372 protein-coding genes, 1 tRNA gene, 44 pseudogenes and 3 riboswitches (2 of these 420 cut by a window edge) are annotated in these 461,373 nt (G+C 63.5%); of the genes and pseudogenes, 230 read left to right on the top strand and 187 right to left on the bottom strand.

Features of this window, described 5'->3' with window-relative positions:
• The 3 genes in view from HAP54_RS48285 to HAP54_RS48275 are tightly spaced (at most 50 nt apart) and all read right to left on the bottom strand, a layout consistent with a single transcriptional unit that may run on beyond the window.
• A protein-coding gene (locus HAP54_RS48285; RefSeq protein ID WP_224741475.1) for an ABC transporter ATP-binding protein crosses the window boundary here: on the bottom strand, positions 1 to 311 show its beginning. The gene continues 673 nt to the left of window position 1, outside the view; only the first 311 of its 984 coding nucleotides appear in the window; its start codon is at positions 309 to 311; its stop codon lies off the left edge, out of view.
• Positions 312 to 316: 5 nt separating this feature from the next.
• Positions 317 to 703 carry an FAD-dependent oxidoreductase gene (locus HAP54_RS48280; protein WP_210297438.1) on the bottom strand — a complete coding sequence of 129 codons (387 nt, stop codon included), beginning with the start codon at positions 701 to 703 and terminating at the stop codon, positions 317 to 319.
• Positions 704 to 753: 50 nt separating this feature from the next.
• Complete coding sequence (locus tag HAP54_RS48275; protein ID WP_210297439.1) at positions 754 to 1,620, bottom strand: phytoene desaturase family protein; 867 nt, start codon at positions 1,618 to 1,620, stop codon at positions 754 to 756.
• Between the two features lie 251 nt (positions 1,621 to 1,871).
• On the opposite strand from HAP54_RS48275, the gene HAP54_RS48270 reads away from it, so the two are divergent.
• The 4 genes from HAP54_RS48270 (at position 1,872) to HAP54_RS48255 (ending at position 5,294) form a co-directional block, all read left to right on the top strand.
• On the top strand, positions 1,872 to 2,507 hold the full coding sequence (locus tag HAP54_RS48270; protein WP_166298245.1) for a TetR/AcrR family transcriptional regulator: 636 nt from the start codon (positions 1,872 to 1,874) through the stop codon (positions 2,505 to 2,507).
• 162 nt (positions 2,508 to 2,669) lie between these two features.
• Positions 2,670 to 3,158 carry a DUF417 family protein gene (locus HAP54_RS48265; protein ID WP_166307198.1) on the top strand — a complete coding sequence of 163 codons (489 nt, stop codon included), beginning with the start codon at positions 2,670 to 2,672 and terminating at the stop codon, positions 3,156 to 3,158.
• Between the two features lie 541 nt (positions 3,159 to 3,699).
• Positions 3,700 to 4,830 (top strand): serine hydrolase, encoded by a 1,131-nt coding sequence (locus tag HAP54_RS48260; RefSeq protein ID WP_175619331.1) that lies wholly within the window; start codon positions 3,700 to 3,702, stop codon positions 4,828 to 4,830.
• Positions 4,831 to 4,961: 131 nt separating this feature from the next.
• Positions 4,962 to 5,294 (top strand): hypothetical protein, encoded by a 333-nt coding sequence (locus HAP54_RS48255; protein WP_166298243.1) that lies wholly within the window; start codon positions 4,962 to 4,964, stop codon positions 5,292 to 5,294.
• A gap of 7 nt (positions 5,295 to 5,301) precedes the next feature.
• Here HAP54_RS48255 and glgA read toward each other — a convergent pair whose 3' ends face one another.
• From glgA to HAP54_RS48240, 3 genes are all read right to left on the bottom strand, one after another.
• A complete protein-coding gene (gene glgA / locus HAP54_RS48250) occupies positions 5,302 to 6,756 on the bottom strand; it encodes a glycogen synthase GlgA (RefSeq protein WP_166298242.1) in 1,455 nt (484 codons plus the stop codon).
• A complete protein-coding gene (glgC, locus tag HAP54_RS48245; RefSeq protein ID WP_166298241.1) occupies positions 6,753 to 8,015 on the bottom strand; it encodes a glucose-1-phosphate adenylyltransferase in 1,263 nt (420 codons plus the stop codon). The genes glgA and glgC overlap by 4 nt, the downstream gene beginning before the upstream one ends.
• Positions 8,016 to 8,323: 308 nt before the next feature.
• Entirely contained in the window at positions 8,324 to 9,658 is a 1,335-nt protein-coding gene (locus HAP54_RS48240) for an IS1182 family transposase (RefSeq protein ID WP_166202952.1), read from the bottom strand.
• 84 nt (positions 9,659 to 9,742) lie between these two features.
• On the opposite strand from HAP54_RS48240, the gene HAP54_RS48235 reads away from it, so the two are divergent.
• Entirely contained in the window at positions 9,743 to 12,925 is a 3,183-nt protein-coding gene (locus HAP54_RS48235; protein WP_166298240.1) for an efflux RND transporter permease subunit, read from the top strand.
• 36 nt (positions 12,926 to 12,961) lie between these two features.
• Here the strand turns inward: HAP54_RS48235 and HAP54_RS48230 are convergent, their stop codons facing one another.
• From HAP54_RS48230 to HAP54_RS48215, 4 genes are all read right to left on the bottom strand, one after another.
• Entirely contained in the window at positions 12,962 to 13,180 is a 219-nt protein-coding gene (locus HAP54_RS48230; protein ID WP_166298239.1) for a hypothetical protein, read from the bottom strand.
• 236 nt (positions 13,181 to 13,416) lie between these two features.
• A complete protein-coding gene (locus HAP54_RS48225; protein WP_166298238.1) occupies positions 13,417 to 14,217 on the bottom strand; it encodes an SDR family NAD(P)-dependent oxidoreductase in 801 nt (266 codons plus the stop codon).
• Between the two features lies 1 nt (position 14,218).
• Positions 14,219 to 14,773 carry a carboxymuconolactone decarboxylase family protein gene (locus HAP54_RS48220; protein ID WP_166298237.1) on the bottom strand — a complete coding sequence of 185 codons (555 nt, stop codon included), beginning with the start codon at positions 14,771 to 14,773 and terminating at the stop codon, positions 14,219 to 14,221.
• A gap of 47 nt (positions 14,774 to 14,820) precedes the next feature.
• The gene (locus HAP54_RS48215; RefSeq protein WP_166298236.1) at positions 14,821 to 15,771 is read right to left on the bottom strand and encodes a hypothetical protein; all 951 of its coding nucleotides are present in this window, start codon (positions 15,769 to 15,771) and stop codon (positions 14,821 to 14,823) included.
• Positions 15,772 to 15,975: 204 nt separating this feature from the next.
• Between HAP54_RS48215 and HAP54_RS52700 the strand changes: the two are divergent.
• The 4 genes and pseudogenes from HAP54_RS52700 (at position 15,976) to HAP54_RS48190 (ending at position 22,935) form a co-directional block, all read left to right on the top strand.
• Positions 15,976 to 19,448, top strand: a pseudogene (locus HAP54_RS52700) (indolepyruvate ferredoxin oxidoreductase family protein).
• Between the two features lie 138 nt (positions 19,449 to 19,586).
• Positions 19,587 to 20,018, top strand: a complete 432-nt coding sequence (locus tag HAP54_RS48200) for a hypothetical protein (protein ID WP_175619330.1) — start codon at positions 19,587 to 19,589, stop codon at positions 20,016 to 20,018.
• Positions 20,019 to 20,317: 299 nt separating this feature from the next.
• On the top strand, positions 20,318 to 21,898 hold the full coding sequence (locus tag HAP54_RS48195) for an alkaline phosphatase D family protein (RefSeq protein ID WP_166298235.1): 1,581 nt from the start codon (positions 20,318 to 20,320) through the stop codon (positions 21,896 to 21,898).
• A gap of 218 nt (positions 21,899 to 22,116) precedes the next feature.
• The gene (locus HAP54_RS48190; protein ID WP_166298234.1) at positions 22,117 to 22,935 is read left to right on the top strand and encodes an aldo/keto reductase; all 819 of its coding nucleotides are present in this window, start codon (positions 22,117 to 22,119) and stop codon (positions 22,933 to 22,935) included.
• Positions 22,936 to 23,007: 72 nt separating this feature from the next.
• Here the strand turns inward: HAP54_RS48190 and HAP54_RS48185 are convergent, their stop codons facing one another.
• A complete protein-coding gene (locus tag HAP54_RS48185) occupies positions 23,008 to 23,226 on the bottom strand; it encodes a hypothetical protein (protein ID WP_166298233.1) in 219 nt (72 codons plus the stop codon).
• A 229-nt stretch (positions 23,227 to 23,455) separates the two neighbouring features.
• Here HAP54_RS48185 and HAP54_RS48180 point away from each other — a divergent pair, with 229 nt between their 5' ends.
• Positions 23,456 to 24,736: an amidohydrolase family protein gene (locus tag HAP54_RS48180; RefSeq protein ID WP_166298232.1), complete on the top strand. Its 1,281-nt coding sequence runs from the start codon at positions 23,456 to 23,458 to the stop codon at positions 24,734 to 24,736.
• Between the two features lie 73 nt (positions 24,737 to 24,809).
• Here HAP54_RS48180 and HAP54_RS48175 read toward each other — a convergent pair.
• Both HAP54_RS48175 and HAP54_RS48170 read right to left on the bottom strand, forming a co-directional pair.
• Positions 24,810 to 26,029: pseudogene (locus HAP54_RS48175) on the bottom strand (PLP-dependent aminotransferase family protein).
• A 61-nt stretch (positions 26,030 to 26,090) separates the two neighbouring features.
• Complete coding sequence (locus HAP54_RS48170; RefSeq protein ID WP_166298231.1) at positions 26,091 to 26,570, bottom strand: DUF3124 domain-containing protein; 480 nt, start codon at positions 26,568 to 26,570, stop codon at positions 26,091 to 26,093.
• A 119-nt stretch (positions 26,571 to 26,689) separates the two neighbouring features.
• On the opposite strand from HAP54_RS48170, the gene HAP54_RS48165 reads away from it, so the two are divergent.
• The 4 genes from HAP54_RS48165 (at position 26,690) to HAP54_RS48150 (ending at position 32,078) form a co-directional block, all read left to right on the top strand.
• Positions 26,690 to 28,423 carry a cation:proton antiporter gene (locus HAP54_RS48165; protein WP_166298230.1) on the top strand — a complete coding sequence of 578 codons (1,734 nt, stop codon included), beginning with the start codon at positions 26,690 to 26,692 and terminating at the stop codon, positions 28,421 to 28,423.
• Between the two features lie 139 nt (positions 28,424 to 28,562).
• Positions 28,563 to 29,639, top strand: a complete 1,077-nt coding sequence (ribB, locus tag HAP54_RS48160) for a 3,4-dihydroxy-2-butanone-4-phosphate synthase (protein ID WP_166298229.1) — start codon at positions 28,563 to 28,565, stop codon at positions 29,637 to 29,639.
• A gap of 168 nt (positions 29,640 to 29,807) precedes the next feature.
• Positions 29,808 to 31,022 carry an acyl-CoA dehydrogenase gene (locus tag HAP54_RS48155; protein WP_029081406.1) on the top strand — a complete coding sequence of 405 codons (1,215 nt, stop codon included), beginning with the start codon at positions 29,808 to 29,810 and terminating at the stop codon, positions 31,020 to 31,022.
• 138 nt (positions 31,023 to 31,160) lie between these two features.
• The gene (locus HAP54_RS48150) at positions 31,161 to 32,078 is read left to right on the top strand and encodes an MBL fold metallo-hydrolase (RefSeq protein ID WP_166298228.1); all 918 of its coding nucleotides are present in this window, start codon (positions 31,161 to 31,163) and stop codon (positions 32,076 to 32,078) included.
• Positions 32,079 to 32,225: 147 nt separating this feature from the next.
• On the opposite strand, the gene HAP54_RS48145 is transcribed toward HAP54_RS48150, so the two are convergent.
• Positions 32,226 to 33,086 (bottom strand): DUF1499 domain-containing protein, encoded by an 861-nt coding sequence (locus tag HAP54_RS48145; protein ID WP_166298227.1) that lies wholly within the window; start codon positions 33,084 to 33,086, stop codon positions 32,226 to 32,228.
• 301 nt (positions 33,087 to 33,387) lie between these two features.
• Positions 33,388 to 35,016, bottom strand: coding sequence for a fatty-acid--CoA ligase (locus tag HAP54_RS48140; RefSeq protein WP_166298226.1), 1,629 nt, complete (start codon positions 35,014 to 35,016; stop codon positions 33,388 to 33,390).
• A 76-nt stretch (positions 35,017 to 35,092) separates the two neighbouring features.
• On the opposite strand from HAP54_RS48140, the gene HAP54_RS48135 reads away from it, so the two are divergent.
• Positions 35,093 to 36,244: an extensin family protein gene (locus HAP54_RS48135; RefSeq protein ID WP_414646172.1), complete on the top strand. Its 1,152-nt coding sequence runs from the start codon at positions 35,093 to 35,095 to the stop codon at positions 36,242 to 36,244.
• A 23-nt stretch (positions 36,245 to 36,267) separates the two neighbouring features.
• On the opposite strand, the gene HAP54_RS48130 is transcribed toward HAP54_RS48135, so the two are convergent.
• The gene (locus HAP54_RS48130) at positions 36,268 to 36,942 is read right to left on the bottom strand and encodes a L,D-transpeptidase (protein ID WP_166298224.1); all 675 of its coding nucleotides are present in this window, start codon (positions 36,940 to 36,942) and stop codon (positions 36,268 to 36,270) included.
• A 362-nt stretch (positions 36,943 to 37,304) separates the two neighbouring features.
• On the opposite strand from HAP54_RS48130, the gene HAP54_RS48125 reads away from it, so the two are divergent.
• Both HAP54_RS48125 and HAP54_RS48120 read left to right on the top strand, forming a co-directional pair.
• Positions 37,305 to 38,282 carry a magnesium transporter CorA family protein gene (locus tag HAP54_RS48125; RefSeq protein ID WP_166298223.1) on the top strand — a complete coding sequence of 326 codons (978 nt, stop codon included), beginning with the start codon at positions 37,305 to 37,307 and terminating at the stop codon, positions 38,280 to 38,282.
• Between the two features lie 139 nt (positions 38,283 to 38,421).
• Entirely contained in the window at positions 38,422 to 38,640 is a 219-nt protein-coding gene (locus HAP54_RS48120; RefSeq protein WP_029081399.1) for a hypothetical protein, read from the top strand.
• A gap of 135 nt (positions 38,641 to 38,775) precedes the next feature.
• Here the strand turns inward: HAP54_RS48120 and HAP54_RS48115 are convergent, their stop codons facing one another.
• The gene (locus HAP54_RS48115; protein ID WP_029081398.1) at positions 38,776 to 39,528 is read right to left on the bottom strand and encodes an SDR family NAD(P)-dependent oxidoreductase; all 753 of its coding nucleotides are present in this window, start codon (positions 39,526 to 39,528) and stop codon (positions 38,776 to 38,778) included.
• Between the two features lie 21 nt (positions 39,529 to 39,549).
• The gene (gene pdxH, locus HAP54_RS48110; RefSeq protein WP_166298222.1) at positions 39,550 to 40,191 is read right to left on the bottom strand and encodes a pyridoxamine 5'-phosphate oxidase; all 642 of its coding nucleotides are present in this window, start codon (positions 40,189 to 40,191) and stop codon (positions 39,550 to 39,552) included.
• 108 nt (positions 40,192 to 40,299) lie between these two features.
• Here pdxH and HAP54_RS48105 point away from each other — a divergent pair, with 108 nt between their 5' ends.
• Both HAP54_RS48105 and HAP54_RS48100 read left to right on the top strand, forming a co-directional pair.
• Positions 40,300 to 40,707, top strand: a complete 408-nt coding sequence (locus HAP54_RS48105) for an RT0821/Lpp0805 family surface protein (RefSeq protein ID WP_166298221.1) — start codon at positions 40,300 to 40,302, stop codon at positions 40,705 to 40,707.
• Positions 40,708 to 40,841: 134 nt separating this feature from the next.
• Positions 40,842 to 41,807 (top strand): DnaJ C-terminal domain-containing protein, encoded by a 966-nt coding sequence (locus tag HAP54_RS48100; RefSeq protein WP_166298220.1) that lies wholly within the window; start codon positions 40,842 to 40,844, stop codon positions 41,805 to 41,807.
• A gap of 391 nt (positions 41,808 to 42,198) precedes the next feature.
• Here the strand turns inward: HAP54_RS48100 and HAP54_RS48095 are convergent, their stop codons facing one another.
• Both HAP54_RS48095 and HAP54_RS48090 read right to left on the bottom strand, forming a co-directional pair.
• Positions 42,199 to 42,963 (bottom strand): anti-sigma factor family protein, encoded by a 765-nt coding sequence (locus HAP54_RS48095; protein WP_166298219.1) that lies wholly within the window; start codon positions 42,961 to 42,963, stop codon positions 42,199 to 42,201.
• A gap of 66 nt (positions 42,964 to 43,029) precedes the next feature.
• Positions 43,030 to 43,518: a sigma-70 family RNA polymerase sigma factor gene (locus tag HAP54_RS48090; RefSeq protein ID WP_166298218.1), complete on the bottom strand. Its 489-nt coding sequence runs from the start codon at positions 43,516 to 43,518 to the stop codon at positions 43,030 to 43,032.
• Between the two features lie 173 nt (positions 43,519 to 43,691).
• On the opposite strand from HAP54_RS48090, the gene HAP54_RS48085 reads away from it, so the two are divergent.
• The 4 genes from HAP54_RS48085 to HAP54_RS48070 all read left to right on the top strand — a co-directional run bounded on the left by HAP54_RS48085 (position 43,692) and on the right by HAP54_RS48070 (position 47,676).
• Entirely contained in the window at positions 43,692 to 44,291 is a 600-nt protein-coding gene (locus HAP54_RS48085) for a histidine phosphatase family protein (RefSeq protein ID WP_166298217.1), read from the top strand.
• A 54-nt stretch (positions 44,292 to 44,345) separates the two neighbouring features.
• Entirely contained in the window at positions 44,346 to 45,434 is a 1,089-nt protein-coding gene (aroC, locus tag HAP54_RS48080; protein WP_166298216.1) for a chorismate synthase, read from the top strand.
• A gap of 44 nt (positions 45,435 to 45,478) precedes the next feature.
• Positions 45,479 to 46,672 (top strand): adenylate/guanylate cyclase domain-containing protein, encoded by a 1,194-nt coding sequence (locus HAP54_RS48075; RefSeq protein ID WP_166298215.1) that lies wholly within the window; start codon positions 45,479 to 45,481, stop codon positions 46,670 to 46,672.
• Between the two features lie 140 nt (positions 46,673 to 46,812).
• Positions 46,813 to 47,676 (top strand): DMT family transporter, encoded by an 864-nt coding sequence (locus HAP54_RS48070; protein ID WP_166298214.1) that lies wholly within the window; start codon positions 46,813 to 46,815, stop codon positions 47,674 to 47,676.
• A 30-nt stretch (positions 47,677 to 47,706) separates the two neighbouring features.
• Here the strand turns inward: HAP54_RS48070 and clpS are convergent, their stop codons facing one another.
• Positions 47,707 to 48,012 carry an ATP-dependent Clp protease adapter ClpS gene (gene clpS, locus HAP54_RS48065; RefSeq protein ID WP_166298213.1) on the bottom strand — a complete coding sequence of 102 codons (306 nt, stop codon included), beginning with the start codon at positions 48,010 to 48,012 and terminating at the stop codon, positions 47,707 to 47,709.
• Between the two features lie 234 nt (positions 48,013 to 48,246).
• On the opposite strand from clpS, the gene HAP54_RS48060 reads away from it, so the two are divergent.
• A complete protein-coding gene (locus HAP54_RS48060; RefSeq protein ID WP_029081387.1) occupies positions 48,247 to 49,095 on the top strand; it encodes a DUF1194 domain-containing protein in 849 nt (282 codons plus the stop codon).
• Positions 49,096 to 49,256: 161 nt separating this feature from the next.
• Here the strand turns inward: HAP54_RS48060 and HAP54_RS48055 are convergent, their stop codons facing one another.
• The 12 genes and pseudogenes from HAP54_RS48055 to HAP54_RS48000 form a co-directional block, all read right to left on the bottom strand.
• Positions 49,257 to 50,498, bottom strand: coding sequence for a class I SAM-dependent RNA methyltransferase (locus HAP54_RS48055; protein ID WP_166298212.1), 1,242 nt, complete (start codon positions 50,496 to 50,498; stop codon positions 49,257 to 49,259).
• Positions 50,491 to 51,252: a TlyA family RNA methyltransferase gene (locus HAP54_RS48050; RefSeq protein WP_166298211.1), complete on the bottom strand. Its 762-nt coding sequence runs from the start codon at positions 51,250 to 51,252 to the stop codon at positions 50,491 to 50,493. Before HAP54_RS48050 ends, HAP54_RS48055 begins: the two co-directional genes overlap by 8 nt.
• Positions 51,249 to 51,812, bottom strand: a complete 564-nt coding sequence (locus tag HAP54_RS48045; protein ID WP_166298210.1) for a nucleoside 2-deoxyribosyltransferase — start codon at positions 51,810 to 51,812, stop codon at positions 51,249 to 51,251. The genes HAP54_RS48050 and HAP54_RS48045 overlap by 4 nt, the downstream gene beginning before the upstream one ends.
• 140 nt (positions 51,813 to 51,952) lie before the next feature.
• Complete coding sequence (gene dxs, locus HAP54_RS48040; RefSeq protein WP_166298209.1) at positions 51,953 to 53,881, bottom strand: 1-deoxy-D-xylulose-5-phosphate synthase; 1,929 nt, start codon at positions 53,879 to 53,881, stop codon at positions 51,953 to 51,955.
• 542 nt (positions 53,882 to 54,423) lie between these two features.
• Positions 54,424 to 54,675: an exodeoxyribonuclease VII small subunit gene (locus HAP54_RS48035; RefSeq protein ID WP_166203093.1), complete on the bottom strand. Its 252-nt coding sequence runs from the start codon at positions 54,673 to 54,675 to the stop codon at positions 54,424 to 54,426.
• A 128-nt stretch (positions 54,676 to 54,803) separates the two neighbouring features.
• Positions 54,804 to 55,730, bottom strand: a complete 927-nt coding sequence (locus HAP54_RS48030; RefSeq protein WP_166298208.1) for a histone deacetylase family protein — start codon at positions 55,728 to 55,730, stop codon at positions 54,804 to 54,806.
• A 138-nt stretch (positions 55,731 to 55,868) separates the two neighbouring features.
• Positions 55,869 to 56,849: pseudogene (locus HAP54_RS48025) on the bottom strand (bifunctional metallophosphatase/5'-nucleotidase); the annotation flags it as partial.
• Positions 56,850 to 57,016: 167 nt separating this feature from the next.
• Positions 57,017 to 58,362, bottom strand: a pseudogene (locus HAP54_RS48020) (IS1380-like element ISBdi2 family transposase).
• Between the two features lie 122 nt (positions 58,363 to 58,484).
• Positions 58,485 to 59,192 (bottom strand): annotated as a pseudogene (locus HAP54_RS48015) (metallophosphoesterase); the annotation flags it as partial.
• A 91-nt stretch (positions 59,193 to 59,283) separates the two neighbouring features.
• Entirely contained in the window at positions 59,284 to 60,045 is a 762-nt protein-coding gene (locus HAP54_RS48010) for a crotonase/enoyl-CoA hydratase family protein (RefSeq protein ID WP_166298207.1), read from the bottom strand.
• A 301-nt stretch (positions 60,046 to 60,346) separates the two neighbouring features.
• Entirely contained in the window at positions 60,347 to 61,075 is a 729-nt protein-coding gene (locus HAP54_RS48005) for an alpha/beta fold hydrolase (protein WP_166298206.1), read from the bottom strand.
• A 114-nt stretch (positions 61,076 to 61,189) separates the two neighbouring features.
• Positions 61,190 to 61,753 (bottom strand): DinB family protein, encoded by a 564-nt coding sequence (locus HAP54_RS48000; RefSeq protein WP_166298205.1) that lies wholly within the window; start codon positions 61,751 to 61,753, stop codon positions 61,190 to 61,192.
• Positions 61,754 to 61,871: 118 nt separating this feature from the next.
• Here HAP54_RS48000 and HAP54_RS47995 point away from each other — a divergent pair, with 118 nt between their 5' ends.
• Positions 61,872 to 62,198, top strand: coding sequence for a hypothetical protein (locus HAP54_RS47995; RefSeq protein ID WP_166298204.1), 327 nt, complete (start codon positions 61,872 to 61,874; stop codon positions 62,196 to 62,198).
• 62 nt (positions 62,199 to 62,260) lie between these two features.
• Entirely contained in the window at positions 62,261 to 64,255 is a 1,995-nt protein-coding gene (locus HAP54_RS47990) for a hypothetical protein (RefSeq protein ID WP_166298203.1), read from the top strand.
• A gap of 35 nt (positions 64,256 to 64,290) precedes the next feature.
• On the opposite strand, the gene HAP54_RS47985 is transcribed toward HAP54_RS47990, so the two are convergent.
• A complete protein-coding gene (locus HAP54_RS47985; RefSeq protein WP_166298202.1) occupies positions 64,291 to 65,181 on the bottom strand; it encodes a LysR family transcriptional regulator in 891 nt (296 codons plus the stop codon).
• A gap of 181 nt (positions 65,182 to 65,362) precedes the next feature.
• Here HAP54_RS47985 and HAP54_RS47980 point away from each other — a divergent pair, with 181 nt between their 5' ends.
• Entirely contained in the window at positions 65,363 to 66,031 is a 669-nt protein-coding gene (locus HAP54_RS47980; protein WP_210297440.1) for a hypothetical protein, read from the top strand.
• Between the two features lie 207 nt (positions 66,032 to 66,238).
• Here HAP54_RS47980 and HAP54_RS47975 read toward each other — a convergent pair whose 3' ends face one another.
• On the bottom strand, positions 66,239 to 67,582 hold the full coding sequence (locus HAP54_RS47975; RefSeq protein ID WP_166296351.1) for an IS1380-like element ISBdi2 family transposase: 1,344 nt from the start codon (positions 67,580 to 67,582) through the stop codon (positions 66,239 to 66,241).
• A 166-nt stretch (positions 67,583 to 67,748) separates the two neighbouring features.
• Here HAP54_RS47975 and HAP54_RS47970 point away from each other — a divergent pair, with 166 nt between their 5' ends.
• Positions 67,749 to 68,447 (top strand): VOC family protein, encoded by a 699-nt coding sequence (locus tag HAP54_RS47970; protein WP_166298201.1) that lies wholly within the window; start codon positions 67,749 to 67,751, stop codon positions 68,445 to 68,447.
• 340 nt (positions 68,448 to 68,787) lie between these two features.
• Positions 68,788 to 69,024: a DUF6894 family protein gene (locus tag HAP54_RS47965; protein ID WP_166307189.1), complete on the top strand. Its 237-nt coding sequence runs from the start codon at positions 68,788 to 68,790 to the stop codon at positions 69,022 to 69,024.
• A 17-nt stretch (positions 69,025 to 69,041) separates the two neighbouring features.
• Here the strand turns inward: HAP54_RS47965 and HAP54_RS47960 are convergent, their stop codons facing one another.
• Positions 69,042 to 69,275, bottom strand: coding sequence for a DUF6894 family protein (locus HAP54_RS47960; protein WP_166298200.1), 234 nt, complete (start codon positions 69,273 to 69,275; stop codon positions 69,042 to 69,044).
• Positions 69,276 to 69,886: 611 nt separating this feature from the next.
• Here HAP54_RS47960 and rpsU point away from each other — a divergent pair.
• Positions 69,887 to 70,183: a 30S ribosomal protein S21 gene (gene rpsU, locus HAP54_RS47955; RefSeq protein WP_166203107.1), complete on the top strand. Its 297-nt coding sequence runs from the start codon at positions 69,887 to 69,889 to the stop codon at positions 70,181 to 70,183.
• Here the strand turns inward: rpsU and HAP54_RS47950 are convergent.
• Together HAP54_RS47950 and HAP54_RS47945 are read right to left on the bottom strand one after the other, a co-directional pair.
• Entirely contained in the window at positions 70,180 to 70,545 is a 366-nt protein-coding gene (locus tag HAP54_RS47950) for a hypothetical protein (RefSeq protein ID WP_166298199.1), read from the bottom strand. The two genes, rpsU and HAP54_RS47950, sit on opposite strands and share 4 nt — an antisense overlap.
• 153 nt (positions 70,546 to 70,698) lie before the next feature.
• The gene (locus HAP54_RS47945; protein WP_166298198.1) at positions 70,699 to 72,477 is read right to left on the bottom strand and encodes an acyl-CoA dehydrogenase; all 1,779 of its coding nucleotides are present in this window, start codon (positions 72,475 to 72,477) and stop codon (positions 70,699 to 70,701) included.
• 220 nt (positions 72,478 to 72,697) lie between these two features.
• Here HAP54_RS47945 and HAP54_RS47940 point away from each other — a divergent pair.
• Positions 72,698 to 72,772 (top strand) — tRNA-Gln (locus HAP54_RS47940).
• 18 nt (positions 72,773 to 72,790) lie between these two features.
• Here the strand turns inward: HAP54_RS47940 and HAP54_RS47935 are convergent.
• Entirely contained in the window at positions 72,791 to 74,065 is a 1,275-nt protein-coding gene (locus tag HAP54_RS47935) for a hypothetical protein (protein ID WP_166298197.1), read from the bottom strand.
• A gap of 393 nt (positions 74,066 to 74,458) precedes the next feature.
• Between HAP54_RS47935 and HAP54_RS52695 the strand changes: the two are divergent.
• Both HAP54_RS52695 and HAP54_RS47925 read left to right on the top strand, forming a co-directional pair.
• Positions 74,459 to 74,671: pseudogene (locus tag HAP54_RS52695) on the top strand (ATPase); the annotation flags it as partial.
• 31 nt (positions 74,672 to 74,702) lie between these two features.
• The gene (locus HAP54_RS47925) at positions 74,703 to 75,107 is read left to right on the top strand and encodes an ATP-binding protein (protein ID WP_283843120.1); all 405 of its coding nucleotides are present in this window, start codon (positions 74,703 to 74,705) and stop codon (positions 75,105 to 75,107) included.
• On the opposite strand, the gene HAP54_RS47920 is transcribed toward HAP54_RS47925, so the two are convergent.
• Positions 75,102 to 76,523: a recombinase family protein gene (locus HAP54_RS47920; RefSeq protein ID WP_210297441.1), complete on the bottom strand. Its 1,422-nt coding sequence runs from the start codon at positions 76,521 to 76,523 to the stop codon at positions 75,102 to 75,104. The two genes, HAP54_RS47925 and HAP54_RS47920, sit on opposite strands and share 6 nt — an antisense overlap.
• Before the next feature lie 32 nt (positions 76,524 to 76,555).
• On the opposite strand from HAP54_RS47920, the gene HAP54_RS47915 reads away from it, so the two are divergent.
• Complete coding sequence (locus tag HAP54_RS47915) at positions 76,556 to 76,708, top strand: hypothetical protein (protein WP_210297442.1); 153 nt, start codon at positions 76,556 to 76,558, stop codon at positions 76,706 to 76,708.
• Between the two features lie 589 nt (positions 76,709 to 77,297).
• Positions 77,298 to 77,405: pseudogene (locus HAP54_RS47910) on the top strand (ATP-binding protein); the annotation flags it as partial.
• A 498-nt stretch (positions 77,406 to 77,903) separates the two neighbouring features.
• On the opposite strand, the gene tnpC (HAP54_RS47905) reads toward HAP54_RS47910, so the two are convergent.
• The 3 genes from tnpC (HAP54_RS47905) to tnpA (HAP54_RS47895) are packed head-to-tail and all read right to left on the bottom strand — an operon-like array spanning position 77,904 to position 80,363.
• Positions 77,904 to 79,577 (bottom strand): IS66 family transposase, encoded by a 1,674-nt coding sequence (gene tnpC, locus HAP54_RS47905; protein ID WP_166205228.1) that lies wholly within the window; start codon positions 79,575 to 79,577, stop codon positions 77,904 to 77,906.
• Positions 79,578 to 79,623: 46 nt separating this feature from the next.
• Complete coding sequence (tnpB, locus tag HAP54_RS47900) at positions 79,624 to 79,971, bottom strand: IS66 family insertion sequence element accessory protein TnpB (protein ID WP_063676425.1); 348 nt, start codon at positions 79,969 to 79,971, stop codon at positions 79,624 to 79,626.
• On the bottom strand, positions 79,968 to 80,363 hold the full coding sequence (gene tnpA, locus HAP54_RS47895) for an IS66-like element accessory protein TnpA (protein WP_166204038.1): 396 nt from the start codon (positions 80,361 to 80,363) through the stop codon (positions 79,968 to 79,970). Before tnpA (HAP54_RS47895) ends, tnpB (HAP54_RS47900) begins: the two co-directional genes overlap by 4 nt.
• A 124-nt stretch (positions 80,364 to 80,487) precedes the next feature.
• On the opposite strand from tnpA (HAP54_RS47895), the gene HAP54_RS47890 reads away from it, so the two are divergent.
• Positions 80,488 to 80,724, top strand: a complete 237-nt coding sequence (locus HAP54_RS47890) for a hypothetical protein (protein WP_166298196.1) — start codon at positions 80,488 to 80,490, stop codon at positions 80,722 to 80,724.
• A gap of 128 nt (positions 80,725 to 80,852) precedes the next feature.
• Here HAP54_RS47890 and HAP54_RS47885 read toward each other — a convergent pair.
• The 4 genes and pseudogenes from HAP54_RS47885 to HAP54_RS47870 all read right to left on the bottom strand — a co-directional run.
• Positions 80,853 to 81,719 (bottom strand): annotated as a pseudogene (locus HAP54_RS47885) (IS3 family transposase); the annotation flags it as partial.
• Positions 81,720 to 81,824: 105 nt separating this feature from the next.
• Positions 81,825 to 82,586 (bottom strand): IS21-like element helper ATPase IstB, encoded by a 762-nt coding sequence (istB, locus tag HAP54_RS47880; protein ID WP_029085260.1) that lies wholly within the window; start codon positions 82,584 to 82,586, stop codon positions 81,825 to 81,827.
• A 16-nt stretch (positions 82,587 to 82,602) separates the two neighbouring features.
• Positions 82,603 to 84,144: an IS21 family transposase gene (gene istA, locus HAP54_RS47875; protein ID WP_166217180.1), complete on the bottom strand. Its 1,542-nt coding sequence runs from the start codon at positions 84,142 to 84,144 to the stop codon at positions 82,603 to 82,605.
• 186 nt (positions 84,145 to 84,330) lie between these two features.
• Positions 84,331 to 84,627: pseudogene (locus HAP54_RS47870) on the bottom strand (transposase); the annotation flags it as partial.
• Positions 84,628 to 85,141: 514 nt separating this feature from the next.
• Here HAP54_RS47870 and HAP54_RS47865 point away from each other — a divergent pair.
• Positions 85,142 to 85,402: pseudogene (locus HAP54_RS47865) on the top strand (transposase); the annotation flags it as partial.
• A 2-nt stretch (positions 85,403 to 85,404) separates the two neighbouring features.
• On the opposite strand, the gene HAP54_RS47860 reads toward HAP54_RS47865, so the two are convergent.
• Positions 85,405 to 86,787, bottom strand: coding sequence for an IS110 family transposase (locus HAP54_RS47860; protein WP_166298319.1), 1,383 nt, complete (start codon positions 86,785 to 86,787; stop codon positions 85,405 to 85,407).
• A gap of 228 nt (positions 86,788 to 87,015) precedes the next feature.
• On the opposite strand from HAP54_RS47860, the pseudogene HAP54_RS47855 reads away from it, so the two are divergent.
• Positions 87,016 to 87,891 (top strand): annotated as a pseudogene (locus tag HAP54_RS47855) (IS3 family transposase); the annotation flags it as partial.
• 124 nt (positions 87,892 to 88,015) lie between these two features.
• Complete coding sequence (locus HAP54_RS47850; protein ID WP_166298193.1) at positions 88,016 to 88,273, top strand: hypothetical protein; 258 nt, start codon at positions 88,016 to 88,018, stop codon at positions 88,271 to 88,273.
• Between the two features lie 174 nt (positions 88,274 to 88,447).
• On the opposite strand, the gene HAP54_RS47845 is transcribed toward HAP54_RS47850, so the two are convergent.
• The 4 genes from HAP54_RS47845 to HAP54_RS47830 form a co-directional block, all read right to left on the bottom strand.
• A complete protein-coding gene (locus HAP54_RS47845; protein ID WP_166298192.1) occupies positions 88,448 to 88,957 on the bottom strand; it encodes a hypothetical protein in 510 nt (169 codons plus the stop codon).
• Positions 88,958 to 89,062: 105 nt separating this feature from the next.
• On the bottom strand, positions 89,063 to 89,392 hold the full coding sequence (locus HAP54_RS47840) for a DUF3768 domain-containing protein (protein ID WP_166213726.1): 330 nt from the start codon (positions 89,390 to 89,392) through the stop codon (positions 89,063 to 89,065).
• Between the two features lie 78 nt (positions 89,393 to 89,470).
• Positions 89,471 to 89,962, bottom strand: coding sequence for a hypothetical protein (locus tag HAP54_RS47835; protein WP_166298191.1), 492 nt, complete (start codon positions 89,960 to 89,962; stop codon positions 89,471 to 89,473).
• A 205-nt stretch (positions 89,963 to 90,167) separates the two neighbouring features.
• Positions 90,168 to 91,511: an IS1380-like element ISBdi2 family transposase gene (locus tag HAP54_RS47830; RefSeq protein WP_166297949.1), complete on the bottom strand. Its 1,344-nt coding sequence runs from the start codon at positions 91,509 to 91,511 to the stop codon at positions 90,168 to 90,170.
• 205 nt (positions 91,512 to 91,716) lie between these two features.
• On the opposite strand from HAP54_RS47830, the gene HAP54_RS47825 reads away from it, so the two are divergent.
• The 5 genes and pseudogenes from HAP54_RS47825 to HAP54_RS47805 all read left to right on the top strand — a co-directional run bounded on the left by HAP54_RS47825 (position 91,717) and on the right by HAP54_RS47805 (position 95,781).
• Positions 91,717 to 92,133, top strand: a complete 417-nt coding sequence (locus HAP54_RS47825) for a CopG family transcriptional regulator (RefSeq protein WP_166298190.1) — start codon at positions 91,717 to 91,719, stop codon at positions 92,131 to 92,133.
• A gap of 5 nt (positions 92,134 to 92,138) precedes the next feature.
• Positions 92,139 to 93,335 (top strand): annotated as a pseudogene (locus HAP54_RS47820) (alpha/beta hydrolase family esterase).
• Between the two features lie 46 nt (positions 93,336 to 93,381).
• Complete coding sequence (locus tag HAP54_RS47815) at positions 93,382 to 93,573, top strand: hypothetical protein (RefSeq protein ID WP_166298189.1); 192 nt, start codon at positions 93,382 to 93,384, stop codon at positions 93,571 to 93,573.
• Positions 93,574 to 93,745: 172 nt separating this feature from the next.
• Positions 93,746 to 95,080 carry an IS1182 family transposase gene (locus HAP54_RS47810; protein WP_166296518.1) on the top strand — a complete coding sequence of 445 codons (1,335 nt, stop codon included), beginning with the start codon at positions 93,746 to 93,748 and terminating at the stop codon, positions 95,078 to 95,080.
• Positions 95,081 to 95,610: 530 nt separating this feature from the next.
• Positions 95,611 to 95,781, top strand: coding sequence for a hypothetical protein (locus HAP54_RS47805; protein ID WP_166298188.1), 171 nt, complete (start codon positions 95,611 to 95,613; stop codon positions 95,779 to 95,781).
• 1,231 nt (positions 95,782 to 97,012) lie between these two features.
• Here the strand turns inward: HAP54_RS47805 and HAP54_RS47800 are convergent.
• The 8 genes and pseudogenes from HAP54_RS47800 to HAP54_RS47765 form a co-directional block, all read right to left on the bottom strand.
• Positions 97,013 to 97,918 (bottom strand): annotated as a pseudogene (locus HAP54_RS47800) (IS1380-like element ISBdi2 family transposase); the annotation flags it as partial.
• A 55-nt stretch (positions 97,919 to 97,973) separates the two neighbouring features.
• Positions 97,974 to 99,383, bottom strand: coding sequence for an integrase catalytic domain-containing protein (locus tag HAP54_RS47795; protein ID WP_166293515.1), 1,410 nt, complete (start codon positions 99,381 to 99,383; stop codon positions 97,974 to 97,976).
• Positions 99,384 to 99,712: 329 nt separating this feature from the next.
• A pseudogene (istB, locus tag HAP54_RS47790) lies at positions 99,713 to 100,555 on the bottom strand (IS21-like element helper ATPase IstB); the annotation flags it as partial.
• An 8-nt stretch (positions 100,556 to 100,563) separates the two neighbouring features.
• A pseudogene (gene istA, locus HAP54_RS47785) lies at positions 100,564 to 102,054 on the bottom strand (IS21 family transposase); the annotation flags it as partial.
• Between the two features lie 118 nt (positions 102,055 to 102,172).
• Positions 102,173 to 102,607: pseudogene (locus HAP54_RS47780) on the bottom strand (transposase); the annotation flags it as partial.
• 222 nt (positions 102,608 to 102,829) lie between these two features.
• Entirely contained in the window at positions 102,830 to 103,090 is a 261-nt protein-coding gene (locus tag HAP54_RS47775; RefSeq protein WP_166298187.1) for a GlsB/YeaQ/YmgE family stress response membrane protein, read from the bottom strand.
• Between the two features lie 17 nt (positions 103,091 to 103,107).
• Complete coding sequence (locus HAP54_RS47770) at positions 103,108 to 103,560, bottom strand: YidB family protein (RefSeq protein WP_166298186.1); 453 nt, start codon at positions 103,558 to 103,560, stop codon at positions 103,108 to 103,110.
• A 577-nt stretch (positions 103,561 to 104,137) separates the two neighbouring features.
• Complete coding sequence (locus HAP54_RS47765; RefSeq protein WP_166296518.1) at positions 104,138 to 105,472, bottom strand: IS1182 family transposase; 1,335 nt, start codon at positions 105,470 to 105,472, stop codon at positions 104,138 to 104,140.
• Between the two features lie 608 nt (positions 105,473 to 106,080).
• Here HAP54_RS47765 and HAP54_RS47760 point away from each other — a divergent pair.
• The 4 genes from HAP54_RS47760 to HAP54_RS47745 are packed head-to-tail and all read left to right on the top strand — an operon-like array spanning position 106,081 to position 108,735.
• Positions 106,081 to 107,082: a DUF3618 domain-containing protein gene (locus HAP54_RS47760; RefSeq protein ID WP_166297943.1), complete on the top strand. Its 1,002-nt coding sequence runs from the start codon at positions 106,081 to 106,083 to the stop codon at positions 107,080 to 107,082.
• Positions 107,079 to 107,621 carry a hypothetical protein gene (locus HAP54_RS47755; RefSeq protein WP_166298185.1) on the top strand — a complete coding sequence of 181 codons (543 nt, stop codon included), beginning with the start codon at positions 107,079 to 107,081 and terminating at the stop codon, positions 107,619 to 107,621. The genes HAP54_RS47760 and HAP54_RS47755 overlap by 4 nt, the downstream gene beginning before the upstream one ends.
• Positions 107,618 to 108,013: a phage holin family protein gene (locus HAP54_RS47750; RefSeq protein WP_166297945.1), complete on the top strand. Its 396-nt coding sequence runs from the start codon at positions 107,618 to 107,620 to the stop codon at positions 108,011 to 108,013. The genes HAP54_RS47755 and HAP54_RS47750 overlap by 4 nt, the downstream gene beginning before the upstream one ends.
• A complete protein-coding gene (locus tag HAP54_RS47745; protein WP_166297946.1) occupies positions 108,010 to 108,735 on the top strand; it encodes a hypothetical protein in 726 nt (241 codons plus the stop codon). Before HAP54_RS47750 ends, HAP54_RS47745 begins: the two co-directional genes overlap by 4 nt.
• Here HAP54_RS47745 and HAP54_RS47740 read toward each other — a convergent pair.
• Positions 108,732 to 109,106, bottom strand: a pseudogene (locus HAP54_RS47740) (DUF72 domain-containing protein); the annotation flags it as partial. The gene HAP54_RS47745 and the pseudogene HAP54_RS47740 overlap by 4 nt on opposite strands.
• Before the next feature lie 90 nt (positions 109,107 to 109,196).
• Between HAP54_RS47740 and HAP54_RS47735 the strand changes: the two are divergent.
• Together HAP54_RS47735 and HAP54_RS47730 are read left to right on the top strand one after the other, a co-directional pair.
• A complete protein-coding gene (locus HAP54_RS47735) occupies positions 109,197 to 110,630 on the top strand; it encodes an IS701 family transposase (protein ID WP_166307123.1) in 1,434 nt (477 codons plus the stop codon).
• Positions 110,631 to 110,693: 63 nt separating this feature from the next.
• Positions 110,694 to 112,028 carry an IS1182 family transposase gene (locus HAP54_RS47730; protein WP_166202952.1) on the top strand — a complete coding sequence of 445 codons (1,335 nt, stop codon included), beginning with the start codon at positions 110,694 to 110,696 and terminating at the stop codon, positions 112,026 to 112,028.
• A 125-nt stretch (positions 112,029 to 112,153) separates the two neighbouring features.
• Here the strand turns inward: HAP54_RS47730 and HAP54_RS47725 are convergent, their stop codons facing one another.
• Entirely contained in the window at positions 112,154 to 113,839 is a 1,686-nt protein-coding gene (locus HAP54_RS47725; RefSeq protein WP_166298184.1) for a glycosyltransferase family 4 protein, read from the bottom strand.
• Positions 113,840 to 114,504: 665 nt separating this feature from the next.
• Between HAP54_RS47725 and HAP54_RS47720 the strand changes: the two genes are divergently transcribed.
• From HAP54_RS47720 to HAP54_RS47700, 5 genes are all read left to right on the top strand, one after another.
• Entirely contained in the window at positions 114,505 to 115,629 is a 1,125-nt protein-coding gene (locus tag HAP54_RS47720) for a calcium-binding protein (protein ID WP_166298183.1), read from the top strand.
• A gap of 257 nt (positions 115,630 to 115,886) precedes the next feature.
• Positions 115,887 to 116,624 carry a hypothetical protein gene (locus tag HAP54_RS47715; RefSeq protein ID WP_224496859.1) on the top strand — a complete coding sequence of 246 codons (738 nt, stop codon included), beginning with the start codon at positions 115,887 to 115,889 and terminating at the stop codon, positions 116,622 to 116,624.
• Between the two features lie 30 nt (positions 116,625 to 116,654).
• Complete coding sequence (locus HAP54_RS47710) at positions 116,655 to 117,986, top strand: glycosyltransferase (protein WP_166298182.1); 1,332 nt, start codon at positions 116,655 to 116,657, stop codon at positions 117,984 to 117,986.
• On the top strand, positions 117,958 to 120,135 hold the full coding sequence (locus HAP54_RS47705; protein ID WP_166298181.1) for a type I secretion system permease/ATPase: 2,178 nt from the start codon (positions 117,958 to 117,960) through the stop codon (positions 120,133 to 120,135). Before HAP54_RS47710 ends, HAP54_RS47705 begins: the two co-directional genes overlap by 29 nt.
• Positions 120,135 to 121,604, top strand: a complete 1,470-nt coding sequence (locus HAP54_RS47700; RefSeq protein WP_166298180.1) for an HlyD family type I secretion periplasmic adaptor subunit — start codon at positions 120,135 to 120,137, stop codon at positions 121,602 to 121,604. The genes HAP54_RS47705 and HAP54_RS47700 overlap by 1 nt, the downstream gene beginning before the upstream one ends.
• Before the next feature lie 60 nt (positions 121,605 to 121,664).
• Here the strand turns inward: HAP54_RS47700 and HAP54_RS47695 are convergent, their stop codons facing one another.
• Both HAP54_RS47695 and HAP54_RS47690 read right to left on the bottom strand, forming a co-directional pair.
• Positions 121,665 to 122,849, bottom strand: coding sequence for a GNAT family N-acetyltransferase (locus tag HAP54_RS47695; RefSeq protein ID WP_166298179.1), 1,185 nt, complete (start codon positions 122,847 to 122,849; stop codon positions 121,665 to 121,667).
• A gap of 143 nt (positions 122,850 to 122,992) precedes the next feature.
• Positions 122,993 to 123,424, bottom strand: a complete 432-nt coding sequence (locus HAP54_RS47690; RefSeq protein ID WP_224741479.1) for a hypothetical protein — start codon at positions 123,422 to 123,424, stop codon at positions 122,993 to 122,995.
• Between the two features lie 181 nt (positions 123,425 to 123,605).
• Between HAP54_RS47690 and HAP54_RS47685 the strand changes: the two genes are divergently transcribed.
• From HAP54_RS47685 to HAP54_RS47670, 4 genes are all read left to right on the top strand, one after another.
• Positions 123,606 to 123,836, top strand: coding sequence for a hypothetical protein (locus HAP54_RS47685; RefSeq protein WP_166207121.1), 231 nt, complete (start codon positions 123,606 to 123,608; stop codon positions 123,834 to 123,836).
• A 114-nt stretch (positions 123,837 to 123,950) separates the two neighbouring features.
• Entirely contained in the window at positions 123,951 to 125,390 is a 1,440-nt protein-coding gene (locus HAP54_RS47680; protein ID WP_166298177.1) for a caspase family protein, read from the top strand.
• Between the two features lie 72 nt (positions 125,391 to 125,462).
• The gene (locus HAP54_RS47675; protein WP_166298176.1) at positions 125,463 to 127,487 is read left to right on the top strand and encodes a pyrroloquinoline quinone-dependent dehydrogenase; all 2,025 of its coding nucleotides are present in this window, start codon (positions 125,463 to 125,465) and stop codon (positions 127,485 to 127,487) included.
• A gap of 199 nt (positions 127,488 to 127,686) precedes the next feature.
• Entirely contained in the window at positions 127,687 to 127,980 is a 294-nt protein-coding gene (locus HAP54_RS47670) for an HdeA/HdeB family chaperone (RefSeq protein WP_166298175.1), read from the top strand.
• Positions 127,981 to 128,065: 85 nt separating this feature from the next.
• Here the strand turns inward: HAP54_RS47670 and HAP54_RS47665 are convergent, their stop codons facing one another.
• Both HAP54_RS47665 and HAP54_RS47660 read right to left on the bottom strand, forming a co-directional pair.
• Positions 128,066 to 128,527 (bottom strand): PaaI family thioesterase, encoded by a 462-nt coding sequence (locus HAP54_RS47665; protein ID WP_166298174.1) that lies wholly within the window; start codon positions 128,525 to 128,527, stop codon positions 128,066 to 128,068.
• Between the two features lie 45 nt (positions 128,528 to 128,572).
• Entirely contained in the window at positions 128,573 to 130,048 is a 1,476-nt protein-coding gene (locus tag HAP54_RS47660) for an amidase (protein ID WP_166298173.1), read from the bottom strand.
• A 155-nt stretch (positions 130,049 to 130,203) separates the two neighbouring features.
• Here HAP54_RS47660 and HAP54_RS47655 point away from each other — a divergent pair, with 155 nt between their 5' ends.
• The 3 genes from HAP54_RS47655 (at position 130,204) to HAP54_RS47645 (ending at position 131,044) form a co-directional block, all read left to right on the top strand.
• Positions 130,204 to 130,335 carry a hypothetical protein gene (locus HAP54_RS47655; RefSeq protein ID WP_029085458.1) on the top strand — a complete coding sequence of 44 codons (132 nt, stop codon included), beginning with the start codon at positions 130,204 to 130,206 and terminating at the stop codon, positions 130,333 to 130,335.
• 74 nt (positions 130,336 to 130,409) lie between these two features.
• On the top strand, positions 130,410 to 130,718 hold the full coding sequence (locus HAP54_RS47650) for a hypothetical protein (RefSeq protein WP_166298172.1): 309 nt from the start codon (positions 130,410 to 130,412) through the stop codon (positions 130,716 to 130,718).
• Positions 130,719 to 130,813: 95 nt separating this feature from the next.
• Complete coding sequence (locus HAP54_RS47645) at positions 130,814 to 131,044, top strand: hypothetical protein (protein ID WP_166207085.1); 231 nt, start codon at positions 130,814 to 130,816, stop codon at positions 131,042 to 131,044.
• 75 nt (positions 131,045 to 131,119) lie between these two features.
• On the opposite strand, the gene HAP54_RS47640 is transcribed toward HAP54_RS47645, so the two are convergent.
• The 5 genes from HAP54_RS47640 to HAP54_RS47620 all read right to left on the bottom strand — a co-directional run bounded on the left by HAP54_RS47640 (position 131,120) and on the right by HAP54_RS47620 (position 135,723).
• Positions 131,120 to 131,326: a hypothetical protein gene (locus HAP54_RS47640; protein WP_029085461.1), complete on the bottom strand. Its 207-nt coding sequence runs from the start codon at positions 131,324 to 131,326 to the stop codon at positions 131,120 to 131,122.
• Positions 131,327 to 131,871: 545 nt separating this feature from the next.
• On the bottom strand, positions 131,872 to 132,117 hold the full coding sequence (locus HAP54_RS47635; protein WP_166298171.1) for a hypothetical protein: 246 nt from the start codon (positions 132,115 to 132,117) through the stop codon (positions 131,872 to 131,874).
• Positions 132,118 to 133,131: 1,014 nt separating this feature from the next.
• Entirely contained in the window at positions 133,132 to 133,326 is a 195-nt protein-coding gene (locus HAP54_RS47630) for a hypothetical protein (protein WP_166298170.1), read from the bottom strand.
• A gap of 523 nt (positions 133,327 to 133,849) precedes the next feature.
• Positions 133,850 to 133,984, bottom strand: a complete 135-nt coding sequence (locus HAP54_RS47625; protein WP_283843121.1) for a hypothetical protein — start codon at positions 133,982 to 133,984, stop codon at positions 133,850 to 133,852.
• A 395-nt stretch (positions 133,985 to 134,379) separates the two neighbouring features.
• Positions 134,380 to 135,723, bottom strand: a complete 1,344-nt coding sequence (locus tag HAP54_RS47620) for an IS1380-like element ISBdi2 family transposase (RefSeq protein WP_166204320.1) — start codon at positions 135,721 to 135,723, stop codon at positions 134,380 to 134,382.
• 516 nt (positions 135,724 to 136,239) lie between these two features.
• On the opposite strand from HAP54_RS47620, the gene recA reads away from it, so the two are divergent.
• The 4 genes from recA to HAP54_RS47600 all read left to right on the top strand — a co-directional run bounded on the left by recA (position 136,240) and on the right by HAP54_RS47600 (position 139,866).
• A complete protein-coding gene (gene recA / locus HAP54_RS47615; RefSeq protein ID WP_166207076.1) occupies positions 136,240 to 137,328 on the top strand; it encodes a recombinase RecA in 1,089 nt (362 codons plus the stop codon).
• Positions 137,329 to 137,606: 278 nt separating this feature from the next.
• Positions 137,607 to 138,941 (top strand): IS1182 family transposase, encoded by a 1,335-nt coding sequence (locus HAP54_RS47610; RefSeq protein WP_166202952.1) that lies wholly within the window; start codon positions 137,607 to 137,609, stop codon positions 138,939 to 138,941.
• A gap of 19 nt (positions 138,942 to 138,960) precedes the next feature.
• Positions 138,961 to 139,614 carry a hypothetical protein gene (locus HAP54_RS47605; RefSeq protein WP_224741480.1) on the top strand — a complete coding sequence of 218 codons (654 nt, stop codon included), beginning with the start codon at positions 138,961 to 138,963 and terminating at the stop codon, positions 139,612 to 139,614.
• Between the two features lie 54 nt (positions 139,615 to 139,668).
• Positions 139,669 to 139,866 carry a hypothetical protein gene (locus HAP54_RS47600; protein ID WP_224741481.1) on the top strand — a complete coding sequence of 66 codons (198 nt, stop codon included), beginning with the start codon at positions 139,669 to 139,671 and terminating at the stop codon, positions 139,864 to 139,866.
• 59 nt (positions 139,867 to 139,925) lie between these two features.
• On the opposite strand, the gene HAP54_RS47595 is transcribed toward HAP54_RS47600, so the two are convergent.
• From HAP54_RS47595 to gcvT, 4 genes are all read right to left on the bottom strand, one after another.
• The gene (locus tag HAP54_RS47595; RefSeq protein ID WP_166298169.1) at positions 139,926 to 140,363 is read right to left on the bottom strand and encodes an acyl-CoA thioesterase; all 438 of its coding nucleotides are present in this window, start codon (positions 140,361 to 140,363) and stop codon (positions 139,926 to 139,928) included.
• Between the two features lie 217 nt (positions 140,364 to 140,580).
• Entirely contained in the window at positions 140,581 to 143,454 is a 2,874-nt protein-coding gene (gene gcvP, locus HAP54_RS47590) for an aminomethyl-transferring glycine dehydrogenase (protein ID WP_166298168.1), read from the bottom strand.
• A 22-nt stretch (positions 143,455 to 143,476) separates the two neighbouring features.
• The gene (gcvH, locus tag HAP54_RS47585) at positions 143,477 to 143,842 is read right to left on the bottom strand and encodes a glycine cleavage system protein GcvH (protein WP_166298167.1); all 366 of its coding nucleotides are present in this window, start codon (positions 143,840 to 143,842) and stop codon (positions 143,477 to 143,479) included.
• A gap of 20 nt (positions 143,843 to 143,862) precedes the next feature.
• Entirely contained in the window at positions 143,863 to 145,008 is a 1,146-nt protein-coding gene (gene gcvT, locus HAP54_RS47580; RefSeq protein WP_166298166.1) for a glycine cleavage system aminomethyltransferase GcvT, read from the bottom strand.
• 140 nt (positions 145,009 to 145,148) lie between these two features.
• Positions 145,149 to 145,238: riboswitch (glycine riboswitch) on the bottom strand.
• Between the two features lie 201 nt (positions 145,239 to 145,439).
• Here gcvT and alaS point away from each other — a divergent pair.
• Both alaS and HAP54_RS47570 read left to right on the top strand, forming a co-directional pair.
• The gene (gene alaS / locus HAP54_RS47575; protein WP_166298165.1) at positions 145,440 to 148,130 is read left to right on the top strand and encodes an alanine--tRNA ligase; all 2,691 of its coding nucleotides are present in this window, start codon (positions 145,440 to 145,442) and stop codon (positions 148,128 to 148,130) included.
• An 11-nt stretch (positions 148,131 to 148,141) separates the two neighbouring features.
• Entirely contained in the window at positions 148,142 to 149,392 is a 1,251-nt protein-coding gene (locus HAP54_RS47570; protein ID WP_166307186.1) for a cyclic nucleotide-gated ion channel, read from the top strand.
• A 94-nt stretch (positions 149,393 to 149,486) separates the two neighbouring features.
• Here HAP54_RS47570 and HAP54_RS47565 read toward each other — a convergent pair whose 3' ends face one another.
• The 3 genes from HAP54_RS47565 to HAP54_RS47555 form a co-directional block, all read right to left on the bottom strand.
• Complete coding sequence (locus tag HAP54_RS47565) at positions 149,487 to 149,987, bottom strand: DUF3455 domain-containing protein (RefSeq protein ID WP_166298164.1); 501 nt, start codon at positions 149,985 to 149,987, stop codon at positions 149,487 to 149,489.
• Positions 149,988 to 150,023: 36 nt separating this feature from the next.
• Entirely contained in the window at positions 150,024 to 151,238 is a 1,215-nt protein-coding gene (locus tag HAP54_RS47560) for an NADP-dependent isocitrate dehydrogenase (protein ID WP_166298163.1), read from the bottom strand.
• 212 nt (positions 151,239 to 151,450) lie between these two features.
• Positions 151,451 to 153,178 carry an alpha/beta fold hydrolase gene (locus HAP54_RS47555; RefSeq protein WP_175619329.1) on the bottom strand — a complete coding sequence of 576 codons (1,728 nt, stop codon included), beginning with the start codon at positions 153,176 to 153,178 and terminating at the stop codon, positions 151,451 to 151,453.
• Positions 153,179 to 153,494: 316 nt separating this feature from the next.
• Here HAP54_RS47555 and HAP54_RS47550 point away from each other — a divergent pair, with 316 nt between their 5' ends.
• Positions 153,495 to 154,691: a TrmJ/YjtD family RNA methyltransferase gene (locus tag HAP54_RS47550; protein WP_166298162.1), complete on the top strand. Its 1,197-nt coding sequence runs from the start codon at positions 153,495 to 153,497 to the stop codon at positions 154,689 to 154,691.
• Positions 154,692 to 155,633: 942 nt separating this feature from the next.
• Entirely contained in the window at positions 155,634 to 156,977 is a 1,344-nt protein-coding gene (locus HAP54_RS47545; RefSeq protein ID WP_166298161.1) for an IS1380-like element ISBdi2 family transposase, read from the top strand.
• Between the two features lie 105 nt (positions 156,978 to 157,082).
• Here the strand turns inward: HAP54_RS47545 and HAP54_RS47540 are convergent, their stop codons facing one another.
• Positions 157,083 to 158,555 (bottom strand): IS701 family transposase, encoded by a 1,473-nt coding sequence (locus tag HAP54_RS47540; RefSeq protein WP_224741992.1) that lies wholly within the window; start codon positions 158,553 to 158,555, stop codon positions 157,083 to 157,085.
• A 134-nt stretch (positions 158,556 to 158,689) separates the two neighbouring features.
• On the opposite strand from HAP54_RS47540, the gene HAP54_RS47535 reads away from it, so the two are divergent.
• The gene (locus HAP54_RS47535) at positions 158,690 to 160,024 is read left to right on the top strand and encodes an IS1182 family transposase (protein WP_166298160.1); all 1,335 of its coding nucleotides are present in this window, start codon (positions 158,690 to 158,692) and stop codon (positions 160,022 to 160,024) included.
• A gap of 232 nt (positions 160,025 to 160,256) precedes the next feature.
• Here the strand turns inward: HAP54_RS47535 and HAP54_RS47530 are convergent, their stop codons facing one another.
• Together HAP54_RS47530 and HAP54_RS47525 are read right to left on the bottom strand one after the other, a co-directional pair.
• Positions 160,257 to 160,469, bottom strand: a complete 213-nt coding sequence (locus HAP54_RS47530) for a hypothetical protein (RefSeq protein ID WP_166298159.1) — start codon at positions 160,467 to 160,469, stop codon at positions 160,257 to 160,259.
• A 668-nt stretch (positions 160,470 to 161,137) separates the two neighbouring features.
• On the bottom strand, positions 161,138 to 161,389 hold the full coding sequence (locus tag HAP54_RS47525) for a hypothetical protein (RefSeq protein WP_166298158.1): 252 nt from the start codon (positions 161,387 to 161,389) through the stop codon (positions 161,138 to 161,140).
• Between the two features lie 585 nt (positions 161,390 to 161,974).
• Between HAP54_RS47525 and HAP54_RS47520 the strand changes: the two genes are divergently transcribed.
• The gene (locus tag HAP54_RS47520) at positions 161,975 to 163,279 is read left to right on the top strand and encodes an adenylate/guanylate cyclase domain-containing protein (RefSeq protein WP_166298157.1); all 1,305 of its coding nucleotides are present in this window, start codon (positions 161,975 to 161,977) and stop codon (positions 163,277 to 163,279) included.
• 350 nt (positions 163,280 to 163,629) lie between these two features.
• Complete coding sequence (locus HAP54_RS47515) at positions 163,630 to 164,547, top strand: MBL fold metallo-hydrolase (RefSeq protein ID WP_166298156.1); 918 nt, start codon at positions 163,630 to 163,632, stop codon at positions 164,545 to 164,547.
• 75 nt (positions 164,548 to 164,622) lie between these two features.
• On the opposite strand, the gene HAP54_RS47510 is transcribed toward HAP54_RS47515, so the two are convergent.
• Positions 164,623 to 165,978 (bottom strand): ABC transporter substrate-binding protein, encoded by a 1,356-nt coding sequence (locus HAP54_RS47510; RefSeq protein ID WP_224741483.1) that lies wholly within the window; start codon positions 165,976 to 165,978, stop codon positions 164,623 to 164,625.
• A 106-nt stretch (positions 165,979 to 166,084) separates the two neighbouring features.
• Positions 166,085 to 166,543: a PACE efflux transporter gene (locus tag HAP54_RS47505; protein ID WP_166298155.1), complete on the bottom strand. Its 459-nt coding sequence runs from the start codon at positions 166,541 to 166,543 to the stop codon at positions 166,085 to 166,087.
• Between the two features lie 86 nt (positions 166,544 to 166,629).
• On the opposite strand from HAP54_RS47505, the gene HAP54_RS47500 reads away from it, so the two are divergent.
• Both HAP54_RS47500 and HAP54_RS47495 read left to right on the top strand, forming a co-directional pair.
• Positions 166,630 to 167,520, top strand: a complete 891-nt coding sequence (locus HAP54_RS47500) for a LysR family transcriptional regulator (RefSeq protein WP_166298154.1) — start codon at positions 166,630 to 166,632, stop codon at positions 167,518 to 167,520.
• A 102-nt stretch (positions 167,521 to 167,622) separates the two neighbouring features.
• The gene (locus tag HAP54_RS47495; protein ID WP_166298153.1) at positions 167,623 to 168,351 is read left to right on the top strand and encodes an SDR family oxidoreductase; all 729 of its coding nucleotides are present in this window, start codon (positions 167,623 to 167,625) and stop codon (positions 168,349 to 168,351) included.
• An 11-nt stretch (positions 168,352 to 168,362) separates the two neighbouring features.
• On the opposite strand, the gene HAP54_RS47490 is transcribed toward HAP54_RS47495, so the two are convergent.
• The gene (locus HAP54_RS47490) at positions 168,363 to 169,025 is read right to left on the bottom strand and encodes a TetR/AcrR family transcriptional regulator (RefSeq protein ID WP_166298152.1); all 663 of its coding nucleotides are present in this window, start codon (positions 169,023 to 169,025) and stop codon (positions 168,363 to 168,365) included.
• 271 nt (positions 169,026 to 169,296) lie between these two features.
• On the opposite strand from HAP54_RS47490, the gene HAP54_RS47485 reads away from it, so the two are divergent.
• From HAP54_RS47485 to cynS, 7 genes are all read left to right on the top strand, one after another.
• On the top strand, positions 169,297 to 169,833 hold the full coding sequence (locus tag HAP54_RS47485) for an OsmC family protein (protein WP_166298151.1): 537 nt from the start codon (positions 169,297 to 169,299) through the stop codon (positions 169,831 to 169,833).
• Between the two features lie 36 nt (positions 169,834 to 169,869).
• Positions 169,870 to 171,003 carry an acyl-CoA dehydrogenase family protein gene (locus tag HAP54_RS47480; RefSeq protein WP_166298150.1) on the top strand — a complete coding sequence of 378 codons (1,134 nt, stop codon included), beginning with the start codon at positions 169,870 to 169,872 and terminating at the stop codon, positions 171,001 to 171,003.
• 51 nt (positions 171,004 to 171,054) lie between these two features.
• Positions 171,055 to 171,933 carry a sulfurtransferase gene (locus HAP54_RS47475; protein ID WP_166298149.1) on the top strand — a complete coding sequence of 293 codons (879 nt, stop codon included), beginning with the start codon at positions 171,055 to 171,057 and terminating at the stop codon, positions 171,931 to 171,933.
• Positions 171,934 to 172,039: 106 nt separating this feature from the next.
• The gene (locus tag HAP54_RS47470) at positions 172,040 to 173,431 is read left to right on the top strand and encodes a CmpA/NrtA family ABC transporter substrate-binding protein (RefSeq protein ID WP_166298148.1); all 1,392 of its coding nucleotides are present in this window, start codon (positions 172,040 to 172,042) and stop codon (positions 173,429 to 173,431) included.
• A gap of 157 nt (positions 173,432 to 173,588) precedes the next feature.
• A complete protein-coding gene (ntrB, locus tag HAP54_RS47465) occupies positions 173,589 to 174,428 on the top strand; it encodes a nitrate ABC transporter permease (protein WP_166298147.1) in 840 nt (279 codons plus the stop codon).
• Positions 174,429 to 174,632: 204 nt separating this feature from the next.
• Positions 174,633 to 175,559, top strand: coding sequence for an ATP-binding cassette domain-containing protein (locus tag HAP54_RS47460; RefSeq protein ID WP_166298146.1), 927 nt, complete (start codon positions 174,633 to 174,635; stop codon positions 175,557 to 175,559).
• Positions 175,560 to 175,621: 62 nt separating this feature from the next.
• Complete coding sequence (cynS, locus tag HAP54_RS47455; protein WP_050629156.1) at positions 175,622 to 176,110, top strand: cyanase; 489 nt, start codon at positions 175,622 to 175,624, stop codon at positions 176,108 to 176,110.
• 53 nt (positions 176,111 to 176,163) lie between these two features.
• On the opposite strand, the gene HAP54_RS47450 is transcribed toward cynS, so the two are convergent.
• Positions 176,164 to 176,991, bottom strand: coding sequence for an isocitrate lyase/PEP mutase family protein (locus HAP54_RS47450; protein WP_166298145.1), 828 nt, complete (start codon positions 176,989 to 176,991; stop codon positions 176,164 to 176,166).
• 111 nt (positions 176,992 to 177,102) lie between these two features.
• On the opposite strand from HAP54_RS47450, the gene HAP54_RS47445 reads away from it, so the two are divergent.
• Positions 177,103 to 178,047 (top strand): LysR family transcriptional regulator, encoded by a 945-nt coding sequence (locus tag HAP54_RS47445; protein ID WP_166298144.1) that lies wholly within the window; start codon positions 177,103 to 177,105, stop codon positions 178,045 to 178,047.
• A 32-nt stretch (positions 178,048 to 178,079) separates the two neighbouring features.
• On the opposite strand, the gene HAP54_RS47440 is transcribed toward HAP54_RS47445, so the two are convergent.
• Positions 178,080 to 178,403, bottom strand: a complete 324-nt coding sequence (locus HAP54_RS47440; RefSeq protein WP_029083849.1) for a DUF1476 domain-containing protein — start codon at positions 178,401 to 178,403, stop codon at positions 178,080 to 178,082.
• 351 nt (positions 178,404 to 178,754) lie between these two features.
• Here HAP54_RS47440 and purC point away from each other — a divergent pair, with 351 nt between their 5' ends.
• The 7 genes from purC (at position 178,755) to HAP54_RS47405 (ending at position 183,454) form a co-directional block, all read left to right on the top strand.
• Positions 178,755 to 179,522: a phosphoribosylaminoimidazolesuccinocarboxamide synthase gene (purC, locus tag HAP54_RS47435; RefSeq protein ID WP_016843454.1), complete on the top strand. Its 768-nt coding sequence runs from the start codon at positions 178,755 to 178,757 to the stop codon at positions 179,520 to 179,522.
• Between the two features lie 15 nt (positions 179,523 to 179,537).
• Positions 179,538 to 179,780, top strand: coding sequence for a phosphoribosylformylglycinamidine synthase subunit PurS (gene purS / locus HAP54_RS47430; RefSeq protein WP_029083848.1), 243 nt, complete (start codon positions 179,538 to 179,540; stop codon positions 179,778 to 179,780).
• A 13-nt stretch (positions 179,781 to 179,793) separates the two neighbouring features.
• The gene (locus HAP54_RS47425) at positions 179,794 to 180,363 is read left to right on the top strand and encodes a hypothetical protein (RefSeq protein WP_248114343.1); all 570 of its coding nucleotides are present in this window, start codon (positions 179,794 to 179,796) and stop codon (positions 180,361 to 180,363) included.
• A gap of 4 nt (positions 180,364 to 180,367) precedes the next feature.
• The gene (gene purQ, locus HAP54_RS47420; RefSeq protein WP_166206990.1) at positions 180,368 to 181,069 is read left to right on the top strand and encodes a phosphoribosylformylglycinamidine synthase subunit PurQ; all 702 of its coding nucleotides are present in this window, start codon (positions 180,368 to 180,370) and stop codon (positions 181,067 to 181,069) included.
• Between the two features lie 5 nt (positions 181,070 to 181,074).
• Positions 181,075 to 182,037 carry a tripartite tricarboxylate transporter substrate binding protein BugD gene (locus tag HAP54_RS47415; protein ID WP_166298143.1) on the top strand — a complete coding sequence of 321 codons (963 nt, stop codon included), beginning with the start codon at positions 181,075 to 181,077 and terminating at the stop codon, positions 182,035 to 182,037.
• Between the two features lie 199 nt (positions 182,038 to 182,236).
• Positions 182,237 to 182,974 (top strand): CDC27 family protein, encoded by a 738-nt coding sequence (locus HAP54_RS47410; RefSeq protein WP_166298142.1) that lies wholly within the window; start codon positions 182,237 to 182,239, stop codon positions 182,972 to 182,974.
• Positions 182,975 to 183,076: 102 nt separating this feature from the next.
• A complete protein-coding gene (locus HAP54_RS47405) occupies positions 183,077 to 183,454 on the top strand; it encodes a hypothetical protein (RefSeq protein ID WP_210297443.1) in 378 nt (125 codons plus the stop codon).
• 63 nt (positions 183,455 to 183,517) lie between these two features.
• Here the strand turns inward: HAP54_RS47405 and HAP54_RS47400 are convergent.
• Both HAP54_RS47400 and HAP54_RS47395 read right to left on the bottom strand, forming a co-directional pair.
• Positions 183,518 to 184,494: pseudogene (locus HAP54_RS47400) on the bottom strand (DMT family transporter).
• Positions 184,495 to 184,586: 92 nt separating this feature from the next.
• On the bottom strand, positions 184,587 to 185,060 hold the full coding sequence (locus HAP54_RS47395; RefSeq protein WP_166298141.1) for a PaaI family thioesterase: 474 nt from the start codon (positions 185,058 to 185,060) through the stop codon (positions 184,587 to 184,589).
• 249 nt (positions 185,061 to 185,309) lie between these two features.
• Between HAP54_RS47395 and purL the strand changes: the two genes are divergently transcribed.
• Complete coding sequence (purL, locus tag HAP54_RS47390) at positions 185,310 to 187,529, top strand: phosphoribosylformylglycinamidine synthase subunit PurL (protein ID WP_166298140.1); 2,220 nt, start codon at positions 185,310 to 185,312, stop codon at positions 187,527 to 187,529.
• A 165-nt stretch (positions 187,530 to 187,694) separates the two neighbouring features.
• Here the strand turns inward: purL and HAP54_RS47385 are convergent, their stop codons facing one another.
• Positions 187,695 to 187,955: a GlsB/YeaQ/YmgE family stress response membrane protein gene (locus tag HAP54_RS47385; protein WP_166298139.1), complete on the bottom strand. Its 261-nt coding sequence runs from the start codon at positions 187,953 to 187,955 to the stop codon at positions 187,695 to 187,697.
• A gap of 194 nt (positions 187,956 to 188,149) precedes the next feature.
• Complete coding sequence (locus HAP54_RS47380; RefSeq protein WP_166298138.1) at positions 188,150 to 189,334, bottom strand: acyltransferase family protein; 1,185 nt, start codon at positions 189,332 to 189,334, stop codon at positions 188,150 to 188,152.
• A gap of 193 nt (positions 189,335 to 189,527) precedes the next feature.
• Between HAP54_RS47380 and HAP54_RS47375 the strand changes: the two genes are divergently transcribed.
• Positions 189,528 to 189,701: a DUF1328 domain-containing protein gene (locus HAP54_RS47375; RefSeq protein WP_166298137.1), complete on the top strand. Its 174-nt coding sequence runs from the start codon at positions 189,528 to 189,530 to the stop codon at positions 189,699 to 189,701.
• Between the two features lie 105 nt (positions 189,702 to 189,806).
• Here HAP54_RS47375 and HAP54_RS47370 read toward each other — a convergent pair whose 3' ends face one another.
• Positions 189,807 to 190,166 (bottom strand): DUF427 domain-containing protein, encoded by a 360-nt coding sequence (locus HAP54_RS47370; protein WP_016843469.1) that lies wholly within the window; start codon positions 190,164 to 190,166, stop codon positions 189,807 to 189,809.
• 187 nt (positions 190,167 to 190,353) lie between these two features.
• Here HAP54_RS47370 and HAP54_RS47365 point away from each other — a divergent pair, with 187 nt between their 5' ends.
• Together HAP54_RS47365 and HAP54_RS47360 are read left to right on the top strand one after the other, a co-directional pair.
• A complete protein-coding gene (locus HAP54_RS47365) occupies positions 190,354 to 190,590 on the top strand; it encodes a BolA family protein (protein WP_016843470.1) in 237 nt (78 codons plus the stop codon).
• A 30-nt stretch (positions 190,591 to 190,620) separates the two neighbouring features.
• Positions 190,621 to 191,802: a low temperature requirement protein A gene (locus HAP54_RS47360; protein WP_166298136.1), complete on the top strand. Its 1,182-nt coding sequence runs from the start codon at positions 190,621 to 190,623 to the stop codon at positions 191,800 to 191,802.
• A gap of 14 nt (positions 191,803 to 191,816) precedes the next feature.
• On the opposite strand, the gene HAP54_RS47355 is transcribed toward HAP54_RS47360, so the two are convergent.
• From HAP54_RS47355 to egtB, 3 genes are read right to left on the bottom strand one after another with little or no spacing between them, the layout of a single operon-like run.
• Positions 191,817 to 192,212 carry a DUF4345 domain-containing protein gene (locus HAP54_RS47355; protein WP_166298135.1) on the bottom strand — a complete coding sequence of 132 codons (396 nt, stop codon included), beginning with the start codon at positions 192,210 to 192,212 and terminating at the stop codon, positions 191,817 to 191,819.
• 34 nt (positions 192,213 to 192,246) lie between these two features.
• Positions 192,247 to 193,215 (bottom strand): L-histidine N(alpha)-methyltransferase, encoded by a 969-nt coding sequence (gene egtD / locus HAP54_RS47350; RefSeq protein ID WP_166298134.1) that lies wholly within the window; start codon positions 193,213 to 193,215, stop codon positions 192,247 to 192,249.
• A 53-nt stretch (positions 193,216 to 193,268) separates the two neighbouring features.
• A complete protein-coding gene (gene egtB / locus HAP54_RS47345; protein WP_175619328.1) occupies positions 193,269 to 194,522 on the bottom strand; it encodes an ergothioneine biosynthesis protein EgtB in 1,254 nt (417 codons plus the stop codon).
• 293 nt (positions 194,523 to 194,815) lie between these two features.
• Here egtB and grxD point away from each other — a divergent pair, with 293 nt between their 5' ends.
• The 6 genes from grxD (at position 194,816) to HAP54_RS47315 (ending at position 199,924) form a co-directional block, all read left to right on the top strand.
• Positions 194,816 to 195,148: a Grx4 family monothiol glutaredoxin gene (grxD, locus tag HAP54_RS47340; RefSeq protein ID WP_166298133.1), complete on the top strand. Its 333-nt coding sequence runs from the start codon at positions 194,816 to 194,818 to the stop codon at positions 195,146 to 195,148.
• Positions 195,145 to 195,696, top strand: coding sequence for an O-acetyl-ADP-ribose deacetylase (locus HAP54_RS47335; RefSeq protein ID WP_166307171.1), 552 nt, complete (start codon positions 195,145 to 195,147; stop codon positions 195,694 to 195,696). The genes grxD and HAP54_RS47335 overlap by 4 nt, the downstream gene beginning before the upstream one ends.
• Positions 195,697 to 195,745: 49 nt before the next feature.
• Positions 195,746 to 197,026, top strand: a complete 1,281-nt coding sequence (locus HAP54_RS47330) for a serine hydrolase domain-containing protein (RefSeq protein WP_166298132.1) — start codon at positions 195,746 to 195,748, stop codon at positions 197,024 to 197,026.
• Positions 197,027 to 197,123: 97 nt separating this feature from the next.
• Entirely contained in the window at positions 197,124 to 198,380 is a 1,257-nt protein-coding gene (locus tag HAP54_RS47325) for a serine hydrolase domain-containing protein (protein WP_166307168.1), read from the top strand.
• A gap of 21 nt (positions 198,381 to 198,401) precedes the next feature.
• Positions 198,402 to 199,412, top strand: a complete 1,011-nt coding sequence (locus HAP54_RS47320) for a serine hydrolase domain-containing protein (protein ID WP_166298131.1) — start codon at positions 198,402 to 198,404, stop codon at positions 199,410 to 199,412.
• 11 nt (positions 199,413 to 199,423) lie between these two features.
• Complete coding sequence (locus tag HAP54_RS47315) at positions 199,424 to 199,924, top strand: hypothetical protein (protein ID WP_166298130.1); 501 nt, start codon at positions 199,424 to 199,426, stop codon at positions 199,922 to 199,924.
• 36 nt (positions 199,925 to 199,960) lie between these two features.
• Here the strand turns inward: HAP54_RS47315 and HAP54_RS47310 are convergent, their stop codons facing one another.
• The 5 genes from HAP54_RS47310 to HAP54_RS47290 all read right to left on the bottom strand — a co-directional run bounded on the left by HAP54_RS47310 (position 199,961) and on the right by HAP54_RS47290 (position 204,582).
• Positions 199,961 to 201,028 (bottom strand): threonine aldolase family protein, encoded by a 1,068-nt coding sequence (locus HAP54_RS47310; protein WP_166298129.1) that lies wholly within the window; start codon positions 201,026 to 201,028, stop codon positions 199,961 to 199,963.
• A gap of 92 nt (positions 201,029 to 201,120) precedes the next feature.
• A complete protein-coding gene (gene rpsD, locus HAP54_RS47305; protein ID WP_029081651.1) occupies positions 201,121 to 201,738 on the bottom strand; it encodes a 30S ribosomal protein S4 in 618 nt (205 codons plus the stop codon).
• Positions 201,739 to 202,008: 270 nt separating this feature from the next.
• Positions 202,009 to 202,251 (bottom strand): hypothetical protein, encoded by a 243-nt coding sequence (locus HAP54_RS47300; RefSeq protein ID WP_175619327.1) that lies wholly within the window; start codon positions 202,249 to 202,251, stop codon positions 202,009 to 202,011.
• 189 nt (positions 202,252 to 202,440) lie between these two features.
• A complete protein-coding gene (locus tag HAP54_RS47295) occupies positions 202,441 to 202,830 on the bottom strand; it encodes a cupin domain-containing protein (RefSeq protein ID WP_166206948.1) in 390 nt (129 codons plus the stop codon).
• Between the two features lie 417 nt (positions 202,831 to 203,247).
• Complete coding sequence (locus tag HAP54_RS47290) at positions 203,248 to 204,582, bottom strand: IS1182 family transposase (RefSeq protein WP_166296518.1); 1,335 nt, start codon at positions 204,580 to 204,582, stop codon at positions 203,248 to 203,250.
• 704 nt (positions 204,583 to 205,286) lie between these two features.
• Here HAP54_RS47290 and HAP54_RS47285 point away from each other — a divergent pair.
• Positions 205,287 to 205,523, top strand: a complete 237-nt coding sequence (locus tag HAP54_RS47285) for a hypothetical protein (protein WP_165128707.1) — start codon at positions 205,287 to 205,289, stop codon at positions 205,521 to 205,523.
• Positions 205,524 to 205,862: 339 nt separating this feature from the next.
• Complete coding sequence (locus tag HAP54_RS47280; protein WP_166298128.1) at positions 205,863 to 206,432, top strand: hypothetical protein; 570 nt, start codon at positions 205,863 to 205,865, stop codon at positions 206,430 to 206,432.
• On the opposite strand, the gene HAP54_RS47275 is transcribed toward HAP54_RS47280, so the two are convergent.
• Both HAP54_RS47275 and HAP54_RS47270 read right to left on the bottom strand, forming a co-directional pair.
• Positions 206,368 to 207,314, bottom strand: a protein-coding gene (locus HAP54_RS47275; RefSeq protein ID WP_166298127.1) for an IS630 family transposase whose coding sequence is annotated in 2 segments (ribosomal slippage) — positions 206,368 to 206,975 and positions 206,975 to 207,314 — 948 coding nt in all. Because the reading frame shifts where the segments join, the coding sequence is not laid out codon by codon here. The genes HAP54_RS47280 and HAP54_RS47275 overlap by 65 nt on opposite strands.
• A 91-nt stretch (positions 207,315 to 207,405) precedes the next feature.
• A complete protein-coding gene (locus HAP54_RS47270) occupies positions 207,406 to 207,609 on the bottom strand; it encodes a hypothetical protein (RefSeq protein WP_166298126.1) in 204 nt (67 codons plus the stop codon).
• Here HAP54_RS47270 and HAP54_RS47265 point away from each other — a divergent pair.
• The 18 genes and pseudogenes from HAP54_RS47265 to HAP54_RS47180 all read left to right on the top strand — a co-directional run bounded on the left by HAP54_RS47265 (position 207,601) and on the right by HAP54_RS47180 (position 226,428).
• Positions 207,601 to 208,968, top strand: coding sequence for an AAA family ATPase (locus HAP54_RS47265; RefSeq protein ID WP_166298125.1), 1,368 nt, complete (start codon positions 207,601 to 207,603; stop codon positions 208,966 to 208,968). The genes HAP54_RS47270 and HAP54_RS47265 overlap by 9 nt on opposite strands.
• Before the next feature lie 139 nt (positions 208,969 to 209,107).
• Positions 209,108 to 209,437: a hypothetical protein gene (locus HAP54_RS47260; RefSeq protein WP_224741485.1), complete on the top strand. Its 330-nt coding sequence runs from the start codon at positions 209,108 to 209,110 to the stop codon at positions 209,435 to 209,437.
• 235 nt (positions 209,438 to 209,672) lie between these two features.
• A complete protein-coding gene (locus tag HAP54_RS47255) occupies positions 209,673 to 210,662 on the top strand; it encodes a PAS domain S-box protein (protein ID WP_224741486.1) in 990 nt (329 codons plus the stop codon).
• A gap of 503 nt (positions 210,663 to 211,165) precedes the next feature.
• Positions 211,166 to 211,303 (top strand): annotated as a pseudogene (locus HAP54_RS47250) (transposase); the annotation flags it as partial.
• A 1,577-nt stretch (positions 211,304 to 212,880) separates the two neighbouring features.
• Positions 212,881 to 213,882, top strand: coding sequence for a formylglycine-generating enzyme family protein (locus HAP54_RS47245; RefSeq protein ID WP_166298123.1), 1,002 nt, complete (start codon positions 212,881 to 212,883; stop codon positions 213,880 to 213,882).
• 27 nt (positions 213,883 to 213,909) lie between these two features.
• Entirely contained in the window at positions 213,910 to 215,712 is a 1,803-nt protein-coding gene (locus HAP54_RS47240) for an arylsulfatase (RefSeq protein WP_166298122.1), read from the top strand.
• A gap of 86 nt (positions 215,713 to 215,798) precedes the next feature.
• Positions 215,799 to 217,511 carry an arylsulfatase gene (locus HAP54_RS47235; RefSeq protein ID WP_166298121.1) on the top strand — a complete coding sequence of 571 codons (1,713 nt, stop codon included), beginning with the start codon at positions 215,799 to 215,801 and terminating at the stop codon, positions 217,509 to 217,511.
• A 51-nt stretch (positions 217,512 to 217,562) separates the two neighbouring features.
• Positions 217,563 to 218,602, top strand: a pseudogene (locus HAP54_RS47230) (HAD family hydrolase).
• Positions 218,599 to 218,842: pseudogene (locus HAP54_RS47225) on the top strand (DUF3302 domain-containing protein). Before HAP54_RS47230 ends, HAP54_RS47225 begins: the two co-directional pseudogenes overlap by 4 nt.
• Positions 218,842 to 219,783: an HlyD family secretion protein gene (locus HAP54_RS47220; RefSeq protein WP_166298120.1), complete on the top strand. Its 942-nt coding sequence runs from the start codon at positions 218,842 to 218,844 to the stop codon at positions 219,781 to 219,783. The pseudogene HAP54_RS47225 and the gene HAP54_RS47220 overlap by 1 nt, the downstream one beginning before the upstream one ends.
• A gap of 35 nt (positions 219,784 to 219,818) precedes the next feature.
• A complete protein-coding gene (locus tag HAP54_RS47215) occupies positions 219,819 to 220,949 on the top strand; it encodes a DUF1254 domain-containing protein (protein ID WP_312022767.1) in 1,131 nt (376 codons plus the stop codon).
• On the top strand, positions 220,916 to 221,167 hold the full coding sequence (locus HAP54_RS47210; RefSeq protein ID WP_339156814.1) for a DUF1214 domain-containing protein: 252 nt from the start codon (positions 220,916 to 220,918) through the stop codon (positions 221,165 to 221,167). Before HAP54_RS47215 ends, HAP54_RS47210 begins: the two co-directional genes overlap by 34 nt.
• A gap of 74 nt (positions 221,168 to 221,241) precedes the next feature.
• Positions 221,242 to 222,270, top strand: coding sequence for a DUF1254 domain-containing protein (locus HAP54_RS47205; protein ID WP_166307166.1), 1,029 nt, complete (start codon positions 221,242 to 221,244; stop codon positions 222,268 to 222,270).
• A 49-nt stretch (positions 222,271 to 222,319) separates the two neighbouring features.
• Positions 222,320 to 222,598, top strand: a complete 279-nt coding sequence (locus HAP54_RS47200; protein WP_312022769.1) for a hypothetical protein — start codon at positions 222,320 to 222,322, stop codon at positions 222,596 to 222,598.
• 14 nt (positions 222,599 to 222,612) lie between these two features.
• The gene (locus HAP54_RS47195; protein WP_312022770.1) at positions 222,613 to 223,302 is read left to right on the top strand and encodes a SphA family protein; all 690 of its coding nucleotides are present in this window, start codon (positions 222,613 to 222,615) and stop codon (positions 223,300 to 223,302) included.
• 21 nt (positions 223,303 to 223,323) lie between these two features.
• Entirely contained in the window at positions 223,324 to 225,033 is a 1,710-nt protein-coding gene (locus tag HAP54_RS47190) for a cache domain-containing protein (protein ID WP_283843127.1), read from the top strand.
• Positions 225,000 to 225,425, top strand: a complete 426-nt coding sequence (locus HAP54_RS47185; protein ID WP_312022771.1) for an adenylate/guanylate cyclase domain-containing protein — start codon at positions 225,000 to 225,002, stop codon at positions 225,423 to 225,425. The genes HAP54_RS47190 and HAP54_RS47185 overlap by 34 nt, the downstream gene beginning before the upstream one ends.
• Before the next feature lie 22 nt (positions 225,426 to 225,447).
• Positions 225,448 to 226,428, top strand: coding sequence for an ABC transporter substrate-binding protein (locus HAP54_RS47180; RefSeq protein WP_248114344.1), 981 nt, complete (start codon positions 225,448 to 225,450; stop codon positions 226,426 to 226,428).
• A gap of 60 nt (positions 226,429 to 226,488) precedes the next feature.
• Here the strand turns inward: HAP54_RS47180 and HAP54_RS47175 are convergent, their stop codons facing one another.
• Together HAP54_RS47175 and murI are read right to left on the bottom strand one after the other, a co-directional pair.
• Complete coding sequence (locus HAP54_RS47175) at positions 226,489 to 227,259, bottom strand: HpcH/HpaI aldolase family protein (RefSeq protein WP_166298118.1); 771 nt, start codon at positions 227,257 to 227,259, stop codon at positions 226,489 to 226,491.
• A 60-nt stretch (positions 227,260 to 227,319) separates the two neighbouring features.
• Positions 227,320 to 228,117: a glutamate racemase gene (gene murI, locus HAP54_RS47170; RefSeq protein WP_166298117.1), complete on the bottom strand. Its 798-nt coding sequence runs from the start codon at positions 228,115 to 228,117 to the stop codon at positions 227,320 to 227,322.
• A 184-nt stretch (positions 228,118 to 228,301) separates the two neighbouring features.
• On the opposite strand from murI, the gene HAP54_RS47165 reads away from it, so the two are divergent.
• From HAP54_RS47165 to HAP54_RS47155, 3 genes are all read left to right on the top strand, one after another.
• Positions 228,302 to 228,865 carry a cytochrome b gene (locus HAP54_RS47165; protein WP_166298116.1) on the top strand — a complete coding sequence of 188 codons (564 nt, stop codon included), beginning with the start codon at positions 228,302 to 228,304 and terminating at the stop codon, positions 228,863 to 228,865.
• 83 nt (positions 228,866 to 228,948) lie between these two features.
• Positions 228,949 to 229,995, top strand: coding sequence for an agmatine deiminase family protein (locus HAP54_RS47160; protein WP_224741487.1), 1,047 nt, complete (start codon positions 228,949 to 228,951; stop codon positions 229,993 to 229,995).
• A gap of 156 nt (positions 229,996 to 230,151) precedes the next feature.
• Positions 230,152 to 232,566 (top strand): DUF2235 domain-containing protein, encoded by a 2,415-nt coding sequence (locus HAP54_RS47155; protein WP_166298115.1) that lies wholly within the window; start codon positions 230,152 to 230,154, stop codon positions 232,564 to 232,566.
• Between the two features lie 16 nt (positions 232,567 to 232,582).
• On the opposite strand, the gene HAP54_RS47150 is transcribed toward HAP54_RS47155, so the two are convergent.
• The 4 genes from HAP54_RS47150 to HAP54_RS47135 form a co-directional block, all read right to left on the bottom strand.
• Positions 232,583 to 233,755, bottom strand: a complete 1,173-nt coding sequence (locus HAP54_RS47150; RefSeq protein WP_166298114.1) for a M20 aminoacylase family protein — start codon at positions 233,753 to 233,755, stop codon at positions 232,583 to 232,585.
• A 252-nt stretch (positions 233,756 to 234,007) separates the two neighbouring features.
• A complete protein-coding gene (gene purB / locus HAP54_RS47145; protein ID WP_166298113.1) occupies positions 234,008 to 235,315 on the bottom strand; it encodes an adenylosuccinate lyase in 1,308 nt (435 codons plus the stop codon).
• 345 nt (positions 235,316 to 235,660) lie between these two features.
• Entirely contained in the window at positions 235,661 to 236,329 is a 669-nt protein-coding gene (locus HAP54_RS47140) for a response regulator (RefSeq protein WP_166298112.1), read from the bottom strand.
• A 1-nt stretch (position 236,330) separates the two neighbouring features.
• Entirely contained in the window at positions 236,331 to 237,704 is a 1,374-nt protein-coding gene (locus HAP54_RS47135) for a sensor histidine kinase (RefSeq protein ID WP_166298111.1), read from the bottom strand.
• A 285-nt stretch (positions 237,705 to 237,989) separates the two neighbouring features.
• Here HAP54_RS47135 and HAP54_RS47130 point away from each other — a divergent pair, with 285 nt between their 5' ends.
• From HAP54_RS47130 to HAP54_RS47100, 7 genes are all read left to right on the top strand, one after another.
• A complete protein-coding gene (locus HAP54_RS47130) occupies positions 237,990 to 238,757 on the top strand; it encodes a MotA/TolQ/ExbB proton channel family protein (protein WP_166298110.1) in 768 nt (255 codons plus the stop codon).
• The gene (locus HAP54_RS47125; RefSeq protein WP_166298109.1) at positions 238,754 to 239,428 is read left to right on the top strand and encodes a hypothetical protein; all 675 of its coding nucleotides are present in this window, start codon (positions 238,754 to 238,756) and stop codon (positions 239,426 to 239,428) included. Before HAP54_RS47130 ends, HAP54_RS47125 begins: the two co-directional genes overlap by 4 nt.
• On the top strand, positions 239,421 to 240,023 hold the full coding sequence (locus HAP54_RS47120; RefSeq protein WP_166298108.1) for a hypothetical protein: 603 nt from the start codon (positions 239,421 to 239,423) through the stop codon (positions 240,021 to 240,023). Before HAP54_RS47125 ends, HAP54_RS47120 begins: the two co-directional genes overlap by 8 nt.
• A gap of 413 nt (positions 240,024 to 240,436) precedes the next feature.
• Positions 240,437 to 240,571: a hypothetical protein gene (locus HAP54_RS47115; RefSeq protein WP_256375171.1), complete on the top strand. Its 135-nt coding sequence runs from the start codon at positions 240,437 to 240,439 to the stop codon at positions 240,569 to 240,571.
• Positions 240,568 to 241,161, top strand: a complete 594-nt coding sequence (locus tag HAP54_RS47110; RefSeq protein ID WP_166298107.1) for a TetR family transcriptional regulator — start codon at positions 240,568 to 240,570, stop codon at positions 241,159 to 241,161. The genes HAP54_RS47115 and HAP54_RS47110 overlap by 4 nt, the downstream gene beginning before the upstream one ends.
• 95 nt (positions 241,162 to 241,256) lie before the next feature.
• The gene (locus tag HAP54_RS47105) at positions 241,257 to 241,997 is read left to right on the top strand and encodes a metallophosphoesterase family protein (protein WP_166298106.1); all 741 of its coding nucleotides are present in this window, start codon (positions 241,257 to 241,259) and stop codon (positions 241,995 to 241,997) included.
• Positions 241,998 to 242,002: 5 nt separating this feature from the next.
• Positions 242,003 to 243,463 carry a serine/threonine protein kinase gene (locus HAP54_RS47100; protein ID WP_166298105.1) on the top strand — a complete coding sequence of 487 codons (1,461 nt, stop codon included), beginning with the start codon at positions 242,003 to 242,005 and terminating at the stop codon, positions 243,461 to 243,463.
• A gap of 15 nt (positions 243,464 to 243,478) precedes the next feature.
• Here the strand turns inward: HAP54_RS47100 and rpe are convergent, their stop codons facing one another.
• The gene (gene rpe, locus HAP54_RS47095) at positions 243,479 to 244,180 is read right to left on the bottom strand and encodes a ribulose-phosphate 3-epimerase (protein ID WP_166298104.1); all 702 of its coding nucleotides are present in this window, start codon (positions 244,178 to 244,180) and stop codon (positions 243,479 to 243,481) included.
• 252 nt (positions 244,181 to 244,432) lie between these two features.
• Between rpe and HAP54_RS47090 the strand changes: the two genes are divergently transcribed.
• Complete coding sequence (locus tag HAP54_RS47090) at positions 244,433 to 245,245, top strand: EF-hand domain-containing protein (RefSeq protein WP_166298103.1); 813 nt, start codon at positions 244,433 to 244,435, stop codon at positions 245,243 to 245,245.
• Between the two features lie 217 nt (positions 245,246 to 245,462).
• On the opposite strand, the gene HAP54_RS47085 is transcribed toward HAP54_RS47090, so the two are convergent.
• The 8 genes from HAP54_RS47085 to HAP54_RS47050 all read right to left on the bottom strand — a co-directional run bounded on the left by HAP54_RS47085 (position 245,463) and on the right by HAP54_RS47050 (position 255,681).
• Complete coding sequence (locus tag HAP54_RS47085; protein WP_166298102.1) at positions 245,463 to 246,458, bottom strand: P1 family peptidase; 996 nt, start codon at positions 246,456 to 246,458, stop codon at positions 245,463 to 245,465.
• 93 nt (positions 246,459 to 246,551) lie between these two features.
• Complete coding sequence (locus HAP54_RS47080) at positions 246,552 to 248,111, bottom strand: GMC family oxidoreductase (RefSeq protein ID WP_166298101.1); 1,560 nt, start codon at positions 248,109 to 248,111, stop codon at positions 246,552 to 246,554.
• A gap of 150 nt (positions 248,112 to 248,261) precedes the next feature.
• Complete coding sequence (locus tag HAP54_RS47075; RefSeq protein WP_224741488.1) at positions 248,262 to 249,872, bottom strand: ABC transporter substrate-binding protein; 1,611 nt, start codon at positions 249,870 to 249,872, stop codon at positions 248,262 to 248,264.
• Between the two features lie 265 nt (positions 249,873 to 250,137).
• Positions 250,138 to 250,254: riboswitch (glycine riboswitch) on the bottom strand.
• 3 nt (positions 250,255 to 250,257) lie between these two features.
• A riboswitch (glycine riboswitch) is annotated at positions 250,258 to 250,367 on the bottom strand.
• Between the two features lie 211 nt (positions 250,368 to 250,578).
• A complete protein-coding gene (locus HAP54_RS47070; RefSeq protein WP_166298099.1) occupies positions 250,579 to 251,697 on the bottom strand; it encodes a branched-chain amino acid ABC transporter substrate-binding protein in 1,119 nt (372 codons plus the stop codon).
• 154 nt (positions 251,698 to 251,851) lie between these two features.
• Positions 251,852 to 252,601, bottom strand: a complete 750-nt coding sequence (locus HAP54_RS47065; RefSeq protein WP_166298098.1) for an ABC transporter ATP-binding protein — start codon at positions 252,599 to 252,601, stop codon at positions 251,852 to 251,854.
• A complete protein-coding gene (locus HAP54_RS47060; RefSeq protein ID WP_166298097.1) occupies positions 252,598 to 253,431 on the bottom strand; it encodes an ABC transporter ATP-binding protein in 834 nt (277 codons plus the stop codon). Before HAP54_RS47060 ends, HAP54_RS47065 begins: the two co-directional genes overlap by 4 nt.
• On the bottom strand, positions 253,428 to 254,753 hold the full coding sequence (gene livM, locus HAP54_RS47055; protein ID WP_166298096.1) for a high-affinity branched-chain amino acid ABC transporter permease LivM: 1,326 nt from the start codon (positions 254,751 to 254,753) through the stop codon (positions 253,428 to 253,430). The genes HAP54_RS47060 and livM overlap by 4 nt, the downstream gene beginning before the upstream one ends.
• Before the next feature lie 10 nt (positions 254,754 to 254,763).
• Positions 254,764 to 255,681: an ABC transporter permease subunit gene (locus HAP54_RS47050; RefSeq protein WP_166206853.1), complete on the bottom strand. Its 918-nt coding sequence runs from the start codon at positions 255,679 to 255,681 to the stop codon at positions 254,764 to 254,766.
• A gap of 370 nt (positions 255,682 to 256,051) precedes the next feature.
• On the opposite strand from HAP54_RS47050, the gene HAP54_RS47045 reads away from it, so the two are divergent.
• Together HAP54_RS47045 and HAP54_RS47040 are read left to right on the top strand one after the other, a co-directional pair.
• Positions 256,052 to 256,384, top strand: coding sequence for a hypothetical protein (locus HAP54_RS47045; protein WP_166293456.1), 333 nt, complete (start codon positions 256,052 to 256,054; stop codon positions 256,382 to 256,384).
• A 44-nt stretch (positions 256,385 to 256,428) separates the two neighbouring features.
• On the top strand, positions 256,429 to 256,959 hold the full coding sequence (locus tag HAP54_RS47040) for a hypothetical protein (protein WP_166298095.1): 531 nt from the start codon (positions 256,429 to 256,431) through the stop codon (positions 256,957 to 256,959).
• On the opposite strand, the gene HAP54_RS47035 is transcribed toward HAP54_RS47040, so the two are convergent.
• The 3 genes from HAP54_RS47035 to HAP54_RS47025 all read right to left on the bottom strand — a co-directional run bounded on the left by HAP54_RS47035 (position 256,939) and on the right by HAP54_RS47025 (position 259,638).
• The gene (locus HAP54_RS47035; protein ID WP_166298094.1) at positions 256,939 to 257,331 is read right to left on the bottom strand and encodes a carboxymuconolactone decarboxylase family protein; all 393 of its coding nucleotides are present in this window, start codon (positions 257,329 to 257,331) and stop codon (positions 256,939 to 256,941) included. The genes HAP54_RS47040 and HAP54_RS47035 overlap by 21 nt on opposite strands.
• A 67-nt stretch (positions 257,332 to 257,398) precedes the next feature.
• Entirely contained in the window at positions 257,399 to 258,181 is a 783-nt protein-coding gene (pcaD, locus tag HAP54_RS47030) for a 3-oxoadipate enol-lactonase (RefSeq protein ID WP_166298093.1), read from the bottom strand.
• 101 nt (positions 258,182 to 258,282) lie between these two features.
• Positions 258,283 to 259,638, bottom strand: coding sequence for a 3-carboxy-cis,cis-muconate cycloisomerase (locus HAP54_RS47025; protein WP_166298092.1), 1,356 nt, complete (start codon positions 259,636 to 259,638; stop codon positions 258,283 to 258,285).
• 209 nt (positions 259,639 to 259,847) lie between these two features.
• On the opposite strand from HAP54_RS47025, the gene HAP54_RS47020 reads away from it, so the two are divergent.
• The 8 genes from HAP54_RS47020 to HAP54_RS46985 all read left to right on the top strand — a co-directional run bounded on the left by HAP54_RS47020 (position 259,848) and on the right by HAP54_RS46985 (position 266,747).
• Positions 259,848 to 260,294, top strand: a complete 447-nt coding sequence (locus tag HAP54_RS47020) for an SRPBCC family protein (RefSeq protein ID WP_016840413.1) — start codon at positions 259,848 to 259,850, stop codon at positions 260,292 to 260,294.
• Positions 260,295 to 260,462: 168 nt separating this feature from the next.
• The gene (locus HAP54_RS47015; RefSeq protein WP_166298091.1) at positions 260,463 to 260,948 is read left to right on the top strand and encodes a (2Fe-2S)-binding protein; all 486 of its coding nucleotides are present in this window, start codon (positions 260,463 to 260,465) and stop codon (positions 260,946 to 260,948) included.
• A gap of 37 nt (positions 260,949 to 260,985) precedes the next feature.
• On the top strand, positions 260,986 to 261,792 hold the full coding sequence (locus HAP54_RS47010; RefSeq protein ID WP_166298090.1) for an FAD binding domain-containing protein: 807 nt from the start codon (positions 260,986 to 260,988) through the stop codon (positions 261,790 to 261,792).
• A 48-nt stretch (positions 261,793 to 261,840) separates the two neighbouring features.
• The gene (locus tag HAP54_RS47005) at positions 261,841 to 262,749 is read left to right on the top strand and encodes an AAA family ATPase (protein ID WP_029081610.1); all 909 of its coding nucleotides are present in this window, start codon (positions 261,841 to 261,843) and stop codon (positions 262,747 to 262,749) included.
• 137 nt (positions 262,750 to 262,886) lie between these two features.
• Positions 262,887 to 264,089: a vWA domain-containing protein gene (locus tag HAP54_RS47000; protein WP_175619325.1), complete on the top strand. Its 1,203-nt coding sequence runs from the start codon at positions 262,887 to 262,889 to the stop codon at positions 264,087 to 264,089.
• 29 nt (positions 264,090 to 264,118) lie between these two features.
• A complete protein-coding gene (locus HAP54_RS46995; RefSeq protein ID WP_166298089.1) occupies positions 264,119 to 264,442 on the top strand; it encodes an XdhC family protein in 324 nt (107 codons plus the stop codon).
• Positions 264,443 to 264,444: 2 nt separating this feature from the next.
• Positions 264,445 to 265,146, top strand: coding sequence for an XdhC family protein (locus tag HAP54_RS46990; RefSeq protein WP_166298088.1), 702 nt, complete (start codon positions 264,445 to 264,447; stop codon positions 265,144 to 265,146).
• Positions 265,143 to 266,747, top strand: a complete 1,605-nt coding sequence (locus HAP54_RS46985) for an NTP transferase domain-containing protein (RefSeq protein ID WP_166298087.1) — start codon at positions 265,143 to 265,145, stop codon at positions 266,745 to 266,747. The genes HAP54_RS46990 and HAP54_RS46985 overlap by 4 nt, the downstream gene beginning before the upstream one ends.
• A 46-nt stretch (positions 266,748 to 266,793) precedes the next feature.
• On the opposite strand, the gene HAP54_RS46980 is transcribed toward HAP54_RS46985, so the two are convergent.
• On the bottom strand, positions 266,794 to 268,230 hold the full coding sequence (locus tag HAP54_RS46980) for an IS701 family transposase (protein ID WP_166307160.1): 1,437 nt from the start codon (positions 268,228 to 268,230) through the stop codon (positions 266,794 to 266,796).
• A gap of 134 nt (positions 268,231 to 268,364) precedes the next feature.
• Between HAP54_RS46980 and HAP54_RS46975 the strand changes: the two genes are divergently transcribed.
• Positions 268,365 to 269,699 (top strand): IS1182 family transposase, encoded by a 1,335-nt coding sequence (locus HAP54_RS46975; protein WP_166293900.1) that lies wholly within the window; start codon positions 268,365 to 268,367, stop codon positions 269,697 to 269,699.
• A 222-nt stretch (positions 269,700 to 269,921) separates the two neighbouring features.
• Here the strand turns inward: HAP54_RS46975 and HAP54_RS46970 are convergent.
• The 3 genes and pseudogenes from HAP54_RS46970 to HAP54_RS46960 form a co-directional block, all read right to left on the bottom strand.
• A pseudogene (locus HAP54_RS46970) lies at positions 269,922 to 271,264 on the bottom strand (IS1380-like element ISBdi2 family transposase).
• A gap of 93 nt (positions 271,265 to 271,357) precedes the next feature.
• Entirely contained in the window at positions 271,358 to 271,951 is a 594-nt protein-coding gene (locus HAP54_RS46965; protein ID WP_166298086.1) for a recombinase family protein, read from the bottom strand.
• Entirely contained in the window at positions 271,948 to 272,685 is a 738-nt protein-coding gene (locus tag HAP54_RS46960) for an SOS response-associated peptidase (RefSeq protein ID WP_166298085.1), read from the bottom strand. The genes HAP54_RS46965 and HAP54_RS46960 overlap by 4 nt, the downstream gene beginning before the upstream one ends.
• A gap of 780 nt (positions 272,686 to 273,465) precedes the next feature.
• Here HAP54_RS46960 and HAP54_RS46955 point away from each other — a divergent pair.
• The gene (locus HAP54_RS46955; protein ID WP_166298084.1) at positions 273,466 to 274,008 is read left to right on the top strand and encodes a TetR family transcriptional regulator; all 543 of its coding nucleotides are present in this window, start codon (positions 273,466 to 273,468) and stop codon (positions 274,006 to 274,008) included.
• On the opposite strand, the gene istB (HAP54_RS46950) is transcribed toward HAP54_RS46955, so the two are convergent.
• The 6 genes and pseudogenes from istB (HAP54_RS46950) to HAP54_RS46925 all read right to left on the bottom strand — a co-directional run bounded on the left by istB (HAP54_RS46950) (position 273,988) and on the right by HAP54_RS46925 (position 279,032).
• On the bottom strand, positions 273,988 to 274,851 hold the full coding sequence (istB, locus tag HAP54_RS46950) for an IS21-like element helper ATPase IstB (RefSeq protein WP_166294386.1): 864 nt from the start codon (positions 274,849 to 274,851) through the stop codon (positions 273,988 to 273,990). The two genes, HAP54_RS46955 and istB (HAP54_RS46950), sit on opposite strands and share 21 nt — an antisense overlap.
• Before the next feature lie 8 nt (positions 274,852 to 274,859).
• A pseudogene (gene istA / locus HAP54_RS46945) lies at positions 274,860 to 276,350 on the bottom strand (IS21 family transposase); the annotation flags it as partial.
• Between the two features lie 277 nt (positions 276,351 to 276,627).
• Positions 276,628 to 277,182 (bottom strand): AMP-binding enzyme, encoded by a 555-nt coding sequence (locus HAP54_RS46940; protein ID WP_339156943.1) that lies wholly within the window; start codon positions 277,180 to 277,182, stop codon positions 276,628 to 276,630.
• A pseudogene (locus tag HAP54_RS46935) lies at positions 277,159 to 277,305 on the bottom strand (hypothetical protein); the annotation flags it as partial. The gene HAP54_RS46940 and the pseudogene HAP54_RS46935, both read right to left, overlap by 24 nt.
• 45 nt (positions 277,306 to 277,350) lie before the next feature.
• A protein-coding gene (locus HAP54_RS46930; protein ID WP_166295259.1) for an IS3 family transposase occupies positions 277,351 to 278,504 on the bottom strand; the annotation gives its coding sequence in 2 pieces (ribosomal slippage) (positions 277,351 to 278,255 and positions 278,255 to 278,504; 1,155 coding nt in all).
• A 57-nt stretch (positions 278,505 to 278,561) separates the two neighbouring features.
• On the bottom strand, positions 278,562 to 279,032 hold the full coding sequence (locus HAP54_RS46925; protein WP_224741994.1) for an AMP-binding protein: 471 nt from the start codon (positions 279,030 to 279,032) through the stop codon (positions 278,562 to 278,564).
• Here HAP54_RS46925 and HAP54_RS52690 point away from each other — a divergent pair.
• From HAP54_RS52690 to HAP54_RS46915, 3 genes and pseudogenes are all read left to right on the top strand, one after another.
• Positions 279,031 to 279,108: pseudogene (locus HAP54_RS52690) on the top strand (hypothetical protein); the annotation flags it as partial. The gene HAP54_RS46925 and the pseudogene HAP54_RS52690 overlap by 2 nt on opposite strands.
• 45 nt (positions 279,109 to 279,153) lie before the next feature.
• Positions 279,154 to 279,960 carry an acyl-CoA dehydrogenase family protein gene (locus HAP54_RS46920; RefSeq protein WP_210297446.1) on the top strand — a complete coding sequence of 269 codons (807 nt, stop codon included), beginning with the start codon at positions 279,154 to 279,156 and terminating at the stop codon, positions 279,958 to 279,960.
• Positions 279,961 to 280,012: 52 nt separating this feature from the next.
• Positions 280,013 to 280,699: an enoyl-CoA hydratase/isomerase family protein gene (locus tag HAP54_RS46915; protein WP_339156942.1), complete on the top strand. Its 687-nt coding sequence runs from the start codon at positions 280,013 to 280,015 to the stop codon at positions 280,697 to 280,699.
• Here HAP54_RS46915 and HAP54_RS46910 read toward each other — a convergent pair.
• Positions 280,654 to 280,830, bottom strand: a pseudogene (locus tag HAP54_RS46910) (hypothetical protein); the annotation flags it as partial. The gene HAP54_RS46915 and the pseudogene HAP54_RS46910 sit on opposite strands and share 46 nt — an antisense overlap.
• A gap of 112 nt (positions 280,831 to 280,942) precedes the next feature.
• Here HAP54_RS46910 and HAP54_RS46905 point away from each other — a divergent pair.
• A complete protein-coding gene (locus tag HAP54_RS46905) occupies positions 280,943 to 282,049 on the top strand; it encodes an NAD(P)H-dependent flavin oxidoreductase (RefSeq protein WP_166298082.1) in 1,107 nt (368 codons plus the stop codon).
• A gap of 167 nt (positions 282,050 to 282,216) precedes the next feature.
• On the opposite strand, the gene HAP54_RS46900 is transcribed toward HAP54_RS46905, so the two are convergent.
• Complete coding sequence (locus tag HAP54_RS46900) at positions 282,217 to 282,474, bottom strand: hypothetical protein (RefSeq protein WP_029082564.1); 258 nt, start codon at positions 282,472 to 282,474, stop codon at positions 282,217 to 282,219.
• Between the two features lie 389 nt (positions 282,475 to 282,863).
• On the opposite strand from HAP54_RS46900, the gene HAP54_RS46895 reads away from it, so the two are divergent.
• The gene (locus HAP54_RS46895; protein ID WP_224741490.1) at positions 282,864 to 283,196 is read left to right on the top strand and encodes a hypothetical protein; all 333 of its coding nucleotides are present in this window, start codon (positions 282,864 to 282,866) and stop codon (positions 283,194 to 283,196) included.
• A gap of 21 nt (positions 283,197 to 283,217) precedes the next feature.
• On the opposite strand, the gene HAP54_RS46890 is transcribed toward HAP54_RS46895, so the two are convergent.
• Positions 283,218 to 283,451 (bottom strand): hypothetical protein, encoded by a 234-nt coding sequence (locus tag HAP54_RS46890; protein ID WP_166298081.1) that lies wholly within the window; start codon positions 283,449 to 283,451, stop codon positions 283,218 to 283,220.
• A 194-nt stretch (positions 283,452 to 283,645) separates the two neighbouring features.
• Between HAP54_RS46890 and HAP54_RS46885 the strand changes: the two genes are divergently transcribed.
• Positions 283,646 to 284,989: an IS1380-like element ISBdi2 family transposase gene (locus HAP54_RS46885; protein ID WP_166204320.1), complete on the top strand. Its 1,344-nt coding sequence runs from the start codon at positions 283,646 to 283,648 to the stop codon at positions 284,987 to 284,989.
• Positions 284,990 to 285,400: 411 nt separating this feature from the next.
• Positions 285,401 to 286,120: pseudogene (locus HAP54_RS46880) on the top strand (MBL fold metallo-hydrolase); the annotation flags it as partial.
• A gap of 13 nt (positions 286,121 to 286,133) precedes the next feature.
• On the opposite strand, the gene HAP54_RS46875 reads toward HAP54_RS46880, so the two are convergent.
• Positions 286,134 to 287,198, bottom strand: a complete 1,065-nt coding sequence (locus HAP54_RS46875) for an IS630 family transposase (RefSeq protein ID WP_166204319.1) — start codon at positions 287,196 to 287,198, stop codon at positions 286,134 to 286,136.
• A gap of 45 nt (positions 287,199 to 287,243) precedes the next feature.
• On the opposite strand from HAP54_RS46875, the pseudogene HAP54_RS46870 reads away from it, so the two are divergent.
• Positions 287,244 to 287,426: pseudogene (locus HAP54_RS46870) on the top strand (ribonuclease Z); the annotation flags it as partial.
• A 10-nt stretch (positions 287,427 to 287,436) separates the two neighbouring features.
• Entirely contained in the window at positions 287,437 to 287,955 is a 519-nt protein-coding gene (locus HAP54_RS46865; protein ID WP_224741491.1) for a metallophosphoesterase family protein, read from the top strand.
• Positions 287,956 to 288,072: 117 nt separating this feature from the next.
• On the opposite strand, the gene dinB is transcribed toward HAP54_RS46865, so the two are convergent.
• On the bottom strand, positions 288,073 to 289,176 hold the full coding sequence (gene dinB, locus HAP54_RS46860) for a DNA polymerase IV (protein ID WP_166298078.1): 1,104 nt from the start codon (positions 289,174 to 289,176) through the stop codon (positions 288,073 to 288,075).
• Between the two features lie 192 nt (positions 289,177 to 289,368).
• Between dinB and HAP54_RS46855 the strand changes: the two genes are divergently transcribed.
• The 3 genes from HAP54_RS46855 (at position 289,369) to HAP54_RS46845 (ending at position 290,992) form a co-directional block, all read left to right on the top strand.
• Complete coding sequence (locus HAP54_RS46855) at positions 289,369 to 289,581, top strand: hypothetical protein (protein ID WP_224741492.1); 213 nt, start codon at positions 289,369 to 289,371, stop codon at positions 289,579 to 289,581.
• 771 nt (positions 289,582 to 290,352) lie between these two features.
• Positions 290,353 to 290,526 carry a hypothetical protein gene (locus HAP54_RS46850; protein ID WP_166298076.1) on the top strand — a complete coding sequence of 58 codons (174 nt, stop codon included), beginning with the start codon at positions 290,353 to 290,355 and terminating at the stop codon, positions 290,524 to 290,526.
• A 289-nt stretch (positions 290,527 to 290,815) separates the two neighbouring features.
• Positions 290,816 to 290,992, top strand: coding sequence for a hypothetical protein (locus HAP54_RS46845; RefSeq protein ID WP_166298075.1), 177 nt, complete (start codon positions 290,816 to 290,818; stop codon positions 290,990 to 290,992).
• Positions 290,993 to 291,609: 617 nt separating this feature from the next.
• Here HAP54_RS46845 and HAP54_RS46840 read toward each other — a convergent pair.
• Positions 291,610 to 292,503: a 3'-5' exonuclease gene (locus tag HAP54_RS46840; protein ID WP_166298074.1), complete on the bottom strand. Its 894-nt coding sequence runs from the start codon at positions 292,501 to 292,503 to the stop codon at positions 291,610 to 291,612.
• Positions 292,504 to 292,816: 313 nt separating this feature from the next.
• Between HAP54_RS46840 and HAP54_RS46835 the strand changes: the two are divergent.
• Both HAP54_RS46835 and HAP54_RS46830 read left to right on the top strand, forming a co-directional pair.
• A pseudogene (locus tag HAP54_RS46835) lies at positions 292,817 to 293,272 on the top strand (TrbI/VirB10 family protein); the annotation flags it as partial.
• Between the two features lie 3 nt (positions 293,273 to 293,275).
• Positions 293,276 to 293,491, top strand: a complete 216-nt coding sequence (locus HAP54_RS46830; RefSeq protein WP_166298073.1) for a DUF2274 domain-containing protein — start codon at positions 293,276 to 293,278, stop codon at positions 293,489 to 293,491.
• 11 nt (positions 293,492 to 293,502) lie between these two features.
• On the opposite strand, the gene HAP54_RS46825 is transcribed toward HAP54_RS46830, so the two are convergent.
• The gene (locus tag HAP54_RS46825; protein WP_166298072.1) at positions 293,503 to 293,799 is read right to left on the bottom strand and encodes a hypothetical protein; all 297 of its coding nucleotides are present in this window, start codon (positions 293,797 to 293,799) and stop codon (positions 293,503 to 293,505) included.
• A gap of 274 nt (positions 293,800 to 294,073) precedes the next feature.
• Here HAP54_RS46825 and tnpA (HAP54_RS46820) point away from each other — a divergent pair, with 274 nt between their 5' ends.
• The 6 genes from tnpA (HAP54_RS46820) to tnpC (HAP54_RS46795) all read left to right on the top strand — a co-directional run bounded on the left by tnpA (HAP54_RS46820) (position 294,074) and on the right by tnpC (HAP54_RS46795) (position 299,175).
• Entirely contained in the window at positions 294,074 to 294,520 is a 447-nt protein-coding gene (tnpA, locus tag HAP54_RS46820; protein WP_166205731.1) for an IS66-like element accessory protein TnpA, read from the top strand.
• Positions 294,501 to 294,854 (top strand): IS66 family insertion sequence element accessory protein TnpB, encoded by a 354-nt coding sequence (gene tnpB, locus HAP54_RS46815; protein WP_166205730.1) that lies wholly within the window; start codon positions 294,501 to 294,503, stop codon positions 294,852 to 294,854. Before tnpA (HAP54_RS46820) ends, tnpB (HAP54_RS46815) begins: the two co-directional genes overlap by 20 nt.
• A 125-nt stretch (positions 294,855 to 294,979) precedes the next feature.
• On the top strand, positions 294,980 to 296,581 hold the full coding sequence (gene tnpC / locus HAP54_RS46810; protein ID WP_166205729.1) for an IS66 family transposase: 1,602 nt from the start codon (positions 294,980 to 294,982) through the stop codon (positions 296,579 to 296,581).
• Positions 296,582 to 296,743: 162 nt separating this feature from the next.
• The gene (gene tnpA, locus HAP54_RS46805; protein ID WP_166202958.1) at positions 296,744 to 297,145 is read left to right on the top strand and encodes an IS66-like element accessory protein TnpA; all 402 of its coding nucleotides are present in this window, start codon (positions 296,744 to 296,746) and stop codon (positions 297,143 to 297,145) included.
• Entirely contained in the window at positions 297,142 to 297,492 is a 351-nt protein-coding gene (gene tnpB, locus HAP54_RS46800; RefSeq protein WP_166202960.1) for an IS66 family insertion sequence element accessory protein TnpB, read from the top strand. The genes tnpA (HAP54_RS46805) and tnpB (HAP54_RS46800) overlap by 4 nt, the downstream gene beginning before the upstream one ends.
• 99 nt (positions 297,493 to 297,591) lie before the next feature.
• Positions 297,592 to 299,175 (top strand): IS66 family transposase, encoded by a 1,584-nt coding sequence (gene tnpC, locus HAP54_RS46795; RefSeq protein ID WP_166215215.1) that lies wholly within the window; start codon positions 297,592 to 297,594, stop codon positions 299,173 to 299,175.
• On the opposite strand, the gene HAP54_RS46790 is transcribed toward tnpC (HAP54_RS46795), so the two are convergent.
• On the bottom strand, positions 299,176 to 299,613 hold the full coding sequence (locus HAP54_RS46790) for a hypothetical protein (RefSeq protein ID WP_166202962.1): 438 nt from the start codon (positions 299,611 to 299,613) through the stop codon (positions 299,176 to 299,178). It abuts the gene before it with no gap.
• Positions 299,614 to 299,770: 157 nt separating this feature from the next.
• Between HAP54_RS46790 and HAP54_RS46785 the strand changes: the two are divergent.
• The 6 genes and pseudogenes from HAP54_RS46785 to HAP54_RS46760 all read left to right on the top strand — a co-directional run.
• Positions 299,771 to 300,346, top strand: a pseudogene (locus HAP54_RS46785) (IS66 family transposase); the annotation flags it as partial.
• A 690-nt stretch (positions 300,347 to 301,036) separates the two neighbouring features.
• Positions 301,037 to 302,074, top strand: a complete 1,038-nt coding sequence (locus HAP54_RS46780; protein WP_166298071.1) for a TauD/TfdA family dioxygenase — start codon at positions 301,037 to 301,039, stop codon at positions 302,072 to 302,074.
• Positions 302,075 to 302,145: 71 nt separating this feature from the next.
• Entirely contained in the window at positions 302,146 to 303,261 is a 1,116-nt protein-coding gene (locus HAP54_RS46775; protein ID WP_166298070.1) for a hypothetical protein, read from the top strand.
• Between the two features lie 136 nt (positions 303,262 to 303,397).
• Positions 303,398 to 303,920: pseudogene (locus HAP54_RS46770) on the top strand (transposase); the annotation flags it as partial.
• Complete coding sequence (locus tag HAP54_RS46765; protein ID WP_312022772.1) at positions 303,920 to 304,243, top strand: hypothetical protein; 324 nt, start codon at positions 303,920 to 303,922, stop codon at positions 304,241 to 304,243. The pseudogene HAP54_RS46770 and the gene HAP54_RS46765, both read left to right, overlap by 1 nt.
• A 4-nt stretch (positions 304,244 to 304,247) precedes the next feature.
• Positions 304,248 to 336,311: a non-ribosomal peptide synthase/polyketide synthase gene (locus HAP54_RS46760; RefSeq protein WP_210297447.1), complete on the top strand. Its 32,064-nt coding sequence runs from the start codon at positions 304,248 to 304,250 to the stop codon at positions 336,309 to 336,311.
• A gap of 359 nt (positions 336,312 to 336,670) precedes the next feature.
• On the opposite strand, the gene tnpC (HAP54_RS46755) is transcribed toward HAP54_RS46760, so the two are convergent.
• The 5 genes from tnpC (HAP54_RS46755) to HAP54_RS46735 form a co-directional block, all read right to left on the bottom strand.
• Positions 336,671 to 338,344 carry an IS66 family transposase gene (gene tnpC / locus HAP54_RS46755; RefSeq protein ID WP_166298068.1) on the bottom strand — a complete coding sequence of 558 codons (1,674 nt, stop codon included), beginning with the start codon at positions 338,342 to 338,344 and terminating at the stop codon, positions 336,671 to 336,673.
• A 46-nt stretch (positions 338,345 to 338,390) separates the two neighbouring features.
• Positions 338,391 to 338,585, bottom strand: a complete 195-nt coding sequence (gene tnpB, locus HAP54_RS46750) for an IS66 family insertion sequence element accessory protein TnpB (protein ID WP_166293650.1) — start codon at positions 338,583 to 338,585, stop codon at positions 338,391 to 338,393.
• Between the two features lie 33 nt (positions 338,586 to 338,618).
• A complete protein-coding gene (gene ltrA, locus HAP54_RS46745) occupies positions 338,619 to 339,845 on the bottom strand; it encodes a group II intron reverse transcriptase/maturase (RefSeq protein WP_166306448.1) in 1,227 nt (408 codons plus the stop codon).
• 561 nt (positions 339,846 to 340,406) lie between these two features.
• Positions 340,407 to 340,625, bottom strand: coding sequence for an IS66 family insertion sequence element accessory protein TnpB (tnpB, locus tag HAP54_RS46740; protein WP_166294299.1), 219 nt, complete (start codon positions 340,623 to 340,625; stop codon positions 340,407 to 340,409).
• On the bottom strand, positions 340,622 to 340,804 hold the full coding sequence (locus HAP54_RS46735) for a hypothetical protein (protein ID WP_166298067.1): 183 nt from the start codon (positions 340,802 to 340,804) through the stop codon (positions 340,622 to 340,624). The genes tnpB (HAP54_RS46740) and HAP54_RS46735 overlap by 4 nt, the downstream gene beginning before the upstream one ends.
• Before the next feature lie 263 nt (positions 340,805 to 341,067).
• Between HAP54_RS46735 and istA (HAP54_RS46730) the strand changes: the two genes are divergently transcribed.
• From istA (HAP54_RS46730) to HAP54_RS46710, 5 genes and pseudogenes are all read left to right on the top strand, one after another.
• A complete protein-coding gene (gene istA / locus HAP54_RS46730; RefSeq protein WP_166217180.1) occupies positions 341,068 to 342,609 on the top strand; it encodes an IS21 family transposase in 1,542 nt (513 codons plus the stop codon).
• Between the two features lie 16 nt (positions 342,610 to 342,625).
• Positions 342,626 to 343,387 (top strand): IS21-like element helper ATPase IstB, encoded by a 762-nt coding sequence (gene istB, locus HAP54_RS46725; RefSeq protein ID WP_029085260.1) that lies wholly within the window; start codon positions 342,626 to 342,628, stop codon positions 343,385 to 343,387.
• A 122-nt stretch (positions 343,388 to 343,509) separates the two neighbouring features.
• Positions 343,510 to 345,000: pseudogene (gene istA, locus HAP54_RS46720) on the top strand (IS21 family transposase); the annotation flags it as partial.
• Positions 345,001 to 345,008: 8 nt separating this feature from the next.
• A pseudogene (gene istB, locus HAP54_RS46715) lies at positions 345,009 to 345,851 on the top strand (IS21-like element helper ATPase IstB); the annotation flags it as partial.
• A gap of 329 nt (positions 345,852 to 346,180) precedes the next feature.
• On the top strand, positions 346,181 to 347,587 hold the full coding sequence (locus tag HAP54_RS46710; protein ID WP_166295107.1) for an integrase catalytic domain-containing protein: 1,407 nt from the start codon (positions 346,181 to 346,183) through the stop codon (positions 347,585 to 347,587).
• Positions 347,588 to 347,601: 14 nt separating this feature from the next.
• On the opposite strand, the gene tnpB (HAP54_RS46705) is transcribed toward HAP54_RS46710, so the two are convergent.
• The 6 genes from tnpB (HAP54_RS46705) to HAP54_RS46680 all read right to left on the bottom strand — a co-directional run bounded on the left by tnpB (HAP54_RS46705) (position 347,602) and on the right by HAP54_RS46680 (position 352,379).
• Positions 347,602 to 347,832: an IS66 family insertion sequence element accessory protein TnpB gene (gene tnpB, locus HAP54_RS46705; RefSeq protein WP_166298066.1), complete on the bottom strand. Its 231-nt coding sequence runs from the start codon at positions 347,830 to 347,832 to the stop codon at positions 347,602 to 347,604.
• The gene (gene tnpA, locus HAP54_RS46700; protein WP_166202956.1) at positions 347,829 to 348,224 is read right to left on the bottom strand and encodes an IS66-like element accessory protein TnpA; all 396 of its coding nucleotides are present in this window, start codon (positions 348,222 to 348,224) and stop codon (positions 347,829 to 347,831) included. Before tnpA (HAP54_RS46700) ends, tnpB (HAP54_RS46705) begins: the two co-directional genes overlap by 4 nt.
• 358 nt (positions 348,225 to 348,582) lie before the next feature.
• Positions 348,583 to 349,317: a reverse transcriptase domain-containing protein gene (locus HAP54_RS46695; RefSeq protein WP_166298065.1), complete on the bottom strand. Its 735-nt coding sequence runs from the start codon at positions 349,315 to 349,317 to the stop codon at positions 348,583 to 348,585.
• Between the two features lie 605 nt (positions 349,318 to 349,922).
• A complete protein-coding gene (locus HAP54_RS46690; RefSeq protein WP_166298064.1) occupies positions 349,923 to 350,432 on the bottom strand; it encodes an SgcJ/EcaC family oxidoreductase in 510 nt (169 codons plus the stop codon).
• 384 nt (positions 350,433 to 350,816) lie between these two features.
• Positions 350,817 to 351,386 carry a TMEM175 family protein gene (locus tag HAP54_RS46685; protein ID WP_166307156.1) on the bottom strand — a complete coding sequence of 190 codons (570 nt, stop codon included), beginning with the start codon at positions 351,384 to 351,386 and terminating at the stop codon, positions 350,817 to 350,819.
• A 312-nt stretch (positions 351,387 to 351,698) separates the two neighbouring features.
• Positions 351,699 to 352,379, bottom strand: a complete 681-nt coding sequence (locus HAP54_RS46680; protein WP_166298063.1) for a Crp/Fnr family transcriptional regulator — start codon at positions 352,377 to 352,379, stop codon at positions 351,699 to 351,701.
• A gap of 216 nt (positions 352,380 to 352,595) precedes the next feature.
• Between HAP54_RS46680 and HAP54_RS46675 the strand changes: the two genes are divergently transcribed.
• A protein-coding gene (locus tag HAP54_RS46675; RefSeq protein WP_166295259.1) for an IS3 family transposase occupies positions 352,596 to 353,749 on the top strand; the annotation gives its coding sequence in 2 pieces (ribosomal slippage) (positions 352,596 to 352,845 and positions 352,845 to 353,749; 1,155 coding nt in all).
• A 35-nt stretch (positions 353,750 to 353,784) separates the two neighbouring features.
• On the opposite strand, the pseudogene HAP54_RS46670 reads toward HAP54_RS46675, so the two are convergent.
• The 5 genes and pseudogenes from HAP54_RS46670 to HAP54_RS46650 all read right to left on the bottom strand — a co-directional run.
• A pseudogene (locus HAP54_RS46670) lies at positions 353,785 to 354,537 on the bottom strand (recombinase family protein); the annotation flags it as partial.
• The gene (locus HAP54_RS46665; protein WP_166298062.1) at positions 354,527 to 355,036 is read right to left on the bottom strand and encodes a DUF2924 domain-containing protein; all 510 of its coding nucleotides are present in this window, start codon (positions 355,034 to 355,036) and stop codon (positions 354,527 to 354,529) included. The pseudogene HAP54_RS46670 and the gene HAP54_RS46665, both read right to left, overlap by 11 nt.
• Positions 355,033 to 355,386, bottom strand: coding sequence for a DUF3489 domain-containing protein (locus tag HAP54_RS46660; RefSeq protein ID WP_166298061.1), 354 nt, complete (start codon positions 355,384 to 355,386; stop codon positions 355,033 to 355,035). The genes HAP54_RS46665 and HAP54_RS46660 overlap by 4 nt, the downstream gene beginning before the upstream one ends.
• 90 nt (positions 355,387 to 355,476) lie before the next feature.
• Complete coding sequence (locus HAP54_RS46655; RefSeq protein WP_166307154.1) at positions 355,477 to 355,698, bottom strand: hypothetical protein; 222 nt, start codon at positions 355,696 to 355,698, stop codon at positions 355,477 to 355,479.
• Positions 355,699 to 355,824: 126 nt separating this feature from the next.
• Positions 355,825 to 356,094 (bottom strand): helix-turn-helix domain-containing protein, encoded by a 270-nt coding sequence (locus tag HAP54_RS46650; protein WP_166307152.1) that lies wholly within the window; start codon positions 356,092 to 356,094, stop codon positions 355,825 to 355,827.
• Between the two features lie 168 nt (positions 356,095 to 356,262).
• Between HAP54_RS46650 and HAP54_RS46645 the strand changes: the two genes are divergently transcribed.
• The 4 genes from HAP54_RS46645 to HAP54_RS46630 all read left to right on the top strand — a co-directional run bounded on the left by HAP54_RS46645 (position 356,263) and on the right by HAP54_RS46630 (position 361,165).
• Entirely contained in the window at positions 356,263 to 356,814 is a 552-nt protein-coding gene (locus HAP54_RS46645) for a hypothetical protein (RefSeq protein ID WP_166298060.1), read from the top strand.
• Positions 356,711 to 357,457 carry a transposase gene (locus tag HAP54_RS46640; RefSeq protein WP_166298059.1) on the top strand — a complete coding sequence of 249 codons (747 nt, stop codon included), beginning with the start codon at positions 356,711 to 356,713 and terminating at the stop codon, positions 357,455 to 357,457. The genes HAP54_RS46645 and HAP54_RS46640 overlap by 104 nt, the downstream gene beginning before the upstream one ends.
• Positions 357,458 to 357,946: 489 nt before the next feature.
• On the top strand, positions 357,947 to 359,011 hold the full coding sequence (locus HAP54_RS46635) for an IS630 family transposase (RefSeq protein WP_166204319.1): 1,065 nt from the start codon (positions 357,947 to 357,949) through the stop codon (positions 359,009 to 359,011).
• A 351-nt stretch (positions 359,012 to 359,362) separates the two neighbouring features.
• The gene (locus tag HAP54_RS46630) at positions 359,363 to 361,165 is read left to right on the top strand and encodes a phage tail sheath family protein (protein WP_166298058.1); all 1,803 of its coding nucleotides are present in this window, start codon (positions 359,363 to 359,365) and stop codon (positions 361,163 to 361,165) included.
• Positions 361,166 to 361,204: 39 nt separating this feature from the next.
• On the opposite strand, the gene HAP54_RS46625 is transcribed toward HAP54_RS46630, so the two are convergent.
• Both HAP54_RS46625 and HAP54_RS46620 read right to left on the bottom strand, forming a co-directional pair.
• Positions 361,205 to 361,429, bottom strand: coding sequence for a hypothetical protein (locus HAP54_RS46625; protein ID WP_210297448.1), 225 nt, complete (start codon positions 361,427 to 361,429; stop codon positions 361,205 to 361,207).
• 436 nt (positions 361,430 to 361,865) lie between these two features.
• Positions 361,866 to 362,378 (bottom strand): hypothetical protein, encoded by a 513-nt coding sequence (locus HAP54_RS46620; protein WP_210297449.1) that lies wholly within the window; start codon positions 362,376 to 362,378, stop codon positions 361,866 to 361,868.
• Between the two features lie 14 nt (positions 362,379 to 362,392).
• Here HAP54_RS46620 and HAP54_RS46615 point away from each other — a divergent pair, with 14 nt between their 5' ends.
• Positions 362,393 to 362,998 (top strand): phage tail sheath family protein, encoded by a 606-nt coding sequence (locus tag HAP54_RS46615; protein WP_210297450.1) that lies wholly within the window; start codon positions 362,393 to 362,395, stop codon positions 362,996 to 362,998.
• Positions 362,999 to 363,050: 52 nt separating this feature from the next.
• On the opposite strand, the gene HAP54_RS46610 is transcribed toward HAP54_RS46615, so the two are convergent.
• Entirely contained in the window at positions 363,051 to 364,385 is a 1,335-nt protein-coding gene (locus HAP54_RS46610) for an IS1182 family transposase (protein ID WP_166202952.1), read from the bottom strand.
• A gap of 71 nt (positions 364,386 to 364,456) precedes the next feature.
• On the opposite strand from HAP54_RS46610, the gene HAP54_RS46605 reads away from it, so the two are divergent.
• From HAP54_RS46605 to HAP54_RS46565, 9 genes are all read left to right on the top strand, one after another.
• Positions 364,457 to 364,981, top strand: coding sequence for a phage tail protein (locus tag HAP54_RS46605; protein ID WP_166298057.1), 525 nt, complete (start codon positions 364,457 to 364,459; stop codon positions 364,979 to 364,981).
• Between the two features lie 6 nt (positions 364,982 to 364,987).
• Entirely contained in the window at positions 364,988 to 365,728 is a 741-nt protein-coding gene (locus HAP54_RS46600; protein WP_166298056.1) for a phage baseplate protein, read from the top strand.
• On the top strand, positions 365,725 to 366,015 hold the full coding sequence (locus HAP54_RS46595; protein WP_166298055.1) for a hypothetical protein: 291 nt from the start codon (positions 365,725 to 365,727) through the stop codon (positions 366,013 to 366,015). Before HAP54_RS46600 ends, HAP54_RS46595 begins: the two co-directional genes overlap by 4 nt.
• 109 nt (positions 366,016 to 366,124) lie before the next feature.
• Positions 366,125 to 366,616 (top strand): hypothetical protein, encoded by a 492-nt coding sequence (locus tag HAP54_RS46590; RefSeq protein ID WP_166298054.1) that lies wholly within the window; start codon positions 366,125 to 366,127, stop codon positions 366,614 to 366,616.
• The gene (locus HAP54_RS46585; RefSeq protein ID WP_166298053.1) at positions 366,613 to 367,938 is read left to right on the top strand and encodes a DUF4255 domain-containing protein; all 1,326 of its coding nucleotides are present in this window, start codon (positions 366,613 to 366,615) and stop codon (positions 367,936 to 367,938) included. Before HAP54_RS46590 ends, HAP54_RS46585 begins: the two co-directional genes overlap by 4 nt.
• Positions 367,938 to 369,698: an ATP-binding protein gene (locus HAP54_RS46580; protein ID WP_210297451.1), complete on the top strand. Its 1,761-nt coding sequence runs from the start codon at positions 367,938 to 367,940 to the stop codon at positions 369,696 to 369,698. Before HAP54_RS46585 ends, HAP54_RS46580 begins: the two co-directional genes overlap by 1 nt.
• Positions 369,695 to 370,030 (top strand): hypothetical protein, encoded by a 336-nt coding sequence (locus HAP54_RS46575; protein WP_210297452.1) that lies wholly within the window; start codon positions 369,695 to 369,697, stop codon positions 370,028 to 370,030. Before HAP54_RS46580 ends, HAP54_RS46575 begins: the two co-directional genes overlap by 4 nt.
• On the top strand, positions 370,027 to 370,284 hold the full coding sequence (locus tag HAP54_RS46570; RefSeq protein ID WP_166298052.1) for a hypothetical protein: 258 nt from the start codon (positions 370,027 to 370,029) through the stop codon (positions 370,282 to 370,284). The genes HAP54_RS46575 and HAP54_RS46570 overlap by 4 nt, the downstream gene beginning before the upstream one ends.
• Positions 370,265 to 371,641 (top strand): eCIS core domain-containing protein, encoded by a 1,377-nt coding sequence (locus HAP54_RS46565; RefSeq protein WP_166298051.1) that lies wholly within the window; start codon positions 370,265 to 370,267, stop codon positions 371,639 to 371,641. The genes HAP54_RS46570 and HAP54_RS46565 overlap by 20 nt, the downstream gene beginning before the upstream one ends.
• Before the next feature lie 52 nt (positions 371,642 to 371,693).
• Here the strand turns inward: HAP54_RS46565 and HAP54_RS46560 are convergent, their stop codons facing one another.
• Positions 371,694 to 373,028 (bottom strand): IS1182 family transposase, encoded by a 1,335-nt coding sequence (locus HAP54_RS46560; RefSeq protein ID WP_166202952.1) that lies wholly within the window; start codon positions 373,026 to 373,028, stop codon positions 371,694 to 371,696.
• Positions 373,029 to 373,159: 131 nt separating this feature from the next.
• On the opposite strand from HAP54_RS46560, the gene HAP54_RS46555 reads away from it, so the two are divergent.
• From HAP54_RS46555 to HAP54_RS46490, 14 genes and pseudogenes are all read left to right on the top strand, one after another.
• Positions 373,160 to 374,467, top strand: coding sequence for an eCIS core domain-containing protein (locus HAP54_RS46555; protein WP_166298050.1), 1,308 nt, complete (start codon positions 373,160 to 373,162; stop codon positions 374,465 to 374,467).
• 303 nt (positions 374,468 to 374,770) lie between these two features.
• A complete protein-coding gene (locus HAP54_RS46550; protein ID WP_166298049.1) occupies positions 374,771 to 375,637 on the top strand; it encodes a hypothetical protein in 867 nt (288 codons plus the stop codon).
• 51 nt (positions 375,638 to 375,688) lie between these two features.
• Positions 375,689 to 375,901 carry a hypothetical protein gene (locus tag HAP54_RS46545; protein ID WP_166298048.1) on the top strand — a complete coding sequence of 71 codons (213 nt, stop codon included), beginning with the start codon at positions 375,689 to 375,691 and terminating at the stop codon, positions 375,899 to 375,901.
• 203 nt (positions 375,902 to 376,104) lie between these two features.
• Positions 376,105 to 377,682 carry a DUF4157 domain-containing protein gene (locus HAP54_RS46540; RefSeq protein WP_210297454.1) on the top strand — a complete coding sequence of 526 codons (1,578 nt, stop codon included), beginning with the start codon at positions 376,105 to 376,107 and terminating at the stop codon, positions 377,680 to 377,682.
• A 355-nt stretch (positions 377,683 to 378,037) separates the two neighbouring features.
• A complete protein-coding gene (locus HAP54_RS46535) occupies positions 378,038 to 378,649 on the top strand; it encodes a hypothetical protein (protein WP_224741497.1) in 612 nt (203 codons plus the stop codon).
• On the top strand, positions 378,649 to 378,966 hold the full coding sequence (locus HAP54_RS46530) for a LysM domain-containing protein (protein WP_166298046.1): 318 nt from the start codon (positions 378,649 to 378,651) through the stop codon (positions 378,964 to 378,966). Before HAP54_RS46535 ends, HAP54_RS46530 begins: the two co-directional genes overlap by 1 nt.
• Entirely contained in the window at positions 378,959 to 380,089 is a 1,131-nt protein-coding gene (locus HAP54_RS46525) for a hypothetical protein (RefSeq protein ID WP_166298045.1), read from the top strand. Before HAP54_RS46530 ends, HAP54_RS46525 begins: the two co-directional genes overlap by 8 nt.
• 52 nt (positions 380,090 to 380,141) lie before the next feature.
• Positions 380,142 to 380,615 carry a phage baseplate assembly protein V gene (locus HAP54_RS46520; RefSeq protein ID WP_166298044.1) on the top strand — a complete coding sequence of 158 codons (474 nt, stop codon included), beginning with the start codon at positions 380,142 to 380,144 and terminating at the stop codon, positions 380,613 to 380,615.
• 14 nt (positions 380,616 to 380,629) lie between these two features.
• Positions 380,630 to 380,953 carry a PAAR-like protein gene (locus tag HAP54_RS46515; RefSeq protein ID WP_166298043.1) on the top strand — a complete coding sequence of 108 codons (324 nt, stop codon included), beginning with the start codon at positions 380,630 to 380,632 and terminating at the stop codon, positions 380,951 to 380,953.
• 4 nt (positions 380,954 to 380,957) lie between these two features.
• Positions 380,958 to 381,320 carry a GPW/gp25 family protein gene (locus tag HAP54_RS46510; RefSeq protein ID WP_166298042.1) on the top strand — a complete coding sequence of 121 codons (363 nt, stop codon included), beginning with the start codon at positions 380,958 to 380,960 and terminating at the stop codon, positions 381,318 to 381,320.
• Positions 381,317 to 383,899 carry a putative baseplate assembly protein gene (locus tag HAP54_RS46505; protein ID WP_166298041.1) on the top strand — a complete coding sequence of 861 codons (2,583 nt, stop codon included), beginning with the start codon at positions 381,317 to 381,319 and terminating at the stop codon, positions 383,897 to 383,899. The genes HAP54_RS46510 and HAP54_RS46505 overlap by 4 nt, the downstream gene beginning before the upstream one ends.
• Positions 383,900 to 384,018: 119 nt before the next feature.
• On the top strand, positions 384,019 to 387,354 hold the full coding sequence (locus HAP54_RS46500; RefSeq protein ID WP_339156813.1) for a putative baseplate assembly protein: 3,336 nt from the start codon (positions 384,019 to 384,021) through the stop codon (positions 387,352 to 387,354).
• A gap of 176 nt (positions 387,355 to 387,530) precedes the next feature.
• On the top strand, positions 387,531 to 389,525 hold the full coding sequence (locus HAP54_RS46495; RefSeq protein WP_339156812.1) for a hypothetical protein: 1,995 nt from the start codon (positions 387,531 to 387,533) through the stop codon (positions 389,523 to 389,525).
• A gap of 9 nt (positions 389,526 to 389,534) precedes the next feature.
• Positions 389,535 to 390,883: pseudogene (locus tag HAP54_RS46490) on the top strand (DUF6519 domain-containing protein).
• 63 nt (positions 390,884 to 390,946) lie between these two features.
• Here HAP54_RS46490 and HAP54_RS52685 read toward each other — a convergent pair.
• Complete coding sequence (locus HAP54_RS52685) at positions 390,947 to 391,231, bottom strand: integrase core domain-containing protein (protein WP_210297455.1); 285 nt, start codon at positions 391,229 to 391,231, stop codon at positions 390,947 to 390,949.
• Entirely contained in the window at positions 391,165 to 391,962 is a 798-nt protein-coding gene (locus HAP54_RS46485; protein ID WP_210297456.1) for a hypothetical protein, read from the bottom strand. The genes HAP54_RS52685 and HAP54_RS46485 overlap by 67 nt, the downstream gene beginning before the upstream one ends.
• Positions 391,963 to 392,026: 64 nt before the next feature.
• Here HAP54_RS46485 and HAP54_RS46480 point away from each other — a divergent pair.
• Positions 392,027 to 393,370, top strand: a pseudogene (locus tag HAP54_RS46480) (tetratricopeptide repeat protein); the annotation flags it as partial.
• Between the two features lie 238 nt (positions 393,371 to 393,608).
• On the opposite strand, the gene HAP54_RS46475 reads toward HAP54_RS46480, so the two are convergent.
• On the bottom strand, positions 393,609 to 393,854 hold the full coding sequence (locus HAP54_RS46475) for a hypothetical protein (RefSeq protein ID WP_166298037.1): 246 nt from the start codon (positions 393,852 to 393,854) through the stop codon (positions 393,609 to 393,611).
• Between the two features lie 171 nt (positions 393,855 to 394,025).
• Here HAP54_RS46475 and serA point away from each other — a divergent pair, with 171 nt between their 5' ends.
• A complete protein-coding gene (gene serA, locus HAP54_RS46470) occupies positions 394,026 to 395,276 on the top strand; it encodes a phosphoglycerate dehydrogenase (protein WP_166298036.1) in 1,251 nt (416 codons plus the stop codon).
• Positions 395,277 to 395,683: 407 nt separating this feature from the next.
• Complete coding sequence (locus HAP54_RS46465; protein ID WP_224741498.1) at positions 395,684 to 395,950, top strand: hypothetical protein; 267 nt, start codon at positions 395,684 to 395,686, stop codon at positions 395,948 to 395,950.
• Positions 395,951 to 396,009: 59 nt separating this feature from the next.
• On the opposite strand, the gene HAP54_RS46460 is transcribed toward HAP54_RS46465, so the two are convergent.
• From HAP54_RS46460 to HAP54_RS46445, 4 genes and pseudogenes are all read right to left on the bottom strand, one after another.
• The gene (locus HAP54_RS46460; RefSeq protein WP_166298035.1) at positions 396,010 to 396,270 is read right to left on the bottom strand and encodes a hypothetical protein; all 261 of its coding nucleotides are present in this window, start codon (positions 396,268 to 396,270) and stop codon (positions 396,010 to 396,012) included.
• 213 nt (positions 396,271 to 396,483) lie between these two features.
• Positions 396,484 to 398,883, bottom strand: coding sequence for a TonB-dependent siderophore receptor (locus tag HAP54_RS46455; RefSeq protein ID WP_166298034.1), 2,400 nt, complete (start codon positions 398,881 to 398,883; stop codon positions 396,484 to 396,486).
• 266 nt (positions 398,884 to 399,149) lie between these two features.
• Positions 399,150 to 400,483, bottom strand: a pseudogene (locus tag HAP54_RS46450) (IS1182 family transposase).
• 57 nt (positions 400,484 to 400,540) lie between these two features.
• Positions 400,541 to 401,491, bottom strand: a complete 951-nt coding sequence (locus HAP54_RS46445) for a hypothetical protein (protein WP_166298033.1) — start codon at positions 401,489 to 401,491, stop codon at positions 400,541 to 400,543.
• A gap of 272 nt (positions 401,492 to 401,763) precedes the next feature.
• Here HAP54_RS46445 and HAP54_RS46440 point away from each other — a divergent pair, with 272 nt between their 5' ends.
• The 3 genes from HAP54_RS46440 to HAP54_RS46430 all read left to right on the top strand — a co-directional run bounded on the left by HAP54_RS46440 (position 401,764) and on the right by HAP54_RS46430 (position 409,124).
• On the top strand, positions 401,764 to 404,586 hold the full coding sequence (locus HAP54_RS46440; protein WP_166298032.1) for a beta strand repeat-containing protein: 2,823 nt from the start codon (positions 401,764 to 401,766) through the stop codon (positions 404,584 to 404,586).
• Positions 404,587 to 404,623: 37 nt separating this feature from the next.
• Positions 404,624 to 405,753 (top strand): IS3-like element ISRj2 family transposase gene (locus tag HAP54_RS46435; protein ID WP_166296389.1). Its coding sequence is split into 2 segments (ribosomal slippage): positions 404,624 to 404,876 and positions 404,876 to 405,753, totalling 1,131 coding nucleotides; the frame shifts between segments, so codons are not numbered across the junction.
• Between the two features lie 152 nt (positions 405,754 to 405,905).
• Positions 405,906 to 409,124: an Ig-like domain-containing protein gene (locus tag HAP54_RS46430; protein WP_224741499.1), complete on the top strand. Its 3,219-nt coding sequence runs from the start codon at positions 405,906 to 405,908 to the stop codon at positions 409,122 to 409,124.
• Between the two features lie 331 nt (positions 409,125 to 409,455).
• On the opposite strand, the gene HAP54_RS46425 is transcribed toward HAP54_RS46430, so the two are convergent.
• Complete coding sequence (locus tag HAP54_RS46425; RefSeq protein ID WP_166307148.1) at positions 409,456 to 410,220, bottom strand: response regulator; 765 nt, start codon at positions 410,218 to 410,220, stop codon at positions 409,456 to 409,458.
• Between the two features lie 29 nt (positions 410,221 to 410,249).
• On the opposite strand from HAP54_RS46425, the gene HAP54_RS46420 reads away from it, so the two are divergent.
• The 5 genes and pseudogenes from HAP54_RS46420 to HAP54_RS46395 all read left to right on the top strand — a co-directional run bounded on the left by HAP54_RS46420 (position 410,250) and on the right by HAP54_RS46395 (position 420,313).
• Complete coding sequence (locus HAP54_RS46420; RefSeq protein WP_224741500.1) at positions 410,250 to 411,233, top strand: cytochrome-c peroxidase; 984 nt, start codon at positions 410,250 to 410,252, stop codon at positions 411,231 to 411,233.
• The gene (locus HAP54_RS46415; RefSeq protein WP_166298029.1) at positions 411,230 to 413,698 is read left to right on the top strand and encodes a two-component system VirA-like sensor kinase; all 2,469 of its coding nucleotides are present in this window, start codon (positions 411,230 to 411,232) and stop codon (positions 413,696 to 413,698) included. Before HAP54_RS46420 ends, HAP54_RS46415 begins: the two co-directional genes overlap by 4 nt.
• Before the next feature lie 190 nt (positions 413,699 to 413,888).
• The gene (locus HAP54_RS46410; RefSeq protein ID WP_166298028.1) at positions 413,889 to 416,720 is read left to right on the top strand and encodes a beta strand repeat-containing protein; all 2,832 of its coding nucleotides are present in this window, start codon (positions 413,889 to 413,891) and stop codon (positions 416,718 to 416,720) included.
• Positions 416,721 to 416,745: 25 nt separating this feature from the next.
• Positions 416,746 to 418,884, top strand: a complete 2,139-nt coding sequence (locus HAP54_RS46405) for a type I secretion system permease/ATPase (protein WP_166298027.1) — start codon at positions 416,746 to 416,748, stop codon at positions 418,882 to 418,884.
• Positions 418,871 to 420,313 (top strand): annotated as a pseudogene (locus tag HAP54_RS46395) (HlyD family type I secretion periplasmic adaptor subunit). The gene HAP54_RS46405 and the pseudogene HAP54_RS46395 overlap by 14 nt, the downstream one beginning before the upstream one ends.
• A gap of 9 nt (positions 420,314 to 420,322) precedes the next feature.
• Here the strand turns inward: HAP54_RS46395 and HAP54_RS46390 are convergent.
• Positions 420,323 to 421,387: an IS630 family transposase gene (locus tag HAP54_RS46390; RefSeq protein ID WP_166204319.1), complete on the bottom strand. Its 1,065-nt coding sequence runs from the start codon at positions 421,385 to 421,387 to the stop codon at positions 420,323 to 420,325.
• Between the two features lie 121 nt (positions 421,388 to 421,508).
• On the opposite strand from HAP54_RS46390, the gene HAP54_RS46385 reads away from it, so the two are divergent.
• The 4 genes from HAP54_RS46385 to HAP54_RS46370 all read left to right on the top strand — a co-directional run bounded on the left by HAP54_RS46385 (position 421,509) and on the right by HAP54_RS46370 (position 429,455).
• Positions 421,509 to 422,033, top strand: coding sequence for a DUF3455 domain-containing protein (locus HAP54_RS46385; RefSeq protein ID WP_166298026.1), 525 nt, complete (start codon positions 421,509 to 421,511; stop codon positions 422,031 to 422,033).
• A 606-nt stretch (positions 422,034 to 422,639) separates the two neighbouring features.
• Complete coding sequence (locus tag HAP54_RS46380) at positions 422,640 to 425,744, top strand: helicase-related protein (RefSeq protein WP_166307146.1); 3,105 nt, start codon at positions 422,640 to 422,642, stop codon at positions 425,742 to 425,744.
• A 686-nt stretch (positions 425,745 to 426,430) separates the two neighbouring features.
• Complete coding sequence (locus tag HAP54_RS46375; protein ID WP_166298025.1) at positions 426,431 to 428,002, top strand: porin; 1,572 nt, start codon at positions 426,431 to 426,433, stop codon at positions 428,000 to 428,002.
• Positions 428,003 to 428,325: 323 nt separating this feature from the next.
• Positions 428,326 to 429,455 (top strand): IS3-like element ISRj2 family transposase gene (locus HAP54_RS46370; protein WP_166204126.1). Its coding sequence is split into 2 segments (ribosomal slippage): positions 428,326 to 428,578 and positions 428,578 to 429,455, totalling 1,131 coding nucleotides; the frame shifts between segments, so codons are not numbered across the junction.
• 103 nt (positions 429,456 to 429,558) lie between these two features.
• Here the strand turns inward: HAP54_RS46370 and HAP54_RS46365 are convergent.
• Positions 429,559 to 430,666: pseudogene (locus tag HAP54_RS46365) on the bottom strand (SphA family protein).
• A 453-nt stretch (positions 430,667 to 431,119) separates the two neighbouring features.
• On the opposite strand from HAP54_RS46365, the gene HAP54_RS46360 reads away from it, so the two are divergent.
• Positions 431,120 to 432,103 carry a formylglycine-generating enzyme family protein gene (locus HAP54_RS46360; RefSeq protein WP_166298024.1) on the top strand — a complete coding sequence of 328 codons (984 nt, stop codon included), beginning with the start codon at positions 431,120 to 431,122 and terminating at the stop codon, positions 432,101 to 432,103.
• Entirely contained in the window at positions 432,100 to 433,815 is a 1,716-nt protein-coding gene (locus HAP54_RS46355) for an arylsulfatase (RefSeq protein WP_414646171.1), read from the top strand. Before HAP54_RS46360 ends, HAP54_RS46355 begins: the two co-directional genes overlap by 4 nt.
• 154 nt (positions 433,816 to 433,969) lie before the next feature.
• On the opposite strand, the gene HAP54_RS46350 is transcribed toward HAP54_RS46355, so the two are convergent.
• From HAP54_RS46350 to HAP54_RS46330, 5 genes and pseudogenes are all read right to left on the bottom strand, one after another.
• A complete protein-coding gene (locus HAP54_RS46350) occupies positions 433,970 to 435,004 on the bottom strand; it encodes an LLM class flavin-dependent oxidoreductase (protein ID WP_166298023.1) in 1,035 nt (344 codons plus the stop codon).
• 219 nt (positions 435,005 to 435,223) lie between these two features.
• Positions 435,224 to 436,147 (bottom strand): glutathione S-transferase family protein, encoded by a 924-nt coding sequence (locus tag HAP54_RS46345; RefSeq protein WP_166298022.1) that lies wholly within the window; start codon positions 436,145 to 436,147, stop codon positions 435,224 to 435,226.
• Between the two features lie 108 nt (positions 436,148 to 436,255).
• A complete protein-coding gene (locus tag HAP54_RS46340; protein ID WP_283843130.1) occupies positions 436,256 to 436,606 on the bottom strand; it encodes an SDR family oxidoreductase in 351 nt (116 codons plus the stop codon).
• Between the two features lie 109 nt (positions 436,607 to 436,715).
• Positions 436,716 to 436,973, bottom strand: a pseudogene (locus HAP54_RS46335) (glucose 1-dehydrogenase); the annotation flags it as partial.
• A 37-nt stretch (positions 436,974 to 437,010) separates the two neighbouring features.
• Positions 437,011 to 437,580 carry a TetR/AcrR family transcriptional regulator gene (locus tag HAP54_RS46330; protein ID WP_166298021.1) on the bottom strand — a complete coding sequence of 190 codons (570 nt, stop codon included), beginning with the start codon at positions 437,578 to 437,580 and terminating at the stop codon, positions 437,011 to 437,013.
• A gap of 105 nt (positions 437,581 to 437,685) precedes the next feature.
• On the opposite strand from HAP54_RS46330, the gene HAP54_RS46325 reads away from it, so the two are divergent.
• Entirely contained in the window at positions 437,686 to 438,474 is a 789-nt protein-coding gene (locus tag HAP54_RS46325) for a crotonase/enoyl-CoA hydratase family protein (protein ID WP_166307142.1), read from the top strand.
• Positions 438,475 to 438,687: 213 nt separating this feature from the next.
• Positions 438,688 to 439,455 carry a division plane positioning ATPase MipZ gene (locus HAP54_RS46320; protein ID WP_166298020.1) on the top strand — a complete coding sequence of 256 codons (768 nt, stop codon included), beginning with the start codon at positions 438,688 to 438,690 and terminating at the stop codon, positions 439,453 to 439,455.
• Positions 439,456 to 439,544: 89 nt separating this feature from the next.
• Here the strand turns inward: HAP54_RS46320 and HAP54_RS46315 are convergent, their stop codons facing one another.
• The 4 genes from HAP54_RS46315 to HAP54_RS46300 form a co-directional block, all read right to left on the bottom strand.
• A complete protein-coding gene (locus HAP54_RS46315) occupies positions 439,545 to 441,056 on the bottom strand; it encodes a hypothetical protein (protein WP_224741501.1) in 1,512 nt (503 codons plus the stop codon).
• A gap of 59 nt (positions 441,057 to 441,115) precedes the next feature.
• The gene (locus tag HAP54_RS46310) at positions 441,116 to 441,976 is read right to left on the bottom strand and encodes a sugar phosphate isomerase/epimerase family protein (protein ID WP_166298019.1); all 861 of its coding nucleotides are present in this window, start codon (positions 441,974 to 441,976) and stop codon (positions 441,116 to 441,118) included.
• Between the two features lie 3 nt (positions 441,977 to 441,979).
• A complete protein-coding gene (locus HAP54_RS46305; protein WP_166298018.1) occupies positions 441,980 to 443,326 on the bottom strand; it encodes an MFS transporter in 1,347 nt (448 codons plus the stop codon).
• A gap of 120 nt (positions 443,327 to 443,446) precedes the next feature.
• Positions 443,447 to 444,319, bottom strand: coding sequence for a phytanoyl-CoA dioxygenase family protein (locus HAP54_RS46300; protein ID WP_166298017.1), 873 nt, complete (start codon positions 444,317 to 444,319; stop codon positions 443,447 to 443,449).
• A 161-nt stretch (positions 444,320 to 444,480) separates the two neighbouring features.
• Between HAP54_RS46300 and HAP54_RS46295 the strand changes: the two genes are divergently transcribed.
• From HAP54_RS46295 to HAP54_RS46285, 3 genes are all read left to right on the top strand, one after another.
• On the top strand, positions 444,481 to 445,428 hold the full coding sequence (locus HAP54_RS46295) for a LacI family DNA-binding transcriptional regulator (RefSeq protein ID WP_166298016.1): 948 nt from the start codon (positions 444,481 to 444,483) through the stop codon (positions 445,426 to 445,428).
• A 76-nt stretch (positions 445,429 to 445,504) separates the two neighbouring features.
• On the top strand, positions 445,505 to 446,608 hold the full coding sequence (locus HAP54_RS46290) for an IS5 family transposase (RefSeq protein WP_166294692.1): 1,104 nt from the start codon (positions 445,505 to 445,507) through the stop codon (positions 446,606 to 446,608).
• 145 nt (positions 446,609 to 446,753) lie between these two features.
• Positions 446,754 to 446,888: a hypothetical protein gene (locus HAP54_RS46285; RefSeq protein ID WP_283843061.1), complete on the top strand. Its 135-nt coding sequence runs from the start codon at positions 446,754 to 446,756 to the stop codon at positions 446,886 to 446,888.
• Between the two features lie 157 nt (positions 446,889 to 447,045).
• On the opposite strand, the pseudogene HAP54_RS46280 reads toward HAP54_RS46285, so the two are convergent.
• Both HAP54_RS46280 and HAP54_RS46275 read right to left on the bottom strand, forming a co-directional pair.
• A pseudogene (locus HAP54_RS46280) lies at positions 447,046 to 448,284 on the bottom strand (SulP family inorganic anion transporter); the annotation flags it as partial.
• Positions 448,285 to 448,344: 60 nt separating this feature from the next.
• Positions 448,345 to 449,244, bottom strand: coding sequence for a CHAD domain-containing protein (locus HAP54_RS46275; protein ID WP_224741503.1), 900 nt, complete (start codon positions 449,242 to 449,244; stop codon positions 448,345 to 448,347).
• A gap of 267 nt (positions 449,245 to 449,511) precedes the next feature.
• Between HAP54_RS46275 and HAP54_RS46270 the strand changes: the two genes are divergently transcribed.
• The 3 genes and pseudogenes from HAP54_RS46270 (at position 449,512) to HAP54_RS46260 (ending at position 451,793) form a co-directional block, all read left to right on the top strand.
• Positions 449,512 to 449,946, top strand: coding sequence for a MarR family winged helix-turn-helix transcriptional regulator (locus tag HAP54_RS46270; RefSeq protein WP_166298014.1), 435 nt, complete (start codon positions 449,512 to 449,514; stop codon positions 449,944 to 449,946).
• A gap of 77 nt (positions 449,947 to 450,023) precedes the next feature.
• Positions 450,024 to 450,791 (top strand): annotated as a pseudogene (locus tag HAP54_RS46265) (enoyl-CoA hydratase-related protein).
• 110 nt (positions 450,792 to 450,901) lie between these two features.
• Positions 450,902 to 451,793: pseudogene (locus tag HAP54_RS46260) on the top strand (aldose 1-epimerase family protein).
• A gap of 21 nt (positions 451,794 to 451,814) precedes the next feature.
• Here the strand turns inward: HAP54_RS46260 and HAP54_RS46255 are convergent.
• The 4 genes and pseudogenes from HAP54_RS46255 to HAP54_RS46240 form a co-directional block, all read right to left on the bottom strand.
• Positions 451,815 to 452,015 (bottom strand): hypothetical protein, encoded by a 201-nt coding sequence (locus HAP54_RS46255; RefSeq protein ID WP_166298013.1) that lies wholly within the window; start codon positions 452,013 to 452,015, stop codon positions 451,815 to 451,817.
• 83 nt (positions 452,016 to 452,098) lie between these two features.
• Entirely contained in the window at positions 452,099 to 453,115 is a 1,017-nt protein-coding gene (gene trpS / locus HAP54_RS46250) for a tryptophan--tRNA ligase (RefSeq protein ID WP_166298012.1), read from the bottom strand.
• Positions 453,116 to 453,556: 441 nt separating this feature from the next.
• Entirely contained in the window at positions 453,557 to 454,027 is a 471-nt protein-coding gene (locus HAP54_RS46245; protein WP_339156939.1) for an SDR family NAD(P)-dependent oxidoreductase, read from the bottom strand.
• A 113-nt stretch (positions 454,028 to 454,140) separates the two neighbouring features.
• A pseudogene (locus tag HAP54_RS46240) lies at positions 454,141 to 454,290 on the bottom strand (SDR family NAD(P)-dependent oxidoreductase); the annotation flags it as partial.
• Between the two features lie 199 nt (positions 454,291 to 454,489).
• On the opposite strand from HAP54_RS46240, the gene HAP54_RS46235 reads away from it, so the two are divergent.
• Together HAP54_RS46235 and puuE are read left to right on the top strand one after the other, a co-directional pair.
• Positions 454,490 to 454,903 carry a DUF3830 family protein gene (locus HAP54_RS46235; protein WP_029078269.1) on the top strand — a complete coding sequence of 138 codons (414 nt, stop codon included), beginning with the start codon at positions 454,490 to 454,492 and terminating at the stop codon, positions 454,901 to 454,903.
• A 1-nt stretch (position 454,904) separates the two neighbouring features.
• The gene (gene puuE / locus HAP54_RS46230) at positions 454,905 to 455,843 is read left to right on the top strand and encodes an allantoinase PuuE (RefSeq protein ID WP_166298011.1); all 939 of its coding nucleotides are present in this window, start codon (positions 454,905 to 454,907) and stop codon (positions 455,841 to 455,843) included.
• Positions 455,844 to 456,058: 215 nt separating this feature from the next.
• On the opposite strand, the gene HAP54_RS46225 is transcribed toward puuE, so the two are convergent.
• The 5 genes in view from HAP54_RS46225 to HAP54_RS46205 are tightly spaced (at most 18 nt apart) and all read right to left on the bottom strand, a layout consistent with a single transcriptional unit that may run on beyond the window.
• Positions 456,059 to 457,591 (bottom strand): ABC transporter ATP-binding protein, encoded by a 1,533-nt coding sequence (locus tag HAP54_RS46225; RefSeq protein WP_166298010.1) that lies wholly within the window; start codon positions 457,589 to 457,591, stop codon positions 456,059 to 456,061.
• A complete protein-coding gene (locus tag HAP54_RS46220) occupies positions 457,588 to 458,271 on the bottom strand; it encodes a cysteine hydrolase family protein (RefSeq protein WP_166298009.1) in 684 nt (227 codons plus the stop codon). Before HAP54_RS46220 ends, HAP54_RS46225 begins: the two co-directional genes overlap by 4 nt.
• Before the next feature lie 18 nt (positions 458,272 to 458,289).
• Entirely contained in the window at positions 458,290 to 459,216 is a 927-nt protein-coding gene (locus HAP54_RS46215; protein WP_166298008.1) for an ABC transporter permease, read from the bottom strand.
• A 1-nt stretch (position 459,217) separates the two neighbouring features.
• The gene (locus tag HAP54_RS46210) at positions 459,218 to 460,330 is read right to left on the bottom strand and encodes an ABC transporter permease (RefSeq protein ID WP_166298007.1); all 1,113 of its coding nucleotides are present in this window, start codon (positions 460,328 to 460,330) and stop codon (positions 459,218 to 459,220) included.
• Positions 460,327 to 461,373: the 3' portion of a BMP family ABC transporter substrate-binding protein gene (locus tag HAP54_RS46205; protein ID WP_166298006.1), read on the bottom strand. It continues 63 nt past the right edge of the window; the window shows 1,047 of its 1,110 coding nt (coding positions 64-1,110); its start codon lies beyond the right edge, outside the window; its stop codon occupies positions 460,327 to 460,329. The genes HAP54_RS46210 and HAP54_RS46205 overlap by 4 nt, the downstream gene beginning before the upstream one ends.

Raw genomic sequence — 461,373 nt, 5'->3', positions numbered from 1 at the left:
CGGCGGACCAGCTCGTCCGGCGCAAGATGATGCACTTCATCATTGCGGAAGCGGATGCTGCCGTTCTCGATCACGCCCTCCTCGGTGTAGAGGATGCCGGACATCGCCTTCAGCAGCGTCGACTTGCCGGCACCGTTGGAGCCGAGCAGGGCGACGATGTTGCCCTCGGGCACCGCGATCGAGACGTCGCGGATCGCCTCGATCGCGTTGTCGTAGACGATCCGGATGTTGCGGAATTCGAGCAGGCCGTCCCGCGCCGGCGCAGTGAGCGGCGCTGCTTGCGGCCTCGGATGCGGGATGGTCGTCGGCATCTTGCTCAGACCCGGGCGGCCGCGAGGTGCGGCCGTGCGGCGAGGATCGCATCGGTGACGATCTTGGCGGTCTCGGCGCAGGCCTGGGTGCCGCCATTGCCATATTGCTTCACCGCGTCGCCGACGCACCACAGGCCTTCGATTCCGGTCTCGCGCGGCAAATCGTAACCGGCGCAGCTGCGTTGTGCCGGCCAGTCGTCGCGCATCACGCGGATCGACAGGATTTTGGCCTGGTCGAAATTCGCGAACTGCTCGCGCAGATCCTCGAGCGCCAGCGCGACCTCGGCATCCGAGTCGAAATCGCCGAGCGCCGGCACCGGCACGGCATAGGCGACATAGAGGTGCCAGCCGGGTGGTGCCAGTTCCGGACAGGTCGCGGAAAGGTTCGCCATGTTGCAGAGCCGGCGCGTCTTGCCGAAGGTGACGATGCCGGGATGGTTGATCAGCGGCTCGCGACGTTGATGACGATGTTGGCGGCCGGGCGAAGGTCGTTCTTCACCTTGGCGAGATAATCCGCCGGGAAAGCTTCCCTGCCGGCCAGCGCGACGGTGGCCTTCGGGCCGGCATTGCTGATGACGAGATCGGTGTCGATCCGCACCTTCTCGCCGTTCCTGAGGACGGTGACGCCTTCGACCTTGCCATTGGATGTGTGGATCGTGGTCGCCGGCGTGCCGAGCCAGATGTCGCCGTTGCGCCTGATCGCGGTACCCAGGCTGTTCCAGACGCCGATCGTGCCCCGCGGGCAGAAGCCGAACTTCTTGAAGGCGCCCTTGCTGGTGAAATAGGTCAGGAAGGCGCGGGCCGGCAGCTCGGCGGCGTTGCAGGCGAAGATCGCCGCGCAGAGATTGCGGAACAGCGCGTGCACCGTGGCGTTGCTGGTGTAGCCCTTCAGCCAGTCCTCGGTGGATTGCCGCCCGTCGGGTAGATTGCCGGAGCGGGCATCGGCAAATTTCTCCAGGATGCGCGAGGCCTGTTTCGTGAGTTGCCGGAGCAGCAGCGACCAGCCGCCGCGGCCGACGTCGATCACCTTGCCGTCGAGGAAGAACGAGCTCGCGGGCTCCGGCGCGCGGATCTCGAGCGGCGCGCCGACGGTGTGGAAGGTTTCCTCGAACACGCCGTCGAACTCGATCGCGATCGCGCCGATATTGACCTTGAAGCCGTCGATCTCCTCTGTCGAGGCGCGTCCGCCGAGCCGGTCCTTGTCGTCGACGACGAGCGTATGCAGCCCGCCATGGGCGAGCCGCGCCGCGGCGCACAGCCCGCCGGCACCGGCACCGATCACGACAGCATCGACCTTCTGAGAATCCACGCGCAACCTCCCTCGATGCCGCCGGGTTGGTCCCGGCGTGCGCAATCTGCTTGCTTGATGACGGGCACGACAATATAATCCGACCGGTCGTTCAAATTATTTTTTTGACGCAGGTCGCCGATGCCGCGAGCGATGGAAGAGTTCTGGTGGATGGCGCCCGCAAGGGGGAGGAGCGCGCGGGGCGGCGGTAGTATAGAGAGACGGCGGCCGCCCGATTCCGGCGGCGCCGATGGTGCACGAGAGAGACTGTAATGGCGCGGACGCGCTCGGAAAACTATGACGAGATCCAGCAGGGCATCCTCACCACCGCCTGCGGCCTGTTCGCGCGGCAGGGCTATATGCGTGCCTCGATCGCCGACCTTGCGGATGCCTGCAAGCTGTCGCGCGGCGCGCTGTACCATTATTTCGACTCGAAGGAAGCGATCCTGTTCGCGATCCTCGATGCGCATATTCGCGAGATGATTGCCGATGTCGAGGTTGCGATGGCCGGCAAGGCGACGACGCTGGAGCAGTTCCGCGCCGCGATCCAGGCCATCGTCGCGCTGAACGCGCGCTCGAGCGACGAGCAGCGCGTGATCCTCAACGACCTCTCGTTCCTCGGTGAGACCGAGCAGGATGCGATCAAGGCGCTGGAGCGCCAGCTGGTCGATACTGTCTCGGATCTTCTGGTCAAGCTCGACAAGGAAGGCAAGATCGTCAAGCGGACCAAGAAAATCTACAGCATGATGCTGTTCGGCATCCTGAACTTCAGCCACACCTGGTACGACCCGAAGGGCGGGATCGACCCTACGGAATTCGCCGACATGGTGGTGGACCTGTTCCTGTACGGTTTCACCATGCCGGTGCCGGCCAAAGACGCTGCGCGGGCGCTGCGCCAGCGCGCCTGAGTTTGTCGCGGCTGGCGACGATCTTCATCACCTCGTCTGCACATCATCGTGAAGGCGCGCCCCTGTCCCGCGCGTAACACACGCGCGACGCGCTGCGTAGTTTGCCACGAACGCCGCAACAGCGGCCGATGGTGGCATCGCACCGAGGGAAGAAACATCCGTATGAATCTGTCGTTCAACATTGCCGAACAAGGCGAGGGGTCTTATCGTCTGCTTGCGATCCTGCGCTGGGTCATGGTCGTGATCTTCGTGTCGTTCGGCATGCAGAAGTTCACGCTGCAGTCCGCCCAGGGCATCGCGCAGTTCATCAGCAACAGCCCGTTCATCTCGTGGCTCTCGGTGTTCGGCCTTCGGGGCGAGGCCTATGTGCTTGGCGTGGCCGAGTTCGGCATCGCTGTGCTGCTTGCCGCCGGTGCGTTCAGCCCGCTCCTGTCCGCGATCGGTTCGCTGATGGGCGTCATCACCTTCGCCGTCACGTGGTCGTTCTTCTTCACGACACCGGGGGTGGTCAAATGGAGCCTGTCGACCGACCCGATGGCCTGGAACCTGGCCGGCGAGTTCCTGTTCAAGGACATCGTGCTGCTCTGCGTCTGCCTCGTGCTGCTGTTGGCGTCGTTGCCGCGGTCGATCGTCCGATCACGCGCCGCATAGTCTCGCGCCGCGCGATCAATGGTTAAGCCATGCTTAATCAGGCAGCGCGTGCATCCGGCATCTGGAACCGGACAATTCGCCGCAGGCCGCCATGTCTTGTCACTCCATCCAATAGGCCTATGCAACCGTTGATTGACGAATTGTTGCTAGTAAGAAACGGTCCCGGTTGGGAGCGGAATGTGACGAAGTCAGACATATCGACGGTCGGCCCGGCACGCGCTGGTTCCATCTTCCCGTCGAATCACGCTCCCGACATTTTCAAACGTCCCGCATTTTTTAGTTCGATTGCAGTTCCCGCGCCGTGGCTGGAGTGGGAGGGCGGTCGCGGGCGCGGTTTCCGGCACTGATCGCCGGAACTGCAATCGCGCCGCCCCTTCCCCGGCGGGGCACGGCACAACACGCGCAATCGTGAATTCGGACGCACAGGTTCCATCGCTTAAGATTGCGATGTCGCCATCTCGCGATGGCTGAACAGATCCGCCCGCGGGTCGAATCGCAACATCGTCCCGATTTCGTTCTTCATGAGACGTCTTCGTTCCTTATGAGACCATCGCCCTCCGTCCGGATCGCGGCCGTCCTCTTCGCCGTCGCTGCTGGCGTGCTTGCGGCGGCGCGCGCGGATTCGGACATGGATGCGCAGCTCAGGGACATCGTCACTTCAGAGCTTGCGCCGACCGCGACCGCGGCGGATCCGGGCGGTCTCGCCGCGGCGGTCTATGCCGGCGGCCAGGTCACGTTCTTCACCTACGGTTTCGCTGACGCGGCGGCGAAGCGGCCGGTCGCCCCGGACACGCTGTTCAACCTCGCCTCGCTGCGCAAGCTGTTCGAGGCGACGCTGGTCGCGCTCGGCACCAAGCGCGGCGAATTGCGGCTGGACGATCCGGTTGCGAAGTACCTGCCCGAGCTCAACGGCGACTACATCAGCCGCGTCACGATCGGCGAGCTCGTCACTCACACGTCTGGCCTGCTGCTGCCGACCGACCACCCGCCATGGCCGAATGAAACTTTCAGCCGCGATCAGTTCATCGCGATGCTCAACGCATGGACGCCGCCGGCAGGGGAGCAGCCCGGCAAGCAGCGGATCTACAGCCATGCCGGCTATGTGCTGCTGCAGCTGGTGCTGGAGCAGCGCTATCGCATGCCGATCGCGACGTTGATCGAGAGCCGTATCCTCAAGCCGCTCGGCATGACATCGACCTTCGTTCCGGATCGCGACGAAGACAACCGCGCGTCGATGGCGCCCGAAATCATGCAGCGCATGGTGCAGGGATACGCCCATAACGGCACGCCGATCGGTCCGCCAGGCAATCAGCAGAGCTATTACGATTTCCCGGGTACCGGCCAGATGTTCTCGTCGGCGCGCGATCTCGGCATCCTGCTGCGCGCCTGTCTCGACAACGCGGTGATCGATCCCGAACTGCGTGCGGCATTGCAGATGACCGAGCGCGAGAGCTTTCGCGTCGATGCGAAGTTCGGCCAGGCGATGGCGTGGGAGCATGTGCGCCTCGATGACGTCACCGTCATCGACAAGCTCGGCGGGCTCAACAATGCCTCGGCCTATATCGGCCTGATGCCCGCGCGCAGGCTCGGTATCGTGCTGCTCGCCAATCGCGGCGACTATCCGCACGAGATCGCGCGCTACAAAATCCTTCCGGCGCTTGCGCGACTGTAATCGCGTTGCGTAGCAATCCGGTGACACGGCTCGCGCGGCCGCGGCAGAGGATGCATGCGAGATTGTGATGGCGCGGCATCCAGATCGGCTGTATAAGCCAGTAGCTTCTTCTCCATTTTGAAGAGGCTGATATGACCGACCTGCATCCTGATCTGCACACACATCCTGATCTGCATAGTTGGCTTTCGCAGCAACCGCACGGCGTACGAACCTTCAGGACTTTCCAGCAAAAACTCGAAACCTTGAGCAAGGACGACCCGGAGCAACGCGGCGTTTGCCGGCTGCTGAGCGGTCTCGTCGGCAATTACGTCGAAGCCTTCGACGAGGAGCCGCTGCCGGTGGCGGTCGCCGACCGCGCCTATGGCCGACTGCTCGACCTCGTCGCAAGCCTTGATTTCAAGGGAAATTCCGACCGGCGGCTGGCCGACATCAACCGCATTGCGGCGTGCGATCTGCTCAATTGATGGCGCTTCACCACCGCGCCGCGGCGAGCTCGCGATAGAGCGCGGCGTAGCGGCCGGCGCGGTTGTGCCAGGAGACGTCGGTGGCCATGCCGGCCTGCTGCAGTCGGCGCCAGGTCACCTTGTCGTTGAACAAGAGGTTTGCCTTGCGCAAGCCGCGCGCGAGCGCGTCCGAGGTGACGGGCGCGAACTTGACGCCGGTCGCCGCATCGCCGGTGACCGCGGCTTCGTCGAAGTCGAGCACGGTGTCGGCAAGGCCGCCGACATTGGCAACGATCGGGACCGCGCCGTACCGCAGCGCGCACAGCTGGGTGAGGCCGCACGGTTCGAAGCGCGACGGCACCGCGAGCGCATCGGCGCCGGCCTGGATCAGATGTGCCAGCGTCTCGTCATAGCCGATCACGACCCCGATCCGCCCGTGAGTTTCCTGCGCCAGCGCGGCGTAGCGATCCTGCAGATCGCGGTCGCCGCTGCCGAGCAGCGCGAGCTGGATGCCTTCGCCGAGCAGCGCTGGAATATTCTCGAGCAGCAGGTCGAGGCCCTTCTGCCACGACAGCCGGCTGATGACGCCGAGCAGCATCGCATCCGGCGCCGGATCGAGCCCGAAGCGCTGCTGCAGCGCCGCCTTGTTGGCCGCGCGCGCCGCCGGCTGCCCGGCGCTGTAACGCGCAACGATGTTCGGATCGGTGGCCGGATTCCACACCGTGATGTCGATGCCGTTGAGGATGCCGCTCAGCACGTCAGCGCGTTCGCGCAACAGGCCGCCGAACCCCATGCCGCCCTCGTCGCTCTGAATCTCCTGCGCATAGGTCGGCGACACCGTGGTGATGCGGTCGGCGAATTGCAGGCCGGCCTTCAGGAGGCTGATGGTGCCGTAATATTCGACGCCGTGCAGCGTATAGGCCTCGCCCGGCAGGCCGAACGTCGTCAGCATGTCCGGCGAGAACTGCCCCTGATAGGCGAGGTTGTGCACCGTCATCACCGTGCCCGGCCGCGGTCGTCCGCCATAGTGCAGGTAGGCCGGCGCGAGGCCCGCCTGCCAGTCATGGGCATGCACGATGTCGGGGACGAAGGTCTCGATTGCGCCCTGGCCGATCTCTGCCGCCATCCGCGACAGCGCCGCGAAGCGGATGCCGTTGTCCGGCCAGTCGCGTCCGTCGGGACCGACATAGGGATTGCCGGGGCGGGCATAGAGATGCGGTGCGTCGAGCGCAAGGAGATCGAGGCCGTCATGCGTGCCGCCGAGCACGCGGATCGGCTCGCCATAAAATTCTCCCCAGTGCAGCAGCGTCTCCGCCGAGGCCAGCGCCTTGAGCACAGCGGGATAGCCGGGCACCAGCGTCCGCGTTGCGACGCCGTGCTCGTTCAGCGCCGCCGGCAGCGCGCCGACCACGTCGGCGAGGCCGCCGGTCTTGACGATCGGGTAGACTTCCGAGGCGACCGCGAGGACGCGGATGGGCGTCATGTCCCGAGCCTGTCGATCATCGACTGCGTGATCAGCGTGACGCCCTGTTCGGTGGTGCGGAAGCGCTTGCCGTCGAACGCGGGATCCTCGCCGACCACAAGCCCCTCCGGAATCCGCACCCCGCGATCGATCACGACGTTCCTCAGCCGCGCGCCGCGGCCGACATTCACATAGGGCATGATCACCGCGTTCTCGATACTGGCGTAGGAATTGACGTGGACGCCGGTGAACAGCAGCGAGCGGCGTAGCGCCGCGCCGGAGATGATGCAGGCGCCCGAGACGAGCGAGGTCACCGCCTGTCCGCGCCGTCCGTCCTCGTCATGCACGAACTTGGCGGGCGGGGTGATCTCGGCATAGGTCCAGATCGGCCACGTGCGGTCGTACAGATCGAGCTCCGGCACGACATCGGTGAGATCGAGGTTGGCGCCCCAATAGGCATCGACGGTGCCGACGTCGCGCCAGTAGGAGCGGGGATCGTCGCCGGAGCGGACGCAGGAATCGTTGAACTGATGCGCCACGGCGCGGCCGTGCTTGACGATATAGGGAATGATGTCCTTGCCGAAATCGTGGTTGGAATTCGGGTCGGCGGCATCGCGGCGCAATTCGTCGAACAGGAATTGCGAGTCGAACACGTAGATGCCCATGCTGGCGAGCGACTTGTCGGGCTTGCCGGGCATCGGCGGCGGATCGGCCGGCTTCTCGAGGAAGGACTGGATCAGGCCGTTGTCGTCGACATGCATGATGCCGAAGCCGCTGGATTCCGCGCGCGGCATCTCGAGGCAGCCGACCGTGACGTCGGCGCCGCTCTCGACATGCTGCTTCAGCATCACCTCGTAGTCCATCTTGTAGATGTGGTCGCCGGCCAGCACCAGAATGTACTTGGTGCCGTGCGCCTCGAGGATGTCGATATTCTGGTAGACCGCATCGGCCGTGCCGAGATACCAGTTGGTCTCCGAAACGCGCTGGCTCGCGGGCAGGATATCAAAACTCTCGTTGCGTTCCGGGCGGAAGAAGTTCCAGCCCATCTGCAGATGCCGGATCAGGCTGTGCGCCTTGTACTGGGTCGCCACCGCGATGCGGCGGATGCCGGAATTCACCGCGTTCGAGAGCGCGAAATCGATGATGCGCGACTTGCCGCCGAAATAGACCGCCGGCTTGGCGCGCCTGTCGGTCAGCTCCTGGAGTCGGCTGCCGCGCCCGCCGGCCAGCACATAGGCGAGGGCGTGACGCGACAATGGTTCATTTCCGACTGCTCTCATGGACATCCTCCCAGAACTTCAGGCCGCCAAGTCTTCAGCTGTCAAGGCTTCAGACTGTCAAGGCCTCAGGCGCGGCCCCGCTGCCTTCTCTTGTCCGGAAGGCCTGATCGGGCGCCAACGGGGCCGATGGGGAACGTAGCAAGGCGCCCCGGTTGAGCAAAGCGGGATGGCGGGTTTTCGTTCCTTGGATCTCGGCTCCCGCGCAGCGGGGTTGCGACTTGGTTAAGCCTATTGACGACGCGTGAATTCGGCCTAGGAGCCCGTCCAGATATGTTTTCGTGACGGGCATTTGTTGTAGAGTAGCAGGCTCAGGCTGCGTTTGCGAGGTTGAACAGCTTGAGGAGGTTATGGACGGTGCAGATCATTGTCCACTCGGCGCGCACTTTCTCGATGCCCCGCAACAGGAACTGGCGGAAGCCTCTTGCCTGTTTGATCTGCCCGAACACCGGCTCCACCACTTGCTTTCGCAATCGGTAGGGTGTTTCGAAGCCGCCATCGTCGATCTTCTTTCGCATGGCCTGTGTCAGCGGGCCGCCGACTTTTCCGTTCGCTACTGTCGGGTGCTTGGCGCGTCCGGGCGCGACATAGCCATCGATGCTGCGTGTGTCGAGCGCTTCGAGATTGGCTTCGCTGCAGTAGCCGGAATCCGCTGAGGCCTGCCGCGGCTTGCGGCCAAGATTGCTCTCGATGGCCTCGATCAGGGGCACCAACTGGCCCTGATCGCTGCCGTGCTGGGTCAGTTCTTGCGCGACAATGATCTGGGCATGTGCATCGACGGCCGCCTGGGCATTATAGGCCTGAACGAAGCCATCCTTCGACTTCATGATGCGGCTTTCCGGATCGGTGAAGTTGCGTTGCGCCTTGGGATTGGGTTCCTCCGATGGCAGCGCCGCCGGTTTGCCCGGCTTCTTGCGGCCTTCGGCCTGGCGCTGCTGTTCCTTTTCGGCCTCGATGCGGCGCTCTTCCTCCGCCGCCAGTTTGGCGTCCGCTTCCAGCGCCGCCATCGCTTGCTGGATCTTCGCCAGCCGTTTCTGCTTGTCGACGGTCCAGTCCGGCAGTTCGTCGCTGTTGCCGAAAGTCTCATCCTCCGAGGCATCCGCCGCCTCGGCGGCCGCCAGCATGCGAGCGACCTCGGCCTTCAATTCCGCCTCGCGCTTCTTCATGCGCTCATAACTCATCGCCTTGTGTTTCGACGCGTTCGCCTTGATCTTCGTACCATCCAGCGCGACATGACCGAGCTTGACCAGCCCGGCCGTCTCGCACAACTTCAGAACCTGCACGAATAGCGCGCCGAGCGCCTTCAAATGTCGCTTGCGAAAGTCGCTGATCGTCCGAAAATCCGGCGCATCCAGCGCCACGATCATCACAAAATCGTTCCGCTCCCGGCAGGCCTTGGCAATCCGACGCGACGAATACAGCCCACTCGCATAGCTATGCAGCAGCAGCGCCACCATCATCCGCGGATCAAACGGCGGCTGCCCAAGCCCGCTCACATAGCTGCCCATGATCTCCCTGAGATCGAGGCTCTCCCGCACCAGATCAACCATAAACCGCGAGACATGGCCTTTCGGCACGAAGTCCTGCACATTCGGCGGCAGAAGCAGCGTCTGATCGATGTTCCAAGGCCGAAAATACTTGCTCATCGCCCAATGTTGAATCAGACCCGACCAGATTTGAACAGCGACTATCCAGACAAGCTCCTAGGCGCTGCGCGCGGGGGCGGAGCCATGAATCTCTCAAAATTCTTCATCGACCGGCCGATCTTCGCCGGCGTGTTATCGATCCTGATCTTCCTGGCCGGCCTGATTTCGCTGCTGGCGATGCCGATCTCGGAATATCCCGACGTGGTGCCGCCGTCGGTCGTGGTGCGCGCCACTTATCCGGGCGCCAATCCGAAGGTGATCGCCGAGACGGTGGCAACGCCGATCGAGGAACAGATCAACGGCGTCGAGGGCATGCTCTATATGTCGAGCCAGGCGACCACCGACGGCGCGATGACGCTGACGGTGACGTTCCGGCTCGGCACCGACCCCGACAAGGCAACGCAGCTGGTGCAGAACCGCGTGCAGCAGGCCGAGCCGCGCCTGCCGGCCGTGGTGCGCCAGCTCGGCATCATCACCAAGAAGAGCTCGCCCGACCTTACCATGGTCGTGCATTTGCTGTCGCCGAACAACCGCTACGACATGACGTATCTGCGCAACTACGCAGTGCTCAACGTCAAGGATCGGCTGGCGCGGATCGACGGCGTCGGCGACGTCCAGCTCTATGGCGCCGGCGATTATTCGATGCGGGTCTGGGTCGACCCGCAAAAGGCGGCCGAGCACGCGTTGACCGCGAGCGACGTGGTGCGCGCGATCCAGGCGCAGAACGTCGAGGCCGCCGCCGGCGTGGTCGGCTCCTCGCCGAGCGTCAAGGGCCTCGACCTCCAGCTCTCGGTCAACGCCGAGGGGCGGCTGTCGACCGAGGAGCAGTTCGGCGACATCGTGGTGAAGACCGGCGCGAACGGCGACGTGGTGCGGCTGCGCGACGTCGCGCGGATCGAGCTCGGCGCCTCCGAATACGGCCTGCGCTCGCTGCTCGACAACAAGCAGGCGGTCGCGATCCCGATCTTCCAGGCGCCGGGTTCGAACGCGCTGGAGATCTCCGACCATGTCCGCGCCACCATGGCCGAGATCAAGAAGAACATGCCGGAAGGCGTGTCATACCAGATCGTCTATGATCCGACGCAGTTCGTGCGTTCCTCGATCGAGGCCGTCATCCACACCCTGCTCGAGGCGATCGCGCTCGTCGTGCTGGTCGTGATCCTGTTCCTGCAGACCTGGCGCGCCTCGATCATTCCGCTGATCGCGGTTCCGGTGTCGATCGTCGGTACCTTCGCGGTGATGCATGTGTTCGGCTTTTCGATCAACGCGCTCAGCCTGTTCGGCCTGGTGCTCGCGATCGGCATCGTGGTCGACGACGCCATCGTCGTGGTCGAGAATGTCGAGCGCAACATCGGATCCGGCCTGTCGCCGCGCGACGCCACCAACCAGGCGATGCGCGAAGTGTCGGGCCCGATCATTGCGATCGCGCTGGTCTTGATTGCGGTGTTCGTGCCGCTCGCCTTCATCTCCGGCCTCACCGGGCAGTTCTACAAGCAGTTCGCGCTGACGATCGCGATCTCGACCGTGATATCAGCGATCAACTCGCTGACGCTGTCGCCGGCGCTGTCGGCGCTGCTCTTGAAGGGCCATCACGAGCCGAAGGACTGGCTGACCCGGATCATGGAGAAGTCGCTGGGCTGGTTCTTCCGCGGCTTCAACAAGGTCTTCACGAAATCCTCCGAGAACTACGGCCGGACCGTCACCAAGGTCATCTACGGCAAGGCTGCGGTGATCGGCCTCTATGTGCTGCTGGTCGGTCTCACCGGCGTGCTGTTCAAGCAGGTGCCGAGCGGCTTCGTGCCGGGCCAGGACAAGCAGTACCTGGTCGGCTTTGCCCGGCTGCCCGACGGCGCCACGCTCGACCGCACCGAGGAGGTGATCCGCAAGATGAGCGACATCGCGCTGACGCAGCCGGGTGTCGAGAGCTCGGTGGCGTTTCCCGGCCTGTCGATCTCCGGCTTCACCAACTCCTCCAACGCCGGCATCGTGTTCTCGACGCTGAAGCCATTCGACGAGCGCAAGGATCCGTCGCTCAGCGGTCCGGCGATCGCGGCGGCGCTGAACAAGAAATATGCCGGCATCCAGGATGCCTTCATCGCGATGTTCCCGCCGCCGCCGGTCAACGGCCTCGGCACCATCGGCGGCTTCAAGCTGCAGATCGAGGACCGCGCGGGCCTCGGCTATGAGGCGCTGAACGATGCGACCAAGGCGTTCATGGCCGCGATGCAGAAGGCGCCGGAGATCGCCGGCGTGTTCTCGAGCTTCCAGGTCAACGTGCCGCAGCTGTTCGCCGATATCGACCGCACCAAGGCGTTGCAGCTCGGCGTGCCGGTGACGGAAGTCTTCAACACGCTGCAGATCTATCTCGGCTCCTACTATGTCAACGACTTCAACAAATTCGGCCGCACCTATTCGGTCTATGTGCAGGCGGACGCGCCGTTCCGCGCGCGTGCCGACGACATCAGGCAGCTGAAGGTGCGTTCGTCGTCCGGCGACATGGTGCCGCTGTCGGCCTTGCTGAAGGTCCGCCAGAGCGCTGGGCCGGAGCGTGCGATCCGCTACAACGGCTTCCTGTCATCGGACATCAACGCCGCCGCCGCGCCCGGCTATTCCTCCGGCCAGGCGCAAGAGGCGGCAACGCGAATCGCCGCGGAAACGCTGCCGCCAGGCTTTGCCTTCGAATGGACCGACCTGACCTATCAGGAGTTCATTGCCGGCAATTCCGGGCTCTGGGTGTTTCCGTTGGCGATCCTTCTGGTGTTCCTGGTGCTCGCCGCGCTCTACGAGAGCCTGGCGCTGCCGCTCTCGATCATCATGATCGTGCCGATGGGCCTGTTGGCCGCGATGTTCGGGGTCTGGCTGTCGAAGGGCGACAACAACGTCTTCACCCAGATCGGCCTGATCGTGCTGGTCGGATTGTCGGCCAAGAACGCCATCCTGATCGTCGAATTCGCGCGCGAGCTCGAATTCGCCGGACGCTCGCCGATCCGCGCCGCGATCGAGGCGAGCCGGTTGCGCCTGCGGCCGATCCTGATGACGTCGATGGCGTTCATCATGGGCGTGCTGCCGCTGGTGCTGTCGACCGGCGCGGGCTCGGAGATGCGGCGCGCGATGGGTGTCGCGGTGTTCTCCGGCATGATCGGCGTCACGATCTTCGGCCTGTTCCTGACGCCGGTGTTCTATGTGCTGCTGCGCAGCCTCACCGGCATGAAGCCGCTGACGCAGCATGGCGAGGCGACCATTCCCGGAAAAGCACACGCGGCATGATGTCGCGTGTGCAAGCTTGGTGTCATCTCGAAGAGGTCAGGCTGCGATGTCGAGCAGCAGAACTGACGAACCGCGGACCAGCACCTTGCGGCCCGCGGGGGTCAAGGCGAACGCATCTCCACGCACTGCGACATAACCGAGCGTGATCAGGCTTTCGACGGCAAACCGGTTCAGCCTTGAAGGGTTTGCTGCGGGAGCCCGCAACGCTTTCAGCGCATCCCACTGATCGGGTCTGAGTTCGAATTCTTCGCTCATGGTCTTGGCACTCCAGAAATCTTGGGGTGCGAGATACAGAGCGCAGATGAATTTCGTGCGACCAGAACGAGTCAGGATTTCGATTTATGTGGACGCGCCGTCACATCGCCGTGTCATTGGAATACTTCAAGTTTTTCGAATCATTGCGGCGCATTGACGCGTGATTTCGTCACAGTGATTAACCGCACGCCGTCACACAGGTTAATCACCTGGATTAACCGGGTTAATCATCTCGATTAGCCGCGTCGCACGCTTGCACCGCCATCGACCGGCAACGTCACACCGGTGATGAAATTGGCTTCATCCGATGCAAGAAACAGCGCGGCGTTGGCGACATCCCAGCCGGTCCCCATCTTGTGACGCAGCGGCACCTTGCTGTCGCGTTCCGCCTCGACCTCGGCGCGGCTCGTCTTGAATTCGCGGGCGCGCGTATCCACTGCCATCGGTGTGTTCATCAGCCCCGGCAGGATCACGTTTGCGCGAATGCCATATTGCGCATTCTGGTAGGCGAGCTGCTCGGTGAAGGCGATCATTGCCGACTTGGTTGCCTTGTAGGCGACGTAAGGATAGGTCGTGATTGCGGCCATCGACGAGATGTTGATGATCACGCCGCCTCGCTGGCGCCGCATGATGGGGATCACATGCTTGGCGGCCAGGACGCAGCTCTTCAGATTGATCGCCACGCAGCGGTCGAATGCCTCCTCGGTGATGTCGAGCAGTTCGGCGTCGCCGCCGGAGAGGCTGACGCCGACATTGTTGTGCAGGATGTCGACGCTGCCCCAGTGGGCGTGCGCGGCGACCACCATTCTCTCGATGTCGACGCTTTTGGTGACGTCGGCCTTGAAGGCTATAGCAGTGCCGCCCTTAGCCGCGATCAGGTCGACGGTTTCCTGCGCCGATGCCAGATTGTGATCGACGCACAGCACCTTGGCGCCTTCGCGGGCGAAGGTCAGCGCGGTGGCGCGGCCGTTGCCGATGCCCTCGCCGGGGCTCTGGCCGGCGCCGACGACGATGGCGACGCGATCTTGCAGGCGCATCTCACTTCACTCCCTGTAACGGGTACTGTTGCAGTACGTCTTTGTAATAAGGTTCGTTGTCGATCTGCATGGTGGCGAGCACCCGCACCACGGCGCAATAGAACGCAATCGTCAGCACCAGGTCGGTCATGTGCTCGTCGGACAGCTCTCGCTTGATCTCGGCGAAGGTCGCATCCGACATCGCAAGCTCGCGCACCATCTCGCGGGCGCCCCTGAGGATCGCTTTCGCCAGCGGCTCGAGTGTCGACGGCTTGCCGTCGGTCTCCGCGATCAGGCCCTTTATGTCCTCATCGGTGACGCCGAACTCCTTGCCGATCTTCACATGGTGGGTGAACTCGTATTCCGACTTCTCGAGCCAGCCGACCTGCAGGATCGCAAGCTCGCGCAGCCGCGGATCGAGCTTGCTCTTGAAGCGGATATAGCCGCCGATGCCGTTGAAGGCGCGCGCCATATCCGGCGAGTTGACCAGGAGCTTGTGCAGATTGGTATTGCGCTTGAGCATGTCGCGATATTCGGGTGCGACCTGATCGGCTTCGAGATAGGGCAGGCGGGCCATTGTTGTTGTCCTTGGTTCGGCGGCTTGCGGAACAGGCGGCTGTCGCTTCAGCCGTAGAGTGCTTTGTGCTCGGTTTCGTAGTTGGCGTAGGAGTCCTTCATGCTGGCGCCGTTGAGCAGCATGGTCGCAACCTCAGCATTGTCGGCATCGAACACGGTCGAGCGCACCCACATGCTCTCGGTGCGCTTGCTGCCCGAGAGCGCGACCACCTCACGCTCGACCCAATAGGTCTCGCCCGGGAATAGCGGCCCGCGCACCAGCCGAATTTCCTGATCGGCGAACAGGCCGACGGCGGGGCCACGGACCGGCAGGCGATCTTCGCGCGCGCGGTATTGGAACAGCACGCTCAGCATCTCCATCGGGATGATGGCGCGGCCCCAGGGATTATGCTCCAGCGAATAATAGTCTGATGGTTCGGTGATCACCTTGAGCTTGTCGGCCAGCGAGAACGGATAGAGATCGCCCATGTTCTGGTCGAAATCCATCTTGATCGCCTGCCGCGGCGTCTTCATGCCGACCTTGATGTCGGCGAGGATCACGGGATCGGTCAGCGGCTTCAATTCGCCGAGCCGGTGGCTCAGCGCCGTCTCGCTGCCGTCGCCGTCAATCGAGGTGGTGCCGCGCAGGATTTCGGTGCCGTCGCGCTTGATCATCCCGATCGTGCAAACAGTCTGGCCCGGCTTCGGCTTCTCGATCTGGGCCTGCACCTCTTCGCCTTCGAACACCGGATTGCGGTAATGCGCCGACAGGCATCCGGTCATGAACCAGGCCCGGCCCCAGATCCGCTCGCATAATGGCGCGAACTGGCTGAAATGGGTCGGTCCCTCGATCGTGCCGCCGCGGAAGCCGAGCTTCTGCGCGGTTGCGTCGTCGTGGATCGAGGCGTGCGAGTCGTAGGTCTGGGCCTGCAGCATCTGCTTCGGGCTACGCCACGGACCCACCAGCAGATTGCCGTTCTCCACGATTTCCGTCGTGAACGCGGATTCGACTGTAATCATCCTTGGTCTCCCTTTGCGCGCCACCGTTTCAAAGAAGCCGGGGTTCGGCAAGACCTCGCATGTGCAACATCGAGTTATGTGCTGCGGCCATGGAACGGGGCTGTTCATGCATAACAAAACCGGTGCATGCTGATGCATGATCATTCGGAAGATAATGAGACCGGTTCGGACCGGCGCGACTAACCGGCGGGGAGCCTGAGACTGATGGCGTTGATGGACGTTGGACTGGACGACAAGTACCGGTTGGACACGAAACGAATCTTCCTCTCCGGTACCCAGGCTCTGGTCCGATTGCCCATGTTGCAGCGCGAACGCGACCGCGTGCACGGGCTGAACACCGCGGGTTTCATTTCCGGATATCGCGGCTCGCCGCTCGGCATGTACGACCACGCGCTATGGCGCGCGAAATCGTTCCTCAGAGAGCACGACATCGCCTTCGTTCCCGGCCTCAACGAGGATCTGGCGGCGACCGCGGTGTGGGGCAGCCAGCAGGTCGGCATGTTCCCGGGCGCCAAGGTCGATGGCGTGTTCGGCATCTGGTACGGCAAGGGCCCCGGCGTCGACCGCTCGCTCGATGCGCTCAAGCACGCCAATTCGGCCGGCACCTCGCCAAATGGCGGCGTGATCGCGCTGGCCGGCGATGACCATGGCTGCCAGTCCTCCACCCTCGCGCACCAGAGCGAGCAGGTGTTCGCCTCGGCGCTGATGCCGGTGGTCAATCCGGCGACGCTGCAGGACTATCTCGACCTCGGCATCCTCGGCTTTGCGCTGTCGCGCTATTCCGGCTGCTGGGTCGGCTTCAAGGCGATCTCGGAAACCGTCGAAAGCTCGGCCTCGATCGTCAGCGATCCCGATCGCATCAGGATCATCACACCTGACGATTTCGAGATGCCGCCGGACGGGCTCTCGATCCGCTGGCCGGATCCGCCGCTGGAAGCCGAGCGCAGGCTGCACGGGCCCAAGATGGAGGCGGTCGCGGCCTTCGCCCGCGTCAACCGGTTCGACCGCATCGTGCTGGATTCGAAGCCGGCGCGGCTCGGCATCATGGCGACCGGCAAGGCCTATCTCGATCTGCGCCAGGCGCTCGCCGATCTCGGCATCACCGATGCCGACGCGCAGGCGCTGGGCCTGCGCATCTACAAGGTGGCGCTGACCTGGCCGCTCGAAGCACGCGGCGCGCGCGCCTTCGCCGAAGGCCTGCAGGACGTGCTTGTCGTCGAGGAGAAGCGCGGCTTCATCGAGGACCAGCTGGTCCGCATCCTCTACAACATGGACGCATCCAAGCGTCCCTCGGTGGTCGGCAAGCGCGACGAAACCGGCGCGCCGTTGCTGCCGAGCGAGGGCGAGCTGACGCCGACCATGGTGGCGGCCGCCGTCGTCGCGCGTCTGCGCAAGCTCGGCCACCGTAGTCCGCTATTGGAGCAGCGCCTGGCGAAACTTGAGGCGTTCGATCGCCCAGTCGAGGGCACGGGCACCGCGAAGCTGCAGCGCACGCCGTATTTCTGCTCGGGCTGTCCGCACAACTCGTCGACCAAGATCCCCGAGGGCAGCCGCGCCATGGCCGGCATCGGCTGTCACGGCATGGTGCTGTCGGTGCCGAACCGCAACACCCAGACCATCTCGCATATGGGCGCCGAGGGCGTGAGCTGGATCGGGCAGGCGCCGTTCACCAGCGAACAGCACGTGTTCCAGAATCTCGGCGACGGCACCTACACCCATTCCGGGCTTTTAGCTCTACGGGCCGCGGCTGCGGCCGGCGTCAACATCACCTACAAGATCCTCTATAACGACGCCGTCGCGATGACCGGCGGCCAGCCGGCCGAGGGCGGCTTCACGGTGTCGCAGATCGCGCACCAGGTCGCGGCCGAGGGCACCAAGCGGCTTGCGATCGTCTCCGACGATCCGGACAAATATCCCGCCAATTATTTCCCGTCGGGCGCTACCATCCACCATCGCCGCGAGCTCGACGGCGTGCAGCGCACCTTGCGCGAGATCGAGGGCCTCACCGTCCTGATCTACGACCAGACCTGCGCCGCCGAGAAGCGCCGCCGCCGCAAGCGCGGGCTGTTTCCCGATCCGGCCAAGCGCGTCTTCATCAATGAGCGCGTCTGCGAAGGCTGCGGCGACTGCTCGATGGCGTCGAACTGCGTCTCGGTGCAGCCGCTGGAGACCGAGCTCGGCCGCAAGCGCCGCATCGACCAGTCGAACTGCAATAAGGATTTCTCCTGCATCGAAGGCTTTTGCCCGAGCTTTGTGATGGTGCAGGATCCCAAGCTGCGCAAGGCCGACCGCACCGCCGCCGATCCCAAGGCGCTGTTCGCCGACCTGCCGACGCCGCCTGCGGCTGCGCTTGCCGCCCCCTACAACACCTGATCACCGGCATCGGCGGCACCGGCGTCATCACCATCGGCGCGCTGCTCGGCATGGCCGCGCATGTCGAGGGTCTCGCCTGCTCGACGCTCGACTTCACCGGCCTGTCTCAGAAGAACGGCGCGGTCATGAGCCACGTCCGCCTCGCGCCGGCGTCCGACATGCTGACCACGGTCCGCATCGCGCCCGGCAATGCCAATCTCATCCTCGGCTGCGACCTTGTCGTGGCCACCAGCGTGCCGGCGCTGAGCCGCGCCGAGCGCGGCGTCACCCGGGCCGTCGTCAACGCCGATCTGTTGCCGACCGCGAGCTTCGTGATCGATCCCGATATTGATTTCGAGGCTGGTGCGATGCGCGACGCGCTGAACGGCGCGGTGCGGCCCGATGATCTCGACATCCTCGACGCCACCGGGCTTGCGACCGCCCTGATGGGCGACAGCATCGCGACCAACGCCTTCATGCTCGGTTTTGCGTTCCAGCGCGGCGCGATCCCGCTGTCGCTCGATGCGATCCTGAAGGCGATCGAGCTCAACGGCGCCGCGATCGAGATGAACAAGACCGCGTTCTCTTGGGGTCGGCTTGCCGCGCATGATCTGCAACGCGTGGTCAGCGCCGCGCGCTTCAAGAGCGCAGGCACAGCGCCGGCAAAGAAGACGCTGGACGAGGCGATCGCGTTCCGCGCCAAATTCCTCACCGACTACCAGGACGAGGCTTACGCCAGGCGCTATCTCGACGACGTCGCGCGCGTCCGCACCGCCGAGGCCGCGACCGCGCCGGGCTCGCAGGACCTGACCGAGGCCTTTGCAAAAGGCCTGTTCAAGCTGATGGCCTACAAGGACGAGTACGAGGTCGCGCGGCTTTATTCCGACGGCGAGTTCACCAAGGCTTTGAAGGAGCAGTTCGAAGGCAATTCCGGTTTGAAGGTCTTGCTGGCGCCGCCGCTGCTGGCGCAGCGCGATCCCGTCACCGGGCGTTTGCAGAAGCGCGAATTCGGCCCGTGGATCTTCAAGGCGTTCGGCCTGCTGGCGGGGCTGAAGGGCCTGCGCGGCACCGCGTTCGATATCTTCGGCTACACCGCGGAGCGCAAGATGGAGCGTGCCCTGCCGATCGAGTATTCGGCGATGATCCTGCGCCGTCTCGACGGCAAGAAGCCGCTCGACCTGCCGCGGCTGGTGGCGCTGGCCAAGGCTGCAGACCTCGTGCGCGGCTACGGCCACATCAAGGAGGGCAACGTCGCCGGCTACCGCACCGAATGCGCGCGGCTGGAGCGCGCGATCGGCCAGCCGCTGGCGCAGGCGGCCGAGTAGGGCAGGCGGCGGGCCGCGGGAACTTTCCACGGCCGCCTTGGTTGATCCGTAACCCTGCCCGCAACAGCGGGGTGGATTCGCGCGGCCGGGCTCTTACATGATGGCTGTTCTATTCGAGTGATTTCAGGAGGCCCGTTGATGGTCCTGAAAAACGTTTTGGTTGCAATTGTTTGTACCGCGTGCCTGGCTTTGGGCGGCGTGGCGTTGGCTGACGAGTACCGCCCCAGCGAGTTCTTCAGCCTCGATCTTTCCCAGGCGGTGCTGTCGCCGAAGCGACTCGGGCCGCCGGCGCAGTTCGAGCCGGTTGCGGTCGAGGCGAAGACCGACCACGGTCCGGATCAGCGTGCCAATGTCGAGCCGACGGCCGAGCAGCCGAAGGTCGCATCACAGAAGGCGGCCCGGACGGCCAAGGTAACAGCGCAGCCTGAGAAGCAGCGCGCGGTCGCGCGCGTCCCGGCCCGTGCCAAGCTTGCAAGGCGGCACGCAAACCCGCTCGATGCCGAAGCCCGCGACACCAGGATCCAGACCTGGCCGTGCCGCACCGGCGGCATCTGTAACTGGCAGCGGTGAGGGGCGGCTCGGCAGTCTCACGCCGATCTACGCGCGCATCCGCACCAATACCAAACCCGTCATCCTGAGGAGGCCGCGAAGTGGCCGTCTCGAAGGATGAATCGGCCCCCGTCCGTGGCCGATTCATCCTTCGAGGCTCGCTGCGCTCGCACCTCAGGATGACGGATTTTTGTTCCGGGGCCGCTGCTCCAAGAGTCATCCCGCCGTCGCAAAACCGTCGGCGGAGAGTCAAGAAACCGTAAGGGCGGAGTCAAACGGCGCAGGCAAAACCTTCGTTGCGATTCGACGAAGGTTATTCGATGCCGACAACGATCTCCGCGAGGGGACGAGGCCTTACAAGGCGTCAGCTTCTGGTGCGCTCGGCGTCGACGGCTGCGCTGGCCGGATTGGGCTCGCTCGCAAGACCCTATCTGAGCCGTGCTGCGGATCGCCCGGCGATCGCGGGTATCCAGTCCGGCGATGTGGCGCGCGATTCCGCTGTCATCTGGGCCCGCGCTGATCGCGCCGCGCGGATGCAGATCGAATGCGCCACGGTCGAAAGCTTCGCCACCATCCTGCGCACCGCATCCGCCGATGCGCTGCCCGAGCGCGACTTCACCGCAAAGCTGCTGCTCGACGGCCTGCCTCCGGGCCAGGACCTGTTCTATCGCATCAGCTTTGCGGATCGCGACGGCACCGCCGGCGAAAGCCGCGTCGGGCATTTCCGCACCGCGCCGGTCGACCGGCGCTCGATCTCGTTCGTGTGGTCCGGCGACGTCGTCGGGCAGGGCTGGGGCATCGACCCCGCGCGCGGCGGCTTGCGCAGCTACCGCACCATGCTCAACGAGCGCCCGGATTTCTTCATCCATTCCGGCGACCACATCTATGCGGATTGCACGGTGCCGCCGCAGCAGACGCTGCCGAACGGCGAGATCTGGCGCAACATCGTCACTGAGGAGAAATCCGTCGTCGCGCACAGCCTCGACCAGTTTCGCGGCAACTACAGATACAACTGGCTCGACGAGAATTTTCGCGCCTTCCACGCCGAAGTGCCGATGTTCGCGCAGTGGGACGACCACGAGGTGGCCGACGACTGGTCGCCGGTCGGCACCGCCGACGCCACCGGCTATGATACCGACGGTACCTCGCGTCTGGTGGCGCGGGCGCGCCGCGCTTTCCATGAATTCATGCCGATGCGGCTGATGCCGGAGCGCGACGGCCGCGTCTATCGCAAGATCGCCTATGGGCCGCTACTCGACGTCTTCATCATCGACATGCGCTCCTATCGCGATTCCAGCTGGAACAGGCAGGGCGATCCGGACCAGGCATTCATCCTCGGCGAGAGCCAGCTCGCCTGGCTGAAGCGCGAACTGGTGGCGTCGGATGCTGTCTGGAAGGTGATCGCGGCGGATCTGCCGATCGGCCTGGTCAGCCTGGATGCGGTCGCGCTCGGCGACGGCCCGCCCGCGCGGCGCGAGCACGAGATCGCCGATTTGTTGTCATTCATGAAGCGCGCCGGTGTCCGCAACACGGTGTGGCTCACCGCCGACATGCACTACACCGCCGCGCATCACTACGATCCGAACCGCGCGGTGTTTCAGGAATTCGAGCCGTTCTGGGAGTTCGTCTCCGGTCCGCTGCATGCCGGCACCTGGTCGCCGGGCGAGCTCGACAACACCTTCGGCCCGAAGGCGATGTACCAGAAGGGCTGCTCGGCCGAGCAGGGCGACAATCTCGCGCCATACTTCGGCCTGCAATTCTTCGGCCGCGTCGACATCGACGGCACGACCTCTGTGATGACGGTGACGCTGAAGGACGTCGACAACCACGACCTCTGGTCGGTCGACATCGAACCACGGCCGGACGCGCGGCCCGGCCAGATCATGGCGGAACACATCTAGCCCGTAGCATTTTCGAGCGAAGTGGGGTTCGACTTCGCGTGAAGAAAACGCGTCAAGCCAGGATTCGTCGCGACATCTTGATTGCAGATGCCTTGCCCGACAGGCTGGTTTGCGGGCAGACTGCGGTATTGGCAGTCCTGCCAATTTCATTCCGACCAGACGAATTGCCCGCGTGACGTCGTCGATGGCATCGGCGCCCCACGCGTCAGGAGCTATCCATGGAAAATCTGCAGACAAAGGGCATCAACCTGCCGCAGCTCGGACTCGGCACGTTCCGCATGCAGGGCGATGCCTGCCGTGCGGCGGTCGAGAGCGCGCTCGGGCTCGGTTACCGGCATATCGACACCGCCGAAATGTACGCCAATGAAGAGGCGATCGGGGCCGCGATCGCGGCCGCGAACGTCGCGCGCAAGGACCTGCACGTCACCACCAAGGTCTGGCACGAGAACCTGGCGCCGGACGCGATCCGCAAGGCGTTCGACACCAGCCTGAACAAGCTGCGGCTCGATCATGTCGATCTCTATCTGGTGCACTGGCCGTCGACGAGCATGAAGCTGCCGGCGGTGTTCGAGACGCTGATGACGCTGAAGGAAGAGGGCCGCACCCGCGCGATCGGCGTTGCCAATTTCACCACCGCGCTGCTCAAGACCGTGGTCGAGGACATCAAGGCGCCGATCGCCTGCAACCAGATCGAATATCATGCGATGCTGGATCAGACGCCGGTGCGCAAATATCTCGCGGCGAAATCGATCCCGCTCGTGGCCTATTGTCCGCTGGCCCAGGGCCGCTTCGCCACCGACGATACCCTTGCAAAGATCGGCAAGAAGCATGATGCGACCGCAGCGCAGGTGGCGCTGAAATGGCTGCTCGACCAGGACGGCGTTGCGGCAATCCCGAAAGCCTCGCGCGCCGAAAGCCAAAAGGCCAATCTCGATGCGCTGAAGGTCAGGCTCGACGACGACGACCGCAAGGCGATCGCTGCGTTGCGCAAGGACATGCGCTGCGTCAATCCAGGATTTGCGCCGGCGTGGGATTGAGCCCGGCGGATATTTGATGAGAACGTAGAAAGAGAAAATGGCTCCGCGAGGAGCCATTTTCCGTCTGTCGATTTAGTAGCGATCCCGCCTGATGACCACCGTGCGGTCATGGTCGTGGTGCCAGCCGCGATGCCAGCCACGGTCATGGCGCATCTCGGCGCGCGCGCCCCAGCCACGATCCCAGTGATGGTGGCCGCCGCGCTTGATCACGACGGTCTCGGCGCTCGCGATCGACGGAACGGCCACTGCAAGCGCACCGACAGCCGCAAGAACAAAGCCAAATTTTTTCATTTCATCCTCCTCAATGATGCGTGGAGGAAACCGTACAGGCATCGAAACGTTCCTGAGGAAACGGAGGAGTTTTCTGAACGGTTGTTCAGGCAATTGCAGTTGCTGCTGTGCGTCGCGTGTTGTCGCGCACAATCGATGGATGAGCGCAGCACGTCGCTTCGATGGCCTTGCCTAAGGGCCGCGTCCGACGCATCATCGCGCCATAAAAATCATACTGGGGGGCGTCGCCGTGAGCGGATTTTCGCGCCGGGATTTTTTGAAAGTTTCAGGATCGGCCGCTGCCGCCGTCATCGCGGGACCAGCCTTTGCGGCGATGGGGCCGGACGACAAGTTCGACCTCGTGATCAAGAGCGGCGACGTGATTGATCCCAGCCAGTCGCTGCGCGGCAAGCGCGACATCGGCATCCGCTGGGGCATCATCGAGGCTGTTGAGGACGAGATCCCGGCCGCTCGCGCCGCCAAAACCATCGACGCCTCGGGCAAGCTCGTGATGCCGGGCCTCGTCGACCTGCACTGTCACGTCTATCCGTACGGATCGGCGATCGGCATTCCCGCCGACGAGCTGGTGCAATTCCAGGGCACCACGACCGTCGTGTCGGCCGGCGATGCCGGCGTCAACAACCTCGCGGCGCTGCGGCGCTTCATCGTGGCGCAGTCGCGGGCGCGGATCTACGCCTTCCTCCATATCGCCAACAACGGCCTGTCGGCGTTCCCGGTGGCCGAGCTCTACAATATCGACAATGCCCAGGTCGAAGCCTGCGCGATGGCGCTTGCCGAGAACCCGGACTTCCTGATCGGGGTCAAGGTGCGGATGTCGGAGAACGTCATCTTCAAGCACGGCATCGAGCCGTTGAAGCGCGCCATCCAGGCCTGCGAAATGTGCGGCTGGCCGGCGCGGATGATGGTGCATATCGGCGGCGTCGAGACCAGGGAGCTAATGTCCGACATTCTCGATCTGCTGCGGCCGGGCGATATCCTCACTCACGCCTATTCCGGCGCGCCGAACATGTCCGGCGCCTTCACCAACATCGTGCAGGACGGCAAGCTGCTGCAGGCAGCGCTCGAAGCCAAGCAGCGCGGCGTGCTGTTCGACGTCGGCCATGGCGGCGGCAGCTTCGATTTCACGGTGGCGGAGATCGCCATTCCGGCGGGCTGCACGCCCGACACGATCTCCTCCGACATCCATGTCTTTTCGGGCAACTCGCCCGGCATCCCGTTCCTGCCGAACGTGATGAGCAAGTTCCTGGCGATGGGCTCATCGCTGGATCAGGTGGTGGCGATGGCAACCGCGGTGCCGGCGCGGATCATCAACCGCGCCCCGAAGATCGGCACGTTGCAGCGCGGCGCGCCCGGCGACGTCGCGATCATGGATCTCGTCGAAGGCCCGGTCACCTTCGTCGACACCCGCAACAACAAGCGCGACGGCAATCTGCAGCTGAAGCCGGTGCAGACCGTGGTCAACGGCGTGCCGTTCGGGCGGCCCTATCAAGCGCCGTTTTCGGTGCGGTGACTCGGTCTCTCGATCACCTCTCCTCGTTGGGGAGAGGTGAACCGATAGCGCGGCTGCAGTCTGACGCGTTCAATTAGCCGCGCTTCTCCACATTGCTGCTCCGCGCCGGCACGCCGAACTCCTTGCGGCACACCTCGGCCAGCACCGCGACGCCCTCGCGGATCTGCTCGTGCGAGGGGCTGGCGAAGCAGAGGCGGAGCCGGCTGCCGGAATGCGCCTTGCTGGTCGACCATTCCGGTCCAGGATTGATCGAGACGCCGGCGGCGAGCGCCGCCTGATAGAGCTTCAACGTGTCGACATTGTCGGGCAGCTTGACCCAGAGGAAGATGCCGCCCTTGGGGGCCTCGAATTCGGCCGCGGTGCCGAATTGCTCGTTCAGCGCCTCCATCAGCGTGTCGAGTTTTGCGCGCAGTCCTCGCGTCAGTTTGGGCACGTGGGTCGCAAAATGCGGCGCGCAATATTCTGAGAGTACCATCTGTTCCAGCGCGCCGGAGCCGGCGTCGGTCTTCAGCGGCAGCATCCGCGACATGATCTCCCACGGCGCGACGATGAAGCCGACCCGCAGCGCCGGCGCGATCGACTTGGAGAACGAGCCGATATGGATCACGCCGCCATGCTTGCTCATGGCGTAGATCGCGGGCGGCCGTTCACCGCTCCAGATCAAATCGGCGTAGCAATCGTCCTCGAAGATCGGCACGCCGTATTCTTTTGACAGCTTCAGCATCTCGGCGCGCCGGCTCTCGGGCAGGATCGAGCCGGTCGGGTTCTGATGTGTTTCGGCGTGATGCCGCGTCGCTTGTGATCGGCGAGCGCTGCGGCCAGCGCATCGATCCTGATGCCCTCGCCATCGAGGGGAATGCCGACCGTGTTGACGCCGAGCCGCGTCAGCCGGTTCAGCGAGCCCTGATAGGTTTCCTGCTCGATCAGCACGGTGTCGCCCTTGGCGAGCAGGGTCTGGTTGACCAGATCGAGCGCCTGCAGCGAGCCGGAGACGATCATGATCTCATCCGGCGTGCAGGCAATCCCCGCGTCGCGCTTCAGCTTCTCGGTCAGGAATTGGCGCAGCGGCAGATAGCCCTGCGGCCCGTGCGCGAGGTTGTAGGTCGCGAGATTCCTGCCTTCGCGCTTCAGCACGGCATTGACCGCCTCCAGCAGTCCGTCGACCGGGACCTGGTCAGGATCATTGTTGCCGCCGACGAAGCTGTATTTCGCGAGCCCGGTCCATCGCGCCGCCGGCGCAGGCAGGCCGGCCGGGAGCAGCGGTGCAAAGTCGAACTGGGCTGAGGTGGACATGGACGTTTCGCTCCGTGTTGTTGTCGTTGAGAAGGCCGCGCGTAAGCGGCCCTCTATGCAGTCAGTTCTTGCCGGGCAGCCTGATCGGCCGGCCCTGGCTGATGAAGGCGTAGTGCCCGGGGCCGACGCTGCCGACCATCAGGGCCTCGACCGCCGGTTCCGCGATCTCGCCCGCGGCCGCCCAATCGACCACGAAGTTCGCGCCGGTGCCGCCGCGGGTATCGGTCGTGGCGATAGCGACCTCGACGGTGGCAAACGGTTTTAGCGCGATCGGCGATTTGAGGTAGCTCTCCACCATCTTGCCTGATGTGTCGAAATAGGCGATCCGCTTCAGCACCAGCGGCCTCGTCTCGGAGGCGTTGTGCACGCTGAGCGTCACCGAGAAGTCGGCCCTGAGCTTGCCCTGGCTCATCGACACGCTGGAATAGACCGGCACATAGAATGCACCGGAGGCGGTGAGCCCTTCCGTCGGGACCGCGGTCAGCGAACTTGCGAAATTTTGTTCAATACTTCCGGGGGATTGTGCTAGCGCCTCAGGCATGCGCACGGTGAGGCAGACCAAAACTGCCAGAAAAATGCCGCCTGCGCGGATGTGACACATTGCTCGGTTGATCCTCACGCCCGGCCCTCTAGGTTGCGGCAACAGGAAGTCTTTGATGCATGCATGAACTGATTCCCGACATCACGCTCTGTATCCTGTTTGCCTGGGGGCTCGGGCTGCTCGCCCATTTCTCCCGGCAACCGTTGATCCTGGCGTACCTTATCGCCGGCTTTTTCATTGGTCCATTCGGCATGGGCTGGGTCAAGTCCCAGGAGTCGATCAGCATCATCTCCGAGCTCGGCCTGATCTTCATGCTGTTCATGATCGGGCTGGAAATCGACCTCAAGAAGATCATCCGCGCCGGCAAGGTCATCCTGTTCGCCGGCGCCGGCGAGCTGCTGGGCGGCTGCCTGATCGGCGTCGCGTTCTTTGCAGCCATCGGGCTTGCGATCGGCGGCGGCAAGTTCGACGCGGTCTATCTCTGCGTCGCCTGTGCGCTGTCCTCGACCGTGATCATCGTCAAGGTGCTCTACGAGAAGCGCGAGCTGGATACGCTGCCGGGCCGGATTACGCTCGGCGGGCTGGTGTTGCAGGACATCTTCGCGATCCTGTTCCTGGCGGTGCAGCCGAGCCTGGACAATCTGCAGATCAGCGTCGTGTTGCTGTCGATCGCCCGCGTTGCGGTGCTGGTCGCGACCGCGCTGGTGCTGAGCCGTTACGTGCTGCCGCGGCTGTTCCACCAGATCGCGCGCCGGCCCGAGCTGGTGCTGCTCGGCGCGCTCGCCTGGTGCTTCCTGATCGGCGAGATCGCCGAGCGGCTGCATCTGTCGCGCGAGATGGGCTCGCTGGTCGCCGGCGTCTCGATCTCGACCTTTCCCTACGCACTCGACGTCACCGCCAAGGTCACGACGCTCAGGGATTTCTTCATCACCCTGTTCTTTGTCGCGCTCGGCATGACGATCCCTGTTCCGGGCTTGCAGGTGATCGGGCTGGCGCTGGTGATTGCGGCCTTCACGGTGGCGAGCCGGCTGGTCACGATGTTCACGCCGCTCTATCTGATGAAGCAGGGCCTGCGCGCCAGCCTGCTGCCGGCGATCAATTTGGCGCAGATATCCGAGTTCTCGCTGGTGGTGATCCAGACCGGCGTCGCCGCCAACCATATCGCGACCCAGACCGCGAATGCAGTCTCGTTCGCGTTCGTGGTGCTGGCGGTGCTCTCGACCTTCGCGATGGGCCGCAGCGATCAGATCGTGCGCGGCCTGATCGGTCCCTTGAAGCGGATCGGGCTGCGCGACCTCGACCAGGAGGGCGAGGGCCGCGGCGAGGCCGGGCAAGAGGGCGAACATGGCGAGATCCGCCGCATCGTCATCCTCGGTTTTTTCCGCGCCGCGAGCGCGCTGATCAGCCAGATCGAGCGGCAGAACCAGTCGCTGCTCGAGCAGATCAGCGTCGTCGACTTCAATCCGCTGGTGTTCCGCACGCTGACCGATCGCGGCATGCACGTGATCTATGGCGATATCAGCAATGTCGATACCCTGGTCCATGCCGGCATCGGCAAGGCCGAGATCATCATCCTGAGCGTGCCGGATTTCCTGCTGGTCGGCGCCGACAACGAGAAGCTGGTGCGTCACGTCCGCGCCCTGAACCCGACCGCGAAGGTTGTCGCCACCGCGGACCTCTTGTCCGGCGTCGACGACCTCTACGCGGCCGGCGCCGATTACGTGACGGTGACCCGCCTCAGCGACGCCGGCGAGCTCTATGCGGTGATCGAGGCCACCGATGCCGGCCTGCTCGACGACAAGCGCGCCGAGCTGGACGCCCAGTTGAGCGACCGGCGCGAGGTGTTGCCGTAGGCGAGCATGATCCGGGGAATGCGGTACCCGTCACCGTCCTGGTATGCCTGCCGGACGCATGGCGGGTTGCATAATGATACTGGCGCTGACATCGGAACCCGGCTAATCCACTGCCTGCATATAACGAGATGTCAGGACAATGGCCGATACGATCCAGGAAGTGCTGCAAGCCTTTGCGAAGGGCGAACTTGTCGTCGTCACCGACGATGACGATCGGGAAGGCGAGGGCGATCTGATCGTCGCGGCGTCGTTCTGCACGGCGGAGAAGATGGCCTTCATCATCCGCCACACCTCCGGCATCGTCTGCGCGCCGATCACCACCGAGGACGCCCGTAGGCTGCGGCTCGACCCGATGGTGGCACACAACGAGTCCAACCACACCACCGCCTTCACCGTCTCGATCGACTACAAGCCCGACGGCGGCACCGGCATCTCGGCCGAGGAACGCGCCTCCTGCTGCCGCGCGCTCGCCAATCCCAATGCCGGTGCCAACGACTTTGCCCGCCCGGGCCATATTTTCCCGCTGATCGCGCGTGACGGCGGCGTGCTGCTGCGCTCCGGCCATACCGAGGCCGCGGTCGATCTGTGCCGGCTCTCGGGCCTGCCGCCGGTCGGCGTCATCAGCGAACTGATGAACGACGATGGAACCGTGATGAAGGGCGAGCAGGTCGCGAAATTCGCAACCGCCCACAAGCTCAAGCATGTCACGATCGCGGACATGATCGCCTATCGCCAGGCGCGCGAGAAGCTGATCGAGCGGGTCGCGACCTTCACCACCGAAAGCCCGATCGGGCCGCTCCAGGGCTATGCCTATCGCTCGCCGTTCGACGAGATCATGCACGCCGCCTTCGTCTATAACGGCATCGGCGACGGCCGGGACGTGCTGACGCGGCTGCACAAGCCCAACATCGTCAAAGACCTCTTCACCGGGCCGGCGCGCATGGAAGCCGTGCTGCGGCACTTCAAGGCTGCCGGCCGCGGCGTGCTGGTCTATCTGCGCGACGGTGCTGCAGGTGTTCCGGTGCAGCCGGTCGAGGAGTCGAAAACCGCGGAGGCCGATCGCCACAAGCAGTGGCGCGAGGTCGGCGTCGGCGCGCAGATCCTGCGCGATCTCGGCGTCACCTCGATCCGTCACCTGACTTCGTCGGTCCACGACTACAAGGGGCTGTCCGGTTTCGGCATCGAGATCGTGTCGAACGAGAAGCTGGAGACCTGACGTTCGTCATTCCGGGGCGATGCGCATGCATCGAACCCGGAATCTCGAGATTCCGGGGTCACGCTGTGTCGCGCCCCGGAATGACGACAACCCAATTCAATTGCGCTTCGCAGCATAGCGCTTTAATTTATCCGCCAATTTCCGAGTGATGATGCGAAAGGATGTTTCATGAGCGTGCGCCCCCAGGCCAAGGACAAGCCGGCTGCCGCCAGCTTCCAGTGGGATGATCCGTTCCTGCTCGACGAGCAGCTCACCGAAGACGAGCGCCTGATCCGCGACACCGCGCGGGCCTATGCGCAGGACAAGCTGGCTCCACGGGTCACCAAGGCCTATCTGGAAGAGAAGACCGATCGCGAGATCTTCAACGAGATGGGCGAGCTTGGCCTGATCGGCGTCACGCTGCCCGAGGAATACGGCTGCGCCAATGCGAGCTACGTGGCCTACGGCCTCGTCGCGCGCGAGATCGAGCGCGTCGACAGCGGCTATCGCTCGATGAACTCGGTGCAGACGTCGCTGGTGATGTATCCGATCTACGCCTATGGCGACGAAAACCAGCGCAAGAAATATCTGCCCAAGCTCGCGACCGGCGAATGGGTCGGCTGCTTCGGCCTGACCGAGCCGGATGCCGGTTCCGATCCCGGCGGCATGAAGACCCGGGCCGAGAAGGTGGCCGACGGCTACAAGCTCAACGGCGCCAAGATGTGGATCTCGAACGCGCCGATCGCCGACGTCTTCGTGGTGTGGGCCAAGTCGGCCGCGCATGACAACCAGATTCGCGGCTTCATCCTCGAAAAGGGCATGAAGGGCCTGTCGGCGCCGAAGATCGGCGGCAAGCTGAGCTTGCGCGCCTCGATCACCGGCGAGATCGTGCTCGACAATGTGGTGGTGCCGGAAAGCGCGCTGCTGCCCAACGTCTCCGGCCTCAAGGGTCCGTTCGGCTGCCTCAACCGCGCCCGCTACGGCATCTCCTGGGGCGCGCTGGGCGCCGCCGAGGACTGCATGCACCGCGCGCGGCAATACACGCTCGACCGCAAGCAGTTCAACCGGCCGCTCGCTGCCACGCAGCTGGTGCAGAAGAAGCTCGCCGACATGGAGACCGAGATCGCGCTCGGCCTGCAGGCCTCTCTGCGCGTCGGCCGCCTGATGGACGAGGGCAAGATGGCCCCGGAGATGATCTCGATCGTCAAGCGCAACAATTGCGGCAAGGCGCTCGACATCGCCCGCATGGCGCGCGACATGCACGGCGGCAACGGCATCCAGATCGAGTATCACGTGATGCGCCACGCCGCGAACCTCGAGACCGTGAACACCTATGAGGGCACGCACGACGTCCACGCCCTGATCCTCGGCCGCGCGATCACCGGCATTCAGGCGTTCTCGTAAGGAGCGCTCACCCAAACGCCGTCATGGCCGGGCTTGTCCCGGCCATCCACGTCTTGGGGCTCGCAACGGAAGACGTGGATGCCCGGGACAAGCCCGGGGACGAGGTCAAAGAGAAGCCGGACATCACGGACAAGAGCCATGGCCGACAACGACGACATCCCGTTCAACCGCGATTTCCTGCTGCAGCCCGGCGTGGTCGAACAGGTCCGCCCCGGCGTGCGCCGCGTCCTCTGCAACAATCCGAGCCCGTTCACCTTCACCGGCACGGTCAGCTACATCATAGGCCAGGGTAAGGTCGCGATCATCGATCCCGGTCCCGATGACGAGGCGCATGCGAAGGCGCTGCTCGATGCGGTCAAAGGCGAGACCGTGACCCACATCCTGGTCACCCACACCCATCGCGACCATTCGCCGAACACGCCGCGGATCAAGGCTGCGACCGGCGCACCGGTTTACGCGGAGGGGCCGCACCGCGCCTCGCGCCCGCGCTTCGAGAGCGAGAAGCACAATCCGGAGTCCGGCGCGGACCGCGATTTCCGGCCCGATGTCGAGGTCAAGCACGGCGACGTCATCGAGGGCACAGGCTTTGCGCTGGAGGCGGTCGCCACCCCCGGCCACACCGCCAACCATCTGGCGTTCGCATGGGCCGAGCGCAGCATCAATTTCGTCGGCGACCATGTGATGGGTTGGTCGACCTCGATCGTGGCGCCGCCCGACGGCTCGATGATCGACTACATGGCGTCGCTGGAGCGGCTCGAGCAGCGGCCCGAGCAGCTCTACTTCTCCGGCCACGGCCCGGAGATTCCGGAAGGCCCGCGCTATGTCCGCTTCCTGGCGCGGCACCGCCGGGCCCGTGAGGCGTCGATCCTGCATCGCCTCGGCAAGGGCGAGGCCGACATCCCGACCATGGTGCGGGCGATCTATATCGGGCTCGATCCGCGCCTCGCCAACGCCGCCGGCTATTCGGTGCTGGCGCATCTGGAGGATCTGGTCGCGCGCGGCATCGTGGCGACCGATGGCGATCCGGTGATCGGCGGCACGTACAGAGTGGCCTAGCCTGTCATTCCGGGGCGTGCGAAGCACGAACCCGGAATCCATTTCACCACGGAGTCTGCGGCCTGATGGATTCCGGGCTCGCGCGGAGCCTGTCATCGGGCCGCGCTTTGCGCGGACCCGTTGGCGCGCCCCGGAATGACGAGAAGATTACTTCTTCACCGTCTTCGCCGGCGGCGTCTTCGGCGGCGCGGCAGGGACCGCCTTCTTGGCCGGTTTGGCGTTGTCGTTGTCGGCGGCGGTGTTGAGGTCCTCGATCAGCCTCTTGACCCGCGCAGCGTTGCTGCCGAGATCGGCGTCGAAATAGCGTGATGCCGAGCGGATATCGACGCGCGAGTCTTCGTCATCGGGCGTGACCCGGATCGAGACGTCCTCGCGGAAACCCATGATCGGGGTGCGCGCCACCGCCTCGATCCGGCCGATGCGGCGCGGCGGCTGCGGCGCGCGGGCGTCGATGACGAGCCATTTGCGGCGGTTCACCAGCCGCAAGGTCATCTCATAGGCGCGGTCGACCGGGGCTTCGAGCTCGACGGTTTCGATATCGGGCCAGGCCGCGCGCTGCTGCTCGGCCGAATAGAGACCGGCATAGGCGGCCGGATTGGTGCCTTCCCCAGTGCGCAGCCGCGCCAGCGCCTCGAATTTCGGCGGGTCGATCGCGTCGGTGGTGATGTCGTAGATCCGCGGCAGCTTGCGGTACTGGTAGGTGAGGTAGGCCGGGTAGGCGAGGATCGCGGCGTTGATCACGAGCGCGAGCAGGATCCGGCCCATGCCGCGGGTGCCGTTCTGCCAGATCGCGGCGAAGGCGGCGAGCCCGAGCAGGATCGACAGGCCAGCCAAGCCCAGCGCGCCGAAGAAGGTCATAAGCGCCGGTTTGACCTCCAGGAACCCGAAGCGGACGATGAGGATCGAGACCACCACCGCGACGACGGCAAAGATGGCGAGGTTGCGCGACCAGGTGGCGAGACCGGACACGGGCTCCTGCTGGTAGGGAGCGGAAAACCTGCGCGCCATCGTCGAAAAATCTGCCGGTTGAGATGTCCTTGGGCGACCTCAGCCGCCGCCAATGATCGTGTGAGACCACGGACCTGCGGCGAATTCAAGGGATTTGGGCGGGATTTAGGTCGGTGCTTCCCTTGTCCCCTTGTGGGAGAAGGTCGCCGTAGGCGGCCTCCGGCCGCCGTTGAGGACGCCGATGCCTTGCATCGGCTATGCGAAGTCCGCGACGGATGAGGGGTTGTCTCCGCGGAGAGAACCCCTCACCCGCGCTCGCTGTGCGAGCGCATCCTCTCCCACAAGGGGAGAGGGTGAATCGTCACGCCGCGGCGGTGGGGAAGGTGTAGTCCTTGAACTGGTCGCGCAGCGCCGTCTTCAGGATCTTGCCGGTCGCGGTGTGGGGAATGCCGTCGACGAAGGCGACGTCGTCGGGCATCCACCATTTGGCGATCTTGCCGTCCATGAACTTCAGGATGTCCTCGCGCGTGGCGCTCTCGCCCTGCTTGAGCTGCACGATCAACAGCGGCCGCTCATCCCATTTGGGGTGATGGACGCCGATCACGGCGGCTTCCGCGACCGCCGGATGGCCGACCGCGAGGTTTTCCAGATCGATCGAGGAGATCCATTCGCCGCCGGACTTGATCACGTCCTTGGAGCGGTCGGTGATCCGCATATAGCCGTGCTCGTCCATCGTCGAGACGTCGCCGGTGTCGAAAAAGCCCGCATCGTCGAGGATGTTGCTGTCGACCCGGAAATAGGCCTTCGCGATCGCGGGGCCGGAGACCTTGAGGCGGCCGAAGGTCTTGCCGTCCCACGGCAGCTCCTTGCCGGCATCGTCGGTGATCTTCATCTCGACGCCGAACGGCGGGTAGCCCTGGGTCTGCAGGATGTCTAGCCGCTCCTCGCCGCCGCGATCGTTGAAGGGCGGCTTCAGCGTGGCCAGCGTGCCGAGCGGGCTCATCTCGGTCATGCCCCAGGCGTGGCGCACCTGGCTGCCCATGTCGAGGAAGGCCTTGATCATCGAGCGCGGCATCGCCGAACCGCCGCAGATCACCATCTGCAGATCGGGCAGCTTGAGATTGTTGGCGGCCATGTATTGCAGCAGCATCAGCCACACCGTCGGCACACCCGCGGTGTGGGTTACCTTCTCGGTCGACAGCAACTCGTAGACCGAGGCGCCGTCGAGCTTCGGGCCGGGCATCACGAGCTTGGTGCCCATCGACGGGGCGGAGAAGGCAATGCCCCAGCTGTTGGCATGGAACAAGGGGACGACCGGAAGCATTGTGTCCGACGCGGAGGTGCCGAGCGCGTCCTTCGAGTTGGCCATCAGCGCGTGCAACACGTTGGAGCGGTGCGAATAAAGGACACCTTTGGGATCGCCCGTCGTGCCGGAGGTGTAGCACATCGCCGCGGCGGTGTTCTCGTCGAAGGTCTTCCATTCGAACTTGCCGTCGGACGCCGCGATCCAGTCCTCATAGGCGACCGCGTTCTTCAGCGTGGTCTGCGGCATGTGCGCCTTGTCGGTCAGCACCACGTAGCGTTCGACGCTCGGCAGCTGGCCGGCGATCTTCTCCAGCACCGGAACAAAGGTGAGGTCGGTGATGACGATGCGGTCCTGGGCGTGGTTGACGATCCAGGCGATCTGTTCCGGAAACAGCCGCGGATTGACCGTGTGGCAGATCGCGCCGATCCCCATGACGCCGTACCAGACCTCGAGGTGGCGCCAGGTGTTCCAGGCGATGGTGGCAACGCGGTCGCCGAGCTTGATGCCGTCGCGCTCCAGGCTCTGCGAAACTTTCAGCGCGCGGGCATGGATTTCGGCGTAAGTGGTGCGATGAATCGGGCCTTCGACCGACCGCGTCACGACTTCCTGCGTGCCGTGATATTTGGCGGCGTGCTCAATAATCTTGTGGCACAGCAAGGGCCAATCTTGCATCAAACCAAGCATACGCAAATCCCTCCTCGATCCTCACGCATGATCCACCGGCATCTTGGGCGGCCGGCAGTAAAATCATGGAATTGACATGAACTGTAGCGCGGAGAAAGCAAGCCGAAAATGGCCTGATGGTGCGTTTCGTCGCGCCAGCGCGGCAATGGTTACCGCTGCCGCTGCGCTAATTTGCCTTGGCATGCAAGCAGGATCCGCCGAAGCTGCCCGCCGCGCCCCAGGCTTTCCGTGGGACGATCTGTTCGGCACCAGGCCGCTGCGGCCGCACAAGACGGCCCGCCGCGCAGCAGTGCCGCTGCCGAAGCCGCGCCCGGCCGAGGCGCCAGCAGTTGACACGCCTGCGGCAGCCGAGCCGCCTGCCGCCGCGCCGCAGCCTCCAGCGGCGCCTGCCGAGGCCGCCAGGCCCAGCGAGACGGCGAAGCCGGCCGAAGTCGCAAAACCGGCCGGGCCCGCCGCGCCGCAACTGTCGGCCTGCCGGCAGGCCCTCACCGAGGAGATCGCGATCGCGCCGAGCATTCCCGACATCCACGGCGCCGGGGGCTGCGGCGGCGAGGATCTGGTGCGGCTGGAGGCGATCGTGCTGCCCGACAGGCGCAAGGTCGCGGTCAAGCCCGCGGCGATCCTTCGCTGCAAGATGGCCGCCGCTGTCGCCGACTGGGTCCGCACCGATATCGCGCCGCTGGCGCAGAGCCTTGGCGGCGGGATCAGCAATCTCGACAATTTCGACTCGTTCGAGTGCCGCGGCCGCAATCGCATCGCCGGTGCCCAGCTCTCCGAACACGGCCGCGCCAATGCGCTCGATGTGCGCGCGTTCGGTCTCGCCAACGGCAAGTCGATCTCGCTGACCGACCGCAGCGTTGCGCGCGACCTGCGCGAGACCGTGCTGCATTCGGTCTGCGCCCGCTTCTCCACCGTGCTCGGTCCGGGCTCGGACTGGTACCACGAGGACCATGTCCATCTCGACCTGATTGAGCGTCGCAACAATTACCGGATCTGCCAGTGGAATGTGTACGACCCGCTGCCTCAGACAGCGCCGCTATTGCCGGCCGCGCGCCCCGAAGAGGCGCCGCCGCGCGAAGTCGCGTCCAAATCCGATGCGTCCAAATCGGACAAGACTGACGACGCCAAGGCCGATGCCGCGAAATCAGATGATGCGGCCGCCCCCGACGGCGCTGCCGAGACCAAACCGCAGCCAACAAAAAAGCGCCGGCAAAGCCGGCGCCTTTGATCGCGATTGCGGTGTGATCGGGATCAGTAGGGGACGTTGCCGCCGCCCTGCAGCGCCATCTGCGGCTTGTAGGGCGAGTCGCCGTGCTTCGGCTCCAGCACCACGACGATGGTGCCGAGTTTGACCCGGCCGTAGAGGTCGATGACGTCCTCATTGGTCATGCGGATGCAGCCCGAGGAGATCGACGAGCCGATGTATTCCGGCTGGTTGGTGCCGTGGATGCGGAACAGCGTGTCCTTGCCGCCCGAATAGAGATACATCGCGCGCGAGCCCATCGGATTGTCCGGGCCGGGTGCCACGAAGGTCGGAACGCCGAGGCGCGAGATTTCGCCGGGGGTCGGGTGCCAGGCCGGCCATTCGGTCATGCTGCCGACCTTGGCGATGCCGGACCAGGCCATCGCCTCTTCGCCGACGGTGATGCCGTAGCGGATCGCCTTGCCGTCGTTCATCACGTAGTAGAGGTAATGGTTGTCGGAATCGACCACGATGGAGCCGGGCGCTTCCTTGCGGTGATACTCGACGATGGCGCGGCGGAACGGCTCGGCCACCGGGGTCTTGACGTAGGTGGTCTTGGCCAGGAGTTCCTTGTCACGCGGTTTGAAGTTCGCGGTGTTGGTTGCCTCAAAGGTCGTGGCCTGCATGCAACCCGACAACATCAGGCCCGCGGCCAGGATTCCAAAGGTAACTTTGAACGACATGATTACATTCCAATCGAAAACCCGCGTCTCAAAGCGTCAAAAGTGCGCCCAAAACGCCACGATTCCATGAAGGGCATTATTGCCGAAACCTGCCATTATTCCCAAACTTTAGATGCCTTTCCCGCATCGCGGGACGTCGTCTGTGGCTTTTTTGCCGCAAGTGTTCTGGCGCGAGGCTGGTTTTTGTGCAAACAGGCAACGGTCACCGAGTCGAAGCCGCGTCGCGTCACATTCACCGCCACTTGGCTGCCACAAAGATGGACGCCCGGTTAATGCCCCGGTCATGAAGCGCCAGCCAGAATCGCGCTAAGTCGGCGGGTCCTGCCAGCCCTGTTTGTCGGCCCTGTTTCTTGGAGTTCCTGATGCTGTCGGCGTTCGTTCCTTCGGATTTCTCCCTCAAGAAGGCCGCCATCACCGACCTGGCGTCGCTGCCCGAGGGCGCGGTCTGGGTCGATCTGGTGAATCCGACCGTGGAGGAGGACCGGGCCGTCGAGAAGCTGGCGGGGATCGCGGTTCCGACCCGGGAAGACATGCAGGAGATCGAGATCTCCAGCCGTCTCTATATCGAGAACAGCGCGCGCTACATGACCGCGACGCTGATGTGCCAATCCGACACCGACATGCCGCGCACCACGGCGGTCACCTTCATCCTGACCGGCCATCGCCTGGTCACCGTGCGCTACGACCTGCCGAAGCCGTTCGCGCTGGTCGAGAACAAGCTGGCGCGCGCCTGCGCCCCCAGCATCACCGGCGAGCAGGTGCTGATGGAACTACTGGACGCGGTGATCGACCGTTGCGCCGACATCCTGGAGCGCTGCGGGGCCGACATCGACCAGGTCTCCCACGACATCTTCGAGCCGGAGAGCGAGCGCCACGGCCACGCCAAGCAATATTCGCAGATTCTGATCACGATCGGCCGCAAGGGCGACCTGACCTCGAAGGTCCGCGAAAGCCTGGTCTCGATCGGCCGCCTCGTCACCTTCCTCTCCGCAATCGTGGAAGGGGTGAAATGGTCCAAGGACATGCGCGAGCAGCTCAAGACCATGCAGCGTGACGTCGCCTCACTGACCGACCACGCGTCCTATCTTTCCAACAAGATCACCTTCGTGCTCGACGCCATGCTCGGCGTGGTCAATCTGGAACAGAACAACATCATCAAGTTGTTCTCGGTGATGGCTGTTGTCCTGATGCCGCCGACGCTGATTGCCTCGATCTACGGCATGAATTTCAAGCTGATGCCGGAACTCGAGTGGACGCACGGCTATCCGTACGCGCTGGTGCTGATGCTGATTGCGGCGATCGTGCCGTACTGGATCTTCAAGTGGAAGAAGTGGCTGTAGGGCCTGTTTTTCAGGGCACGCGTCGCATTTTGGGATTCGGGCAACTGCCTTATTTCCTCTGCTAAAATTTGAGTGTTGCGCTGAACGTTTGGGCGAAACTTGTCTGCGATAACGCCCGCCTCGAAGCCGGAGGACAGCAATGGTTGAGAAGATCATAACGCCACGGCGTAACGTCATCGACTTTGCGCGCTATCAACAGGACCGCGCAGCAGGCAAGGTGCAGGCGATCTCGCCGAGACTTTGCCGTTACTGTGGCGCGGCGCTGCTTGATGGCGAGGACGAAGACGATTGCTCCAGCGCGTTGAACGACATCGCGCTGCAGCCTGAGAAGAAGTCGCGTCGGTTTTACGCCGACTAGAGGCCGAAGCCTCGGAGGCAGAAGCCTCGTTTGCCTTGTTACGCCTGCAAGTGAAGCTATCCCAAAGTGACGGCCGCGGCGGCGGCCGGGATCGCCTCGAAACTTCCTTCGCCGAAATAACGGCTCATCCCAAGCTCAGACGTGCTGACCACCGTTAATGTGGATTTCCGCACCGTTCACGTAAGAGCTGGTCTCCGTACAGAGAACGTAAATGATCTTGGCGACCTCGTCCGGCGTGCCGAGGCGATGCATCGGGATTTGCTGGTCGACGATCTTCTCGGTGCCCGGTGACAGGATCGAGGTGTCGATCTCGCCCGGTGCGATCGAATTGACGCGGACGCCGACGCGGCCGAAGTCGGATGCCATTTCCCGCGTCAACGATGCCAGCGCGGCTTTCGAGGTCGCATAGGCGACGCCCGCGAACGGATGCACGCGGGAGCCTGCGATCGAGGTGACGTTCACCACCGCGCCCCTGGCGTGCTTGAGCTCGTCGATCAGTCCACGGGCCAGCATAATCGGCGCGAAGAAGTTGACGCGGAACACGTGCAGCCATGTCTCGATATCGGTGTCCATGGTCCCGAGCCGCGCGCCGCCCGCCCCCTTCGGCGAGATCGCGGCGTTGTTGACGAGCGCGTGCAACTCGTCGTTCACCAACCGCTTGCGGATCTCGGAGATGGCGCGAACCGTGTCGTCATGATCGCCGAAATCGACCTCGATATGATCTTCCGGTCCCGCGCCCCAGGGGCAGACTTCCGGAAATGCATGCCGTGAGCAGGTGATGACGCGCCAGCCGGCGGAAGCAAACCGGATCGCGGTGGCGTGGCCGATGCCGCGGCTGGCACCGGTAAGGAGCAGGGTACGGCGCGGCGCGTTGGAAGGAGGGGACATGGTGTCTTTCAGGCTGTCGTATCAAGGATAGAGCCGCACCTTCGACCAGGCGCTGCCGGCGCCGTCGCGGCGGAATTCGATGCGGTCGTGCAGGCGGAAAGGGCGGTCGTGCCAGAACTCGAAGCGCTGCGGCGTGATCCGCCAGCCGCTCCAGCCCGGCGGACGCGGCACCTCGCCGATCACGTATTTCGCGCCGGTCTTGGCGATCGCCTGCTCGAAGGCGAAGCGGCTCTCCAGGGGCTGCGACTGCTTGCTGGCCCAGGCGCCGATCTGCGCCTGTTTCGGCCTTGTGGCGAAATAGGCGTCGGCCTCGGCATCGGTCACCGGCGCGACCGGCCCCCGGATGCGCACCTGACGGCGCAAAGATTTCCAGTGGAATAGTAAAGCGGCCTTAGGATTTGCGGCCAATTCGCGGCCCTTGGCGCTCGCAATGTGGCTGTAGAACACGAAACCGTCGGCGTCGAAGCCCTTCATCAGCACCATCCGCACGTCCGGCAGTCCGTCGGCGTCGACGGTCGCGAGCGCCATCGCGTTCGGATCGTTCGGCTCGGACTTGACCGCTTCCGCAAACCATTCGCCGAACAGGGCAAACGGCTCCTCCGCCGCGGTGAAATCACCCGATGTTAACGGTGTCGGGTGTTTGATGGAGGTCGTGTCGGTCATGTCAGGAGTCCCGATTTGCATCCGCCCGCGTCCGAGAGCGCGCTACTGGCCCTATATAGGGCATGGGGGCGCGTTGGCCTATCGGCGATCCACCCCGCGGGCGCGGTGGTGACATTGATTCTGATCGGCGTTGGCGCCAGCGGCTGCAGCCTGTCGCGCAGCGATGCTTTCGCCAAGATGGACGACAAGGATGTGACGGGCACGATCAACCCGACCCAGGTCAGCGCGGTGATGCCGACCGAGAGCGATCTTGCCTTCGCCCGCAATGCGGCTTCCGACGTGCTGACCAAGGGCGACAAGGATTCCAGCCAGTCCTGGGAAAACCCTGAGACGGGTGCGCGCGGCTCGGTGACGCCGCTGGCCCAGGCCTATTCGGGCGAGGACGGCAAGACGTGCCGGGACTTCCTCGCGAGCTATGTCAATGGAGTCACCGAGAGCTGGCTACAGGGTGCCGCCTGCAAGGGTGGACGAGGACGGTGGGAAATCCATAACCTGAAGCCGTGGAGAAAGTCCTGAGAGTTTCGGCAGAAGCCGGCCGATAATGGACGGGCGCTAGTTGCAAAAATGCCACTGAGCCCCCACATGAAGGTAAAGTGGGCCCCGATGGGTTCCATCCAGGACTGATTTTTCCCGTGAAGGAGACGTGACGGATGCGCGACCCCTATGAGGTCTTGGGGGTGCAGCGGAGCGCCAGCGCTGCGACGATCAAGAGCGCCTATCGCAAGCTCGCCAAGAAGCATCACCCTGACAACAACAAGAACGACCCGAAGGCGGCCGCCCGCTTTGCGGAGATCAACACGGCCAATGAGATCGTCGGCGACGAGGACAAGCGCAAGCAGTTCGACCGCGGCGAGATCGATGCCGAAGGCAAGCCGCGCTTCCAGGGTTTCCCAGGCGGCGGCGCCGGTGGCCGTACCGGTCCGGGCGGCTTCGAATACAGCTTCCGCGGCGGACCCGGCGGCGGCGTGGGTGGCGGCAGCTTCGAGGACATCCTCAACAGCATGTTCGGCAACGCCGCGCGCGGCGGCGGTGGCGGCGGCGGCCGTGCGGGGCGGTCCAGTCCGTTCGAGTTTGAGGGCGGCGGGGTCGGGGTCGACCTCGATCTTTCGGTCGCCATGACGGTGTCGCTGGAGGAGTCGGTCAGGGGCGGCGACAAGCGCGTCCGCCTGCCGACCGGCCGCGAGCTCAACGTCAAGATTCCGCCGGGCGTGACCGCCGGGCAGCAGATCCGGCTGAAGGGCCAGGGCGAGACCGCACAGGGCCACCCGCCCGGCGATCTGCTGATCACGATCTCGATCGCGCCGCATCCGTTCTTCAAGATCGACGGCAACGATCTCAGGATCGATCTGCCGGTGACGCTCTACGAGGCGGTGCTGGGCGGCAAGGTCCGGGTGCCGACGCTCGGCAGCGCGGTCGAACTGTCGATCCCGAAAAACACCTCCAGCGGCCGCACCTTCCGCCTCAAGGGCAAGGGGCTGTCGAAGGCGGGTGTATCAGGCGATCTCTACGTCACGACCCGGATCATACTTCCCGACGGGAACGATGCCGAGCTTGAGGCATTGATGCAGACGTGGCGGGATCGAAACCCCTATAATCCGCGCAGCGATCTCGGCTGACCGCCGATAACGCGCCCCAACGACGCGACGAAGACGCGAAACTGCACCTACCCCGGACTCTATCGGGGTAGACGCGGGCGTTGCGAGCGGGTCAAACAATGACCGGCCGCCGGAGGTCCGGGTTCTGCGGCGTGCAGACCGGATGGCGGAAAAGGAGTGCGGCCTCGAGAGGGGGACCAGCGCGGTACCAAACCCCAATCGAGGCCGCGTGCGCCGATCGGCGGATCGGGCGCAGATCATCTTCGCGTGAATATCCGGTGCGATAATGAGACGCCGCAATGACGCGAATCGAAATTTTCAATGTCGGAATTGGGACGCCGAGTGAGGCCGGATTCACTTTCCCGCCATGACGCAGTTTGCGCGGAAATTTCTTCCGTAGAATTACGGAAGATCAGCCGCCGCTCTTCTCCATCTGATCGTAGACGGCCTGCGCGACCTTGGTCAGGCGGCTGCGGTCGGTGCCGCCGCTGACGACATAGGCGACGCCGCGATCGGCCCAGAACAGCGCGCCGTCGCTGCCCTGGACGGCATAGCGCATCTGGGTCGCATCGGTCTTCGCCTTGGCGGTGTAGACCGTGAAGCGCTCGCCGGACGTGCTCTCGTACATCAGGAACGACGCCGGCCCGCTCGGCCCGGGCAGCAGGCGGCCGCCGACCAGCTTCAGCCCGGTGAGCTCCGGCGCGCGGACGTCCCAGCCGCAGCGCTTGGTCAGCCATTGCTGCAGGTGGTCGCGTTCGCTGCCGGGCACCTCGACCGGGTGACGGACCTCGACCACGTAGAGCCGGTGCGCATCGAGCGCATCGACCGTGAAGCTCTGGAAGGCCGACGGCGTCGCCGCGGCGCCGTGCGCGATCCAGCCGACGCCGCCGCCGGCGATGAAGGCGGCCAGCGTTGCCGCCACCGCGCCATAGACCCAGCGGCGCGGCTGGCGCACCAGCCGCTCGAGCTCGAGCCGATTCGGCACCGCCTCGTCCAGCACGGTGTCGTAGCGCGCATGCAGCCTCTCGGCCATCGCGCGCCATGACTGCACCCGCGCCGCGTCGTCAGGATGCGTGGCGAGCCACGCCTCGACATCCCCGCGGCGTTCGGCCGGCAGCTCGTTGTCGACGTAAGCGTGCAGCTCGTCTTCGGTGACGGGGATGTTCGGGTCGGTCATATCATTCGTCTCTGCCAAATCTTGTTCGAAAATCGTTCATCGTAACACCTGCTGTTGCGCAGCCTATCATTTCACCCGCCTGAGCGTCGGGCGCTGGCCCTCGATCGATGCCCGGACATGGGCGCGGGCGCGGGCGAGGCGGGACATCACCGTGCCGATCGGCACGCCCTGGATGTCGGCGACCTCCCGGTAGCTCATGCCCTCCAGCATCACGAGCAGCAGTACCGAGCGCTGCTCCTCGACCAGCGTCGACAGCGCGCGCTCGATGTCGCGTCCCTCGGCCTCGGTGCCGCTGGCGTCGACATTGTTGTCGAGCAGCGGCATGAAGGCCGGCCGCCGCGCGAGCGAGCGCCGGCGGTTCTTGTTCAAATTGGTCAGGATCGTGTAGAGCCAGCTCCTGACGTCGCCGCCAAGAAACAGCCGCTCCGAGCGCAGCGCCCGCACCAGCGTGTCCTGCACCAAATCGTCGGCGACATCCGAGTCACGCACCAGAGCGCGCGCATAGCGGCGGAGCGCCGGGATCATGGCTTCGACACTTTGACGAAACGCGGTCATGCATCCAGTCTTCGATGGTCGCGGCGCTAGCCGCCTCATCAAACATAACACCCTAACGTCGCGGCTATTCCGGTTGCGCCGATCTGCATGCATAGCGCCTCAGCTGCGGCCGATTTGGGCTTGTCGCCAGCCGAAGTGCTGGTGTACCTCCGGGCCGGAAATATTTGAAGCGAATGCCGGTGCCAACGATCTACTACATCCGCCACGGCGAGACCGCATGGAATGCCGAAGGCCGGCTTCAGGGCGTGCAGGACATCGGCCTCAACGAGCGCGGCCGTGCCCAGGCGGCGCATGCCGGGCGCATCCTCGCCGATCTGCTGGCACGCGACGGCCGTGACAAGACGACGCTGCCGTTCGTCGCAAGCCCGCTGATCCGGGCGCGCGCGACCATGGAGCTGGTCCGCGCCGAGCTCGGCCTGCCGCCCGGCGACTACGCCCTCGACGCGCGGCTGCGCGAGATTGGCTACGGGACATGGGAAGGCTCGACGCTGGCGCAGGCGCAGGCCGCCGACCCCGCCGTGTATGCCCGCCGCCTGGCCGAGAAGTGGACGGTGTCGCCATCCGGCGGCGAGAGCTATGTCGACGTCCAGGTGCGGATGACCGAGTGGTACCGCTCGGTGACCTCAGACACGGTCGCGGTTGCCCATGGCGGCACGGCGCGGGCGCTGATGGTGGCGCTCGGCTTCGAGACCCCGGCCTCGGCCGCGGACCTCGCTATCGAGCAGGGCGCGGTCTACGTGTTCGGCGCAGCGGGCCTGCAGAAGTATAGTTAACCTGGGCGGTCACGCGAGGTTTGACCCCGCTGCCTGCGCGCGTTACGACACGCCATGTCCTTCAATACGTTCGGCCATATGTTCCGCGTCACGACCTTTGGCGAGAGCCATGGGGTTGCGATCGGCTGCGTGGTGGATGGCTGCCCGCCGCTGATCCCTCTCACGGTGGAGGAGATCCAGCACGACCTCGACCGCCGCCGGCCCGGCCAGTCGCGCTTCACCACCCAGCGCCAGGAGCCGGATGCGGTGAGGATCCTGTCCGGCGTGATGGCGCATCCGGAGAGCGGGGTGCAGGTCACGACCGGCACGCCGATCGCGCTGTTGATCGAGAACACCGACCAGCGCTCCAAGGACTATTCCGAGATCAAGGACAAGTTCCGGCCAGGGCACGCCGACTTCACCTATGAAGCGAAATACGGCCTGCGCGACTATCGCGGCGGCGGCCGCTCTTCCGCGCGCGAGACCGCGACCCGCGTCGCCGCCGGCGCGATCGCGCGAAAAGTCCTGCCCGAGGTCAAGGTGCGCGGCGCGCTGGTGCAGATGGGCCCGCACAAGATCGACCGCGAGAAGTGGGACTGGGACGAGATCGCCAACAACCCGTTCTTCTGTCCCGACAAGGACAAGGCGGCGTTCTTCGAAAGCTATCTCGACGGCATCAGGAAAAGCGGCTCCTCGATCGGCGCCGTCATCGAGGTCGTCGCCGAGGGCGTGCCGGCGGGCCTCGGCGCGCCGATCTATGCCAAGCTCGACAGCGATCTGGCATCCGCGATGATGAGCATCAACGCGGTCAAGGGCGTCGAGATCGGTGCCGGCTTCGGCGCCGCCGAACTCACCGGCGAAGAGAACGCCGACGAGATGCGGACCGGCAACAACGGCACGCGTTTCCTGTCCAACTACGCCGGCGGCGTGCTCGGCGGCATCTCGACCGGCCAGCCGGTGGTGGTGCGCTTTGCGGTCAAGCCGACCTCCTCGATCCTGACCACGCGCCGCACCGTGGACCGCAAGGGCGCCGATACCGACATCCTGACCAAGGGCCGCCACGACCCCTGCGTCGGGATCCGCGCGGTGCCGGTCGGCGAGGCCATGATGGCCTGCGTGCTGGCCGATCATTTTCTGCGCGACCGCGGGCAGACCGGGCGCTGATCCCCTATATAGTGGCGGTCGCCAGATCGCCCGGGGAATTGCCAATGAATGCGTCGGAGCTACGGGACATCATCGAATGGATGATCGGTGGCGCGCGGTCGGCGCCGACCCCGCCGCAGATGATGGCGGAGTGCTGCGAACGCCTAGTGCGGGCCGGCCTGCCGCTGTGGCGGGTCGGCGTCTTCGTGCGCACGCTGCATCCCGAGATCTACGGCCGCCATTTCTTCTGGACGCCTGGCGCGGAGGTCGAAACCGGCACCGTCGATCACAACATTCTGGACTCCCCGGAATTTGCCGTGAGCCCGCTGTCGATCGTGTTCCGGCAGGGACTTGAAGTGCGCGCGCGGCTCGACGACCCCGCCAGCTCACGTTTTCCGATCGTCGTGGACCTGCAGGCGGAGGGCGTTACCGACTATGTCGCGATGCCGCTGGTTTACACCGACGGCTTCGTCAATGCCTCGAGCTGGACCACCAGGCAGCCGGGCGGCTTCACCGAGGAGCAGCTCGATGCGATCCGTTCGATCGCCGTGCCGCTGGCGCGCTACATCGAGATCGTGACCCTGCGCCGCACCGCCACGCTGCTGCTCGACACCTATGTCGGCAATCGGGCCGGCGAGCGCATCATGGGCGGCCAGATCCGGCGTGGCCACGCCGATACGATGGACGCCGCGATCTGGTTGTCCGACCTGCGCGGCTTCACAGCGCTGTCGGACCGCTTGCCGTCCGAGACGGTGGTGGAGATCCTCAACCTCTACTTCGACTGCCAGGTCACCGCGATCCGCGACCATGGCGGCGAGGTGCTCAAATTCATGGGCGACGGCCTGCTCGCGGTGTTCCCGGTCGACGAATATCTCGGCGACGAGGTGCAGGTCTGCTCGCGCGTGCTGGAGGCCGCGCGCGCATCCCGCGCCGGCGTCGAGGCGTTGCAGTTCGCCAACGGCGATGCCGTCGAGCGCTTTCGCTTCGGCGTCGCGCTGCATCTCGGGCGCGTGCTCTACGGCAATATCGGCGGCGGTAACCGGCTCGACTTCACCTGCATCGGTCCGGCGGTCAATCTCGCCGCGCGGCTGGAGAAGATCGCCGGCCGCCTCGGCCGTACCGTGGTGGCCTCCGAGCGCTTCGCCGGCATCTGCGACGGCGGCTGGAGCGATCTCGGCGAGTTTCCGATCGCCGGATTTTCCAAGGCCGAGCGGGTCTACGGCCTGTTCGACGAGGCGCCGCGCGCGGCCGCCGGCTAATGCATGATCCGGAAAAGTGCGAAGCGGTTTTCCCTCGCGACAAACGCGGGACGCGTTTGCGCGGAGATCATGCGCAAAGAAGGAGCTAAGGCGCGATGATGATTCAATCTTGTCTCATCGCGCTTTAGCGGCTACGCGACGTGACTGACAACGACGCGCAGCATCGCACCGGGATTGCGCTGGTCGTTGCGGCCGCGGCGGCCTGGAGCACCGCGCCGTTCTTCACCCGGCTGCTGCACTTCGATTCCTGGACCATCCTGTTCTGGCGCGGACTGTTCGGCGGCGGCGCGATCGCGCTGTTCCTGCTCGCCACGCAGGGCTGGCGCGGCGCGCGCAATCTCGTCGTGATGCCCATGAGCGGATGGCTGGTGGCCGGCCTCTCGACTTTGGGCATGGTGACGTTCATTCCGGCGCTGCAACTGACCAGCGTCGCCAATGTCGCGATCATTGTCGCGATGCAGCCGTTTGCGGCGGCCGCGATCGCCTGGCTGTGGCTCGGCGAGCGGGCGCGCCCCGGCACATTGCTGGCAAGCCTCGTCGCCCTCGCGGGCGTTGCCGTCACCGTCAGCGGCGCCGGGGATATCACGGACTACCGGGGCATCGGCCTTGCATGCATCATGGCGCTGGCGATCGCGCTGATGACGGTGACGATCCGCCGGCACAAGGGCACCCCGATGGTCGCCGCCGCGGCGCTCTCGAATGTTCTCGGTAGCGTCGTCAGCCTTCCATTTGCGCAGGGCATCGGCGCGGTCACCGGCGCCGATCTCGGCGTGCTTGCGATGTTCGGGGCATGCCAGGTGGGTCTCGGTCTCACCCTGCTTACGATCGGCTCCAGATTCCTGCCATCCGGGCAGGCCTCGCTGATCGCCACCCTCGAAACCCCGCTGATGCCGTTCTGGGTGTGGCTGGCGTTTGCCGAGGTGCCGTCGCTCCGCGCCTTCATTGGCGGCGCGCTGGTGATGGGAGCCGTCGTCGCCGATATTGTGGCCAGCCAGCGGACGTAGCTCGCGCGGCCGGCGGAACGGTGATTACAGCTACTCTTCCGGCTCGGTGGTGAACAGCAGTGGATAGCCCTTGGCGCGGCCGGCGTCGGTGGCGCGCGTCGCCTTGGTCTCGGCGACGTCCCAGGTGAACACAGCGACCACGCAGACGCCGCGCTGATGCGCGGTCAGCATCACCTTGTAGGCCTGGTCGTCGGTCATGCGGAATTCGCCCTTCAGGATGGTGACGACGAATTCGCGCGGCGTGTAGTCGTCGTTGACCAGGATCACCTTGTGCAGGCGTGGCCGCTCGACCTTGGTCTTTGTCCTGGTTTTCGGCTTGACGACGGTATCGGGCATCGCCCGGCACTCCCTCGCGATTACTCCGTAAGAATACCGTCTTCCGGCGCGCCTTGGAACCGGTCGAATTGCACGGCGTCATTGCGGCAACGGCACGGCGCGTTTTGTCTCATTCGAGATAGGTGATGTCTAACCTGCAAGTGACTAACCTGAATGTGAAGGACAAATGATATCAGCGCTTTTCGCCGCCGGATTTGCGTGTCACCATGACACCCATACGACGGGAGGGCCGCAATGCGCTGGTATGTCTCGATCGGAGCGGTGCTTGTCGCTGGCATGCTGGCCAGCGGCGATGTGGCCGGTGTTGCCGCGCCGGGCCCGGGACCACAGACCGGCCGGCTGGCCGAAAAGGAATCCACACCGAGCGTCGACATCGAGCTGATCATCGCGGTCGACGTCTCCTATTCGATGGACATGGACGAACTCGCGATCCAGCGCGAGGGCTATGCGCAGGCGATCGTCTCCAAGGATTTCCTGCAGGCGCTGAAGGCCGGGCCGAACGGCAAGATCTCGATCACCTATTTCGAATGGGCCGCTTCCAATGACCAGAAGGTCATCATTCCCTGGCGGGTGATCGACGGCCCTGAATCCGCCGATGCGGTCGCCGCCGAGATCATGAAGACGCCGGTGCGCCGCGCCTCGCGCACCTCGATCTCGGGCGCGATCTATTTCGCAATCCCGATGTTCGACGAGAATCCGCATCGCGGCCTGCGCCGCGTGATCGATATTTCCGGCGACGGGCCCAACAACAACGGCGCGCCGATCACGCCCGCGCGCGATGCGGCGCTCGACAAGGGCATCGTCATCAACGGGTTGCCGATCATGGTGAAGGAGCCGTCCTACTCGACGATGGATATCGAGAATCTCGACCTGTACTACGAGGACTGCGTGATCGGCGGGCCGGGCTCTTTCGTGGTGACGATCAAGGACCGCGAGAAATTCAAGGAGGCGATCCGCACCAAGCTGCTGCTCGAAGTCGCCGGCCGCACCCCGGAGCGCCCGATCGTGCGGACCGCCGAGAAGGAGCCGCGGGTCAGTTGCACGATCGGCGAGAAGATCTGGCAGGACCGCTGGGGGCGGTGAGGGCTCGTTTTGTGATCTCGTAGGATGAAGTTAGCGACCTGTCCGCCGAAGCTCGAAGAGCGAAGGCGGAAGCGAAACCCATCATTTTTTTCGCCGCGATGGGTTTCGCTGCGCTCTACTCATCCTACCGTTCTGCCGATATCTCGCCTCTCGTTCGCAGATCAGCGCGCAAACCGCGCCACCAGCTCCACATGCGGGGTGTGGCGGAACTGATCGACCGGGGTGACGCGCTCGATCCCGTAACCGCCATCGATCAGGATTTTCGCGTCGCGCGCAAAGGTTGCGGCATTGCAGGACACCGCGACGATCACCGGCACCTTGCTCGCCGCCAGCTGGGTGACCTGCGCCTGCGCGCCCTGCCGCGGCGGATCGAACACCACGGCATCGAAGTCGCGCAACTCCTGCGGCATCAAGGGGCGGCGGAACAGGTCGCGTGCTTCGGCCTTGAGCGGCTTCAGCCCCGGCGTCGATTGCGCGGCCTTCTGCAGCGCGGTGATCGCGCCGGCATCGTTGTCGAACGCCGCGATCCGCGCCTTCTCCGCGAGGCGCAGCGCGAACGGGCCGACGCCGCAGAACAGATCTGCGATGTGCTTGGCGCGTCCGCAATGCTCGCGAACCAGCGCCGCAAGCGTCTCCTCGCCCTTGACGGTCGCCTGCAGGAACGAGCCCGGCGGCAGCACCACCTTCACCTTGCCGATCGCAACCTCCGGCGAGCCGCGCTGCAGCACCAGCTCGCTATGCCGCGTCAGCCGCGCCAGCCGATGTTTCTCCGCGACGCGCGACAGCGTGGTGATCAGGCTCTTCGGCAGCGCGCCGGAGCCGCGCACGTCGATGTCGAGGCCGTTCAGCGTCGCGGTGACCTGGATGTCGAGCGGTTTGCCGATCGAGATCAGCGGCTCGGCGACCGCCCAGGCGGCCTCAAGCGCGCCGTCGAGCGCCGGATCGAGGATCGGACAGCGGTCGACCGGGATGATGTCATGTGACCCCGCAGCGGCGAAGCCGACCTTCAGCACCTCATGGGTGCCCATGCGCCCGTGCAGCGTGATGCGGCGGCGGCCCGCGCCGTGGGCATCGAGCAGCGGCGCGACCTCGGCCGAAACTCTCGCCTGCGCCAGCGTCTCGACCACGATGTTGCGCTTCCAGGCATGGTAGGGCGCGTCGTTCCAGTGCTGGATCGCGCAGCCGCCGCAGACGCCGAAATGCGGGCAGAACGGCGCGATGCGCTCTGGGCTTGCCTGCGCCACCCGCAGCAGCCGACGCCGGTCGGGATGGTTGCCCGGCACGTCCTCGACTTCGACCGTTTCGCCGCCGAGCGTGTAGGGCACGAAGATCGACTGCGACCCGTCGATCGCGACGCCGTCGCCGCGGTGGCCGACATGGTCGATGGTGAGGAGCTCAGCCACGGCGCGCGCCGAGGAAGAATTCGATATTGCCGTCGCCACCCGTGATCGAGGACGGGAACACCTGGATGTCGGTGCAGCCGAGCGAGCCGGCAAAGGCTGCGATATCGTCGCAGATCTCCTGGTGCACCATCGCGTTGCGGATGACGCCGCGCTTGGCGTGTTTGCGCGCCGCCTCGAATTGCGGCTTGATCAGCGCCAGGAGATGCATTGGTGCTGCCGCCAGCGACAGCGCCACCGGCAGCACCAGCTTCAGCGAGATGAAGCTGACATCGATCACGACGATGTCGGGCCGCGCCGGCAGGCGCTTGCCCTCGAAGCTCCTGATGTCGGTCGCCTCCATGGAGACGATCTTCGGATGGCCCTGCAGCGAGGGATGCAGCTGGCCGTGGCCGACGTCGATGGCGAACACCAGGCTCGCGCCATTGGCGAGCAGCACTTCGGTGAAGCCGCCGGTCGAGGCGCCGACATCGAGGCAGACATGGCCCTCGATATCGATCGGATAGTGCTCGAGCGCGTCGGCGAGCTTGACGCCGCCGCGCGAGACATAGGGATGCGCCGGCTCGGCCGTGAGTGTGGCACCGGGCGCGACGATCTCGGACGCTTTTGCAATCGGCTTGCCGTCGGCGGTCACGAGGCCGGCGTCGATCGCGGCGCGCGCCCGCGCCCGGCTTTCGAACAGGCCGCGTTCGACCAGCAGCACGTCGATGCGCTTGCCGGCGGATGCGTCGTTGTCGTTGTCGCCCGGCTTGGTCACTTGGCGCCCTGCTGGCGCCGCCCGGCGGCGAGCCGCACGCAGGCCTCGAAGGAGGTTAGGTCGTGCCAGAGATCGGCCGACGGCTCGCGCGGCGTCACCAGCGGACTGCCGTGCAGATCGAGCGCGTGCATCATCATCAGATTATCAGGCAATCCAAACTCTTCCACCGTCAGCCCCTCCGCGTCGATCAGGCGTCCGTCGGATGCCGGCACGACCTGGCTCAGCCGCGCCACGCGATTGGCGTAGGACGTGGGATCGTTCGAATAGGCGAGACACAGTTTGCCGCGTCCCGCCATGTAGCCGAGTTCGTAGACGGTGCCTGCGTCGGCACTGGGGCCGCGAAACGGCGTCAAATTGGCGATGATGGCGTCGGCAGACTCCATCATCGCCTCGTTGCTCTTGAAGATGGTGAGAGAGGCGCCGGCGGCAGTGGGATCGATGCTGTTGTCGAGCGGATACAGCCCGGTCAGCCCGTGATAGGCGCAAACCTCCGCCTTGCGGCGGCCGATCTCCACGGCATCCGGCAGGAACACGTCAGGACCTGCCAGATAGATGTTCATGGACTTGCCGGGGCTATAGCTTTTTCGAGCGAAGTGGACACCGGTTCGCGTGAAGAAAAACGCGTCCAAAGAAGAACCTGGAGCTTCGGTTCTGATTCAATCAGAACCGAAAATGCTCCAGTGGGCGCCGCCCGAAGCGATTACGCGAGCTTGACGGTCTCGGTCTTGTAGTCCTTGCCGAGGGTTTCGAACACCTTGGCCACGATGCTCTTGGCGTCGAGCCCAGCGCGGGCATACATCGCCGCCGGCGAGTCGTGGTCGAGGAACACGTCGGGCAAAATCATCGAGCGGAACTTCAGCATGCCGCTATCGAGCATGGCGTTGTCAGACAGGAACTGCATGACATGCGAGCCGAAGCCGCCGATCGAGCCTTCCTCGATGGTGATCAGGATATCATGCTCGCGCGCGAGCTTCATGATCATCTCCTCATCGAGCGGCTTCATGAAGCGCGCGTCCGCGATCGTGGCGGAGAGGCCGTGGGCGGCGAGCTCGTCGGCCGCCTTCTCGCACTCGGCGAGGCGGGTGCCGAACGACAGCAGCGCGACCTTCTTGCCTTCGCGGATGATGCGGCCCTTGCCGATCGGCAGGGGAACGCCGACTTCCGGCATCTCGACGCCGCGGCCTTCGCCGCGCGGATAGCGCAGCGCGCTCGGACGATCGTTGATCGCAACCTGCGTCGCCACCATGTGGACCATTTCCGCCTCGTCGGAGGCGGCCATGATCACGAAGTTCGGAAGGCAGCCGAGATAGGCATTGTCGAACGAGCCGGCATGGGTCGCGCCGTCGGCGCCGACCAGGCCGGCACGGTCGATCGCGAAGCGGACCGGCAGGCTCTGGATCGCGACGTCGTGGACCACCTGGTCATAGCCGCGCTGCAGGAAGGTCGAGTAGATCGCGCAGAACGGCTTGTAGCCTTCGGTGGCGAGGCCGGCGGCGAAGGTCACCGCGTGCTGCTCGGCGATGCCGACGTCGAAGGTGCGGTCCGGGAACGCCTTGTTGAAGATGTCGACGCCGGTGCCGGACGGCATCGCCGCGGTGATGGCGACGATCTTGTCGTCCCTCTCGGCTTCCTTGACGAGGCTCTGGCCGAACACGTTCTGGTAGGCCGGCGCATTCGGCTTGGCCTTGGCCTGGGTGCCGGTGGCGACGTCGAACTTGACGACGGCGTGGTACTTGTCGGCGGAGGCCTCGGCCGGGCCGTAGCCCTTGCCCTTCTGGGTCACGACGTGAACCAGGATCGGCCCGGTCTCCATGTCGCGGACGTTCTTCAGAACCGGCAGCAGATGGTCGAGATTGTGACCGTCGATCGGGCCGACATAATAGAAGCCGAGCTCCTCGAACAGCGTGCCGCCGTCCATCATGAAGCCGCGGGAATATTCCTCGACGCGGTTGGCGCGGTTGGCGAGGATCTTGGGCAGGCGCTTGTTGATCTGCTTGGCCGCCTCGCGCAGCGAGCGGTAGGTCTTGCCGGAATAGAGCCGCGACAGATAGGCGCTCATCGCGCCGACCGGCGGGGCGATCGACATGTCGTTGTCGTTGAGGATCACGATCAGGCGCGAATTCATCGCGCCGGCGTTGTTCATGGCTTCATAGGCCATGCCCGCCGACATCGCGCCGTCGCCGATCACGGCGATGACGTTGTTCTTGCCGCCGGAGAGATCGCGCGCCACGGCCATGCCGAGGCCGGCCGAAATCGAGGTCGAGGAGTGCGCGGCGCCGAACGGATCGTAGTCGCTCTCGGTGCGCTTGGTGAAGCCGGAGAGGCCGCCGCCGGTGCGCAGCGTGCGGATGCGGTCGCGGCGTCCGGTCAGGATCTTGTGCGGGTAGGCCTGGTGGCCGACGTCCCAGATCAGGCGGTCGCGCGGGGTGTCGAAGATGTAGTGGATGGCGGTGGTCAACTCGACCACGCCGAGGCCGGCGCCGAAATGGCCGCCGGTCACCGACACCGCGTCGATGGTTTCCTGGCGCAGCTCGTCGGCAACTTGCCGCACCTGCTCGACCTTCAGCTTGCGCAGGTCATCCGGCGTGTGAATCGTGTCAAGAAGCGGCGTTTTACTAAATGTGGTCACAGCGAATTTCCAATTTTTTGCCTGTCGGAACGAACCGCCCGACGCGAGATGGGTTGGCGCGCTCACCGCGCAGCGAATGCCAGACACTGGGTGCCGCCCCGGCAGGCCGTGCCTGGTTGTCAGCCTAGATTCACTCCGGATTGGACCACGTGATATGCATCACCTTGGTCGCTGTTCACCCGTCCCGGTTCAGTTTTGTCGAACCATTTGAGTTGCATGCCGCCCGAATAATTCGGGCCGCCCGCCACCCTCAAATGCCCATAGAACTGGAAGCATTACACCAAAGCCGCCGCCAAAGCCAACCCGCTAGGGGCGCTGGGTTCCTATGCCTTCTACCGAAAAAGCCAGACTTTTCAATGCTAGAGGTCGCAGGTGGGTTCCAATCCGCCCATTTTTGCGGCAGCCGGCCGGCCCGGATCGGGCAGATTCGTGACAGCACCGGACCGCCGCGATCGTCCCGCGGCGGGGTCAATCGCTGGAAATACGGAGCAACAATTGTCCGCTGCCGCGGACATCCTGTCGCAAGATCGCGATGGTCGGCGCTACTGCACGTCGAGCGGCTCGGTGCCGGTCGGCTGGCCCGAGGCGTCGGTGGTGATCTTGTCGACGCGGGCTTCGGCCTGGCGCAGCAACTCCTCGCAGCGCCGCTTCAGCTGTTCGCCGCGCTCATAGATCGCGACCGATTCCTCAAGCGGGACCTTGCCGTCCTCGAGCCGCTTGACGATCGATTCGAGTTCCTCGATCGCGCGCTCAAAGGAGAGTTTCTTGACGTCCGCCTGGGTGTTTTCGGCCATTCTTTGCGTTCCTGATTGCGCCGATCAGATCGCAACCTGATCTTGTTCGTCCGGGCATGACCTGTCGCAGGCATGCTCGCCCCGGCGCAGAATCAATCGAATTTTTGCGGGCGTATTGTGGCGGGTATTTAGGCGCCCATCAATGCGGTGACGTGAGATGCCACCGACTCTTTCAGGCCCTGCAGGTCGTAGCCGCCCTCCAGCACGGAGACGACACGGCCGCCGGCGCTCTTGTCGGCCACATCCATCAGCTTGCGCGTGACCCAGCCGAAATCCTCGCCGGTCAGGTTGATCGAGGCCAAGGGATCGCGGTGATGCGCGTCGAAGCCCGCCGAGATGACGACGAGTTCGGGGGAAAACTTCTCGAGCTGCGGCAGGATCAGGTTCTCGAAGGCTGCGCGGAACCTGGCGCCGCCGTCGCCGGGCGCCAGCGGCGCGTTGACAACGGTGTCGTGCTCGCCGCGCTCGCCGGCGGCGCCAGTGCCGGGGAACAGCGGCATCTGGTGCGTCGAGCAATATATCACGGTGGGATCGGCCCAGAAGATGTCCTGCGTGCCGTTGCCGTGATGGACGTCGAAATCGATGATCGCGGCGCGCTTGATGCCGTATTTGCGCTGCGCGTGGCGCGCGGCGATCGCGACATTGTCGAAGAAGCAGAAGCCCATCGGCGTCGATTTCTCGGCGTGATGGCCGGGCGGGCGCACCGCGACGAAGGCGTTCTGGTGGGCGCCGGTCATCACCGCATCGGTGGCGGCCACCGCGCCGCCGACGCCGCGCATCACGGCTTCCCAGGTGCCCGGCGACATCGAGGTGTCGCCGTCGATATAGATCATGCCCGAGGTCGGCGCGATGTGGCGCAGCTCGCCGACATAATGCTCGCCATGACAGAGCAGCACGGTGTCGAGGTCGCCTTCGGGCGCCAGATCGCGCACCAGCGCCTTGAAGCGGTCCTCGCCAAGCACCTCGGCCACCGCGCGCAGCCGGTCGGGGCGTTCGGGATGTCCTGGAGGGGTCAAATGGTCGAGGCAGGCGGTGTGCGTCAGAAGCAGTGTCATGCAAATTCCCGGCGCAATGGAGGCGCGTGCGAGGAGGGTCTAATTTAGGCGGTTACCGGCTCGCCGGAAAGGGCCAAGCTTCGATCCTGCCGCATCGTTCCACTCACTAGTCTGAAGGCGAAGCGCGTCGGGTGCGGCTCAATTGATCCGCTCGATCCGCTTTCCGGCGGTCGGGCCGACCGGGCTGTTGGCCTTGAAATAGGCATAGAGCGCATCGACGTCGTAGATGCCGAACTGCTGCGCCGTTCCCTCCTTGAACACCGTGAAGCCGTCGCCGCCTTCGGCGAGATAATTGTTCACGGTGACGCGATAGCTCGCGGCGGGGTCGATCGGCCTGCCGTCGAGCGACATCCGCGCGGCGATGATGCGTGCGCCGTCGGGCTTGCTCGCATCCCATGCATACGCAAAGCCCTTCGAGACCTGCAGGGCGCGCGGCCGTTTCGGGTCGGCCCATTGCTGCTCCAGCACGTCCTTGAGCTGCTTGCCGGTCAGCGTCATCGTCACGAGCTGGTTGCGGAACGGCTGGCTGGCGAAGATGTCGGCATAGGTGACCGCGCCGTCCTCGCGCTTGGTGATATCGGTACGCACGCCGCCGGGATTGGTGAAGGCGATCACCGCGCCTCCATTGGGCTCCGAACTGGTCGCAAGCAGTTGCGCGTCGGCGACGATATCGCCGAGCGGGCTCTCGCCGGAATCATTGGGCACGCGCGACAGCGTTTCGGTGACCGAGCCGGCCGGGCGGTTGGCGATCGGCGCGGCCAGCCGGTCGTAGGATTCCAGCAGCGCACTCTGCTCGGGATCCTTGGCCGTGCCGGCGATCTTCACGATGGTGTTGTCGGCCCTGGCGCTGATCACGTCATGCGTCTTCGGATCGAGCTCAAGATCGATCGCGGTGACCAGCGTGCCGTATTTGTCGCCGGAGGTGACGAGACGTCTGTCGATCTCGCAGACATAGGCCTGGTGGGTGTGGCCGGAGATCACGACGTCGACCGCCTTGTCGAACTTCTTCACGATGTCGACGATCGGCCCGGAGATGCCGGGACATTCATTATAGTCGCCGGTCGGAAAGCCGCCTTCGTGGATCAAGACCACGATCGCCTCGACGCCGCGTGCCTTTAGCCCGTCCTATTCGTGAGAGTGCTTTTTTTAGTCCGATTGATGTGGCCGCACATCTGCTCTGACGAGGCGCGCGGGATTGCCTTCGGCTTTTCACCGCCTGACCGACCCGTACTTTGCAACGCGCTTGAGGTGTAGGTTGGGCGAACGGGGGGCGGACGCCCCGCCGGTCAAGGACCGAGAGGCAGCAGCGCGCCTGGCAAGCCGCGGATCAGGTCGGCTTCGGGACATGCCGCGGCAAACGCAAGGCGAATGCGGCTCGTGGTCTCGACGACACGGGCAGCGAGTTTCAAGAGACGAAGACGCAGCGTCGCGAACTCGGCTGTGGCCAATTCCCGGGCTTTGGGAATCGCGTCGCGCACGGTCAGCATCAGCCAATAAGCGGCGGTGTGGAGAACGAGGCGGACTTGATTGGCGAGCGCCGAACGGCAGCTGGTGCGATCGGAGGCGAGCTGTGTCTTATGCAGCTTGATCAGATTCTCGGCTTGGCCGCGCGCGCAATACAGGCTGTCGTAGATCCACTCGGCCGAGCCGACATCGAGGCTGGTGACGACGAAACGGATGTCGAGGCCGAGCATCGTCGCCTCAATACGGGCGACGGTACGCCGTTCGCGATCCCAGGACTTGGCCTTGTGGCGCGTCTCGGTATAGCCACGCAGAACCGGCAGGTTCTCGATGGCGCGTCGCGTGCGGATGTCGTCGGCGGCCTCGTCGAGTTTTCTGGCGAGCGGCTTGGTGCCGGACAGACCGAAGATGTAGTCGATGCCGTTGGTCTCGCACCACGCCATTGCCTCCGGCCGAGCATAGTGCGCCCGTCGCCACGGAACGTAATTCGCGTGTTGTGCCACCGCGTCCGGATATGCCGTATCAGGCGGCGCAGATGGGCACGCACCTCGACGCCGCCCGGCGTCTTGCCGGGCCGCAACACGACCGCCACGGGCCGGCTCTTCTCCGTGTCGTAGACGTGGATCGGCAGGAAGCAGCGTTCGTCATAATGAGCGTTGAACAGCGAGAGCTGCTGATGGCCGTGGACGACATCGCAGGTATCATCGATGTCGAGCGTGACGGATGCCGGCTCGCGCGGGTAGCTATCCATCCATGCGTCGACCAAAGTGTAGGTCAGTCGGATCACGTCGCGCAGGCGCGGAGCATTCTCCAGCCGCGACAGCGTCGGTTGGGAACACAGATCGCGACCCGTGTCCGGCAGCCGTCCGCAGGCCAGCTTGAATGCGGGATCGGACCGCAGATGATCGAGGTCGTCGGCGTCCTCGTAGCCGCAGCAGATCGCGAACATGCGCGCGCGGAACATATCGACAAGGCTGTGCACGACCCGCGTCGGATCGCGCCGATCCGGGAACACCCGGGCCAAATTGTCGGCCAAGCCGAGACGCCGCTCGGCCATCGCCAGAAGCATCACGCCCCCGTTCGAGGTCAGCCGACCGCCATCGAAGGCAGCTGTGACTTTCTTGGCGTGAACGGCTGGAAACGAGAAGGGCAGAATCGTATCGTCGGTCATGGCGGGCCTGGCGTTCGCGGTTGAGGTGATGGGGTTGGCTTTGCAACCGAATCCTACGCCGCATCAGCGCTTTACACCACGCTCGCCAGCCTCTCAGGCGCACTCTGACGAATAAGACGGGTTAGCTCGGGGATCAGCGCATTGACGGTCTCGGCCTCGTCGCGGAAGTCGAGGCTCGCGACGCCGGCCGGCGACACCAGATTCGGGGTGTTCTTCAGCGTCAGCCCGATGAAGCCGACCGGGATGCCGTCGAATTCCTTGATCTCGTAGGGCGGAAACACCGGCTTGCCGGTGGCCCTGTCGATCGTGGAGGCGGCGAGATAGCGGAATTTGGCCCCCAGGAACGGGTGCGGCCCCTGGCACTTGTCGACCGGGTGGCAACCGCCATTCTGCATCCGCAGCAGTTCGTCCTTGCCCTCGTCGAATTCGTGATTGCCGACCGAGGAGATCGCAAGCCCCATCATCGACAGCGACTCGATGGTCGGCTCGTCATGAAACATCGCCGACAGGAACGGGCTCGCGCCGATCAGGTCGCCGGCCGCAACGAAGATGTTGTTCTTGTGTCCTTCGCGCAGCTGCTTGACGACGGTCGCCATCCGCTCGGCACCGCCGGCCGGCACCATGATCTTCTTGCTGGCGTCGGCGGGATCGGTGATGCGGATGCCGCCCGGCGGCGGCCGCAGATAGCCGTGGAAGTCGTTGATCGCGAGGATGCGCAAGTTCACCGGCGCCGCGGTCTGTGCCCGACCGGGGCTTGCCGCGACCAGACCGAGTGCGCAAAGCGCGGCGAGAGGCGCAAGAGGCTTAAGGCGGGGGCGGGGTTGTCTCATGACCTGTCCATGGAGCGCATAATCATGGCGTGCACGATCATGGAACACACGATCATGGCCCGGCGCCACTACAATTTTGCGACGCTTCGTTTCAATCCTTCGTGCGCGCCATGAAGGCCCTGAAGGCGTCGACCGCTTCGCTGGAGCGCATCCGTTCGCTGAACAGATGGTTCTCCTGTTCGATGCGGCGGGTGACGTCCTCCGGCGGCAGCCGGATCAGACGCCGCGAGATCGCCACCGCCTCGGCCGGCAGCGCGCAGATCTCGCGCGCCACCTTGTGCGCCTCGACCTCGGCATGGCCCGGCGCCACCACGGTGTTGACGAAGCCGGCGACGCGGGCGTCGTCGGCCGACATGGTGCGGCCCATCACCAGCATCGCGAAGGCGCGCTGGTGGCCCATCGTGCGCGGCATCAGCAGGCTGGAGGCGCCTTCCGGCACCAGGCCGAAATTGGAGAACGGCGTCGAGAACGACGCGGCCTTGCTGGCCAGCACATAGTCGCAGTGGAACAGCATGGTGGTGCCGATGCCGATCGCGACGCCGTCGACCGCGGCGATGATCGGCTTCACATTGTGGGCCAGCGAATACAGGAACTTGACCAGGTCGGAGGCGGGCGGCATCTCGCCGGTTGAGGTGCCCTGTGCGAGCAGGTCCTCGACGTCGTTGCCCGCGGTGAACACACCGGAGCCGCCGGTGATGATCAGGCAGCGGATCTTCGGATTGTTCTGCGCCTTGTCGATCGCGTCGCTGATCGCGCGAAACATCTCCTGGGTGATCGCGTTCTTCTTCTCGGGCCTGCGCAGCCGGATCACGCGTGTGGCGGCTTCGTCGGTCACTATGACATGCGCGGTCATCAAGCGGTCCCAGGGTCGGCCGGCATCGTCGCCGGCGGGGGCGTGCCGCTATCCTACATGATCCCGCGCAAGCCCCAAGTGTTCGCGGAGGCTTTTCCTCTTCTGCGAGCATGAGGACGGCGCAATGCAGTTAACCGGAATTCACCTTTCCTGCGCAGGGGACCTTGGTCGTAGGAAAGGGCCGCGCGATGATGGCACGCAGTGATCGCGCGCCCGGTTCGGGGATGCGGTCGATCGTCACGGCGCATTGCGCTTTCGTTCGGCGCTCGATGCGATGGAGATACGCGCGCTCGAGATCGCTCTAGCCGCGACCGACGAACGAGCGGATGCCGCGGCCGATTGCGGCGCCGTGCTCCAGCAGCGCGCCGAGATGGTCGCCGGGGACCGACATCGCGTACAGGCCGTTCTCCGCGGCGAAGCGCTGCATCGGCGCATGCGGGCCGTCGTCCTGTCCGTTCCACAGCAGCACCGGCACGCGCGAGGAGAGCACGGCATCCTTTGCGCCATCGAGCTGGCCAGGCGCGTCGAAGCAGGCGCGCACGCCGCCTTCGAGATCGGGCGTCACCCATTCGGCGAGCTGCGGCGCGGTGCGGCGGGCAAAGGTGATGAAGGCGCCATAGGTCAGCGGGCCGGCATTGCCGCGCGGCAAGCCGGTCAGAAAGTCCCAGCCGCCGATCGCCAGCGATGCCAGCCGCGCCGGGAAGAATCTGGCGACGCCGACCGCAACCCAGCCGCCCATCGAATGTCCCACCACATGGGCGCGCTCGCCGCCGAGATCGTCGATCACGGCAACGATGTCGCCGGCGCGCTGCGCCTGGTTGTAGAGCGCCGGATCGGCCGGCTTGTCGCTCAAGCCATGCCCGAGTGAATCGACGCAGACGACGCGAAAGCGATCGGCGAGCGCATCGACCACGCCGCATTGCTTCCAGCTCGCCGCGTCGAGCAGCAGGCCGTGCTGCAGCACGATCAGCGGCCCCGTTCCCTCGACAGTGTAATGGATGCGCTGGCCCCGATGATTGGCGAATGGCATTGATAGAATTCCCCACGTTTCACCGACAGGTGAGCGCGGAGATGGCGGTATTCAAGACCCTTGTTCCGAATCGGGAACCGGTTCGTGCAGCCCGGCAGCGGGCGAAACTTCGGCTCAGCCGCCCCACACGGTGGTTTCGCTCCAGCCGAGCTCCTTGAACTCGGCTTCTCGGAGCGGGGCTTCGCCGGCGGCGAAGAATTCGTCGAGCTGCGGCGGCTTGACCGTGGTTTCGGAAAGCATCGCATGGGCCTGGCCGCGATGATGGATCTGGTGCTGGAACAGATGCATCAACAAGCGGTCGCGCCGCTCGGTCTGCACGGAGGTGTCGCGATTGACCTTGACGTCTTCATCGAGCCGCGCAGGCGTCAGCGCGTCGCAGTGAGCGATCAGGCGCTGGTCGATCGCGCGCTGCGCAGCTTTCAGCGCGGCGACCGCCGGGTAGGGCACCTCGTCGGCCCATGCTTTCGGCCCGAGCCAGCCGCCTTCGAGCGCGTCGACATAGAAGAGATCGATGACATGGATGTGGTTCAGCGTCGCCTGCAGGCTCGGAAAGAACCCGGTTCGCGCGGCGGCAAATTCCGCCTGGCTGAGACCGGCGCAGGCCGTGAGCAGGCGATGATTGGCCCAGGCGTTGTTGTAGGCAAAAGCGCGAAGAGTCTGAACGAGGCTCGCCGGCATATCGGTCCTCACTGTGCTTGGTCTGTGAAAAGCTTCACAATCTCGCATGTCCTTCGATGGTAGCATTGTGTCGATTTACAACTTCCATTGAATAGCTGCCATTTTAGGGAGTCATTTCATGCGCGCCACTTTCGCAGCTGCCTTCTTGCTTGCAACCGTGTTGCCGTGCCACGCCCAGCAAGCGGTTTCCGGAACGCTGACCCAGGTCCGGACCGGCTGGAACGACGACTCTTTCGGCATCATGCTCAACGTCCCGCAGATAAATCCGGCGCATTGCACGGAAAATACCTTGGGGTATATCAGCACGATCAACAACGCCGGATATCATACCTATTATTCGGCGGCTCTCACCGCATACGTTGCTCGAAAGCCGGTCACGGTCACTGTCCACAACACCGAGTGCGTCGGCGGATTTCCGAAGATCATCGGAATAAACATGCCCTGAAACTCGGCGAGCCCCGTTCATCGCTTCCGATCTGAACTCGATTGACCTCAAGGAGCATGCTTGTGTCTCCGATCAATTCATCGCGATTGTGCGCCAGACTAGCGCTACTGTTGTTGATTGTCGCTTGCTCGCCGACGATAGCAACGTCGGCCCGGGCGCAGGACATTCAGGGCGTTGTGGTTCTTCCAGCTGCGCCGGATCTTCACGTGGTGACGTCCACCACGTCGGACGCCGTTGCGGCCACGGCTGCACCTGCGCTGCCGTTGGTCATCGTTCCCATCCTGTCGGACTACGTCTTTCCAGTCCCGCAGTCGGAAGATGTCCTGACGCAACGCAATGACAACAATCGCACCGGCACCTCGCACGTGCCGGGCATCAATCAGAACACGGTTCAAAGGTTCAAGCGGCTCGGGTCCTTTGCGGTCCATGGCACCGTGCTCTCACAGCCACTTTTTGTGAAGAATGCCATGGTCGGGAACGTGCGGCAGCCCGTGCTGATCGTCGCGACATCTCACAATGATGTTTACGCATTCTCGCCGTCGGAAGCGCGACCCGACTTTCTGTGGCATACGTTCCTGGGGCGGCCGGTGGTGAGCAAGACGACTACTGCTCCTCCACCCCAAGAGCCGCCCCCAGCCGAAGGAGCAGCTTGTGCGCCAAACGCCCTGGCTGCCTGGCAGGAGGGAGCAACCCTTGACGGGATCGAGACTGGCCTGGTCGGGGTCGAGTCGACGCCGGTGGTCGATCCGGCGCTTGGCCGCGTCTTCGTGAGCTACAAGACCTTCGAGGGCCTGCAGCATATTGCGGCGATATCGCTGAACGACGGCACAGTGGTCAAATCCGTTGTTGTGCCGGCGCCAAATCAGGAGTGGCACAAGCTGCATCGCAACCGCGCCAGTCTGGTGCTGGCCGATGGCGTCGTCTTCGTTTGTTTCTCGAGCCTGTGCGAGGGCTCGCAGATCCGGATGCACGGCTCGATCAGCGCATTCGACGCCGCCACGCTGGAGCCGGTCGGCCGCTACCAGGTGACGGACGACAACACCGACGGCGGTGGCATCTGGCAGGGATCAACCGGTCTCGCGGCCGATACCGCGGGCAATCTCTATTTCACGACCGGTAATCGCCGGCTCTGCTTCGGTGTTCCGCCGGGAGAGCTGGATCACCCGGACAAGGCTAGTCTCGCCGATAGCGTGATCCGTGTTCATATCGAACGCGCCGCGCCGCACGGCAGCGAACCCTATCATCTGAATATGGAGGCGGCCGACTACTTCACGCCCTATCGTCGAACCATGGAGGATTGCTTTGATCTCGACATGTCGGCCGCAGGCGTGTTGCTTATTCCGGGCACGCGCTATCTGGGTGCGGGCGGAAAGGAGGGCATCTTCTATGTTCTCGATCGTGCCGACATGGGCGGGCCGGATACTTCGGATCCGCTGTGGATTTTCAACAGCGTAACCAGCGTTCAGGAGCGGGTGAAGCACAAGGACTCTCTCGATGATCCGGCGCGCGATCATGTGCATCAGAAATTTCAAGCGACCGAGGTTCGTTGGCCTGCCGGTCAAAACTACCTGTTGAACAGCTGGATGGAATGGCCGCACATCCACGGCACACCTGCGTTCGCCAGTTTCGGAAATGACCAGTTCATGTTCCTGTGGGGCGAGAAGGACAAGCCGAAGCGGTTTCGCTGGCGTGACGGCAAGTTCGAGCTATCTCCCCTGGAAGGCGAGCCGATCGCGCCTCCTTATGTGAACATGGGATTGAACGGGATGCCTGGCGGCTTCATCTCGGTCAACGTCGATCCGACCGGCAGCGGTTTGGGCGTCGTGTTCGCATCGGCCCAAATCTGCGACGAACCCGGATACCCGGCCTGCAACAAGAGCCAGGATAACGGTGTGCTCAGGGCCTACGATCCCTTTACGATGCGACAAGTGTGGAATGATACCGGTGAAGCGCAGAAGTATTGGTTCGCAAAGCTGGTGCCGCCCACCGTCGCCGGCAATCGGGTCTTTCTCGCGACGAGGTCCGGTAAGGTCCTGATCTACGGCGTGCCGCAGTAGACCACGTCAAGGTACAGGCGCAGACCCTTCATGAGCTAGGCCGGCGCCGCTGCGAGCCGGCCGACCCGCGACAGCAGCAGCTTCAGGATCGGGGATTTGTTGGCCTTGTGATAAGCGATCACGAGGTCGAGCGTCGGCGCCTCTCCCTGCACCGGCCGTGTGGTGATGGTGTCGGGCAGATAGCGCGCCGTGTAGGCCGGCAGCAGCATCACCGCATGCGTCGAGGTGATCATCGATATCGCGTGCACGACATTATGCACCTCGTGGTCCGGCCTGAGATCGATGCCGGCGCGGCTGAAATACTCCAGCACGACGCGGCGCACTGCCGGCGCGGATTTGGACGGTAGATAGAAGGTCTCGTTGACGATGTCTTCGGGGGCGACGGCAGCCTGCGCGGCCAGCCGATGGTTGCTCGGAAACACGAACACCAGCGGGTCGGTGCGCACGCGCTTGCAGGCGAGATCCTCCGTGTTGTCGTCGGCGCGCATGAAGGCGGCATCGAGCTTGCGCCGCATCAGTGCTTTGGCGAGCACCGGCGAGTAGTCGCTCGACAGGCGGATGTCGATGCCGGGAAATTCGTCGCGCAAGACGCGGGTCACCTCGGGCAGCAGATCGATCTCGGCACCGGACAGGAAACCGAGCGCGAAGCTCGGCTTCGGCGGCTGGGCCGCGCGCTGCGCCGCCTCCTTGGCAGCCTCCGCCTGCAGCAGCGCCATTCTGGCGTGATCCAGAAACGCCTTGCCGGCCGCGGTCAGCTCGATGCCCTGCGCGCCGCGGTTCAACAGTTGCACGCCGACCTCCTGTTCGAGATCGCGGATCTGCCGGCTCAGCGAAGGTTGCGAGGTGTGGAGTTTTTGCTCGGCGGCAACCGTCAGGCTGCCTGCATCGGCCACGGCAACGAAGTAGCGCAGATGCCGGAGCTCCATCACCGCCTCCCGATCACGGCCTGTCATATCCGGCAGGCATGCGGCCAGCCTACAAAGGCTTTTTCGCGCCGGCCAGCGCTCTCTATAGCAGTACGCATTCTGCGCGGGGTCTGCCTGGCAGGCAGAGGACGTTCCTTCTGCCCGGCACGAAGGCCTGCGCGTCGCCCGCCGGAGCCTGCGCATGTGGAGAAGCATCGGAGCGTCGCTGTTCTTGCTGGCGGCGGTGACGGGATGCGGCGGCGCCGCGGCCCAATCTCCCGGCAATCAACCGAAGGCAAGCGCCATGGAACAGGACGTCGCGACCATCAAGCAGGCCCTCGCCGGAAACTGGGAGAGCATCGCGCCCGAGATCCGGCCGAGCAAGAATCCCGACGGCTCGATCAAGCCGTTCTATCTGAAGCGCGCCTTCATTTATCAATCCTCCGACCGGTTCGAGCTCGTGGTCGTCAACTCGGCCGATCCGTATGGCAAGGTGCCGCTGGCGCGGATCAGGATCGTCGGGCACATGCAGTGGCAGGGCGCGCATCCGATCGCGCCGGGCGCGCAGAAGGTCGATTTCGTCGCCGACGAGGCCTATGAGGTGACGCCGTTGGCGCAGGGCTTTGTCGACGTGCTCAACAAGGTCGCCGCGGTCGGCTACGTGCCGTGGGCGGTCGATGCACCGCAGAGCATCTTCGGCAAGTCGTTCCTCCCCTTCGGCCTCAAGGAAGGGACCCACTTCATGGAGTACGACCTGGTCTATCTCAGGGGCGACCTCTTGTTCTGGGGCGCCCGCAATGTCGACGGCCGCGGCTTCGACACCGAGCAGAACCGGCCGACCAATCTGCAGATCCCGCTGGTGCGGAAGTGATCGTGGTGCTTGCGCGAGGACCTGATCCTCGCATAGCTAGCCCGTCCTATTCGTGAGAGTGCGTTTTTTTAGTCCGATTGATGTGGCCGCACATCTGCTCTGACGAGGCGCGCGGGATTGCCTTCGGCTTTTCACCGCCTGACGACCCGTACTTTGCAACGCGCTTGAGGGATGGGTTGGGCGAACGGGGGGCGGACGCCCCGCCGGTCAAGGACCGAGCGGCAGCAGCGCGCCTGGCAAGCCGCGGATCAGGTCGGCTTCGGGACATGCCGCGGCAAACGCAAGGCGAATGCGGCTCGTGGTCTCGACGACACGGGCAGCGAGTTTCAAGAGACGAAGACGCAGCGTCGCGAACTCGGCTGTGGCCAATTCCCGGGCTTTGGGAATCGCGTCGCGCACGGTCAGCATCAGCCAATAAGCGGCGGTGTGGAGAACGAGGCGGACTTGATTGGCGAGCGCCGAACGGCAGCTGGTGCGATCGGAGGCGAGCTGTGTCTTATGCAGCTTGATCAGATTCTCGGCTTGGCCGCGCGCGCAATACAGGCTGTCGTAGATCCACTCGGCCGAGCCGACATCGAGGCTGGTGACGACGAAACGGATGTCGAGGCCGAGCATCGTCGCCTCAATACGGGCGACGGTACGCCGTTCGCGATCCCAGGACTTGGCCTTGTGGCGCGTCTCGGTATAGCCACGCAGAACCGGCAGGTTCTCGATGGCGCGTCGCGTGCGGATGTCGTCGGCGGCCTCGTCGACTTTTCTGGCGAGCGGCTTGGTGCCGGACAGACCGAAGATGTAGTCGATGCCGTTGGTCTCGCACCACGTCATGGCCTCCGGCCGAGCATAGTGCCCGTCGCCACGGAACGTAATTCGCGTGTTGTGCCACCGCGTCCGGATATGCCGTATCAGGCGGCGCAGATGGGCACGCACCTCGACGCCGCCCGGCGTCTTGCCGGGCCGCAGCACGACCGCCACGGGCCGGCTCTTCTCCGTGTCGTAGACGTGGATCGGCAGGAAGCAGCGTTCGTCATAATGAGCGTTGAACAGCGAGAGCTGCTGATGGCCGTGGACGACATCGCAGGTATCATCGATGTCGAGCGTGACGGATGCCGGCTCGCGCGGGTAGCTATCCATCCATGCGTCGACCAAAGTGTAGGTCAGTCGGATCACGTCGCGCAGGCGCGGAGCATTCTCCAGCCGCGACAGCGTCGGTTGGGAACACAGATCGCGACCCGTGTCCGGCAGCCGTCCGCAGGCCAGCTTGAATGCGGGATCGGACCGCAGATGATCGAGGTCGTCGGCGTCCTCGTAGCCGCAGCAGATCGCGAACATGCGCGCGCGGAACATATCGACAAGGCTGTGCACGACCCGCGTCGGATCGCGCCGATCCGGGAACACCCGGGCCAAATTGTCGGCCAAGCCGAGACGCCGCTCGGCCATCGCCAGAAGCATCACGCCCCCGTTCGAGGTCAGCCGACCGCCATCGAAGGCAGCTGTGACTTTCTTGGCGTGAACGGCTGGAAACGAGAAGGGCAGAATCGTATCATCGGTCATGGCGGGCCTGGTGTTCGCGGCTGAAGGTGATGGGGTTGGCTTTGCAACCGAATCCTACGCCGCATCAGCGCTTTACACCACGCTCGCCAGCCTCTCAGGCGCACTCTGACGAATAAGACGGGCTAGTCCAGTCCATCGCGGGCACCTGATCTAAGGGCGACAGCACATGCAGCTTGCGAAGAACGTGATCGACGTCGGCCTTTCCACGAACAATCGCGAGCCGATGCTGCGGTTCTGGCAGCAAGATGCCGGGCTTCGCTTCGATCATGTGCAGCCGATCCGCCGCGGGCAGAAGCAGTACAGGCACGACGCGCATGGTTCGGTGATCAAGCTCAACCATCATTTCGAGCCGCTGGGCGACGCCGCGCCGAGCGGCTATCGCGAGCTGATTATCGCGCGCGAGGGCATCGAGACGCCGCGGCACATGGTCGATCCCGACGGCAACAGCGTTTGCCTGGTGGCGCCGGGACATGACGGCATCACCCAGATCGCCGTCGCGATGGCGGTGCGCGACCTCGCCGCGCATTGCGGGTTCTACGGCGACATTCTCGGCTTCCCCAAGCAATCCTGGTCGGGCGGTCTGGCCTTTCGCCTTGGCGACAGCCTGATCCTGCTCACGGAAGATCGCGCCGCGACCGTCGATCCCATCAGGCAGGCGCGCGGCTGGCGCTACATCACGCTCCAGGTCGCCGACATCGACGCCGTGCATGACGAGCTGCGCGCCAAAGGCGTGCGCGAGGGCCTCGCGCCGGTGACGCTTGGCGAGGTCGCGCGGATTTCCATGATCCTCGATCCCGACGGCAACTGGATCGAATTGTCTCGCCGGGCATCGATCGTCGGCAGCCTGTCCGACCACAAGGCGTGATCGACCGGCGCGGGGTGCCGTCCTGGGGTGTCACAAAGCTGAGGCATATTTCGTGGCAATCTGGCGCTTGCCGGGGGATTTCAGGGGCCCGGTGCCGAACCAACGCCGCCAAGCGATCCATATTCCGCTTGGGCGGCGTTGTGCTTTCGATGGGTCGAAGGGTGCCTAGCCTCGATATTGACGTCTGCCACGACAAGACGGAGTGCCGACCTCTCAGGAACATTCGCCCGCCAAGTGTGGCGTTCCGTGGTCTGTGAGAGCGGGCATCTCGCATCATCGGGGCCGGTCGCTGCTCTGTGCCCTCGCCAGGAACGATCGACAGTTCGGCCTCTTATCAGTGATGACACGCTACTATTTCGATCTTCGTGACGGCGGTGGCTTGGCGATCGACGAAGAGGGCCTGGTGATGCCCGATCTCGCGGCGGTTCAAGAAGAGGCCGCGCGCGCTTTGGCCGACATGGTGCGCGATTCCGTCCGCGGTCACAGTCTCGATCAGATTGCGATCGAAGTCCGGGATGGCGACGGGCTCGTGCTTGAAGTGGGCATCGCGTGGCGCATTCGCCGGTCGAATTCTTGAGTTTGGCGCCGACGTGCCTAGCGTCTCGTTATGCCCAGATCGAGACTGACCTGAAACAATGGCCCTTCGTCGGTGCGGACCTCAAACGCCAGCAGCTTGTGTTTGTCTGGAGGCGGATTGTCTTTCGCCATGCCGAGCAATGACTGCATCGCTTCGTGCGCGGCAGTCTCCTCGTCGCGCAGCTCGATGCCCTGCCTGTCGGCATATAGTTCCTCGCCGTTGCGGATATCGAAATAATAGCGGGTTGCCATTTGCGGCTCCCTTTTGTCGCGGGAGCTGCCCAGGCTCTCGAGTGCCGGCGCCCTGAAATCACCCGGCAGCGCCGTAGTCTGCGTCAGACGGTCCTAATTTGCCACTCTACAATGACATTGATGCAGGGAACCGCGCGGGCCAGGCGCTGTCGTCTTCGCCGACGATCTCGAACGCGCTTGATCCGTCAGAGATAATTCCCGGGATTTGCAATTGCGCCTTGCATAGCTGGGATAAGTGTATACTTGTGGTGTATCGACTGGCCTTGAGCCTTGTAGATCGGTCCCACTGGACCCTTTTCCAAAGACATCGTCGGATGAAAGTGAGGACGCGTGCTTGCAGCACTGCGGCTAAAGCTTTCGTCATGCTGTTGATCGGCTGCCGTTTCACGGATGTACTGGAATGGCAGTGCGGCCCGCTCTGTCACCGATAGAGCGGGCTTTCGTATTTGCTCGTCAACGTGCCCAAAGCGTTTTCGAGCGAAGCCTGTCCCGCACTTGATGCGGGATGGATACCGGTTCGCGTGAAGAAAACGCGTCAGAACAAGAAGCTAGAGCTTCGGTTCTGATTCAATCGGAACCGAAATGCTCTAGTGACGCGAGAGGTGATCCATTTGCAGGTTCTTGTCAGGGACAACAACATCGACCAGGCGCTGCGCGTTCTGAAGAAGAGGCTGCAGCGCGAGGGCGTGTTCAGAGAGATGAAGCGCCGCCGATCGTTCGAAAAGCCTTCGGAAAAACGGATTCGAGAGAAGGCCGAGGCCGTGCGGCGCGCGCGCAAGCTTGCCCGCAAGCAGGCGATCCGCGAGGGATTGATTGCAGCTCCGCCGAAGAAGCCCAGATTGTCGGCGCCAAAATTCCCGGCACCAGGCCAGTCGCCAGCGCGAACAAACGGCGCGCCGGAGCGTTAGTCCGTACCGCAATCCTGTTGGAGGGAACGCGCAAGATGAAGCAGCGACCTTATCGAGGCAACGGATGCCTCCAGGAACGTCTCTCCGATGAAATCTGTCGTCGGCGAGACCAAGATCGGGATGTTCGATCGAGGGACGAGCGACGGCAACGTGCGCAGAACCTGGCCGGCACGGCCATCAACGCAATGGCAGATCATTCGGCCAGCCGGATCGAACAGTCTGCCCGCAAGCATGATCTGCTGGACGGCCCCAGGGAGTTTCGTTCGTTGCGCCGGGATCGCTGACAAGCGGTCGCGCGACGGCTGGGCGGCTTTGCCGTGACCGCGAAACAGGTTGGCAGCGACGAGAGTCTCGCAAAACATTCATCGTCGTCCCGGCGAAGGCCGGGACCCATTACCCCAAATGCTTATTGTTGCGCGTCGCTGGAACGACAGTCCCTTTCACAACATCCGCTGCGGCGTATGGGTCCCGGCCTTCGCCGGGACGACGTTGCGATGAGGACGGCGGAAAGTGTCCTAACCCGCCAACACGGCGTCCGCGCCGGTCACGGCCTCGGCGCTCTCCGTCACGGTCTTCTCCAGCGACGGCGCCTGCACAGAGATGTTCTCGGCGAAGAAGCGCGCCAGCGCGACGTAGCGCTGCGGCTCGGCCTCGCCGTTGGCCTTCGCGGCCAGCGCCTCGCCGGCGAGCATGCAGCCGCCGAGCGTCGCGGCGAACAGCCGCAGATAGGGCGTAGCACCAGCCAGCGCATCGTTCGGCGCGGAGGCGAGCCGCTCCAGCAGCCATTTGCTGGTGCGCTCCAGTGCGGCGTGCGCGTCGCGCAGCTTGGCGCCGGTGGTGCCGAACGCCGGGTCGTTGGAGGTTCCGACCTGCTTGATGGTTGCCGCGAGCTCGTCGAGCAGCGCCCACACCGAGGCGCCGCCATTGGCGCCGAGCTTGCGGGTGACGAGGTCGATCGACTGGATGCCGTTGGTGCCTTCATAGATCGAGGTGATGCGGGCATCGCGATAATGCTGCGCGGCGCCGGTCTCCTCGATGAAGCCCATGCCGCCATGGACCTGGACGCCGAGGTAGGCGACCTCGTTGCCGACGTCGGTGGAGAACGCCTTGGCGATCGGGGTCAGCAGCGCGCCGCGTGCGGCGGCGTCCGCGCGGACCTTGGCGTCCTTGGCGCGCGCCGCGACGTCGAGCGCGACCGCGGTGGCGTAGCAGATCGTGCGCGCCGCCGCCGTCATGCTGCGCATCTGCATCAGCATGCGCTTGACGTCGGGATGCACGATGATCGGATCCATCCCGTCGCCCTTGTGGCCGATAGCCTTGCCTTGCCGGCGCTCCTGCGCGTAGGCCAGCGCCTGCTGATAAGCGCGGTCGGCGATGCCGACGCCTTCGAGGCCGACGCCGAGGCGCGCCTGGTTCATCATCGTGAACATGCAGCGCATGCCCTGGTTTTCCTCGCCGATCAGGTAGCCGATCGCGCCGCCTTGGTCGCCCATCGTCATGGTGCAGGTCGGCGAGGCGTGCATGCCGAGCTTGTGCTCGACGCCGCTCGCATGGATGTCGTTGCGCGCGCCGAGCGAGCCGTCGGCATTGACTAGGAATTTCGGAACCAGGAACAGCGAGATCCCCTTGGTGCCGCCGGGCGCATCGGGCAATCGCGCAAGCACGAAGTGCACGATGTTGTCGGTCATGTCGTGCTCACCATAGGTGATGAAGATCTTGGTGCCCTTGATGCGGTAGGTGCCGTCGCCCGCGCGTTCGGCACGGGTGCGCAGCGCGCCGACGTCGGAGCCGGCATTCGGCTCGGTGAGCTGCATGGTGCCGGTCCATTCGCCGGTGACCATCTTCTCGAGATAGATCGTCTTCAATTCCTCGCTGCCATGGGCGTCGAGCGCCTCGATCGCCGACAGCGTCAGCAGCGGGCAGAGGCCGAAGGCGACGTTCGATGCGCTCCAGATCTCGGTGCAGGCGGCGTTGACCGCGAGCGGCAGGCCCTGGCCGCCGAACGCTTCCGGCCCCGACACCGCGTTCCAGCCTGCGGCGGCCCAGCGCTGATAGGCGTCGGGCCAGCCGGGCGCGGTGGTCACCTTGCCGTTGTCGAGCTTGATGCCGTGCTCGTCGCCGACCTTGTTGAGCGGCGCCAGCACGTCGGAGGCGAACTTGCCGGCTTCTTCCAGCACCGCGGCGGTAATATCGCCGTCGAAATCGCCGTAGTGGCCGGCCGCCACGGCGGCAGCGAGCCCGGCGCCGTGATTGAGGGACAGCAGGATATCGTTGATCGGTGCGCGGTAGGTCATGGCGTTACTCCCGACGAGGCGTTTGGAAATTGTCTTCCCATGAAACCAGCGGCCTCTCAACTGTCCGAGCGGACATCGTGCGGTCCGTTCCGGCCACCGCAGTGTCGCTCTATAATAAGGGCGAGAGCGCCATCCTGCGGCTTTCCTGCCTTTTCGATCGCCGCCCTGTTGAAATGCGCGCCCTCACTCTATAGACCGGCGAGGCCTTCGATCGGCGCGTTGGGGCGTAGCCAAGCGGTAAGGCAGCGGATTTTGATTCCGCCATTCGGAGGTTCGATCCCTCCCGCCCCAGCCACTTTATCGCATTGATTTTTCATGCGATTTTTGATGATTCTCGTTCTGTGTTCTGAACGCCGGCCGCTGTTGCATTCTGAACATCTGTTGCCGTTTGGTTCGCCAGCATGTGGGCGTGGCGCTTCCGAGTCGCCGACAGCATCCGGGCCTCGGTCCGCTTGGCATACCCGGCGTAGCTTTCCCGGGTGCGGTGGGCCGACAGCGCGCGGCCCTGTCCTTCGGTAAGTTCCGCCTCCTCGAGCTCGGTCATGCCCCCGTGCCGGCAGGCATCCAGGGTGAACTCTTCCGGCAAACCGATCTCTTTCCTCATGCGCTGCACGATCTTCTGCATGCCGGAGAACGAGTATGGCTTGGAGACCCCGTCCTCGACACTTCGCAGGATCATGGGGACGCCGCGGCGCGCCAGCTTGGCCAGCACCCCCTCGGCCTCCTCATAGAATCTAACAATCTCGCCGGAAGGTAGATGCTCCTCCAGAGGATGGTCGATCACGGCGCCGGTCTTGTGATGTTCGATCCGAATCGTCGGCTTCGGGCCGGTCCGGTAACCCGTCCATTTGACGTGGCCGCCGATCACGTTTTCCGGGCGCTGCAGCCACTCAAAACAGATGACCGCGGCGGCCCCGCATTCCGGCTCTCCGCGCTCTATGCAGCCGTGCGCGAACTTGTAGGCCTGCTCGCGCGTGACCGCATGCTTCACTAGCTTGACCCGGGTCGCCATGGTGACGCCCAGCCAGGGATTCGGAACATCAGATGGAAACTCAGCGGGATGAAGCCGATGCACGACCCGCCAGGCTTTCCGGCACAGCACGACCATCTTTTCAGCGGTCCGTAGCCGGTTGCCTTTCCCGCCCTTAACGAAAGCGTCGTACAGCTTGTCCGCGCCCAATGGCGAGACGGACTTGATCGGCCGGCCGCCGACGCGATCGCCTCGCTTGGTGAGCGTGTCGCAAATCTCGCGCATATTCCATTCGTAATTCCGACGCGATCGTAGTTTGACCTTCTCGAGATAGGCGCGACTCTGCCTATACTCTCGGAAGAGCCAATCGATGGTTCCGATTCGCGGAGCAGCCTCCTTAGACACGGGGAGCCCTTTTCGAGCGTCCATCCACTCGTCGAACAGGCCGTTGAGGGTCGCAGCGCGGCCATCTCCGCCGCAGGCCTTGGCATAGTCGGTGCCCAGCGGCTCGTTCTGCACCGGGCAGCCGGCCTTCCGGTAGCGCGTGGGCACATTGTAATAGAAGGCCGTCCTTCCGGAGGCCAATTTCTTTGGGATGACGTGGCGGGGCAGTTCCACGTTCACAAATCCGCGGCGATGTCGGTTGCTCGGACTAACTCCGGCGGAAGGATTGCCGCGTCCAGATCGTCTCTCAGCCACAGTCGACGCCTCCCTTCACAGACACGGGGCATAGGATACTCTGTTCCTACTCTCTTGAGAAACGCTTCGACCGTCGTTTCACCGCAGTAAGCGGCCGCAATGTCTGCAGCCATCCGTCGTGGCCAGGCGCCGCTGGGAATGAGGGCAGGGCGAGAGATCATAGAACGATACCAATTTGAAGCGTAGCCGTCTCGCTTGCAGCGCTGGAAAGCCCACGCCGCCGCCCAGCATCATTACGCCCGACGCGCTGCGCCTGAAGATCGAACCCGCGGCCGATTGTGACCGCTACGACAGCATAAGGAAGATCGCCTGATGGAACGCCATGAGATTCTGGAGGCCATGAGCGAACTCAAGCTTTACGGCATGCGCGCCAGCTTCGATGAGATTGCCGGTAAGGGTCTTGCGCGGCGCGATGAGATCTATCCGCTGATCGCCAGCCTGATCCGGGCCGAACGCACCCACCGGCAAGCCCGCTCGATCAGCTATCGTATCGGCGGAGCCAAGTTCCCGGTTCTCAAGGACATCGACAAGTTCGTCTTCGCGGACACGCCTGTCGATGAAGGACTGGTGCGTGAACTCGCCTCCGGGGGGCTTCCTCGACGCCAAGCGCAACGCAATCTTCATCGGCGGCACCGGCACTGGCAAAACCCATCTATGCATCGCCGTGGCCTCGGCGGTCATTCGCGCCCGCGCCAGAGGACGCTTCTTCAATCTGGTCGACCTCGTCAATCAACTGGAGCAGGAGAAGGCCGCCGGTCGTAGTGGCCGGTTGTCCGAGAAGCTGTTGCGCTACGATCTCATCGTCATCGACGAGCTCGGCTATCTGCCGTTCAGCCAGCCTGGCGGCCAGTTGTTGTTCCACCTGATCAGCAAACTCTACGAAAACACCTCGCTGCTGATCACCACCAACCTCGCCTTCGCCGATTGGCCGCAAGTGTTCGGCGAGCCGATGACTTCATGATGCCTCCTTCTTCGAATGCTTGGTGCGTCGTACCCGATTGCGCAGCTGACTGATTTGTTCGTCTGAGAGCTCGATCTGCCATGGCTGACCTTTGGCTAACTGACGACCTGCCAGCAATCCGCGCGCAAGATAATCGAAAACTGTTTGCGGGGTTAATCCAAGCTCAGCCGCTGCCCCCTGAATCGAGAAGCTGCCGTCGGGCCAGCGCCTGGGATTCTTGTCCACGCCGTTGATCTTGACGGTGGGAATGCCCCAGCGGGTGCGCAACAGCCAGACATTCTCGCCTTTGAAGGCGCAGCCTCGGGCCGCGACGAAGCCTTCTTGATTGAGTATTGCCGCGATCTCGGCATCCATTTTTTGTTCAGCATTCAGCTCGACGATCCGTTGCCGCAACCGATCAATGTCGATGTAATTGCGGTAGGTGTGAACGCGCCGTTGCACGTGATGCTCGCTGGTTGCACCGGTCTGCCAGACGATCTTGAGCCACACCTGACCTCGGGTCCGCTTCTGATCAAGAACGACTTCGCGGATCACAAATCGCAGAATGCGCTTGCGATCGGCTGCCGACGTGGTGGCCGCGTTCCAAATCCGCGGCAGGTTCTCGCCGAGCGCTTGTAGCCCTGCGCATTCCGCCGGGCCAATCAGAAGCGGCTCTTGCCCGCGCCAACGCGCATGCTCCTGCTCGACCGCCTCTGCGACACGCAGCCTCTCTTCCCAAGCCCGCTCAAGTGAGCGCGCCACAAGACGGTTCTCGGGCTCTACGGCGTCATACTGGCGCCGAGCGCGCTCGGCCTCGTAGCGGGCGCGCTCCACGCGAAGCGCCCACTGGCGCTCGAGCTGACGGCTCTCCTGCTCCAGTTGGCCCGCGGCTGCGAGTGCGATCTCAATCTGATCCGGCACCAGGGCGTCGAGGACTACCCGTTGGACCAAGGCATCAACCGCTAAGGCCCGGACTTCCTGGCACAGTGCACTGCCTTCCTGATCCCGATCCGACCGGCAGCAATAGACCGGATAGTCGGCATTCGGGCCCGTGTAGCGCATGCTCATGCGCCGTCCACAACGACCGCAGACCGCAATTCCTTGTAACAGGGCTGCCCCCTTGCGTGGCACGCCAGCGTGTCCTGCCTCAAAGTGGGCGACGTTATCTGCCAGTCGCCGCTGGTTGGCCATGAACTCCTCCCAGCTGATATAACCCGGGTGAGCAGAGCGGAGGCAAACCGCCCAGTCGGCGATCGCCACCTTGACCGTTCCCGTCAGCGATCCCGGCCGGCATCGGCTCGGATCCTTTTGCCGTCGGCCATAAACGTACGCCCCAGCATAGGCCGGATTTTGAAGGACGCTAAGGACGCGTGCACTATCTGGCGCCCGCCAGACGATCTCATGTGGAGATGGTCCAAGCAGCGGTCGAACCGGCAAGGACCGATCTCGGCAATGAGCTTCTGGAAGCCATGACGATCCACACCGCCAGCACCGGATTTGCCCAGATCCTCGTCAATGACCTGGACGCGCTCCGGCGGCCAGCCCAGACCGATGGCGCGATCGACGAGGCGGTACTGCAGCTCCGTGCTCTCCTGATGCTGGCGCACCTGGTTCACGGATGACTGCCGTACGTAGACATAGGCCAACTTGGCTCGGTGCGCAGTCGTGAGCCGCTCGTCAGCGACGTTCAAGCTGATCAGCACGACCCAGTCCCCTTCCGGGCGTGCCGGGAACCGCTTGCATCCGCCGGAGCAGCGTGGCGAGGATTTGAGCGATCTGGGTTTGCGTCGCGGTCGACAGATTCGGCCACAGGCGCGGAATGTCGTCCGTCGGACGGCCGGGTGGATTTGCCAACGTCGGCATGGGTCGATACGCAACGCGACCTGGAAGCGGTCGGTGGGTCATCGCGAATCACCTTCTCGTCAAGAAGGCTCAGACTCGCGCTCAAATGTTGCATCAATGGGATCAGCGTACGTGCGCTGATGCGCGGCAGATCGGCGGCGTTCGGACCAGAAGTTATTGTCTCGGCAAGATCGGTCGACGCGATGCGAACCGCCCGCGGCCGGCCGTCCGGCAGCGCGACAACGACATAGGCGGGACCGCGCCCCGACCGCTCCTTCAGCACCTCAACCCGGTGCCCAAAAAGAAAATGATGCGGGTCAGTGATCGTAACGTGAGACACGACCCGCTCGAGAATAGGGGTACTTCGACGTGTTCGGTGACGCGAAAATGACAACCGCCATGCTCGATCGGCTGACCCACCACTGCGACATCATCGAGACTGGCAACGACAGCTGGCGCTTCAAGAACCGCGCATAACCTCCTGCTCGCCACTCGCGGCCCGCCAAGACCGGCTCTCCTCCGCTACGTGGGGCTCCGCGACGCCGGTCTTGGCTCCGTCAGAGGGGTCATTCTTGGACGCGAAAAGGGGTCGCACTTGGATGCGATTTGACAAGGCATGGTGCCTCAGGGTTTCGCAATTGCGTGACACAACCCGCATTGATAGCCTAAGCCGCCACAATGAAGGTGTGGCAACCCAAGCCAATCGAGAACTCCGAGCGCCAACGAGCATGCTGATTGTCTTGTTGGCGCAATCTCATGCAGTCCAGTCCATTCCCGAAAATCAATCTTGTAAATGATGTCCGTGATCGCATCCGGCGACACGCAACATCAGCAATGGGAGCTACTCGTGTCGAACATCAAGAACGTTGAATTGACAGCGGCGCAAAAAATGTACGCATACGACGGAGGCCGCCTGATTGACGCATGCGCGCGGGCACGGCGAGGTCTATGATGGCATTGGGTGAAGGGTGAAGGTCAGGCGGCCTGCTGATTGGCTGGCTTGTCGGCCTGGCGCAGGAGCTTCCATTCCCAGGGCAAGAGCTCGTGCAGACGCGATGCGGGATGATCGGCGATACGGGCCAGGACGTCGGCGAGCCAGGCCTTGGGATCGACGTCGTTGAGGCGACAGGTCGTGATCATCGTCAGCATGATGGCGGCACGGTCGGCGCCGCGTTGGCTGCCGGCGAAGGTCCAGTTGCGCCTTCCCAAGGCGATGCCTCTCAATGCGCGCTCAGCGCAATTGTTGGTCAAGCAGATCCTGCCGTCGTCGAGGAAGCGGGCGAAGCCGTCCCAGCGCCTGAGCATGTAGTTAATCGGCTTCAGGACCTCGGAGGAACGCGAGAGGGTTTCGCGCTCGCGGAGCAGCCAGGCATGCATGTCCTCGAGAAGTGACTTACTCTGTTCCTGGCGAGCGGCACGCCGCTCGCCGGCACCGCGGCCGTTGATGGCGCGCTCGATCTCGAACAACGTATCGAGGCGTCTGACAGCCTCCAGCGCGATCGGGGAGACCGGTTTGCCTTTCTTGCCTTCCCGAGCATTTTTCTCGATATCAGCCAGCTCGAAGAAGCCCCGCCGCGCATGGGCCACGCAAAACGCCGGCGTAATCGGCAGCGCCTTCTTCTGCGGGTCGAACAGCGGCTCGAAGCCGCTGTAGCAATCCGCCTGCAAGATGCCGGCGAAGGCGGCCAGATGTCTCTGTGGATGCTCGCCTCGTCGGTCGCTCGAGGCGTAATAGACCGCTGCCGGCGGCGCAGGCCCGGCGAACGGCCGGTCATCCCGCACATAAGTCCAGATCCGCCCGGTCGTGCACTTGCCCTTCGCCAGAATACGGATGGTGGTGTCGTCGCCATGAAGGCGCTCGGCAGCGAGCACGTGGCGTTCGATCAAGTGGAAGAGCGGCATGACGGCGAAGGTCCCGTGGCCGACCTGGTCGGCCAGCGTCGACAACGGCAGGTCGATCCCCTCGGCCTTAAAGCGCGCACTCTGGCGGTTGAGCGGGATATGCATGCCGAACTTGTCGAACAGGATCGTCGCCAGCAATTGTGGGCCGATGAAGCCGCGCGGCGTGGCATGGAACGGCGCGGGCGGCTGGCTGATCTTCTCGCAATCGCGGCAGGTGAACTTCTCGCGTACCGTCTCGATCAGCTTGAAGCGGCGCGGGATCTCCTCCAGCGTCTTGGTCACATCCTCACCGATCTTCGCCAGCCGCGATCCACCGCAGCAGGCGCAGGTCGTTGGAGTCTCAATGACGACGCGCTCGCGTTCGATATCGTCAGGCCATGGCTTGCGCACCGGCCGCTTGCGCATGAAGGGGCGGACGTTCTGCGTCTTCGCCGCTGCGGCCTGTGCGGCAAGCTCATCCTCGCTCGCCGTGGTGACGAGTTCTTCGAGCTCCAACTCCAACTGCTCGAGCAGCCGTGCCGAGCGCTCGGATCGCTGCCCGTGCAGTTCGCGTTTCAGCTTCTCGATGCGCAACTCGAGATGAGCGATCAGCGCCTCGGTATCCGACAGTTTCGCCTGCGCATTCGCGGCTTGCGCCTGCCAGTTGGCGGCCTTCGCCTCGGCTTTCTGTCGCGCCTCACGCTCGGCCTGCAGCGCCGCCAGGGCACTGACAAGGTCCGATGGAAGATCATCCGGCTTCGATATCATGGAGCCATTGAATCAGATCGAGCAGCAGATTCAAACCGTAAAACGACTATCCGACCCGCGTCGGACGCTGGGTTTCTTGAGGGTTGCGCCAATCGATCCCGGACAACAGATAGCTCAACTGCGCCGGAGAGATCGTTACCGATTCACCAGCAACCGATGGCCAGATGAACCTGCCTCTCTCGAGTCTTTTGGTGAACAAGCAGGCGCCCTGGCCATCGTGCCAAATGACCTTCAATAGATCACCGCGTTTGCCCCGGAAGCAGAAAAGACCGCCGCCCATGGCGTCGCGCTTGAGCACTTCCTGCACGCGCAGAGCCAGGCTCGGAAAGCCGCACCGCATGTCGGTATGGCCCGTCGCCAGCCACACCCGCACGCCCGTCGGGATCGGGATCATCGGCGCGCCAGGCCCCGAGCAATTCGAACGACCGCCTCGATATCCGCACCGGGGCCGAAGACCACGCGCAGCCCCTGAGGGCTCACGATTTCGATCTGACCTGTCTCGACAGCTTCCGTCGTTGGCGGCGTACTTGCCGCAACTATCGCAGGGACGAATGTCGGGCCGATCGAATCCTCTTCGGCCGGATCATGACAGGTCCAAGCCTTGCGCCAGCTCAGCAGAAGCTGACGTGATATCCCATACCGGCGAGCCGTCGCCGACACCAGTCGTGGCCCCGAGAAGCTCTCCTCTACGATTCTGAGCTTCTCCGCACGCGTCCAGCGTCGCCGCCGACCGGTCTCCACCAAATCCATGCGGCTCAGCACCGCACTGTCCTTATGTACGTCCATAAGGACAGTCAGCTACAGATCGGAAAAACTCGCAAGACGGCCGCCCTCGGACGGATACCAAAAAATACGAGCTAAGAAATATGGAAAGGCGAAGAGAGCGTTGCGGGAATCTGGATATGAAGCGGTGATCAAACACTTTAGTGACAGTCAAGACCTCAAGTATGTTTGGCACACAGTGTTCGCACTGCGTAACCTGGAAGACCAAATTATTGAAGACTTGATCGGCAGCGATGGCGAGGTGACAACCAGCACCGTCAGAAGTTGTGTTCTGGAAAACCTAGTACGTTGGGACGAAAACATCCTCGGGGGTGTAGTAGGGAGATTGAAGGAAGCGACCCGAACCCGCCTGGAAGGAATTTGATAGACTCGATAGCTTCAACGAAGATTTAGAATGAGCGGATCGACGCAAGATACTTAGCTGCGCTGACGCAAGCCCCGCGTTCCGCGCCCGTTTTTCTCTCTGATCTTCCCCCGAAAAAATGGACAAGGTTAAGCTGCTTTTAGCTCCATCTCGATCGGACTGACATAGCCGATGGCGGAGTGACGACGAGTTCGATTGTAGAAGCCTTCAATGTAAGCAAAGATATCACGTGTGGCCTCTGCGCGTGTTGCATAGTGAGTGTGGTAGACGAGCTCGATTTTGAGCGTGTGAAAGAAGCTCTCCATTGGAGCATTGTCATAGCAGTCGGCCTTGCGGCTCATCGATGCCCTCAAGCCGGCAGATTGCACGACCTTGCGGTATTCCGCCGATGCGTATTGGACGCCGCGATCGGAATGATGGATCAGACCGGCGCCAGGCCGCTGCGCTGAGACGGCCATCCGCAAGGCTGCCAGCGGCAGCTCGGCACGCAAATGATCCGCCATCGCCCAGCCGACGATCCTGCGGCTGTACAAATCCATGACGGTGGCCAGATAGAGCCAACCCTGATCGGTCTCGATGTAGGTGATATCGGCGAGCCAGATCCGGTTCGGCGCAGTGGCGGTGAAGTTGCGCTCGAGCAGGTTCGCCGCGATCGGGAGGTCGTGACGGCTATCGGTCGTCCGCACCCGGCGAGGCCGTGCCATGATGGCCGTGATACCGTGATGGCGCATCAGCCGCTCGATGCGGCCACGGCTCGCCCCGCGGCCCTGGGCCTTCAATTCGACATGGATACGCGGGCTGCCGTAGCGTCCGTTTGTCTCGCGATGGACGCGCTTGATGTCGTCGACAAGCTCACGGTTGGCGACCGATCGCTGGCTCTCCGGCCGGGAGCGCCAAGCATAATAGCCGGCCGGCGAGACACCGAGCACGTCGCACAGGATCGTCACAGGATAGTCGGCGCGGCGATCTTCGATGAAGCGGAATCTCATTTCGGCCCCCCAGTGCATATTTCAGTGATGGTGAGCAGCGATTTCGCGCGATCATGAGCGGCGAATTCAGACGATCGTGAGCAGCCCGCTCCGGCCGAGGCGGTGATAGAGTCAGCGTTCTGGCTGCTCGTCAAGGGTGATGGTTCTGGCGTTGCGTTTTCGCATGCTTTCGCCGGCAAGCTGGAGGCGGTGAGCGTTATGGACGAGGCGATCGAGGACAGCGTCGGCGTAGGTTGGGTCTCCGATAACTTCGTGCCATGTGTCCACAGGGAGTTGGCTGGTTACGATGGTGGAGGCGCGGCCATGGCGGTCCTCAAGGACTTCCAGTAGATCGCGCCGTTCGGCAGCGGTGAGCACTGACAATCCCCAATCGTCCAAAATCAGAAGCTGGGCGCGGCCAAGGGTTTTGAGCAAGCGGGCATAACGTCCATCCCCCCGCGCGAGTGCCAACGCTTCGAACAATCTTGGGACGCGATGATAGAGAACCGAGCGATTGTCGCGGCAGGCCTTGTGGCCGAGGGCACAGGCTAACCAACTTTTGCCCAATCCGGTCGCTCCGGTTATGAGCAAATTCTCGTGGCGATCGATCCAGTCGCCGCTGACCAGCTTGGCGAAGACGGCCCGGTCGATACCCCGCGGCGTGCGCAAATCGACGTCCTCCAAGCAAGCATTCTGGCGGAGCGCGGCCAGCTTGAGGCGCGTAGTGAGCCGCCTGGTGTCGCGTTCCGCGGCTTCCCGGTCGACCAGCAGGCCGATGCGATCTTCGAACGGCAAGGCTTCGAGATCAGGTGATCGTCGCTGCTCCTCGAAGGCCTTGGCCATGCCGCTCAAGCCGAGCTCGATCAGGCGTTCGTGGGTGGGATGGGTGAGCATACAGGTCTCCTTGGCTTCAGTGGAAATAATCCCGGCCGCGGATGTTGCCGTGGCGCAGGGGTTGGGGTTCGGAGGGCTCGTCGAGAAAGGTGCGATCCAGGCCGTTCTGGAGGATGGAGCGGATCGAGGCGACGGATCGCGCCTTGATCAGAATGCCGCGCCGGCAGGCCGCGTCGACGCGCTCGGCGCTGTAGCTTTTGGCCAGCGACAGAATGCCGAGGCAGGTGCGAAAGCCTTGCTCGGGATGCGGCCGGGCCGCGATCACGGCCTGGAAGAAGGCGGCGGTCGACGGACCGATCCGCTCGCCGGCGGCGATCACTCCGGCGGGCGTCCATTGGCCGTAGCGCCGATGGGCGCTGGGCATGTGGTCGGCGGTGGTGGTGTGGCCCCGCCGGTTGGGCGCGCGGGCGTGGCTGGCGATCCTGCGGCCGTTGTGGAAGATCTCGACCGTCCTGTCGTCGATGCGGGCATCGACAAGCTCACGGATGAGCCGATATGGCGTGGAATACCAGTGTCCATCGATCTCGATATGATAGTCGGGGCCGACCCGGCATCGCTTCCAGCGCGCGAAAGCGTAAGCCTGATCCGGCAGCTTTGTGAGCTTGGGCTTGTCGAGTTCGGAGAACAGTTCGGCGCGGCTGGCGCCAAAGTCGCGCATCTGCCGGGCATTGAGTTCGACGACGAGTATTTTGATGGCTGCGTTCAGCTCCGCCAACGAAAAGAAGCGTTGGTTGCGCAGCCGCGCCAAAATCCATCTCTGGGCGACTTGCACCGCAACTTCGACCTTTGCCTTATCTTTTGGGCGCCGCGGCCGGGCTGCGAGAATGGCCGTGCCGTAATGGCTCGCCATCTCGGCATAGGTTCGGTTGAGGCCAGGATCGTGGCGGTCGGGATTGGTGACGGCGGCCTTGAGATTGTCGCAGACCACGAATGTCGGCGCGCCGCCGAGGAAGGCGAAAAGGTTGATGTGGACCCGGATCCAGTCGGCGAGCCCCTCGCTTGGGCAGGCCTCGGCGTAGGTATAGTTGGAGGCGCCCATCGCTGCGACGAACAGCTTCATCGACTGCACTTCCCCACTTGAGGGGGCGATGACGTCGATGGTGTCGCCGGCGAAATCCACGAAAACCTTCTCGCCGCCCAGATGGGTCTGCCGCATCGAAGGCCGGGCTCGCCCCTTCCAGGCCTCGTAGGTCGTGCAGAACCATGTGTAGCCGAATCCATCGGGATGGCTGGCGCGATACTCGTCCCACAGCAGCCGGCGGGTCACGTTGCGCCGGCGCAGCTCCTTGTCGACATAGCCCCAGTCGGGAACGGGCCGCTGTGGGCTCTGTGACGCAGGCCTCGGCGCAGGGAAAAGCAGCAGCTCCAGGTCTTCGTCGGTCATTCCGACCGGCAACGGCCAGTTCAGTCCGGCAGCCCCGGCTCGGCGCAGATAGCTGTGCACGGCTCCGTTGCTGATGCCCAGGGTGCGCGCGATGGCTCGCTCCGGCAAGCCTTGAACATGTTTTAAGCGGAGAACCTCTTTGATCCGGCGCATCGACAATCTCTGGGTGGGCATCGGCCTTCCTCGTTCACTGACGAGGCAGTTCCTAAGCCGGTTGAGTTGTCGGCCGAAGCGGGCTGAGCCGCTGAAAAGCTGCTCACGATCCCGCGAAATCCGTGCTCACGATCGTCTGAAATCTCTGCTCACGATCCCCTGAAATCCATGCTCACGATCCCGCGAAACATGCACCCCAGCAAAGATCGCGATCGACTTTTTTAAAATGTCGCGCTCCATGCGCAGCCGCTCGTTCTCTCGCTGCAGACGAGCGATCTCCGCCGCGTGGTCCGCCGACGGCAGCGTCGCTTGCGTTGTGGGGCGCCGCGCCGCAGCCGTCGGCTCTCGCCCAGTTCCACGTAGTTCCACCCAGCGCCGCAAAACTGAATCGCGCAGGCCAAGTTCCTTGGCCACCGATCCGATCGAGCGGCCACTCGAAGCGACCAGATCGACCGCTTGCCGCTTATAGTCGTCCGTAAACGACCTACGCTGACGTCCTTCCATCCAACACCTCTCCTGGCTCTTCGAGCCTACTACAGGTGTCCATCAATTCGGAGGAGGTTCACTCTCATGACGTAAAGGCGCGAGCGGCGACCAATTGACCGACTGATAAGGGAAGTTGAGCAATCCGGAATATCTGCACAAAGCTCGGTCAGTTCTTAGGCGACCGTGAAGCGCAATTGCCGCCCGCCAGAACGGGCGGAGCGGTCGGCAGGAGGCCATTTCAAGACTTGTAAATGGACGATGCGGCAAGTGAATGCCGCGTTGTCAACAGAGTTGGAGAATGAAATGAAGCACACGGCCAAAGATAGACCCGATCCAATCGAACGCGCTGAGACAGATGACGAGGGAAGATCGATAGTCAAGGTAGATTACGAGGCGGGTACATCTCGGTTCTGGAACGGCGAGGACTTCCACGGCACCGGGGTTGAGAGCCGGCCCCGGAATTCTGCACAGGGCGATAAGTGGAGTTTCTGCCTGACAGCGGGCACGCTGTGCCTGCGAATCAGGAGCGACAATGAGCAGAAGAACACGCCGGAACCACACACCGGCCTTCAAGGCGAAGGTGGCGCTCGCCGCCGTGAAGGGCGATCGAACGCTGGCTCAGCTTGCCGAGCAGTTCGACGTCCACCCCAATCAGATCACGGCGTGGAAGGCTCAGCTTGAAAGCAAGGCCGCCGATGCGTTCGGTCCCGGCGGCGGCTCCGGAGCGGAGCAAGCAGCCATCGACGTGAAGTCGCTGCACGCCAAGATCGGCGAACTGACGCTGGAGAACGATTCCTAAGAAACGGCAGCATCTACTTTCGGCTCCAAGGGATGGAGAACAAAGCCGAATGCCTTGGCACGCCGATGCAAATTGTTGACCACTCGCGTCCGGTAACGCGTCTCGTAGGACGAGGCCCCGGGATCGACATAGTCCATTCCGTATCGCACAGCATTGTAGAACAGAACTGCGATCTTCCGGGCCGTGGCGGTCACGGCCTTGGCCTTGCCGATGCGCGCTGAGAGCCGTCTATAAAAGGCGCCGAGCGCAGTGTCTGTACGACCCACGGTCACGGCAGCAAGGCGCAGAAGTGCCGCCGCTCGGCCGCCGGATCGGCGCGTTCGGGACGAGAGCATTTTGCCGCCGGAGACCTTGTTGCTCGGCGCCAGTCCCAGCCAGGAGGTAAAATGCTTTGCACTTGGCCACGAGGAGAGGTCGTCGCCGCATTCAGCGATCAGCTTCAGCGAGAGGTAAGGACCGAGGCCGTCGATCGCGGTGAGGTCCTTTCCGAGCAACGCGAACAGCGCCTCGCGGACATCGAAAGCTGGAGCGTTCGCCTGATCGGTTCGATTCCGACGCCGCGAGACCCGCGGCGCTGATCCGTGGCCATGCCCCCGATGGAAGCTCAGTTCCTTCAACACGGCTTCAATTCGGGCGTCGCAGGCAGATGCCTTCTCGTGGTAGGCGTCGTAAAGCGCAAGTGCCTGCTCGAGCGCAAACAGATGCTCGGCGCGGTAGCTTCCGGTGAGCGCCTTCGCGATCGTCTCGGCGCTGGAGCGGCAACTATAATGGCGCAAGCACGCCAGCGCCTCAGGATCGCGCTCGCCGGCAAGGATCGCCCGTATGATACGCAGGCCGGTCACGCCGGTGATGTCGGTGACGACGTGGTGCAGCTGAAGATTCATCTCCGTCAAGGCCTTCTGCATATGCTGGATGTGTGAGGCCGCGTACTCCAGCAGACGCTCGCGCTGACGCACGTAGGCTCGCAGCTCGGCAATCTGCCCTTTGGGCCGAAAGCTGGCCCGCAGCAACCCGAATGAATGGAGCCGCTGCAGCCATTGCGCATCGCTGACATCGGTCTTGCGCCCCGGCACGTGCTTGGCATCGCGCGCGTTGACAAGAAACACGTTAAATCCCCGGGCATCGAGAAGCTCGAAGATCGGAATCCAGTAGACGCTGGTCGATTCCATGACGACAGTCTCGACGCCGCATTCAGTAAACCAGTCGACTAGCCGATGCAGATCAGCCGTGAAGGTACCGAAGCTGCGGACTGGCTCCGGTGCGCGATCTGCCCTCACGGCAGCCATGTGCATAGTCGCTCCGACGTCGATGGCAGCCGCGTCCGGGTGCACCATCTGCATCTTACCTCCGTTCCTCGACTTCGATCTTTTGGGGTTCATCTCTAATCCTCCTGCTGACGGCGGCGGAAGGGCTGGGCTGCGCTATACGTCAGATTCCTAAACGGGATCGCCGGATGGCGTCACCACTCTCAAGTGCGCGACAACCCATGGACCAGGTTTTTTAACGGGGTCACGTGCCACCAAAATCGTATCGGCCGCTCCCTCCCGGTCGGCAATCTAGCGCCGGTCCGTTTCTATCCCACAGGGGGAGCGCATCGCCGCGCATAGTTTTTTAGAAGGAGCGCTCACCAAGGCGGGATTGCTGAGCGCAAAGCGATGATCGACCGTGAGCACGAGCTGTCGATCACCAGGCAGGCGGAGGCTTTGAACATCAGCCGCGGCAGCGTGTACTACCTGCCGCGGCCGGTGCCGGACGCCGACCTTGCGATCATGCAGCGCCTCGACCGGCTGCATCTGGAGTTCCCTTTTGCCGGCTCTCGCATGTTGCGAGGGCTGCTGGCTGCCGATGGGTGCAAGATCGGCCGTCGGCATGTGAAGACGTTGATGCGGCGGATGGGGATAGAAGCGCTCTATCGCCGTCCACGCACGACAAAGCCCGAGCCGGGCCACAAGATCTACCCGTACCTGCTGCGCGGGATGGAGATCACGCGGCCGAACCAGGTGTGGGCGATGGACATCACCTACATCCCGATGGCGCGAGGCTTCGTCTATCTGGCGGTTGTGCTCGACTGGTTCAGCCGCCGCGTGCTGTCGTGGCGCGTATCGATCACCATGGAGGCGGCGTTCTGTGTCGCGACGCTTCAGGATGCCCTGGCTCGTCACGGCAAGCCGGACGTCTTCAATACGGATCAGGGCTCGCAGTTCACCGGACAGGCTTTTAACGGCGTGCTCGCCGACAACGGCATTGCGATCAGCATGGACGGCAAGGGAGCCTGGCGGGACAACGTGTTTGTCGAACGGCTATGGCGCAGCGTCAAATACGAGGAGGTGTATCTGCGGGCCTATGACAGCGTCAGCGAGGCCCTCGCGTCGATCGGCCGATACCTCGACTTCTACAACGGTCGGCGCCCGCATTCGAGCCTTGACGGCGTCACCCCCGATCAAGCCTACTTCAACCCGCTGCCACTCCGCTTGGCAGCCTAACCATGGCAGAGGCTCCACTTATCGACGCGGAAAATCTGTTCAGACAACCGGAGCCAGCTCAGTTGTGTATGCCGTTAGAGACAAGGAGTGTCTTTCAATTCAATGCGACTACGAGCTCAACACTTTGCTTGAATCGAAGCCCCAGGACGTGCGCGCGTTTCGCCAGGATCTGCGGCGAAAGGGCATCGAACGGCGACATCTCAGAGACGATGAGCGTCACAGCGAGATGGTCGTCATCTTTGGCCCTGAGTTGAGCGCGAAGCAGGCCGTTGAGCAACTTGAATGTCTCGTCGCAAGAATTAAGAAGCACGGACTTCAAACAGGTAAGGATTCTTCAGAAGACTATGTCCTGGAGACTTTGGCTGGAAAACTGGTCAAATGACGGGGTTGCGAGCTCGTTGTAAGCGCCAAAGTCGCGACTGATAAGGAAAGTTGTCTTTCCTTATCAGTTGGACGGTCGCTGATCTGAGGGATCCCGGTGCCGGAGGCGAATTCAACAAACGGCTCAGGCCGTGTTACCGACCTGAGCCACGAAAGGAGGAGAAGAAGAAAGATTTCAATCGATGGTCAGCAATGCGACCGACCTGACCGGTCGTACGATCTCAGGTTCGCTGGGGTAGTCGCGCCACTTCAGTGTCAGCGTATCATTGGTTCGCTTCGCGATGATCGCAGGCCACCAACCATCATCGACAGTGGCTTGCGCGAGGACGAGATGACCAGGCGCGAGCTGAGCCAAAGATTTTGGCAGTGATGTTGAAATCGTACCGGGATCGCCTCCCACTAGCGAGTTGATCTGATCATAAAGTTGTTGATCGACAGCGGGCACGAGACCAGTACCGCTCGCATGAATCCGGCCTGCCGGAAGCTTGTTCACGATCTCGAAGTGCTTTTTAGAGGCTGGTACCGCTAGCCGCAGGCCCATCGTTGCCGCTGCTCGCGCCAATAGCGCCTCGTTCTCACCGGTGAACCGCGCCGCACGCGGCTTACGGTCCTTATCCAGTCCGAACAGAATGACGGTTTTGGCGACAGGGGTTTTCGCTTTGGGCTTTGTGGGTGTCGTCGACATGAACGCTCTCCTCTGGAATAAAGAGAGGCTCCATAGCGGAGCCTCGATAGGTGGGTTGGTGGCTACGAAAACAGTGGTTGAAGCACTCTCCAAGTCCAATCCTGGCTAATACTCTTCGGCCAACATGAGGGTGATCACCCTCTCGGTGACGCTCGGATCGGCCGGATCGGGTGAGCCGTTCTTGAGGGTCTTGTCGTAGTAGTCGATCTTGAAGAAGACCCTGACGCCATCGAAATCAAAGGCACCAAAATCGTGTTCGCTGTGAGGGTCATTCTCAGTACAAAAGTCATCGAACGTTGCGATGGTTTGAACGAGCCGTTGAATCGCCTCAGGGCCTAGGGCTGCAATACCAGGCGTCATGACAGCGCCACCACCAAGCAAGTGCTGTCGGAGGTCATCATTGAGCGCGCGAATCCGCGCCTTGTCGCTAGACATGGTTGGGTCTCCTGCTGATATTTCAATGAAGGAAAGGGGCGGTGGCCCGGAGTGCGGAGCCACCTCGATGGCCAAGTCCTAGCCGCCGTGCATCAAGGCGACGGCTTGGACGGTGCACTTGAAGAGCGGAAGGCGAGGGTAGTCTCTGAACCGGCAGACCAGATTGTCGCCATCCCGTTCGGTGACAATTGCCTCCCAATAGCCCTCTTCGACGCCTTCGCTGCAGAGAACCAGGTCACCCGCGGCGATGCTGGTCCGGTCCTTTGGCGGTTTGGCTTCCGGCGCCATCGATACGTTCGGGCCAAGCTTTGCTGCGGCGGCCATAGAGGGGTTCGCCGCGGCCGCCAGCTCTTGATATAGGTCCGGCCTGATGAACGGCAGGAAAGCCCTTCCCTGGGCGTGGAGCCGGCCGAGCGGGATCCGGGTGACGAGCTCGACCAGCCTTGGCCGATTGACCTTGCAGACAGTCAATTTCAGCGCGAGGGCGGCCTTTCTGGCCAAGGTGGCATCCTTCCCCGGAAATCGGCCGGCCTTCGGCTTTCCGGTCGGATCGAGGCCGAAGACGATCACCGCGGTGGTCGAGGAAACGGTGGGTTTGGAGGAATTAGCCCGTCCTATTCGTGAGAGTGCGTTTTTTTAGTCCGATTGATGTGGCCGCACATCTGCTCTGACGAGGCGCGCGGGATTGCCTTCGGCTTTTCACCGCCTGACGACCGGTACTTTGCAACGCGCTTGAGGTGTAGGTTGGGCGAACGGGGGGCGGACGCCCCGCCGGTCAAGGACCGAGCGGCAGCAGCGCGCCTGGCAAGCCGCGGATCAGGTCGGCTTCGGGACAGGCCGCGGCAAACGCAAGGCGAATGCGGCTCGTGGTCTCGACCACACGGGCAGCGAGTTTCAAGAGACGAAGACGCAGCGTCGCGAACTCGGCTGTGGCCAATTCCCGGGCTTTGGGAATCGCGTCGCGCACGGTCAGCATCAGCCAATAAGCGGCGGTGTGGAGAACGAGGCGGACTTGATTGGCGAGCGCCGAACGGCAGCTGGTGCGATCGGAGGCGAGCTGTGTCTTATGCAGCTTGATCAGATTCTCGGCTTGGCCGCGCGCGCAATACAGGCTGTCGTAGATCCACTCGGCCGAGCCGACATCGAGGCTGGTGACGACGAAACGGATGTCGAGGCCGAGCATCGTCGCCTCAATACGGGCGACGGTACGCCGTTCGCGATCCCAGGACTTGGCCTTGTGGCGCGTCTCGGTATAGCCACGCAGAACCGGCAGGTTCTCGATGGCGCGTCGCGTGCGGATGTCGTCGGCGGCCTCGTCGACTTTTCTGGCGAGCGGCTTGGTGCCGGACAGACCGAAGATGTAGTCGATGCCGTTGGTCTCGCACCACGCCATTGCCTCCGGCCGGGCATAGTGCCCGTCGCCACGGAACGTAATTCGCGTGTTGTGCCACCGCGTCCGGATATGCCGTATCAGGCGGCGCAGATGGGCACGCACCTCGACGCCGCCCGGCGTCTTGCCGGGCCGCAACACGACCGCCACGGGCCGGCTCTTCTCCGTGTCGTAGACGTGGATCGGCAGGAAGCAGCGTTCGTCATAATGAGCGTTGAACAGCGAGAGCTGCTGATGGCCGTGGACGACATCGCAGGTATCATCGATGTCGAGCGTGACGGATGCCGGCTCGCGCGGGTAGCTATCCATCCATGCGTCGACCAAAGTGTAGGTCAGTCGGATCACGTCGCGCAGGCGCGGAGCATTCTCCAGCCGCGACAGCGTCGGTTGGGAACACAGATCGCGACCCGTGTCCGGCAGCCGTCCGCAGGCCAGCTTGAATGCGGGATCGGACCGCAGATGATCGAGGTCGTCGGCGTCCTCGTAGCCGCAGCAGATCGCGAACATGCGCGCGCGGAACATATCGACAAGGCTGTGCACGACCCGCGTCGGATCGCGCCGATCCGGGAACACCCGGGCCAAATTGTCGGCCAAGCCGAGACGCCGCTCGGCCATCGCCAGAAGCATCACGCCCCCGTTCGAGGTCAGCCGACCGCCATCGAAGGCAGCTGTGACTTTCTTGGCGTGAACGGCTGGAAACGAGAAGGGCAGAATCGTATCGTCGGTCATGGCGGGCGTGGCGTTCGCGGTTGAGGTGATGGGGTTGGCTTCGCAATCGAATCCTACGCCGCATCAGCGCTTTACACCACGCTCGCCAGCCTCTCAGGCGCACTCTGACGAATAAGACGGGCTAAAGTTCCACCGTGCTGCCCTTGCGTCTTGTTCAGGCGCCTCCATATACCATCCAAGCAGATGTCCTGCGGATGGAAAACACATGCCCTCTGTGCTTGAACTCAGGCCGAAGCCTCCGGAATCCGAGAAAATCACTATCAATCTTGGATATGTCGACCTCGGCCACATCGACCTGATGGTGACGGATGGTTTCTATTCGAATCGTACGGACTTCATCCGGACGGCGATCCGCAATCAGCTCGAGCGACATGCTGACGTAGTCAAGCAGTCCACGGCCCGCAAAGGCCTGGACCTCGGTCTGCGGAATTACACACGCGCGGATCTCGAAGCGGCGCGGCGAGCCGGCGAGATGCTGCACATCAACGTCCTCGGTCTTGCCACCATCGCGCAGGACGTCACGGCCGATCTCGCCCGCGCTACCATCGCTTCGGTTTCCGTGCTCGGAGCCCTCCATGCCAGTCCCGCGGTCAAGGCCGCTCTTGCCGACAGAACGAGGTGAAGCCGATGTTGAACCGAGACGCGCTCCGCGAAGCCACCCGGTTGACCCGCGCGGGACAACTGACGGAAGCCACGGCGCTGCTGCAGCGGATGCTGCGCGGCGAGCCGCTCCAGCGGCGGCATCGCCGGCCCCAAGCCCCATGAGTCTTCCGGGCCGCGCGTCGGACACCATCGACCTCAAGGCCAACGGCGTCAGCAACGCCGACCGCGCAACACCGATAGAGGCGCCCTCTGCCTCTGACGCGGCACGTCGGCGTCGATCCTTGTTCAATCGAGCGAAGGACGGCACCTGGCTCGGCCTGCAGGGCGTGAAGAATGCGCCCACTTCGATGACTGACATCGCGCCGGAAGGAACGAAGTTCATCGACGGCTCCTACAGCGACAAGGCCGGAAGCCGGACCTACAAGCTCTTCATTCCCAGCGGTTACCATCAGGGGCAGCCGCTTCCGCTGGTGGTGATGCTCCATGGCTGCACCCAATCGCCGGACGATTTCGCCGCCGGCACCAGGATGAACTTCATCGCAGAAGAACAAACGTGTCTGGTGGTCTATCCGGCGCAGCCTAGCAGCGCCAATCCGTCCAAATGCTGGAACTGGTTTCGCCCGGACGACCAGAGCCGTGACAAAGGCGAGCCCTCGCTGATCGCGGGCATCACCCGCCAAGTCATGCAGGACTACTCGGTCGATCCCAAGCGCATCTTCGTCGCCGGACTCTCAGCCGGAGGCGCCGCTGCGGCGGTCCTGGGCGCCATCTACAGCGATCTGTACGCGGCGGTTGGAATCCATTCCGGTCTCGCCTACGGAGCCGCCGACGACATGCCCTCGGCGTTCGCCGCCATGCGTCAAGGGGGGCGGACCCGGCAGCCGCGCCATTCCGGACGGGCCGACGCTCCCCGCCATTATTTTCCACGGCGACAGCGACACCATCGTGCATCCCATCAACGGGGCCCAGGCTGTCGAACAAGCGGTCGGAAGCACAAAGACGCAAAAGAAGGTGCGCCGCGGGCAGATACCTGGCGGGCATAAGTATACCCGCACGATCCACGCCGAGGGCGAAATTGAGTTCCTGGAGCACTGGAATATCCACGGTGCGGGCCACGCCTGGTCCGGCGGTAGTCCGGCAGGGTCTTACACGGATCCAGAGGGACCGGACGCAACGAAGGAGATGCTGCGTTTCTTTCTCAAGCATCCGCAGCCACACTAGATGAATCCGAGGCAATGTTATTCCGACGGCAGTGTGAAGGTCGGCATTGGAAGGTGAAGTGGTTTCGTTCGCCAACGATGTAGGTTTGAAGTCGTCCCTTTTAAGCAAACGCCACGAGCTCGCGTCGGATCCATCGGTGCAGCATCGTGAGCCGGTTTCGCAATCCGTCAACGGCTCTGTTCAGGGTTTTGCAAAGCTCGCCACACCGATAAAACCTGCGAAGGCGTCAGATTTATGATTGCTTCGATCCGCTGCATGACATCTCCAGGAAAGGAGAGCCCCGCGAGGGACGGGGCGTCTCGGGCCGACGTGACCGAGGCGGACACGCCGGTCTTGGACCCAATTCGCTCTAGGAGCTTGTCTGGATAGTCGCTGTTCAAATCTGGTCGGGTCTGATTCAACATTGGGCGATGAGCAAGTATTTTCGGCCTTGGAACATCGATCAGACGCTGCTTCTGCCGCCGAATGTGCAGGACTTCGTGCCGAAAGGCCATGTCTCGCGGTTTATGGTTGATCTGGTGCGGGAGAGCCTCGATCTCAGGGAGATCATGGGCAGCTATGTGAGCGGGCTTGGGCAGCCGCCGTTTGATCCGCGGATGATGGTGGCGCTGCTGCTGCATAGCTATGCGAGTGGGCTGTATTCGTCGCGTCGGATTGCCAAGGCCTGCCGGGAGCGGAACGATTTTGTGATGATCGTGGCGCTGGATGCGCCGGATTTTCGGACGATCAGCGACTTTCGCAAGCGACATTTGAAGGCGCTCGGCGCGCTATTCGTGCAGGTTCTGAAGTTGTGCGAGACGGCCGGGCTGGTCAAGCTCGGTCATGTCGCGCTGGATGGTACGAAGATCAAGGCGAACGCGTCGAAACACAAGGCGATGAGTTATGAGCGCATGAAGAAGCGCGAGGCGGAATTGAAGGCCGAGGTCGCTCGCATGCTGGCGGCCGCCGAGGCGGCGGATGCCTCGGAGGATGATACTTTCGGCAACAGCGACGAACTGCCGGACTGGACCGTCGACAAGCAGAAACGGCTGGCGAAGATCCAGCAAGCGATGGCGGCGCTGGAAGCGGACGCCAAACTGGCGGCGGAGGAAGAGCGCCGCATCGAGGCCGAAAAGGAACAGCAGCGCCAGGCCGAAGGCCGCAAGAAGCCGGGCAAACCGGCGGCGCTGCCATCGGAGGAACCCAATCCCAAGGCGCAACGCAACTTCACCGATCCGGAAAGCCGCATCATGAAGTCGAAGGATGGCTTCGTTCAGGCCTATAATGCCCAGGCGGCCGTCGATGCACATGCCCAGATCATTGTCGCGCAAGAACTGACCCAGCACGGCAGCGATCAGGGCCAGTTGGTGCCCCTGATCGAGGCCATCGAGAGCAATCTTGGCCGCAAGCCGCGGCAGGCCTCAGCGGATTCCGGCTACTGCAGCGAAGCCAATCTCGAAGCGCTCGACACACGCAGCATCGATGGCTATGTCGCGCCCGGACGCGCCAAGCACCCGACAGTAGCGAACGGAAAAGTCGGCGGCCCGCTGACACAGGCCATGCGAAAGAAGATCGACGATGGCGGCTTCGAAACACCCTACCGATTGCGAAAGCAAGTGGTGGAGCCGGTGTTCGGGCAGATCAAACAGGCAAGAGGCTTCCGCCAGTTCCTGTTGCGGGGCATCGAGAAAGTGCGCGCCGAGTGGACAATGATCTGCACCGTCCATAACCTCCTCAAGCTGTTCAACCTCGCAAACGCAGCCTGAGCCTGCTACTCTACAACAAATGCCCGTCACGAAAACATATCTGGACGGGCTCCTAGGATGAGACGTTCCCAATGGGCGGCGCAGGATTCGATCCGCCCGACGGCTGGAAGACGCCGAAGCGTGCCAAAGATTCACGTAAGTGTGTCGCCCTTGCGGCGTCAGGAAAGTTCCGTGAGCATCGCACGCGTTGGACTTCAGGGCGCGGCGAATTCGCCGTCCAATAGTGACGGACCTTCGTCGAGTTTATCTCCAAGAGGTCGCTGTCCAGTGCCAGCGGCGGAAAGGTTTGCTGCTTCGTGTCGTTCCGAAAAAACGACGCGATTTGGAGCCCTGGTGCTAATTTGGACGTCCGATAACAGCACCGCGGTGCGGCACCTTCGATCAGGACATTTTGGGGGCGAGTGAATCTTGTATGGGAACGAAATGTGTGTTCGGGGCTACCTCACCGGAACTAAACGGGAAGCCTCCTGTTGCTCCTTCAGGACGCTCCGGTGCCACGGCACGCCACCTCTCTTCGAAGGACGCGCGATATGACGGACGGAAGTAACAAAAACCCCAATAAGAAGCAGCCCGGCGAAAATCCGGATGGCAAGTATCATTTCAATCCCGGCAACATGGCTGGGAAGAAGCCCGGGGATAAGGAGCGGACAGCTGAAAACCGGGACGAGCCGAAAGAGCCGGAAGAAAAGCCCGCCGGGTAAGCGTTTTCGGATCGGTCTTGCGATGGTTGCCCATATCGCGACCGTTCAAAAGTTAATGAATTTCAAAGAAGCGACTTTTTCAAGGATCGGGTGCATCGGCTGTCAATCTGACATTTGGCGCCATCGCAGGAACTGAGGTGCATATCAGCTTGTTTGCTCAGCAAGAAGATGGAGGTTTCAGTGCGAGCCCGATTAGCATCGATATGCCTTGTGCTGTCCTGTGGATTAGCGACGGCGCAGCCCGCTACAAAGGGGGATGTCAATACGCCAACCGGGCGCTCGGCGCCCGAAGACAAAGGTCAATTGCAGCCCCAAGGTTGGACTGGGCCAATCAACACCGGCACAGGCGGAGCCCCGCCGGAAAGTCCCCAGGGTCAAAGTCCGCCAGGGATGCAGCCGGCGCCGGACGGATCGACAAAAACGACGGTCGCGCCTCCAAAATAGAAGGGTTTGATTTGCTGGTGCCGACGCTACTGGTGGCCGCTTGCCGCCGACGGAAACTGTCGATCGCGCGGTTCGATAGCACAAGCCTCCTTCTCTCGCCTTCAGCATCTGGGACTTGATGCTCCCGAGGAGGAATTCGGCGGTTCGCTGAGCATCGTCAATCTCGTCGAGACCGCCGAGAAAGTCCCAAGCGATTTGAAGCGAGCTTTCCATAAGCGGGGGAAGTGGTTCGGTCATCCGTGAGGAACGCCGCCCGCCCCGCACCGTTCCTGCAAATTGATAGCGGAAGCTGCAAACCGACCAAGCTCTCCCGTGTCAACGTTCCGCACAGTGAGGGCACGGGCCGTGGCGTTACACCGTGGCTGCGCTTCATCCCGGTCATCGAAGGGCGCCTGCCGCGATACTACCGACCCTCTCCGCCGGAACTCGGGTCTTGATTGGGGCAGGGCGTAATTGTGTGGACGAAAATGCCGCGATGCCAGGTCCGCCAAACCTTGGGCCCCAAGGCTTTCGAGGCCGCGAGATAGTTCTCATGGCAGGCCGCCTTTGCGGCTGAGGCCGTGCCTGGTCAGCGGCGGAGCAATAACAAGAGAGTGCCTATGCACCAGCCTGCGATACTAGCCCGTCCTATTCGTGAGAGTGCTTTTTTTAGTCCGATTGATGTGGCCGCACATCTGCTCTGACGAGGCGCGCGGGATTGCCTTCGGCTTTTCACCGCCTGACGACCCGTACTTTGCAACGCGCTTGAGGGATGGGTTGGGCGAACGGGGGGCGGACGCCCCGCCGGTCAAGGACCGAGCGGCAGCAGCGCGCCTGGCAAGCCGCGGATCAGGTCGGCTTCGGGACATGCCGCGGCAAACGCAAGGCGAATGCGGCTCGTGGTCTCGACGACACGGGCAGCGAGTTTCAAGAGACGAAGACGCAGCGTCGCGAACTCGGCTGTGGCCAATTCCCGGGCTTTGGGAATCGCGTCGCGCACGGTCAGCATCAGCCAATAAGCGGCGGTGTGGAGAACGAGGCGGACTTGATTGGCGAGCGCCGAACGGCAGCTGGTGCGATCGGAGGCGAGCTGTGTCTTATGCAGCTTGATCAGATTCTCGGCTTGGCCGCGCGCGCAATACAGGCTGTCGTAGATCCACTCGGCCGAGCCGACATCGAGGCTGGTGACGACGAAACGGATGTCGAGGCCGAGCATCGTCGCCTCAATACGGGCGACGGTACGCCGTTCGCGATCCCAGGACTTGGCCTTGTGGCGCGTCTCGGTATAGCCACGCAGAACCGGCAGGTTCTCGATGGCGCGTCGCGTGCGGATGTCGTCGGCGGCCTCGTCGAGTTTTCTGGCGAGCGGCTTGGTGCCGGACAGACCGAAGATGTAGTCGATGCCGTTGGTCTCGCACCACGCCATTGCCTCCGGCCGGGCATAGTGCCCGTCGCCACGGAACGTAATTCGCGTGTTGTGCCACCGCGTCCGGATATGCCGTATCAGGCGGCGCAGATGGGCACGCACCTCGACGCCGCCCGGCGTCTTGCCGGGCCGCAACACGACCGCCACGGGCCGGCTCTTCTCCGTGTCGTAGACGTGGATCGGCAGGAAGCAGCGTTCGTCATAATGAGCGTTGAACAGCGAGAGCTGCTGATGGCCGTGGACGACATCGCAGGTATCATCGATGTCGAGCGTGACGGATGCCGGCTCGCGCGTGTCAATCGGCCTGCAAATTTGACCCCTCGTATTGCCTCAGGAAGTAATGTTACCCGGGATGAAGGTCTACGAACTGCCCCAGACCGGTCTCGAGCCGCGGCCAGCTCGGTGGAGAGGCTGTGGGCGGGGCGGAGTGCTCATCACACGCAGCGCCGTCCACAGCCTCGGGCCGTATTTCATCCACGGGCATGGATACGATGGCTGTCTCCGCCACCTTCCGCCGGAGGGACCGAAGCAGGCGCTGAACGATCGAATGCTGCTTGTCGCTGAACATCGAAGGATCGATCGTGGCGAGCCTGCCCACGATGGCCAGTGCAGTGAGCTGTGGCTCGACGGCGAGCCAGTTCTCGATGATCGCGAGATGGGGATCGAGCTTCGAGGGCATGCGAATACGCTTTTTGTATCGCCGTTTCGGCCGGCGGTGCGTGGCCCGCACTTCGGCGGTGTTTGCCGCCGTGCCGAGCGATCGGGCAAACGAGAGCGGATCAGCCGGCGATACGGTGGGAACCTTCGCAAGACCGCGCTTGCCGATCCGTTCGCCGAGCTCTTCCTGCGCCGTGCGGATCGTGGCAAGCAATTGTATGGGATCGAGAGTCCGATACGTCTGGCGCAGACGGCGCTTGACCGCTGATGGGAGTTTCGGGTGCCCCAGTGCACGTTCGTATGGTGTGGCAGGCGGATGATAGCGTTTGATGATCTTGGCACCCTCGCGGCGCTTCTCTTTGAGCTTGAATGACGGCTGGAAGAAGTTCACCAGCAGGCGCGCCGCCGCGTAGAGACGTGCCATCACGCGGGCCGTCTCGACCCCGTCGAAGCGCCCGTATCCGACGAGCCGCCGGACCACCGCACCGTTCTTCTGCTCCACGAAAGCCTGATCGTTCTTTTTGTAGGCACGTGACCGCGTTACCTCGATCTTCTGTGCTCGGCACCATGGAACGACGACGTCGTTCATGAACGCGCTGTCGTTATCGAAGTCGGCGCCACAGATCACCCACGGGAACAGGCCCTGTGCTCGCGTCATCGCTTCCACGACGAGGCTGCCATCGCGTGTCACCAGGGGCAGGCATTCCGTCCATCCTGTTGCGATGTCCACCATGGTCAAAGTCTGGATAAACGAGCCGGCGACGCTGGTCCCACCGTGCGCGACCATGTCGATCTCGCAAAAGCCTGGCGGCGGGTTTGCCCAGTCATTGAAAGTGCGGATCGGCACCTCGCGTCGAATCGCCGAGTAGAATCCGACTCGCCGCCGGCGCCCCCCAGCAGCCGCAATTTTAACGTCGATCAACATCCGATCGATCGTCGCCGCGCTCAGAGTTGTCAGCAGCGCACGCTCTGCGCTCGTTGGCTTCAGCCGGCCATGCCGCTCGAGTGCGGGCAACAGCACTGGGATCATCGATACGAGGCGCTTACCGCAGACGCGATCGGAGGCTTCCCACAGCGCGATCAGCGCGTCGCGCACGCTGGCGTATTTGCGTCGCCGACTTGTCGCTGGTTCGGTTGGGCTCGTTGCCCCTTCGTCCAGTGGTGGTCTGGGCCTGTCCCTTCCGGCAACCGACAGTGCTCGCACCGCGTGCTTGCGGTGCCAACCCGTCGTTGCTGTCAACTCGTCAAGGATCCGTCCCTTCTCAACTCGTCCAGCCGCACGGTAGCGCCTCGCCACCACGGCCAACACCTCGCGCCTTGCGCCCATGCTGATCCCGCTCGCCATTGGCGCCACCGACCTGATTCGGTAACGCCGCCCCAGTCATCAGCGGAATTGTTCGGTAACATTTTCGATGAGGCAATGCGCCCCTCATCGGCGTCCAATTTTGACCCCTTCGTGCGGCGGGCTTTGCTGGTAGCGCTCGTCTCGTCGGAGCTGGCCGGGATAGCGGAGGCGAGACGAGCGCGGGTGGCGTGATCGTCGTCTCGGCTCTTGAACCGCCAGCTATCGTTGCCGGTCTCGACAATGTCGCAGTGATGGGTCAATCGGTCGAGCAGCGCTGTGGTCATTTTGGCGTCGCCGAACACGCTCGGCCATTCGCCGAAGGCGAGATTGGTCGTCACGATGACGGAGGCGCGCTCATAGAGCCGGCTGACGAGGTGGAAGAGGAGCTGGCCACCGGACTGGGCGAAGGGCAAATAGCCGAGTTCATCCAGCACGATGAAGTCCATCCGGGTCAGATGCTCGGCGAGCCGTCCTTGCCGTCCGTTGCGGGTCTCGGTCTCGAGGCGATTGACGAGGTCGACTACGTTGAAGAAGCGGCCGCGGGCACCGGATCGGATGCAGCTTCTGGCGATGGCAATGGCCAGGTGGGTCTTGCCTGTGCCGGTGCCGCCAACCAGCACGACATTGCGTTGCTGGGCGATGAAGCCGCCGCTGGCGAGATCATTGACGAGAGTCTGATTGATCGGCGTGCCGTCGAACTGGAAGTCGGCGATGTCCTTGGCAAGCGGCAGCTTGGCAATGGTCAGCTGGTATTTGATCGAGCGGGCCTGCTTCTCGTTGATCTCGGCGTTAAGCAGGTCGCCGACAATGCGCTGAGGTTCGTGCTGGCGCTTGACGGCAGTTGCCATGATCTCGTCGAAGGCAGCCTTCATGCCGTAGAGCTTGAGCTCGCCCATGAGGTCGAAGATTTGGGTTCGTTCCATCAGATGGTCCTCCGGAGGTTGTCGTAGCGGGCACAATCGGCGATCGGTGCATGACGGAGCGTCAGTGCGGCCGGCGTCATGATGTTGGCCGGTGGGGCGGGTTCACGTTGACGGGCCAGGATGTTGAGCACGACATCGGCGGAATGGACGCCATGACCGAGCGCTTCGGCACAGGCCGCTTCCACCGCGGACAGACCGTCAGTCAGCACCGCGGTGAGGATGTCGACCATCTGCCGATTGCCATCGTCGGTGCTGGCAAGCTTGCGCCGGATCCGCTCGATCGCGGCCGGCAGCACCCAGTCTTTGAAGGGAGCGCCGTTGCGCAAGGCACCGGGTTTGCGAGCCAGCACCGGCACATAGTGCCAGGGATCATAGGTCGTCTCGCCGCGGCCAAAGGATCGCGGGTGCTCGGCAACGATGCGTCCATCCTGACGGATCACGATGCGGTCGGCATAAGCCTGGACTTCGACCGGCCGTCCGACTGCGCTGGCTGCGACCGAGTACTTGTTGTTGTCGAAGCGCACCAGGCAGGTCTTCGAGACCGATGCCGTCACCGCATGGAAGCCGTCGAAGCGGCCGGCATAGGGAACGAGCTTGGGACGCTCGGCTTCGAACACTTCCCAGATCGTCTGATCGACCAGCTCCGGGTGGCGATGAGCCTTGGCGTAGGCGATGCATTTGTCGAGCAGCCAGGCGTTTAACTCGTCGAGGTTTTTGAACCGCAGCCGCGGCGTGAAGAAGCGCTCCCGGACCAGCCCGACCTGGTTCTCGACCTGCCCCTTCTCCCAGCCCGACGCCGGCGTGCAGGCGACCGGATCGACCAGATAGTGGCTGCACATCTGCAGGAAGCGGCGATTGTAGAGACGCCCTTTACCGACGAAGATCGTCTCTACGGCGGTCTTCATGTTGTCGTAGATGCCGCGGGTGCAGGTGCCTTTGAACAGAGCGAACGCCCGGTCGTGGGCGTCGAACACCATCTCCTGCGTCTCCCGCGGATAGGCCCGCACGAACAGCATGCGGCTGTGACAGAGCCGGACATGGGCGGCCTTCACCATCACCGTGGTCCCGCTCAGCAAGACCACCTCGTGGCTCCAGTCGAACTGGTAGGCTTCGCCTGGGGCAAAGCTCAGCGGGACATAAGCCGCCGCGGTCGATTGCCCGCGTTCTTTGCTCCACCGCCTGGCGTAACGCCGCACGGCATCGTAACCGCCGTCGTAGCCGCGGCCGCGCAGCTCTTCGAAGATCCGGATCAACGTCAGCTGTTCACGAGCCGATTTGGCCGCGTTCGCCGCCAGCAATCCGTCAAGCTCTACTGCCCATCGTCCCAGCTTTGGCCGCGGCTGCACCTGCCGCTCGTACTCGAAGGAGGTCTCTCCCGACCTCAGCACCTTCCGGACCGTGTTCCGCGACACCTTCAGGTCACGGGCGATCTCCTTGATCGTCTTGCCCTTGATGAAGTGCTCGCGCCGGATCCGGGCAATTGTCTCCACGATCAGCATCCCCCACCACCTGCTTCGTTCCAAAGCAGGCAGCGCAACAGATCAATCTGTAGGGGGTCAATTTTGGACGCCGATCCCCCGGCTTAGGGGGTCAATATTGCAGGCCGAATGACACGCGCGGGTAGCTATCCATCCATGCGTCGACCAAAGTGTAGGTCAGTCGGATCACGTCGCGCAGGCGCGGAGCATTCTCCAGCCGCGACAGCGTCGGTTGGGAACACAGATCGCGACCCGTGTCCGGCAGCCGTCCGCAGGCCAGCTTGAATGCGGGATCGGACCGCAGATGATCGAGGTCGTCGGCGTCCTCGTAGCCGCAGCAGATCGCGAACATGCGCGCGCGGAACATATCGACAAGGCTGTGCACGACCCGCGTCGGATCGCGCCGATCCGGGAACACCCGGGCCAAATTGTCGGCCAAGCCGAGACGCCGCTCGGCCATCGCCAGAAGCATCACGCCCCCGTTCGAGGTCAGCCGACCGCCATCGAAGGCAGCTGTGACTTTCTTGGCGTGAACGGCTGGAAACGAGAAGGGCAGAATCGTATCATCGGTCATGGCGGGCCTGGCGTTCGCGGTTGAGGTGATGGGGTTGGCTTTGCAACCGAATCCTACGCCGCATCAGCGCTTTACACCACGCTCGCCAGCCTCTCAGGCGCACTCTGACGAATAAGACGGGCTAGCGATCAGAAACGCTATCGCTAACGAGAGCAACGACGCCATCGGACTCAGGAGCTCTGCCCCGTTTTGCAGATAGTCCATGACGCGACGTCCCTTCCGCTAAACAGCTCGTCGACGCCCAGCAACCATGCCGTAGACGAGCAGAACTATAATGGCGCCCACCACCGCGCCGATGAGCCCAGCACCTTCGCCCGGGCCGTACCAACCTAGCGCTTGGCCCAGATAGGTCGCCACGAACGCGCCCACGATTCCCAAAATGGCCGTGAGAATAAAGCCGGTCGGCTCGTTGTCTCCCGGCATGATGAACTTCGCGATGACGCCGGCTAAGAAGCCAATAATGATTGTCCACAAAATGCTCATGTCAGATCCTTTGCGTCTTAATGCGGGAGCTGCCCGTCTGGAGTGTATTGATCAACAGCCGCAGGAAGCTCTCGCGACAGTCTCGCTAAAAGCTCCTCCTGCGACAGTCCGGTTTGGTGCTCCAGAGCGGCTAGCACATCCGGCCCGATAGCTTGCTTAAGCTGAGAGGGCGGAAGGTCTTTATTTGGACCCTTCTTTACCCAAGAGTCAGCGGCATCTCCGTGGCCGTTTTCATTGAAGCGTTCGACAAGCTCTCCGAGCCCGCCGCTCAATAGCTTCCCGATCCCGCCGCTCGCGAGCGCGCCGCTCAAATTGCCGAGCAGGCCACCCAAGGGTGTCCCCTGAGAGTCTCTCGCGCCGGGCTGGGTGCCTGCACCCTTAAATATCTCCGCGAGCTTGTCCCGGTTCTGATATCCTGCCAGAGCCAGCAAACCCAATAACGCCGTCATCGATGGCATTCCACGAGACATGATTACCTCCTGACGCTGATCACTGCGGCGCCAACGTTCCATTCCGGTGGCGGTTCCTCTGGAGGAGCTCAAGGGACTGGTCCTGAACGTCCGCTGTGGCTCAAAGCTGATGCAGGGGTGACGGAGACGATTGTCAGCAAAGGCGCCAAAGCTGATCGCTGTTCACGTCCCACAGGCCGGATGCGTCCTGTTTCTTGACGTTGACCAATGGTGCTTCGGCCGGGGCCGATCCGATCACTTGGACACCATATGCGATCCACGGGGGACGGCGATATTTAACCCATCGTCCGAAGAGGAGACCGGCGATTGCTGCAGGTTGATATGAGCAACTGCGATTACGCCGTGTGAGATTACAAGTCCAGACGACCGAAGGTAAGGCGCTATGCCCTAATCACTTGTTATACGGCTATTGGAATCCGTAGCTCTCTGTAATCCCACAAACCGAAGCCGCCCCCGAAGGACATGCAAGCGCACTTAAAACACTTCGTGTCGAGGCGGAAGAGCGCGAGCTAATCAGCAAGCTAGGAGCCCGTCCAGATATGTTTTCGTGACGGGCATTTGTTGTAGAGTAGCAGGCTCAGGCTGCGTTTGCGAGGTTGAACAGCTTGAGGAGGTTATGGACGGTGCAGATCATTGTCCACTCGGCGCGCACTTTCTCGATGCCCCGCAACAGGAACTGGCGGAAGCCTCTTGCCTGTTTGATCTGCCCGAACACCGGCTCCACCACTTGCTTTCGCAATCGGTAGGGTGTTTCGAAGCCGCCATCGTCGATCTTCTTTCGCATGGCCTGTGTCAGCGGGCCGCCGACTTTTCCGTTCGCTACTGTCGGGTGCTTGGCGCGTCCGGGCGCGACATAGCCATCGATGCTGCGTGTGTCGAGCGCTTCGAGATTGGCTTCGCTGCAGTAGCCGGAATCCGCTGAGGCCTGCCGCGGCTTGCGGCCAAGATTGCTCTCGATGGCCTCGATCAGGGGCACCAACTGGCCCTGATCGCTGCCGTGCTGGGTCAGTTCTTGCGCGACAATGATCTGGGCATGTGCATCGACGGCCGCCTGGGCATTATAGGCCTGAACGAAGCCATCCTTCGACTTCATGATGCGGCTTTCCGGATCGGTGAAGTTGCGTTGCGCCTTGGGATTGGGTTCCTCCGATGGCAGCGCCGCCGGTTTGCCCGGCTTCTTGCGGCCTTCGGCCTGGCGCTGCTGTTCCTTTTCGGCCTCGATGCGGCGCTCTTCCTCCGCCGCCAGTTTGGCGTCCGCTTCCAGCGCCGCCATCGCTTGCTGGATCTTCGCCAGCCGTTTCTGCTTGTCGACGGTCCAGTCCGGCAGTTCGTCGCTGTTGCCGAAAGTATCATCCTCCGAGGCATCCGCCGCCTCGGCGGCCGCCAGCATGCGAGCGACCTCGGCCTTCAATTCCGCCTCGCGCTTCTTCATGCGCTCATAACTCATCGCCTTGTGTTTCGACGCGTTCGCCTTGATCTTCGTACCATCCAGCGCGACATGACCGAGCTTGACCAGCCCGGCCGTCTCGCACAACTTCAGAACCTGCACGAATAGCGCGCCGAGCGCCTTCAAATGTCGCTTGCGAAAGTCGCTGATCGTCCGAAAATCCGGCGCATCCAGCGCCACGATCATCACAAAATCGTTCCGCTCCCGGCAGGCCTTGGCAATCCGACGCGACGAATACAGCCCACTCGCATAGCTATGCAGCAGCAGCGCCACCATCATCCGCGGATCAAACGGCGGCTGCCCAAGCCCGCTCACATAGCTGCCCATGATCTCCCTGAGATCGAGGCTCTCCCGCACCAGATCAACCATAAACCGCGAGACATGGCCTTTCGGCACGAAGTCCTGCACATTCGGCGGCAGAAGCAGCGTCTGATCGATGTTCCAAGGCCGAAAATACTTGCTCATCGCCCAATGTTGAATCAGACCCGACCAGATTTGAACAGCGACTATCCAGACAAGCTCCTAGCGACCAATAAGACCAAGGAAGAACTGTTCGCCAAGATCGCAGCACAACAGCGGCTCTCGCCATAAGTCGGCGTTTGCCGGATGGCACAAGTGGATTGACCCGTACAACAAGCTGGAAGGGTGAAATTCCCAGAGAGCGGCGCCGTTCGTCTATCACTGCCCTCGAAGAGAATTTCTTTAGCGCAGGTAATACTCGCTGGATCGAATGCATGCCGAGATCAACGCCATGATCCAAACCCATGCCGTCCTGGGCCCCGTCGCCGCCCTTGCATTTTGCTGGCAGCCCTCAAAACCGGCGTGGCCGGCAATCGTCACGCTGCTATTCACGCGGTAGCGTTTCGCGAGCTCGGGCTGGGCGCATTTTGTCACAACGCGCTCTCTATCGCTCATCGCCATTTATCTGGACGGATGTGCCTCCACTCCGAGAAGTCTTTTCGCCGAGCGGCCAAGCCTGATAAGCGCACTCCAGTAAACCGCCGCCTCTCGCAGGAACGATTCAACAAAACGTGAGTTCGCTTTTAAACAAGAACGATAGATCGGTGACAGCCATGACAAGATCCGTTGAGGAATTGAGGCGCGCGTCCGAGCGGAGCCGCGCGCAGCTCGCGACGACCGTCGATCGGTTGAGAGAGCAAATCACCGACACCGCTGAAGGCCTGCGCTACAAGGTTTCTCCGCAGGGGATTAAGTCAGAAGTCTCCGAGTTCGTCGGCCGAAAAACCCAAGGCTGGCTCGACTCGCTCAAGCAGCAAGCCATGGAAAACCCGATGCAGACCATCGCTGCGGGGACTGCGGTTGCGGTGCCCGTCCTGCGGCTGGCCCGGGGTTTTCCACTCCCCCTACTGATGATCGGTGCCGGCCTTGCCTTGACGTCGAAGACCGTTCGCAACCGCGCCATTGAGGCGGCGGCGCCAACGATCGAAAAGGCCAAGGAATTAGGAGGTGATGCCGCCGAACGCGCTCAATCCTTCGGGAAAGGTACGGCGGATGGGATATCCGCAATGGGGCGAAAGGCCGCCGACCTGGCGAGCGAAGCCCAAGCCGCCGCGACCGGGCTCGCCGGCGACCTGAAAGACCGGGTATCCGAGACCGTCGATCGGGTGAAAGCAGGCATCGATACCGCCTCGGACACGGCAAAAGATAGCATCGATCGAGCCCGGTCGACCGCGCGCGAAAAGGCGACCCCCGCGCCGGAAACCGTGCGTCAGGTCTTCCACGACAACGCCACCTTGATCGCCGGTGTGGGGGTCGCGATCGGAGCGATTATTGCGGCCTCCCTTCCCAACACAAGGGCTGAAGCTTCCGCACTCGGCGAGGCGAGCGATGGCGCCAAACGTGCGGCAGGCAAGGCAGCTCAGTCGGGATTCGTGACGGCCAAGGACGCGGTACTGTCGGCCGCCGATGCGGCTGCGAAGAGCGTATCGGATGCGGATCTTGGCAAACACGCCAGCCGGATGACCCGGGATATGTCCGAAAGACTGAAGGAAGCAGCCGACGACATGGTGACGGCGGCATTCAATCCCTCTCGAACCGAAGAGAAATCGTCATGAGCGAATTTGATACCCATATTCGACAAGCCGCGTCTTCTCAGGCGCAGGACTCGACCGCCTCTAACACTCTGAAGGACCAAATCGCCGAAGCAGGCGCCGACGTCAAACAACGCGCGGGCGATGCGCTGCGGGCCTCAACCGAGGCCGCGCGTGACAAGTTCAAGGAGGCGGCCGACGCGGCACGGGACGTGGCGGAGGGAGCCGCAGATCGCTTCCAGGACAAGGCCGAGGAGCAGCAGCGCTCCGGGGCAGATTTCGTAACCCGGCTCGCCGGAAACATTCGGCAAGCCGGCCATGCTTTCGAAAGCGACGCACCATTTGCCGCGCGCGGCATCAATTCCGCCGCTGACTACGTCGAAGACGCTGCCGAGAAGATCCGCAATGGAACTTTTCGTGATCTCGTGGACGGGGCGTCCGACTTCGCGAAACGGCAGCCGGCTGCCTTTCTCGGATTGTCGGTGCTCGCTGGCTTCGCCGCAATACGCTTCTTCAAGGCGTCAGGAAGCCAGACATCCTCGGGCGGCGAGGATGCATCATGAACACTCAATCGGATCTTCAGGCGATTTCGACCCTCCTCGGCGAGGCGCTCTCGCAGTTCGCCAAGCTCTTCCAGAATGAGATTGATCTCGCCAAGGCCGAAGCGGGCGAGAAGGTGCAGCAGATCGGCAGCGCTGCAGGCTTCTTCGCCGCGGGCGCCGTTCTAGTCATTCCCGCGCTCGTCATGGCGCTTTTTTCGCTGTCAGCAGCCTTGATCGCGGCCGGCTGGTCGCAGCCGAGTTCATACCTTGTCTCAGCGATCGTTGCGGGAGCGGTTGCCGGCGTGTTGTTCGCCGTCGGCATGAACCGCCTGGACGCCCGCAATTTGGCGCCTCGCGAAACGATGCGTCAGCTAGAGAAGGACAAGATTAGTGTGAAGGAAATGGTGAGATGAGCGGCACACAATCAGGTTTTCTGGACAATCTGAGGGACGCGGTTCGGGAAAATCCGCTTGCCGCCGCGCTGATCGGCGGAGGTGCGGTATGGCTCTTGTTGGGTAACGAGACGCTGAAGAACGCGGCAAAATCGGTGAGTGGGGCAACAGCACCGCTCGCCGATATTGGAGCCAATCTGCGGCCGAGCGCGCCGAAATTCACGAGCAGTCCGCCGACCGCTCCGGAAACGGAAGCCGGATTATCACAACACTTGGGCGACACCGTGCGCGATGCGAAAAGCACGGCGTCGGCTACCATGTCGAGCGCCGCGGATGCAGTCAAGCAGGGGTTGGATGAAGGCGTTACCTATGCACAGGAAAACTTGGGCAAGCTCGGCGATGCGCTGCCGCGAAAGGAGACGATCGCACAGGTCCAATCGTCCTTCTCGGCGCTGCTCGAGAGACAACCGCTTCTGATCGGCGCAATAGGTTTGACGGTTGGAGCGGCGGTTGCCGGCGCGTTCAGTGGGTCAGAATTCGAAAACAATTGGGCCGGAGAGCTCAGCGACAGCGTCAAAGAGGACCTGAATGCTCGGGCGGAAGCGGTAGCTCAAAGCGTGCGCGAAGCCTCCGAGACGCTCAAGGCTGAAGCTGACGACATCGGCACCGAAACTCTCGAGCGGTTGCAAGAAACTGGCCGGACTGGGGCAAATGTGGTGCGTGAGCATCTAAAGACGCGTTAGGCCGCGGAGGTTGGCGGCCCAAAGCTTCGCAACATGCGCCGCAGTGCGCTGGCGTTTTTCGGCGCATAGGCGTCATTATCGTTATTGAAATAGACCCAGGCTCGTTTGGCTCGGCTGGCCTTAATCCTGTCGGCCCACACCGTCAGCTCTTCCTTTGGATAGTCGTGCCGATACCAGCGCTTGGGACCATGCAACCTGACATATACTTCATCCGCGGTCCGGATAAGTACGTCCGGTAGTCTCGGCCCACTGCAAGAGCAGAAGATGATGCCTGCCTCTCGGAAGGCGCGGTAAACCTCTTCATTCCACCAGCTGGCGTGCCGAAATTCCACGACGTTGCGGCGGGCGGGATCAAGCTGGCCGACAATGTTATTGAGCCGGCCCCTAGTCTGACTGAGTCACAAAACCGCCGGCCAGAATCAGCGATGGATGAAGCACGGACCATCAGTCGAGAGGCCGACATGAGCGGGCGTGGCACCAAGACGAGCGAGAAGCGATTTGCGACGTATTTGGAAGGGCTTGCCAGTGTCATCGGTCATGCTGATCGGAAGGCGCCGCTGCGCGACTATTGCGTCGGCCTGATGGCCTGTGGCGGTCGCAAGAGCGTGGAGTCGATGGCGGCGGTGACAGCTCCGGAACGGACGGCCGCCCAGCATCAATCGCTGCTGCATTTCGTCGGCAGCGGCGCCTGGTCGGATGAGAAGGTGCTGGGCAAGGTACGTGAGATGGTCCTGCCGGCGATTGAACGCCAGGGCCCCATCGAAGCCTGGATCATCGACGATACCGGATTTCCCAAGCAGGGCCGACATTCAGTTGGAGTTGCACGGCAATATTGCGGGCAGCTCGGCAAGCAGGATAATTGTCAGGTGGCGGTGTCACTGTCGATTGCCAACCACCACGCCAGCCTGCCTGTCGCTTATCGCCTTTATCTTCCGAAGGAATGGACTGAGGACTGCGATCGGCGGCGCAAGGTGGGCATTCCTGCCGAAGTTGGCTTCCGGACCAAGCCGGAGATCGCGCTGGAGCAGTTGCGGTGGGCCTGCGCGAGCGGCCTTCCACGCGGTGTCGTACTGATGGACGCGGGCTATGGCAATAACAGCGACCTGCGCACGGAGATCACGGCGCTGGGATTGACCTATGTGGCGGGTCTTCTGTCGAGCACAACGGTATGGGCGCCCGGTACCGGTCCCTTGCCGCCGAAGCCATGGTCGGGCCGCGGCCGTCCACCGAAACTGATGCGCCGCAACCGTCAGCATCAGCCGGCCGCCGTCAAGGCGCTCGCGATCGGCCTGCCGGCCAAAGCTTGGCGCACCATCACGTGGCGGCAAGGAACGAACGAAAAGCTGACCTCGCGCTTTGCCCGCGTGCGGGTCCGTGCCGCGCATCGTGATTATTGGCAAACCACCCGGCGATTGGAGGAATGGTTGCTGATCGAATGGCCAAAAGGCGAGGACCAGCCTACCAAATACTGGCTCTCGACATTGCCGGATGTGGCATTCCGGACTCTCGTTGAGACGGCTAAATTGCGCTGGCGCATCGAACGCGACTATCAGGAACTCAAGCAGGAGGTCGGGCTCGGCCACTTCGAGGGACGCGGCTGGCGCGGCTTTCATCATCACGCAACAATGTGCATCGCAGCCTACGGATTCCTGATCTCCGAGCGGGAGACGATTCCCCCCTCAGGCACTCGGCACGCCCGGCCGATCCTGCTCGATCGCATTCCCGCAGATTACAGACCCCGCGGATTTGCCGCTGCGGACCCAACGTCACATTCCAAATTCGATCGCGACGATGCGACGGCGCCTCGAACATGGGCTCGTCCGAACGCTGTCGAGATGTCCTTGTTGTGCGATCAAGTTCGACCACTAGACAGATCATCGTTTGTGACGCAGTAGGACCAGGAGCTTGTCTGGATAGTCGCTGTTCAAATCTGGTCGGGTCTGATTCAACATTGGGCGATGAGCAAGTATTTTCGGCCTTGGAACATCGATCAGACGCTGCTTCTGCCGCCGAATGTGCAGGACTTCGTGCCGAAAGGCCATGTCTCGCGGTTTATGGTTGATCTGGTGCGGGAGAGCCTCGATCTCAGGGAGATCATGGGCAGCTATGTGAGCGGGCTTGGGCAGCCGCCGTTTGATCCGCGGATGATGGTGGCGCTGCTGCTGCATAGCTATGCGAGTGGGCTGTATTCGTCGCGTCGGATTGCCAAGGCCTGCCGGGAGCGGAACGATTTTGTGATGATCGTGGCGCTGGATGCGCCGGATTTTCGGACGATCAGCGACTTTCGCAAGCGACATTTGAAGGCGCTCGGCGCGCTATTCGTGCAGGTTCTGAAGTTGTGCGAGACGGCCGGGCTGGTCAAGCTCGGTCATGTCGCGCTGGATGGTACGAAGATCAAGGCGAACGCGTCGAAACACAAGGCGATGAGTTATGAGCGCATGAAGAAGCGCGAGGCGGAATTGAAGGCCGAGGTCGCTCGCATGCTGGCGGCCGCCGAGGCGGCGGATGCCTCGGAGGATGAGACTTTCGGCAACAGCGACGAACTGCCGGACTGGACCGTCGACAAGCAGAAACGGCTGGCGAAGATCCAGCAAGCGATGGCGGCGCTGGAAGCGGACGCCAAACTGGCGGCGGAGGAAGAGCGCCGCATCGAGGCCGAAAAGGAACAGCAGCGCCAGGCCGAAGGCCGCAAGAAGCCGGGCAAACCGGCGGCGCTGCCATCGGAGGAACCCAATCCCAAGGCGCAACGCAACTTCACCGATCCGGAAAGCCGCATCATGAAGTCGAAGGATGGCTTCGTTCAGGCCTATAATGCCCAGGCGGCCGTCGATGCACATGCCCAGATCATTGTCGCGCAAGAACTGACCCAGCACGGCAGCGATCAGGGCCAGTTGGTGCCCCTGATCGAGGCCATCGAGAGCAATCTTGGCCGCAAGCCGCGGCAGGCCTCAGCGGATTCCGGCTACTGCAGCGAAGCCAATCTCGAAGCGCTCGACACACGCAGCATCGATGGCTATGTCGCGCCCGGACGCGCCAAGCACCCGACAGTAGCGAACGGAAAAGTCGGCGGCCCGCTGACACAGGCCATGCGAAAGAAGATCGACGATGGCGGCTTCGAAACACCCTACCGATTGCGAAAGCAAGTGGTGGAGCCGGTGTTCGGGCAGATCAAACAGGCAAGAGGCTTCCGCCAGTTCCTGTTGCGGGGCATCGAGAAAGTGCGCGCCGAGTGGACAATGATCTGCACCGTCCATAACCTCCTCAAGCTGTTCAACCTCGCAAACGCAGCCTGAGCCTGCTACTCTACAACAAATGCCCGTCACGAAAACATATCTGGACGGGCTCCTAGGAAAGGGTAAACCGTTCGCGGCGACGAGTGGGCTACCGCGGTGCGCCATTGCTCGAGCCAGCCGCCGGATCACGGTCTGCTCGCGGAAGGCGTCGCTTTCGGTTTTGACTGCAGGGTGAGGACGCCGCATTTGGTCAGAACCATCACCGTTCGTTCCACGGATTCACCGGGTACGTTGGGCATGTGCCGGATCAGGTCCGACATCGACAACGACGGGCCATGCTTTTCAAAGGCGCCGACGATCTCGTCCACAACCTGCGGCCTGGCAACTACCTGAGCGGCCCGCGCGATACTTTCGGCGGAAAGCCTGCGTTGCACTTCCTTGCGGTCCACGCCTTCGCCCAGCGCGAATACGCATGCGCCGTCGAGCGTTCGCGTCGGATAGGAGTTGAACATCGTGAACGGATTGAGCCGGTCCGGCCGGATTGCTCCTGCCGGCACGGTGCCTTCGACCTTGCTTCGCCTGCGCGCTCCGAGTTCGGTCCAAAGCTGTGCATACAGCTTCATGATCTGCGACCAGTCATAGTGATCGCGCGCGCGCTTCTGCCCCGCTGCCCCCATCTGCCGCCGCAGGTCGGGATTGCCAAACAGCGTGGAATAGGCGGTCGCGGCGGCGGGGATGTCGACCGCGATCAACTGGCTCGTGAGGGCGGTATAGGTGTCGTAATTGTCGAAGCCGAAGTCTGCCCGCTCGACGAGGAACTCGGCCGAACCTGGCGGCAAAGTGAGGGTTGGCACCCGGAAGCCGTCGGTGCCGTGACGAATGGTCTCCTTGTAGCCGTTCCAGTCCGACACCACGACCGGCAGGCCAGAGGCCATCGCCTCGACCGGCGTGAGGCCGAACGTCTCCTGAAAATTGTCGGCGAGCGAGGTGAAGATGTCGGCCGCCGCCCATGCGGCCTTCAGATCCTTGGCCTTGCGCCCGTCGACGAAGATGCGCCGCAGAGACGGGCCAAATTGGGCGCACTCGCGGACATAGAGCTCCTCGGTGGCGTCGCGGCTGAACCAGCCGGCCAGCACCAGCACGACCTTATGTCCCTTGCTGGCCTGTTCCGCCGCCAGCAGCATGGGAACGTGGTGGGCTTTGGCATGGAAAGACAGCCGTCCGACGTAAAGCAGGACGATCTCATCGTCGTCGATTCCCAACATCTGCCTGGCGCGTTGCCGTTCGCCTTCGCGAAAGGTGAAGTCGGCGCAGTTGACCCCGAGCGGGATCACCGGAAGCTGCGGTATCGGCATTCGGCGCGCGCCCAGCCTCGCCTTCAGGAATGCGGCCTGCGCCTTAAGCAACTGGTCGACGCTCTTGTGCACTGCAAGCGAGGTGCAAATAACCGCATCCCAATGCTCGAGCGGACTGAGCGGCATCGACGACAGCATCCCCATCGCAACATGGGTCATCGTCGTGTGCGTGATGCCGCACAGGCTATAGGCGCGAGGCGAATGCCGCGCCCGCCGCCAGGCGTACGGGCCGAGGCCGGGGTCGGGTAGATACAGCAGCCCTGGTTCGCCAAGACGTCGATGCGCCGGGGGCGGCAGCCATTCGATGGTGGTGGTATCCGATCCGGAACGCCTTATATCGGTCGCGAACTGATCGACGAATTCCCGCTTTGGCGTGTAGCAGAACAGCCGTTCCGGTTTCTCGCGCGCCAGCGCCTTGAGAAATCCCGCTCCAGCAGCCTGACGTCCCATGATGCGCTTGTCGCCAAGCGAGTAGGCTTCGGGGAGATAGAAAATCGCGGCTGGGGGAAACGACATCGGATCATCCAAAATCAACAATACCGGAGATTGATAGCAGGTGGGGCGGTTGCAGTGGAACCTGATTTCTTTTTTCAGTCTCCTTGAACCTGCAACCTGAGGGCGATAGCGTGCCCGCCGAACGCCGTGTTAGCGTAACGGTGTATTTGAGAGGTTCGGCCCCCGTGGCCGGCATCGTTTGGGTTGGTTTCGGTTTGTGGCCGCCCTCGCTTTTTTTAGCGGCTCGACGAAGAGCCTGCATATTGACGGAGATGTTTCATGGTCGACCGCGACACGGCAGTTTGTTGATCAGCGCAAATGTGAGCGCGACCACAGTGCCCGGCGGCGAATTCCCCTATTGTTAGTCGGCGAGGCGGGGTCCGGGACCCTTCTTCCGAGCCTCTTTTTTGTTTTGAGCCGGGGCAGGCGGCCTCGCAACTCCGGCTTCTGGTGCCAAGCGCCGGTCGCCTATCTCTACGGCCGGCCTTGGAAATTAAAGCAGGTGATTTTCGATTGCATTGAACCTTGCAACCATCGCCGATACCAAAACAGTTGGATGCTAGGTTAACGCCTTGTTTGAAGACCGGCCTTTCGAGGCCATTTCGTCCCCCGGCGGTTCCCCATATTTGGCCGCCTCTAAGTTTTTGGCCGGCTCGACGAAGAGCCAATATTGACGGAGATATTCCATGCCCGTGTTTTACGGCGACAGCACCGACAACAGCGTTACCCCCGCAGCCAACTTCGATTCACTCTATGGTGGCCAGGGCAACGACACGCTGGGAAGCAGCATCGTCGGTTTCGACTACTGGGAGGGCGGCCAGGGCAACGACTATATCTATGCCCTCTGGTCCAGCACGGCCTACGGCAATTTCTACGGCGGCGACGGCAACGATTTCATCCAGGGTGGCAATACCGCCGTTAGCCAGTTCGAGTATGGCGGCAGCGGCGACGATTACATCCAGGAAGATTCGAGCGGTCTGACCACGCAGCTCCACATCATCGATGGCGGTGCTGGCCGCGACCGCTTGGATGGCTCAAACGGCAACGACACGATCTACGGTGGCGACGGTAGCGACAGCGGCGCCGCCATCACTGGCGCTTTCGGTTCCGTGACGCCGGGTCTGTACGGCGGCCTCGGCAACGATGTCCTTGCAGGCGGCGGCGGCGATGACCTCCTGTTCGGCGGTGACGGCAACGATTTGATGTATGGCGGCACCGGCAACGATACGTCGTATGGCGGCAACGGCAACGACACCATCAGCGGAGATGCCGGCACCGATCTGCTCGAAGGCGACGCCGGCGACGACTGGCTCTACATGAGCAGTGGCAACCTCAGCAATGCCTACGGCGGAACGGGCAACGACGTCATCATCGCCACCCAGGGCTCGGCGGTCGAGAATGGCGACGACGGCAACGACGTCATGTACGGCGACCAGGGCAACGACTATCTCTACGGCGGCAACGGCGACGACACCATGTACGGCGGTGCCGGCGTTGACGTTCTGCTCGGTGGCGCCGGCAACGACTATTTCGATGGCGGCACCGGCGTGAACTACTATTTCGGCGGCGGCGGCAACAATACGTTCGTCTCCAACGACGTGCCGGGCGTCGAGGTGGTTCAGGACTTCAACGCAGCCACGGATACCGTGCAGCTGAATGGCACCGGCTTCAGTTCGTTCGCTGACGTGCTGTCGCACTCCTACCAGAACGGTGCCTACTTCGTCGTCCAGGTCGATGGCGACACTGCGGTCTGGCTGAACGGCGCTTCCGCAGCCACGGTCACGGCGGCGAATTTCTCGATTGTCAGTTAACGAGTGGGGCCCGGGAGCTTTCTCCCGAGCCCCCTTTCGCCGCTGCCAATCCGGACTGGATGGTTCAAAACCCCCAGTTTCCCAGATCGAAAGCGCCCGTCCGCTTTGACTGCGGTCGGGCGCGGAGCGTTTCAAATTGGTTAGCCCGTGGTTTTGCGGGATCTCGACGCGACGAAGTTGGAAGTGCATGAACCGGCCGAAGCAACTATGATGGCCGGTATGAGGTTAGGGGAATGTTTGATTTCTTGAAGCGAAAGGTGTCTCTCAACAGGGCCGTCGAGGTTGGTTGGACGCTTGACACCAACAAGGCCACCTTCATGTGGGAGGCCCCGAGCCGGCTCAGCCGGGAAGAGAAGCGCACCGCGCACGCCAAGGCCGTGACATACTGCCCCGCCGTGATCGATCACGAAGCGCGCATCTTCCAGGTCAACTGCCCGGTCGACATTCAGCTTCGGATCGCGATCGATCCGAAAACCAACGAGCCAAAGCTCAGCAGCACGGCCGGTGACATGTCCTCGATCCGGCCGAAGGCACTCGCGGAACTGGTCAAGCTCAACTCCCCCAAGGAATGGCGTCATCCGAAGCGGCCAATTCTGCAAATTGGGAGCCCGTACGTCTTCCTGGCCGACGAACTCGTATACATGATGCAGTTACCGGCCTTCAATCACTACTACACGACGCCGTTGCCGGGCGTGATGATCGGCGGCCGGCTGCCGATTCATATCTGGCCGCGCCCGATGATGTGGGCCTTCGAATGGCATGACATCAGCAAGGAGCTGGTGCTGAAGCGCGGCGATCCCTGGTTCTACGTTCGCTTCGAATTCCAGGATCCAACCCGGCCGGTCCGCATGGTCGAGGCGGATATGACGCCGCAGCTGCGAGAATACATGCAGGGCGTGTCGGCGGTGACCAACTACGTCAGCCGGACCTATTCATTGTTCGAAACCGCCAAATCGCGACGGCCGAAAACCTTGCTTGTCGAGAAACAGCGCTAGGAAAGCACCTCAACCCGAACCCCGATTGTCATGCGCATTCTTTTCATCCACCAGAATTTTCCAGCGCAATTCAGGCACATTGCTCAGCTCCTGAAGCGCTCCGGCGACCAGGTCCTGGCGCTTTGCGACAGTCGCAACACCAGGCCGGAAATCGTGCCGGTCCGGCGCTACCGTTTCAATGACGCGAATGTCGGCAAACCCTCGCCGCTGGCGGCTTCCTTCTCGCAGCACGTGGTGCGGGCGCGGCATGCCGCCGATGAGATGCTGAAGTTGCGAGAGCAGGGGTTCGTGCCCGATCTGGTTTTCGGCCATGTCGGCTGGGGCGAAACGCTGGCGGTGCGCGATGTCTGGCCGTCTGCAAGGCTCGCCGTCCATGCCGAGTTCTACTATTCGGCCGACGGGGCGAATATCGGTTTCGATCCCGAGTTTCACTCGACATTGTCATTCAACGAGCGCTTTGCCGCGCGCTTGAACAATGCGCCGATCCTGCTCGCGATGACGGACGCCGACGCCGCGGTCGCTCCGACGCAATGGCAAAAGATGCGGTACCCCTCGCATCTGCAATCCAAGATCCAGGTGCTGCACGAGGGCATCGACACCGACATGGTGGCGCCCGATCCGGCGGCGACCTTTGTCCTGCCGAACGGCCGGTCGCTCGGCCCGCAGGACGAAGTCATCACCTTCGTCAACCGCAATCTCGAGCCCTATCGGGGCTATCATATCTTCATGCGATCGCTGCCGGCGATCCTCGAAGAGCGGAAAAACGCCCAGGTCGTGATCGTCGGAGGCGACGGCGCCTCGTATGGACCGAAGCCGAGGGACGGCCGCAGCTGGAAGAACATCTTCCTGGAAGAGGTACAGGATTCGCTGCCGCTCGATCGGGTACATTTTGTCGGATCGATACCGTACGACAGGTTCGTTGCGCTGATGCAGATATCGAGCGCGCACCTGTATTTGACCTATCCGTTCGTGCTGTCCTGGTCGATGCTGGAGGCGATGAGTGCCGGCGCGCTGGTGATCGCCTCGAAGACGGCGCCGGTGGAAGAGGTGATTGTCGATGGTGAGAACGGTCTGCTGGTCAATTTCTTCGATTCAGAAAGGCTGGCCGAACTCACGATCGAGGCGCTGGCCGCGCCGTCGCAGTTCCGGAGCCTGCGGGAGGCCGCGCGCCGCACGATCGTCGATCGGTACGACCTGAAACGGCGCTGCCTGCCGGAATGGGCGGAGTTTGTCCGGCAGTTCGATCCGGCCAGACGCGGCAAACCGGCAAAGGACGGCGTCGGGCGCGTCCTCGGTGTTGAGAGCGGTTTTGCGGTTGTAGCAAGGGATAGTCATGACGTTGCAATCAGCAATCCGCGATAACGACGACGCTCCGGCGTCGGTCGAGAAGGTCGATACCGGCCTGTATTCCGTGGCCTTGGTGGCGGGCTATTTCCGCATCGCCGCCGATCCCCGGCAACTCGGCCACGAGCTGGGACTGGCCGGACGGCTCGCTGAGTCCGCGGACCTCGTTGCGGCCGCAAAGCGCCTGGAGCTGAAGGCGCGCTGGATCGCCAATGCCACGGTGAAGCGCCTCACCAGCTGTCCCTTGCCGGCCGTCATCGGGCTCAAGGAAGGCGGCTTCCTGGTGCTCGCGCCAGGCGGCAAGGCCGGCCAGTTCCGTCTCGCCGATCCGGTGCGCCGCAGCAGCGCCGAGGTCGATCTCGAGCAGTTGGCCCAGCAATGGGACGGCAACATCGTCCTGATCACGCGGCGCGCCGGCGGCGCCGGCGTCAATCCGAAGACGTTCGGCTTCAGCTGGTTCCTCCCGTCGATCTGGCGCTACCGGCGCGTGCTCTCGCACGTCTTGCTGGCATCGTTCTTCGTGCAGATCTTCGGCCTGATCACTCCACTGTTCTTCCAGCTCGTGGTCGACAAGGTGCTCGTTCACAAAGCCATGTCGACACTGATCGTGCTGGTCGTCGGGATGGTGTCGCTCGGCCTGTTCGAGGCGACGCTGCAATATCTGCGGACCTATGCCTTGAGCCACACCACCAACCGCATCGATGTCGAGCTCGGGCGGCGGCTTTTCTATCATCTGTTCCGGCTTCCGATCGCCTATTTCGAGACCCGCGCAACCGGCCAGACGATCGCGCGCGTGCGCGAGCTCGAGACCATCAGGAACTTCCTGACCGGCCAGGGACTGACGTCGCTTCTCGACTTGTTCTTCACCTTCGTCTTTGTCGGCGTTCTGTTCCTCTATTCGGTGCCCCTGACGCTCGTGGTGCTGGCGACGCTGCCGCTCTACGTGCTGATCGCGGGCCTGATCCGTCCGTTCCTGCGCGAGAAGATCCGGGAAAAATTCAATCGCGGCGCACGCAGCCAGCAATTCCTGGTCGAGTCGATCGTCGGCGCCCTCACGCTCAAGGCGGCGAGCGTCGAGCCGATCATGCAGGCGGAGTGGGAGGACCGGCTGGCCGCCTATGTCCGCACCTCCTTCGAAGCGTCGATGCTGGGCTCACTCGGGCAGAACCTGATCCAGTATGTCGGCAGGCTCACCACGGCGATGATCCTGCTGTTCGGGGCGCAAGCGGTGATCGCGGGGACGATGACCGTCGGCGAACTGATCGCCTTCAACATGATCTCGAGCCAGGTGCTGCAGCCGATCCTGCGGCTGTCGCAGTTGTGGCAGGATCTGCAGCAGGTCCAGGTGTCGGTCGAGCGCCTCGGCGACATCCTCAACACGCCGGTCGAGCCGATCCCGGCGAGCCTGCCGACCCTGCCGCCGCCGAAAGGCGATATCGAGTTGCGCGACGTGTCGTTCCGCTATCAGCCGGGCCGTCCGGAGGTTCTCCGCAACATCTCGCTCAGGATCAAGGCCGGCGAGGTGATCGGGATCGTCGGGCCTTCGGGCTCGGGCAAGTCGACCCTGACCAAGCTGATCCAGCGGCTGTATTTGCCGGAGCGCGGTCAGGTCTTGCTTGACGGCGTGGACGTGGCGCAGCTCGACCCAAGCTGGCTGCGCCGGCAGATCGGTGTCGTGCTGCAGGAAAACCTGCTGTTCAACCGCACCATCCACGAGAATATCGCGTTGGCGAATCCGGCGATGACGCGGGCGCAGGTGATGCACGTCGCGCGTCTGGGCGGCGCGGACGAGTTCATCGGGGCGTTGCCACAGGGCTACGACACGATGATCGAGGAGCGCGGCAGCAACCTGTCGGGCGGGCAGCGTCAACGCATCGCCATCGCCCGGGCGCTGGCGACCAACCCGCGGATCCTGATACTCGACGAGGCGACCAGCGCGCTCGACTACGAAAGCGAGCGCATCATTCAGAACAACATGCGCGCCATCACCAAGGGACGCACCGTCATCATCATCGCGCACCGGCTCGCCGCGGTGCGGCCATGCAGCCGGATCATCGGCATGTCGGACGCCAGGATCGTCGAACAGGGAAATCACGACCAACTGATCGCAAACAGCGGCAGCCTCTACGGCCGTTTGTGGTCGATGCAGAATGATTGGACAAAGTGATGGGCAAGGAAGTCACACCGGCTCGCCAGGTTCTTTTTCCATTCAAGTCGGACGTTCGCGGCGCCGACCGCGAGTTCCTGCCGTCCGCGCTGGAGATCCTGGAAACCCCCGCGTCGCCGGTCAAGGTGGCGCTGATGCTCACGATCTGCGCCTTCGTGGCGGCCGCGCTCGCCTGGTCGGTGTTCGGCAGGCTGGACGTGCATGCGGTGGCGCTCGGCAAGATTGTTCCTTCCGGACAAACCAAGTTCATTCAGCCCTTTGATCCGGGCACGGTGGTTTCGTTGTCGGTGACCAACGGAATGCGCGTCGAGGCCGGACAGGAGCTGATGGCATTTGATGCCGCCGAGGCCGAGGCCGAGGCGAGGCGGCAAAGCGAGGCGGCGAGTGCGCTTCGCGCGGAGGTCGCCCGCCGCAAGGTGGCGATCGATCAGGCGAAGGCCTGGCCGGTCAAGCCGCTGTTCCCGGTGGCGGACGTCGAATGGCAGGATGACGTGCCGCCTGCGTTCCGCAGCCGCGAAAATCGTGTGCTGGCGGCAGATCTTTCCCAGCTCGCCGAGACCATCGGGACGCTGGAGAAGCAGATCGCGCAGAAGCACGCGACCCGCGAACGCCTCAACATGAGCATCGCCTATCAGACCGAGCTGATCAAAACGCTGCAGGACCGCGTGGCGGTTCGCGAGGCATCGCTCAAGCTCGAGGTCGGCACCAAGATCAATCTGTTCGATGCGCTGGAGTCGCTGGACAAGTCACGCTCGTCGCTTGCCAGCGACAAGGGCCAGCTGCTCGAGACCGAGGCTGCGATCGTCGAGCTGCGCGGCGAGAAGGACAAGGATCTCGCGACATTCATCGCCGACAACAGCACGAAGCTTGCCGATGCCGAGAAAAAGCTCGACGACGCCGTGCAGCAATATGCCAAGGCCAGTACCAAGCTGGCCCGCACCAAGCTGCTTGCTCCGACCTCCGGAACCGTGCAGGCGCTTGCCGTCACGACGCTCGGCCAGGTCGTCACGACCGGCCAACAGCTTCTGACCATCGTGCCGGATGGCGGGCGGCTGCAGGCTGAGGTCTATGTGTCGAACACCGATATCGGCTTCATCAAGGTCGGCCAGGACGTCGTGGTCAAGGTCGACACGTTCCCGTTCACCCGGTTCGGCTCGCTGCATGGCAAGGTCATCAACGTCGCCAATGATGCAATCGACGAGCAGACGGCGCGGCGCCAGCAAGCCAACCCCACCAGCACCGTGAATGCGATGGCCAACACGCCGGGCGCTCCCGGGCAGCCGCAGAATTTTGTGTTCCTCGTCACGGTGGCGCTGGAGGAATCGGCGATGAAGATCGATAACGTGATCATACCGCTCACCCCGGGCATGACCCTCACCGCGGAAGTCAAGACCGACGACCGCCGCATCATCAGCTATCTGCTGTCGCCGCTCACCAAGGTCGCCTCCGAGGCATTCAGGGAACGCTGAGCGCCTCGCTCCGGTCGCGCGCAATCTTTCGATCCGCGGGCTGGTGCAAGCGGCGTCGTGCTATCCGGGCGTTGCGCGCCGTTGGCGGATCCACCTGACAGCGTCACGCGCGGCTTCGTAGCCGCGCCTGTGGATGTTCAGCGCGCCGTGAATGGCCGGTAGCAGCGGATCGTGGCGTCGCAGCGGGAGCAGCACGTCGCCGATTGCGAAGCGGCCGCGCCAGATCGGATCGATCATGGGGTGGCCGGGAGCTGCGGTGGAATCGGCCGAATTGATCGCGGGATCGGCGCAGAGGTGCCGCGTCAGCTCCAGCGTCAATTGCGCGCCGGGCGAATGTTTCGCAAAGCGCTCGTCGATGCCGATCTTGAAGAAGAAGGCGCGGTCCTGGTGGCGCACCACGATGCCGCCTGCGACCGGCGTCGCGCCCGCGTATAGCGTGAGGATCTCGCAGCGGCCGGCTTCGGCCATTGCCGACGTCGCGCGGCGGATGAAGGCCTCATCGCCGGCATGCTGGCTGAGCGCCGTGCCGCGCCGGCCCTTCCAGCCACCGGCTTCGAGGACAAGGAAGGTCTCAAGCGCGGTGGCAACTTCGCGTGGCGTGCGTGCGACGTCGAAGCGCACCGCGCCATGGTCGGCCAGGCGTTGACGCTGGCGGCGCAGCTCCTTCAGCTTCTTAGGCCCGAGCGCGTCGCGCAGCAATTGGTTGGCATCGCGCGTCGCATCGAGCTGCGCGCGCTGATAGGCGGCGAGCAGGCGCGGCTGCAAACCGTCCCGCGCGAGCACCGCGCGGATCGCGGCCATGGCCGGGCCCTCCAGCGACATGGTGCGGAGGATCAGCGCATGCGCGCCCGCATCGCGTGCCTGCTGCATCATCTTGCCGACCGCCTGCTCGGCGGCGTCGCGGTCGAGCAGCGGCGTGCACAGCGTGCCATATGGCTCGGCGCCGACCAGCGCGGGCAGGGGAATGCGATAGATCCGCCGCATCGGAACGACCGGCAACAGCCCGATCAATTGCCCGGCATCGCCGGTGGCGCTGAGCAGCGACGCGCCGGTGCGACCGCGCGCGGAGGCATCGACCGCCAATTCCCAGTCGGGCTGGTAGTAGCCATTGGCCTCGATCGCGCGTTCGGCGAGACCGAGCCATGCGCTGACCGGTGTGCCGGACAGCGGCGGCAGCACATTCCTCTCCGTGGCATCGTCATGCGATGCACGGCGGATCATTGCCTGGTCAGCAATATCGGCCACGTCCCTGTTTTCCCCGGTGCGCGAGGCTGATCGGCCTGCGTTCGTCAGGGCAACGCTAGTGGAAAGAAATGGAAAATGCCGTTGGGGCCATCAGGCAATTTGAGCGGTCATGTTAACCGCGCGTTCAGCATGCCGCGGGCGGCTCACGGCTTGGTATTTTGTTGCGCTTGCACGGCAACGGCGCTGTCGACCGGCTCGTAATTCTCGGTCAGGCAGTTGTCGTCGGCCTCCACCTGCCGGCGATCGAAGATCGCGCCACCATTGATGAACACGCGATAGGTCCGCGTCCCGAGCGGCTTGCCGATCACCGATGTCAGTTCGGCCTGCACGCACGCCGTCCAGCCGGTGCCGCCGGGGTCGTGCAGCGGGGCGGAAACCCGCACATGGGTCGGCTGTGAGCCGGCGGTGAACACCGAATCCAGCTTGCTCGCGACCAGCCGTTTGACATCCGGAGGCGCCTCGAGCGGCGCCGACTCGGTGGACTTGACCTTCAATATCTCAGGCCACACCGCGTGGCTGTCCGCCAGCCCGCAGCCACTCAACATCAGGGCGGCGCCGGCCAGCAGCGCCGCCACATGTACCTGTCCCTGTCCCATGGAGCTAATTTAATGTGCCGTCGCCCAGATTGCGCCCCCCTGGTGACGCTGAATTCGCGCCACGCGGCGCTTTGTCGATCAACAAACGTCGAGAGACAAGTTATGTTTGGGGTGGCGGTATTGCCGGATGTTTCTGCGGCCGCGGGGGAGAGAGACTGACATGAAAAGCTTCACGGTTGCTGCCGTCATTCTGGCGCTGGTCGCGACACCAACCCTGGCCCAAGGCCGGCGAGGGGGCGGGGGCGGCGACGCGAAGACCGAGCAGAAGCCAAAGGTCGACGAGAAGGCCTACAAGGCCGCGCTCGATCGGATCCCCGAGCCCAAGGAGAAATACGATCCCTGGGGCGTCACCAAGCCGGCCGCCGATCCGGCCAAGAAACCGAAACAGTAAGCGCTCGTCGGACCCCGCGACAGTTCTGCAGCGAACCGGCGTCGGTTGCCGCGTGGCTTGAACCTTGGTCTGACGGCTTTCGACCCATTTCCGACGTCACCGCCGGAGGCCGCCATGTTTCGCCGTTCGTTCCTCAGCCTGATCGTTCCGGCTGCGATCCTGCTCGGCACCGTGCCGGCATTGGCGGAAAACCGTCTGGCGCTGGTGATCGGGCAATCGGCCTACAAGTCCGTGCCCGCGCTGCCCAATCCAGCCAACGACGCCAGGGCCATGTCGCAGATGCTGACCGATGCCGGATTTGCGGTGACGGCGGCATCTGACCTGTCGCAGGACGAGATGCGGGCACGGATCAGCGACTTCGCCGGACAGGTGGCGGCGAAGGGCGCCGACACCGTGGCGCTGGTGTTCTATGCCGGGCATGGCCTGCAGATCGACGGCGAGAACTATCTGGTGCCGGTCGATGTCGATCCGAAGCGTGAGGCCGACATCCCGATCCAGGCGGTTCGCCTCAACGACATCCTGAACACGCTGACCTCGGTGCCGAGCCGGATGCGCATCGTGCTGGTCGATGCCTGCCGCAACAATCCTTTCCTGGAGCTCAGCAAGACCGCGGGACATGGGCTTGCCATCGTCGATGCCAGGGTCGGCGCACCCGGCACCTTCGTGTCGTTCTCGACGTCGCCGGGCGCGGAAGCCGAGGACGGCAGCGGCGCCAACAGCCCGTATACGACCGCGCTGCTGGCTTCGGCGAAGGAGCCGGGCATTCCGATCGAGGACACCTTCAAGCGCGTTCGCCTTGCGGTGTACAAGGCGACCGACGGCCGCCAGACACCATGGGACTCCTCGTCGCTCACCGACGACTTCCGCTTCATGGCGGGTCCGGCTTCGGCGTCGCCCGCGGCCACGCCGCAACCCGCTGCCGCCAAACGCACCGTCGACGAATGGAAACGCGAATTGCAGGGCAAGCCGATCGAGGCCGCAAGCGAGTTGATCGTGGTCGACGGCACCGACGAATCCTATGAGGCCTTCGCCGCGGTCTTCGCCGGCACGCCGCGCGGCCTGCAGGCGCGCGACTGGCTCGACCGGCATCGCCGGATGGTGGCGTGGAATGACACCATTCTCGCCAACACGGCGGCGGCCTATCGCGGCTTCCTCGCGCAATATCCTGACACCGACCTTACAGCCACCGCGCGCAAGATGATCGAACGGCTGCGCTATCGTCCCGATCTGACGCCGGCCGCTGCGGTCAGTGTGCCCGCGACCAATGTCGCGCTGGCGGCGCCGACCTGTCCCTGCAACGCCGCGCCGCCGCAGTTGCAGAAGGCCGACGCGCCGGCCAAGAAGCGCGTCGATCCCGATCCGCCGCGGCGCGCAGGCAAGCGCCCGCCGCGCGTCGTGGTCGAGGATGACGTCGTGGTGGTGCGCCGTCCGCCTCCGGCCGTGGTCGACGAGCCTGTCGGGCCGCCCGTTGGAATCGGAATCGGCATCGGCGGCGGTCGTGGTGGTGGTTATCGCGGCAATGATGGCGGCGGATATCACAGGGGTGGATACTGACGCGCCGATCGCGTAAAGGCTTTCCCCGCTTGAGATGCAGCGCCTGATGATCGCATCTCGCGGGAGGACGCAATGCGGTCGTTGTTTCGCCTGGTTGCCGCGGTGGTGCTGTGTATCCAGCCGGCGCTCGCCTGGGAATATTGGGGCGGTGACCGCGGGGGACAGCGCTTCTCGCCGCTGACCCAGATCACATCAGACAATGTCGGCGCGCTGGTGCGCGGCTGGGAATTCCGCACCGGCGATCTCGACGCGCGCCCGCCCGAGGTCATGAAGCGGACCAAGTTCGAGGTGACGCCGCTGTTGGTCGAGGACAGCCTGATCCTCTGCACGCCGTTCAACGAGGTGATCGCGCTCGATCCCGGCACCGGTGCGCAGAAATGGCGGTTCGATCCGAAGATCAGCATGGCGCAGCGGCCTGCCAACCGCTTCGTCTGCCGCGGTGTCGCGCACTGGACGGATGATCGTGCGGCTGACGGCGCGGCGTGCAAGTCACGCATCTTCACCGGCACCAATGACACGCGTTTGATCGCGCTCGACGCCAGAACCGGCAAGCCTTGCGCCGATTTCGGCAACGCTGGCGAGATCAAGATCGACGCCGGCATGAAGCTGGCATGGCCTGGCGAGTTTCAGATCACGTCGGCGCCGGTGACGGGACGCGGCGTGGTCGTGGTCGGCTCCGCGATCGGCGACAACCGGCGGGTCGATGCGCCGCTCGGCGCGGTGCGGGCCTTTGATGCGCGGACCGGCCAGCCGCGCTGGACGTTCGATCCGCTGGTGCATGACGGGATCGAGGCTGGTCACAGCAATGTCTGGGCGCCGATGTCGGTGGACGAGGAGCGGGGCCTGGTGTTCCTGCCGACGACATCGCCCAGCCCCGATTTCTGGGGCGGCAAACGCCTCGGCAATGACGAGCACGCCAATTCCGTGGTCGCGCTGCGGATCGAGACCGGCGAGCTCGTGTGGGCATTCCAGACCGTGCATCACGACGTCTGGGACTACGACTTGCCGGCGCAGCCGACATTGGTGCGGATCGACACCGGTTCGGGCATGCGCGACGTCGTGATCCAGCCGACCAAGCAGGGCTTTGTCTTCGTGCTCGATCGCGACACCGGCAAGCCGGTGTGGCCGGTCGAGGAGCGCGCCGTGCCGCAGAATGGTGCCGAGGGCGAGCAGCTGTCGCCGACGCAGCCGTTCCCGACCCATGTGCCGCCGCTGCTGACGCAGCGGATCACGGCCGATAATGTCGCCGGCATGCTGCCGGGCGTCAGGAGCTCGGCTTGCGAGAAGCTGCTCGCGCAATCGCGCAATGAGGGGCTTTACACGCCGCCGTCGACGCAAGGCACGATCGTCTATCCGATGACCGGAGGCGGCGTGAACTGGGGCAGCGCGGCGTTCGATCCGGTCAACCAGATTCTCTACGCCAATGTCAGCCATGCGGCGCACATCATCACCTTGATTCCGCGCGACCAGGCCAAGGGCTTCGATCCGCCGCCCGGCCATGATTTCGGCCAGCAGGAAGGGGCGCCGTTTGCGATGTCGCGGGCGCTGGCGAAGTCGGCGGTTGGATCGCCGTGCAACAAGCCGCCGTGGGGCGAGACGGTGGCGGTCGATCTCAAGGCCGGCAAGATTCTCTGGCATTCGTCGGTCGGCACCAGCGAAGATCTCGCGCCGCTCGGCATCGCGCTCGATACCGGCACGCCGCTGGTCAATGGCGTCGCGATCACCGCAGGCGGGCTCGTCTTCACCGGCGCGATGGATGCCTATCTGCGCGCGTTCGATGCCAGATCGGGCAAGCAATTGTGGCTCGGCCGGCTTCCGGTGCCGGGAGTCGCCAATCCGATGACCTATCTCTGGAAGGGCGAGCAATATGTCGTCATCGGCGCCGGCGGCCATTCCGAAGCCGGCACATCGGTCGGCGACAGCGTGGTCGCATTTCGCCTGCCGCGTCAGGGCGAGGGTGTTTCGCTTCTCGCGCGCTTGATCGATCGTCCCGGCGGACGGTTTGCCGCGAAGGCATTCGCGGCCGGCGCGGTGCTGATCGTGCTTGTCGGCTTGTTCTGGCGCTGGCGCAGGAGGCGTCGCGTCAAGGTCGTGTAGCTCGACTGCGCGTTCGCTGAGGCGTCACATGACAAATCGGCGACATGGATTCTCACTCCGTGCACCGAAACGACGTGCAGAACGATCTGCGCGATGCCATGCTTGCGTTCGCTGCAATGCTTCGCTTACGAGGTCGCGAGCGGATGCGCTGGGCTTCCGGCGACCTGTTCATTTCAGATCATTGCCCATGGAGATTGCGATGAAGTTCACTGCCTCGATCATGCTTGCCGCCTCGCTCGCCCTGTCGTCCGCGCCGGCCAAGGCCACCGTCCTCGATCTGTCGACCATGACCTGCAAGCAGTTCGTCGAAGGTGGCGACGATACCATCAAGATGGTGCTGATCTGGATGGACGGCTGGTACAAGGGCGATTCCGACGAGGCGATCATCGACACCGATGTATTCGTCGAGAACGCCAAGAAGTTCGGCACCTATTGCGGAAAGAATCCGACGATCAGCATCGTCAATGCCGCCGAGGCCGTTCTCGGCAAATGACGTTTCTCGTTTGAGCATAATCCCCGCGCAAACGCCTTGCGTTTGTCGCGAGGGAAAACCGCTTCGCACTTTTCCGGATTATGCTCTATCCCGGCAGCATCGCGAATGCGCTCGACACCATCGCCACCGGCTTGTTGTCGATGGCGGAGAGCAGCGTGACGCGACCGAAGCTCATGGTACGGCCGAGCCGGACCACACGGGCGTCGGCCAGCACATCGGACGCGGTCGCCGCGCGCATGAAATGCGTGGTCTGGTCGACCGTCGTCATCGGACGATAGCCCTTGTTGGCCGCGAGATTGGCGAGCACCATCGCGGTGTCGGCGAACGCCATCAGCGCCTGGCCGCAGACGATGCCGCCCTGGCGGCACAGCCGCTCGGAAAACGGCATGCGCAGGATGGCGCCGGGCTGCCAGTCGGCACCGCCACCGGCGGGCGGCGCAAAGTCGAACAGCTCGATCGACAGATTGAGGTCCTGCACCCATGGCGCAAAGACGTCGCCGAGCACGCGTCGCGCGTCGTCGATCCCGAATTCACCGGCCTGCTGCATGACGTTCCGTTTCCTCCGCTTGGTTTCTTGCTTGCTCTTTATTGCCTAGTCGCGCGTGACATGCACGCCAGGCCGCTTGCCGTCATTCCACTTGCCGTCGATCGCCCGTTCGATCTGGGCCGCGAGCTGCAGCAGCAACCCGTCATCGGCCTGCTTTCCGATCGCCTGAATGCCGAGCGGCAGGCCGTGCTCGTTGGTTGCAAGCGGCAGCGAGATCGCCGGGATGCCGCACAGATTGGCAAGCGGCGTGAAGGCGAAGTTGCGCCAGAGATTGCCGAACCAGTCGAGCACCGACGGATTGTCGCTGATGGTGAGATATTCCGTGGTGCCGACCTTCGGCGTCGGCAGCGCCGTGATCGGCGTCAGGATGATGTCCCAATCCTCGAAGAAGGCGCCGAAGCCGCGCGCCGTCGTGTTGAAGGTTGCCTGCATGCGGGCGCGATCGGCGAAGCTGGTGTGTCTTCCATGCTCCCAGATGCGGATATTGATCGGCTCGATCAAATCTGCCGGCGGCCGCTCCAGTCCGCGTGCCGCGAGCATGTTGCTGATCACGACGGCGAAATTGCTGATGTCGCAGGTGGTCTGCGCCGCGAAGGCATCCCCGTAGTCAATCGACGGCAGTGCGTAATCGACCTGATGGCCGAGGCCCTCGAGGAAGCGTCCGACCCGCGCGAGCTCGGCGGTGATATGCGGCGTCGCGCGATAGTCGCCCCAGGTGTGCGACAGCGCGATCCTGAGTCGCCCGGGATCGCGCGCGATCATCGCCGTATAGGGCTCCGCCGGAGTCCAGAACGGCATGAACTCGCCGGGCGCCGGGCCGCGGCAGGCGTCGACAAAGGCTGCTGTGTCGCGCACCGTGCGCGACTGGCAGCCCTGGATCGAGACCAGCCCGGTGAGATCGGACAGATGCGGCGCGAGCGAGAACACGCCGCGCGACACCTTCAATCCGATATTGCCGTTGACGCCGGCGGGAATCCGGATCGAGCCGCCGCCGTCGGTCGCATGCGCGATCGGCACAGTGCCGGCGGCGACCATCGCCGCGCTGCCGGCCGACGAGCCGCAGGTGGTGTAGTCGGTGTTCCAGGGATTGCGCGTGACATAGACGGCGGGGTTTTCGGCCGAGCTGCAGACCCCGAACTCCGGCGTGGTGGTGCGGCCGATCAAATTGAGGCCGGCCTTGCGCAGCTGCGCCGTCAGGAAGGTGTCTGCCGCCGCGCGATTGCCGCGCATCATCAGCGAGCCCATCTCCTGCAGCCGTCCCTTCAATGTCGGGCCGAGATCCTTCATCAGAAAGGGCAGGCCGGCGAACGGTCCGTTGAGATCGGCGCCGTCGCGCGCGGGATCGGCGATCACGTCGTCGAACAGCTCGACCACGCCCGACAGCGCGGGATCGACCTTGGCGATGGCGGCGGCGGCCTGGGACGCCAGCTCCCCGGGCGTCAGCTCGCCGTTCCGGACGCGCTCGGCTAGCGCCGTCCCGTCGTGCCGCGTCCATTCGTCCCAGCTCATCGCCAAAGTCATTTGATCGATTCCTTTTCTGCTTTGTTGCGCAGTGTAATTTGCGCGGCCGCCTGGTCAAACCGATGTGCGCGTGCGCGGCGTGCAAGCGCCGTGCCCGGCTTGAAAATGCCCCAGTTCCATAGCCCAATTGCCCCTCGTCAGTGGTGGGGGCGTACATGTTCCGCAGGTTGGCGATGCTGGGCGGCGTGATTGCGATCGGGCTTGCGCTGAGCGGTTGCACGCGCTGCGGTCCGATCTGGGACGACTGGGTGCAGTCGCCGAAATCCTGCAAGTCAGACCATCTCTAGGGCAGGGGCAGGCGCGCTTGGCGGCGGCTTTCTTGCGGTGATATACCGCTGCTGAAAATGCAAGGAGCGTTGTTATGAGAGTTTTGTGCGCGGTTGCGGTTGCGGTTGCGGTGCTGCTGTCGGCGCCGGCCTATGCGCAAATGCCGAACGTCAACCTGATGCCCGAGGTCAAAAGCAAGACCCAGGAGGAGAAGGATCGGGACGCGGTCAACGACAAGGCCTACAAGGACTCGCTCAGCAAGATTCCCGATGCCAAGGGGGCGTCCGATCCCTGGGGCGTCGTGCGCAGCGACGCGCCGAAGGCGACAGCCCATCCCGTCAAGCCGAAGACCAAGACCGGAAGCTCCACGCAGCCGGCAGGCTCGGCGCAGCGCAGCCAGTAGCGCCGGTTCGGGCGGCTTCGTCCGTCTCCCCCAGACTCGGAATCTCCTGGCGCCGCGCCTATATTGGGGGCGTCAGTTGGTCCGGAGTTGCGGCAATGGTGTTTCGTCCGCGCGATCTCGCCAGCCGGATGGCCGAGCGGCGCAAGCCGGATGACGGCTATCTGCGCGAGACCTTCAGCCTGCCGCGTGATCAGGCCCGCCTGCGGGCGCGTGACTTTCTCAAGCGCTACCCGAAGGCGGCCTATATGAGCGCCGTCGAGAGCTGGCGTGAGCTGCCTGGCGGCGACATCGAGTTCACGATGCGGCGGCTGGCCAGCGCGGATTAGAGGGTTTTCGACGCCGGTTCGCGTGAAGAAAACGCGTCAAGACAATCATCCGGCGCTTGCCGGACAGACTGCGCCTCAATCGCAATCGCTGCGTCCGCGGGTCCGTCCCCGCCCGACCTTGTTCAGCTCGCGGTCGATCCGCAGCTGCACCCGGCGGATCGCAAGCAGGTCGAGTTTCGCCTCGGTCTTGCCCGTGAAGATCCGATCGCCGATCTGGAAGCGCCATCCCCAGACGCCGGCCACCAGCTGCGTGACACTGAATTCGACGCCCCTGTGGATCATCTGGACCGGTTCCGCAATTGAAAGGCGGTCTTCGAATCTTAAACTAAAAGTTGTATCAATAACTAACACCCGTCAAACGGTAATGTGAAAATTGCGCCCATTCGCTCTTCGTTATGGACCCTGGAAGAGGATCCGTTCGTCGGCCGCATCGCCTGCCTCGCGACGCGCAGGCAGCGTCGGCTGGACGCGCCAATGTTACGAACACTGGCGGAACCTTGAGTCTTCCTGTGAAGGCTACGTAGTTTTTTCGGGGGTCAGGAGAGGTACTAAGGTATTATGCAGATTGTGCCAAACCCGTTGTCCGGCGTGACCAGGCTTGCCGGTAACCTGTTGATTATCCAAGCGGCACGCCGCGTGTGTGGGACCATCCGCCGCAGGAACTTTGTTCTCGCCCGGAGAACTACGGATTGCGGCCCATCGCTGGATGGCGGCCTTTCCGCACCGGCCATCAGCCGCTCGAACCGGGAACTCGGGTCGGAGCAGGGGCGGCGATAGCCGTCAGGATGGCCGGGCGAAGGTTCTGGTTACCTGCCGGTGCTGTCCCATCAGGACATCGATTTCTTCGGATCAGGACGCTCGGAAGCGGGATAGCTTTCGTGCCTCACGTGGTCGAGCAAGCTGAAGTGAACGCGATCCGCGACAACAGGAGCTTCTCTGGCGTATTTTTCAGCGAGCGCCAAAACTTCCGCGCGCCTGTCAGGCTCCAGGATACAGAAGAACGCAATCGCGAGCTTCAGCGCTTCCTCTTCTGACGGCCGTTCGAGCATCTCGGAAATCCGCGGTGTCAGCATTGACGTCGCTCCGGGCTCTTGTCGGCTGATTGTCGGAGTCGATAAATCTTAACACGTTAATTGATCTCGGCAATGCGTCCCGCGTGCGGATGCCGCGCGACGATGCCGGTTTTCCGGCCTCGGCGTGTCTTCCGGCACAACGCTGCCCGCTTGAAATATATGCGGACGACGTTCGCTCAACAGGAACCGACTTGGGCAGCGCCCAGTTGTCACAGGTTCGGTTGCTGTCCGCCGACGGCACCGGGCGATGTGGGAAGCTCGGCCTCAGCGTGGCCCCCGCGCTGGGGTCGTTTATTTTGTGACGGGACAAGCAGGTCATGGGGTGAGCCTTGTGGAGCGGGCGGCTTTCGCCAGCCAATTGCCTGGTCCCTACCGGTCATCGCATTCGTCATTCCTGTTGAAGATTGCATCGGCCTTTCGCCAACCAACGATCCCCGGGCGCCGGAGGTTTCACAGCGCCGGGGATCGCTACTCCCGGTGGGCTTGGGGGCTAAGGCCGGGAGCTTGAGAACCGACTCTCCAGGTTTCGGTTCGTTCCCCGGATTGCTGTTCCAGGGCCCAAAAATGTGCAACGCCGCCCGCATTGAAATACGACGGACGGCGTTGGTTCTAGCCCCAGGAGGGTTGGCAAAATCCTGACCTGACAGCTACGGACGAGCGGGGCGCAAGGTTCACATCTTTGGTCCGTATGACTCCGGTACTCCAAACGCACCCAGCAAAGTGTCGGTGTGAGGCCTAGAATCGAGTGACTAAATTGTTCTGGCCTCGGCGGGTCCCCCTCGCCGGGGCCCTTTTCGTTTGGATCGTCGAAGCGAGGAATGAGGCTGCGCAGAACAGCCCGCCGCGTTCGCAGCCGTCCGCATTGCCCGGCTGGTAACCGCTGGATGTCACCGCAGCAAGAGCCAGGCCACGCTGACGAACAGGGCCACAAGCGACACCGCCGCAGCGCAGACAAAGGCAACCTCCACGCCATCGATATGGTGGTGGTTCGCCTGCATGGTCGTCCTCCCTGATCTAGAGGGGCATCCGCAAACCCTGGGACATCAGCCACTCCGCGGTGGTCTCGTCATGCCGCGCCTTCCTCAGCAAGGTCTCCTTCTTTTGGTGGATCGGGGGAAGCGTGCTGGCTTCCTCGCGCAGGCGCATGGCCTCGTCGGCAAGACGTTCTTGCAGTGATTGCGAGTGCCTGGAACGACGCCGCTTCTGCATGGCGCTGCACCCTGCTGGTATTGGGCGGGAGCACTAACCGGGCGATCTCATCCCCGGTCGATGCCCACGGGCGGTGCGGTGATGAATAATCAACGGATCGAAAGACGGGATGTTCCTCGCAGCGGGAAATTAGGACACTTGTCAAAATGAGGTAATCCACCAGGGCGGGCTCCGTTGCCACTTTTTCCCGATACAGTGAATTGCGCTCTCCGGACGGAGCGCCCAAGGGGGCGGCCCCGGCGCGTATCCCGCTAGCCCGCGCGCCGGGGCCGTTTCGAGTGATCGAACGACACCGGACAGCCGCCCGCTTGAAAATCTTGCAGGCGGCGCTGGGCTCTAGCCCCGAGAGGGTACGAACAAAATCCCGGTGATGGTCGGTCTTGCCGGAGCAACCAAAGGTTCACAGCCGGTCGCCAAATAGAGCGCCGCTTCTCTCGTTGGCACAATCTGCGGATATCAGAGACGTTTGCGGGGCTATCAATTGAAAACAGGAACGAAGCGCGTTCGCCAACTGAGGGCGGTCTTACTCTTTCGGCTCCGGATGCAGCTTGCGCTTCTGGGCTTCGTGCTCTGCAATTAACTGCGCGATGCCGTCGATGGTCTGCCGATCCGTGATCGTTCGGGCGAGCGCAGCGTAATGGACGCTTCTTTCGTCCAACTCGACACACTTCGCACACATGGAGTGCGCTCCCATTCCAATGAAAGGCGGGAGCCCGATAGGTCTCTCAGCCACCGACGCCCAAAATCGTGTCGGCGATGTCTATAACCAAGTTATCGTGGGTTAGTTTCGGGCTGGGCGATCCTAATCCTGGGGACATTGGCCACTCGGTCAAAGGGGCTCAGCAACGCCTCTCGCGCAACCGGTTGCCCGATGTCCCGTAACTAGCCCGTCCTATTCGTGAGAGTGCGTTTTTTAGTCCGATTGATGTGGCCGCACATCTGCTCTGACGAGGCGCGCGGGATTGCCTTCGGCTTTTCACCGCCTGACCGACCCGTACTTTGCAACGCGCTTGAGGTGTAGGTTGGGCGAACGGGGGGCGGACGCCCCGCCGGTCAAGGACCGAGAGGCAGCAGCGCGCCTGGCAAGCCGCGGATCAGGTCGGCTTCGGGACATGCCGCGGCAAACGCAAGGCGAATGCGGCTCGTGGTCTCGACGACACGGGCAGCGAGTTTCAAGAGACGAAGACGCAGCGTCGCGAACTCGGCTGTGGCCAATTCCCGGGCTTTGGGAATCGCGTCGCGCACGGTCAGCATCAGCCAATAAGCGGCGGTGTGGAGAACGAGGCGGACTTGATTGGCGAGCGCCGAACGGCAGCTGGTGCGATCGGAGGCGAGCTGTGTCTTATGCAGCTTGATCAGATTCTCGGCTTGGCCGCGCGCGCAATACAGGCTGTCGTAGATCCACTCGGCCGAGCCGACATCGAGGCTGGTGACGACGAAACGGATGTCGAGGCCGAGCATCGTCGCCTCAATACGGGCGACGGTACGCCGTTCGCGATCCCAGGACTTGGCCTTGTGGCGCGTCTCGGTATAGCCACGCAGAACCGGCAGGTTCTCGATGGCGCGTCGCGTGCGGATGTCGTCGGCGGCCTCGTCGAGTTTTCTGGCGAGCGGCTTGGTGCCGGACAGACCGAAGATGTAGTCGATGCCGTTGGTCTCGCACCACGCCATTGCCTCCGGCCGGGCATAGTGCCCGTCGCCACGGAACGTAATTCGCGTGTTGTGCCACCGCGTCCGGATATGCCGTATCAGGCGGCGCAGATGGGCACGCACCTCGACGCCGCCCGGCGTCTTGCCGGGCCGCAACACGACCGCCACGGGCCGGCTCTTCTCCGTGTCGTAGACGTGGATCGGCAGGAAGCAGCGTTCGTCATAATGAGCGTTGAACAGCGAGAGCTGCTGATGGCCGTGGACGACATCGCAGGTATCATCGATGTCGAGCGTGACGGATGCCGGCTCGCGCGGGTAGCTATCCATCCATGCGTCGACCAAAGTGTAGGTCAGTCGGATCACGTCGCGCAGGCGCGGAGCATTCTCCAGCCGCGACAGCGTCGGTTGGGAACACAGATCGCGACCCGTGTCCGGCAGCCGTCCGCAGGCCAGCTTGAATGCGGGATCGGACCGCAGATGATCGAGGTCGTCGGCGTCCTCGTAGCCGCAGCAGATCGCGAACATGCGCGCGCGGAACATATCGACAAGGCTGTGCACGACCCGCGTCGGATCGCGCCGATCCGGGAACACCCGGGCCAAATTGTCGGCCAAGCCGAGACGCCGCTCGGCCATCGCCAGAAGCATCACGCCCCCGTTCGAGGTCAGCCGACCGCCATCGAAGGCAGCTGTGACTTTCTTGGCGTGAACGGCTGGAAACGAGAAGGGCAGAATCGTATCATCGGTCATGGCGGGCCTGGCGTTCGCGGTTGAGGTGATGGGGTTGGCTTTGCAACCGAATCCTACGCCGCATCAGCGCTTTACACCACGCTCGCCAGCCTCTCAGGCGCACTCTGACGAATAAGACGGGCTAGGAGTGTCGGCCCATTCTTCCATTTTGGTACTACGGGCTGGCTGGGGCCGTTCGGTCCATCCCGGTCACGGACGGCCCTATCTTTTGTTCTCGCAAGAACGGATTGAGCATCATCAAGATTTATATGCCCAGAACAGTGAATAGGGCCGCTCAGTAGTCCTACTGAGAACATCGGCCAAGCCTTGGTTTCTGTTCGCTTAATCCAAAACGGACCACGCCAAGATTCAAACCGGGCCACCAGGGGATAAAGCAGGCCAGCACCGATTTGCGGAAAGAACATATTGCGAACATAGAACAAACGTGGTACGAGGTTCCAATCAAAAACGCATTCCGCCCGATCTCATCACCCGTTTGTCCCGCTAGCGAATCCCCGCCATAAGGAGCACATCCCAATGTCTGCTACTGCCCTGCGTATCGTCGAAGGATCCTCCATGGACAAGTCCAAGGCCCTCTCAGCCGCGCTCTCCCAGATCGAGCGCCAGTTCGGCAAGGGCTCGGTGATGAAGCTCGGCAAGAACGACCGCTCGATGGATGTCGAGACGATATCTTCGGGGTCGCTCGGGCTCGACATTGCGCTCGGCGTCGGCGGGCTGCCGAAGGGCCGCGTCGTCGAGATCTACGGGCCGGAGTCCTCGGGCAAGACCACGCTGGCGCTGCACACGGTGGCGGAAGGCCAGAAGAAGGGCGGCATCTGCGCCTTCATCGACGCTGAACACGCGCTCGACCCGGTCTATGCGCGCAAGCTCGGCGTCAACATCGACGAGCTGCTGATTTCGCAGCCTGACACCGGCGAGCAGGCGCTGGAAATCTGCGACACGCTGGTGCGCTCCGGTGCGGTCGACGTGCTGGTGGTCGATTCGGTCGCTGCGCTGGTGCCGAAAGCCGAGCTCGAGGGCGAGATGGGCGATGCACTGCCGGGCCTGCAGGCGCGCCTGATGAGCCAGGCGCTGCGCAAGCTCACCGCCTCGATCAACAAGTCCCACACCATGGTGATCTTCATCAACCAGATTCGCATGAAGATCGGCGTGATGTACGGTTCGCCGGAGACCACCACCGGCGGCAACGCGCTGAAGTTCTATGCCTCGGTCCGCCTCGACATCCGCCGCATCGGCGCGATCAAGGAGCGCGACGAGGTCGTCGGCAACACCACCCGCGTCAAGGTTGTGAAGAACAAGCTGGCGCCGCCTTTCAAGCAGGTCGAGTTCGACATCATGTATGGCGAGGGCGTCTCCAAGATGGGCGAGATCCTCGACCTCGGCGTCAAGGCCGGCATCGTCGAGAAATCGGGCGCCTGGTTCTCCTATGACAGCCAGCGGCTCGGCCAGGGACGCGAGAATTCCAAGGCCTTCCTGAAGGCGAACCCTGACATCACCGCCAAGATCGAAGCCGCAATCCGGCAGAACTCCGGCCTGATCTCCGAGCAGATCCTCGCCGGCACGCCCGAGCGCGACGCCGAGGGCGAGGAGCCGACCGAGGAGTAAGCCGGCTCACTTCAAGACTTCGCTGCAAGCGGGCGCTGAGGACGTTGAGTTTCCGACGTCTTCGGCGCCCGTTTCGTTTGGTGCCGGCGTCGAGAGAGTTGTGCCGATGAAGCGCCTGATCCTGACCAGTCCGTCCGGCCTTAGCCCCACACGTTCGGGGCTCGCCGAGGTCGCTATTACATCCGGCTTTCGATTTGTCGGCGGACCACTGCCGCCGCTAGGAGCTTGTCTGGATAGTCGCTGTTCAAATCTGGTCGGGTCTGATTCAACATTGGGCGATGAGCAAGTATTTTCGGCCTTGGAACATCGATCAGACGCTGCTTCTGCCGCCGAATGTGCAGGACTTCGTGCCGAAAGGCCATGTCTCGCGGTTTATGGTTGATCTGGTGCGGGAGAGCCTCGATCTCAGGGAGATCATGGGCAGCTATGTGAGCGGGCTTGGGCAGCCGCCGTTTGATCCGCGGATGATGGTGGCGCTGCTGCTGCATAGCTATGCGAGTGGGCTGTATTCGTCGCGTCGGATTGCCAAGGCCTGCCGGGAGCGGAACGATTTTGTGATGATCGTGGCGCTGGATGCGCCGGATTTTCGGACGATCAGCGACTTTCGCAAGCGACATTTGAAGGCGCTCGGCGCGCTATTCGTGCAGGTTCTGAAGTTGTGCGAGACGGCCGGGCTGGTCAAGCTCGGTCATGTCGCGCTGGATGGTACGAAGATCAAGGCGAACGCGTCGAAACACAAGGCGATGAGTTATGAGCGCATGAAGAAGCGCGAGGCGGAATTGAAGGCCGAGGTCGCTCGCATGCTGGCGGCCGCCGAGGCGGCGGATGCCTCGGAGGATGAGACTTTCGGCAACAGCGACGAACTGCCGGACTGGACCGTCGACAAGCAGAAACGGCTGGCGAAGATCCAGCAAGCGATGGCGGCGCTGGAAGCGGACGCCAAACTGGCGGCGGAGGAAGAGCGCCGCATCGAGGCCGAAAAGGAACAGCAGCGCCAGGCCGAAGGCCGCAAGAAGCCGGGCAAACCGGCGGCGCTGCCATCGGAGGAACCCAATCCCAAGGCGCAACGCAACTTCACCGATCCGGAAAGCCGCATCATGAAGTCGAAGGATGGCTTCGTTCAGGCCTATAATGCCCAGGCGGCCGTCGATGCACATGCCCAGATCATTGTCGCGCAAGAACTGACCCAGCACGGCAGCGATCAGGGCCAGTTGGTGCCCCTGATCGAGGCCATCGAGAGCAATCTTGGCCGCAAGCCGCGGCAGGCCTCAGCGGATTCCGGCTACTGCAGCGAAGCCAATCTCGAAGCGCTCGACACACGCAGCATCGATGGCTATGTCGCGCCCGGACGCGCCAAGCACCCGACAGTAGCGAACGGAAAAGTCGGCGGCCCGCTGACACAGGCCATGCGAAAGAAGATCGACGATGGCGGCTTCGAAACACCCTACCGATTGCGAAAGCAAGTGGTGGAGCCGGTGTTCGGGCAGATCAAACAGGCAAGAGGCTTCCGCCAGTTCCTGTTGCGGGGCATCGAGAAAGTGCGCGCCGAGTGGACAATGATCTGCACCGTCCATAACCTCCTCAAGCTGTTCAACCTCGCAAACGCAGCCTGAGCCTGCTACTCTACAACAAATGCCCGTCACGAAAACATATCTGGACGGGCTCCTAGGAGAGCTTGAGACTTACTTCGGATTACGGTCGGACCAGGATCCGGTCGGACATTGGTCGCACTGGAGCACGCGGAGCCAGTGGCCTCAGGATGCCAGGGCGCGCAGGAATCTCGCGCTGATCGAATTCTGCGAACCTTACGAGATTGTCGAGCTTTGGTTCGATCCGGACCCAAATGATCAATTGCAGCTGATTTGGTTGCTCGATCATTTCCGGGCTTACCCGGCGATGGCGGCCAAGTTGAAATTGCGCCTGGTCGCTTTCGCTCTGTCGACGCTGCACGAGACATGGCGCGGATGGAACGAAGTGCCGCTTATCAACATACGGCCTGCCGACCTCGAGACCGCAAGCATCTGCTGGCAGGCCTATCGCGCGGCAACGCCCGAGGCTTGCTTCGATGCGCTATGTCGAGACCTCAGCGGCTTTCCCTTGCTGAGGCCGGCCCTGCTTGACCTGCTCCAGGAGCTTCCGTGGAGCAGATCGGGACTTGGCGCGACCGAACTACGACTGCTCGAACTGATTGCGGCGGGCTTCATGGGTACGAACGGGTTGTTCTACCTTCGCGGGTTCGGTCAACGCGCGGTATTCACCGACATGGAAATCGGGACGCTGCTTTAAGGGCTCGCGCATGGGCCGCAGCCCGCGATCGCCGGGCTCGATGATGAGCTACGCGTGATCGCCCTTGAGAATTTGCGAGCGCGCATGGAGGCCTATCGGCGAAGCCGGCTGTCGCTGACTGAATTTGGCGAAGCTGTCCTCGCCCATAGGGAGGACTTCAGTCGTCACAATCCGATCGATCGTTGGTGGGGCGGCACGCACCTCACCAACGACAATCTCTGGCGCTGGAGCCCAACCTTGGTGAAGCACTAGCGCCCGATGGCGGAGTGGCCGTTGTGTCTCAATCCGCGCAACGCGGATTGGCAGTCGGCTTACCCCTGCGCCAGCGCCTTTTCCCGGCTCGCGATCAGCGCGCGCAAGTTCTCGGTCACGGCGACCGATTGGTGCGTCTTCTGATCGGTGGCGACCCAGATGATTTCGCCGGTGGCGCGAAGGTCGTCGGAGCCCTTGGCGAAGATCGCAAGCGCAAGCACGATCGAGGAGCGGCCGATCCGCGCGACCCGCACGCAGACCTCGATGTCCTCGTCGAACCGGATCGGCGCCTTGTATTCGACGACCGACTTCACGGTATGAAAATCGACGCCGGTCCGCGCCACCTCGCCGAGATAGTCGTAGCCCATCGCGCGAAAATATTCGGTGATCGCCGTGTCGAAATAGGTCAGATAGTGGGCGTTGAACACCACGGCCTGCGCGTCGACCTCGGAATAGCGGACGCGAAACGGGAAATGAAACCAGAATTCCTGGCGCATGAATCCTCCTGCCGCGGCATTGCTCGCCGTCGTTCGCCCCGCAGTCTCGCCGGGCCTTATGATTGCCAGACCGCAGGATGCGGTACCGCGACTTGTCCGCCGTAGCTCGAAGAGCGAAGGCGGAAGCGAAACCCATCGTTCATTGAGCGTGATTGGCACTGGTGATGGGTTTCGCTGCGCTCTACCCATCCTACGGCACCTACGCTAATCGCCCGCGCTACTCCGCCGCCTGCGCGTAATCCTCCACCGGCGGGCACGAGCATACCAGATTGCGATCGCCATAGACGTTGTCGACGCGCCCGACCGGGCTCCAGTATTTGTCGGAACGTGACACGCCCGCGGGGAAGCAGCCCTCGGCGCGGCTGTAGGCCCGGTTCCAGGCATCGTCGGCGATGTCGTGGACGGTGTGCGGCGCGTGGCGCAGCGGCGAGGCCTCGACCTTCCAGCGGCCCTTCTCGATCTCCGCGATCTCGTTGCGGATCGCGATCATGGCGTCGCAGAAGCGGTCGATCTCGAACTTCGATTCCGATTCCGTCGGCTCGATCATCAGCGTGCCCGCCACCGGGAAGCTCATGGTCGGCGCGTGGAAGCCGTAGTCGATCAGCCGCTTGGCGATGTCGTCCACGGTAACGCCGCTGGTCGTCTTCAGCGCCCGCGGATCGACGATGCACTCATGCGCGACGCGGCCGCGGACGTTGCGATACAGCACCGGGAAATGCGGCTGCAGCCGTGCCGCGATGTAATTCGCATTGAGGATCGCGATCTCGGTCGCGCGCGTCAGCCCTTCGCCGCCCATCATCAGGATGTAGATGTAGGAGATGGTCAGGATCGACGCCGAACCGAACGGCGCGGCCGACACCGGGCCGATGGCGTGCGCAACCGTGCCGTCGGTTGCGGGATGGCCCGGCAAATAGGGCGCCAGATGCGCCTTGACGCCGATCGGGCCCATGCCGGGGCCGCCGCCGCCATGCGGGATGCAGAAGGTCTTGTGCAAATTGAGATGGCTGACATCGGCGCCGTAATCGCCGGGCCGGGACAGCCCGACCTGTGCATTCATGTTGGCGCCGTCGAGATAGACCTGTCCGCCATGCGCATGCACGATGTCGCAGATCTCGCTGATATGCTCCTCGAACACGCCGTGGGTCGACGGATAGGTGATCATGACCGCGGCGAGGTCTTTCGAATGCTTCTCCGCCTTGGCGCGAAGGTCCTCGACATCGACGTCGCCGCGCGCATCGCAGGCCACCACCACGACGTCCATGCCGACCATCGCGGCCGAGGCCGGATTGGTGCCGTGCGCGGAGGAGGGGATCAGGCACACCTTGCGATGCGGCTCGCCGCGCGCGAGATGATAGCCGCGGATGGCGAGAAGCCCGGCATATTCGCCCTGCGCGCCGGAGTTCGGCTGCAGCGAGACCGCGTCATAGCCGGTGATGTCGCACAGCCACTGCTCGAGCCGCTGGAACAGCGCGTGATAGCCCTTGGCCTGATCCGCCGGCGCGAACGGATGCAGATTGCCGAACGCCGGCCAGGTCAGCGGGATCATCTCGGTGGTGGCGTTGAGCTTCATGGTGCAGGAGCCGAGCGGGATCATGGCGCGGTCGAGCGCCAGGTCACGATCGCTGAGCTTGCGCATGTAGCGCAGCAGCTCGGTCTCCGAGCGGTGGGTGTTGAACACCGGATGGGTCAGGAAGGCGCTGCTGCGCCGCAGCTCCTTCGGCAGCGCCTCGCGTGCGGCCGCCTCGATCTCGGCATAGCTGAGCTTGCCGCCGAACACGCGCCACACCGCCTCGACGGTCTCCGGCGTCGTGGTCTCGTCGAGCGCGATGCCGAGCGTGGGCGCCCCGATGCGCAGATTGATCCGCTCCGCCAGCGCGCGGGAGACCAGCTCGATCTGCTTCGCACCGACTTCGACGGTCACGGTGTCGAAGAACGCTTCGCTCACAGGCGCAAAGCCGAGCTTGCGCAGGCCTGCGGCAAGCACGGTGGCGCGGCGATGCACGCTGCGTGCGATATGGGTCAGGCCCTCGGGGCCGTGATAGACCGCATACATCGAGGCGATCACGGCGAGCAGCACCTGCGCGGTGCAGATGTTCGAGGTCGCCTTCTCGCGGCGGATGTGCTGCTCGCGGGTCTGCAGCGCCAGGCGATAGGCCGGCGCGCCGCGGGAATCCACCGACAGGCCGACGATGCGGCCGGGCAGCGAGCGCTTCAGCGTGTCACGCACTGCCATGTAGGCGGCGTGCGGCCCGCCATAACCCATCGGCACGCCAAACCGCTGCGCCGAGCCGATCGCGATGTCGGCGCCGAGCTCGCCGGGCGAGGTGAGCAGCGTCAGCGACAGCAGGTCCGCCGCCACGATCGCAAGCGCGCCCTTGGCGCGCAGCGACGCGATCGCAGGCCTGAGGTCGCGCACCGCGCCTGATGTGCCCGGATGTTGCAGCAGCGCGCCGAGCACGTCGGCCTTGTCGAGTTCGGTCAGGGGATCGCCGACGACCAGTGCCCAGCCCAAGGGCGCGGCGCGCGTGCGCATCACGGCAAGCGTCTGCGGATGCACCTCCTTGTCGACGAAGAACACCTTCGCCTTGACCTGCGAGTGGCGCTCGGCGAGCGCCATCGCTTCGGCCGCCGCGGTCGCCTCGTCGAGCAGCGAAGCGTTGGCGACGTCGAGGCCTGTGAGGTCGCAGACCATGGTCTGGAAGTTGAACAGCGCTTCGAGCCGGCCCTGGCTGATCTCCGGCTGGTACGGCGTATAGGCGGTGTACCAGGCCGGGTTCTCCAGGATATTGCGCTGGATCACCGCGGGCAGGATGGTGCCGGAATAGCCCTGGCCGATCAGCGAGGTGAACACCTGGTTCTGCGCGGCGAGCTCGCTCATATGCGAAAGCGCCTCGGTCTCGCTCAGCGCGCGGCCGAGATCGAGCGGCGCCTTCTGGCGGATCGACGCCGGCAGCGTCTCGTTCATCAGTGCCTGCAGGCTCGCAGCGCCGACCGTCTCCAGCATCGCGGTGACGTCGCGCGGCGACGGTCCGATGTGGCGGCGGACGAAATCGGTGGCGGCTTCGTTGATCGGCTTGAAGGGCGCGTTCATGGCTTGATCCTCGGGCTGATCCTCAGGCGGTGTGGGCGGCGTAGGCGGCCTCATCCATCAGGCCGCCGAGCTCGCTCTTGTCTGATATCTTCAGCTTGAAGAACCAGGCCTTGCCGCCGGCATCCGAATTGACCAGCGCGGGCTCGGCCGCGAGTTCTTCGTTGACCTCGATCACCTCGCCGGTGATCGGCGCGTAGACGTCGGAGGCGGCCTTGACGGATTCGACGACGGCGGCGGCCTCGGCCTTCTTCAGGCTGCGGCCGACCTTGGGTAGTTCGACGAACACGACGTCGCCGAGCTGCGATTGCGCGTAGTCGGTGATCCCGATCGTGGCGACGTCGCCGTCGATGCGGAGCCATTCGTGGTCGGACGTGTACAGCGTCGTCATGGGGATCGATCCTTTGGCGTCTAGCGTTTGTAGGTATTGGGAACGAAGGGCGTGGCGGCGACCTTCAGCGGCAGTCGCTGGCCGCGCACCTCGGCGAAAACGGTGGTGTCGAGCGCGGAAAGCGAGGTCGGCAGATAGCCCATCGCAACGGGGGCATTGAGGCTCGGGCCGAAGCCGCCCGACGTCACCTTGCCGATTGGCTCGGTGGAGGTCGGATCGGCGAACAGGGCTGCACCTTCGCGCACCGGTGCGCGGCCGTCAGGCTTCAAGCCGACACGGCGGCGGGAGGCACCTTGCGCGAATTGGGCGAGGATCTTGTCGGCGCCCGGAAAACCGCCGGCACGGGCGCCGCCGCTGCGGCGCACCTTCTGCACCGACCATTCCAGCGCGCCTTCGACTGGCGTCGTCGTGGTGTCGATATCGTGGCCATAGAGGCAGAGCCCGGCTTCGAGCCGCAGGCTGTCGCGCGCGCCGAGCCCGATCGGCAGCACGTCGGGATTGTCCAGCAACGCCGTGACCAGGGCTTCGGCCTTGTCCGCCGGCACCGAAATCTCAAAACCGTCCTCGCCGGTATAGCCGGAGCGCGAGACGAAACAGTCGATATCGGCGACGCGGCGCGGGCCGGCGTCCATGAATTTCATCGAACTGACATCTGCACAAAGTTTCGCCAGCGCCGATTCGGCTGTCGGCCCCTGCAGCGCGATCAGCGCGCGGTCGGCCAGCGACACGATTTCGCAGGCGTCGGAGAGATGCGCGCGCAGATGCGCCTCGTCCTCGGCCTTGCAGGCGGCGTTCACCACCAGGAACAAATGATCGCCGAAATTCGCGACCATCAAATCGTCGAGCAGCCCGCCGTCGTCATTGGTGAATTGGGCGTAGCGCTGCCGTCCCGGCGCGATGCCGACAATGTCCTGCGGCACCAGTTTTTCCAGCGCGAGCGCTGCATCAGTGACCTTGCCGGATTTGGGCTTCAGCGCGAGCTGGCCCATGTGGGACACGTCGAACAGGCCGGCGTTGCTGCGGGTGTGCAAGTGCTCCTTGAGCACGCCGGCGGTGTATTGCACCGGCATGTTATAGCCGGCGAACAGCACCATCTTGGCGCCGCGCGCCAGGTGCAGCGCGTGCAACGGGGTCTGTTTCAGCGGGGAAGTTTCGCGCGCAAGCATCACAGGGCCCTCGCGGTTCCCGCAGGGGACCTATTTCCCCTTGAGAAACCTGCAGAAAGCCCCATCTGTCGCTGTGCCTGAGAGTATTATCCCGTCGGCGGACGCATCGGGGATGACCCCAGCGCCTCTTTCCAGATGTCAGACGTCACGCGGTCCTTTTGCCTGAGAGTTTCCGGGGCGGTTGCTCCTTCGGCGCCGGCGCAAGGCCGGTCTCTCCCGACGTGACTTAGCTATAGGTAGGTAGAAAACACGGCGCCACCAAGACTGTCAACGCAGCCGCAGCAACTATCCAATGGGCTTTGTGCTGCCGCGGCAAGCCCATGATCCGCCTGCACAGTTTCTGGACACCGCAGCTGGCCTTGTCTAAAAGCGTTCGGCCGGAAATGACGCCTTTTTGCGGCTGACCGGCCCCTATTTCCGATTGGATGAACATGAGCAGTGTCAACGACATCAGGGCGACTTTTCTGAACTACTTCAAGGCGAACGGCCACGAAATCGTGCCGTCGTCGCCGCTGGTGCCGCGCAACGACCCGACCCTGATGTTCACGGCGGCCGGCATGGTGCAGTTCAAGAACGTCTTCACCGGCGTCGAGAAGCGTTCCTATCAGCGCGCGACCACCGCGCAGAAATGCGTGCGCGCCGGCGGCAAGCATAACGACCTCGACAATGTCGGGTACACCGCGCGCCATCTCACCTTCTTCGAGATGCTCGGCAACTTCTCGTTCGGCGATTACTTCAAGGAGCGCGCGATCGAGCTCGCCTGGAACCTGGTCACCAAGGATTTCGGGCTGAAGAAGGACAAGCTGCTCGTCACCATCTACCACGACGACGACGAGGCGGCGGGCCATTGGAAGAAGATCGCCGGCTTCTCGGACGACCGCATCATCCGCATCGCGACGTCGGACAATTTCTGGGCGGCGGGCGATACCGGGCCGTGCGGTCCGTGCTCCGAGATCTTCATCGACCGCGGCGAGCATATCTGGGGCGGACCTCCGGGCAGTCCGGAGGAGGACGGCGATCGCTTCCTCGAGTTCTGGAACCTGGTGTTCATGCAGTTCGACCAGGTGACGAAGGAGGAGCGCGTGCCGCTGCCGCGTCCCTCGATCGACACCGGCATGGGCCTGGAACGCATGGCCTTGATCCTGCAAGGCGCCGAAAGCGTGTTCGAGACCGATCTGTTCCGCCATTTGATCGATGCGGCCGCATCCGCGCTCGGACACGGTCCGAACGAGCAGACCGTTGCGTCGTATCGGGTTATCGCGGACCATCTGCGCTCGTCGGCGTTCCTGATTGCCGACGGCGTGCTGCCGTCGAACGAGGGCCGCGGCTACGTGCTGCGCCGGATCATGCGCCGTGCGATGCGCCATGCCCAATTGCTCGGCGCGCATGAGCCGCTGATGCATCGGCTGGTCTGGGCGCTGGTCCGCGAGATGGGCCAGGCCTATCCGGACCTGGTGCGTGCGGAGAACCTGATCGAGGAGACGCTGCGGCTGGAAGAGACGCGCTTCCGCAAGACGCTGGTGCGCGGCCTATCGATCCTCGACGAGAAGAGCGCCGGCCTCAAGAAGGGCGACATGTTCGACGGCGACACCGCGTTCACGCTGTACGACACCTTTGGCTTCCCGTTGGATTTGACGCAGGACGCGCTGAAGTCGCGCGGCATCAGCGTCGACCAGGCGGCGTTCACCGATGCGATGGAGCGGCAGCGCGTCAAGGCGCGCGCCTCCTGGACAGGTTCGGGCGAGGCGACGACCGAAGCGATCTGGTTTCCGCTGCGCGAGAAGCTCGGTGCGACCGAATTCCTCGGCTATGAGACCGAGAGCGCGGAAGGCGTGGTGACGGCACTGGTCAAGGACGGCGCCGAGACCGGCACTCTCAAGACCGGCGAGAGCGGCGCGATCGTGTTGAACCAGACCCCGTTCTATGCGGAGTCCGGCGGCCAGGTCGGCGACATCGGCATCCTTACGCGTGACGGCGTCAAGTTCCGCGTCACCGACACGCAGAAGAAGGCAGGCGATCTGTTCGTGCATCTGGGCACGGTGGAGCAGGGTACGCTCAACGTCGGCACCGCGTTGCAGCTCGAGGTCGATCACGCGAGGCGTTCGTCGATCCGCGCCAACCACTCCGCGACGCACCTCTTGCATGAGGCGCTGCGCCAGGTGCTCGGCGATCACATCGCCCAGCGCGGCTCGCTGGTCACGCCGGACCGGCTGCGCTTCGACTTCGTGCATCCGAAGCCGATTACGCCGGACGAGCTTGCCCGGGTCGAGGACATCGCCAACGACGTCGTGCTCGAGAATGACGAGGTGACGACCCGCATCATGGGGGTCGACGACGCCCGCGAGGCCGGCGCTCGCGCGCTGTTCGGCGAGAAATATGGCGACGAGGTCCGCGTCGTCTCGATGGGCAAGAGCGCCCGCGAGCACGGTCAGAACGTGCTCGGCTGGTCGGTCGAGCTTTGCGGCGGCACCCATGTCCGCCGCACCGGCGATATCGGCCTGATCTCGGTGACCGGCGAGGGCGCGGTGGCGTCGGGCGTGCGCCGCATCGAGGCACTGACCGGGCGCCATGCGCGCAGGCACGCCAATGACACGATGGCGCTGGCCAAGACCGCGGCGCAGGAGCTGCGCACCACGATCGAGGATGTCCCGGCGCGCATCACGGCGCTGATGGAAGAGCGCAAGAAGCTCGAGCGCGACCTGTCGGACGCCCGCAAGAAGCTCGCGATGGGCGGTGGCGGCGCGTCGTCGAACGGCGCGGCCTCGGGCGTGCGCGAGGTCGGCAACGTCAAGCTGCTCGCCCGCGCGGTCGAGGGCGTCGAGACCAAGGACCTGAAGAGCCTCGTCGACGACGGCAAGAAGCAGATCGGCTCGGGCGTGGTCGCGATCGTCGGCGTCACCGAGGACGGCAAGGCCGGCATCGTGGTCGGTGTTACCGCCGATCTGACCTCGCGCTTCAACGCGGTCGAGCTGGTGCGCAAGGGCTCCGAGGCGCTCGGCGGCAAGGGCGGCGGCGGCCGGCCCGACATGGCGCAGGCGGGCGGGCCCGACGGCGCCAAGGCGGATGCGGCGCTGTCGGCGATCGAGCAGGCGATGACTCAACAGGCATCGGCCGGCGCCTGACGGAGAGGCTGATCGTGGCGACGGCTCCGGGCAAGCCCACGATCAGCGATCCCGGGCTGCGCGACCGTCTCTACGAGCTGCTCGAGCAGGACCACCTGCCGCATTCGGTCGGCTCGCGCTTTGTCCGGCTGGTCATCGCGATCATCAGTGTCGACGTGCTGGCGGCGATCCTGGCATCGGTGCCCGAGTTCGATGCGCAGCTGTGGTGGCTGTTCACGGCGATCGAAATCGCCGCCGTCATCGCCTTTGCGCTGGAATATGCCGCGCGGCTCTGGAGCGTGGTCGGCCGCTCGCTGCGCGACATGACGCCGCTGCAGGCGCGGCTCGAATACGCCTTCTCGGCGCTCGGCGTGATCGACCTGCTCGCCTTCCTGCCGTCGGCCATCGCGCTTGCGATCGGTGACAAGACTGCGCTGGTGCTGTTCGGAATGCTGCCGTTCCTGAAGCTGGTGCGCTATTCGACCGCGATGCGCTCGCTGCTGGCGGCGCTGCATGCCGAGCGGCGCACGCTGTTCGGCTGCGTGGTGATCCTGACCGGCGCGGTGCTGCTGTTCGCCTCGCTACTCTATGCCATCGAGCACAAGGTGCAGCCGGACAAGTTCGGCACCATGCCGCAGGCGATGTGGTGGGCGATCGTGACGCTCGGCACCGTCGGCTACGGCGATGTCGTCCCGGTGACGCCGCTCGGACGGATCGTCACGGTGGTTGCGATCGTGGTCGGCTTTGCGATGATCGCGCTGCCGGTCGCGATCGTCTCGACCGCGTTCGCCGACGAGGTCCGGCGCCGCGATTTCGTCGTGACCTGGGGCATGCTGGCGCGGGTGCCGCTGTTCTCGCATCTCAACGCGGCCGATATCGCCGACATCATGCGCCTGCTGCGGTCGCAGACCATCGAGGCCGGCGAGGTGCTGGTGCGGCGAGGCGATGCGGCGTCGTCGATGTATTTCATCACCGCCGGCGAGGTCGAGATCGACCTGCCGAGCCAGCTTGTGAAGCTTGCCGACGGCGCGTTCTTCGGCGAGATCGCGCTGCTCCGACGCACCAACCGCTCCGGCACAGTGACGGCGACGCGCAAGACCAAGCTGCTGGCGCTCGACGCGCAGGACTTCCATGCCCTGATCGAGCGCATGCCGGCGCTCGCTGCCCATGTCCGGGAAACGGCGGAGGCGCGGCTCGCCGATCCGCTCACGGCCGGTGGCGACCTTGCCGCCGGCGAAATCGCGCAGGCGCCGGGCGAGACCGACGGCGGTATCCGCGACTAGAGCCTCATTCCGATTGAATCGGAACGAGGCTCTAGATTCTTCTTTTGACGCGTTTTCTTCACGCGAACCGGTGCCCACTTCGCTCGAAAACGCTCTAGTCGCGGCGCAGGAACACGTAATCCGCCGAGTAGGGCGCGCTCTGCAACACGCCGGCCTTGTCGCAGGCGCCGTCGAGCTGCCCGCCAGATGTGTTGATCCGCTGCACGGTGGCGACGTTGGTCAGCACGCCGTTGCCGCGGTGGGCGATCACCTCGAGCTTCAGCCAGGGAATGTCGGCGGCGGTTGCGACGGGGGCGCTGCCGGCGGTGCGGGCGGTGACGGCGCTGCCGTCGACATGCTCCCAGTTCGGGCCGGCATAGTGCCGGCCGATCGTGCGGCCGCCGGCGATCAGGGTGGCGATGGGTTCGCGGAACGACCAGGCGAGCTTGCCGTCGGTGACCGGCTTGCACTCATAGACCTGGGCGCCCTCGGCGTGGACGGTGAGGACCGTGGTCTCGTCCGGCGCCGCAACGGGGGCGGGCAGGGGATCGGCAGCGAGCGCCGCCGATCCGGTCAGCAACAAGGATGCGAGCGTCACCCGGCCGAGTAGGGTCATGGTCACGCTCACTGCAACGTTCGGCAACAGGCGGCCTTAGGCCGCCATCGCCTTGCCGAGATTGTCGGCGACCTTGTCGAGGAAGCCGGTGGTCGAGAGCCAGCGCTGGTCGGCGCCGACCAGGAGCGCGAGGTCCTTGGTCATGTAGCCCTCCTCGACGGTCGCGACGCAGACCTTCTCCAGGGTGGTGGCGAACTTCGCCAGCTCCAGATTGTTGTCGAGCTTGGCGCGGTGGGCGAGGCCCCGGGTCCAGGCGAAGATCGACGCGATCGAGTTGGTCGAGGTCTCCTTGCCCTTCTGGTGCTCGCGATAGTGGCGGGTCACCGTGCCGTGGGCGGCTTCGGCTTCGACCGTCTTGCCGTCCGGGGTGAGCAGCACCGAGGTCATCAGGCCGAGCGAGCCGTAGCCCTGGGCCACGGTGTCGGACTGCACGTCGCCGTCATAGTTCTTGCAGGCCCAGACATAGCCGCCGGACCATTTCAGCGCCGAGGCCACCATGTCGTCGATCAGGCGGTGCTCGTAGGTCAGGCCCTTGGCGTCGAAGTCCTTCTTGAACTCGCGGTCGAATACGTCCTGGAAGATGTCCTTGAAGCGGCCGTCATAGACCTTCAGGATCGTGTTCTTGGTCGAGAGATAGACCGGGTAGTTGCGCATCAGGCCGTAATTGAACGAGGCGCGGGCAAAATCGACGATGGAGTCGTCGAGATTGTACATCTGCATCGCGACGCCGGCACCGTTCGCCTTGAACACTTCCTTCTCGATCACGGCGCCGTCCTCACCGACGAACTTCATCGTCAGCACGCCCTTGCCGGGGAACTTGATGTCGGTGGCGCGGTACTGGTCGCCGAAGGCGTGGCGGCCGATGATGATCGGCTTGGACCAGCCGGGAACCAGGCGCGGCACGTTCTTGCAGATGATCGGCTCACGGAAGATGCAGCCGCCGAGGATGTTGCGGATGGTGCCGTTCGGCGACTTCCACATTTCCTTCAGGTTGAATTCCTTCACCCGGGCCTCGTCCGGGGTGATGGTGGCGCATTTGACGCCGACGCCGACCTTCTTGATGGCGTTGGCGGCGTCGATGGTGACCTGGTCATTGGTCGCATCGCGGTATTCCATGCCGAGATCGAAATAGAGCAGTTCGACATCCAGGAACGGGTTGATCAGCTTGTCCTTGATGTACTGCCAGATGATCCGGGTCATCTCGTCGCCATCGAGCTCGACGACGGGATTGGATACCTTGATTTTTGCCATGACGGAGGGGCCCTCTTGGGAACAGCGCGCTTTTGACCGCGGGTTGGAATACGCCTGCGCTATAGCACCGCCCGGGGGCCGGCGGAAGCGGACCGGTTATGCACTTTAAGCCCATCTTTTCATCGAGAACCGCCATTCTGATGGCGGCTCCCGGTCCTTGTCTCTGACGGGTTTTCTTCACGCGAACCGGTGCCGGCTTCGCTCAAAACCCTCTAAAATGGGACCTGGGTCGCCGTCCCGGCCACGATGTACCAGGTCACGAACAGGCCTGCGATCAGGGCCCCCGGCAGGCTCGATCCGGTCCGCCGCCAGGTGAAGGTCGCGATCACGGCGACGATCGCCAGGAGCGGCACGAACTGGATCGCAACGATGGTCGAGAGCGGCACGAAACTGGGGTCCGGGATCGGATTGAACAGTTTTCCGGTCAGCCACAGCGTGCCGTATTGCAGGACCAGCAACACGATGAAACCGAACGTCAGCGCCAGGATGTTGGTCAGATAGAGCGCCCCGCGCGGGGCGCACATGGTCGAGAAATTCCGGTGCAACACATGCCGCGCCACGACGAAAAACGCCGTGAACGGAATCAGATAGATCAGGAAGATGAGGAATTGCTTCGCGCTCATCAACTTGAGTGCGACGATCCAGAACCTGAAGTCGATCTTGAACGCGAGGTCGGCGAGCCAGAGCGCGGCATAGCCGACCGCAACCGAAATCACCGCGATCACGACGGATTGACCGACGAGGCCGGTCCGGCTGGCGCGCTTCGGCGCGAACCGCATCAGGGCCAGCGTGATGAGGCCGTTGATGATGGCCCAGACCAGGATCTGGTTGGTGATGCCCTGCGGCAGGAAGGCACTCGGGGTCACGAAAGTGCCGCCCAGCGCAAAGGCCGGATAATAGGTCAGCGCCGGAATGAAGGCCGAGAGGATGAACGCCGTGGTCCAGCGCCGGCCGCTCGCGGCCTCATGCGGCGGCATGGTGCCGTCGGTGACCGCCGGCAGCCGCAGGCGGGAGAACATCTGTGCCTCCAGCAGCCCGTCGAACGTCCCGATCACCAGCGCGACGAAGCCGATCAGCGCGATCAGCGTGCCGATCTCCTTGCGGAACCAGATTTGGTCGCCAACGGGGCGCGCCGTGCCGCCCTTCAGCGTCTTGGCGAACCAGTCGAGGCTGTAGCCGATCGCTTCATGCGAGATGTGCTCGGCCGGATGGGTCATCGCCGGCGTGTACAGCACCCGTGCGGTGCCCGCAGCAGGATCGCCATATACCTTGCCCGGCTCGACCGCGCCCTGGGTGCCGAACAGCGCCCAGAGCTTTGGGCTCGTGGTGACGTCGCGAGCGAGATCGACGCCCCACATCAGGGTGGAGAATTCTTCGTACTGCGCGAACACCAAAGCGGTGTTGCGCGGCCAGCTCGCCGTGCCCTCGGCAGCGAACGGCTTGCCGGTGGACGAGCCCTCCAGCACCATCGACTTGTAGTCGTTGGGCATCGCGGCGGCGGCGGCCAGCACGGTCCAGCCGCCCATCGAATGGCCCTCGAGCCCGATGTTCTCCTTGTCGACGAATGGCAGGCTGCGGAGATAGGCAAGGCCGTCGGGTCCGCCAAAGCCGTTGGCGAACGAGGGCGGGTCGCTGTAGCCATGGCCGGTCTGGTCGAGCGCCAGCACGACATAGCCGCGGCGGGCGAACTCGATGGCGAAGCCGTCCTGAGTCTCGCGCGAATTGATGTAGCCGTGGACCGCGAGGATGCCGGGCGCCGGAGCCTGCGCCGTCGCATTCGCCGGGATGTAGAGCAGGGCGCTCATCGTGTTGCCCTTGGCGCCCTTGAACCTGACATCCTCGATCCGGATGCCGCCCGAGGTCTGCGTGAGGTGGGCGAGCAGGCCCCCCGCCACGATCAAAACCAGGCCCACAATCGCCAGCGTCCATCTGCCCCGCATCGTCGTCCCCCCAAGGTGCCTCGCCGTTCAACCGGCGTCTCAAGCGTGCCTTTACAGCTTCGCTTTGGTTGTGGTTGATAGCCTATCCGAAGGCGAAGCGCGCGCAAGCGGCAGCCTTCGTTACGTGCGATCCGGACTCCGATTGAGGATTCGCAATCGCCGCTAACCCTGTTATCTCCTTGGAGAAATTGGTCCCGCGCGAAACCCGTGCACAGCTGGTCGATGCTGCTCTTGGGCCGCCTGCATGAGACTTTGAGTCAGGCTCTTCGGAAGCTGATTCAAAACCTTCAGACGTTGAATCAGAAAGTGAAGTGAGATGTCCGGCACCGACAAGACCAAGGCAGGGCACGACCTTGCCGGTCCCGTCGTCATCCTGGTCGAGCCGCAGCTTGGCGAGAACATCGGCATGGCCGCGCGCGCGATGGGCAACTTCGCGTTGACCCGGATGCGCATCGTCAATCCGCGTGACGGCTGGCCGAATGTTGCCGCGCAGCGCGCCGCGGCCGGCGCCGACCACATCATCGGTTCGGTTGAACTGTTCGACACCGTCGAAGAGGCGATCGCCGACCTGACGCTGGTGTTTGCGACCACCGCCCGCGCCCACGACCAGGCCAAGCCGGTGGTCGGGCCGGAAGGCGCGGCCGGCGAGATCGTCGGCCATGTCGCCTCCGGTGGGGGCGCCGGCATCCTGTTCGGGCGGGAACGCTCCGGCCTGACCAATGAGGAGGTCGCGCTCGCCAACCGCATCATCACCTTCCCGGTCAACCCGGGCTTCGCCTCGCTCAATCTGGCGCAGGCGGTGCTGTTGATGGGCTATGAGTGGTTCAAGCTGTCGACCGCGGGCGCGCTGCCGTTCGCGATGCCCGAGCGGTCCGAGCCGGCCTCCCAGCACCAGATGCAGGCGTTCTTCGACAACCTCGTCACCGAGCTCGACAAGGTCGAGTTCCTGCGGCCGGCGGAGAAGCGCGACACCATGCTGGTGAACTTGCGCAACATATTCACCCGGATGGACCCAACCAAGCAGGACATGCACACGCTGCACGGCGTGGTGATGGCGATCGCCGAGGGGCGCAAGGGCCCGGCCAAGGGCGGGGTGCTCGACGGTGCCCAGGCGACAAGGCTGCGGGCGCTGCTCGCCGAACAGGGAGGGGGCGGTGCGGCCGCGGACAACAGCAGCACGGTCCGCGGCCTCGCCCGGCTGCTCCGCCGCAATCCGACCGACGCCGAACGGATCCTGTGGCAGGCGCTGACCCGGGACCGCCGCTTCGCCGGCCAGTTCAAGCGCCAGACCCCGGTCGGCCGCCACATCCCCGACTTCGTCTCCTTCGTGCATCGGACCGCGATCGAGCTGGTCAATCCGAACGAGAGCGAGGCCATCGGAGCCGACCGCGCCAAGCGCCGCGCCTGGCTCGAGGCGCGCGACTATCGGGTGGTCGACATGCACGTGGCCGACGTCGAGCGCGATCTCGACGGCGAACTGGCGCGGCTGGAGGGGAGTTTGCGCGGGCGGTGAGCTTCGTGGGCGCTCTGTCCGCGCCGCAAGAATCGATTTGAGGCCCGGATACTCTCCACACGTCGTCCCGGCGAAGGCCGGGAACCATACGCCGCGGCAGATGTGGTTGACGGGACTCGTCGTTCCAACGGTGCATAACAATTGGCATTTGTGGTTATGGGTCCCGGCCTTCGCCGGGACGACGGTGAATGTGTGGCGCGATTTGTGACTCGCGCATCCGCATTCTCGCGACATGATGTGCCCGAGCTTTGCATCTCGTCTCGCCCTCTCGCTTGCAGAGGGCGCAGGGAAAGCCGGGTGCCGATTGCACCCATGGGTCCGGTGCAACAAAAAGCACCGGAGGTAGGACCACAGGTGTAACCGGAGCAATCCGGCATTCCCTGCGCGATGGTTTTACGGCTTACTTCGTGCTCTCCCCGGCGAGACTGGGCTTGCTTGTCACCGCCTTCGCAAGACGCAATTGCGTCTCACAAAAGGACACCGGCCGCTAGGGCGTCAGGACCACACGACTCACCGTCCGCATCACGTGCTCTCGTCAGTCGCACGCTCGGCGTCCACCGCATCTCACCGCAACACCCGTGACGATGCGCAGCGCCCCTCGATCGGATGAGACGGCGGATTTATAGCACCGAGTTGCTTTTCGGATAAAGCGAAATATTTTCGCGCATGGGGATTGACAGGTTTTTGCTGTGTTGCTCGTCGGGTCGTTCGTCGCAACCTTCGCATGAGCCCGCCGGCCAACGCCCGATGGCCCGCGCCCGCCGTTGGTCGCTAGCTACATTCGCCTAGTCCTACTGCGTCACAAACGATGATCTGTCTAGCCCGTCTTATTCGTCAGAGTGCGCCTGAGAGGCTGGCGAGCGTGGTGTAAAGCGCTGATGCGGCGTAGGATTCGGTTGCAAAGCCAACCCCATCACCTCAACCGCGAACGCCAGGCCCGCCATGACCGACGATACGATTCTGCCCTTCTCGTTTCCAGCCGTTCACGCCAAGAAAGTCACAGCTGCCTTCGATGGCGGTCGGCTGACCTCGAACGGGGGCGTGATGCTTCTGGCGATGGCCGAGCGGCGTCTCGGCTTGGCCGACAATTTGGCCCGGGTGTTCCCGGATCGGCGCGATCCGACGCGGGTCGTGCACAGCCTTGTCGATATGTTCCGCGCGCGCATGTTCGCGATCTGCTGCGGCTACGAGGACGCCGACGACCTCGATCATCTGCGGTCCGATCCCGCATTCAAGCTGGCCTGCGGACGGCTGCCGGACACGGGTCGCGATCTGTGTTCCCAACCGACGCTGTCGCGGCTGGAGAATGCTCCGCGCCTGCGCGACGTGATCCGACTGACCTACACTTTGGTCGACGCATGGATGGATAGCTACCCGCGCGAGCCGGCATCCGTCACGCTCGACATCGATGATACCTGCGATGTCGTCCACGGCCATCAGCAGCTCTCGCTGTTCAACGCTCATTATGACGAACGCTGCTTCCTGCCGATCCACGTCTACGACACGGAGAAGAGCCGGCCCGTGGCGGTCGTGCTGCGGCCCGGCAAGACGCCGGGCGGCGTCGAGGTGCGTGCCCATCTGCGCCGCCTGATACGGCATATCCGGACGCGGTGGCACAACACGCGAATCACGTTCCGTGGCGACGGGCACTATGCCCGGCCGGAGGCCATGGCGTGGTGCGAGACCAACGGCATCGACTACATCTTCGGTCTGTCCGGCACCAAGCCGCTCGCCAGAAAACTCGACGAGGCCGCCGACGACATCCGCACGCGACGCGCCATCGAGAACCTGCCGGTTCTGCGTGGCTATACCGAGACGCGCCACAAGGCCAAGTCCTGGGATCGCGAACGGCGTACCGTCGCCCGTATTGAGGCGACGATGCTCGGCCTCGACATCCGTTTCGTCGTCACCAGCCTCGATGTCGGCTCGGCCGAGTGGATCTACGACAGCCTGTATTGCGCGCGCGGCCAAGCCGAGAATCTGATCAAGCTGCATAAGACACAGCTCGCCTCCGATCGCACCAGCTGCCGTTCGGCGCTCGCCAATCAAGTCCGCCTCGTTCTCCACACCGCCGCTTATTGGCTGATGCTGCCCGTGCGCGACGCGATTCCCAAAGCCCGGGAATTGGCCACAGCCGAGTTCGCGACGCTGCGTCTTCGTCTCTTGAAACTCGCTGCCCGTGTCGTCGAGACCACGAGCCGCATTCGCCTTGCGTTTGCCGCGGCATGTCCCGAAGCCGACCTGATCCGCGGCTTGCCAGGCGCGCTGCTGCCTCTCGGTCCTTGACCGGCGGGGCGTCCGCCCCCCGTTCGCCCAACCTACACCTCAAGCGCGTTGCAAAGTACGGGTCGGTCAGGCGGTGAAAAGCCGAAGGCAATCCCGCGCGCCTCGTCAGAGCAGATGTGCGGCCACATCAATCGGACTAAAAAAAGCACTCTCACGAATAGGACGGGCTAGTGGTCGAACTTGATCGCACAACAAGGACATCTCGACAGCGTTCGGACGAGCCCATGTTCGAGGCGCCGTCGCATCGTCGCGATCGAATTTGGAATGTGACGTTGGGTCCGCAGCGGCAAATCCGCGGGGTCTGTAATCTGCGGGAATGCGATCGAGCAGGATCGGCCGGGCGTGCCGAGTGCCTGAGGGGGGAATCGTCTCCCGCTCGGAGATCAGGAATCCGTAGGCTGCGATGCACATTGTTGCGTGATGATGAAAGCCGCGCCAGCCGCGTCCCTCGAAGTGGCCGAGCCCGACCTCCTGCTTGAGTTCCTGATAGTCGCGTTCGATGCGCCAGCGCAATTTAGCCGTCTCAACGAGAGTCCGGAATGCCACATCCTCCGGCAATGTCGAGAGCCAGTATTTGGTAGGCTGGTCCTCGCCTTTTGGCCATTCGATCAGCAACCATTCCTCCAATCGCCGGGTGGTTTGCCAATAATCACGATGCGCGGCACGGACCCGCACGCGGGCAAAGCGCGAGGTCAGCTTTTCGTTCGTTCCTTGCCGCCACGTGATGGTGCGCCAAGCTTTGTCCGGCAGGCCGATCGCGAGCGCCTTGACGGCGGCCGGCTGATGCTGACGGTTGCGGCGCATCAGTTTCGGTGGACGGCCGCGGCCCGACCATGGCTTCGGCGGCAAGGGACCGGTACCGGGCGCCCATACCGTTGTGCTCGACAGAAGACCCGCCACATAGGTCAATCCCAGCGCCGTGATCTCCGTGCGCAGGTCGCTGTTATTGCCATAGCCCGCGTCCATCAGTACGACACCGCGTGGAAGGCCGCTCGCGCAGGCCCACCGCAACTGCTCCAGCGCGATCTCCGGCTTGGTCCGGAAGCCAACTTCGGCAGGAATGCCCACCTTGCGCCGCCGATCGCAGTCCTCAGTCCATTCCTTCGGAAGATAAAGGCGATAAGCGACAGGCAGGCTGGCGTGGTGGTTGGCAATCGACAGTGACACCGCCACCTGACAATTATCCTGCTTGCCGAGCTGCCCGCAATATTGCCGTGCAACTCCAACTGAATGTCGGCCCTGCTTGGGAAATCCGGTATCGTCGATGATCCAGGCTTCGATGGGGCCCTGGCGTTCAATCGCCGGCAGGACCATCTCACGTACCTTGCCCAGCACCTTCTCATCCGACCAGGCGCCGCTGCCGACGAAATGCAGCAGCGATTGATGCTGGGCGGCCGTCCGTTCCGGAGCTGTCACCGCCGCCATCGACTCCACGCTCTTGCGACCGCCACAGGCCATCAGGCCGACGCAATAGTCGCGCAGCGGCGCCTTCCGATCAGCATGACCGATGACACTGGCAAGCCCTTCCAAATACGTCGCAAATCGCTTCTCGCTCGTCTTGGTGCCACGCCCGCTCATGTCGGCCTCTCGACTGATGGTCCGTGCTTCATCCATCGCTGATTCTGGCCGGCGGTTTTGTGACTCAGTCAGACTAGGAGCTTGTCTGGATAGTCGCTGTTCAAATCTGGTCGGGTCTGATTCAACATTGGGCGATGAGCAAGTATTTTCGGCCTTGGAACATCGATCAGACGCTGCTTCTGCCGCCGAATGTGCAGGACTTCGTGCCGAAAGGCCATGTCTCGCGGTTTATGGTTGATCTGGTGCGGGAGAGCCTCGATCTCAGGGAGATCATGGGCAGCTATGTGAGCGGGCTTGGGCAGCCGCCGTTTGATCCGCGGATGATGGTGGCGCTGCTGCTGCATAGCTATGCGAGTGGGCTGTATTCGTCGCGTCGGATTGCCAAGGCCTGCCGGGAGCGGAACGATTTTGTGATGATCGTGGCGCTGGATGCGCCGGATTTTCGGACGATCAGCGACTTTCGCAAGCGACATTTGAAGGCGCTCGGCGCGCTATTCGTGCAGGTTCTGAAGTTGTGCGAGACGGCCGGGCTGGTCAAGCTCGGTCATGTCGCGCTGGATGGTACGAAGATCAAGGCGAACGCGTCGAAACACAAGGCGATGAGTTATGAGCGCATGAAGAAGCGCGAGGCGGAATTGAAGGCCGAGGTCGCTCGCATGCTGGCGGCCGCCGAGGCGGCGGATGCCTCGGAGGATGAGACTTTCGGCAACAGCGACGAACTGCCGGACTGGACCGTCGACAAGCAGAAACGGCTGGCGAAGATCCAGCAAGCGATGGCGGCGCTGGAAGCGGACGCCAAACTGGCGGCGGAGGAAGAGCGCCGCATCGAGGCCGAAAAGGAACAGCAGCGCCAGGCCGAAGGCCGCAAGAAGCCGGGCAAACCGGCGGCGCTGCCATCGGAGGAACCCAATCCCAAGGCGCAACGCAACTTCACCGATCCGGAAAGCCGCATCATGAAGTCGAAGGATGGCTTCGTTCAGGCCTATAATGCCCAGGCGGCCGTCGATGCACATGCCCAGATCATTGTCGCGCAAGAACTGACCCAGCACGGCAGCGATCAGGGCCAGTTGGTGCCCCTGATCGAGGCCATCGAGAGCAATCTTGGCCGCAAGCCGCGGCAGGCCTCAGCGGATTCCGGCTACTGCAGCGAAGCCAATCTCGAAGCGCTCGACACACGCAGCATCGATGGCTATGTCGCGCCCGGACGCGCCAAGCACCCGACAGTAGCGAACGGAAAAGTCGGCGGCCCGCTGACACAGGCCATGCGAAAGAAGATCGACGATGGCGGCTTCGAAACACCCTACCGATTGCGAAAGCAAGTGGTGGAGCCGGTGTTCGGGCAGATCAAACAGGCAAGAGGCTTCCGCCAGTTCCTGTTGCGGGGCATCGAGAAAGTGCGCGCCGAGTGGATAATGATCTGCACCGTCCATAACCTCCTCAAGCTGTTCAACCTCGCAAACGCAGCCTGAGCCTGCTACTCTACAACAAATGCCCGTCACGAAAACATATCTGGACGGGCTCCTAGCGGTCCAGCCAGGGCGTGTACGCATAAATTGGTTGCGTCTGCTTTGTTGTCGGAAGCGCACGTTGAAGCCGATATCGCCGCATGTCGACCTTGAGCCAGGAGGCGACATGGCATCGCATCAAAAAATGAAAGAGGCTCGCAATCGAGCCAGCCTTACATTTCATCGGGTGCCTGACTTAGTTGCGGAGCCTGTCCTTTTCCTTCCGGATGGCGGCGGCACTTCTGACGATCTGTTTGCTCCAGAAAAGATTCAGGGCCGCCTTGATTGCCGTATCGCTCTTGTTTGCCCATCGCCTGCGGAAATTGACTACCCTCCTCACGCCGCTTTGCGCATGGGAATGGTATCGGTTCATCATGTCGGCGCTCGCAAACCCGGCGGCCGCAGCCATTCGCTCAACTGTGAGGAGTTTTCGACCAGACGAGCCTTGCGAATAAGGCGGGAGCGCTCGACCCCCGGGGGAGTTCCCCAAGCCTCCTTGCGGAGCCGCTGTGCCTCGATGCCAAGACGATCTTCAAGTGATTGTGTGTGCACGAAACGCGGTCGCTTGATGACCATGGCTCGCTCCATTCCGTCAGAGGAAGGCGGGAGCGCGACCGAGCGTTCTCATCACCGATAAATACCAAGGGCTGCGCGGTGATACCCCACATATGGACACTCAGCCGCGACCAAAACAGGCGCGGACAAAAATAAACGTTTGGGTTGGCCACCAGGGAATAAAGCAGGCCAACACCCCCAAAAATCACAACATGAGACAGACGGACTATTTTTTGGGAACGATACGGAGCAGCGAACCTTGCCTACTCAGAGCTGAAACGATCGCATGAGCTGATCCAATGAATATTCTTCCTGTTGATCGCGCGCTAAGGATATACGGCGTGCTTGCCGATCGTTGCGAGATGAAGGGAGTCCGTGAACAGCTTTCCAGGCATCTGATGGAACTGTACATCGGAGGCGAGCGAGACCAGCACCGATTGACAGTGCATGGACTGTCGTACCTTCGCGATCTGAACCGGAGGATCGATTCCAGCAATTGAACAAGTAATTTGCCGATCGGGATTAGCGCTTCTGCATTTGACGCTGCGCCCGCAGGGAGTTGCGCCGCAAGATCCTTGAGATCGCGGCGTTGATTGCATGCGCTCTTGCTTGTTCTTTTTTCGGTAGCGGCGTCCTGCGTTGCTCGCCGACCGTTGGCGCCATAGCCATCTGCTGAGTCGGTGCATGCTCGATAGGCTGCACGCTCATGGGGCCAGTGGATGGTGATTTGGGCATCAGCATAACTGACAACTCGTTGGTATCGAGTTGGTTCAATGCCTTCCGCCGCTGCCCAATGGAATGGCGGCCGAGGAGCCATGACCGGCTCCGCAGTTAGCTCAAGGGACGGGATTACCGTTGAAATCGATATATTCGTGGGAGGCCGAGTGCGACACTCCAGCGCAGATATCCGCACGCGCTCAGACGAGATGCCGCTGCTTGACGGCTGGTCGGCGCGCGTGACCGCGGGACTTGGTGCGAAGGCGGCGCCGCCCTCGGCGTCGGCGCCGAATATGGCGGCATCGGCGCGAACTTCCAGACCTGGACCTTCAAGGCGAGGGGGCAGGGTGCCCTTCAGCGCGCAATAGGCAGGGCTCCCGCACAGTCACCTTCGGTGCCTGGGCACGCGTTCGGTCTCGTGGTTCGAGACGCGCCGCACACGGCGCTCATCACCATGAGGGTCTCGGATGTTGCCCAAAACCAGACGTCATCCCGGGAGTCTCGCTGATCGAACATGGGCGGCTGTGACAGCGTACCTTTCGACGCGTCTGGGCAGGCGAACTTGAGCCGTTTCGGACGATCCAATCTTTCGCTATAATTCCGCGCTGGCCGTGAAAACCTCGGGGAGCGTGGGGGGCGTTAATGCAGCCGGACACGCGGTACGCCAAGAGCGGCGACGTTCACATCGCCTATCAGACCTTCGGCGAAGGCCCCGTCAATGTCGTTTTCGTGCCCCCTGGCTTCACCAATGTCGAGCAGTGGTGGGAGGAGCCGGACGTTACGCGTTGGCTGCTCCGCTTGGGCAGCTACGCCAGGGTCGCCATGTTCGACAAGCGTGGCACCGGCCTGTCGGATCGCGTGACCGACTTCCCCGGTCTCGACCAGCGTATGGACGATCTGCGGGCGGTGATGGATGCTGCGGGCATGGAGCAGGCGGCGCTCCTCGGCAACTCCGAGGGTGGCACGATGTCGGCGTTGTTCGCCGCGACCTATCCCGATCGCTGCCGCGCGCTGGTGCTCTGCAACGCCTATCCTGCATCAACATTCGCGCAGGTGAGGCTGGAGCAAAGCCTCGAATATATCCGGCGCGCCTGGGGAAGCGGCCTCAGCCTGACGCGGTACGCGCCCTCCCGCGCGCATGATCCGGCAGTCACTCGCTGGTGGGCCAGGAACGAACGGATGTCGAATAGCCCGGCCGGTGCCGCGGCGTTCGCCCGCATGAACCACCTGATCGACGTCAGCGACATCGTCTCCACAATTCGGGTTCCTACCCTTGTTATCCATCGGACCGACGACAGGGTCGTCAGCGTCGAGGGGGGCAGGTTTTTCGCGAAACATATTCCAGGTGCGCGCTATCTGGAGTTGCCGGGGGAAGACCATCTCCCTTTCTTCGGTGAGAATGCAGGTGACATTTCCGATGCAATCGAGGAGTTTCTGACCGGCTCACGGCCACCCGTTGCGGTCGATCGCGTGCTTTCCACTGTGCTCTTTACCGACATCGTCGGTTCGACCGAGAAAGCCGCCACGCTCGGCGACCATCGATGGCGCGACCTGCTTGATCATCATCATGCCGTGATCCGGCGCAGCCTCTCCAGATTCCGCGGCCGCGAAGTCAAGATGACCGGCGACGGCGTGCTCGCCACCTTCGACGGACCGGCCCGCGGCGTGCGCTGCGCGTGCGCAATTGCCGACGAGGTCAGGGGCCTGGGCATCGACGTCAGAGCCGGACTGCACACAGGCGAGTGCGAAGTGATGGGCGATGATGTCGGCGGAATTGCTGTTCACATCGGTGCTCGCGTCGCGGCCCTTGCCGGTGCAAGCGAAGTGCTGGTGTCGGGTACGGTCAAGGATCTGGTGGCGGGGTCCGGCCTGCGCTTTGGTGACCGAGGCAGTCATTCGCTCAAAGGTGTTCCAGGCGAATGGCGCATTTTCGCTGTCGAAAGGTGAATGCATGAACACGTGGCGCCGCGGGATGCCGGCGTCCCCCCGTGCTAGCCTTTGCCACACCTCACGTCAGTCTAAGTAGTCATTTCTAAAGCAGGTTGAAAATGCCATCATCGGGTAGCGCGATGGTCCATTCGCGTTCGCGTTTTGATCGTTCGTGCTCATTTTCCTCGGGCGCGCCGCGCTGTCGGGCTTCCTGTGCATCGAGCCGTCGCCTTTGCGCGCATCGGCAGCAATCTCTCTACACTGACGACAATCGGTCTGGCGCAGCGGCCGAGCAGGTTCGCTAAACATCTTTCCATTCTAACGCAGCCACGCCGCAACGCAGCGTGGTCGGTCAGCTGGAGAGAACCATGAACCTACACAACACCTCACACCTCGGTCGGCCGGGGCCCGAAGAGCTGGTTCCGTCGCGCTACGCGTTGCGGATCGGAGAGATTGACGTGCTGGTGGTCAGCGATGGGGTGCTGCCGCTCCCAACCGCGATGTTGGCACACAACGCCGCGCCGGCCGTCCGGGCGGCCTGGCTGAACGACATGTTCCTGCCGGCGGACGCCTTCGATTGGGCGCTGAACGTGGTCGTGGTGCGGAGCGGCGGGCAGACCATCCTCGTCGACGCCGGGCTGGGGCTCGATCCGGAGTTGCACTTGCCGCGGGCCGGGCAATTGATCAAGCGACTGGAGGCCGCCGGCATCGATCTTGGGTCCGTGACCGACGTGGTGCTGACCCACATGCACATGGATCACGTGGGCGGGCTGCTCGTCGACGGGGTGAAAGAGCGGCTGCGTCCGGACCTGCGGATCCACGTGGCGGCCGCCGAGGTCAAGTTCTGGGAGGCGCCTGATTTTTCCCACGTCTCGATGCCGCCGGGATTCCCGGACGCGCTTCGGGCGACCGCCAAGCGGTTCAGGAAAGAGTACCAGAGCCAGCTCTGCACGTTCGAGGACAAGCATGAGATCGCGCCGGGGGTGGTCGTCCATCGCACCGGCGGCCACCCCCCCGGGCACAGCGTGGTTCGCCTCGCGTCCGGCGGCGACAGCCTGACATTCGCAGGCGACGCCGTGTTCGCGGCCGGGTTCGAGCACCCCGACTGGTACAACGGCTTCGAGCACGACCCCGAGGAGGCGGCCCGCGTTCGTATCCGTCTCTTGCGCGAGCTGGTGGAGACCGGTGGGCTGCTGGTGGCCACGCACCTGCCGTTCCCGTCCGTCGGCCATGTGGCCGTCGACGGCGACGCCTTTCGTTGGGTACCGGTGTTCTGGGACTACTGACCGCTTGTCAGGTTAGGCCGAACCAGGGCGTGTGCTCATCGCGTTGATGAGTTCACGCCCTGGGTGGCGCTGCGATTACGCCTTCGAGATGCCGCCGTCGATCACCGGTCCCATCGGCTCGTAGCGTTCGCCGCTGAAGCGCACCAGCTGCAATTGCTCGAGCGGATAATAGTCGGATGGTGAGGTGTTGATCTTGATGCCCGGCAGCAGCATGTCGGATTCGAAATCCTTCAGGTTCGCCGCCTGCTTGATGATGCTGTCGGACGAGACGTCGTCGCCGCATTGCTTCAGCACCTGAACCAGGATCTGGCTGGTGAGATAGCCGGTGACGGCATAGATGTCGTTCTTGGCGGCTGCCGAATCGTATTTGTCGAGGAAGGCTCGCCACTTCTGGATCGCGGGATCGCTGTCCCAGGCGGCGTCAACCGGATCCTTCAAATAGGCGCTGGAGATGATCCCCTTGGACACGTCGTACCCCGCGGCCTTCAGCGTCGAGCCCGCGGACGAGGCGTTGTTGCCGATGTAATGCGCCGGCTGCCAGCCGAGCTCGGCGATCTTCTTGATGCCTTGGGCTGCGAATTTCGGCGTGGTCATGCTCATGAACACGTTGGCGCCGGCGGATTTGCACCGCACCACCTGGCTGTCGATGGTCGGATCAGCGGTTTCGTAGGACAGCTCCGCCACGATGGCGGATGCCTTGGCGCCGAGGCCGTCCTTGAAGCCCTTCAAGACGTCGCGGCCGAAATCGTCGTTTTGGTAGACGATGCCGATCTTGGCGTCGGCCTGGGTCGACAGCACATGCTGCGCGAAGGCCCGGCCCTCGATCTGGTAGCAGGGCTGGAAGCCCATGGTATAGGGGAAATTCCTGTAGTCGCCGAACTTGGTGGCGCCCGAGGCGATGAAGAGGTGCGGGACCTTCTTCTGGTTCATGTACTTCATGATCGCCGCATTGGTCGGCGCACCGAGCGGCGCAAACAGCACGTCGATCTCGTCGCCTTCGACCAGCTTGCGCGCCTGTTCCACCGTCTTGGCCGGGCTGTAGGCGTCGTCATAAGTGATGTACCGGATCATGCGGCCGTTGATGCCGCCTTGCTCGTTGATCATCTTGAAATAGCCGCCCGGCGTGCGGCCGATCGACGAATAGACCGCAGCCGGTCCCGAATAGGCATCGATGTTGCCGATCACGATCTCGGTCTTGCCTTTGGCGATCGCGGGCTTGCCGAGCAGCAGCGTTGCAGTGGTGGCGGCAGCGCCCTTGATGAGATGACGGCGGGTCGGCTGGATTGAACGGGTTGTTGTCCTTGGAGTCCTCCGCTTCTTGTTGTTGGCCGTTTTGGCATTGTTGGCCGTTTGGCAGCCTCTGACGGGCATGTCGGCTTCCAGCACCGTACAGCGCTCAAGCCGGATCGAACCAGTGTATGAGCGCTGCACGGCGGAACTTGTGCGCAGTCGCTACCGTCAGGAATATTGCTGCGGTGTCAGGGTCCGGCGCGGCAGATCAAACGATCCCAGGCACCGCGCCGGGCATTGAGGCCGATCAGGCCGGCAGGGCCCGGCTTGCCGTGCGACCGTGCGCGCCGAGCCGGCGCAGCGGAAAGACGCGATCGTAAGCGATGTTGAATGCGAACGCGTAGACCAAATAGAACGCGACGATGGAGCTATCCATCATCAGCGCGGGCCACAGCGAGATGCCGAGATACCAAGCGACAAACGGGATCAGCAGCACGATCAGACCGGCCTCGAACAGCATCGCGTGCGCAACACGGATCGGCATCGTCTTGGCAACACGGCCGGTGAAGCGGACCAGTGCGTGGTCGAAGCCGAGATTGAACATGAAGTTCCAGGCCGTCGCCACCGTTGAGACGACGCCGATGACGCCCATATGGGCGACCGGCTGATTGAACAGCCAGGCGGCCGCCGGCGTGAAGATGGCGATACCGATCAGCTCGAACATGACTGCGTGCCTGACCCGATCGGAGAAGGAACGCATGGACATGGTGAAACCCTTTCTTGTCGTTGTGACCGGGTTTCTATCTGATATTGTGCGATAACAAAGTTAGATAATATCTGGAAAAGAGATAGATGGCCGTTTCCATGGACCAGCTCGAATCCTTCGTGGCGGCTGCCGAGCAGGGCTCGTTCTCCGGCGCGGCGAGGCTTCTGAAGAAAGCGCAATCGGCCGTCAGCACGCACGTCGCCAACCTGGAAGCAGACCTCGGCATCGCGCTGTTCGACCGCGCCGGCCGCAACCCGGTGCTGACCGAAGCGGGGGCGCGACTATTGCCGGAAGCAAAACTGATCCTCGATCGTCGCGAGCACCTGATCGGTGTTGCGAGCAGTTTCGAGGCGCATGTCGAGAAGCGGCTGGTGGTGGCGATCGACGAGCTCTATCCGGAGAGCGCGGTCGGGGAGCTGTTTGCGGAATTCGCTGGGCGTTTTCCCCATGTCGAACTGGAGCTGTTGTTTCCGATCATGGAGGACGTCAGCCGTCTCGTGCTCGACGGCAAGGCCGATGTCGGCGTGATGTGGCGGCAGGAGCATCTGCCGCCTGAACTCGGCTTCAAGACCATCGGCTGGGTGCCGCTGCAGCTGGTTTGCGGCAAGAACCATCCGCTGGCGCATGGGCGGGTGGACTGGGAGGAGCTGAAGCGGCATCGCCAAATCATGGTCACGGTGCGCAATGAAGGCACCGAGCGGCATCGGCTGCGTGTGGCGGCCGAGGTGTGGTGGGTCGAGAGCCATTGGGTGATCCTGCAAATCCTCAAGCAAGGCGTCGGCTGGGCGCTGATCCCGGCACACATCATGGCGAGTTCGTCGGTTGCCGAAGAACTGGCAATTCCCGAACTGGAATTCGACGAGGGCGCGCATCCGGTCGCGCTCGAAGTGGTCTGGCACAGCCAGCGGCCGGCGGGGCCGGCGGCAAAATGGCTGCGCCGCCGTTTCGCCACGCGACCGCCGATGCTCCGCATGTGACAAGACGTGTGCGTCATACAACGTCGCTCGTCGCATGGGAGCTGACATTGCGACCGTGATGTGTTGCCATGTACGCCGCACTGACCTGACAAGGTGGAGACGATGGCGAAGCAATTGGAAGGCAAGGTCGCGGCCGTGACCGGGGCGGCGTCGGGCATTGGGCTGGCGAGCAGCGAGGCGATGCTGGGTGCGGGCGCGCGCGTGGTGATGGTCGACCGCGATGCCGCGGCGCTGCAGGCGCTCGCCGGCAAGCACGGCGATGCCGTGATCCCGCTGGTGATCGACCTGCTCGATCCCGCCGATTGCGCGACGCTGCTGCCGAAGGTGCTGGCGGGGGCCGGCCAGCTCGACATCCTGCACGCCAATGCCGGCAGCTATGTCGGCGGCGATCTCGTCGATGCCGACACATCAGCGATCGACCGGATGCTGAACCTCAACGTCAACGTCGTGATGAAGAACGTGCACGACGTGCTGCCGCACATGATCGCGCGCGGCACCGGCGACATCATCGTCACCAGTTCGCTGGCCGCGCATTTCCCGACGCCGTGGGAGCCGGTCTATGCGTCGTCGAAATGGGCGGTGAACTGCTTCGTGCAGACGGTGCGGCGCCAGGTGTTCAAGCACGGCATCCGCGTCGGGTCGATCTCGCCCGGGCCGGTGATCAGCGCGCTGCTGGCCGACTGGCCGGCGGAGAAGCTGCAGGAGGCCAAGGCGGCGGGCAGCCTGCTGGAGGCCAGCGAGGTCGCCGAAGTCGTGATGTTCATGCTGACGCGGCCGCGCGGCATGACGATTCGCGACGTCGTGATGATGCCGACGAATTTTGATCTGTAGGAGTATCTGCCTTACACCGCGACCAGCTGCTCGGCCGCGCCGCCTGCGCGCTTCGGCTTCTTCACCTTGGCCGGCGCGAACAGATTGCCCGCGGCGAGGCCCGCGGTGTCGGCGACAGCGGGATCACACGACACCATCGCGGCGACGATGGCGCCGTCGATCAATAGCGCGAGCTGGTGCGCGAGCACGGCCGGCTCGGCCGCGCCCATCTCGGCGGCGAGCTTTTCGATATGCGCCAGCACCACCTTCTTGTGTTTCAGCGCGATATTGCGGAACTGCTTCGCGTCCTTGTCGTGCTCGGCGACCGCGTTGATGAAGGGGCAGCCATAGAAGCGCTCCTCGGCGAACCAGACCTGCAGCGCAGGAAAGATCCGCGACAGCTTGGTCTGCGGATCGCCGCCGCCGGCCTCGATCGCGCCGATGAACCATTCGCGCCACTGCTTGCCTTCGCTCTCCAGCACCGCGTGCACGAGGTTGGTCTTCGAGCCGAACAATTTGTAGAGCGTGGTCTTGGCGGTGCCGGCCTCGTCGATGATCGCATCGATGCCGGTGGCGTTGATGCCGTTCTTGCAGAACAGATGCGTCGCCGCGTTGAGCAGGCGTCCGCGCGCGGATTCGTCATCGCCGGCGGCGAACGCGGCGGCAGGTTTTTTCTTTGCAAGCGATTTGGCCATGCGCGGCAGTAAATCGGAGCGCGGTGAAATCATCAAGCCGCATCTTCGCGGGGGCGGTTATCTGCGCGGTCCTGCGCTGAAAATAATCGCGGCAGCGCGGCAGATGCACCGCGTTTGAGCAGCCGCACCCTGATCAATCCGCAGGCAGGCAGGCAGAGCTAAGCGCCTGCGCGATTTCACCTTTTGATTTGGTGGCGGACTGGCACGCTTCGTGCAGGAAACAGACCGTTCGGTATCCTGACCATTTCAATCGCTCCCAGGGAGAAAACTGATGACCGCTGTCGCTCAAAAAACCGCACTGACCGGCTGCCTCGCGCCGATCGACAGAGGCGGGCTCGAGCAGCTGATTGCCAACGGCAAGGCCAACCCGAAGGTGATCAAGACCTTGAAATGCAAGACGGTGGCCGAGGGCAAGTTCCGCCACGCCAACTACATCCGCAACCTCGCGCCCTACATCGTCGACGAGCCGCCGGGGCTGCTCGGTGACGACACTGCGCCCAATCCCTCCGAGGCTTCGCTCGCCGCGCTCGGCTCCTGCCTTGCGGTCGGCCTGCACGCCAACGCCGTGCATCGCGGCTGGATCGTCAACAAGCTCGAGCTCGAGGGCGACCTCAACATCACCGCGGTGTGGGGCACCGGCGATGTCAGCGAGAAGCCGGTCGGCTTCACCGACGTCCGCGTCAAGGTCGACATGGAATGCGACGGCGTCCCGCAGGCCGAGATCGACGCGCTGGTGGCGCATGTGAAGAAGTGGTCGCCGGTCGCCAACACCTTCACCCGTCCCGTCAATCTCGAGGTCAGCGCGTAGCACTCGACCGGCAATTTTAAGGTGCGGAGACCATCCATGGGTTCACTGGCTTTATCGCGGGTCGCAGCTCAAGATTCCGCACCGACCATCACGGACGAGGTCGCGCGCCTCGCGCGTCAGGAGCTGGCACCGCTTGCATCCGCGATCGATGCCGGCTCGGTCTATCCCGGCGATTTCCTGCGCCGGCTCGGCAAGGTCGGCGCGTGGAGCAGCCACGTGCCACAGGAGGGCCCCGCCGATTTGCGCTGGGCGATCCAGTCGATGGCCGCGCTCGGCGAGGTCTGCGGTGCCACCGCCTTCATGGCCTGGTGCCAGAACACGCTGGTCTGGTACGTCGCGAATTCCACCAACATGAAGCTCGCCGCGCGCTTCGGCAATTGCTTCTCCAGCGGGCGCGCGCTCGGCGGCACCGGGCTCTCCAACCCGATGAAGAGCTTCTTCGGCATCGAGCGGCTGAAGCTGAAGGGCCGCAAGGTCGATGGCGGCTACATCGTGCGCGGCGCGCTGCCCTGGGTGTCCAATCTCGGCCCCGACCATTACTTCGGCACGATCTTCGAGCGCGAGGACGAGGGCGGCATCGCCAAGGGCGAGCCGGGCGGCACCGTGATGTTCCTCGCCGACTGCTCAGACCCCGCGATCACACTGACGCCGTGCAAGCCGTTCCTGGCGATGGACGGCACCGGCACCTATGGCGTCCAGTTCCGCGACGTGTTCGTGCCTGACGATCTGATCCTGGCCGAGCCGGCCGCGCCGTTCGTGAAGAAGATCCGTGCCGGATTCATCCTGCTGCAGGCCGGCATGGGCCTCGGCCTGATGAAGGACTGCATCAACGTCATGGACGAGGTCCATGCGCCGCTCGGTCACGTCAACCGCTATCTGCCGCAGCAGCCGGTGCAATTCCGCGAGCTCTATGCCGAGTTCGAGAAGGAGGCGATGACGCTGGCGCACGATCCCTACAATACCGACGACAGCTACTGGCGCCGTGTCGTCGCGCTGCGCTTGCGGATCGGCGATGCCAGCGTCGCGGTCGCGCATGCGGCGATGCTCCATTGCGGCGCGCGCGGCTATCTGATGAGCCATCGCGCCCAGCGCAGGCTTCGCGAAGCCTATTTCGTCGCCATCGTCACGCCCGCCACCAAGCAGCTGCGCAAGATGCTGGCGGACGGGTGAGAGAGAGTTCGGGACCACCACAACTGCAACCACGCAACAGGAGAGGCTGCCATGACGGACGTTCTGATCACCGCCGGCGAACTTGCCGGGTTCATCACCAAAGAACCGTGTGTCATCATCGACACGCGGAATCCGGATGCCTTTGCGGCGGGACATCTGCCCGGTGCCGTCAATGTGCATGACATCTTCACGTTCCTTGCGACCTCGACGCCGGAAGGCATCCACGAGCTGAAGACCAAGTTCGCCGACGCGTTCGGCGCCGCCGGTCTCTCCGGCAAGGAGACCGCCGTGATCTACGAGCAGTCGATGAATTCCGGCTTCGGCCAGTCCTGCCGCGGCTATTATCTGCTGACCATGCTCGGCTATCCAAAGATCAAGGTGCTGCATGGCGGCTTCGATGCCTGGAAGGCGGCCGACCTGCCGGTTACGACCGACGTGACGGTGCCGGCGAAGGCCTCCTTCGCGATCGTGCCCGAGGCCGGCGACATCATGATCGACGCCAAGGCGATGCTGGCGGCGCTCGACAAGCCAGGGATCGCGATCCTCGATGTGCGCGACGTCGACGAGTGGATCGGCGACAGCTCCTCGCCCTACGGTAAGGATTTCTGCCCGCGCAAGGGCCGCATCCCCGGCGCCGTCTGGCTCGAATGGTACCGCATGATGAAGCCGACCGGCGAGGGCCCGCGCTTCAAGTCGAAGGACGAGATCCTCGCGGAATGCGCCACCGTCGGCATCTCGCAGACTACGCCGGTCTATCTCTACTGCTTCAAGGGTGCGCGCGCCTCGAACACGTTCCTGGCGTTGAAGAACGCCGGCGTGAAGGACGTGCGGATGTACTTCGGCTCCTGGAACGAGTGGTCGCGCGACCCGTCGCTGCCGATCGACGAAGGCTTGCCGACCGCTGCCGTCGTAACAGGCAAGGCGGCATAGAACCTGCATGTTTGTTGGCGTCCGGCGGCGCAAAACGCGGCCGGACGCCGATCAATGAACCGGATCGCGGCGCTCTCCGTGGTTCGGTGCGACAATGGGGCGCAGCATGTCCACGTCAGATGATGCCTTCGACGCCGACCGCGCGCTTGCGCGATCGCCCTGCGGCTGCGGGCTGCATCGCACCGCGGCCGAGCACGATCATGCGGCGCGCGCGCTGCGCTGCGAGCCGGTCGCAGATGTCAGCGATGAGAAGCGTTACGAAAGCATCGTCGCGTCGGCAGTGATGCGGGCGGTGTTTCCGCAGGATATCGCGCGCCGCGCCTTCCTGAAATCGGTCGGCGCCGCGACCGCGCTTGCCGCGCTGTCGCAATTCTTCCCGCTGAAGACGGCGACCGACGCGTTCGCCGATGCCGGTCCGCCAGAGAAGAAGGACCTCAAGGTCGGCTTCATCCCGATCACCTGCGCGACCCCGATCATCATGGCAGCGCCGCTCGGCTTCTATGCCAAGCAGGGTCTCAACGTCGAGGTGGTGAAGACCGCCGGCTGGGCCGTGATCCGCGACAAGACCATCAACAAGGAATACGACGCCGCCCACATGCTGGCGCCGATGCCGATCGCGATCTCGCTGGGCCTGGGCGCCGATGCGATTCCGTTCACCGTGCCCGCGATCGAGAACATCAACGGGCAGGGCATCACGCTTGCCATGAAGCACAAGGACAGGCGCGATCCGAAGGACTGGAAGGGCATGAAGTTCGCCATTCCGTTCGACTACTCCATGCACAACTACCTGCTGCGCTACTATCTCGCCGAGCACGGGCTCGATCCGGATACCGACGTGCAGCTCCGCTCGGTGCCGCCGCCAGAGATGGTTGCCAATCTGCGCGCCGACAACATCGACGGCTTCCTCGCGCCCGACAATATCTGCCAGCGCGCGATCTATGACGGCGTCGGATTCCTGCACATTCTCTCCAAGGAGATCTGGGACGGCCATCCCTGCTGCAGCTTTGCCGCCAGCCGCGAATTCATCACGACGGCGCCGAACTCCTTCGCGGCGCTGACCCGCGCGATCGTCGACGCCACCGGCTATGCGTCTAGGCCTGAGAACCGCAAGCAGATCGCGGAGGCGATCGCGCCGGCCAACTACATCAACGCGCCGGTGACGGTGCTGGAGCAGGTCCTGACCGGCACCTATGCTGACGGCCTCGGCGGCGTGAAGACCGATCCGAAACGCGTCGATTTCGATCCGTTCCCCTGGCAGTCCTTTGCGGTGTGGATGCTGACGCAGATGAAGCGCTGGGGCCAGATCAAGGGCGACGTCGACTATCACGCGGTTGCCGAGCAGGTCTATCTCGCGACCGACACCAAAAAGGTGATGGCCGAGATGGGGCTCGCGCCGCCCGCCACCTCGTACAAATCGTTCTCGGTGATGGGCAAGAGCTTCGATCCGGCCAAGCCCGACGATTATCTCGCGAGCTTCAAGATCAGGAAGTCGTCGTGAGGAGGGAGGCTTTCTCCGCGTCGTCGTCCCGGCGAAGGCCGGGACCCATAACCACTGTTCTCGGTGATTTTGCACGATGTCTCCCCGCGTGCCTCACCGCGATAGCGCGGCGTATGGGTCCCGGCCTTCGACGGGACGACGGGTTGAGGGAGCGCGCATGACACTCTCCCTCCGCCTTCGCGCCGCAATCGTCTCCATCGCGCTGCTCGCTGCCTTTCTCGGCGCCTGGCATCTCGCGACCCGCAGCGCGGGGACGACGGCCAATATGAGTCCCGAGTATGCAAAACTGATGGGGCTGACCGCGACCCAGGGTAAGTCGGCGATGCCCGGGCCGCTCGATGTCGGGGCCAAGCTGTGGGAGCATCTGAAACGGCCGTTCTACGACAACGGGCCGAACGACAAGGGGCTCGGCATCCAGCTCGCCTATTCGATCGGACGGGTCGGGCTCGGCTATCTCATCGCGGTGATCGTCGCGATCCCGCTCGGCTTCATGATCGGCATGTCGCCTCTGATCAGCAAGGCGATCGACCCGTTCATCCAGATATTGAAACCGATCTCGCCGCTGGCCTGGATGCCGCTCGCGCTCTACACCATCAAGGACTCCTCGATCTCGGCGATTTTCGTCATTTTCATCTGCTCGGTGTGGCCGATGCTGTTGAACACGGCCTTCGGAGTGGCGAGCGTGCGCAAGGAGTGGATCAACGAGGCGCGGACGCTCGAGGTCGGCACCGTCAGGCGCGCCTTCACCGTGATCCTGCCGGCGGCGGCGCCGACGATCCTGACCGGCATGCGGATATCGATCGGGATCGCCTGGCTCGTGATCGTCGCCGCCGAGATGCTGGTCGGCGGCACCGGCATCGGCTATTTCGTCTGGAACGAGTGGAATAACCTGTCGATCACCAATGTGATCATCGCGATTCTCCTGATCGGCCTCGTCGGCATGCTGCTCGACCAGGTGCTGGCGCGCGTCACGCGCATGGTGACGTTTCCGGAGTGATGCAGTGCTGATGACGTCCACGAGCGCCGCCGCATGTTCACCTCGCCCCGCTTGCGGGGAGAGGTCGATCGCGAAGCGATCGGGTGAGGGGGACTCTCCGCGAGTCCAGCTGTCTCCGTCCTCGCCGAGAGAGCCCCTCACCCCAACCCTCTCCCCGCGAAGAGCGGGGCGAGGGAGCGCAGCTCGTTCGCGGAGCTACTGCGGATGACCGACAAGTTCATCTCGATCGAAGGCATCGCCCGGCGCTATCCCGGCGCCGGCGGCGGCACCACCACGGTGTTCGAGAATTTTTGGCTGTCGATGACGCGCGGCGAGTTCGGCTGCGTGATCGGCCATTCCGGCTGCGGCAAGACCACGGTGCTGAATATCCTGGCCGGGCTCGACGAGCCGAGCGAGGGGACGGTGATTGTCGACGGGCAGGGCATCGAAGGCACCAGCCTCGACCGCGCCGTGATCTTCCAGAGCCATGCGCTGCTGCCGTGGCGCACGGTGCTGGGCAACGTCGCCTACGCCGTGAGCTCGAAATGGCGCAAATGGGACCGCGCCCGGGTCAGGGCCCATGCGCAGAAGTTCATCGATCTGGTCGGGCTGACCGGCTCTGAGCACAAGCATCCGTCGGAACTGTCCGGCGGCATGAAGCAGCGCGTCGGCATCGCGCGGGCGCTGTCGATCACGCCGAAGATCATGCTGATGGACGAGCCGTTCTCGGCGCTGGACGCGCTGACCCGCGGCACGCTGCAGGACGAGGTGCGGCGCATCTGCCTGGAGACCGGGCAGACCACCTTCATGATCACCCATGACGTGGATGAGGCGATCTTTCTCGCCGACAAGATCTTCCTGATGACCAACGGACCCGGCGCGGTGCTGGCCGAGATCGTCGAGAACCCGCTGCCGAAGGAGCGCGGCCGCATCGATTTGCACCGCCACCCCTATTATTATGCGCTCCGCAACCATATCGTCGATTTCCTGGTCAGCCGCAGCAAGAGCTTTGCGGCTGACGTGACCGGCCACGATCCGCGCGACGTGCCGACGGTGCGGCCGGGCTTGCCGGAATTGGCGCTTGCGGCCGGAGCCGAACCAAATCCACAGGCGTCATGGCCGGGCTTGTCCCGGCCATCCACGTCTGCCTGAGCCAACCAAAGACGTGGATGCCCGGGACAAGCCCGGGCATGACAAACAAGGGAGACCCTGCCATGAAACGCGAAGACCTCACCGAAAAGCTGCTCGACATCAAGCGCGAGAAAGGCTGGAGCTGGAAGCACATCTGCGAGAAGATCGGCGGCTATTCCGAAGTCCTGATCGTCGGCGCGATCCTCGGCCAGATGAAATTGACAAAACCGCAGGCGGCCAATGCCGGCGAATTGTTCGGACTGTCGAAGGCCGAGACCGCGATGCTCAACGAGGTGCCGATGCGCGGCACCGGCACGCCGATGCCGCCGACCGATCCCCTGATCTACCGCTTCTACGAGATGGTGATGGTCAACGGCCCTGCCTGGAAGGCGCTGATCGAGGAAGAGTTCGGCGACGGCATCATGTCGGCGATCGACTTCGACATGGCGATGGAACGCGTCGCCAATCCGAAGGGCGACCGCGTCAAGATCACGATGTCGGGCAAGTTCCTTCCGTACAAATATTACGGGGCGAGCGGCAACGTGCCGGAATACGGCTTCAAGGAAGGTTGAGGGCACGAAAGGCGAATAGCGAATGGAGTTCTCTATTCGCTATTCGCCACTCCCTATTCGCCTTTCGCGGCAGCGAACGCTTCGCGCACCTCCTTCACCGGCGCCATGTCGCGCACGAAGGTGAAGGCGCCGTGATCCTTCATCTCGCGAGCGCAGCGCAGGAACGCGGCGAGTGCGTGACGCTGCATCGCGCCGCCGACGCTGATGCGCTTGACGCCGGCGGCGGAGAGTTGCGCGACCGTCAGGGTCGGGTCGGCAAAGCCCATCACCAGGTTGAACGGCTTGTTCACCGACGACACCACGGTCTTGATGGTGGCGAGGTCGTACAGGCCCGGCGAATACAAGACGTCGGCGCCGGCAGCCTCGAAGGCCTGCAGCCGCTTGATCGTGTCGTCGAGGTCCTTGCGTCCCCAGAGAAAATTCTCCGCCCGCGCCGTCAGCGTGAACGGGAACGGCAGGGCGCGCGCGGCCTCGACCGCGGCCTGCACCCGCTCGACCGCGAGCGAGAAATCGTAGATCGGATGCTCGGGATTGCCGGTCGAGTCCTCGATCGAGCCGCCCACTGCGCCGGCTTCCGCGGCGAACCGGATTGCCTCGGCCGCTAGCTTCGGCATGTCAGCGCCGCAATTCTCGAGGTCGGCGTTGACCGGCAGGTCGGTGGCCTCGGCGATCACGCGGCAATTCTCGATGATGGCGTCGAGGCCGACGGTCGATTGCCCCAGCGTGTTGGCAAGGCCGAGGCTGGTGGTCGCGAGCGCCTCGAAACCCATCGCCGCGAGCAGCTTTGCCGATCCGGCGTCCCATGGATTGGGAATGATGAAGGCCCCGCTCCGCTGATGCAGCTCGCGAAACCGTGCTGCCTTGTCTGCCTGGGTGCGCATGTGAGCTCCTGTCCTTGCAAATGCCGCTGGCAGTAGCGATAGGGCGGTTTCGTCCATCAGACAAATTTGTTATTTCTCTTGATGTCATCAGCTTTTTGCATGGGGTCGGCGATGGATAGCGACGCGCTCAACACGTTCCTGGTGGTGCATCGCCGCGGCGGGATCTCCAGTGCCGCGAAGGCGCTGCATCGCTCGCAGCCGGCGATCTCAAGGCGCATCGCGCTGCTCGAGCAGGAGCTCGGCGTGCCGCTGTTCGAGCGGATCGCCGGCAAGACCCGGCTCAGCGATGCCGGGCGGGTGATGGTGCCCTATGCCGAGCGCGCGGTGGCCGCGGCGCAGGACGCCGAGAATGTGGTGCGGGCGTTGTTGCGCGACAATTCCGGACCGGTTGCGCTGGCGGTGACGGGCACGCTGGCCGGCGAGCGGCTGTCGAAGGTGCTGAAGCGCTTTGCCCGCCAGCATCCGGACGTCGCGCTGACGCTGCGCACCGCAACCAGCGCCGAGGTCAGCGATCTGATCCAGCGCGGCGAGGCGACGATCGGGCTGCGCTACGACCGCGACCGTTCACGCGAACTCGATTGCGAGGTGCTGTTCGCCGAGCCGCTCCAGGTGGTCTGCGCGCCGGACCATCCGTTGGCCGGGCGCAGGATCGGCAAGCTCGCGGACCTCAGGGATGAGCGCTGGATCGCCTTTCCCGAGGTGCCGGGCCGCCGCGAGATCACCGCCTCGCACGTGTTCGCCCTGTTCCTGACCCATGGGCTCGGCGAGGTCGACTGGACGCCGGTCGACAGCCTCACGGCCCAGAAGCGGCTGGTCGAGGCCGGGCTCGGGATCGCGCTGCTGTCGCAGAGCAATGCGGCGGAGGAATTGCGCGCCGGAACGATCGCGACGATCCGCGTCGGCAATCTCACGGCAAGTCACGAGGTCGTCGCGGTGACGCGGCATGGCGGCTTCCTCAGCGCCGCGTCACGCCGTCTCCTCGACATCATCCGCGCCGACTTCACCAAGGCGAGGTCCACAAACGGATCGCGCCGGAACGGTGTCCGGCGCGGGTAACCAGCCAGGTTGGCGTTCAGCGTTGCCGGGGATTACGTTCCCGCCTTTACCTGGGCCGCCGCCACGGCCAGTAGTTCGTCCATCTTGGCGCGGACGTCGCGCTCGGTGACGGCCTGGCCCTTGGCGGTGAGGTCCTTCAGAACCTTGTGCAGCACGTCATTGTCGCCGGCTTCCTCGAAGTCGGCGGCCACCACCTCCTTGGCATAGGCACTGGCGGCGTCACCTGAGATGCCGAGCTTCTCGGCGGCCCACAGGCCGAGCAGCTTGTTTCGGCGGGCTTCGGCCTTGAACTTCTGTTCCTCGTCGAGGGCGAACTTCTTCTCGAAACCTTCCTCGCGCTTGTTGAATTCGTTCATGGCTGAAGTTCCAGTTCCCTTTGCTGAATGAAGGGCCGCCGCGCGTTGCGGCAGCCCCAATGCCTGCCTAGATAGGGGGGAGGAATCGGCAAGACAACGAGCCGTTAAGCCGCAGGCAAAACACGCGGAATCGGCCCTTTATGATAGGGCGGTATAAGTGCCCCCAAAGGGGCGGTATCGATTGTGCTGGATGACCCAATCAGATAGGTTGCGAACAGGCATGGTTCTTGTTCTGTTTCCAGTTGGATTGCCCAGGTTCCAGGCCTCCGCGGCAGCTCCGTCGTGGGTCGTAACCCCTGATCATCCGGAGCACCCAAATCCATGGATTTCAACAAAACACGGTACATCCCAATGAGCCGTCGACGCCGCATTTATGAAGGCAAGGCCAAGGTCCTGTATGAAGGCCCGGAGCCGGGAACCCTGATCCAGCACTTCAAGGATGACGCGACCGCGTTCAATGCCAAGAAACACCAGGTGATCGAGGGCAAGGGCGTCCTCAACAACCGGATTTCGGAGTACCTGTTTCAGCACCTCAACGACATCGGGGTGCCGACCCACTTCATCCGCCGTCTCAACATGCGCGAGCAGCTGATTCGCGAGGTCGAGATCGTGCCGCTCGAGGTGGTGGTGCGGAACGTCGCCGCCGGCTCGCTGTCGCAGCGGCTCGGGATCGAGGAGGGCACCCAGCTGCCGCGCTCGATCATCGAGTTTTATTACAAGAACGACCAGCTCAACGACCCCATGGTGTCGGAAGAGCACATCACCGCCTTCGGCTGGGCCACGCCGCAGGAGATCGACGACATCATGGCGCTGGCCATCCGCGTCAACGACTTCCTGACCGGCCTCTTCCTCGGCATCGGCATCCGCCTCGTCGACTTCAAGATGGAGTGCGGGCGGCTGTTCGAGAACGAGATGATGCGGATCATCGTCGCCGACGAGATCTCGCCGGACTCCTGCCGTCTCTGGGACATCAAGTCGAACGAGAAGCTCGACAAGGACCGCTTCCGCAGGGATCTCGGCGGCCTGCTCGAGGCCTATACCGAAGTCGCCAAGCGCCTCGGCATCCTGATCGAGAACGAGCGGCCGGCGGGCAGCGGCCCGGTGCTGGTGAAGAGCTAGACTGAAGGGGCGACCGTGAAGGCACGTGTGACTGTGACATTGAAGTCGGGCATCCTCGATCCGCAGGGCAAGGCGATCGAGGGCGCGCTGAAATCGCTCGGCGTCGACGGTGTCGCCAGCGTCCGCCAGGGCAAGGTGTTCGACATCGAGCTCGCCGCGACCGACAAGGCCAAGGCGGAGGCGGCGCTGAAAGCCGCCGCCGACAAGCTCCTGGCGAATACCGTGATCGAGAACTACCGGGTCGAGGTTCTCAGCTAACCGAGCGAGCCAAATGACATCAGCCGCTCCTGCCTTTTCCGGCCGCAATCGCGCATTGGTCCGATCGTTCCTGCTTGCCCTGCTGACGGCTGCCGGAATCGGCGCTGCGTCGGCTCAACCGAAGCCGGCGCCTGCCGCCACCGCGACACAACCGCCGCCGGTTGCGGTGAGCGGATGGCGCTACGAGCGCAGCGGTCCTGACAGGCACATCTTCCACTGCGAGCAAGCGAGCTGCGGTGCGGGGTCCAAGGTCAGCTATCGGCTTTATGCTGCCGACAATCCGATGACCCTGGAGCAGTTCCGTGACAGCCAGGATCAGATCATCAAGGCGCTGCAGCAACGAACGCCGGGACAGCGCATCACGATTATCGGTGTCGATGGCGACAAAGGCACTGCGGTGCCGCGGATGTTCCGGGCGCGGCGCCTGACGGTGACGCCCAACGGTGCCAGCGAGTACCAAGTCAATGGCTTGCTGTTTGGTGCGCGAGCCTCTGCCAGCCTGATCAGTTCGGCGCGCGACGAGAAGGCCAGCAATGACAACTACGCAAAATTCATGGTTGCACTAGCGTCGAAAATCCGGTGATCCGATGAAATCAGCCGTCCTCGTCTTCCCTGGCATCAACCGCGAGCGCGACATGGCGCGCGCGCTGAAGCTCGCCTCCGGCAATGAGACCGCGATGGTCTGGCACGCCGAAACCGCGCTGCCCAAAGGCACCGACCTCGTGGTGGTGCCCGGCGGCTTCTCCTATGGCGACTATCTGCGCTGCGGCGCCATCGCGGCGCGCGCGCCCGTGATGGACGCGGTGCGCGATTTTGCCGCCAAGGGCGGGCTCGTGCTCGGCGTCTGCAACGGATTCCAGATCCTCTGCGAGTCCGGGCTGCTGCCGGGCGTGCTGATGCGCAATGCCGGGCTGAAATTCGTCTGCCGCGACGTGCATATGAAGGTCGAACGCTCCGACACGCCGTTCACCCGCGGCTACAATGCCGGCCAGGTGATCCGGGTGCCGGTGGCGCATGGCGAGGGCAATTACGAGGCCGACGAGGAGACGTTGAAGCGGCTCGAAGGCGACGGGCGGGTGCTCTACCGCTACTGCTCTGCCGATGGCGTAGTCGACGAGGCCTCCAACTTCAACGGCGCCGCGCATTCGATCGCGGGCATCGTCAACGAGCGCGGCAACGTGCTCGGCATGATGCCGCATCCGGAGAACCACGTCGAAGAGATCATGGGCTGCACCGATGGCCGCGGCCTGTTCGCGGGCCTGGTCCAGCAGTTCGAAAAGGCGGCGTAACGACAATGCTGCGCCGGTGGTGCGTTGCCGCGGCTGCGGCGCTTGTGCTTGCGACGGCGGCACACGCCCAGGACTTCCCGAAGCGCCCGATCACGATGATCGTGCCGTTCGCGGCAGGCGGCACGTCCGACGTGATCGCCCGCGCGGTGGCCGACCAGATGGGCACCGCGCTCGGCCAGACCATCATCATCGAGAATGTCGGCGGCGCTGGCGGCTCGACCGCGCTGACCCGCGCGGCGCGCGCCGAGCCGGACGGCTACACGATCGCGATCGGCAATGCCGGCACCAATGCCGCGACCTACACGATCTATCCAAAGCTGCCGTTCACGCCCGACTCCTTCGCGCCGATCGCGATGGTCGCCAAGACCTTCGGCATCGTCGCGCTGCGCAAGGATTTTCCGGCCAGGGACCTCAAGGAATTCATCGACTACGCGAAGACGAATCCCGGCAAGATCAATCTCGGCCATGCCGGCGTCGGCTCGTCGAATTACCTGATCTGCAAGAGCTTCGTGCATGCCGCCGGCGTCGACGTGCAACTGGTCGGCTATCGCGGCGCGGCGCCGGCGCTGACCGATGCGATCGGCGGCCAGATCGACGGCGTCTGCGATGCCGCGGCCTCGGTGTCGCAGGCGATCGACGACAAGCTCGTGAAAGCGGTCGTGGTCGGCTCGACGGTGCGGCTCGCCTCGCTGCCGGAACTGCCGACCTCGACCGAGGCCGGTCTGCCCGAGTTCGAGGCGCAGGGCTGGAACGGGCTGTTCGCGCCGAAGGGGACCCCGCCAGAGATCATCGCCAAGCTGAACGCCGCCGCGCGCACCGCGGTCGCGAGCGAGGCGGTGAAGAAGCGGTTCGTCGATTTGTCGACGGTCGCGCCCGACGCCAACGAGCTCGCGCCCGAGGTGCTGCAGCAACTGGTGACGCGCGACGTCGCGAAATACCGGGCGCTGCTCGCGGACGACCAGAAATAGCGGCTTCGCGCCGCGCCTTCGGTGCGCTGTGCCATGAACCTGCCCGGTTCCGTCTGAGACCAATCCAGCATAGCGGCTTCCGCTTCACGATCTCTTCACGCTAAGTCGGCCGGCGCAACAACCGAGGATTGTCGCAGCGTGAAGGGCACGTTATGACGGAGGCGATTTGGATGAACTGTCCGCTTCGCGGGGATCCGCAATGCCTGTTGCATTGGTCATATTGCTGCTCGACATCTCGCTGATCTATCACGCCGCGCGCACCGGGCGCCTGCAGCCCTGGGCCTTCATCATCCTGATGGTGCCGCTGATCGGCGCGCTCGCCTATATCGTCGTCGAGCTGATCCCGGAATGGTGGGGCGGACCGGGCGCCGCGCAGGCGCGCAAGCGCGTCGCCAACCGGCTCGATCCGGAGAAGCGCTATCGCGAACTGTCGGACCGGCTCGCGACATCCGATACCATCGCCAACCGCGCGGCGCTGGCCGCTGAGTGCCAGAATGTCGGGCGCTTCGAGGAGGCCGAGAGCCACTACGACCGCGTCCTGGGCCTGCCGCAGGGCGACGATCCCGCCTACGCGCTGGCCAAGGCGCAGGCCCAGTTCGCCCGCAAGCAGCCGGCCGAAGCACTGGCGACGCTCGACGCCCTGCGCGAGCGCTGGCCGGATTTCGAGTCCGCCGAGGGGCATCTGCTCTATGCCCGCTCGCTCGCCGAAATCGGCCGGCTCGATGAGGCGCTGGCGGAATATCAGGCGGTCACGCAGTATTTTCAGGGCGCGGAGGCGCGGGTCCGCTACGGCCTGTTGCTGCAGCTGGTCGGCCGCACCGGCGAGGCGCGCATGGTGTTCAACGAGCTGTTGATCCAGATGCGGCGCGCGCCGAAATATCTGCGCGATGCCCAGGCCGAGTGGCTCTCGATTGCCGAGAAGCAATTGTCGGCGTGAGCGGCCCCAGACCCTTCGTCTCGATCGCAGGCCCTGATAAGATCATCGCCGCCGTCAGGCGAGGGCACCAAGCCTTGGCGGGCGTAACGTAATGGCGGCCCCTTGAGCGAAGATTCGGAATTCATCGCGCTAACGACACTGTTGAACCGAATTCCGGCCATCAAGGGGCGGATCGGGACAGGACGCGACGACGCGGCTTGGTCGGTTAAATTCGTTATCGATATCTCCGATCCGCTTGCTTGGCGCGTGGTCCAAGAACTTGGGCATGTTCTCAATTACCTGTCGCTGACAGAGCGCCTTCCGACTGTCTTCATGCCGGTGTCGCCACCGCCGTATCTCAATGGCGGACCTGCCGACTTCCTTTCGTGGGTAATCGAGTGTCGAGATCGCCGGCTCTCCCCGCAATCACTCGCAGATTGCCTTGCCGGTCGATTGCCAAATCCGATCGATGATCGGAGCACCTGGAGTATCGACGAATAGGTCCGCCAAGGCAGAGTTCTGGATGGGCCATTGCCGGGACACACATCCGTTAGATTCGATCCACTAGAACTTTCGCAACCACCGCTTGATGGCCTCGGCGGGCACCGTCATCGCGGCGACGCCGGCCATCACAAGCACGAGGCCGAGCGCCAGGTTCGACGGCACCGATTCGCCGAGCAGCAGCACCGACAGCGCGACGCCGATCGGAATCCGCAGATAACCCTGCGCATTGGTGGTGAGCGTGCCGAGCCGGGTCAAGCACATGTAGAACAGCATCAACCCGAACGCGCTGGAGAAGATGCCCATGACGACGGTTGCGACCAGCGCCTGCGGCGTCGGGTGCAGCGTCCAGGGATGGTCGACGATCAGGGCGACCGGCAGCAGCACGGTGCCGCCGAACAACAGCGAGCCGGCCGCGACCACCATCGGATCGTAATCCGACAGCCGCAGTCCGAAGATCGTGGCGCAGGCGAACGAGACGGTCGCGAGCAGGATCGCGATCTCGGCAAAGATCTCCTTGCCGAAGCCTGAGAGCGCGTCGAGGCCGATGATCGCGACCGTGCCGCGAGGCCGAGGATCGCGCCGACCAGCTTGAGCAGCGAGGCCGGCTCGTGCCGCGTGATCGCCCAGGTGATCAGGAAGGCGAAGATCGGCGTCGTCGAGGCCAGCACTACGGTGTTGGAGGCCGGCACATAGAGCTGCGCCCAGGTGATCACCAGGAACGGGATCGTCGAGTTGATGGTCTGCTGGAAGGCGAACAGCTTCCACGCCTTGAGGTCGGTCGGGATGCGGATGCCGCGGATCCGCAGCACCACGAGCAGGAAGGCTGCGGCGACCAGTGAGCGCGCCGAGATGAAGGTGACCGGCGGGATCGAGCCGAGCCCGATCTTGGTCAGCGGATAGGTCGAGCTCCAGCAGCAGGCCAGCGCCACGAGCAGCGCATAGTCGCGCCAGCCGCGTGCGCCCGGCGCAGACGTCGACGGAGTGGGCGTGATCGCGGGAGCCGTCACGCCGCCCGTCTTCGCTGTGCTCTTCGGCACCTTGATTGGCTCCCTTCGCGCCTTGGCGGGCGAGGACACTGATACTTCGGGACCGGTACTGGAGCCAGAGGCTTGCCGACGCAGCCAATGCGTCAACCGGCAGCCGCCGCCTTGCGCTTCACCCGCTTGATGGTGCCGGAGAAGGTGAACAGCGGCCGCTCGGCCGACGTCAGCATGCCCCGCACGAAGATCAGCGACATGCCGGCGCGGGTGACTTCGCCGGTGCATTCGATCAGGTCGCCCTCGCGGGCCGCGTCGAGGAACTCCGAGGCGAACGACACCGTGACGCCGGGGCCCTGGAGCACCGAGCCGGCCAGCGCGAACAGGCAGTAATCGGCAAAGGTCATGAAGCAGCCGCCATGGACATTGCCGGAGCCGTTGAGGTGCCTCTTGGCGACCCGGAACGCGCAGCTGATGCGGCCGTTCTCGTCCATGCGGTGGTAAAAGGGGCCGGTATGGGTCTCGAAATTGTCCCGGGTCCAGGTTCGCCAGCCGGCGAATTCGCCCTCGGTTTCGACGTGCAGGTCGGGGCGGCGGTTGAATGCGGTTTTGGCGAGCTCGTTCACGAAATATAGCCTTCAATTATCGGGTTCGGGTCCTTAAATCCGATCCATCCCCATTGTGCAAATCCCGCACCCCGCGGGGCGCAGCGTTTTCGCGCGAAGTGGGCACCGGTTTGCGCGTAGAAAACGCGTCAAAACAGAAATCCAGAGCCCCGTCGCGCGGGGCTCTGATCGCCGCAAAGCTCTGGACAGGCCGAAAATGCCCCGTAAAAGGCCTTTTCGCCCCCGTTCGATCTACCTATTAAGGGACCCATGAACGCCCCCAAGAACGAGCCCCAGATCACCCTCGAACTCGTCGCCGCCCACGGGCTGAAGCCGGACGAGTACGAGCGCATCCTCAAGCTGATCGGGCGGGTTCCGACCTTCACCGAGCTCGGCATCTTCTCGGCGATGTGGAACGAGCATTGCTCGTACAAGTCGTCCCGGATCCATCTGCGCGGCCTGCCGACCAAGGCGCCCTGGGTGATCCAGGGCCCCGGCGAGAATGCCGGCGTGATCGATATTGGCGACGGCCAGGCCGTGGTCTTCAAGATGGAGAGCCACAACCACCCGAGCTACATCGAGCCGTACCAGGGCGCCACCACCGGCGTCGGCGGCATCCTGCGCGACGTCTTCACCATGGGCGCGCGGCCGATCGCCTGCCTGAACGCGCTGAGCTTTGGCGCGCCCGAGCATCCCAAGACCCGGCATCTGGTGTCCGGCGTGGTGGCGGGCGTCGGCGGCTACGGCAATTCGTTCGGCGTGCCGACGGTCGGCGGCCAGGTCCGCTTCCACACCCGCTATGACGGCAACATCCTGGTCAACGCGATGGCGGTGGGCCTCGCCGATGCCGACAAGATCTTCTATGCGGCGGCCTCCGGCGTGAACATGCCGATCGTCTATCTCGGCTCCAAGACCGGCCGCGACGGCATCCACGGCGCCTCGATGGCCTCGGCCGAGTTCGACGACGCCTCCGAGGAGAAGCGGCCGACCGTGCAGGTCGGCGATCCCTTCGCCGAAAAGCTGCTGCTGGAAGCCTGCCTCGAGATCATGGAAAAGGGTTGCGTGATCGCGATCCAGGACATGGGCGCGGCGGGCCTGACCTGCTCGGCGGTCGAGATGGGCGCCAAGGGCGACCTCGGCGTCGACCTCGACCTCGACGCGGTGCCGACCCGCGAGACCGGCATGAGCGCATACGAGATGATGCTCTCGGAGAGCCAGGAGCGCATGCTGATGGTGCTCAAGCCCGAGAAGGAGCAAGAGGCCGAGGCGATCTTCCGCAAATGGGGGCTCGATTTCGCCATCGTCGGCTACACCACGCCGAGCAAGCGCTTCGTCGTCAAGCATGGCGGCGACGTGATGGCCGATCTACCGATCAAGGAGCTCGGCGACGAGGCGCCGGTCTATGACCGTCCGCACGTCGCCTCGACTGCGCTGCCGGTGATCCGCGGCCAGGACGTCAAGCCGCCGCTCGGCATCGCCGAGGCGCTGGAAAAGCTGATCGGCACGCCCGAACTGTGCTCGAGGCGCTGGGTGTGGGAGCAGTACGACCACGTCATCTTGGGCAATACCATGCAGCGTCCCGGCGGCGATGCCGCCGTGGTCCGGGTCGAGGACGGACCGAAGGGCCTCGCGCTCACCGTCGACGTCACGCCGCGCTATTGCGAGGCCGATCCGTTCGAGGGCGGCAAGCAGGCGGTCGCCGAAGCCTGGCGCAACATCACCGCGGTCGGCGGCCGGCCGCTCGCGATCACCGACAATCTCAATTTCGGCAATCCTGAGCGGCCCGAGATCATGGGGCAGTTCGTCGGCTGCCTGAAGGGCATTTCGGAAGCCTGCCGCGCGCTGGACTTCCCGGTCGTCTCCGGCAACGTCTCGCTCTACAACGAGACCAACGGCCGCGGCATCCTGCCGACGCCCTCGATCGGCGGCGTCGGTCTGCTCGACGACTTCACCAAGTCGGCGACCCTGGCGTTCAAGGCGGCGGGCGAGGCGATCCTCCTGGTCGGCGATACCCAAGGCTGGCTCGGCCAGTCGGTCTATCTGCGCGACGTCTGCGGTCGCGAGGAGGGCGCTCCGCCGCCGGTCGATCTCGCCACCGAGAAGCGCAACGGCGACGTGGTGCGCGGCATGATCCACGCCGGCACCGCGACCGCGGTGCATGACGTCTCCGACGGCGGCCTCCTGATCGCGCTCGCCGAGATGGCGATCGCAAGCGGCATCGGCGCGCAGCTCCTCGCCGCGCCGTCATCGATTGTCCCGCATGCCTACTGGTTCGGCGAGGATCAGGCCCGCTACATCGTCACCGTACCGGCGGCCGACGCAGGCCTCGTGCTGGCGAAGATGAAGGGGGCCGGCGTGCCCTGCGCGCGCATCGGCACCACGGGTGGCGATGCCATTGCCGTCGCCGGCGAGCCGCAGGTCTCGGTCGAGAACCTGTCGCGCGCGTTCGAGCACTGGCTGCCGAACTACATGCACAGCACGGCCGCCTGATCCGGGCGGAGCAGGCGCTGCAACGTCAAGCGAACAAGACCTCAATAGCGCGATGAACCCATCATCGCGCTATTTTTCGTTCAAGCACGATCGCTTCGGATCGCGCTTCAGCTCGTTGTTCATGATCTTTTCGGAAAACCGCTTCGCACTTTTCCGGATCATGCTTTAGGTCGCACCGCGGATCGCGCGCCAGGCAAAGATGATCACGCAGGCGCCGATGAATCCGGCAACGAGATAGCCGATCCATCCTCCGCCGAGCGACACGCCGAGCAGACCCAACAGCCAGTTCGCGAGCGCGGCGCCGACGATGCCGAGGATGATGTTCATGACGATGCCGGTTCCGGTTTTCATGAACATCTCGGCGAGCCAGCCGGCCAATCCGCCGACGATGATGGCGGCGATCCATCCAACTTGAGGGTCGTTCATCCCTGGGACTCCCTGAGGTCAATCAGCCCGGCGAGCATAAACGAGAATCGCCCGGCGGCATGTGACCAAAGGCAGGTTGCGCGCAAATTCCGGTTCACAACCCGCCTGCTGCAACGCACTGAGTCCGCGGCTGATGCGCGCCGGCCGCGCACCAACGAGCGAGGTCATGATGCGATCACGCATCATGGCCGAAGCTACAGCACGTAATTGGCGCCCGGCAGCTTGCGCAGCGCGGCGGTGGCGGCCCAGCTCAGCGCCACGGTGGCGAAGAACGCGATCGCAGCCTTGGCGATCGCCGGCAGGTCGAAATCAAACAGCCAGTATTGCAGCCACAGCACGATCGGATAGTGCACCAGGAACATGCCGTAGGCATCCCCCTGCATGCGGTCGAGCAGCGTCGGCCCGCCGTCTCTCGATTGCAGGAAGTAGGCCAGGATCGCGAACAGGATCGAGGCGCTGAACAGCACGTAGAAGCTGCCGTAGATCGCAAGATACCAGCCCGGCAGCGGATCGGGGTTACCGATGATTTCGCGCTTGATGTAGATCATGACCCACATCATGCAGTAGGGAATCAGCGTGATGCCCGTCCAGAACCAGCGCCGCTCGGTCAGCCGTCCGTGCGCGCCGAGCACGCCGTTCTCGAAGTTGGCCGCCCCGATCCCCGCGCCAATGAAGAAATAGGACGCATACAGCAGCACGCGGCTCGCCTGCACCGAAAACGGTCCGAGTTCGAACCAGTAGTTCTGGCCGTAATGGACCAGCATGGGCAGGTAGGCGGCGGCACTGACGACGACGAGGAAGAGCCAGAACTTCGAGGGACGTTCGAATCCCATGATCGAGAGACGGTTGATGGGATCGAGCAGATGCGGCGACACCCGGTACAGCAGGCTCGCCGTCAGGTCGAAGGTCATCAAGACGTAGACGAACCAGATCGGGCCGCTCGGCCACGGCCCGAACGTCATGGTCTTCCGCCAGAATTCAGAGAAGGTTACCTCTGGCGTCGCGCGTAGCGCGATCGCGTAATAGGCGATCGGAATCACGGTGACCGCGCAGATCACGAACGGCAGGCCGAGCCGCAGCAGCCGGTCGCGCAGGAAGATCAGCCACGGCTTGCGGCCGAGCCCCGGCCAGACGAACAGCCCCGACAGCAAGAAGAACATCGCCATGAAGAAGCTGTCGGTGGCGAGCACCACGCAGTCGAAGCCGATCCAGGATGTCGGGTCGGTGTGCCCGAAATGGGTGTAGGGGATCACCGCGTGATGCAGCAGCACGACCAGGGTCAGGAAGGTGCGCGCACGGTCCAACGCGACGTTACGCTTGTGGAGCTTCGGTGCTGCCTGGATGTCGACGGCCGGAGCCGCGTGAGCAATCGATTTCATGGTGCCCCCAGCCGGGTCTGCACCCGGATGTTGCAGCCGGGAACTCGATTCAGCAAGGCCCAATTGTCTTGCTTCCCGGGTGTCGAGGTCGGTCATTTCAGCGGATCTGTTTCGTTTTTGGAACTGTGATCGGGAGCGGGCGTTACCGGGAGAACAGGCGGCCGTGCGGACGCGCGGTAATGAGGAGCAAGCAATGACACTTCTGAAATGGGCGCTGATCTTTCTTGTTGTATCGATCATCGCGGGCTTGCTGGGCTTCACCGGCATTTCCGCCGCGTCCGCCGATATCGCCCGCTTCCTGTTCTACGTGTTCGTCGTGATCTTCCTGGTACTCCTGGTCCTCGGGCTCACGATCTTCAGAGCCTAGCGGAGATCCGGCCGAACACTGTCGTCGTCATGCCCGGGCGAGGCCCGGGCATTTACGTTTTTCAGGCTTGGATGACGCGAGGCGCTTGCGGCAGCCGAGACGGCCTTAGGCCACTTCCTCGATCTTCACCTTGTCCGGATAGAACGCCAGATGGCCAGCAATCTCGGTCATGGCCGGAAACGGCTCCTCATAGGTCCAGATCGCGTTGTCCAGCGTCTTGCCATTGGCCTTGATGCTGAAATAGCTCGCGTCGCCCTTATAGGGGCAATGCGTGGTCCGCTCGGTGCGGGTCAACAGCTCCATGTTGGCGTCCTGCCGGGGGACATATTGCACGGCAGGATAGCTTGCTTCCTTCAGGGTCAGCGCATGGGTCGTCTCGGCGATCACGACGCCGTCGGCGGTGACGCGGACGCGCTTGGCATTGGGCGTGATCGTGATCGGATGGTCGGGGCCGGGGAGCTTCATGATTCTGCGCCTCTTCTGGTCATTTCGGCGTGATGGCTTGTGACCGATTGATGCAGGTTTAATTCGCTGGGAATGGGAATATAGTGTGCCCGGGATGACCTAGAAGACCCCAAGCGCCAGGTTTTATCCTAGGTTTTACCTTGGCCGAGCCGGCCTGATTCGAACGACCTGACGGAGGTGGACTGGGATGCCGATGGACGCCCGTGATATCGAATCGATGATCAAGGCAGCGATCCCCGATGCCGAGGTGACGATCCGCGATCTGGCCGGCGACGGCGACCACTATGCGGCCACTGTCATATCCGAGTCATTCCGCGGCAAGTCCCGTGTCCAGCAGCACCAGATCGTCTACCAGTCGCTGAAGGGCCAGATGGGCGGCGTGCTGCACGCGTTGGCCCTGCAAACCGGCGTGCCGGAAGGCTAGCCCCCGGCAACCGGGCGGGGGCCCCAAGCGATGGCAGATAATCCGCGCGGCGCGATGTTTCGCGTCATCGTGCCGAACCAGCCCAGCCGCGTCACCAATGCCGAGCTGTTCTTCGATCTCGTCTTCGTCTTCGCCGTCACGCAGCTGTCGCATACGCTGCTGCACCACTTCACCCCTTTGGGGGCGGTGCAGGTCACGCTGCTGTTCCTCGCGGTGTGGTGGGTGTGGGTCTACACCACCTGGGTCACCAACTGGCTCAATCCGGACCTGACGCCGGTCCGCCTGCTGCTGTTCGTGCTGATGCTGGGCGGGTTGTTGCTGTCGACCTCGATACCGACCGCCTTCGAGGGCCGCGGGCTGTGGTTCGCCGGCACCTATGCGGCGATGCAGGTCGGCCGCACCGCGTTCTGGCTGCTGGTGACGCCGCGGCGGCGGACGGCGGTGCGCCACAATGCGATCCGCATCCTGACCTGGCTGTCCTGCTCAGCCGTGCTCTGGGTTCTCGGCGGCTTCGCCGAGCACGAGACGCGGATGTGGCTGTGGATCGCGGCGCTGACAATCGAATATGTCGCGCCGGCCGCCCGGTTCTGGACCCCGGGACTCGGCTTCTCCTCGATGGAGGCCTGGTCGGTCGAGGGCGGCCACATGGCCGAACGCTGCGCCGGGTTCATCATCATCGCACTCGGCGAGGCCATCGTGGTCGATGGCGCGACCTTCGCCGAATTGACCTGGACGCCGGAGAACGTCGCCGCGTTCATCTCGGCGCTGGTCGGCAGCATCGCGATGTGGTGGATCTATTTCCACAAGGGCGCCGAGGCCGGCTCGGAGATGATCTCGAAATCCGAGCAATCCGGCCGCGTGGCGCGGATCGCCTACACCTATCTGCACATGCCGATCGTCGGCGGCATCATCCTCACCGCGGTCGCCGACGAGCTGGTGCTCAAGCATCCTGGCGGACACTCCGATTTGAAGACGATCGTGAGCTCGGTCGGCGGTCCCGTGCTGTTCCTGGTCGGCACCATCCTGTTCAAATTCGTGATCCGCAACTTCCTGCAGCTCTCGCACGGCGTCGGCCTCATCGCGCTGGCGATCACCGCCTATTTTGCTCACGACATGTCGCCACTGGTGCTCTCGCTCGTCACCACCGCGATCATAATCATGGTCGCGGCCTGGGAGTCGATCTCGCTGCGGTCGACGGAAGGCGAGGCGTAGGGGCGCGGTCCGCGCTACCTGCGGGTGGCGGTCGCCACCCGATGCTGCCAATAGACGAACAGCGGCGCGCCGATCAATTCGAGCGCGGTGAAGCCGATGAACGGGATCGGCGGGGCGCCGACCATCACGATCGACAGCAGCCGGCCGACGCCGCCGAGGAAGATGCCGCCCCAGACCACGCGGAACAGCACGCTCTCGCTTTCGATGCGTGGCACCAGCCAGATCAGCGCGAGACCAAGGCCGAGCCAGACCCCACCGAAGAAGCGCAGATTGCTGTCCAGCACCGGCAGCGCCGGGACGCCCGACGAGGCGTAGAGCGGGTCGCTGACGCCGAGCATCGTGATGATGCCGGTCAGGATCGGGGCGAGGGCGAGCAAGCCCGTTGCGATCTGCAGCCCGCGCCTGCCCATGGTCGTTGCCCCATCCCCTCGGTTCTGGTCCTGGCTAATCGGCGACCAGTGCGTGCACCGAGAACATCGTGTTGGCGTCGGTCCAGCTGTTGCGCACCGTCCAGCCGGCGCTGCGGGCCAGCGCGGTGAAACGCTCGAGCGAGTATTTATAGCTGTTTTCGGTGTGAATGCTCTCGCCGGGGCGGAATGCGAAGGTGTTGCCGAGGATGCGCACGGTCTGCGCCTTGCGGCTGATCAGGTGCATCTCGATGCGATGGCGGTCGCGGTTGTAGATCGAGCGGTGGGTGAAGCCCGAGAGGTCGAAATTGCCGCCGAGCTCGCGATTGATCCGCACCAGCACATTGAGGTTGAAGCGCGCGGTGACGCCGGCCGCGTCGTTATAGGCGTCGTACAGCACGCGCTCATCCTTCTCGAGGTCGACGCCGATGATCATCTGCGCGCCGTGGCCGAGGATTTTTCGCGCGCTGCGCAGGAAGGCCAAGGCCTCGCTCGGCTCGAAATTGCCGAGCGTCGAGCCCGGGAAGAAGCCGACCTTCGGCAAGGTGGCGACGGCCTCGGGCAACGCGAACGGCGTGGTGAAATCGGCTGCGACCGGGTAGATGCCGAGACCGGGGAAATCCTTGCGCAGGCCATCGGCCTGGGCCTTGAGGAAATCGCCGGAGATGTCGACCGGCACGTAAGCGCCGAATTCGCAATGCTCGAGCAGCAGGCGCACCTTGGTGGTCGCGCCGGCGCCGAACTCGACCAGCGCAGCACCTTCCGGAATGATCGCGGCGATCTCGTCGCCGCGGTCGCGCAGGATGCCGAGCTCGGTGCGCGTCGGATAATATTCCGGCAGCACCGTGATCTGCTCGAACAGCTCCGAGCCGGTGGCGTCGTAGAAATATTTCGGCGACAGCCGCTTCGGGTGGCGGGCGAGATCGCCGATCACATCGCCGGCAAACGCCGAGGTCGCTTCGTCGAACGGATACGCTTTGGCCAAAGCGGCGGCATGCACATTCATGATACTCTCCCGAACGCGCTTACCGGCGCGATATTGATGTCGACAGGACTCAATCAGGCATAGTCGGCGAGGCGTAACCCCGTGAATTGCCAGCGATGGTGCGGATAGAAGAAGTTGCGGTAGGTGACACGGCTATGACCTGATGGCGTCGCCAGCGACGAGCCGCGCAGCACCAGCTGGTTGACCATGAACTTGCCGTTGTATTCGCCGAGCGCGCCCTCGATCGCGCGATAGCCCGGGTACGGCGAATACGAGCTGCGGGTCCACTGCCAGACGATGCCATAGGCATCGTTGAGCAGGCCGGCGCGGGCAGCGACCTCCCATTCCATCTCGGTCGGCAGGTGCTTGCCGGCCCAGCGGGCGAAGGCGTCGGCCTCGTAATAGCTGACATGGCAAACCGGGGCTGCCGGATCGATCGGCTGCAGGCCGCCCAGCGTCATGATCTTCCATTTGCCGTCGATCTCGCGCCAGTGGCCGGGCGCCTGCCAGCCCTCGTTGCTCACGGTGCCGAAGCCGTCCATCAGCCACAGCGTGGCGGTGGAATAGCCGCCGTCCTTCATGAAGGCGAGCCAGTCGGCATTGCTGACGAGGTTCTTGGCGAGCTTGACCGGACCAACCAGAGCGCGATGCGCGGGCTTCTCATTGTCGAAATGAAAGCTGTCGTCGGCGTGGCCGACGGTGTGGATGCCTTCGTTCAGCGTCACCCATTCCTCTGTGCCGCGCTGCGATGCCGGGAAGCGCCAGGCCGGATCGTAGGCCGGCGGCATCGGGTTCTGGGCGAAGGCATGCAGGATGTCGGTGACCATCAGCTCCTGATGCTGCTGCTCGTGATTGAGGCCGACCTCGACCAGCGGCACCAATGCCTCGAGCTTGTCCGCTGCGGCGGTCTGGAAGAATTTCACCACTTCGGCGTCGACATGGCAGCGGTAGGCGGTGACTTCGTCGGCGGTCGGTCGGGTCAGATGGCCGCGCTGGTGGCGGGCGTGCCGGGGACCGGCGCTGACATAATAGGAATTGAACAGATAGGCGTAGTCCGGGTGGAACGGCGTGTAGCCCTTGACGTGCTCGCCGAGCAGAAACTGCTCGAAGAACCAGGTCGTATGGGCGCGGTGCCACTTGGCGGGGCTCGCATCCGGCATCGACTGGATCAGCTGGTCTTCCGCGGACAGCGGCGCGGCCCGGCGCTCGGTCTCGTCACGGACCGCGCGATAGGCATCCACCAGGCGCTGGGCTGACGACCCGGATTCGGAGGACAATGACGGGGAGGCGCCGGGAATGGCGGCCGCGGCAGAGGCTGGTTTCGTCAACGATGGTCTCCGATTCAAGGGGAGAACGTTGCTTCGGCAAACTGGTTCCAGACGGACAGTTCGTCCTAGATAGGGGTTCGGTTACAGGAAAAAAGCCTCCCCCATGATGGTATTGGGATCGTCAGGTAATCCCGGCCCCTTTTGGGGCGCCGCCCGGCTCCTGCCGCATGCCAGATTTCCGCCATTTTGCTTTGGATGCACAATGGTTTGAGCTACATATATAGCCAGTCACGGGTTAGAAGGGCGGGCCGGTCCGTTAGGGCTTGAGAGCGCCGCCCCCGAAGGAAGCGAAAATGAGCATCGAGCAATTCATCGACAACGAAGTGAAGGCGAACGACGTCGTGCTGTTCATGAAGGGCACGCCGCAATTCCCGCAGTGCGGGTTTTCCGGTCAGGTCGTGCAGATCCTCGACCACATCGGTGTCGGCTATAAGGGCCTCAACGTTCTTGAATCGGCCGAGCTGCGCGACGGCATCAAGGTCTATTCGAACTGGCCGACGATTCCGCAGCTCTATGTGAAGGGCGAGTTCGTCGGCGGTTGCGACATCATCCGCGAGATGTTCCAGGCCGGTGAATTGCAGCAGCTGTTTGCCGACAAGGGCATCCCGGTCGACGTGGTTGCCTGACCTTGAGCGCGCGCCAGATCGGCAAGGCGCGGCTCGACGTCATCGTTACCGACATCACGACCCTGCGCGTTGACGCCATCGTCAACGCGGCCAATTCGTCGCTGCTCGGTGGCGGCGGCGTCGACGGCGCGATCCATCGCGCTGCGGGCCCGGAGCTGCTCGCCGAATGCCGCACCCTCCATGGCTGCAAGACCGGTGATGCCAAGATCACCAAAGGGTATGAGCTGCCTGCCAAGCACGTCATCCATGCGGTCGGCCCGGTGTGGAATGGCGGCACCCAAAACGAGGACGCGCTGCTCGCATCCTGCTATCGCCGCGGCATCGAGCTTTGCCACGCCAACCGTCTCGGCTCGGTCGCATTTCCTGCCATCTCGACCGGCGTCTACCACTTCCCGCCGGACCGCGCCGCCGGTATCGCGGTCAAGGCGGTCGTCGATACCCTGGCGGCGGCACCCGACCTCACGCATGTGATCTTCTGCTGCTTCTCGGTCCAAAGCGGCGAGCTTCATCAGAAGGTCCTGGACACCCTCGGTAGCCCTTGTGCCTGATGATACCGCCGCTACACTTCCTTGTGATTTTCGGGGAGGGATAAACCGTATGAGTTTATTTGGATTTTGGCGGGCGGTCGCGGCCGCCGCGCTGTTGCTTGCGGCGCCGCTGGCCCGCGCCGAGGGCACCTATGAGATTCCGGCGGGTGCGCATTTCAATCCCGACAAGCTCGCCAAGATCGGCGAATTCTTCAAGAACGAGGTCGCGACCGGAAAGATTCCCGGCGCCATCGTCCTGATCCAGCAGCACGGCAAGCCAGTGTATCACGAATCCTTCGGCGTGCAGGACGTGGTCAGCAAGGCGCCGATCACGGACAAGACCATCTTCCGTCTGGCTTCGATGACCAAGGCGATCACCGCCGTGGTGTCGATGCAGCTTCTGGAGGATGGCAAGTACAAGCTCGACGATCCGGTCTCGAAATACATCCCGTCCTTTGCCAATATGAAGGTCGGCGTCGAGAAGAAGGCCGAGGACGGCACCAAGACGCTCGAGCTGGTGCCGCTGGAGCGGCCGATCACGATCCTCGACCTGATGCGGCACACCTCCGGCATCACTTACGGCTTCTATGGCGATAGCCTGGTCCGCAAGGCCTACAAGGAAGCCAACATCTATGGCGGCGATTTCGACCTCGCCGAATTCGCCGAGCGGATCGCCAAGCTGCCGCTGCACAACCAGCCCGGCGCGCTCTGGCAATACGGCCATTCCACCGACATTCTGGCCCGCGTGATGGAAGTGACGACCGGCAAGCCGCTGCTGACGATCGAGCGCGAGAAGCTGCTCGATCCGCTCGGCATGAACGACACCCGCTTCTTCGTCACCGATCCCGAGAAGCAGAAGCTGATGGCCGAGCCGATGCCGAACGACAGCGATTTCCGGGTCGGCCGGGTCAACGATCCGACCAAGGTCAAGAAATGGGAGTCCGCCAGCGGCGGCATGGTCTCGACCATGGCGGATTATTCGCGCTTCGCGCAGATGCTGCTCAATGGCGGCACCCTCGACGGCAAGACCATTTTGAAGCCCGAGACATTCAAGCAGCTGACGACCGACCAGGTCGGCCCGGGCTCCGGCGTCGGGCGCGACGTTTTCTACTTCCCCGGCGACGGCTTCGGTTTCGGGCTCGGGATCGGGGTGCGCACCGATCCCGGCAACGCCAAGCCGCCGCCGCCCGGCGATCTCGGCGAACTGAAATGGGATGGCGCCAGCGGCTGCTATTTCGTCATCGACCGCAAGCAGGACTTCTTCTTCATCCTCCTGGAGCAGACGCCGACCGAGCGCCAGCGCGTCCAGCGGACGCTGAAGCTGCTCGTCTATGAAGCCATGGAAAACTAGAGCGTTTTCGAGCGAAGTGGATACCGGTTCGCGTGGAGAAAACGCGTCAAAACAAAGGAACAAGAGCATGACCGGATTCAACCGGTCATGCTCTTACATGCGTGGGTGCCGCGCAGTCGTCGCGGCACTCGCGGTCGCGTTCGTCGCAACGGGTGCGAAGGCCGGCGCCGCGGGGCCGGCCGCGCACAGCTTCTCGCCGGAAGGCCTCGCCAAGGTCTCCGACTATGTCAGGAACGAGATCGTAACCGGCAAGATTCCCGGCGCGATCCTGCTGCTGCAGCAGCACGGCAAGCCGGTCTATTACGAGAAGTTCGGGGTTCGCGACGTCGCCACCGAGCTCTCGATGAGCGCGGATACCATCTTCCGCCTCTATTCGATGTCGAAGCCGATCACCACCGTCATCGCGATGATGCTGGTCGAGGAAGGCAAGCTCGCGCTCAGCGATCCCGTGTCGAAATACATCCCGGCCTTTGCCGGCATGAAGGTCGGCGTGGAAAAGCGCGGCGATGAGGGCAAGGCGACGATGATGCTGGCGCCGCTCAAGCGTCCCGTCACCATCGAGGACCTGATGCGCCACACCGCCGGCCTGCCGTACGGCTATTACGGTATCGTGAACACGACCTACGCCGATGCTGGCCTGTTCAACAACGATCCCGACAATGCCGAGTTCGTGGCGCGGCTCGCGGCGCTGCCGCTTGCTGAGCAACCCGGTACGCAATGGGACTACGGTCATTCCACCGACGTGCTCGGCCGCATCATCGAAGTGATCACAGGGAAATCCCTGTTTCAGGTCGAGAAGGAGCGGCTGCTCGGTCCGCTCGGGATGAACGAAACCGCGTTCTATGTCGCCGACCGCGCCAAATGGCCGCTGGTCGCCGAGCCGATGCCGAAGGATCGCACCATCAGTCCGGTGGCCGAAATTCGCGACCCGCGCAAGCCGCTGCGCTGGGAATCCGGCGGTGGCGGGATGGTCGGCACCATCGGCGACTATGTTCGCTTCTCGCAGATGCTTCTCAACGGCGGCAGCTGTGACGGCCGGCGCTATCTGAAGCCGGAGACCATCGCGCTGATGGCGTCGGACCATATCGGTCCGGAGACCGGGGTCGTGCGCGACAAGAACTATTACCCGGGTCCGAACTCCGGCTTCGGCCTAGGCTTCGCGGTCCGCACCTCGGTGCCGCCGAACACGTCGTGGCCATTGGGCGAGTATCGCTGGGACGGTGTCGGGGGCACGTTCTTCTTCATCGATCCCGCAGACGATCTGTTCGGAATCTTCATGGTGCAGACGCCATCACAGCGCGGCCGGATCCAGCAGGAGCTCAAGCTGCTGATCTACCAGGCGATGGGGCGCTAGAGGTGGTGGGCGGAGGTGGTCATGCAGGCAATGACATTCACCTTCCGCAAGCTCATCCTGGTGGCCGTCACGCTTGCCGCGGTGGCCGCGTGTCGGCCCGTTCTGGCCGAAGAACGGGGTGATGCCGACGTCGTGCAGCGGATCGACCACGTCGTAAACGGCCTGAGGACGGCGATCGTCGTCGATGGCGATGCGCCGATGACGTTGTCCGATCGCATGAACGAACTGCACGTTCCCGGTGTCAGCATCGCGGTGATTCATGGCGGCGCCATCGAATGGGCGCGCGGTTTTGGCTCTGTCGCCATCGGCGGTCCGCCCGTGGTGCCGGAAACGCTGTTCCAGGCGGCCTCGATCAGCAAACCGGTGACCGCCATTGCCGCGCTCGCGCTCGTTCAGGCCGGCAAGCTCGATCTCGATGCCGACGTCAACGTCGCGCTCAAGAGCTGGAAGATCCCGCACCATCCGTATTCCCAATCCCAGGTGACGGTTCGGCGGTTGCTGAGCCATACGGCCGGAACGAACGTGCCCTTCTACCCGGGCTATCAGGCCGGCCAGCCGGTCCCCTCGCTTGTCGAGATCCTCGACGGCAGGCCGCCTGCGAACACTGCGCCCGTTCGGGTCGAGCACGAACCCGGCAAGCAGACTGAATATTCCGGCGGCGGCTACACGATCGTCCAGCAATTGCTCATCGACGTGACGGGGCGGCCGTTTCCGGCGCTGCTCGATGACATTGTCTTCAAGCCGCTCGCCATGACGCATTCCAGCTTCGCGCAGCCATTGCCTGCGGCTCGTTTGCCGATGGCCGCGACGCCGTACCGGGCGGACGGCGCGCCGGTGCCCGGAGGGGCGCATGTCTATCCCGAGCTGGCCGCGGCGGGATTATGGACGACGCCGAGCGATCTCGCCCGTCTCTTGCTCGCCATGCTGGATTCGTTGGCCGGTCGGAGCAATCCCGTTCTGTCGCAATCGATGACGGCCGAGATGCTTTCGCCGGTTCTGGGCAGTGCCGACGGGCTCCCCCCCCCGGGATAGGACGACGTGGGATGGGCTGGCTGGTTCGCGGCTCGGCGCCCAACCGGCAATTCTGGCACAACGGGGTGAACGAGGGCTTCATCGACACCATGGTCATTTTCGAGAATGGCGATGGCGCTGTTGTCATGACCAACGGCTGGGGCGGGCGGATCCTCGTCGACGAAATCCTGCGCAGCATCGCGGCCGAGTACGGCTGGCCGGATCGTCAGGCCAAGGTCGGGAAGCTCGCCACGGTGAGCCCGCAGGCGCTGGACCGTCTGGTCGGGACCTATCGGTTCACGCCCGAATTTTCGAATTTTCGATCCACGTACAAGAGAGGGAGATCGCCTGTTCAGCGAGGCGACAGGGCAGGAGCGGCGCGAAATCTTCGCCGCCAGCGATCGCGAGTTCTTTTTCAAGGTCGTCGATGCCGTGCTGTCATTCGACACGGACGGTCAGAACGCGGCAATGCAAGTGACCCTTCACCAGGAAGGAACCGATTACGTCGGAAAGCGGTTGCCGTAGTCTGGTAGCCCGGATTTTGTGGAGCTCCATCCGGGCTGTGGGGGCTACGCCGCGCGCACGATGTCCCTGACGTGGCCGATCATCTCCTCGATCATCGCCGCCGTGACATCGAGATGCGTGCAGGCCCTGATCCGGCCATCCATCATCGCCAGCGTCACGCCGCGCTTGCGCAGCTCGGCGACCATTTTGTCGCCTGATACGCCGGCGCCGTCAGGCTTGAAGAAGACTAGGTTGGTCTCCGGCGCCTGCACGGCGATGCCGTTGATCTGCGACAGCCCGCGCGCCAGCGCCCGTGCATTGGCATGGTCGTCGGCGAGGCGGTCGACGTGGTGATCGAGTGCATGGATGCAGGCGGCGGCACAGACGCCGGACTGCCGCATCGAGCCGCCGAGCCGCTGCTTCCAGCGCCAGACGTCGTCGATGAAGGCGCGGGTGCCGGCGATCACGCCGCCGATCGGCGCGCCGAGGCCCTTGGAGAAATCGATCCAGGCGGAATCCCAGCCCGCGGTCATGTCGCGCGGCGAGATGCCTGACGCCACGGTCGCATTCAGCAGCCGCGCGCCGTCCATATGGGTGATAAGGCCGTGCGCCTTGGCGATGCTCACGACCTCGTCCAGCGCGGCCTTCTTCCAGATCGTGCCGCCGCCGATATTGGCGGTCTGCTCGACGCTGACGAGCACCTGCGGCGGCTGGTAGCGGGTGCGCGGATGCAGCGCGGCGCGGAAGGCGTCCGGCGTGAACTGGCCGTCGTCGCCCGGGAGCTGCGTGATCTGGAAGCCGCCGAGCGCCGCATGCGCGCCGCCCTCGCGTGCGATGATGTGCGCGGTGGCGTGCGCCAGGATCTCGTCGCCGGGGCGGCAATAGGCCAGCGTCGCCGCGACGTTGCACATCGTGCCCGACGGCATGAACACCGCGGCCTCCTTGCCGAGCAGATCGGCGACGCGGGCGCAGAGCTCGTTGGTGGTCGGATCGTCGCCGACCTGCTCGTCGCCGACCTCAGCCTTCGCCATCGCCTCGCGCATCGCCGGCGTCGGCCTGGTCTGGGTGTCCGACAGCAGGTTGATGCGGACGGGCGGCGCCTTCGGATCGGGCGGGGCAGGGGTGTAGTGCATGGTGTCTCTCTCGGTCGATGTGCGCTGACTTTAGCCAAACAAAAAGGCCCCGGCAAAACCGGGGCCTTTCGGATCTCGCATGCGTGCCGTGATCAGCGCGAATAGAATTCGACGATCAGATGCGGCTCCATCTGCACCGGGAACGGCACGTCGCCGAGCGCCGGGATGCGGGCGAACTTCGCGGTCATCTTGCCGTGATCGACCTCGAGGAAGTCGGGCACGTCGCGCTCGGGCAGCTGGGCGGCTTCCAGCACCGGGGTGAGCTGCTTGGAGGCTTCCTTGACCTCGATGCTGTCGCCGACCTTCAGCTTGTAGCTGCCGATGTTGACCTTGCGGCCGTTCACCTTGACGTGGCCGTGGTTGATGAACTGGCGCGCGGCGAACATCGTGGCGACGAACTTGGCGCGGTACACCACGGTGTCGAGACGGCGCTCCAGCAGGCCGATCAGGTTCTCGCCGGTGTCGCCCTTCAGGCGGCTGGCTTCGACATAGATGCCGTGGAACTGGCGCTCGGAAATGTTGGCGTAGTAGCCCTTGAGCTTCTGCTTGGCGCGGAGCTGCACGCCGAAGTCGGAGAGCTTGCCCTTGCGGCGCTGGCCGTGCTGGCCGGGGCCGTATTCGCGGCGGTTCACGGGGCTCTTCGGGCGGCCCCAGATATTCTGGCCCATGCGGCGATCGATCTTGTACTTCGCCTCACTGCGCTTTGTCATCGCGTCCTCTTTGTATAGCCGTCGCACCCTGGCGCCCGGCGTTTTGTCAGTTTCAGGTTTGAGGAGACGCGCCCTCCTGTGTACCGGCCAAAAGGCCTGTACCGACAGGTTCGCCTCGAAAGCTCGGGGAGAACCACGGGTCGCGAAACGCATCGCGGGCCGAAACCGGCCCGCGAGCAAGGGTGGTCTTAAGGAGAAAGTCCGGGTCTGTCAAACAAAACGCGGGGCGGTTTGGGCCGAATCGACGCCAAAATCGGCTGTTTTCGCCCCTCAAAGCCTGGTTGCCGCCGCCCGGACCGGCCGAGTGCCGGTTTCCGGCCGGATCGTGCCCAATTCGGGGGCAATCACGCTGCCCAATACCTGCTCGAGCCGGGCCAAGGTCCGGGCGATCAGGGCCGCGTCGCAGACCAGATGGTCCCAGCGCAGCACCACATCGACGGTGTGATCCGGCTTGATCACGCCATAGCTCAGCAGGAATGGGCCCGGGCCCAGCGCGCAATTTACCCGGGCCATAGGCCGCGACCGAGGTCACGCCGAAGCTGCCGCAGAAATTGGCGCGCTGCCGGCCGAAATTCAGCCCGATCGCCCAGGCCAGCAAGTCCCTGTAAACCGGCAAAGTATCGATATCCGGCGAGCTCAAGTTGTCGCTCGCCGTACCTGAAGTTCAGATGAACCAACTGGCGGTAAGCCAATTGGTTCTGCTCACGGCGCCGGTTTTGCCAGGGGCTCGCCGGCCTTGACCACGTAGACCCCGAGCACCTTGAGCGGCTTGTCGCCGGAGGCCTTGGCGTCGTGCACCGCACCTTCCGGGATCTGGTAGGAATCGCCCGCCTTCACTTTCAACGGCGGCTGGCCGTCGATCACAAGTTCGAGCTCGCCTTCGAGCACATAGCCGGTTTCAGCACCGGGATGGCTGTGACGCCCCGACGCGCCCCCGGCCGGAACCTCGGCGATCGCGGTCACCGTGTTGTAGCCCGCCGGGAAATCGACCTTTTGCAGCGGCGTGCGCTTGATGCCGCTCTGCTGCGCAACAGCAGCGCCGGCACCGGCAAAGGCGATCACGGTGAGACCAATCAGCAATTTCCTGAACATGCATTTTCTCCCAAGGCGCCAAAGCCTAGCAGCGCGGACTCGCGGCGGAAAGCCTGCGAAGTGTGATGTGCGCTTGCGACGTTCGGATAAGTCCGTTCATCTCGCGGCGCGAACCACCCGAGTTTCTGCATCATTTGTCCGCCCTCGATTATCAGAGGGCGCAGGGAAAGCCAGGTGCCGATCGCACCCATGGGTCCCGTGCAACAAAAAGCACGGGAGGTAGGACCACAGGTGTAACCGGGAACTCCGGCTTTCCCCGCGCGATGGGGTACGGCTTATACGTGCTCTCCCCTGCGAGACTGGGCTTGCTTGTCACCGCCCTCGCAAAACGCTTTCGCATATTGCGACGAGACACCTGCCGCTAGGAGCCCGTCCAGATATGTTTTCGTGACGGGCATTTGTTGTAGAGTAGCAGGCTCAGGCTGCGTTTGCGAGGTTGAACAGCTTGAGGAGGTTATGGACGGTGCAGATCATTGTCCACTCGGCGCGCACTTTCTCGATGCCCCGCAACAGGAACTGGCGGAAGCCTCTTGCCTGTTTGATCTGCCCGAACACCGGCTCCACCACTTGCTTTCGCAATCGGTAGGGTGTTTCGAAGCCGCCATCGTCGATCTTCTTTCGCATGGCCTGTGTCAGCGGGCCGCCGACTTTTCCGTTCGCTACTGTCGGGTGCTTGGCGCGTCCGGGCGCGACATAGCCATCGATGCTGCGTGTGTCGAGCGCTTCGAGATTGGCTTCGCTGCAGTAGCCGGAATCCGCTGAGGCCTGCCGCGGCTTGCGGCCAAGATTGCTCTCGATGGCCTCGATCAGGGGCACCAACTGGCCCTGATCGCTGCCGTGCTGGGTCAGTTCTTGCGCGACAATGATCTGGGCATGTGCATCGACGGCCGCCTGGGCATTATAGGCCTGAACGAAGCCATCCTTCGACTTCATGATGCGGCTTTCCGGATCGGTGAAGTTGCGTTGCGCCTTGGGATTGGGTTCCTCCGATGGCAGCGCCGCCGGTTTGCCCGGCTTCTTGCGGCCTTCGGCCTGGCGCTGCTGTTCCTTTTCGGCCTCGATGCGGCGCTCTTCCTCCGCCGCCAGTTTGGCGTCCGCTTCCAGCGCCGCCATCGCTTGCTGGATCTTCGCCAGCCGTTTCTGCTTGTCGACGGTCCAGTCCGGCAGTTCGTCGCTGTTGCCGAAAGTATCATCCTCCGAGGCATCCGCCGCCTCGGCGGCCGCCAGCATGCGAGCGACCTCGGCCTTCAATTCCGCCTCGCGCTTCTTCATGCGCTCATAACTCATCGCCTTGTGTTTCGACGCGTTCGCCTTGATCTTCGTACCATCCAGCGCGACATGACCGAGCTTGACCAGCCCGGCCGTCTCGCACAACTTCAGAACCTGCACGAATAGCGCGCCGAGCGCCTTCAAATGTCGCTTGCGAAAGTCGCTGATCGTCCGAAAATCCGGCGCATCCAGCGCCACGATCATCACAAAATCGTTCCGCTCCCGGCAGGCCTTGGCAATCCGACGCGACGAATACAGCCCACTCGCATAGCTATGCAGCAGCAGCGCCACCATCATCCGCGGATCAAACGGCGGCTGCCCAAGCCCGCTCACATAGCTGCCCATGATCTCCCTGAGATCGAGGCTCTCCCGCACCAGATCAACCATAAACCGCGAGACATGGCCTTTCGGCACGAAGTCCTGCACATTCGGCGGCAGAAGCAGCGTCTGATCGATGTTCCAAGGCCGAAAATACTTGCTCATCGCCCAATGTTGAATCAGACCCGACCAGATTTGAACAGCGACTATCCAGACAAGCTCCTAGGGCGTCAGGACCACACGGCCTGATGTCCAGCCCCTTCACCGCATGAAAAATGTGGGCTTTTCAATACCTTGGAAAACAGCAGGGACCGAGCGGGTGGCTCAGGCCCCGTTTAGGCCCCAGCACAGATCAGTTTGAAGGCTGAGCCGATCTGGCCTCAGCTGAGCCGATCTGGGCCGCCTTGGCCTCCGCCGCCGCGATGCGCCGCCCCTGTTCAGCTGGAATCAGCACCGCCAGCTTCTGAAAGCGAGCGCGCTAACGTGCCTGACGGCATCGCCTCGGTGCGGCCACCCTTCCTAAATTTACCTTGCGCGGTAATTCTAGCCGCTGGAGCGCCGCGCGGTGCCTTCGGCACCTTGCCGATCTCTTCTCCGATCGGCACACTCCGCGCGCAGGCGTATCTCGCAGGCCTATCGCTCCGCTTCGATGTTGTGCGTCTTAGCAGCGGAACGAACAAGCGAAGCGCCGATCTCGCTGACGCACGAGGCGCTAAAAACGCGCTGCTCGTTCTCTTATCTGAAAACAACTTCCATCGAGCCCAACTGGCCTCGCTTGGCCTTATCTGTTTGCTTGCACAAAATTGGCCGCAGCGAGATGCTTGCGTGAGGCGGTGCAGTACGCCGCATGATGCCAGAGGATAACGACGATGGCACGCTCCCGCGAAGCAAACAGCAAGAAGTACGCAGCTGTGCCGAGGCTGAGTTACAGCGTTGATGAATTTTGCACCGCGATGAACATCAGCCGGTCCTTGTACGAAAAAATGAAGCGAGCCGGTTGGAATCCGCGCGAGATGCGGATCGGCAAGGCCGTGCGGATCAGCAAGGAGGCCGCCGCGCAGTGGATCATCGAGCGCGAGGGCATGAGCAGGCCGGACGCTGCCTGAACAAACGGGAGACCCCAGAGGCCACGGCCCCTTGGGGCAGAACTACTTCATCGGCGGGCATGCCGGACATCAACGCGCGGTCCTGTCAACGGGAGACACCGAACAGGTACTGCCAACGCTTTCGCCCCTTGCGTCTATCGCGACGGCTTGAAGCGCTGAACAGCGGCATTGCTCCCATGCCCAACATCATCCCTTTTTCCACATATCCAAACAAAAGGCCCCGGAGGGGAATCCGGGGCCCTGAACTGTTCTGACCGTTGGCGCGGTCAGACCGAGCAAGCCAGAACCCTCCGTCTATGCCGCGCCCCTGAAAATTCCAAGTGGGACAGGCGCACGCCGATGACCGATCCGCGCGACGACATCGCCCGACAGATGGAGCCCATCGCGCGCAGGCTGCTCGGCGAGCCAAACGAAGCGCTGTCGTCGGAAGGCGAACTGCGGTTTGGCAACCACGGATCGATGGCTATCAATTTGCAAACAGGCTGCTGGTTCGATCACGAGCGCGGTGTCGGCGGCGGCGTGCTCGCCCTAATCAAGGATGTCACTGGCGTCGATGGCCGCACCTGGATCGAGCGCAACGGCTTTGAGGCTGAGCGTGCCGCGCCGCGCAAGGCGAACGGAAGGCAGCGAGCGCCGCTCGGTAAGATCGTCGCTACCTATCCGTACCGTGACGCCAACGGCGAGCTGCTGTTCGAGGTGCTGCGCTATTCGCCTAAAAATTTTCGCCAGCGTCGTCCCGATCGGAACAGCCCCGGCAAGTGGATATGGGATGTCGAGGGCGTGCCGCGTGTGCCCTACCGCCTGCCCGAACTTAACGAGCAGATCGAGCTAGAGCATTTTCCGATCACGTTGCGTCGTAACCAGCCGCGACGAGATAATTTTGGCATTCCTCGGGTGAGAAGCGCTTGAGAGCGTTGGCGATTGCTTGCCAGAGATCGGGCATGGTGCGCGCTGCGGCGGCCCGCAACAGGGCTTTCAGTTTAGAGAAGGCCATTTCGATCGGGTTGAAGTCTGGACTGTAGGGCGGAAGATAGAGCAGGCTTGCTCCGACCGCCCGGATGGCCTCTCGAACGCCATGGACCTTGTGAGCGGGCAAGTTGTCCATGATAACGGTATCGCCCGGCCGCAGCGATGGGGCGAGCAATTGCTCGACGTAGGCCAGGAAAGCGTCGCCATCCATTGGACCGTCCAGAACAAGCGGCGCGATCAGACCGTCGGAGCGCAATCCAGCGGTGAATGTCGTCGTCTTCCAATGTCCGTGTGGGATAGCTGCACGACATCGCTCGCCGCGTGGCGAGCGGCCGTAAAGCCGCGCCATTTTGGTGTTGGCGCTGGTTTCGTCGATGAAGACGAGACGCTCAGGGTCAAGATCGATTTGCCCTTCGAACCACTCCTCACGCGCGGCATTTATATCGCCGCGCCGTTGCTCGGCGGCGTGCGCTGTCTTTTTTTAAGTGTGATCTTTCTGCGCTGGAAAAAACGCCAGAGCGACGCGATGCCAGTCGATATTCCACGACGTTTCAACAGTTCTCGCAACTCGGCGAGCGTGATATCCGGCTTCGCTGTCACTGCCGCCAGAATCAATTGCGAATGCGCTTCGATGCGCTGCGATTTGCGGTCACCGCCCTGGCGTTTAGGAACGATGTCGCCAACTTCCTTGAGGCGACCGCGCCAGCGGATCGCACTGGCCGCGCTGACACCAAAGCGCTCAGCAGCCTGTCGACAGGACATGCCACCGTCAATCGCGGCTATCACCCTTTGACGAAGATCAACCGAAAGCGCCCTGGCCATACATGCTGGCCTCCCTCGCCAGCATGCAGCTTGAATCTGACTCGCGCCGTTTTGGGAATCCCCACCCGATTCATTCCGGTCGGAAAATGCTCTAGGGCGCAGGGTCGTCATTGTCGAGGGCGAGAAAGATGCTGATCGGCTCTGGGGCCTCGGCGTCCCGGCCACATGCAATGCCGGTGGCGCTGGCAAGTGGCACGATGACCTGACCGCGTTTTTTGTGGGTGCTCATGTCGTCGTCGTTGGCGATCACGATCCGCAGAAGCGACACCAGAAGACCGGCGACCTGATGTTTCATGAGGACGGCTCGGCGATCTTCGCCGGACAGGATCATGCGCAGGCGGTGGCGCGCGCGCTGTCAGGAGTAGCGCGGGTCCGCGTGCTTGATCTTTCCAAACATTGGCCCGATATCCCGCCGAAAGCCGACATCAGCGATTGGCTGGCGCTCGGGCATTCGCGCGAAGACCTCGACAGACTGCTCGATCAGGCCGAGGATCATCGGCAGGCCAAGGTACTTGGCGAGTGGGATGCGGGCACCGATAAGCAATATCTCCCGCCGCCGCGCGGCTGGCTGCTGGGCACCGCCTTCTGTCGCAAATTCATTTCATCCATCGTCGCACCCGGGGGCGTCGGCAAGAGCGCGCTGCGCCTCGCACAGTTGATCTCGCTCGCCATCGGTCGCCCGCTTACAGGCGAGCATGTCTTCCAGCGCTGCCGCGTGTTGATCGTCAGTTTAGAGGACGATGCCGATGAGTTGCGCCGCAGGTTGCGCGCAGCCTGTCTGCATCATGGTGTGGCACAGCCCGAACTGGAGGGCTGGCTGTTTCTGGCATCACCCGGAGCCGATGGCGGTAAGTTGATGGTGCCCGATCAGCACGGCAGGCCCGTGGTCGGCGCGCTGGCGGGAAAGCTGGCCGCCACAATCATGGATCGCAAGATCGATATCTGCTGCATCGATCCGTTCGTGAAGAGCCACAGCGTCGAAGAAAATTCCAATTCGATGATCGACAAGGTGGTGCAGATACTTTCCGACATGGCAGGGGCCCTTAACTGCGCCATCGATCTGCCGCACCATACCGCAAAGGGGCAGGCCGATCCCGGCAACCCGGATCGTGGTCGTGGCGCGTCTTCGATGCGGGACGCTGGCAGGCTGGTTTACACCCTGACGCCGATGACGCCTGAAGAGGCGCAGGCCCTCGGGGTGAGCGAGGCCGAGCGCCGCAGCCTGATCAGACTCGACAGCGCCAAGGTCAACATCATGCCACCGATGACAGCGGCAAAATGGTTCCGACTGGTTGGTGTCGAGATCGGCAACGAGACGGACGGCTATCCGAGCGGCGACAACGTCCAGACGGTCGAGGCGTGGTCGCCACCGGGGTTGTTCGCCGACATCAGCGTCCCGGTCCTGAACGCCATCCTCGACGACATCGAGGCGGGCCTGCCAGACGGGAACCGATATAGCGATGCACCCAATGTCACCGACCGCGCCGCCTGGCGCGTGATCGATAGGCACTGCGGCAAGGGTGAAGGTCCGGCCCGGCAGATCATCAAGATGTGGGTCGGCTCCGGCCTTTTGATCCAACATTCCTATGAAAACCCGACCACCCGGAAGCCCGTCAAAGGTCTTCGGGTGGATGCCGTAAAGAGGCCGTCATGAGGGCTGCGCCGTTGACCCGGTTTCAATGGCGCATCAAGGGCGCAAGCGGTCTGCGCCGTTGTTACCGGAGCGCCTATCTAAGCGAGCACACGCCCCGTATCGGTCGGAGCGAAATGAGAACTGGCTGAAGATCAAGGCCGTGCAGAAGGGGAAATTCCCGGTCGTCGGCTTCGTCAAAGACCCGAGCGGCGTTGCCGCCCTGTATCTCGGCAAGCGGGAAGGCAAAGACCTTGTCTACACGGGCAAGGTTGGAACGGGCTGGTCTCGCACCGTCTCAAGCCAGATCAGAAAGCAGCTCGATGGCGTGGTCAGCCCGAAATCAAAGCTAACCAGACCTATCAGGAAGCCGAAAGCAACATGGGTAGAGCCAAAGTTCTATGCCGATGTTGAGTACCGGGACATCACATCGGAAGGCTTGTTGCGGGCGAGTTCGTTCAAAGGCCTGATCAAGGGATCAGGGCGCACCTGACAACCTGATCAGCACGACACGATCCTGCCCGTCCTCGCCGGTGGCCGAAAGCCGATCAAGCGATGTCCCGCTATTGAAGGGAAGAACGGAAGTCGCATTTTTGGGGTCGTAAGGGCAGCTTTTGACCCATTAAGAGATATCCAAATTCCATCCGTGCACGATTACAAGTGCTATACTGTCGCCTCAAAGGCCGGGCCAGCGGCGGGGCGGGTTCGCTGTGAGGCAGAAGAACAAGGTGGGAATTTCGTCCAAACCTAGGGAAATCGAAGCGGCGCTTCGCGAAAGCGAGCAACGATTGCGTTGGCTGGCCTCCATAATCGACTCCAGCGACGACGCGATTGTAAGCAAAAATCTCGATGGCATCATTAGAAGCTGGAATAGCGGTGCTGAGCGCATCTTCGGCTACTCTGCCAGCGAGGCGATTGGTCAGCCCATTACGCTTGTGATACCTCAGGATCGGCAAAGCGAAGAACGTGAGATTTTAACGCGCATCCGACGAGGTGAGCGCATCGACCATTTTGAGACTGTTCGGCAACACAAGCACGGCAGCTTGATCGTCGTTTCGCTGACCGTGTCTCCTGTCAAGGATGCCAACGACAAAATTGTCGGCGCGTCAAAGATTGCCAGAGATATTACCGAGCAGAAGCGAAATCAGGAGCTGATCGTGACCTTGGCACGGGAAGCCGAGCATCGCAGCAAGAACTTACTTGCGAACGCGCTGGCAACAGTCAATCTTTCTCAGGCAACCTCGCCAGAAGGTCTCAAACAGATAATTGCTGGACGCATCCAAGCACTTGCAAATGTTTGCTCGCTTTTCGCGGCAACGCGGTGGATCGGTGCCGAGCTGTCGGCGATTGCGAGACAAGAATTAGCTCCCTATTCCGAGAAGAACGGCGAACGGACTTTCATCGATGGTCCGCAAACCATGTTGGAGCCAGACGCCGCACAGGCGATTGCGATCACGTTGCACGAGTTAGCGACCAACGCCGCGAAGTACGGCGCTTTGTCCGGGCCCAACGGCCAAGTTCGCGTGGGATGGTCACAGGAGGCTGACGGTCGATTGCGCCTGCGCTGGATGGAGACTGGTGGCCCAGTCGCGCAGGAACCTACGCGAAAGGGGCTCGGCAGCCGTATCATCGAACAGATGATCGTTCAGCAAAAGGGGAAAGTTCGCTTTGACTGGCGCAAAGACGGGCTTGTCTGCGAAATTAAACTCCCGGTGTGAGGGATGCGATGCCTAGGCAATTTACGGCGCGTATTCATTAATCCGGGTCCGCTTACGAAGTAGAAGCCCACCAGCTGAAGGCCTCGGTCATTTGTCCGAGACCTCCGCGGCGTCCGAAAAATCCATCAGCGAGGCCCGCAGCGGCACCTATGGGGGGCCGGGGGGCCATCCGCACAATAAAAGCGGACCCCTTCCGAGCGCTGGCGGCGCTGCCGAATGAACGGCTGCACATTGTCAATTTGCCTCAAGAACAATTTTCCATCAACACCCTGTGAGGCCGGTGACATGCGCGCATCCGCCTTGCGACTCACCGATAAACGTCGCTGATGGGATGGCTCTCCGCCTGCAGCGCCAGCCGCATCACTCCCAGTGACATCTAGGCCCGTCGGGGTGAGTGCGACGGCATCGACGCAGAAAGAGCCGGCCCCGGAATTCTGCACAGGGCGATAAGTGGAGTTTCTGCCTGACAGCGGGCACGCTGTGCCTGCGAATCAGGAGCGACAATGAGCAGAAGAACACGCCGGAACCACACACCGGCCTTCAAGGCGAAGGTGGCGCTCGCCGCCGTGAAGGGCGATCGAACGCTGGCTCAGCTTGCCGAGCAGTTCGACGTCCACCCCAATCAGATCACGGCGTGGAAGGCTCGGGACCTCCTCGCTGATCCAAGCGATGCGCTTGTCGATGATCTCGCCGACCGTGATGCCTGCCTGCTGGGCCTGCAGCCTGCGGACCTGCCGTGCGGTCTGCGCTACATCCTCGCCGTTGGCGATCCTCAGCTTCAGCTTCCACGCTTCCTTCCGCCAGAACGCAACGTCATGCTCGGGCATTTGGTAGACGCCCAGGCGATGCGTGCCGCGCTTCTTAGTGATCGGGCAGGTATATTTGATGGAGAAGGTCGGCGGCGCTGTCGGGCTCAGGCTGACGTAGAAGCCAGCGCAAGAGGCGTCATAGATTTTGCGGCGCTGTTTGACTTGTGCGCGGCAAATTTTCTCGGTGATGTTGGGCATGAGATGCTCTCAGGGCGGATCGAGGGCGGGTACCGCGCCGGGGCCTAGCCCCAGCAGCGGCGGTTCAGCGGCGCGCCCATCAGCCTTGATGGAAAAGCATATTTCCAAAAGAGCCTATAATTAAAGGGTTTTTATATGCTCAGATGGAGCCATTGGCGCTCGCCTGAGATCAAAATAAGGCCCACACGATTTCGCCGTCCGCATCGATCACGCTTCGTCGGTCGTGACCTCAGCGTCCACCGCATCTCACCGCAACACCCGTGACGATGCGCAAGCGCCCCTCGATCGGGTGAGACGGGCAAATCTATACACTGAGTTGGGTGTTCCGATAAACAGAAATATTTTTGACGAAGGGTCTTGCCACGTCGGGCAACTCAGTGATCGCGATTTTGGACGACGCCGGCTCGCTGCGCGGTACCCGCGGCGCGCTGAGTTCCGGTTCGTGCAGGGCGTTCAATTCGCGTGAGACAATGTGCCGCGCAGCCTGCCGCGCTCAAGCTGCATGGCCCCGACGTGCGAGCCTTTGGCGGCGTCGTGAAGTCCTTCGAAGCCGACGAGTTCGCTGGTGCTGACCGAGAGGTGCTCGCTTATTTTCAGGTTCACAACTGGAGAGTGCGATTGATCTGCCGAGACCAAGTGCTTGAAGTCAGGACAAGAACTTCCCCGGCGACAACGCCGGTTTGATTTGCACGGCGAGATCGTGGCGCGGATTTGCCGACGTGCAAATTTTCGCTTGTTTTTCCAAGAAGGCAATGATGCCCGCGGCATCGGATTGATGGAATTGGGACATCGTTCGTTAAGGCTGCACGCCTTGGGGTTGAGATTGGCACAAAGTGCACATGCCACGCATAACACGTTGCGCTATCGTTTGATCTCAAAGCGAAACAGCTCGTGACAACGTCCGGCGGGACGGATCACGCGCCGCATGGGCGGCTGCGCACGCGAGCGCTCGGGTAGATGGCGACGAGGAGAGAAAGGGAAGAAGGCCTGACGCAATCAACGCTGCCGAAAAGTGCAGCATCAAAAAATGGAAGGGCGCGACAATGCAATCGAGCACGACGTTCGATCACCGAGAAGCCAATCCTGCGATCTTCAAGCCTGCGATCTTCGGCAAGATCTTCCGCGTAGCACTCAACGAAATCACCGACCCATCGAGAACACAGGGTTTTTGGGACTGTTGCCCGCGGTAATGCGCGAACAGGTGTATCGCCATGTCCCGGGCCGAGATCGCTTCCGCTGAAGCAGAGCCGGACGACCGCATGCAGACCGACGACATGGTCTGGATTCCCGGCGGCACGTTCCGCATGGGATCGGACCAGCATTATCCCGAGGAAGCGCCGTCGCATCGCGCGTCGGTCGATGGTTTCTGGATCGACCGCACGCCGGTGACCAACGCCCAATTCCGCGACTTCGTGCGGGAGACCGGCCACATCACGTTCGCCGAGCGGCCGCCCGATCCCGCGCAATATCCGGGCGCGCTGCCGCACATGCTCTATGCCGGCTCGCTGGTGTTTTCTCCGCCGCGCCGCGTCCACACCCTGCGCGACTGGAGCCAATGGTGGACCTACCTGCGGGGCGCGAACTGGCGTCGCCCCTATGGCCCGCGCAGCAACATCAACGTGCTCGGCAGCCATCCCGTCGTCCACGTCGCCTATGCCGATGCGCTGGCCTACGCCAAATGGGCCGGCAAGGAGCTGCCGACCGAAGCGGAGTGGGAGTTCGCGGCACGCGGCGGGCTCGAGGATGAGGAATATGCCTGGGGCAATGCCCTGACGCCCGGCGGCAAGCACATGGCCAATACCTGGCAGGGCAATTTCCCGCTGCAGAATCTCTGCGAGGACGGTTTTGACCGGACCTCGCCGGTGACCGCGTTCCCGCCGAACGGCTATGGCGTCCACGACATGATCGGCAATGTCTGGGAGTGGACCGCCGACTGGTGGTCGGCCCGCCATGAGGCCGATGCCGCGAAACCTTGCTGCATTCCGCAGAATCCGCGCGGCGGCCGCGAGAGCGCGAGCTACGACCCCGCCCAGCCGGCGATCAGGATTCCCCGCAAGGTCCTGAAAGGCGGCTCGCATCTCTGCGCGCCGAACTACTGCCGCCGCTATCGCCCGGCCGCGCGCCATGCCGAGCCGGTCGATACCTCGACCAGCCATGTCGGATTCCGCTGCGTGGTGCGGTCGTCGCCAGCCGTTTCTCACCCGCCGAAATGAAGGCCTTTGCAATGTAAGGAGTTTCTTATGAGCAACGACGCCGACAACAACAAACAGGCCGACAAGGCTATCGACCGTCGCAATCTCTTGCTGGGCACATCCACCCTGGTGGCCGCGGCGACATTGACGTCCGATGCGTTCGCGCAGGCGCAGAAGGCAGCGCCTTCGTCGGCTGCAAGTCCGTCCCCTGCGGCGACCTCGGGCCGCAAGCCGAATATCCTGGTGATCTGGGGTGACGACATCGGCATCGCGAACATCAGCGCCTATTCGAATGGCTTGATGGGATACGAGACGCCAAGCATCGACCGCATTGCGCGCGAAGGCCTCAAGATGCAGCATTATTACGGCGAGCAGTCTTGCACGGCCGGCCGCGCTGCGTTTCTCACCGGCCAGCATGGTATTCGTTCCGGTCTGACCAAGGTCGGCTTTCCCGGTGCGCCAATGGGGATGAGCCAGCTCGATCCGTCGGTCGGCGGTCTGCTCAAGAATCTCGGCTATACCACCGGTCAGTTCGGCAAAAATCACGTCGGCGACCGCAACGAATCGCTGCCGACTGTGAACGGCTTCGACGAGTTCTTCGGCAACCTCTACCATCTCAATGCCGAGGAAGAGCCGGAGCTGTCCGACTATCCCAAGGATCCGGCCTACCGCGCCAAGTTTGGCCCGCGCGGCGTCCTGCGCTGCAAGGCGACGGATCGTGACGATCCCACGGTCGATCCGCGGTTCGGCAAGATCGGCAAGCAGACCATCGAGGATACCGGCGCCCTGACCAAGAAGCGCATGGAGACGGTCGATGACGAAACGTCCGCGGCGGCGATCGATTTCATCAAGCGGCAGCAGGCGGCCGGCAAGCCGTTCTTCTGCTGGTTCAACGCGACGCGCATGCATCTGCGAACGCATGTGCGCGCCGACCACCGGGGCCGCTACACCCACGGCGACAGCGAATACATTGACGGCATGATGGAGCACGACGACACCGTCGGCTCACTGCTCAAAGCGCTGGACGATCTGGGAATCGCGAACGACACCATTGTGGTCTATTCGAGCGACAACGGGCCCCACATGAACACCTGGCCCGACGGTGCCATGACCTGGTTCCGCTCCGAGAAGAACACCAATTGGGAGGGCGCTTTCCGCGTGCCCTGCCTTGTCCGCTGGCCCGGTGTGATCAAGCCCGGTACGGTCAGCAACGAACTCATGAGCCACAACGACTGGATCCCAACGTTATGTTCGATCGCCGGCGAACCCGACATCGTCAACAAGCTGAGGGCTGGCTACACCGCGAACGGCACCAGCTACAAAGTCCATCTCGACGGCTATGACCAGTCGGCGTTCCTCCGCAACGTCAGCGGGACCGCCGCCAACAACAACGGCACCAAGAGCGCGCGCGACAAGTTTTTCTACTCGGACGATGATGGCCTGTTGGTGTGCTTCCGGCAGGGCGACTACAAATACGTCTTCTCCGAGCAGCGCAAGGAAGGGACGATGGGGCTGTGGGCCGAACCCTTCACCACGCTCCGCCTGCAGAAGATATTTAACCTGATGCAGGACCCCTTCGAGCGCGCCGACATCACCTCCAACACCTTCTGGGACTGGAATCTGAATCATGTCGGCAGCGCCTACGGCATGATGGATGAGGTGTTCCAGTTCGTCGCGACGTTCAAGGAGTTTCCGCCGCGCGCCTTCCCGCCGAGCTTCAATCCCGCCAACATCCTGGAAGGCATGATGGATGGGATCAAGCAGAAGAAGGCGCTAATCGAAGGAATGGATGTCGACAAGGTCCGCGCCGGACTGAACCGGATCATCCAGCAGCAACTGCAAAATCGCTAACTCTGCGCACCCGGCTCATCCTTCGGTGAGCCGGCCTGCAGTTTCTCGACCGTCGCTACAGCCTTCTGAAAAGTAAGGAGTGTCGAATGAGCAATGAAACCAGGAACAGGAGCCAGACCGAAGCGGAACAGGCGATCAATCGTCGAAATCTGCTGCTCGGTACATCCTCGCTGGTCGCAGCAGCGGCGTTGACATCGGACGCGCTGGCACAGGCGCAGAAGGCTGCCCCGGCGCCGGCTGCAAGTCCGGCCGCGGCGGCGGCCTCGGGGCGCAAGCCGAATATTCTTATCATCTTCGGCGACGATATCGGCCAGACCAACCTGAGCGCCTATTCATTCGGCCTGATGGGCTATCGCACGCCGAATATCGATCGCGTTGCCAAAGAAGGCATGATGTTTACCGACTATTATGCCGAGCAAAGCTGCACGGCAGGGCGATCATCCTTCATCACCGGCCAATGCACGTTGCGAACCGGCCTCTCGAAGGTTGGCGTCCCCGGCGCGACCGTTGGCCTGCAGGCTAGGGACGTCACGATCGCCCAAGTGCTCAAGCCGCTGGGCTACGCCACCGGCCAGTTCGGCAAGAACCACCTTGGCGACCGCAACGAATATTTGCCGACGGTGCACGGCTTCGACGAGTTCTACGGCAACCTTTATCACCTCAACGCCGAAGAAGACCCCGAGAACTGGTTCTACCCGAAAGACCCCGGCTTCTTCGACAAGTTCGGACCGCGCGGCGTGTTGCGTTGCAAGGCATCCGACCGCGACGACCCGACCGAGCAGCCACGCTGGGGCAGGGTTGGCAAGCAGACCATCGAGGACACCGGGCCGCTCTCCAAGAAGCGCATGGAAACCATCGACGATGAGACGTCGGCCACGGCGGTCGATTTCATGCGGCGTCAGGTTCAGGCGAACACGCCGTTCTTCTGCTGGTTCAACTCCACCCGCATGCATTTCCGCACCCATGTGCGGGCGGAGCATCGCGACAAGCCGGGCCTGACTTCACGGACCGAATATGCCGACGGGATGATCGAGCACGATGCGACGATCGGCACGATCCTCAAGGCCCTGGACGATCTCGGCGTCGCCAATGATACGATCGTTCTCTACACGACCGACAACGGCCCGCATCAGAACTCCTGGCCGGACGCCGGCACGACGCCGTTCCGCAGCGAGAAGAACACCAACTGGGAAGGCGCGTTCCGCGTGCCCTGCATGATCCGCTGGCCGGGACGAATCCAGCCGGGTTCGGTCTCGAACGAAATGATCAGCGGACTCGACTGGTTCCCCACACTCATGGCCGCGGCCGGCGATACGGAGATCAAGCAGAAGCTGCTCAACGGCTATAACGTCGGTGGCAAGACATTCAAGGTTCACCTCGACGGTTACAACCAGCTTCCATATCTCACCGGCCAGCAGGATCGCGGCGCCCGCAAGGAATTCATCTACTTCAACGACGACGGCGATGTCGTGGCGATGCGTTATGAGAACTGGAAAGCGGTGTTCGAAGAGCAGCGCGTCAACGGCACCATGCGGATCTGGGCGGAGCCGTTCACCAAGCTGCGGGTGCCGAAATTCTTCAATCTGCGTTCCGATCCGTACGAACGTGCGGACGTCACCTCGAACACTTACTACGACTGGTTCATGTCGGACGCTGCCGGCGCATTCCTGGCGTCCTCGGCGGTCGTCGGAGACTTTCTCGCGACTTTCAAGGATTATCCTCCGAGCCAGCGGCCATCGAGCTTCAGCATCGACCAGCTGGTCGAGAAGATGCAGAAGAGCTTTGAGGTGACCCAATAGGCATGAAGCTCAACGAGAGGCGGTAGGGGAAATCCGTTGCGGATTGCAGTGATGGCTGGATGCACAGGACTGAACCGACGAGCGGCCGTTGCGGCGCTCGTCGCTCTCGTGCTGTGCAGCGTTGTCGGTGCCCGTGCCCAGGCCGACCCGCTGCCGTCCTGGAACGACGGCGCGGCAAAGCAGGCGATCACCGATTTCGTCGCGCGGGTGACGACGCAAAGCGGGGCGGATTTCGTCCCGCCGGCGGAGCGCATCGCCACTTTCGACAATGACGGCACGCTGTGGACCGAGCAGCCACTCTATTTCCAACTCGCCTTCGCGTTCGACCGCGTCAAGGCGATGGCGCCGGAGCATCCGGACTGGAAGACGCGGCAACCCTTCAAGGCGCTGCTGGAGAAGGACACCAAGGCGCTTGCGGCCAGAGAAAGGGCTGTTGCAAATCCTGGCGGTCACGCATGCCGGCATGACCACGGAGGCGTTTGCGCAGTCCGTCCGCGACTGGCTCGCGACGGCAAGGCATCCGCGGTTCAACCGTCCCTATGACAGCCTGGTCTATCAACCGATGCTGGAGCTGCTGGTTTATCTCAGGGCCAACGGCTTCAAGACCTTCGTCGTCTCCGGCGGCGGCGTCGAGTTCATGCGGCCGTGGATGGAACGGGTCTACGGCATTCCGCCGGAGCAGGTGGTCGGCTCGTCGGGCGTGGTGAAATTCCAGATCGGTGCTGACGGCAAGCCGGTGCTGATGAAGGAAGCCAAGGTCGAATTCATCGATGACGGTCCGGGCAAGCCGGTCGGGATCAACCGCTTTATCGGTCGCCGTCCGATCTTCGCGTTCGGCAACTCGGATGGCGATCTGCAGATGTTGCAATGGACCGCGGCCGGGCAGGGCGCGCGCTTCGCCGGCATCGTGCACCACACCGATGCCGCGCGCGAATACGCCTATGACCGGCAATCGAAGATCGGCAAGCTCGACAAGGCGCTCGACGCGGCCATTGCGGGCGGCTGGACCGTGGTCCGACATGAAGCAGGATTGGAAAGAGGTCTTTCCGCCCCTGGCCACAACAGGTGCTGCGAAGGAGGCGAAGCCATGAGCGGCTACGACATCTTCGCCTGGATCGTGCTGCTTATCCTGGTCGCGAGCGCGATCAGTATGTTCTGCATCGCCGGCTGGTTGCCCGGGCATATCGCGAAATCCCGCAATCACCCTTACGCGCAGGCCGTGACCGTCGCCGGCTGGATCACCTTAGATCTGCGGCTTTGCGCTGTGGCCGGTCGCTTTCGTCTGGGCCTATGTCGACGTGCCGGCGCCGCACCGGGCGGAAGATGCGTGATGGGTGTCGCGATCTTCAACACCTATCTGGTGCTGCTGTTCTTGCTGGTGCAGTTCAGGATCGTGCGCTTCAACCTGTTCTGGAAAGCGTCGCCCTTCGTCGTGCTGGTACTCTTGCTGTTCGGCCTGCTGGTGCCGATGGGTTGGGGCGCGCCGCAGGGCTCGGCGCTGGTTGTGCGCAATGCGGTGTCGATCGTCCCCGACGTCGCGGGCGAGGTGACCGAGGTGCCCGTCGTCGCCAACACGCCGCTGAAGGCGGGCGACATTCTCTTCAAGATCGATCCGACGCCCTACGACGCACAGGTCAAGGCGATCGAGGCGCAGCTCAAGCTGTCCAGGACGCGGCTCGCCCAGATGACGACGCTCTACGAACGCGATGCCGGGCGCGGCTTTGACGTCGAGCAGCGGCAGTCCGAGGTCGATCAGCTCAGCGGCCAGCTCGAGGCAGCACAGTGGAACAGCGACAAGACGGTGGTCCGCGCGCCGGCCGACGGTTACGTCACCAACCTCGCGCTGCGCAAGGGCGCGCGGGTGGCGAACCTGCCGCTGTCGCCGGTGATGGCGTTCATCGACACCTCGAGCACGATCATCGGCGTCGAGATCAACCAGATCGATGCGCGGTATGTCGCGCCGGGACAGGAGGCCGAAGTCACGTTCAAGTTCGCTCCCGGGCAAATTTGTTCCGGCAAGGTCGAAAGTGTGTTGCAGGCGATCGCGACCGGTCAGACCCAGACCTCGGGTACGGCCGTGGCGCCGAAGGCGATCGAGGCTGCGCCATTCGTCGTGAGTGTCAAGCTCGACGATGCTGCCTTCGCCGACCGGCTGCCCGCGGGCGCAACCGGCACGGCGGCGATCTACACGGAGCATCTCAAACCGACGCATGTCGTGCGGCGCGTGATTCTGCGCCAGGTCGCGATCGTCAATTACGTCAATCCGTTCTGAGGGGAGCGGATTGACAAATGCAGGGAGCAGTACGGGTGAGACACATTTCCAAAGCGATCACGGCGGCATTCTGCGTATCGACGGTTCTGGCTGCGCCGAGTTCGCCGGCTGCCGCGCAGCAGGCGGCCACAGTTCTCGGCGTGACGCCAGACGAGAAGACCGTCGCCGATGCCTATATCTATCTGCTCGGGCGCGTCCTCGTGATCCGCCAGGAGCACATAGATCGCAAGGGTGAGGGCTTCGCCTACAACAAGATCAAGTACAATCCGCTCGGCTCGGCCGATTTCGTCAACCCGAACTTTGATGTTGCCTATCTGGAGGCGTGGTTCGCGGTCGACGACAAGACGCCTGTCATCCTGGAGGTACCCGAGATCAAGGGGCGCTACTACACCGCGCAGATTCTGGATGAGTGGGGCGAGGTCATCGCCAATATCAACGAGCGCATCTTTCCGACCAAACCATACGGCAAGTTCGCTCTGGTGAAGCCGGGTTCCTCCGCAAAGATCCCCGCTGACGCCGGCCGCATCGAGCTGCATTCCAGCAAGGCGAAAATGCTCGGCCGCGTCGAGTTGAAGGGCGATCCGGATGGTGCCGTGAAGCTTCAGCGTGCGTTCACCGTGACAGCGCTCGGGAAGCCGGCGATTGCGCCGCCTCCGGCCATTCCGATGTTCAGCAATGTGGACCTGATTGGCGTCGAGATTTTCGACGACGTCGACGCCAAGCTCGGGAGCGCGCTCGATGTCTCGCCGAACGCCGCCGAGATGCAGCAGAAGGTCCGCGCCGTCGCGGCCTATGTCGCGTCCGGCAAGGAGGCGCGCGCATCGATCGATGCGCAGCTCAAGAAGGTCTCGACGCAGTTTCGCGAGGATGCCCTGACCAAGACCGCGCCATACGTGAATCATTGGCTGTGCGCGTCGTCCGGTGGCAACTATGGCGCAGGCTATCGATTGCGCTCGTCGGCCAACTATGCGGGGATCTGGGCGAACAACCCCGCCGAGGTCGTGTACTTTCCGGCGACCCGCGACGCCAATGAGCAGCCGCTCAATGGCAGCAACAGCTATGTCATGCACTTTCCGGCCAATGGACTGCCGCAATCGGTAGTCGATGCCTACTGGTCTGTCATCTGGTCGGCGTGCCGGACTATCGTGTGGTGCAGAATCCCCTGAAACGATACAACTTTAACAATCACTCGCCGTTGGTGAAGGAGGCGGATGGTTCGCTGAAGATCGGCATCGGAGCGAAGCCGGTGGCCGGCGTTCCCGAGGCTAACTGGCTGCCGGCCGCCGACGGCAAGCCGTTCTCGCTGACATTCCGGACATATGTGCCGAAGGAGCCGGCAAGGACGTGTGAATGGACACCGCCGGCTCTGACAAAGGTCAATTGAGTTTTCGGGGGCCGGACGGATTGCCGGCGCCCGGACCAGATTCTCGTTCTACGTGCAAGCAGTGGAGTTGGTCCATGATGATCAGGAAGATTGGCTTTGGCTTGGTGGCGTTCACCCTGATCACGAGCGCACAGGCTGAGCCGCCCGCGGACGGCGCTGTGCCGGTCACGGTCGACAACTTCATTCGCGCCGAAACGGACCTCTATCTCGGCAACATCGCCCGGGAGAACGGCTTCGGCAGGTTCAATCATAATCGTGAACCCGCTTCTCTCGACAAGCAGGCTGTCATCCGCCTCAACCGCGACACGCTCTACTCCGGCGCGGTCTTCGATCTCGACGCGGGACCGGTCTCGATTACGCTGCCGGATGCAGGCAAGCGATTCATGTCGATGGAGGTGATCAATCAGGATCACTACGTCGTGGAGGTTGACTATGGCGCCGGCACCCGGACCTTGTCGAAAGACAAGGTCGGCACGCGCTACGTCGTTGTCGCCATCCGCACGCTGGTCGATCCAACGGACGCCAAGGATGTCGATGCGGTCCACAAGCTTCAGGACGCCATCAAGGTCAGCCAGAAGACTGCCGGCAAGTTCGAAGTGCCGAACTGGGATCCGGCCAGCCAGAAGAAGGTTCGCGACGCGCTGCTGGTGCTGGGATCCACGATCCCCGATTTCAAGAAGGCGTTCGGCTCAAAACAGCAGGTTGATCCGATCCGGCACTTGATTGGCACGGCTCTCGGCTGGGGCGGCAATCCGGACAAGGACGCGACCTACCTCAACATCACGCCCGCGAAGAACGACGGCACCACCGTCTACAAGCTCAAGGTCAAGGACGTGCCCGTGGACGGCTTCTGGTCGGTCAGCGTCTATAACGAGCAGGGTTATTACGAGAAGAATTCCGACAACGCCTATACGCTGAACAACCTCACCGCCAGGCGCAGTGACGACGGCGCGATCGCGATCCAGTTTGGCGGCTGCGACGGCAAGATTGTGAACTGCCTGCCGATCACCAAGGGCTGGAACTACACGGTCCGGCTCTATCGGCCGCGCGCCGAAATCCTGAACGGCAAGTGGAAATTCCCGGAGCCGCAGCCAGCGAGCTGATGCGAATCCGTTACGATGTCTTGAGCGAAGTGGGGAGGTCGGGACGACAATGGTCAAACGTCACAAGCGTGCGGTGCTCGGCATTGTTGGCGCACTGGCGCTGTCGGCGATGCCGCGCACGGCGTTGGCCGACGCCGGTGGACTGAGCTTCTGGCTCCCCGGCGCGTTCGCAAGCCTGACGGCGGCGCCGGCGATGCCCGGTTGGGCCTATGCGACGATCTATATCCACCTGGATCAAAGCGCCAACGCGAGCAAGAATTTCGTCATCGGCAACCGCGTGCCGGGATCGGTCGTCGCCGGTCTCAACGCGCATGCGGACGCGTGCTAGGCGGGCAGGCGGCGGTGACCTTCCTGACCGCGCCGGGGAACATCGGTGTCGGTGTCGACGCGACGCTGACGGGCCCGCGGGGCAACACGATCTCGGGCGTCGCAACCGACAACCGCACGACGATCTCTGATGTCTTCTACCAGGGCACGCTGAAATGGAATCAGGGTGTCAACAACGAGATGTTCTACATTTTCGGCAACATCCCGAGCGGGACCTATGACAGCACCCGCCTCGCCAATCTCAGCTTTGGATTTGTCGCGATCGACGTTGGCGGCGCTTACACCTATCTCAATCCGGAATCCGGCCAGGAGTTCTCGGTGCTGGCCGGCGTCACCTACAATGGAATGAACAAGGATCTGCAATACCAGAATGGCATCGACTTCCACCTCGACTGGGGACTGTCGAAGTTCGTCGCCAAGAATGTCCATGTCGGCGTCGCCGGCTACTATTTCCAGCAGCTCACCGGCGACAGCGGCGCCGGCGCCAAGCTCGGCGATTTCAAGGGACGCGTCGCCGGTATCGGCCCGCAGGTCGGATTCATCTTTCCCGTTGGCGAGGGCTATCAGGGCTATCTGAACCTCCGGGGCTACAAGGATTTCGCCGCCGAAAACCGCGCGGAGGGATGGACGGCCTGGGTGACATTCCAGCTCTCGACCGCCGCGCCGCAGACCGCGCCGGCGAAGCCGATCGTACGGAAGTATTAGGGGAGGCGGACAACCAGCCCGATGAGTGACGCGCGTGCGACCAGTCGGAGGCCGGTTCGGATCGGCTTCCGCACCTCGATCATCACGGTGTTCATCGCCGCGGTGCTGGTCGTCGGTCTGACGCTGGTCTATCTCAGCTTCAGGCGGGTCTCGTCGATCACGCAGATGGCCGCGAGCACCTTCATCGACAAGGTGGGGCAGCTCGGCGCCGACCGCATCGACGCGCAGTTCAAGAACGTGCGCGACAATCTCGATATCCTGGCCGGGCTGCCGGCGATCCAGGAGGCCGACATCGCCGACAACAGCCGGCTCTACGCCCTGCTGGCCTCGATGCTGCGCAACAATCCGCAGATCTTCAATCTCTATGTCGGCTATGAAGACGGCTCGTTCCTGGAGATGGACGTCATCGACCGCGCCAAGCCGCAATTCCGCGCGGCGCTGAATGTCGACGCCGACGCGGTCTATCGCGTCGTGGTGATCGCCCGCACCGGAGCGGCGGCCGCTGCGCCGGTGACGCTGTTCCTGTCGGAGAACCTGATCCAGGTCGGCGAGGTGGCGGGGCCGGACAGCTATGACCCGCGGCAGCGGCCCTGGTATGTCGAAGCCTTCAAGGATCGCAAGACGCTGCTCACCGGGCCGTATGTGTTCTATGCGACCGGCGAGCCCGGCTACACGCTGCGCATTCCGCTCAAGGAGGGCCGCCGCGGCGTGGTGGCCGCCGACCTCCTGCTCAACCGGCTCGAGGAGATGCTGAGCCGGCAAAAGCTCGGCAAATCCGGGCTGGCCTTTCTGTTCAACGACGCCGACCGGATCGTCGGCCATCCCGAGATGCGCGATCTGATGGCCGAACGCCGCGACGCGCTGCCGCGGATCGACGCCCTCAAGCTTCCCGGCCTGTCCGCGGCGATCCAGTCCTGGCGCAGCGATGGGGGCGCGCAGCAGTTCTTCACCGACGCCGACGGGCGAACTTTGGTCGCGGCCTTTCACCGCATCGAGACCGCCGGGACGGCCAACATCCGCCTTGCGGTGGTCGTCCCGCTCGATGAATTCTTTGCCCAGATCATCTCGGAGCGACGCGCGCTGTTCGCCATCGCGCTCGGCTTTGTGGCCGCGATGCTGCCGTTCGCATTCTGGCTCGGCTCGCTGCTCGCCCGCTCGCTGCGCGAGCTGGCGCGGCAGACCGACGAGATCCAGCGCTTTCAGCTCGCCGACCGGCCGCGGATGCGATCGGCGATCGGCGAGCTCGACGAGCTCGGCCGTTCGGTGTTCACGATGCGCACCGTGGTACGCAATTTCTCCAGCTTCATTCCGCAGCCGATCGTCCGCCAGCTGATGGCCTCCGGCGCCTCGCTGCAGCTCGGCGGCGTCAGGCGCGAGGTCACGGTGCTCTTCACCGACGTCGCCGACTTCACCGCGAAGACGGAGAAAGCCGATCCGTCGCAGGTCATGATCTTCACCTCGCGCTATTTCGCCGCGATGTCGGAGGCGATCATGAAACACCATGGCACCATCGACAAATTCATCGGCGACGCCGTGATGGCACTGTGGAACGCGCCCGACCAGGATCTCGATCACGCCATTCACGCCTGCGAGGCCGTACTGGACTGCCTGCAGCGCAACGCCGAGCTCAACCGGGCGTTCCGCAGCGAGGGCTGGCCGGCCTACACCACGCGGTTCGGCTGCATCTCGGCGACGCCGTGGTCGGCAATGTCGGCTCCGCCGACCGCATGAACTACACCGCGCTCGGCGCCACCATCAATCTCGCCTCGCGGCTCGAAGGCCTCAACAAGAATTACGGCACGCAGGTGCTGGTCAGCGCCGCGGTGCGGGCGCGCGCCGAACACAAATTCGCGTTCCGCAGCGTCGACGAGATCCGGCCGAAGGGCTTTGCCGAGGCGATCACCGTCTACGAGCTTTGCGGCGAGCGCGGCGATTCGGAGCTGACGTTCTGCGCGTGCTGGGAGGCCGTCTACGCTGCGATCCGCGGCGCCGAGCCCGCCACGGCGCTGCTGCACATTGCCGACTTCCTGGCCGAATATCCCGGGGATGGCGTCGCGCAATACCACGCTGAGCGGCTGCGCGATGTCTTCCTGCAACCGCTGCTCGATCATCCGGTGCACTGAGATGCAGGTCGGGGCCAGGCTATTGTCTCGCAGGACCAGCCGGCGGCGCTTTCTCCTCAGGGCCGCGCTGGGCGCTGCCGCGCTCGGGACGCCTGCGATCGCCCGGGACCGGGCGCGGCTGCGGCTCGGCTATCTCCATGTCATCGCGGTCGACGGCCAGATTCTCACCGGCCTCGACCGCGGCTCGTTCGACCGGGAAGGGATCGATTTCGATCTGATCGAGTTCAACACCGGTTTCGAGGTGGTAGAGGCGATGGCCGCGGGCAAGCTCGACGTGCTCTCGGCCGGCGGCGTCATCTCGAGCCTGCTGCCGCGCGGCGGTTACACCGCGTTCCTTGTCAACGACATCGAGATCGCGACCGCTCAGCTCTGGGTGCGGCCCGACAAGGGCGTCACGACATTCGCCGACCTGCGCGGCAAGCGCATTGCGACCACCAGGATGACCACCGCCCACATCTTTCTCGATCGCGCGCTGCGCGCCAACGGCCTCGCGCCGACCGACGTCGAAATCGCAAACAGCAGCATGTCCGCGGCGGTGAACGCGTTCGTCGCAGGCGAGGTGCCCGCCGTTGCGCTGTGGGTTCCGTTCAATATCACGGTGCGTGAAAAGGCGCCCGGCGCCGTCAAGCTGGTCGACGCATCCGCCTACTATCCGCAGTCCGCCGTCGTCGTCGGCTGGGTCGCCCGGGCCAACCGCGACGTGTTCGCCCGGATCATCCGCGGCTGGGCCGACGCCAACGACCACATGCTCCGCAACAGCAAGGCGGTGGCCGACGCGTTGCAGAAGAAGCATTATCCGCAAGCCACGATCGCCGATATCGGGGAGGCGCTGGCCGCGCAGAAGATGTTCTCGTCGCGGGAGTGGAAACGGCTCTATGCCGACGGCTCCGTGGCCCGATGGCTGCAGCAGGTCAGCGATTTCTTCCTGACCGAGGCTCCGATCGCAGCAGCGACGCCGGCCACGCAATATTTCGATCCGAGCCTTTACCTCGCGACGATCTAGAGCATGATCCGGAAAAGTGTGTAGCGGTTTTCCGAAAAGATCATGCTCAAAAAAGAGACGCTACCGCTTGATCCCGGCGAAGGCGGCGGCGATGCCGCGCTGGAACAGCGACCAGTCGAAGCCGAGCGCGAGCGCGAGGTAGCCGCGCTCGATCATCGCATTGGCCTGCTCGGCGGTGCGGGCGACGCCGCCGATCGGCACGCCGCTCCTCATGATGCCTGCTTCGGCGCGCTGCATCAGCGCGACCACTTCGGGATCGTCGGGCTGCCCGCGCTTGTTGATCGAGGTGGCGAGATCGCCGGGCCCGATCACCGCGAGGTCGATGCCGGGCGTTGCCATGATCTCGTCGATCCGGTTCACGGCTTCGACATGCTCGATCGTGATCATGCAGATCATGTCGTCGTCGGCGGTCGCCATATAGTCGTTCATCGAGACGCCCCAGCGGAACGGCGCATGGAACGGGCCCCAGAGCCGGTCGCCGTTCGGCGGATAGCGCACGCTGCGCACCGCCTTCTCGGCATCGCCGCGATTGCAGATCATCGGGAAATTGATGCCGAGCGCGCCGATGTCCATCGGCGCCTTGGCGAGATAGGGCTCGTTGGCGGCGATCCGCACCATCGGCACGCAGGGCGTGCCCGAGGTGGCGACGATCATCGCATGGGCGGTGCCGAGATCAATCGGGCCGTGCTCGAGATCGACGATGATCCAGTCCAGCGACTGCGCCATGATCTGCACGGTCTGGATGCTCGGAATGGTCGCGATCGCGCCGAAGGTCGGGCGCTTGTCGCGCCACGCCTTGCGCAAGCGGTTGAGCGGCGGTGCTGGGGTCAATGCAGTGCTCCCTCGATGAGGCGAGCGGAAGCTAGCAGCACATGGTGACGGCGAAAAGGATCAGGCCGGGACGCGGCCGCCGAAGAACGGCGTCAGCGCTTCGGTCAGCCTGTGTGGGCGCTTCGAGGTGAAGATCATCTCGGCGCCGGCCTCGTCGCTCTCCGAGCCGGCCGGGCCGAGCAGGTCGGCGACGCGGCGGGCGATCGCCGGCGCCGGATCAATCCAGTCGACCGGCCAGGGCGCGAGCCGCCTCAGCCGCTCCAGCAGCAGCGGGTAATGCGTGCAGGCGAGCACGACAGTGTCGGTGCGGGCGGGGTCGTCAGCGCCATCGCCGACGAAGCAGGGCGCGAGTTCGGCCGCGATGTCCTCGTCGCGCACCCTCTCGCCGCTCAGCGCGGCTTCCGCCAGCGAGGCGAGCTCGCCGGAGCCGACCAGCGTCACCTCGCAGCCCTGCGCGAAGTCCGAGATCAGCTTGCGGGTATATTCCCGCTTCACGGTGCCCCTGGTGCCGAGCACCGAGACGCGCCTGGTTTTCGACGAGGCGCAGGCCGGCTTGATCGCTGGCACCGTGCCGACGAAGGGCAAAGGATAGGCGTCGCGCAGATGCGACATGACCAGCGTCGACGCGGTGTTGCAGGCGATCACGACCAGGTCGGGCGCATGGGCCTCGATCAGCTCGCCGACCAGCGGCACCACGCGGGCGACGATCTCGTCCTCGCTGTGGTGGCCATAGGGGAAGAATGCGTCATCGGCGACATAGACGTAGTGTGCGTCGGGCCGGGCGCGGACGACCTCGCGCAGCACGGTGAGGCCGCCGAGGCCGGAATCGAAGACAAGGATGGTTGGGGGATTGGACACGCGGAAATTCTATCCGAACCAGGGTTACCATTCAGTTGTTTTTGGCTATCCGGCGAGTTGGGCCGACAAAAGGCGCTGAAGGGCGGGAATTTCATATGGCTTTGGCAGATACCTGCAAGTATCACGGCAAGCTATTGCTGCGACGTGCGAAATCCAAATGGGGCCGCCTGGGGACCAATCCGCCATGATCCGCAATACCACCGTGAGCTGGGGCTCGCTCGCCCGCGCGTTCCACTGGGTGCTGGGCATCACCATCATCGGCATGCTGGCCTATGGCTGGTGGATGAACCATATCCCGGCGCGGGCGGACAAGTTTTTCTACCGGTCGATCCATGCCGATATCGGCTATCTGGTGCTGCTGCTGACGGTGCTCCGGCTGGTCTGGCGCGGCGCCAACCCGACGCCGGTGCTGCCGGCCGACACGCCCTCCTGGCAGCGGATCGCCGCCCGCGTCAGCCACGGTGCGCTCTATGCCGTCACCATCCTGGTGGTGATGCTGGGCTGGGCCCATTCCGGCGCCCGCGCGCAGAATTATTCTGATTTCTTCGGCCTGTTTCATGTCCCCCAGATCACCTCGCCCGACAAGGCGGCGGCCGATGCCTATGAGGATCGCCACATCTTCTTTGCCTATGTGCTGCTCGCGCTGATCGTGCTGCACCTCGCGGCGGTCGCCTTCCATCATTTCGTCAGGCGCGACCGCGTCGCGGCGCGGATGGTGGGGGCGGGTGAGGCGGACGGCGCTCGCTAGAGCCACGCGGCGGCCCGCGGCTCGGGGCGTCCCAAATTGGCCACGCGCGCGGGGCTAACTGCGCTACCTTGTGACCAACAGGGGTGGCCACCGCGGCCGGAACGCTCGTGGATCAATTGGCGCGGGATCATGCGAACTGGCGGATGCCGGACGAGGGCGCTCCGCATGCCGCGACCTGGATGGCTTTTGGCGCCAGCGCCGCGATCTGGGGCGGCAAGCTGCTTCCAGTCGCCAGGGAAAATCTCGCCAGCATTGCCAAGGCGATCGCGGCCTATGAACGCGTCAACATGTTGGTGCGCGAGGAGGACCAGGAGATCGCCGCGCGGCTGTGCGGCCCCTCGGTCAGCCTCGTCGTTCAAGCGATCGATGACGTGTGGATGCGCGATACCGGGCCGGTTTTTGTCAGGAATCCGTCGGGGCAACTCGGCGCCGTCGGTTTCAACTTCAACGGCTGGGGCAACAAGCAACGCCATGCGCTCGATGCCGAGGTCGCCGCGAACGTGGCCCGGGCCGCAAAGGCTGTGTTCATCAAGGCCGGCCTGGTGCTGGAAGGCGGCGGGATCGAAGTCGACGGTGAGGGGACGGCCATCATCACCGAGAGCTGCGTCCTCAATCCAAATCGCAATCCGGGTGTATCCCGGGACGAATGCGAGGCCGAATTGTCTCGCCTGCTCGGGCTGGAGAAGATCATCTGGCTGCCCGGCATTGCCGGCAAGGACATCACCGACGGGCATACCGATTTCTATGCACGTTTTGCCAGTCCCGGCGTTGTCGTGGCCGGCCTGGAGATGGACCCGTCGTCGTTTGACCATGCGGTGACGAGGCGGCACCTCGAACTCCTGCGCGGCGCTGTCGATGCGAAGGGCCGGCGGCTGGAGGTCGTGGTGCTGCAGGGGCCGTCGACGGTGCGGCCAAAGGTCAACAAGGACTTCGCCGCCGGCTACATCAATTTCTACGTTTGCAACCGCGCCGTGATCGCTCCTGATTTCGGCGACGCGACCGCGGACCGCAACGCGCGCGACACGTTGCGCGCGCTGTTTCCGGACCGGGAGATCATCCAGATCAACATCGACGGCATCGCCGCCGGTGGCGGCGGCATTCACTGCACGACGCAACAGCAGCCGCGCTGACGAGAGACGCCGCAGTCTTGCTCGGCGATCGTCTGGTTTGCCACGCTGGAGGGATTTTCCAGCGGATTTTCCTATCTGCTCTCTGTGATTGTACCTTGTCTGAAAAGCAATTTCAGGCAAGCATGCTGCTTTTCCAGTTTTTCAGGCAAGGCATCCATGCCAAAGAATATTGTCCTCCTTTCCGACGGAACGGGAAACAGCTCCGCAAAAGTCCTGAAGACCAATGTCTGGCGAATGTTCCAGACGCTCGACCTGTCGGACGCGCAGCGGCAGATTGCCTATTACGACAACGGCATCGGGACATCCTCGTTCAAGCTGTTCGCGATCCTGGGCGGCATTTTCGGCTTCGGGTTGAAGCGGAACGTCATCGATATCTACAGCTACTGCTGCCGCTGCCGCAACTATGTGCCGGGTGACCGCATCTACGGCTTCGGCTTCAGCCGGGGCGCCTTCACCATGCGCGTTGTCGCAGGCCTGATCGCGAATGAAGGTCTTGTCCCGTATCATGGCGACGAGATTGCGCTCGCGCGTTACGCGACCGACGCCTACCGGATTTACCGCAGGCGGTTCAGCATCACGAAGGGGCTGGTCACGCCGCTGCGCAACCTGCGCGACGGCTGCATCAGGATCTATCGTCATCTGCGGGGCATTCCACAATACGAGAAAGATGATCAGGTCGGTGTCCCGCAAATCCACTTCCTGGGTCTGTGGGACACGGTCGATGCCTATGGCGGGCCGATCGAGGAGATCGTCAGTGCGATCGACTATTGGTACTGGCCACTGTCGATGCCCGATCGCTTCATGAGCTCGAAGATCCACCGCGCCTGTCACGCGCTTGCGCTCGAGGATGAGCGAGACGCATTCAGGCCTGTGCTTTGGGACGAGCGTTATGTGCGCAATCTCGGCACCCAAAAGCTGCGTGACATGCAGCAGGGGTGGAGCGCGGACGTTACGGACGAATGGCGCGGCAGGTTGACGCCGATCGACAATCGTCGGCTCAGCCAGGTCTGGTTCGTTGGCGTTCACGCCGATCCCGGCGGCGGGTATCCGCAAGATGGCCTGTCGTATTTCACGCTCAGCTGGATGCTGGACCGCGCCGCGCCGTTCGGGCTGCTGTTCAATCCGCCTCAGCTCGAGCTTGTGCGATCGATGGCCGACCGTTTCGACAAGCTGAACGATTCACGCCACGGGCTCGCCGGCTATTATCGCTACAAGCCGCGCAACGTGCACGAACTCAGCACCGCCTTGCCGTACAAGCCGTCGTTCAGCGGCGATATCGAGTACATGCTCGGTGAATTGATTAACCGTGATCCGGAGCGCCGCGTCGAACAGAAGGCGGTCATGAAGGATCTGGAGCCGGGCACGCCCTATCTGTGGCAGCCGGACCCCATCATCCACAAAGCCGTGTTTCAACGGATCGAGGCGACCGCAAAGCCGACTCCCGCGCCGCCATTCAGCGTCGGGACCGACGGCTACGTGCCGATCATGCTGCCCGCCGCCTATCAGGTCACTGACAAGGCGGGTGATCTCTTCGCAGCGAATGATCCGGGCGATCCGGAGCCGCCGCGTCATCAGCTGCAGACCCACACGGTCTGGAATATGGTTTGGCTGCGGCGCATCGTCTATTTCCTGACAGTGTTCGCATCCGTGGCCCTGGCGGCCGTGCCGTTACTCGATCATCCGACGCTCGGCGCGGATACGCCGCTGGTTCTGCTGCGGTCGCTGATTGCGCTTGCAGGCGCGTTTTTGCCGTCGATGGTCGCTCCGTGGCTGACAGCCTACAGCGCCGCACCAGGCTTTCTCGTACTGGGCGGGGTCATCGTGGCGGTTCTGCTATTCGTCAGCGGCTGGCTGCAAACAAGAATTCGCGACGTCATGCGGATGATCTGGATGTCGCGCCCCGTGACTCCCGGCGCTTTCGATACGGTCGCTTACGCGATACGCACCCAGCCGGCCTACCGGATCTTCTTCTATTGGTCCAAACACCAGGGCCTGCCGTCGCTGTTCGCCGCCCTGATCCTGCTGATCTTGCTGGCATTGGCCAGCCAGACCGCGTTCCGCGTCGCCGATTCCTTCGGAGCATTTTGCGTCGGCAGCGGGGGCGCCGGGGCGGGCTCCGGCCAGGTCAACTTTGCGACCAGCGAGATCTGCATGCCGACGAAGGTCGCGGTGGTGCGGGACGAGGACTACCGCATCACGATCGACGTGAAGGAGGGCTGGAGCGACCAGACGATCGCGACCGATCCTCGCGGCTTCGGCTTCAGCAAGATGTCCTGGCCGATGTATTTCGGGCTGCCGTTCCGCCGGGTCGTCTTCGCAAGCTGGTTCGCACCGGTGATCCGGATCGGCGCCAAGGGCGGAGAGGAGCACGTCCTCGATCTCAAGCCGGTCGATCCCCGGCAGAGCTCGCTCTACGAGGCCAGGTTCAGGCCGCGCAGCGATGGCGAGGTTTTCATCTTCGTCAATGACGCGGTTTGGGGCTTGCCGTCGGTCTACGGCACGTTCTACGCCAACAACGGCGGCAGTGCGTCGGTGACGATCGAGCATCTCCAGATCAAGTCGCGCGAGTAACGATCGGCGGGCGACCTCATCCCGCCGGCATCTGCTTCTCGACCAGCCGGACCCAGTAGGACGCGCCGTGGCCGAGAATGTTGTCGTTGAACTTGTAGGCCGGGTGGTGGCACATCGGGCCGTCGCCCATACCGAGGAACATGAACGCGCCGGGGCGCGCTTCCAGCATGAAGGCAAAATCCTCGGCGCCCATCACTGGCACCAGATTGTCGTTGACGCGGTCGGCGCCGACCACGTCGCGGGCGACCTCGGCGGCGACGCCGGCCTCTCGCGCGTGGTTCAGCGTCACCGGATACATGCGCCCATAGTCGGTCTCGGCCGATCCGCCATAGGCGCGGGCGATGCTGGAGGCGACCTCGCCGATCCGGCGCTCGACCAGATCGCGCACTCCCGGATCGAGCGTACGCACGGTGCCGCCCAGCGTCACGGTCTCCGGGATCACGTTGAACGCGGTGCCGGCTTCGAACATCGTGATCGAGATCACCGCCGATTTCAGCGGATCGACATTGCGCGACACGATCGACTGCAGCGCATTGATGATCTGGGCGCCGATCAGGACGCTGTCGACCGCCTCGTGCGGCGCGGCGCCGGCGTGGCCGCCCTTGCCGTGCACGACGATCTTCAACGTGTCCGACGAGGCCAGCATCGGGCCCGGCGTGGTCGCGAAATAACCTTCGGGCAGGCCAGGCATGTTGTGCAGGCCATAGACCTCCTGGATGCCCCAGCGGGTCATCAGCCCGTCATCGACCATCGCCTTGCCGCCGGCGCCGCCTTCCTCAGCCGGCTGGAAGATCACGACCGCCGTGCCGTCGAAATTGCGCGTCTCGGTGAGATATTTTGCGGCGCCCAGCAGCATCGCGGTGTGGCCGTCATGGCCGCAGGCGTGCATCTTGCCCGGAATCTTCGAGGCGTAGGCGACGCCCGAGGCCTCCGCGATCGGCAGCGCGTCCATGTCGGCGCGCAGTCCGATGGTCTTTCCAGAGGTGGACTTGCGGCCGCGGATCACGCCAACCACGCCGGTGCGCCCGATCCCCGTCACCACCTCGTCGCAGCCGAACTCGCGCAGTCTGTCGGCGACGATGCCGGCGGTGCGGTGGACCTCGTAAAGCAGTTCGGGGTTCTCGTGGAAGTCATGGCGCCAGGCGGCCATTTCATCCGAGAGCGCGGCAACGCGGTTGACGATGGGCATGGGGACCGTCCGTTTTTTCTGGTGAGTTCGTAGGGCGGGTCAGCGTAGCGTAACCCGCCGGCTTGTCACGGGGAATGGCGGGTTACGCCGGAGCCTGTCATCGGGCCGCGCTGCGCGCGGACCCGGTGGGCTAACCCGCCCCTACGACTACGTTTCCTCAGCCCGTAGCCCGGATGAAGCGCAGCGTAATCCGGGGCCGAGCACGCGGGACCATCCCGGATTTCGCTTCGCTCCATCCAGGCTACAAGGTCTTCAGCTCTCGCCGAACACCCGCTTGAAGATCGTGTCGACATGCTTGAGGTGATAGCCGAGGTCGAACTTCTCCTCGATCTCGGCATCGGTCATGTATTTCTTCACGTCGGGGTCCTGCTTCAGCAGCGTCTGGAAATCACCTTCGCCGCGCCACACCGGCATCGCGTTGCGCTGCACGAATTTGTAGGCGTCCTCGCGGCTGGCGCCCTTCTGGGTCAGCGCGATCAGGACGCGCTGCGAATGCACCAGGCCGCCGAGCCGGTCGAGGTTCTTCTGCATGTTCTGCGGATAGACCAGGAGCTTCTCGATCAGGCCGGCGAGGCGGACCAGCGCGAAGTCGAGCGTCACGGTGGCATCGGGGCCCATCATGCGCTCGGCCGAGGAATGCGAGATATCGCGCTCGTGCCACAGCGCGACGTTCTCCAGCGCCGGCGTCACATAGGCGCGCACCATGCGCGACAGGCCGGAGAGGTTTTCCGACAGCACCGGGTTGCGCTTGTGCGGCATCGCCGAGGAGCCCTTCTGGCCCTCGGAGAAGAATTCCTCCGCTTCCAGCACCTCGGTGCGCTGCAGATGGCGCACCTCCACCGCGAGCCGCTCGACCGAGGCGGCGATCACGCCGAGGGTGGCAAAATACATCGCATGGCGGTCGCGCGGGATGACTTGCGTCGAGACCGGCTCCGGCCGCAGCCCCATCGCTTTCGCGACGTGCTCTTCGACCCGCGAGTCGATCTGGGCGAAGGTGCCGACCGCGCCCGAGATCGCACAGGTCGAGATCTCGTCGCGCGCAGCGACCAGGCGGGCGCGGGCACGTGCGAACTCGGCATGGGCATAGGCGAGCTTGAGGCCGAAGGTGACCGGCTCGGCATGGATGCCATGGGAGCGGCCGATGGTCGGCGTCATCTTGTGCTCGAAGGCGCGCGTCTTCAGCGCCGCCAACACCCGGTCGAGATCGGCGATCAAGAGGTCGGCGGCGCGCTTGAGCTGGACGTTGAGGCAGGTGTCGAGCACGTCGGAGGAGGTCATGCCCTGGTGCACGAAGCGCGCCTCGGGGCCGACGATCTCGGCGAGATGGGTCAGGAAGGCGATGACGTCGTGCTTGGTCTCACGCTCGATCTCGTCGATCCGCTCGACATTGAAGGTGGCATCCTTGCCCTTGGCCCAGATCGTCCTGGCGGCTTCCTTGGGGATCACCCCGAGCTCGGCCAGCGCGTCGGCGGCATGCGCCTCGATCTCGAACCAGATCTTGAAACGCGTCTGCGGCTCCCAGATGGAAGCCATTTCCGGGCGGGTATAGCGGGGGATCATCGAAAACTCCGAAGCGGGGCGGGGGGCGCTGGGCTGCTCCCGGCCGAATTGTTTTTTACGCCGTGCTTTAGCAAATCGGGCCCCGGGAGGCCACCCATTCGGGGCATTTGGAGGGGAAAACCGGTGCTTTCGGAGGGTCGAAAAAGGGCGGTTGAGCGGGCGCCGCTTAACCTCGCCCCGCGTGCGGGGAGAGGTCGGAACGCATCGCAAGATGCGTTCCGGGTGAGGGGGAGTTTCCGCGCACCTGTCTGTCACCGAATCTGCGGAGACAGCCCCTCACCCCAGCCCTCTCCCCGTAAGAACGGGGAGAGGGAGCGGTAAGAACGGGGAGAGGGAGCGGTCCCGCTACAGGTTCGCCAGGCCGCATTCGACGGCCAGGCGGACCAGCTGGGCGTCGGTCCGCAGGCCGGTCTTGGCCTTGATCAGATAGTGGTAGTTCTGCACGGTCTTGGTGCTGAGGTTGAGGTTGGCGGCGATCTGTTCCTTGGTGTTGCCGGCCGCGAGCTGGCGGAGGATTTCGATCTCGCGCTCGCCGAGCTGGTCGAGCGCCGATCTGGTCGGCACCAGGTTTTCCAGGGCGAGCACCCGCGCGACGTCGTCGCTCATGGCGTGCTCGCCGCGCGCCACCGAGCGGATCGCCGCGATCAGCTCGGCCGGCTCGCTGCCCTTGGTGACGAAGCCGCTGGCGCCGGCGCCGAACGCCGCCTTCACCTGCGCCGCCTCGCTGTGCATGCTGAAGACGAGGATGCGGGCATCAGCGTCGTGCGCGCGGATGTTGCGGATCGCTTCCAGCCCGCTGGCACCGGGCATCGAGATATCCATCACCACGACGTCTGGCGTGTGCGACTTGAACTCCCGGTAGGCATTGGCGGCGTTGTCGGCCTCGGCGACCACGCGGAAATCGTCCTGGTGCTCAAGCACGCGCCGGTAGCCCTGGCGGACGACGGGATGATCGTCGACCAGCAGGATCGAGATGCCCCGAGTCTTCGCTTCTATCGTCTTCGCGGTCGTCATCTCAGGCGGCAAGCGGAATCGTGGCGGCGACGGAGAGCCCGCGGCTGGCGCGCGCAATGGACAGCGAGCCGCCGAGCGCTGCGACGCGCTCGCTGACGCCGGTGAGGCCGAAGCCCGCTGACTGCGCCACCTTGGCGGCATCGCCGCCGCCATCGTCCTCGACCCGCACCAAGAGCGCGTTCTCGGCTCCGGTTCGCCGCTCGATCCGCAGCACGATCTCGCGCGCGTCGCTGTGGCGCAGTGCGTTGGTGAGGCACTCCTGCGCGACGCGATAGGCGGTGGCCGCGACCGTGCCGCTGATATCGGCAAGGTCGCCCTGCATATCGAGCTGGATCAGCGGCTGCGTCGCGGCACGGGATCGCCAGCTGTCGACCAGATCGACCAGGCTTGCCTCCAGCCCGAGCTCCTCGGCCGGCGGATGGCGTAAGCGATTCAGCGTGTCGCGCAGGCAGGCCATGATGCGGCGCGTCGCCTGCGAGATCATTCGTGCGTCCTGCGCGATTTCGGTGCCGGCGGCGTATTTGTCCCCGGCGCTTGCCTCGATCGTGTTGGCGAAGGCCAGGATCGCGGTGAGGTTCTGGCCGAACTCGTCGTGCAGCTCGCGCGCCAGTGTGCGGCGTTCGTCGTTGCGGATTTCGAGCAGCCGCCGCGTCAGCACCGTGCGTTCCTCCTCGGCCTCTGCGAGGCGGTCGCCGAGATCGCCGACGGCGCGTCCGATCATCGCGAGGTCCATCGAGCGGACGCGCGGCAGCGGGGTGCGGTACTCGCCGTCCGCCATGCGCCGCAGCGCGGTGACGATCGCGTGGGCCGGCGCCAGCGTATGCGCGATGGCAAGCGAGGCGAGCAGCGCGATGGCGAGTGCCATCAGCAGCGCGACATGGATATTGTCCAGGATGTGCTGCCAGGCGAGCGCGGTGGCGGCATCCGGATCGGAGGTCACGCGCACGGTTCCCGCGGTCGCAGTGCGGGCGCTGATCGGCCGTTGCACCGTGGCGTGATCGCCGAGCACGGTCTGCACCGTGGCCGCGAACCAGCGCGGCGGCGCCTTGCCGATGCCCTTGCTCTGGCCGCAGAGCGGCTTCTCGAAGGCGCCGGCCGGTTCGAATTGCACGCAGATCCCGGGCGCGATCAGGCCCATGGTTTCGATGGTGCGCCACTCCGGCGCCGGCAGCAATTGTTCGCGCATCCGGTTGCTGCGCAGCAGCAATTCGCGCCAATACAGCGCCTCGAGCGCCTGCGAGACCCGCTCGGCGGACGCCTCGGTGGCGCGATCGACGCTGCGATAGGCGTCGATCGTGGCCCAGACGGTGGCGGCGCCGAGGCACAGCGCGACGATGATGAGCAGGCGGGCGACCAGTTGAAGCACGAGGCGCATGCGATCACTCCACGGCCGGAACACGATCCGGAAAAGCGTGAGCCGGTTTCCCTCGCGACAAACGCGGAACGCGTTTGCGCGGAGGCCATGCTCCAACGAGAGAGTGATGCTAACAGCACCGGTATTCCCCGCCAATCGCAAGCATGCGAAGCTATGCAGGTCGGGAAATTTGCCCGACGAAACTTGGGCAGATGTCTTTGGACGGCACCGGCCGGCTCTGCTCTAACGGCAAATGAGGCCGCCGCAGAGCCTCATGGAACAGTCGCCACAGGGAGCGAGCGCAGCATGGATGCCAAGGTCGAAGCTGCGGCCGCGTCGGCCGGCACGGACGCCGCGGAGCCCAGCGTCCTGCTGCTCTGGATGATCTTCACCGGCCTTTCGGTGTTCGCCACCTTCCTGCTGTGGCGCTACGGGCTGATCCGCCTGATGGTGTCGTCCGACCGCACCTACATTTCCAGCGTCATCGCCGTCCTCTACATCCTCACCTGCATCCATTGCTTCTGGCGGACGCGGGCGATCGCGCGGGAAGGCGAGGTGGCGCGCGGCTGCCGCGCGATCCTCGCGGCGCCTGACGGCGCCAGGGCGCTTGTGTCAGATGCGCGCGGCCTGCCCGGTGGCCTGGTCACCGACCACATCAAGAGCCTGGTGCAGAAGGCCGAGGCACAGGCCAAGGGGCGAATCGACCAGACCCTGCTGCTGCGGACGCTGGCCGACCGCCTGCGCGGTTCCAACGGTTTTGGCGCCTTCGTCTCCGACACGCTGATGAAGCTCGGCCTGCTCGGCACCATCATCGGCTTCATCATCATGCTGGCGCCGATCGCCTCGCTCGATGCCGCCGACAAGGTCGCGATGAAATCCTCGATGGGCCTGATGAGCGACGGCATGGCGGTCGCGATGTACACGACGCTGGCCGGGCTGATCGGATCGATCCTGGTCCGGATCCAGTACTACATGCTCGATTCCGCGACCCAGCGGGTGTTTTCCGATGCCGTCGTGCTGACCGAGACGCACGTCACTCCGGCCCTGGAGCGTCGTCTTGGAACGTCGCCATGATGGATGAGTTCGGCCTCTATCCGCGCGAGGAGCCGTTCGATCCGCTCGGCGTCATGCTGTTCAAGGCGCTGCAGGTGATCGCCTTCCTGTTCTTCCTGGCGCTGCTGGCGGTGTCGCCGGACTCCAAGGAAGGCAAGATCGAATCCAAGGCCGAGTTCATCATCACGATGGACTGGCCGGACAATCATCCTGACGATCTCGACCTGTTCGTGCAGGATCCCGCCGGCAACATCGCCTGGTACCGGCATCGCGAGGCCGGTTTCCTGACGCTCGACCGCGACGATCGCGGCGGCGCCAACGACTTCATCATCGTCAACGGCAAGAAGATCGCGTCCCCGATCCGCGAGGAGATCGTGACGTTGCGCGGCATCGTCGCCGGCGAATACACCGTCAACATCTCGCATTTCGTGGCGACGACCGGCGAGCCGGTGCAGGCCAACGTGAAGGTGCAGAAGCTCAATCCGACCGCGCAGGTGATCTTCGACGACAAGCTGACCGTCGATCACACCGGCGACGAGAAGACCGCGGTGCGGTTTCGTCTCGATGCCGAAGGCAAGGTGATCAACGTCGACCGGCGGCCGAAATCGTTGCTCGAGACCTTCCGCAGCAGCTGGCGCAACGGCGCCGATGTCGATCCGAAAACCGGCGTCAGGGTGATCCGCCGTGAATAGCCTGCAGTCAATCATCCTCACGCTTGCGGTCGCCTATGCGGTGATCGGCGCGTTGCTGCTGATCGTGCTGGTCTATGCGCGGCTGCACTGGTCGCTGAAGGCGTTCGTCATCGTCGTGACCAGCGCGTTCTATTTCGTCAGCTTCGGCGGCATGCGCGGCCTGCTCGGTTGGGCGTCTGCGGAAAGATTGCCGGCAAACTTCAAGCTGCTGTATTCGCGGATCGTGGAGCCGCATTCGCTGGAAGGCGACCCGGGCTCGATCTATCTCTGGGTCGAGGAGCTCGACCAGGACAACCGGCCGAGCGCGGTGCCGCGCGCCTTCCGCATTCCCTACAGCGACGCCTTGGCCGAGCAGACCCACACCGCCGAGAACGAGATCAAGGCCGGGCATCCGCAGCGTGCGGCCGATTTCGGCGGTGGCGACGGCACCATCATGGACCTCGTCAGGGAGTACATCACGCCGAAGACGATCCTGGAGACCACGGGCGGCGATTCCACGACGGGGACCTTCGTGCCCCCGCCGGCGGGCGCGCAGGGGGCGGTCTTTACGCCGCTGCCGCCGCCCCGGATGCCGCCCAAGGACGAGCAGCAATAGCAGGACGCGCACCATTCAGAGGAGTGGCACAAAAATAGGGATCGCCAATAATCAGTCAGCGGGGTGGACAGTAATCATCCGGAATTCCTCAATTCCCTGAACCGTGTAGTCTGTGGATAACCGGGGCTAGATTTTATCCCGAAGCCATTTTTCCCGGCAAAGGGGCCGCTGCGTGAAGCGGCCCCTTTCGATTCCTGCCCCCAAGTCCGACCTGAGGTCCAACCAGCATGTCCCGCAGCGGGCGCGTTCCGCGCATAGCTGTCATCCTCAGGATACTGTCTGACAGATATTGAAATCTGTCAGCGGGATGGTGTATATAGTTAACAGCCCAAGGGAGGAGGGTGCCCAGTGGTTGTTCCGGCGTTTGGCCGGGAGAGCCGTACGTAATTTGACTACCTCGAAGGACTACCTCCATGACGATAGAAATCTTTCAATTGACCGCCCAGATTCAACAGTGGCTCAATCTTCGCGTCGCCCGCCACTTGGCCGCCCAGGCCGCCAAGTTCAGCCGCGGCCAGGACAGCGATAACCAGACGGTAAACGCATGAACGAGGCGGTGGTTTTGACACCCGAGCGGATCCTCGAAGCAACCGAGGATGTTTTGAGGCGCTTCGGGCTCGCCAAGGCCACCGTTGTCGACGTTGCCCGTGCGCTGGATGTCAGCCACGGCAGCGTCTACCGCCATTTCCCCAGCAAAGCCTCGCTCCGCGACGCGGTCGCCAAACGCTGGCTCGACCGCGCCAACGAACCCCTGTGCAAGCTCGCGGCCGCCTCAGGCCCGGCGCCGGAGCGGCTGGAGCAGTGGCTGCGCACCATGTTTGCGATCAAGCAGAAGAAGGTCTGCGACGATCCCGAGATGTTCGCGACCTATCTCGCGCTCGCCCAGGAGGCGCGCGAGGTGGTGGAGGCCTACAAGGACAAGCAGGTCGATCTGGTCGCAAAAATCCTCTCCGATGGCGTTGCGCAGGGCGTGTTCGAGATCGACAACGTCAAGGCCACCGCGCGTGCCGTGTTCGACGCCACCGTCCGCTACCACCACCCGGCGCATGCCGAGGAATGGGCCAAGCCGGAATGCCCGTCGCGGATCGACGCCCTGATCAGCTTGCTGATGAAGGGGCTTCAGGCCTGCAAGCACTAGGCAGCGCTTCTTCCCATATCCCCTGAACGTCAGATGCCTTCGGCCCGATTGCGAGCCCGGGGCCGCATGTGCTTGATGTCGGACGAGGATCAACAATGCGGCTTGCACTGTTTGCCGATATTCACGCCAACCGGCAGGCCTTCGCCGCCTGCCTCGAGGCCGCGCGTGCGCGCGGCGCCGAGCGGCTGATCTGCCTCGGCGATATCGTCGGCTACGGCGCCGATCCCGAATGGGCCGCCGACACCGTGATGGACCTCGTCGCAAAGGGCGCGATCGCGGTGCGCGGCAATCATGACAATGCGATCGGCACCCCGAGCGACAGCATGAATGCCGATGCGCAGGCCGCCATCGACTGGACCCGCGAGAGGCTCAGCGCCGCCCAGAAGGCCTTCCTCGCCGGCCTGCCGCTCAGCCGCGAGGAGGACAACCGCCTCTACGTGCACGCCGAGGCCTCCGATCCGGCGAAGTGGCGCTATGTCCGCGACACGTCGGATGCGGCGCGCAGCATGATGGCGACCGAACTGCAGATTACCTTCTGCGGCCACATCCATCGTCCCGGCCTCTACTCGATGTCGTCGACCGCGAAGATGACGAGCTTCGTCCCGACCTCGGGCGTCCCGGTGCAATTGCTGACCGGGCGGCGCTGGCTCGCGGTGCTCGGCTCGGTCGGCCAGCCGCGCGACGGCGATCCCGCGGCGGCGTTTGCGATGTTCGACACCGCGAGCCGCGAGATCACCTATCTGCGGGTCCCCTATGACGTCGCGACGGCCGCAGCGCGGATCAAGGCGAGCGGCCTGCCGCACTGGCTGGCCGACCGTCTGCCGATCGGCCGGTGACTGACATGGCGGCGCGGACGATGCGGCCGGGCGCCGAAATCGATGGCTTCACCATCGGCGAGCGCGTGCACCGCGGTGGCATGGCGACGCTGTGGAGCGTCACCCATCCCGGCATCACCGTGCCGCTGCTGATGAAGGTGCCGCTCACCTCGGAGGGCGAGGATCCGGCCGCGATCGTCAGCTTCGAGATGGAGCAGATGATCCTGCCGCGGCTGTCCGGGCTGCACGTGCCGGCCTGTTTCGGCACCGGCGATTTCGAGCGCCAGGCCTATGTGGTGATGGAGCGCATCCCCGGGCAGACGCTCTACAAGCGGCTCGGCGATCTGCCGCTGGCTTACGAGGAGGTGCGGGTAATCGGCGGCAAGGTCGCCACCGCGCTCGCCAGCCTGCATCGGCAGAACGTCATCCATCACGACATCAAGCCGAGCAGCATCATGTTCCGCGAGCGCGGCGAGGCCGTGCTGATCGATTTCGGTCTCTCGCATCACAACCATCTGCCCGACCTGCTGCAGGAGGAGTTTCGGCTGCCTTACGGCACCGCGCCTTACATGGCGCCGGAGCGTCTGCTCGGCGTGCGCGACGATCCGCGCAGCGACCTGTTTTCGCTCGGCGTGCTGCTCTATTTCTTCACCACCGGCGTCCGCCCGTTCGGCGAGACCGAGACCCTGCGCGGCATGCGCCGGCGGCTGTGGCGCGATCCGTACCCGCCGCGCGAACTGAGGCCCGATTATCCGCTTTGGCTGCAGGAGATCGTGCTGCGGTGTCTGGAGATCGACCCGGCCGCGCGCTATCCGACCGCGGCGCAGCTTGCCTTCGATCTCGGCCATCCGGAGCAGGTCAAGCTGACGGCGCGGGCGCAGCGGGTCAACCGTGATCCGCTCGGCACGGTCTGGCGCCGCCGCTTCAATCTCGGCGCGGCGCCGCCGCAGCCGAAGTCCGACGTCGCGGCGCAACTCGCCTCGAGCCCGATCGTCGCCGTCGCGCTCGATCTCGGGGAGGGGGCGGAGACGCTGAACGACACCATCCGGGTCACCGCCGAGCGGGTGCTGTCGACGTCGCCGTCGGCGCGGCTCGCCTGTGTCAACGTGTTGAAGCTCAATCGGCTGGCGATCGACCGCACCCATGACGAGCAGGGCCAGAACAAGCACATCGACCGGCTGGTGGCGCTGCAGCACTGGGCGCGGCCGTTCAAGCTGGAGGAGAGCCGGCTGACCGTGCATGTGCTGGAGGCGATCGATCCGGCGGCCGCCATCCTGGAATTCGCCGATGTCAATCTGGTCGATCACATCATCATCGGCGCGCGGCAGAGTTCGATGCGGCGCGCGCTGCTCGGCAGCGTCTCCGCCAAGGTCGCCGCGGAAGCGCCGTGCACGGTGACGGTGGTGCGGCCATCGCGGCTGGCGTCGGCGACGGACGCGGGCGACGACGCGGCGGATGCCGCGGTGACGCCGCCCGCGTTGTTCTAACGCCCGATCGGCCGATCAGATCGCTTCGCCGCGCGCCGCTGCCGCGGCGTCGCGGATCGCGGCGATATTGGTCTTGTAGGCCTCGACCGTGCCGCCCTTGAACACGGCGGAGCCTGCGACAAAGGCGTTGGCGCCGGCGGCGGCGAGCTGGCCGGCAACATCGGGCGCAACGCCGCCATCGACCTCGATGTCGATCGGCCGGCCCGCCGTCATCGCCCTGACGTCAGAGATCTTGCCGATCGCCGAGCGGATGAAAGCCTGGCCGCCGAAGCCGGGATTGACCGACATGACAAGCACGAGGTCGATCAGGTCGAGCACATATTCGATCGCGCTCGGCGGCGTGCCCGGATTGAGCGAGACGCCGGCCTTCTTGCCGAGCGCGCGGATCGCCTGCAGCGAGCGATGCAGATGCGGGCCGGCCTCGGCATGCACGGTGATGTGGTCGCAGCCCGCCTTGGCGAAGGCCTCGAGATAGGGATCGCAGGGCGAGATCATCAGATGGGCGTCGAAGATCTTCTTGGTGTGTGGCCGCATCGCCTTGATGACGTCGGGGCCGTACGAGATGTTCGGCACAAAGTGGCCGTCCATCACGTCGAGATGGATCCAGTCGGCGCCGGCCTGGTCGACGGCGCGGACCTCCTCGCCGAGCTTTGAGAAATCCGACGCCAGGATCGAGGGCGCGATAACGAGGGGACGCGGGGTGAATGACTGAGTCATAGCGCAGTTCCGAAAGACTTCAGGGGGCGACGGGTGATCCCGCCTAACATGCGGACGCCTGGCGGGCAATGCGAGCGGACGGCGTTCGGAGACCGGAAAAATCTGCCCCTGGCGGCAGCTCTTGCCGGGTTCGCGGAACCCGCATCGGAGCGCCAAGGCCCGGTTTTATTGGGTTTTTGCCATGGCACACCCCTTGCTGAGCCACTGAGAAGCGTTTGAGCCGCGGGGCCGCGGCCTTGTTGGAGTATTGCCATGCTATTTGCGTTAGGCGCTGCGTCGTCCGCCATCGATCTTCTGAGCTCGCTGATGTCGTCGAAGTCGACGGCGCAGACGGGCAGCTCCAGTTCGGGAAGTGCGTCGACCGGCCTGTTCGCGCCTGCGACCAGTACCTCGACGTCGGCCAGCACGAGCACCAGCACCGGATCGGGCTCTGGCTCGACGCAGATTTCGGCGGAGACGATGAGCGCACTGCTCGCCGCGCAGAGCCAGTCGCAGACCACGTCCTCCACCAGCACGACCCCGACCAGCCGGTCGAACGCACTGCAGGACCTGTTCTCGCAGATCGACGCCGACGGCAACGGCCAGATCACCAAGACGGAATTCGAGAATGCGCTCGGCGCCGGCGGCACCAACACCGCACAGGCCGACGACGTGTTCGCCAAGCTTGATGCCAACGGCGACGGCAGCGTCAGCCTCGACGAGATGTCGCAGGCGCTGCAGGGCCACAAGGGCGGCGGCCATCATCACCATCACGCGGGCGGCGCGACCGACGGATCCGGCTCCAGCAGCGGATCGAGCTCCGATCCCTTGATGCAGGCGCTCGACGGCGCAACCTCGACGTCGGTGACCAACAGCGACGGCTCGACTACGACGACGATGACCTATGCCGACGGCTCAAAGGTGTCGATGACATCGCCGGCGGCGGCCTCCAGCACCAGCAGCACGACCTCGTCCTCCGCCAGCAGCAGCGCGACCTCGTCCTACAATTTCATCGAGCAGCTGATCCAGCGCCAGTCGCAGGCGATCTCCGCGCAGGCGTCGTCGAGCGTATCGGTCAGCGCCTAAGGCGCTACCTTGTCTGATCCGATCTGACCGCGAGCTCCTTGCCTCGCCCCGCGTGCGGGAGAGGCCGGAACGCATCGTAAGATGCGTTCCGGGTGAGGGGGAGTCTCCGCGAACGTCACTGTCACCGTCTACGCGGCGGCAGCCCCTCACCCCAACCCTCTCCCCGCAAGAGCGGGGCGAGGGAGCGCACTGCCTTCGCGGTCCGACTTCAGATGATCTAGCCGAACCTGTCCCGCCAGCTCGGCAGCGCGCCGGGGAAGGGCAGGGCGGTGGCTGAATGGACACCGCGGGCGATCGCGCGCGCCACCGTGTTGGCCGCGATCGCACCGAGCCTGGTGAGCCCGAACAGCGGATCAATCGGCTTGGCGCCGGTCGCCGCGGCAAACACCACATCGCCGTCGAGCGGGGCGTGCACCGGATAGATCGCGCGCGCCATGCCGGTCTGCGCGATCATCGCAAGGCGCCGCGCCTGCGGCTTGGTCAGCTGCGCATCGGTCACGACCACGACCAGCGTGGTGTTCTCGGCGGCGGTTGCGTCCGCGCCGCCCTTCAGCCGCACCTTCAGCATGTCCGGCGTGAACGACGGCGGCAGGCCGCGCCCGCCGAACTCACCGTCGACCTCGAACGGCGCCGCCCAGAACCACGGGCCGCCGCCGACCGTCACGCTGCCGACCGCGTTGACCACCGCGAGCGCCGCGACCTTGACGCCGTCGTCGGTCACGTCAGACGCCGAGCCGAGGCCGCCTTTCAAATTGGCGGTGGTCGCGCCCATGCCGGCGCCGACGCTGCCGAGCTCGAAGCTGTCAGAGGCGGCGTTCGCCGCCGCGTAGCCGAGATCGCGATAGGGCGGAAAGCGTCCCCACGCCTTGTTGCCGCCGTTGAGCAGATCGAAGCAGATCGCACCCGGCACGATCGGGATCACCGCGTCGCGAATGCGAAAGCCCCGGCCGCGCTCGACAAGCCAGGCCTGCACGCCGCCGGCGGCGTCGAGCCCGAGCGCGGAGCCGCCCGACAGCGTGATGGCGTCGATCGCCTCCACGACGTTATGGGGCGACAAGAGAGCGTCCTCGCGGGTACCGGGGCCGCCGCCGCGGACATCGATCGAGGCCACCGCCGGCCGCTCGAACAGGATGGCGGTGACGCCCGAGGCGATCACCGCGTCGTCGGCATGGCCAACGCTGACGCCGGCAATATCGGTGAGAAGGTTTTTCACGATAGGTCCGTCCGCGTCTTGTCCGAGCTTTGGCTGGTCGAACCGGTATAGCAGCTGCGGCGGGCACGGCTAGAGGCGCGCTGACGGCCTCGTCTATGACCTCATCATCCGGGCGATGGCTTCGCCGATGACAACCGTTGTGAAGTGCGTATTGGCCCGGCAATCGGACGGCATGATCGATGCATCGGCGACCCGCAGGCCGCCGATGCCCTTCACCGTACCGTCGGGATTGACCACGCCCGCGGGATCGTTGACGCCGGCCATCCGGCAGCTGCCGGCTGCATGCTGGATATCGCCGGTTTCCCGTCGCAACACCGCTTCGAGCTCGGCCGTCGGCAAGGCCGCGGCGGCCGGCAGGGTCAGCTCGGTATCTCCGAGGCGGATCCACTCCGATATGCGGGCCAGCGCCGGCTGCGTGGCCAGGACGGCGAACCGCTTCACCGCATCGGTCATGCGCAGCATGTCGCGTGGATCGGCCAGCATGTTCTCCTCGACGATCGGATCGATCGTCGGATCGGGCGAAGCCAGCTTCAGCTGACCGCGCGAATAGGCGTTGAACAGTCCGGCGCCGATCGCGCCGGGATTTCCGATGCCGCGATGGTTGAACCCGATCATGATCATATCGCGCTTGCCGCCGTCGGCGAGACCGGATGAATAGGTCACGCAGCAATTGGTGTGACGCGCATCCGGATCGGTGGGCCGCAGATCCTCACGCAGCTGGATCGTCATGCGAAACAGCGGATGGTCGAAGAAGTTGCGGCCGACCGGCAGGTCACGCTCGACCGCGATCCCCATGGCTTGCAGCTCGTCCGCCGGGCCGATGCCCGATCGCAACAGGATCGCGGGGCTGTGGATGGCGCCGCCGCACAGCACGATCTCACGCGCGCCGATCTCGCTGGTGCCCTGGCCGTCGATATGAACGCGGACACCGGTCGCCTTGCCGTCGCGGATCATGACCCGGTCGACCAGCGCCTTGCCACGGATCTCCAGATTGGCGCGGCCGCGCGCCGGCTCGAGATAGCCTTCGTTGGTTGTGATGCGACGGCTGTTGCGGCTGTTGATCGGATAGCAGGCAACGCCTTCGCCATCCGGGCCGTTGACGTCGGCGCACCACGGATAGCCGCTGGCGAGAGCTGCATCGCGCAGGCCGCGATCAATCGGCCCCCACGTCTCCAGCGGCGCGCGATAGACCGGCAGCGGGCCGCCGCGTCCATGTCCGTTGGTGTCGCCGAATTCCTCATCGTCCTCGATCATCGAGAAAAACGGCATGATCTCGCGCGCGGACCAGCCGGTGCAGCCGAGCGCGGCCCATTCGTCGAAGGCATCCGCGACGCCGCGAATGGCGATCTGGCCGTTCATCATCGAGCTGCCGCCCAGCCCCTTGCCGCGCCAATAGAAGCGCGGCTCCTGGCCTGCGATGCGGCGGGTCAGAAGGTCGGGCCACTGCCATTTCTCCTGGAATTCCCGCTTGTGAATGATCGGAATCGGATTCGGCGTCCTGATTTCCCAGGGCGCTTCATCGGCCCGCCAGTCGAGGCCCGCTTCCAGCAGCAGCACCCGCCGCTTTCGATCTTCGGACAACCGGGCGGCAGTGGCCGCGCCGGCCGAGCCGCCGCCGACGACGATCACATCGTACTTGGTATCAGGTGACATGGCTTCAAACCTTGCTGTGTCGGAAAGTCCGCAGAAGGGACATCAGATTGCATCCCGACATTTTCGGAGATTTCCATTTGCATCGCACGGTGGAGGCTTCGGCCTGTCCCGGATAGCCGCCCGCGTCGATCAGGATCATGTGGGTTGAGATCACTCGGGCTTGTCGATGTTCCAGAACAGCGGCGTGGCCGGACCATCGAGCATGCCCGTCAGCTCCTTGTGCCACACACTCGGTGCAAAATACTGTCCCAGGGGAATGTAAGTCACCTGGTCGAGCGCGCGCGCTTGAATGTCGGCCGCGATCTTCTTCTGCGCTTCCGGCGAGCCGGCGCGCGCGAAGGCATCGCGGAGGCTCTCGATCTGCGCGTCGTCCGGCCAGCCGACCCAGCCGCCCTTGCGACCCCGGTTGTTCAGGGGAGCGCTGACGACGGGATTCATGATGTCGGCGATGCCCCAGTTGGTGAAGAACATGTTCCAGCCGCCGTCCTTCGGCGGCTTCTGGCTTGCAAGGACCATGTTCGTGGTCTGCCAGTCCATCGACTGGACCGTCACCTGAAAGCCGGCCTGGCGCAGCAACTGCGACGCGACGATGGGCTGGGTCTTGAGGGGCACCACATCGGTCGGCGCCAGCATCACGACAGGCGTGCCGTCGTAACCGGATTCGGCGAGCAGCTTCCTGGCCTCGGCCATGCCGCCGCCCTTGACGAGAGAGTCCGATCCGAGATCGGTAGCGAGCGGCGTGTCGCAGCCGAAAACGGCACCGCAAATCTTGTAGAGCTTCGGATCCCCGACCATGGCGTCGAGCACGTCCTTCTGGCTCAGTGCCATCATGGCGGCCCGGCGCACCTTGACGTTGTCGAATGGCGGATAAAGGAAATTCATCCGCCCGATGGTCTGGAAGCCGAGGCCGCTCAGAGGGCGCGACGTCAAATCCTTGTCGGCTTGCAGGATCGGCAGCATGTCGAATGACGGCCGTTCCAGGAAATCGATGTCGCCGGACTGAAGCGCGCTGGTTGCGGTCTGAACGTCGGGCATCGTGATCCATTCGACGCGATCGACCTTCACCACCTTGCCGCCCGAGGTCCAGCTTGGCGGCTCGGCGCGCGGCACATAGTCCTTGTTCTTCTCGTAGACGGCCTTCACGCCGGGCTGGAATTCCGCCGGGACGAACTTGAACGGACCCGAGCCGATCTGCTCGGGGATCGGCCGGTCCGACGGCGTGTCGGCAAGGCGCTTCGGCATCATGAACGGCACAAGCGTGGATGGTTTGCCGAGCGACTCCAGCACCAGGCCGTAGGGCTCCTTGAGTTTCAGTGTGATCGTCCTGGCATCGGGGGCTTCCAGGCTGGCGGTGAAGTCCATCAGCTTCTGGCCCATGCCGTCGACGGCAGCCCAGCGCTTCAATGAAGCGATGCAGTCTTCCGCAGTGACCGGCGTTCCGTCATGCCACTTCAGGCCGTCGCGCAGCGTGAACGTGTAGGTCAGCTTGTCGTCGGACACCTTCCAGTCCGCCATTTGCGGCCGGATCGTGAAGCTGGAGTCCATCGCCACCAGCGTGTCGTAGACCATGTAGCCGTGGTCGCGCGTGATATAGGCCGACGAAACGATCGGATCGAGCGCCCGCAGGTCGGAGTGCATCACCGCCCTGATCGTCTTGGCGTGAGACAGGCCCGGCCACGCCAGCGCCGTGGCGACAAGCAGCCCGCGTAACGCGGTCTTCCAGGACATCGGGGTGTTTTTGGCGCGCGGTGTGACTGACATCATTTTCCTCGGGTGAACGCTGAACGGACTTCGAGTGGTGTTGAAGAGCACGTCGGTTGAACGGAAACGGCTCGCCGGTGCGCGATGCCGTTTGTCATGGCGTCGAGACATCCGTCGAAGGCAGGGCAGTCGCGCGCTCGCGTCGCATGGATGGTCGTTGCGCCGGGGAGGCCGGCGCCGACGGGTGCAATGATGGGCATGTCTTGACGAGGCTCCCGGATGCCAGAGTCACCCCGACGCCGGCGTAAACCGGTGGAGGCGCCCCATCTGTCCCGGTACCTGAGAGCTTGATCCGCTGGAGCCCTTGCTCAATGCAATGGCGCGATGACGGATATCCCCTTCGGTGGACGCCGCATCAAGGATTCGGCGTCTCTCTCCAGATCGTCCTGACGACACGGTCCTTGTGCCTGAGAGTTTCCGGGGCGGTTGCTCCGTCGGCGCCGAACACGAAAACGAAGTGCTCGCTTTCGTTTCGATCTCTCCCGCATCGTCGCGTTGGACGCTCAAACGTTATTGTGCGCTCCAAAACCAGGCAAGATTAAACTTCAATCGTGACCTGCCCAGATCATATGCGTTCGATCTTGCGGGGCTCGTCGCTCCGTCAACTGCGGCAGATGCTCGCGCAATTCGGAAGGCGATCTGCGGAAACAACAACGCCCCGGCGAACCGGGGCGTTGTTCTCGGATTCAGATCAGATGCGAGGGGCTCAGGAGCCCTTCGGATTGATCTCGGTGTAATTGCCCTTGGCGTCCCACTTGTAGACGACGTAGTCGATCGCCTTGATGTCGCCCTTGGCGTCGAAGGCCATCTTGCCGAGCACGGTGTCCCACTGGCCGGCCTTGATCACGTCCATCACCTTCTTGGCGTCGGTCGAGCCGGCCTTGGCGACGGCCTGGGTCCACACCTGCATCGCGGCGTAGGTGTAGAGCGTGTAGCCCTCGGGGTCGATGTTCTTGGCCTTGAACTTCTCGACGATCGCCTTCGCGGTCGGCTTGTTGCGCGGGTCGGGGCCGAAGGTGAACAGGGTGCCTTCAGCGGCCGGGCCGGCGATCGAGGCGAACTCCTTGTCGTTCATGGCGTCGCCCGCCATCAGCACCGCCTGCAGGCCCTGGTCACGCATCTGGCGCAGGATCAGGCCGGCTTCCTGGTGGTAGCCGCCGACATAGACCAGATCGATGTTGTCGCGCTTCAGGCGCGAGACGATTGCGTTGAAGTCCTTGTCGCCCTTGTTGTAGGACTCGTTGACCTTCTCGGTGATGCCGGCCTTGTTGAGCACCTTCTTGGTCTCGTCGGCGAGGCCTTTGCCGTAGGTGGTCTTGTCGTTCAGGATCGCGATGTTCTTGCCCTTGTAGGCCTTCGCGATGTACTCGGCGGCGACGATGCCCTGCTGGTCGTCACGCCCGCAGACGCGCGCCACGTTCCAGAGCTTGCGCTCGGTGAACAGCGGGTTGGTCGAGGCCGGGGTGATCTGCAGCACGTTGGCGTCGGCATAGGCCTCGGAGGCCGGGATCGACGACGACGAGCAGAAATGGCCAGCCACGAACGGGATCTTCGAAGAGCCGATCTTTTCCGCGATCGAGCGCGCCTGCTTCGGATCGCAGGCGTCGTCATTGGATTCCAGCGCGAGCTTCTTGCCGAGCACGCCGCCGGCGGCGTTGATGTCGGCGACCGCCTGCTCGGCGCCGTTCTTCATCTGCCGGCCGAAAGCGGATTCGGAGCCCGTCATGGGGCCCGCGACTGCGATGGTGATGTCTTGCGCGAATGCGCTCGCCGATAATGCGAACGAAGCGCCCAATGCCAGGCCGATCAGCTTCAGTGATTTCATGAGACGTCCCTCGTGGTCGTTGCCTCTAGCGGAAGGGCCCGGCGCGCCGGGCCCCAAAACCGCGCGCATTCTCGGCTGATTTCGCGGCGAAGTCACCGGCAATTTTCAGGCAAATCGACGCTGCATCCGCCGCATCTTGCTGCTCGGGGCGGCGCTAGCCGCGGCGGCCGCCTTCCAGATAGGCGGCGCGGATCTCGGGGCGCTGCAGCAATTCGGCGCCTGTTCCGGCCAGCGTGATCAGGCCGTTGACCATGACATAGCCGCGATGGGCGAGCTTCAGCGCATGGTTGGCGTTCTGCTCGACGATCAGGACGGTGAGGCCGTCCTGCCGGTTCAGCGTGCGGATGGCGTCGAAGATTTGCCGCGCGATCAGCGGCGCCAGCCCCAGCGAAGGCTCGTCCAGCATCAACAGCCGCGGCCGGCTCATCAGGGCGCGGCCGATCGCCAGCATCTGCTGCTCGCCGCCCGACAGCGTGCCGCCGCGCTGCGCGACGCGTTCCTTCAGGCGCGGGAACAGCGCAAACACGCGCTCCAGGCCGCTCGCGCGTTCGGCGTCGCTGCATTCGGTGGCATCGGCGCCCATCTGCAGGTTTTCCGCGACGCTCATGCGCGGGAATATTCGCCGGCCCTCGGGCGATTGCGCGATGCGCAGCCGCGCGATCTCGTGGGTCGGCACGCCCGTGATGTCGTGGCCGTCGAATTCGATCCGCCCGGCGCGGGCGCGCGGCCGGCCGAAGATCGTCATCATCAGCGTCGACTTGCCGGCGCCATTGGCGCCGATCAGGGCGACGATCTCGCCGGCATTGATCTCGATGTCGACGCCCTTCAGCGCCTCGATCTTGCCGTAAGCCGCACGCACGCCGCGCACCGCGAGCAGGGGTGTGGTTGCCGATACCGCGCTCACGTGCCGCTCTCCATCACGGCGATCGCCTCTTCCTCGTCGGCGCCGAGATAGGCGGCGATCACCTTGGGGTCGTCGCGCACGGCCTGCGGCGTGCCCTCGGCGATCTTGACGCCGTAGTCCATGACCACGACGTGATCGGAGATCTCCATCACCACCGACATGTCGTGCTCGATCAGGAGGATCGAGGTGCCCTGTTCGTTGCGGATCGACAGCAGGAGCTCATTGAGCCCGCCGCTCTCGCGCGCGTTCAGTCCCGCCGCCGGCTCGTCGAGGCAGAGCAGCGCAGGCTCGGTGCACATCGCGCGCGCGATCTCGAGCCGCCGCTGGTCGCCATAGGGCAAATTGCCCGCGGCATCGTCGGCGCGGTCGAGCAGGCCGACGCGCTCAAGCCAGGTCCGCGCCAGTTCGATGGCGCGCTGCTCGGCCTCGCGCCAGGACGGCAGGCCGAGCAGGCCGAGCAGGGTCAGGCCCGAGGCGCGCATCAGCGCGTTGTGTTGGGCGACCATCAGGTTTTCCAGCGCGGTCATGCCGGGAAACAGCCGGATGTTCTGGAAGGTGCGGGCGACCTTGGCCTGCTTGGAGATGCGGAAATCGTTCAGCCGCTCGAGCTGGATGCCGCGGCCGTCGTCATGGGTGAGGCGGATTGTGCCGCCGCTCGGCCGATAGAAACCGGTGATGCAGTTGAACACGGTGGTCTTGCCGGCGCCGTTCGGCCCGATCAGCGCGGTGATCTTGCGCCGCTCGGCCGCGAAGGAGAGTTCGTTGACCGCGACGATGCCGCCGAAGCGCATCATCAGGCGGTCAACAGTGAGGATGTGGTCGCCGCTCATCCGTGGCCCTCCTTGACGAGGTCGGATGAGATCGCCTGGTTGCGTTCCAGGAACACGGTCGGCGCGCGGTGGCCGATCAGCCCGCGCGGCCGCCAGATCATCAGCACCACCATCGCGATGCCGAACACCAGCATGCGGTATTGATCGAAGCCGCGGAACAGTTCGAAGCCGCCGATCATGGTCAGCGCGGCGAGCGCGACGCCGAGCTGCGAGCCCATGCCGCCGAGCACGACGATCGCCAGCACCAGCGCCGATTCCTGGAAGGTGAAGGATTCCGGACTGATGAAGCCCTGCCGGGTGGCGAAGAACGCGCCAGCGAGGCCGCCGAACATCGCTCCGGTCGCGAACGCCGTCAGCTTGGTGGTCGTGGTGTTGATGCCGAGCGCGCGGCAGGCGACCTCGTCCTCGCGCAGCGCCTCCCAGGCGCGGCCGATCGGCAGCCGCCGCAGCCGGATCGTCACCCAGTTGGTGAGCAGCGCCATCGCCAGGATCAGATAGAACAGGAAGACCAGGCGGTGGGTCGGCGAAAACTCGATGCCGAGCCTGGCGGCGAGCCCGTCATCGCCCGGCGTCAACGGAATGCCAAACATGGTCGGGCGCGGAATCCCCGAGACGCCGTTGGGGCCGCCGGTCAGGCTCTGCCAGTTGATGATGACGAGGCGGATGATCTCGCCGAAGGCGAGCGTCACGATCGCCAGATAGTCGCCGCGCAGCCGCAGCACCGGGAAGCCGAGCAGCACGCCCCAGAACGCCGCCAGGATGCCGGCAAGCGGCAGGCAGACCCAGAACGACAATCCGAAATTGGTGGCCAGCAGCGCATAGGAATAGGCGCCGACCGCGTAGAAGGCGACATAGCCGAGGTCGAGCAGGCCGGCGAGGCCGACCACGACGTTCAATCCCCATCCCAGCATCACATAGGTCAGGACCAGGATCGAAAGGTCGAGAATGTAGCGCTGGTTGTAGAAGATGACGGGCACGAGGAAGGCGAACACCAGCAGCGCCGGGGCGAGCCATCGTCCGGCGAACGACATCGCGCTCTGCACCGGTTTCGGCACGACGCGGTCCTTGTCGATCGGCCCCCACCATTGCCGCAGCAGCTCGACGATGATGCTGCCGCCGAACACGGTGCCGACCATGGCGGCGAGGTCGCCGAACCGCGTCCAGTAGATCAGGCCGCCTTGCGGTCCGGCCTCGGTGCGCACGCCGATCATCAGCGAGAACAGCACCAGCGCGACGGCGGCGCTGATCAGGGCTTTCTTGAGAATGAAGGCGCTGCCCGAGGGCTGCGCGGCGGGCGATGGGCGGGCTGAGGTCGCGCTCACGAAGTGCCTGTCAGACTTTTTCGACTTCGGGACGGCCAAGCAGGCCGGTCGGCATGAAGATCAGCACCACGATCAGGATCGAGAACGCGGCGACGTCCTTGTACTCGACCGAGAAATAAGCCGACCACATCGTCTCGATCAGGCCGATCGCGAGCCCGCCGAGCATCGCGCCCGGCAGCGAGCCGATGCCGCCGAGCACCGCGGCGGTGAACGCCTTGATGCCGGCGACGAAGCCCATGAAGAAATCGACCAGGCCGTAATAGAGCAGGTACATCATGCCGGCGACGGCGGCGAGCGCGGCACCGATCACGAAGGTCATCGAGATGGTGCGGTCGACGTCGACGCCGAGCAGCGCGGCCATGGTCTGGTCCTGCTCGCAGGCGCGCATGTCGCGTCCGAGCCGGGTGCGCGACACCAGCCAGGTGAACAGCGCGAGCACCACGATGGTGGCGAGCACGACCATGATCTGGACGTTGGAGAGCTGCACGGCAAAGCCGGCCGGGCCTTCATGCAGCGTGTAGCCGCCGGTGATGATCGGCGGCACCGGCTTCACCCGCGCGCCCTGCGACACCTGCGAGAAGTTGGTCAGCACGAACGACATGCCGATTGCCGACAGCATCGGCGCCAGGCGGAACGAATGCCTCAAGGGACGATAGGCGATTCGCTCGATGGTCCAGCCATAGAGCGCGGTGATCGCCATCGAGACCAGCAGCACGATCAGCAGGATCAGGGGGATCGCGGTGAGGCCGAGCGACACGAGCACCAGGAAGGAGATCAGCGCGATGAAACCGCCGATCATGAAGATGTCGCCATGGGCGAAGTTGATCATGCCGACGATGCCGTAGACCATCGTGTAGCCGATGGCGATCAGGCCGTAGATCGAACCGAGCACGAGGCCGTTGATCAGTTGCTGGGCGAAATAATCCATGCGCTGCCGTTAGAGCCTGTTCGGTGGAGAACCGAACGGGCTCTCGTTTTGATTTGGACGCGTTTTCTTCACGCGAACCGGTTCCCACTTCGCTCGAAAACCCTACGTCGAGGGTGACGCGGCGAGGGCCCCCGGCAGCCTGATCCGTCGCGTCGTGTCATTTTCTAACAGTGGAACCCCGGCGGCGGCAACAGTGCTGGCTGCCGCCGAAAGGGCTTGTACATAACTACTTCGGCGGGTGCGGTTCCGATGTCACAGGGCCGACACGCCGTTGCCTTGCAATGATGACGCCGGAACCCGTGTTCCCCGCGCAACCGCGTCACTGACGCGCGCATTGTCCCCAGCTTCACAAGAGCAAGGGGAGTACCGAATGAGCAACCAGAACCAGAATCCGGGCCAGCAGAACCAGACCCCAGGTCAGAAGCCAGCTCAGAAGCCCGGTCAGCAGCTGGGCGGCGGCCAGAAGCCCGGGCAGCTGCTGCAGGATCCGGGCCGGCAGGGCCAGAAGCCCGGCGAGCAGCGCTGGTTCGGAAAAACAGCTGCAAGCCTCGTCGTCACGGAAGGGTCTCGCGGAAGGCGGGGCCCTTCTTTCTGCGCCGTTTTGGCACGCTGCCAGCCGTCCCAAGCAATCCCCAGCCCAGTTAAGGTAAACAAAGGGTTTAAATTGCCGCCGGCAATTGATCGGCGTTACCTCGCAGGCTGAACCGTCGCCAATCCGATAAGGCGCCGGAACCACGGGAAGCGGCAATGTCGAGTAACTGGCGGATCAGCTCCTTCAACGGCGCGCTGCTTGCGGCCTATTTCATTCCGGTCTGGACCATCATCGCCTTCAGCATCATGGTGTCGCCGATCCACGGCCTCTATGAGCGGCCGAGCGTGTCGATCGCGCTGTATGCGAGCGACCATCTGCACCTTGCCAAGATGGCGACGGTGCGGCTCGCATGGCTGCTGGCGCTGGCGCGCATCACCGTGGTGGCGTTCTTCGTGCTCTTCCTCGCGATGGCCGCCTTTGCGCCGTTCCGCAAGAGCCGCGCCAGCGGCATCGACGAGGCGCTTGCGGTGGCGCTCTGCCTCGGCAGCGTGCTGAGCTTCGCCAGCATGATGATGGCCTCCAAAGTCGGCGAGATCGAAGCGCTGCGCATGCATGCGGCGGAGCTTCTGATGCTGCTCGGCACCGCGATCGTGATGCTGTTCGAGACCTCGCCGAAGCGAACCGCCGAGGCGCCTGCCATCGAAGCGGACGTGCCGGCGACCGAGCTATCCCTTCAGCAGCCCTAGCTCGGCAACGATCGCACCGGCTTCCTTGACGGCGTGATTGGCCGCCGGCACGCCGCAATAGATCGCCTGCTGCAGCAGGATCTCCTTGATGTCCTCAGGGGTGAAGCCGCCTTCGCTGAGGGCCGCGCGCACATGCAGGCGGAATTCATCCCACTGGCCCAGCGCGACCATGGTGCCGATGACCAGCACGCGGCGTGTGCGGTGATCGAAATGCGGCCGGGTCCAGATGTCGCCCCACGCATAGCGGGTGATCAGGTCCTGGAAGTCGGTGTTGAACGCGTTGCGGTTTGTGATCGACTTGTCGACCCATTCATTGCCCAGCACCTTGCGGCGCTGCGTCATGCCGTCGTCGCGGCGTTGGTTGTCGTCCATTGAGAGTTCCTCTGATTTCGTCATTCCGGGTTCGATGCTTCGCATCGCCCCGGAATGACGATGGTCGTTACCGTTGGGTCAGGAAGCCGACCACGGCTTCGGTGAAGGCGTGCGACTGCTCGACATTGGAGATGTGCGCGGCATCGAGCAGCGTCATGCTGGCGCCGGGAATGCCGCTGCGGATCATTTCACCGGCCGACACCGGCGTCGCCATGTCCTGCTTTCCTGCGATCACCAGCGTCGGGCTCTTGATCCTGGGTAGCAGCGCGCGCTGGTCGAGCGTCGACAGCGCCTCGCAGCAGGCGAGATAGCCCTCGACCGGCGAGGCTATCAGCATCGCCTTCATCCGTGCAGTGGTCTCGGGCTCGCGCTCGCGGAAATCGGCGGTGAGCCAGCCCGCGATCACGGTGTCGGCGACCGCGGCGATGCCGCCTTCCTTCACCGCCTTGATGCGGTTCAGCCAGTTGGTCGGATCGGGATAGTAGCAGGCGGTGTTGGCGAGGATGATCTTGCCGAATCTTTCAGGCGCATTGGCGCCGAGCCATTGCCCGACCATGCCGCCCATCGACAGCCCGCACCAGTGCACCTTCTCGATGTTGAGGTCGTCGAGGATCGCGAGCACGTCGCGGCCGAACCGTTCCATGGAGTAGGGGCCCGCCGGCCCGCCGGACTTGCCGTGACCCCTGCGGTCGTAGCGGATGACGCGGAACATCTGCGTCAGCGCCTGCATCTGCGGCTCCCACATCTGCAGGGTACAGCCGAGCGAGTTCGATAGCATCAGGGTCGGTCCACCGTCGCGGCCGTCCACCTGGACATTGAGCAGGCACCCGTCGGCGTTGATCATCGGCATCTTTTTCCCCTCGTCATGCGCGGACTTGATCCGCGTATCCATCAAGAAAGAGTCTTCTGCGATGATGGATTGCCGGGTCAAGCCCGGCAATGACATCGCCGCTATTTGTCATCCAGTGAAGCGAGCAGGCGGTCGATCAGCGCCTGCGAGGCGCCCTGATAGGCCATCGGCTCGAACAGTTCAGCGATTCGCTTGGCATCGAGATGCGCGGTGATCTTTGCATCTGATGACAGCACGTCGCGCAGATGCTTTTTCTCGGCGACCGCTTTCTTGCTCACGGCCTCGACCAGATGATGGGCATCGCTCTTGCCGATCTTCTCGGCGAGCGCCATCGCGACTGCCTCCGCCATGATCAGCCCGCCGGTCGCCTCCAGATTGCTCCGCATGCGCGCCCCATCGACCTCGAGCCCCTCGGCGAGATCGACTGTCGCGGCGAGCGCGCCCGAGGTCACCAGCATCAGGCTAGGCAATGTCGGCCATTCCGCATGCCACGGGCCGGCGCTGCGCTCGTGATCCTGTACCTGCGCGGCAAAGATCGTGGCGGCGAGGTTCGGCGCCATGGTCGCGGCGCCCAGCGCGCTCGCGGCAGCGACGGGATTGCGCTTGTGCGGCATGGTGGAAGAGCCGCCGCGGCCGGCGCCTGCCGGCTCAAAGGCCTCGCCGACATCGGTCTGCATCATCAGCGAGACGTCGCGCGCGATCTTGCCGCAGCTGCCGGCGAGGATGGCGAACACCGACGCGGCCTCCGCGATGCGGTCGCGATGGGTGTGCCAGGGCGCATCCGGCAGCGGCAGGTCCAACTCCCTGGCAAGCTGCGCGGCGACCGCCAGACCCTTGTCGCCGAGTGCGGCGAGCGTGCCGGCGGCACCGCCGAATTGCAGCGCCAGCGTCTCGCGGCGCAGCCGTTGCAGCCGCTTGCGGGAGCGATGCAGGGCCGCGGCATATTCGGCGAGCTTGAGTCCAAACGGCATCGGCAGCGCGTGCTGCAGCCAGGTCCGCGCCACCACCGCGGTATTGCGATGGGCGCGCGCAAGCCTGGCAAAACCGGCAACGGCGCGGTCGAGGTCGGCGAGCAGCGCATCGATGCCGGCACGCAACGACAGCATCGTCGCGGTGTCGATGACGTCCTGGCTGGTCGCACCCCAATGCACATAGCGCGCCGCCTCGGCATCCTTCTTGGCGACGTTGGCGGTCAGGGCCTTCACCAGCGGGATCGCCAGATTGCCCGACCGCGTCGCGGCGTCCGCCAACGCGGCGAGGTCGAATGATTCGGCCTTGCAGGCGGCGGCGATCGGGCCGGCCGCAGCGGCAGGAATCACGCCGCAGGCGACCTCGGCGCGGGCCAGCGCGGCTTCGAAATCCAGCATGTTCTGCAGGATGGCGGCATCGTCGCACACCGCGCGCATCGCGGCGCTCGACAGCATCGGCGCAAGCAGGGGAGAAAGGGCTGTGCTCATGGCGCGCGACCTAACCACTGTCGCGCGCTCCTGCCAATGCCCCGCCGCTGCCGCTATTTTCAACAGCGCGGATTGCGCGATTTTGTGAACGGCGGACGGGTCTTGCTGCGGTGCGAATATGCATCGCTCATCCTCCGAAGGTGCCCTTTCCTTTGCGCCCCGGCTGCTTTACTTGGGGGAAAAGGTTCTAGCGATCGAGGAGGTCCCCAATGGCCATGACAATGACCGGCGAAGTCCAGCTTGCGGCGCCGCGCCAGGCTGTGTGGGACAAGCTCAACGATCCCGAGGTGCTGAAGGCCTGCATTCCCGGCTGTGAAGAACTGGAGAAGACCGACGAGGGCGGCTTCCGCGCCACCGCCAAGATGAAGGTCGGCCCGGTCTCCGCCCGCTTCAAGGGCAAGGTCACCTTGAGCGACCTCGATCCGCCGAACGGCTACAAGATTTCAGGCGAAGGCGAGGGCGGGGTCGCCGGCTTCGCCAAGGGCGGCGCCACCGTCGGCCTTGCCGACAAGGATGGCGGCACGCTTCTGAGCTACAACGTGGAGGCGCAGATCGGCGGCAAGCTCGCCCAGCTCGGCCAGCGCCTGATCAACGGCGCCGCCAAGAAGCTGGCGGACGAATTCTTTGCAAATTTCGCCAAAGCCGTGCAGGGTTAGCCCCGCCTTTCGGCTGGATGATTAGGGTCCGGCCATGCCTTCCCGCTATGTCCTGGATGGGTGGCTCGAACGGTTGCCCATCGCGGGACGCGCCCATATTATGCCGTCTGGAATGATTATAAACCGCCTGCTTCGCCGATATGCGGTGGGGCAGATAAGAGAGTGCTGATGGCCAAGATTTCAATGATCGTGAACGGCAATCCCGTGAGCGCGAATGTCGACCCCCGTACCCTTCTGGTCCAGTTTCTGCGCGAAAATCTGCGGCTGACAGGTACCCATGTCGGCTGCGACACCTCGCAGTGCGGCGCCTGCGTCGTGCATCTGGACGGCAAGGCGGTGAAGTCCTGCACGACGCTTGCGGTGATGGCCGACGGTCATGAAGTCAAGACCATCGAGGGGCTCGCCGCCGATGGCGCGCCGCTGCATCCGATGCAGGAGGCCTTCCGCGAGCATCACGGCCTGCAGTGCGGCTTCTGCACGCCGGGCATGATCATGACCGCCGTCGACCTGGTCCATCGCAAGGGCCACGACCTCTCCGATGAGGTGATCCGCGAGGAGCTGGAAGGCAATCTGTGCCGCTGCACCGGCTACCAGAACATCGTCGCTTCGATCGCCGCCGGCGCCAAGGCGATGGCCAAATCGGACCTCGCCTAATCAGCAATTCGTCGCGACAAGCGATCAGGACATTCCAATGTACGAATTCAAATATCATCGTCCCGGCACCGTGCGGCAAGCCGCCAATCTGCTGGTGAAGAACGAGGACGCCAAGCTGATCGCCGGCGGTCACACGCTGGTGCCGGTGATGAAGCAGCGGCTCGCCAGCCCGCCGCATCTGGTCGACCTCTCCCATATCGAAGGTCTCGACACCATCGAGATGAAGGGCCGCTCGCTGGTGATCGGCGCCACCGCAAAGCACGCCGAGGTCGCGAACTCCGCGATCGTGGGCGAGGCGATCCCGGCGCTGGCCGAGCTTGCCGGCATGATCGGCGATCCCGCCGTGCGCCACCGCGGCACCATCGGCGGCTCGCTCGCCAACAACGACCCGACCGCAGACTATCCGGCCGCGGTGCTGGCGCTGGGCGCGACCATCGTCACCAACAAGCGCCGCCTCAAGGCCGAGGAGTATTTCCAGGGCCTGTTCTCGACCGCGCTCGAGGCTGACGAGATCATCACCAAGGTGATGTTCCCGCTGCCGAAGAAGGCGGCCTATGTGAAATTCCGCAACCAGGCCTCGCGCTACGCGTTGGTCGGTGTGTTCGTCGCCAAGCGTCCGTCCGATGTCCGCGTCGCGGTCACAGGCGCAGGCTCCGACGGCGTGTTCCGCGTTACCGCGTTCGAGGACGCCTTGAAGAAGCGGTTCTCGCACAAGGTGCTCGACGGCATCCCGGTTCCGGCCGATGGGCTCAACAGCGACCTGCACGGCAGTGCGGAATACCGCGCGCATCTGATCGGCGTCTTGGCGCGCAGGGCGGTGGAAGCCGCGACCGCCAAGGGCTAAGTACCAAGGCGTGACACTGCTAACCCCTGTTCGAAGACTGGCTGTTCCATGAGTGCATCGGCGTTACCCACTTCCGTCGATGCGCTCGAGGAGCTGTTGACGTCGCGCGGCTACCTCGCCGAACGGTCGCTTGCGACCGTGACCTATCTGGCGCTGCGCATGGGCCGGCCGCTGTTCCTCGAAGGCGAGGCCGGCGTCGGCAAGACCGAAATCGCAAAGGTCCTGTCGGCGGCGCTCGGGCGCAAGCTGATCCGCCTGCAATGCTATGAGGGTCTCGACGTCGCCTCCGCCGTCTACGAGTGGAGCAGCGCGGCGCAGATGATCGCAATTCGGCTGGCGGAGGCCTCCGGCGACACCGATCGCGACCAGCTCGCGAGCGACATTTTCGCCGAGCGTTTCCTGATCAAGCGGCCGCTGTTGCAGGCGCTCGAGCCCGACGTCGCAGGTCCCCCGGTGCTGCTGATCGACGAACTCGACCGCGCCGACGAGGCGTTCGAGGCGTATCTCTTGGAAATTCTCAGCGACTTCCAGGTCACGATCCCCGAGCTCGGCACCGTGAAGGCGCCGGCGCCGCCGATCGTGATCATCACCTCCAACCGCACCCGCGAGATCCACGACGCGCTGAAGCGGCGCTGCCTCTATCACTGGGTGGACTATCCGATCGCCGAGCGCGAGCTCGCGATCGTCAAGTCGCGGGTGCCGGGTATCTCCGCAAAGCTGTCGCAGCAGGTCGTCCGCTTCGTGCAGGCGCTGCGCAACCAGGATTTCTACAAGTCGCCGGGCGTGGCCGAGACCATCGACTGGGCCACCGCGCTGTCCGAGCTCGACGCGCGCTCGTTGACGCCGCAGGTGGTCGGCGACACGCTGGGCGCGCTGCTCAAATATCAGGACGACATCGCGCGGATGCAGGGCGATGCGTTGCAGAAGACATTGAAAGAAGCGACGAGCGAGACGTAAGGCTCGCGTCATAACAACGCCCGTCATTCCGGGGCGATGCGAAGCATCGAACCCGGAATCTCGAGGTTCCCCGGTGCGCAATTGCGCACCTGAGGTTCACGCTGCGCGTGCCCCCGAACGACGGGAAATGGATTACGATGGCGATCAATCACCTCGCGCCTCCGACCGGCCACATGGCCGACAACGTAGTCGGCTTTGCCCGCGCGCTGCGGGCGGCCGGGCTCCCGGTCGGGCCGGGTTCGGTGATCGATGCGCTCGACGCGCTGCAGCTGATCGAGGTCGGCCACCGCGGCGATTTCTACGCCACGCTGGAAGCGATCTTCGTCAAGCGCCACGAGCATGCGCTGATCTTCCGCCAGGCCTTTGCGCTGTTCTTCCGCGCCGCCGAGGAGTGGAAGAGCATGCTGGATTCGGTGCCGCTGCCGGATCACGCCAAAAAGAAGCCGCCGCCGGCCTCGCGCCGCGTCCAGGAGGCATTAGCGCAACCGGCGCGGCACGAGGAGCGGCCGCAGGCCCAGGAGCAGGAGCTGAAACTCTCGGTCTCCGACAAGGAGGTGCTGCAGAAGAAGGATTTTGCGCAGATGACCGCGGCCGAGATCGCCGAGGTCGTCAGAGAGATCGCCAAGATGCGGCTGCCGCAGGCCGAGCTCGTCACCCGCCGCTACCAGCCGGACGCGCGGGGGCTGCGGCTCGACATGCGCCGCACCGTGCGCAACTCGTTGCGCACCGGCGGCGAGATCATCGACATCAGAAAGCTCGGCCGGATCGAGAAGCCGGCGCCGATCGTGGCGCTGCTCGATATCTCGGGCTCGATGAGCGAATACACCCGCCTGTTCCTGCACTTCCTGCATGCCATCACCGACGCCCGCAAGCGGGTCTCGGTGTTCCTGTTCGGCACCCGCCTGACCAATGTGACGCGCGCGTTACGGGCGCGTGACCCCGACGAGGCGCTGGCGAGCTGCTCGTCCTCGGTCGAGGACTGGGCCGGCGGCACCCGGATCGCGACCTCGCTGCATACCTTCAACCAGCTCTGGGCTCGCCGGGTGCTCGGGCAGGGCGCCATCGTCCTCCTTATATCCGATGGACTAGAACGGGAGGCCGATGCCAAACTGGCGTTCGAGATGGACCGATTGCACCGCTCCTGCCGCCGCCTGATCTGGCTCAACCCGCTGCTGCGCTATTCCGGCTTCGAGGCCAAGGCGCAGGGCATCAAAATGATGTTGCCCCACGTTGACGAATTTCGCCCGGTGCATAACTTGACGTCCATCAAGGGCTTGATCGGGGCGCTGTCGTCGCCGCCGCCGGCGCACCACCGCAGCCTGATCCGTTCTGTAGCCTAAGAAGCCTGACCCATAAGCAGGAGGCCACCATGCTGAACCGCGACGAAGACATCCTGCAGGCCGCCGAGACCTGGCAGAAACAGGGCCATGGCGTGGCGCTTGCCACCGTGATCGAGACTTGGGGGGCGGCGCCGCGCCCGGCCGGCTCGAGCCTCGTGATCAATGACGACGGCACCTTCTTAGGCAGCGTCTCCGGCGGCTGCGTCGAGGGCGCCGTGGTCACCGAGGCGCTCGACGTGATCGCGAGCGGCCAGCCAAAAATGCTCGAATTCGGCGTTGCCGACGAGACGGCCTGGAATGTCGGCCTGTCCTGCGGCGGCACCATCCGCGTGTTCGTCGAGAAGGTCGGTTAGCCGTGAAACTCGAGGTCCTGAAAGAGCTCAACGCCGAGCGCGCCGCGCGCCGCCCGGTCATCATCGTCACCGACACCGCCAATGGCGAGCAGCGCCTGGTGAAGGCCAAGGACATCGCGGCCGATCCGCTACGCGCCGAGCTAGCCAAGCAACTCAGGATGGGCAAGAGCGGCAATGCCGAGGTCGCCGGCAAAAAGTTGTTCCTCAACGTCTACGCGCCGACGGCAAAACTCGTGATCATCGGCGCGGTCCATATTAGCCAGGCGCTGGCGCCGCTGGCGCGCTCGCTCGACTATGACGTGACGGTGGTCGATCCGCGCACCGCGTTTGCGAGCCCCGAGCGTTTCCCCGACGTGCCGCTGGTTGCCGAATGGCCCGACGTCGCGCTGCCGCCGCTCAACGTCGATCACTATACGGCGTTCGTCGCGGTGACGCATGATCCCAAGATCGACGATCCGGCGCTGCTGCACGCCTTCGATCGCGACTGCTTCTATATCGGCGCACTCGGCTCGCGGAAGACGCACGCCAAGCGCGCCGAGCGGCTGCGGGCGCAGGGCGCCAAGGACAGCGACATCGCGCGCATCCACGCGCCGATCGGCCTCGACATCGGCGCGGTGTCGCCGTCGGAGATCGCGGTTGCGATCATGGCCGAGATCACCGCGCAGCTGCGTCTGCCTCCAAAAGAAAAAGAAGAAGCGGCATGAAGTTCGGTCCCGCCAGTCCGGCCGACGCGATTGGCGGCGTCACCGTGCATACGCTCCGCCAGGGTGCGCTGGTGCTCAAGAAGGGCACCACGATCGGCGAGGCGGAGGTCGAGGCGCTGACCAAAGCCGGCGTCAAGGACGTCGTCGTGGTGCGGCTGGAGAAGGGCGACGTCTCCGAGGACGTCGCGGCGGCCAGCATCGCGCAGGCGGTGGCGGGCGAGGGCGTCAATGTCGAGCGCGCCTTCACCGGCCGCGCCAATCTGTTCGCGGCGCGCCCCGGTGTGCTGGTGGTCGACCGCGCCGCCGTCGACCGCATCAACGGCGTCGACGAGGCCATCACTTTCGCAACGCTCGCGGCGTATAAGCCGGTGGTCGAAGGCGAGATGATCGCGACCGTCAAGCTGATCCCGTTCGGCGTCGAGGGCCGGCTGCGCGACGCGGCCGTCGCGGTCGCCGGCAAGGATACGCTGCGGATCGCGCCTTACGTGATCCGGAAGGTCGGCGTGGTCTCGACGCTGCTGCCGGGCCTAGCGCCGAAGGTGATCGACAAGACGCTGCGCGTCACCGCCGAGCGGCTCGCGCCCGCCGTTGCCACGATCATTGCCGAGCGCCGCGTGCCGCATGACGAGACCGTGCTGGCGGCCGCGATCAAGGAATTGCTCGGCCTGGGCGCCGAGCTCGTCATCGTGTTCGGGGCGTCGGCGATCGCCGACCGCCGCGACGTCATACCGGCCGCGATCACCGAGATCGGCGGCGCGATCGAGCATTTCGGCATGCCGGTCGATCCCGGCAATCTGCTTCTGATCGGCAGTGCCGGCGGCGTGCCGGTGCTCGGTGCGCCGGGCTGCGCGCGCTCGCCGGTCGAGAACGGTTTCGACTGGGTGCTGATGCGGCTGCTCGCCGGCATCAAGGTGACGCGGTCGGATCTCACCGGCATGGGCGTCGGCGGCCTGTTGATGGAGATCGTGACGCGGCCGCAGCCGCGCACCGTGCCGGACACCGAAGGCAACCGCAACGTCGCGGCGATCGTGCTCGCGGCGGGACGTTCGACCCGGATGGGCGGCCCGAACAAGCTGCTCGCTGAGCTCGACGGCAAGAAGCTCGTGCGCATCGTCGCCGAGCAGGCGCTGGCCTCGAAGGCCTCGGAGGTGATCGTCGTCACCGGGCATCAGGCCGATCTGGTCGAGCAAGCGCTGGCGGATCTCCAGGTGAAGTTCGTCCGCAATCCGGATTTCGCCGGTGGCCTCGCCAGTTCGGTGAAATCAGGCATCGGCGCGGTCTCCGACGCCGCCGACGGCGCGATCGTCTGCCTCGGCGACATGCCGCTGATCGATGCGCAACTGATCGACCGCCTGATCGAGACCTTCGAGCCGGACCGCGGCCATCTGATCGCGGTCCCCGTCAGCGAGGGCCGCCGCGGCAATCCGGTACTGTGGTCGCGGCGCTTCTTCAGGGAATTGATGACGCTCGACGGCGACATCGGCGCCCGTCATCTGATCGCCAAGCATGCCGAGGTGGTCGCCGAGGTCCCGGTCGAAGGCAACAGCGCCTTCCTCGACATCGATACGCCGCAGGCGCTGGAAGCGGCAAGGCGGGGATAGCTCCATCCGCCGTGGTCCCGGCCTAGTGCGCAATTGCGCCCTAGTCCTACTGCGTCACAAACGATGATCTGTCTAGTGGTCGAACTTGATCGCACAACAAGGACATCTCGACAGCGTTCGGACGAGCCCATGTTCGAGGCGCCGTCGCATCGTCGCGATCGAATTTGGAATGTGACGTTGGGTCCGCAGCGGCAAATCCGCGGGGTCTGTAATCTGCGGGAATGCGATCGAGCAGGATCGGCCGGGCGTGCCGAGTGCCTGAGGGGGGAATCGTCTCCCGCTCGGAGATCAGGAATCCGTAGGCTGCGATGCACATTGTTGCGTGATGATGAAAGCCGCGCCAGCCGCGTCCCTCGAAGTGGCCGAGCCCGACCTCCTGCTTGAGTTCCTGATAGTCGCGTTCGATGCGCCAGCGCAATTTAGCCGTCTCAACGAGAGTCCGGAATGCCACATCCTCCGGCAATGTCGAGAGCCAGTATTTGGTAGGCTGGTCCTCGCCTTTTGGCCATTCGATCAGCAACCATTCCTCCAATCGCCGGGTGGTTTGCCAATAATCACGATGCGCGGCACGGACCCGCACGCGGGCAAAGCGCGAGGTCAGCTTTTCGTTCGTTCCTTGCCGCCACGTGATGGTGCGCCAAGCTTTGTCCGGCAGGCCGATCGCGAGCGCCTTGACGGCGGCCGGCTGATGCTGACGGTTGCGGCGCATCAGTTTCGGTGGACGGCCGCGGCCCGACCATGGCTTCGGCGGCAAGGGACCGGTACCGGGCGCCCATACCGTTGTGCTCGACAGAAGACCCGCCACATAGGTCAATCCCAGCGCCGTGATCTCCGTGCGCAGGTCGCTGTTATTGCCATAGCCCGCGTCCATCAGTACGACACCGCGTGGAAGGCCGCTCGCGCAGGCCCACCGCAACTGCTCCAGCGCGATCTCCGGCTTGGTCCGGAAGCCAACTTCGGCAGGAATGCCCACCTTGCGCCGCCGATCGCAGTCCTCAGTCCATTCCTTCGGAAGATAAAGGCGATAAGCGACAGGCAGGCTGGCGTGGTGGTTGGCAATCGACAGTGACACCGCCACCTGACAATTATCCTGCTTGCCGAGCTGCCCGCAATATTGCCGTGCAACTCCAACTGAATGTCGGCCCTGCTTGGGAAATCCGGTATCGTCGATGATCCAGGCTTCGATGGGGCCCTGGCGTTCAATCGCCGGCAGGACCATCTCACGTACCTTGCCCAGCACCTTCTCATCCGACCAGGCGCCGCTGCCGACGAAATGCAGCAGCGATTGATGCTGGGCGGCCGTCCGTTCCGGAGCTGTCACCGCCGCCATCGACTCCACGCTCTTGCGACCGCCACAGGCCATCAGGCCGACGCAATAGTCGCGCAGCGGCGCCTTCCGATCAGCATGACCGATGACACTGGCAAGCCCTTCCAAATACGTCGCAAATCGCTTCTCGCTCGTCTTGGTGCCACGCCCGCTCATGTCGGCCTCTCGACTGATGGTCCGTGCTTCATCCATCGCTGATTCTGGCCGGCGGTTTTGTGACTCAGTCAGACTAGGAGCTTGTCTGGATAGTCGCTGTTCAAATCTGGTCGGGTCTGATTCAACATTGGGCGATGAGCAAGTATTTTCGGCCTTGGAACATCGATCAGACGCTGCTTCTGCCGCCGAATGTGCAGGACTTCGTGCCGAAAGGCCATGTCTCGCGGTTTATGGTTGATCTGGTGCGGGAGAGCCTCGATCTCAGGGAGATCATGGGCAGCTATGTGAGCGGGCTTGGGCAGCCGCCGTTTGATCCGCGGATGATGGTGGCGCTGCTGCTGCATAGCTATGCGAGTGGGCTGTATTCGTCGCGTCGGATTGCCAAGGCCTGCCGGGAGCGGAACGATTTTGTGATGATCGTGGCGCTGGATGCGCCGGATTTTCGGACGATCTGCGACTTTCGCAAGCGACATTTGAAGGCGCTCGGCGCGCTATTCGTGCAGGTTCTGAAGTTGTGCGAGACGGCCGGGCTGGTCAAGCTCGGTCATGTCGCGCTGGATGGTACGAAGATCAAGGCGAACGCGTCGAAACACAAGGCGATGAGTTATGAGCGCATGAAGAAGCGCGAGGCGGAATTGAAGGCCGAGGTCGCTCGCATGCTGGCGGCCGCCGAGGCGGCGGATGCCTCGGAGGATGAGACTTTCGGCAACAGCGACGAACTGCCGGACTGGACCGTCGACAAGCAGAAACGGCTGGCGAAGATCCAGCAAGCGATGGCGGCGCTGGAAGCGGACGCCAAACTGGCGGCGGAGGAAGAGCGCCGCATCGAGGCCGAAAAGGAACAGCAGCGCCAGGCCGAAGGCCGCAAGAAGCCGGGCAAACCGGCGGCGCTGCCATCGGAGGAACCCAATCCCAAGGCGCAACGCAACTTCACCGATCCGGAAAGCCGCATCATGAAGTCGAAGGATGGCTTCGTTCAGGCCTATAATGCCCAGGCGGCCGTCGATGCACATGCCCAGATCATTGTCGCGCAAGAACTGACCCAGCACGGCAGCGATCAGGGCCAGTTGGTGCCCCTGATCGAGGCCATCGAGAGCAATCTTGGCCGCAAGCCGCGGCAGGCCTCAGCGGATTCCGGCTACTGCAGCGAAGCCAATCTCGAAGCGCTCGACACACGCAGCATCGATGGCTATGTCGCGCCCGGACGCGCCAAGCACCCGACAGTAGCGAACGGAAAAGTCGGCGGCCCGCTGACACAGGCCATGCGAAAGAAGATCGACGATGGCGGCTTCGAAACACCCTACCGATTGCGAAAGCAAGTGGTGGAGCCGGTGTTCGGGCAGATCAAACAGGCAAGAGGCTTCCGCCAGTTCCTGTTGCGGGGCATCGAGAAAGTGCGCGCCGAGTGGACAATGATCTGCACCGTCCATAACCTCCTCAAGCTGTTCAACCTCGCAAACGCAGCCTGAGCCTGCTACTCTACAACAAATGCCCGTCACGAAAACATATCTGGACGGGCTCCTAGCCCGTCCTATTCGTGAGAGTGCTTTTTTTAGTCCGATTGATGTGGCCGCACATCTGCTCTGACGAGGCGCGCGGGATTGCCTTCGGCTTTTCACCGCCTGACGACCCGTACTTTGCAACGCGCTTGAGGGATGGGTTGGGCGAACGGGGGGCGGACGCCCCGCCGGTCAAGGACCGAGCGGCAGCAGCGCGCCTGGCAAGCCGCGGATCAGGTCGGCTTCGGGACATGCCGCGGCAAACGCAAGGCGAATGCGGCTCGTGGTCTCGACGACACGGGCAGCGAGTTTCAAGAGACGAAGACGCAGCGTCGCGAACTCGGCTGTGGCCAATTCCCGGGCTTTGGGAATCGCGTCGCGCACGGTCAGCATCAGCCAATAAGCGGCGGTGTGGAGAACGAGGCGGACTTGATTGGCGAGCGCCGAACGGCAGCTGGTGCGATCGGAGGCGAGCTGTGTCTTATGCAGCTTGATCAGATTCTCGGCTTGGCCGCGCGCGCAATACAGGCTGTCGTAGATCCACTCGGCCGAGCCGACATCGAGGCTGGTGACGACGAAACGGATGTCGAGGCCGAGCATCGTCGCCTCAATACGGGCGACGGTACGCCGTTCGCGATCCCAGGACTTGGCCTTGTGGCGCGTCTCGGTATAGCCACGCAGAACCGGCAGGTTCTCGATGGCGCGTCGCGTGCGGATGTCGTCGGCGGCCTCGTCGAGTTTCTGGCGAGCGGCTTGGTGCCGGACAGACCGAAGATGTAGTCGATGCCGTTGGTCTCGCACCACGCCATTGCCTCCGGCCGGGCATAGTGCCCGTCGCCACGGAACGTAATTCGCGTGTTGTGCCACCGCGTCCGGATATGCCGTATCAGGCGGCGCAGATGGGCACGCACCTCGACGCCGCCCGGCGTCTTGCCGGGCCGCAACACGACCGCCACGGGCCGGCTCTTCTCCGTGTCGTAGACGTGGATCGGCAGGAAGCAGCGTTCGTCATAATGAGCGTTGAACAGCGAGAGCTGCTGATGGCCGTGGACGACATCGCAGGTATCATCGATGTCGAGCGTGACGGATGCCGGCTCGCGCGGGTAGCTATCCATCCATGCGTCGACCAAAGTGTAGGTCAGTCGGATCACGTCGCGCAGGCGCGGAGCATTCTCCAGCCGCGACAGCGTCGGTTGGGAACACAGATCGCGACCCGTGTCCGGCAGCCGTCCGCAGGCCAGCTTGAATGCGGGATCGGACCGCAGATGATCGAGGTCGTCGGCGTCCTCGTAGCCGCAGCAGATCGCGAACATGCGCGCGCGGAACATATCGACAAGGCTGTGCACGACCCGCGTCGGATCGCGCCGATCCGGGAACACCCGGGCCAAATTGTCGGCCAAGCCGAGACGCCGCTCGGCCATCGCCAGAAGCATCACGCCCCCGTTCGAGGTCAGCCGACCGCCATCGAAGGCAGCTGTGACTTTCTTGGCGTGAACGGCTGGAAACGAGAAGGGCAGAATCGTATCATCGGTCATGGCGGGCCTGGCGTTCGCGGTTGAGGTGATGGGGTTGGCTTTGCAACCGAATCCTACGCCGCATCAGCGCTTTACACCACGCTCGCCAGCCTCTCAGGCGCACTCTGACGAATAAGACGGGCTAGCGTCAATCAAACTCCGTCTTAAACCATATCCTGGGGGCGCTCCTTGCCAAAAGCCGCGACTGCCTAGAGTGCAGTGCCCAGCAAAGACTTTGGAGGAAAGGCGCCTGCTGTAGCCCGCGGCGTCCACCCTTTGCAAAGTCTTGAGCAAAGTCGACGCAAGGCTACCATCGTTCTCAAAATCTTCAGCGCAATAGATAACCGGGATGCCTTTCTCCTTGCAGAGATACTCGTAGTGCGCGCTTTCATCAGCATCTTGGAAGCGACCCCAGCGACTAACATCGTAGACCAGAATGACTTCGAAGTCGGCCTGCTTAGTCTGAACGTCTTTGAGCAGCGACTTGAGGGCTGGTCGTCTGTTCAAATCCAAGCCACTACGCGCTTCGTCCGAATATTTCCGAACGATTTGGATGCCGTGAGCGGCGGCGTATGCGGCAATCGCATCTTCCTGATTTAAAGTTGAGTAATCCTGCTCGTCGGTGGACATCCGGACATACTGTGCTGCCCGCCGAGCTTTTTCAGAGCCAGGCAGGTTGTCCCGCCGAATGACTAGATTGTTTGTCATCGGATGTGCCCGCCGTGGGCCACTGTCAACCGTTCGGAAATTATAGCAGCAGCGGCCTTCCAGACCAAATTATGCCAAGGTGGCTCTATCTCCTTGTCTGGGCCTCTCATGACGATTTTAAGCGCGTCGCCGCCCAAAGATCGCTGCAGCGCCTTTGCCTCATCCCATGGCGCGCGCATCCAGACATCGTGCTCCTCGTCGGTGGTGAGGATGACGGGCATGGCCTTGGGATGGATTGGCGCAACAACCGCATTGGGCTCGGTCGTCAGGAAGCCGTAGACGAGGTGAGGTCCGGGGATTGGCTTCGACTTGGTGCCGCGTTCGCCCTTGAACTCGGTCCATATGCCAGCGAAGGCCGTCAGCGGCCGCTCGTCGTTGAGCGCGAACCAAACGACGTCCTTTTTCTTCGTCTCCGGGTTAGGCTCCGGAGCGTATTCGGCGAAGCTATTGAACGGGACCAGGCAGCGGTTTTCTGGCTTAAGCCAGCCCCGCCAGTGCGGCGAGGACGTGTTGCGGATGTTGGTCACCGGTGGGCCACCCGTGCGAGGCGGCGGTGGCATGCCCCAGCGCATAAGCACCATCTCGCGCCCGTCACCAACATTGCGGACGATAGGTGCTGGGTAGTCAGGGAAAACGTCCGGCATAGGGGCTAGGTTGCCGACGTACCTGTTGACGACCCGAAACAGGTTCAGGATCGCGGCCTGGTTGGTCGTGATGCTGTAGAGATTGCACATTGCTCAGACATGAGGCTTTCCGGCTTTATCGTCGAGTGATCTGTTGGCTGTGCGGCCGTTGGCCAATGCCTCGACAGTCTCGACAACGTGCCGACGCCCAGCTGGATCCTTGATCGAACGAAATGCTCGCAGCAATCGAAATATCTCTGCAGCGTCTCGGGCGAGCTGCTCCTTCGTCAAAAATGAATCCCCGCGATCAATCTGGCGGAAAGCTCCCGCCGCGCATCCGACTGAAAAAAGCGCTTCCGAATAGTCAAGAGCCGCGATCCAGGACAAACTTGGGCTCTAACCTGACTAATGAAAGCAATCCTACTTCGGGCCCGCTTTGCTTCAATAGGGAGAACTACGGACAAATTCGTCGACGAATCTTGGGCGGTTCAGTATGGCGGTCAGATTTCGTCTGTGTTGTGGCACCTGGTCCGTCTGACCGCGCCAAGCGCCATTTGGTGACAGCTCAGCGCGATGGATTTCGCAGCTCACGGTGTTTGATTTCAATGGAAGGATCAGGCCGCTCCACCGCGTCGTAGAGCTGCCGCTGTGGCAGTACGGCTCCTTGCCCGGGTCAGTATGGCGCGGCCCGGCCAACACCGCATGTTCGGTGGTGATGCATTCGCCGCGCGCCAATTCTACCTCGCACTGCCTTGCAGCTTTTCCCCCTCATGGCGGGCAAGACCAGATACCCGGCAACGGGTACGTTTGTACGATTTCCGGGAAATTGAATGGACATCCAAAGAAATTCAGTGATTTAGTGCGGTTAGCAGAACAGGAAGGAGGCGCTGCTTGCATAAAGCGGAAAAGCGGACGCGCGGGCGTCCGGTGGGATCCTCGGACCAGGGGGCAAAACGGCAGGAGTTTGTCGTCGCGGTGATGAAGGCGATTGCCGAGCACGGCTACAAGGATGTGACCGTTGCGACGATCTGCGAAGCGGCTGGTTTCTCACGCGGCCTGATTGCGCATTATTTCCCCGGTAAGGACGCCTTGTTGCTGCATGCCGTAGGCGAGGTGGCGAAAGACTTCGAGCAGGCCACGCGAGCTGCAGCCGACGCGGCCGGTCCTGATCCGCTTGAACGCCTGCGCGGTATCGTCACGGCAAGCTTTCGCGCACCGGTGTTCACACCCGAGAAGGTTCTCGTCTGGGTGGCTCTTGCAAGCACGTCGCGCTGGTCCCCCGAGCTCGCCGAGATCTACCGAAAACTCTATCGGCCCTACCGTCGCGGACTGGCCCATCTCATGCAACGCACAGCCGATGCTCGCGGCCTCAAGATCAATCCTGACCGCCTCGCGCTAACCCTGACCCAGCTGTCAATCGGCCTGCAAATTTGACCCCTCATCGGCGTCCAATTTTGACCCCTTCGTGCGGCGGGCTTTGCTGGTAGCGCTCGTCTCGTCGGAGCTGGCCGGGATAGCGGAGGCGAGACGAGCGCGGGTGGCGTGATCGTCGTCTCGGCTCTTGAACCGCCAGCTATCGTTGCCGGTCTCGACAATGTCGCAGTGATGGGTCAATCGGTCGAGCAGCGCTGTGGTCATTTTGGCGTCGCCGAACACGCTCGGCCATTCGCCGAAGGCGAGATTGGTCGTCACGATGACGGAGGCGCGCTCATAGAGCCGGCTGACGAGGTGGAAGAGGAGCTGGCCACCGGACTGGGCGAAGGGCAAATAGCCGAGTTCATCCAGCACGATGAAGTCCATCCGGGTCAGATGCTCGGCGAGCCGTCCTTGCCGTCCGTTGCGGGTCTCGGTCTCGAGGCGATTGACGAGGTCGACTACGTTGAAGAAGCGGCCGCGGGCACCGGATCGGATGCAGCTTCTGGCGATGGCAATGGCCAGGTGGGTCTTGCCTGTGCCGGTGCCGCCAACCAGCACGACATTGCGTTGCTGGGCGATGAAGCCGCCGCTGGCGAGATCATTGACGAGAGTCTGATTGATCGGCGTGCCGTCGAACTGGAAGTCGGCGATGTCCTTGGCAAGCGGCAGCTTGGCAATGGTCAGCTGGTATTTGATCGAGCGGGCCTGCTTCTCGTTGATCTCGGCGTTAAGCAGGTCGCCGACAATGCGCTGAGGTTCGTGCTGGCGCTTGACGGCAGTTGCCATGATCTCGTCGAAGGCAGCCTTCATGCCGTAGAGCTTGAGCTCGCCCATGAGGTCGAAGATTTGGGTTCGTTCCATCAGATGGTCCTCCGGAGGTTGTCGTAGCGGGCACAATCGGCGATCGGTGCATGACGGAGCGTCAGTGCGGCCGGCGTCATGATGTTGGCCGGTGGGGCGGGTTCACGTTGACGGGCCAGGATGTTGAGCACGACATCGGCGGAATGGACGCCATGACCGAGCGCTTCGGCACAGGCCGCTTCCACCGCGGACAGACCGTCAGTCAGCACCGCGGTGAGGATGTCGACCATCTGCCGATTGCCATCGTCGGTGCTGGCAAGCTTGCGCCGGATCCGCTCGATCGCGGCCGGCAGCACCCAGTCTTTGAAGGGAGCGCCGTTGCGCAAGGCACCGGGTTTGCGAGCCAGCACCGGCACATAGTGCCAGGGATCATAGGTCGTCTCGCCGCGGCCAAAGGATCGCGGGTGCTCGGCAACGATGCGTCCATCCTGACGGATCACGATGCGGTCGGCATAAGCCTGGACTTCGACCGGCCGTCCGACTGCGCTGGCTGCGACCGAGTACTTGTTGTTGTCGAAGCGCACCAGGCAGGTCTTCGAGACCGATGCCGTCACCGCATGGAAGCCGTCGAAGCGGCCGGCATAGGGAACGAGCTTGGGACGCTCGGCTTCGAACACTTCCCAGATCGTCTGATCGACCAGCTCCGGGTGGCGATGAGCCTTGGCGTAGGCGATGCATTTGTCGAGCAGCCAGGCGTTTAACTCGTCGAGGTTTTTGAACCGCAGCCGCGGCGTGAAGAAGCGCTCCCGGACCAGCCCGACCTGGTTCTCGACCTGCCCCTTCTCCCAGCCCGACGCCGGCGTGCAGGCGACCGGATCGACCAGATAGTGGCTGCACATCTGCAGGAAGCGGCGATTGTAGAGACGCCCTTTACCGACGAAGATCGTCTCTACGGCGGTCTTCATGTTGTCGTAGATGCCGCGGGTGCAGGTGCCTTTGAACAGAGCGAACGCCCGGTCGTGGGCGTCGAACACCATCTCCTGCGTCTCCCGCGGATAGGCCCGCACGAACAGCATGCGGCTGTGACAGAGCCGGACATGGGCGGCCTTCACCATCACCGTGGTCCCGCTCAGCAAGACCACCTCGTGGCTCCAGTCGAACTGGTAGGCTTCGCCTGGGGCAAAGCTCAGCGGGACATAAGCCGCCGCGGTCGATTGCCCGCGTTCTTTGCTCCACCGCCTGGCGTAACGCCGCACGGCATCGTAACCGCCGTCGTAGCCGCGGCCGCGCAGCTCTTCGAAGATCCGGATCAACGTCAGCTGTTCACGAGCCGATTTGGCCGCGTTCGCCGCCAGCAATCCGTCAAGCTCTACTGCCCATCGTCCCAGCTTTGGCCGCGGCTGCACCTGCCGCTCGTACTCGAAGGAGGTCTCTCCCGACCTCAGCACCTTCCGGACCGTGTTCCGCGACACCTTCAGGTCACGGGCGATCTCCTTGATCGTCTTGCCCTTGATGAAGTGCTCGCGCCGGATCCGGGCAATTGTCTCCACGATCAGCATCCCCCACCACCTGCTTCGTTCCAAAGCAGGCAGCGCAACAGATCAATCTGTAGGGGGTCAATTTTGGACGCCGATCCCCCGGCTTAGGGGGTCAATATTGCAGGCCGAATGACACCCAGCTTACTGAAGGTCTTTGGGCCGGATGGGCAGCCGATCCTAAGACGGTTTCGGCCGCAGAGGGAGAGGCGGCATGCCACGATCTGCTCGACGCATTCTTCCCAACACAGCGCGCGGCCCCGTAGCGCTCTTCGCGCGTTTGCCGGCGGGAGGCAGACCGCTATTTGCGCTTCTTCATCGCACGCAGGTCAATCGCGCCAACAAGGGTTCGAGGGTCAAGGCCGGCTGCGAAGATCTGCGCCTTGTTGATCTTTTCAGTCGCGGTGAGGGGCATCCGGTCCAGGAACAGCATCCACCCGGGCGCCTTGTAGTAGGCCAGCTGCTGGTTGCAATAGTCCACGATGCCTTGGGCAAGCTTTAGGTCGGCCGTGTGACCCGAAGCCGGCACGACACAGGCGAAGATCTCCTCTCCGGCCTTTTCGTCAGGAACGGCCAGGATCGCGATCTGGCGAATGGCAGGATGCCGGCACAGCACGGTTTCAACTTCGGTGGCGGCAATGTTCTCGCCGGCTCTGCGGATCATGTTCTTGCGCCGGTCGACAAAATAGATGATCCCGGCCTGGTCTTGGCGGACGATATCGCCTGAATGCCACCAGCCGCCGCGCCACCCCGCCTCGGTCGCTGCCGCATCGTCGAGATAACCGGCGAAAAAGCCTCGTCGGGGATCTTCGCCCGACAGTCGAACGACGAGCTCGCCCTCGGTACCGGAAGCCACCTCGCGGTCGTGCTCATCGACCACTCTCGCCTCAAGGGGGGCGACCGGACGCCCGATTGCTCGGACTCCGATCGGGCGCGGCTCGTGATCATTAGCCGTCCACCGTCCGACCTCGCTCATACCCCAGACTTCGAAATGTGAGCTGCTGCCGGTTTGATGGACACCCGCTTAAGCTAATCCCACCTTGCGCTCGAACTCAACCGGGCTGAGATAGCCGATGGTCGAGTGCCTGCGGGTCGTGTTGTAAAATCGTTCGATGTAGTCGAACACATCGGCGCGTGCCTCATCTCTGGTTTGATAAATCTTGTTGGCCGTACGCTCGGTCTTGAGCGAGGAGAAGAAGCTCTCCATCGCCGCGTTGTCCCAGACGTTGCCGGAGCGGCTCATGCTGCAAACGATGCCGTGGTCGGCCATCAGGCGCTGGAACTGCTCGCTGGTGTACTGGCTGCCCTGGTCGGAGTGATGCAACAGCGCATCCGGCTTGCCGCGCCGCCAGACGGCCATCAACAATGCGTCCGTCACGAGCTGTGCCGTCATGGAGGCACTCATCGACCAGCCCACCACGCGGCGTGAGAACAGGTCGATCACCGCTGCGACATAGAGCCAGCCTTCGGCCGTCCAGAGATAGGTGAAGTCGGCGATCCACTTCTGGTTCGGCCGCTCGGCGGCGAACTGCCGGTCAAGGAGGTTCGCCGGTACGGTCTCGAGCTGTCGATCGCCGCTGTCCTTCGGTAAGCGCCGACGTCGCGGCCGCGCCCGCAAGCCTTGCAGGCGCATCAGCCGCTCAATCCGGTGCAGGCCGCAATCCGCCCCGTCGGCGAGCAGGTCACGCCACACCCGGCGTGCGCCATAGGTGCGGTCGCTGGCGGCGAAGCTGGCCTTGACCTTGCCGCCGAGCTCCTCGTCGCTGCGGGATCTGGCGCTGGGAGAGCGGTTCAGCCAGGCATGGAAGCCCGACCGCGACACTCCCAGCGCATCGCATAGCCATGCCACCGGCCAGATCGTCCGGTGCTTCGCGACGAAGGCGAACTTCATGTCGCTTCCTTCGCGAAGTAGGCTGCGGCCTTTTTTAGGATATCCCGCTCGGCCTTCAGCTTGGCGACCTCACGGCGCAGCCGCTCGATCTCCTGCTGCTCCGGCTTCATCTGCCCGTGGCCGGGAAAGGCTTGCGCCGGGTCGGAGCCCAACTCCTTCACCCATTTGCGGAGAACATTCTCATGAACATCCAGGTCACGGCCAGCTTGCGCCACCGACACCCCACGTTCCCGCACCAGCTTGACCGCCTCGACCTTGAACTCGCGGCTGAACTTCCGTCTTTTCATCGCCACCTCCGGCTTCATGAAACACCTAATCTCGGTGTCCATCAAACCGGCAGCAGCTCAATGCGGGATTCCGAAGCGTTCCTCGAATTCCCGATGGATGGCAGGCTCCATTCCCGCCCCAAAGCCAAATCTCACGCTGTGCGCCCGCTCACCTGCGGACCTGTCCATCGCGATCAGGGCCTGCGGCACGGCGCCGATGTAGTGGACGATGGTGGCGCGGCTGGTCGAAACCTCGCGCCACCACCGCTTCGCCGAAAAATGTTCGGGGCGGATCACGCAGCCTTGCGACAGCAACATCGGCATGAGTGCAACCACTCCGGCGTGGACGTGGAACACCGGCATCGGGTTGAACAGCCGGTCCCTGCCGGGCTCGATGGAGAAGCGGCCGCCGCTCCTCGCGAGCGTGAAGAACCATTCGCCCGCCGAGAGCCAGTAGTCGTTCGTAACCAGACAGCCCTTCGGGCGACGCGCCAGCAGTCCTGAAGAATATGGAGGCGGCGGAGGCAGCTTCCGGCACGAAGCTGTCATCATCGAGGAATTGGCGCGGATCGCATTCCCCGATTTCAGCGTCCCGTTGCAGAACGTCATTCTGGCACCGTACTTCGCGCAGTACGGCACCGAAGAGCAGAAGCGCCGCTGGTTGCCACGCATGGCGCGCGGTGATCTGGTCGCGGCACTTGCGATGAGCGAACCCGGTGCGGGGTCCGATGTGCGAGCGATCCGAACCCGGGCGCGCCGCGAGGGCGACACGTATATCGTCAACGGGCAAAAGACGTTCATCACCCACGGTCACACCGCTGACTTGATCTGCCTCGCGGTCAAGACTGATACAGGCGAGGACGCCGGTGTCCGCGGCTTCAGCCTGCTGGTGATTGAGGCCGGTGAGACGCCCGGATTCAAACGCGGCCGCAGGCTGGACAAGGTCGGGCTCAAGGCACAGGACACGGCTGAACTGTTCTTTGAGGACGCGCGGGTTCCGGTTGCCAATCTGCTGGGAGGCGTCGAAGGCCGCGGCTTCTATCAGCTGATGGAACAGCTTGCGAAGGAACGCATCAACATCGCGATGCAGGCGCTGGCCCTGAGCGAAGCGGCGCTGGCCGAGACCGTGGCCTATGTGAAGCAGCGCGAGGTATTCGGCAAACGTCTGATCGATTTCCAGAACACGCGGATCGTGCTGGCCGAGGCCAAGACTGCGATGGCCGTCACACGCAGCTTCGTTGAAGTTTGCATCGACCGGCTGATCGCCGGAACGCTCGATGGCGAAACCGCGGCAATGGCAAAGTGGTGGGCGACCGAGAAGCAGTGCGAGGTCATCGATAACTGTGTCCAGTTGCACGGCGGCTACGGCTACATGCTCGACTATCCGATCGCCAGGATGTGGAGCGACGGGCGAATTCAGAAGATCTGGGGCGGCTCCAATGAGGTCATGAAGGAGCTGATCGCGCGGACGCTTTGATGTTGGACGAGGCCACGACCGCTCCACAGTCGGGCGACGTAGGCCGTTGGCGATGATGCAGGAAGCCGCAGACTCGATGATCGGGGCCTCGAGGCCTGAGCATGATCACAAGCCGGAGACAGGGATGAGCCAGTACGCCAAATATGAGTGCCTGAAGATCGAGGTCGCGGACAAGGTCGCGACGGTGACCTTGAACCGCCCGCAGGCGCGCAATGCCATCAATCAGAAGCTGATCCGCGAGTTGCGGACGATCTGGGACGATCTGGCCGACGATCTGGCCGACGATCAGGCTGTCAATGTTGTCGTGTTGACCGGCGCCGGCGATTTCTTCAGCGTCGGTGGCGACGTCAAGGCGATGTCGGAGCGGCCGGGGGGCGACGTACTCGAAGAGGGCGAGGTGCATGACCCCATGATCAGCCGCCGCGGCGTTACCCGCCAGCTCGAGCTCGACAAGCCGATCATTGCCGCGATCAATGGCGATGCCATCGGGCTTGCGGCTACCCATGCGCTGCTCTGCGATATCAGTGTGATGGCGGAGGATGCCCGGATCGGCGACACCCACGTCTCGCGCGTCGGCCTGGTCGCGGGCGATCGCGGCACCGTGATCTGGCCGCTGCTGATCGGCACGATCTGGTTGATCGACAGCTTGGTCCAGCGAATGGCCCAGGTCGGACCGTTCGCGAGTTCGACCGCGATCTCGCGAGCCCTCGCCAATACTTCCGCGCGCGGTGCGACATGATTGACCAACCCGATCCGCTCCGCTTCGTGGCCCTTCAGCAGCGTGCCACGGATCAGGAACTCCTTGGCCTTGTCTGCCGTTCGTTCCGCCCTCCTCCGATCAGAGGGCGCAGGGAAATGCGGGCCTTCCATCGTCTCTCTTCTCTTGGCCGACCATGATCGGCCAGGACGTCGTTCAAGGAAAAGCGCAGACCAAGATTCGGTCAGTCCTGAGTTTACCTGCAACTCGAAGATTGGAATGCCCATGCGCAACCGCATCACTGAAATGTTCGGAATCGAGGTCCCGATATTCGGCTTCACGCACAAGCCGGAGGTCGCAATCGAGGTGACGAATGCCGGCGGCATGGGCGCTTTGGCGGCCAGTTACTATCAACCGGACGAACTCGAGCGAATTCTCACCGACATGGATGAGAAGACCCGCGGACGTCCGTACTGCATTGACGTCCTCTTCGCAAACAAGGTCGGCGAGGTCGTGCCGCTGTCCGAGCGGCTCAAGGCGCTGCCGAAGGAGCATATCGATTTCGTCGAGAAGATTCTCGATGATGCGGGCATACCTGCGCTGCCCCCGGATGTCGAGGCGCAGATGCTGCGTGAAAAGCCGCCCGGCCATGGTCACACGGAAGAGGGCGTCCTCGAAGTCCTGGAGATCGTCGTCAAACATCCGCAGGCCCGGTTTGTGCTCAGCGCGATGGGGGCGCCTCCGGCCTATGTCGTCGACAAGCTGCACGGCCATGGCATCAGGGTTGGCGCCATGGCAGGCAGTGCCGAACATGCGCTCAAGCACGTGCACGCAGGTGTCGATCTGATCGTCGCGCAGGGAAGCGAAGCCGGGGGGCATACCGGTACGATCTCCTCCATGGTGCTATGGCCAGAAGTGGTTGATGCCGTCTCTCCGATACCAGTTCTTGCAGCGGGTGGCGTTGGCAGCGGGCGCCATATCGCAGCCGCCCTTGCACTCGGCGCCGAGGGCGTATGGTGCGGCACGATTTGGCTCGGATCTTCAGAGAGCGAGCTATCCCCTGATATGCGCAAGCGATTTATCGCGGCGCGTTCGCAGGACGCGATTCAGAGAAAGTACGACACCGGCAAACCGCTGAGGGGGCTCCGCAGCAAGTGGACGGATGCGTGGGATGAGCCGGGAGCACCGGAGCCCCTGCCGCTGGCGGCTCAAAAACTGCTCGTCGCTCCAGCGCTGAAGCGGCTCGAACTGGCCAATGCGGCCGACTACATGGGCTATATGGCGGGACAAGTGGTCGGCAGGATCAAAGATGAACGGTCGATCCGTGACATCATGGACGGCATGAAATCCGAATGCGTTGCAGTCCTTGAGGGTCTGAGCGCCACTGCTTAGGGCCGGCGGCAGACGCCGGAGCAGTCATCGTGAAGCGGCCATCACGGCGGTTGGCATCATCACCACGACCACCGCGGGGTCGTTTTGATGAAACACCGGCACTAATGTTGATTTGAACGTTGATTTGATGGATTTGAAGGGCTCCCCCAAGTGGGGGCCCTTTCGCGCTAATTAAGCACCTTCGGCAGCACGACAACGACGTCGATATCCTGGCAAAGAATTTGAGACGCGACGATCGAGATATGCACGGCGAAATTGTCCTCGATCTCCGATGCAGTGGCCTCATCTTTGGCATAGACGTAAAGCAGCGGTCCGTCGACCTCGGCGAACCGGATCCCGGCGAATACACGATCGAACGTTCCCGCGCCGACCGCGAGGGCCATTCTTGCCTGGATGGCGTAATCCTGGATTTCGGTCAGGTCCATTTTGCTACCGCTAGGATAATCAGTTGCCTGCACCATAGATATTTACGGCTCTGACGCGAACAAGGGGGCATTGCAATTTGTGTAGCGTCTCCGCTGGCTCGCGGAAATCGCCGTCTTCGCGCGTAGGTATCGCGGTTAAGGATGGTTTCCTGAGGGGCCGGCGAGCGAATTGCCGTCTCATGTCAGAGTTCGAGCAAAAGCGCGTCATGGCGTGCTTTCCTTCGACCCGACCGCCTTCCTCCTGGTGTGAAGCGCTATCGATGAGTAGCTCGATTTCCCGACCCGGTTCGGAGCCTTACCAATGGGCGGTCCGCTGGATTATAAGAAGGTTGGGATCAGCCCGGTACGTCCGAGTGCCAGCCATCTCATGGCTCAGCAAGGCGTCTAGAGTGAAGAACCCGGAAGCAGTCGCCGCCATCGTGTCGGCTCTTCGACATGCGCACGGGGACAACGTTGCCCGCGCCTTCCTCGCTGACGGTGTGAGTCTTGCTGCGCTTATGGACGCGGTGTTTTCTCTTCCGATAAGGAATAGCGAGGCGGTCAGGACGATTGCCAGAGCGCTTGAATCCGGAGATTTTGTCATCTCACCCGATGTCGGGCCGCTTTGGCACATCAAATATGTCTACAGCCAGCCTGGCTCGATGACTGTCGTCGACATGGTGGTGCTAACGCCGGACAAGGCGTTCGCCAGTAGCGAAATCTCGTTGCGGCTGCGCGTGTGAAGCCGGCGTTGAGGCAGCGATCTATTGCAGCTCCTGGATATGACCGGTGCTATCGACGAGAATGGACCTTACCTTTCCATTCCGCGTTGCTATGAACGTCTTGATCTTGCCGGATGGCACCTCCCGGATTTGCGTATAGCCCGCGGCCTCAAGCTTAGCCTTGATATCGTCCAGGGTAAGGGCATGGGCGGCTGGAAAGGCGTTGAAGATCGCCAGAAAGCAAAGGGCAAGAAGCTTTTTTGCCTTGATGTCCATTAGCCGAGTTTGGTTGCTGATGATGACGTCTCGCTAACCAGCGGAGGCGGTCCAATTCCTGCCGAATGTCTAGCCCGTCTTATTCGTCAGAGTGCGCCTGAGAGGCTGGCGAGCGTGGTGTAAAGCGCTGATGCGGCGTAGGATTCGGTTGCAAAGCCAACCCCATCACCTCAACCGCGAACGCCAGGCCCGCCATGACCGATGATACGATTCTGCCCTTCTCGTTTCCAGCCGTTCACGCCAAGAAAGTCACAGCTGCCTTCGATGGCGGTCGGCTGACCTCGAACGGGGGCGTGATGCTTCTGGCGATGGCCGAGCGGCGTCTCGGCTTGGCCGACAATTTGGCCCGGGTGTTCCCGGATCGGCGCGATCCGACGCGGGTCGTGCACAGCCTTGTCGATATGTTCCGCGCGCGCATGTTCGCGATCTGCTGCGGCTACGAGGACGCCGACGACCTCGATCATCTGCGGTCCGATCCCGCATTCAAGCTGGCCTGCGGACGGCTGCCGGACACGGGTCGCGATCTGTGTTCCCAACCGACGCTGTCGCGGCTGGAGAATGCTCCGCGCCTGCGCGACGTGATCCGACTGACCTACACTTTGGTCGACGCATGGATGGATAGCTACCCGCGCGAGCCGGCATCCGTCACGCTCGACATCGATGATACCTGCGATGTCGTCCACGGCCATCAGCAGCTCTCGCTGTTCAACGCTCATTATGACGAACGCTGCTTCCTGCCGATCCACGTCTACGACACGGAGAAGAGCCGGCCCGTGGCGGTCGTGTTGCGGCCCGGCAAGACGCCGGGCGGCGTCGAGGTGCGTGCCCATCTGCGCCGCCTGATACGGCATATCCGGACGCGGTGGCACAACACGCGAATTACGTTCCGTGGCGACGGGCACTATGCCCGGCCGGAGGCAATGGCGTGGTGCGAGACCAACGGCATCGACTACATCTTCGGTCTGTCCGGCACCAAGCCGCTCGCCAGAAAACTCGACGAGGCCGCCGACGACATCCGCACGCGACGCGCCATCGAGAACCTGCCGGTTCTGCGTGGCTATACCGAGACGCGCCACAAGGCCAAGTCCTGGGATCGCGAACGGCGTACCGTCGCCCGTATTGAGGCGACGATGCTCGGCCTCGACATCCGTTTCGTCGTCACCAGCCTCGATGTCGGCTCGGCCGAGTGGATCTACGACAGCCTGTATTGCGCGCGCGGCCAAGCCGAGAATCTGATCAAGCTGCATAAGACACAGCTCGCCTCCGATCGCACCAGCTGCCGTTCGGCGCTCGCCAATCAAGTCCGCCTCGTTCTCCACACCGCCGCTTATTGGCTGATGCTGACCGTGCGCGACGCGATTCCCAAAGCCCGGGAATTGGCCACAGCCGAGTTCGCGACGCTGCGTCTTCGTCTCTTGAAACTCGCTGCCCGTGTCGTCGAGACCACGAGCCGCATTCGCCTTGCGTTTGCCGCGGCATGTCCCGAAGCCGACCTGATCCGCGGCTTGCCAGGCGCGCTGCTGCCTCTCGGTCCTTGACCGGCGGGGCGTCCGCCCCCCGTTCGCCCAACCTACACCTCAAGCGCGTTGCAAAGTACGGGTCGGTCAGGCGGTGAAAAGCCGAAGGCAATCCCGCGCGCCTCGTCAGAGCAGATGTGCGGCCACATCAATCGGACTAAAAAAAGCACTCTCACGAATAGGACGGGCTAGCAGGAAGGAAATTGGGAGTCCTTGAGATGGTTCCCGGCAGGCGGAGGTCGTTCGGTAGATGGGGCGCAAATGGGCAAATCGGCCGGAATTGCTGGAATGGATGGATCTATCCGCGGCACGCCCTTGTCCGATCCGCGGACGCCTGAAGGACAGCTCTCGGCGGTGTCGAGGTCTATCCTGGACCGGGTTCCGTTCGCAGGCTTTGGAGCCCCGCTGCTTGCGAGGTAAGTTGGCCTCATCATGTTCAACCTGACTTTTCTCGGCACCTCGGCCAGCGTGCCATCCGCCGAACGCAATCATCCGGGCCTTCTGGTCGAGGCCGGAAGCCATCGGATCCTCGTGGATTGTGGGGAGGGGACGCAGCGGCAGCTATTGCGCAGCGGCGCTGGCTTCCGACGGCTGGATCGCCTCCTGCTCACTCATGCGCATTTTGACCACGTGCTCGGGATTCCAGGACTCTTTTCGACGCTCCGGCTGCGTCAGAGCGAGGATCTCGTTACCATCCACGGCAGTCCAGGCACGCTCGATGTCGTCGTCAGGATGTTGGCCGGGCTCTGGGGCGAAGGCAGAGCGCCGATCCCGTTGGAGCTGGTGCCGCTGCAGCCGGGCTTGGTCCTCGACGCCGACGAATTTTCGGTCGGCTGCTTCCCGGTCCGTCATCGCGACACCGACAGCTACGCTTTCGACTTCAAGAGCCCGCCACGCCGCCATCTTCGCGCCGACCGCCTGGCGGCATTCGGCGTGCCTGACGGGCCGATCCGGAAAGACTTGGTCGAGGGCCGCTCAATCACCTTGGCCGACGGCCGAACGATCGCTCCGGGGAGCGTTCTGGGGCCGCCCGAAGGGGCCAGGAAACTTGTCATCGTCGGCGACACCGAGACAACCGACGGTCTGGCGCAGTACGTGGAGGGGGCCGACATGCTGGTCATCGAAGCCACCTTCCTGGCGCGTGACGCTGCACTAGTACCCAGAATCAGAGCTGAGTGATACGGCGGCCTTTGAAACGGCGTTGACGGACCTTTTTCTTGGTCCAGACGAAGGGCTCGGCTCTGTCGTTGTATGCGTTGACGTAGGCATCGATGTGCTCCTGAAGCTGCGTGAGGCTTGTGAAGGAGGTGCCGCTGAGCGACTGCCCCTGCAAGATCGAAAACCATACCTCGACCTGATTGAGCCAAGACGCACTTGTCGGCGTGAAATGAAATTGCACGTTGGGGTGGGCCTTGAGCCAATGCTCGTTCTTCTTGTGGGTGTTGAGGTTGTCGAGGATGACGTGAAGCTTCCGGTTCGGAAAAGCCGCGGTGACGCTGTTCATGAAGTCGAGAAACTCGACGCGGCGTCGGCGTTTTGAATGCGCCGCGATGATCTTTCCGGTGGCGACTTCGAGCGCCGCAAACAATGTTGTGGTGCCATGCCGCTTGTAATCGTGGCTCTGGCCGGTCAAGGCGCGGCCATTGGGCAACTTCAGATAACCCTGCGCTCGCTCCAAAGCCTGGATCGAGGGCTTCTCGTCCACGCACAGCACAATGGCCTTCGCGGGCGGGGCGACATAGAGGCCGACAACATCGGCGGCTTTGGCCGTAAAGTTCGGGTCGTTGCTCTCACACCAGGACTTACGAGCCGCGAGGTCAATCTTGTGGCTGCGCAGGAACCGCCAGACATATTGGACGTCAACATCGCCCAGCGCCCCGGCCAGCAGGGGCCCGGTCCAGCGTGCGAACCCGTCCGGCGGCGGCTTGTCCAGCAGCTTCAGAATCCGCTTGTCGGTGGCCTTCGTATAGATTGGCTGCTTGCCCGGTCGCGGCTTGTCTTGCAGCCCTTCAAGGCCTTGGTCGGCATAGCGATGCCGCCAAAGGCTGACAATCCGCGGCTGGACCCCAACTTCCTTGGCGATCGACCGAGTGCTGCGTCCATCCGCCGCCAACAGAACTATCCGCGCCCGCTTCAAATCGCGCTGCAACGTCACCGGGGAGCGGCAACACGCCTCAAGCACCTTGCGATCTTTCCTCGAAAGGTGGACTTCTCTTGCTTCGGGTATCATCCCGACCTTGAATCACGACTCACGCTTTAAGAAAAGTAGGTACTAGCCCGTGACTACGGACATCTCACCGCGACAGAGGCGGCATTACTGGCGGCGGCAAACGGCGTGAAGCAACTCGTCCTGACACACATCTCGGGGCGCTATCCGGATGAAGAGATCCTGGCGGAGGCTACGCGGGCCTTTCCGAATAGCCGCCTTGCGACAGATTTCACAACCATCACCGTCTAGGCGATCCCTCTTGAACAACATCGGCTCCCCCGCTGCGAAAACCACGATCCTGGCGACCACCAAAGCGTTCAGGGTCGGCATCATCTCGGATACGCACGGCCTGTTGCGGCCAGAAGCGGAGCGTGCGCTGGCTGGCGTCGACCACATCATCCATGGCGGTGACATCGGTCAGCCCGGCATCATCACGGCGCTGCGCCGGATCGCGCCGGTCACCGCGATCAGGGGGAACGTCGACAACGGCGATTGGACCAGCGGATACCCTGACACCGAGCTCGTACGGCTTGCGGGACGGACGATCTTCGTATTGCACGATCTCAAGACGCTACGAATCAACCCCCTTGAGCGCGGCATCGACGTCATCATCTCCGGCCATTCTCACGTGCCGAAAGTCGATACGGTCAACAACGTGCTCTACGTCAATCCCGGCAGCGCCGGGCCGCGGCGTTTCAAGTTGCCGATCACGCTTGCGACGCTCGATGTTACGCCTGACGGTCTGCGACCGGTCATCCATGAACTCGCGGCCCGTTGAACTGTGCGGGCGCACGGATATGCAGGGCGAAAGGCCCGCGGCTCGGCCTGTCCAACGTGGTGATGGGTTCGGCATCCAGAGTGTCTTCGAGGAAGCCGACCGCTTTCATCGTTAGCGTCAAATTGGCAGGTCCAGTTGAGGTCCCGCTTGATCCTGGTCATGGAGCGCGGAGAGCGAGATGCCCAGTAAGCGTACGGACTTCGGGAAGGGCATCTCGTGCTGCAGCAGGCCGATAGCCAGACGCTCGAGGTCAACGCGGCTTGGTACCGGGGCTGATATTGATCGGCTGCGCGTAATGATCTCGAAATCAAAGAACTTGACCTTCAGCGTCACTGTGCGCCCGCGGGTGCCGGTGCTTTGGCAATGCCGCCAGATCTTGTCGATGAGCGGCTGGAGCTCCGCCGCCAGGGCCTCGAACTCGGTCAGATCGGTCGTGAACGTATTCTCGGCGCCGATCGACTTCCGGATCCGATTTGCCCGCACGGGGCGCTCGTCGACGCCGCGTGAGATCCAGTAATAGTAGGTGCCCGACTTGCCGAAGTTCGCGTTCAAGAATTCGAGTGTCTGATTGCGGATGTCCAGCCCTGTGAAGATGCCGAGGGCGTTGAACTTGGTTGTTGTCGCCGGGCCGATGCCGTTGAATTTGCCGACGGAAAGATCCTCCACGAAACCGGGTCCGATCTTGGGCGTGATGACGAACTGGCCGTTCGGCTTGCGTTGGTCGGAGGCGAGCTTCGCCAGGAATTTATTATACGAGATTCCGGCGGAGGCGGTGAGCCCGGTTTCGGCAAGGATCTTGGCCCTGATCGCGGTCGCGATCTCAGTTGCGAGCGGGATGTTCTGAATGTTCTCGGTAACGTCGAGATAGGCCTCGTCCAACGACAGCGGCTCGATGATTTCCGTGTGCTCGGCGAAAATGTTCCGGATCTGCCGGCTGACGGCCTTGTAGACCTCGAAGCGCGGCCTCACGAAAATCAGGTCCGGACATTGACGCTTCGCGGTGATCGACGGCATTGCCGAGCGAACCCCGAACTTCCGGGCCTCGTAGCTCGCTGCAGCCACGACACCGCGTTCCGCGGAGCCGCCGACGGCCAATGGCTTGCCGCGCAGGTCGGGATTGTCCCGTTGCTCCACCGACGCGTAGAACGCGTCCATATCGATATGGATGATCTTGCGCTGGCGGGCCTCGCCGCCGTTCCGCACTCGGTTCGACGAGCTCATTTGGAAACAATACCTCAAGCTGCCCCGCGCGGGAATGACGGGGAGAGCGGGGAAAACTGCCATTCCCAACTGGTTAGCCAAACCTCGTCGGGCTCATGCTAGCGGACTTGTTGTCGGACCTGGCGACGTCACCACAGGCAGCGACCGCCTGGTGCTTCGCTGGCATGCTTGTTTTTTGTAATGGGCATTTTCATGAAGAAGTTTGACGAGCGGACGACCGCTAACCTCGACGTTGTTCTGGACGACGCCTGCCGCGACCTCCCGAACGGCGGCGGCCACGAGACCAGGAAGTTCATTGCGCGGAAGCTGCTGCGGGCTGTCCAGCAATGGAAAAAGACGCTTGGGGCTCTCGAGCGCGTCGCCCGCCAGGCATTGCGGGGGCTCCTGAAAGGCCGTCCGGCATAATCGGCCAACCAGGATCTGCTGCTTCCCAATCGAATCCGATCGAAACTATCAGGCAGGCGCACGTAAGCGGGGATTCCATGTACGACGTTTATCTGAACAGGAGCAACGAGCTCCTGGTTGTTGCTCGAGGCGGATTTATCCCTTCGGCGATTTCCGGACGATGGCCCAAACAGAAGCGTGTCGTCCGGTCCGTCAGCCACAGCATTCGCGACGACGTGCGGCGGCATGGTTACCACCACCGCAACCTGGCGAAGCGATTGGTCGCGTCAGCGAGGGCAGAGCTGCAGTAGAGCGCTTCGATTGCACCCCTGGCGCCGCAATCCGCACTCGGCGGTGAGCATTTCGAACTAGCGCCGAGCCTCTTGCTCCGACTTCACCGAATTGCAGCCATGGCAACGAAATACATGGACGGCTTCGTACTTGCCAACGGATGGTAGCTCGGCCAACAAGGCCATGTGGCGACCGCAAACGTCACATTTGCATGCGAGCGCTTCTATCTCCTGCCTGGACATCTTTGGCATAGCGAAGTTCCCCATACGCCATCCGCTGAGCTGTCCATGATGGGCCTCAGAGCGTGTTCGTTGTATCTGTGCGAGTACGGAGAGAGCCTGATCCATTGCAAGTCGAACGTGTCCAACGACAGCCTCGCGATCTTGATAGTCCGTTTAGGGGATACACTTTGTGCCAGAAGAGCATGCTCCAAACGGATTAGGCTTTCGTGTTGTCACAGCGCTCTGGAATGTTGACGGTCAACATCGGATATTCAGCGGCATGACGATCAAGACGCCTCATTTCCAGCCTGAAAAGACAAAGGATGGTCGCTGGTTTGTGGCGGTCAAGACTGGCAATGGGCCGGATTCTCACATCGGAGACGTCGATACGGAAGCCGATGCGGAGCGTTGGATCGCCACCAAGGCGAAATACTGGCCGGGTAGAGAGAGCTAAATCGCTGGCTCCCGGAATTCTGAAGACCATCACCTTCTTAACGGCGGACGAACTGATGCGGCTTAGCTCAAATGGGTCAGACGCAAACGAATGGCCGCGTGCAGCGCGAAACTGGGGCAACCTGATTTACGTTCCTGTTTGGTCGGCTATCGCTTCTGTTTGTGGCAGGAGCAATTGGAAGTGGCCGGCGGGGGCCGTCCGCTTTTCCAAGTTACGGACGGCCCCAACTCCGGGGCTCGAGGTCAGAGCTGCCAGAGCGGCTTTCGATGCAGAAGGAGGGTATTGCCATGTGGCGCAATACCGGCTGCTACTGCTTGTATTTGCCACCAAAGGGCAGGCCAAAATGGTGGCAAAAGAATTGAAGCGTGCCGATGCCGCGGCGATCAACCTGGAAGTTGGCCCAAGGCAAATATTCAGGAGCGAATCCCAGAACGCCAAGGAACAGTCAGCGTTCACTGAACGTTAGCACTCGTGCGAGAAGTCCGCTGGTGCGTGTGATGACGGACGATGGCGCGCGCCGCGACCGGGCGCAAGGAAGCGCATATGACTGACGGAAACCCCATTGCACCAACTGCTACGCCGGAACAGCGAATAGATCAGGCTTCAGAAGCGATCCGTCGAATGGCTGAAGACGCCGTCTTCGAACCTCTGCCGCAGCAGGATCGGTGGCTGCAGCTCCTGACCGAAGCGACAAGAGCGGCTCCGCTTCAATCACTCGCCTTCGCATTCCTGCTAGGGGTTTTTCTGGCTCGTCGATAGCCTGGACACCGGTTGGCCGACGAGAGCATTTCGCCGCCTCAAAATACTCCCTGGTTGCAAGTCAAAGGATAGGAGCAAGCGGTCAAGCGCAATCACTCTTCCCCACCACTGCCGCGTTGACAGTGTGGCGTCTCTCGATGGGCCCATGCTCCTCTCCTTCCCAGTCGCCGATCGTGACACAAGTAGCGCATCAATAATCAGAGTGAGCCGTGACCAGAGATGGTTCGCCATTCATCGCAACACTGGCAACTACGGGCAGCCGGCGGACCTCGTCGCTGCGTCGCGTTTGAACTTCCTTGCGACCGCCGGCCGCGGGCGGGTTGTTCAGACCCTTACGGAAAAGCGGTCGAACGCAGTGAGTACCTGGATCCGGATCTCGACGTCTCGTTGATAGATCGTTCTCTGCAGGTATTCGATTTCGGGTGCCTGATCGGGCTCGTCGACATCGATGTACCAGGAGCGCGGCCGGCCATCCGCGCCGTCGCTCCAGCGATACCCGCGGCGCTTGAGCTCGTCCTTGAGCTCGAAAGGAGACTGCTCGGCCCAGATCCTGATCGTCTTGCGGCGGGCCCGCTCGAGCAGAACAGAGAGCACGGTGCGATCGAGATGGGGCAGGGTCATTGCGAGGATCTCGAGCAGTGCAAGGCAATCGTCGACCGCCCGGTGCGCCTCGTGAAATAGTCCGGCCTTCATCAGGAGATAGGACAGGCGCGATCCCTCGAAGCGATGGCTGCGCCATTCGACCTCGCTGACCGAGCAGGCCCAGGCCTTGTGCGTGAAGAGGCGCGCGTAACGCTCCATGAACTTGCGATCGAACGCGGCGTTGTGGGCGATGGTCACGACCGCATCGGAGGCGAAGGCGTTGATGCGCTCCTCATCCAGGCTGTGGCCCTCGACCATCTGCTCGGTGATGCCGGTCAGCCCTGTGATCTCGGCGGGAATGGCGATCGACGGCTGGTTGAAGCAGCTGAAGGTGTCGATGACCTGGCCGATCCTTCCGTCGGCCAGATAGCTGAACTTGACCATCCCGAGTTCGATGATCTCGTCGCGGACAGGATCGAGACCCGTGGTCTCGACGTCGAGCAGAATCGCGGTCCTGGTCGATTGCCCGTCGCCAGGGGTGAATTCGGAGCGTGGAACCAGCCGGCGCAGCACCCGGTAGTCGGGCGACTGCTCCAGCATGCCGGCGATTTCGGCCAAGGTCGGTTGAACGGTCATATCGGACGGCGCGACCCAAATTATCTGGCGGATGGTCTCCAAGCTTATCCGATCAGATTGGACCGGGCACGGCAGCACCTGTGGATAGGTCTCTGGCCGGCGGTTGGGACCCGGCGGCAGAACGGCTTTTCTCGCCCGTGGAACCGGCTTGGCGATCCAGAGCAGTCCTGCGCGCCGCCGGCTGCGGGCGGGCTTTCGTAGGCCGTGCCGCTTCGCGTCACGGCCTCGCGGCTTCGATCCCTCGTGCCGTGACCTGTTTGCGATCACAATATTCGGAAAAAACGAAATAAGACTCGACGGAACACCCAACTCACTTTTATCGCAAGGGACTCGGCTCGTGGGCAAATACGACAGCGTCGTCGCCTTTGGCCAGAAGCGGGCGCTGGTCGTCTGGACGAGGCTTATCTTGCCGAGCGGCAATTCGATCGTGATCGAGAACCTTCCGGCCACTGACGTCGCGGGCTACGCCGGCCTCGAGGATGAGGTGGACTTCCATACCTGGCAATTGCTCAAGGGCGTAGCGCTGGCCACCTTGATCGGAGTGGGGACCCAACTATCGATAGGCAATGACGAAAGCGACCTCGTGAAGGCCTTGCGTGGAAGCACGCAGCAAACGACCAATCGTGCGGGGCAGCGCCTAGTGGAGCGCGAACTCGACGTGCAGCCGACGATTACGGTGCGGCCGGGATGGCCGCTGCGGGTGATTGTTTCGAAGGATCTGGTGCTGAAGCCGTACCAGGACGTTCCGCCGGTTGCGAAGGGTAGATGAGGGATGAAGCTTGCAAAGCTGCCTGATCGGACCCCAGTTAAGATGAACATTCTGGTCGCGCCAGGACTTGCAAAGCGATTGCGTGGGTACGCGGATTTTTATGCGGAGACGCATGGAAGCCGAGAGGAGGTCGCGGAGCTGATACCGTTTATTTTGGAAGCATTCCTCGACAGTGATTCAGCATTCAAACGAAGAGTGGTGACGCGCAAGGTCGAATAAATGAGACCTGATCATCTTGGTGAGTATTGATCATCGAGCTTACGATATTTAAGGAGTGCAATTGTCGCTCTCACGCGTTGAATTGAAGTCTCAAGTACGTGAAGCAATGCATCAAGCTCCGGCTCTCCGATCTCATCCCTACGTAGGTTATCTGCGGCCAGAACTTGCTCGACCAGCTCAGCCAATGGCACTTCTTGGAAGCCATTGTTCGAGGTCATCTGGGAGAGCCGAGATACTTCAGCGCGACTAATGATCGTTCCTTTACTCGTCAGCGACGCTGTCAAATGCAGTGGAATCGCTTCTGCCACCACGCAGCTCGGGATTCTGACCGCCGCCAGTGTCGTGCCAGTTTGAGGGGAGCGATATCCAAAGTGAAACGCATTTCCCGCTGCCGCATCGGCGGGTCTACAAAGGGTTCGAAGTCGAGTGCCATGGGTGCGCTCCATTTTTGTTGAGTATACTCAATTGATGAATATGCTCAACAAAAAGCATCTCGTTCGTAAGCGCTCCTTTCTACGCACCTATGCAGTTGAGCGCGGGGATGGGATGAGGTGTCCACCATGAGCGAGGTGGACACGATCGATGATCACTCCAGAAGAACCTTTGAGACTTGAGACGGTCGGCGTGTTGCGCAATGGCCGGCGTCGCTATGATCCGGCCAGCAAACAGCGGCTGGTCGAGGCCTGTCTGCAGTCTGGCGTGTCGCTGGCGGGGCTTGCGCTGCAACACGGCGTGAACGCGAACCTGCTGCGCAAGTGGGTGGCCAAGCGACAACTTCAGAACGGGGATGGCCAGCCGGAGGCGCGGGCGCCGATTGCGCCAGCCTTTATTCCGGTTCGCGCGCCGTCGCCGTCGCCAACTCGATCTGCTGGCGCGATTGCGGTTTGCGCGACGGAGCGATCCTGTGCAGGGCGGCTGACGGCATCGATGCCCAACGGCGTGACGCTTTCGCTGGAAGGCGGCGACGCGCAGTTGCTGTCGGCGGTGATTGAAGCGCTGGGGCGTTGCGATGTTCCGACTGGCGTCTGATCTTCGGGTCTACCTTCACCGCGAACCGATTGACTTCCGGGCGGGCATCAACAGCCTGGCGATCGTGGTCGAGCAGTCGATGGGGCTGGATCCGTTCCAGCGCGCGGTGTTCGCGTTCTGCAATCGTCGCCGCGACCGGATCAAGCTGCTGATTTATGATCGGTCAGGATTTTGGATGCTGCTGAAGCGGCTGGAGGCCGACAGATTCCACTGGCCCCGAAGTCAGGAGGCGGTGCTGACGCTGACGACGGAGGAGCTGCACTGGCTGCTTGACGGCATCAACATCGCGGCGGTGCGTCGTCATCCGGTGCGGCAATATCAGAGCGTGGGCTGAGCGTGTTCGATGCGGGCGGCGTCATCGGGCTTCGGCATGGCCGTTCTCAGATGACGCGGCCGAAGACATGACGAAGACATGGGAGCCCGGTTGACGCGGCGGCATGACTTCGATTCAAGACTCCGATGAGTCGCAAGCCCACGACGCACGAACTGGAAGCCTTGATCGCGGCGCACGCGGCCGAGATCGCGGCGCTGAAGGCCGAAAACGAGAAACTCGCACAACGCGTGCTGCATCTAGAGGAGCAGTTGCGCCTGGAGCGCCTGCACCGGTATGCGCCGAAGAGCGAAAAGCTCAAGGAGCGCATCTTCAACGAAGCCGAGCAGGCCGCCGCTGAAAGCCGGGACGACGACGATGTCGAGGCGGTCGCCGTGCCGGACACGGGATTGCCGGAGGCTCCAAAGCCGGCGCCGAAGGCACGCGGCCGCAAGCCGCTGCCTGACGATCTGCCGCGCCAACGCGTCGAACACGATCTGGGTGAGGATCAAAAGGACTGTCCGTGCTGCCATAATCGGATGCATCGGATGGGCGAGACCGTCACCGAGCAGTTGCACGTCGAGGTCAAGGCGTCGGTGCTGCAACATGTGCGGTTCAAATATGCCTGCCGTCACTGCGAGCGCACCGCGCTGAACACCCCGATTGTGACCGCGCCGATGCCGGCGCAGCCGCTGCCGGGTAGCGTCGCCACGCCATCGACGCTGGCGCTGGTGCTCGCCAACAAATACGTCGACGGCACGCCGCTGTACCGTGTGGCGGACGCGCTGGGGCGCGCCGACGTCAGCATCAGCCGCGGGACGCTGGGCAACTGGGTGATCCGGGCGAGCGAGTTGCATCTGCATCGGGTCTATGACGCGCTACAGCAAAAGCTCATGTCGCAGCCCCTGGTCCACGGCGACGAAACCTGGGTCCAGGTTCTTAAAGAGGACGGCCGTGATGCGCAGGCCAAATCCTTCATGTGGGCCTATCGCAGCGGCCAGGACTGCGCGCAGCCGGTCGTGCTGTTCGATTACCAGCCCGGTCGCGGCCAGCAACATCCTCAGGCCTTCCTGGCCGGCTATCGCGGCTTGTTGATGAGCGACGGCTATGACGCCTGGCGCACGCTGACAGGCGCGACCCATCTCGGCTGTATGGCGCATGCGCGCAGGAAATTTACCGATGCGCTCAAGGCCAGGACAAAGCCTGGCGGTCCGCCATTGCAGGCGCTCAAGTTCTTCGAGGCGTTGTACGAGGTCGAGAGGGTGGCGCGCCAGACGCCGCCCGACGGCGAAACGCGCGCCGCATACACCTTGCGGCTGCGCCAGCAGCATAGCCTGCCGGTATTGGCCGCCTTCCGGACCTGGCTCGACGACCAGGCGCCGAAGGTGCTACCCGAAAGCTTGACCGGCAAGGCGATCGCCTATGCACGCAACCAATGGGATTATCTGACCCGTTACACCAGTGACGGTCTCGCCCCGATCGATAACAATGTTCTGGAGCGCGACATCAGGCCGTTTTGCACCGGACGAAAAAGTTGGCTGTTCAGCGACACCGTTGCCGGCGCCAAGGCAAGCGCCGTGATCTACAGTTTGGTGCTGACATGCCGGGCATGCGGCGTCGATCCCTATGCATGGCTACGTCACGCGCTCACCGAATTGCCCCAACGCGCGCCAGACGCCGATATCGAAGATCTGTTGCCGTTCAATTGCACCGCTCAAAAAAACCTGCCAGCTGACAACGACAGCGGCTGACCGTCAAACGCTCAGGATCAATCAAGCCGTTCCGATGTGAGCGTCATGCGGAGACCACGCGCTGAGGGTTGATCTGGTCGGCTAGGAAGATCTCGCGGAATGGTTTGTCGCGAGGTCACAATGTCAAAGGATAGTCGTAAGGATAGCGATAAGGATAGGCATATGCCTATCCTCGAACACGGCGCCGACACGCTGCAGCGTGTCGAGATCATCACCGGGACGGGCCGACGTCGGCGCTGGTCGACCGATGCGAAGGCGGCGATTGTTGCGGAGAGTTTTGCGCCGGGTGCAAGCGTGTCCGCAGTGGCGCGGCGACACGACATCAGTCCAAGCCTGTTGTTTCTCTGGCGTCGCCAGGCTACGCGGGCGCAGGTCGCGGAGCGCGGGGACAGAGGCATGCCACCTGGCTTTGTGCCGGTCGCGATCACCGGCTGTGGGCGCCCGAGTGAGGAGCAGGCGGCGATCGAGATCGAGGTCGGCGCGATTCGCATCCGTGTCAGGGGGACAGTCGACCGGGAGGCACTGTGCGAGGTGCTGGCGGCGGTCGGGACGGTTGGTCGATGATCGGGCTTCGAGCTGGGTTGTCGATCTGGATTGCGACGCAGCCGGTCGATTTCCGCCGCGGCATGGACTCGCTGGCGATGCTGGTGAGCGAGGCCTTTGGAGCCGATCCGTTCGACGGCGGACTTTATGTCTTCCGCTCCAAGCGCCGAGATCGCGTGAAGATCCTGACTTGGGATGGAAGCGGCCTTGTCCTTTACTACAAAAGAATCGAGGGGCAGTTCACCTGGCCGCCGATCAAGGAAGGCGTCATGTCGCTATCTCATGCTCAGCTCTCGGTGCTGCTCGATGGCTCGGACTGGAAGCGTGTGCCGATGCGAGTTGTGGATCAGCCGATGCGAGCTGGTTGATCATTATCAAGAGTCGTTCGTCACTCATGCGGAGTTGTTGTAGAATCGCTCTGCATGAGTGATTTGCCTTCCGATCCAGCATTGCTCCGACAAGCCGTGATGACGCTATCGTCACGGCTTGCGGCGTTGTCGGAGGAATGCAGCACGCTGGCGACCGAGCGTGATGCAGCGATCGCCCAACGCGACGCTGCGATCCAGGAGAACGACAAGCTCCTGATGATCCTGTCCCAGTACAAGCGCACGATCTTCGGTCCGCGCTCCGAGACACTGGATATCGGACAGCTGTCTCTCTTCACCATCAGGGCACAGGCGGTTCGTGCCGCCGCCAACGACGACGTGACCGGAGGCAGGCTGCCTGACGGAGCGGAGGGCCGTGGAAAGCGACCGGCGCGACGCAACCGGGGGAAGCTTCCGGAGCATTTGCCGCGCATCGATGTCGTGATCGATATCGAGAGCCACATCTGCCCTTGCTGCGGCGAGCAGCTGCACAAGATCGGGGAGACCGTCAAGGAAGCCTTCGACGTCATTCCGATGCAGTACCGGGTCAAGCGCATCATGCGTCCACGGTACGGCTGCCGGGGATGCCGCCAGGGTGTTCTGCAGGCACCCGCGCCGGCCCAGGCGATCGACGGTGGAATGGTGACGGAAGCCTTGCTGGCCCACGTCGCGGTGATGAAATACGGCTACCAGCTGCCGCTGTATCGCCAGGAACAGATGTTTGCCGCCCAAGGCATCACGCTCGACCGGCAAACGCTGGCCTCGTGGATGGGCCGCGTCGCCTGGTGGCTGAAGCCGCTTCACGCGCTGTTGCGCCGCGCAGTGATGTCCTACCCGCGGCTGTTTGCCGACGAGACGCCGCTGCCAGTTCTCGATCCCGGCCGTGGCAGAACCAAAGTCTGCCAGTTCTGGGCGATCGCCACCGACGACCGCCCGTGGGGCGGCCCGGCGCCGCCGGCAGTAGTCTACGTGTTCGCCGAGGATCGCAAGGCAATCCGCGCCAGGCAGCTGTTTGGAGACTACGACGGCATCCTGCAGGTCGACGGCTACGCCGGGTACAAGGGGCTGATTAAAAACGGCGGCCGTCTGGTACAACTGGCGTTCTGCTTCGCGCATGCGCGGCGGAAGTTCTGGGACGTCCACATCGCGACGAAATCGCCGATTGCCGCGGAAGCGCTGCAGCGGATCGCGATGTTCTACGCCATTGAGGATCGCATTCGCGGTTTGCCGGCGACGCAGCGAGCTGCGGTGCGACAATCCGACACCAGACCGCTGATCGAGGACTTCAAGCCCTGGCTCGAGGCGCGACTGCTGGAAGTCTCGAAGAAATCCGGCCTTGGCAAGGCGATCCGCTACACCCTCAACCATTGGGATGGCCTGACGCGATTCATCGATGATGGGCGCATCGAGATCGACAGCAATACGGTCGAACGCAGCATCAAGCCGATCGGGCTGGGAAAGAAAAACTATCTGTTCGCAGGCAGTGAGGGCGGCGCCGAAACCTGGGCCACTCTCGCATCACTCATCAACTCCGCAAAGCTTCACGACATCGACCCACGGCACTATTTTACTGATGTTCTCGAGCGCATCGTCTCCGGACGTACCAAGATCAATCAGCTGAACACGCTGCTGCCGTGGAATTGGAAAGCCGAGCGCGATGGTTCGGAGCCAAAGCTCGCCGCTTGATCAGTTCGACGGCACGGCGTCGGGAACTTCCTGCGCATCGCTGGCGTCGTCGTAGATCTCTTCGCGGATCACGCGCAGCGTTACCTCGTGCAGATACACTTGCAGCGCACCCTCCAGCTCGGTGAACTCGGGCAGCAGGACTCGATCAACGAAGCCCCGTGACGCACGGACCATCACCGTGTTACGTCGCTGTCGGCGATAACGAAACGGCCGCAGCCCATATCGGCGGCAAAGCGCCAGAAACAGGTGCCGAGACCACTGGTCGGGAAGTGAGAATTGCTGTTCGATCGGTGGATCGTGGCGAGCAAGTTCCTCGACCCGGGCCCGCACCCGCTGCAGCGCGGCTTCCGCTGCAAGGCGCTCACCAGCAGTTCCGGCCCCCACGAACAACGCCTCGATCTTCCGAAGCTTCTCGCGCAGCTGCGACTCGCTGGTCATTCTGATCCCCGTTGCCCGCTCCGAACCGGGATCAACCCATCACCGCGCGCCGGCGGCGTCAATCATCCCGACCGCGCTATCCAGAGCATTCCGCGCAAGTCAAGCCCAGGCACCCGTGATCCTCTCGTGACGCTCACGTTCCGATGATCCCGCTGGGCCCCGGCGCCACGCGACGCCGCGGCCAGCCGCGCGCGCAGCCTGTGCAGTAAAATGCGCGCTTACTGTCAGACGCCTCGATACGTTGTTCGAGATCGAGCGCGCCATCAACGGCCGCGGTGCCGGCGAGCGGCGTGCCGCTCGCCAGGAACAGAGTAAGTCACTTCTCGAGGACATGCATGCCTGGCTGCTCCGCGAGCGCGAAACCCTCTCGCGTTCCTCCGAGGTCCTGAAGCCGATTAACTACATGCTCAGGCGCTGGGACGGCTTCGCCCGCTTCCTCGACGACGGCAGGATCTGCTTGACCAACAATTGCGCTGAGCGCGCATTGAGAGGCATCGCCTTGGGAAGGCGCAACTGGACCTTCGCCGGCAGCCAGCGCGGCGCCGACCGTGCCGCCATCATGCTGACGATGATCACGACCTGTCGCCTCAACGACGTCGATCCCAAGGCCTGGCTCGCCGACGTCCTGGCCCGTATCGCCGATCATCCCGCATCGCGTCTGCACGAGCTCTTGCCCTGGGAATGGAAGCTCCTGCGCCAGGCCGACAAGCCAGCCAATCAGCAGGCCGCCTGACCTTCACCCTTCACCCAATGCCATCATAGACCTCGCCGTGCCCGCGCGCATGCGTCAATCAGGCGGCCTCCGTCGTATGCGTACGCTTCATCTGACCGTACCTTTTTCAGACCTTCTGGAGAAAATACTCCATTGGCAGGTCAGAAGTGTTGCAGTTGTCAACTACAAGGATTTGCAGCTTACGGAAGCGGCTATTCGCCTTAGATTTTCGAAATCCATCGCGGTGACGAGCCCTTTGGGCCGCATTGGAGCGGCTCCACGACCGAAAGTCGCGCGCGATGCCAAGCTTCCTTGTTTTGAAGGATGCCCCGCCGGATCCACACAAGACGCGCGCGCTTTAGGACGTTGCGCGGGGCGGGGCGCCTGAAATTAGGAGAAGATCATGGACGGCAAGCAAGGTCATTCGCAGTTTGGGATCGCGCCGTACCCAGTTCAGTGCGGAGCGGCTGGAGGCCCGAGCCGGGAAGCCAGGCATTGGTCAAATTTTACAAATGGTTGGCTGCCCGACGTGACTCTTGTCGGATCGCAACTCCTCGGATTGCCGCAGTTTACGAAAAGGTGGGAGCGACGCTCATTGAACGGAATAAGTTCTTCGGCACGGCCGCATCGATGTGCAGGGAAAGCTAATTAATGGGGCGCCCTTCAGGCGAACGCTGGAACAAATCGACCTGAGTTCATAAGGAAGCAGAGATGCACACATTAGTCCACGTCATTGATGCAACGAGCCTCGATTTGAGGCGCTTTATTGAGTGGTCTTCGAGTTTTCCGGACCCCTACAGAGAGCCTGTCGCGGCTTCCGATCAGGGAAAGGTGGGCTTCGACCATCTGCAATTTAGCTTCCAAAATGCATTGCACGAATTCGCTAAGAAACCATACCTAGGCGCGCTCTTGTTTACTGGCCTACCCATATGCGCTGATGTTGCACCAACTCCAACCCGGCCATTCAGCCAAGCCGGCTTGGAGAGGATCGGAAGTGAAGCCCTCCTCTTCTCAATCTCCTCCGCATTTGGAGATCCCTACAGCTATCGTGAATGGGAGGGCGGACTCCTTGTTCATAACCTGTATCCAATTCGGCAGCATGCAACGGTGCAACTTGGATCGAACTCCGTGTTACTTCGAATGCACACGGAAAAGCCGTTTCGCGATATCTCTCCTGACTATGTTAGCCTTCTATGTTTGCGAGGCGATCCAAGCAATGATGCCATAACTTACCTTTGTGATATTCATCGGATTGTCGAGGCGCTCCCGTTCGGTTCGAAAGAGCTGCTTCGGATGCCCCTATACGCATTTGAGACGGATAACCCGCATCTCGTGAGAGACGGCGTCGGTTATACGATGCCACGTCCGATCGTGCGCGAGCGTGACGGTCGCGTGATTTACGAATACGTCGACTATCTTTCGGCTCTTACCGAGGAATCGAAACATGTACTGAATATACTGCGAACAACGATCACCGAGACTGCAACAGAAGTGCGCCTGAGTGCTGGGGACCTGTTAATAATGGACAACTCACATGTCGTCCATGGTCGGAGTCCTTATCAACCCAGTTACGATGGTGCAGATAGTTGGCTGCAACGTCTTCTGATCTCCCGCAGGACGGATAAAGGAAACCTGAGCTCTACTGAGCAATTAATTGCCGATTCCTGCATTTCTGGATACGCCAGCGAATACCAAATGCTTCTGAAGCGCGAACAGAAAAAGGGAAGTGTCGAACTGGTTTCAGACTAGCGCCAGAATAATGTATCCAGCGAGAGCGTGGAGCATTTCCCCCAATTCCTTCTAGCAAGTGGAGTGTGGCCATGGGTTCCCAGAAAAAAAGAGCCGCCAAATTCGACCTTGCTCTGGAGAATCAGCATGGAGTGCGTATCGAGGAAGTCTTTCGCCTCGGCGCACTAAGAGATGGAATTCAGCTTCTCACTGCCAACATCCGCTTTCCAATCCTCGGGCAGGTAATACCGAGAATTGAAATCGAAATATTTGGTCCGGAGTTTTTCAAGAAGAGCACGGTGCGAGTCAACTCGAGATCACCATTTATGTTTGACGGAGCCTCCCTCTACGCATCAATAAACGGCAAAATTGAACAGGTCCCCTGTCGACAATGTGCCGACCCCGAACGGGCGGCAAGCGGCATGTACAACTTTGGAATGATGCGCGCGAATGGCCCTCGTAGTTTTGTATTTGATTATCATGTGTACTGTTGTTACTCGTGTGAGTTTTGTTTCAAGGAGAATGAATGGGAGGTGCTGGCGATTCAGGGGGGCGGCAATACGGATTACAAGGCCAATTTTCAAGAGTGTTTAGATTATGTGACGAAGCACGGCAGCTCGTTTGAAAGCAAATACGACATTATTTGGCTATGCACCGGAAGCATAAAGGATGAAACGACGGAACTGGATCGGCATACGACAATCTCTCGCCGGCTCAGAGAGGCGGGATACACAAGAGGCATTTACGTGTCGCAGGTTGTACCCCCGAGCATTCGAAGCGACCGCAATAAGCGCATAGACTATCTTTCAACTTTGAGAGATGCAGGAATCTCACGGTTCAATACTGGTGTCGAGATCGTCGACCCCGCAATGCGGACAAAGTACATGCGTGGCTTCAAAGCTGAATACAGCGTTGAAGAATACGTCGCCATCTTCACTGACGCAGTTGACGTATTTGGTCGGTTTGGTGCCGGCAGTTGCCTTCTTGCCGGAATTGAGGCTGCAGATAACACAATTAGTGGCTTGGAAGCGTTAGCGAAGATCGGTGTGGCACCTGCCCCGACCGTCTTGACCCCATTCGTAGCAAAGCAAATGGACATTCCATTCTGCTTCGATCTTGAGGAGCTGATAGATACTCATGTTCGCTTCAACGATATCATTGCTTGCTATGAGCTGCCCGTCTTCTCTGGTGTATTCAGCCTCGCTTGACGCATCCGGCAGCTACGACCGCCAGCAGCGTGGCCTGATTGACCTACCACTGAGTTTTCATACGGCAACGGTTAGAGATTCGGAGTTCCAACGCAGTCGCAAGGATGCGCATATTCTTGAGAAAGCAACTGTCGGTCATGTTTCGACCACCGATCCGGACAGCCAGGCTGTACCGCATGGGCAAAGGCAAGGAGACGAAGCTATGCTTCATCGGGCAGGGGCTGATGGAGAACCGTCAAGGCTTGCTGGTTGACGCCTGCCTGACGCTGGCCGACGGCCATGCCGAGCGGGTGGCTGAGCTGCACATGATGGAGCCTCGTACCGACCGGCCGACAGCGATCACGCTTGGCGCCGACCAAGCCTACGATGCAGCAGACTTCGTCAACGAGTTGCGCTCGATGAATGTGACGCCGCACGTTGCACAGAACACCAGCGGCCGTAGCTCTGCGATTGACCGGCGAACGACCCGGCACGGCGGCTATGCTGTCAGTCAGCGCATCCGCAAGCGCATCGAGGAAGCATTCGGCTGGATCAAGACAGTCGCCGGGCAGGAGAAGACTAGCTTTCATGGCCGCGATCGCGTCGCATGGGCCTTTGCATTTGCCGCCGCCACCTACAATCTGGTGCGGCTTCCCAAGCTGATCGCGGGGGCCGACTGATGGCCAAGGCGCCCGGCTTCGCCAAGGCCTTTGCCGGCCGCTGGCGCATCGTCGAGATGGACGTCTGGGATAATGACTTTCTCGACCTCGTCGAGGAGGCGCATCTCACCTTCCAGGGCAAGTCCGATGACGAAATCGCCTTTGGGGCTCTCAAGGGCTTCCTGGACGTGCGCTACGGCACCCGCGACGGATCGGCGTGCACCGAGTTCTCATGGGAAGGACACGACGAGAATGATCCGTCCTTGACGTTTGAGGTTTGCGCTCTGGATGGCTACTTCCGATGGCACTTTAGATGCAGGTCGGGTGGCTCCCCAGCATATTGACCGCATGATCCAGCATTCTCAAAATTCGCTTGCTGTGGTTGCCGATGCCGAGCAGCCGGTTGGGCGGAGTAAGCTGCTGCCGTCCGCTGAGCGGGCGTATCTGCTGGAGGAGCTGAACCGGACGGCGGCGGCGTATCCGTCGGAGAAGTGCATCCACGAGCTGTTCGAGGCGCAGGTAGCCAGGGCAGCGGACGCGGTGGCGGTGGTCTGTGCGGACGAGCGCGTCAGCTATGGCGAGCTCAATGCGCGGGCCAACCGCCTGGCGCATCATCTGATCGGGCTCGGGGTGAGGCCGGACCAGCCGGTGGCGATCTGCCTTGAGCGCAGCGTGGCGATGGTGGTGGGGCTTCTGGCGATCCTCAAGGCCGGGGGCGCCTACCTGCCGCTGGACCCGGCCTATCCAAGCGCGCGGCTCAAGCAGGTGCTTGAGGATGCGGCGCCGCGGCTGCTGCTGGCTGACGCGGCCGGACGATCCGTGCTGGGCAGCGCCGCGCTGGCCGATGTCAGCGTGGTCGATCTTACGACAGCCACACCCGCCTGGGCAAACCTGCCCGCCTGCGATCCGGACCCGCGCGCGCTCGGCCTGAGCTCGCGCCACCTCGCCTATGTGATCTACACCTCCGGATCAACAGGCACGCCAAAAGGCGTCATGGTCGAGCATCGGAGCTTGGTCAATCTTGTAGCATGGCATGTGCAAACGTTTTGTCCGCAGCGAGATACCCGCTGCGCACTCACGGCTGGACTAGCATTCGATGCCAGCAGTTGGGAGCTATGGTCTGCGTTATGTAACCGCAGCAGCTTGCTGCTTCCGCCCAGAACATCAGCGGGAGATTCTCTCCATCTGTTAGAATGGTGGCGTGATCAATCGCTGGACGTCGCCTTTTTGATCACGCCGCTCGCTACAATCGCGTTAGAAGATAAGCTGATAAATCCCACATTGGAGTACTTGCTTGTTGGCGGGGATCGTCTCCAGCGTGTGCCTGCGTCTCTACCGGCGGCTCTCAAGCTAATAAACAACTACGGCCCTACCGAAGTGACGGTGGTGGCGACCTCGGGACGGCTCTTCAGCGACAACGCTGTGCCGCATATCGGCCGCCCGATTGCGAACACGCAGGTGTATCTGCTTGATGGTCATGGCGCGCTGGTTCCGTTTGGGGCGGTGGGGGAGCTCTACATTGGCGGGGCCGGGGTTGCGCGTGGGTATCTGAACCGTCCGGAGCTGACGGCGGAGCGGTTCATGGCGAGCCCGTTTGTGGAGGGCGACCGGCTGTACCGGACCGGGGATCTTGCGCGCTACCTGCCGGACGGCAATCTGGAGTTTTTGGGGCGCAACGACGAGCAGGTGAAGATCCGCGGCTTCCGGATCGAGCCTGGCGAGATCGCGGCGCGGCTTGCCGAGCACGCCTGGGTGCGCGAGGCGGTGGTGGTGGCGCGCGAGGATGGCCGCGGCGACAAGCATCTTGTCGGCTATGTGGTGTGCGCGCCCGAGGTCGGATCGGAGGAGCTGGATGGCGGCGCGCTGGCCGGCACCTTGCGCGCACACTTGAGTGCGCGGCTGCCGGAGTACATGGTGCCGGCTGCGTTTGTGCGGCTTGAGGCGCTGCCGCTGACGGTGAACGGCAAGCTGGACCGCCAGGCGCTGCCGGCCCCGGAAGATGAGGCCTATGCGCGCCGCGCCTACGAGCCGCCGCAAGGCGCGGTCGAGACGGCGCTGGCCGAGCTGTGGGCGCAGCTTCTGGGGCTGGAGCGGGTCGGGCGGCACGACCACTTCTTCGAACTGGGCGGCCATTCGCTGCTGGCGGTGCAACTGATGGAGTGTCTGCGGCGGCTGTCGCTCGGCATCGAGGTGCGCACTCTGTTCGCCAAGCCGGTGCTGGCCGATCTGGCGGCAAGCCTTGGCAGCCATCGCGAGGTGGCGGTCCCGGCCAACCTGATCACCGAGCAGAGTCCGGCGATCACGCCAGAGCTGCTGCCGCTGATCGAGCTGGCGCAGGAAGAGATCGACCGGATCGTCGCCACGGTGCCCGGTGGTGTCAGTAACATCCAGGACATTTATGGCTTGTCGCCGCTGCAGGACGGCATCCTGTTCCATCATCTGTTGGCGGCAACGGGCGATCCCTACCTGCTGGTCTGGCAGATGGCGTTTGCCGATCGTGAGCTGCTCGATCGCTATCTGGCCGCGGTCCAGCGGATAGTGGATCGGCACGACATTCTGCGCACCTCATTTGTCTGGGAGGGCTTGTCGCGTCCGGCCCAGGTGGTGTGGCGCACCGCGCCACTGGAGGTGACCGAGGTCGAGCTGGATGGGTGTGATGGTCCCGGCTCCACACAGCTGAGGCTCAGGTTTGATCCGCGCCAGCACCGCATCGACCTTGGTCGGGCGCCGCTGTTGCGGTTTGTGATTGCCCGCGAGCCCGGCAGCGGGCGCTGGGTGCTGCAGCAGCTGCAGCACCATTTGATTGGGGATCACAACACACAGGAGGTGATGCATGCCGAGGTCCGGGCTGTGCTGGAGGGACGCGAGCACGAGCTTGCAGCGCCGCAGCCGTTCCGCAATCTGGTGGCGCAGGCACATCTCGGCGGTGATGCCAGTGCGCATGAAGCGTTCTTCCGGACGATGCTGGCCGACATCGATGAGCCGACCGCGCCGTTTGGCTTGAGCGAGGTCCACGGCGACGGCTGCGGGGTTCACGAGGCCCATCGGATGCTGCCGCAGGCGCTCAACGCGCGATTGCGCAGCCAGGCGCGACGGCTGGGTGTGAGCCTGGCGAGCCTGTGCCATCTGGCCTGGGGACAGGTGGTGGCGCGCAGCAGCGGGCGCGAGCAGGTGGTGTTCGGCACGGTGCTGTTCGGCCGCATGCATGGCGGGGCCGGTGGCGACCGCACCATGGGCCTGTTCATCAACACCCTGCCGCTGCGGCTCGACCTGGACGGCACCGCCGTCGAGGCGAGCGTGCGGAGCACGCATGCGCGGCTCGCCGAGCTGCTGGCGCACGAGCATGCCTCGCTGGCGCTGGCGCAACGCTGCAGCGGCGTTGCAGCGTCGGCGCCGCTGTTCAGCGCGCTGTTGAACTACCACCACAACACGCCGACGCCAATCTCTGGATCGGACGATGTGTTGTCCGGCATCGAATGGCTGGGCGGAGAGGAGCGCACCAACTATCCGCTGACCTTGTCGGTGGAGGATTTTGGCGAGGCGCTGGGTCTGACGGCGCAGGTGACGGAGGGGGTCTCTGCAGATCGGGTCTGCGGCTACATGCAGCGCTCGCTCGAGCAACTTGCGGAGGCGCTGGAGCGGGCGCCGAACACGCCGGTGCGGGAGCTGGACATCCTGCCGTCCGCTGAGCGGGCGTATCTGCTGGAGGAGCTGAACCGGACGGCGGCGGCGTATCCGTCGGAGAAGTGCATCCACGAGCTGTTCGAGGCGCAGGTAGCCAGGGCAGCGGACGCGGTGGCGGTGGTCTGTGCGGACGAGCGCGTCAGCTATGGCGAGCTCAATGCGCGGGCCAACCGCCTGGCGCATCATCTGATCGGGCTCGGGGTGAGGCCGGACCAGCCGGTGGCGATCTGCCTTGAGCGCAGCGTGGCGATGGTGGTGGGGCTTCTGGCGATCCTCAAGGCCGGGGGCGCCTACCTGCCGCTGGACCCGGCCTATCCAAGCGCGCGGCTCAAGCAGGTGCTTGAGGATGCGGCGCCGCGGCTGCTGCTGGCTGACGCGGCCGGACGATCCGTGCTGGGCAGCGCCGCGCTGGCCGATGTCAGCGTGGTCGATCTTACGACAGCCACACCCGCCTGGGCAAACCTGCCCGCCTGCGATCCGGACCCGCGCGCGCTCGGCCTGAGCTCGCGCCACCTCGCCTATGTGATCTACACCTCCGGATCAACAGGCACGCCAAAAGGCGTCATGGTCGAGCATGCTCAGATTGTTCGTCTGTTCGAGGCGACGCAGGACTGGTATGGCTTCACCGAGCACGACGTATGGTGCCTGTTCCACTCCTTCTCGTTCGACTTCTCCGTGTGGGAGTTGTGGGGCGCACTGCGTTATGGTGGTCGTTTGATTCTCGTGTCGAGCGATACCGCTCGCTCTGCTCCTGACTTCCATGATCTCATCTGCAAGTCGGGCGTTACAGTTCTGAACCAGACTCCTTCGGCTTTTAAAGCTCTCTTGGATCTGGAGTGTCAGAGCAGCAGTGTTGGAAACCGTCTTCGCTATGTGATTTTTGGTGGGGAGACTCTGGAACCATCGATTCTGAAGCTGTGGTATGCAAGGCATTCCGATCATTCCCCAAAACTGATCAATATGTACGGCATCACGGAAACAACCGTGCATGCCACCTATCGGCCTCTTGATCCGCCTGATATCGCCGATTCGGGCAGTCTGATCGGAAGGCGCATCCCCGATCTTCGGGTGTATCTGCTTGATGGTCATGGCGCGCTGGTTCCGTTTGGGGCGGTGGGGGAGCTCTACATTGGCGGGGCCGGGGTTGCGCGTGGGTATCTGAACCGTCCGGAGCTGACGGCGGAGCGGTTCATGGCGAGCCCGTTTGTGGAGGGCGACCGGCTGTACCGGACCGGGGATCTTGCGCGCTACCTGCCGGACGGCAATCTGGAGTTTTTGGGGCGCAACGACGAGCAGGTGAAGATCCGCGGCTTCCGGATCGAGCCTGGCGAGATCGCGGCGCGGCTTGCCGAGCACGCCTGGGTGCGCGAGGCGGTGGTGGTGGCGCGCGAGGATGGCCGCGGCGACAAGCATCTTGTCGGCTATGTGGTGTGCGCGCCCGAGGTCGGATCGGAGGAGCTGGATGGCGGCGCGCTGGCCGGCACCTTGCGCGCACACTTGAGTGCGCGGCTGCCGGAGTACATGGTGCCGGCTGCGTTTGTGCGGCTTGAGGCGCTGCCGCTGACGGTGAACGGCAAGCTGGACCGCCAGGCGCTGCCGGCCCCGGAAGATGAGGCCTATGCGCGCCGCGCCTACGAGCCGCCGCAAGGCGCGGTCGAGACGGCGCTGGCCGAGCTGTGGGCGCAGCTTCTGGGGCTGGAGCGGGTCGGGCGGCACGACCACTTCTTCGAACTGGGCGGCCATTCGCTGCTGGCGGTGCAACTGATGGAGTGTCTGCGGCGGCTGTCGCTCGGCATCGAGGTGCGCACTCTGTTCGCCAAGCCGGTGCTGGCCGATCTGGCGGCAAGCCTTGGCAGCCATCGCGAGGTGGCGGTCCCGGCCAACCTGATCACCGAGCAGAGTCCGGCGATCACGCCAGAGCTGCTGCCGCTGATCGAGCTGGCGCAGGAAGAGATCGACCGGATCGTCGCCACGGTGCCCGGTGGTGTCAGTAACATCCAGGACATTTATGGCTTGTCGCCGCTGCAGGACGGCATCCTGTTCCATCATCTGTTGGCGGCAACGGGCGATCCCTACCTGCTGGTCTGGCAGATGGCGTTTGCCGATCGTGAGCTGCTCGATCGCTATCTGGCCGCGGTCCAGCGGATAGTGGATCGGCACGACATTCTGCGCACCTCATTTGTCTGGGAGGGCTTGTCGCGTCCGGCCCAGGTGGTGTGGCGCACCGCGCCACTGGAGGTGACCGAGGTCGAGCTGGATGGGTGTGATGGTCCCGGCTCCACACAGCTGAGGCTCAGGTTTGATCCGCGCCAGCACCGCATCGACCTTGGTCGGGCGCCGCTGTTGCGGTTTGTGATTGCCCGCGAGCCCGGCAGCGGGCGCTGGGTGCTGCAGCAGCTGCAGCACCATTTGATTGGGGATCACAACACACAGGAGGTGATGCATGCCGAGGTCCGGGCTGTGCTGGAGGGACGCGAGCACGAGCTTGCAGCGCCGCAGCCGTTCCGCAATCTGGTGGCGCAGGCACATCTCGGCGGTGATGCCAGTGCGCATGAAGCGTTCTTCCGGACGATGCTGGCCGACATCGATGAGCCGACCGCGCCGTTTGGCTTGAGCGAGGTCCACGGCGACGGCTGCGGGGTTCACGAGGCCCATCGGATGCTGCCGCAGGCGCTCAACGCGCGATTGCGCAGCCAGGCGCGACGGCTGGGTGTGAGCCTGGCGAGCCTGTGCCATCTGGCCTGGGGACAGGTGGTGGCGCGCAGCAGCGGGCGCGAGCAGGTGGTGTTCGGCACGGTGCTGTTCGGCCGCATGCATGGCGGGGCCGGTGGCGACCGCACCATGGGCCTGTTCATCAACACCCTGCCGCTGCGGCTCGACCTGGACGGCACCGCCGTCGAGGCGAGCGTGCGGAGCACGCATGCGCGGCTCGCCGAGCTGCTGGCGCACGAGCATGCCTCGCTGGCGCTGGCGCAACGCTGCAGCGGCGTTGCAGCGTCGGCGCCGCTGTTCAGCGCGCTGTTGAACTACCGCCACAACACGCCGACGCCAATCTCTGGATCGGACGATGTGTTGTCCGGCATCGAATGGCTGGGCGGAGAGGAGCGCACCAACTATCCGCTGACCTTGTCGGTGGAGGATTTTGGCGAGGCGCTGGGTCTGACGGCGCAGGTGACGGAGGGGGTCTCTGCAGATCGGGTCTGCGGCTACATGCAGCGCTCGCTCGAGCAACTTGCGGAGGCGCTGGAGCGGGCGCCGAACACGCCGGTGCGGGAGCTGGACATCCTGCCGTCCGCTGAGCGGGCGTATCTGCTGGAGGAGCTGAACCGGACGGCGGCGGCGTATCCGTCGGAGAAGTGCATCCACGAGCTGTTCGAGGCGCAGGTAGCCAGGGCAGCGGACGCGGTGGCGGTGGTCTGTGCGGACGAGCGCGTCAGCTATGGCGAGCTCAATGCGCGGGCCAACCGCCTGGCGCATCATCTGATCGGGCTCGGGGTGAGGCCGGACCAGCCGGTGGCGATCTGCCTTGAGCGCAGCGTGGCGATGGTGGTGGGGCTTCTGGCGATCCTCAAGGCCGGGGGCGCCTACCTGCCGCTGGACCCGGCCTATCCAAGCGCGCGGCTCAAGCAGGTGCTTGAGGATGCGGCGCCGCGGCTGCTGCTGGCTGACGCGGCCGGACGATCCGTGCTGGGCAGCGCCGCGCTGGCCGATGTCAGCGTGGTCGATCTTACGACAGCCACACCCGCCTGGGCAAACCTGCCCGCCTGCGATCCGGACCCGCGCGCGCTCGGCCTGAGCTCGCGCCACCTCGCCTATGTGATCTACACCTCCGGATCAACAGGCACGCCAAAAGGCGTCATGGTCGAGCATCGGAGCTTGGTCAATCTTGTAGCATGGCATGTGCAAACGTTTTGTCCGCAGCGAGATACCCGCTGCGCACTCACGGCTGGACTAGCATTCGATGCCAGCAGTTGGGAACTATGGTCTGCGTTATGTAACCGCAGCAGCTTGCTGCTTCCGCCCAGAACATCAGCGGGAGATTCTCTCCATCTGTTAGAATGGTGGCGTGATCAATCGCTGGACGTCGCCTTTTTGATCACGCCGCTCGCTACAATCGCGTTAGAAGATAAGCTGATAAATCCCACATTGGAGTACTTGCTTGTTGGCGGGGATCGTCTCCAGCGTGTGCCTGCGTCTCTACCGGCGGCTCTCAAGCTAATAAACAACTACGGCCCTACCGAAGTGACGGTGGTGGCGACCTCGGGACGGCTCTTCAGCGACAACGCTGTGCCGCATATCGGCCGTCCGATTGCGAACACGCGGGTGTATCTGCTTGATGGTCATGGCGCGCTGGTTCCGTTTGGGGCGGTGGGGGAGTTCTACATTGGCGGGGCCGGGGTTGCGCGTGGGTATCTGAACCGTCCGGAGCTGACGGCGGAGCGGTTCATGGCGAGCCCGTTTGTGGAGGGCGACCGGCTGTACCGGACCGGGGATCTTGCGCGCTACCTGCCGGACGGCAATCTGGAGTTTTTGGGGCGCAACGACGAGCAGGTGAAGATCCGCGGCTTCCGGATCGAGCCTGGCGAGATCGCGGCGCGGCTTGCCGAGCACGCCTGGGTGCGCGAGGCGGTGGTGGTGGCGCGCGAGGATGGCCGCGGCGACAAGCATCTTGTCGGCTATGTGGTGTGCGCGCCCGAGGTCGGATCGGAGGAGCTGGATGGCGGCGCGCTGGCCGGCACCTTGCGCGCACACTTGAGTGCGCGGCTGCCGGAGTACATGGTGCCGGCTGCGTTTGTGCGGCTTGAGGCGCTGCCGCTGACGGTGAACGGCAAGCTGGACCGCCAGGCGCTGCCGGCCCCGGAAGATGAGGCCTATGCGCGCCGCGCCTACGAGCCGCCGCAAGGCGCGGTCGAGACGGCGCTGGCCGAGCTGTGGGCGCAGCTTCTGGGGCTGGAGCGGGTCGGGCGGCACGACCACTTCTTCGAACTGGGCGGCCACTCGCTGCTGGCGGTGCGGTTGTTGAGCCGGATCTCGCAGGCGCTGGGTGTCGAGCTGCCGCTGAGGACGCTGTTTGCCAAGCCGGTGCTGGCCGATCTGGCGACGAGCGTCGTAGATGAGTTGAGCCGCTCCGGTCCGCAAGACCTGCCGGCCATAGCGCCTGTGTCTCGCGAAGCGCCTCTTGCGCTGTCGTTTGCGCAGCAGCGGCTGTGGTTTTTGGCGCAACTGGATCAGACCAGCACGACCTACCACATTCCGCTGGCGTGGCGGCTGCGGGGGGGGCTTGACCGCACCGCCTGGCGGCGCAGCCTCGATCGTGTGTTGGCGCGTCATGAGGCGCTGCGGAGCATTTTTGTCGCCTCGGAGGGCAAGCCCTGGGTCGAGGTGCTGCCGCCGGATGCGGGGCTGCCGGTGCTGGAGCACGATCTGCGGGACATGGTCGATGCGCAAGCCGCGCTGTCGGAGCTGTGCCAGGAGGAAGCGCGCACGCCATTCGATCTGGCGCGCGGCCCGCTGATCCGCGGTCGGCTAGTCTGCACCTCCGATGAGGAGCACGTGTTCCTGCTGACGCAGCATCATATTGTCTCGGACGGCTGGTCGCTGGGCGTGCTGGTGCGTGAGCTCGGTCAGCTGTACCGGGCGTTTGAGGCTGGACAAGATGATCCACTGCCGGCGCTTGCGATCCAGTATCCGGACTATGCCGCCTGGCAGCGGCAGTGGCTGTCGGGCGAGTGGCTCTCGAGCCAGATGCAGTATTGGCGGAACAATCTATCTGGTGTCCCGGCGCGTCTTGCGTTGCCGACGGACCGGCCGCGGCCGGCGCGCCAGTCGTTTGCCGGGGCCGGTATGGCGGTCGTCATCGATGCGGATCTGACGCGGCGCTTGAGGCGGCTGAGCCGGCGGCATGGCACGACGTTGTTCATGACGGTGCTGGCGGCGTGGGCTGCGGTGCTGTCGCGCCTGTCGGGGCAGGACGACATTGTAATCGGGGTGCCGAGCGCCAATCGCGGCCGCCGCGAGATCGAAGGGCTGATCGGCTTCTTCGTCAATACGCTGGCGCTTCGCCTCGACCTGTCTGGGGAGCCGAGCGTGGCGGAGCTGTTGGAGCGGACGCGGCGCACGGCCTTGGCGGCGCAGGAACATCAGGACCTGCCGTTTGAACAAGTGGTGGAGATCGTGCAGCCGCCACGGCGTCTTGATCACACGCCGTTGTTCCAGGTGATGCTGGCCTGGGAGAACAGCGCCGATGTGTCCTTCGATCTTCCCGGGCTGAGTGTGGAGGCGGCGGGTGGGAGTTACGATCAGGTCAAGTTCGATCTGGAGCTGAACTTAAGCGAGCATGGCGAGGTCATCGCCGGGACGCTGGGGTATGCGACGGCGCTGTTCGATGAAGCGACGATCGAGCGGCAGCGTGGTTATCTGCTGGCGCTGCTGGGTGCGATGGTTGCCGATGCCGAGCAGCCGGTTGGGCGGATTGAGCTGCTGCCGTCCGCTGAGCGGGCGTATCTGCTGGAGGAGCTGAACCGGACGGCGGCGGCGTATCCGTCGGAGAAGTGCATCCACGAGCTGTTCGAGGCGCAGGTAGCCAGGGCAGCGGACGCGGTGGCGGTGGTCTGTGCGGACGAGCGCGTCAGCTATGGCGAGCTCAATGCGCGGGCCAACCGCCTGGCGCATCATCTGATCGGGCTCGGGGTGAGGCCGGACCAGCCGGTGGCGATCTGCCTTGAGCGCAGCGTGGCGATGGTGGTGGGGCTTCTGGCGATCCTCAAGGCCGGGGGCGCCTACCTGCCGCTGGACCCGGCCTATCCAAGCGCGCGGCTCAAGCAGGTGCTTGAGGATGCGGCGCCGCGGCTGCTGCTGGCTGACGCGGCCGGACGATCCGTGCTGGGCAGCGCCGCGCTGGCCGATGTCAGCGTGGTCGATCTTACGACAGCCACACCCGCCTGGGCAAACCTGCCCGCCTGCGATCCGGACCCGCGCGCGCTCGGCCTGAGCTCGCGCCACCTCGCCTATGTGATCTACACCTCCGGATCAACAGGCACGCCAAAAGGCGTCATGGTCGAGCATGCTCAGATTGTTCGTCTGTTCGAGGCGACGCAGGACTGGTATGGCTTCACCGAGCACGACGTATGGTGCCTGTTCCACTCCTTCTCGTTCGACTTCTCCGTGTGGGAGTTGTGGGGCGCACTGCGTTATGGTGGTCGTTTGATTCTCGTGTCGAGCGATACCGCTCGCTCTGCTCCTGACTTCCATGATCTCATCTGCAAGTCGGGCGTTACAGTTCTGAACCAGACTCCTTCGGCTTTTAAAGCTCTCTTGGATCTGGAGTGTCAGAGCAGCAGTGTTGGAAACCGTCTTCGCTATGTGATTTTTGGTGGGGAGACTCTGGAACCATCGATTCTGAAGCTGTGGTATGCAAGGCATTCCGATCATTCCCCAAAACTGATCAATATGTACGGCATCACGGAAACAACCGTGCATGCCACCTATCGGCCTCTTGATCCGCCTGATATCGCCGATTCGGGCAGTCTGATCGGAAGGCGCATCCCCGATCTTCGGGTGTATCTGCTTGATGGTCATGGCGCGCTGGTTCCGTTTGGGGCGGTGGGGGAGCTCTACATTGGCGGGGCCGGGGTTGCGCGTGGGTATCTGAACCGTCCGGAGCTGACGGCGGAGCGGTTCATGGCGAGCCCGTTTGTGGAGGGCGACCGGCTGTACCGGACCGGGGATCTTGCGCGCTACCTGCCGGACGGCAATCTGGAGTTTTTGGGGCGCAACGACGAGCAGGTGAAGATCCGCGGCTTCCGGATCGAGCCTGGCGAGATCGCGGCGCGGCTTGCCGAGCACGCCTGGGTGCGCGAGGCGGTGGTGGTGGCGCGCGAGGATGGCCGCGGCGACAAGCATCTTGTCGGCTATGTGGTGTGCGCGCCCGAGGTCGGATCGGAGGAGCTGGATGGCGGCGCGCTGGCCGGCACCTTGCGCGCACACTTGAGTGCGCGGCTGCCGGAGTACATGGTGCCGGCTGCGTTTGTGCGGCTTGAGGCGCTGCCGCTGACGGTGAACGGCAAGCTGGACCGCCAGGCGCTGCCGGCCCCGGAAGATGAGGCCTATGCGCGCCGCGCCTACGAGCCGCCGCAAGGCGCGGTCGAGACGGCGCTGGCCGAGCTGTGGGCGCAGCTTCTGGGGCTGGAGCGGGTCGGGCGGCACGACCACTTCTTCGAACTGGGCGGCCATTCGCTGCTGGCGGTGCAACTGATGGAGTGTCTGCGGCGGCTGTCGCTCGGCATCGAGGTGCGCACTCTGTTCGCCAAGCCGGTGCTGGCCGATCTGGCGGCAAGCCTTGGCAGCCATCGCGAGGTGGCGGTCCCGGCCAACCTGATCACCGAGCAGAGTCCGGCGATCACGCCAGAGCTGCTGCCGCTGATCGAGCTGGCGCAGGAAGAGATCGACCGGATCGTCGCCACGGTGCCCGGTGGTGTCAGTAACATCCAGGACATTTATGGCTTGTCGCCGCTGCAGGACGGCATCCTGTTCCATCATCTGTTGGCGGCAACGGGCGATCCCTACCTGCTGGTCTGGCAGATGGCGTTTGCCGATCGTGAGCTGCTCGATCGCTATCTGGCCGCGGTCCAGCGGATAGTGGATCGGCACGACATTCTGCGCACCTCATTTGTCTGGGAGGGCTTGTCGCGTCCGGCCCAGGTGGTGTGGCGCACCGCGCCACTGGAGGTGACCGAGGTCGAGCTGGATGGGTGTGATGGTCCCGGCTCCACACAGCTGAGGCTCAGGTTTGATCCGCGCCAGCACCGCATCGACCTTGGTCGGGCGCCGCTGTTGCGGTTTGTGATTGCCCGCGAGCCCGGCAGCGGGCGCTGGGTGCTGCAGCAGCTGCAGCACCATTTGATTGGGGATCACAACACACAGGAGGTGATGCATGCCGAGGTCCGGGCTGTGCTGGAGGGACGCGAGCACGAGCTTGCAGCGCCGCAGCCGTTCCGCAATCTGGTGGCGCAGGCACATCTCGGCGGTGATGCCAGTGCGCATGAAGCGTTCTTCCGGACGATGCTGGCCGACATCGATGAGCCGACCGCGCCGTTTGGCTTGAGCGAGGTCCACGGCGACGGCTGCGGGGTTCACGAGGCCCATCGGATGCTGCCGCAGGCGCTCAACGCGCGATTGCGCAGCCAGGCGCGACGGCTGGGTGTGAGCCTGGCGAGCCTGTGCCATCTGGCCTGGGGACAGGTGGTGGCGCGCAGCAGCGGGCGCGAGCAGGTGGTGTTCGGCACGGTGCTGTTCGGCCGCATGCATGGCGGGGCCGGTGGCGACCGCACCATGGGCCTGTTCATCAACACCCTGCCGCTGCGGCTCGACCTGGACGGCACCGCCGTCGAGGCGAGCGTGCGGAGCACGCATGCGCGGCTCGCCGAGCTGCTGGCGCACGAGCATGCCTCGCTGGCGCTGGCGCAACGCTGCAGCGGCGTTGCAGCGTCGGCGCCGCTGTTCAGCGCGCTGTTGAACTACCGCCACAACACGCCGACGCCAATCTCTGGATCGGACGATGTGTTGTCCGGCATCGAATGGCTGGGCGGAGAGGAGCGCACCAACTATCCGCTGACCTTGTCGGTGGAGGATTTTGGCGAGGCGCTGGGTCTGACGGCGCAGGTGACGGAGGGGGTCTCTGCAGATCGGGTCTGCGGCTACATGCAGCGCTCGCTCGAGCAACTTGCGGAGGCGCTGGAGCGGGCGCCGAACACGCCGGTGCGGGAGCTGGACATCCTGCCGTCCGCTGAGCGGGCGTATCTGCTGGAGGAGCTGAACCGGACGGCGGCGGCGTATCCGTCGGAGAAGTGCATCCACGAGCTGTTCGAGGCGCAGGTAGCCAGGGCAGCGGACGCGGTGGCGGTGGTCTGTGCGGACGAGCGCGTCAGCTATGGCGAGCTCAATGCGCGGGCCAACCGCCTGGCGCATCATCTGATCGGGCTCGGGGTGAGGCCGGACCAGCCGGTGGCGATCTGCCTTGAGCGCAGCGTGGCGATGGTGGTGGGGCTTCTGGCGATCCTCAAGGCCGGGGGCGCCTACCTGCCGCTGGACCCGGCCTATCCAAGCGCGCGGCTCAAGCAGGTGCTTGAGGATGCGGCGCCGCGGCTGCTGCTGGCTGACGCGGCCGGACGATCCGTGCTGGGCAGCGCCGCGCTGGCCGATGTCAGCGTGGTCGATCTTACGACAGCCACACCCGCCTGGGCAAACCTGCCCGCCTGCGATCCGGACCCGCGCGCGCTCGGCCTGAGCTCGCGCCACCTCGCCTATGTGATCTACACCTCCGGATCAACAGGCACGCCAAAAGGCGTCATGGTCGAGCATCGGAGCTTGGTCAATCTTGTAGCATGGCATGTGCAAACGTTTTGTCCGCAGCGAGATACCCGCTGCGCACTCACGGCTGGACTAGCATTCGATGCCAGCAGTTGGGAACTATGGTCTGCGTTATGTAACCGCAGCAGCTTGCTGCTTCCGCCCAGAACATCAGCGGGAGATTCTCTCCATCTGTTAGAATGGTGGCGTGATCAATCGCTGGACGTCGCCTTTTTGATCACGCCGCTCGCTACAATCGCGTTAGAAGATAAGCTGATAAATCCCACATTGGAGTACTTGCTTGTTGGCGGGGATCGTCTCCAGCGTGTGCCTGCGTCTCTACCGGCGGCTCTCAAGCTAATAAACAACTACGGCCCTACCGAAGTGACGGTGGTGGCGACCTCGGGACGGCTCTTCAGCGACAACGCTGTGCCGCATATCGGCCGTCCGATTGCGAACACGCGGGTGTATCTGCTTGATGGTCATGGCGCGCTGGTTCCGTTTGGGGCGGTGGGGGAGTTCTACATTGGCGGGGCCGGGGTTGCGCGTGGGTATCTGAACCGTCCGGAGCTGACGGCGGAGCGGTTCATGGCGAGCCCGTTTGTGGAGGGCGACCGGCTGTACCGGACCGGGGATCTTGCGCGCTACCTGCCGGACGGCAATCTGGAGTTTTTGGGGCGCAACGACGAGCAGGTGAAGATCCGCGGCTTCCGGATCGAGCCTGGCGAGATCGCGGCGCGGCTTGCCGAGCACGCCTGGGTGCGCGAGGCGGTGGTGGTGGCGCGCGAGGATGGCCGCGGCGACAAGCATCTTGTCGGCTATGTGGTGTGCGCGCCCGAGGTCGGATCGGAGGAGCTGGATGGCGGCGCGCTGGCCGGCACCTTGCGCGCACACTTGAGTGCGCGGCTGCCGGAGTACATGGTGCCGGCTGCGTTTGTGCGGCTTGAGGCGCTGCCGCTGACGGTGAACGGCAAGCTGGACCGCCAGGCGCTGCCGGCCCCGGAAGATGAGGCCTATGCGCGCCGCGCCTACGAGCCGCCGCAAGGCGCGGTCGAGACGGCGCTGGCCGAGCTGTGGGCGCAGCTTCTGGGGCTGGAGCGGGTCGGGCGGCACGACCACTTCTTCGAACTGGGCGGCCATTCGCTGCTGGCGGTGCAACTGATGGAGTGTCTGCGGCGGCTGTCGCTCGGCATCGAGGTGCGCACTCTGTTCGCCAAGCCGGTGCTGGCCGATCTGGCGGCAAGCCTTGGCAGCCATCGCGAGGTGGCGGTCCCGGCCAACCTGATCACCGAGCAGAGTCCGGCGATCACGCCAGAGCTGCTGCCGCTGATCGAGCTGGCGCAGGAAGAGATCGACCGGATCGTCGCCACGGTGCCCGGTGGTGTCAGTAACATCCAGGACATTTATGGCTTGTCGCCGCTGCAGGACGGCATCCTGTTCCATCATCTGTTGGCGGCAACGGGCGATCCCTACCTGCTGGTCTGGCAGATGGCGTTTGCCGATCGTGAGCTGCTCGATCGCTATCTGGCCGCGGTCCAGCGGATAGTGGATCGGCACGACATTCTGCGCACCTCATTTGTCTGGGAGGGCTTGTCGCGTCCGGCCCAGGTGGTGTGGCGCACCGCGCCACTGGAGGTGACCGAGGTCGAGCTGGATGGGTGTGATGGTCCCGGCTCCACACAGCTGAGGCTCAGGTTTGATCCGCGCCAGCACCGCATCGACCTTGGTCGGGCGCCGCTGTTGCGGTTTGTGATTGCCCGCGAGCCCGGCAGCGGGCGCTGGGTGCTGCAGCAGCTGCAGCACCATTTGATTGGGGATCACAACACACAGGAGGTGATGCATGCCGAGGTCCGGGCTGTGCTGGAGGGACGCGAGCACGAGCTTGCAGCGCCGCAGCCGTTCCGCAATCTGGTGGCGCAGGCACATCTCGGCGGTGATGCCAGTGCGCATGAAGCGTTCTTCCGGACGATGCTGGCCGACATCGATGAGCCGACCGCGCCGTTTGGCTTGAGCGAGGTCCACGGCGACGGCTGCGGGGTTCACGAGGCCCATCGGATGCTGCCGCAGGCGCTCAACGCGCGATTGCGCAGCCAGGCGCGACGGCTGGGTGTGAGCCTGGCGAGCCTGTGCCATCTGGCCTGGGGACAGGTGGTGGCGCGCAGCAGCGGGCGCGAGCAGGTGGTGTTCGGCACGGTGCTGTTCGGCCGCATGCATGGCGGGGCCGGTGGCGACCGCACCATGGGCCTGTTCATCAACACCCTGCCGCTGCGGCTCGACCTGGACGGCACCGCCGTCGAGGCGAGCGTGCGGAGCACGCATGCGCGGCTCGCCGAGCTGCTGGCGCACGAGCATGCCTCGCTGGCGCTGGCGCAACGCTGCAGCGGCGTTGCAGCGTCGGCGCCGCTGTTCAGCGCGCTGTTGAACTACCGCCACAACACGCCGACGCCAATCTCTGGATCGGACGATGTGTTGTCCGGCATCGAATGGCTGGGCGGAGAGGAGCGCACCAACTATCCGCTGACCTTGTCGGTGGAGGATTTTGGCGAGGCGCTGGGTCTGACGGCGCAGGTGACGGAGGGGGTCTCTGCAGATCGGGTCTGCGGCTACATGCAGCGCTCGCTCGAGCAACTTGCGGAGGCGCTGGAGCGGGCGCCGAACACGCCGGTGCGGGAGCTGGACATCCTGCCGTCCGCTGAGCGGGCGTATCTGCTGGAGGAGCTGAACCGGACGGCGGCGGCGTATCCGTCGGAGAAGTGCATCCACGAGCTGTTCGAGGCGCAGGTAGCCAGGGCAGCGGACGCGGTGGCGGTGGTCTGTGCGGACGAGCGCGTCAGCTATGGCGAGCTCAATGCGCGGGCCAACCGCCTGGCGCATCATCTGATCGGGCTCGGGGTGAGGCCGGACCAGCCGGTGGCGATCTGCCTTGAGCGCAGCGTGGCGATGGTGGTGGGGCTTCTGGCGATCCTCAAGGCCGGGGGCGCCTACCTGCCGCTGGACCCGGCCTATCCAAGCGCGCGGCTCAAGCAGGTGCTTGAGGATGCGGCGCCGCGGCTGCTGCTGGCTGACGCGGCCGGACGATCCGTGCTGGGCAGCGCCGCGCTGGCCGATGTCAGCGTGGTCGATCTTACGACAGCCACACCCGCCTGGGCAAACCTGCCCGCCTGCGATCCGGACCCGCGCGCGCTCGGCCTGAGCTCGCGCCACCTCGCCTATGTGATCTACACCTCCGGATCAACAGGCACGCCAAAAGGCGTCATGGTCGAGCATGCTCAGATTGTTCGTCTGTTCGAGGCGACGCAGGACTGGTATGGCTTCACCGAGCACGACGTATGGTGCCTGTTCCACTCCTTCTCGTTCGACTTCTCCGTGTGGGAGTTGTGGGGCGCACTGCGTTATGGTGGTCGTTTGATTCTCGTGTCGAGCGATACCGCTCGCTCTGCTCCTGACTTCCATGATCTCATCTGCAAGTCGGGCGTTACAGTTCTGAACCAGACTCCTTCGGCTTTTAAAGCTCTCTTGGATCTGGAGTGTCAGAGCAGCAGTGTTGGAAACCGTCTTCGCTATGTGATTTTTGGTGGGGAGACTCTGGAACCATCGATTCTGAAGCTGTGGTATGCAAGGCATTCCGATCATTCCCCAAAACTGATCAATATGTACGGCATCACGGAAACAACCGTGCATGCCACCTATCGGCCTCTTGATCCGCCTGATATCGCCGATTCGGGCAGTCTGATCGGAAGGCGCATCCCCGATCTTCGGGTGTATCTGCTTGATGGTCATGGCGCGCTGGTTCCGTTTGGGGCGGTGGGGGAGCTCTACATTGGCGGGGCCGGGGTTGCGCGTGGGTATCTGAACCGTCCGGAGCTGACGGCGGAGCGGTTCATGGCGAGCCCGTTTGTGGAGGGCGACCGGCTGTACCGGACCGGGGATCTTGCGCGCTACCTGCCGGACGGCAATCTGGAGTTTTTGGGGCGCAACGACGAGCAGGTGAAGATCCGCGGCTTCCGGATCGAGCCTGGCGAGATCGCGGCGCGGCTTGCCGAGCACGCCTGGGTGCGCGAGGCGGTGGTGGTGGCGCGCGAGGATGGCCGCGGCGACAAGCATCTTGTCGGCTATGTGGTGTGCGCGCCCGAGGTCGGATCGGAGGAGCTGGATGGCGGCGCGCTGGCCGGCACCTTGCGCGCACACTTGAGTGCGCGGCTGCCGGAGTACATGGTGCCGGCTGCGTTTGTGCGGCTTGAGGCGCTGCCGCTGACGGTGAACGGCAAGCTGGACCGCCAGGCGCTGCCGGCCCCGGAAGATGAGGCCTATGCGCGCCGCGCCTACGAGCCGCCGCAAGGCGCGGTCGAGACGGCGCTGGCCGAGCTGTGGGCGCAGCTTCTGGGGCTGGAGCGGGTCGGGCGGCACGACCACTTCTTCGAACTGGGCGGCCACTCGCTGCTGGCGGTGCGGTTGTTGAGCCGGATCTCGCAGGCGCTGGGTGTCGAGCTGCCGCTGAGGACGCTGTTTGCCAAGCCGGTGCTGGCCGATCTGGCGACGAGCGTCGTAGATGAGTTGAGCCGCTCCGGTCCGCAAGACCTGCCGGCCATAGCGCCTGTGTCTCGCGAAGCGCCTCTTGCGCTGTCGTTTGCGCAGCAGCGGCTGTGGTTTTTGGCGCAACTGGATCAGACCAGCACGACCTACCACATTCCGCTGGCGTGGCGGCTGCGGGGGGGGCTTGACCGCACCGCCTGGCGGCGCAGCCTCGATCGTGTGTTGGCGCGTCATGAGGCGCTGCGGAGCATTTTTGTCGCCTCGGAGGGCAAGCCCTGGGTCGAGGTGCTGCCGCCGGATGCGGGGCTGCCGGTGCTGGAGCACGATCTGCGGGACATGGTCGATGCGCAAGCCGCGCTGTCGGAGCTGTGCCAGGAGGAAGCGCGCACGCCATTCGATCTGGCGCGCGGCCCGCTGATCCGCGGTCGGCTAGTCTGCACCTCCGATGAGGAGCACGTGTTCCTGCTGACGCAGCATCATATTGTCTCGGACGGCTGGTCGCTGGGCGTGCTGGTGCGTGAGCTCGGTCAGCTGTACCGGGCGTTTGAGGCTGGACAAGATGATCCACTGCCGGCGCTTGCGATCCAGTATCCGGACTATGCCGCCTGGCAGCGGCAGTGGCTGTCGGGCGAGTGGCTCTCGAGCCAGATGCAGTATTGGCGGAACAATCTATCTGGTGTCCCGGCGCGTCTTGCGTTGCCGACGGACCGGCCGCGGCCGGCGCGCCAGTCGTTTGCCGGGGCCGGTATGGCGGTCGTCATCGATGCGGATCTGACGCGGCGCTTGAGGCGGCTGAGCCGGCGGCATGGCACGACGTTGTTCATGACGGTGCTGGCGGCGTGGGCTGCGGTGCTGTCGCGCCTGTCGGGGCAGGACGACATTGTAATCGGGGTGCCGAGCGCCAATCGCGGCCGCCGCGAGATCGAAGGGCTGATCGGCTTCTTCGTCAATACGCTGGCGCTTCGCCTCGACCTGTCTGGGGAGCCGAGCGTGGCGGAGCTGTTGGAGCGGACGCGGCGCACGGCCTTGGCGGCGCAGGAACATCAGGACCTGCCGTTTGAACAAGTGGTGGAGATCGTGCAGCCGCCACGGCGTCTTGATCACACGCCGTTGTTCCAGGTGATGCTGGCCTGGGAGAACAGCGCCGATGTGTCCTTCGATCTTCCCGGGCTGAGTGTGGAGGCGGCGGGTGGGAGTTACGATCAGGTCAAGTTCGATCTGGAGCTGAACTTAAGCGAGCATGGCGAGGTCATCGCCGGGACGCTGGGGTATGCGACGGCGCTGTTCGATGAAGCGACGATCGAGCGGCAGCGTGGTTATCTGCTGGCGCTGCTGGGTGCGATGGTTGCCGATGCCGAGCAGCCGGTTGGGCGGATTGAGCTGCTGCCGTCCGCTGAGCGGGCGTATCTGCTGGAGGAGCTGAACCGGACGGCGGCGGCGTATCCGTCGGAGAAGTGCATCCACGAGCTGTTCGAGGCGCAGGTAGCCAGGGCAGCGGACGCGGTGGCGGTGGTCTGTGCGGACGAGCGCGTCAGCTATGGCGAGCTCAATGCGCGGGCCAACCGCCTGGCGCATCATCTGATCGGGCTCGGGGTGAGGCCGGACCAGCCGGTGGCGATCTGCCTTGAGCGCAGCGTGGCGATGGTGGTGGGGCTTCTGGCGATCCTCAAGGCCGGGGGCGCCTACCTGCCGCTGGACCCGGCCTATCCAAGCGCGCGGCTCAAGCAGGTGCTTGAGGATGCGGCGCCGCGGCTGCTGCTGGCTGACGCGGCCGGACGATCCGTGCTGGGCAGCGCCGCGCTGGCCGATGTCAGCGTGGTCGATCTTACGACAGCCACACCCGCCTGGGCAAACCTGCCCGCCTGCGATCCGGACCCGCGCGCGCTCGGCCTGAGCTCGCGCCACCTCGCCTATGTGATCTACACCTCCGGATCAACAGGCACGCCAAAAGGCGTCATGGTCGAGCATGCTCAGATTGTTCGTCTGTTCGAGGCGACGCTGGACTGGTATGGCTTCACCGAGCACGACGTATGGTGCCTGTTCCACTCCTTCTCGTTCGACTTCTCCGTGTGGGAGTTGTGGGGCGCACTGCGTTATGGTGGTCGTTTGATTCTCGTGTCGAGCGATACCGCTCGCTCTGCTCCTGACTTCCATGATCTCATCTGCAAGTCGGGCGTTACAGTTCTGAACCAGACTCCTTCGGCTTTTAAAGCTCTCTTGGATCTGGAGTGTCAGAGCAGCAGTGTTGGAAACCGTCTTCGCTATGTGATTTTTGGTGGGGAGACTCTGGAACCATCGATTCTGAAGCTGTGGTATGCAAGGCATTCCGATCATTCCCCAAAACTGATCAATATGTACGGCATCACGGAAACAACCGTGCATGCCACCTATCGGCCTCTTGATCCGCCTGATATCGCCGATTCGGGCAGTCTGATCGGAAGGCGCATCCCCGATCTTCGGGTGTATCTGCTTGATGGTCATGGCGCGCTGGTTCCGTTTGGGGCGGTGGGGGAGCTCTACATTGGCGGGGCCGGGGTTGCGCGTGGGTATCTGAACCGTCCGGAGCTGACGGCGGAGCGGTTCATGGCGAGCCCGTTTGTGGAGGGCGACCGGCTGTACCGGACCGGGGATCTTGCGCGCTACCTGCCGGACGGCAATCTGGAGTTTTTGGGGCGCAACGACGAGCAGGTGAAGATCCGCGGCTTCCGGATCGAGCCTGGCGAGATCGCGGCGCGGCTTGCCGAGCACGCCTGGGTGCGCGAGGCGGTGGTGGTGGCGCGCGAGGATGGCCGCGGCGACAAGCATCTTGTCGGCTATGTGGTGTGCGCGCCCGAGGTCGGATCGGAGGAGCTGGATGGCGGCGCGCTGGCCGGCACCTTGCGCGCACACTTGAGTGCGCGGCTGCCGGAGTACATGGTGCCGGCTGCGTTTGTGCGGCTTGAGGCGCTGCCGCTGACGGTGAACGGCAAGCTGGACCGCCAGGCGCTGCCGGCCCCGGAAGATGAGGCCTATGCGCGCCGCGCCTACGAGCCGCCGCAAGGCGCGGTCGAGACGGCGCTGGCCGAGCTGTGGGCGCAGCTTCTGGGGCTGGAGCGGGTCGGGCGGCACGACCACTTCTTCGAACTGGGCGGCCATTCGCTGCTGGCGGTGCAACTGATGGAGTGTCTGCGGCGGCTGTCGCTCGGCATCGAGGTGCGCACTCTGTTCGCCAAGCCGGTGCTGGCCGATCTGGCGGCAAGCCTTGGCAGCCATCGCGAGGTGGCGGTCCCGGCCAACCTGATCACCGAGCAGAGTCCGGCGATCACGCCAGAGCTGCTGCCGCTGATCGAGCTGGCGCAGGAAGAGATCGACCGGATCGTCGCCACGGTGCCCGGTGGTGTCAGTAACATCCAGGACATTTATGGCTTGTCGCCGCTGCAGGACGGCATCCTGTTCCATCATCTGTTGGCGGCAACGGGCGATCCCTACCTGCTGGTCTGGCAGATGGCGTTTGCCGATCGTGAGCTGCTCGATCGCTATCTGGCCGCGGTCCAGCGGATAGTGGATCGGCACGACATTCTGCGCACCTCATTTGTCTGGGAGGGCTTGTCGCGTCCGGCCCAGGTGGTGTGGCGCACCGCGCCACTGGAGGTGACCGAGGTCGAGCTGGATGGGTGTGATGGTCCCGGCTCCACACAGCTGAGGCTCAGGTTTGATCCGCGCCAGCACCGCATCGACCTTGGTCGGGCGCCGCTGTTGCGGTTTGTGATTGCCCGCGAGCCCGGCAGCGGGCGCTGGGTGCTGCAGCAGCTGCAGCACCATTTGATTGGGGATCACAACACACAGGAGGTGATGCATGCCGAGGTCCGGGCTGTGCTGGAGGGACGCGAGCACGAGCTTGCAGCGCCGCAGCCGTTCCGCAATCTGGTGGCGCAGGCACATCTCGGCGGTGATGCCAGTGCGCATGAAGCGTTCTTCCGGACGATGCTGGCCGACATCGATGAGCCGACCGCGCCGTTTGGCTTGAGCGAGGTCCACGGCGACGGCTGCGGGGTTCACGAGGCCCATCGGATGCTGCCGCAGGCGCTCAACGCGCGATTGCGCAGCCAGGCGCGACGGCTGGGTGTGAGCCTGGCGAGCCTGTGCCATCTGGCCTGGGGACAGGTGGTGGCGCGCAGCAGCGGGCGCGAGCAGGTGGTGTTCGGCACGGTGCTGTTCGGCCGCATGCATGGCGGGGCCGGTGGCGACCGCACCATGGGCCTGTTCATCAACACCCTGCCGCTGCGGCTCGACCTGGACGGCACCGCCGTCGAGGCGAGCGTGCGGAGCACGCATGCGCGGCTCGCCGAGCTGCTGGCGCACGAGCATGCCTCGCTGGCGCTGGCGCAACGCTGCAGCGGCGTTGCAGCGTCGGCGCCGCTGTTCAGCGCGCTGTTGAACTACCGCCACAACACGCCGACGCCAATCTCTGGATCGGACGATGTGTTGTCCGGCATCGAATGGCTGGGCGGAGAGGAGCGCACCAACTATCCGCTGACCTTGTCGGTGGAGGATTTTGGCGAGGCGCTGGGTCTGACGGCGCAGGTGACGGAGGGGGTCTCTGCAGATCGGGTCTGCGGCTACATGCAGCGCTCGCTCGAGCAACTTGCGGAGGCGCTGGAGCGGGCGCCGAACACGCCGGTGCGGGAGCTGGACATCCTGCCGTCCGCTGAGCGGGCGTATCTGCTGGAGGAGCTGAACCGGACGGCGGCGGCGTATCCGTCGGAGAAGTGCATCCACGAGCTGTTCGAGGCGCAGGTAGCCAGGGCAGCGGACGCGGTGGCGGTGGTCTGTGCGGACGAGCGCGTCAGCTATGGCGAGCTCAATGCGCGGGCCAACCGCCTGGCGCATCATCTGATCGGGCTCGGGGTGAGGCCGGACCAGCCGGTGGCGATCTGCCTTGAGCGCAGCGTGGCGATGGTGGTGGGGCTTCTGGCGATCCTCAAGGCCGGGGGCGCCTACCTGCCGCTGGACCCGGCCTATCCAAGCGCGCGGCTCAAGCAGGTGCTTGAGGATGCGGCGCCGCGGCTGCTGCTGGCTGACGCGGCCGGACGATCCGTGCTGGGCAGCGCCGCGCTGGCCGATGTCAGCGTGGTCGATCTTACGACAGCCACACCCGCCTGGGCAAACCTGCCCGCCTGCGATCCGGACCCGCGCGCGCTCGGCCTGAGCTCGCGCCACCTCGCCTATGTGATCTACACCTCCGGATCAACAGGCACGCCAAAAGGCGTCATGGTCGAGCATCGGAGCTTGGTCAATCTTGTAGCATGGCATGTGCAAACGTTTTGTCCGCAGCGAGATACCCGCTGCGCACTCACGGCTGGACTAGCATTCGATGCCAGCAGTTGGGAACTATGGTCTGCGTTATGTAACCGCAGCAGCTTGCTGCTTCCGCCCAGAACATCAGCGGGAGATTCTCTCCATCTGTTAGAATGGTGGCGTGATCAATCGCTGGACGTCGCCTTTTTGATCACGCCGCTCGCTACAATCGCGTTAGAAGATAAGCTGATAAATCCCACATTGGAGTACTTGCTTGTTGGCGGGGATCGTCTCCAGCGTGTGCCTGCGTCTCTACCGGCGGCTCTCAAGCTAATAAACAACTACGGCCCTACCGAAGTGACGGTGGTGGCGACCTCGGGACGGCTCTTCAGCGACAACGCTGTGCCGCATATCGGCCGTCCGATTGCGAACACGCGGGTGTATCTGCTTGATGGTCATGGCGCGCTGGTTCCGTTTGGGGCGGTGGGGGAGTTCTACATTGGCGGGGCCGGGGTTGCGCGTGGGTATCTGAACCGTCCGGAGCTGACGGCGGAGCGGTTCATGGCGAGCCCGTTTGTGGAGGGCGACCGGCTGTACCGGACCGGGGATCTTGCGCGCTACCTGCCGGACGGCAATCTGGAGTTTTTGGGGCGCAACGACGAGCAGGTGAAGATCCGCGGCTTCCGGATCGAGCCTGGCGAGATCGCGGCGCGGCTTGCCGAGCACGCCTGGGTGCGCGAGGCGGTGGTGGTGGCGCGCGAGGATGGCCGCGGCGACAAGCATCTTGTCGGCTATGTGGTGTGCGCGCCCGAGGTCGGATCGGAGGAGCTGGATGGCGGCGCGCTGGCCGGCACCTTGCGCGCACACTTGAGTGCGCGGCTGCCGGAGTACATGGTGCCGGCTGCGTTTGTGCGGCTTGAGGCGCTGCCGCTGACGGTGAACGGCAAGCTGGACCGCCAGGCGCTGCCGGCCCCGGAAGATGAGGCCTATGCGCGCCGCGCCTACGAGCCGCCGCAAGGCGCGGTCGAGACGGCGCTGGCCGAGCTGTGGGCGCAGCTTCTGGGGCTGGAGCGGGTCGGGCGGCACGACCACTTCTTCGAACTGGGCGGCCATTCGCTGCTGGCGGTGCAACTGATGGAGTGTCTGCGGCGGCTGTCGCTCGGCATCGAGGTGCGCACTCTGTTCGCCAAGCCGGTGCTGGCCGATCTGGCGGCAAGCCTTGGCAGCCATCGCGAGGTGGCGGTCCCGGCCAACCTGATCACCGAGCAGAGTCCGGCGATCACGCCAGAGCTGCTGCCGCTGATCGAGCTGGCGCAGGAAGAGATCGACCGGATCGTCGCCACGGTGCCCGGTGGTGTCAGTAACATCCAGGACATTTATGGCTTGTCGCCGCTGCAGGACGGCATCCTGTTCCATCATCTGTTGGCGGCAACGGGCGATCCCTACCTGCTGGTCTGGCAGATGGCGTTTGCCGATCGTGAGCTGCTCGATCGCTATCTGGCCGCGGTCCAGCGGATAGTGGATCGGCACGACATTCTGCGCACCTCATTTGTCTGGGAGGGCTTGTCGCGTCCGGCCCAGGTGGTGTGGCGCACCGCGCCACTGGAGGTGACCGAGGTCGAGCTGGATGGGTGTGATGGTCCCGGCTCCACACAGCTGAGGCTCAGGTTTGATCCGCGCCAGCACCGCATCGACCTTGGTCGGGCGCCGCTGTTGCGGTTTGTGATTGCCCGCGAGCCCGGCAGCGGGCGCTGGGTGCTGCAGCAGCTGCAGCACCATTTGATTGGGGATCACAACACACAGGAGGTGATGCATGCCGAGGTCCGGGCTGTGCTGGAGGGACGCGAGCACGAGCTTGCAGCGCCGCAGCCGTTCCGCAATCTGGTGGCGCAGGCACATCTCGGCGGTGATGCCAGTGCGCATGAAGCGTTCTTCCGGACGATGCTGGCCGACATCGATGAGCCGACCGCGCCGTTTGGCTTGAGCGAGGTCCACGGCGACGGCTGCGGGGTTCACGAGGCCCATCGGATGCTGCCGCAGGCGCTCAACGCGCGATTGCGCAGCCAGGCGCGACGGCTGGGTGTGAGCCTGGCGAGCCTGTGCCATCTGGCCTGGGGACAGGTGGTGGCGCGCAGCAGCGGGCGCGAGCAGGTGGTGTTCGGCACGGTGCTGTTCGGCCGCATGCATGGCGGGGCCGGTGGCGACCGCACCATGGGCCTGTTCATCAACACCCTGCCGCTGCGGCTCGACCTGGACGGCACCGCCGTCGAGGCGAGCGTGCGGAGCACGCATGCGCGGCTCGCCGAGCTGCTGGCGCACGAGCATGCCTCGCTGGCGCTGGCGCAACGCTGCAGCGGCGTTGCAGCGTCGGCGCCGCTGTTCAGCGCGCTGTTGAACTACCGCCACAACACGCCGACGCCAATCTCTGGATCGGACGATGTGTTGTCCGGCATCGAATGGCTGGGCGGAGAGGAGCGCACCAACTATCCGCTGACCTTGTCGGTGGAGGATTTTGGCGAGGCGCTGGGTCTGACGGCGCAGGTGACGGAGGGGGTCTCTGCAGATCGGGTCTGCGGCTACATGCAGCGCTCGCTCGAGCAACTTGCGGAGGCGCTGGAGCGGGCGCCGAACACGCCGGTGCGGGAGCTGGACATCCTGCCGTCCGCTGAGCGGGCGTATCTGCTGGAGGAGCTGAACCGGACGGCGGCGGCGTATCCGTCGGAGAAGTGCATCCACGAGCTGTTCGAGGCGCAGGTAGCCAGGGCAGCGGACGCGGTGGCGGTGGTCTGTGCGGACGAGCGCGTCAGCTATGGCGAGCTCAATGCGCGGGCCAACCGCCTGGCGCATCATCTGATCGGGCTCGGGGTGAGGCCGGACCAGCCGGTGGCGATCTGCCTTGAGCGCAGCGTGGCGATGGTGGTGGGGCTTCTGGCGATCCTCAAGGCCGGGGGCGCCTACCTGCCGCTGGACCCGGCCTATCCAAGCGCGCGGCTCAAGCAGGTGCTTGAGGATGCGGCGCCGCGGCTGCTGCTGGCTGACGCGGCCGGACGATCCGTGCTGGGCAGCGCCGCGCTGGCCGATGTCAGCGTGGTCGATCTTACGACAGCCACACCCGCCTGGGCAAACCTGCCCGCCTGCGATCCGGACCCGCGCGCGCTCGGCCTGAGCTCGCGCCACCTCGCCTATGTGATCTACACCTCCGGATCAACAGGCACGCCAAAAGGCGTCATGGTCGAGCATGCTCAGATTGTTCGTCTGTTCGAGGCGACGCAGGACTGGTATGGCTTCACCGAGCACGACGTATGGTGCCTGTTCCACTCCTTCTCGTTCGACTTCTCCGTGTGGGAGTTGTGGGGCGCACTGCGTTATGGTGGTCGTTTGATTCTCGTGTCGAGCGATACCGCTCGCTCTGCTCCTGACTTCCATGATCTCATCTGCAAGTCGGGCGTTACAGTTCTGAACCAGACTCCTTCGGCTTTTAAAGCTCTCTTGGATCTGGAGTGTCAGAGCAGCAGTGTTGGAAACCGTCTTCGCTATGTGATTTTTGGTGGGGAGACTCTGGAACCATCGATTCTGAAGCTGTGGTATGCAAGGCATTCCGATCATTCCCCAAAACTGATCAATATGTACGGCATCACGGAAACAACCGTGCATGCCACCTATCGGCCTCTTGATCCGCCTGATATCGCCGATTCGGGCAGTCTGATCGGAAGGCGCATCCCCGATCTTCGGGTGTATCTGCTTGATGGTCATGGCGCGCTGGTTCCGTTTGGGGCGGTGGGGGAGCTCTACATTGGCGGGGCCGGGGTTGCGCGTGGGTATCTGAACCGTCCGGAGCTGACGGCGGAGCGGTTCATGGCGAGCCCGTTTGTGGAGGGCGACCGGCTGTACCGGACCGGGGATCTTGCGCGCTACCTGCCGGACGGCAATCTGGAGTTTTTGGGGCGCAACGACGAGCAGGTGAAGATCCGCGGCTTCCGGATCGAGCCTGGCGAGATCGCGGCGCGGCTTGCCGAGCACGCCTGGGTGCGCGAGGCGGTGGTGGTGGCGCGCGAGGATGGCCGCGGCGACAAGCATCTTGTCGGCTATGTGGTGTGCGCGCCCGAGGTCGGATCGGAGGAGCTGGATGGCGGCGCGCTGGCCGGCACCTTGCGCGCACACTTGAGTGCGCGGCTGCCGGAGTACATGGTGCCGGCTGCGTTTGTGCGGCTTGAGGCGCTGCCGCTGACGGTGAACGGCAAGCTGGACCGCCAGGCGCTGCCGGCCCCGGAAGATGAGGCCTATGCGCGCCGCGCCTACGAGCCGCCGCAAGGCGCGGTCGAGACGGCGCTGGCCGAGCTGTGGGCGCAGCTTCTGGGGCTGGAGCGGGTCGGGCGGCACGACCACTTCTTCGAACTGGGCGGCCACTCGCTGCTGGCGGTGCGGTTGTTGAGCCGGATCTCGCAGGCGCTGGGTGTCGAGCTGCCGCTGAGGACGCTGTTTGCCAAGCCGGTGCTGGCCGATCTGGCGACGAGCGTCGTAGATGAGTTGAGCCGCTCCGGTCCGCAAGACCTGCCGGCCATAGCGCCTGTGTCTCGCGAAGCGCCTCTTGCGCTGTCGTTTGCGCAGCAGCGGCTGTGGTTTTTGGCGCAACTGGATCAGACCAGCACGACCTACCACATTCCGCTGGCGTGGCGGCTGCGGGGGGGGCTTGACCGCACCGCCTGGCGGCGCAGCCTCGATCGTGTGTTGGCGCGTCATGAGGCGCTGCGGAGCATTTTTGTCGCCTCGGAGGGCAAGCCCTGGGTCGAGGTGCTGCCGCCGGATGCGGGGCTGCCGGTGCTGGAGCACGATCTGCGGGACATGGTCGATGCGCAAGCCGCGCTGTCGGAGCTGTGCCAGGAGGAAGCGCGCACGCCATTCGATCTGGCGCGCGGCCCGCTGATCCGCGGTCGGCTAGTCTGCACCTCCGATGAGGAGCACGTGTTCCTGCTGACGCAGCATCATATTGTCTCGGACGGCTGGTCGCTGGGCGTGCTGGTGCGTGAGCTCGGTCAGCTGTACCGGGCGTTTGAGGCTGGACAAGATGATCCACTGCCGGCGCTTGCGATCCAGTATCCGGACTATGCCGCCTGGCAGCGGCAGTGGCTGTCGGGCGAGTGGCTCTCGAGCCAGATGCAGTATTGGCGGAACAATCTATCTGGTGTCCCGGCGCGTCTTGCGTTGCCGACGGACCGGCCGCGGCCGGCGCGCCAGTCGTTTGCCGGGGCCGGTATGGCGGTCGTCATCGATGCGGATCTGACGCGGCGCTTGAGGCGGCTGAGCCGGCGGCATGGCACGACGTTGTTCATGACGGTGCTGGCGGCGTGGGCTGCGGTGCTGTCGCGCCTGTCGGGGCAGGACGACATTGTAATCGGGGTGCCGAGCGCCAATCGCGGCCGCCGCGAGATCGAAGGGCTGATCGGCTTCTTCGTCAATACGCTGGCGCTTCGCCTCGACCTGTCTGGGGAGCCGAGCGTGGCGGAGCTGTTGGAGCGGACGCGGCGCACGGCCTTGGCGGCGCAGGAACATCAGGACCTGCCGTTTGAACAAGTGGTGGAGATCGTGCAGCCGCCACGGCGTCTTGATCACACGCCGTTGTTCCAGGTGATGCTGGCCTGGGAGAACAGCGCCGATGTGTCCTTCGATCTTCCCGGGCTGAGTGTGGAGGCGGCGGGTGGGAGTTACGATCAGGTCAAGTTCGATCTGGAGCTGAACTTAAGCGAGCATGGCGAGGTCATCGCCGGGACGCTGGGGTATGCGACGGCGCTGTTCGATGAAGCGACGATCGAGCGGCAGCGTGGTTATCTGCTGGCGCTGCTGGGTGCGATGGTTGCCGATGCCGAGCAGCCGGTTGGGCGGATTGAGCTGCTGCCGTCCGCTGAGCGGGCGTATCTGCTGGAGGAGCTGAACCGGACGGCGGCGGCGTATCCGTCGGAGAAGTGCATCCACGAGCTGTTCGAGGCGCAGGTAGCCAGGGCAGCGGACGCGGTGGCGGTGGTCTGTGCGGACGAGCGCGTCAGCTATGGCGAGCTCAATGCGCGGGCCAACCGCCTGGCGCATCATCTGATCGGGCTCGGGGTGAGGCCGGACCAGCCGGTGGCGATCTGCCTTGAGCGCAGCGTGGCGATGGTGGTGGGGCTTCTGGCGATCCTCAAGGCCGGGGGCGCCTACCTGCCGCTGGACCCGGCCTATCCAAGCGCGCGGCTCAAGCAGGTGCTTGAGGATGCGGCGCCGCGGCTGCTGCTGGCCGACGCGGCCGGACGATCCGTGCTGGGCAGCGCCGCGCTGGCCGATGTCAGCGTGGTCGATCTTACGACAGCCACACCCGCCTGGGCAAACCTGCCCGCCTGCGATCCGGACCCGCGCGCGCTCGGCCTGAGCTCGCGCCACCTCGCCTATGTGATCTACACCTCCGGATCAACAGGCACGCCAAAAGGCGTCATGGTCGAGCATGCGAGCACGGTGAACCTGCTGCATTGGAATAGCGGCATCTCCGGGCTGTCAGAGATCGGCCGCATGCTGTTCTCGACCTCGATCAGTTTTGATCTGTCCGTCTATGAGTGCTTCGTTCCGCTTTCGCAAGGATGCACTCTGTATGTTGTCGAGAATGCGCTGGCGCTGGTCGAGCGATCTTTGGATGTCTCCCTTATCAACACAGTGCCCTCGGCGATCGCCGCTCTGCTCGATAAGAACGCAGTGCCGCCTTCGACAAGCGCTATCAATTTGGCTGGCGAGCGGCTGAAGGCAGGTCTGATCGAGAGGATTTTCGAGAGCAGTCGCGTGGAGAAGCTTTGTAATCTGTACGCGCCTTCCGAAACAACGACGTACTCGACCTGGATCTGCATACGAAGGGGAGACGCTGTCGTTGAGACGATCGGCCGTCCGATTGCGAACACGCGGGTGTATCTGCTTGATGGTCATGGCGCGCTGGTTCCGTTTGGGGCGGTGGGGGAGCTCTACATTGGCGGGGCCGGGGTTGCGCGTGGGTATCTGAACCGTCCGGAGCTGACGGCGGAGCGGTTCATGGCGAGCCCGTTTGTGGAGGGCGACCGGCTGTACCGGACCGGGGATCTTGCGCGCTACCTGCCGGACGGCAATCTGGAGTTTTTGGGGCGCAACGACGAGCAGGTGAAGATCCGCGGCTTCCGGATCGAGCCTGGCGAGATCGCGGCGCGGCTTGCCGAGCACGCCTGGGTGCGCGAGGCGGTGGTGGTGGCGCGCGAGGATGGCCGCGGCGACAAGCATCTTGTCGGCTATGTGGTGTGCGCGCCCGAGGTCGGATCGGAGGAGCTGGATGGCGGCGCGCTGGCCGGCACCTTGCGCGCACACTTGAGTGCGCGGCTGCCGGAGTACATGGTGCCGGCTGCGTTTGTGCGGCTTGAGGCGCTGCCGCTGACGGTGAACGGCAAGCTGGACCGCCAGGCGCTGCCGGCCCCGGAAGATGAGGCCTATGCGCGCCGCGCCTACGAGCCGCCGCAAGGCGCGGTCGAGACGGCGCTGGCCGAGCTGTGGGCGCAGCTTCTGGGGCTGGAGCGGGTCGGGCGGCACGACCACTTCTTCGAACTGGGCGGCCATTCGCTGCTGGCGGTGCAACTGCTCAGTCGCGCAGTCGATCTCGGGATCAAGTTCAGCGCCGCCGACCTCTTCCGAGCCCCCGTTCTAAAGGAACTTGCATTGAACATTGAATCACAGCCCAGCAGGCCGGGACCGATCTGTGTTCGAGACACCGGATTGGAGCCGCCGCTGTTTTTTGTTCCCACAGGTTTGGGCGATTGCTCCTACGTCCTCAGTTTGGTGCAGCGAATGAACGTAGCATGTCCTGTCTACGCTTTGCCATGGCCGCCATTCGGTGAAGTTCAATTTCCAACGCTTGAAGAGATAGCCTCGCAGGTAAGTTTGGCGATTAGAGAGATCCAGCCACGAGGTCCATATCGGTTCGCTGGATACTCATCAGGAGGAATCTTGGCTTACGCCATTGCGCAGCAGCTACTGGATCTCGACGAAGCTGTTTCATTCGTCGCTCTGATTGACGTTATGTTACCTGCAAGTCCATCAAGCGTAGCACCCACCCAAATGGTACAAGAAGTGCTGCTGGAAACTCTCGAATTAGATGACGAGATGTTCAAAGTACTTGAACGCTTCGCCGGACGAAGTTCAATTTCTCAGTTCATGAAAAAGGCACAGGAAATCGGGGCGATCCCTCTGGATCGCAACCTCCACAATGAGATTCTGACGTATGAAAGGGCCATGCAGTTCCAGCGGGCGCTGGACTCGTATCAAGTTCCGTCCCTCCCGGTCGAGATATTCCAGTTCTATGCCAACGAATCTCTGAGCCATCGGGCACGATCTCGCAAAAACTTACTAGGTCCAGAAGCAAGTTCGCCTTTGCGGGGGTGGGACCGAATTTTGAGCGCGGAGGCCATTCCTGCCGTGCCAATTCCAGGCGACCACGTGACTATGATGAGTGTCCCGGAAAACCGCCAAGTTCTGGCTCGACACCTATCAATGGCTCTAACCCGCATTTCTCACAGTACTGACGCCGCTTTGTGATGACGTGCGGTTTTTCTGGCTGGCTTGGTGGACGCAGTTAGCACAAGACCGCGGCGCGGAAGGTGATGCCGACGTGAGGGTTTGGTGGGGAAACTTGCCAATCCCAGCAGGACTCGAACCTGCTGCCCGCCGGCTGGAACTCCGCTATTCAGGTGCCCGGGCACATCGCTGCGCCAAAACCCGCAGCCGCAATTACAAATCAATTTCAACAACATACGAGTTCGTAGTTTTATTCTGAATGGCGCGCGTGCTCTGTTGGCCCAGGCGGTCGAGGCGTACGCATACGACGGAGGCCGCCTGATTGACGCATGCGCGCGGGCACGGCGAGGTCTATGATGGCATTGGGTGAAGGGTGAAGGTCAGGCGGCCTGCTGATTGGCTGGCTTGTCGGCCTGGCGCAGGAGCTTCCATTCCCAGGGCAAGAGCTCGTGCAGACGCGATGCGGGATGATCGGCGATACGGGCCAGGACGTCGGCGAGCCAGGCCTTGGGATCGACGTCGTTGAGGCGACAGGTCGTGATCATCGTCAGCATGATGGCGGCACGGTCGGCGCCGCGCTGGCTGCCGGCGAAGGTCCAGTTGCGCCTTCCCAAGGCGATGCCTCTCAATGCGCGCGCAGCGCAATTGTTGGTCAAGCAGATCCTGCCGTCGTCGAGGAAGCGGGCGAAGCCGTCCCAGCGCCTGAGCATGTAGTTAATCGGCTTCAGGACCTCGGAGGAACGCGAGAGGGTTTCGCGCTCGCGGAGCAGCCAGGCATGCATGTCCTCGAGAAGTGACTTACTCTGTTCCTGGCGAGCGGCACGCCGCTCGCCGGCACCGCGGCCGTTGATGGCGCGCTCGATCTCGAACAACGTATCGAGGCGTCTGACAGCCTCCAGCGCGATCGGGGAGACCGGTTTGCCTTTCTTGCCTTCCCGAGCATTTTTCTCGATATCAGCCAGCTCGAAGAAGCCCCGCCGCGCATGGGCCACGCAAAACGCCGGCGTAATCGGCAGCGCCTTCTTCTGCGGGTCGAACAGCGGCTCGAAGCCGCTGTAGCAATCCGCCTGCAAGATGCCGGCGAAGGCGGCCAGATGTCTCTGTGGATGCTCGCCTCGTCGGTCGCTCGAGGCGTAATAGACCGCTGCCGGCGGCGCAGGCCCGGCGAACGGCCGGTCATCCCGCACATAAGTCCAGATCCGCCCGGTCGTGCACTTGCCCTTCGCCAGAATACGGATGGTGGTGTCGTCGCCATGAAGGCGCTCGGCAGCGAGCACGTGGCGTTCGATCAAGTGGAAGAGCGGCATGACGGCGAAGGTCCCGTGGCCGACCTGGTCGGCCAGCGTCGACAACGGCAGGTCGATCCCCTCGGCCTTAAAGCGCGCACTCTGGCGGTTGAGCGGGATATGCATGCCGAACTTGTCGAACAGGATCGTCGCCAGCAATTGTGGGCCGATGAAGCCGCGCGGCGTGGCATGGAACGGCGCGGGCGGCTGGCTGATCTTCTCGCAATCGCGGCAGGTGAACTTCTCGCGTACCGTCTCGATCAGCTTGAAGCGGCGCGGGATCTCCTCCAGCGTCTTGGTCACATCCTCACCGATCTTCGCCAGCCGCGATCCACCGCAGCAGGCGCAGGTCGTTGGAGTCTCAATGACGACGCGCTCGCGTTCGATATCGTCAGGCCATGGCTTGCGCACCGGCCGCTTGCGCATGAAGGGGCGGACGTTCTGCGTCTTCGCCGCTGCGGCCTGTGCGGCAAGCTCATCCTCGCTCGCCGTGGTGACGAGTTCTTCGAGCTCCAACTCCAACTGCTCGAGCAGCCGTGCCGAGCGCTCGGATCGCTGCCCGTGCAGTTCGCGTTTCAGCTTCTCGATGCGCAACTCGAGATGAGCGATCAGCGCCTCGGTATCCGACAGTTTCGCCTGCGCATTCGCGGCTTGCGCCTGCCAGTTGGCGGCCTTCGCCTCGGCTTTCTGTCGCGCCTCACGCTCGGCCTGCAGCGCCGCCAGGGCACTGACAAGGTCCGATGGAAGATCATCCGGCTTCGATATCATGGAGCCATTGAATCAGATCAAGCCGCAGATTCAAACCGTAAAACGACTATCCGACCCGCGTCGGACGCTGGGTTTCTTGAGGGTTGCGCCAATCGATCCCGGACAACAGATAGCTCAACTGCGCCGGAGAGATCGTTACCGATTCACCAGCAACCGATGGCCAGATGAACCTGCCTCTCTCGAGTCTTTTGGTGAACAAGCAGGCGCCCTGGCCATGGTGAGTCGGCCCCGGGGGTTGCACCCGGAGCCGCTCTCCGAACCGTACGTGACGCTCTCACGTCATACGGCTCTCAACAAGTAACGAGGCAGAACTCAACATCGCCCAATGAGCGAACAGCTTCGGCCTGCGGCAGCGGATCAATCTGAGCCAGGTGGAGGCTCTGACTTTTCCATTCTTCAGCCCTTTGTATTTGCGTCGCGCCCAGCGGTTAAGAGATTCGTCGACATATCGATACAGGTTGTGCATTTCTGACCGCCCATATCTGCCGTAGTACTGCCTCCATCCACGAAGGACGGGGTTCAGTTCCAAGGCAATTGCGTCGACTTCCGTCTGCGAGCGAAGCCTGAGGCGGAGCTGCCGGATCGTCATACGCATAGACGTCATCGCCGCCCTGCTGACCGCTGGCGAGAACGTACAGAAGTTTTCTTTCTTCTGATGGTTTCTTGCCCTGCGCGGTCGAAAGGTAAATCCCAGAAAGTCAAATGACTGACTGGCATGGCTACCCGGGCGATTGCTGTCTTTGCAGTAGACGATCTTGGTCTTGTCGGGATGCATTTCGAGTTCGCATTCCTTAAACCTTGCTTGCAGCGCCGCCTTGATGGCTTCCGCTTCAGCCTTGGTTCGGCAATGAACGAGCCCGTCGTCCGCGTATCGACACCACGGCGACTGCGGGAAGTTCCGCGCCATCCATGTATCGAACGCATAATGCAAGAACAAATTGGCAAGGACGGGACTGATCACGCCGCCTTGGGGTGTGCCCCGGTCGCGAGCGGTGATCGCTCCGTCTCTGTCTTGCATCGGCGCTGTTAGCCAGCGTTCGATGTAGAGCAGAGCCCATTCGTCTTGCACATGCTTCCTGACGGCCTTCATAAGCAACTTGTGGCTGATATTGTCGAACAGGCCTTTGATGTCGAACTCCAGCACCCAGTCCATCCTCCAGCACCGTTGCCGGGTGACGCCGACGGCGTCCAGCGCGGATTTTCCGGGCCGGTAGCCGTAGGAATCGGGAAGGAAGATTTCCTCGAGTGCTTGTTCAATCTGCAGCTTGACGACCGTTTGCGCCACGCGATCTGCTACTGTCGGCACACCTAGAATGCGTTGCCCGCCGTTCTTCTTGGGAATGGAGACAGCCCGAACGGCAGGTGGAAAGTAGCTGCCAGAAGACATTCGATTCCAGACCTTGTAAAGGTTGCCCTTCAAGTCCTTCTCAAAAGCTTCGAGCGACACCTTATCCACGCCGGCCGAGCCCGCATTGGCTTTGACCAATCGGTAGGCCTTCATCACTGTCTGCTTGTCGATATCGTACTGCTTACGTCCGGTTACACTCACATGTCCTCCTGCTCATCACAGTTGCATATGGGAGCAACCCACTTGTTTCGGCCCCTTCGCTCCAGTCCCATTACAGCACCTTCATCACTACTACGAGCCGATCCGCCCCAGTGTTGTGCTTCGGTACTCTCGTCTCGCGGTGTGCGCCGCTTGAACTTCTCCCTTGGCATCACAACGACTGGTTCCTGCAGTTCTCTACAAGAGCCTGTATCCAGATCGCGTCCCCTAAACGCCGGTCGCCATCCGCGCAGTAATCCAGGCGCCTCACGGATTGATCTCAGGGATGGCACGCGCCCCTGATTTTGGCGACGCCTTAGTAATTTTCGACGCGTCATCGGAAGATTCGCTTTCGCTCGCCTTCTGGATACTTACCTGCCCCGTACACCCGGGACTTTTGCAACACTTGCTCATGACCGCGCCTTTTAAGCGAAGCCACAGTGTCGTGGTTTTGCATCTGCGCCTGAAACGCCGATGCAGGAGGGCCATCCTCCATCTCTCATAAAGCTGTACGCATTAAATTCGGTTATTCACCTCCTTCATGCTCTGCAGCACACCGTGCCAAATGACCTTCAATAGATCACCGCGTTTGCCCCGGAAGCAGAAAAGACCGCCGCCCATGGCGTCGCGCTTGAGCACTTCCTGCACGCGCAGAGCCAGGCTCGGAAAGCCGCACCGCATGTCGGTATGGCCCGTCGCCAGCCACACCCGCACGCCCGTCGGGATCGGGATCATCGGCGCGCCAGGCCCCGAGCAATTCGAACGACCGCCTCGATATCCGCACCGGGGCCGAAGACCACGCGCAGCCCCTGAGGGCTCACGATTTCGATCTGACCTGTCTCGACAGCTTCCGTCGTTGGCGGCGTACTTGCCGCAACTATCGCAGGGACGAATGTCGGGCCGATCGATGTCATTCGGCCTGCAATATTGACCCCCTAAGCCGGGGGATCGGCGTCCAAAATTGACCCCCTACAGATTGATCTGTTGCGCTGCCTGCTTTGGAATGCATGTTTCGCGGGATCGTGAGCACGGATTTCAGGGGATCGTGAGCAGAGATTTCAGACGATCGTGAGCACGGATTTCGCGGGATCGTGAGCAGCTTTTCAGCGGCTCAGCCCGCTTCGGCCGACAACTCAACCGGCTTAGGAACTGCCTCGTCAGTGAACGAGGAAGGCCGATGCCCACCCAGAGATTGTCGATGCGCCGGATCAAAGAGGTTCTCCGCTTAAAACATGTTCAAGGCTTGCCGGAGCGAGCCATCGCGCGCACCCTGGGCATCAGCAACGGAGCCGTGCACAGCTATCTGCGCCGAGCCGGGGCTGCCGGACTGAACTGGCCGTTGCCGGTCGGAATGACCGACGAAGACCTGGAGCTGCTGCTTTTCCCTGCGCCGAGGCCTGCGTCACAGAGCCCACAGCGGCCCGTTCCCGACTGGGGCTATGTCGACAAGGAGCTGCGCCGGCGCAACGTGACCCGCCGGCTGCTGTGGGACGAGTATCGCGCCAGCCATCCCGATGGATTCGGCTACACATGGTTCTGCACGACCTACGAGGCCTGGAAGGGGCGAGCCCGGCCTTCGATGCGGCAGACCCATCTGGGCGGCGAGAAGGTTTTCGTGGATTTCGCCGGCGACACCATCGACGTCATCGCCCCCTCAAGTGGGGAAGTGCAGTCGATGAAGCTGTTCGTCGCAGCGATGGGCGCCTCCAACTATACCTACGCCGAGGCCTGCCCAAGCGAGGGGCTCGCCGACTGGATCCGGGTCCACATCAACCTTTTCGCCTTCCTCGGCGGCGCGCCGACATTCGTGGTCTGCGACAATCTCAAGGCCGCCGTCACCAATCCCGACCGCCACGATCCTGGCCTCAACCGAACCTATGCCGAGATGGCGAGCCATTACGGCACGGCCATTCTCGCAGCCCGGCCGCGGCGCCCAAAAGATAAGGCAAAGGTCGAAGTTGCGGTGCAAGTCGCCCAGAGATGGATTTTGGCGCGGCTGCGCAACCAACGCTTCTTTTCGTTGGCGGAGCTGAACGCAGCCATCAAAATACTCGTCGTCGAACTCAATGCCCGGCAGATGCGCGACTTTGGCGCCAGCCGCGCCGAACTGTTCTCCGAACTCGACAAGCCCAAGCTCACAAAGCTGCCGGATCAGGCTTACGCTTTCGCGCGCTGGAAGCGATGCCGGGTCGGCCCCGACTATCATATCGAGATCGATGGACACTGGTATTCCACGCCATATCGGCTCATCCGTGAGCTTGTCGATGCCCGCATCGACGACAGGACGGTCGAGATCTTCCACAACGGCCGCAGGATCGCCAGCCACGCCCGCGCGCCCAACCGGCGGGGCCACACCACCACCGCCGACCACATGCCCAGCGCCCATCGGCGCTACGGCCAATGGACGCCCGCCGGAGTGATCGCCGCCGGCGAGCGGATCGGTCCGTCGACCGCCGCCTTCTTCCAGGCCGTGATCGCGGCCCGGCCGCATCCCGAGCAAGGCTTTCGCACCTGCCTCGGCATTCTGTCGCTGGCCAAAAGCTACAGCGCCGAGCGCGTCGACGCGGCCTGCCGGCGCGGCATTCTGATCAAGGCGCGATCCGTCGCCTCGATCCGCTCCATCCTCCAGAACGGCCTGGATCGCACCTTTCTCGACGAGCCCTCCGAACCCCAACCCCTGCGCCACGGCAACATCCGCGGCCGGGATTATTTCCACTGAAGCCAAGGAGACCTGTATGCTCACCCATCCCACCCACGAACGCCTGATCGAGCTCGGCTTGAGCGGCATGGCCAAGGCCTTCGAGGAGCAGCGACGATCACCTGATCTCGAAGCCTTGCCGTTCGAAGATCGCATCGGCCTGCTGGTCGACCGGGAAGCCGCGGAACGCGACACCAGGCGGCTCACTACGCGCCTCAAGCTGGCCGCGCTCCGCCAGAATGCTTGCTTGGAGGACGTCGATTTGCGCACGCCGCGGGGTATCGACCGGGCCGTCTTCGCCAAGCTGGTCAGCGGCGACTGGATCGATCGCCACGAGAATTTGCTCATAACCGGAGCGACCGGATTGGGCAAAAGTTGGTTAGCCTGTGCCCTCGGCCACAAGGCCTGCCGCGACAATCGCTCGGTTCTCTATCATCGCGTCCCAAGATTGTTCGAAGCGTTGGCACTCGCGCGGGGGGATGGACGTTATGCCCGCTTGCTCAAAACCCTTGGCCGCGCCCAGCTTCTGATTTTGGACGATTGGGGATTGTCAGTGCTCACCGCTGCCGAACGGCGCGATCTACTGGAAGTCCTTGAGGACCGCCATGGCCGCGCCTCCACCATCGTAACCAGCCAACTCCCTGTGGACACATGGCACGAAGTTATCGGAGACCCAACCTACGCCGACGCTGTCCTCGATCGCCTCGTCCATAACGCTCACCGCCTCCAGCTTGCCGGCGAAAGCATGCGAAAACGCAACGCCAGAACCATCACCCTTGACGAGCAGCCAGAACGCTGACTCTATCACCGCCTCGGCCGGAGCGGGCTGCTCACGATCGTCTGAATTCGCCGCTCATGATCGCGCGAAATCGCTGCTCACCATCACTGAAATATGCATTGGAACGAAGCAGGTGGTGGGGGATGCTGATCGTGGAGACAATTGCCCGGATCCGGCGCGAGCACTTCATCAAGGGCAAGACGATCAAGGAGATCGCCCGTGACCTGAAGGTGTCGCGGAACACGGTCCGGAAGGTGCTGAGGTCGGGAGAGACCTCCTTCGAGTACGAGCGGCAGGTGCAGCCGCGGCCAAAGCTGGGACGATGGGCAGTAGAGCTTGACGGATTGCTGGCGGCGAACGCGGCCAAATCGGCTCGTGAACAGCTGACGTTGATCCGGATCTTCGAAGAGCTGCGCGGCCGCGGCTACGACGGCGGTTACGATGCCGTGCGGCGTTACGCCAGGCGGTGGAGCAAAGAACGCGGGCAATCGACCGCGGCGGCTTATGTCCCGCTGAGCTTTGCCCCAGGCGAAGCCTACCAGTTCGACTGGAGCCACGAGGTGGTCTTGCTGAGCGGGACCACGGTGATGGTGAAGGCCGCCCATGTCCGGCTCTGTCACAGCCGCATGCTGTTCGTGCGGGCCTATCCGCGGGAGACGCAGGAGATGGTGTTCGACGCCCACGACCGGGCGTTCGCTCTGTTCAAAGGCACCTGCACCCGCGGCATCTACGACAACATGAAGACCGCCGTAGAGACGATCTTCGTCGGTAAAGGGCGTCTCTACAATCGCCGCTTCCTGCAGATGTGCAGCCACTATCTGGTCGATCCGGTCGCCTGCACGCCGGCGTCGGGCTGGGAGAAGGGGCAGGTCGAGAACCAGGTCGGGCTGGTCCGGGAGCGCTTCTTCACGCCGCGGCTGCGGTTCAAAAACCTCGACGAGTTAAACGCCTGGCTGCTCGACAAATGCATCGCCTACGCCAAGGCTCATCGCCACCCGGAGCTGGTCGATCAGACGATCTGGGAAGTGTTCGAAGCCGAGCGTCCCAAGCTCGTTCCCTATGCCGGCCGCTTCGACGGCTTCCATGCGGTGACGGCATCGGTCTCGAAGACCTGCCTGGTGCGCTTCGACAACAACAAGTACTCGGTCGCAGCCAGCGCAGTCGGACGGCCGGTCGAAGTCCAGGCTTATGCCGACCGCATCGTGATCCGTCAGGATGGACGCATCGTTGCCGAGCACCCGCGATCCTTTGGCCGCGGCGAGACGACCTATGATCCCTGGCACTATGTGCCGGTGCTGGCTCGCAAACCCGGTGCCTTGCGCAACGGCGCTCCCTTCAAAGACTGGGTGCTGCCGGCCGCGATCGAGCGGATCCGGCGCAAGCTTGCCAGCACCGACGATGGCAATCGGCAGATGGTCGACATCCTCACCGCGGTGCTGACTGACGGTCTGTCCGCGGTGGAAGCGGCCTGTGCCGAAGCGCTCGGTCATGGCGTCCATTCCGCCGATGTCGTGCTCAACATCCTGGCCCGTCAACGTGAACCCGCCCCACCGGCCAACATCATGACGCCGGCCGCACTGACGCTCCGTCATGCACCGATCGCCGATTGTGCCCGCTACGACAACCTCCGGAGGACCATCTGATGGAACGAACCCAAATCTTCGACCTCATGGGCGAGCTCAAGCTCTACGGCATGAAGGCTGCCTTCGACGAGATCATGGCAACTGCCGTCAAGCGCCAGCACGAACCTCAGCGCATTGTCGGCGACCTGCTTAACGCCGAGATCAACGAGAAGCAGGCCCGCTCGATCAAATACCAGCTGACCATTGCCAAGCTGCCGCTTGCCAAGGACATCGCCGACTTCCAGTTCGACGGCACGCCGATCAATCAGACTCTCGTCAATGATCTCGCCAGCGGCGGCTTCATCGCCCAGCAACGCAATGTCGTGCTGGTTGGCGGCACCGGCACAGGCAAGACCCACCTGGCCATTGCCATCGCCAGAAGCTGCATCCGATCCGGTGCCCGCGGCCGCTTCTTCAACGTAGTCGACCTCGTCAATCGCCTCGAGACCGAGACCCGCAACGGACGGCAAGGACGGCTCGCCGAGCATCTGACCCGGATGGACTTCATCGTGCTGGATGAACTCGGCTATTTGCCCTTCGCCCAGTCCGGTGGCCAGCTCCTCTTCCACCTCGTCAGCCGGCTCTATGAGCGCGCCTCCGTCATCGTGACGACCAATCTCGCCTTCGGCGAATGGCCGAGCGTGTTCGGCGACGCCAAAATGACCACAGCGCTGCTCGACCGATTGACCCATCACTGCGACATTGTCGAGACCGGCAACGATAGCTGGCGGTTCAAGAGCCGAGACGACGATCACGCCACCCGCGCTCGTCTCGCCTCCGCTATCCCGGCCAGCTCCGACGAGACGAGCGCTACCAGCAAAGCCCGCCGCACGAAGGGGTCAAAATTGGACGCCGATGAGGGGCGCATTGCCTCATCGAAAATGTTACCGAACAATTCCGCTGATGACTGGGGCGGCGTTACCGAATCAGGTCGGTGGCGCCAATGGCGAGCGGGATCAGCATGGGCGCAAGGCGCGAGGTGTTGGCCGCGGTGGCGAGGCGCTACCGTGCGGCTGGACGAGTTGAGAAGGGACGGATCCTTGACGAGTTGACAGCAACGACGGGTTGGCACCGCAAGCACGCGGTGCGAGCACTGTCGGTTGCCGGAAGGGACAGGCCCAGACCACCACTGGACGAAGGGGCAACGAGCCCAACCGAACCAGCGACAAGTCGGCGACGCAAATACGCCAGCGTGCGCGACGCGCTGATCGCGCTGTGGGAAGCCTCCGATCGCGTCTGCGGTAAGCGCCTCGTATCGATGATCCCAGTGCTGTTGCCCGCACTCGAGCGGCATGGCCGGCTGAAGCCAACGAGCGCAGAGCGTGCGCTGCTGACAACTCTGAGCGCGGCGACGATCGATCGGATGTTGATCGACGTTAAAATTGCGGCTGCTGGGGGGCGCCGGCGGCGAGTCGGATTCTACTCGGCGATTCGACGCGAGGTGCCGATCCGCACTTTCAATGACTGGGCAAACCCGCCGCCAGGCTTTTGCGAGATCGACATGGTCGCGCACGGTGGGACCAGCGTCGCCGGCTCGTTTATCCAGACTTTGACCATGGTGGACATCGCAACAGGATGGACGGAATGCCTGCCCCTGGTGACACGCGATGGCAGCCTCGTCGTGGAAGCGATGACGCGAGCACAGGGCCTGTTCCCGTGGGTGATCTGTGGCGCCGACTTCGATAACGACAGCGCGTTCATGAACGACGTCGTCGTTCCATGGTGCCGAGCACAGAAGATCGAGGTAACGCGGTCACGTGCCTACAAAAAGAACGATCAGGCTTTCGTGGAGCAGAAGAACGGTGCGGTGGTCCGGCGGCTCGTCGGATACGGGCGCTTCGACGGGGTCGAGACGGCCCGCGTGATGGCACGTCTCTACGCGGCGGCGCGCCTGCTGGTGAACTTCTTCCAGCCGTCATTCAAGCTCAAAGAGAAGCGCCGCGAGGGTGCCAAGATCATCAAACGCTATCATCCGCCTGCCACACCATACGAACGTGCACTGGGGCACCCGAAACTCCCATCAGCGGTCAAGCGCCGTCTGCGCCAGACGTATCGGACTCTCGATCCCATACAATTGCTTGCCACGATCCGCACGGCGCAGGAAGAGCTCGGCGAACGGATCGGCAAGCGCGGTCTTGCGAAGGTTCCCACCGTATCGCCGGCTGATCCGCTCTCGTTTGCCCGATCGCTCGGCACGGCGGCAAACACCGCCGAAGTGCGGGCCACGCACCGCCGGCCGAAACGGCGATATAAAAAGCGTATTCGCATGCCCTCGAAGCTCGATCCCCATCTCGCGATCATCGAGAACTGGCTCGCCGTCGAGCCACAGCTCACTGCACTGGCCATCGTGGGCAGGCTCGCCACGATCGATCCTTCGATGTTCAGCGACAAGCAGCATTCGATCGTTCAGCGCCTGCTTCGGTCCCTCCGGCGGAAGGTGGCGGAGATAGCCATCGTATCCATGCCCGTGGATGAAATACGGCCCGAGGCTGTGGACGGCGCTGCGTGTGATGAGCACTCCGCCCCGCCCACAGCCTCTCCACCGAGCTGGCCGCGGCTCGAGACCGAGACCTTCATCCCGGGTAACATTACTTCCTGAGGCAATACGAGGGGTCAAATTTGCAGGCCGATTGACATATTCACCTCCTTCATGCTCTGCAGCACACCGTGCCAAATGACCTTCAATAGATCACCGCGTTTGCCCCGGAAGCAGAAAAGACCGCCGCCCATGGCGTCGCGCTTGAGCACTTCCTGCACGCGCAGAGCCAGGCTCGGAAAGCCGCACCGCATGTCGGTATGGCCCGTCGCCAGCCACACCCGCACGCCCGTCGGGATCGGGATCATCGGCGCGCCAGGCCCCGAGCAATTCGAACGACCGCCTCGATATCCGCACCGGGGCCGAAGACCACGCGCAGCCCCTGAGGGCTCACGATTTCGATCTGACCTGTCTCGACAGCTTCCGTCGTTGGCGGCGTACTTGCCGCAACTATCGCAGGGACGAATGTCGGGCCGATCGAATCCTCTTCGGCCGGATCATGACAGGTCCAAGCCTTGCGCCAGCTCAGCAGAAGCTGACGTGATATCCCATACCGGCGAGCCGTCGCCGACACCAGTCGTGGCCCCGAGAAGCTCTCCTCTACGATTCTGAGCTTCTCCGCACGCGTCCAGCGTCGCCGCCGACCGGTCTCCACCAAATCCATGCGGCTCAGCACCGCACTGTCCTTATGTCCGTCCATAAGGACAGTCAGCTACAGATCGGAAAAACTCGCAAGACGGCCGCCCTCGGACGGATACGGACAGTCAGCTACAGATCGGAAAAACTCGCAAGACGGCCGCCCTCGGACGGATACAAAAGAGCGGCGAATGGGGCTGGAGAACGCGTTTTTCTCCGAATCCTAGAACGCCGGGAATCGGTACAGTACGGCATTTCGGCGAAAAACAAGGCCCTCATGGGGGGCGGTTTGAATCTCTCTCGCTCAAGCAAAGCGTCCTGTCTGTGGAACAGGAGGTCGGTGGTTCGAGCCCACCCAACTGTACCACTCAAATCAACCACTTAGCAGTTCGCCCTCTGCTCGATTAGCCCAAAATCGAGCTTCAAAACAGGTTCGCTTCCGAGACTTTCGCGCAGTAGGTCACGAACGACGTTTGAGAGGCGGCTGTTCGCGGTTCTGCGAAATATTCTTGGATGCGCTCTTGCGTCACCCGCGCGAGTCCATGCCGCAGCTCGCAATTGAAGACAACAATCTCGTCGGTGGGAGGTACCAGCTTCCCCGGATTTGGCGCGAGGTTCGCTACCGCGAAAGCTGCGAGAAATCCCGCGTATAGCTCGTGCAGAACCGCCTCATCATTTCCCGAGCAGATCAGGTCATCGAGGTAGATCGAAACGAAGGCCCCAGCCTTCTCTGCTTGAGCGACCATAGCCATCACAGGCGAACGCATCAGGACGAGACTGGCGAGGGCAGGTGATTGTTTGAAGCCAATCGGCAAACAGTATCGCGGCCCAACGGTGTACGGACTGCGGACCGACGACCATTTCGCAAAGTTGCGTGCCCAAGGAAAGCCCACGGTATGCAGGGCGGCGGCGATGCGGTTGCGGGATATCGAATAGAAGAAGTTCTGGATATCGATCTTAAAGAAAATCTGGTTTTGCAGGTGTCCGTGGAGAGCCAAGACGTGACCGCCTTTGCGGCAATGATAGAAGCAGAGCGGGAAGTCTACGGCACGATTGCAAAAATCAATGATCTCCTCTCCGCGCCGGTCCGCGTCTTTGGACGGAGCGAAGATGTGCTTGCCTTTGCGCTCCCACGTCCATTTGAAGTTTTGATACATGTCCCGGTCCAGTCAACGGCCTTACTCACGAGGTCCCAGACCGCCGCTGCCAGTTTCACAACCAACAGAGCGAGCCCAAGTATCTCGCGAGCAAGGCGCGTGAATTTGGATTTTCTCCTCATTGCACGTCTCCTGTCTCTGCTGGCAAACTACGACCCCGTGAACACGGAGCCGTCAACCGAGACAATATTATACCCATAGTACCATTGAGATACGTCAGGGTTCATAGGGTCTGAAGTCATGTAGCGTTACGTAACGTCGCGCTACAGACCGGAGGTCGCAGGATATCGCCAGCGCGGTTAAGTTGGGGTTCCGCATGAAACCTGTCAAGATTGTCACAATGCAAACCCCAGCGAGAGAGCAAAACACCACAGCGTCCTTCGCTTTATACGAAAGGCGGATGGACAGTTGGTTTTTCCTTCCATCTCCCGATTACCGTTAGAGTTAAGAGCGAGCATGCGGTTGACCGCGTGTCCCTTACGGCGCACTGTTCGTTTTAGCGGCATCTGAGAGCTGCCGTCGCGGTGTACTAAAACAGCGTACAATACCGCTGGTCGAGGCGCGCATCCGCCTCCAATGCCCCCTGTCATTGGATTGCCTGTTCTTTATTTTGGCGCCGTGGAACCGTCAAACGGCGCAACTAGCGTGTTCTGAAACGCCGTGAGTCGCCACGCACCGTCGCTTTCCTTCACCAGCACTCGCAGGCTCAGCTCTTGGTGCGCCGGCAGCGTTTGCCCATTTGCATTTACAAGGCCTCCAAGCTCGTTCGTAACATGAACAAGTGCAACGTCGGGCCGGACGAAACGTATTTTCATTTTCAGAGTCCGGAGGGAGGCGCTCTTGGCTCTTGTTGCGAGGATTGCCGCGAGCTTACCCTCAACGTCGGTCGCGCCATTTGCCGCCTCTCCGCGGACGCTCACAAAATCGCCGTCTGGCGCATACATTCGAGTAGCTGCCTTCGCATCATGGTTGTTAAAACCATTAGTCATTTCGACCATGAGACTCTTTATAGCTTCCTCATCTTCGGGGGCACCGATGTTTTGCGCGATGCTGATCGCCATCAACGGGCCAAACAGAAGTGCAGCAAGAATTGACAGGAGCGAGATGCAACGCATTGGCGCCCTCCAAAAGCAAAAAAGGAAGAATTTGTATGAAGTGCTGACAGCATAGCAGGGTATTCAGCGCCCCATCCGGCCAAGACAATTCTATTTCTTGCGAGGTGACGAAGGAGCGTCCCTAAAAAGGCGCAATGTCCGAGATGGGGCATTCGCGTCGGTTTGACAGTCGAGCAAGCACTTCCGGTCTACCCACAACTCCGGACACGACGCTGCGCCGCGACAAATGTCGCGATGGGCCAGGATCGGAAGTCGCGATTCATGGTTCAAGTCTCAGAGCAAAGGCTATCAGACCCGCACAACACGATTTTGTGGCGCTATTCCGAGACCATCGCAGGGCGGTTAGCCATTGCATACGAAGACACCTCGGCAGAGATCGAGCGGCTAATTTGTTCTCGGCGGCCAACGCCGGGCCGCCAACCAACCCGCCAGAGGTGCGCCAAAGGCCAGGCACCAGATGAACTGTGCAACGAATGGAGCGACGGCGGCCATCACCATTCCGAACAACAATACGAAGACCGGAAAGACCGCGTTTGCCAGCAACTCGGAATTGCGGCGACCTCGCAGCGCCAGAATCCATAGCAGCGCATTCAGGCCGGCAATGATAGTCAGATGGAAGCCGTAGCTTACTGCGACGACGCTATCGAGCCGATACGCGCCGTAAAGTCCGTTCGTCACCGGAAGCATGACGATCGACAGCAGGAAGATCAGATTGAGGAAGACTTCGCCGCGGCTGCCTTCCGGCGCGAAGGTGAGCCGCCGATGATGGCTGAGCCAAAACACGCCGGCGACGATAAAGCTGATCATCAGCGCGATGACAGGCTGGGCGTAGGCATTTACAAGGTCTATCCAGGCCGGCGCGTTCGCGAACCTGCTGGCCTTCGGCAGATCATAGGCGAGCAGCGTCATCGCAACGCCAAAGATGGTGTTGCTCAACGCCTCCAATCGGCGCATTTCGAAAAGACCGATCTGCTTCAACCTCGCTCCCCCCTCAAAGCCCCCGGACACGAGACCCGGACATGCTTTCAGCTGTTGGATTGTCGGACATAGATTGCCCCTTGTGGGCAAGATAAGAAGTCGCGACGCTTCTATCACTTCATCCAGATCGAACAACCAGCGACAACTAACGCTCTGGTCCTTCCGAATCTCGGGAGGGGCCGGTGCGATGCCCGGCGCGTCCGTGCAATTGGCTCTGAAGAGTTTAGTCGCCCCTAACGACGCGGCGGTTGGCGTTGGCCCGTGACGCTTGAGGCGCAATTTATCGCTTTACAGTTCGCGCCTGATCTCGGGCTTGTCGTACAAGACTGCATTCAGCAATGAACTGTCGACCTCGATTTTTCCGTTGTAGCTGATGAAGCCGAGCTTGCGGAATCTGTTCATGAAGAAGCTAACGCGGGATCGCGTCGTTCCAATCATTTCGGCCAATGTCTCCTGGCTGATATTTGGACTGATCGGTTGAGGGTTGCCCTCCTTGCCGAAATTCGCCAGCAGGAGCAGCAGGCGCGCCAACCGTTTTTCACTGGAGTTGAAGAGCTGATCGATCAGGTCCTCTTCAATCCGGCTGTTGCGGGTCAGCAGATAGGCAATGAACAGCTCCGAAAACTTGGGTTCATCGTGCAATGCCGCGACCATGGCGGTCTTCGTTATCGCGGTCACCAGGCATTCCTCCATCGCTGTCGTTGTCGCGATACGCAGCGAATGGCCGTTCATGCAGCCTTCGCCAAAGAACTGGCCGGCCTCCAGAATGCCGACCACCGCTTCCTTGCCTTGCTCTGATATGACGACAACCTTGATCCGGCCTTTCTGGATATAGAAAACCGTATTTGCCACGTCGCCCTGCGCAAAGACGATCTCATCCTTGCGAAACTCAAGGATGGTCTTCCCTTCGCCTACCTTGGCGAGAAACTCCTTGGGATCAAATATTGCGTGGTTGGTCTTTTCTGGCATGTCCCGTTTCGTCCGCGCGTGGTGGGACGCCTAGCTTACCATTCAGCCGCCGACGTTCGAAGTGAAAGTGCCGCACAAGGAGGCTCTTCGCAGCCCGGATGAGCGAGGGAGTACCCGCGCGGCTGCCGATAAGCTAATCGAGCGGTCAGCAGACCATGAGCTGCTGCCGGTTTGATGGACACCGAGATTAGGTGTTTCATGAAGCCGGAGGTGGCGATGAAAAGACGGAAGTTCAGCCGCGAGTTCAAGGTCGAGGCGGTCAAGCTGGTGCGGGAACGTGGGGTGTCGGTGGCGCAAGCTGGCCGTGACCTGGATGTTCATGAGAATGTTCTCCGCAAATGGGTGAAGGAGTTGGGCTCCGACCCGGCGCAAGCCTTTCCCGGCCACGGGCAGATGAAGCCGGAGCAGCAGGAGATCGAGCGGCTGCGCCGTGAGGTCGCCAAGCTGAAGGCCGAGCGGGATATCCTAAAAAAGGCCGCAGCCTACTTCGCGAAGGAAGCGACATGAAGTTCGCCTTCGTCGCGAAGCACCGGACGATCTGGCCGGTGGCATGGCTATGCGATGCGCTGGGAGTGTCGCGGTCGGGCTTCCATGCCTGGCTGAACCGCTCTCCCAGCGCCAGATCCCGCAGCGACGAGGAGCTCGGCGGCAAGGTCAAGGCCAGCTTCGCCGCCAGCGACCGCACCTATGGCGCACGCCGGGTGTGGCGTGACCTGCTCGCCGACGGGGCGGATTGCGGCCTGCACCGGATTGAGCGGCTGATGCGCCTGCAAGGCTTGCGGGCGCGGCCGCGACGTCGGCGCTTACCGAAGGACAGCGGCGATCGACAGCTCGAGACCGTACCGGCGAACCTCCTTGACCGGCAGTTCGCCGCCGAGCGGCCGAACCAGAAGTGGATCGCCGACTTCACCTATCTCTGGACGGCCGAAGGCTGGCTCTATGTCGCAGCGGTGATCGACCTGTTCTCACGCCGCGTGGTGGGCTGGTCGATGAGTGCCTCCATGACGGCACAGCTCGTGACGGACGCATTGTTGATGGCCGTCTGGCGGCGCGGCAAGCCGGATGCGCTGTTGCATCACTCCGACCAGGGCAGCCAGTACACCAGCGAGCAGTTCCAGCGCCTGATGGCCGACCACGGCATCGTTTGCAGCATGAGCCGCTCCGGCAACGTCTGGGACAACGCGGCGATGGAGAGCTTCTTCTCCTCGCTCAAGACCGAGCGTACGGCCAACAAGATTTATCAAACCAGAGATGAGGCACGCGCCGATGTGTTCGACTACATCGAACGATTTTACAACACGACCCGCAGGCACTCGACCATCGGCTATCTCAGCCCGGTTGAGTTCGAGCGCAAGGTGGGATTAGCTTAAGCGGGTGTCCATCAAACCGGCAGCAGCTCAGGATGGATTTCTCCCAGGTAGATCCGGTTTCTGAGGAGGTGGGAGAGGGGACCATAGGTAAAGGGAATGCCGCCCCGGTATTTCGGGACTTTGGCGTCTCGCCGCTTAGTGACGATCTTGCGTCGATCGAGCTCCGCCACCAATTTACCGAAAGAACCGAGCTCGAGGTAAAGCCGGAAAATAGTACGAATGGTTTCGGCCTCAGCCTTGTTGATGACGAGCTTCCGATCCTTGGCGCTATAGCCGAGCGGGACCGTGCCGCCGGTCCACTTTCCCTTTTTTCGCGAAGCGGCCACTTTGTCCTTAACCCGTTCCGAGGCCAGTTCGCGTTCGAACTGGGCAAAGGACAGCAGCACGTTCAGCGTCAACCGGCCCATTGAGGTGGTGGTGTTGAACTGCTGGGTGACCGCCACGAAGGAGATCGACCGCGCGTCAAAGGCCTCGACCAGCTTGGCAAAATCGGCGAGCGAACGGGTGAGGCGGTCGATCTTGTAGACTACCACGACATCGACCCTGCCGGCCTCGATATCGGCCAGCAGCAGTTTCAGGGCAGGGCGGTCCAGATTGCCACCGGAGTAGGCAGGATCGTCGTAGTGCTGGGCGAGGGCCTTCCAGCCCTGGGAGGCCTGGCTCTTGATGTAGGCCTCACAGGCCTCCCGCTGCGCGTCGAGTGAGTTGAACTCTTGGTCCAGGCCGTGCTCGGTGGATTTGCGGGTGTAGACGGCGCAGCGCAGCGTCCTTCCGGCTTCAGCTGCCATCGGCCACCTTCGCGTCGTCAGCCTGGGCGGGGGACGACCGCAGCCCGAAGAACCGCGGCCCGCTCCATTTGGTGCCTGTGATCGCCGTTGCGATTTCGGAAAGGCTGGTGAAGGTTTTGCCGTCGTAGGCGAACCCGTCCTCCATGACCATGACGCGATACGTGCGGCGATTCCAGGTCCGCACCAGCTCTGAGCCCGGCTTGATCCGCCGGGGCACCTCGATCCGGCCGTTGGGTTTGGTCCGGGCCGCTTTCACCAGTTGATTGAGCATGCGCTGGTGCTCCCGCGACAGGCCGCCATAGGCCTTCTCCTGGATATGGCGTGCGATGCTGCGTCGAAGCAGGTCCGGACCGAACGCCTTCGGTGGCTCGGTCCGAAACAGCTCGCGGTAACGGGCGCGAAGCTGGACGATCGGCATGGTGGGCAGTCGGTCCAGTTCGGCCTCGACCTTTGGATCCGCTGCCTGCTCTGTTGCGCCGGAACCGGCGCTCGCAATCATGATACAGTTCCTCGCGTTGCGATTCGGTAGACGCGCTCATTTCCGGTCTTCTCGGAGTCGAGCTTTAGCCCGAGCTTCTTTCTGACGACACCAGCAAGGAAGCCGCGCACGGAATGTGGCTGCCAGTTCGTCGCTTCCATGATTGCGGCGATCGTCGTGCCCTTCGGCTGCCGTAACAGTCCGAGGACAGCCTCCTGTTTGGATGAACGGCCTGATCCGGCTGCAGTCGATTTGCTCGGCACAGCTCTTCTGGCAGATCCTCTCTTGGTGGCCCACTTTTTGGCAGTCTTGCTGCCAGCGCGAGGCTTGGAAGATCTCGTTGATTGCGGTCTGGACTTGCGAGCGGCCATTGCGCCCTCCTGTGTCAACGACAGCATCATGCGCTGCCACTGACACGAGCCCCGCATCCGGGGGCAAAGGGAGGGAGCGAAAGCCGCTCGTTAGCTTCGGGTGAGCCGATGCATCATCGTGACGGCATCGTGCAGCCGTCCGGCGTCATAGAGCAATTGCTCGATCTCCATCGATACTTCGATCCCTTCGGCGACGCTGCCAGCCACAACGCAGGCTTCCGCCGCCCGGGCGATGCGAACCGCCTCGTTGAGCTTCGTGGTGATCTCGACAAGAAAGAGTTTGATGGTCTCGTTGATGGCTGCCGTATCCATGTGCATCGCCCGTTGTTGACGACGACACTACCGCTCCGATCGACCCCGAAGTCGAGCGAATTCCCGAGCAATCTTGCGGCTCATTTCGCGGGGTTTGGACCACCGGATGATCGGCGTTAGCGGAGCTTAGCTCGCCGATTTCCGGGGAGATTTTGCCGGCCGTCCTGCGAGATATGCCTTGAACTGCTTGAGCGGATCGGCGCCGAGTGCCTCGACGATGGCGATGAACTCGACCACGTCGATCCGCCGCTCGCCACCCTCATATTTGGCGATAAACGACTCCGGCTTTCCCAACTTCCGCGCCAATGCATGCTGCCGCATGCCGGCTCGTTGTCGCGCTGCGACAAGAAGCTGGATCAGCCGGGCATATTCGGCAGATTTTAGGGACTTTTGCATTGACCGCCGCGACCGTGAATCGGCGGCAGGCAATTTGATCCTGAAAATGGATTATCCCAAAAAGGGATAGTATTAACCCTCGAATGCGACACTGTCCGGACCGGTCTCGATGCATTGGACTTCGCCGGACAGGCAAGCGTACTGACGAGGAACGAAGGACAGGATCAAGTGGCTGAATTGACTGAAGAGCGCTCAGACCTTCCACGCGCGGGCTGGCATTCTCAGGACTCAAGCCTGCGGGAGCAGGCGATCGGTCATCTGTTCCTTGGTGAATTGCTTGCTGCAATGTGGCGGAGCAATCAACGCGACATCGAAGTCCTCAAGGCCGAAGTCGACCGCGGTGGCTACGATCTCGTACTGGAAGCAAACGGCTTCCTTCGTCACGTTCAGCTCAAATCGAGCTTTGCCGGGTCAAAGGTCCGCCATGTCAGCGTCGGCACGAAGCTGCTGGCAAAGCCGGGAGGCTGCGTCATCTGGATCGAATTCGACGGTGATAGCTTGAAGATCGAGCGGTATCTTTGGTTCGGCGGAGAACCAGGCCAGGCGCTTCCGGATCTAGGAGCTTGTCTGGATAGTCGCTGTTCAAATCTGGTCGGGTCTGATTCAACATTGGGCGATGAGCAAGTATTTTCGGCCTTGGAACATCGATCAGACGCTGCTTCTGCCGCCGAATGTGCAGGACTTCGTGCCGAAAGGCCATGTCTCGCGGTTTATGGTTGATCTGGTGCGGGAGAGCCTCGATCTCAGGGAGATCATGGGCAGCTATGTGAGCGGGCTTGGGCAGCCGCCGTTTGATCCGCGGATGATGGTGGCGCTGCTGCTGCATAGCTATGCGAGTGGGCTGTATTCGTCGCGTCGGATTGCCAAGGCCTGCCGGGAGCGGAACGATTTTGTGATGATCGTGGCGCTGGATGCGCCGGATTTTCGGACGATCAGCGACTTTCGCAAGCGACATTTGAAGGCGCTCGGCGCGCTATTCGTGCAGGTTCTGAAGTTGTGCGAGACGGCCGGGCTGGTCAAGCTCGGTCATGTCGCGCTGGATGGTACGAAGATCAAGGCGAACGCGTCGAAACACAAGGCGATGAGTTATGAGCGCATGAAGAAGCGCGAGGCGGAATTGAAGGCCGAGGTCGCTCGCATGCTGGCGGCCGCCGAGGCGGCGGATGCCTCGGAGGATGAGACTTTCGGCAACAGCGACGAACTGCCGGACTGGACCGTCGACAAGCAGAAACGGCTGGCGAAGATCCAGCAAGCGATGGCGGCGTCGGTGTGCCATCCCAGCCGGCGTGGCCGAAGCAATGATCAAAACGCAAGCGAAATCGCTGACGGCATCGCAAGATTGGGGTTTTCTCGATTGGTCTAGGATTACGCAATGGCTCGCGTATTCGCGGAATGAGCGGTTATGGAATATTCGCGACTGATCGCAGAAGCAAAAGAGAGGCGCGCGAGTTTTTCGCAGCGGCAAGGCTCCGGCTGGAGTGCAAGCGGCGCGGCATCGTGAGGCTCGACGTCGGCCCCGAGGCCGTTGCGGCGACCTTCCTGCCAGGCCGGCTTCGCAAGTCGAGAGGAAAATCGCTGGAGCGCGACGGTTAAGCGAGTCAACGATTTCCTCGAATTGCTGGACGAGTAGAGCGGATAGCGGAAGAATGCGAGGGCCTGAGGCGCGACACCGGGCAACTGCCGAGCGGCGAACAACGCGCTGCGTGGGATTCGGGTCGGCCTTTGCGGGCGGACCCGGCACCAGCGGCCCGGCTGCAGGGGGAGAACATGCCCAACGGCTTCAGTGCCCCTCGCAGCTCCCCTATGCTAGTACCTACTGTTCTTAAAGCGTGAGTCGTGATTCAAGGTCGGGATGATACCCGAAGCAAGAGAAGTCCACCTTTCGAGGAAAGATCGCAAGGTGCTTGAGGCGTGTTGCCGCTCCCCGGTGACGTTGCAGCGCGATTTGAAGCGGGCGCGGATAGTTCTGTTGGCGGCGGATGGACGCAGCACTCGGTCGATCGCCAAGGAAGTTGGGGTCCAGCCGCGGATTGTCAGCCTTTGGCGGCATCGCTATGCCGACCAAGGCCTTGAAGGGCTGCAAGACAAGCCGCGACCGGGCAAGCAGCCAATCTATACGAAGGCCACCGACAAGCGGATTCTGAAGCTGCTGGACAAGCCGCCGCCGGACGGGTTCGCACGCTGGACCGGGCCCCTGCTGGCCGGGGCGCTGGGCGATGTTGACGTCCAATATGTCTGGCGGTTCCTGCGCAGCCACAAGATTGACCTCGCGGCTCGTAAGTCCTGGTGTGAGAGCAACGACCCGAACTTTACGGCCAAAGCCGCCGATGTTGTCGGCCTCTATGTCGCCCCGCCCGCGAAGGCCATTGTGCTGTGCGTGGACGAGAAGCCCTCGATCCAGGCTTTGGAGCGAGCGCAGGGTTATCTGAAGTTGCCCAATGGCCGCGCCTTGACCGGCCAGAGCCACGATTACAAGCGGCATGGCACCACAACATTGTTTGCGGCGCTCGAAGTCGCCACCGGAAAGATCATCGCGGCGCATTCAAAACGCCGACGCCGCGTCGAGTTTCTCGACTTCATGAACAGCGTCACCGCGGCTTTTCCGAACCGGAAGCTTCACGTCATCCTCGACAACCTCAACACCCACAAGAAGAACGAGCATTGGCTCAAGGCCCACCCCAACGTGCAATTTCATTTCACGCCGACAAGTGCGTCTTGGCTCAATCAGGTCGAGGTATGGTTTTCGATCTTGCAGGGGCAGTCGCTCAGCGGCACCTCCTTCACAAGCCTCACGCAGCTTCAGGAGCACATCGATGCCTACGTCAACGCATACAACGACAGAGCCGAGCCCTTCGTCTGGACCAAGAAAAAGGTCCGTCAACGCCGTTTCAAAGGCCGCCGTATCACTCAGCTCTGATTCTGGGTACTAGGGAAGGTTTCTTGCTTCCCTCCAAGATGACCCTGTAACGCTTGGACAAATTCCCTGTTGGATGTGACAGGGAATTGGCAAACGGCACTGCGATCGTCGGCGATCGGCAGCCTGCCGGGTCCGCGCGCAATGCTTTGAGCTGCTTGAGAGTTCGTTGCGCGACAGTGTGTCCCGTAGAAAGTCATGCTATCAATAGCTAACAGTCTTGAATTTCACCGCATAAGGTAGTTACAACCAGAAATTGGAAAAAGGCGCCGACGCCATCGGGGAAGTACACAACCGCCCCCGCGAGGATTTGATAGGTTTCGATTCGCGCCTTGCCACACCGAGGAGGCGTTCATGCCTGCCGCGCTCACTTATCCAGGCGTTTACATCGAAGAAGTGTCGAGCGGCGTTCACACCATCACAGGCGTCGCCACCTCGATCACGGCTTTCATCGGACGCGCATTGCGCGGGCCGAGCGACGAGCCGGTAACGATCAACAACTACGGGGATTTCGAGCGCATCTTCGGCGGGCTCTGGCTCGACAGCACGCTCGGCTATGCGGTGCGGGATTTTTACCTGAACGGCGGCGGCCAGGCGATCATCGTGCGCCTGTATCACGGAAAGATCGCGGCTGGCGATGAAGCGGACGCGCTCGCCGCCGCCAAGGATACCGCCGCCGAGGGCGCCGGCGCGGGCGATGCCGCCACCGCTTTGGCCAAGATCAAGGCAAAAGCAGACTCGTATGCCGATGAACCGAAGAAGAGCGCCGCCAAGGCCGTATACGATGCTGCCGCGAAGGAGGTAGCGGACAACTCCAGCGCAACCGCGGCAACCGTAGAGGCCGCCGCGAAGAGCGCGATCGCCAAGGCCGTGCCGCTCGGCAAGGCCACCCTGAACGTCAAGGGACTGAATCTTCAAGCCAGGTACCAGGGCGTTTGGGGAAACAAGTTGCGCGGGCGGGTCGACCTTGACGTCAAGGATGCCGACGGCAACGACGTGCAGGGCCTGTTTAATCGGACCATATACGATGGCACGACCCAGCAGACCGAGTCCTTCCGCAATCTGTCGGTCGACGCTGCCAACGCGCGGCGCGTCGACAAGGTGCTCAAGAATGAATCGCGTCTCGTGGAGATGACCGGCGCTTTGCCGGTATTACCGACGGCGCATGCGAAGGATCCGGCGCAAGGAAAAACAATCTGGAACGACGACAACGCGAGCACCGGGGTCCTCGACACGGCCGGGGATGGCGACGCGCTCGCGATCGCGGACTTCAACGGACAGGGCAAGGAGGACAAAAAGGACGGGTTGTACGCGCTGGAAGACGCCGAACTGTTTAACATCCTGTGCATTCCTCCATACCTCGCCGGCGGCGAGGTTGATCCGGCGCTGGTCGCCGAAGCGGCGGTCTATTGCGAGCGCCGCCGCGCCATGCTGCTGGTCGATCCGCCCGCGCGTTGGAAGGACAAAAAAGGCGCCATAGACGGTCTTTCCAACCTTGGCACCAAAAGCAAGAACGCGGCGCTGTTTTTCCCACGGCTGAAGCAGCCCAACCCGCTCAACAGCAATCTTGTGGAGCAGTTCGCGCCTTGCGGAGCCGTCGCCGGCATCTTTGCCCGCACCGATACGACACGCGGCGTTTGGAAGGCGCCGGCCGGTTTGGAAGCGACCCTGGTTGGCGTGCCGGAACTGAGTGTGCCGCTCACCGATGCCGAAAATGGCGAACTCAACCCGCTCGGCGTCAACTGCCTGCGCACCATGCCGGCCGCAGGCCGCATCATCTGGGGATCGCGCACGCTGCAGGGCGACGACCGGCTCGCCTCGGAATGGAAATACGTCCCGGTGCGGCGCACGGCTCTTTTCCTTGAGGAGAGCCTCTATCGCGGTACCCAGTGGGTGGTGTTCGAGCCGAACGACGAGCCGTTATGGGCGCAGATCAGGCTGAATGTCGGCGCGTTCATGCAGAGTCTGTTCCGGCAGGGCGCCTTCCAGGGCAAGACGCCGGCGGAAGCCTATTTCGTCAAGTGTGGCAAGGACACCACTACGCAGAATGACATCGATCTCGGCATCGTCAACGTGCTTGTCGGCTTTGCGCCGCTCAAACCGGCCGAATTCGTGGTCATCAAGCTTCATCAGATCGCTGGACAGATCCAGACGTGAGGGGGACGCCATGCCAGCCGCACTGAGCTATCCGGGCGTCTACATCGAGGAAGTCCCGAGCGGTGTGCACACCATCACCATCACCGGCGTCGGCACGTCGATCGCGGCATTCGTCGGCCGGGCGCTGCGCGGACCGACCGACGAATCGACCACGATCAACAGCTTCGGCGATTTCGAGCGCATTTTCGGCGGGCTGTGGATCGGCAGCGCGCTCGGATACGCGGTGCGCGACTTTTTTCTCAATGGCGGTACACAAGCCATCATTGTTCGTCTTTTCGAACCGGACGGCGAGCGGGAAAAGACGCCTTTGACCGCGGAGGACTTCACCCTTGAGGCTGCCTATCCGGGTTCGTGGGGACACAATCTGCGTTTCACCATCGACACCGACATCTCCGACCAGGTGGTCACGGCGATGGGCCTTCCGACAGGGACGATTATTTTCAATCTAACCATCCGGGAGATCGGAGCGGATGGCGCAACCGTTGCTTCCGAAAAGTTTCGCAATGTGACGCTGATTGACGGAGCACGCCGCGTCGACGAGATTCTAAAGATCGAGTCCAATCTCGTGCGCTGGGAGGGAGATTTTAAGGCCCCTGCGGCGATCCAGGCTGTTTTCAAGAAGGTCGAGGATGCGAAGGCGAAGCTCAAGGAAGCCAATGATGCCAAGGACGATGGCAAGATCAAGACGGCGACGGAGGAACTAAGGAAAGCAGAGGGCGAGTTTGCTGACAAGGCAATGGACCAACTGTCCAAGTTGGATGTCCCATTGGCGGCAGCGAAGAAGGCCTTGGTCGATGCCAAGAATAAAGTGCCTCAGAATCCGGCCGATATCGCGGCTGCACAAAGCAAAGTCAAGGACGCCCAGAAGGCCCTCGCGGACGAAAGCACAACATTCGACGGGGCGGTACTGAAAAGCGGCACGTTCGTGGATGGCCAGGCGAACAAGAAAGGCATCTACGCGCTGGACAACGCCGACCTTTTCAACATTCTGTGCATTCCGCCCTACACGACAGGCGGCGAACCGGACAGCAATGACGTCGTGGGCGGCGGTGTGGACAATGACACCGTGATTTCGGCGGCTGCCAAGTACTGCGAAGACCGACGCGCCATACTGCTCGTCGATCCGCTTCCCACTTGGAATACAAAGGACAGCGCCAAGCAAACCTCTGTGCTCGGAACTACCAGCAAGAACGCCGCGCTGTTCTTTCCGCATTGCGCCAACCCGATATGCTGCGCGGCAACCAGATCGAAAACTTCGCGCCTTGTGGCGCTGTCGCCGGCATCTTTGCCCGCACCGATACGACACGGGGCGTCTGGAAGGCGCCGGCCGGTTTGGAAGCGACCCTCGTTGGCGTACTGGAACTACGAGTGCCGCTCACCGACGCCGAAAACGGCGAACTCAACCCGCTCGGCGTCAACTGCCTGCGCACCATGCCGGCCGCGGGCCGCATCATCTGGGGTTCGCGCACGCTGCAGGGCGACGACCGGCTCGCCTCGGAATGGAAGTACATCCCGGTGCGTCGCACTGCGCTCTATATCGAAGAGAGCCTCTATCGCGGTACCCAGTGGGTGGTGTTCGAGCCAAACGACGAGCCGCTGTGGGCGCAGATCAGGCTGAATGTCGGCGCGTTCATGCAGAGCCTGTTCCGGCAAGGCGCCTTCCAGGGCAAAACGCCGGCGGAAGCCTATTTCGTCAAGTGCGACAAGGAGACGAACCCGCAGAGCGACATCGATCGCGGCATCGTCAACGTGCTGGTTGGTTTCGCGCCGCTCAAACCCGCCGAATTCGTGGTCATCAAGCTCCAGCAGATCGCTGGACAAATCCAGACCTAGGAGCCCGTCCAGATATGTTTTCGTGACGGGCATTTGTTGTAGAGTAGCAGGCTCAGGCTGCGTTTGCGAGGTTGAACAGCTTGAGGAGGTTATGGACGGTGCAGATCATTGTCCACTCGGCGCGCACTTTCTCGATGCCCCGCAACAGGAACTGGCGGAAGCCTCTTGCCTGTTTGATCTGCCCGAACACCGGCTCCACCACTTGCTTTCGCAATCGGTAGGGTGTTTCGAAGCCGCCATCGTCGATCTTCTTTCGCATGGCCTGTGTCAGCGGGCCGCCGACTTTTCCGTTCGCTACTGTCGGGTGCTTGGCGCGTCCGGGCGCGACATAGCCATCGATGCTGCGTGTGTCGAGCGCTTCGAGATTGGCTTCGCTGCAGTAGCCGGAATCCGCTGAGGCCTGCCGCGGCTTGCGGCCAAGATTGCTCTCGATGGCCTCGATCAGGGGCACCAACTGGCCCTGATCGCTGCCGTGCTGGGTCAGTTCTTGCGCGACAATGATCTGGGCATGTGCATCGACGGCCGCCTGGGCATTATAGGCCTGAACGAAGCCATCCTTCGACTTCATGATGCGGCTTTCCGGATCGGTGAAGTTGCGTTGCGCCTTGGGATTGGGTTCCTCCGATGGCAGCGCCGCCGGTTTGCCCGGCTTCTTGCGGCCTTCGGCCTGGCGCTGCTGTTCCTTTTCGGCCTCGATGCGGCGCTCTTCCTCCGCCGCCAGTTTGGCGTCCGCTTCCAGCGCCGCCATCGCTTGCTGGATCTTCGCCAGCCGTTTCTGCTTGTCGACGGTCCAGTCCGGCAGTTCGTCGCTGTTGCCGAAAGTCTCATCCTCCGAGGCATCCGCCGCCTCGGCGGCCGCCAGCATGCGAGCGACCTCGGCCTTCAATTCCGCCTCGCGCTTCTTCATGCGCTCATAACTCATCGCCTTGTGTTTCGACGCGTTCGCCTTGATCTTCGTACCATCCAGCGCGACATGACCGAGCTTGACCAGCCCGGCCGTCTCGCACAACTTCAGAACCTGCACGAATAGCGCGCCGAGCGCCTTCAAATGTCGCTTGCGAAAGTCGCTGATCGTCCGAAAATCCGGCGCATCCAGCGCCACGATCATCACAAAATCGTTCCGCTCCCGGCAGGCCTTGGCAATCCGACGCGACGAATACAGCCCACTCGCATAGCTATGCAGCAGCAGCGCCACCATCATCCGCGGATCAAACGGCGGCTGCCCAAGCCCGCTCACATAGCTGCCCATGATCTCCCTGAGATCGAGGCTCTCCCGCACCAGATCAACCATAAACCGCGAGACATGGCCTTTCGGCACGAAGTCCTGCACATTCGGCGGCAGAAGCAGCGTCTGATCGATGTTCCAAGGCCGAAAATACTTGCTCATCGCCCAATGTTGAATCAGACCCGACCAGATTTGAACAGCGACTATCCAGACAAGCTCCTAGGGAGACAGTCATGGCTCAGTTCAGCGTCAACGCGCAACGCTTCGACCCGTACAAGAACTTCAAATTCAGGGTGAAGTGGGACGGCCGCTACGTTGCGGGCGTGAGCAAGATCGGCGGGTTGAAGCGCACGACCGAAGTCGTCGAGCACCGCGAAGGCGGCGATCCGTCCACCGGGCGAAAATCGCCCGGACGCAGCAAGTTCGACGCGATTTCGATCGAGCGCGGCGTCACGCACGACCCCGAATTCGAGAAATGGGCGAACAAGGTCTGGAATTTCGGATCGGGCCTGGGCGCGGAAGTGTCCCTGAAGGATTTTCGCAAGGACATCATCATCGAGCTCTACAACGAAGCCGGACAGCCCGCCGTCGCCTACAAGGTTTACCGGTGTTGGGTTTCGGAGTACCAGGCGATGCCCGATCTCGACGCCAATGCCAACGCGGTCGCGATCCAGCACATCAAGCTGGAAAATGAGGGCTGGGAACGCGACTACGAGGTGCCGGAGCCGTCCGAGCCGACCTTCACCGAACCTGCATGATCGGTCATGCGCACCCCGACGGCGAACGAGCTTCTTGCGGCATGGGAGCAGGGACTCGATCAGTCCCCGACGCGGCGTGCGCTGCTGCTGCTGACGGCCGGGTCGTCCGATGTCGCGCCGGACAAGCTCGCTGCCCTGCCGATCGGGGTCCGCGATGCGCGATTGCTTCGGCTGCGGGAATTGCTGTTCGGCGATGCGGTTGCGGCCGTTTCGCGATGTGCCGCATGCGGCGATCCGCTCGACGTGAGCTTTCACGTCCACGACATGCGCGCAGAGCAGATCGAAGCCGGCGATCCCGAAGTCCTGACGCACCGTTTGCAACTGGCCGACTATGACATCGCCTTCCGCCTTCCGGCCAGCGCCGACGTTATCGCAGTGTCATCGCTTGACAAGGACGCGGCGCGCCGCGCGCTAATCTCCCATTGTGTGGTCGAGGCGCAGCACGACGGCGCGCTCACTGCGGCCGGCGAGCTCCCGGACACGATCGTCGCGGCGCTTGCCGACACGATGCGGAAAGCCGACCCTCAGGCGCAGATCGAATTGGCAATGACCTGTCCGGCCTGCGGCCACGACTGGATCGCGCTGTTCGATATCGCAGCGTTCCTCTGGCACGAAGTTCATGCCTGGGCGCAACGCACGCTGCACGACGTCCATACGCTGGCGCGAGCCTATGGCTGGCGCGAAGCCGATATTCTGGCGATGAGCGCGCGCCGCCGGCAGCGCTATCTCGAAATGGTTCGCGCATGAACGATTTTCTGGGCCAGCTGATTGAGCGTGAACGCGGTGCGGCCGCCGCAGTCGCGCCGCGCCTGCCCTCGTTTTACGAGCAGCGGCCGGACGCGCTTCCTGCCGAAACGAAAAGCGAGCTCGAAGACAGCGCCGAAGCGATCCGCGGAGAAATCCCGCGCCGCGCGCGCGCCGCAACGCCACGACGAGCCGCCGTCTGCCGCGTCCACGACCGTCCAACGCGCGGTAGCTCGGTCTGCGCCGCAGGCTGCATCCGACCCGATCTCTCCCGCGCGGCTGCACATTGACGCGGAATCAGGCAAGCCGGAGCGGGGAATGCTTCATGCTTCGATCGCCGCGCCGCTTTCGCCGGAGATCGCAAGCCGCGCTGTTCCTCCAAATGAGCCAGATCAACTGGTGGCGCAAACCACGGTGCTGCCCGTCATGGAGCGGCGGCTTGCGCCACCCGCCGTCGAGCCGCGCGATACCGCCATCACGGCGCCGGTGCCGGACCCGTCGCCGCGCCGGACGGCTTCTCAGCCTGCGGCTACAGCTGAACCCGAGCCGGCCGGTCCGGTGCGATTGGCCCGTCCGCCGCCAGTCGTGCCTGTCATAGCGATAACGCAACAAACCAGCGACAGTGCAGCGGTCCCCACAGTGGCACCCGCTCGAATGCCGCCGGCCTTCGGCGATGTTGCTCCCGCGACTGCGCTGCACGCTGGCGATCGCGCGCAGTCCCGAGGTCGCGAAGCCCCTGCGCCTGCACCCACCGTTCACGTCACCATCGGCCGCGTCGAGGTGCGCGCCGTACAGGCCCCGGCACGCGACCCTCGGCCGGTTCGTGCCGGCGAGCAGCCGATGAGCCTGGATGAATATCTGCGCCGGCGCGGCCAGCGGGGACAGGCGTGAGCACGTCGATCGCCATCGCGGTAGCAACGAGCGCGCTTCGCTCGCTGCTGGAGGCTGGCATTCGAACACTCGACTCCGATCTGTCGACCCTTGATGTGACTGTGACCACGCTCGCACCGGACGAAGCGCTCAAGGACGAGAAGCTGTCGCTCAATTTGTTTCTCTATCAAACCACGATCAATGCGGCATGGCGAAATCTCGACCTGCCGGAGGTGAAGTCCGGCGAGAGAGGCAGGCCGCCGCTCGCCCTCAACCTGCACTATTTGGTCACGCCGTATGGCAAGCAGGCAGGTCAAATTAAGGCCCTTAATCACCGGATCCTTGGCGCCGCGATGAGCGTGCTGCACGATCATCCGGTCCTGTTTCCGGGCGACATCACCGACATTCCGGACGGCGGCCTGCCGGCTCAGTTCGAGCGGCTGCGCATTACGCAGCTGCCGCTGTCGATGGACGAGATGTCGAAGCTGTGGAGCGCCTTGCAAACCAACTTCCGGGTGTCGGCCGCCTATGAAGTCACGGTGGTGCTGATTGACAGCACAATGCAGCCGAAAGCGCCATTGCCGGTGCTGAAGCGGGGCGAGGACGATCGCGGGCCGCAGGCGACGGCAGCCTCGGCCACGGTGTTGCGCGAAGCCCGGGCGCCGCGGTCGCAGCCCGCCGCGCGCCTCGGCGAGGAACTCGTCATCGCCGGAGACAATTTGCGGACGGACGACGCCGTTGTGCGATTTACCAGCCTTATTCCGCCACTGACGACGCAAGTGGTGCCGCCGCCCGTCGTCGACGTCCCGCCATTGCCCGGGGACAAGCCGGACGAAATCAGGATGGTGCTCAACGATATCGGCACTGATCCCGATGCCTGGGGGATCTGGGCGCCAGGCATGTACACGCTGTCGCACGTCGTGGAAAAATCCGGCTCGCCGCGCATGGTCAGCAACAGCATCAGCTTCGCGCTGGCGCCGTCGATCGTGCTGACGCCGAACAGCACGACCGTGGCCAGCGTGGCAGTGGGCGAAGAACTCACCATCACCTGCACGCCGCGCATCCGTGATCGCAAGAATCCGAACAGCGGCTTTGAACCGATTCAGAACGTCATCGTGTGGTTTGGCGATCAGGTGGTGAGGTTGAGGTTCCCGGCCATTTCGAACAAGGACCCGTTGCAGCAGGACAAACCGACCACAATCAAGTTCAACGTGCCGGACGTGGACAAGGGCGTGTATGTCGTGCGCCTCCGCGTCGACAACGTCGACAGCATCCCGGTGATCCTCCAAGGTCCCGCGCAAGTCCCGGCCTTCGATCCGCTGCAACAGATAAGGGTTGGATAATGATCGACGCCGACCAATGGCTGATCAGCAACGACCAGTATCTTTCTGATGCGGTCGGCTCGCTGCGTGCGCGACTGGAATGGCTGGCGAAAAGAGCCTCGCAATCCGGAAGAACAGAGCGTAGCGATACTGTGCCGGACCCAGGCGCCGGCACGGTGTCGCGGTCGCTGTTCCGCCGCACAAAAGCCGTTCCGGATCGCCCCGCATTGACGCCTCCGCGCGAAGCGGCGGGAGAGGGTCTCGGCCCGCCACCGATGCTGGTTCCGGCATCCGATCATTCTCCGGCTTTGCTCCTGCTCGGCAACCGGCTCGGCCTGTCCGAATTCGAGCGCAACGTGCTGCTGCTCTGCGTTGCGGTGGAACTCGATACAAGGATCGCGGGATTATGCGCGCGCGCGCAGGACGATCCCGCCAAGTCCTATCCGACCTTCGCGCTCGCGCTTGCGCTGTTCGACCAGCCGGCATGGGACGTGCGCTCTCCGGAGCGTCCGCTGCGCTACTGGCGCCTGATCGAAATCAACCAGCCGGGCGCGCTGCCGCTCAACGACAGTCCGCTTCGGGCCGACGAGCGCATCGTCAATTACGTCAAGGGGCTCAATTATCTCGACGATCGCCTGCTGCCGATGCTGTCGATGCTGACTCCGGCGGATGAAGGAGCGGACATTCCGGCCTCGCAGCGGACCGTGGCCGACGCGATCAGTGAGGGTCTGCGGCAAACCATCCTTGACGAGGAACTGCCCGCCATCCAGCTGCTCGGCAAGGATGGCGCGAGCAAGCGGATGGTGGCGCAACGCATCGCCGCGAGCCGCCAGTTGCGGCTCTATCGCCTCGCCGTCGAAACGCTGCCGTCGAGCCCGGCGGATCTTGAAGCGTTCGCGCGGCTATACCAGCGCGAACGCATGCTGTTGCCGATCGGGCTCTATCTCGACGTTGCCGACATCGATCGCAACGACGCGCAGGTGCACGTCATCAGGCGCTGGCTCAACCGCAGCAGCGGACTGGTGTTTCTCGACGCGCGCGAGCCGTGGCCGGGGCTGGAACGCGCGCACAGCGTCGTTGATGTCGCCAAACCGTCGCCGGCCGAACAGCGCGACGCGTGGCGCGCTGCATTGGGCGAGGCGGCGGCCGACCACCCCGCGAAGCTCTCCGGGCAATTCAGCTTCAACGTGCCGACAATCCGCGGCATCGCGGATGAGGCGACGGCGGCGACCGCCGGAGCGCTCGCCGCGCGCCTGTGGGAGGGCTGCCTGATGCGCGCCCGTCCGATTCTCGACCAGCTCGCGCAGCGCATCGATACCAAGGCCACCTGGAACGACCTGAAGCTGCCGCGGCCGGAGATGACGATGCTGCGCCAGATCGCCGACCAGGTCGAGCACCGCAACGCCGTCTACGACACCTACGGCTTTCGCGATCGGCTCAATCGCGGGCTCGGCATCAGCGTACTGTTCGCGGGACAGAGCGGCACCGGCAAGAGCATGGCGGCGGAGGTGCTCGCCAGCGAGCTTGGCCTCCTGCTTTATCGCATCGACCTCTCGGCGGTGGTGAACAAGTACATCGGCGAGACCGAGAAGAACCTGCGCAGGCTGTTCAACGCCGCAGAGGACGGTGGCGTCATCCTGTTCTTCGACGAAGCCGACGCCCTGTTCGGCAAGCGCAGCGAAATAAAGGACAGCCACGACCGCTACGCCAACATCGAGATCAACTATCTGCTGCAACGCATGGAAGCTATCAGGGGCTCGCGATCCTCGCGACCAATATGAAGACCATGCTCGACCAGGCCTTCACGCGGCGGCTGCGCTTCATCGTCGATTTCCCGTTCCCCGGCACGGAGGAGCGCGAGGCGATGTGGCGGCGCATGCTGCGGCCCGACCAATCCCGGGATCTCGACTTCGCCCGCCTTGCGCGGCTGAGCCTTACCGGTGGCAGCATCCAGAATATCGCGATCAACAGCGCCTTTCTCGCCGCCCGGGCGGGCGGGCTGGTGACGATGCCTATCGTGCTCGAGGCCGCGCGCGGCGAATTCGTCAAGATGGAGAAGCCAATCAACCCCGCCGACTTCCGCTGGCTGGAAAGCGCCGGAGGGACGGCATGAACATCCGCCTGCACATCGACCGGCTGGTGCTCGACAGGTTGCCGCTCGGCGCGCATGACGGGCGGCTGGTGCAGGCGGCGGTGGAAGCGGAGCTGTCGCGACTGCTGGCGGCAGGCATCGCGCCGGATGCGTTCAGCCAGGGATTCGCGGTGCCGAGCGTGCGTGCCGACGCGGTCCGGCTCGAGGCCGGTGCGACGCCGCAAGGCATCGGCGCGCAAGTGGCGCGAGCGGTACATGGGGGCATCACGCGATGAGCCGGAAGCTGGCAAAACCACCGCCGCATCTGTGAACGCCGCAGCGCCACGCGGTCTGCTGCAGCGCAAATGTGCGTGCGGCACTCACACGATGGCCGGTAACAAATGCGAAGCCTGCGAGCGCACGAGCGGACCGTTGCAGCGCAAGGCGACAAATCAAGGGGCATCCGGCGCCGTTCCCTCGATCGTCCATGACGTACTGCGTTCGTCCGGGCAGCCGCTTGATGCAGCGACGCGCGCGTTCACGGAGCCGCGAGTCGGGCACGACTTCAGCGGCGTACGGGTGCACAGCGGTCCGCTCGCCGCAGCTTCTGCGAAAAGCATTTCCGCACATGCCTATACGGTCGGGCGCGATGTCGTCGTCGGCCACAACACTGATTTGAACAGTCGACGTGACAGGGAGCTCCTCGGCCACGAACTCGCGCACGTTGTGCAGCAAGGTGGGCAAGCGGCGCCTGCATCCAGCGATCTCCCGTTGACGCCTGCCGCGAGTGCGGCGGAACGCGAAGCGGATATCGCCGCAGCCGCTGTCTCTGCCGGCGGTTCGTTCCGGCCACACACGGCAGGCGTGGGCGTGGCTCGTCAGAAGGATGCAGGTGCGCTTGAGCCGGGCGACGCTGGCGTACCCGACGCCGGTGCGGTTGCTGCTGGCGCCGCGGCCGGCGCCGCGACTGGCGTCACGCGCAAGTTTTCTCTCACCTTCGACGATGGTCCGCATGCCGCGAAATTGGGAACCGGCGCTAATCGCACGGAGAAAGTGCTGGATACCCTGAAGGGAAAGAGCATCAAGGCGGGCTTTTTTATCCAGACGGCTGCGCTCGATTCCGAGGGACATGAAATGCGCGGTGGCGCTCCGGCCGGAAAAGCACTTGTCAAGCGAATGGCTGCGGAAGGGCATAAAGTCGCCGTTCATACCGGTGGCAAGATCGACCATCAGGTGCACACCTCGGCAGCAAAAGCCGGCTCGCTAAAAGGAGAACTCGAGTCCGCAAAGAATTACATCGAGGCGCAAACGGGGACCGCCCCCGATTGGGTGCGGCCGCCAAAAGGAAAGTTCGACAAAAGCGTCGAAGCTATTTACGCGGCGGCCGGCCTGACGAACGTCTTGTGGGACATGGATGGCGACCGCGGCGAAGATCTTTCGCTTGCAGTCCTGAAAGGTCGCATCGAATCGGAAATGCAAAATGTACAGCGAAGAGGCTGGAAGCCTACGACGCCGTCGCCGAATATCATCGTGCTCTATCATGATATTCAAAAGGGAACCGCGTCAAATCTGGAGGCCCTGATCGATCATATCGAAGCCACGACTGCCAAGATCAGTGGCGGCAAAGATAAGGCGGATTTTGTCCTTCCCTAGGAGCCCGTCCAGATATGTTTTCGTGACGGGCATTTGTTGTAGAGTAGCAGGCTCAGGCTGCGTTTGCGAGGTTGAACAGCTTGAGGAGGTTATGGACGGTGCAGATCATTGTCCACTCGGCGCGCACTTTCTCGATGCCCCGCAACAGGAACTGGCGGAAGCCTCTTGCCTGTTTGATCTGTCCGAACACCGGCTCCACCACTTGCTTTCGCAATCGGTAGGGTGTTTCGAAGCCGCCATCGTCGATCTTCTTTCGCATGGCCTGTGTCAGCGGGCCGCCGACTTTTCCGTTCGCTACTGTCGGGTGCTTGGCGCGTCCGGGCGCGACATAGCCATCGATGCTGCGTGTGTCGAGCGCTTCGAGATTGGCTTCGCTGCAGTAGCCGGAATCCGCTGAGGCCTGCCGCGGCTTGCGGCCAAGATTGCTCTCGATGGCCTCGATCAGGGGCACCAACTGGCCCTGATCGCTGCCGTGCTGGGTCAGTTCTTGCGCGACAATGATCTGGGCATGTGCATCGACGGCCGCCTGGGCATTATAGGCCTGAACGAAGCCATCCTTCGACTTCATGATGCGGCTTTCCGGATCGGTGAAGTTGCGTTGCGCCTTGGGATTGGGTTCCTCCGATGGCAGCGCCGCCGGTTTGCCCGGCTTCTTGCGGCCTTCGGCCTGGCGCTGCTGTTCCTTTTCGGCCTCGATGCGGCGCTCTTCCTCCGCCGCCAGTTTGGCGTCCGCTTCCAGCGCCGCCATCGCTTGCTGGATCTTCGCCAGCCGTTTCTGCTTGTCGACGGTCCAGTCCGGCAGTTCGTCGCTGTTGCCGAAAGTCTCATCCTCCGAGGCATCCGCCGCCTCGGCGGCCGCCAGCATGCGAGCGACCTCGGCCTTCAATTCCGCCTCGCGCTTCTTCATGCGCTCATAACTCATCGCCTTGTGTTTCGACGCGTTCGCCTTGATCTTCGTACCATCCAGCGCGACATGACCGAGCTTGACCAGCCCGGCCGTCTCGCACAACTTCAGAACCTGCACGAATAGCGCGCCGAGCGCCTTCAAATGTCGCTTGCGAAAGTCGCTGATCGTCCGAAAATCCGGCGCATCCAGCGCCACGATCATCACAAAATCGTTCCGCTCCCGGCAGGCCTTGGCAATCCGACGCGACGAATACAGCCCACTCGCATAGCTATGCAGCAGCAGCGCCACCATCATCCGCGGATCAAACGGCGGCTGCCCAAGCCCGCTCACATAGCTGCCCATGATCTCCCTGAGATCGAGGCTCTCCCGCACCAGATCAACCATAAACCGCGAGACATGGCCTTTCGGCACGAAGTCCTGCACATTCGGCGGCAGAAGCAGCGTCTGATCGATGTTCCAAGGCCGAAAATACTTGCTCATCGCCCAATGTTGAATCAGACCCGACCAGATTTGAACAGCGACTATCCAGACAAGCTCCTAGCCACGGTAATCCTGATGTCACGGACGCGATACGTATTGTACTCGAAATGTGAGGCCGGAGGACGAAATCGATGATCAGGTTACCCAGTTTCCCGCGCGTGCTCAAGCCCGTCTCAGGGGAAGTCGCGCCGCGGTCAGGGCTGGTCCTGCAGCGCAAGTGTGCCTGCGGCAATCACGCGATGGCAGGCGAATGCAACGCCTGCGCCGGCAAGAATGGATTGTTGCAGCGCAAGTCGGCGAACGATAGTGCGGTTCCACCAATAGTGCATGACGTGTTGCGCTCCCCCGGTCAGCCGCTTGATGCGGCAACGCGTGACTTCATGGGATCGCGCTTCGGGCACGATTTCAGCGCGGTGCGAGTCCATACGGGCGCGACAGCGGCGGAGTCGGCGCGCTCGGTCGGCGCCTCGGCGTATACGGCGGGACGCAACGTCGTGTTCGGGCCCGGCGAATATGCACCACATACAAGGTCGGGCCGAAGCTTGATCGCGCACGAGTTGACGCATGTCGTTCAACAGCGTGGACAGGCCGCGGAATCGCCTCGCGAGCTGGGGCCGACAGACGATCGATACGAACGTGAGGCCGATTCTGCGGCACGGGATATCAGTGCCGACGCGGAACCGCATTCCTTCTTGTCGGCGACGTCGGGCAGAACGATTCAACGTCAGGCTCTAGGCGAAGACGAATTGCCGGACGTCGATATCGAAGTGGAGAGCGATGACACCGAGGCGCACGATGGCGACTCGCCGGTCAGTGGATCAGACGTCGCTGCTCTCGACGATGAGACGAGTGCCGAATTCGACATGATGGCCCAACTCGGCGACATCGCGCAGCAGGAATTGATTCCAACACAAGCCGGTGGAGGCGCCAAGCAGAAGGATAAGCCCAAGGACAAGAAAGCGGTCAAGCGAACGGTCACAGAAATAGACGTCGACCAGGCAGCGCAGTCGATGACGGTGACCTGGAGCGATGGCACCGTCGAGACGCATGCAGTGTCTACAGGTAGAGGAGAGGCGAATACCGTGGACGACCCCTGCAAGAATCAAACGGAGAAGAACTGCACACCCAACGACACGTTCAAGGTTAATTCCAGGCGTGGCGGGGATGCAAAGAATAAGGAGGGTGCCGCGATGTCATGGTTCATCGGTTTCGCCGATCCGGACCGGGGTATCGGAATCCACGATAGTCAACCCGTCCCGGGCCACCCTGCCTCACACGGATGCGTTCGCGTCGGAAATACGCCCGAAGATGACGCCTTTGCGAAGAAAATAAACCAGGGCTCTGTAATCGGGCAGACAATCGTACGTGTTCATGGGAAAGCGGCCACCAAGCCATACACGAAGAAAACAACCACGAAATCAAAGAAGAAAAAGAAATGAAGATCAGGCGGACCTGAACGGAGTGGAGCGCGTGTCGGCTGTCACATTCTCTCGCTTGGCCCATCCGGCCGCTCGCGCCAATTGCCGCCCGGAGAGCATGAAGTATCGGTCCGCACTGGCTACGCGCCGACGCCAGCGCCAGACGCTCCGGAACTGCACGAGAGGTATCGAGGCACACGTGGTGAGGTGGCAGCACGAGGCGGTAAGCGGACCAGTCGGGATCGTTATTCCGCCGCACGTGGCGGCCACGCCGGATGAGTGATGAGAGGCTAACCCGCGTACAACAGACGGAGGCTTCAAACGATGATCAGACAAGCCGAAAGACTGCGGGGTCCCGCAGCGACGGCGAAGCCCTCGCCCTATCGGTTGCAACGCAAGTGCGCCTGCGGCAGTCACACCCCAGGGGGCGGCACGTGTGCGTCCTGCGCGGAGAAGGAAAGCAGCCTGCGGCGCGATGCGCCGCAAGTGCGCGCGGCCAGATCGGTTTCGCCGATTCTGCAGGACGTTCTCCGCTTGTCCGGCCGGCCGCTCGACCCAGCAATACGCGCGGTCACGGAAAGCCGCTTCGGCCGTGACTTCAGCAACACTCCGGCCAAGGCGCGCGGCATGTCGCCGGAAGGATCGGACGAGGAGAAACCCTCGCCCCAGCAGGGCAGCGCCACAATCCAGTGCGACGGCAGCGGCGATTACGAACTCGTCTACAACGGTTGGGCCGGCGCGGCGAGCGGCACGAAGGATTGCGTGACGGTCCACGAGAGCTCTCACAGGGAAGACTGGAAAGCCAAGTGGCCGAAGGGCTGTGTCGGGCAACCCAGGGGATACCTCCCGAAAGGTGACCCGCCGGATGCCCCGCTGATGACGGCCGAGGAGTACAAGAAGTTTCTCAAGGAGAGCGAGTGCAAGGCGCATACGGCGGATCTCGCATGCGCCGAGCTGTTGCCCAAGCCGGCCGAGTGCAAACAAACGGTCGAGGACTACATCAAGCTCACCAAGGACCAGAAAGCGAACTGGTGCCCGCCGATGTCGAGAGGAGCAAAGGTCGGCCTCGGCATTCTGGGAGGAGGACTGGCGGGTGCCGGCATAGGCGGGCTGATCGGCGGCTTCCCCGGAGCCGGGATCGGCTTCCTTGTCGGGGCGTTGGTCGGTGGAATTGCAGGAGCATTGCTTTGAGGTGCCGGCAGGCAGGGACAACGCCAGCACGGCAGCAACGGAGAGGTCGTCATGAACGAGGAAGAAGCCGTCAGGCTGGCCACGCTTTATGCCCGGCAACAGGGCTACGATCCAGGCCAATACGAAATTCGCGCCGACAGACGCGATGGCGAATGGCTGATTTTCTTCCGCAGCGGTCTGGCCAGGCCGGGGCCGGGAGACTTCTTCACCGTTTACGTCGACGACAAGTCAAGGTCGGCCCAACGATTGGTGCCGGGCAAGTGAGACGGTTGATTGCATCGCATCCGGACGCTCTCTGGCCAGGCCAATCGGCGCGTTTGGGCGGCTTGCTCCAGTGCCACTGTTCATGCGGAAATCACGCTGCCGCCGGACGCAAATGCGAGGCCTGCACTCGCACAGCCGGGCCAGCCCAACGCACGCTCGCACAACAGAGCGCGGCGGCCGAAGTCCCGCCCATCGTTCACGACGTGCTGCGATCAGCCGGACAGCCGCTCGACGCGGCGGCGCGCGCCTATATGGAGCCGAGATTTGGCCACGATTTCAGCTGGGTGCGCGCCAGCGCGGCGCCGATGCGCGCGAACCTGACGATCGACCCCGCGGACGATGAGTTCGAGCGTGAGGCAGAAGGTGTTGCAGCGCGCATCGCGGAAATCGCACCGGCTGCCGCGCGCCGCGATTTCGGCGACGTGCGGGTCCACACCGGCGGCGCCGCGGCGGAATCGGCGCGCGCCTTCGACGCGCGGGCCTACACGGTGGACCGCGACATCGTGTTCGGCGCGGGTCAATATGCGCCGCATAGCGAGGCGGGCCGGCGGCTGATCGCGCACGAACTGACCCATGTTGTGCAACAAGACACCGGCAGCGATCGCGCGGGCGCAGTGCGGCGTTCCTTCGGCGGCTTCTTCGCGAACCTGTTCCACGTCTGGGGTTACTCGTCCGATACGCTGCAGGCATATTTGAAGAATCTGGATGCGGGTGAGATCGAGAATGACAACGACAGCGACGACAAGGCGCGACAGATCGTCGACGAGCGGAGGGTCGGAGGCAGCCCCTATAGTCTGACCGAACAGCGCAAGGCGCTGCTGATAAAGGAAATGCAATCCGGCCCGCCCCCCGACAATGACGAGAATGCGATTCTCGAAATACTGGAACGCTCCTACAACTACGAGCACGGCTATATTTTCGGCGCCGGCGGTGTCTCGGCAGCCGGCCTCGATTCGGATATCGACGGCGAGGAACACGACTACCTCAAGGATTTCGTTTCGCGCCGGTTCGAGGGCGGCTACGCGGCGGTGGTTGCCGGCACGGTGAAGCCGATCGGGGATGCATTGCCGCTCGGCGCCGCACGGCCGCTTCTGCAAAACTCGACGTCGATGCCCCTGCCCAACGCGGAGGGGAAGTGGAACGTGGCCTGCGCGCTGGGACTCCTGTGCTCGGAGGACAAGGCCGCGGTCGAAGCAATGTCGAAGCTTACGGTACACGTTGCCGATCAGATCATCGAACATTACTGGGCGTTCGACGGCAAGACGTGGGGCGCCAAGTCGCGGCGGCGCGGCGCTGCGCACGACGCCGATGGCAATGTCATGATCCTGAAAAACGAGAGGGATTGCCCCGAAATTGCAAACGACATCATTCATGAATACGCCCACTACAAACAGCCCGGCGGAATGAGTCTGGATGATGTCGAGCTGGACGCCCACACGTTTGCCGAGGATTGGGCGATCAAGCGCGGCGTGCCGGGGAGGCTGGATTTTCGCGCCAAGCAGGAAGGCAGCTCCGAGGATGTTGCGGACAAGGCCGCTATCGAGGAGTACGTCAGGGGCAACTATCCGCGCGGCGGCAACGAAACGTCGCAAGACCGTCTCATCGGCCACACCGAAAGCGGCGAGGCGAAGATCCGCCACCCCGACAAAACGGAATCGACGCGCCCGGCGATCGCCGGAATGGAGCACCAGGATTACGAGAAGACCAAGGCCGGCGTGGACAAGCTGCCGTCGATCACGTCGGATCGCTGGGTTTGTCCGGACGTGCCGGCAAGGAAATGATCGTCGCCGCGCTGTTGCGCCGACAGGATCGAAAAGGAAAATCGATGCGGCGCGCAGCGCCGCAGCCGGCAGGGTCCGCGGGACCGTCGCCGCTTGCCTCGTCGCATCATTGCCGCTGACGCGTGCCTGCGCTTGCGGCAATCATACTCTTGCGCGCGCTTCGTGTGACGCGTGCGCCCGCGATCGGCGAACGGCATCGAGCGGATCCGCCGTCCTGCGCGAACGGTTCGAGCGGTCGTTCGCTGCGCTGCGCCAATCGGCCGCATTTATTTGATTTACAAGCTTAAGATGTAGGCTAACATGCACCGCCATGACCGGTTTTCCCAACTCGCCGCGGCTGTTGAAAGGCGGCATTGTGCTGATCGACCCGCAGTCTTCGGCGGTGCGTCGGGTCATCACTCTGCAATACAATCCCGATACGCTGACGCGCACGTTGCAAGTGCAAAGCACCGCGCCGAGCGGGGACCGGTCCGAGGCGTTGCGCATCACCGGCCCGCCGGCCGAGACGATCAAGCTCGACGCCGAGATTGACGCGATAGATCAGCTCGAGTTTCCCGACCAGAACAGCAACACCGTTCAGCTCGGCATCTTTCCCCAACTCGCCGCGCTGGAAACGATAGTCTATCCGACCAGCGCGCAGCTTCAATCCAACAACGACCTCGCGCAATCGGGCACGCTCGAAATCATCCCGATGGAGTCGCCGCTCACGCTCTTCGTGTGGAGCAAGACGCGCATCATGCCGGTGCGGCTCACGGATTTCTCGATTACCGAGGAGGCGTTCGATCCCGCGCTCAATCCGATCCGCGCCAAGGTCAGCCTCGGAATGCGCGTCTTGTCGGTTAACGACCTCGGCTTCTCGCACAAGGGCGGCAACCTGTTCATGAGCTATCTCCAGCGCAAGGAGCAGCATGCCGGTCTCAGCGTGAACGGCGCGTTGAGCGCGCTCGGCTTGTCGGGGTTTCCGTGATGGCGCCGAATTTTCCGCAGACCAGCCGTTATGCGCTGATCGACACCGCGACGCTCGAAACCGCGGACGGCAAGACCGTGGTTTATCTCCGCCGCCGTTTCGTGCCGCCGCCGGAGCGCTTCGCCTTGCTGACCGGGCACGAGGTCACGCAAGGAGACCGGCTCGACAACGTGACCGCGTACTATCTCGGCGATCCCGAGCAATTCTGGCAAGTCTGTGACGCCAATCGTGCGATGTGGCCGGACGACCTCATGGTGATCGGCGAAAGCCTGCGCATTACCCTGCCTGAAGGTGTCCAGGGAGCGGGCGATGCTTAAGGGCGTGCGCCTCACGCTGATGGTCGGGCCGCTGGTGCCGATACCGGTCTCGCAGTCGGTACTCGACGCGCTGGTCAGCGTGGAGGTCACATCCCAGGACACCGGCCCGAGCGGCTTTTCGCTGGCGTTCACGCTCGACAACCGCTCGATTCTGCCGACGCTGTTCATGATCGCGGGCGGCAGCCAGATCCCGATCGTGCGGGTGATCATCGTCGCCACCGTCAACGGTACGCCTCACGTGCTGTCGGACGGCATGGTGACGCGGACCGAAGTCGTGCCGGGTAGCGACGCCGGGCACTCGACTTTGCAGGTGACCGGGCAAGACCTGTCCGCCGCGATGGACCTGCAGGATTTCAGCGGCTTGCCTTTCCCGGCCATGCCCGCCGAGGGCCGCGTGGCGCTGCTGATCGCGAAATACATGTTCCTGGGCCTGATTCCGCTCGTGATCCCGAGCGTGCTCATCGACGTGAACATCCCGACCAGCCGGATCGCCGGCCAGCGCGGCACCGACCTCGCCTATATCAAGCAACTCGCCGCCGCGGTCGGCTATGTCTTTTACATCGATCCCGGACCGAAGCCGGGTATGAACATCGCCTATTGGGGCCCGCAGATCAAAATCGGCGTGCCGCAGCCCGCGCTGAACATCAACATGGACGCGCACACCAATGTCGAGTCGCTGTCGTTCTCGTTCGACGGCGACAAGAATGGCATTCCGACGGTGTACTACTACAACGAGATCACCAAGGTGACGATCGTCGTCCCGCTGCCGCCGATCACGCCGCTTAACCCGCCACTCGGCCTGCTGCCGCCGATCCCGAAGCAGTTGAAGCCGGCCGGCCGCGGTCTTTCGAGATATTCGCTCCCGCAGGCGATCATGATCGGGCTTGCGCAGTCGTCGCAATGGGCCGAGGCTGTGACCGGCCGGGGCGAGCTCAACGTCGTCCGCTACGGCAATGTGCTGAAGCCGCGCGGGCTCGTCGGCGTACGCGGCGTCGGCACGGCGTTTGACGGCCTGCATTACGTGAAGAGCGTCACCCACAAGATCAAGCGCGGCGAATACAAGCAAAGTTTTCAGCTCAGCCGTAACGGCCTCATTTCAACGTTGCCGAGGGTGCCCGCATGAGCGATAGCGGCAATGGACACGGCGGGGCTTCTACGGCAAGTATCGCGGCACCGTGGTCAACAATATCGACCCCGAGAGCCGCGGGCGCATCATGGCGATCGTGCCGGACGTGCAGGGCCTGATCCCTACGACGTGGGCGCTGCCCTGTGTGCCGATAGCCGGCAAGCTGATGGGCACCTATCTGGTGCCGCAGATCGGCGCCGCCGTGTGGATCGAATTCGAGCAAGGCGATCCGGATTATCCGATCTGGACCGGAGGATTCTGGGGCGTCGTGGCGGAAGTGCCGACGCTTGCGGCAGCCGGAAATCCGGTGAGCCCGAGCATCGTGCTGCAGACCGGTCTTCAGAATTCCATCAGCATCAGTGATCTGCCCGGGCCGACCGGCGGCATCATGCTCAAGAGCACGACCGGCGCGATGATCATCGTGAACGACATCGGCATCACGATCAGCAACGGCAAGGGCGCGACCATCGTCATGACGGGGCCGACCGTCACCATCAACAACGGTGCCTTGGTCGTGGTGTGAAAGGGAGACAGCGGATGCCCGGGTTCCTGCTTCATGTCGGCGCGACCGTACTGTGTTCGCACGCCGGACAAGCGCAGGCCACCGTTCCCAATCCGCGCGTGACCGTCAGCGGCCAGCCCACCGTCACCATGACGGCTCCCTATGTGGTGGCCGGCTGCGCGTTGCCGCCGCCGCCCACCGCCAATGGACCATGCGTGACGGCGCAATGGACGACCGCGGCGACGCGCATCACGTCCAACGGCCAACCGCTGCTGCTGCTGGACAGCCAGGCGATCTGCGCCCCGACCGGCACCCCGCTGATGATCGTGATGACGCAGACGCGCGTGACCGGGACGTGACGCGATGAACATCGATTTCCCATTCCACTTCGACGACCGCGGCCGCACCGCAACGACGGGCGACGACGATCATATCGCCGACATGATTGAGCAGCTCATCTTCACCATGCCTGGCGAGCGCGTGAACCGGCCGGACTTCGGCAGCGGGGTGATGCAGCTGGTGCATGCGCCGAACAGTCCGGAGCTTGCCGCCGCGCTGCAGTTCACGTTGCAAGCGGCGCTCGACCGCTGGCTCGGAGACCTCATCGAGGTGCAGGCGCTCAAGGTCGAGAGCCAGGAGGCAACGCTCAGGATCGACCTCGATTATCTCGTGCGCCGCACGGGCAAGACGTTGAAAGAAACATTTCCGCGGGGGGCAGCGTTATGAAACCTGCCGGACTCGATTGCGGCGTCGCCAACCGCCGCAAGAAGCTTTTCAAGAACGGGGAATTGAACGGGATCGATTTTCTCGATGTGTCCGAGGACCAGTTGTCGCTCTGCGTCCATTTCTTCGGCGAGATCCCCGAACTGTTCGGCAAGGTTCCCGAAGACATCGCGCTCAAGCATATTCGGATCGAAGGCGGGCGGCGCATCCGCGGCATTCGCGCGATCCATGTCTCGGTCGACCGCGCCGGCGAGGACGAGGACGCCTGCCTGCACATCACGCTCGACAAATTCGGCGACTTTTCCACCTATCGGCTCTGCCTGATCGAGGTTCCGCCGCCGGCCGACGGGAAGGCCGCCGACAGGCATAAGTACGAGCCGCTGAGCGGGCTTGACCCGCGCTACAGCTGCCTCGATTTCACCTTCAAGGCCGGTTGTCCCAGCGAGTTCGACTGCCGGCCCGTGGACGAGTGTCCGCCGGAAACCTTGCCCGCGCCGGAGATCAATTACCTCGCCAAGGATTATGCCAGCTTCCGCCAGCTGATGTTCGACCGGCTCGCGCTGACGATGCCCGAATGGCGCGAGCGCCACGTCCCCGACATCGGCATCACGCTGGTCGAGCTGCTCGCCTATGCCGGCGATCACCTCAGCTACTATCAGGATGCGGTCGCGACCGAAGCCCATCTCGACACCGCACGGTTGCGTACCTCGGTGCGCCGCCATGTGCGCCTGGTCGATTACCGCATGCACGAGGGGGTCAACGCGCGTGCGTGGGTAACCGTCGAGACCGACGCGGACCTGCTCGGCAAGCCGGCCGATGGCTTCTACTTCATCACGGGCTTCCCGAACGTGCCGGCCTCGAGCGGGAACGTCGTGCGAGCGGACGATCTGGCCGGCATTCCGCAGCAGCGTTACGAAGTGTTCGAGCCCCTGACCGCGCACCCCGGTCAGACGTTCGATTTCCGCGCCGCGCACAGCAGGATTCGCTTCTACACCTGGGGCGATACCGAGTGCTGCCTGCCGCAAGGCGCGACCCGCGCCACGTTGCTCGACGCCAAATCGCGCGTGCTGCATCTCGGGTGCGGCGACGTCCTGATCTTCGAGGAAGTCATCGGCCCGACCACGGGTAACGAATCCGATGCCGACAAAGCCCGCCGCCACGCGGTGCGGATCACGCGGGAGACCCCATCGGTCGATCGGCTCTATGACATCAACGTGGTCGAAATCGAATGGGGCGCCGAGGACGCCCTGCCGTTTCCGTTCTGCCTTTCGGCGCGCCTGCCGGCGCCCGATTGCAGCATCAAGGAGGACATCAGCGTCGCGCGCGGCAACGTCGTGCTGGTCGATCACGGCCGGCTCGTCGGCGAGCGTGAAACCTATGGGCCGGTCGACAAGAAAGCGACGATCGGGGAATGCTCCTGCGAGGGCAGCGTCATCGAGACCACCGACGTCCCGCACAAATTCGCTGCCGAATTGCATGAGAGGTCGCTGACCTACAGCGAGCCGCTGGCGCCGCACGCATCCGCCGCGCGCTCGATCGAGCAGGACCCCCGGTGCGCCATACCGGCGCTAGCCCTGGTCGATGAAAAAGCTTTGGAGGATGACAAAGGCAACGCGGTCTGGCGGCCGCAATACGACCTGCTCGCAAGCGCCGGCGGCGATCGCCATTTCGTGGTGGAGATTGACGACGCGCGAAAGGCAAAGCTGCGCTTCGGAGACGGCGAGCTTGGCCACATGCCAGCGGTCGGGACGGTCTTTCGGCCGATCCCAAGGCCCGAAGACACCAACCGCCGCGGCTATCGGGTCGGCAGCGGTCCGGATGGCAATGTCGGACGCGACACCATCACCTACATCGTGCTGCGCAAGGACGCGTGGAGCGGGATAAATGTCAAGCCGCGCAATCCGCTGCCGGCGCGCGGCGGGACGGCGCCGGAGCCGGTCGCGATGGTCAAGCTTCTCGCGCCATCGGCATTCCGCACGCGGCGCGAGCGCGCCATCACGGCCGAGGACTACGCCGAACTCGCGCAACGCGACGGCGACATCCAGCGCGCCGCCGCCGATCTGCGCTGGACCGGCAGCTGGTACGAGGCGCGCGTCTCGGTCGATCCGCTGCACACCACCGAATTCGATGCCCGCCTGTCGCGCCGCATCGCGGCGTCGCTGGAGCCATTCCGCCGCGTCGGCCACGACCTCGCGGTCGGCGCGGCGCGTTACGTTCCGATCGAGCTTGCGATCGACTGCTGCGCGCTGCCGCACTACGCGGCTGGGCAGATCAAGGCCGAACTGGCCAAGGTGTTCAGCAACCGGCGGCTTGCCGACGGTCGGCTCGGCTTCTTCCATCCCGATCGGCTGACCTTCGGCAGCGATATCTATCTGTCGCAGATCGTCGCCGCCGCGCAGGCGGTCGAAGGCGTCGCAAGCGTCAAGATCCGAACTTTGCGCCGCCAGCAACACGAACCCGCAGGAGACGCGCTCGACAGCGGCGTGCTGCGGCTCGGCGCCCTGGAGATCGCACAACTCGCCAACGATCCGAACTATCCGGAGAACGGCAAGCTCACGCTGACTGTGGGGGGAGGGCGATGAGCTGTTCTTGCGGATGCTGCATCGGCCCCCACATCGAAACCCCTGGCGCGACGGCGAACCGGCCGGGCCTGAGCAAGCTTGCCTATCGCGCCGGCACGCATGCGACGTTCGTCCAGACCATGCGGGCGCGGTTGTCGTCAGCCGATTTTCCCGCGCTGGACGCGCTGCGCAGCCGCGACCGCAATGACGCGAGCATCGCGCTGCTCGACGCCTGGGCGGTGACCGGTGACGTGCTCACCTTCTATCAGGAGCGCATTGTCAACGAGGGCTACCTGCGCACCGCGACCGAGCGCCGGTCCGTGCTCGAGCTGGCGCGGTTGATCGGTTACACGCCGAAGCCCGGTGTCGCGGCGAGCGTCTATCTCGCCTACACGGTCGAGAAGGACGCGCCGCCGGTGGAAATCCCCGCGGGCGCGCGGGCCAACAGCGTGCCGGCGCCCGGCGAGCAGATGCAGGCATTCGAAACCTCCGACCCGCTGCAGGCGCGTTTCGAATGGAACGTCATGCGGCCGCGCCTGACCCGGCCGCAGGAGTTGAGCGCCAAGACAGAATCGCTCTATTTCGCTGGCACGGCCACCAACCTGAAGCCGAACGATCCGCTGCTGCTTTGGTTCGGCTCGACGGAGCGGCCGTCACTGGGACGACGCGCGAAGGAAGTGACGGCCGATGCTGCGAACGACCGGACGAAGGTCGTGCTGCAGGTCGAATCCCAGAAATCGCCCGCGCCGCCGGCCATCAAGGCCGTCAGTCAGGTCATCGCGACATTCAGCAACCTGGAAGCCTTCGACGTCTCTGCGACGACGGCCACGGCGCAGCAGGTGCTTAAAGTCCTCAACGAGATCGACACGCAGTCGAATGCGGGCGGCGATCTCGACGAGTATCTGGAGACCGTGGCCTTGCCGCAGCTCGAGGCGCAGCTCCGCATTTCGAAGGAGCGCGGCTACACCAAGCTTGCTCCGTGGATCGAGGCCATGGTCGGAGAACTGCGCGCAGCCCGCGCCGCGTCCGTGGCCGAATCCGGCGTCGCATCGGACATCTTGGAGGTTCCGGACGGCAACGACAAAGTGTCAGTGTCGGCGTTGGGCGGCGTGATGACATCGATTGCCTTGCCGGCGTCAAAAACCCCGCCAAGCGCCAAACACCTGCCGCGCAACCCCAATCTCGTTCTTGCGGACAACGCGGATGCGCTGCCGCGGCTGGTCACGGCGCTGCGGCCGGAGTACGGCGCGCTCTACACCGCGTGGAGCAAATTACCGCTGTCATTGGCCGTCGACGCCTCGGTATGTGCGCTTCGTGTGCAAGCGCCGCCGTTCGGACACAACGCGCCGCTCCATCCCGTGCTCGATGCCGACAACAAGGTCGTCGGCCACGACGAATGGAAGCTGGCCAGCGTCCTCGCGACCACGCTGGCCATCGTGTTCAGCGACGGCGTGATAAGGCAGGTTTCGGTGACAGCGGCCAGAGGCAACGAGCAGGCGACCGTGTCCCAGGTGATCGCACAATCGACCCCCGGCACACGACGCTATCCGATCGCATTGGGGACGCTTGCGAGTGCGACCCTGACGGTCGACCACGTCGAAGGCGGAAAGGTTGAGACGATAACGTTGGAGGTCCCGAAGTTCGGTCCAAAAATTGCACTCAACTTCGTCAAAAAATCTCCGAAGGTGGTCGTCGACGTCCACGACAAAGAAGTAGTCGTCGAGTTGGGAGGCAGCCCGGAGCAGTTCGAAGCCGGTGACGCGCACGTATCAGCCGTATTCACGTCTGCGTTTTTTGCGGTTTCCAGCCAGACGGTCTTCCCTTTCAATGTCGTCGATCTGGATACGGTCTACGATAAGGTCTTGCCGGACAGCTGGGCCATCGTCGAGCGTGCAGACAAGGATGAACCGGTCATCGCGAAGATCGAGGAAGTCCGGATTGTCTCGCGCGCGGATTACGGTATCACCGGGCGGGTGACCCGGCTCAAGCTCGACCGCGACTGGCTGACGCGGAACGATACCAGTTTGGCTGTGCTGCGCGGCACCACCGTGAGCGTGCTATGCGAAAAGCTGCCGCTCGCCGAAGCGCCGATCGACCCGATCAAATATGCAATTTGTGCGAAGGACGCAGATATCCAGCAGGAGATCGAGCTTGGCGCGCTCTACACCGGTCTCGAACCCGGCCGCTGGGTGATTGTGACGGGTGCGCGGGTCGACATAAGGGACGCACAGAATAGTATCGTCAGCGGCATCATGGCTGCCGAGCTTCAGATGATTTCGGACGTCAAGCAGAAGCCCGCCCCGGATATCCCCGGCGACAAGGCGCATACATTCATCACGCTCTCGCATAAACTCGCTTACTGCTACCGGCGCGATTCGCTCGCGATCTACGGCAATGTCGTCAAGGCGACCCACGGTGAGACGCGGCAGGAAGTGCTCGGCGCCGGGAATGCGGCCGTGCCGCTGCAGCAGTTCACGTTGAAGCAGCCGCCACTGACGTTCGTGTCGGCGCCCACCGTTTCCGGCGTGCAAAGCACGCTGGTGGTTCGCGTCAACGACGTGCAATGGCACGAGTCCGAGCGGTTATCCGACCTCGGCCCGACCGATCACGGGTTCATCACGCGCACCGACGACGACGCGAACACGACGATCGTCTTCGGCGACGGCGAATACGGCGCACGCGTTCCAACCGGTCTTGAGAACGTCAAGGCGACCTATCGCAACGGCCTCGGCAAGATGGGGAACGTCAAGGCGGGCCAGATCACGCTGCTCAGCTCGCGGCCGCTCGGCGTCAAGGAAGTGATCAATCCGATCCGCGCCTCCGGCGGCGCCGACCGGGAGAACCGCGACCAGATCCGCAATAACGCGCCGCTGGCGCTGCTCGCGCTCGACCGCCTCGTTTCGACGGTGGACTACGCGGATTTTGCGCGCACCTTCGCCGGGATCAGCAAGGCGGCGGCCGGCCGCCGGCCGACCGCACATGCTTTCGTCGTGAAGGTGATCGTCGCCGGCGCCGACGACGCGCCGATCGAAGTGTCGTCCGACCTCTACCGCAATCTGGAGGACGCGCTGCATCGCTTTGGCGATCCGTATCTGCCGATCGAACTCGTCGTACGCAAGCAGTTGACGCTCATCATGGCGGCGAATGTCGAGATCGATCCTGACTATCAGTGGGAGACGCTGGAACCGAAAATCCGCGCCGCGCTGCTGGAGCGGTTCAGCTTCGACAGCCAGGAGCTCGGCCAGCACGTTTTCCTCTCCAGCGCGATCGCTGCGGTCCAGGCGGTGCGCGGCGTGGTCTATGTCGACTTCGACAAGTTCGACGCCAAGTCCGAAGGGATGCTCGTCGAGGCGTTCCAGAACACCAAGGCGATCGAGATTGGTTTGCGGCCGCGGATTGCGGTCGAGCCGGAGGAAATCGCCTACCTGGTGCCGGATGTGCCCGAAACCCTGATTCTTCAGGAGCTGAAGCCATGAGTCGCTCCGCCGATCGCCTCTACGCGCTGCTTCCCGCCGTGCATCGCGCGCGCGATGAGCAGGCCGGCGGACCGCTGCGCGCATTGTTTAGCGTGATCGGCGAGCAGGTCGACGTCGTCGAGGAGGATATCGACCGCCTCTACGACAACTGGTTCATCGAAACCTGCGACGACTGGGTGGTGCCCTATATCGCGGACCTGATCGGCTACCGACCGGTGCTGGAGGCGGGACTGCCGGCGACGACGCACTCGGTGGAAGGCCGCCTGCGCAACAAGCGGCTGATCCCGCGGCGCGAGGTTGCCGACACGCTGGGCCACCGGCGGCAGAAGGGCACGCTCTCGCTGTTCGAGAAGCTGGCGGTGTCGGTCACCGACTGGCCGGCGCGCGCCGTCGAATCTTGTCGCCTGCTGGGCTGGACCCAGGGCCTCGATCACCTTCATCTCGATCGCGGCAGGACGGTCGACCTGCGCGACGGCAAGGCGCTCGAACGGTACGGCGGCCCGTTCGACCGACTTGCGCACACCGTCGAGGTCAGGCGGACGATCTCGTCGCGGCGTATCGGGCGCTACAACATTCCGAGCATCGGCGTCTTCGTCTGGCGGCTGAAACCCTATTCGGTCACGAAATGCCGGCCGCTCAACATTGAAAGCGAAGGCCCCGAATGCTTCACCTTCAGCGTGCTCGGAAACGACACGCAGCTTTACACCGAGCCCGAACCGGCTCTCGGTTCGTCGAACGAACTCGCATTGCCGTTGCCGATCTCCCGGCGCGCGCTCACCGAGCGGGTAGAGAAGCCTCACCCCGGGACCGGGGTTTCGGACGATTACTACGGCGAAGGACGCAGCTTCGCGATCTATGCGATGGACTGGCCTGCCCCGGGTGCGGAGCAACCGATCCCTTCGAAGCGCATCATTCCGGCCGATCTCTCCGGCTGGCGCTACAGCGCGCCGCGCGATCACGTCCTGATCGATCCGGTGCTCGGGCGCATCGCGTTTCCGGTCCGGCAAAGGCCCGCCGCAGGCCTTCGCGTGACCTACCGCTACGGGTTCAGCGCCGACATGGGCGGCGGGGAGTACGAACGCACGCTGTCGCAACCCGCAGGAAACGTAGCGTTCTACTACGTCGATCAGGACGCAAAGGAAACGAACGACGTCTTCAACTCGATCGGGAGCGCAATCGCCGCATGGAAGGCGGGCAAGCAGCGCGCGGCGGTCATCGAGATCAGGGACAGCCGCGACTACACCGAAAGGTTGTCGGTCGCGCTGGAAGCCGGACAGAGCTTGCAGATCCGCGCCGCCAACGGCAGGCGGCCGGTGATCCGCCTGCTCGACCAGATCACCGACGGCCCCGACGCGCTGGCGATTTCCGGCAAGCGCGCCAGCCGTTTTGTGATCGACGGCCTGCTCATCATGGGCCGCAATATTTCCATCAACGGACCGGCCGACCCGGATTCGGGGGACGGCGACCTTTGCGACGTCATCATCCGCCATTCGACCCTGGTCCCCGGCTGGGCGCTGGAATGCAACTGCGATCCCAAACGGCCGAACGAGCCGAGCATCGAAATCCTGGACAGCACGGCCAGGCTTCGGATCGAGCACAGTATCATCGGTTCGATCTACGTCGTGGCGGACGAAAAGGCCCGCGATCCGGTCGACATCGCGATCAGCGACAGCATCATCGATGCGACCGACACCGAACTGGTCGCCATTGGCACGCTCAAGGCGGACATGGAGCGGCTCGCCTTCGCCAACCTGACGATCGTCCGCACCACCGTCATCGGCAAGGTCGGCGTGCACGCCGTCCCGCTCGCCGAGAATACGATTTTCATGAGCGAGGTGAATGTCGCGCGGCGGCAGATCGGCTGCGTGCGCTTCTGCTACGTTACGCCGGTGTCGCGCACGCCGCGCCGCTACCATTGTCAGCCTGACATTTCGCTGCCGCAGGAGCCCGCGCGGGTGCGACCGCGCTTCAACAGCCTGCGTTACGGCAAGGCTGCCTATTGTCAGCTCGCGCTCGACTGCCCCGCGGAGATTTTGCGCGGCGCCGACGACGAGTCGGAGATGGGCGCATTCCACGATCTGTTTCAGCCGCAGCGGACCGCCAACCTGCGGGCCCGCCTCGATGAGTACGCGCCGGCGGCTTTCGACGCCGGCATTCTGTTCGTAAATTAGGGGGTGACAATGCGGGGCGATTTTACGCGCGACACGTTCGATCCCGGCAAGCACTACAGCCGCGTGCTGATGCAGCAGGGCCGGGTGCAGCTCGACGCCGACTGGAATGAGCAGACGTCGATCCTGCTGCATTACATGCGCGCTCTCGGGCGCGACCTGTTCGGGCCGCACGCAGGACCGGCCGCAGGCGCGGGTTTCGAAATCATCGGAAGCATGACAAAGGATTGGGAGGCCAAGCTGAAGGCCATGCTCGATCAGAAGCAAATCGGCCGGGATCGGTACGATGCGCTCGGCAAGGCGGTAAAGGCGGGCAATCTCGTGATCACCCGCGGGCGCTACTATGTCGGCGGCGTGCCCGCCGCTAACGACGCAGCGGCATTGTACACCGAGCAGCTCGGTTGCCCGCGCGCGGAGATGAAGGACGCAGATCGCGTTGCCTTGTGGAAGGCAAATGTCGTGTTCTATCTCGACGTTTGGGAACGCCATGTGACGTGGCTCGACGACGGTCACATAAGGGAGGTCGCACTCGGCGGGCCGGATACCTGCACACGCGCACAGGTCTATTGGCAGGTCCGGTCGCTGCTGCCGGACGGCGGCGCCAAGATCGACTGCAGCGCCGTCGACAACATCGTCCGCGGCACTGGCACCTTGCGCGCGATGGCGCACGGCAAGCCCTCGGACGAGCTCTGCGCGATCTCGCCCGAGGCGACCTATCGCGGCGCGGAAAATCAGCTCTATCGTGTCGAAATCCACGAGGGCGGAACGACGGACAAGGCGACCTACAAATGGTCGCGCGAGAATGGCAGCGTCGTTTTTCCGGTCGTGTCGCTCAGCGCGTCGGGCGCCACGCTCGGCCATGCCGGGCACGACCGGCGCTCCGGGTTGAAGGACGGCGACTGGGTCGAGGTTGTGGACGATGTCGGCGCAAGCGGCAACGCGCCCGGCATCCTGGCGCGGGTGAAGGGGCCGCCGCAACACCTCGTCGTCGCGCTCGATTTCGCCGGCGATTTCGCCTCTTACGGATACAAGGATTTCCAGAACAGGCTTGCCATGCTGCGCCGCTGGGATCATGTCGGCGATGTCAAGGCCAATGGTGCGATACCGATCGGCAAGGCCGTCGACACCGAGAAGGGCTGGGCCGCTCGGGAGACTACTGGCTCATCCCCGCGCGCACCGCCACCGGCGGTATCGACTGGCCGAGCGAACGCAAGAACGGCGGCGAGGATTCGGACGACAAACCGGTCGGCGCGGCCCTGCCGCCGCATGGCCCACTGCATTACTACGCGCCGCTCGCGTCCTGGAACGGAGTCGAGTGGCACGACTGCCGCCAGATTCTGGCCCCGTTGCCGTACGCCTAGCGCCGGCCGCCCGCGCAATGTCGCGCTGGCGAACAACTGAGGATCCCTGTGTGTACCGAAAACTTAAACACGGCCGTAGTGGTGGTGAAGTCCGCCCAAGATGGCCCGTGAACGGATCACACCGGTTCGCTGAACCGGGCGAGAAACCGGCGCATCCTTGTCCAAGGATCGATGAGTTCTGACGCCGTTGTAATAGTCCGCATAGGATCTCAGGATTCGGCGCAGATGCGCCTCGCCCAAGACAATGATGTGGTCCACACACTCACGCCGGATCGATCCGATCAGCCGTTCGGCAAAGCCATTCTGCCAGGGCGAGGCCGGTGCAATTGGCTTATCTCGGATGCCCATGGCGCGAAGTCGGCGCGTGACAATGGCGCCGTAGATTTGATCGCGGTCCGGATCATGTGACGCGGAGCCCCATCCCAAGGAAATGCTTCGGTGATCTGACGTGCAACCCACTTTGCGGTCGGGTTGGTTGTGACGTTGATCCAGACGAGGTCTCTGCGGTCTATCCGGACGATGACGAAGGCATAGAGCAGGTCGAAACCGATGGTCGGGACAACGAACAAGTCCATGGCGGCAATGTCCGGCGCGTGGTTATGCAAGAAGGTCCGCCATCCCTGGCTGGGCGGCCCCCGCCGTTTGACCATGTACTTGGCGACGCTTGACTGCGCGACCTCGAACCCGAGCTTGAGCAGTTCGCCGTGAATGCGTGGCGCGCCCCAAAGCGGATTCTCCATGCTCATCCGCCGAATCAACGCGCGCAGCTCCGGGGCGATCTGCGGTCGCCCTCCCACTGGGCACGACCTCCAACGCCAGTAGCAACGAAAGCCGGCCCTGTGCCACCGCACGAGCGTCTCGGGTCGGATGATTGTGAGGACCTGCAGGATTGATGGAAACCAGCGATACAGCTGGATCAAGAACCAGCGATCATGATTGGTCAGCCGGACGCGACCATGCAGCCTGCGCCTCAAGACAATTAACTGATGTCGAAGCACCGCGTTCTCAGCTTCAAGCCGCAACTTCGACTTGAATGGTAGGGCCAAGACGGCCAGAACGAAACAGAACAGCCTGATCATTCCGCCAGCTTATGCGATTCCATCACGTCATCAACTCGGATGAGGTTTTCGGTACACACAACCGCGCGTTCTACGCGGTACCGCTGCGCGCTGGACGTATGGCGTCGCCGCCGTAGCCCTTGTCCTCATCGGCACCCAAATCCAACCGCTTTCCCTGGCGGCGATGGTCAGCCATCTCCCGGCCGCGCTGTCTTTCGACCAGACCCGCGCCGACCCGCGGCCGTCGGTTGCGGTCATGCCCTTTGCGACCATGAGCGGCGACCAGTCGTACTTTGCAGACGGGCTGACCGAGGATGTGACCACGGCGCTTGCAAGGAGTTCCGAGCTTCAGATCATCGCGCGCGACTCCACATATGCCGTGCGCGGGCAGGAAAGCGATGTGCGCAAGCTCGGGGTAAAGCTGGGCGTTTCCTACGTGGTGGAAGGCAGCGCGCGCCGCGAGGGGGACCGGCTTCGCGTCTCGGCGCAGCTGATCGACGTGAAATCGGGCGCGCACCTTTGGTCGCGCTGCTTCGACAGGCAGGTTGCCGACGTCTTCACCGTACAAAGCGAGCTGACCACGGAAATCGTCGCCCAGCTCGCGCCGTATATCGGCCGAAGTGAAGCCACCGCTGCCGCGCAACGTCCGACCGACAACCTTCAGGCTTACGATCTTGTCCTACGGGCTCGTCATCGATACCGGCATGGCGCCCAGGATGCGGAAGCACTTATGGAGGCACGCGGCATATATCAGCGCGCGCTGGAAATGGACCCGGCCTATGCCGCCGCCCGTGCGGGCTTGGCCCTCACTTACATCGCGGATGTGGCCAGGAGGTCGAATGGTCGGGCGACAGCGCATGAGCTGGAACTAGGTCTTAGCGAAGCGCGCCAGGCTGTGCGCCTCGCTCCCAATCTCTCGCTCGGCTATCAGGTGATCAGCTTCGGGCTCGCGTTGCAGGGCGATTATGCAGGCGGCCTGCAGGCCGCCAAGCGCGCCGTCGAACTGAATCCCAATGACCCGGATAGCATGATGGCATTGGCAAAAGCGCAAGTCCGTTTCGGGGACTACGCGGACGCCGTTGCCAATGCCGAGCGAGCACGTCGCCTTCATCCCATGGCGCCGGAATATTACGCCTATGTGCATGGCCAGGCTCTTTACGCCGCTGATCGTCGCGATGAGTCGGCTACCGTGATCGCCGAATGCCTTGTAAGGGCGCCGCGCGATGCCAACTGCCTGCTAATCCAGGCTGCGCTGCAAGGAAGGCGCGGTGATATAGAAGCGGCGCGACTGACGATGGCAAACTTGGTAGGGGCCCAACCGACATTTTCGTTAGAGTCAGAGCGCTCTTATCGCCGGTTTGGCAACAAGCCGCTCATGGATCAGTTCCTAAAGGACCTGACGCGGGCGAAGGCACCGGAGGCTGCGTAATAATAGGATCTTTTGTAGCTTAAATTCAATGAGATAGCAGTTCTCAGTTTCATCTCGTCCGGCGCACCCGACACGATTCGAACGTGTGACATTTGCCTTCGGATACGCGAGAGCCAACCGGTTTCGCTCGTCGCATCTTCGAGCCGCAGGGTCGCCGAAATGACCTACCGGATTCCCTGTTCTGTCGTGACAATACCCTGTTAGCCCAAAACAATTCCCTGTTATTGGCAGCAAGGAATTAAGCCATAAGTCCCTGCAATGCAGCGGTTTTTGGCCACAGGTCATGTCTCCGAGCCGCCAAAATCGCCGGTTTCCCTGCAAAATTCCCTGTTTGCAGGGAATCCTGCTTGGAGACAGGTGCGATCAGCACTGCGTCGCCAGCCATATTCAAGCCATTGATTTTATTACTAAAATGTAAGCGGCCAGCTTGGCTGGCGGCCCGTTTGGAAATCGGGTCGGACCGCCTTGTTCCAGGCTTCGTCATTTGTTGGGTATCTTAATACCGTTCGGTCTCGCGTCCCGCAGATGGTGCCTGCGCTTCTGATGTGGACGATCACGTTGTGCTATTCACCCTGCCACCGGCGATGCAGTGATCGAAGTTGTGCATGGTAGCTCTTCCAGAGCGAGCCCGGAATGACGAAGGCGAATCTCGACGATGTTGTCTCTCCCTAAAACCAAGATACGCGTCCTGCTGCTGGAGGGCGTGAACGACTCGGCAGCACGCATGTTCGAAGGCAATGGCTATACCGAGATGCAACGTCTGCCGAAGGCGCTGGGTGCTGGCGAGCTCAAGCAGGCACTTTCCGGCGTCCATATGTTGGGGATCCGCTCGCGGACACAGTTGACCGCGGAGATCCTTGAGGCTGCCGACCGGCTGATGGTGATTGGCTGCTTTTCGGTCGGTACCAACCAGGTCGATCTTGATGCCGCGCGACGCTTTGGGATTCCGGTATTCAACGCTCCATACTCCAACACCCGCAGCGTGGCTGAGCTGACCATCGCTGAGATCGTGATGCTGTTGCGCCGGATATTTCCACGGTCGATCTCCGCTCATTCTGGCGGCTGGGACAAGTCCGCCGAGGGTAGCCGCGAGGTGCGCGGCAAGACGCTGGGCATCGTTGGCTATGGCAACATCGGTTCGCAGTTATCGAATCTCGCGGAAGCCATGGGCATGCGCGTCATCTATTTCGATCACACCGACAGATTGCGTCACGGCAATACCGAGCCGGTCGAGACACTGGACGATCTGCTCGCGGCCAGCGACGTCGTTTCACTGCATGTGCCGGAGACGCCGGCCACCGCCAACATGATTGGCGCGGCCCAGCTTGGGCTGATGAAGCCGGGGGCCTATCTGATCAACAACTCGCGCGGCACCGTGGTCGATCTCGATGCGCTGGCAGGCGCCCTGCGTGAGGACAGGCTGGCAGGTGCTGCGGTCGACGTGTTTCCGGTCGAACCGGCGTCGAACAACGACCGCTTCGTCTCGCCATTGCAAGGCTTGTCCAACGTGATCCTCACGCCGCATGTCGGCGGTTCGACGGAGGAGGCGCAAGATCGTATTGGCGGGGAGGTTGCTCGCAAGCTGATTGATTATTCCGATGTCGGCTCGACCTTCGGCGCGGTCAATTTTCCGCAGGTGCAGTTGCCGGCGCGGCCGACCGGTACGCGCTTCATCCATGTCCACCGCAACGTTCCCGGCGTGATGCGTCAGGTCAACGACGCAGTGTCTCGGCACGGAATCAACATCCTGGCGCAATACCTGCAGACCGACCCGGAAGTCGGCTACGTCGTGCTCGAGACCGACGTTGTCGGCGGCGAAGGCGAGGAGCTGTTGGCCGAGCTGAAGGCTATTCACGGCACGATCCGCGTGCGGGTGCTGTACGACCAGAACCGGCCGCAGGGGTGATGAGATGGCGGTGCGTGGCGAAATGTTGTCCTGTTGGCGGTAAGTCGAAAGGGCTTCCATCCGCCTTTGGACGGGTTCGTGATTCGAAATTCGGATTTAGGAGCCAGGTGCGTGCACGAGCTTGACGTTGTGAACGGCACTCGATGCGACCAAGATGCCAGGAGGTGGTGCGTCGTTTGCCGCACCACCGGTCGTCTCAGGGTGAATTACTTGCGTTCAACGAAAATGCCCTGACAATCCGACTCGCTGGCATTTTCAGCGGTGTGCGAGGCTGTAATGGGTCCCGCAAAGGCCGGTCATCGTTTTACTTCGCGTGTCGCAACTCACCCATCGTCAGGCGCAGGAGCCCTCGTCTGTGCCTGGTGTGCAGTTTTCTTTTCTCGATCCCCTCAAGAAGGAATTTGGTTATGATTCGACGCACAGTGCTTGGTTTGGGTGCAGCAATGGTCTGGATCGCTTCGGCCGCCGCACAGGAGTCCCCGCCCTCTTACCAGGCAGACCCGACGACCTACAAAGTCATCTTCGAGGATCAGAACTTCCGCGTGATCGCCGGCACCTGGAAGAAGGGCACCACTGACAAGCCACACTCCCACCCCGTCCCCTTCGTGGTCTACGCGCTTAGCGATTGCGTCCTGCGGCTTCACAATCCGGACGGCACAGTTTATTGCCGATGAGGACCGCGTTCCGGCCTTGGTCTTGTTCTCGCGAACGCTTGGTCTCGAACCGAGCGTTGCTAGAGAATGCCTTGAGCGGCCGCGTTATCACGGTCGACTTGCTTCTGGCGGATGATCGCCAGCCGTCTGCTGCACGCGGCGAAGGCGGCATTGTCCGAGCGCGCGCTCACGCTGTTCCTGGCGGCTATCCGCATGGCAGGGCCGGAGATGAAAACTGCGTACAGGCCGCAGGCTGCCAGTACGGCAAGGAGCAGCGGATATCCGAGAGCAGGGAGCGGCAAGCGTTCGGAATCGGGAGTATTGGTTTTGGCTTCGGCCATAAAAATCTCTCTTGAGCGATCAAAATGCCTTGGGGGATGCCGTTCGCGAGCAGGCAGCCTCCAGTGAGGGAGTAGGATTACCCTCGGAGAGCGACGAGCGTTCGGAAAACTTTGCGCGGATCTCGTCTCGCGCGAGACGCAGGTGGAATCAATCGGATCCGTCGCCAGCCGCCGTGGTTGACGCCGACATCACGCTTTACGCGGACGATCCGCTCAATATCTCAGCTTCCCGAAAGCCAGCACGGTGCGTCCGTCGGCCGGCATGACGTATCCGGAGCCGCTCGCGTACGGCACGAAGTAGCGGTGATCGGCGAGATTTTTCCCGGTCACGCCCAGGCTCCAGTGATCCGTCTCGTAAGCGACCTTGCCGTCGAACGTGACATATCCCGGCGTGAAATAGAGGTTGTCGAGCGCGACCGCCTGCGCGGAAGCCGCGTAAAGGCCGGCACCGATCGCAACATTCCGCAGCCATCCATCCTGGAACTTGTAGTTCACCCAGAGCCGGCCGGAGTCGCGCGGGACGCGCTCGAGCATGGTGCCGGGCGCGAATAGCTGATCCTGAACCACAATGGCGTTCACATGCGCGTAGCTTGCAAGGATCGAAAGACCTGCGGACGGCTGCCAGGTCAGGTCCGCATCGAACCCCTCTGCGCGCTGCTCGCCGACCTGCGTGGCGAGGAAAAGGCTTCCCGGCAGCAGGTTCGTGACATTGCGCCGCGTGTTGGTGAACCATGCGATGGTGCCGGCAAAGCCGGACGGCAGCGCGAGCTTCAATCCGGCTTCGGTCTGTTCGGCCTCCTCGGGCTTGGGTGCGCCGGCGGCATTGAAGAATGGCACGCCGCGGTAGCCCTGCGAGTAGTCCGCGAAAGCCGATACGCCTTTGACGAGATCGACCACCGCGCCGAACCGCGGCTGCGGCTTCCACGCATCGGTAATGAAATCGCTGCCCGCCACCGCATCGGTGCCGTGGATATAGACATTGGCGAGACGCACGCCCGCGAGCAGGTGCAGCCGCTCAAAGATGTCCGACTGCCACTGCGTCGTCAGCCCGCTGTTGACGTAGAGGTTGTTCGAGTTGAACGCGCTCACGGTCGGCGGCGTGTATGCCGGAAACACCGGGTTGGCGAAGTCGACGAGGCCGGCGAAGCCGACATCGTCGCGGATATTGTCGGCGACACGATCGCTGTCCGCCCCGAACAGAACCGTGTTCCTGGTCGGTCCGATCGCGAATTTGGCAACCAGGTTGGCGTTCGACGCGATCTCGCGCGTATCGACCGGCAAGTGGAAGCTGAGAAACGGAAACGTCGAACCGAACAGCGGGGTGTCAGTGCCGAGGAAATGCCCGAACTGCTCGAGCCGCATCTCGCTGACGCGGGCCGTGGCATTCGCCGACCAGACCGCATTGAACTCGTGATCGATGCGCGCCGTCACGCCGTTGTAGGTCGTCCAGCTGCGGCCGAGATCAGGCCGGTCGGGAAACAGCGTCGGCGCGATCGTGAACAGCGACCGGTCGACCGTGCCGGCGCCGGGCAGCCCGGTGTAGTTCTGGAACGAGCGTGACGAGAAGCTGCCCTGGATGGTGAGGCGTGTGCCGTCATTGTCGTTGAAGAGGAGCGTCGGATTGAGCGCGTAGCGGCGGTGCTCGATCACATCGACGAAGTCGCCGGATTTCTCGACATCGCCGGTCATGCGGAACAGCGCCGTGCCCCCGCTCGCAATCGGCTGGTTCACGTCGAACCAGGTGTCCCACAGCCGGTAACCGCCCGCCGTGACGCCGATCTCGGCGAAACGATTCTCGGTCGGCAGCTTCGAGACCGTGTTGATGATGCCGCCGACCGGACCGATGCCGCCCTGGTAAAGGATGCCAGCGGGGCCCTTCAGCACCTCGATCCGCTCGGTGTTGACGAGCGAGGTGTTGTCGCCGCCGTCATAATAGTTCGGCAGGCCGTCGACATAGCGGTCGGCCGGAAAGCCGCGCACCTTGTAGGCATAGCCGATGAAGGTGTTGGCCGACATCGGCGTCACAGCCGAGATGTTGCGCAGCGCATCCATTAGCCCGAGCGGTTGCTGGTCATCGAGCACGGCGCGCGGCACGACCGCAACCGCCTGCGGAATGCGCTCGATCGGTGTCTCGGTCCTGGTCGCCGAGACCGATGTGAGGGCGCGATAGCCGCTCACCGGCCCGGCGGTGGTCTGCGTCACGGGCGGCCCGCCGTTCAGCACGACGCCGTCGGGCAGCGCCGGCGCGTTGGTGCGTCTCGTCGTGGGCGTGGCAGGTGTGACCGCAACCGCCGGCTTGGCGGGCCTCGGTTTGGGCTTGGGCTTGGGCTTGGGATTGGGATTGGCGATGCGCTTGCGGCTGGAGTAGACCGTCACGGGCGGCAGCCGCGCTGCCGGCTCAAGGCTGCCGGATGAACGTGTTGTGTGATCGGCAGGCTCATCTTGCGCCCGGATCGCACCGAACTGCCCGACCGCAATGACGGCCGCGAGCGCCGCGCGTCGCGCCAAACGACGAGAAAAGCGCGCGTCACGCCGATCCGGGACGGCCTGACAAGCGCCCGAACTCAAGCCTTTCCCCATCAGGCTGCCCCAGCCATCTTCCGATCCAGTCAAGGATCGGCCCCCTTACGGGAACCTATGGGATCAAGGCGAACAGCGCAAATCCAAGTCGCTGATCTTCCGTAGTCTCACGGTGACGCGGCCGTTCTGACCGCGATCCTCACCGCACCGACCTTTGTGCGGTAGGTGGTCGCCGAAGCCCAACTCGGTGATCGATCTGATCGCCGCGCGCCGGCAGTGAGGGGCAAACTTAGCGTTTTGGCCCTAGGAGCCCGTCCAGATATGTTTTCGTGACGGGCATTTGTTGTAGAGTAGCAGGCTCAGGCTGCGTTTGCGAGGTTGAACAGCTTGAGGAGGTTATGGACGGTGCAGATCATTGTCCACTCGGCGCGCACTTTCTCGATGCCCCGCAACAGGAACTGGCGGAAGCCTCTTGCCTGTTTGATCTGCCCGAACACCGGCTCCACCACTTGCTTTCGCAATCGGTAGGGTGTTTCGAAGCCGCCATCGTCGATCTTCTTTCGCATGGCCTGTGTCAGCGGGCCGCCGACTTTTCCGTTCGCTACTGTCGGGTGCTTGGCGCGTCCGGGCGCGACATAGCCATCGATGCTGCGTGTGTCGAGCGCTTCGAGATTGGCTTCGCTGTAGTAGCCGGAATCCGCTGAGGCCTGCCGCGGCTTGCGGCCAAGATTGCTCTCGATGGCCTCGATCAGGGGCACCAACTGGCCCTGATCGCTGCCGTGCTGGGTCAGTTCTTGCGCGACAATGATCTGGGCATGTGCATCGACGGCCGCCTGGGCATTATAGGCCTGAACGAAGCCATCCTTCGACTTCATGATGCGGCTTTCCGGATCGGTGAAGTTGCGTTGCGCCTTGGGATTGGGTTCTCCGATGGCAGCGCCGCCGGTTTGCCCGGCTTCTTGCGGCCTTCGGCCTGGCGCTGCTGTTCCTTTTCGGCCTCGATGCGGCGCTCTTCCTCCGCCGCCAGTTTGGCGTCCGCTTCCAGCGCCGCCATCGCTTGCTGGATCTTCGCCAGCCGTTTCTGCTTGTCGACGGTCCAGTCCGGCAGTTCGTCGCTGTTGCCGAAAGTCTCATCCTCCGAGGCATCCGCCGCCTCGGCGGCCGCCAGCATGCGAGCGACCTCGGCCTTCAATTCCGCCTCGCGCTTCTTCATGCGCTCATAACTCATCGCCTTGTGTTTCGACGCGTTCGCCTTGATCTTCGTACCATCCAGCGCGACATGACCGAGCTTGACCAGCCCGGCCGTCTCGCACAACTTCAGAACCTGCACGAATAGCGCGCCGAGCGCCTTCAAATGTCGCTTGCGAAAGTCGCTGATCGTCCGAAAATCCGGCGCATCCAGCGCCACGATCATCACAAAATCGTTCCGCTCCCGGCAGGCCTTGGCAATCCGACGCGACGAATACAGCCCACTCGCATAGCTATGCAGCAGCAGCGCCACCATCATCCGCGGATCAAACGGCGGCTGCCCAAGCCCGCTCACATAGCTGCCCATGATCTCCCTGAGATCGAGGCTCTCCCGCACCAGATCAACCATAAACCGCGAGACATGGCCTTTCGGCACGAAGTCCTGCACATTCGGCGGCAGAAGCAGCGTCTGATCGATGTTCCAAGGCCGAAAATACTTGCTCATCGCCCAATGTTGAATCAGACCCGACCAGATTTGAACAGCGACTATCCAGACAAGCTCCTAGGACGAATAACTGGCAGCCTCCGTACGATCAGGCGGGGCAGTCGGGCCGCCATCCGTGGCGCCCTTCGTCCACTGGCGCATCGCGACGAGGTTGACCGCGTCGTGAAGATACATCCCTACGGCCAGGCCGCGATCGTAGCTGGCCCAAAAGCGCGGCAGGATCAATATGCTGTGGCCACCGTGCCCGGTGATCTTGACCAGTCCCGCCGATTCCGCGCTGGCCATCAGGTTGCGGACATGGGTCCGGGAGACGCCGAAACGATCGGCGGCGTCGATGTAGGGTACCGCAGCGGCCGGATCGGCGGCATCCATTGCAGCCTTCAGCACCGCATTCTGGATCAGTGGTCCCGCGGCGTGCGTGAAAAACAGAAGGGTGTCCGGCAGCGTCATCATCAGGCGAGCAGCCACGGGATTGAATGGAAAGCCCGTGCTGCAGTGCAGGACGTGAAATGCGCGATTGCGCGACAGCACCGGGCTGTAATCATGATCGGGGTAAAGCGCCGCAAGCGGGATGAAGTGCGTTGCGAGCCATTCGGTGTGATGCGTGCGCAGCTTGTTCGTGGACGCAAGCAGCCGGAGACGCCCGTCGCCGGGAGCTCGATGCTGCTCGATAAATCCAACCTCGCGCAATCGCGCGACGAGATGATCCACTTGCCGGCCACTCGCATAGCCGAACATGGCGAGCTGCCGTTTCAGGGCGGCCACAGTGAACCAGGTCTCGCGTCTCGACGGATCCTGCGCTGCCTCGAGTACCGCAACGCAGTGAAAGACGAGGAATCGGCCCGCCTCAAGCAACAAACGAACCAGAAACGGATCGCCTTCGTACAGATGGACGAAGCTCTCGAGATAGGCGCGACGCGCTTCCGGCAGGCGGGGATGGTTCAATATCTCGTCGAATGTCAGCCGCAACGGGCCACCGACAAGGCGCTCAAGTTCGTCCTGCTCCACGGCTGCCCCTCAGCTTAACCCTTAGGAGCCTATTAGCCGGCTGCGATCCGCGCAATGTTTTCCGCCAGCCACGCCGCGATTGCACCTAGCGTGTCGTGATGGTCCGTTTCGGGCCTGGGCGGGTGAGATATACGGGCAATTTTTTCGCAGTGGCGCCACGCCAATCTGTGCCGTGCCCCGGTTGACGGGGCAGCAATGGATCAGGCTCGGCCCTCAAACCTTGATCGCGCTAACAGCCCCGGCAAGGCCGCCGGCCGCTTCCGCTCGCTCATTTGAACGACAACGCATTGCCGCGCCGCATCAACGAATTGGAGCACGAAATGAGTTATTTCACCAACTTCACGGCGAACCCCGGATCGAACGTAAGCAACGGCACATTCCAGGACTTCGAGAACGACGTCACCGGCAACAACAGCTGGGTCCAAGTCCTGAGTTCAATGAATTACACGACGGCCACCGGATTTCTATCTGGTCCGGCAAGCGTGACCTCCTTTGACGCTCACCTGTCAACGCAGACCGGCTCCGACTATCTGACGATCATCAGCGGCTACTCCGCCACCTGGGACGGAGTCCAGGAGACCGTCACCACCTCCGGCAGCAATGTCTATGTCAACAATGCTTTGGTCGGCAGCTTTAGCTTTTCCGGCCAGGACCTGAATTTCAGCTTCACCTCCGCAAACTCGAACCCCGACATCCTCGGGGTCCTGTTGCAGTCCGTGGCCTATGCGGACACTTCGACAAATCGTCCGGCCTTCAACGAGCAGGTCTCGTTCACGTTCGGCACCTCGAACGGCACCGTGAGTGCGCCCACCGCCAACATCGCCGTCGGCAATGTTCCGGACGTTGTGATTCCCGCGCAAATCACATTCACCGCGCCGGCCGGCAACACGCTGACCGGATACGCCAACGTCCCGACCACCGTTATGCCAGGGGCGTACGTCCAGAGCCTCAATGGCTCGTGGACATCGAATGCCCCCGGCATCACCCACCCGTACTCCTACCAGGACGTGACGGCTGTCGACATTTCGATCGTAAATCCCCAAACGGGCGATCAACTGCTGATCAATCCTGCGCTCATCAGCAGCCCGACGAACGCTATCCAATTTGACAGTGCTCATGGGCGATATTCGATCTTGAGTGGAGCGGCCACTGCCCAGATCGGAAGCCAGGGCACCACCATCAACGCGCATCAGGCAGATGAGACCGTGTTAAGTACCGATTGGGTCACCGACATTCTGGATACGATCCAATACGAAAATACGTCGGGCTCTGCGCCGTCCTCGGTTCAGATTTCTGTTTCATTCGCGACGGCGCCGGAGTCGGGCGATAATTACGGCGCGATCACGCCTCCGACGCAGTATTTCACGATCAACCTGACGCCGCTGCCCTCGGTCCAGGCGGGGACCGTGAGCGTCACCTCCGGTGGTTCCGTCGCGGGCACGGCCGGCACCGCCGGCAGCGGCGCGCTCGCAGGCGACAGCGACGCCAATGGTTACGATCTGAGCGTTTCCGCCGTCAGCGGTGGTTCGCTCGGTAGCGCGGTGCACGGCACCTATGGCGATCTTACGCTCAACGCCGACGGCTCGTTCGCCTATGTGTCGGGCGCCAATGCGACCGAGCTTGGCAACCTCGCCGGTGCCACAGGCCAGGTCACCGACAACTTCACCTTCACGGTGAGCGATGGCCACGGCGGCAGCGTGGCCGCAACCCTTTCCGTCAACGTCGACGACAGCAAGCCGAGCGTCACCGGCATCGGCTTCGCATTCCCAAGCACGCAGCTTGGCGCCGGCGAAAGCGGCACCATCGTGCTCGCCGTGAGCAATGTCGGCGCGATCGACACTACCAAGGGTATCCCGACCCTCACGCTCAATGATGGTGGGACCGCCACCTTCGATGCCGCCAAGTCGAGCTCGAGCGAGCTCGTGTTCGACTATACGGTCTCCGCAGGCGACACCGACGTGGGCTCGCTCGCCGTGTCGAGCGTCAACCTCAACGGCGCGGTCGCCAATGCGTCGGGCGTTGTCGCCACGAGCGCGGTGTCGATTGCCGGCCTCACCCAGCATGGTCCGCAGATCGGCAGCGGCGGCGGAGCGCCGGCGGACATGAGCACGCTCGTCACGTTCACCGGCGGCGCCAGCTCGCTGCCGCAGACAACGCTCGTCATCGACGCGGCCGGCAACCTGTATGGGGAGACGACGGGACCGCAAGGCAGCACCGGGACGATCTTCGAGATCGCGAAGACCGGCGGCCTCTACTCGGGCACGCCCGGCCCGATCAACACGGGTCTCATGGTGGTGGATCCGAACGATCACCTTGTCGGTAATGCTACCCAGACCTTGGGGGTTGTTCCCCAGTCAGCCCTGCTCATCGACGCGGCTGGAAGCGTGTTATTTTCGAACACGGTGCGCGCCGGCCTCTTCACCCCATCCCAGCAGGATGCAAGCGTTCAGATGGCCGGCGCGAACTTCGTCGCCCCGGACGTGTTGGCCGCCAAGGTCGGGCAATGGGCCCCGCAAATCGCCCTCGTCACCGGCAACGAGATGTTCGTCGAAGACGAGCTCACCGGTCGTCTGGACGTGTTCAAGGGCGTCAACGCCTCGGCTTTCGAGCAGGTGAACCTCGGCAATATAACCGACGTCATCCTGCCCGTCACCGGCGTGAAGGGCGCCATGGCGGTGGACGTCGCCGGGAATGTCTTCGGCACGACGGCTAATGGTGCGGGCTCGATATTCGAGCTGCCTAACAACGGCGGCACGATCGGTGCGCCCATCACGCTTGCGACCTTCAATGGGCTCAACGGCGCCGATCCGGAAGCCGGCCTCATCGCGGACAGTGCCGGCGACCTGTTCGGCACGACGTTCTCGGGCGGTGCGTTCAACAACGGCACCGTGTTCGAGCTTGTCAAGAGCGGCAGCTCCTACACGCTGGTGACGCTGGCGAGCTTTAACGGCACGAATGGCGCCAATCCGCTCGGCGCCCTCATCGAAGACGGCGCCGGCAACCTGTTCGGCACCACCGAGGCCGGCGGCGCCAACGGCGACGGCAGAGCTGGCTCCGCAAATTCGGACAGTAGCTTGAGTGGATTTTCTGCCTGACAGCGGCGAGGATTCTTGCCGCGAATCAGGAGCGAAGATGACGAAGAAGAGCCGCCGGATGCATTCTCCGGCATTCAAGGCGAAGGTTGCTTTGGCTGCGGTCAAAGGCGAGAAGACGCTGGCGGAGCTGGCGCAACTGTTTGATGTTCATCCGAACCAGATCACGATCTGGAAAAACCAGCTCCTGGAAGGCGCCGCCGGCGTGTTTGGGCATGACAAGGCGTCGGCCGAGACGCCGGTCGATTTGAAGGCGTTACATGCCAAGATCGGCGAGCTGGCGTTGGAAAACGATTTTTTGTCCGGCGCGCTCACCAAGGCGGGCCTGCTGAGCGCAAAGCGATGATCGACCGCGGTCATGATCTTTCTATCGTGCGCCAGGCGAAGGTCCTGAAGCTGGCTCGCAGCACGGTCTACTATGAACCTCGGCCAGTTTCGGCCGAGGACCTTGCCTTGATGCGTCGGCTCGATGAGCTGCATCTCGATTATCCCTTCGCGGGAGCGCGTATGCAGCGATCGTTGCTGCGGCGGGAGGGCGTATACGCCGGTCGCCGCCACATCGCGACGCTGATGAAGCGCATGGGGATCGAGGCGGTCTATCGTCGCCCGAACACGAGTAAGCCGGCACCGGGTCACAAGATCTACCCGTACCTGTTGCGCGGATTGAAGATCGAGCGGCCCGACCAGGCGTGGGCAATGGACATCACCTACATTCCGATGCGGCGTGGCTTCGTCTATCTCGCGGCGGTCGTCGATGTGTTCAGCCGACGGGTCCTGGCCCATCGCGTCTCGATCACAATGGAGGCGGCCTTCTGCGTCGAAGCGGTCCAGGAGGCGTTGGCGAAGCACGGCAGGCCCGAGATTTTCAACACGGACCAGGGCAGCCAGTTCACCAGCCTCGAGTTCACCGATGTGCTGCTGGACGCGAAGATCGCCATCAGCATGGACGGCAAGGGCGCCTGGCGCGACAACGTGTTTGTCGAGCGGCTCTGGCGCACGGTCAAATACGAAGAAGTTTATCTCCGCGCCTACGACAGCGTGTCCGAGGCGCGAGCGTCAATTGCCAAGTATCTGGCCTTCTACAATCAGGGACGCCCTCACTCGAGCCTTGACGGGCGCACGCCCGACGAGGCTTACTTCGGCACGCAAGCTATGGTGATGGCCGCATGACCGTCGCCGACGATTTTGTCGTCGCTCTGGTCGGGCTACGCCCTCCCGACGCAACGACAAAATCGAAAGGCCCCGCGTTCAGCATAACCCGGCAGGAATCCACTTAAATCCCGCGGGGCGCTGTCCAAACAACCGGCGCCAGCTCTGGCACGGTGTTCGAAATCGCCAATACGAGCACGGGTTACGCCTCAACGCCGACGACGCTCGTTAGTTTCAACGGCGCCAATGGCGCCATGCCGGAGACCGGCCTCACTTTCGATGCCGCCGGAAACCTGTTCGGCACCACAACGCTGGGCGGTGCGAACAACGCCGGTACCGTGTTCGAGCTGAGCAATGTCGGCTTCGACGCCACGATTGCGCCCTGGGTGACGACCGAGCACGCGGCGGTGACTTCAGGCAGAAGCGTGTCCGGCACCGCCGGCTCGTCGGGCACCGGCGCGGTTGCCGGCGACGTCGATTACGACGGCCTCGTCCACAGCGTCTCGGCCATTGCCGGCGGCACGCTCGGCACCGTGGTGCACGGCACCTATGGCGACCTCACGCTCAACGCCGACGGCTCGTTCAACTATGTCGACGCGGCCAACGCAACCGAGCTCGCCGCAATCCGGGCAGCGACCGGACCCTTGACCGACACCTTCGCCTATATGGTCACCGACGGGCACGGCCACTCCGGGGGCGCGACACTCGACATCAGCCTGGATCGGAATGAGCTGAACCTCGGACCGCAGCTGACCGGCGCGGTCACGACGCCGTCGAGCGGCGCGTTCAATGCCGGCAAGACCATCACGATCCTGCTGGAGATGAACGAGGCCGTCACGGTGACCGGAACCGACGTGACGCTCACGCTCAGCAACGGCGGTACCGCGACGCTCGACGCCGCGAGCACGGCATCGCTGCAGCATCTCGGCGTGGTGGCCTTCGACTACAAGGTGGCCTCGACCGACCAGGATGCGGCCGGGCTTTCGATCGCCTCCATCAATCTGAACACGACGACGATCAGCGACAGCTCGGGCTTTCCGGGCGTCTTCCCGGCCACGCTGTCGAACTTCTCGAACGTCGACATCGAGACCACAGCGCCGACGATTGCGCTGACCGATCCGACCCAACCCATCCAGGGAACGAGCGCTGCAGGCGCCGCGGTGGCGTTTTCCGCGACCACGACGGATTTCCTCGACGGCACCAGCGATCCCGTGGTGTTCACGGAAGGCCAGAACGTCGTCCATTCGGGCGACACATTCAGTTTTGGCAACCACACCATCACGGCGAGCGCCACCGACACGGCCGGCAACACGACCTCGGAAACCTTCACCGTCACCGTGCAAGGCTCCACGCCACCGGTGCTGACGCCCGTCGCCAATCAGACCGACGAGGCCACCAGCGCAGCCGGGGCTGTGGCAATATTCTCTGCGACCGCGACCGATCTGGTCGACGGCACCGATCCGGTGGTGTTCAAGGAGGGCAGCACGGTCGTCCACTCGGGTGACACCTTCGCGCTCGGGACCCACACCATCACCGCCAGCGCCACCGATGCGGCCGGCAACAGCTCCTCCGAGACTTTTACCGTCACCGTGCGTGACACCACGCCGCCGATGCTGACGCCGGTCGCCAATCAGACCGACGAGGCCACCGGCGCAGCCGGGGCGGCGGCAGTATTCTCCGCGACGGCGACCGATCTGGTCGACGGCACCGATCCGGTCGTGTTCAAGGAGGGCAGCACGGTCGTCCACTCGGGCGGCACCTTCGCAATCGGAACGCACACCATTACCGCCAGCGCCACCGATGCTGCCGGCAACAGCTCCTCCGAGACTTTTACCGTCACCGTGCGCGACACCACGGCGCCGGTGCTGACGCCGGTCGCCAATCAAACCGACGAGGCCACCGGCGCAGCCGGCGCTGTGGCAACATTCTCCGCGACCGCGACCGATCTGGTCGACGGCCCCGACACGGTGGTGTTCAAGGAGGGCAGCACGGTTGTCCATTCGGGCGGTACCTTCGCAATCGGAACGCACACCATCACCGCCAGCTCCACGGATGCAGCCGGCAACAGCTCCTCCGAGACTTTCACCGTCACCGTGCGTGACACCACGGCGCCTGACACGTCGATTGTGACCGGACCATCCTCGCTCTCCAACAGCAATCAGGCCGCCTTCACGGTGAAGGGGACCGACGCCGTCGGTGTGACCGGCTTCGCGTACAAGATCGACAACGGCAGCTGGGCATCCACGGCGTCGAGCTCAATAGCGTTGACCGGCCTGTCCGATGGCAGTCACGTCTTCCAGGCCGCGGCGTTTGATGCCGCCGGCAATTTGGACGCGACGCCTGCGAGCTTCAACTGGACAGTCGATACCAAGGCGCCCACGGTGAGCGAGCACCTGCTGACCGACACCGGTACCTCGTCGACGGACAAGATCACGTCCAACGACGCGCTGACGGGATCGGGCGATCCGAATGCGGTCGTGCATTTCACGGTTGATGGCGTCGCAATCGGCGCGACGGCCACGGCCAGCGGGACCGGTGCCTGGTCGTTTACTCCGACAGGTCTTTTGGATGGCGTCCACACCATCGTTGCCAGCGAAACGGATCTGGCCGGCAACACCGGAAGCAGTTCGCTGACCTTCACGCTGGATACGAAGGCGCCGCAATCCGAGGTCACCAGCATCGCTCAAAACGGCAATGCAGCGAAGGCGACGGTGACATTCGGCGGGCTCTCCGAAGCCGGCAGTACCATCCTCAAGATCGTCGAGAGCCAGATCGGCGGCGGCGTCATCGGCACCGACGGCAACGGTAGTTCGACGGTCCTTGCGACCGCATCTGCAAGCGGCGGCTGGAGCGTCACGACGGGTACCGGATTTTCCTATTCATCCAGCAATGACTATAAAATCGACGTCACGGCGAAAGACGTCGCGGGCAATGTTTCCACCATCAGCACGTTCATCGGCACCGTCAAGGCGGACATTCTCGTCGGGACGTCCGGCAACGATTTCCTGTACGGCGGCGCGAAGGGAGATGTTCTGACGGGCGGAGCCGGCAGCGATACGTTTGTTTACAAGGCCATTACAGATTCCCAACCTGGCATGGGCAACTTCGACACCATCAAGGATTTTACGCATGGGTCCGACCACTTCGATTTCTCGGGCATCGCTGGCCTGAACAGCAACAATCACAGCGTTGCGATCAACATCCTGACCGGCAATGCGCCCGCCAGCATTGCTGCGCATACGATCGATGTGGTGATCAACGGCGGCAATGCAGTCCTGTATGCGAACGCAAGCGGCTTCAGCGAATCGATCAGCACTGGACATGAAGACATGCAGATCAATCTGACGAGCGTGACCTCAATGAGCGCGTCGGACTTCCTTCTTCATTTCTGAACGCGGCGAAACCGATCTGGACCTGATTGAGTCCGATCATAGCAGAGCGGGCCTTCCGCAAACCCGCGATAGCCCAGCACGTTGAATCTTGCGTGCATTGGACTGGTGTTGGTTTGTCTCTTCGATCCGTTGTCGTGGTTGAAGAGTGCCGCGACGCACGATTTCCCGTTCGAGGCGCCGCTCGACGTGCCAAGTTATGTCTAACTGCTCGCCTCCGGGTAACCAGTGCACGTCCTCAGAGGCCTGCCCCATTTTGGCAGGAGCCCCCAACTGTGGCGGAAGTGGAGATGTTCCGCGAGTGAAGCTCCCGCGGTGGCCGCCAATTGCCTCGTCAAACCCGCTCTACCGGAACGGCGAATACATATCCGACACCGCGCTCGGTCTGGATCACGCGTGGCGCGCTTGGATCGCGCTCAAGCTTGCGCCGCAGGCGGAGAATCTGCACATCAATGCTGCGGTCGAAGACATCTTCGTGAACGCGGGTCGCCTGCAATAGGTGCTCGCGGCTAAGCGGACGTTGTGGCGCTTCGAGAAAGGCCAGCAGCATCGCGTACTCGCCCTTTGTCAATGCGACCGGGGCACCGGCCGGGTCGGTAAGCTGCCGGATCCTGCGGTCGAGCTGCCAGCCGGAAAATCGAAATCGGCCACGCTCTGGATCGCGCGCCGGCGTGGCCCTACCGGCATCGAACCGGCGCAAGATCGCGCGAACACGCGCGAGCAATTCGCGCAGGTTGAATGGCTTCGTCAGATAATCGTCGGCGCCAAGCTCGAGACCGACCACTCGATCGATGTCGTCGCGGCGGTGACCCGTGATGATGATCACGGGCACTTCGGAGTTCAAGCGGATCTCCCGAAGAAGATCCAGTCCGTCTTCTAATCCAAGCCGGAGATCAAGGATCACCAGATTGACCTCGGCACTGCCAAGCCGACCGACCATTTCCTGCCGATTGCTTGCTGCCAGGGTCCGGATGTTGTTCTCCGCGAAATAGTTTAGGATCATGCGCTGCAAGGCAGGATCATCTTCCACGACGAGGACGCACACTTGGCGATCAACGCTTCCGCGAGGACCCGGGTCATTCAGTGATGAGCCGCTCATTGCATCCAGTTCCTTCAACGGCACCGCCGGTGGCGACAGCGGCCGCGTACGGCTGCGGTTTCGCGTGTCTGCTGCTCGCGCTCGTTTGTCTCAGCGCGTTCTCGCCGGCAGACGCTCAATCGCCGGGCTTCGAGGCGCGCGCCGACCGCGAGCCTATCACGCCAATTCCCGCGCCGCGTGCCCAAGACCCACAGCGTGTCCTGCTCGGAGAACGATTGTTCGGCGACCGACGTCTGTCTCACGATAATACACACAGTTGTTCGTCGTGCCACGATATAGCAACCAATGGCGCCAGCGCCAGGATCCACGATACGCGTGAGGGCCAACCGATCGCCCTCAATACGCCGACGGTCTTCAATGCGAGTCTGAACTTCCGCCTGAATTGGGAAGGCAATTTCCGCTCGTTGGAAGACGGAATCGAGGGCAGTCTTCGCAATCCAGCGATTATGGCGTCGAGCGTTGACGAAGCCCTCGGCAAACTGCGTGCTGACCCCGAGATCGTGGGGCAGTTTCGTGATGCCTATGGAAGGGAGCCTGATGTCGCCGCCATGCTGGATGCGATCGCGACATACGAGCGGACGTTAGTTACGCCAGATAGCCGCTTCGACCGATGGCTTGCCGGGGAAACCAACGCCATGACGCCGGACGAGTTGTCGGGTTACCAGGTTTTCAGATCGCTCGGCTGCATCGCCTGCCATCAGGGTGTCAATGTGGGCGGCAATCTGTTTCAACGGCACGGCATCTTCCATCCATTGGGCTCGCCGGAGCCGGCATTGGTTCGCGTGCCCAGCTTGCGAAATGTGGCGACAACGGCGCCATACTTTCATGATGGCAGCGCGGCCACATTGCCGGACGCGGTCAAAGCGATGGGTGTCGCCCAACTCGACCGCGTCTTAACCGATCAGCAAACAGCCGCCATCGTCGCCTTCCTTAACACGCTGACCGGGACATATCGAGGTCAAGCCGTAAGGCCGGCCACCGCCACACCACGCACTGGCTCGCCGATGCCATGAGGAATCTGCCGTTTGTTCTCGGGGTTTCATTTCTGCTCGCGCTGCTGACCTGGCTGTTGTTGCGCGGCATAGATACCAACGCGTCCGCCTATGCGGTGACGCTCCAGACGCTCGACGAATATGCGCTTGCCGAGGCCTCGCTTCACCGCGACGTGCTTCAGGCGCGAGCTGGCCTGCTTCGTGACTACGATGCATTTGCTGTTGATGCGCGAGCGATGGCCGATGCGGTCAGTCGGCTCCGATCTCACGCACGGGCCGAAGGTCTCGATCCGAAGCCAATTGACCAGCTGGCAGCGGCGGTTGTCGAGCAGGAAGAGCTGCTGGAGCGTTTCAAGACCAGCAACGCCTTGCTGCAGAATTCACTCTCCTACGTAGGCCTGCTCAGCACGAGCCCGGCGTTCCTTGCCAACGACGTGCAACTCGCGCCGGCAACGGGCGCATTGGCGGCTGCGATCCTCTATTTGTCGCGAGACACCTCATCCGCTGCGATGCGAGCGCTCCAGGAAAAGATCGACCAGTTTGCTCAGCAAACGCCCACCACGGGACCGGACGCGGAACCGGCGCGCGCGATGCTGGCGCATGCACGGCTGCTCTATGAACAGCTCCCTGCGGTCGATGAAACGCTGAAGGCCTTCATCGCCGCGGCCAGCACGCATGCCCTGGAGGAGGTCCGCGAACTGTTTTCCCGCCATCGGTCCGTGGTCGAAGCCGGGGAGCAGCGCTATCGGCTGCTGCTCTACGTTGTCTCCCTGTTGTTGCTCGTCTTGCTCGTCATTCTCGGCCTTCGGCTACGAGCTCGGGCGGTGGCGTTGCGTCGGCGGGCAGCATTCGAACACGTCATTGCCGAGAATTCGACGCGTCTGATCAATTGCTCGCCGGCCGAGACCGGAATGCGATTGAAGCAGGTGCTGGGCGAATTCAGTCGGATCATCGACGCGGATCGTGCGTATGTGGTCTTGGACGAGCGGCCGATCCGGGTCCACGCATGGTCGAAGGACGGAGTGACGTTTCCGCCGGGTTGGCCTCGACGGGCGTTGGCGGTAGCCGAGCAGCTTGGCGCAGGGGACGGCGTCACCATTGCCGACGCGAGCGCATTGCCGCCCGGCGCTAGGGATGCATTGGCGGGTACTGGCGTGCGCGCGTGGGCCTGTTTGCCGCTGGTTCGGCCGGGTCGGGTCCAGGGCATCATGGGTTTTGACCGCTTCCGCCCGATACGGAACAAGATCTCTCCTATCCCGCTCGCGAGGCTTGCCAGTGACGCCGTGGCTAATGCGCTCGAGCGCGAATTTCTGGAACGCGAGAGGACCAAGCTTGCCATGCGGCTGGAGCGGGCACGTCGCATGCAGATGATAGGATCGCTGGCCAGCGGGATCGCGCATAACTTCAACAATATCATCGGCGCCATCCTTGGTTATTCGGAGATGGCGGAGCCGCAAATCGCCCGCGGTTCCAAACCGGCACAGCACATCGACGAGATACGCCGGGCCGCCGAGCGCGGTCGCGACCTCGTCGACAATATCCTCACCTTCGGCCGGCGGACCGACGGGCGTGCTCGTCCGGTTCAGGTGCGCACTTTGCTCAACGAGGCGGCCTCGTTGTTGCGTGCCTCGTTGCCGTCGGATGTAGAGCTTGTCTTCGAAGACGTTCCGGCCGACGTCGCCGTGTCAGGCGAACCGGCGCAGCTTCAGCAGGTCATCCTCAATCTCTGCACCAACGCTGCGCAAGCAACGAACGATGGCGGTTGTGTCCGCGTGGCCGTGAAACAGGAACAGATGGCCGCTTTCGTGGAGATGAGCGAGGGTGGGCTCTCCCCGGGTCGCTACGTATGCCTTTCCGTCAGCGACAACGGGAGCGGAATCGATGAACGCGTGGCGCGGCGGATGTTCGAGCCGTTCTTCACGACGCGCGTGGCAGGAACTGGCCTTGGTCTCGCAACGGTTCGCGAGATCGTCCGCGATCATGATGGAGCGATCAACGTTCAGAGCGAACCTGGCTGTGGAAGCCGGTTCGAAGTGTGGCTGCCTGCTGTGGCGGCGGACTCCATCGCGGCTGACGGATTGTCGGCGCTTCCGCTTGGACGCGGCGAGACGGTGCTGATCGTCGAAAGCGAGCGGGAACGCTTGCTGCGCGATGAAGAGAAGCTGGCGGCGCTGGGATACGAGCCGGTCGGGTTTGAGGTCGCGGCGGATGCCCTTGCTGCATGCCGTTCCGACTCTGCGCGATTCGATATCATCCTGGTCGGTCACGCCTCGCGGCCCCAGGGCGGGGTGGAATTGGCGCGAGCCCTGCACGAGGTATCGCCGTTGCAGCCCGTGTTGCTTGCCGTCGCGACTGCCGCCGATGTCAGCATCGATTTGCTGACGGACGCCGGCATCTCTGAAGTGCTGCATTGGCCACTGGATAACGCCGAACTTGCTGCGGCATTGGACCGCTGCCTGCGAACGCCGGCCAGGTTACAGCCGTAACACGATTACCCTTGCCTGAAATACTTCCGTAGCGCAGGGCCGCCATTTCTGGTGGCCCGCAGCCGTGCAGACGCGCGTCAAGATGACGGAGGTGACAACGGCGACCAGATCGAGCGTTAGCACCAACGAAACCACCACCCCAGGAATGAGCGTTCGCGCTGATTCATCAATCCTCGAAAGGACCGCTTCAATGGCAATCACAGCCAGTTTTTCGGCAGGCTCAGGCGTGCTGACGGTGTTCGATGACGCCCTCGACAACTCCATCGTCGCCAGCCGCGATGCGGCCGGCAACATTCTCATCAACGGCGGCGCGGTGACCATCCTCGGCGGCCGTCCGACGGTTGCCAACACCGCGACGATCCAGGTGTTCGGTCAGGCCGGAAACGACACGATCTCGGTCGACGAAGCCAATGGTGCGATGCCGTCGGTGCAACTATTTGGCGGCGCGGGTAACGACATCCTGATCGGGGGCTCGGGCACTGATCTGCTGTTCGGCGGCGCCGGCAACGATGTCCTGCAAGGCAAGGGCGGGGACGATCTCCTGTTTGGCGGAGACGGCAGCGACACCCTGACCGGCGGCACCGGAAGCGACCAGATGTTCGGCGGGGCTGGCAACGACCGCATGATCTGGAACCCGGGCGAGGGCACCGACCTGATGGAAGGCGGCGACGGCATCGATACCGCCGAGGTCAATGGCGGCAACGGCGCCGAAGTCTTTTCGATCACGGCCAACGGCACGCGCGTGCGCTTCGATCGGATCAACCCTGCGCCGTTCTCGCTTGATATCGGAACCACCGAGAACCTCGTGCTCAACATGAACGGCGGTGACGACGTTTTCACCGCCGGAAACGGCCTCGCCAACCTGATCCATCTCACCATCGACGGCGGCGACGGCAACGACACCATTACCGGCGGTGACGGCAGCGACACGCTGATCGGCGGAGCCGGTAACGACGTCATCATCGGCGGCCGCGGCAACGACAGCCTGCTCGGCGGCACCGGCGACGACACCTTCATCTGGAATCCGGGCGACGGCAGCGACACCGTCGAAGGCCAGGACGGCACCGATACGCTGGTCTTCAACGGCGCCAACGTCAGCGAGAACATCGATATCACCGCCAACCACGGCAGGGTGACGTTCAGCCGCGACATCGCCAGTATCACGATGGATCTCAACGGCATCGAGCACATCGATTTCAACGCGCTCGGCGGCGCCGACAACATCAATGTCCGCGACCTCACCGGAACCGGCGTCACCCAGGTCGCGATCGATCTCGAGTCGACACCTGGCAGTGGTGTCGGCGACGGCGCGGCCGATACCGTGACCGTCAACGGCACCAACGGCAGCGACAACATTCAGGTGGCGGGAGCGGGAGGCTCGGTCACGGTCGCCGGCCTGCCCGCAACGGTTACCCTTGCCGGATCAGAGGGGGCCAACGACCAGCTCATCGTCGAGGGCGGTGCTGGCAACGACGTCATCACCGCTGCCGGCCTTGCGGCCGGTGTCATCGGCCTCATCATCGATGGCGGTGCCGGCAACGACACCATCACCGGAAGCCAGGGCAACGACACGCTGATCGGCGGCGACGGCAACGACACCGTGATCGGTGGTCGCGGCAATGATGTCGCGTCGCTTGGCAATGGCAACGACACCTTCGTCTGGAATCCGGGCGACGGCAGCGACACGGTCGATGGCGGGGCAGGCACCGATACGCTGGTGTTCAACGGCGCCAATGTCGGCGAGAACATCGACATCTCGGCCAATGGCTCGCGGGTGAGGCTGTTCCGCGATGTCGGCAACGTGACCATGGATCTTGGCGGCATCGAGCACATCCAGCTCGCTACCCTCGGCGGCGCCGACACGGTCACAGTCAATGACCTCTCCGGAACCGACGCCAAGCAGATCGCAATCGACCTGTCGGCGACGCCGGGCAGCGGTCAGGGCGACGGCGTGGCGAACACCGTGAACGTCAATGGCACCGCCGGCGACGACCGCATCAGCGTCGTCAGCACGAGCTCGTCGGTCGTCGTCAACGGATTGGCGGCGCAAGTGATGGTCAGTGGTATGGACGCCGCGCTCGATCGGCTTGTCGTCAACGGCGGCGATGGCAACGACACCATCACCGGCAGCGCGGGCAACGACACCGTCATTGGCGGGCGCGGCAATGACGTGGCGAAAATGGGTGCCGGCGACGACACCTTCGTTTGGAACCCGGGCGATGGCAGCGACACCGTGGACGGAGGAGCCGGCAACGACACCCTGCTGTTCAACGGCGCCAACGTCAGCGAGAGCATGGATATCTCGGCCAGTGGCAGCCATGCGATCTTCAGCCGCGACATCGGCGTCGTCACCATGGATCTCGATCGCATCGAGACCATCGATGTCAACGCGCTGGGTGGTGCGGATACCATCACGGTGGGCGACCTGTCCAAGACCGACGTGAAGCATGTTGCGATCGACTTGTCCGCGCCTCTCGGTAGCGGACAAGGCGACGGTCAGGTCGACACGGTCGTGATCAACGCCACCAATGGCGACGACGCGATCTCGATCAACGACAACAACGGTGTGATCACGGTGTCGGGGTTGGCTACCGACGTCACGATCACCGGCTTCGAGGCCAACGATCGCATCGTGATCAACGGCCTCGGAGGCGATGACGTCGTCAATGCCTTCGGGCTCGGAGGGGCGATGCAGTTCATCGCCAATGGCGGCGACGGCAACGACATCCTGATCGGCAGCCGCGGCAGCGACACTCTGAGCGGCGGCGCAGGGGATGACACCCTGATTGGCAATGGCGGAACCGACGTTCTCGACGGTGGCACCGGCAACAACCTCCTGTTTCAGGCGATGGTGAATCCCGGCAGTGCCGTGAGTAACGCTTCGTCTGTGGCGAGCGCTGCCCTGCTGGGCCAGTTCATGGCCTCAAGCCTGGTCTCGACGGGGGCTGCACTCGGCGGCATGCCGCTTGCCGATCCTGCGCCTGACCAGCAGCCGCTGCTGACGCAGCCGCACGCGGCCTGACGCAACATCACCCTGGAGAGCATCGATGAGCAACGAAACCAACAGCGCGGGACCGGTAGATCAAGGTCTCGAAGCCCTTGTGACGCTGCTGCATCTCCAGGGGGTAGCGGCCGATGCCGGACAGATCGCGCATCGGCTGGGCACGGAGAAGATCGGCACACCGGAGATGCTCCGGTGTGCCAAAGACCTCGGGCTCAAGGCGCGTGCCTGCCGGACCGACTGGTCCCGGCTCGGCAGCACGCCCTTGCCCGCCATCGCGGCCCTGCGCAACGGCGGATTCCTGGTGGTCGCCAAGGCCGCCGAAGGCAAGGTTCTGGTGCAAGCGCCGGCGTCCCGGCCCGCACTGATGACGCAGGACGAACTGGTGTCGGTCTGGGACGGTCAGTTGATCCTGATGACCCGTCGCGCCGGTTTGTCGGATATCACCCGCCGCTTCGGCATCGCCTGGTTTCTGGGCGCGATTCACAAATATCGTCATCTGCTCGGTGAGGTGCTGGTCGGATCGTTTTTCCTGCAACTGTTCGGCCTGGTTTCGCCGCTGTTCTTCCAGGTGGTGATCGACAAGGTGCTGGTGCACCGGTCGCTAGCCACCCTCGACGTCCTGGTTCTCGGACTGGTGTCGATTTCGCTGTTCGAGACCGTGCTGGGGATCCTGCGCACCTATCTGTTTTCCCACACCACCAACCGGATCGACGTCGAACTCGGCGCACGCCTGTTTCACCATTTGCTGGCTTTGCCGATGGCCTATTTCCAGGCGCGTCGTGTCGGGGATTCGGTGGCACGGGTGCGCGAACTGGAGAACATCCGCAATTTTCTCACCAGCTCGGCGTTGACCCTGCTGATCGACCTGTTCTTCACGTTCGTCTTCCTGGGCGTGATGTACTTCTATTCGCCGCTGCTGACGTGGATCGTGATCGGCTCGTTCCCCTTCTATATCGCGATATCGGCCGGGGCGACGCCGCTGTTCCGGCGGCGGCTCGACGAGAAATTCCGGCGTGGTGCCGAGAACCAGGCTTTTCTGGTCGAGAGCGTCAGCGGCATCGAAACACTCAAGGCGATGGCGGTCGAGCCGCAGATGCAGCGCCGCTGGGAAGAGCAACTGGCCGGCTATGTGGCGGCGAGCTTCCGGGTCCTCAGTCTCGGCAACAGCGCGAGCCAGACGGTACAGCTGGTCAGCAAGATCGTCACGGCCAGCATCCTGTATTGCGGTGCCAAGCTCGTCATCGGCGGCGATCTCTCGGTCGGCGAACTCGTCGCCTTCAACATCCTGGCCGGCAGGGTGAGTGCACCGGTGCTGCGCCTAGCGCAGATCTGGCAGGATTTCCACCAGGCACGGTTGTCGATCGCGCGGCTCGGCGACATCCTCAACACCACCGCCGAGCAGACCTATTCGGCCGGGCGGGCGCGGCTGCCGTCGATCCGCGGCGACATCAAATTCGACCACGTCTCGTTTCGCTACCGCGTTGACGGACAGGAAGTGCTGCACGATGTCTCGTTCGAGGTGCCGGCCGGCCAGACCGTCGGCATCGTCGGACCCTCGGGCTCGGGCAAGAGCACGTTCGCCAAGCTGGTGCAGCGGCTCTATGTCCCGGAGCGTGGGCGGGTGCTGGTGGACGGCATGGACCTTGCCATGGCCGATCCAGCGTGGCTGCGCCGCCAGATCGGCATCGTGCTGCAGGAGAACGTGCTGTTCAACCGTTCGGTGCGCGACAATATCGCGCTTGCCGATCCGGCGATGCCGATGGAACGCATCGTTGCGGCAGCGCGGCTCGCCGGGGCGCACGACTTCATCCTCGAACTTGCCGAGGGCTACGATACCGTGGTCGGCGAACGCGGCTCGACGCTTTCGGGCGGTCAGCGGCAGCGCATCGCCATCGCGCGGGCGCTGGTGGGCGATCCGCGCATCCTGATCTTCGACGAGGCGACCAGCGCGCTGGACTACGAGAGCGAGCGCATCGTTCAGCAGAACATGAAGGACATCGCCAAGGGGCGGACGGTGCTGGTGATCGCACACCGGCTCTCGACCGTCCGCGCGGCGGACCGCATCGTCACGCTCGATTGCGGTCGCCTGGTCGAGGACGGCAGCCACGACACGCTGATCAAGACCGGCGGTCCCTACGCGTCGCTGCACCGGTTGCAAGGAGGGTTCCATGAAGTCGTCTGAAGCGGCGGTTGCCGCCGGATCCGCGCCACGCGTGATCCCGTTCCGCCCTGCGCAACGCAAAAGCAGCGAGGAGCTGGCGTTTCTGCCGGCGGCGCTCGAGATCGTAGAGACGCCACCGTCGCCGGTCGGCCGCGCGACCGCGGCCAGCATCGCCCTGATGTTTTGCGCGGCCTTGCTCTGGGCCTGGTGGGGCACCATCGACATCGTGGCTTCGGCGACCGGAAAAATCCTGCCGGGCGACGGCACCAAGGTGGTGCAGCCGTTCGAGACCGGCATCGTGCGGTCGATCAGGGTATAGGACGGACAGGCGGTCAAGGCCGGAGACGTGCTGATCGAACTCGACCCGACCGTGAACGCGGCGGAGCGCGATCATTTGCGCAACGATCTGCTGGCCGAGCGGCTCAACATCGCGCGCGTGCGCGCGGCGCTCGCCGACAGCAACGATCCCGCTGCCGACTTCACGCCGCCCACCGGGGCCGACCCGGAACTGGTTGCCACCCAGCGTCAGTTGTTGCTGAACCAGGTGACCGAGCAGCGCGCCAAGATCGCGGCACTCCTGCGCCAGCAGGCGCAGAAGGAGGCCGAACAAGCCACCGCATCGGCGACAATCCACAAGCTTGAGACGATCATTCCAGTGATCCAGTCGCGCGTCGACATTCGTAAGACGCTGGTCGAGAAGGAGCTGGGCTCGAAGCTCGGCTATTTCGAGGTGCTCCAGCTGCTGGTCGAGCAACAGGAAGAGTTCAACGTGCAGAACAGCCATCTGCATGAGACCGAGGCGGCGATCGCAGCGATCCGCGAGACCCGCGGGCAGGCGGCGGCGGAGTATCGGCATACGCTTTCCGACGAACTGGCCAAGTCCGAGCAGAAGGCGAACGGGCTCGCGCAGGACCTGATCAAGGCCGAGCAGAGGACCAGGCTTCAGCAGCTGACGGCTCCCGTCGACGGCGTGGTGCAGCAGCTCGCGATCCACACCATCGGCGGCGTGGTCACGCCGGCGCAGTCGCTGCTGGTGGTCGTGCCGAGCGACAGCCGGCTGGAAATCGAAGCCATGGTGTCGAATCACGACATCGGCTTTGTCCATGCCGGGCAGCAAGCCGAGATCAAGATCGATACCTTCAATTTTACCCGCTACGGGCTCCTGCATGGTCAGGTGCTTTCGGTCTCGCAAGATGCTGTCGTCCGCGATCGCCAGCACGATCGCGCCCTGGTGACGCAGAGCGAAACCAGCGAGCCGAAGGGACAGGAACTGAACTACAGTGCGCGCATTTCACTCGATCGCACCGAAATGCAGATCGACGACAGGATCGTTAATCTTTCGCCCGGCATGGCGGTGACCGTGGAGATCAAGACGGGATCGCGGAAGGTCCTGAGCTATCTGCTTTCACCGCTGCTGCGCTACCGCCAGGAAGTTTTGCGCGAGCGCTAGTACCCAGAATCAGAGCTGAGTGATACGGCGGCCTTTGAAACGGCGTTGACGGACCTTTTTCTTGGTCCAGACGAAGGGCTCGGCTCTGTCGTTGTATGCGTTGACGTAGGCATCGATGTGCTCCTGAAGCTGCGTGAGGCTTGTGAAGGAGGTGCCGCTGAGCGACTGCCCCTGCAAGATCGAAAACCATACCTCGACCTGATTGAGCCAAGACGCACTTGTCGGCGTGAAATGAAATTGCACGTTGGGGTGGGCCTTGAGCCAATGCTCGTTCTTCTTGTGGGTGTTGAGGTTGTCGAGGATGACGTGAAGCTTCCGGTTCGGAAAAGCCGCGGTGACGCTGTTCATGAAGTCGAGAAACTCGACGCGGCGTCGGCGTTTTGAATGCGCCGCGATGATCTTTCCGGTGGCGACTTCGAGCGCCGCAAACAATGTTGTGGTGCCATGCCGCTTGTAATCGTGGCTCTGGCCGGTCAAGGCGCGGCCATTGGGCAACTTCAGATAACCCTGCGCTCGCTCCAAAGCCTGGATCGAGGGCTTCTCGTCCACGCACAGCACAATGGCCTTCGCGGGCGGGGCGACATAGAGGCCGACAACATCGGCGGCTTTGGCCGTAAAGTTCGGGTCGTTGCTCTCACACCAGGACTTACGAGCCGCGAGGTCAATCTTGTGGCTGCGCAGGAACCGCCAGACATATTGGACGTCAACATCGCCCAGCGCCCCGGCCAGCAGGGGCCCGGTCCAGCGTGCGAACCCGTCCGGCGGCGGCTTGTCCAGCAGCTTCAGAATCCGCTTGTCGGTGGCCTTCGTATAGATTGGCTGCTTGCCCGGTCGCGGCTTGTCTTGCAGCCCTTCAAGGCCTTGGTCGGCATAGCGATGCCGCCAAAGGCTGACAATCCGCGGCTGGACCCCAACTTCCTTGGCGATCGACCGAGTGCTGCGTCCATCCGCCGCCAACAGAACTATCCGCGCCCGCTTCAAATCGCGCTGCAACGTCACCGGGGAGCGGCAACACGCCTCAAGCACCTTGCGATCTTTCCTCGAAAGGTGGACTTCTCTTGCTTCGGGTATCATCCCGACCTTGAATCACGACTCACGCTTTAAGAACAGTAGGTACTAGGCCGGCGAGCACTACGGCTTCGCCGCCGTCAGCCGACCCGTTACGATCAAACTGCAACCAAACCGAGAATAACCGATGAAGATTCCGACTGCTTTCCTTCGCGCCGTTTCGTTTGCCGCCCTCTGGCTCGTCAGCAGGGCGGCCGCGCAAGAGCCGTTGGCGATTGCGGTGCGCGACAGGACCGTCATCACCACCCTCCATGCCGAGGGCGCGCAGGTCTACGAATGCAAGCCGGACACCGGGAAATCCCAATCGCTAGTTCGCGCGCTGACTTGGCAATTGCGCGAGCCGATTGCGACGCTCATGCTGGATGGAAAGTCGATTGGACGGCATTACGGCGGACCGAGTTGGGAGCTCACGGACGGTAGTGCCGTGAAGGGCAAGGTCGTCGCCAGCGCGCCCGGCGCAACCTCGAACGACATTCCGTCGCTCGAGCTCGAAGTGGTCGACCAGCGCGGCAACGGTGTGCTGTCGGCCGCGACCGTTGTCCAGCGCATCAACACCGAGGGCGGGGTCGCGCGGGGATCGTGCGAGAGAGCCGGGGATTACCGCAGCGCGCCCTATTCCGCGGACTACGTGTTCCTGCGCAAGAGCGGCTGATGGTACCGGTCCCACGGTACCTCATGGCGCAAAGCTGACCTCCTTTGACCCACCTTAGTATCTTGGATAAGTGATCGCCTGACGCGCGTCGACGCGAATATCGAAACCATCAAGGACAGTCTTACCTGAAATCAAGGTGTACCTTGCGAAAGGCGCCGGCCATTATTTCATTTGAGTTGGCATTTCCTGCCATTTCTTTTTGAGAACTAAGCTATCGAAGTTATGAGAGCGCATTTTGGTGCTTTTTTCCAAACGCGCCTTGATTTCGTTGCATATTCCAACTGATTTTGATTCCGCTATTCGGAGGTTCGATCCCTCCCGCCCCGGCCAGCAAGCGAATCATTGATTTAATAAAGAAATTGAGACACCTCCCAGACTGGGGCGTCACCGGCATTTCGAGCGATTTGCCCGCTATCTGGAAATCTGTGCCGGTTTCGTTTCCATGCCGGTAGGCGACAAGCGCCGAGTCGGCCCCCGACGTACTGACGAAATAGCGATGGATCCGACGTGGCGAAACCCAAGAAAGCCCGTGCCGCTGCTGGCGCGAAGAAGAAGAAAAGCAAGGGATTGGCGCGTTCCGGGATCTCGTCTTCCTCGCCTCTCGGCATGTTGGCCCTCCATCTCCTCGAGCAATGGAAGAAGTCCCGCCGTGACGGCATCGTTTTCCTTTCGGAAAGCGAGAACAGGGCCGAGCGGTTGGGCAGCGTGCTCCATTCGATCGACCCTTCGCTCGAGGTGCTCGTATTCCCGAGGCTGAATACCTTGCCATTTGACGGGCTGGAACCGTCTCCGGAGATCGCCGGCAGACGGAGTTCGGTGTTGAGGCGTCTCGCCAGGAGCAAGAAGCCGGTCTTCCTGGTGTCGACGGCGGAGGCGATCATGGAACGGCTGCCGTTACCCGCCAGCTGGGGCCGCCTCAGCATCAGCCTGAAGGTGGGGGCGAGCTATTCCGAGCCGGATCTCAAGGATCGTCTGGAAGCGTTGGGGTACGATCTCGACGAAGAGGCGGATTATCCCGGAAGCGTGCTGTTCCACGGAATGACGTTCGAAGTGTTTCCCGCCGGCGCCCTTGGGCCGTTCAGAATTGAGCATTCCGGTGGAGTGATCCGCAGAATCGCTGGCGTCGATCCGGTCGAACATGACGTCGTCTTCGACACGCAAGAACTGCTTATCGATCCGATGTCCGAACGGATCGCGTTGAGAGGCAAGCGGGCGCAGCGCGCGGCGCTGCCGGATTATTGCCCTCGCGCTCGCTGGATCGCGGACGCAGGAGTTTTGGGCCACGCCGACAGCTGGCTGAGTACGATCAAGGAGGCCGCCGGCCGCAGAGAGGCGGAGCGCGAGTACTTTGGGCCCGGTGACTGGAAGCGGCTGACCAAGCGCATGAGTGCGCTGCCTCGAAAGGCGGCGTTCACCCCCACGCCCGATTTCTCGACGGTCGCGTCGTTGCGCAAAACTCTCCGCGCATTCGTCGCCGACACGCAGCGCGCCGGATCGCGGCTGCTTTTTGTCGCGGCGGTGGAGGACGATTTGCGCGCGATGGAGCGAATGAGCGGGATCAAGACGGAGCGCTTCGCCGACTGGAACGAGGCCGCGAAGGGACGCGGTGGCGAAGCCGCATTGCTGGCTGACTTCGATACCGGCTTCATCGGCTCTGGCCGCAAGCCGCTCATCGTCGTGACGGCGACCGACGTGCTCGGCAGCAGGGCCCATCATCCGCAACCCATGGCAAGGGCCTGGAGTGCGGCTTTCGATCATCCTGATGTGCCGGAGCGAGGCGCGGTCGTCGTTCATCTGCACCGGGGGCTCGCCATGCTCGATGGCTTGCAGACCCTCGACATGGGGAAGGGGTCATCGCGCGAGATGGTCAGGCTGGCATTTGCGGGAGATGACGCCGTCCTCGTTCCGCCGGCCGATCTCGCCCTGATCTGGCCTTATGCGGCGGAGCGCGGCAAGCTGACATTGGACCGGGCCGATGGAAGTACCTGGTGGGCGCGGCGTACCGAGGCGGAGAAAGACATTCAGATTGCCGGCAGGGAGCTTGCCAAACATATCGCCCAACGGCGTCGCCGGCGTGCTCCCAGGCTGGTCGCTCCCGGTCCCGCATACGAGCGGTTTGTCGCGCGCTTTCCATATTTCACGACGGTCGACCAGGCGAAGGCAATTCGCGACGTGCTGGATGATCTCGCATCTGGTCACCCTATGGATCGGGTGGTCTGCGGCGACGTCGGGTTCGGAAAGACGGAGGTTGCGCTGCGCGCGGCGGCGGCCGTTGCGCTGTCGGGCAGACAAGTTGCTGTCGTTGTGCCGACGACCGTTCTGGCAAGGCAGCACGTCGCAACCTTCCGCAAACGGTTCGCCCCGCTCGGCATCGAAGTGGGAAGCTTGTCGCGCGCGACGTCGGCTCCGGAAACGAGGGAGACCAAGGAGGGCCTGCGAAGCGGTAAAATGAAGGTCGTGGTCGGCACACAGGCGATCGCATCCAGGGACGTGAAATTCGCCAAGCTCAGTCTGGTCATTGTCGACGAAGAGCAGCACTTCGGGGCGGCGGAGAAGGTAAAGCTCTCGGGCCTGGCGAAGGGCGTCCATACGCTCTGGATGAGTGCCACGCCGATCCCGCGCACGCTTGCGGCGGGTCTCGCGGGCTTCAGGGATCTCAGCGTGATCGCATCCCCGCCTGTGCATCGGCTGCCGATCGTGACCAAGATCGCGCCACTTTCGGACGCTGCCATTGCCGCTGCATTGCTGCGCGAGCAGCGCCGTCACGGGCAAAGCTTTTTGATCTGTCCGCGTATCCAGGATCTGGACCCGCTATTGGCGCGCGTGCAGGCGGTCGCCCCGGAGCTCCGCATCGTTTGCCTGCACGGCAAGCTGCCCGCCGACGAGATTGACGACCGAATGATGAGTTTCGTCGAAGGCGAGGCGGACGTTCTGCTGGCGACCAATATCGTCGAAAGCGGTCTCGACATTCCGCGGGCGAATACCATCGTGGTCTGCTGGCCGGAAAAGTTCGGTCTGGCACAGCTCCATCAGCTCCGAGGACGGGTCGGGCGTGGCGGGACGCGCGCCTTCGCCTCCATGCTGACTGAATCCAGTTCGGAGCAATCCGGCAAGCGTTTGGCTGTTCTCGAGGAGTTCAGCAAACCGGGTGCCGGCTTCGCCATCAGCGAGCGCGATCTGGACCTCAGAGGTGCAGGCGATCTGCTCTCCGAGCGGCAATCCGGCCACGTGCAGGTTTTCGGCCCCGTGCTTTATAGCCACCTGCTGAAACAGGCCTCGGAGAAGACGAACGACCGGGCCGCCGATCTGTGGGTGCCCGACCTCAACCTTCCGCTCGCGGATCTGCTGCCCAAGAGCTACGTGCAATCGGAAACGATGCGCCTTGAAATCTATGGCCGCGCCGCCAGGTGCCGGAGCGAGGACGATCTGGAAGATTTGGAGGAAGAGACCTCGCGCCGCTTCGGCGGACTGCCATCGGCCGGCCGGGATTTCTTCGCGGCGGCGCGCCTCAGGATCGATTGCAAGCGGCGAGGTATCGTGAGGCTCGACGTCGGGCCGGAGGCTGTCGCGGCGACGTTCTTACCCGGCAGGCTGCCGAAATCCAGAGCGCGATCGCTCCAGCGCGACGGCGATCGCGTATTCTACTCAGACAAGACACACGAGCCGCCTTTCGAGCGGATCGAGCATCTGCTGGATATTCTGGACGAGTGAGTGCGATGTTACCTCAGTGCGTCTTGCCAGTGCATCGCGCAGTGGAGATTTTTCGCCGCGCGCCGGTTGCGGAGAACAAACCAATCGTCGCTTGCGCTGACATCTCGCTGACATGGAAAGCCGCTAGTGCGCATCTGCGGCGATCCGCCGGCTATTGTCGGCCTATCCCGCCGACCCGGATACCGCCTGTCCGAGCGAGAATCGGCGGTATCCAGACCCCGGCTATGTTGTTCAGATACCGTTGGTTTTAGGCGTGAGGGGGCGGTCCGACCCGGGAATCAGTCCTCGCTGAAACGGGGCCCGCTTCCCACCATCTTCGTAGGATTACGCGTTTTGCACACCGTTCCGCCCCGTGTTGCCCAAAGTTACGGCATTATAAATATTCGTCTTATATTTCAGAGGCTTGCGGAGGCATCGCAGTTCAAATGCCCGTGATATTTGTGCAACATTTGCCCGAAAACAGCCGCAACTCGCCCCAAACCGAGCGGTCTTTTGTTGCGTGATCGGGGGCCTTCTGTCTCATATGGAACTGCGACGGAGGGGGGCATCCCGAGGTCGTCCCGTTTTAGGTGGTTCGCTTAAGTCCACCATCGCAATGAGGATGCGTTGATCTTCAACGTTTTTTCGCGGGCAGCTCAATCGACTTTGTACGCCGTTTTGTACGAGGTCTCAACTTGGAGGTTAACATGAAGATGGTTAAGAGCCTTGTCCTCGGCTCGGCGGCGGCTCTGCTCGCTGTTGGAGGGACACAGGCAGCTGACCTTCCCGTTAAGGCCAAAGCGGTCGAGTACGTGAAGATTTGCTCCCTGTATGGTCCGGGTTTCTACTACATCCCGGGCACCGATACTTGCATCAAGCTGGGCGGCTATCTGCGCGCAGACGTCATCATCAACTCGAACTCGGACTACACCGGCAACACCTCGGGGGCCGGTGGTGCTGCCAACCGCTTCACCAACGGCTACACTTGGCGTTCGCGTGAAGACCTGAACATCGATACGCGCACCGCGACCGAGTACGGCGTGGTCCGCACCTTCTTCGATGCGACCTTCTCGTGGACCTCGGACACCTACGCCGGTCAGGGCAACGGCTCGACCGTTTACTCGCCGATCGGCACGGTTTCGGCTCCGAACAACGCCAACTCTGGTGCTGTCGCTGCTGGTACGGTCGGCGTCTACTACGCCTTCATCCAGTTCGCCGGCTTCACCATGGGTAAGGCGGTCTCGCAGTTCTCGGCTCCGTGGGCCAACTATCCGGGCAACAACTACGACGGTCTCGTCGGCGGCGGCGGTACGATCACTGGTGTGAACCAGTTCACCTACACCGCGCAGTTCGGCAACGGCGTGTCGCTGTCTCTGTCGGCTCAGGATCAGTCGGCTTACTATCAGGCTGGTGTGTTCAACCTCGGCGCTCCGGTCACGATTGCACCTCCCGGCGCGCTTGGTATCGTCGGCGTCAGCGACTACGCTGGCACGATTGCTCCGGACCTCGTCGCGATGCTGCGCGTCGACCAGGCTTGGGGTCTGTTCCAGGCGTCGTTCGCGGCGCACGACAACCACGTGGCCTACTATGGCGGCAGCGAGTTGACCGGTCATCCGGACGACAAGTGGGGCTGGGCTGGTCAGTTGGCCTTGTCGATCAAGAACATCCCGACCGGACCTGGCGACACCATCAACTTGCAGGGTGTCTACACCAACGGTGCGACCCGCTACAACATCCAGGACCTCGCCGGTTCGGCTGGTGCGAACACCATCTACGGTGGCACCGGTATCCCGGGCGCCTATCAGAGCATCGGCTTCGGCTTTGCTCCGGACAGTGTGTTCGTGACCGGTGGCTCGCAGCAGCTGATCACGACCTACGGCTTCCGGGGTGCCTATGTGCACAACTGGAACCCGAACTGGAACACCAGCATCTACGGCGCTTGGGCCCAGGTTAACTACAACGGCACGTCCAAGAGCTACATCTGCGGTGCCGGCGGAACCGGCTTCGGTGGTACCTTCGCCCCGCTGCTTGGTGGTGCTGCGAACCTGACTTCCTGCAACCCCGACTACAGCATCGCGCAGATCGGCACGCAGACCCAGTGGACCCCGGTGAAGAACCTGACCTTCTCGGCAGACTACGTCTACACCCACCTGGATCAGAGCTTCGCCGGCACGATCAACTTCCCCGGCTCGGCAGCGATCGGCAAGCCGGCTGCTGTGTACGAGCTGAAGGACCAGAACACCCACCAGCTGATGTTCCGCGCTCAGCGCAACTGGTAATACCGGTTGATCTGATTGCAAGCTAACAGAGCCCCCGGTGGAAACGCCGGGGGTTTTGCTTTGCGAGTTTAAATCAGTTTTGCATCAGGGATGGGCACGGATCGGCGGGGCGGTCCAGTGCCTGATAGGCGCGGGACAAGTGGCCAGATGACTTGTGTCGGAGGAATCGTTCGTTGACCAACCGGTCTAACGGACCTCAGCTTGCCGGGCGCGGCATGGAAGAGAGTGGGCGGCTAGAGCTGGCTCCGCAAATTCGGACAGTAGCTTGAGTGGATTTTCTGCCTGACAGCGGCGAGGATTCTTGCCGCGAATCAGGAGCGAAGATGACGAAGAAGAGCCGCCGGATGCATTCTCCGGCATTCAAGGCGAAGGTTGCTTTGGCTGCGGTCAAAGGCGACAAGACGCTGGCGGAGCTGGCGCAACTGTTTGATGTTCATCCGAACCAGATCACGATCTGGAAAAACCAGCTCCTGGAAGGCGCCGCCGGCGTGTTTGGGCATGACAAGGCGTCGGCCGAGACGCCGGTCGATTTGAAGGCGTTACATGCCAAGATCGGCGAGCTGGCGTTGGAAAACGATTTTTTGTCCGGCGCGCTCACCAAGGCGGGCCTGCTGAGCGCAAAGCGATGATCGACCGCGGTCATGATCTTTCTATCGTGCGCCAGGCGAAGGTCCTGAAGCTGGCTCGCAGCACGGTCTACTATGAACCTCGGCCAGTTTCGGCCGAGGACCTTGCCTTGATGCGTCGGCTCGATGAGCTGCATCTCGATTATCCCTTCGCGGGAGCGCGTATGCAGCGATCGTTGCTGCGGCGGGAGGGCGTATACGCCGGTCGCCGCCACATCGCGACGCTGATGAAGCGCATGGGGATCGAGGCGGTCTATCGTCGCCCGAACACGAGTAAGCCGGCACCGGGTCACAAGATCTACCCGTACCTGTTGCGCGGATTGAAGATCGAGCGGCCCGACCAGGCGTGGGCAATGGACATCACCTACATTCCGATGCGGCGTGGCTTCGTCTATCTCGCGGCGGTCGTCGATGTGTTCAGCCGACGGGTCCTGGCCCATCGCGTCTCGATCACAATGGAGGCGGCCTTCTGCGTCGAAGCGGTCCAGGAGGCGTTGGCGAAGCACGGCAGGCCCGAGATTTTCAACACGGACCAGGGCAGCCAGTTCACCAGCCTCGAGTTCACCGATGTGCTGCTGGACGCGAAGATCGCCATCAGCATGGACGGCAAGGGCGCCTGGCGCGACAACGTGTTTGTCGAGCGGCTCTGGCGCACGGTCAAATACGAAGAAGTTTATCTCCGCGCCTACGACAGCGTGTCCGAGGCGCGAGCGTCAATTGCCAAGTATCTGGCCTTCTACAATCAGGGACGCCCTCACTCGAGCCTTGACGGGCGCACGCCCGACGAGGCTTACTTCGGCACGCAAGCTATGGTGATGGCCGCATGACCGTCGCCGACGATTTTGTCGTCGCTCTGGTCGGGCTACGCCCTCCCGACGCAACGACAAAATCGTAAGGCCCCGCGTTCAGCATAACCCGGCAGGAATCCACTTAAATCCCGCGGGGCGCTGTCCAAACAACCGGCGCCAGCTCTGTCGGCGGCGTTGGCGCCGCGGGCTGAAGATTGAACGTCAGCCAGACGTTCCAGCCTGCCGGCCGATTTTCATTGGCGAATTCGCCGTAGCCCTTCAGGTTCAGATATCCCTGCATGTCGCCGACCGGGAAAATGTAGCCGACCTGCGGGCCGACGCCGACCACGCGCGACCGAAAGCAGCCGACGCGATCGCCGGAGCCGCTGTCGCATCCGAGCCCCTGATAGACGTAACCGACGAGGCCGACCTGCCACTGCTTGGTCAGGAATTGCGACGCGCCCCAGTCGAGGTGCATGTCGACGCCGCTTTGATAGTCAGTGGAGGGATTGACGAAGTTGTAGGTGAATCCCAGCACCGTCGAAAATTCATGCCCGGTCTTTGGATCGAAATAGGTGTAGCCGCCGCCCGCGTCGATTGCCCAGTGCCCAATCCCCATATTCGCCAGGCGGGTCGACTGGTAGGCGCCAGCCGGGAGGTCGGCGGTAACGTACGTCATGTAATTGTTGACGCCGGCATTCCAGCGCAGCGCGAACTGCGGGATCAGGTCGCCGAATGCAATGAGCGAGCTGTCGATGCTGTCAAACCGGGAGAAGGGGGACGTGGCGCCGCCCGGTCCCGTCAATGTCCCCACAAGCGATCCAGCGAGCGAGGTGGAGTTGGATCCGTAGGCCGCCAACAGGGTGGCAGAGGCCTGACCGCCAAGCACCGGTGTCGCAAAAGTATAAGTACCGGCCAGAAAACCAACATTCACAATTCGCATTGACGGTCGCGTTCACGTTGGCCGTCAGATTGGCGGGAAAGCGACCAATCGTGATTTCGCGCGACCGCGCCACGTCGCCGCCGGCGGAAACAGAGGTGTGATAATAAATCGAGGTCATCGACCAGCCCGGCGCCTGCTGCGGAACAGCCGCGAGGCTGCCAAAAAATCCGGGTACCCAAAAGCTGATGCCATTTTCATCGGCGCGAGCCGCTTGGGTGGAAAGCACCAGCAGAGCGGCAAGCGCCCCAACACTCAAATGCCACTGCGAAAAAAATCTGCGTCCCAAACCAGGTCCAAGGTACCGCATCGCCGATCCCCCCGACTCTCGCGATCCCGCCATTGCTCCGGCGGGGTAGAAACTCGGAAATAAGTAGAAACTCGGAAAGAATAAGCTGATGCCGCCGTTGGTCCATTGCGAAATCGGCGTACTTGCGTTCAGCCGGCCTTTTATTGAAAGGCTGTGTCCATGACGCTACAGCCTTGGCAGTTTTTGCATAGTCGTCAGGGGCTCTCGATAAGGAAGAGGCGACCTGGTTCGATTGATCTAGATCAATATGAGGATGCGTTGCTGGAAGCATCTTATCTTGTCTAGTTCGTAGACGCTGTGTAGTCGGCCTCGCACTTCAGATACTCGATCGTCTTTTGACTGACCAAGGCGTGAAACCGTCCCCCGAAGCAATCGGCGAGCTAGAAAGCTGCCGAGAGATTCTTGCTCGGGGCGGCGTTCGTAACTTTGAAACTCACTCACTGCGGGTAGCCCATGCACGACGTTGGCGTTGCGGCAGGCGTACCTTTGTCGGATGGGCCCAGCCAAAGGGGCATGATCTGGATTCCGGGCGGCATATTCCGCATGGGCTCCGACAGGCACTATGCCGAAGAGGCGCCGGTCCATCGCGTCTCGGTGAGCGGCTTCTGGATGGACCGGACGCCGGTCACCAATCGCGATTTTCGCAAGTTCGTCAACGCAACAGGCTACGTGACATTCGCGGAGACGCGGCCTGACGCAAAGGACTATCCAGGCGCACTGCCGCACATGCTCAAGGCAGGCTCGCTGGTTTTCACGCCACCGAAGTGTCCGGTCGATTTGCGCGGCTGGTCGCAATGCTGGAGTTTCAAATTTGGAGCCAACTGGCGCCGGCCATACGGCTCCCGCAGTTCGATCAGCGGCCTCGACGATCATCCCGTGGTCCACATTGCCTATCGTGATGCTGAGGCCTACGCGGCGTGGGCTGGAAAGGACTTGCCGACCGAAGCCGAATGGGAGTTTGCCGCGCGTGGCGGACTCGACGGCGCGGAATTCGCTTGGGGTGACGAGCAACTTCCCGGCGGCAGGCACATGGCGAATACCTGGCAGGGCAATTTCCCGCACCAGAATCTGGTGGCTGATGGCTTCGAACGCACCTCGCCCGTCACCGCATTCCCGGTCAATGGCTACGGCCTTCATGACATGATCGGCAATGTCTGGGAATGGACGGCCGATTGGTATTCACAGAAGCACGACGCAGACGCCCCGAAAGCCTGCTGCATCCCGCAAAATCCCCGCGGCGGGTCCGAGGGCGCGAGCTACGACTCTCGTCAGCCAAACCTCAGGATTCCACGCAAGGTGCTTAAAGGCGGCTCGCATCTTTGCGCCCCCAGCTACTGCCGCCGCTATCGTCCGGCCGCGCGTCATGCCGAGCCGATCGACACCTCAACAAGCCATGTCGGCTTCAGGTGCATCACCAGGAAGAGGATCAGGTCATGAGTAACGATACGATTCCGGAAAAGCCTGAGATGAGTACGGGACCCACCAGTGCAGGATTGAAACGCCGCGATCTCTTGTTGAGCGGTAGTTCGCTCGTCGCCGCTTCAGCACTCTCTGCCGTTGGTGCGACAAGCTTCGCGCAAGCGCAGCAACCAACGCCGGCCCCGGTGCCCGCGCCGGCCGGACAGCGGCCCAATATCGTCGTCATCATGGGAGACGATATCGGCATCTGGAATATCGGTGCTTACCATCGTGGCATGATGGCCGGCCGGACGCCGAACCTCGACAAGATCGCCGCAGAAGGCATGCTGTTTACCGATTATTACGCCGAGGCGAGCTGCACCGCAGGCCGCGCCAACTTCATCACCGGCGAGCTACCGATCCGCACCGGCATGACAACGGTCGGTCAGGCCGGCGCCCCCACAGGCTTGCCGGCGGAGGCCGTGACCGTCGCCACCGCGCTAAAAGGCATGGGCTATGCCACCGGCCAATTCGGCAAGAACCACCTCGGCGACAAGAACGAGTTTCTGCCGACAGTGCACGGCTTCGACGAGTTCTTCGGCTACCTGTATCACCTCGACGCGATGGAAGATCCGGCCCACCCCGCTTATCCGCAGGAGCTGTTGAACAAAGTCGGTCCGCGCAACATGATCCATTCGTGGGCGACCAATGTGGATGATGCCACCGTGGATCCGCGCTGGGGCAAGGTCGGCAAGCAGAGGATTGAGGAAGCCGGAACGCTCTATCCCAAGCGGATGGAAACCGTGGACGATGAAATCCGAGACCTGGCCTTGAGTTTCATTGAAAAGGCCAAGGCCGAGAACAAGCCGTTCTTCTTGTGGCTCAATCCAACCCGTATGCACATCGTCACGCATTTGTCGCCGAAGTACCAGGCGATGCGCAACTCCAAGAACGGCTGGTCGATTCATGAAGCCGGCATGGCGCAGCTCGACGACGATGTCGGCATAGTGATGCAGAAGCTCAAGGACATGGGCGTGGATGACAACACCATTGTCATCTTCACAACCGATAACGGCACCGAGGTTTTCACTTGGCCGGATGGCGGACAGACGCCTTTCGCACAGAGCAAAGGTACTGTCATGGAAGGCGGCTTCCGCGCGCCAGCGATGATCCGCTGGCCGGGCAAGGTGCCGGCCGGCAAGGTCGAGAACGGCATCATCTCGGGGCTGGACTGGTTCCCGACCTTGCTGGCCGCTGCCGGCAACCCGAACATTGTCGAGGAACTGAAGAAGGGCAAGCAAATCGGGGACCGCACCTATAAGTGCCATCTCGACGGTTATAATCAGATGGACATGATCACCGGCAAGGGGCCGTCGAACCGACACGAAATCTGGTACTTCGGCGAGAGCGAGCTGGGGGCCGTGCGCATCGACGACTACAAGTATCGCTTCATCGACCAGCCCGGGGGGTGGCTGGGCGAAAAGAGCAAGGTTGACGTGCCCTACCTGACCAACCTTCGCCTGGATCCGTTCGAGCGAACGGGCTGGCCCGATAGCGGGACCAAATACGGCGCGCAACAATACTTCGACTGGTTCAAATATGAATTCTGGCGCTTCGTCTTCGTCCAGCAGCAGGTCGAGCAACTGGCCATGACCGCGGTCGAGTTTCCGCCGATGCAGAAGGGCGCGAGCTTCAACCTCGATGCCGTGAAGGCGAAAATCGAGGCTGCCAGGACGGCGATCGCAAAATAACATGTATTCATGATCAGCATGGTGGGGCCGGCCTCCAGGCCGCCCCGCTCCGCGCTCAGCGCAACTGGTAATACCGGTTGATCTGACTGCGATCTAACAGAGCCCCCGGCGCCAAAACGCCGGGGGTTTTGCTTTTCGGGCTAGCGATCGTGCGTCACGCCGCGAGCAGGTCGCGCACCATCGGCACCACCTTGCTGCCGTAGAGCTCGATGCTCTTCATCAGCTTCTCGTGCGGCAGCGGGCCGGCCGAGTATTTCAGCTGGAAGCGCGCAGCGCCGAGCGCCTTCACGGTCGCCGCGATCTTGCGGGCCACGGTTTCGGGGGAGCCGACATAGAGCGAGCCATGCTCGGCTTCAGCCACGAACTCGTCGCGGCCCATTGGCGGCCAGCCGCGCTCCTTGCCGATCCGGTCGCGCATCACCTTGTAGTCCGGCCACAGCTCTTCCCTGGCCTGCGCGTCCGTCTCGGCGATGTAGCCCGGCGAATGGACGCCGATCGGCTGCGGCGCGCGGCCGAACTGCTGGTAGGCGCGCTGATGCAGGTCGACATAGGGCGCAAAGCGCCCGGGATCGCCGCCGATGATGGCAAGCATCAGCGGCAGGTCGTAGTGCGCCGCGCGCACCACCGATTCGGGGCTGCCGCCGACGCCGATCCAGGTCTTCAGCCGGCCGTGCTCGACCGGCGGATAGACCGACTGGTTGCCGAGCGGCGGCCGCAGCTTGCCCTGCCAGGTCACCGGCTCCTGCTTCAAGAGCTCGGTGAACAGGTCGAGCTTCTCCTCGAACAGCTCGTTGTATTGCTTGAGGTCGAAGCCGAACAGCGGGAACGATTCGGTGAAGGAGCCGCGGCCGAGGATCACCTCGGCGCGGCCGTTCGAGAGCGCATCGACGGTGGCGAAGCGCTGGAACACGCGGATCGGATCGTCCGAGCTCAGCACGGTCACCGCGGAGCCGAGGCGGATGTTCTGCGTGCGCGCGGCGATCGCCGCCAGCACGGTCTCGGGGGTGGAGATCGCAAAGTCGGCCCGGTGGTGCTCGCCGAGCCCGATGAAATCGATCCCGAGCTCATCGGCCAGCACCGCCTCGTCGACGACGTTGCGGATCACCTGGGCATGCGGCAGCGGTGCCCCGGCGGCGTCCTTGGTGACGTCGCCGAATGTATCGAGCCCGAATTCAGGGGAGGTGGTCATCAGTCAGTCCGGTTGTCGGCGCGGCGGAGCATCCGCCGCGGGCCACCCATCGCACGCAGGTTGAGAACGCTGCGGATGTGTCCGCAAACCCGCGCTGTGGAGCCTTCGGTTGGAGATACTCCAGACCTAATGCCTGTCCACGGCCCGACAAGGGTCACGCCGCGAAACGCAGCGTTTCCGCGCGCGCGGCCGTGCACTCGGCGGCTTCGCCAGCGGCGATCAGCCCGGGACAACCAGGAAGCCGGCCCGCGGAAAATGCAGCACGACTTCGCCGACGCGTTCGTCGGACCGGCGGATTGCGATGTGCTGCGCCGACAGCGAAACGATCTCGCCGCGCACCGGGATTTTGCCGTAGTCATCCGGCGTCACGTCGACGACGTCGCCGGGCCTGCGACCGTTCGGATCCGCAGGGTCGCCGAAAACGGGCGACTCCGGCCGCGCCTTCGCCGCGATCTCGAGCGCATCGCCCGACGACATCTCTGTGCGCGTGCCGTGGCCGATGGCGCGGATGCGCGCCTCCCAGGCCGCAGCGCGCTGCAAGGGCTTCATGATCTCGTCCATCGTGGCGACACTCTGCCGTGCGTACCACACGTTCATGTAGGCGCTGATATCGACGAGGCTGAACTCGCCGAACAGCCACGGCCGGCCGTCGCCGAGTTGCGCCTCGATCCAGTCGACATTGGCGCGAAACTGGTCGCGCATCTGCGGTAGCGCGGCGGTCATGGCGGCGACGTCGAACTTGGCGCCGCGCAGCTTCTCGCGATCCTCGATGAAATCCTGGGGGACCTTGTCCCCGATGAAGCCGAACGCCAGGTTGACCGTGTTCTGGAAGAACGGCCGGTCGGCCCACATGCCGAGCGCCCAGGGCATTCCGGCATTGCCCGCGGGAAACAGCGTCGGCGTCGGATAGCGGCGCTCCAGCTCGCGGATGATGATCTGGGTGTCACAATAAATGTCCGCGCCGATCTGCATCGTCGGCGTGCGGCGATAGCCGCCGGTCATCGGCATCAGGTCCGGCCGCGGCATGATCCGGGAAATCCGCACCGAGTTCCAGGCGAGATTCTTGAATCCGAAGACGAGGCGGACCTTCTCGGAGAAGGGCGACTGATCAAAATGATGCAGGATCGGCGTGGGCTGCGACATGGCCTTCTCCCGGGATATGGTGCGATCTCTTCGGACCTTGTCGCATAACCTGACAAGATTTCGGCGGATCGCAACCGATTTCCCTGATGAAGGGCGGCGGTGCCGCCGTCAGAACGACTCCGCCCACGGCCGCAGGTCGAGCTCCAGCGTCCAGGCGCTGCGATGCTGGTGGTGCAGCACCCAATAGGCCTCCGCGATGGCCGCGATGTTGAGCAGCCCATCCGGGCCGCGATCGTCCTTCAACTGCGGACGCATGCTCAGCAGCCGATCGCCCTCGATGCCGCCGTCGACCACGACATGGCCGACATGGATGCCCTGCGGCCCGAATTCGCGCGCCACGCTCTGCGCCATCGCGCGCAGCGCGGCCTTCGCCGAAGCGAACGGCGAGTAATTGGCCTTGCCGCGCAGCGAGCCGCTGGCGCCGGTGAACACCAGCGTGCCGCCGCCGCGCGCCAGCAAAGCTGGGATCGCGGCCTGCGCCAGTTGGAAACCGCCGAGCGCATGTTCGCGCCAGCTCCTCGAAGCGCTGTTCGCTGACCTTGAGGAACGGTGCCGGCCGGTTCGAGCCGGCATTGTGCACGGCCATCGCAAGCGGCGCGAGCTTCCCGGCAGCCTCGACGAAGCGGGCCACATCCGCGGCAATCGAAGCATCGCCCACGACATGGGCGACCCTGGCGCCATCAGCTGCGAGTTCGGCGGCGGTCGCGGCGAGCTTCTCGGCATTGCGGCCGGCGATCGCGACGCCGAGGCCGTGCGATGCGCCGACGCCGGCAATCAGCACGCTTCCCTGCACGGCGGTCGGCTCGAGCGCGGTTCGGTCGTTCATGGCTCTCTCCATCATGCTGCCCGCGGTGCGGGCGAAATCATTCGTCCGAGGCCATCGCGACGATGCGGTCGCGCACCGTGCGCAGGATGGCGTCGGACCGCTTTTGATCGGTGAGGACGCGCGAGACCGCGAGCGCACCGACCATTGCGCTCACCGCCACGATTGCGCGGGCATCGTCATCATCGCCGAACGCATCAGCGACCTTGGCGATGAAGGCTTCGATGTGCGGTTCCATCACCGCGCGGCATTGCTCGTCGGCGCGGCCGACATCCGAGATCAACGCGCCGATCGCGCAACCCGTCTCGCGGGAGTCGCGATGGGTGCGGCTGAGATAGCTTCGCGCCAGTGAATTGACGCTGACCGGCTTGTCGGGATCGCGCGACGCGCGCGCCGTCGCTTCGCCTGCATTCAGCGCCTGTTCCAGCGCCGCGGCGATCAGGTCCGACCGCGAGGCGAAGTGCCCGTAGAAGCCGCCATGGGTCAATTTCACCTGCTGCATCAGGCTGCCGATGCTGAGCGCGTCGAGCCCCGCGTCGCGGATCTGCGTCGCCGCCTCGTTCAGAATGCGCTCGCGGCTCCTGGCCTTGTCGGCCTGGGAATGGCCCATCTCGCATCGCCCCCGTTTGACTCTCTTTCTAGATTATGGCCATCATGCATCTGGATGACAACCATCATTCACAATATTTGTCAGTCACAAAGCAGGGAGGAGCAGATGTCCGGCAGCGCGAGCGAAGGGCGGGTCCGTCACGAGCGGCATGACCGCATCCTGAAGATCATCATCGACAATCCCGCGAAGAAGAACGCCTTCAGCCCGGAGATGATGGCCGAACTGTCCGACGCGCTGACGCTGCTCGACAATGACGACGGCCTCTGGGTCGGCGTGCTCTGCGCCGCCGGCGGCAGTTTCACCGCGGGCCTCGACATGCCGAAATTCTTCGGTCCGAGCGCATCGCGCAAGCCGTTGCCGGAAGGCAATGTCGATCCGTTCGGCTTGTCGAAGCGGTGCCGGAAGCCGATCGTCACGGCGGTGCAGGGCATCGTGTTCACCGTCGGCATCGAGATGATGCTCGCGGGCGATATCGTTATTGCCGCGGACGACAGCCGTTTCTGCCAGATGGAGGCCAAGCGCGGCATCGCCCCGCTGGCGGGCGCGCATTTCCGCTACATCAGCCGCGCCGGGTGGGGCGATGCGATGTATCATTTGCTGCTGTGCGACGAGTTCGCCGCCGCCGAGGCTCATCGGATCGGCCTCGTGCAGGAGGTCGTGCCCGCTGGTCAGCAGATCGAGCGTGCGATGGATCTCGCTAGCGTCATCGCGCGCAACGCGCCGCTCGGAATCCAGGTGACGAAGGAGGCGGGCCGCAAGTTCATCGAAGCCGGCGAGCAGGCGGCGATCGCGATCATCCCGCAGATCCGCGAACGCGTGCTCAACACCGCCGATGCGGCCGAAGGCATCAAGTCGTTTGTCGAACGGCGCGCCGCGGTGTTTCAGGGACGCTAGCTGCAGGGATGCTATTCCCGGGCGCGTTCATTGCGTTCACGGTACGTGCTATGACAAGGCTGTGGTTGTGACAATGATGTCGCAGCCGCATCAATTTCGATCACGACGATCGTGCGACGACTCTTGTCGAGATTCGTCGAATCAGTGAGATTCGATTCCATACTTAAATTCAATTGCGTCCTGCTTTGACTCCAGCGTCGGGTGAGGAATCTCATGACAAGCGCACGCGTCATCGTCGTCGGGAACAACAAGGGCGGCTCGGGCAAGTCGACAATTGCCATGCACGTCGCCATCGCGCTGATCAAGGCGGGTCAGCGTGTCGCCACCATCGATCTCGACAACAAGCAGAAGTCGCTGACGCACTATGTCGAGAACCGGCGCGACTGGGCGCGGGAGTCCTCGCTCGATCTCGGCATCCCGACGCATATGTGCTTCGAGACGGTCGGCGGCAGGAGCAGCGAGGTCGAGACGCTCGGCCGCAGCGCGCTTGCCGAGATCGTCGAGCGGCTCAGCCGGTCGCATGACTTCGTCGTCATCGACTGCCCCGGCCATGACACTTATCTGACGACGTTCACGCATTCGCTGGCGAATACGCTGATCACGCCGCTCAACGACAGCTTCCTCGATTTCGACGTGCTCGGCACCGTCGATCCGAACGACTTCAAGGTGACCGGCATCAGCCACTATTCGAAGATGGTGGAGGAAGCGCGGCGCGAGCGCAGCGCGCATGAGCAGGCGGCATTCGAATGGGTGGTGCTTCGCAACCGTCTCTCCACGCTCGGCTCGCGCAACAAGCGCCTGGTCGGCGAGGCGCTGAGCGAGCTGTCGAAGACGCTGAATTTCCGCCTGGTCGATGGACTGGCCGAGCGGGTGATCTTCCGCGAATTCTATCCGCGCGGACTGACGGCGATCGACCACATCGATCAGTTCGCGCGTGGTGGCCGGCCGACCATGTCGCATGGCTCGAGATGGAGCGGCTGATGACCGCGATCATGCTCGGCCATCTTGTGGTACGCCCGCTCGAATCCGCCGACGCCGGTCGCGACGCCGCGTAAGACGGCGTCGGGGCGCTACGGGCAATTGGTGTTGCCGGCATCGGCGACGGTCAGAAACGTGATCGTTCTGGGTGCGAAAACCATTGTCCCGGGAGCGGTCGCGTCGCCGTGCAGCGCGGGAATCCGGTCCGCGGTCCCAAGCAAAAGCGTCGCGCCGTTGAGCTGGACGTTGCCGTCTGCGGGCGTGGCGCTCGCCAGAGTGTAACGTTGCGAGGCGGCCGGCAGCGTCAGCTTGCGCCTTATCCGCCGATCATTGTTGATGACGAGCAGGGCAATTCCGCCCGGCATGTCGCGCGCGCAGTGCGCATAGACGTGGAAGCCGTGACGGTCGGCGATACCGGCATTCAGCACAGTGGTTCCCATCAATCGGCGCCATAACAGCGCCGCCCAGTAGTTCGGCCGCGGCAGATGGGTTCGCTCGTCGAGCAGCCCATAGTCGCTCGCGGCAAGCGTGTTGTGCATCACCACCTGAACGCCGGCCTTGGCGAGGCGCCCGAGCTGATCGAGGTACCGGAACGTATCGATGAACGTCGCGGCCCAGCGGTTGCCGCCGCACGCAGTCTCTGCGGTCTCGGTCAGCCAGATCGGCTTGCCCGGTGCAAGCTCATCGCGCAGCGCCTGGTAGAAGCCAAATGTCTTGCCGGAGCGTGCCAGCCATTCGTCCGACAATGCTCGCTTCGGCGTGCGATCACCGGCGCATCGGGCCGAGAGCGCGCCATAGTGATGATAGGAGACCGTGTCGATGCCCGCAGCCGTTGCTGCGAACAGCGCCTGGGCATCCGCACCTGTGCCGATCGTGCCCGGGCCGAGGATCGTCACATCAGGCGCGGTGGCCTTCATGAATGCGCGGAACGCGGCAAAGTCCCGGCCGTAGGCCGCGGCGTCGTAACCCTCAGGGGCGCCGCCGATGGCCGGCAGATCGGGCTCGTTCATGAACTCGGCAGCGGCGATGTGGCTGCCGGCTGATCGGGTGATGTCGAGAAAGCGGCGGGCCTGCTCCGGAAGCCATTGCTCCGCAGCGTCACGCGTGCCGGCGCTGATCGCAAAGGACGTGACGATAGGCGCGTCGACGGCGTGCGAGAAATCGATCGCGTCGCGCCATTGTTGCCCTGTCAGCACGCTGTTGAAGCCGGCCGGTGGCGCGGATGGCGGCGTCTCGGACTCCGCAACGAACGTGCTGTTGGCCCAGGTTCCGCTGATGCGGAGATAAGCCGGAGCGAGCGCCGCGGCGAGCTTTCGCAGCCTGGCATCATGCAGATCGATCGGCGTACGCGCCGCGAACCGCTCCGCGTCTGGACGCGAACGCGTCCTGGCGGCTGCATAGGGCTTCCAAAATCGTCCGCCGGTCACCTCCACCATCTCGATATTGTAGGAATGGAAGCGCGGGTCGATCGTCGCGACGCGCGGCATGGTCGCGACGTCGAGCCTCAGCTCCGCCGCGGTCGCCGTTGTGCAGACGAAGGCGGCCATGGCCGAGACGGCAACGGATGCGAGGCATCGAAGCGGGTAGGCGCAGTGGTCGCGCACGGGCCCTCGCGGCGTTCCGGATTGCGGTTGGGTCAGAATGCCGCCGCGGCCCGTTTGAATCAACGCGGCAACGGGCCCTGCGGCTCGTTCGTGATGCGCTCCCACAGTGCGCGGATCATGTCCTTCATGACCAGCGCGTCCTGCCAGCGGTCGGACAATTCCCTGCCGTCGGGTCCGGTGATGGCGTAGGGCGGGGGACCGAGCTCGCACAGGAAGGTCAGGGTCGCATCGGGGCCGGCACGCTTGCGCCAGGAGCGAATGGCGTAGTCCCACCAGTCCGTGAACAGCGACACCCAGCCCTGGTGCTGCGGAAAGCCGAGCGAGATCTGGACTTGCTCGCGGCTCGCGATGCGGCCGTGGATGCCCCAGGCATTGTCGAGGATGCGGTGGATCATGCCGTGGTTGACGTCGTCGACCGGCCAGGCGAATTCACGCCCGACCAAATAGTGCGAGAGATCGGCGGTCAGCCGCAGATCGGGAAAGCAGTCGAGCAGATCGAGCATGAAGAACAGGTCGGTCGTCATGCGGTCGCGGTGGGTCTCGACATGCACGGCAACGCCGGCTTCCGCGGCAAGCCGCCGCCAGCCTTCGAGCAGGGGAATGCAATCGGCGAGCCGGCGCAGACGAATGTCCGGCTGCAGGTTGACATGATCGGCGCCGAGCTGCGCCACCAGCTCGAGCACCGGTTTCAGGTCGTCGACGCCCTTCGGATAGCATTGCGCCTGCCAGATCATGCCGTGCGCGCGAAGGAAGCCCGTCACCTCGCGGGCGAAGGCGGGATCGATGAAGCGCACGCCGGCGCCGTCAAACCCGGCATCGCGGATCATCGCGAGCTGGGTTTGCAGCGGCCATTCGCCCTCATCGGCCAGCCGTCGCTCCATCGCCCAGAGCGACTGCAGGACACGCAGTTGCTGCGCCACCGATCAGGCTCGCGCGGGGAGCGCCGCGGGCAGCTCGGCTTGTTCGCTCGCGTCGGCGGCGATGTTCTCCTGATAGGTCTCGGGCCCGATCCAGATCGCAACCACCGTGCAGGCCGACAGAAACATCGCGTAGCAGGCGACCGGCCACCAGGTGCCGTAGGCAGCCACCAGCGCGGTGGCGACGAACGGTGCCGGGCCGCCCGACAGCAGCGAACCGAGCTCGCGCGCGAAGGCGAAGCCGGCGAAGCGGCGTTGCGGCGGGAACAGTTCGGCGAAATACGCCGCCTGCGGCCCGAACATCGCCGCCGTCACCACGGCGCGCGCCAGGATGAAGGCGAGCGCGATCATGATCCACTGCTTGGTGCCGACCATCCAGAAGAACGGGAAGGCGAGCGCGACGCCGGCCAGCGCGCCGAACATGTAGACCGGCCGCCGTCCGATCCGGTCCGACAAGGCCGCAAAGCCGAGGATCGCAAACAGCTCGACAGTGAAGGCCAGCATCAAGGCGCTGAGCGCATCGGCTTTCGGCACGCCCAGCGTGGTGATGACGTAGCTCAGCCCAAACACCGGGAAGAAATAGCCGAGCCCGTTCTCGGCCATGCGGGCGCCGAGCACGACGAAGAAGTTGCGCGGATGCCGGCGCAGCGCCTCCATCGCCGGATTGCTCTCGACCTTGCCGCGCGCGACCACCGCCTCGGTATAGACCGGCGTCTCGGTGATCCGTATGCGGACGAAGATGCCGACGACGATCAAGAGGAAGCTCGCCAGGAAGGGCAGGCGCCAGCCCCAGCTCATCAGGTCCTCGCGCGGCAGCATCGTCACCAGCGCGAAGGCGGCGGCGGCGAGCAGATTGCCGACGGAGACGCCGAGTGGCGCGAAGCCGCCCCAGAAGCCGCGATGCTTCGGCGGCGCGTTCTCGACCAGGTAGATCACCGCACCACCATACTCGGCGCCGGCGCCAAGACCCTGGATGACGCGCATCGCGACCAGCAGGATCGGCGCCCAGACGCCGATCTGCGCATAGGTCGGCAGGAGGCCGATCGCGGTGGTGCCGATGCCGATCATCAGGAGCGTCGCGACCAGCACCGGCTTGCGGCCATAGCGATCGCCGAGGATGCCGAACACCAGGCCGCCGAACGGCCGCACCACGAAGCCGACGCCGAAGGTCAGGAACGACAGCAGCGTACCGACGACCGGATCGCTCTTCGGAAAGAACAGCTCGCCGAACACCAGCGCGGCCGCAGTGCCGTAGAGGAAGAAGTCGTACCATTCGAGCGCGGAGCCGATGCTTGCGGCCAGGATCACACGCAGGCGCGATGTGCTGGCACCCTCTCTTGCCATCTTGGTCATTCGTTTCCCCGTTATGTGTGTTTTTATGGTCGTTTTGATCGAGCGCGATCGCGTGGTTCCGGATCATGCTCGTGAAAGCAGCAATGCCCGCGGCTTGGCCCGCGGGCATTGTCGTCGGTCTTAAGCGGCGCGCGTGAAGTAGGATTTCTTCGCCGCCGACTGGGTCTCGTAGATCGATCCCTGCCGTTTGGCCGGCGGCAGCGGCATCCGCACCGGCACGTCGGTGAGCCGCGGTGCGACCACCGGAGGACCGGCCAGCAGGCGGCTGTTGAACTCGTCAAAATCCTTCACGCCCATCAGCGGCCAGGCGTCGCTCGCGGCCACTTCATAGAGCAGGAGGTTGCGCGGCCGGTCCGATGTGTTGGTCGCCGAGCCGTGCAGCGCGCGCACATGGTGGAACGACATGCTGCCGGCCTTGCCCATGCAGGGCATCGCGCGCTTGATGTCGCCCTCGATCTGGTCCGGATCGATCAGGCCCGCGAAGTGGCCGTCCTCGCCGTGGTGATCCCACATCGTGCTGCCGGTGTGCGATCCCGGCGTCACCAGCATCGGGCCGTTCTCGATATCGCAATCGTCGAGCAGCACGCCGATCGCGAGGATGTCGTCATTGGTGTGCGGATAGAACGCCCAGTCCTGATGCCACTCCACCGGCGAGCCGTATTGCGCCGACTTCATGTTGAGCTTTGAGCCGTGCAGGCGAAGTCCGGGGCCGATCAGTCTGGTCAGGATCGAGATCACGGCGGGGCTGCGGACGATCTCGTCGAAGATCGGATGCACCTTGTGCGGTGCCTTGATGCGGCGGACGCGCGGGGTCTCCGGCGTATGGCCCGGCTCGAGGTCGTAGACGTCGGTGTGCTCGCTGACCGAGGCTGCGCCGGCCACCAGCTCTGCGAGCACCGTGCGCACCTTGGCGAGGGTCTCCTGGTTGAGCACCTCGGGGACCACGATCACCCCGTCGCGCTTGTAGGCTTGGGCCTGCTCGTCCGAAATCATGTCGTTTCTCCGATTTTGTTCCATGTTAGCGCTAACATTAGGTTATGCTAGCGCTAACATCATGGCTTGGCAACCTGGAATCGTGCAGGGTCCTGTCCATGAGCTCCGATGTGACTGCCCCCAGGACTGGCCCAGCGGATGCCGCACCCACCCTCTCGGAGGTGGCCAAGCGTGCCGGCGTATCCTCGATCACGGTGAGCCGGGTGGTGCGGATGCCCGACCTGGTCGCCCCGGAGACAAGGGCGCGGGTCGAACTGGCGATGCGCGACCTCGGCTATGTCCCGAACCTGGTGGCGGGCGCGCTGGCGAGCGCGCGGACCAATTCGGTCGGCGTGCTGGTGCCGACCATCGCCAACTCGATCTTTGCCGACACGGTGCAGGGCCTGTCCGACAAGCTCGAGCCGCTCGGCTTCTCGGTGATCCTGGCGCAGTCGCGCTACGACGCGGTGCGCGAGGACCGCGTGCTGGCGGCGCTGCTGTCACGGCGGCCCGAGGCGATCATCATGGTCGGCTCACCCGCCACGGAGGAGGGCAGCCGCCTGCTGCGCAATGCGCGCATCCCGATCGTCGAGACCTGGGATCTGCCGGCAAACCCGATCGACGCGGTCGCGGGCTTCGACAATTACAAGGCTGGTGTTGCCGTCGCGAAACATCTGGTCGCGCAGGGACGCAAGCAGCTTGCCTTCATCGGCGGTGACGATCCGCGCGGCACCCGCCGCTGGCTCGGCTTCAGGGATGAGGCCCTCGCAAGCGGCCTCGCCGAGCCGCGCCGGCTGATCCTCGACCGCAAGGATTCGGGAAGCGTGGCGGCGCATGCCCGTCTGCCTGGTGTCGATGCGGTGTTTGCCGCCAACGATGCGCATGCGATCGGCTTCATGTCGGGGCTGCGCAAGGCCGGGGTGCTGCGCGAGGGGCCGGCATCGGCGCAGCCGGTCGCCGTGATCGGGCTCGGTGATCTCGAAATGGGGCAGCTGATCTCGCCGACGCTGAGCACGATCAGCGTGCATGGTGATGCGATCGGCCGCACCGCGGCGACGCTGACGCTGGAGCGTGGCGGCGAGCGCCGTATCGATCTCGGCTTCGAGCTGGTGCTGCGCGACAGCGGCTAGCAGGCTGTTGAAGAAGTCGCTGGCGAAGCGGTTTAGATCGTGATTCCCTAGGATCTGGGCGTGGCGGGGGATTGCGATGCGAGGAAGCGACGAGCGGTCTGGCGCGCTATTCAGTTATATTGACCTGGAGGCTCGGGTTCGCGCCGACCACCCGCTACGGGTGATCAGGGAGCTGGCGAATGCTGCGCTGAGCGATCTGTCAGGCGAGTTCGGCAAGCTCTATACGGACTTCGGCCGGCCCTCGATTGCGCCAGAGAAGTTGCTTCGGGCGATGCTGCTGCAGGCGTTCTATGGGGTTCGCTCGGAGCGGCATCTGATGGAACGAATGGAGTTCGATCTTCTGTTCCGCTGGTTTGTCGGACTTGGGGTCGACGATGCGGTTTGGGACCATTCAACCTTCTCGAAGAACCGGGATCGGCTGCTTGAAGGCGAGATTGCGGCCAAGTTCTTAAACGCGCTTTTGGCGCAGCCGAAGGTGAAGCGTTTGCTGTCAAGCGATCACTTCTCAGTGGACGGCACGCTGATTGAAGCCTGGGCTTCGATCAAAAGCTTCCGGAGGAAGGGCGGCAGCGACAAGGACCATGACGGTCCGGGACGCAATGCCGAGCGTAGCTTCCACAAAGAGAAGCGATCCAACGAGACCCATGAGAGTACGACCGATCCCGAGGCCCGGCTCTACAGGAAGGGCGACGGCCAGCCGGCCAAGCTCTGCTACATGGGCCATGCGTTGATGGAGAATCGCAACGGTTTGGCGATTTTAGGCGGGGTGAGCCAAGCGACTGGCACAGCCGAACGGGAGGCCGCGCTCGCTATGATCGACGGGCGTGGATCCGCGAAACGGATTACTCTCGGAGCGGACAAAGCCTACGATGTCACCCAGTTCGTGTGCGACCTGAGAGAGCGGTCAGTCACTCCGCATATCGCGATCGACGGACATCTGAGCAAGACTGGCAAGCCACGCAAGACGGCGGTCGACGCCCGCACCACGCGTCACGCCGGCTATGACATCAGCCAGCGCTGCCGCAAACGCATCGAAGAAGTATTCGGCTGGATCAAGAGTTCCGCCGGTCTCGCCAAAATCAAGCTGCGCGGCCGTGCGCGTGTGGACGCCGCCTTCACACTTGCGCTGGCAGCTTATAACCTCATTCGCCTGCCCAAGCTTCTGACGGCGCCGGCATGAGCATCCGGGGTCGATGGCGCGTCGTCGAGACCCCGGGCCACGCACGAGATCGGCGGCGAATTCGCCTTCGATTGCCTCACGGGCTCCATCCACGGCTCCTTGCGACAGCGATGCCGTCCAGTTCAGTTGGGAAGGAAACGACGAAATGGAGCCAGCCGGCGGTGATGGCTGGGCCGAACTGCAGGATAACGGATCGCTCGAAGGTGAAATCTGCCTCGTCAACGGCGACGACATCCCATTCATCGCACGTCGTTCCGACATTTCTTCAACAGCCTGCTAGAGCGTTTTCGAGCGAAGTGGACACCGGTTCGCGTAAAGAAAACGCGTCAAAACAAGAATCTAGAGCTTTGGTTCTGATTCAATCAGAACCGAAGCTCTAGTGATGCTGGAGCCGCCTAGCCCTTCTTGTCTGCGGTCCAGCGGTCGATACCGGCGAACATTGCCGCGACCAGGCACCCCGCGATGATGCCGAAGGTCAGATCCTTGAACACCGTCAGCGCGAAGGTCGTGAGCAGCACTAAGGCGCTGCGTCGATCCCTGATCAGGCGCAGGAATTCTTCCTTCTCTGCCATGTACCAGCACACCACGACCAGGACCGCGGCCAGCGCAGAGAGTGGAATGTAGCTGGCAAGCGGCGCGGCAAGGATCATGAACCACAGCAGAAAGGCCGCGTGCATCATGCCGGAAAGAGGGCTGCGCGCTCCGGCACGGATATTGGTCGCGGTGCGGGCGATCGTGCCGGTGACGCTGATGCCGCCGAACAGGGCGGAGGCGATGTTGGCGATGCCCTGCGCCACCAGCTCCATGTTGGAGCGGTGCTTGCGGCCGGTCATGCTGTCGGCGACCTTTGCCGAGAGCAGGCTCTCGACGCCGCCGAGCAGCGTGAAGGAGAGCGAGGCCGGCAGGATTTGCAGCAGCAGCGCCCACGAGAACTCCGGCATATGCGGCACCGGCAGGCCGCGTGGGATTTCACCGAACCGGCTGCCGATGGTTTCGACCGGCAGATGCAGCAGCACGACCGCAATCGACGCGAGCACGATTGCGATCAGCATCGCCGGCCATGTTGGCTTCACCGCGCGCAGCACGAAGATCACGGCCGCCGAGCCGGCGCCGATGCCGAGCGCGGACCAGCTCAAGGTCGGAAGCGCTTGGCTGAGCGCTGCGAGCTTCGGCAGAAGCGGCCCTGGCTCGGCACCGGCAAGCGTCAGCCCGCCCAGATCGCGCAGCTGGCTCGCCAGAATGGTGACCGCGATTCCGCAGGTGAAGCCGACCGTGACGGGGTGCGGGATGTAGCGGATCAGCGAGCCAAGTCCCGAGGCGCCGATCAGCGTCAGCATCAGGCCGGACACCAGCACGGTAAGCATGAGGCCCTCGACGCCGAACTGCGCGGCCGTTGCCGCGACGAGGACGATGAAGGCGCCGGCCGGTCCGCCGATCTGAAAGCGGCTGCCGCCCAGCGCGGAGACCAGGAAGCCGCCGACGATGGCGGTGAACAGCCCGCGCTCCGGCGTCACGCCCGAAGCCACCGCGATCGCCATCGAGAGCGGCAATGCCACCACCGCCACCGTCAGCCCGGCCATCACATCATGTCGGAAGGCGGCAACGCCGTACCCTTCGGTCAGCGTGGTGACGAGCTTGGGACGATAGAGATGTGCCGTGGAGGAGCCGTCAGGCATGGGGATGACCGCAGGGAAGGGGATGAAGGAAATTGGCAGAGCGGGAGCGGGCAGTTGCTTTCATTCGGCAATCTTCCGGTAGATCGCCGCGGCGCGGCGCAGCAGCTGGCTCTTGCGTTTGCGCTCGTGCACGCGCTGGTGCCTGGCCTTGCGTTCGTCGGCGCGCTGATCCAGTGCATCGGCACTTTCGAACAGCTTGCGGCGCACCTCGTCATCGTTCAGTTCGCCGAGCAGCTGCTGTCCCTTGCGCAGATGCTTCAGCACGTTGCGCCACGATGCATAGACATCGGCAGGCAATCCGCCTTCCGAGAACTCGATGGCGTAACGCAGCCGCTTGCTGGCGAGCCGGACGCGGTGGCGCTTGTTCTTGCCCATGCCTTGCAGCCCGCGGCTCTTGTGACACAGCTTGCCATGCCATCGCGCCAGCCGTCGCGCGTGAAAGACCGAGACCGGCACGGCGCGCCGTTGCGCCGCGCGGGGATCCTGCCGTGTGGTCCAGGGGCCGCTGCCGACCCAGTCCCACATGCCGTCGAACCATTGCCAGTACCGGTCGCTTTGCAGCGCCTCCCTGAGGGCTTCGAACGCATCGGTTCGTGCCGTCATCAGCATGCGCTCTTCGGGCAAGCCCTTGCTGTTCTCGATCGCGACGTCGAGATCGCGCGTGGCGCCGAGATAGGCGCTAAGCCATTTCAGTTCGGATTTCAGTCGCGTCCATTCGCTGTCCGCCACCATCGGGCCGTAGAAGGCGATCGCGGCCTTCAGCCGAGTCAGTGCAATACGGGTCTGGTGGAGGGCCGTGGGATCGCCGGAGCTCAAGGCCTCGTGGTTGGTCGCGACTTCCTCAAGGCATTCGGACAGGATCAGGCGAAACGCGGTCTCACAACGCATGGCCTCGCTGAGATGCCGCGGCCGCTTCGGGCGGACAACGCGCTCCCTGGCCGGACTTGCCGCTAACGTCATGACACTCTCGTGACCCCGCCGGAACCGCGAGGCAACGGGCGGCTCCCGGACGGAAAGATTTCCCGTTTGATCGATCGCGATCAAGGGTTTTCTGCTGAACCGCAGCGCAACGATCCGGCGACGCGATCAAAATGTCGCAATACGCCCGGTGGAAGGCGCCCGTTCCGGCCGGTATGCTGCGCGCGCTGTGCTGGAGGGCGAAAATTCGCCAGATATTTCGCGCACGAAGTATCTTGATATTTCGCATGCGAAATATATAACGACGGCATGAAAGCGGAACACCGGCTGATCTTTCTTCTGACCGTGGCCTATCGGCGGCTGCAGCGCGCCATCGACCAGGAGACGGCCGCGCACGATCTGACGTCGGCCCAGGCCGGCGTGCTGTTCTTTCTCGGGCGTAATGACGGCGCGCTGATCGGCGACGTTTCGCAGGCGCTCGACATCGTGCCGTCGGCGATGACTGGGCTCGCCGACCGGATGGAACGCGCCGGCTTCGTGAAGCGCCGGCGCGACGGTGACGACGGGCGCAGCCAGCGGCTCTATCTGACCGTGGCGGGGCAGGAACTCGGCAAGCGCGCCGCGACCCGGACCAGGGTGATCAACAACCGCCTGATGGACGGATTTTCAGAAGCGGAAATCGACGTGGTGTCGCGCTGGCTGACCAGCCTGCAAGAGAAATTCCCGAAGGACAAAGACGGCTAGAGCGTTTTCAAGCGAAGCGGGTACCGGTTCGCGTGAAGAAAACGCGTCAAACAAGAAGCAAGCAACAGGAGTGAGGCATGAGTGAAGTGGTCGTGACGCTGGACAATGGTGTTCTCACTGTGACGATGGCGCGTCCGGACAAGAAGAACGCGATCACCAACGCGATGTATGGCGCGATGGCGGACGCGCTCGAGCGCGCGGAGGGCGACTCATCGATCCGCGCCGTGCTGTTGCAGGGCGACGGCGACAGCTTTACCGCGGGCAACGATCTCGCCGATTTCGCCGCGGTGTCGCGCGGTGTGCAGGGCGAGCGTCACGTGACGCGCTTCCTTGCCGGCCTCGCCAAGGCGACGCGGCCGCTGGTTGCTGCCGTGCAGGGCAATGCGGTCGGCATCGGCACCACCATGCTGCTGCATTGCGACCTCGTTTACCTCGCGCCGACCGCGCGGCTGATCACGCCGTTCGTCAACCTCGCGCTGGTGCCGGAGGCGGCTTCGACCTATCTGCTGCCGCAGCGGATCGGCTATGCGCGGGCCTATGCGATGTTCGCGCTCGGCGAGCCGCTCGAGGCGGAGACGGCTGTTGCGATCGGCCTTGCCAATGCGGTCGTGCCGCTCGAAGATCTCCGCGCCAAGGCCCGCGCGGCGGCCGACGCACTGGCGAAGCGGCCGTTCGGCTAGCTCCAGCACACCAAGGCGCTGATGCGCGACCCCGCCAGGATCAGCGCGCAAATGGCGCGCGAGGGCGAGATCTTCCAGGAACGGCTGATGAGCGCGGAGGCGCGCGAGGCGTTTGCCGCCTTTGCCGAGCGCCGCCAGCCTGATTTCTCCAAGATCGCTGGCTAGCCCAGAGCTTGGGGCCGCCCCGCATGGACGGCCCCATCGCTTCGGGGTTGACGGCTTCGCCGCCATCGCACATCTCGTGTCACAGCACAGCGCAACCCGGCGAGGCGAGCATGAGCGACAGTCATACGTTGCGCGGCGAGAAGATCGCCGCGACCATTTCGGCACAGGGCGCCGAACTGTCGTCGCTCAGCAATGCCGAAGGGACCGAACTGCTGTGGCAGGCCGGCCCGCAATGGCCGCGTCACGCGCCAGTGCTGTTCCCGATCGTCGGCCGATTGAAGAACGACACGCTGCGCACACAACGGCAAGACCTATCCGATGACGCAGCACGGCTTTGCGCGGGACCGCCGCTTTGCCTGGATGGAGCAGGGGCCGCGATCCTGCAAGCTCGCGCTGACCGACGATGCAGAAACGCGGGCACGCTATCCCTTCGCCTTCAGGCTCGAGGTCACCTACACCGTTGATGGCGCCGATCTCGACGTCGCGTTCGACATCATCAACACCGGCGCCGAGATGCTGCCCGCCTCGCTCGGCGGTCACCCCGCCTTCAACTGGCCGCTGGTGCCGGGGCTGCCGAAGGAGGCTTACACGCTGACCTTCGGCAAGACTGAACCCGCGCCGATCCGGCGGTTGAAGGATGGATTGATGCGGCGGCAGCCTGAACCCAATCCGGTCAAGGGCAGAACGCTTGCGCTGTCGGAGGATCTGTTCGATGACGACGCGATGGTCTTCGATCAGGTCGCAAGTACATCGATCCTCTTCACGGCGACACTAGGCCCGGCAGCAGCCACGCAAGGCCCGGCGATCGAAATTTCCTGGCGCGGCTTTCGCGAACTCGGCATATGGTCGAAGCTTGGCGGCGCGCCGTTCCTCTGCATCGAGCCGTGGCACGGCTTTGCCAGCCCCGCGGATTTCGACGGCGAGTTCGCCGACAAGCCGGGCCTGATGCAGATTGCTCCGGGCGCGCGTCAGTCGCTGAGCTATCGCATTCGGGTCAGCTGACGGCCTGCTCTCGCGATCAGCTCAATGCGCGCGGGTGCCGAGCGCGCTCGTGAGCGCGCCGACCGACGGCGGATTTTCGTGAGCCCAGGCCTCGTGCGCGGCGAGATCGCGGTAATGCTCGGCCATGCGCAGCAGCCGGTCGCGGATGCCGGTATCTTCCTCGCCCTTGGCCTGATCGGCCAGCTGCGCGGCGCGTTCGAGAAGCGTTTTCGGATCGATCACGACATGCTCCAAATCCGGTTTCGCCAAACGGACAACTGTTACAGCCAAGCACAGTTCCTGCCGTGGTTTGATGACAGCGGCGTTCAGAGCTGGAACAAGCCAAGTCCTTCCAAACCAAGCCCCGCCATGACATCGCGCTTGGTGCGCTCAGTGATCTCGCGCGCCCTCAGGGTTCCGCGCCTGATCACGTCAGCGACGTAGTCGCGATCGGTCGCCAGCTCGGCGCGTCGTATCCGGATCGGTGCGATCAGGGCTTGCAGGATATCCTCCAGCCGCCGCTTGACGGTGGCGTCGCCAAGCCCGCCGCGCCGATAATGCGCCTTCAGTTCCTCGACGGCATGATGATCGTCGTCGAACGCGTCGAGATAGGTGAAGACGACATTGCCCTCGACCTTGCCGGGGTCGGCGACACGCAGGTGATCCGGATCGGTGAACATCGCGCGCACGGCGGCGGAGATGTTATCGGGCGAGGCTGAAAGCGGAATCGCATTGCCTGCGGATTTGCTCATCTTGGCGCGCCCGTCGACGCCGGGCAGCCGTCCCGCGCGCGGGATGATGGCTTCGGCTTCGGGCAGCAATGGCCGGCCGGCCAGCGCGTTGACGCGCCTGACAATCTCGTTGGTCTGCTCGATCAGCGGCGCCTGGTCCTCCCCGACTGGCACGACCGTGGCCCGGAACGCCGTGATATCGGCGGCCTGCGCCACCGGATAGCACAGGAAGCCGGCCGGGATATCGCGTCCGAAGCCGCGGGCGCGAATCTCGTCCTTGATGGTGGGATTGCGTTCCAGCCGCGCCACGGTGACGAGGTTGAGATAGAGCATCGATAGTTCCGCCAACGCCGGTAGCTGCGATTGCAGGCAGATCGCGGTTCGTTCCGGGTCGATCCCGACGGCAAGATAGTCCAGCGCGACCTCGATGACGTTGCGGCTGACCTTGCCGATGTCGTGCGCATTGTCGGTCAAAGCCTGCATGTCGGCGAGCAGCAGGAACTGCTGATGCGTGTCCTGAAATTTCAGGCGGCTGCGCAGCGAGCCGGCGTAATGGCCGAGATGCAGCGGCCCGGTGGTGCGGTCGCCGGTGAGGATGATCGGCTTGGTCATGGCTATCTCCATTCGGTTGAATGGGGACACCGCATGCGGGCTGGATGAGATGAAATGAAAAGGCCGCCCCATGCGGCGGCCCCGAAAATGCATGAACGCGTTTCGGCCCGCCTGTCAGTCGGCGAGCCACCAGAAATGGGCGATCAGGATCGAGCGGTTCATGCCGCAAGCGGTAGGGCGAAGGCGCGATGCGGTCAAGATGGCGGGCGCCCTAGAGATGAGTTTGGGTTGAACCGTCGTCGCGATGGCGCTGCGCCCCTCTCCCCGTCCGTACGGGGAGAGGGTTGGGGTGAGGGGCCGCCTCCGCGTATCCGGTGATAGCTGTATTCGCGGAGACTCCCCCTCACCCGGAACGCATCTAACGATGCGCTCCGACCTCTCCCCGCACGCGGGGCGAGGTGATACCGAGTCCGCGGCTCGATTCAAAAAAGTCACCATGGGCTAGTTGAACGCCATGCCGCCGCTCATCGCAATGGTCTGTCCGGTCATGTAGGGATTGTTGACCAGCAGCATCACGGCCTGCGCGACCTCCTCGGCGGTGCCGAAGCGGCCGATCGGGATCCGGCTGACGAGGCCGCTCTGTCCCTTCATCATGTCGGTCTCGATCAGCGACGGCGCGACGGCGTTAACGGTGATGCCTTCCTTGACCAGGCGCGCGGCGTAGCCGCGGGTCAGGCCCTCCATCGCCGCCTTGGATGCGTTGTAATGCGGTCCGATGGAGCCTGCGCCGCGCGCGGCTCCGGAGGAGATGTTGACGATGCGGACCCATTTCCGCGTCCGCATCATCGGCAGCACGGCCTGCGTGCAGAGAAACGCCGATTTGAGATTGACCGTGATGGTGCGGTCGAAATCCTCTTCGGTGAGGTCGTCGACGCCCCGGACGATGGCGATGCCGGCATTGTTGACGAGGATGTCGACCGGGCCGAGCTCGGATTTGGCGCGCTCGACCAGGCGGGTGACGGCGCAGCTTCCGAGACGTCGGCGGCGACAGCGACGGCCCGGCCGCCGGCGGCAATGATGCCCTTCGCCAGCGTCTCCGCCTCGGCCGAGCGCTCGCGATAATTGATGGCGACGGCGGCGCCGGCGTCTGCCAGCTGCTTTACGATCGCCGCACCAATGCCGCGCGAGCCGCCGGTCACCAGCGCCACATGTCCGTGCAGACTGTTTGTTGTCATCGCCTCACCCTGTTTGACGTGCCCCCGCAGGTTCGCAAACAGGGAGGCGGGGCGCAACGCAACCCTGCTCAAATCTGCGTTGCCGCGGGCGCCATGCGGCGAAAAACCGGCGTTCCCAGCCGGAATCGGCCTTGCGTCCGCCGGGGAGCGGCGGCAATGGTTGGGGCGTCACTCCTTCCAGCCCACCCACGAGAGATCGATGAGCAAACTGATTGTCCGCGCCGGCGAGTTCACCTTTGACGCCCGTTTCGAGGAGCAGCTGGCGCCGAAGACGGTCGCCGCGTTCCGCAAGGCAATGCCGTTCGAGAGCCAGGCGATCCATGTGCGCTGGAGCGGCGAGGGCGTCTGGATGCCGCTCGGCGATCTCGATTTCGGCGTCTCCTACGAGAACCACACCAGCTATCCGGCGCCGGGCCAGATCATCCTCTATCCCGGCGGCATCAGCGAGACCGAGATCCTGCTCGCCTATGGCGGCGTGCACTTCGCCAGCAAGATGGGCCAGCTCGCCGGCAATCATTTCATCACGCTGACCTCGGGGCTGGAAAACCTCACCACCTTCGGCAAGACCGTGTTGTGGAAGGGCGCGCAGCAGATCCGCATCGAGGAAATCTGATGTGACCGAGGCCCGCTACCCGCGCGATCTCCGCGGCTACGGCCGCAATCCGCCCGATCCGAAATGGCCCGACGCTGCGCGCGTCGCCGTGCAGTTCGTGGTCAATTTCGAGGAAGGCGGCGAGAACAACATCCAGCATGGGGATCGCGCCTCGGAAGCATTCCTGTCCGACATCTTGGGCGCGCAGCCCTGGGTCGGCCAGCGTCACGCCAATATCGAGACCATGTTCGAGTATGGCTCGCGCGCTGGCTTCTGGCGGCTGTGGCGGATGTTCACCGAGCGCAAGCTGCCGGCCACGGTGTTCGGCGTCGCGATGGCGCTGAAGCGCAATCCGGACGTGGTTGCGGCGATGCAGGAGGCGGGCTGGGATATCGCGAGCCACAGCCTGCGCTGGGTCGAGCACAAGGACATGTCGGAGGATGAGGAGCGCGCGGAGATCGCGCGCGCCATGGCCGTGCATACCGAGGCGACCGGCGCGCGGCCGCTCGGCTGGTACACCGGCCGCTCCTCGATCAACACGCTGCGGCTTTTGATGGAGACCGGCGGCCTGCGCTATCTCTGCGATTCCTATGCCGACGATCTGCCGTACTGGATCAAGGCGCCGGGGACCGAGCCGCATCTCGTGATCCCCTACACGCTCGATGCCAACGACATGCGCTTCATCAACGCGCAGGGTTTTGGCGGCGGCGACGAGTTCTACACCTATCTGAAGGACAGTTTTGACGTGCTCTATGCCGAGGGCGCGACGCGACCGAAGATGATGTCGATCGGCCTGCATTGCCGGGTCGTCGGCCGTCCCGGCCGTGCCGCCGCGCTGATGCGGTTCCTCGATTACATCCAGAAGCACGAGCGTGTCTGGGTGCCGACGCGGCTTCAGATTGCCGAGCATTGGCACGCCAATCTGAAGCATCTCGCCGAGCAGGCGTTCGAGATCGGCTAGACGCGCGTTCGAGCGGTTCTCTACACCTCGCCCCGCCTGCGGGGAGAGGTCGGAACGCATCGCCAGATGCGTTCCGGGTGAGGGGGAGTCTCCGCGAGCGCAGCTATCACCGTGTACGCGGAGACAGCCCCTCACCCCAACCCTCTCCCCGTAAGAACGGGGCGAGGGAGCGCAGTCCCGTCGCGGTCGCTGCTGAGCTTTGTGTTCTTCAAATATCAATGCCCCGCCATGTGGCGGCCGATCTCGGTGAGGTCGGCCTCGCTGGCGCTGATATCGTGGACGAAGGCGCCGTGGAACATCACGACCAGCCGGTCCGACAATTCCAGCAGTTCGTCGAGATCTTCGCTGACCAGCAGCACCGCCGCGCCGCGGTTGCGGGCGGCCATGATCTCGGTGTGAATCTGCGCCACCGCCGCGAAGTCGAGCCCGAAGCACGGATTGGCGGCGATCAGCACCTCGACGTCGCCCGAGAGCTCGCGCGCCAGCACCGCGCGCTGCACATTGCCGCCCGACAACGCCGCGATCGGCGTATCAGGCGTGCGGGTCTTGATCTTGTAGCGGTTGATCTTGCGCTCGGCGTCGCTGCGGAACGCCGAGCGGTTCAGCCACCAGCCGCCGCGTGCGAACGGAGCGCGGTCGAATTCGCGGAACGCGATGTTGTCGGCGACGCTCATGCCGCCGACACAGGCGTTCTTCAGCGGCTCCTCCGGCAGCAACGACATCCTGTGGCGGCGCATCTCCTCGCGGCTCGCCGAGTAACTCTCGCCCTGGACGCGGATCACGCCGCTCTCGGCCTCGCGCTGGCCCGCCAACACCTCGACCAGCTGGCGTTGGCCGTTGCCGGAGACGCCGGCGATGCCGACGATCTCGCCGCTCTTCACGGTCAGCGACACGCCATGCACGGCGATTGCGCCGGCATCGTCGCGCGCGGTGAGCTTGTCGAGCTCGAGCCGCGGCGCGCCGGTCTCGCCGGTGCGCGGCGGCTGCACCGTCAGCTGCTCGGCGCCGATCATGGTGCGCGCCATCTCGTCGGGCGTCAGGTCGGCGACCCGGCCGGTGCCGGCGAGCTTGCCGCGGCGCAGGATCGTGACGTCGTCGGCAAACGCCATCACCTCGCGGAACTTGTGCGTGATCATCAGGATGGTCAGTTCGCCCGCGACCACCATCGCGCGCAGCATGCCGAGCACTTCGTCGGCTTCGCCCGGCGTGAGCACCGAGGTCGGTTCGTCCAGGATCAGGAAGCGGCGCTTCAGATAGAGTTGCTTGAGGATTTCGCATTTCTGCCGCTCGCCGGCAGAGATGTCGGAGACTCTCGCGTCGAGCGGCACCTTGAACGGCATCCGCGCCAGAAAAGCCTCGAGCTCTTTCTTCTCCTTGCGCCAGTCGACGACGGCAGGCACGTCGTCGCGCGCCAGCACCAGGTTTTCCGCAACCGTCATCGCGGGCACCAGCGTGAAATGCTGGTAGACCATGCCGAGCCCGAGTGCGTGGGCGTCCTTCGGGTTAGCGATGGCCTGTTGGCGGTCACCGACGATGATCTCGCCTTCGGTGGCGTGGTAATAGCCCATGATGCATTTGACGAGCGTGCTCTTCCCGGCGCCGTTCTCGCCGAGCAGCGCATGGAACGAGCCGGGACGCACCTTCAGCTCGACATTGTCGAGCGCTGTGAAATCGCCGAAGCGCATCGTCATGGCGATGGCGTCGACGCCGAACGCGCCTATAGGTGCGGGCGGCTCGCCGATGATCACGACAGCGCCCCGATCAGGTCGGCGGATGTCGCCACCGCGCCGAACACGCCGCCCTGCATCTTGATCATCTTCAGCGCGTGGTCGTGGTTGCTCTTGTCGGTCGCGCCGCAGCAATCCTCGACCAGCACGCATTCGAAGCCGCGGTCATTGGCCTCGCGCATCGTGGTGTGGACGCAGACGTCGGTGGTGATGCCGGTCAGCACGATGTTCTCGATGCCACGCAGCCGCAGCATCAGTTCGAGGTCGGTGGCGCAGAACGAGCCCTTGCCGGGCTTGTCGATGATCGGCTCGCCCGGCAACGGCGCGAGATCGGGAATGATGTCCCAGCCGGGCTCGCCGCGCACAAGGATGCGGCCGCAGGGGCCGGGATCGCCGATCCCGGCGCCGATCTGGCGTGAGCGCCAGCGCTTGTTGGCGGGCAGGTCGGCCAGATCAGGCCGGTGGCCTTCGCGGGTGTGGATGATGTGAAAGCCCTGCGCCCGCATCACGGCGAGCAGCCTCTTGATCGGCTCGATCGGCGCCCGGGTCAGCGAAAGATCGTAGCCCATCTTGTCGACATAACCGCCGACGCCGCAGAAATCGGTCTGCATGTCGATGATGATGAGCGCGGTGTTCTGCGGCCGCAGGTCGCCATTGTATGGCCAGGCGTAGGGCTCGGACTTGATGAAGCGCTCGGGCATGGAATGATCTCGCTGGGTCTATCGGGTGATGGACAATTCGGCGGGCGCGCCGGTCAGCGTGCGCTTCGGCGAGCAGGTGATGACCATGATCGCCAAGGTCAGGATGTAGGGCGCGGCGTTGAACAAATGATAGCCGGAGGTGATGCCGACCGATTGCAGCGCGGGCCCGAGCGCGGCGGCGCCGCCAAAGGCGAGCGAGGCCCACAGGCACAACATCGGGTCCCAGCGCGCGAAGATCACCAGCGCGACTGCCGTGATGCCTTGTCCGGAGGAGAGGCCCTCGTTCCAGCTGCCGGGATAGAACAGCGACAGGAACGAGCCGCCGATGCCGGCGAGGAAGCCGCCGACCATGGTGGCGCGCAGCCGGATCAAGAGCACGGAATGGCCCATCGCGCGCGCCGCGTCGGCGCTTTCGCCGGCGGTGCGGATCAACAGGCCCCAGCGCGTGGTTTTGAAGGCCCAATAGAGCAGCGGCGCGATCGCAACCCCGATCAGGAACAGCACGTTGATGCGCAGCGCGGCGCGCACTTGCGGCACGTCGCTCCACCAGCCGAAATCGATCGCCGGCAATCTTGGGGCAGTGGGCTCGATCAGCGGCTTGCCGAGGAAGAAAGCAAGCCCGGTGCCGAGCAGCATCAGCGCGATGCCAACGGCGATGTCGTTGACCCGCGGCAGCGAGCAGATGCCGGCATGCAGCGCGCCGAACAGCGCGCCGGTGATCCCGGCGGCGAGCACGCCAAGCCATGGCGAGCCGGAGAGATAGGAGATGCCATAGGCACTCATCGCGCCCATCACCAGCGTGCCCTCGAGGCCGAGATTGATGCGGCCAGATCGCTCGGTGATGCATTCGCCGAGGCTGACAAACAGGAAAGGCGTCGAGACACGGATGGCGCCGCCGAACACGGCGAGCGGAACGGTCCAGAGCCCGATCGATGCATCCGCCATGTCAGGATTTTCCCTTCAGGAAGCCGATGCGACCGTAGAGCGCGTCGCTTGCCAGCACGAACACGAAGATGATGCCCTGCAGCACCAGCACCGAGGCGTCGGGCAGGCCGAGCCGCCGCTGCAGCAGGCCGCCGGAGGCCGAGATGCCGCCGAGCAGGAGCGCCACCGGAATGATCGCCAGCGGATTTTGCCGCGCCAGGAACGCGACGAGGATGCCGGTGAAGCCGTAGCCCGCGGCGAGATTGGCGTTGGTGCGGCCCTGCACGGCGGCGACCTCGATCATGCCGGCGAGCCCGGCGCAACTGCCGGCAAGGAAGCAGACGGTCAGGATGAGCTTGCGGACGCCAAGCCCCACGATCTTGGCGGCGCGGATGTTGCCGCCGGCGACGCGCGCGGCGAAGCCGAAGGTGGTGTGATAGATCAGGACGTAGGCGGCGACAGCGGCGATCAGCCCGAACACCAGGCCCCAATGCACGTCGGTGCCGGGAATGCTGCCGATCATGTTGGCCGCGCCGATCTCGCGCGTCGAGGGTTTGTTGAGGCTCGCCGGATCGCGCATCGGTCCCTCGACCAGATGGTTCAGGACAGCGAGCGCGATATAGACCAGCAGCAGACTCGAGATCGTCTCGTTGACCCCGCGATACTGCCGCAGGCCGCCTGATAGCGTGGTCCAGAGACCGCCGCCGATCATGCCCGCGATCACCATCGCGATCTGCACCACGATCGGTGCCGCGCCCTGCACAGCCAGGGCGGCTGCGGTCGCCGACAGCGCGCCGATCAGGAGCGCGCCTTCGCCGCCGATGATCACCGTGCCGAGCTGCGCCGGCAGCGCCGTGCACAGCGCGGTCAGGAGCAAGGGCGCTGCGCGGGTCAGCGTGTTCTGCCACGAGAACCAGGTGCCGAACGCGCCGTAATACATGTAGAAATAGAGATCGAGCGGGTTCTTGCCGTAGAGCGCGACAAAGCCGCCGAACACCGCGAGCGCGCCGACCAGCGCCGCGCCCGGGATCAGGATGTACTCGATGCTCGCGCCGTAGCGCTGGAGGAATCCGGGATCGGCGGCCGGAGCAACGCCGCCGGCCGCCTCCACCGATTCCGCCGCCTCGGTCGTCACGCGGTGGCTCCGATCACGCCCTCGACCAGATAATCCATCTTCTCGAGTTCGGGGTCCTGCTGGCCGCGGTCGGTGCCACCGGCGATCACGGTCTTGCCCTTGTTGTCGGTGATCGGGCCTTTGAAGATGGTGAACTCGCCGGCCATGAACTTGGCCTTGACGTCGTCGGCATGCTTGCGCGCTTCCGCCGAGACCATCTCGCCATAGGGCGACACCTTGACGATCTCTTCCTTCAGGCCGCCGCGATAGAAGTTCGGGATCGCTTCGCCTGACGTGATCATCTTGACGAATTTCGGATAGAGCGCCTCCCAATTCCATTCGGCGCCGGTGAGATAGGCCTTCGGCGCCAGCGGCGACTGGTTGACGTGATAGCCGCAGACCATGGCGCCGCGGCGCGCGGCGTTCTCGACCATCGTCTTCGGTCCGTCGACATGGCAGGTCAGCACGTCGACGCCCTGGTCGATCAGGCTGTTGGTCGCCTCGGCTTCCTTGACCGGCATCGACCAGTCGCCGGTGAAGATCACCTGCGTGGTTGCCTTCGGGTTGGCGAGCCGGGCGCCGAGCGTGAATGCGTTGATGTTGCGCAGCACCTGCGGGATCGGCTTGGCCGCGACAAAGCCGAGCTTGCCGCTCTTGGTCGAGTAGCCGGCGACGATGCCGGAGATGTATTGGGCTTCGTCGATGTAGCCGAAATAGCTGCCGGCGCTTTTCGGGTCCTTGTCGGACCACAGGCCGCCGCAATGCTCGAAACGCAGCTTTGGAAACTTGGCCGCCATCTTGAGAACGTGCGGGTTGTAGTAGCCGAACGAGGTCGGAAATAGCAGCGTCGCGCCGTCGAGGTTGATCATGGACTCGATGGTCTTCTCGACCGCATCGGTTTCCGGCACCTTCTCTTCCTCGACCACCTTGATGCCGGGCAGCTTCTTCACCGCCGCCGCGCCCTGGGCGTGGGCCTGGTTGTAGCCGTAGTCGTCACGCGACCCGACATAGATGAAGCCGATCGTGGTTTCCGCTGCCGCCGCGCCGCGAATGCCGAGCGTGCT

This window comes from Bradyrhizobium sp. 2S1, from assembly GCF_011516625.5.
GTDB classification, from domain to species: Bacteria; Pseudomonadota; Alphaproteobacteria; order Rhizobiales; family Xanthobacteraceae; genus Bradyrhizobium; species Bradyrhizobium septentrionale.
Note: the sequence above shows the minus strand (reverse complement) of the source record. Positions and strands in the feature narration are given on the sequence as shown.

What these genes read in the sequence shown, in the direction of transcription:
- HAP54_RS48280 (WP_210297438.1), bottom strand. Translation starts at nt 703, where the DNA reads ATGGCGAACCTTTCCGCGACCTGTCCGGAACTGGCACCACCCGGCTGG.
- HAP54_RS48270 (WP_166298245.1), top strand. Translation starts at nt 1,872, where the DNA reads ATGGCGCGGACGCGCTCGGAAAACTATGACGAGATCCAGCAGGGCATC.
- HAP54_RS48265 (WP_166307198.1), top strand. Translation starts at nt 2,670, where the DNA reads ATGAATCTGTCGTTCAACATTGCCGAACAAGGCGAGGGGTCTTATCGT.
- HAP54_RS48260 (WP_175619331.1), top strand. Translation starts at nt 3,700, where the DNA reads ATGAGACCATCGCCCTCCGTCCGGATCGCGGCCGTCCTCTTCGCCGTC.
- HAP54_RS48255 (WP_166298243.1), top strand. Translation starts at nt 4,962, where the DNA reads ATGACCGACCTGCATCCTGATCTGCACACACATCCTGATCTGCATAGT.
- glgA (WP_166298242.1), bottom strand. Translation starts at nt 6,756, where the DNA reads ATGACGCCCATCCGCGTCCTCGCGGTCGCCTCGGAAGTCTACCCGATC.
- glgC (WP_166298241.1), bottom strand. Translation starts at nt 8,015, where the DNA reads ATGAGAGCAGTCGGAAATGAACCATTGTCGCGTCACGCCCTCGCCTAT.
- HAP54_RS48240 (WP_166202952.1), bottom strand. Translation starts at nt 9,658, where the DNA reads ATGAGCAAGTATTTTCGGCCTTGGAACATCGATCAGACGCTGCTTCTG.
- HAP54_RS48235 (WP_166298240.1), top strand. Translation starts at nt 9,743, where the DNA reads ATGAATCTCTCAAAATTCTTCATCGACCGGCCGATCTTCGCCGGCGTG.
- HAP54_RS48230 (WP_166298239.1), bottom strand. Translation starts at nt 13,180, where the DNA reads ATGAGCGAAGAATTCGAACTCAGACCCGATCAGTGGGATGCGCTGAAA.
- HAP54_RS48225 (WP_166298238.1), bottom strand. Translation starts at nt 14,217, where the DNA reads ATGCGCCTGCAAGATCGCGTCGCCATCGTCGTCGGCGCCGGCCAGAGC.
- HAP54_RS48220 (WP_166298237.1), bottom strand. Translation starts at nt 14,773, where the DNA reads ATGGCCCGCCTGCCCTATCTCGAAGCCGATCAGGTCGCACCCGAATAT.
- HAP54_RS48215 (WP_166298236.1), bottom strand. Translation starts at nt 15,771, where the DNA reads ATGATTACAGTCGAATCCGCGTTCACGACGGAAATCGTGGAGAACGGC.
- HAP54_RS48200 (WP_175619330.1), top strand. Translation starts at nt 19,587, where the DNA reads ATGGTCCTGAAAAACGTTTTGGTTGCAATTGTTTGTACCGCGTGCCTG.
- HAP54_RS48195 (WP_166298235.1), top strand. Translation starts at nt 20,318, where the DNA reads ATGCCGACAACGATCTCCGCGAGGGGACGAGGCCTTACAAGGCGTCAG.
- HAP54_RS48190 (WP_166298234.1), top strand. Translation starts at nt 22,117, where the DNA reads ATGGAAAATCTGCAGACAAAGGGCATCAACCTGCCGCAGCTCGGACTC.
- HAP54_RS48185 (WP_166298233.1), bottom strand. Translation starts at nt 23,226, where the DNA reads ATGAAAAAATTTGGCTTTGTTCTTGCGGCTGTCGGTGCGCTTGCAGTG.
- HAP54_RS48170 (WP_166298231.1), bottom strand. Translation starts at nt 26,570, where the DNA reads ATGCCTGAGGCGCTAGCACAATCCCCCGGAAGTATTGAACAAAATTTC.
- HAP54_RS48165 (WP_166298230.1), top strand. Translation starts at nt 26,690, where the DNA reads ATGCATGAACTGATTCCCGACATCACGCTCTGTATCCTGTTTGCCTGG.
- ribB (WP_166298229.1), top strand. Translation starts at nt 28,563, where the DNA reads ATGGCCGATACGATCCAGGAAGTGCTGCAAGCCTTTGCGAAGGGCGAA.
- HAP54_RS48155 (WP_029081406.1), top strand. Translation starts at nt 29,808, where the DNA reads ATGAGCGTGCGCCCCCAGGCCAAGGACAAGCCGGCTGCCGCCAGCTTC.
- HAP54_RS48150 (WP_166298228.1), top strand. Translation starts at nt 31,161, where the DNA reads ATGGCCGACAACGACGACATCCCGTTCAACCGCGATTTCCTGCTGCAG.
- HAP54_RS48145 (WP_166298227.1), bottom strand. Translation starts at nt 33,086, where the DNA reads ATGGCGCGCAGGTTTTCCGCTCCCTACCAGCAGGAGCCCGTGTCCGGT.
- HAP54_RS48140 (WP_166298226.1), bottom strand. Translation starts at nt 35,016, where the DNA reads ATGCTTGGTTTGATGCAAGATTGGCCCTTGCTGTGCCACAAGATTATT.
- HAP54_RS48135 (WP_414646172.1), top strand. Translation starts at nt 35,093, where the DNA reads ATGAACTGTAGCGCGGAGAAAGCAAGCCGAAAATGGCCTGATGGTGCG.
- HAP54_RS48130 (WP_166298224.1), bottom strand. Translation starts at nt 36,942, where the DNA reads ATGTCGTTCAAAGTTACCTTTGGAATCCTGGCCGCGGGCCTGATGTTG.
- HAP54_RS48125 (WP_166298223.1), top strand. Translation starts at nt 37,305, where the DNA reads ATGCTGTCGGCGTTCGTTCCTTCGGATTTCTCCCTCAAGAAGGCCGCC.
- HAP54_RS48120 (WP_029081399.1), top strand. Translation starts at nt 38,422, where the DNA reads ATGGTTGAGAAGATCATAACGCCACGGCGTAACGTCATCGACTTTGCG.
- HAP54_RS48115 (WP_029081398.1), bottom strand. Translation starts at nt 39,528, where the DNA reads ATGTCCCCTCCTTCCAACGCGCCGCGCCGTACCCTGCTCCTTACCGGT.
- pdxH (WP_166298222.1), bottom strand. Translation starts at nt 40,191, where the DNA reads ATGACCGACACGACCTCCATCAAACACCCGACACCGTTAACATCGGGT.
- HAP54_RS48100 (WP_166298220.1), top strand. Translation starts at nt 40,842, where the DNA reads ATGCGCGACCCCTATGAGGTCTTGGGGGTGCAGCGGAGCGCCAGCGCT.
- HAP54_RS48095 (WP_166298219.1), bottom strand. Translation starts at nt 42,963, where the DNA reads ATGACCGACCCGAACATCCCCGTCACCGAAGACGAGCTGCACGCTTAC.
- HAP54_RS48090 (WP_166298218.1), bottom strand. Translation starts at nt 43,518, where the DNA reads ATGACCGCGTTTCGTCAAAGTGTCGAAGCCATGATCCCGGCGCTCCGC.
- HAP54_RS48085 (WP_166298217.1), top strand. Translation starts at nt 43,692, where the DNA reads ATGCCGGTGCCAACGATCTACTACATCCGCCACGGCGAGACCGCATGG.
- aroC (WP_166298216.1), top strand. Translation starts at nt 44,346, where the DNA reads ATGTCCTTCAATACGTTCGGCCATATGTTCCGCGTCACGACCTTTGGC.
- HAP54_RS48075 (WP_166298215.1), top strand. Translation starts at nt 45,479, where the DNA reads ATGAATGCGTCGGAGCTACGGGACATCATCGAATGGATGATCGGTGGC.
- clpS (WP_166298213.1), bottom strand. Translation starts at nt 48,012, where the DNA reads ATGCCCGATACCGTCGTCAAGCCGAAAACCAGGACAAAGACCAAGGTC.
- HAP54_RS48060 (WP_029081387.1), top strand. Translation starts at nt 48,247, where the DNA reads ATGCGCTGGTATGTCTCGATCGGAGCGGTGCTTGTCGCTGGCATGCTG.
- HAP54_RS48045 (WP_166298210.1), bottom strand. Translation starts at nt 51,812, where the DNA reads ATGAACATCTATCTGGCAGGTCCTGACGTGTTCCTGCCGGATGCCGTG.
- HAP54_RS48035 (WP_166203093.1), bottom strand. Translation starts at nt 54,675, where the DNA reads ATGGCCGAAAACACCCAGGCGGACGTCAAGAAACTCTCCTTTGAGCGC.
- HAP54_RS48030 (WP_166298208.1), bottom strand. Translation starts at nt 55,730, where the DNA reads ATGACACTGCTTCTGACGCACACCGCCTGCCTCGACCATTTGACCCCT.
- HAP54_RS48010 (WP_166298207.1), bottom strand. Translation starts at nt 60,045, where the DNA reads ATGACCGCGCATGTCATAGTGACCGACGAAGCCGCCACACGCGTGATC.
- HAP54_RS48005 (WP_166298206.1), bottom strand. Translation starts at nt 61,075, where the DNA reads ATGCCATTCGCCAATCATCGGGGCCAGCGCATCCATTACACTGTCGAG.
- HAP54_RS48000 (WP_166298205.1), bottom strand. Translation starts at nt 61,753, where the DNA reads ATGCCGGCGAGCCTCGTTCAGACTCTTCGCGCTTTTGCCTACAACAAC.
- HAP54_RS47995 (WP_166298204.1), top strand. Translation starts at nt 61,872, where the DNA reads ATGCGCGCCACTTTCGCAGCTGCCTTCTTGCTTGCAACCGTGTTGCCG.
- HAP54_RS47985 (WP_166298202.1), bottom strand. Translation starts at nt 65,181, where the DNA reads ATGGAGCTCCGGCATCTGCGCTACTTCGTTGCCGTGGCCGATGCAGGC.
- HAP54_RS47980 (WP_210297440.1), top strand. Translation starts at nt 65,363, where the DNA reads ATGTGGAGAAGCATCGGAGCGTCGCTGTTCTTGCTGGCGGCGGTGACG.
- HAP54_RS47975 (WP_166296351.1), bottom strand. Translation starts at nt 67,582, where the DNA reads ATGACCGATGATACGATTCTGCCCTTCTCGTTTCCAGCCGTTCACGCC.
- HAP54_RS47970 (WP_166298201.1), top strand. Translation starts at nt 67,749, where the DNA reads ATGCAGCTTGCGAAGAACGTGATCGACGTCGGCCTTTCCACGAACAAT.
- HAP54_RS47965 (WP_166307189.1), top strand. Translation starts at nt 68,788, where the DNA reads ATGACACGCTACTATTTCGATCTTCGTGACGGCGGTGGCTTGGCGATC.
- HAP54_RS47960 (WP_166298200.1), bottom strand. Translation starts at nt 69,275, where the DNA reads ATGGCAACCCGCTATTATTTCGATATCCGCAACGGCGAGGAACTATAT.
- HAP54_RS47950 (WP_166298199.1), bottom strand. Translation starts at nt 70,545, where the DNA reads ATGTTTTGCGAGACTCTCGTCGCTGCCAACCTGTTTCGCGGTCACGGC.
- HAP54_RS47945 (WP_166298198.1), bottom strand. Translation starts at nt 72,477, where the DNA reads ATGACCTACCGCGCACCGATCAACGATATCCTGCTGTCCCTCAATCAC.
- HAP54_RS47925 (WP_283843120.1), top strand. Translation starts at nt 74,703, where the DNA reads ATGAAGGACTGGTGCGTGAACTCGCCTCCGGGGGGCTTCCTCGACGCC.
- HAP54_RS47915 (WP_210297442.1), top strand. Translation starts at nt 76,556, where the DNA reads ATGACGATCCACACCGCCAGCACCGGATTTGCCCAGATCCTCGTCAAT.
- tnpC (WP_166205228.1), bottom strand. Translation starts at nt 79,577, where the DNA reads ATGATATCGAAGCCGGATGATCTTCCATCGGACCTTGTCAGTGCCCTG.
- tnpB (WP_063676425.1), bottom strand. Translation starts at nt 79,971, where the DNA reads ATGATCCCGATCCCGACGGGCGTGCGGGTGTGGCTGGCGACGGGCCAT.
- tnpA (WP_166204038.1), bottom strand. Translation starts at nt 80,363, where the DNA reads ATGGACGTACATAAGGACAGTGCGGTGCTGAGCCGCATGGATTTGGTG.
- istB (WP_029085260.1), bottom strand. Translation starts at nt 82,586, where the DNA reads ATGCTCACCCATCCCACCCACGAACGCCTGATCGAGCTCGGCTTGAGC.
- istA (WP_166217180.1), bottom strand. Translation starts at nt 84,144, where the DNA reads ATGCCCACCCAGAGATTGTCGATGCGCCGGATCAAAGAGGTTCTCCGC.
- HAP54_RS47860 (WP_166298319.1), bottom strand. Translation starts at nt 86,787, where the DNA reads ATGAACCCCAAAAGATCGAAGTCGAGGAACGGAGGTAAGATGCAGATG.
- HAP54_RS47845 (WP_166298192.1), bottom strand. Translation starts at nt 88,957, where the DNA reads ATGTCGACGACACCCACAAAGCCCAAAGCGAAAACCCCTGTCGCCAAA.
- HAP54_RS47840 (WP_166213726.1), bottom strand. Translation starts at nt 89,392, where the DNA reads ATGTCTAGCGACAAGGCGCGGATTCGCGCGCTCAATGATGACCTCCGA.
- HAP54_RS47830 (WP_166297949.1), bottom strand. Translation starts at nt 91,511, where the DNA reads ATGACCGACGATACGATTCTGCCCTTCTCGTTTCCAGCCGTTCACGCC.
- HAP54_RS47825 (WP_166298190.1), top strand. Translation starts at nt 91,717, where the DNA reads ATGCCCTCTGTGCTTGAACTCAGGCCGAAGCCTCCGGAATCCGAGAAA.
- HAP54_RS47810 (WP_166296518.1), top strand. Translation starts at nt 93,746, where the DNA reads ATGAGCAAGTATTTTCGGCCTTGGAACATCGATCAGACGCTGCTTCTG.
- HAP54_RS47805 (WP_166298188.1), top strand. Translation starts at nt 95,611, where the DNA reads ATGACGGACGGAAGTAACAAAAACCCCAATAAGAAGCAGCCCGGCGAA.
- HAP54_RS47775 (WP_166298187.1), bottom strand. Translation starts at nt 103,090, where the DNA reads ATGAGCATTTTGTGGACAATCATTATTGGCTTCTTAGCCGGCGTCATC.
- HAP54_RS47770 (WP_166298186.1), bottom strand. Translation starts at nt 103,560, where the DNA reads ATGTCTCGTGGAATGCCATCGATGACGGCGTTATTGGGTTTGCTGGCT.
- HAP54_RS47765 (WP_166296518.1), bottom strand. Translation starts at nt 105,472, where the DNA reads ATGAGCAAGTATTTTCGGCCTTGGAACATCGATCAGACGCTGCTTCTG.
- HAP54_RS47760 (WP_166297943.1), top strand. Translation starts at nt 106,081, where the DNA reads ATGACAAGATCCGTTGAGGAATTGAGGCGCGCGTCCGAGCGGAGCCGC.
- HAP54_RS47755 (WP_166298185.1), top strand. Translation starts at nt 107,079, where the DNA reads ATGAGCGAATTTGATACCCATATTCGACAAGCCGCGTCTTCTCAGGCG.
- HAP54_RS47750 (WP_166297945.1), top strand. Translation starts at nt 107,618, where the DNA reads ATGAACACTCAATCGGATCTTCAGGCGATTTCGACCCTCCTCGGCGAG.
- HAP54_RS47745 (WP_166297946.1), top strand. Translation starts at nt 108,010, where the DNA reads ATGAGCGGCACACAATCAGGTTTTCTGGACAATCTGAGGGACGCGGTT.
- HAP54_RS47735 (WP_166307123.1), top strand. Translation starts at nt 109,197, where the DNA reads ATGAGCGGGCGTGGCACCAAGACGAGCGAGAAGCGATTTGCGACGTAT.
- HAP54_RS47730 (WP_166202952.1), top strand. Translation starts at nt 110,694, where the DNA reads ATGAGCAAGTATTTTCGGCCTTGGAACATCGATCAGACGCTGCTTCTG.
- HAP54_RS47725 (WP_166298184.1), bottom strand. Translation starts at nt 113,839, where the DNA reads ATGTCGTTTCCCCCAGCCGCGATTTTCTATCTCCCCGAAGCCTACTCG.
- HAP54_RS47720 (WP_166298183.1), top strand. Translation starts at nt 114,505, where the DNA reads ATGCCCGTGTTTTACGGCGACAGCACCGACAACAGCGTTACCCCCGCA.
- HAP54_RS47710 (WP_166298182.1), top strand. Translation starts at nt 116,655, where the DNA reads ATGCGCATTCTTTTCATCCACCAGAATTTTCCAGCGCAATTCAGGCAC.
- HAP54_RS47705 (WP_166298181.1), top strand. Translation starts at nt 117,958, where the DNA reads ATGACGTTGCAATCAGCAATCCGCGATAACGACGACGCTCCGGCGTCG.
- HAP54_RS47700 (WP_166298180.1), top strand. Translation starts at nt 120,135, where the DNA reads ATGGGCAAGGAAGTCACACCGGCTCGCCAGGTTCTTTTTCCATTCAAG.
- HAP54_RS47685 (WP_166207121.1), top strand. Translation starts at nt 123,606, where the DNA reads ATGAAAAGCTTCACGGTTGCTGCCGTCATTCTGGCGCTGGTCGCGACA.
- HAP54_RS47680 (WP_166298177.1), top strand. Translation starts at nt 123,951, where the DNA reads ATGTTTCGCCGTTCGTTCCTCAGCCTGATCGTTCCGGCTGCGATCCTG.
- HAP54_RS47675 (WP_166298176.1), top strand. Translation starts at nt 125,463, where the DNA reads ATGCGGTCGTTGTTTCGCCTGGTTGCCGCGGTGGTGCTGTGTATCCAG.
- HAP54_RS47670 (WP_166298175.1), top strand. Translation starts at nt 127,687, where the DNA reads ATGAAGTTCACTGCCTCGATCATGCTTGCCGCCTCGCTCGCCCTGTCG.
- HAP54_RS47665 (WP_166298174.1), bottom strand. Translation starts at nt 128,527, where the DNA reads ATGCAGCAGGCCGGTGAATTCGGGATCGACGACGCGCGACGCGTGCTC.
- HAP54_RS47660 (WP_166298173.1), bottom strand. Translation starts at nt 130,048, where the DNA reads ATGACTTTGGCGATGAGCTGGGACGAATGGACGCGGCACGACGGGACG.
- HAP54_RS47655 (WP_029085458.1), top strand. Translation starts at nt 130,204, where the DNA reads ATGTTCCGCAGGTTGGCGATGCTGGGCGGCGTGATTGCGATCGGGCTT.
- HAP54_RS47650 (WP_166298172.1), top strand. Translation starts at nt 130,410, where the DNA reads ATGAGAGTTTTGTGCGCGGTTGCGGTTGCGGTTGCGGTGCTGCTGTCG.
- HAP54_RS47645 (WP_166207085.1), top strand. Translation starts at nt 130,814, where the DNA reads ATGGTGTTTCGTCCGCGCGATCTCGCCAGCCGGATGGCCGAGCGGCGC.
- HAP54_RS47640 (WP_029085461.1), bottom strand. Translation starts at nt 131,326, where the DNA reads ATGATCCACAGGGGCGTCGAATTCAGTGTCACGCAGCTGGTGGCCGGC.
- HAP54_RS47635 (WP_166298171.1), bottom strand. Translation starts at nt 132,117, where the DNA reads ATGCTGACACCGCGGATTTCCGAGATGCTCGAACGGCCGTCAGAAGAG.
- HAP54_RS47630 (WP_166298170.1), bottom strand. Translation starts at nt 133,326, where the DNA reads ATGCAGAAGCGGCGTCGTTCCAGGCACTCGCAATCACTGCAAGAACGT.
- HAP54_RS47620 (WP_166204320.1), bottom strand. Translation starts at nt 135,723, where the DNA reads ATGACCGATGATACGATTCTGCCCTTCTCGTTTCCAGCCGTTCACGCC.
- recA (WP_166207076.1), top strand. Translation starts at nt 136,240, where the DNA reads ATGTCTGCTACTGCCCTGCGTATCGTCGAAGGATCCTCCATGGACAAG.
- HAP54_RS47610 (WP_166202952.1), top strand. Translation starts at nt 137,607, where the DNA reads ATGAGCAAGTATTTTCGGCCTTGGAACATCGATCAGACGCTGCTTCTG.
- HAP54_RS47605 (WP_224741480.1), top strand. Translation starts at nt 138,961, where the DNA reads ATGCCCGTCACGAAAACATATCTGGACGGGCTCCTAGGAGAGCTTGAG.
- HAP54_RS47595 (WP_166298169.1), bottom strand. Translation starts at nt 140,363, where the DNA reads ATGCGCCAGGAATTCTGGTTTCATTTCCCGTTTCGCGTCCGCTATTCC.
- gcvP (WP_166298168.1), bottom strand. Translation starts at nt 143,454, where the DNA reads ATGAACGCGCCCTTCAAGCCGATCAACGAAGCCGCCACCGATTTCGTC.
- gcvH (WP_166298167.1), bottom strand. Translation starts at nt 143,842, where the DNA reads ATGACGACGCTGTACACGTCCGACCACGAATGGCTCCGCATCGACGGC.
- gcvT (WP_166298166.1), bottom strand. Translation starts at nt 145,008, where the DNA reads ATGCTTGCGCGCGAAACTTCCCCGCTGAAACAGACCCCGTTGCACGCG.
- alaS (WP_166298165.1), top strand. Translation starts at nt 145,440, where the DNA reads ATGAGCAGTGTCAACGACATCAGGGCGACTTTTCTGAACTACTTCAAG.
- HAP54_RS47565 (WP_166298164.1), bottom strand. Translation starts at nt 149,987, where the DNA reads ATGACCCTACTCGGCCGGGTGACGCTCGCATCCTTGTTGCTGACCGGA.
- HAP54_RS47560 (WP_166298163.1), bottom strand. Translation starts at nt 151,238, where the DNA reads ATGGCAAAAATCAAGGTATCCAATCCCGTCGTCGAGCTCGATGGCGAC.
- HAP54_RS47555 (WP_175619329.1), bottom strand. Translation starts at nt 153,178, where the DNA reads ATGCGGGGCAGATGGACGCTGGCGATTGTGGGCCTGGTTTTGATCGTG.
- HAP54_RS47550 (WP_166298162.1), top strand. Translation starts at nt 153,495, where the DNA reads ATGTCCGGCACCGACAAGACCAAGGCAGGGCACGACCTTGCCGGTCCC.
- HAP54_RS47545 (WP_166298161.1), top strand. Translation starts at nt 155,634, where the DNA reads ATGACCGACGATACGATTCTGCCCTTCTCGTTTCCAGCCGTTCACGCC.
- HAP54_RS47540 (WP_224741992.1), bottom strand. Translation starts at nt 158,555, where the DNA reads ATGAGCGGGCGTGGCACCAAGACGAGCGAGAAGCGATTTGCGACGTAT.
- HAP54_RS47535 (WP_166298160.1), top strand. Translation starts at nt 158,690, where the DNA reads ATGAGCAAGTATTTTCGGCCTTGGAACATCGATCAGACGCTGCTTCTG.
- HAP54_RS47530 (WP_166298159.1), bottom strand. Translation starts at nt 160,469, where the DNA reads ATGGCTGCGGCCGCCGGGTTTGCGAGCGCCGACATGATGAACCGATAC.
- HAP54_RS47520 (WP_166298157.1), top strand. Translation starts at nt 161,975, where the DNA reads ATGCAGCCGGACACGCGGTACGCCAAGAGCGGCGACGTTCACATCGCC.
- HAP54_RS47515 (WP_166298156.1), top strand. Translation starts at nt 163,630, where the DNA reads ATGAACCTACACAACACCTCACACCTCGGTCGGCCGGGGCCCGAAGAG.
- HAP54_RS47505 (WP_166298155.1), bottom strand. Translation starts at nt 166,543, where the DNA reads ATGTCCATGCGTTCCTTCTCCGATCGGGTCAGGCACGCAGTCATGTTC.
- HAP54_RS47500 (WP_166298154.1), top strand. Translation starts at nt 166,630, where the DNA reads ATGGCCGTTTCCATGGACCAGCTCGAATCCTTCGTGGCGGCTGCCGAG.
- HAP54_RS47495 (WP_166298153.1), top strand. Translation starts at nt 167,623, where the DNA reads ATGGCGAAGCAATTGGAAGGCAAGGTCGCGGCCGTGACCGGGGCGGCG.
- HAP54_RS47490 (WP_166298152.1), bottom strand. Translation starts at nt 169,025, where the DNA reads ATGGCCAAATCGCTTGCAAAGAAAAAACCTGCCGCCGCGTTCGCCGCC.
- HAP54_RS47485 (WP_166298151.1), top strand. Translation starts at nt 169,297, where the DNA reads ATGACCGCTGTCGCTCAAAAAACCGCACTGACCGGCTGCCTCGCGCCG.
- HAP54_RS47480 (WP_166298150.1), top strand. Translation starts at nt 169,870, where the DNA reads ATGGGTTCACTGGCTTTATCGCGGGTCGCAGCTCAAGATTCCGCACCG.
- HAP54_RS47475 (WP_166298149.1), top strand. Translation starts at nt 171,055, where the DNA reads ATGACGGACGTTCTGATCACCGCCGGCGAACTTGCCGGGTTCATCACC.
- HAP54_RS47470 (WP_166298148.1), top strand. Translation starts at nt 172,040, where the DNA reads ATGTCCACGTCAGATGATGCCTTCGACGCCGACCGCGCGCTTGCGCGA.
- ntrB (WP_166298147.1), top strand. Translation starts at nt 173,589, where the DNA reads ATGACACTCTCCCTCCGCCTTCGCGCCGCAATCGTCTCCATCGCGCTG.
- HAP54_RS47460 (WP_166298146.1), top strand. Translation starts at nt 174,633, where the DNA reads ATGACCGACAAGTTCATCTCGATCGAAGGCATCGCCCGGCGCTATCCC.
- cynS (WP_050629156.1), top strand. Translation starts at nt 175,622, where the DNA reads ATGAAACGCGAAGACCTCACCGAAAAGCTGCTCGACATCAAGCGCGAG.
- HAP54_RS47450 (WP_166298145.1), bottom strand. Translation starts at nt 176,991, where the DNA reads ATGCGCACCCAGGCAGACAAGGCAGCACGGTTTCGCGAGCTGCATCAG.
- HAP54_RS47445 (WP_166298144.1), top strand. Translation starts at nt 177,103, where the DNA reads ATGGATAGCGACGCGCTCAACACGTTCCTGGTGGTGCATCGCCGCGGC.
- HAP54_RS47440 (WP_029083849.1), bottom strand. Translation starts at nt 178,403, where the DNA reads ATGAACGAATTCAACAAGCGCGAGGAAGGTTTCGAGAAGAAGTTCGCC.
- purC (WP_016843454.1), top strand. Translation starts at nt 178,755, where the DNA reads ATGAGCCGTCGACGCCGCATTTATGAAGGCAAGGCCAAGGTCCTGTAT.
- HAP54_RS47425 (WP_248114343.1), top strand. Translation starts at nt 179,794, where the DNA reads ATGACATCAGCCGCTCCTGCCTTTTCCGGCCGCAATCGCGCATTGGTC.
- purQ (WP_166206990.1), top strand. Translation starts at nt 180,368, where the DNA reads ATGAAATCAGCCGTCCTCGTCTTCCCTGGCATCAACCGCGAGCGCGAC.
- HAP54_RS47415 (WP_166298143.1), top strand. Translation starts at nt 181,075, where the DNA reads ATGCTGCGCCGGTGGTGCGTTGCCGCGGCTGCGGCGCTTGTGCTTGCG.
- HAP54_RS47410 (WP_166298142.1), top strand. Translation starts at nt 182,237, where the DNA reads ATGCCTGTTGCATTGGTCATATTGCTGCTCGACATCTCGCTGATCTAT.
- purL (WP_166298140.1), top strand. Translation starts at nt 185,310, where the DNA reads ATGAACGCCCCCAAGAACGAGCCCCAGATCACCCTCGAACTCGTCGCC.
- HAP54_RS47385 (WP_166298139.1), bottom strand. Translation starts at nt 187,955, where the DNA reads ATGAACGACCCTCAAGTTGGATGGATCGCCGCCATCATCGTCGGCGGA.
- HAP54_RS47380 (WP_166298138.1), bottom strand. Translation starts at nt 189,334, where the DNA reads ATGAAATCGATTGCTCACGCGGCTCCGGCCGTCGACATCCAGGCAGCA.
- HAP54_RS47375 (WP_166298137.1), top strand. Translation starts at nt 189,528, where the DNA reads ATGACACTTCTGAAATGGGCGCTGATCTTTCTTGTTGTATCGATCATC.
- HAP54_RS47370 (WP_016843469.1), bottom strand. Translation starts at nt 190,166, where the DNA reads ATGAAGCTCCCCGGCCCCGACCATCCGATCACGATCACGCCCAATGCC.
- HAP54_RS47365 (WP_016843470.1), top strand. Translation starts at nt 190,354, where the DNA reads ATGCCGATGGACGCCCGTGATATCGAATCGATGATCAAGGCAGCGATC.
- HAP54_RS47360 (WP_166298136.1), top strand. Translation starts at nt 190,621, where the DNA reads ATGGCAGATAATCCGCGCGGCGCGATGTTTCGCGTCATCGTGCCGAAC.
- HAP54_RS47355 (WP_166298135.1), bottom strand. Translation starts at nt 192,212, where the DNA reads ATGGGCAGGCGCGGGCTGCAGATCGCAACGGGCTTGCTCGCCCTCGCC.
- egtD (WP_166298134.1), bottom strand. Translation starts at nt 193,215, where the DNA reads ATGAATGTGCATGCCGCCGCTTTGGCCAAAGCGTATCCGTTCGACGAA.
- grxD (WP_166298133.1), top strand. Translation starts at nt 194,816, where the DNA reads ATGAGCATCGAGCAATTCATCGACAACGAAGTGAAGGCGAACGACGTC.
- HAP54_RS47330 (WP_166298132.1), top strand. Translation starts at nt 195,746, where the DNA reads ATGAGTTTATTTGGATTTTGGCGGGCGGTCGCGGCCGCCGCGCTGTTG.
- HAP54_RS47325 (WP_166307168.1), top strand. Translation starts at nt 197,124, where the DNA reads ATGCGTGGGTGCCGCGCAGTCGTCGCGGCACTCGCGGTCGCGTTCGTC.
- HAP54_RS47320 (WP_166298131.1), top strand. Translation starts at nt 198,402, where the DNA reads ATGCAGGCAATGACATTCACCTTCCGCAAGCTCATCCTGGTGGCCGTC.
- HAP54_RS47315 (WP_166298130.1), top strand. Translation starts at nt 199,424, where the DNA reads ATGGGCTGGCTGGTTCGCGGCTCGGCGCCCAACCGGCAATTCTGGCAC.
- HAP54_RS47310 (WP_166298129.1), bottom strand. Translation starts at nt 201,028, where the DNA reads ATGCACTACACCCCTGCCCCGCCCGATCCGAAGGCGCCGCCCGTCCGC.
- rpsD (WP_029081651.1), bottom strand. Translation starts at nt 201,738, where the DNA reads ATGACAAAGCGCAGTGAGGCGAAGTACAAGATCGATCGCCGCATGGGC.
- HAP54_RS47300 (WP_175619327.1), bottom strand. Translation starts at nt 202,251, where the DNA reads ATGGCCCGGGTAAATTGCGCGCTGGGCCCGGGCCCATTCCTGCTGAGC.
- HAP54_RS47295 (WP_166206948.1), bottom strand. Translation starts at nt 202,830, where the DNA reads ATGTTCAGGAAATTGCTGATTGGTCTCACCGTGATCGCCTTTGCCGGT.
- HAP54_RS47290 (WP_166296518.1), bottom strand. Translation starts at nt 204,582, where the DNA reads ATGAGCAAGTATTTTCGGCCTTGGAACATCGATCAGACGCTGCTTCTG.
- HAP54_RS47285 (WP_165128707.1), top strand. Translation starts at nt 205,287, where the DNA reads ATGGCACGCTCCCGCGAAGCAAACAGCAAGAAGTACGCAGCTGTGCCG.
- HAP54_RS47280 (WP_166298128.1), top strand. Translation starts at nt 205,863, where the DNA reads ATGACCGATCCGCGCGACGACATCGCCCGACAGATGGAGCCCATCGCG.
- HAP54_RS47265 (WP_166298125.1), top strand. Translation starts at nt 207,601, where the DNA reads ATGTTTCATGAGGACGGCTCGGCGATCTTCGCCGGACAGGATCATGCG.
- HAP54_RS47270 (WP_166298126.1), bottom strand. Translation starts at nt 207,609, where the DNA reads ATGAAACATCAGGTCGCCGGTCTTCTGGTGTCGCTTCTGCGGATCGTG.
- HAP54_RS47245 (WP_166298123.1), top strand. Translation starts at nt 212,881, where the DNA reads ATGTCCCGGGCCGAGATCGCTTCCGCTGAAGCAGAGCCGGACGACCGC.
- HAP54_RS47240 (WP_166298122.1), top strand. Translation starts at nt 213,910, where the DNA reads ATGAGCAACGACGCCGACAACAACAAACAGGCCGACAAGGCTATCGAC.
- HAP54_RS47235 (WP_166298121.1), top strand. Translation starts at nt 215,799, where the DNA reads ATGAGCAATGAAACCAGGAACAGGAGCCAGACCGAAGCGGAACAGGCG.
- HAP54_RS47220 (WP_166298120.1), top strand. Translation starts at nt 218,842, where the DNA reads ATGGGTGTCGCGATCTTCAACACCTATCTGGTGCTGCTGTTCTTGCTG.
- HAP54_RS47205 (WP_166307166.1), top strand. Translation starts at nt 221,242, where the DNA reads ATGATGATCAGGAAGATTGGCTTTGGCTTGGTGGCGTTCACCCTGATC.
- HAP54_RS47200 (WP_312022769.1), top strand. Translation starts at nt 222,320, where the DNA reads ATGGTCAAACGTCACAAGCGTGCGGTGCTCGGCATTGTTGGCGCACTG.
- HAP54_RS47190 (WP_283843127.1), top strand. Translation starts at nt 223,324, where the DNA reads ATGAGTGACGCGCGTGCGACCAGTCGGAGGCCGGTTCGGATCGGCTTC.
- HAP54_RS47165 (WP_166298116.1), top strand. Translation starts at nt 228,302, where the DNA reads ATGATCCGCAATACCACCGTGAGCTGGGGCTCGCTCGCCCGCGCGTTC.
- HAP54_RS47155 (WP_166298115.1), top strand. Translation starts at nt 230,152, where the DNA reads ATGCCAAAGAATATTGTCCTCCTTTCCGACGGAACGGGAAACAGCTCC.
- HAP54_RS47150 (WP_166298114.1), bottom strand. Translation starts at nt 233,755, where the DNA reads ATGCCCATCGTCAACCGCGTTGCCGCGCTCTCGGATGAAATGGCCGCC.
- purB (WP_166298113.1), bottom strand. Translation starts at nt 235,315, where the DNA reads ATGATCCCCCGCTATACCCGCCCGGAAATGGCTTCCATCTGGGAGCCG.
- HAP54_RS47140 (WP_166298112.1), bottom strand. Translation starts at nt 236,329, where the DNA reads ATGACGACCGCGAAGACGATAGAAGCGAAGACTCGGGGCATCTCGATC.
- HAP54_RS47135 (WP_166298111.1), bottom strand. Translation starts at nt 237,704, where the DNA reads ATGCGCCTCGTGCTTCAACTGGTCGCCCGCCTGCTCATCATCGTCGCG.
- HAP54_RS47130 (WP_166298110.1), top strand. Translation starts at nt 237,990, where the DNA reads ATGGATGCCAAGGTCGAAGCTGCGGCCGCGTCGGCCGGCACGGACGCC.
- HAP54_RS47125 (WP_166298109.1), top strand. Translation starts at nt 238,754, where the DNA reads ATGATGGATGAGTTCGGCCTCTATCCGCGCGAGGAGCCGTTCGATCCG.
- HAP54_RS47115 (WP_256375171.1), top strand. Translation starts at nt 240,437, where the DNA reads ATGACGATAGAAATCTTTCAATTGACCGCCCAGATTCAACAGTGGCTC.
- HAP54_RS47110 (WP_166298107.1), top strand. Translation starts at nt 240,568, where the DNA reads ATGAACGAGGCGGTGGTTTTGACACCCGAGCGGATCCTCGAAGCAACC.
- HAP54_RS47105 (WP_166298106.1), top strand. Translation starts at nt 241,257, where the DNA reads ATGCGGCTTGCACTGTTTGCCGATATTCACGCCAACCGGCAGGCCTTC.
- HAP54_RS47100 (WP_166298105.1), top strand. Translation starts at nt 242,003, where the DNA reads ATGGCGGCGCGGACGATGCGGCCGGGCGCCGAAATCGATGGCTTCACC.
- rpe (WP_166298104.1), bottom strand. Translation starts at nt 244,180, where the DNA reads ATGACTCAGTCATTCACCCCGCGTCCCCTCGTTATCGCGCCCTCGATC.
- HAP54_RS47090 (WP_166298103.1), top strand. Translation starts at nt 244,433, where the DNA reads ATGCTATTTGCGTTAGGCGCTGCGTCGTCCGCCATCGATCTTCTGAGC.
- HAP54_RS47080 (WP_166298101.1), bottom strand. Translation starts at nt 248,111, where the DNA reads ATGTCACCTGATACCAAGTACGATGTGATCGTCGTCGGCGGCGGCTCG.
- HAP54_RS47075 (WP_224741488.1), bottom strand. Translation starts at nt 249,872, where the DNA reads ATGTCAGTCACACCGCGCGCCAAAAACACCCCGATGTCCTGGAAGACC.
- HAP54_RS47070 (WP_166298099.1), bottom strand. Translation starts at nt 251,697, where the DNA reads ATGAAATCACTGAAGCTGATCGGCCTGGCATTGGGCGCTTCGTTCGCA.
- HAP54_RS47060 (WP_166298097.1), bottom strand. Translation starts at nt 253,431, where the DNA reads ATGAGCGGCGACCACATCCTCACTGTTGACCGCCTGATGATGCGCTTC.
- HAP54_RS47050 (WP_166206853.1), bottom strand. Translation starts at nt 255,681, where the DNA reads ATGGATTATTTCGCCCAGCAACTGATCAACGGCCTCGTGCTCGGTTCG.
- HAP54_RS47045 (WP_166293456.1), top strand. Translation starts at nt 256,052, where the DNA reads ATGAGCAACCAGAACCAGAATCCGGGCCAGCAGAACCAGACCCCAGGT.
- HAP54_RS47040 (WP_166298095.1), top strand. Translation starts at nt 256,429, where the DNA reads ATGTCGAGTAACTGGCGGATCAGCTCCTTCAACGGCGCGCTGCTTGCG.
- HAP54_RS47035 (WP_166298094.1), bottom strand. Translation starts at nt 257,331, where the DNA reads ATGGACGACAACCAACGCCGCGACGACGGCATGACGCAGCGCCGCAAG.
- pcaD (WP_166298093.1), bottom strand. Translation starts at nt 258,181, where the DNA reads ATGCCGATGATCAACGCCGACGGGTGCCTGCTCAATGTCCAGGTGGAC.
- HAP54_RS47025 (WP_166298092.1), bottom strand. Translation starts at nt 259,638, where the DNA reads ATGAGCACAGCCCTTTCTCCCCTGCTTGCGCCGATGCTGTCGAGCGCC.
- HAP54_RS47020 (WP_016840413.1), top strand. Translation starts at nt 259,848, where the DNA reads ATGGCCATGACAATGACCGGCGAAGTCCAGCTTGCGGCGCCGCGCCAG.
- HAP54_RS47015 (WP_166298091.1), top strand. Translation starts at nt 260,463, where the DNA reads ATGGCCAAGATTTCAATGATCGTGAACGGCAATCCCGTGAGCGCGAAT.
- HAP54_RS47010 (WP_166298090.1), top strand. Translation starts at nt 260,986, where the DNA reads ATGTACGAATTCAAATATCATCGTCCCGGCACCGTGCGGCAAGCCGCC.
- HAP54_RS47005 (WP_029081610.1), top strand. Translation starts at nt 261,841, where the DNA reads ATGAGTGCATCGGCGTTACCCACTTCCGTCGATGCGCTCGAGGAGCTG.
- HAP54_RS47000 (WP_175619325.1), top strand. Translation starts at nt 262,887, where the DNA reads ATGGCGATCAATCACCTCGCGCCTCCGACCGGCCACATGGCCGACAAC.
- HAP54_RS46995 (WP_166298089.1), top strand. Translation starts at nt 264,119, where the DNA reads ATGCTGAACCGCGACGAAGACATCCTGCAGGCCGCCGAGACCTGGCAG.
- HAP54_RS46985 (WP_166298087.1), top strand. Translation starts at nt 265,143, where the DNA reads ATGAAGTTCGGTCCCGCCAGTCCGGCCGACGCGATTGGCGGCGTCACC.
- HAP54_RS46980 (WP_166307160.1), bottom strand. Translation starts at nt 268,230, where the DNA reads ATGAGCGGGCGTGGCACCAAGACGAGCGAGAAGCGATTTGCGACGTAT.
- HAP54_RS46975 (WP_166293900.1), top strand. Translation starts at nt 268,365, where the DNA reads ATGAGCAAGTATTTTCGGCCTTGGAACATCGATCAGACGCTGCTTCTG.
- HAP54_RS46965 (WP_166298086.1), bottom strand. Translation starts at nt 271,951, where the DNA reads ATGACAAACAATCTAGTCATTCGGCGGGACAACCTGCCTGGCTCTGAA.
- HAP54_RS46960 (WP_166298085.1), bottom strand. Translation starts at nt 272,685, where the DNA reads ATGTGCAATCTCTACAGCATCACGACCAACCAGGCCGCGATCCTGAAC.
- istB (WP_166294386.1), bottom strand. Translation starts at nt 274,851, where the DNA reads ATGGAACGAACCCAAATCTTCGACCTCATGGGCGAGCTCAAGCTCTAC.
- HAP54_RS46925 (WP_224741994.1), bottom strand. Translation starts at nt 279,032, where the DNA reads ATGACAGCTTCGTGCCGGAAGCTGCCTCCGCCGCCTCCATATTCTTCA.
- HAP54_RS46920 (WP_210297446.1), top strand. Translation starts at nt 279,154, where the DNA reads ATGGCGCGCGGTGATCTGGTCGCGGCACTTGCGATGAGCGAACCCGGT.
- HAP54_RS46915 (WP_339156942.1), top strand. Translation starts at nt 280,013, where the DNA reads ATGATGCAGGAAGCCGCAGACTCGATGATCGGGGCCTCGAGGCCTGAG.
- HAP54_RS46905 (WP_166298082.1), top strand. Translation starts at nt 280,943, where the DNA reads ATGCGCAACCGCATCACTGAAATGTTCGGAATCGAGGTCCCGATATTC.
- HAP54_RS46900 (WP_029082564.1), bottom strand. Translation starts at nt 282,474, where the DNA reads ATGGACCTGACCGAAATCCAGGATTACGCCATCCAGGCAAGAATGGCC.
- HAP54_RS46890 (WP_166298081.1), bottom strand. Translation starts at nt 283,451, where the DNA reads ATGGACATCAAGGCAAAAAAGCTTCTTGCCCTTTGCTTTCTGGCGATC.
- HAP54_RS46885 (WP_166204320.1), top strand. Translation starts at nt 283,646, where the DNA reads ATGACCGATGATACGATTCTGCCCTTCTCGTTTCCAGCCGTTCACGCC.
- HAP54_RS46875 (WP_166204319.1), bottom strand. Translation starts at nt 287,198, where the DNA reads ATGATACCCGAAGCAAGAGAAGTCCACCTTTCGAGGAAAGATCGCAAG.
- dinB (WP_166298078.1), bottom strand. Translation starts at nt 289,176, where the DNA reads ATGAGCTCGTCGAACCGAGTGCGGAACGGCGGCGAGGCCCGCCAGCGC.
- HAP54_RS46855 (WP_224741492.1), top strand. Translation starts at nt 289,369, where the DNA reads ATGAAGAAGTTTGACGAGCGGACGACCGCTAACCTCGACGTTGTTCTG.
- HAP54_RS46850 (WP_166298076.1), top strand. Translation starts at nt 290,353, where the DNA reads ATGACGATCAAGACGCCTCATTTCCAGCCTGAAAAGACAAAGGATGGT.
- HAP54_RS46840 (WP_166298074.1), bottom strand. Translation starts at nt 292,503, where the DNA reads ATGACCGTTCAACCGACCTTGGCCGAAATCGCCGGCATGCTGGAGCAG.
- HAP54_RS46830 (WP_166298073.1), top strand. Translation starts at nt 293,276, where the DNA reads ATGAAGCTTGCAAAGCTGCCTGATCGGACCCCAGTTAAGATGAACATT.
- tnpA (WP_166205731.1), top strand. Translation starts at nt 294,074, where the DNA reads ATGATCACTCCAGAAGAACCTTTGAGACTTGAGACGGTCGGCGTGTTG.
- tnpB (WP_166205730.1), top strand. Translation starts at nt 294,501, where the DNA reads ATGTTCCGACTGGCGTCTGATCTTCGGGTCTACCTTCACCGCGAACCG.
- tnpC (WP_166205729.1), top strand. Translation starts at nt 294,980, where the DNA reads ATGAGTCGCAAGCCCACGACGCACGAACTGGAAGCCTTGATCGCGGCG.
- tnpA (WP_166202958.1), top strand. Translation starts at nt 296,744, where the DNA reads ATGCCTATCCTCGAACACGGCGCCGACACGCTGCAGCGTGTCGAGATC.
- tnpB (WP_166202960.1), top strand. Translation starts at nt 297,142, where the DNA reads ATGATCGGGCTTCGAGCTGGGTTGTCGATCTGGATTGCGACGCAGCCG.
- tnpC (WP_166215215.1), top strand. Translation starts at nt 297,592, where the DNA reads ATGACGCTATCGTCACGGCTTGCGGCGTTGTCGGAGGAATGCAGCACG.
- HAP54_RS46790 (WP_166202962.1), bottom strand. Translation starts at nt 299,613, where the DNA reads ATGACCAGCGAGTCGCAGCTGCGCGAGAAGCTTCGGAAGATCGAGGCG.
- HAP54_RS46780 (WP_166298071.1), top strand. Translation starts at nt 301,037, where the DNA reads ATGCACACATTAGTCCACGTCATTGATGCAACGAGCCTCGATTTGAGG.
- HAP54_RS46775 (WP_166298070.1), top strand. Translation starts at nt 302,146, where the DNA reads ATGGGTTCCCAGAAAAAAAGAGCCGCCAAATTCGACCTTGCTCTGGAG.
- HAP54_RS46765 (WP_312022772.1), top strand. Translation starts at nt 303,920, where the DNA reads ATGGCCAAGGCGCCCGGCTTCGCCAAGGCCTTTGCCGGCCGCTGGCGC.
- HAP54_RS46760 (WP_210297447.1), top strand. Translation starts at nt 304,248, where the DNA reads ATGATCCAGCATTCTCAAAATTCGCTTGCTGTGGTTGCCGATGCCGAG.
- tnpC (WP_166298068.1), bottom strand. Translation starts at nt 338,344, where the DNA reads ATGATATCGAAGCCGGATGATCTTCCATCGGACCTTGTCAGTGCCCTG.
- ltrA (WP_166306448.1), bottom strand. Translation starts at nt 339,845, where the DNA reads ATGAAGGCCTACCGATTGGTCAAAGCCAATGCGGGCTCGGCCGGCGTG.
- tnpB (WP_166294299.1), bottom strand. Translation starts at nt 340,625, where the DNA reads ATGATCCCGATCCCGACGGGCGTGCGGGTGTGGCTGGCGACGGGCCAT.
- HAP54_RS46735 (WP_166298067.1), bottom strand. Translation starts at nt 340,804, where the DNA reads ATGACATCGATCGGCCCGACATTCGTCCCTGCGATAGTTGCGGCAAGT.
- istA (WP_166217180.1), top strand. Translation starts at nt 341,068, where the DNA reads ATGCCCACCCAGAGATTGTCGATGCGCCGGATCAAAGAGGTTCTCCGC.
- istB (WP_029085260.1), top strand. Translation starts at nt 342,626, where the DNA reads ATGCTCACCCATCCCACCCACGAACGCCTGATCGAGCTCGGCTTGAGC.
- tnpB (WP_166298066.1), bottom strand. Translation starts at nt 347,832, where the DNA reads ATGATCCCGATCCCGACGGGCGTGCGGGTGTGGCTGGCGACGGGCCAT.
- tnpA (WP_166202956.1), bottom strand. Translation starts at nt 348,224, where the DNA reads ATGGACGGACATAAGGACAGTGCGGTGCTGAGCCGCATGGATTTGGTG.
- HAP54_RS46695 (WP_166298065.1), bottom strand. Translation starts at nt 349,317, where the DNA reads ATGTATCAAAACTTCAAATGGACGTGGGAGCGCAAAGGCAAGCACATC.
- HAP54_RS46690 (WP_166298064.1), bottom strand. Translation starts at nt 350,432, where the DNA reads ATGCGTTGCATCTCGCTCCTGTCAATTCTTGCTGCACTTCTGTTTGGC.
- HAP54_RS46685 (WP_166307156.1), bottom strand. Translation starts at nt 351,386, where the DNA reads ATGCGCCGATTGGAGGCGTTGAGCAACACCATCTTTGGCGTTGCGATG.
- HAP54_RS46680 (WP_166298063.1), bottom strand. Translation starts at nt 352,379, where the DNA reads ATGCCAGAAAAGACCAACCACGCAATATTTGATCCCAAGGAGTTTCTC.
- HAP54_RS46665 (WP_166298062.1), bottom strand. Translation starts at nt 355,036, where the DNA reads ATGATTGCGAGCGCCGGTTCCGGCGCAACAGAGCAGGCAGCGGATCCA.
- HAP54_RS46660 (WP_166298061.1), bottom strand. Translation starts at nt 355,386, where the DNA reads ATGGCCGCTCGCAAGTCCAGACCGCAATCAACGAGATCTTCCAAGCCT.
- HAP54_RS46655 (WP_166307154.1), bottom strand. Translation starts at nt 355,698, where the DNA reads ATGGATACGGCAGCCATCAACGAGACCATCAAACTCTTTCTTGTCGAG.
- HAP54_RS46650 (WP_166307152.1), bottom strand. Translation starts at nt 356,094, where the DNA reads ATGCAAAAGTCCCTAAAATCTGCCGAATATGCCCGGCTGATCCAGCTT.
- HAP54_RS46640 (WP_166298059.1), top strand. Translation starts at nt 356,711, where the DNA reads ATGAGCAAGTATTTTCGGCCTTGGAACATCGATCAGACGCTGCTTCTG.
- HAP54_RS46635 (WP_166204319.1), top strand. Translation starts at nt 357,947, where the DNA reads ATGATACCCGAAGCAAGAGAAGTCCACCTTTCGAGGAAAGATCGCAAG.
- HAP54_RS46630 (WP_166298058.1), top strand. Translation starts at nt 359,363, where the DNA reads ATGCCTGCCGCGCTCACTTATCCAGGCGTTTACATCGAAGAAGTGTCG.
- HAP54_RS46625 (WP_210297448.1), bottom strand. Translation starts at nt 361,429, where the DNA reads ATGATGGCTTGTGTACCGCCATTGAGAAAAAAGTCGCGCACCGCGTAT.
- HAP54_RS46620 (WP_210297449.1), bottom strand. Translation starts at nt 362,378, where the DNA reads ATGCGGAAAGAACAGCGCGGCGTTCTTGCTGGTAGTTCCGAGCACAGA.
- HAP54_RS46615 (WP_210297450.1), top strand. Translation starts at nt 362,393, where the DNA reads ATGCTGCGCGGCAACCAGATCGAAAACTTCGCGCCTTGTGGCGCTGTC.
- HAP54_RS46610 (WP_166202952.1), bottom strand. Translation starts at nt 364,385, where the DNA reads ATGAGCAAGTATTTTCGGCCTTGGAACATCGATCAGACGCTGCTTCTG.
- HAP54_RS46605 (WP_166298057.1), top strand. Translation starts at nt 364,457, where the DNA reads ATGGCTCAGTTCAGCGTCAACGCGCAACGCTTCGACCCGTACAAGAAC.
- HAP54_RS46600 (WP_166298056.1), top strand. Translation starts at nt 364,988, where the DNA reads ATGCGCACCCCGACGGCGAACGAGCTTCTTGCGGCATGGGAGCAGGGA.
- HAP54_RS46595 (WP_166298055.1), top strand. Translation starts at nt 365,725, where the DNA reads ATGAACGATTTTCTGGGCCAGCTGATTGAGCGTGAACGCGGTGCGGCC.
- HAP54_RS46580 (WP_210297451.1), top strand. Translation starts at nt 367,938, where the DNA reads ATGATCGACGCCGACCAATGGCTGATCAGCAACGACCAGTATCTTTCT.
- HAP54_RS46575 (WP_210297452.1), top strand. Translation starts at nt 369,695, where the DNA reads ATGAAGACCATGCTCGACCAGGCCTTCACGCGGCGGCTGCGCTTCATC.
- HAP54_RS46570 (WP_166298052.1), top strand. Translation starts at nt 370,027, where the DNA reads ATGAACATCCGCCTGCACATCGACCGGCTGGTGCTCGACAGGTTGCCG.
- HAP54_RS46565 (WP_166298051.1), top strand. Translation starts at nt 370,265, where the DNA reads ATGGGGGCATCACGCGATGAGCCGGAAGCTGGCAAAACCACCGCCGCA.
- HAP54_RS46560 (WP_166202952.1), bottom strand. Translation starts at nt 373,028, where the DNA reads ATGAGCAAGTATTTTCGGCCTTGGAACATCGATCAGACGCTGCTTCTG.
- HAP54_RS46555 (WP_166298050.1), top strand. Translation starts at nt 373,160, where the DNA reads ATGATCAGGTTACCCAGTTTCCCGCGCGTGCTCAAGCCCGTCTCAGGG.
- HAP54_RS46550 (WP_166298049.1), top strand. Translation starts at nt 374,771, where the DNA reads ATGATCAGACAAGCCGAAAGACTGCGGGGTCCCGCAGCGACGGCGAAG.
- HAP54_RS46545 (WP_166298048.1), top strand. Translation starts at nt 375,689, where the DNA reads ATGAACGAGGAAGAAGCCGTCAGGCTGGCCACGCTTTATGCCCGGCAA.
- HAP54_RS46530 (WP_166298046.1), top strand. Translation starts at nt 378,649, where the DNA reads ATGGCGCCGAATTTTCCGCAGACCAGCCGTTATGCGCTGATCGACACC.
- HAP54_RS46525 (WP_166298045.1), top strand. Translation starts at nt 378,959, where the DNA reads ATGCTTAAGGGCGTGCGCCTCACGCTGATGGTCGGGCCGCTGGTGCCG.
- HAP54_RS46515 (WP_166298043.1), top strand. Translation starts at nt 380,630, where the DNA reads ATGCCCGGGTTCCTGCTTCATGTCGGCGCGACCGTACTGTGTTCGCAC.
- HAP54_RS46510 (WP_166298042.1), top strand. Translation starts at nt 380,958, where the DNA reads ATGAACATCGATTTCCCATTCCACTTCGACGACCGCGGCCGCACCGCA.
- HAP54_RS46505 (WP_166298041.1), top strand. Translation starts at nt 381,317, where the DNA reads ATGAAACCTGCCGGACTCGATTGCGGCGTCGCCAACCGCCGCAAGAAG.
- HAP54_RS46500 (WP_339156813.1), top strand. Translation starts at nt 384,019, where the DNA reads ATGCGGGCGCGGTTGTCGTCAGCCGATTTTCCCGCGCTGGACGCGCTG.
- HAP54_RS52685 (WP_210297455.1), bottom strand. Translation starts at nt 391,231, where the DNA reads ATGGGCATCCGAGATAAGCCAATTGCACCGGCCTCGCCCTGGCAGAAT.
- HAP54_RS46485 (WP_210297456.1), bottom strand. Translation starts at nt 391,962, where the DNA reads ATGATCAGGCTGTTCTGTTTCGTTCTGGCCGTCTTGGCCCTACCATTC.
- HAP54_RS46475 (WP_166298037.1), bottom strand. Translation starts at nt 393,854, where the DNA reads ATGACGAAGCCTGGAACAAGGCGGTCCGACCCGATTTCCAAACGGGCC.
- serA (WP_166298036.1), top strand. Translation starts at nt 394,026, where the DNA reads ATGTTGTCTCTCCCTAAAACCAAGATACGCGTCCTGCTGCTGGAGGGC.
- HAP54_RS46465 (WP_224741498.1), top strand. Translation starts at nt 395,684, where the DNA reads ATGATTCGACGCACAGTGCTTGGTTTGGGTGCAGCAATGGTCTGGATC.
- HAP54_RS46460 (WP_166298035.1), bottom strand. Translation starts at nt 396,270, where the DNA reads ATGGCCGAAGCCAAAACCAATACTCCCGATTCCGAACGCTTGCCGCTC.
- HAP54_RS46425 (WP_166307148.1), bottom strand. Translation starts at nt 410,220, where the DNA reads ATGAGCGGCTCATCACTGAATGACCCGGGTCCTCGCGGAAGCGTTGAT.
- HAP54_RS46415 (WP_166298029.1), top strand. Translation starts at nt 411,230, where the DNA reads ATGAGGAATCTGCCGTTTGTTCTCGGGGTTTCATTTCTGCTCGCGCTG.
- HAP54_RS46410 (WP_166298028.1), top strand. Translation starts at nt 413,889, where the DNA reads ATGGCAATCACAGCCAGTTTTTCGGCAGGCTCAGGCGTGCTGACGGTG.
- HAP54_RS46405 (WP_166298027.1), top strand. Translation starts at nt 416,746, where the DNA reads ATGAGCAACGAAACCAACAGCGCGGGACCGGTAGATCAAGGTCTCGAA.
- HAP54_RS46390 (WP_166204319.1), bottom strand. Translation starts at nt 421,387, where the DNA reads ATGATACCCGAAGCAAGAGAAGTCCACCTTTCGAGGAAAGATCGCAAG.
- HAP54_RS46385 (WP_166298026.1), top strand. Translation starts at nt 421,509, where the DNA reads ATGAAGATTCCGACTGCTTTCCTTCGCGCCGTTTCGTTTGCCGCCCTC.
- HAP54_RS46380 (WP_166307146.1), top strand. Translation starts at nt 422,640, where the DNA reads ATGTTGGCCCTCCATCTCCTCGAGCAATGGAAGAAGTCCCGCCGTGAC.
- HAP54_RS46375 (WP_166298025.1), top strand. Translation starts at nt 426,431, where the DNA reads ATGAAGATGGTTAAGAGCCTTGTCCTCGGCTCGGCGGCGGCTCTGCTC.
- HAP54_RS46360 (WP_166298024.1), top strand. Translation starts at nt 431,120, where the DNA reads ATGCACGACGTTGGCGTTGCGGCAGGCGTACCTTTGTCGGATGGGCCC.
- HAP54_RS46355 (WP_414646171.1), top strand. Translation starts at nt 432,100, where the DNA reads ATGAGTAACGATACGATTCCGGAAAAGCCTGAGATGAGTACGGGACCC.
- HAP54_RS46350 (WP_166298023.1), bottom strand. Translation starts at nt 435,004, where the DNA reads ATGACCACCTCCCCTGAATTCGGGCTCGATACATTCGGCGACGTCACC.
- HAP54_RS46345 (WP_166298022.1), bottom strand. Translation starts at nt 436,147, where the DNA reads ATGTCGCAGCCCACGCCGATCCTGCATCATTTTGATCAGTCGCCCTTC.
- HAP54_RS46330 (WP_166298021.1), bottom strand. Translation starts at nt 437,580, where the DNA reads ATGGGCCATTCCCAGGCCGACAAGGCCAGGAGCCGCGAGCGCATTCTG.
- HAP54_RS46325 (WP_166307142.1), top strand. Translation starts at nt 437,686, where the DNA reads ATGTCCGGCAGCGCGAGCGAAGGGCGGGTCCGTCACGAGCGGCATGAC.
- HAP54_RS46320 (WP_166298020.1), top strand. Translation starts at nt 438,688, where the DNA reads ATGACAAGCGCACGCGTCATCGTCGTCGGGAACAACAAGGGCGGCTCG.
- HAP54_RS46305 (WP_166298018.1), bottom strand. Translation starts at nt 443,326, where the DNA reads ATGACCAAGATGGCAAGAGAGGGTGCCAGCACATCGCGCCTGCGTGTG.
- HAP54_RS46300 (WP_166298017.1), bottom strand. Translation starts at nt 444,319, where the DNA reads ATGATTTCGGACGAGCAGGCCCAAGCCTACAAGCGCGACGGGGTGATC.
- HAP54_RS46290 (WP_166294692.1), top strand. Translation starts at nt 445,505, where the DNA reads ATGCGAGGAAGCGACGAGCGGTCTGGCGCGCTATTCAGTTATATTGAC.
- HAP54_RS46285 (WP_283843061.1), top strand. Translation starts at nt 446,754, where the DNA reads ATGGAGCCAGCCGGCGGTGATGGCTGGGCCGAACTGCAGGATAACGGA.
- HAP54_RS46275 (WP_224741503.1), bottom strand. Translation starts at nt 449,244, where the DNA reads ATGACGTTAGCGGCAAGTCCGGCCAGGGAGCGCGTTGTCCGCCCGAAG.
- HAP54_RS46270 (WP_166298014.1), top strand. Translation starts at nt 449,512, where the DNA reads ATGAAAGCGGAACACCGGCTGATCTTTCTTCTGACCGTGGCCTATCGG.
- trpS (WP_166298012.1), bottom strand. Translation starts at nt 453,115, where the DNA reads ATGACCAAGCCGATCATCCTCACCGGCGACCGCACCACCGGGCCGCTG.
- HAP54_RS46235 (WP_029078269.1), top strand. Translation starts at nt 454,490, where the DNA reads ATGAGCAAACTGATTGTCCGCGCCGGCGAGTTCACCTTTGACGCCCGT.
- HAP54_RS46220 (WP_166298009.1), bottom strand. Translation starts at nt 458,271, where the DNA reads ATGCCCGAGCGCTTCATCAAGTCCGAGCCCTACGCCTGGCCATACAAT.
- HAP54_RS46215 (WP_166298008.1), bottom strand. Translation starts at nt 459,216, where the DNA reads ATGGCGGATGCATCGATCGGGCTCTGGACCGTTCCGCTCGCCGTGTTC.